This is a genomic window from Pseudomonas sp. S2_H01 (assembly GCF_054668305.1).
This window is the reverse complement of record NZ_CP162756.1, coordinates 3,906,655-4,368,027: the sequence shown is the minus strand read 5'-3', so window position 1 is coordinate 4,368,027 and position 461,373 is coordinate 3,906,655. Positions and strand designations below refer to the sequence as shown.

The 461,373-nt window shown below is 59.1% G+C and carries 415 protein-coding genes, 8 tRNA genes, 11 pseudogenes and 1 riboswitch (2 of these 435 cut by a window edge); of the genes and pseudogenes, 193 read left to right on the top strand and 241 right to left on the bottom strand.

Annotated elements, in window-relative coordinates; translation table 11 throughout:
* From AB4N84_RS19610 to AB4N84_RS19595, 4 genes and pseudogenes are all read right to left on the bottom strand, one after another.
* Positions 1 to 562, bottom strand: the 5' portion of a protein-coding gene (locus AB4N84_RS19610; RefSeq protein ID WP_460042715.1) for a glutathione S-transferase family protein. 92 nt of this gene lie to the left of the window's left edge; the window shows 562 of its 654 coding nt (coding positions 1-562); it begins with the start codon at positions 560 to 562; the stop codon falls past the left edge of the window.
* Positions 559 to 1,155 carry a cysteine dioxygenase family protein gene (locus AB4N84_RS19605; RefSeq protein WP_460042714.1) on the bottom strand — a complete coding sequence of 199 codons (597 nt, stop codon included), beginning with the start codon at positions 1,153 to 1,155 and terminating at the stop codon, positions 559 to 561. Before AB4N84_RS19605 ends, AB4N84_RS19610 begins: the two co-directional genes overlap by 4 nt.
* Before the next feature lie 185 nt (positions 1,156 to 1,340).
* Positions 1,341 to 1,610: pseudogene (locus tag AB4N84_RS19600) on the bottom strand (amino acid ABC transporter ATP-binding protein); the annotation flags it as partial.
* 113 nt (positions 1,611 to 1,723) lie between these two features.
* Positions 1,724 to 1,909 (bottom strand): annotated as a pseudogene (locus AB4N84_RS19595) (amino acid ABC transporter permease); the annotation flags it as partial.
* Between the two features lie 516 nt (positions 1,910 to 2,425).
* Between AB4N84_RS19595 and AB4N84_RS19590 the strand changes: the two are divergent.
* Positions 2,426 to 3,280, top strand: coding sequence for a LysR substrate-binding domain-containing protein (locus tag AB4N84_RS19590; protein ID WP_460042712.1), 855 nt, complete (start codon positions 2,426 to 2,428; stop codon positions 3,278 to 3,280).
* 95 nt (positions 3,281 to 3,375) lie between these two features.
* On the opposite strand, the gene AB4N84_RS19585 is transcribed toward AB4N84_RS19590, so the two are convergent.
* From AB4N84_RS19585 to AB4N84_RS19575, 3 genes are all read right to left on the bottom strand, one after another.
* Positions 3,376 to 4,098 (bottom strand): alpha/beta hydrolase, encoded by a 723-nt coding sequence (locus AB4N84_RS19585; protein WP_460042710.1) that lies wholly within the window; start codon positions 4,096 to 4,098, stop codon positions 3,376 to 3,378.
* A gap of 140 nt (positions 4,099 to 4,238) precedes the next feature.
* A complete protein-coding gene (locus tag AB4N84_RS19580; protein ID WP_460042709.1) occupies positions 4,239 to 5,564 on the bottom strand; it encodes an LLM class flavin-dependent oxidoreductase in 1,326 nt (441 codons plus the stop codon).
* A gap of 15 nt (positions 5,565 to 5,579) precedes the next feature.
* On the bottom strand, positions 5,580 to 6,521 hold the full coding sequence (locus tag AB4N84_RS19575; RefSeq protein ID WP_074755258.1) for an aliphatic sulfonate ABC transporter substrate-binding protein: 942 nt from the start codon (positions 6,519 to 6,521) through the stop codon (positions 5,580 to 5,582).
* Between the two features lie 228 nt (positions 6,522 to 6,749).
* Here AB4N84_RS19575 and AB4N84_RS19570 point away from each other — a divergent pair, with 228 nt between their 5' ends.
* The gene (locus tag AB4N84_RS19570; protein WP_460042707.1) at positions 6,750 to 7,193 is read left to right on the top strand and encodes a hemerythrin domain-containing protein; all 444 of its coding nucleotides are present in this window, start codon (positions 6,750 to 6,752) and stop codon (positions 7,191 to 7,193) included.
* 256 nt (positions 7,194 to 7,449) lie between these two features.
* On the opposite strand, the gene AB4N84_RS19565 is transcribed toward AB4N84_RS19570, so the two are convergent.
* From AB4N84_RS19565 to AB4N84_RS19555, 3 genes are all read right to left on the bottom strand, one after another.
* Entirely contained in the window at positions 7,450 to 8,448 is a 999-nt protein-coding gene (locus AB4N84_RS19565) for a bile acid:sodium symporter family protein (protein WP_074755262.1), read from the bottom strand.
* Between the two features lie 201 nt (positions 8,449 to 8,649).
* Positions 8,650 to 8,892, bottom strand: coding sequence for a hypothetical protein (locus tag AB4N84_RS19560; RefSeq protein WP_460042706.1), 243 nt, complete (start codon positions 8,890 to 8,892; stop codon positions 8,650 to 8,652).
* 183 nt (positions 8,893 to 9,075) lie between these two features.
* Positions 9,076 to 10,254, bottom strand: coding sequence for a GGDEF domain-containing protein (locus AB4N84_RS19555; protein ID WP_074755266.1), 1,179 nt, complete (start codon positions 10,252 to 10,254; stop codon positions 9,076 to 9,078).
* A gap of 240 nt (positions 10,255 to 10,494) precedes the next feature.
* On the opposite strand from AB4N84_RS19555, the gene AB4N84_RS19550 reads away from it, so the two are divergent.
* Positions 10,495 to 10,776: a hypothetical protein gene (locus AB4N84_RS19550; protein WP_460042704.1), complete on the top strand. Its 282-nt coding sequence runs from the start codon at positions 10,495 to 10,497 to the stop codon at positions 10,774 to 10,776.
* 82 nt (positions 10,777 to 10,858) lie between these two features.
* On the opposite strand, the gene AB4N84_RS19545 is transcribed toward AB4N84_RS19550, so the two are convergent.
* Positions 10,859 to 10,946, bottom strand: a tRNA-Ser gene (locus AB4N84_RS19545).
* Positions 10,947 to 11,081: 135 nt separating this feature from the next.
* Between AB4N84_RS19545 and AB4N84_RS19540 the strand changes: the two genes are divergently transcribed.
* The 7 genes and pseudogenes from AB4N84_RS19540 (at position 11,082) to AB4N84_RS19510 (ending at position 15,354) form a co-directional block, all read left to right on the top strand.
* Positions 11,082 to 11,756, top strand: coding sequence for a Bax inhibitor-1/YccA family protein (locus tag AB4N84_RS19540; RefSeq protein WP_074755270.1), 675 nt, complete (start codon positions 11,082 to 11,084; stop codon positions 11,754 to 11,756).
* A 115-nt stretch (positions 11,757 to 11,871) separates the two neighbouring features.
* Positions 11,872 to 12,258: pseudogene (gene tusD / locus AB4N84_RS19535) on the top strand (sulfurtransferase complex subunit TusD); the annotation flags it as partial.
* 6 nt (positions 12,259 to 12,264) lie between these two features.
* Positions 12,265 to 12,627 (top strand): sulfurtransferase complex subunit TusC, encoded by a 363-nt coding sequence (tusC, locus tag AB4N84_RS19530; RefSeq protein ID WP_346831926.1) that lies wholly within the window; start codon positions 12,265 to 12,267, stop codon positions 12,625 to 12,627.
* On the top strand, positions 12,627 to 12,926 hold the full coding sequence (gene tusB, locus AB4N84_RS19525) for a sulfurtransferase complex subunit TusB (protein WP_460042703.1): 300 nt from the start codon (positions 12,627 to 12,629) through the stop codon (positions 12,924 to 12,926). Before tusC ends, tusB begins: the two co-directional genes overlap by 1 nt.
* Positions 12,923 to 13,258, top strand: a complete 336-nt coding sequence (locus AB4N84_RS19520; protein WP_074755278.1) for a TusE/DsrC/DsvC family sulfur relay protein — start codon at positions 12,923 to 12,925, stop codon at positions 13,256 to 13,258. Before tusB ends, AB4N84_RS19520 begins: the two co-directional genes overlap by 4 nt.
* Positions 13,255 to 14,256 (top strand): glycosyl transferase family protein, encoded by a 1,002-nt coding sequence (locus AB4N84_RS19515; protein WP_460042701.1) that lies wholly within the window; start codon positions 13,255 to 13,257, stop codon positions 14,254 to 14,256. Before AB4N84_RS19520 ends, AB4N84_RS19515 begins: the two co-directional genes overlap by 4 nt.
* Positions 14,257 to 14,352: 96 nt before the next feature.
* The gene (locus AB4N84_RS19510) at positions 14,353 to 15,354 is read left to right on the top strand and encodes a glutathione S-transferase family protein (protein WP_460042700.1); all 1,002 of its coding nucleotides are present in this window, start codon (positions 14,353 to 14,355) and stop codon (positions 15,352 to 15,354) included.
* Between the two features lie 68 nt (positions 15,355 to 15,422).
* Here the strand turns inward: AB4N84_RS19510 and cysG are convergent, their stop codons facing one another.
* From cysG to ftsK, 6 genes are all read right to left on the bottom strand, one after another.
* Positions 15,423 to 16,817 carry a siroheme synthase CysG gene (cysG, locus tag AB4N84_RS19505; RefSeq protein WP_460042698.1) on the bottom strand — a complete coding sequence of 465 codons (1,395 nt, stop codon included), beginning with the start codon at positions 16,815 to 16,817 and terminating at the stop codon, positions 15,423 to 15,425.
* Positions 16,818 to 18,098, bottom strand: a complete 1,281-nt coding sequence (serS, locus tag AB4N84_RS19500) for a serine--tRNA ligase (RefSeq protein WP_460042696.1) — start codon at positions 18,096 to 18,098, stop codon at positions 16,818 to 16,820.
* A gap of 29 nt (positions 18,099 to 18,127) precedes the next feature.
* A complete protein-coding gene (gene crcB, locus AB4N84_RS19495) occupies positions 18,128 to 18,502 on the bottom strand; it encodes a fluoride efflux transporter CrcB (protein ID WP_062380781.1) in 375 nt (124 codons plus the stop codon).
* The gene (locus tag AB4N84_RS19490) at positions 18,502 to 19,824 is read right to left on the bottom strand and encodes a replication-associated recombination protein A (protein ID WP_062380779.1); all 1,323 of its coding nucleotides are present in this window, start codon (positions 19,822 to 19,824) and stop codon (positions 18,502 to 18,504) included. Before AB4N84_RS19490 ends, crcB begins: the two co-directional genes overlap by 1 nt.
* Positions 19,825 to 19,842: 18 nt before the next feature.
* A complete protein-coding gene (lolA, locus tag AB4N84_RS19485) occupies positions 19,843 to 20,466 on the bottom strand; it encodes an outer membrane lipoprotein chaperone LolA (RefSeq protein WP_346831935.1) in 624 nt (207 codons plus the stop codon).
* 75 nt (positions 20,467 to 20,541) lie between these two features.
* Positions 20,542 to 22,947, bottom strand: a complete 2,406-nt coding sequence (gene ftsK / locus AB4N84_RS19480) for a DNA translocase FtsK (protein WP_460042694.1) — start codon at positions 22,945 to 22,947, stop codon at positions 20,542 to 20,544.
* Between the two features lie 453 nt (positions 22,948 to 23,400).
* Between ftsK and aat the strand changes: the two genes are divergently transcribed.
* From aat to infA, 3 genes are all read left to right on the top strand, one after another.
* Positions 23,401 to 24,090, top strand: coding sequence for a leucyl/phenylalanyl-tRNA--protein transferase (gene aat / locus AB4N84_RS19475; protein ID WP_074755294.1), 690 nt, complete (start codon positions 23,401 to 23,403; stop codon positions 24,088 to 24,090).
* A 47-nt stretch (positions 24,091 to 24,137) separates the two neighbouring features.
* A complete protein-coding gene (locus AB4N84_RS19470; protein ID WP_074755296.1) occupies positions 24,138 to 24,845 on the top strand; it encodes an arginyltransferase in 708 nt (235 codons plus the stop codon).
* Between the two features lie 101 nt (positions 24,846 to 24,946).
* The gene (infA, locus tag AB4N84_RS19465; RefSeq protein ID WP_002553999.1) at positions 24,947 to 25,165 is read left to right on the top strand and encodes a translation initiation factor IF-1; all 219 of its coding nucleotides are present in this window, start codon (positions 24,947 to 24,949) and stop codon (positions 25,163 to 25,165) included.
* Between the two features lie 220 nt (positions 25,166 to 25,385).
* On the opposite strand, the gene clpA is transcribed toward infA, so the two are convergent.
* On the bottom strand, positions 25,386 to 27,656 hold the full coding sequence (clpA, locus tag AB4N84_RS19460; RefSeq protein WP_074755298.1) for an ATP-dependent Clp protease ATP-binding subunit ClpA: 2,271 nt from the start codon (positions 27,654 to 27,656) through the stop codon (positions 25,386 to 25,388).
* 29 nt (positions 27,657 to 27,685) lie between these two features.
* Complete coding sequence (clpS, locus tag AB4N84_RS19455; protein ID WP_074755300.1) at positions 27,686 to 28,048, bottom strand: ATP-dependent Clp protease adapter ClpS; 363 nt, start codon at positions 28,046 to 28,048, stop codon at positions 27,686 to 27,688.
* 222 nt (positions 28,049 to 28,270) lie between these two features.
* On the opposite strand from clpS, the gene cspD reads away from it, so the two are divergent.
* The gene (cspD, locus tag AB4N84_RS19450) at positions 28,271 to 28,537 is read left to right on the top strand and encodes a cold shock domain-containing protein CspD (protein ID WP_460042693.1); all 267 of its coding nucleotides are present in this window, start codon (positions 28,271 to 28,273) and stop codon (positions 28,535 to 28,537) included.
* Positions 28,538 to 28,639: 102 nt separating this feature from the next.
* Here the strand turns inward: cspD and icd are convergent, their stop codons facing one another.
* A complete protein-coding gene (icd, locus tag AB4N84_RS19445) occupies positions 28,640 to 29,896 on the bottom strand; it encodes an NADP-dependent isocitrate dehydrogenase (RefSeq protein WP_074755304.1) in 1,257 nt (418 codons plus the stop codon).
* A gap of 540 nt (positions 29,897 to 30,436) precedes the next feature.
* Here icd and AB4N84_RS19440 point away from each other — a divergent pair.
* From AB4N84_RS19440 to AB4N84_RS19325, 24 genes and pseudogenes are all read left to right on the top strand, one after another.
* Positions 30,437 to 32,662, top strand: coding sequence for an NADP-dependent isocitrate dehydrogenase (locus AB4N84_RS19440; RefSeq protein WP_460042692.1), 2,226 nt, complete (start codon positions 30,437 to 30,439; stop codon positions 32,660 to 32,662).
* Positions 32,663 to 32,866: 204 nt separating this feature from the next.
* Entirely contained in the window at positions 32,867 to 33,307 is a 441-nt protein-coding gene (locus tag AB4N84_RS19435; RefSeq protein WP_460042691.1) for an NUDIX hydrolase, read from the top strand.
* 70 nt (positions 33,308 to 33,377) lie between these two features.
* On the top strand, positions 33,378 to 34,511 hold the full coding sequence (mnmA, locus tag AB4N84_RS19430) for a tRNA 2-thiouridine(34) synthase MnmA (protein WP_460042690.1): 1,134 nt from the start codon (positions 33,378 to 33,380) through the stop codon (positions 34,509 to 34,511).
* Positions 34,508 to 35,128 (top strand): high frequency lysogenization protein HflD, encoded by a 621-nt coding sequence (gene hflD / locus AB4N84_RS19425; RefSeq protein WP_460042688.1) that lies wholly within the window; start codon positions 34,508 to 34,510, stop codon positions 35,126 to 35,128. Before mnmA ends, hflD begins: the two co-directional genes overlap by 4 nt.
* Positions 35,129 to 35,260: 132 nt before the next feature.
* Positions 35,261 to 36,631: an adenylosuccinate lyase gene (purB, locus tag AB4N84_RS19420; RefSeq protein ID WP_074755314.1), complete on the top strand. Its 1,371-nt coding sequence runs from the start codon at positions 35,261 to 35,263 to the stop codon at positions 36,629 to 36,631.
* 84 nt (positions 36,632 to 36,715) lie between these two features.
* Complete coding sequence (locus AB4N84_RS19415; RefSeq protein WP_074755316.1) at positions 36,716 to 37,882, top strand: ribosomal protein uL16 3-hydroxylase; 1,167 nt, start codon at positions 36,716 to 36,718, stop codon at positions 37,880 to 37,882.
* Positions 37,875 to 38,300 (top strand): GNAT family N-acetyltransferase, encoded by a 426-nt coding sequence (locus AB4N84_RS19410; protein WP_074755318.1) that lies wholly within the window; start codon positions 37,875 to 37,877, stop codon positions 38,298 to 38,300. The genes AB4N84_RS19415 and AB4N84_RS19410 overlap by 8 nt, the downstream gene beginning before the upstream one ends.
* Before the next feature lie 167 nt (positions 38,301 to 38,467).
* A complete protein-coding gene (locus tag AB4N84_RS19405) occupies positions 38,468 to 39,256 on the top strand; it encodes a secretin N-terminal domain-containing protein (protein ID WP_074755320.1) in 789 nt (262 codons plus the stop codon).
* Between the two features lie 491 nt (positions 39,257 to 39,747).
* Positions 39,748 to 41,073 (top strand): isocitrate lyase, encoded by a 1,326-nt coding sequence (gene aceA, locus AB4N84_RS19400; protein ID WP_460042686.1) that lies wholly within the window; start codon positions 39,748 to 39,750, stop codon positions 41,071 to 41,073.
* A gap of 502 nt (positions 41,074 to 41,575) precedes the next feature.
* Positions 41,576 to 41,989: an NADH-quinone oxidoreductase subunit A gene (locus tag AB4N84_RS19395; protein WP_062380742.1), complete on the top strand. Its 414-nt coding sequence runs from the start codon at positions 41,576 to 41,578 to the stop codon at positions 41,987 to 41,989.
* A 10-nt stretch (positions 41,990 to 41,999) separates the two neighbouring features.
* Entirely contained in the window at positions 42,000 to 42,674 is a 675-nt protein-coding gene (locus AB4N84_RS19390; RefSeq protein WP_074755324.1) for a NuoB/complex I 20 kDa subunit family protein, read from the top strand.
* A 74-nt stretch (positions 42,675 to 42,748) separates the two neighbouring features.
* On the top strand, positions 42,749 to 44,530 hold the full coding sequence (nuoC, locus tag AB4N84_RS19385) for an NADH-quinone oxidoreductase subunit C/D (RefSeq protein ID WP_074755326.1): 1,782 nt from the start codon (positions 42,749 to 42,751) through the stop codon (positions 44,528 to 44,530).
* A 2-nt stretch (positions 44,531 to 44,532) separates the two neighbouring features.
* The gene (nuoE, locus tag AB4N84_RS19380; protein WP_074755328.1) at positions 44,533 to 45,030 is read left to right on the top strand and encodes an NADH-quinone oxidoreductase subunit NuoE; all 498 of its coding nucleotides are present in this window, start codon (positions 44,533 to 44,535) and stop codon (positions 45,028 to 45,030) included.
* Complete coding sequence (nuoF, locus tag AB4N84_RS19375) at positions 45,027 to 46,391, top strand: NADH-quinone oxidoreductase subunit NuoF (protein WP_074755330.1); 1,365 nt, start codon at positions 45,027 to 45,029, stop codon at positions 46,389 to 46,391. The genes nuoE and nuoF overlap by 4 nt, the downstream gene beginning before the upstream one ends.
* Before the next feature lie 136 nt (positions 46,392 to 46,527).
* A complete protein-coding gene (gene nuoG, locus AB4N84_RS19370) occupies positions 46,528 to 49,245 on the top strand; it encodes an NADH-quinone oxidoreductase subunit NuoG (RefSeq protein ID WP_460042685.1) in 2,718 nt (905 codons plus the stop codon).
* Entirely contained in the window at positions 49,242 to 50,234 is a 993-nt protein-coding gene (nuoH, locus tag AB4N84_RS19365; RefSeq protein ID WP_074755334.1) for an NADH-quinone oxidoreductase subunit NuoH, read from the top strand. The genes nuoG and nuoH overlap by 4 nt, the downstream gene beginning before the upstream one ends.
* A gap of 11 nt (positions 50,235 to 50,245) precedes the next feature.
* Positions 50,246 to 50,794 (top strand): NADH-quinone oxidoreductase subunit NuoI, encoded by a 549-nt coding sequence (gene nuoI, locus AB4N84_RS19360; protein WP_042559871.1) that lies wholly within the window; start codon positions 50,246 to 50,248, stop codon positions 50,792 to 50,794.
* 9 nt (positions 50,795 to 50,803) lie between these two features.
* Positions 50,804 to 51,304, top strand: coding sequence for an NADH-quinone oxidoreductase subunit J (gene nuoJ, locus AB4N84_RS19355; RefSeq protein WP_062380728.1), 501 nt, complete (start codon positions 50,804 to 50,806; stop codon positions 51,302 to 51,304).
* Positions 51,305 to 51,308: 4 nt separating this feature from the next.
* Entirely contained in the window at positions 51,309 to 51,620 is a 312-nt protein-coding gene (nuoK, locus tag AB4N84_RS19350; protein ID WP_062380726.1) for an NADH-quinone oxidoreductase subunit NuoK, read from the top strand.
* Positions 51,617 to 53,464 (top strand): NADH-quinone oxidoreductase subunit L, encoded by a 1,848-nt coding sequence (gene nuoL / locus AB4N84_RS19345; protein WP_460042683.1) that lies wholly within the window; start codon positions 51,617 to 51,619, stop codon positions 53,462 to 53,464. The genes nuoK and nuoL overlap by 4 nt, the downstream gene beginning before the upstream one ends.
* A 52-nt stretch (positions 53,465 to 53,516) precedes the next feature.
* Positions 53,517 to 55,049: an NADH-quinone oxidoreductase subunit M gene (gene nuoM, locus AB4N84_RS19340; RefSeq protein WP_074755338.1), complete on the top strand. Its 1,533-nt coding sequence runs from the start codon at positions 53,517 to 53,519 to the stop codon at positions 55,047 to 55,049.
* Between the two features lie 7 nt (positions 55,050 to 55,056).
* Complete coding sequence (gene nuoN / locus AB4N84_RS19335) at positions 55,057 to 56,514, top strand: NADH-quinone oxidoreductase subunit NuoN (RefSeq protein ID WP_074755340.1); 1,458 nt, start codon at positions 55,057 to 55,059, stop codon at positions 56,512 to 56,514.
* A 428-nt stretch (positions 56,515 to 56,942) separates the two neighbouring features.
* A pseudogene (locus AB4N84_RS19330) lies at positions 56,943 to 57,977 on the top strand (cache domain-containing protein); the annotation flags it as partial.
* A gap of 54 nt (positions 57,978 to 58,031) precedes the next feature.
* Positions 58,032 to 58,886, top strand: coding sequence for a methyl-accepting chemotaxis protein (locus tag AB4N84_RS19325; RefSeq protein ID WP_460047069.1), 855 nt, complete (start codon positions 58,032 to 58,034; stop codon positions 58,884 to 58,886).
* Positions 58,887 to 58,969: 83 nt separating this feature from the next.
* Here the strand turns inward: AB4N84_RS19325 and AB4N84_RS19320 are convergent, their stop codons facing one another.
* A complete protein-coding gene (locus AB4N84_RS19320; RefSeq protein ID WP_460042681.1) occupies positions 58,970 to 59,218 on the bottom strand; it encodes a hypothetical protein in 249 nt (82 codons plus the stop codon).
* Between the two features lie 137 nt (positions 59,219 to 59,355).
* Here AB4N84_RS19320 and AB4N84_RS19315 point away from each other — a divergent pair, with 137 nt between their 5' ends.
* The gene (locus AB4N84_RS19315; protein WP_460042680.1) at positions 59,356 to 59,706 is read left to right on the top strand and encodes a hypothetical protein; all 351 of its coding nucleotides are present in this window, start codon (positions 59,356 to 59,358) and stop codon (positions 59,704 to 59,706) included.
* Positions 59,707 to 59,922: 216 nt separating this feature from the next.
* On the opposite strand, the gene AB4N84_RS19310 is transcribed toward AB4N84_RS19315, so the two are convergent.
* From AB4N84_RS19310 to AB4N84_RS19285, 6 genes are all read right to left on the bottom strand, one after another.
* Positions 59,923 to 60,987 (bottom strand): AI-2E family transporter, encoded by a 1,065-nt coding sequence (locus AB4N84_RS19310; protein ID WP_074755346.1) that lies wholly within the window; start codon positions 60,985 to 60,987, stop codon positions 59,923 to 59,925.
* 166 nt (positions 60,988 to 61,153) lie between these two features.
* Positions 61,154 to 62,833 carry a methyl-accepting chemotaxis protein gene (locus AB4N84_RS19305; RefSeq protein WP_460042679.1) on the bottom strand — a complete coding sequence of 560 codons (1,680 nt, stop codon included), beginning with the start codon at positions 62,831 to 62,833 and terminating at the stop codon, positions 61,154 to 61,156.
* Positions 62,834 to 62,927: 94 nt separating this feature from the next.
* Positions 62,928 to 64,262, bottom strand: a complete 1,335-nt coding sequence (locus AB4N84_RS19300) for a sensor histidine kinase (RefSeq protein WP_460042678.1) — start codon at positions 64,260 to 64,262, stop codon at positions 62,928 to 62,930.
* Positions 64,259 to 64,927 (bottom strand): response regulator transcription factor, encoded by a 669-nt coding sequence (locus AB4N84_RS19295; RefSeq protein ID WP_074755352.1) that lies wholly within the window; start codon positions 64,925 to 64,927, stop codon positions 64,259 to 64,261. The genes AB4N84_RS19300 and AB4N84_RS19295 overlap by 4 nt, the downstream gene beginning before the upstream one ends.
* Positions 64,927 to 65,193, bottom strand: coding sequence for a PepSY domain-containing protein (locus tag AB4N84_RS19290; protein WP_074755413.1), 267 nt, complete (start codon positions 65,191 to 65,193; stop codon positions 64,927 to 64,929). The genes AB4N84_RS19295 and AB4N84_RS19290 overlap by 1 nt, the downstream gene beginning before the upstream one ends.
* Before the next feature lie 80 nt (positions 65,194 to 65,273).
* Positions 65,274 to 65,582, bottom strand: coding sequence for a PepSY domain-containing protein (locus AB4N84_RS19285; RefSeq protein WP_460047068.1), 309 nt, complete (start codon positions 65,580 to 65,582; stop codon positions 65,274 to 65,276).
* 157 nt (positions 65,583 to 65,739) lie between these two features.
* On the opposite strand from AB4N84_RS19285, the gene AB4N84_RS19280 reads away from it, so the two are divergent.
* The gene (locus tag AB4N84_RS19280; RefSeq protein WP_460042677.1) at positions 65,740 to 66,822 is read left to right on the top strand and encodes a patatin-like phospholipase domain-containing protein; all 1,083 of its coding nucleotides are present in this window, start codon (positions 65,740 to 65,742) and stop codon (positions 66,820 to 66,822) included.
* 133 nt (positions 66,823 to 66,955) lie between these two features.
* The gene (queD, locus tag AB4N84_RS19275) at positions 66,956 to 67,312 is read left to right on the top strand and encodes a 6-carboxytetrahydropterin synthase QueD (protein WP_074755358.1); all 357 of its coding nucleotides are present in this window, start codon (positions 66,956 to 66,958) and stop codon (positions 67,310 to 67,312) included.
* Positions 67,313 to 67,544: 232 nt separating this feature from the next.
* On the opposite strand, the gene AB4N84_RS19270 is transcribed toward queD, so the two are convergent.
* The 7 genes from AB4N84_RS19270 to AB4N84_RS19240 form a co-directional block, all read right to left on the bottom strand.
* A complete protein-coding gene (locus tag AB4N84_RS19270; RefSeq protein ID WP_460042676.1) occupies positions 67,545 to 68,504 on the bottom strand; it encodes an omptin family outer membrane protease in 960 nt (319 codons plus the stop codon).
* Positions 68,505 to 68,782: 278 nt separating this feature from the next.
* Entirely contained in the window at positions 68,783 to 71,446 is a 2,664-nt protein-coding gene (gene pepN, locus AB4N84_RS19265) for an aminopeptidase N (protein ID WP_460042675.1), read from the bottom strand.
* A gap of 46 nt (positions 71,447 to 71,492) precedes the next feature.
* Complete coding sequence (locus tag AB4N84_RS19260; RefSeq protein ID WP_074755364.1) at positions 71,493 to 72,323, bottom strand: DUF2797 domain-containing protein; 831 nt, start codon at positions 72,321 to 72,323, stop codon at positions 71,493 to 71,495.
* Positions 72,320 to 72,580 (bottom strand): YeaC family protein, encoded by a 261-nt coding sequence (locus AB4N84_RS19255; protein WP_062380693.1) that lies wholly within the window; start codon positions 72,578 to 72,580, stop codon positions 72,320 to 72,322. Before AB4N84_RS19255 ends, AB4N84_RS19260 begins: the two co-directional genes overlap by 4 nt.
* Positions 72,581 to 72,609: 29 nt before the next feature.
* Entirely contained in the window at positions 72,610 to 73,482 is an 873-nt protein-coding gene (locus AB4N84_RS19250; RefSeq protein ID WP_074755366.1) for a rhomboid family intramembrane serine protease, read from the bottom strand.
* Positions 73,479 to 74,450 carry a metallophosphoesterase gene (locus tag AB4N84_RS19245; RefSeq protein WP_074755368.1) on the bottom strand — a complete coding sequence of 324 codons (972 nt, stop codon included), beginning with the start codon at positions 74,448 to 74,450 and terminating at the stop codon, positions 73,479 to 73,481. The genes AB4N84_RS19250 and AB4N84_RS19245 overlap by 4 nt, the downstream gene beginning before the upstream one ends.
* Positions 74,450 to 75,340, bottom strand: a complete 891-nt coding sequence (locus AB4N84_RS19240) for an NAD(+) kinase (RefSeq protein WP_062380689.1) — start codon at positions 75,338 to 75,340, stop codon at positions 74,450 to 74,452. Before AB4N84_RS19240 ends, AB4N84_RS19245 begins: the two co-directional genes overlap by 1 nt.
* Positions 75,341 to 76,105: 765 nt before the next feature.
* Here AB4N84_RS19240 and AB4N84_RS19235 point away from each other — a divergent pair.
* Positions 76,106 to 77,104 carry a DUF1853 family protein gene (locus AB4N84_RS19235; protein ID WP_460042673.1) on the top strand — a complete coding sequence of 333 codons (999 nt, stop codon included), beginning with the start codon at positions 76,106 to 76,108 and terminating at the stop codon, positions 77,102 to 77,104.
* Here AB4N84_RS19235 and AB4N84_RS19230 read toward each other — a convergent pair.
* The 5 genes from AB4N84_RS19230 to AB4N84_RS19210 form a co-directional block, all read right to left on the bottom strand.
* Positions 77,067 to 78,350 (bottom strand): arsenic transporter, encoded by a 1,284-nt coding sequence (locus AB4N84_RS19230; RefSeq protein WP_460042671.1) that lies wholly within the window; start codon positions 78,348 to 78,350, stop codon positions 77,067 to 77,069. The two genes, AB4N84_RS19235 and AB4N84_RS19230, sit on opposite strands and share 38 nt — an antisense overlap.
* The gene (locus AB4N84_RS19225) at positions 78,351 to 79,556 is read right to left on the bottom strand and encodes an MFS transporter (RefSeq protein ID WP_460042670.1); all 1,206 of its coding nucleotides are present in this window, start codon (positions 79,554 to 79,556) and stop codon (positions 78,351 to 78,353) included.
* A gap of 254 nt (positions 79,557 to 79,810) precedes the next feature.
* Positions 79,811 to 81,151: an MFS transporter gene (locus AB4N84_RS19220; RefSeq protein ID WP_460042669.1), complete on the bottom strand. Its 1,341-nt coding sequence runs from the start codon at positions 81,149 to 81,151 to the stop codon at positions 79,811 to 79,813.
* 280 nt (positions 81,152 to 81,431) lie between these two features.
* Complete coding sequence (locus AB4N84_RS19215; RefSeq protein ID WP_460042667.1) at positions 81,432 to 82,337, bottom strand: 1-aminocyclopropane-1-carboxylate deaminase/D-cysteine desulfhydrase; 906 nt, start codon at positions 82,335 to 82,337, stop codon at positions 81,432 to 81,434.
* 150 nt (positions 82,338 to 82,487) lie between these two features.
* Entirely contained in the window at positions 82,488 to 84,527 is a 2,040-nt protein-coding gene (locus AB4N84_RS19210) for an oxidoreductase (protein ID WP_460042666.1), read from the bottom strand.
* A gap of 233 nt (positions 84,528 to 84,760) precedes the next feature.
* On the opposite strand from AB4N84_RS19210, the gene AB4N84_RS19205 reads away from it, so the two are divergent.
* The 3 genes from AB4N84_RS19205 (at position 84,761) to ilvA (ending at position 89,286) form a co-directional block, all read left to right on the top strand.
* Positions 84,761 to 85,912, top strand: a complete 1,152-nt coding sequence (locus AB4N84_RS19205) for a nitrilase-related carbon-nitrogen hydrolase (RefSeq protein ID WP_460042665.1) — start codon at positions 84,761 to 84,763, stop codon at positions 85,910 to 85,912.
* Positions 85,913 to 85,915: 3 nt separating this feature from the next.
* Positions 85,916 to 86,956, top strand: coding sequence for an AraC family transcriptional regulator (locus AB4N84_RS19200; protein WP_460042664.1), 1,041 nt, complete (start codon positions 85,916 to 85,918; stop codon positions 86,954 to 86,956).
* Between the two features lie 815 nt (positions 86,957 to 87,771).
* Positions 87,772 to 89,286: a threonine ammonia-lyase, biosynthetic gene (gene ilvA / locus AB4N84_RS19195; RefSeq protein ID WP_460047066.1), complete on the top strand. Its 1,515-nt coding sequence runs from the start codon at positions 87,772 to 87,774 to the stop codon at positions 89,284 to 89,286.
* Between the two features lie 148 nt (positions 89,287 to 89,434).
* On the opposite strand, the gene AB4N84_RS19190 is transcribed toward ilvA, so the two are convergent.
* The 20 genes and pseudogenes from AB4N84_RS19190 to AB4N84_RS19095 all read right to left on the bottom strand — a co-directional run bounded on the left by AB4N84_RS19190 (position 89,435) and on the right by AB4N84_RS19095 (position 109,112).
* Positions 89,435 to 90,307: a DUF2242 domain-containing protein gene (locus AB4N84_RS19190; protein ID WP_460042663.1), complete on the bottom strand. Its 873-nt coding sequence runs from the start codon at positions 90,305 to 90,307 to the stop codon at positions 89,435 to 89,437.
* 265 nt (positions 90,308 to 90,572) lie between these two features.
* Positions 90,573 to 91,838, bottom strand: a complete 1,266-nt coding sequence (locus AB4N84_RS19185; protein ID WP_460042662.1) for a 3-phosphoshikimate 1-carboxyvinyltransferase — start codon at positions 91,836 to 91,838, stop codon at positions 90,573 to 90,575.
* 188 nt (positions 91,839 to 92,026) lie between these two features.
* Positions 92,027 to 92,103 (bottom strand) — tRNA-Asp (locus AB4N84_RS19180).
* A gap of 128 nt (positions 92,104 to 92,231) precedes the next feature.
* Positions 92,232 to 92,308, bottom strand: a tRNA-Asp gene (locus AB4N84_RS19175).
* Between the two features lie 88 nt (positions 92,309 to 92,396).
* Positions 92,397 to 92,472 (bottom strand) — tRNA-Val (locus AB4N84_RS19170).
* Positions 92,473 to 92,658: 186 nt separating this feature from the next.
* Complete coding sequence (locus tag AB4N84_RS19165; protein WP_460042661.1) at positions 92,659 to 93,438, bottom strand: SDR family oxidoreductase; 780 nt, start codon at positions 93,436 to 93,438, stop codon at positions 92,659 to 92,661.
* Positions 93,435 to 94,646 carry an O-succinylhomoserine sulfhydrylase gene (locus AB4N84_RS19160; protein ID WP_460042659.1) on the bottom strand — a complete coding sequence of 404 codons (1,212 nt, stop codon included), beginning with the start codon at positions 94,644 to 94,646 and terminating at the stop codon, positions 93,435 to 93,437. The genes AB4N84_RS19165 and AB4N84_RS19160 overlap by 4 nt, the downstream gene beginning before the upstream one ends.
* A 21-nt stretch (positions 94,647 to 94,667) precedes the next feature.
* Positions 94,668 to 96,176 (bottom strand): amidophosphoribosyltransferase, encoded by a 1,509-nt coding sequence (purF, locus tag AB4N84_RS19155; RefSeq protein WP_074758922.1) that lies wholly within the window; start codon positions 96,174 to 96,176, stop codon positions 94,668 to 94,670.
* 12 nt (positions 96,177 to 96,188) lie between these two features.
* Entirely contained in the window at positions 96,189 to 96,776 is a 588-nt protein-coding gene (locus tag AB4N84_RS19150) for a CvpA family protein (RefSeq protein WP_074758920.1), read from the bottom strand.
* 210 nt (positions 96,777 to 96,986) lie between these two features.
* A complete protein-coding gene (locus AB4N84_RS19145; RefSeq protein ID WP_460042658.1) occupies positions 96,987 to 97,670 on the bottom strand; it encodes an SPOR domain-containing protein in 684 nt (227 codons plus the stop codon).
* Positions 97,654 to 98,960, bottom strand: a pseudogene (gene folC, locus AB4N84_RS19140) (bifunctional tetrahydrofolate synthase/dihydrofolate synthase). Before folC ends, AB4N84_RS19145 begins: the two are co-directional and overlap by 17 nt.
* The gene (accD, locus tag AB4N84_RS19135) at positions 98,957 to 99,877 is read right to left on the bottom strand and encodes an acetyl-CoA carboxylase, carboxyltransferase subunit beta (protein WP_460042657.1); all 921 of its coding nucleotides are present in this window, start codon (positions 99,875 to 99,877) and stop codon (positions 98,957 to 98,959) included. The pseudogene folC and the gene accD overlap by 4 nt, the downstream one beginning before the upstream one ends.
* A gap of 289 nt (positions 99,878 to 100,166) precedes the next feature.
* Positions 100,167 to 100,787 carry a phosphoribosylanthranilate isomerase gene (locus AB4N84_RS19130; protein WP_074758916.1) on the bottom strand — a complete coding sequence of 207 codons (621 nt, stop codon included), beginning with the start codon at positions 100,785 to 100,787 and terminating at the stop codon, positions 100,167 to 100,169.
* A gap of 59 nt (positions 100,788 to 100,846) precedes the next feature.
* On the bottom strand, positions 100,847 to 101,671 hold the full coding sequence (gene truA / locus AB4N84_RS19125; RefSeq protein WP_460047064.1) for a tRNA pseudouridine(38-40) synthase TruA: 825 nt from the start codon (positions 101,669 to 101,671) through the stop codon (positions 100,847 to 100,849).
* A gap of 281 nt (positions 101,672 to 101,952) precedes the next feature.
* Positions 101,953 to 104,739 carry a FimV/HubP family polar landmark protein gene (locus tag AB4N84_RS19120; protein WP_460042655.1) on the bottom strand — a complete coding sequence of 929 codons (2,787 nt, stop codon included), beginning with the start codon at positions 104,737 to 104,739 and terminating at the stop codon, positions 101,953 to 101,955.
* A gap of 116 nt (positions 104,740 to 104,855) precedes the next feature.
* Positions 104,856 to 105,866 (bottom strand): aspartate-semialdehyde dehydrogenase, encoded by a 1,011-nt coding sequence (locus tag AB4N84_RS19115; RefSeq protein ID WP_460042653.1) that lies wholly within the window; start codon positions 105,864 to 105,866, stop codon positions 104,856 to 104,858.
* 97 nt (positions 105,867 to 105,963) lie between these two features.
* A complete protein-coding gene (locus AB4N84_RS19110) occupies positions 105,964 to 106,527 on the bottom strand; it encodes a DUF1285 domain-containing protein (protein WP_460042652.1) in 564 nt (187 codons plus the stop codon).
* A gap of 10 nt (positions 106,528 to 106,537) precedes the next feature.
* Entirely contained in the window at positions 106,538 to 107,143 is a 606-nt protein-coding gene (locus tag AB4N84_RS19105) for a DUF4823 domain-containing protein (RefSeq protein ID WP_460042651.1), read from the bottom strand.
* A gap of 193 nt (positions 107,144 to 107,336) precedes the next feature.
* Positions 107,337 to 108,305 (bottom strand): GTP 3',8-cyclase MoaA, encoded by a 969-nt coding sequence (locus tag AB4N84_RS19100; RefSeq protein WP_460042650.1) that lies wholly within the window; start codon positions 108,303 to 108,305, stop codon positions 107,337 to 107,339.
* 144 nt (positions 108,306 to 108,449) lie between these two features.
* Positions 108,450 to 109,112 (bottom strand): TetR/AcrR family transcriptional regulator, encoded by a 663-nt coding sequence (locus tag AB4N84_RS19095; protein ID WP_460042649.1) that lies wholly within the window; start codon positions 109,110 to 109,112, stop codon positions 108,450 to 108,452.
* 76 nt (positions 109,113 to 109,188) lie between these two features.
* On the opposite strand from AB4N84_RS19095, the gene AB4N84_RS19090 reads away from it, so the two are divergent.
* On the top strand, positions 109,189 to 110,322 hold the full coding sequence (locus tag AB4N84_RS19090; protein WP_460042648.1) for an aminotransferase class V-fold PLP-dependent enzyme: 1,134 nt from the start codon (positions 109,189 to 109,191) through the stop codon (positions 110,320 to 110,322).
* A gap of 272 nt (positions 110,323 to 110,594) precedes the next feature.
* On the opposite strand, the gene AB4N84_RS19085 is transcribed toward AB4N84_RS19090, so the two are convergent.
* From AB4N84_RS19085 to AB4N84_RS19025, 13 genes are all read right to left on the bottom strand, one after another.
* Complete coding sequence (locus AB4N84_RS19085; RefSeq protein ID WP_460042647.1) at positions 110,595 to 111,386, bottom strand: TatD family hydrolase; 792 nt, start codon at positions 111,384 to 111,386, stop codon at positions 110,595 to 110,597.
* A gap of 15 nt (positions 111,387 to 111,401) precedes the next feature.
* Positions 111,402 to 111,758 carry a PilZ domain-containing protein gene (locus AB4N84_RS19080; protein WP_037011754.1) on the bottom strand — a complete coding sequence of 119 codons (357 nt, stop codon included), beginning with the start codon at positions 111,756 to 111,758 and terminating at the stop codon, positions 111,402 to 111,404.
* 43 nt (positions 111,759 to 111,801) lie between these two features.
* Positions 111,802 to 112,788: a DNA polymerase III subunit delta' gene (locus tag AB4N84_RS19075; RefSeq protein ID WP_460042646.1), complete on the bottom strand. Its 987-nt coding sequence runs from the start codon at positions 112,786 to 112,788 to the stop codon at positions 111,802 to 111,804.
* On the bottom strand, positions 112,781 to 113,425 hold the full coding sequence (gene tmk / locus AB4N84_RS19070) for a dTMP kinase (RefSeq protein ID WP_460042645.1): 645 nt from the start codon (positions 113,423 to 113,425) through the stop codon (positions 112,781 to 112,783). The genes AB4N84_RS19075 and tmk overlap by 8 nt, the downstream gene beginning before the upstream one ends.
* Before the next feature lie 19 nt (positions 113,426 to 113,444).
* On the bottom strand, positions 113,445 to 114,677 hold the full coding sequence (gene mltG / locus AB4N84_RS19065) for an endolytic transglycosylase MltG (protein ID WP_460042643.1): 1,233 nt from the start codon (positions 114,675 to 114,677) through the stop codon (positions 113,445 to 113,447).
* A 3-nt stretch (positions 114,678 to 114,680) separates the two neighbouring features.
* Positions 114,681 to 115,499 carry an aminodeoxychorismate lyase gene (gene pabC, locus AB4N84_RS19060; RefSeq protein WP_460042641.1) on the bottom strand — a complete coding sequence of 273 codons (819 nt, stop codon included), beginning with the start codon at positions 115,497 to 115,499 and terminating at the stop codon, positions 114,681 to 114,683.
* Positions 115,496 to 116,740, bottom strand: a complete 1,245-nt coding sequence (gene fabF, locus AB4N84_RS19055) for a beta-ketoacyl-ACP synthase II (RefSeq protein WP_074757760.1) — start codon at positions 116,738 to 116,740, stop codon at positions 115,496 to 115,498. The genes pabC and fabF (AB4N84_RS19055) overlap by 4 nt, the downstream gene beginning before the upstream one ends.
* Before the next feature lie 107 nt (positions 116,741 to 116,847).
* Positions 116,848 to 117,084, bottom strand: a complete 237-nt coding sequence (acpP, locus tag AB4N84_RS19050; RefSeq protein WP_081567453.1) for an acyl carrier protein — start codon at positions 117,082 to 117,084, stop codon at positions 116,848 to 116,850.
* A gap of 186 nt (positions 117,085 to 117,270) precedes the next feature.
* The gene (fabG, locus tag AB4N84_RS19045) at positions 117,271 to 118,008 is read right to left on the bottom strand and encodes a 3-oxoacyl-ACP reductase FabG (RefSeq protein WP_074757756.1); all 738 of its coding nucleotides are present in this window, start codon (positions 118,006 to 118,008) and stop codon (positions 117,271 to 117,273) included.
* Positions 118,009 to 118,022: 14 nt separating this feature from the next.
* Positions 118,023 to 118,961 carry an ACP S-malonyltransferase gene (fabD, locus tag AB4N84_RS19040; RefSeq protein ID WP_460042640.1) on the bottom strand — a complete coding sequence of 313 codons (939 nt, stop codon included), beginning with the start codon at positions 118,959 to 118,961 and terminating at the stop codon, positions 118,023 to 118,025.
* A 130-nt stretch (positions 118,962 to 119,091) separates the two neighbouring features.
* Entirely contained in the window at positions 119,092 to 120,099 is a 1,008-nt protein-coding gene (gene plsX, locus AB4N84_RS19035) for a phosphate acyltransferase PlsX (RefSeq protein WP_460042638.1), read from the bottom strand.
* 4 nt (positions 120,100 to 120,103) lie between these two features.
* A complete protein-coding gene (gene rpmF / locus AB4N84_RS19030) occupies positions 120,104 to 120,286 on the bottom strand; it encodes a 50S ribosomal protein L32 (RefSeq protein ID WP_003179396.1) in 183 nt (60 codons plus the stop codon).
* Positions 120,287 to 120,299: 13 nt separating this feature from the next.
* The gene (locus AB4N84_RS19025; protein ID WP_074757751.1) at positions 120,300 to 120,827 is read right to left on the bottom strand and encodes a YceD family protein; all 528 of its coding nucleotides are present in this window, start codon (positions 120,825 to 120,827) and stop codon (positions 120,300 to 120,302) included.
* Between the two features lie 106 nt (positions 120,828 to 120,933).
* Here AB4N84_RS19025 and AB4N84_RS19020 point away from each other — a divergent pair, with 106 nt between their 5' ends.
* Positions 120,934 to 121,512, top strand: coding sequence for a Maf family protein (locus tag AB4N84_RS19020; RefSeq protein ID WP_460042637.1), 579 nt, complete (start codon positions 120,934 to 120,936; stop codon positions 121,510 to 121,512).
* A 65-nt stretch (positions 121,513 to 121,577) separates the two neighbouring features.
* On the opposite strand, the gene sppA is transcribed toward AB4N84_RS19020, so the two are convergent.
* The 3 genes from sppA to rluC are packed head-to-tail and all read right to left on the bottom strand — an operon-like array spanning position 121,578 to position 124,213.
* Positions 121,578 to 122,576 (bottom strand): signal peptide peptidase SppA, encoded by a 999-nt coding sequence (gene sppA / locus AB4N84_RS19015; protein WP_074757747.1) that lies wholly within the window; start codon positions 122,574 to 122,576, stop codon positions 121,578 to 121,580.
* Between the two features lie 7 nt (positions 122,577 to 122,583).
* On the bottom strand, positions 122,584 to 123,264 hold the full coding sequence (locus AB4N84_RS19010; RefSeq protein WP_074757745.1) for an HAD-IA family hydrolase: 681 nt from the start codon (positions 123,262 to 123,264) through the stop codon (positions 122,584 to 122,586).
* On the bottom strand, positions 123,254 to 124,213 hold the full coding sequence (gene rluC, locus AB4N84_RS19005; protein ID WP_074757743.1) for a 23S rRNA pseudouridine(955/2504/2580) synthase RluC: 960 nt from the start codon (positions 124,211 to 124,213) through the stop codon (positions 123,254 to 123,256). The genes AB4N84_RS19010 and rluC overlap by 11 nt, the downstream gene beginning before the upstream one ends.
* Positions 124,214 to 124,930: 717 nt before the next feature.
* Between rluC and rne the strand changes: the two genes are divergently transcribed.
* Positions 124,931 to 128,197, top strand: a complete 3,267-nt coding sequence (gene rne / locus AB4N84_RS19000; RefSeq protein WP_460042636.1) for a ribonuclease E — start codon at positions 124,931 to 124,933, stop codon at positions 128,195 to 128,197.
* 102 nt (positions 128,198 to 128,299) lie between these two features.
* Here the strand turns inward: rne and AB4N84_RS18995 are convergent, their stop codons facing one another.
* From AB4N84_RS18995 to AB4N84_RS18960, 8 genes and pseudogenes are all read right to left on the bottom strand, one after another.
* The gene (locus AB4N84_RS18995; RefSeq protein WP_074757739.1) at positions 128,300 to 128,893 is read right to left on the bottom strand and encodes a nucleotidyltransferase family protein; all 594 of its coding nucleotides are present in this window, start codon (positions 128,891 to 128,893) and stop codon (positions 128,300 to 128,302) included.
* Positions 128,894 to 129,015: 122 nt separating this feature from the next.
* Positions 129,016 to 130,035, bottom strand: coding sequence for a UDP-N-acetylmuramate dehydrogenase (gene murB / locus AB4N84_RS18990; protein WP_460042634.1), 1,020 nt, complete (start codon positions 130,033 to 130,035; stop codon positions 129,016 to 129,018).
* A gap of 46 nt (positions 130,036 to 130,081) precedes the next feature.
* On the bottom strand, positions 130,082 to 130,846 hold the full coding sequence (kdsB, locus tag AB4N84_RS18985; RefSeq protein WP_074757735.1) for a 3-deoxy-manno-octulosonate cytidylyltransferase: 765 nt from the start codon (positions 130,844 to 130,846) through the stop codon (positions 130,082 to 130,084).
* The gene (locus tag AB4N84_RS18980; protein WP_003174668.1) at positions 130,843 to 131,028 is read right to left on the bottom strand and encodes a Trm112 family protein; all 186 of its coding nucleotides are present in this window, start codon (positions 131,026 to 131,028) and stop codon (positions 130,843 to 130,845) included. Before AB4N84_RS18980 ends, kdsB begins: the two co-directional genes overlap by 4 nt.
* Positions 131,029 to 131,045: 17 nt before the next feature.
* On the bottom strand, positions 131,046 to 132,041 hold the full coding sequence (gene lpxK / locus AB4N84_RS18975) for a tetraacyldisaccharide 4'-kinase (RefSeq protein ID WP_460042633.1): 996 nt from the start codon (positions 132,039 to 132,041) through the stop codon (positions 131,046 to 131,048).
* Positions 132,041 to 132,472 (bottom strand): ExbD/TolR family protein, encoded by a 432-nt coding sequence (locus AB4N84_RS18970; RefSeq protein WP_074757731.1) that lies wholly within the window; start codon positions 132,470 to 132,472, stop codon positions 132,041 to 132,043. Before AB4N84_RS18970 ends, lpxK begins: the two co-directional genes overlap by 1 nt.
* On the bottom strand, positions 132,469 to 133,143 hold the full coding sequence (locus tag AB4N84_RS18965) for a MotA/TolQ/ExbB proton channel family protein (RefSeq protein WP_074757729.1): 675 nt from the start codon (positions 133,141 to 133,143) through the stop codon (positions 132,469 to 132,471). Before AB4N84_RS18965 ends, AB4N84_RS18970 begins: the two co-directional genes overlap by 4 nt.
* Positions 133,144 to 133,226: 83 nt before the next feature.
* A pseudogene (locus tag AB4N84_RS18960) lies at positions 133,227 to 135,442 on the bottom strand (DNA internalization-related competence protein ComEC/Rec2).
* 154 nt (positions 135,443 to 135,596) lie between these two features.
* Between AB4N84_RS18960 and AB4N84_RS18955 the strand changes: the two are divergent.
* Positions 135,597 to 136,112, top strand: a complete 516-nt coding sequence (locus tag AB4N84_RS18955) for a DUF2062 domain-containing protein (RefSeq protein ID WP_074757725.1) — start codon at positions 135,597 to 135,599, stop codon at positions 136,110 to 136,112.
* 158 nt (positions 136,113 to 136,270) lie between these two features.
* On the opposite strand, the gene AB4N84_RS18950 is transcribed toward AB4N84_RS18955, so the two are convergent.
* The 3 genes from AB4N84_RS18950 to AB4N84_RS18940 form a co-directional block, all read right to left on the bottom strand.
* A complete protein-coding gene (locus tag AB4N84_RS18950; RefSeq protein ID WP_074757723.1) occupies positions 136,271 to 137,050 on the bottom strand; it encodes an ABC transporter permease in 780 nt (259 codons plus the stop codon).
* Entirely contained in the window at positions 137,047 to 137,979 is a 933-nt protein-coding gene (locus AB4N84_RS18945; protein WP_460042631.1) for an ABC transporter ATP-binding protein, read from the bottom strand. The genes AB4N84_RS18950 and AB4N84_RS18945 overlap by 4 nt, the downstream gene beginning before the upstream one ends.
* A 202-nt stretch (positions 137,980 to 138,181) precedes the next feature.
* Positions 138,182 to 138,805, bottom strand: a complete 624-nt coding sequence (locus AB4N84_RS18940) for a glutathione S-transferase family protein (RefSeq protein ID WP_460042630.1) — start codon at positions 138,803 to 138,805, stop codon at positions 138,182 to 138,184.
* Between the two features lie 236 nt (positions 138,806 to 139,041).
* Between AB4N84_RS18940 and AB4N84_RS18935 the strand changes: the two genes are divergently transcribed.
* The 4 genes from AB4N84_RS18935 (at position 139,042) to AB4N84_RS18920 (ending at position 143,960) form a co-directional block, all read left to right on the top strand.
* Positions 139,042 to 141,486 (top strand): acyl-CoA dehydrogenase, encoded by a 2,445-nt coding sequence (locus AB4N84_RS18935; protein ID WP_460042628.1) that lies wholly within the window; start codon positions 139,042 to 139,044, stop codon positions 141,484 to 141,486.
* A gap of 408 nt (positions 141,487 to 141,894) precedes the next feature.
* Positions 141,895 to 142,098 carry a hypothetical protein gene (locus tag AB4N84_RS18930; RefSeq protein WP_074757715.1) on the top strand — a complete coding sequence of 68 codons (204 nt, stop codon included), beginning with the start codon at positions 141,895 to 141,897 and terminating at the stop codon, positions 142,096 to 142,098.
* Positions 142,099 to 142,217: 119 nt separating this feature from the next.
* Positions 142,218 to 142,628 (top strand): PA2817 family protein, encoded by a 411-nt coding sequence (locus AB4N84_RS18925; RefSeq protein WP_074757713.1) that lies wholly within the window; start codon positions 142,218 to 142,220, stop codon positions 142,626 to 142,628.
* Between the two features lie 243 nt (positions 142,629 to 142,871).
* Complete coding sequence (locus AB4N84_RS18920) at positions 142,872 to 143,960, top strand: LLM class flavin-dependent oxidoreductase (RefSeq protein ID WP_460042627.1); 1,089 nt, start codon at positions 142,872 to 142,874, stop codon at positions 143,958 to 143,960.
* A 169-nt stretch (positions 143,961 to 144,129) separates the two neighbouring features.
* On the opposite strand, the gene AB4N84_RS18915 is transcribed toward AB4N84_RS18920, so the two are convergent.
* Positions 144,130 to 145,035 (bottom strand): LysR family transcriptional regulator, encoded by a 906-nt coding sequence (locus tag AB4N84_RS18915; protein WP_460042626.1) that lies wholly within the window; start codon positions 145,033 to 145,035, stop codon positions 144,130 to 144,132.
* Between the two features lie 191 nt (positions 145,036 to 145,226).
* On the opposite strand from AB4N84_RS18915, the gene AB4N84_RS18910 reads away from it, so the two are divergent.
* From AB4N84_RS18910 to AB4N84_RS18895, 4 genes are all read left to right on the top strand, one after another.
* The gene (locus AB4N84_RS18910; protein WP_460042625.1) at positions 145,227 to 145,835 is read left to right on the top strand and encodes a cysteine dioxygenase family protein; all 609 of its coding nucleotides are present in this window, start codon (positions 145,227 to 145,229) and stop codon (positions 145,833 to 145,835) included.
* Positions 145,832 to 147,412, top strand: coding sequence for a rhodanese-related sulfurtransferase (locus tag AB4N84_RS18905; protein ID WP_460042624.1), 1,581 nt, complete (start codon positions 145,832 to 145,834; stop codon positions 147,410 to 147,412). The genes AB4N84_RS18910 and AB4N84_RS18905 overlap by 4 nt, the downstream gene beginning before the upstream one ends.
* A gap of 130 nt (positions 147,413 to 147,542) precedes the next feature.
* Entirely contained in the window at positions 147,543 to 148,553 is a 1,011-nt protein-coding gene (locus tag AB4N84_RS18900; RefSeq protein WP_460042623.1) for an ABC transporter substrate-binding protein, read from the top strand.
* A 934-nt stretch (positions 148,554 to 149,487) separates the two neighbouring features.
* Positions 149,488 to 153,582: a DEAD/DEAH box helicase gene (locus tag AB4N84_RS18895; protein ID WP_460042622.1), complete on the top strand. Its 4,095-nt coding sequence runs from the start codon at positions 149,488 to 149,490 to the stop codon at positions 153,580 to 153,582.
* A gap of 127 nt (positions 153,583 to 153,709) precedes the next feature.
* On the opposite strand, the gene AB4N84_RS18890 is transcribed toward AB4N84_RS18895, so the two are convergent.
* The 4 genes from AB4N84_RS18890 to AB4N84_RS18875 form a co-directional block, all read right to left on the bottom strand.
* Positions 153,710 to 153,785, bottom strand: a tRNA-Gly gene (locus AB4N84_RS18890).
* Positions 153,786 to 153,789: 4 nt separating this feature from the next.
* A tRNA-Glu gene (locus AB4N84_RS18885) sits at positions 153,790 to 153,865 on the bottom strand.
* 102 nt (positions 153,866 to 153,967) lie between these two features.
* A tRNA-Gly gene (locus AB4N84_RS18880) sits at positions 153,968 to 154,043 on the bottom strand.
* A 2-nt stretch (positions 154,044 to 154,045) separates the two neighbouring features.
* A tRNA-Glu gene (locus AB4N84_RS18875) sits at positions 154,046 to 154,121 on the bottom strand.
* 264 nt (positions 154,122 to 154,385) lie between these two features.
* Between AB4N84_RS18875 and AB4N84_RS18870 the strand changes: the two genes are divergently transcribed.
* Positions 154,386 to 155,159 (top strand): hypothetical protein, encoded by a 774-nt coding sequence (locus AB4N84_RS18870; protein ID WP_460042621.1) that lies wholly within the window; start codon positions 154,386 to 154,388, stop codon positions 155,157 to 155,159.
* Between the two features lie 53 nt (positions 155,160 to 155,212).
* Here AB4N84_RS18870 and AB4N84_RS18865 read toward each other — a convergent pair whose 3' ends face one another.
* The gene (locus tag AB4N84_RS18865) at positions 155,213 to 155,695 is read right to left on the bottom strand and encodes a GAF domain-containing protein (RefSeq protein WP_074757697.1); all 483 of its coding nucleotides are present in this window, start codon (positions 155,693 to 155,695) and stop codon (positions 155,213 to 155,215) included.
* Complete coding sequence (locus AB4N84_RS18860) at positions 155,692 to 156,585, bottom strand: ATP-binding protein (RefSeq protein WP_074757695.1); 894 nt, start codon at positions 156,583 to 156,585, stop codon at positions 155,692 to 155,694. Before AB4N84_RS18860 ends, AB4N84_RS18865 begins: the two co-directional genes overlap by 4 nt.
* 101 nt (positions 156,586 to 156,686) lie before the next feature.
* Here AB4N84_RS18860 and AB4N84_RS18855 point away from each other — a divergent pair, with 101 nt between their 5' ends.
* Entirely contained in the window at positions 156,687 to 159,023 is a 2,337-nt protein-coding gene (locus AB4N84_RS18855; RefSeq protein ID WP_460042620.1) for a hybrid sensor histidine kinase/response regulator, read from the top strand.
* Positions 159,024 to 159,065: 42 nt separating this feature from the next.
* Here AB4N84_RS18855 and AB4N84_RS18850 read toward each other — a convergent pair whose 3' ends face one another.
* Both AB4N84_RS18850 and msrB read right to left on the bottom strand, forming a co-directional pair.
* Positions 159,066 to 159,551, bottom strand: a complete 486-nt coding sequence (locus tag AB4N84_RS18850) for a glutathione peroxidase (RefSeq protein ID WP_074757691.1) — start codon at positions 159,549 to 159,551, stop codon at positions 159,066 to 159,068.
* A 104-nt stretch (positions 159,552 to 159,655) separates the two neighbouring features.
* Positions 159,656 to 160,054, bottom strand: a complete 399-nt coding sequence (gene msrB / locus AB4N84_RS18845; RefSeq protein WP_074757689.1) for a peptide-methionine (R)-S-oxide reductase MsrB — start codon at positions 160,052 to 160,054, stop codon at positions 159,656 to 159,658.
* A gap of 193 nt (positions 160,055 to 160,247) precedes the next feature.
* Between msrB and AB4N84_RS18840 the strand changes: the two genes are divergently transcribed.
* Both AB4N84_RS18840 and htpX read left to right on the top strand, forming a co-directional pair.
* Positions 160,248 to 161,459 (top strand): pyridoxal phosphate-dependent aminotransferase, encoded by a 1,212-nt coding sequence (locus AB4N84_RS18840; protein ID WP_074757687.1) that lies wholly within the window; start codon positions 160,248 to 160,250, stop codon positions 161,457 to 161,459.
* Between the two features lie 284 nt (positions 161,460 to 161,743).
* Complete coding sequence (htpX, locus tag AB4N84_RS18835; protein ID WP_062380349.1) at positions 161,744 to 162,631, top strand: protease HtpX; 888 nt, start codon at positions 161,744 to 161,746, stop codon at positions 162,629 to 162,631.
* Positions 162,632 to 162,704: 73 nt separating this feature from the next.
* Here htpX and AB4N84_RS18830 read toward each other — a convergent pair whose 3' ends face one another.
* The gene (locus AB4N84_RS18830; protein ID WP_460042618.1) at positions 162,705 to 163,361 is read right to left on the bottom strand and encodes a thiopurine S-methyltransferase; all 657 of its coding nucleotides are present in this window, start codon (positions 163,359 to 163,361) and stop codon (positions 162,705 to 162,707) included.
* A 105-nt stretch (positions 163,362 to 163,466) separates the two neighbouring features.
* Here AB4N84_RS18830 and AB4N84_RS18825 point away from each other — a divergent pair.
* Positions 163,467 to 164,233, top strand: a pseudogene (locus AB4N84_RS18825) (DODA-type extradiol aromatic ring-opening family dioxygenase).
* A 660-nt stretch (positions 164,234 to 164,893) separates the two neighbouring features.
* On the opposite strand, the gene AB4N84_RS18820 reads toward AB4N84_RS18825, so the two are convergent.
* Positions 164,894 to 166,570, bottom strand: a complete 1,677-nt coding sequence (locus AB4N84_RS18820) for a DEAD/DEAH box helicase (RefSeq protein WP_074757681.1) — start codon at positions 166,568 to 166,570, stop codon at positions 164,894 to 164,896.
* 416 nt (positions 166,571 to 166,986) lie between these two features.
* Here AB4N84_RS18820 and AB4N84_RS18815 point away from each other — a divergent pair, with 416 nt between their 5' ends.
* Positions 166,987 to 167,778 (top strand): crotonase/enoyl-CoA hydratase family protein, encoded by a 792-nt coding sequence (locus tag AB4N84_RS18815; RefSeq protein WP_074757679.1) that lies wholly within the window; start codon positions 166,987 to 166,989, stop codon positions 167,776 to 167,778.
* Here AB4N84_RS18815 and AB4N84_RS18810 read toward each other — a convergent pair whose 3' ends face one another.
* On the bottom strand, positions 167,779 to 168,534 hold the full coding sequence (locus AB4N84_RS18810) for a spermidine synthase (RefSeq protein WP_074757677.1): 756 nt from the start codon (positions 168,532 to 168,534) through the stop codon (positions 167,779 to 167,781).
* 270 nt (positions 168,535 to 168,804) lie between these two features.
* Here AB4N84_RS18810 and AB4N84_RS18805 point away from each other — a divergent pair, with 270 nt between their 5' ends.
* Positions 168,805 to 170,151, top strand: coding sequence for a class II 3-deoxy-7-phosphoheptulonate synthase (locus AB4N84_RS18805; protein WP_460042616.1), 1,347 nt, complete (start codon positions 168,805 to 168,807; stop codon positions 170,149 to 170,151).
* Between the two features lie 139 nt (positions 170,152 to 170,290).
* On the opposite strand, the gene AB4N84_RS18800 is transcribed toward AB4N84_RS18805, so the two are convergent.
* Together AB4N84_RS18800 and AB4N84_RS18795 are read right to left on the bottom strand one after the other, a co-directional pair.
* Positions 170,291 to 171,538 carry a winged helix-turn-helix domain-containing protein gene (locus AB4N84_RS18800; RefSeq protein WP_460042614.1) on the bottom strand — a complete coding sequence of 416 codons (1,248 nt, stop codon included), beginning with the start codon at positions 171,536 to 171,538 and terminating at the stop codon, positions 170,291 to 170,293.
* Between the two features lie 49 nt (positions 171,539 to 171,587).
* Positions 171,588 to 171,821, bottom strand: coding sequence for a DUF1127 domain-containing protein (locus AB4N84_RS18795; RefSeq protein WP_460042613.1), 234 nt, complete (start codon positions 171,819 to 171,821; stop codon positions 171,588 to 171,590).
* Positions 171,822 to 171,919: 98 nt separating this feature from the next.
* Here AB4N84_RS18795 and AB4N84_RS18790 point away from each other — a divergent pair, with 98 nt between their 5' ends.
* The gene (locus AB4N84_RS18790) at positions 171,920 to 172,774 is read left to right on the top strand and encodes a LysR substrate-binding domain-containing protein (protein WP_208605213.1); all 855 of its coding nucleotides are present in this window, start codon (positions 171,920 to 171,922) and stop codon (positions 172,772 to 172,774) included.
* Between the two features lie 6 nt (positions 172,775 to 172,780).
* Here the strand turns inward: AB4N84_RS18790 and AB4N84_RS18785 are convergent, their stop codons facing one another.
* Positions 172,781 to 173,512 carry a sulfite exporter TauE/SafE family protein gene (locus AB4N84_RS18785; RefSeq protein WP_460047063.1) on the bottom strand — a complete coding sequence of 244 codons (732 nt, stop codon included), beginning with the start codon at positions 173,510 to 173,512 and terminating at the stop codon, positions 172,781 to 172,783.
* Between the two features lie 264 nt (positions 173,513 to 173,776).
* Between AB4N84_RS18785 and AB4N84_RS18780 the strand changes: the two genes are divergently transcribed.
* The 4 genes from AB4N84_RS18780 to AB4N84_RS18765 all read left to right on the top strand — a co-directional run bounded on the left by AB4N84_RS18780 (position 173,777) and on the right by AB4N84_RS18765 (position 176,162).
* Positions 173,777 to 174,250, top strand: a complete 474-nt coding sequence (locus tag AB4N84_RS18780) for a MarR family winged helix-turn-helix transcriptional regulator (RefSeq protein WP_460042611.1) — start codon at positions 173,777 to 173,779, stop codon at positions 174,248 to 174,250.
* A 130-nt stretch (positions 174,251 to 174,380) separates the two neighbouring features.
* Positions 174,381 to 174,743, top strand: a complete 363-nt coding sequence (locus AB4N84_RS18775; RefSeq protein WP_460042609.1) for a hypothetical protein — start codon at positions 174,381 to 174,383, stop codon at positions 174,741 to 174,743.
* Positions 174,697 to 175,116: an organic hydroperoxide resistance protein gene (locus AB4N84_RS18770; RefSeq protein WP_074757665.1), complete on the top strand. Its 420-nt coding sequence runs from the start codon at positions 174,697 to 174,699 to the stop codon at positions 175,114 to 175,116. Before AB4N84_RS18775 ends, AB4N84_RS18770 begins: the two co-directional genes overlap by 47 nt.
* A gap of 26 nt (positions 175,117 to 175,142) precedes the next feature.
* Positions 175,143 to 176,162 carry an alpha/beta hydrolase gene (locus tag AB4N84_RS18765; RefSeq protein WP_083370773.1) on the top strand — a complete coding sequence of 340 codons (1,020 nt, stop codon included), beginning with the start codon at positions 175,143 to 175,145 and terminating at the stop codon, positions 176,160 to 176,162.
* 242 nt (positions 176,163 to 176,404) lie between these two features.
* On the opposite strand, the gene AB4N84_RS18760 is transcribed toward AB4N84_RS18765, so the two are convergent.
* Entirely contained in the window at positions 176,405 to 176,974 is a 570-nt protein-coding gene (locus AB4N84_RS18760) for an elongation factor P (RefSeq protein WP_074757663.1), read from the bottom strand.
* Positions 176,975 to 177,061: 87 nt separating this feature from the next.
* Entirely contained in the window at positions 177,062 to 178,210 is a 1,149-nt protein-coding gene (earP, locus tag AB4N84_RS18755) for an elongation factor P maturation arginine rhamnosyltransferase EarP (protein WP_460042607.1), read from the bottom strand.
* Positions 178,211 to 178,323: 113 nt separating this feature from the next.
* Here earP and AB4N84_RS18750 point away from each other — a divergent pair, with 113 nt between their 5' ends.
* From AB4N84_RS18750 to AB4N84_RS18735, 4 genes are all read left to right on the top strand, one after another.
* On the top strand, positions 178,324 to 178,719 hold the full coding sequence (locus AB4N84_RS18750; protein ID WP_460042606.1) for a hypothetical protein: 396 nt from the start codon (positions 178,324 to 178,326) through the stop codon (positions 178,717 to 178,719).
* Positions 178,720 to 178,745: 26 nt separating this feature from the next.
* A complete protein-coding gene (locus AB4N84_RS18745; RefSeq protein ID WP_460042604.1) occupies positions 178,746 to 179,228 on the top strand; it encodes a GreA/GreB family elongation factor in 483 nt (160 codons plus the stop codon).
* Between the two features lie 121 nt (positions 179,229 to 179,349).
* Complete coding sequence (locus tag AB4N84_RS18740; RefSeq protein WP_120127186.1) at positions 179,350 to 179,556, top strand: hypothetical protein; 207 nt, start codon at positions 179,350 to 179,352, stop codon at positions 179,554 to 179,556.
* A gap of 180 nt (positions 179,557 to 179,736) precedes the next feature.
* Positions 179,737 to 180,294: a DUF1003 domain-containing protein gene (locus AB4N84_RS18735; protein ID WP_460042603.1), complete on the top strand. Its 558-nt coding sequence runs from the start codon at positions 179,737 to 179,739 to the stop codon at positions 180,292 to 180,294.
* Between the two features lie 498 nt (positions 180,295 to 180,792).
* On the opposite strand, the gene AB4N84_RS18730 is transcribed toward AB4N84_RS18735, so the two are convergent.
* Entirely contained in the window at positions 180,793 to 181,035 is a 243-nt protein-coding gene (locus tag AB4N84_RS18730) for a YciI family protein (protein ID WP_460042602.1), read from the bottom strand.
* A 162-nt stretch (positions 181,036 to 181,197) separates the two neighbouring features.
* Between AB4N84_RS18730 and AB4N84_RS18725 the strand changes: the two genes are divergently transcribed.
* From AB4N84_RS18725 to AB4N84_RS18680, 10 genes are all read left to right on the top strand, one after another.
* The gene (locus tag AB4N84_RS18725) at positions 181,198 to 181,737 is read left to right on the top strand and encodes a PaaI family thioesterase (RefSeq protein ID WP_074757649.1); all 540 of its coding nucleotides are present in this window, start codon (positions 181,198 to 181,200) and stop codon (positions 181,735 to 181,737) included.
* A 41-nt stretch (positions 181,738 to 181,778) separates the two neighbouring features.
* Positions 181,779 to 182,921, top strand: coding sequence for a thiolase family protein (locus AB4N84_RS18720; RefSeq protein ID WP_460042601.1), 1,143 nt, complete (start codon positions 181,779 to 181,781; stop codon positions 182,919 to 182,921).
* A gap of 239 nt (positions 182,922 to 183,160) precedes the next feature.
* Positions 183,161 to 183,964, top strand: a complete 804-nt coding sequence (gene dkgB, locus AB4N84_RS18715; RefSeq protein ID WP_460042600.1) for a 2,5-didehydrogluconate reductase DkgB — start codon at positions 183,161 to 183,163, stop codon at positions 183,962 to 183,964.
* Positions 183,965 to 184,346: 382 nt separating this feature from the next.
* On the top strand, positions 184,347 to 185,084 hold the full coding sequence (locus AB4N84_RS18710) for a FadR/GntR family transcriptional regulator (protein ID WP_460042598.1): 738 nt from the start codon (positions 184,347 to 184,349) through the stop codon (positions 185,082 to 185,084).
* Positions 185,081 to 186,082: an ABC transporter ATP-binding protein gene (locus AB4N84_RS18705; RefSeq protein WP_460042597.1), complete on the top strand. Its 1,002-nt coding sequence runs from the start codon at positions 185,081 to 185,083 to the stop codon at positions 186,080 to 186,082. Before AB4N84_RS18710 ends, AB4N84_RS18705 begins: the two co-directional genes overlap by 4 nt.
* On the top strand, positions 186,079 to 187,200 hold the full coding sequence (locus AB4N84_RS18700) for an ABC transporter ATP-binding protein (protein ID WP_460042595.1): 1,122 nt from the start codon (positions 186,079 to 186,081) through the stop codon (positions 187,198 to 187,200). The genes AB4N84_RS18705 and AB4N84_RS18700 overlap by 4 nt, the downstream gene beginning before the upstream one ends.
* On the top strand, positions 187,197 to 188,696 hold the full coding sequence (locus AB4N84_RS18695; protein ID WP_460042594.1) for an ABC transporter substrate-binding protein: 1,500 nt from the start codon (positions 187,197 to 187,199) through the stop codon (positions 188,694 to 188,696). The genes AB4N84_RS18700 and AB4N84_RS18695 overlap by 4 nt, the downstream gene beginning before the upstream one ends.
* Positions 188,697 to 188,739: 43 nt before the next feature.
* Positions 188,740 to 189,684 (top strand): ABC transporter permease, encoded by a 945-nt coding sequence (locus AB4N84_RS18690; protein ID WP_460042592.1) that lies wholly within the window; start codon positions 188,740 to 188,742, stop codon positions 189,682 to 189,684.
* Positions 189,684 to 190,568 carry an ABC transporter permease gene (locus tag AB4N84_RS18685; RefSeq protein ID WP_460042590.1) on the top strand — a complete coding sequence of 295 codons (885 nt, stop codon included), beginning with the start codon at positions 189,684 to 189,686 and terminating at the stop codon, positions 190,566 to 190,568. Before AB4N84_RS18690 ends, AB4N84_RS18685 begins: the two co-directional genes overlap by 1 nt.
* A gap of 23 nt (positions 190,569 to 190,591) precedes the next feature.
* Positions 190,592 to 192,187 (top strand): gamma-glutamyltransferase family protein, encoded by a 1,596-nt coding sequence (locus AB4N84_RS18680; RefSeq protein ID WP_460042589.1) that lies wholly within the window; start codon positions 190,592 to 190,594, stop codon positions 192,185 to 192,187.
* A 1,222-nt stretch (positions 192,188 to 193,409) separates the two neighbouring features.
* Here AB4N84_RS18680 and AB4N84_RS18675 read toward each other — a convergent pair.
* The 15 genes and pseudogenes from AB4N84_RS18675 to AB4N84_RS18605 form a co-directional block, all read right to left on the bottom strand.
* Positions 193,410 to 193,691, bottom strand: coding sequence for a hypothetical protein (locus AB4N84_RS18675; RefSeq protein WP_460042587.1), 282 nt, complete (start codon positions 193,689 to 193,691; stop codon positions 193,410 to 193,412).
* A gap of 1,075 nt (positions 193,692 to 194,766) precedes the next feature.
* A pseudogene (locus tag AB4N84_RS18670) lies at positions 194,767 to 195,322 on the bottom strand (toxin C-terminal domain-containing protein); the annotation flags it as partial.
* A gap of 348 nt (positions 195,323 to 195,670) precedes the next feature.
* A complete protein-coding gene (locus AB4N84_RS18665) occupies positions 195,671 to 196,456 on the bottom strand; it encodes an Imm49 family immunity protein (RefSeq protein WP_460042585.1) in 786 nt (261 codons plus the stop codon).
* Positions 196,457 to 196,706: 250 nt separating this feature from the next.
* Complete coding sequence (locus tag AB4N84_RS18660) at positions 196,707 to 196,934, bottom strand: hypothetical protein (RefSeq protein ID WP_460042584.1); 228 nt, start codon at positions 196,932 to 196,934, stop codon at positions 196,707 to 196,709.
* A complete protein-coding gene (locus AB4N84_RS18655) occupies positions 196,895 to 197,485 on the bottom strand; it encodes a hypothetical protein (protein WP_460042583.1) in 591 nt (196 codons plus the stop codon). Before AB4N84_RS18655 ends, AB4N84_RS18660 begins: the two co-directional genes overlap by 40 nt.
* A gap of 12 nt (positions 197,486 to 197,497) precedes the next feature.
* On the bottom strand, positions 197,498 to 198,355 hold the full coding sequence (locus tag AB4N84_RS18650) for a hypothetical protein (RefSeq protein WP_460047195.1): 858 nt from the start codon (positions 198,353 to 198,355) through the stop codon (positions 197,498 to 197,500).
* A 71-nt stretch (positions 198,356 to 198,426) separates the two neighbouring features.
* Positions 198,427 to 200,136 (bottom strand): annotated as a pseudogene (locus AB4N84_RS18645) (DUF637 domain-containing protein); the annotation flags it as partial.
* A 139-nt stretch (positions 200,137 to 200,275) separates the two neighbouring features.
* Positions 200,276 to 201,001 carry a hypothetical protein gene (locus AB4N84_RS18640; RefSeq protein WP_460042582.1) on the bottom strand — a complete coding sequence of 242 codons (726 nt, stop codon included), beginning with the start codon at positions 200,999 to 201,001 and terminating at the stop codon, positions 200,276 to 200,278.
* Complete coding sequence (locus AB4N84_RS18635; RefSeq protein ID WP_460042581.1) at positions 200,998 to 204,792, bottom strand: DUF637 domain-containing protein; 3,795 nt, start codon at positions 204,790 to 204,792, stop codon at positions 200,998 to 201,000. The genes AB4N84_RS18640 and AB4N84_RS18635 overlap by 4 nt, the downstream gene beginning before the upstream one ends.
* A 200-nt stretch (positions 204,793 to 204,992) precedes the next feature.
* Entirely contained in the window at positions 204,993 to 205,163 is a 171-nt protein-coding gene (locus tag AB4N84_RS18630; protein ID WP_460042580.1) for a hypothetical protein, read from the bottom strand.
* Positions 205,135 to 205,434 (bottom strand): hypothetical protein, encoded by a 300-nt coding sequence (locus AB4N84_RS18625; RefSeq protein ID WP_460042578.1) that lies wholly within the window; start codon positions 205,432 to 205,434, stop codon positions 205,135 to 205,137. Before AB4N84_RS18625 ends, AB4N84_RS18630 begins: the two co-directional genes overlap by 29 nt.
* 165 nt (positions 205,435 to 205,599) lie before the next feature.
* Positions 205,600 to 205,911, bottom strand: coding sequence for a hypothetical protein (locus AB4N84_RS18620; protein ID WP_074759394.1), 312 nt, complete (start codon positions 205,909 to 205,911; stop codon positions 205,600 to 205,602).
* Entirely contained in the window at positions 205,911 to 215,381 is a 9,471-nt protein-coding gene (locus AB4N84_RS18615; RefSeq protein ID WP_460042577.1) for a two-partner secretion domain-containing protein, read from the bottom strand. The genes AB4N84_RS18620 and AB4N84_RS18615 overlap by 1 nt, the downstream gene beginning before the upstream one ends.
* A 21-nt stretch (positions 215,382 to 215,402) precedes the next feature.
* A complete protein-coding gene (locus tag AB4N84_RS18610) occupies positions 215,403 to 217,061 on the bottom strand; it encodes a ShlB/FhaC/HecB family hemolysin secretion/activation protein (RefSeq protein WP_460047062.1) in 1,659 nt (552 codons plus the stop codon).
* Between the two features lie 232 nt (positions 217,062 to 217,293).
* Positions 217,294 to 218,499 carry an NAD(P)/FAD-dependent oxidoreductase gene (locus AB4N84_RS18605; protein WP_460042575.1) on the bottom strand — a complete coding sequence of 402 codons (1,206 nt, stop codon included), beginning with the start codon at positions 218,497 to 218,499 and terminating at the stop codon, positions 217,294 to 217,296.
* 363 nt (positions 218,500 to 218,862) lie between these two features.
* Between AB4N84_RS18605 and AB4N84_RS18600 the strand changes: the two genes are divergently transcribed.
* Both AB4N84_RS18600 and AB4N84_RS18595 read left to right on the top strand, forming a co-directional pair.
* The gene (locus AB4N84_RS18600) at positions 218,863 to 219,420 is read left to right on the top strand and encodes an RrF2 family transcriptional regulator (protein WP_460042573.1); all 558 of its coding nucleotides are present in this window, start codon (positions 218,863 to 218,865) and stop codon (positions 219,418 to 219,420) included.
* Positions 219,421 to 219,714: 294 nt separating this feature from the next.
* A complete protein-coding gene (locus AB4N84_RS18595) occupies positions 219,715 to 220,821 on the top strand; it encodes an alkene reductase (protein WP_074752880.1) in 1,107 nt (368 codons plus the stop codon).
* Positions 220,822 to 220,948: 127 nt separating this feature from the next.
* Here the strand turns inward: AB4N84_RS18595 and AB4N84_RS18590 are convergent, their stop codons facing one another.
* The 3 genes from AB4N84_RS18590 to AB4N84_RS18580 form a co-directional block, all read right to left on the bottom strand.
* Positions 220,949 to 221,287, bottom strand: a complete 339-nt coding sequence (locus tag AB4N84_RS18590; RefSeq protein ID WP_460042572.1) for a DUF202 domain-containing protein — start codon at positions 221,285 to 221,287, stop codon at positions 220,949 to 220,951.
* Positions 221,284 to 221,688, bottom strand: coding sequence for a YidH family protein (locus tag AB4N84_RS18585; protein WP_074752882.1), 405 nt, complete (start codon positions 221,686 to 221,688; stop codon positions 221,284 to 221,286). Before AB4N84_RS18585 ends, AB4N84_RS18590 begins: the two co-directional genes overlap by 4 nt.
* Before the next feature lie 212 nt (positions 221,689 to 221,900).
* Positions 221,901 to 223,226: an L-fuconate dehydratase gene (locus AB4N84_RS18580; RefSeq protein ID WP_460042571.1), complete on the bottom strand. Its 1,326-nt coding sequence runs from the start codon at positions 223,224 to 223,226 to the stop codon at positions 221,901 to 221,903.
* Between the two features lie 203 nt (positions 223,227 to 223,429).
* Here AB4N84_RS18580 and AB4N84_RS18575 point away from each other — a divergent pair, with 203 nt between their 5' ends.
* From AB4N84_RS18575 to AB4N84_RS18560, 4 genes are all read left to right on the top strand, one after another.
* The gene (locus tag AB4N84_RS18575) at positions 223,430 to 224,365 is read left to right on the top strand and encodes a LysR family transcriptional regulator (protein ID WP_460042570.1); all 936 of its coding nucleotides are present in this window, start codon (positions 223,430 to 223,432) and stop codon (positions 224,363 to 224,365) included.
* Between the two features lie 276 nt (positions 224,366 to 224,641).
* Entirely contained in the window at positions 224,642 to 226,195 is a 1,554-nt protein-coding gene (locus AB4N84_RS18570; RefSeq protein WP_460042569.1) for a UxaA family hydrolase, read from the top strand.
* A 96-nt stretch (positions 226,196 to 226,291) separates the two neighbouring features.
* Positions 226,292 to 227,629 (top strand): MFS transporter, encoded by a 1,338-nt coding sequence (locus tag AB4N84_RS18565; RefSeq protein WP_460042568.1) that lies wholly within the window; start codon positions 226,292 to 226,294, stop codon positions 227,627 to 227,629.
* Between the two features lie 366 nt (positions 227,630 to 227,995).
* On the top strand, positions 227,996 to 229,489 hold the full coding sequence (locus AB4N84_RS18560) for a sensor domain-containing diguanylate cyclase (protein WP_460042567.1): 1,494 nt from the start codon (positions 227,996 to 227,998) through the stop codon (positions 229,487 to 229,489).
* 11 nt (positions 229,490 to 229,500) lie between these two features.
* Here the strand turns inward: AB4N84_RS18560 and AB4N84_RS18555 are convergent, their stop codons facing one another.
* Together AB4N84_RS18555 and AB4N84_RS18550 are read right to left on the bottom strand one after the other, a co-directional pair.
* Positions 229,501 to 230,283: a DeoR/GlpR family DNA-binding transcription regulator gene (locus AB4N84_RS18555; protein WP_460042566.1), complete on the bottom strand. Its 783-nt coding sequence runs from the start codon at positions 230,281 to 230,283 to the stop codon at positions 229,501 to 229,503.
* Between the two features lie 107 nt (positions 230,284 to 230,390).
* A complete protein-coding gene (locus AB4N84_RS18550; RefSeq protein WP_460042564.1) occupies positions 230,391 to 230,933 on the bottom strand; it encodes an N-acetyltransferase family protein in 543 nt (180 codons plus the stop codon).
* Positions 230,934 to 231,424: 491 nt separating this feature from the next.
* On the opposite strand from AB4N84_RS18550, the gene AB4N84_RS18545 reads away from it, so the two are divergent.
* Positions 231,425 to 231,841: a hypothetical protein gene (locus tag AB4N84_RS18545; protein ID WP_460042563.1), complete on the top strand. Its 417-nt coding sequence runs from the start codon at positions 231,425 to 231,427 to the stop codon at positions 231,839 to 231,841.
* 281 nt (positions 231,842 to 232,122) lie between these two features.
* Positions 232,123 to 232,917 (top strand): SDR family NAD(P)-dependent oxidoreductase, encoded by a 795-nt coding sequence (locus tag AB4N84_RS18540; protein WP_074752888.1) that lies wholly within the window; start codon positions 232,123 to 232,125, stop codon positions 232,915 to 232,917.
* Positions 232,918 to 233,019: 102 nt separating this feature from the next.
* Here AB4N84_RS18540 and AB4N84_RS18535 read toward each other — a convergent pair whose 3' ends face one another.
* The gene (locus tag AB4N84_RS18535; RefSeq protein WP_167362059.1) at positions 233,020 to 233,196 is read right to left on the bottom strand and encodes a hypothetical protein; all 177 of its coding nucleotides are present in this window, start codon (positions 233,194 to 233,196) and stop codon (positions 233,020 to 233,022) included.
* Positions 233,197 to 233,287: 91 nt separating this feature from the next.
* Entirely contained in the window at positions 233,288 to 234,250 is a 963-nt protein-coding gene (locus tag AB4N84_RS18530) for a sensor domain-containing diguanylate cyclase (protein ID WP_074752889.1), read from the bottom strand.
* A gap of 218 nt (positions 234,251 to 234,468) precedes the next feature.
* Here AB4N84_RS18530 and AB4N84_RS18525 point away from each other — a divergent pair, with 218 nt between their 5' ends.
* On the top strand, positions 234,469 to 235,917 hold the full coding sequence (locus AB4N84_RS18525; protein ID WP_460042562.1) for a flavin-containing monooxygenase: 1,449 nt from the start codon (positions 234,469 to 234,471) through the stop codon (positions 235,915 to 235,917).
* Positions 235,918 to 236,383: 466 nt separating this feature from the next.
* Here the strand turns inward: AB4N84_RS18525 and AB4N84_RS18520 are convergent, their stop codons facing one another.
* On the bottom strand, positions 236,384 to 237,673 hold the full coding sequence (locus AB4N84_RS18520; RefSeq protein WP_460042561.1) for a serine/threonine transporter: 1,290 nt from the start codon (positions 237,671 to 237,673) through the stop codon (positions 236,384 to 236,386).
* 524 nt (positions 237,674 to 238,197) lie between these two features.
* Between AB4N84_RS18520 and AB4N84_RS18515 the strand changes: the two genes are divergently transcribed.
* Together AB4N84_RS18515 and AB4N84_RS18510 are read left to right on the top strand one after the other, a co-directional pair.
* Positions 238,198 to 238,530 carry a hypothetical protein gene (locus AB4N84_RS18515; RefSeq protein WP_074752892.1) on the top strand — a complete coding sequence of 111 codons (333 nt, stop codon included), beginning with the start codon at positions 238,198 to 238,200 and terminating at the stop codon, positions 238,528 to 238,530.
* A gap of 158 nt (positions 238,531 to 238,688) precedes the next feature.
* Complete coding sequence (locus AB4N84_RS18510) at positions 238,689 to 240,791, top strand: acyltransferase family protein (RefSeq protein ID WP_460042560.1); 2,103 nt, start codon at positions 238,689 to 238,691, stop codon at positions 240,789 to 240,791.
* A gap of 103 nt (positions 240,792 to 240,894) precedes the next feature.
* Here AB4N84_RS18510 and AB4N84_RS18505 read toward each other — a convergent pair whose 3' ends face one another.
* Positions 240,895 to 242,223, bottom strand: coding sequence for an ATP-binding protein (locus AB4N84_RS18505; RefSeq protein WP_074752893.1), 1,329 nt, complete (start codon positions 242,221 to 242,223; stop codon positions 240,895 to 240,897).
* Positions 242,220 to 242,903 (bottom strand): response regulator, encoded by a 684-nt coding sequence (locus AB4N84_RS18500; protein WP_460042559.1) that lies wholly within the window; start codon positions 242,901 to 242,903, stop codon positions 242,220 to 242,222. The genes AB4N84_RS18505 and AB4N84_RS18500 overlap by 4 nt, the downstream gene beginning before the upstream one ends.
* A gap of 257 nt (positions 242,904 to 243,160) precedes the next feature.
* On the opposite strand from AB4N84_RS18500, the gene dsbD reads away from it, so the two are divergent.
* The 4 genes from dsbD (at position 243,161) to AB4N84_RS18480 (ending at position 247,204) form a co-directional block, all read left to right on the top strand.
* A complete protein-coding gene (gene dsbD / locus AB4N84_RS18495) occupies positions 243,161 to 244,894 on the top strand; it encodes a protein-disulfide reductase DsbD (protein ID WP_074752895.1) in 1,734 nt (577 codons plus the stop codon).
* On the top strand, positions 244,894 to 245,733 hold the full coding sequence (locus AB4N84_RS18490) for a TlpA family protein disulfide reductase (RefSeq protein WP_460042558.1): 840 nt from the start codon (positions 244,894 to 244,896) through the stop codon (positions 245,731 to 245,733). The genes dsbD and AB4N84_RS18490 overlap by 1 nt, the downstream gene beginning before the upstream one ends.
* Positions 245,730 to 246,512 carry a thiol:disulfide interchange protein DsbG gene (gene dsbG, locus AB4N84_RS18485; protein WP_074752897.1) on the top strand — a complete coding sequence of 261 codons (783 nt, stop codon included), beginning with the start codon at positions 245,730 to 245,732 and terminating at the stop codon, positions 246,510 to 246,512. The genes AB4N84_RS18490 and dsbG overlap by 4 nt, the downstream gene beginning before the upstream one ends.
* A 125-nt stretch (positions 246,513 to 246,637) precedes the next feature.
* The gene (locus tag AB4N84_RS18480) at positions 246,638 to 247,204 is read left to right on the top strand and encodes a TetR/AcrR family transcriptional regulator (RefSeq protein WP_074752898.1); all 567 of its coding nucleotides are present in this window, start codon (positions 246,638 to 246,640) and stop codon (positions 247,202 to 247,204) included.
* Between the two features lie 50 nt (positions 247,205 to 247,254).
* Here the strand turns inward: AB4N84_RS18480 and fabF (AB4N84_RS18475) are convergent, their stop codons facing one another.
* The 3 genes from fabF (AB4N84_RS18475) to AB4N84_RS18465 form a co-directional block, all read right to left on the bottom strand.
* Positions 247,255 to 248,529: a beta-ketoacyl-ACP synthase II gene (gene fabF / locus AB4N84_RS18475; protein WP_460042557.1), complete on the bottom strand. Its 1,275-nt coding sequence runs from the start codon at positions 248,527 to 248,529 to the stop codon at positions 247,255 to 247,257.
* Between the two features lie 42 nt (positions 248,530 to 248,571).
* Positions 248,572 to 249,378, bottom strand: coding sequence for an SDR family NAD(P)-dependent oxidoreductase (locus AB4N84_RS18470; protein WP_460042556.1), 807 nt, complete (start codon positions 249,376 to 249,378; stop codon positions 248,572 to 248,574).
* A gap of 183 nt (positions 249,379 to 249,561) precedes the next feature.
* Positions 249,562 to 249,891 (bottom strand): ComEA family DNA-binding protein, encoded by a 330-nt coding sequence (locus AB4N84_RS18465; RefSeq protein WP_346832093.1) that lies wholly within the window; start codon positions 249,889 to 249,891, stop codon positions 249,562 to 249,564.
* A 232-nt stretch (positions 249,892 to 250,123) separates the two neighbouring features.
* Between AB4N84_RS18465 and AB4N84_RS18460 the strand changes: the two genes are divergently transcribed.
* From AB4N84_RS18460 to AB4N84_RS18385, 16 genes are all read left to right on the top strand, one after another.
* Positions 250,124 to 250,408 (top strand): hypothetical protein, encoded by a 285-nt coding sequence (locus AB4N84_RS18460; RefSeq protein ID WP_460042555.1) that lies wholly within the window; start codon positions 250,124 to 250,126, stop codon positions 250,406 to 250,408.
* A 288-nt stretch (positions 250,409 to 250,696) separates the two neighbouring features.
* Positions 250,697 to 252,574, top strand: a complete 1,878-nt coding sequence (locus AB4N84_RS18455; RefSeq protein ID WP_460042554.1) for an acyltransferase family protein — start codon at positions 250,697 to 250,699, stop codon at positions 252,572 to 252,574.
* A 389-nt stretch (positions 252,575 to 252,963) separates the two neighbouring features.
* The gene (locus tag AB4N84_RS18450; RefSeq protein ID WP_460042553.1) at positions 252,964 to 253,965 is read left to right on the top strand and encodes a GDP-L-fucose synthase family protein; all 1,002 of its coding nucleotides are present in this window, start codon (positions 252,964 to 252,966) and stop codon (positions 253,963 to 253,965) included.
* A gap of 74 nt (positions 253,966 to 254,039) precedes the next feature.
* A complete protein-coding gene (locus tag AB4N84_RS18445) occupies positions 254,040 to 255,992 on the top strand; it encodes a glycosyltransferase family protein (protein ID WP_460042552.1) in 1,953 nt (650 codons plus the stop codon).
* Entirely contained in the window at positions 255,989 to 256,825 is an 837-nt protein-coding gene (locus tag AB4N84_RS18440; protein WP_460042551.1) for an ABC transporter permease, read from the top strand. Before AB4N84_RS18445 ends, AB4N84_RS18440 begins: the two co-directional genes overlap by 4 nt.
* Positions 256,815 to 258,146 carry an ABC transporter ATP-binding protein gene (locus AB4N84_RS18435; protein WP_460042550.1) on the top strand — a complete coding sequence of 444 codons (1,332 nt, stop codon included), beginning with the start codon at positions 256,815 to 256,817 and terminating at the stop codon, positions 258,144 to 258,146. The genes AB4N84_RS18440 and AB4N84_RS18435 overlap by 11 nt, the downstream gene beginning before the upstream one ends.
* 3 nt (positions 258,147 to 258,149) lie before the next feature.
* The gene (locus AB4N84_RS18430) at positions 258,150 to 259,157 is read left to right on the top strand and encodes an FkbM family methyltransferase (protein WP_460042548.1); all 1,008 of its coding nucleotides are present in this window, start codon (positions 258,150 to 258,152) and stop codon (positions 259,155 to 259,157) included.
* A 92-nt stretch (positions 259,158 to 259,249) separates the two neighbouring features.
* Positions 259,250 to 260,185, top strand: a complete 936-nt coding sequence (galE, locus tag AB4N84_RS18425) for a UDP-glucose 4-epimerase GalE (RefSeq protein WP_460047061.1) — start codon at positions 259,250 to 259,252, stop codon at positions 260,183 to 260,185.
* 83 nt (positions 260,186 to 260,268) lie between these two features.
* Positions 260,269 to 261,192, top strand: a complete 924-nt coding sequence (locus AB4N84_RS18420) for a glycosyltransferase family 2 protein (protein WP_460042547.1) — start codon at positions 260,269 to 260,271, stop codon at positions 261,190 to 261,192.
* Positions 261,189 to 261,911: a class I SAM-dependent methyltransferase gene (locus tag AB4N84_RS18415; RefSeq protein WP_460042546.1), complete on the top strand. Its 723-nt coding sequence runs from the start codon at positions 261,189 to 261,191 to the stop codon at positions 261,909 to 261,911. The genes AB4N84_RS18420 and AB4N84_RS18415 overlap by 4 nt, the downstream gene beginning before the upstream one ends.
* Complete coding sequence (locus AB4N84_RS18410) at positions 261,908 to 262,297, top strand: GtrA family protein (RefSeq protein WP_460042545.1); 390 nt, start codon at positions 261,908 to 261,910, stop codon at positions 262,295 to 262,297. Before AB4N84_RS18415 ends, AB4N84_RS18410 begins: the two co-directional genes overlap by 4 nt.
* A 158-nt stretch (positions 262,298 to 262,455) precedes the next feature.
* Complete coding sequence (locus tag AB4N84_RS18405; protein WP_460042544.1) at positions 262,456 to 264,774, top strand: hypothetical protein; 2,319 nt, start codon at positions 262,456 to 262,458, stop codon at positions 264,772 to 264,774.
* 224 nt (positions 264,775 to 264,998) lie between these two features.
* Positions 264,999 to 266,084, top strand: a complete 1,086-nt coding sequence (gene gmd, locus AB4N84_RS18400; RefSeq protein WP_460042543.1) for a GDP-mannose 4,6-dehydratase — start codon at positions 264,999 to 265,001, stop codon at positions 266,082 to 266,084.
* A 5-nt stretch (positions 266,085 to 266,089) separates the two neighbouring features.
* Entirely contained in the window at positions 266,090 to 267,025 is a 936-nt protein-coding gene (locus tag AB4N84_RS18395; RefSeq protein WP_460042542.1) for a GDP-L-fucose synthase family protein, read from the top strand.
* Positions 267,025 to 267,768: a glycosyltransferase family 2 protein gene (locus AB4N84_RS18390; protein ID WP_460042540.1), complete on the top strand. Its 744-nt coding sequence runs from the start codon at positions 267,025 to 267,027 to the stop codon at positions 267,766 to 267,768. The genes AB4N84_RS18395 and AB4N84_RS18390 overlap by 1 nt, the downstream gene beginning before the upstream one ends.
* Before the next feature lie 12 nt (positions 267,769 to 267,780).
* Entirely contained in the window at positions 267,781 to 268,899 is a 1,119-nt protein-coding gene (locus AB4N84_RS18385; protein WP_460042538.1) for a glycosyltransferase family 4 protein, read from the top strand.
* 80 nt (positions 268,900 to 268,979) lie between these two features.
* Here the strand turns inward: AB4N84_RS18385 and AB4N84_RS18380 are convergent, their stop codons facing one another.
* The 16 genes from AB4N84_RS18380 to mtnA all read right to left on the bottom strand — a co-directional run bounded on the left by AB4N84_RS18380 (position 268,980) and on the right by mtnA (position 291,406).
* A complete protein-coding gene (locus tag AB4N84_RS18380) occupies positions 268,980 to 270,974 on the bottom strand; it encodes a polysaccharide biosynthesis protein (RefSeq protein ID WP_460042537.1) in 1,995 nt (664 codons plus the stop codon).
* A 107-nt stretch (positions 270,975 to 271,081) separates the two neighbouring features.
* A complete protein-coding gene (locus tag AB4N84_RS18375) occupies positions 271,082 to 272,098 on the bottom strand; it encodes an MraY family glycosyltransferase (protein WP_460042536.1) in 1,017 nt (338 codons plus the stop codon).
* Positions 272,095 to 273,063 (bottom strand): UDP-glucose 4-epimerase family protein, encoded by a 969-nt coding sequence (locus tag AB4N84_RS18370; RefSeq protein ID WP_460042535.1) that lies wholly within the window; start codon positions 273,061 to 273,063, stop codon positions 272,095 to 272,097. The genes AB4N84_RS18375 and AB4N84_RS18370 overlap by 4 nt, the downstream gene beginning before the upstream one ends.
* Before the next feature lie 129 nt (positions 273,064 to 273,192).
* Positions 273,193 to 274,566 (bottom strand): phosphohexomutase domain-containing protein, encoded by a 1,374-nt coding sequence (locus tag AB4N84_RS18365; RefSeq protein ID WP_460042533.1) that lies wholly within the window; start codon positions 274,564 to 274,566, stop codon positions 273,193 to 273,195.
* 129 nt (positions 274,567 to 274,695) lie between these two features.
* Positions 274,696 to 276,138 carry a mannose-1-phosphate guanylyltransferase/mannose-6-phosphate isomerase gene (locus AB4N84_RS18360; protein WP_460047059.1) on the bottom strand — a complete coding sequence of 481 codons (1,443 nt, stop codon included), beginning with the start codon at positions 276,136 to 276,138 and terminating at the stop codon, positions 274,696 to 274,698.
* Positions 276,139 to 276,472: 334 nt separating this feature from the next.
* Entirely contained in the window at positions 276,473 to 277,918 is a 1,446-nt protein-coding gene (locus AB4N84_RS18355) for an MBL fold metallo-hydrolase RNA specificity domain-containing protein (RefSeq protein ID WP_460042532.1), read from the bottom strand.
* A 222-nt stretch (positions 277,919 to 278,140) separates the two neighbouring features.
* Positions 278,141 to 278,380 carry a lipopolysaccharide assembly protein LapA domain-containing protein gene (locus AB4N84_RS18350; RefSeq protein WP_074752908.1) on the bottom strand — a complete coding sequence of 80 codons (240 nt, stop codon included), beginning with the start codon at positions 278,378 to 278,380 and terminating at the stop codon, positions 278,141 to 278,143.
* An 18-nt stretch (positions 278,381 to 278,398) separates the two neighbouring features.
* On the bottom strand, positions 278,399 to 278,698 hold the full coding sequence (gene ihfB, locus AB4N84_RS18345) for an integration host factor subunit beta (RefSeq protein WP_037011901.1): 300 nt from the start codon (positions 278,696 to 278,698) through the stop codon (positions 278,399 to 278,401).
* A 365-nt stretch (positions 278,699 to 279,063) separates the two neighbouring features.
* Positions 279,064 to 280,755 carry a 30S ribosomal protein S1 gene (gene rpsA / locus AB4N84_RS18340; protein ID WP_074752926.1) on the bottom strand — a complete coding sequence of 564 codons (1,692 nt, stop codon included), beginning with the start codon at positions 280,753 to 280,755 and terminating at the stop codon, positions 279,064 to 279,066.
* 121 nt (positions 280,756 to 280,876) lie between these two features.
* Positions 280,877 to 281,566 carry a (d)CMP kinase gene (cmk, locus tag AB4N84_RS18335; protein ID WP_074752927.1) on the bottom strand — a complete coding sequence of 230 codons (690 nt, stop codon included), beginning with the start codon at positions 281,564 to 281,566 and terminating at the stop codon, positions 280,877 to 280,879.
* Positions 281,563 to 283,770, bottom strand: coding sequence for a bifunctional prephenate dehydrogenase/3-phosphoshikimate 1-carboxyvinyltransferase (locus AB4N84_RS18330; RefSeq protein WP_460047058.1), 2,208 nt, complete (start codon positions 283,768 to 283,770; stop codon positions 281,563 to 281,565). Before AB4N84_RS18330 ends, cmk begins: the two co-directional genes overlap by 4 nt.
* 40 nt (positions 283,771 to 283,810) lie before the next feature.
* Positions 283,811 to 284,923, bottom strand: coding sequence for a histidinol-phosphate transaminase (hisC, locus tag AB4N84_RS18325; RefSeq protein ID WP_460042531.1), 1,113 nt, complete (start codon positions 284,921 to 284,923; stop codon positions 283,811 to 283,813).
* Between the two features lie 16 nt (positions 284,924 to 284,939).
* The gene (gene pheA, locus AB4N84_RS18320; protein ID WP_074752930.1) at positions 284,940 to 286,034 is read right to left on the bottom strand and encodes a prephenate dehydratase; all 1,095 of its coding nucleotides are present in this window, start codon (positions 286,032 to 286,034) and stop codon (positions 284,940 to 284,942) included.
* The gene (serC, locus tag AB4N84_RS18315; RefSeq protein WP_460042530.1) at positions 286,034 to 287,119 is read right to left on the bottom strand and encodes a 3-phosphoserine/phosphohydroxythreonine transaminase; all 1,086 of its coding nucleotides are present in this window, start codon (positions 287,117 to 287,119) and stop codon (positions 286,034 to 286,036) included. The genes pheA and serC overlap by 1 nt, the downstream gene beginning before the upstream one ends.
* 113 nt (positions 287,120 to 287,232) lie before the next feature.
* On the bottom strand, positions 287,233 to 290,025 hold the full coding sequence (gyrA, locus tag AB4N84_RS18310) for a DNA gyrase subunit A (RefSeq protein WP_074752932.1): 2,793 nt from the start codon (positions 290,023 to 290,025) through the stop codon (positions 287,233 to 287,235).
* A gap of 304 nt (positions 290,026 to 290,329) precedes the next feature.
* Positions 290,330 to 291,406 (bottom strand): S-methyl-5-thioribose-1-phosphate isomerase, encoded by a 1,077-nt coding sequence (gene mtnA / locus AB4N84_RS18305; RefSeq protein WP_460042529.1) that lies wholly within the window; start codon positions 291,404 to 291,406, stop codon positions 290,330 to 290,332.
* Between the two features lie 226 nt (positions 291,407 to 291,632).
* Here mtnA and AB4N84_RS18300 point away from each other — a divergent pair, with 226 nt between their 5' ends.
* From AB4N84_RS18300 to AB4N84_RS18280, 5 genes are all read left to right on the top strand, one after another.
* On the top strand, positions 291,633 to 292,961 hold the full coding sequence (locus AB4N84_RS18300; RefSeq protein ID WP_460042527.1) for a TRZ/ATZ family hydrolase: 1,329 nt from the start codon (positions 291,633 to 291,635) through the stop codon (positions 292,959 to 292,961).
* Between the two features lie 65 nt (positions 292,962 to 293,026).
* Entirely contained in the window at positions 293,027 to 293,725 is a 699-nt protein-coding gene (gene ubiG / locus AB4N84_RS18295) for a bifunctional 2-polyprenyl-6-hydroxyphenol methylase/3-demethylubiquinol 3-O-methyltransferase UbiG (protein ID WP_074752935.1), read from the top strand.
* 3 nt (positions 293,726 to 293,728) lie between these two features.
* Complete coding sequence (gene mupP, locus AB4N84_RS18290) at positions 293,729 to 294,400, top strand: N-acetylmuramic acid 6-phosphate phosphatase MupP (RefSeq protein WP_460042526.1); 672 nt, start codon at positions 293,729 to 293,731, stop codon at positions 294,398 to 294,400.
* Between the two features lie 233 nt (positions 294,401 to 294,633).
* Positions 294,634 to 295,380, top strand: a complete 747-nt coding sequence (locus AB4N84_RS18285; RefSeq protein WP_460042525.1) for a YciK family oxidoreductase — start codon at positions 294,634 to 294,636, stop codon at positions 295,378 to 295,380.
* 356 nt (positions 295,381 to 295,736) lie between these two features.
* A complete protein-coding gene (locus AB4N84_RS18280) occupies positions 295,737 to 296,663 on the top strand; it encodes a GGDEF domain-containing protein (protein ID WP_460042524.1) in 927 nt (308 codons plus the stop codon).
* Positions 296,664 to 296,670: 7 nt separating this feature from the next.
* On the opposite strand, the gene AB4N84_RS18275 is transcribed toward AB4N84_RS18280, so the two are convergent.
* The 7 genes from AB4N84_RS18275 to AB4N84_RS18245 form a co-directional block, all read right to left on the bottom strand.
* Positions 296,671 to 297,468, bottom strand: a complete 798-nt coding sequence (locus tag AB4N84_RS18275; protein ID WP_460042523.1) for a TenA family transcriptional regulator — start codon at positions 297,466 to 297,468, stop codon at positions 296,671 to 296,673.
* A gap of 36 nt (positions 297,469 to 297,504) precedes the next feature.
* Positions 297,505 to 299,970 carry an EAL domain-containing protein gene (locus AB4N84_RS18270; protein WP_460042522.1) on the bottom strand — a complete coding sequence of 822 codons (2,466 nt, stop codon included), beginning with the start codon at positions 299,968 to 299,970 and terminating at the stop codon, positions 297,505 to 297,507.
* A gap of 273 nt (positions 299,971 to 300,243) precedes the next feature.
* Entirely contained in the window at positions 300,244 to 302,058 is a 1,815-nt protein-coding gene (locus tag AB4N84_RS18265) for an ABC transporter ATP-binding protein (protein ID WP_460047057.1), read from the bottom strand.
* A gap of 10 nt (positions 302,059 to 302,068) precedes the next feature.
* Entirely contained in the window at positions 302,069 to 302,671 is a 603-nt protein-coding gene (locus tag AB4N84_RS18260) for a DsbA family protein (RefSeq protein ID WP_167362064.1), read from the bottom strand.
* A 36-nt stretch (positions 302,672 to 302,707) separates the two neighbouring features.
* Entirely contained in the window at positions 302,708 to 303,688 is a 981-nt protein-coding gene (gene trhO, locus AB4N84_RS18255) for an oxygen-dependent tRNA uridine(34) hydroxylase TrhO (RefSeq protein ID WP_074752942.1), read from the bottom strand.
* A 320-nt stretch (positions 303,689 to 304,008) separates the two neighbouring features.
* The gene (locus tag AB4N84_RS18250) at positions 304,009 to 304,305 is read right to left on the bottom strand and encodes a BolA family protein (RefSeq protein WP_074752943.1); all 297 of its coding nucleotides are present in this window, start codon (positions 304,303 to 304,305) and stop codon (positions 304,009 to 304,011) included.
* A gap of 13 nt (positions 304,306 to 304,318) precedes the next feature.
* Positions 304,319 to 304,855: a DUF2059 domain-containing protein gene (locus AB4N84_RS18245; RefSeq protein ID WP_346832113.1), complete on the bottom strand. Its 537-nt coding sequence runs from the start codon at positions 304,853 to 304,855 to the stop codon at positions 304,319 to 304,321.
* Positions 304,856 to 305,126: 271 nt separating this feature from the next.
* On the opposite strand from AB4N84_RS18245, the gene AB4N84_RS18240 reads away from it, so the two are divergent.
* The 3 genes from AB4N84_RS18240 to AB4N84_RS18230 all read left to right on the top strand — a co-directional run bounded on the left by AB4N84_RS18240 (position 305,127) and on the right by AB4N84_RS18230 (position 308,491).
* Positions 305,127 to 306,521: a class II fumarate hydratase gene (locus AB4N84_RS18240; protein ID WP_460042521.1), complete on the top strand. Its 1,395-nt coding sequence runs from the start codon at positions 305,127 to 305,129 to the stop codon at positions 306,519 to 306,521.
* A complete protein-coding gene (locus tag AB4N84_RS18235; protein ID WP_460042519.1) occupies positions 306,514 to 307,128 on the top strand; it encodes an NAD(P)H-dependent oxidoreductase in 615 nt (204 codons plus the stop codon). Before AB4N84_RS18240 ends, AB4N84_RS18235 begins: the two co-directional genes overlap by 8 nt.
* Before the next feature lie 1,138 nt (positions 307,129 to 308,266).
* A complete protein-coding gene (locus AB4N84_RS18230) occupies positions 308,267 to 308,491 on the top strand; it encodes a DUF6316 family protein (RefSeq protein ID WP_074752947.1) in 225 nt (74 codons plus the stop codon).
* Positions 308,492 to 308,494: 3 nt separating this feature from the next.
* On the opposite strand, the gene AB4N84_RS18225 is transcribed toward AB4N84_RS18230, so the two are convergent.
* Both AB4N84_RS18225 and AB4N84_RS18220 read right to left on the bottom strand, forming a co-directional pair.
* Complete coding sequence (locus AB4N84_RS18225; protein ID WP_460042517.1) at positions 308,495 to 309,085, bottom strand: tRNA-uridine aminocarboxypropyltransferase; 591 nt, start codon at positions 309,083 to 309,085, stop codon at positions 308,495 to 308,497.
* 12 nt (positions 309,086 to 309,097) lie between these two features.
* Positions 309,098 to 309,991, bottom strand: a complete 894-nt coding sequence (locus AB4N84_RS18220) for a LysR family transcriptional regulator (protein ID WP_074752949.1) — start codon at positions 309,989 to 309,991, stop codon at positions 309,098 to 309,100.
* A 187-nt stretch (positions 309,992 to 310,178) separates the two neighbouring features.
* Here AB4N84_RS18220 and speB point away from each other — a divergent pair, with 187 nt between their 5' ends.
* From speB to AB4N84_RS18200, 4 genes are all read left to right on the top strand, one after another.
* Complete coding sequence (gene speB / locus AB4N84_RS18215; RefSeq protein ID WP_074752950.1) at positions 310,179 to 311,129, top strand: agmatinase; 951 nt, start codon at positions 310,179 to 310,181, stop codon at positions 311,127 to 311,129.
* Between the two features lie 211 nt (positions 311,130 to 311,340).
* The gene (locus tag AB4N84_RS18210; protein WP_460042515.1) at positions 311,341 to 312,720 is read left to right on the top strand and encodes a sodium:solute symporter family protein; all 1,380 of its coding nucleotides are present in this window, start codon (positions 311,341 to 311,343) and stop codon (positions 312,718 to 312,720) included.
* Positions 312,721 to 312,984: 264 nt separating this feature from the next.
* On the top strand, positions 312,985 to 313,275 hold the full coding sequence (locus AB4N84_RS18205; protein WP_074752952.1) for a hypothetical protein: 291 nt from the start codon (positions 312,985 to 312,987) through the stop codon (positions 313,273 to 313,275).
* Entirely contained in the window at positions 313,272 to 313,421 is a 150-nt protein-coding gene (locus AB4N84_RS18200; protein WP_460042513.1) for a hypothetical protein, read from the top strand. The genes AB4N84_RS18205 and AB4N84_RS18200 overlap by 4 nt, the downstream gene beginning before the upstream one ends.
* Before the next feature lie 6 nt (positions 313,422 to 313,427).
* Here AB4N84_RS18200 and AB4N84_RS18195 read toward each other — a convergent pair whose 3' ends face one another.
* From AB4N84_RS18195 to AB4N84_RS18185, 3 genes are all read right to left on the bottom strand, one after another.
* Positions 313,428 to 313,553, bottom strand: a complete 126-nt coding sequence (locus AB4N84_RS18195) for a PA1414 family protein (protein WP_256601618.1) — start codon at positions 313,551 to 313,553, stop codon at positions 313,428 to 313,430.
* A gap of 192 nt (positions 313,554 to 313,745) precedes the next feature.
* Positions 313,746 to 315,197, bottom strand: coding sequence for an NCS1 family nucleobase:cation symporter-1 (locus AB4N84_RS18190; RefSeq protein WP_074752953.1), 1,452 nt, complete (start codon positions 315,195 to 315,197; stop codon positions 313,746 to 313,748).
* A gap of 394 nt (positions 315,198 to 315,591) precedes the next feature.
* Positions 315,592 to 316,956, bottom strand: a complete 1,365-nt coding sequence (locus AB4N84_RS18185; RefSeq protein ID WP_460047056.1) for a DNA recombination protein RmuC — start codon at positions 316,954 to 316,956, stop codon at positions 315,592 to 315,594.
* Positions 316,957 to 318,025: 1,069 nt separating this feature from the next.
* Here AB4N84_RS18185 and AB4N84_RS18180 point away from each other — a divergent pair.
* The 3 genes from AB4N84_RS18180 (at position 318,026) to AB4N84_RS18170 (ending at position 320,459) form a co-directional block, all read left to right on the top strand.
* On the top strand, positions 318,026 to 318,250 hold the full coding sequence (locus AB4N84_RS18180) for a hypothetical protein (protein ID WP_074752955.1): 225 nt from the start codon (positions 318,026 to 318,028) through the stop codon (positions 318,248 to 318,250).
* 279 nt (positions 318,251 to 318,529) lie between these two features.
* Complete coding sequence (locus AB4N84_RS18175; protein ID WP_460042511.1) at positions 318,530 to 319,021, top strand: hypothetical protein; 492 nt, start codon at positions 318,530 to 318,532, stop codon at positions 319,019 to 319,021.
* Between the two features lie 139 nt (positions 319,022 to 319,160).
* Complete coding sequence (locus AB4N84_RS18170) at positions 319,161 to 320,459, top strand: OmpP1/FadL family transporter (RefSeq protein WP_074752957.1); 1,299 nt, start codon at positions 319,161 to 319,163, stop codon at positions 320,457 to 320,459.
* Between the two features lie 107 nt (positions 320,460 to 320,566).
* On the opposite strand, the gene AB4N84_RS18165 is transcribed toward AB4N84_RS18170, so the two are convergent.
* From AB4N84_RS18165 to cobO, 11 genes are all read right to left on the bottom strand, one after another.
* On the bottom strand, positions 320,567 to 321,118 hold the full coding sequence (locus AB4N84_RS18165) for a glutathione peroxidase (protein ID WP_460042510.1): 552 nt from the start codon (positions 321,116 to 321,118) through the stop codon (positions 320,567 to 320,569).
* Positions 321,119 to 321,256: 138 nt separating this feature from the next.
* Positions 321,257 to 321,991, bottom strand: a complete 735-nt coding sequence (locus tag AB4N84_RS18160) for an adenosylcobinamide-GDP ribazoletransferase (RefSeq protein ID WP_460042508.1) — start codon at positions 321,989 to 321,991, stop codon at positions 321,257 to 321,259.
* Positions 321,992 to 322,564, bottom strand: a complete 573-nt coding sequence (cobC, locus tag AB4N84_RS18155) for an alpha-ribazole phosphatase family protein (RefSeq protein WP_460042507.1) — start codon at positions 322,562 to 322,564, stop codon at positions 321,992 to 321,994.
* Positions 322,561 to 323,613 (bottom strand): nicotinate-nucleotide--dimethylbenzimidazole phosphoribosyltransferase, encoded by a 1,053-nt coding sequence (gene cobT, locus AB4N84_RS18150; RefSeq protein ID WP_074752960.1) that lies wholly within the window; start codon positions 323,611 to 323,613, stop codon positions 322,561 to 322,563. Before cobT ends, cobC begins: the two co-directional genes overlap by 4 nt.
* Positions 323,610 to 324,131, bottom strand: coding sequence for a bifunctional adenosylcobinamide kinase/adenosylcobinamide-phosphate guanylyltransferase (gene cobU / locus AB4N84_RS18145; RefSeq protein ID WP_074752961.1), 522 nt, complete (start codon positions 324,129 to 324,131; stop codon positions 323,610 to 323,612). The genes cobT and cobU overlap by 4 nt, the downstream gene beginning before the upstream one ends.
* Positions 324,131 to 325,609 carry a cobyric acid synthase gene (locus tag AB4N84_RS18140; protein WP_074752962.1) on the bottom strand — a complete coding sequence of 493 codons (1,479 nt, stop codon included), beginning with the start codon at positions 325,607 to 325,609 and terminating at the stop codon, positions 324,131 to 324,133. The genes cobU and AB4N84_RS18140 overlap by 1 nt, the downstream gene beginning before the upstream one ends.
* A complete protein-coding gene (gene cobD, locus AB4N84_RS18135; protein ID WP_460042505.1) occupies positions 325,606 to 326,610 on the bottom strand; it encodes a threonine-phosphate decarboxylase CobD in 1,005 nt (334 codons plus the stop codon). The genes AB4N84_RS18140 and cobD overlap by 4 nt, the downstream gene beginning before the upstream one ends.
* Positions 326,603 to 327,511, bottom strand: a complete 909-nt coding sequence (gene cbiB / locus AB4N84_RS18130; RefSeq protein WP_460042504.1) for an adenosylcobinamide-phosphate synthase CbiB — start codon at positions 327,509 to 327,511, stop codon at positions 326,603 to 326,605. The genes cobD and cbiB overlap by 8 nt, the downstream gene beginning before the upstream one ends.
* The gene (gene bluB, locus AB4N84_RS18125) at positions 327,508 to 328,158 is read right to left on the bottom strand and encodes a 5,6-dimethylbenzimidazole synthase (RefSeq protein ID WP_460047054.1); all 651 of its coding nucleotides are present in this window, start codon (positions 328,156 to 328,158) and stop codon (positions 327,508 to 327,510) included. Before bluB ends, cbiB begins: the two co-directional genes overlap by 4 nt.
* A 207-nt stretch (positions 328,159 to 328,365) precedes the next feature.
* Positions 328,366 to 329,667, bottom strand: a complete 1,302-nt coding sequence (locus AB4N84_RS18120) for a cobyrinate a,c-diamide synthase (RefSeq protein WP_460042502.1) — start codon at positions 329,665 to 329,667, stop codon at positions 328,366 to 328,368.
* A complete protein-coding gene (gene cobO / locus AB4N84_RS18115; RefSeq protein WP_074752966.1) occupies positions 329,664 to 330,275 on the bottom strand; it encodes a cob(I)yrinic acid a,c-diamide adenosyltransferase in 612 nt (203 codons plus the stop codon). The genes AB4N84_RS18120 and cobO overlap by 4 nt, the downstream gene beginning before the upstream one ends.
* Positions 330,276 to 330,387: 112 nt before the next feature.
* A riboswitch (cobalamin riboswitch) is annotated at positions 330,388 to 330,605 on the bottom strand.
* A gap of 151 nt (positions 330,606 to 330,756) precedes the next feature.
* On the opposite strand from cobO, the gene AB4N84_RS18110 reads away from it, so the two are divergent.
* Positions 330,757 to 332,103 carry a PQQ-dependent sugar dehydrogenase gene (locus AB4N84_RS18110; RefSeq protein ID WP_460042499.1) on the top strand — a complete coding sequence of 449 codons (1,347 nt, stop codon included), beginning with the start codon at positions 330,757 to 330,759 and terminating at the stop codon, positions 332,101 to 332,103.
* Between the two features lie 217 nt (positions 332,104 to 332,320).
* On the opposite strand, the gene AB4N84_RS18105 is transcribed toward AB4N84_RS18110, so the two are convergent.
* From AB4N84_RS18105 to AB4N84_RS18080, 6 genes are all read right to left on the bottom strand, one after another.
* The gene (locus AB4N84_RS18105) at positions 332,321 to 332,857 is read right to left on the bottom strand and encodes a C40 family peptidase (protein ID WP_074752968.1); all 537 of its coding nucleotides are present in this window, start codon (positions 332,855 to 332,857) and stop codon (positions 332,321 to 332,323) included.
* An 88-nt stretch (positions 332,858 to 332,945) separates the two neighbouring features.
* Positions 332,946 to 333,635, bottom strand: coding sequence for a C40 family peptidase (locus AB4N84_RS18100; protein ID WP_074752969.1), 690 nt, complete (start codon positions 333,633 to 333,635; stop codon positions 332,946 to 332,948).
* A gap of 75 nt (positions 333,636 to 333,710) precedes the next feature.
* Entirely contained in the window at positions 333,711 to 334,487 is a 777-nt protein-coding gene (locus AB4N84_RS18095; protein ID WP_460042498.1) for an NAD-dependent deacylase, read from the bottom strand.
* Positions 334,488 to 334,500: 13 nt separating this feature from the next.
* Positions 334,501 to 335,205, bottom strand: a complete 705-nt coding sequence (gene hda / locus AB4N84_RS18090) for a DnaA regulatory inactivator Hda (protein WP_062380066.1) — start codon at positions 335,203 to 335,205, stop codon at positions 334,501 to 334,503.
* 238 nt (positions 335,206 to 335,443) lie between these two features.
* On the bottom strand, positions 335,444 to 336,517 hold the full coding sequence (locus tag AB4N84_RS18085; RefSeq protein WP_074752971.1) for an AI-2E family transporter: 1,074 nt from the start codon (positions 336,515 to 336,517) through the stop codon (positions 335,444 to 335,446).
* Between the two features lie 53 nt (positions 336,518 to 336,570).
* Positions 336,571 to 337,644 (bottom strand): DUF2066 domain-containing protein, encoded by a 1,074-nt coding sequence (locus AB4N84_RS18080; protein ID WP_074752972.1) that lies wholly within the window; start codon positions 337,642 to 337,644, stop codon positions 336,571 to 336,573.
* 302 nt (positions 337,645 to 337,946) lie between these two features.
* On the opposite strand from AB4N84_RS18080, the gene purM reads away from it, so the two are divergent.
* The 4 genes from purM (at position 337,947) to AB4N84_RS18060 (ending at position 341,246) form a co-directional block, all read left to right on the top strand.
* Positions 337,947 to 339,005, top strand: a complete 1,059-nt coding sequence (gene purM / locus AB4N84_RS18075) for a phosphoribosylformylglycinamidine cyclo-ligase (RefSeq protein WP_074752973.1) — start codon at positions 337,947 to 337,949, stop codon at positions 339,003 to 339,005.
* Positions 339,006 to 339,019: 14 nt separating this feature from the next.
* Positions 339,020 to 339,682 (top strand): phosphoribosylglycinamide formyltransferase, encoded by a 663-nt coding sequence (gene purN / locus AB4N84_RS18070; RefSeq protein ID WP_460047053.1) that lies wholly within the window; start codon positions 339,020 to 339,022, stop codon positions 339,680 to 339,682.
* A gap of 32 nt (positions 339,683 to 339,714) precedes the next feature.
* Positions 339,715 to 340,431, top strand: coding sequence for a DUF3108 domain-containing protein (locus AB4N84_RS18065; protein WP_074752974.1), 717 nt, complete (start codon positions 339,715 to 339,717; stop codon positions 340,429 to 340,431).
* Between the two features lie 623 nt (positions 340,432 to 341,054).
* Positions 341,055 to 341,246, top strand: coding sequence for a hypothetical protein (locus tag AB4N84_RS18060; protein WP_062380056.1), 192 nt, complete (start codon positions 341,055 to 341,057; stop codon positions 341,244 to 341,246).
* Positions 341,247 to 341,298: 52 nt separating this feature from the next.
* Here AB4N84_RS18060 and AB4N84_RS18055 read toward each other — a convergent pair whose 3' ends face one another.
* The 7 genes from AB4N84_RS18055 to AB4N84_RS18025 all read right to left on the bottom strand — a co-directional run bounded on the left by AB4N84_RS18055 (position 341,299) and on the right by AB4N84_RS18025 (position 349,860).
* Positions 341,299 to 341,841 (bottom strand): DUF2058 domain-containing protein, encoded by a 543-nt coding sequence (locus AB4N84_RS18055; protein WP_460042497.1) that lies wholly within the window; start codon positions 341,839 to 341,841, stop codon positions 341,299 to 341,301.
* A gap of 26 nt (positions 341,842 to 341,867) precedes the next feature.
* Entirely contained in the window at positions 341,868 to 342,701 is an 834-nt protein-coding gene (gene mazG, locus AB4N84_RS18050) for a nucleoside triphosphate pyrophosphohydrolase (protein ID WP_460042496.1), read from the bottom strand.
* Positions 342,702 to 342,830: 129 nt separating this feature from the next.
* Entirely contained in the window at positions 342,831 to 345,074 is a 2,244-nt protein-coding gene (relA, locus tag AB4N84_RS18045; RefSeq protein ID WP_074752977.1) for a GTP diphosphokinase, read from the bottom strand.
* Between the two features lie 159 nt (positions 345,075 to 345,233).
* A complete protein-coding gene (rlmD, locus tag AB4N84_RS18040; protein WP_460042495.1) occupies positions 345,234 to 346,589 on the bottom strand; it encodes a 23S rRNA (uracil(1939)-C(5))-methyltransferase RlmD in 1,356 nt (451 codons plus the stop codon).
* Positions 346,589 to 347,491 carry a cysteine synthase CysM gene (gene cysM / locus AB4N84_RS18035; protein WP_460042494.1) on the bottom strand — a complete coding sequence of 301 codons (903 nt, stop codon included), beginning with the start codon at positions 347,489 to 347,491 and terminating at the stop codon, positions 346,589 to 346,591. Before cysM ends, rlmD begins: the two co-directional genes overlap by 1 nt.
* Positions 347,492 to 347,756: 265 nt before the next feature.
* On the bottom strand, positions 347,757 to 349,136 hold the full coding sequence (locus AB4N84_RS18030; protein ID WP_460042493.1) for a histidine kinase sensor domain-containing protein: 1,380 nt from the start codon (positions 349,134 to 349,136) through the stop codon (positions 347,757 to 347,759).
* Entirely contained in the window at positions 349,129 to 349,860 is a 732-nt protein-coding gene (locus AB4N84_RS18025; protein ID WP_460042492.1) for a response regulator transcription factor, read from the bottom strand. Before AB4N84_RS18025 ends, AB4N84_RS18030 begins: the two co-directional genes overlap by 8 nt.
* A gap of 243 nt (positions 349,861 to 350,103) precedes the next feature.
* Here AB4N84_RS18025 and AB4N84_RS18020 point away from each other — a divergent pair, with 243 nt between their 5' ends.
* The 4 genes from AB4N84_RS18020 to AB4N84_RS18005 all read left to right on the top strand — a co-directional run bounded on the left by AB4N84_RS18020 (position 350,104) and on the right by AB4N84_RS18005 (position 355,114).
* Positions 350,104 to 352,857 carry a response regulator gene (locus AB4N84_RS18020; protein WP_460042491.1) on the top strand — a complete coding sequence of 918 codons (2,754 nt, stop codon included), beginning with the start codon at positions 350,104 to 350,106 and terminating at the stop codon, positions 352,855 to 352,857.
* A 167-nt stretch (positions 352,858 to 353,024) separates the two neighbouring features.
* Positions 353,025 to 354,008 carry a 2-hydroxyacid dehydrogenase gene (locus AB4N84_RS18015; protein ID WP_460042490.1) on the top strand — a complete coding sequence of 328 codons (984 nt, stop codon included), beginning with the start codon at positions 353,025 to 353,027 and terminating at the stop codon, positions 354,006 to 354,008.
* A gap of 267 nt (positions 354,009 to 354,275) precedes the next feature.
* Positions 354,276 to 354,713 carry a hypothetical protein gene (locus AB4N84_RS18010; protein WP_460042489.1) on the top strand — a complete coding sequence of 146 codons (438 nt, stop codon included), beginning with the start codon at positions 354,276 to 354,278 and terminating at the stop codon, positions 354,711 to 354,713.
* Positions 354,710 to 355,114 carry an META domain-containing protein gene (locus AB4N84_RS18005; protein ID WP_460042487.1) on the top strand — a complete coding sequence of 135 codons (405 nt, stop codon included), beginning with the start codon at positions 354,710 to 354,712 and terminating at the stop codon, positions 355,112 to 355,114. The genes AB4N84_RS18010 and AB4N84_RS18005 overlap by 4 nt, the downstream gene beginning before the upstream one ends.
* Positions 355,115 to 355,272: 158 nt before the next feature.
* On the opposite strand, the gene AB4N84_RS18000 is transcribed toward AB4N84_RS18005, so the two are convergent.
* The gene (locus tag AB4N84_RS18000; RefSeq protein ID WP_074752985.1) at positions 355,273 to 355,740 is read right to left on the bottom strand and encodes a TlpA family protein disulfide reductase; all 468 of its coding nucleotides are present in this window, start codon (positions 355,738 to 355,740) and stop codon (positions 355,273 to 355,275) included.
* A 101-nt stretch (positions 355,741 to 355,841) separates the two neighbouring features.
* On the opposite strand from AB4N84_RS18000, the gene arsC reads away from it, so the two are divergent.
* The 17 genes from arsC to AB4N84_RS17915 all read left to right on the top strand — a co-directional run bounded on the left by arsC (position 355,842) and on the right by AB4N84_RS17915 (position 371,204).
* On the top strand, positions 355,842 to 356,195 hold the full coding sequence (arsC, locus tag AB4N84_RS17995; RefSeq protein ID WP_460042486.1) for an arsenate reductase (glutaredoxin): 354 nt from the start codon (positions 355,842 to 355,844) through the stop codon (positions 356,193 to 356,195).
* Complete coding sequence (gene wrbA, locus AB4N84_RS17990; RefSeq protein ID WP_074752987.1) at positions 356,192 to 356,797, top strand: NAD(P)H:quinone oxidoreductase; 606 nt, start codon at positions 356,192 to 356,194, stop codon at positions 356,795 to 356,797. The genes arsC and wrbA overlap by 4 nt, the downstream gene beginning before the upstream one ends.
* Positions 356,790 to 357,209 (top strand): DUF2069 domain-containing protein, encoded by a 420-nt coding sequence (locus AB4N84_RS17985; protein ID WP_460042485.1) that lies wholly within the window; start codon positions 356,790 to 356,792, stop codon positions 357,207 to 357,209. The genes wrbA and AB4N84_RS17985 overlap by 8 nt, the downstream gene beginning before the upstream one ends.
* Positions 357,210 to 357,332: 123 nt before the next feature.
* Positions 357,333 to 358,004 (top strand): DNA-3-methyladenine glycosylase I, encoded by a 672-nt coding sequence (locus AB4N84_RS17980; RefSeq protein WP_460042483.1) that lies wholly within the window; start codon positions 357,333 to 357,335, stop codon positions 358,002 to 358,004.
* A 92-nt stretch (positions 358,005 to 358,096) separates the two neighbouring features.
* Positions 358,097 to 358,780, top strand: coding sequence for a GntR family transcriptional regulator (locus AB4N84_RS17975; RefSeq protein WP_460042482.1), 684 nt, complete (start codon positions 358,097 to 358,099; stop codon positions 358,778 to 358,780).
* Between the two features lie 320 nt (positions 358,781 to 359,100).
* Positions 359,101 to 360,051, top strand: a complete 951-nt coding sequence (locus AB4N84_RS17970) for a 4-hydroxyproline epimerase (protein ID WP_460042481.1) — start codon at positions 359,101 to 359,103, stop codon at positions 360,049 to 360,051.
* Complete coding sequence (locus AB4N84_RS17965) at positions 360,048 to 361,184, top strand: NAD(P)/FAD-dependent oxidoreductase (RefSeq protein ID WP_460042479.1); 1,137 nt, start codon at positions 360,048 to 360,050, stop codon at positions 361,182 to 361,184. The genes AB4N84_RS17970 and AB4N84_RS17965 overlap by 4 nt, the downstream gene beginning before the upstream one ends.
* Positions 361,177 to 361,413 (top strand): (2Fe-2S)-binding protein, encoded by a 237-nt coding sequence (locus AB4N84_RS17960; protein WP_460042478.1) that lies wholly within the window; start codon positions 361,177 to 361,179, stop codon positions 361,411 to 361,413. Before AB4N84_RS17965 ends, AB4N84_RS17960 begins: the two co-directional genes overlap by 8 nt.
* Positions 361,410 to 362,669 (top strand): FAD-dependent oxidoreductase, encoded by a 1,260-nt coding sequence (locus AB4N84_RS17955; RefSeq protein WP_460042477.1) that lies wholly within the window; start codon positions 361,410 to 361,412, stop codon positions 362,667 to 362,669. The genes AB4N84_RS17960 and AB4N84_RS17955 overlap by 4 nt, the downstream gene beginning before the upstream one ends.
* A gap of 372 nt (positions 362,670 to 363,041) precedes the next feature.
* Positions 363,042 to 363,785 carry an AraC family transcriptional regulator gene (locus AB4N84_RS17950; RefSeq protein WP_074752994.1) on the top strand — a complete coding sequence of 248 codons (744 nt, stop codon included), beginning with the start codon at positions 363,042 to 363,044 and terminating at the stop codon, positions 363,783 to 363,785.
* Positions 363,786 to 364,017: 232 nt separating this feature from the next.
* On the top strand, positions 364,018 to 364,836 hold the full coding sequence (locus AB4N84_RS17945) for an ABC transporter substrate-binding protein (RefSeq protein ID WP_074752995.1): 819 nt from the start codon (positions 364,018 to 364,020) through the stop codon (positions 364,834 to 364,836).
* A 201-nt stretch (positions 364,837 to 365,037) separates the two neighbouring features.
* A complete protein-coding gene (gene lhpI, locus AB4N84_RS17940) occupies positions 365,038 to 366,810 on the top strand; it encodes a cis-3-hydroxy-L-proline dehydratase (RefSeq protein WP_460042476.1) in 1,773 nt (590 codons plus the stop codon).
* On the top strand, positions 366,803 to 367,468 hold the full coding sequence (locus AB4N84_RS17935) for an amino acid ABC transporter permease (protein WP_074752997.1): 666 nt from the start codon (positions 366,803 to 366,805) through the stop codon (positions 367,466 to 367,468). Before lhpI ends, AB4N84_RS17935 begins: the two co-directional genes overlap by 8 nt.
* Before the next feature lie 18 nt (positions 367,469 to 367,486).
* Complete coding sequence (locus tag AB4N84_RS17930; RefSeq protein ID WP_074752998.1) at positions 367,487 to 368,137, top strand: amino acid ABC transporter permease; 651 nt, start codon at positions 367,487 to 367,489, stop codon at positions 368,135 to 368,137.
* Positions 368,130 to 368,852, top strand: a complete 723-nt coding sequence (locus AB4N84_RS17925) for an amino acid ABC transporter ATP-binding protein (protein ID WP_074752999.1) — start codon at positions 368,130 to 368,132, stop codon at positions 368,850 to 368,852. Before AB4N84_RS17930 ends, AB4N84_RS17925 begins: the two co-directional genes overlap by 8 nt.
* A gap of 154 nt (positions 368,853 to 369,006) precedes the next feature.
* Positions 369,007 to 370,044, top strand: coding sequence for a trans-3-hydroxy-L-proline dehydratase (locus AB4N84_RS17920; RefSeq protein ID WP_460042474.1), 1,038 nt, complete (start codon positions 369,007 to 369,009; stop codon positions 370,042 to 370,044).
* Positions 370,045 to 370,286: 242 nt separating this feature from the next.
* Positions 370,287 to 371,204, top strand: a complete 918-nt coding sequence (locus AB4N84_RS17915; RefSeq protein WP_074753001.1) for a dihydrodipicolinate synthase family protein — start codon at positions 370,287 to 370,289, stop codon at positions 371,202 to 371,204.
* A 197-nt stretch (positions 371,205 to 371,401) separates the two neighbouring features.
* Here AB4N84_RS17915 and ttcA read toward each other — a convergent pair whose 3' ends face one another.
* Positions 371,402 to 372,226, bottom strand: a complete 825-nt coding sequence (ttcA, locus tag AB4N84_RS17910) for a tRNA 2-thiocytidine(32) synthetase TtcA (RefSeq protein ID WP_074753002.1) — start codon at positions 372,224 to 372,226, stop codon at positions 371,402 to 371,404.
* A gap of 419 nt (positions 372,227 to 372,645) precedes the next feature.
* Between ttcA and AB4N84_RS17905 the strand changes: the two genes are divergently transcribed.
* The gene (locus AB4N84_RS17905; protein ID WP_460042473.1) at positions 372,646 to 373,248 is read left to right on the top strand and encodes a Yip1 family protein; all 603 of its coding nucleotides are present in this window, start codon (positions 372,646 to 372,648) and stop codon (positions 373,246 to 373,248) included.
* Between the two features lie 231 nt (positions 373,249 to 373,479).
* Complete coding sequence (locus tag AB4N84_RS17900) at positions 373,480 to 373,974, top strand: SprT family zinc-dependent metalloprotease (RefSeq protein WP_460042472.1); 495 nt, start codon at positions 373,480 to 373,482, stop codon at positions 373,972 to 373,974.
* A 3-nt stretch (positions 373,975 to 373,977) separates the two neighbouring features.
* On the opposite strand, the gene AB4N84_RS17895 is transcribed toward AB4N84_RS17900, so the two are convergent.
* A complete protein-coding gene (locus tag AB4N84_RS17895; protein ID WP_460042471.1) occupies positions 373,978 to 375,159 on the bottom strand; it encodes a CaiB/BaiF CoA transferase family protein in 1,182 nt (393 codons plus the stop codon).
* Positions 375,160 to 375,417: 258 nt separating this feature from the next.
* Entirely contained in the window at positions 375,418 to 376,752 is a 1,335-nt protein-coding gene (locus tag AB4N84_RS17890) for a dicarboxylate/amino acid:cation symporter (RefSeq protein ID WP_460042470.1), read from the bottom strand.
* Positions 376,753 to 377,094: 342 nt separating this feature from the next.
* On the opposite strand from AB4N84_RS17890, the gene AB4N84_RS17885 reads away from it, so the two are divergent.
* Complete coding sequence (locus tag AB4N84_RS17885; RefSeq protein ID WP_460042469.1) at positions 377,095 to 378,093, top strand: AraC family transcriptional regulator; 999 nt, start codon at positions 377,095 to 377,097, stop codon at positions 378,091 to 378,093.
* Between the two features lie 143 nt (positions 378,094 to 378,236).
* Here the strand turns inward: AB4N84_RS17885 and AB4N84_RS17880 are convergent, their stop codons facing one another.
* From AB4N84_RS17880 to AB4N84_RS17870, 3 genes are read right to left on the bottom strand one after another with little or no spacing between them, the layout of a single operon-like run.
* Positions 378,237 to 379,580: an ATP-binding protein gene (locus AB4N84_RS17880; protein ID WP_460042467.1), complete on the bottom strand. Its 1,344-nt coding sequence runs from the start codon at positions 379,578 to 379,580 to the stop codon at positions 378,237 to 378,239.
* Entirely contained in the window at positions 379,577 to 380,254 is a 678-nt protein-coding gene (locus AB4N84_RS17875) for a response regulator transcription factor (protein ID WP_074753009.1), read from the bottom strand. Before AB4N84_RS17875 ends, AB4N84_RS17880 begins: the two co-directional genes overlap by 4 nt.
* Before the next feature lie 57 nt (positions 380,255 to 380,311).
* Positions 380,312 to 380,566 carry a hypothetical protein gene (locus tag AB4N84_RS17870; protein WP_460042466.1) on the bottom strand — a complete coding sequence of 85 codons (255 nt, stop codon included), beginning with the start codon at positions 380,564 to 380,566 and terminating at the stop codon, positions 380,312 to 380,314.
* Between the two features lie 186 nt (positions 380,567 to 380,752).
* Between AB4N84_RS17870 and AB4N84_RS17865 the strand changes: the two genes are divergently transcribed.
* A complete protein-coding gene (locus AB4N84_RS17865) occupies positions 380,753 to 381,559 on the top strand; it encodes a dienelactone hydrolase family protein (protein WP_460042465.1) in 807 nt (268 codons plus the stop codon).
* 383 nt (positions 381,560 to 381,942) lie between these two features.
* The gene (locus AB4N84_RS17860) at positions 381,943 to 382,668 is read left to right on the top strand and encodes a 4'-phosphopantetheinyl transferase family protein (RefSeq protein WP_460042464.1); all 726 of its coding nucleotides are present in this window, start codon (positions 381,943 to 381,945) and stop codon (positions 382,666 to 382,668) included.
* Between the two features lie 255 nt (positions 382,669 to 382,923).
* Here the strand turns inward: AB4N84_RS17860 and fhuF are convergent, their stop codons facing one another.
* From fhuF to AB4N84_RS17845, 3 genes are read right to left on the bottom strand one after another with little or no spacing between them, the layout of a single operon-like run.
* Positions 382,924 to 383,637, bottom strand: a complete 714-nt coding sequence (gene fhuF, locus AB4N84_RS17855) for a siderophore-iron reductase FhuF (RefSeq protein ID WP_460042463.1) — start codon at positions 383,635 to 383,637, stop codon at positions 382,924 to 382,926.
* The gene (locus tag AB4N84_RS17850; protein ID WP_460042462.1) at positions 383,634 to 385,274 is read right to left on the bottom strand and encodes an ATP-binding protein; all 1,641 of its coding nucleotides are present in this window, start codon (positions 385,272 to 385,274) and stop codon (positions 383,634 to 383,636) included. The genes fhuF and AB4N84_RS17850 overlap by 4 nt, the downstream gene beginning before the upstream one ends.
* 3 nt (positions 385,275 to 385,277) lie before the next feature.
* On the bottom strand, positions 385,278 to 386,015 hold the full coding sequence (locus AB4N84_RS17845) for a response regulator (RefSeq protein WP_460042461.1): 738 nt from the start codon (positions 386,013 to 386,015) through the stop codon (positions 385,278 to 385,280).
* 827 nt (positions 386,016 to 386,842) lie between these two features.
* Between AB4N84_RS17845 and AB4N84_RS17840 the strand changes: the two genes are divergently transcribed.
* The 4 genes and pseudogenes from AB4N84_RS17840 to AB4N84_RS17825 all read left to right on the top strand — a co-directional run bounded on the left by AB4N84_RS17840 (position 386,843) and on the right by AB4N84_RS17825 (position 392,809).
* Entirely contained in the window at positions 386,843 to 389,755 is a 2,913-nt protein-coding gene (locus AB4N84_RS17840; RefSeq protein WP_074753017.1) for a ribonucleoside-diphosphate reductase subunit alpha, read from the top strand.
* A 344-nt stretch (positions 389,756 to 390,099) separates the two neighbouring features.
* On the top strand, positions 390,100 to 390,270 hold the full coding sequence (locus AB4N84_RS17835; RefSeq protein WP_460042459.1) for a YhfG family protein: 171 nt from the start codon (positions 390,100 to 390,102) through the stop codon (positions 390,268 to 390,270).
* Positions 390,267 to 390,868: pseudogene (locus tag AB4N84_RS17830) on the top strand (putative adenosine monophosphate-protein transferase Fic). Before AB4N84_RS17835 ends, AB4N84_RS17830 begins: the two are co-directional and overlap by 4 nt.
* A 693-nt stretch (positions 390,869 to 391,561) precedes the next feature.
* Positions 391,562 to 392,809: a ribonucleotide-diphosphate reductase subunit beta gene (locus AB4N84_RS17825; protein ID WP_074753018.1), complete on the top strand. Its 1,248-nt coding sequence runs from the start codon at positions 391,562 to 391,564 to the stop codon at positions 392,807 to 392,809.
* A 158-nt stretch (positions 392,810 to 392,967) separates the two neighbouring features.
* Here the strand turns inward: AB4N84_RS17825 and AB4N84_RS17820 are convergent, their stop codons facing one another.
* The 6 genes from AB4N84_RS17820 to AB4N84_RS17795 form a co-directional block, all read right to left on the bottom strand.
* Entirely contained in the window at positions 392,968 to 394,638 is a 1,671-nt protein-coding gene (locus AB4N84_RS17820; RefSeq protein ID WP_460042458.1) for a non-canonical purine NTP pyrophosphatase, read from the bottom strand.
* Positions 394,631 to 395,557: a beta-ribofuranosylaminobenzene 5'-phosphate synthase family protein gene (locus AB4N84_RS17815; protein ID WP_460042457.1), complete on the bottom strand. Its 927-nt coding sequence runs from the start codon at positions 395,555 to 395,557 to the stop codon at positions 394,631 to 394,633. Before AB4N84_RS17815 ends, AB4N84_RS17820 begins: the two co-directional genes overlap by 8 nt.
* A 31-nt stretch (positions 395,558 to 395,588) precedes the next feature.
* The gene (locus tag AB4N84_RS17810; protein WP_460042455.1) at positions 395,589 to 396,314 is read right to left on the bottom strand and encodes a phospholipase D-like domain-containing protein; all 726 of its coding nucleotides are present in this window, start codon (positions 396,312 to 396,314) and stop codon (positions 395,589 to 395,591) included.
* Between the two features lies 1 nt (position 396,315).
* A complete protein-coding gene (locus AB4N84_RS17805) occupies positions 396,316 to 397,446 on the bottom strand; it encodes a DNA adenine methylase (RefSeq protein ID WP_460042453.1) in 1,131 nt (376 codons plus the stop codon).
* Between the two features lie 69 nt (positions 397,447 to 397,515).
* Positions 397,516 to 398,790, bottom strand: coding sequence for an McrC family protein (locus AB4N84_RS17800; protein ID WP_460042452.1), 1,275 nt, complete (start codon positions 398,788 to 398,790; stop codon positions 397,516 to 397,518).
* Positions 398,787 to 400,883 (bottom strand): AAA family ATPase, encoded by a 2,097-nt coding sequence (locus AB4N84_RS17795; RefSeq protein ID WP_460042450.1) that lies wholly within the window; start codon positions 400,881 to 400,883, stop codon positions 398,787 to 398,789. Before AB4N84_RS17795 ends, AB4N84_RS17800 begins: the two co-directional genes overlap by 4 nt.
* Positions 400,884 to 401,267: 384 nt before the next feature.
* Between AB4N84_RS17795 and AB4N84_RS17790 the strand changes: the two genes are divergently transcribed.
* Entirely contained in the window at positions 401,268 to 401,819 is a 552-nt protein-coding gene (locus AB4N84_RS17790) for a BRO-N domain-containing protein (RefSeq protein ID WP_460042449.1), read from the top strand.
* 135 nt (positions 401,820 to 401,954) lie between these two features.
* Entirely contained in the window at positions 401,955 to 402,344 is a 390-nt protein-coding gene (locus AB4N84_RS17785) for a type VI secretion system amidase immunity protein Tai4 (protein WP_460047052.1), read from the top strand.
* A 106-nt stretch (positions 402,345 to 402,450) separates the two neighbouring features.
* Here AB4N84_RS17785 and AB4N84_RS17780 read toward each other — a convergent pair whose 3' ends face one another.
* The 3 genes from AB4N84_RS17780 to AB4N84_RS17770 are packed head-to-tail and all read right to left on the bottom strand — an operon-like array spanning position 402,451 to position 403,347.
* Positions 402,451 to 402,690 carry a hypothetical protein gene (locus AB4N84_RS17780; RefSeq protein ID WP_460042448.1) on the bottom strand — a complete coding sequence of 80 codons (240 nt, stop codon included), beginning with the start codon at positions 402,688 to 402,690 and terminating at the stop codon, positions 402,451 to 402,453.
* Positions 402,691 to 402,694: 4 nt separating this feature from the next.
* A complete protein-coding gene (locus tag AB4N84_RS17775) occupies positions 402,695 to 402,931 on the bottom strand; it encodes a hypothetical protein (RefSeq protein WP_460042447.1) in 237 nt (78 codons plus the stop codon).
* The gene (locus tag AB4N84_RS17770; protein WP_460042446.1) at positions 402,928 to 403,347 is read right to left on the bottom strand and encodes a hypothetical protein; all 420 of its coding nucleotides are present in this window, start codon (positions 403,345 to 403,347) and stop codon (positions 402,928 to 402,930) included. The genes AB4N84_RS17775 and AB4N84_RS17770 overlap by 4 nt, the downstream gene beginning before the upstream one ends.
* Positions 403,348 to 403,686: 339 nt before the next feature.
* Here AB4N84_RS17770 and AB4N84_RS17765 point away from each other — a divergent pair, with 339 nt between their 5' ends.
* Entirely contained in the window at positions 403,687 to 404,220 is a 534-nt protein-coding gene (locus tag AB4N84_RS17765; protein ID WP_460042445.1) for an REP-associated tyrosine transposase, read from the top strand.
* A 341-nt stretch (positions 404,221 to 404,561) separates the two neighbouring features.
* Here the strand turns inward: AB4N84_RS17765 and AB4N84_RS17760 are convergent, their stop codons facing one another.
* A complete protein-coding gene (locus AB4N84_RS17760) occupies positions 404,562 to 405,155 on the bottom strand; it encodes a MarR family transcriptional regulator (RefSeq protein ID WP_460047051.1) in 594 nt (197 codons plus the stop codon).
* A gap of 301 nt (positions 405,156 to 405,456) precedes the next feature.
* Between AB4N84_RS17760 and AB4N84_RS17755 the strand changes: the two genes are divergently transcribed.
* Together AB4N84_RS17755 and AB4N84_RS17750 are read left to right on the top strand one after the other, a co-directional pair.
* Entirely contained in the window at positions 405,457 to 405,681 is a 225-nt protein-coding gene (locus AB4N84_RS17755; protein WP_460042444.1) for a hypothetical protein, read from the top strand.
* Between the two features lie 437 nt (positions 405,682 to 406,118).
* Positions 406,119 to 406,919, top strand: a complete 801-nt coding sequence (locus tag AB4N84_RS17750) for a DcrB/PsbP domain-containing protein (protein WP_460042442.1) — start codon at positions 406,119 to 406,121, stop codon at positions 406,917 to 406,919.
* Positions 406,920 to 406,990: 71 nt separating this feature from the next.
* On the opposite strand, the gene AB4N84_RS17745 is transcribed toward AB4N84_RS17750, so the two are convergent.
* On the bottom strand, positions 406,991 to 407,626 hold the full coding sequence (locus AB4N84_RS17745) for a LysE family translocator (protein WP_460042441.1): 636 nt from the start codon (positions 407,624 to 407,626) through the stop codon (positions 406,991 to 406,993).
* Positions 407,627 to 407,956: 330 nt separating this feature from the next.
* Here AB4N84_RS17745 and AB4N84_RS17740 point away from each other — a divergent pair, with 330 nt between their 5' ends.
* Positions 407,957 to 409,036 carry a diguanylate cyclase gene (locus tag AB4N84_RS17740; RefSeq protein ID WP_460042439.1) on the top strand — a complete coding sequence of 360 codons (1,080 nt, stop codon included), beginning with the start codon at positions 407,957 to 407,959 and terminating at the stop codon, positions 409,034 to 409,036.
* Between the two features lies 1 nt (position 409,037).
* On the opposite strand, the gene AB4N84_RS17735 is transcribed toward AB4N84_RS17740, so the two are convergent.
* From AB4N84_RS17735 to AB4N84_RS17665, 15 genes are all read right to left on the bottom strand, one after another.
* Positions 409,038 to 409,949 carry a hypothetical protein gene (locus AB4N84_RS17735; protein ID WP_460042438.1) on the bottom strand — a complete coding sequence of 304 codons (912 nt, stop codon included), beginning with the start codon at positions 409,947 to 409,949 and terminating at the stop codon, positions 409,038 to 409,040.
* A 597-nt stretch (positions 409,950 to 410,546) separates the two neighbouring features.
* Complete coding sequence (locus tag AB4N84_RS17730) at positions 410,547 to 411,758, bottom strand: efflux RND transporter periplasmic adaptor subunit (RefSeq protein ID WP_460042437.1); 1,212 nt, start codon at positions 411,756 to 411,758, stop codon at positions 410,547 to 410,549.
* Positions 411,759 to 411,804: 46 nt separating this feature from the next.
* Positions 411,805 to 413,271: a TolC family protein gene (locus AB4N84_RS17725; RefSeq protein ID WP_460047050.1), complete on the bottom strand. Its 1,467-nt coding sequence runs from the start codon at positions 413,269 to 413,271 to the stop codon at positions 411,805 to 411,807.
* Positions 413,272 to 413,354: 83 nt separating this feature from the next.
* Positions 413,355 to 414,074, bottom strand: a complete 720-nt coding sequence (locus tag AB4N84_RS17720) for a hypothetical protein (RefSeq protein WP_074753042.1) — start codon at positions 414,072 to 414,074, stop codon at positions 413,355 to 413,357.
* 60 nt (positions 414,075 to 414,134) lie between these two features.
* Positions 414,135 to 415,343: an ABC transporter permease gene (locus tag AB4N84_RS17715; RefSeq protein WP_460042435.1), complete on the bottom strand. Its 1,209-nt coding sequence runs from the start codon at positions 415,341 to 415,343 to the stop codon at positions 414,135 to 414,137.
* Positions 415,330 to 416,049 (bottom strand): ABC transporter ATP-binding protein, encoded by a 720-nt coding sequence (locus AB4N84_RS17710; RefSeq protein ID WP_074753044.1) that lies wholly within the window; start codon positions 416,047 to 416,049, stop codon positions 415,330 to 415,332. The genes AB4N84_RS17715 and AB4N84_RS17710 overlap by 14 nt, the downstream gene beginning before the upstream one ends.
* Before the next feature lie 156 nt (positions 416,050 to 416,205).
* Complete coding sequence (locus AB4N84_RS17705; protein ID WP_074753045.1) at positions 416,206 to 416,472, bottom strand: LuxR C-terminal-related transcriptional regulator; 267 nt, start codon at positions 416,470 to 416,472, stop codon at positions 416,206 to 416,208.
* A gap of 423 nt (positions 416,473 to 416,895) precedes the next feature.
* Positions 416,896 to 417,366: a VOC family protein gene (locus AB4N84_RS17700; protein WP_074753046.1), complete on the bottom strand. Its 471-nt coding sequence runs from the start codon at positions 417,364 to 417,366 to the stop codon at positions 416,896 to 416,898.
* 37 nt (positions 417,367 to 417,403) lie between these two features.
* Positions 417,404 to 417,850 carry a YybH family protein gene (locus AB4N84_RS17695; protein ID WP_460042434.1) on the bottom strand — a complete coding sequence of 149 codons (447 nt, stop codon included), beginning with the start codon at positions 417,848 to 417,850 and terminating at the stop codon, positions 417,404 to 417,406.
* Positions 417,847 to 418,239: a YciI family protein gene (locus tag AB4N84_RS17690; RefSeq protein ID WP_074753180.1), complete on the bottom strand. Its 393-nt coding sequence runs from the start codon at positions 418,237 to 418,239 to the stop codon at positions 417,847 to 417,849. The genes AB4N84_RS17695 and AB4N84_RS17690 overlap by 4 nt, the downstream gene beginning before the upstream one ends.
* A 165-nt stretch (positions 418,240 to 418,404) precedes the next feature.
* Positions 418,405 to 419,676: an RNA polymerase sigma factor gene (locus AB4N84_RS17685; protein WP_460042432.1), complete on the bottom strand. Its 1,272-nt coding sequence runs from the start codon at positions 419,674 to 419,676 to the stop codon at positions 418,405 to 418,407.
* 83 nt (positions 419,677 to 419,759) lie between these two features.
* On the bottom strand, positions 419,760 to 421,079 hold the full coding sequence (locus AB4N84_RS17680) for an MFS transporter (protein WP_460042430.1): 1,320 nt from the start codon (positions 421,077 to 421,079) through the stop codon (positions 419,760 to 419,762).
* A 110-nt stretch (positions 421,080 to 421,189) separates the two neighbouring features.
* Positions 421,190 to 421,975 carry a helix-turn-helix transcriptional regulator gene (locus AB4N84_RS17675; protein ID WP_460042429.1) on the bottom strand — a complete coding sequence of 262 codons (786 nt, stop codon included), beginning with the start codon at positions 421,973 to 421,975 and terminating at the stop codon, positions 421,190 to 421,192.
* A gap of 69 nt (positions 421,976 to 422,044) precedes the next feature.
* Positions 422,045 to 422,530, bottom strand: a complete 486-nt coding sequence (locus AB4N84_RS17670; protein WP_460042427.1) for a GNAT family N-acetyltransferase — start codon at positions 422,528 to 422,530, stop codon at positions 422,045 to 422,047.
* Between the two features lie 1,199 nt (positions 422,531 to 423,729).
* The gene (locus AB4N84_RS17665) at positions 423,730 to 425,901 is read right to left on the bottom strand and encodes a TonB-dependent siderophore receptor (RefSeq protein WP_460042426.1); all 2,172 of its coding nucleotides are present in this window, start codon (positions 425,899 to 425,901) and stop codon (positions 423,730 to 423,732) included.
* Between the two features lie 175 nt (positions 425,902 to 426,076).
* Between AB4N84_RS17665 and AB4N84_RS17660 the strand changes: the two genes are divergently transcribed.
* Entirely contained in the window at positions 426,077 to 426,715 is a 639-nt protein-coding gene (locus AB4N84_RS17660) for a LysE family translocator (protein ID WP_460042425.1), read from the top strand.
* A 179-nt stretch (positions 426,716 to 426,894) separates the two neighbouring features.
* Here AB4N84_RS17660 and AB4N84_RS17655 read toward each other — a convergent pair whose 3' ends face one another.
* On the bottom strand, positions 426,895 to 427,791 hold the full coding sequence (locus AB4N84_RS17655; protein WP_460042424.1) for a LysR substrate-binding domain-containing protein: 897 nt from the start codon (positions 427,789 to 427,791) through the stop codon (positions 426,895 to 426,897).
* 115 nt (positions 427,792 to 427,906) lie between these two features.
* Here AB4N84_RS17655 and AB4N84_RS17650 point away from each other — a divergent pair, with 115 nt between their 5' ends.
* Complete coding sequence (locus tag AB4N84_RS17650) at positions 427,907 to 428,338, top strand: PACE efflux transporter (protein WP_460042423.1); 432 nt, start codon at positions 427,907 to 427,909, stop codon at positions 428,336 to 428,338.
* A gap of 126 nt (positions 428,339 to 428,464) precedes the next feature.
* On the opposite strand, the gene AB4N84_RS17645 is transcribed toward AB4N84_RS17650, so the two are convergent.
* Together AB4N84_RS17645 and AB4N84_RS17640 are read right to left on the bottom strand one after the other, a co-directional pair.
* A complete protein-coding gene (locus AB4N84_RS17645) occupies positions 428,465 to 429,625 on the bottom strand; it encodes a PQQ-dependent sugar dehydrogenase (RefSeq protein ID WP_460042422.1) in 1,161 nt (386 codons plus the stop codon).
* Positions 429,626 to 429,675: 50 nt separating this feature from the next.
* Positions 429,676 to 430,026 carry a hypothetical protein gene (locus AB4N84_RS17640; protein ID WP_460042421.1) on the bottom strand — a complete coding sequence of 117 codons (351 nt, stop codon included), beginning with the start codon at positions 430,024 to 430,026 and terminating at the stop codon, positions 429,676 to 429,678.
* A 211-nt stretch (positions 430,027 to 430,237) separates the two neighbouring features.
* Here AB4N84_RS17640 and AB4N84_RS17635 point away from each other — a divergent pair, with 211 nt between their 5' ends.
* From AB4N84_RS17635 to AB4N84_RS17610, 6 genes and pseudogenes are all read left to right on the top strand, one after another.
* A complete protein-coding gene (locus AB4N84_RS17635) occupies positions 430,238 to 431,329 on the top strand; it encodes a DNA alkylation repair protein (RefSeq protein WP_460042420.1) in 1,092 nt (363 codons plus the stop codon).
* Positions 431,330 to 431,428: 99 nt separating this feature from the next.
* A complete protein-coding gene (locus AB4N84_RS17630; RefSeq protein ID WP_460042419.1) occupies positions 431,429 to 432,265 on the top strand; it encodes an AraC family ligand binding domain-containing protein in 837 nt (278 codons plus the stop codon).
* Between the two features lie 54 nt (positions 432,266 to 432,319).
* Positions 432,320 to 432,922, top strand: coding sequence for a LysE family translocator (locus AB4N84_RS17625; RefSeq protein ID WP_460042418.1), 603 nt, complete (start codon positions 432,320 to 432,322; stop codon positions 432,920 to 432,922).
* 138 nt (positions 432,923 to 433,060) lie between these two features.
* The gene (locus tag AB4N84_RS17620; protein WP_460042417.1) at positions 433,061 to 434,062 is read left to right on the top strand and encodes a diaminopimelate epimerase; all 1,002 of its coding nucleotides are present in this window, start codon (positions 433,061 to 433,063) and stop codon (positions 434,060 to 434,062) included.
* Between the two features lie 480 nt (positions 434,063 to 434,542).
* A pseudogene (locus AB4N84_RS17615) lies at positions 434,543 to 435,274 on the top strand (PAS domain-containing protein); the annotation flags it as partial.
* A 15-nt stretch (positions 435,275 to 435,289) separates the two neighbouring features.
* Positions 435,290 to 435,862 carry a methyl-accepting chemotaxis protein gene (locus tag AB4N84_RS17610; protein ID WP_460047048.1) on the top strand — a complete coding sequence of 191 codons (573 nt, stop codon included), beginning with the start codon at positions 435,290 to 435,292 and terminating at the stop codon, positions 435,860 to 435,862.
* Positions 435,863 to 435,996: 134 nt separating this feature from the next.
* On the opposite strand, the gene AB4N84_RS17605 is transcribed toward AB4N84_RS17610, so the two are convergent.
* The 7 genes from AB4N84_RS17605 to AB4N84_RS17575 form a co-directional block, all read right to left on the bottom strand.
* Positions 435,997 to 436,434, bottom strand: coding sequence for a nucleoside deaminase (locus AB4N84_RS17605; protein ID WP_460042416.1), 438 nt, complete (start codon positions 436,432 to 436,434; stop codon positions 435,997 to 435,999).
* Between the two features lie 58 nt (positions 436,435 to 436,492).
* The gene (locus tag AB4N84_RS17600) at positions 436,493 to 437,011 is read right to left on the bottom strand and encodes a hypothetical protein (RefSeq protein ID WP_074753061.1); all 519 of its coding nucleotides are present in this window, start codon (positions 437,009 to 437,011) and stop codon (positions 436,493 to 436,495) included.
* Positions 437,012 to 437,117: 106 nt separating this feature from the next.
* Positions 437,118 to 437,666, bottom strand: a complete 549-nt coding sequence (locus AB4N84_RS17595) for a GNAT family N-acetyltransferase (RefSeq protein ID WP_460042415.1) — start codon at positions 437,664 to 437,666, stop codon at positions 437,118 to 437,120.
* 353 nt (positions 437,667 to 438,019) lie between these two features.
* Entirely contained in the window at positions 438,020 to 439,033 is a 1,014-nt protein-coding gene (locus AB4N84_RS17590) for an ABC transporter substrate-binding protein (protein WP_460042414.1), read from the bottom strand.
* 60 nt (positions 439,034 to 439,093) lie between these two features.
* A complete protein-coding gene (locus tag AB4N84_RS17585; protein WP_460042412.1) occupies positions 439,094 to 439,603 on the bottom strand; it encodes a sigma-70 family RNA polymerase sigma factor in 510 nt (169 codons plus the stop codon).
* 98 nt (positions 439,604 to 439,701) lie between these two features.
* A complete protein-coding gene (locus AB4N84_RS17580; protein ID WP_460042411.1) occupies positions 439,702 to 440,478 on the bottom strand; it encodes a phosphate/phosphite/phosphonate ABC transporter substrate-binding protein in 777 nt (258 codons plus the stop codon).
* 15 nt (positions 440,479 to 440,493) lie between these two features.
* On the bottom strand, positions 440,494 to 441,435 hold the full coding sequence (locus AB4N84_RS17575) for a fatty acid desaturase (protein ID WP_460042410.1): 942 nt from the start codon (positions 441,433 to 441,435) through the stop codon (positions 440,494 to 440,496).
* 110 nt (positions 441,436 to 441,545) lie between these two features.
* Here AB4N84_RS17575 and AB4N84_RS17570 point away from each other — a divergent pair, with 110 nt between their 5' ends.
* The gene (locus AB4N84_RS17570) at positions 441,546 to 441,956 is read left to right on the top strand and encodes a GNAT family N-acetyltransferase (RefSeq protein ID WP_460047047.1); all 411 of its coding nucleotides are present in this window, start codon (positions 441,546 to 441,548) and stop codon (positions 441,954 to 441,956) included.
* Between the two features lie 107 nt (positions 441,957 to 442,063).
* Positions 442,064 to 442,894, top strand: a complete 831-nt coding sequence (locus AB4N84_RS17565) for a class I SAM-dependent methyltransferase (RefSeq protein ID WP_460042409.1) — start codon at positions 442,064 to 442,066, stop codon at positions 442,892 to 442,894.
* Between the two features lie 94 nt (positions 442,895 to 442,988).
* On the opposite strand, the gene def is transcribed toward AB4N84_RS17565, so the two are convergent.
* The 3 genes from def to AB4N84_RS17550 form a co-directional block, all read right to left on the bottom strand.
* Positions 442,989 to 443,528 carry a peptide deformylase gene (gene def / locus AB4N84_RS17560; RefSeq protein WP_074753068.1) on the bottom strand — a complete coding sequence of 180 codons (540 nt, stop codon included), beginning with the start codon at positions 443,526 to 443,528 and terminating at the stop codon, positions 442,989 to 442,991.
* A 60-nt stretch (positions 443,529 to 443,588) separates the two neighbouring features.
* Complete coding sequence (locus AB4N84_RS17555) at positions 443,589 to 444,638, bottom strand: YihY/virulence factor BrkB family protein (protein ID WP_083370681.1); 1,050 nt, start codon at positions 444,636 to 444,638, stop codon at positions 443,589 to 443,591.
* A 243-nt stretch (positions 444,639 to 444,881) separates the two neighbouring features.
* Positions 444,882 to 445,073, bottom strand: coding sequence for a CsbD family protein (locus tag AB4N84_RS17550; protein WP_460042407.1), 192 nt, complete (start codon positions 445,071 to 445,073; stop codon positions 444,882 to 444,884).
* A gap of 251 nt (positions 445,074 to 445,324) precedes the next feature.
* Here AB4N84_RS17550 and AB4N84_RS17545 point away from each other — a divergent pair, with 251 nt between their 5' ends.
* Entirely contained in the window at positions 445,325 to 445,705 is a 381-nt protein-coding gene (locus AB4N84_RS17545) for a hypothetical protein (protein ID WP_460042406.1), read from the top strand.
* A 111-nt stretch (positions 445,706 to 445,816) separates the two neighbouring features.
* Here AB4N84_RS17545 and AB4N84_RS17540 read toward each other — a convergent pair whose 3' ends face one another.
* Positions 445,817 to 446,218, bottom strand: a complete 402-nt coding sequence (locus tag AB4N84_RS17540; RefSeq protein ID WP_460042405.1) for a DUF2177 family protein — start codon at positions 446,216 to 446,218, stop codon at positions 445,817 to 445,819.
* A gap of 138 nt (positions 446,219 to 446,356) precedes the next feature.
* Entirely contained in the window at positions 446,357 to 447,193 is an 837-nt protein-coding gene (locus AB4N84_RS17535) for a CvfB family protein (protein ID WP_074753071.1), read from the bottom strand.
* Positions 447,194 to 447,573: 380 nt separating this feature from the next.
* On the opposite strand from AB4N84_RS17535, the gene AB4N84_RS17530 reads away from it, so the two are divergent.
* From AB4N84_RS17530 to AB4N84_RS17515, 4 genes are all read left to right on the top strand, one after another.
* On the top strand, positions 447,574 to 447,753 hold the full coding sequence (locus AB4N84_RS17530; RefSeq protein ID WP_037012170.1) for a hypothetical protein: 180 nt from the start codon (positions 447,574 to 447,576) through the stop codon (positions 447,751 to 447,753).
* Between the two features lie 189 nt (positions 447,754 to 447,942).
* Positions 447,943 to 448,428 (top strand): hypothetical protein, encoded by a 486-nt coding sequence (locus tag AB4N84_RS17525; RefSeq protein WP_074753072.1) that lies wholly within the window; start codon positions 447,943 to 447,945, stop codon positions 448,426 to 448,428.
* 159 nt (positions 448,429 to 448,587) lie between these two features.
* Complete coding sequence (locus AB4N84_RS17520) at positions 448,588 to 449,331, top strand: TorF family putative porin (protein WP_460042404.1); 744 nt, start codon at positions 448,588 to 448,590, stop codon at positions 449,329 to 449,331.
* Positions 449,332 to 449,394: 63 nt separating this feature from the next.
* The gene (locus AB4N84_RS17515; protein ID WP_460042403.1) at positions 449,395 to 450,264 is read left to right on the top strand and encodes a DUF6279 family lipoprotein; all 870 of its coding nucleotides are present in this window, start codon (positions 449,395 to 449,397) and stop codon (positions 450,262 to 450,264) included.
* Between the two features lie 156 nt (positions 450,265 to 450,420).
* Here AB4N84_RS17515 and AB4N84_RS17510 read toward each other — a convergent pair whose 3' ends face one another.
* Entirely contained in the window at positions 450,421 to 450,831 is a 411-nt protein-coding gene (locus AB4N84_RS17510) for a transcriptional regulator (RefSeq protein ID WP_074753075.1), read from the bottom strand.
* A 182-nt stretch (positions 450,832 to 451,013) separates the two neighbouring features.
* Here AB4N84_RS17510 and AB4N84_RS17505 point away from each other — a divergent pair, with 182 nt between their 5' ends.
* Positions 451,014 to 451,289, top strand: a complete 276-nt coding sequence (locus tag AB4N84_RS17505) for a hypothetical protein (RefSeq protein WP_460042402.1) — start codon at positions 451,014 to 451,016, stop codon at positions 451,287 to 451,289.
* Positions 451,290 to 451,387: 98 nt separating this feature from the next.
* Here the strand turns inward: AB4N84_RS17505 and AB4N84_RS17500 are convergent, their stop codons facing one another.
* A complete protein-coding gene (locus tag AB4N84_RS17500) occupies positions 451,388 to 452,740 on the bottom strand; it encodes a DEAD/DEAH box helicase (RefSeq protein WP_460042401.1) in 1,353 nt (450 codons plus the stop codon).
* A 179-nt stretch (positions 452,741 to 452,919) separates the two neighbouring features.
* On the opposite strand from AB4N84_RS17500, the gene AB4N84_RS17495 reads away from it, so the two are divergent.
* Positions 452,920 to 454,191, top strand: coding sequence for a mechanosensitive ion channel family protein (locus AB4N84_RS17495; protein WP_460042400.1), 1,272 nt, complete (start codon positions 452,920 to 452,922; stop codon positions 454,189 to 454,191).
* A 78-nt stretch (positions 454,192 to 454,269) separates the two neighbouring features.
* On the opposite strand, the gene AB4N84_RS17490 is transcribed toward AB4N84_RS17495, so the two are convergent.
* Positions 454,270 to 454,506, bottom strand: coding sequence for a hypothetical protein (locus AB4N84_RS17490; RefSeq protein WP_460042399.1), 237 nt, complete (start codon positions 454,504 to 454,506; stop codon positions 454,270 to 454,272).
* A 421-nt stretch (positions 454,507 to 454,927) separates the two neighbouring features.
* The gene (locus AB4N84_RS17485; protein WP_074753080.1) at positions 454,928 to 455,164 is read right to left on the bottom strand and encodes a hypothetical protein; all 237 of its coding nucleotides are present in this window, start codon (positions 455,162 to 455,164) and stop codon (positions 454,928 to 454,930) included.
* Between the two features lie 225 nt (positions 455,165 to 455,389).
* Here AB4N84_RS17485 and AB4N84_RS17480 point away from each other — a divergent pair, with 225 nt between their 5' ends.
* Complete coding sequence (locus AB4N84_RS17480) at positions 455,390 to 455,674, top strand: hypothetical protein (RefSeq protein WP_460042398.1); 285 nt, start codon at positions 455,390 to 455,392, stop codon at positions 455,672 to 455,674.
* Between the two features lie 30 nt (positions 455,675 to 455,704).
* Here the strand turns inward: AB4N84_RS17480 and AB4N84_RS17475 are convergent, their stop codons facing one another.
* Positions 455,705 to 456,304, bottom strand: coding sequence for an FMN-dependent NADH-azoreductase (locus AB4N84_RS17475; RefSeq protein WP_074753082.1), 600 nt, complete (start codon positions 456,302 to 456,304; stop codon positions 455,705 to 455,707).
* Positions 456,305 to 456,464: 160 nt separating this feature from the next.
* The gene (locus tag AB4N84_RS17470) at positions 456,465 to 456,779 is read right to left on the bottom strand and encodes a 3-phosphoglycerate kinase (protein WP_074753083.1); all 315 of its coding nucleotides are present in this window, start codon (positions 456,777 to 456,779) and stop codon (positions 456,465 to 456,467) included.
* A 50-nt stretch (positions 456,780 to 456,829) separates the two neighbouring features.
* On the opposite strand from AB4N84_RS17470, the gene AB4N84_RS17465 reads away from it, so the two are divergent.
* The 5 genes from AB4N84_RS17465 to AB4N84_RS17445 all read left to right on the top strand — a co-directional run.
* Positions 456,830 to 457,756: a LysR family transcriptional regulator gene (locus AB4N84_RS17465; protein ID WP_460042397.1), complete on the top strand. Its 927-nt coding sequence runs from the start codon at positions 456,830 to 456,832 to the stop codon at positions 457,754 to 457,756.
* A gap of 168 nt (positions 457,757 to 457,924) precedes the next feature.
* Positions 457,925 to 458,725 (top strand): alpha/beta fold hydrolase, encoded by an 801-nt coding sequence (locus AB4N84_RS17460; RefSeq protein ID WP_460042396.1) that lies wholly within the window; start codon positions 457,925 to 457,927, stop codon positions 458,723 to 458,725.
* Positions 458,726 to 458,728: 3 nt separating this feature from the next.
* Positions 458,729 to 458,869 (top strand): hypothetical protein, encoded by a 141-nt coding sequence (locus AB4N84_RS17455; protein ID WP_460042395.1) that lies wholly within the window; start codon positions 458,729 to 458,731, stop codon positions 458,867 to 458,869.
* A gap of 121 nt (positions 458,870 to 458,990) precedes the next feature.
* The gene (locus AB4N84_RS17450) at positions 458,991 to 459,548 is read left to right on the top strand and encodes a peptidylprolyl isomerase (RefSeq protein ID WP_460042393.1); all 558 of its coding nucleotides are present in this window, start codon (positions 458,991 to 458,993) and stop codon (positions 459,546 to 459,548) included.
* Between the two features lie 165 nt (positions 459,549 to 459,713).
* Positions 459,714 to 461,373, top strand: the 5' portion of a protein-coding gene (locus AB4N84_RS17445; protein WP_074753087.1) for an ABC transporter ATP-binding protein. 200 nt of this gene lie beyond the right edge of the window; the window shows 1,660 of its 1,860 coding nt (coding positions 1-1,660); the start codon lies at positions 459,714 to 459,716; its stop codon lies off the right edge, out of view.

The following is a 461,373-nucleotide window of genomic DNA, read 5'->3' as shown; positions in this document are numbered from 1 at the left end:
GCCAGGCGTGAATGTTCGGGTAACGCGCCAGGTCCTGGCCCTGCCGCAATGGCTGAATCCACGGGAAGATTGCCATGTCGGCGATGGAGTATTCGCCCGCCACGAACGGCACGTCGCCCAAGCGTTTTTCCAGCACGCCATAGAGGCGCGCGGCCTCGGCGCCGAGCAGGTCGAGGGCGAAAGGAATCGGCTCCGGCGCCTTCTCCTTGAACACCTGCAACTGGCTCAGATAAGGCGTGACGTGCCCGACCTGCCAGAACAACCACTCCTGCACACGCTGACGCTCGGCAGTGCCTTCGGCGGGCAGAAAGCGGCCAGCCTTGTTCGCCAGATAATTCAGGATAGCCCCGGATTCGAACAGGCTCAGGGGATCGCCCGATGTCGGAGCATGATCGACAATCGCAGGAATCCGCCCGTTGGCACTGATCGCCTGGAACCCGTCCTGCTTCTGTTCGCCCGTGCGGATATTGATCGGCAGCAACCGGTATTCCTGGCCCAGCTCTTCCAGCAGGATGCCGACTTTCAGCCCGTTGCCCGTCGGCCAGTAGTAGAGATCGATCATGCGTACGCCTTGATCGACGGGGCCATTTGCGAGGCGTTGTAGTTGAGCACCTTGCCTTCGGTGTTGACGCCGTAGCGCCCGTTCAACGACTCCAGCGGACGGCCATACAAATGGAAATGCAGGGTCGGGGTTTCGCCATCGACCTTGATGCCATGCAGGTCCTCACCCAGGAAGCTGATCGAGGTGCCCGGCTGCACCACCACTTCTTTCTCCAGCTCAAGCCTGGCGAAGGCCGGGTCGCTGCCGTCGTCGGTGCGCGCCCAGACATAGTTGATCTCCTGCCCCTCGACCGCCACGATCACCGCCCAGGTTTCGTGGTTGTGCGGCAGCGTGCTTTTGCCCGGCAGCAGGGAGTTCATGTACAGCGTCGGGGTCTCGCCATCGTCGTTCAGGCGATAACGAAACGCCGTATCGCCCTCACCCGGCACGGGCGCAGGGAAGGTCGTGAAGTTGAACAACTCACGGCGCTGGGCCAGCTCTTCCAGCAGGCTGACGATCTCTTTCAGCGCTTCACGGTCAACGCCGCGCTGATGGATAACGCGGATTTTTTGCAGGAAGTCTTCGATCACTTGGCTGCGGTCTTCGGTGCTCATCAGGTGCTCCTTTTATAGGTTTTCAGGGCGTGCAACAGATCTCTGCCAGACCACACTGCCCCTGTAGGAGCGCGCTTGCCCGCGATTGCAATCGAACAGTGCCATCTGTGCTGAATGACACACCGCAATTCGCGGGCAAGCGCGCTCCTACAGGGTTCTTGGCGTCTGACAGACGGATATCAACGTCAGACAGACAAACTGTAACGGCTGATATTGCTCAACAAAAACGGATCGCCAACCGCTGCGGGGCGACGTCCGGCGTCGCCGAGGGCGTGGCGCATTTCGTGGGTGACCAGCACGCAGGTCATGCCTTCCTCGGTCAGTTCGCGAATCACCGTCAGCACCTCGCCGACGGTTTCCGGGTCGAGGGCCGAAGTCACTTCGTCGAACAGGATCAGCTCGGGTCGCATCGCCAGCGCCCTGGCGATCGCCACGCGTGGCTGCTGGGCCGATGATCGACACCGCCTGACCGCGCTGCACATCGAGGTCGATGCCTTTGAGCACGGTGTTGCTGCCAAAGGACAAGTGAATGTCGCGCAGGCTGATCAGCGGGTGTTCGGCGCGCGTTTCAGGAGAAGGCATAACGTCGCTCCAGGTATTGAGTGAGTCGGGAAATCGGATGGCAGTAGGCAAAAAACAACGCCAACACACTGAAGTAGATCAGCACTGTGAAGCCGGTCCGGTTGACCGTGTTGCTGGCGATCTGCGCGGTGTCGATCAGGTCGTGCACACCCACCAGCGACGCCAGCGCCGATCATTAATGGCAGGAAACGAGCAAATGGCGAGCGCGTGTACGGCACGGACTTCCCCTCAAATGGTCATCGGCTCGGCGCTTGCGACGGGTGACGTCAGCGCCTTGTAATGAACCGCATCCTAGGGAGAGTACGTGATGAGCGGAAATTCAAATATCAAATATGGTTATAACTTTCTGGTTTCGCGATTTAGAGCAAAAACGATATAAGCCCGAATTTATTGAGCCTTGCGATATTTTTACAAACATGGCTTTTCCAATTCATAAAATTCCGTAATGTATTAACCATCCGCGCTGATATAAAAACTCACTGTTAGGAGCGCGCTTGCCCGCGAATGCGTTCTCAAAGCCGACATCGCAGGTGTCTGACACACTGCATCGCGGGCAAGCGGGCTCCTGCAAAAAGAGAGCGGTGCGTCAGCCATGTGCGGAGTTGCAGGCCAAAGAGCAATCGCGAGCGAGCGAAGGCCTACAGGGAATGCGCTCCGGGCAATGAACCGTTTAAACGAGTAACCACCCATGTCCTCCACCCTAGACCTCGAATTGCTGCGCACCTTCGTCGCCGTTGTCGATCACCACAGCTTCGCGGGCGCCGGGGCGCAGTTGTCGCGCACGCAATCGTCGGTGACCCAGCACATGCAGCGTCTGGAGCAACAGATTGGCGTCAGCCTGTTCCAGAAACAGGGCCGTCAGAAGCAACTCACCGAACCCGGTCGGCAGCTGTTACGCCACGCGCGGCAGATGCTGTCGCTCAACGATGACGCGCTCAATTCACTGCGAGAAAGCAGCCTCAGCGGCGTGTTGCGCATCGGCTCGCCTCACGACATCGCCGACACCATCCTGCCGCCGATTCTCAGCCACATCGCCCGGTCCGCGCCGAGGCTGCGGCTGGAGATAGACGTGGGTCGCAGCCCGTTTCTGATGGAAGATCTGCATCGCGGCAAGGTCGACATGGTGATTTCGACCCGCGAGGATCCCGCCCTGGAAGGCTTCGCCTTGCGTACATCACCGGTGTGGTGGATCTGCTCGGCGCAGTACCTGCACGTGCCCGGCGAGCCGATTCCGCTGATTCTGGTGGATGAGCCGAGCATCTATCGGCGGTACGCGATCGAAGCACTTGAGCGCGCCCACATTCCCTGGCGCCAGGCCTATCTGGCCTCGAACCTGATCGGCATCAAGGCCGCCACTCGCGCGGGGCTGGGGGTCACGGCCCGCAGCATGGAAATGCTCGGCCCGGACATGCGCGTTCTGGGCGGAGCCGACGGGTTGCCCAGGATGCCCGACGTGACGTACCACCTGTGGATCCGGCCCAATACCGTAAACCCACTGGCGCGCCGGGCGTATGAACTCATACGCGGCAGCCAGGGGTTGTAAAGCCCACGACACCTTTGATTCTGCCGAAGGCGCAGGAGCGCGCTTGCTCTGCCGCACTCGGACGATCTGACGCGCAGCGGCAGCCATCAGACGCGTCAGCCTTTGAGCACGCCTTCAATCCAACGCTTCAAATCGGCAACCTCGGCCGACGTAATGGTATGCCCTGCCCCGGCGTAGGAATGAAACTCCGGGCTGATCAGCAAGTTCTCCAGCACCGTCCGTGCCTCGGTCGCGCCGGCGAACGGCACGCGGTTGTCGGCCGAGCCATGACCGATGAACACTTTGAGCGGTTTCAAAGCGGCATCCGGTTTGAGCCGGGCATTGAGCGCCGCAAGAATCTTGCCGCTCAACGGCGCGATGCCACGCACCATTTCCGGATGCTGCAAGCCGATCTGATAACTCATCATCGCGCCCTGACTGAAGCCCACCAGCACCACCTTATCGGGTTGCGTGCCGTACTTCTCGGTGGCTTGTTCGATGAAGGTCCTCAGCAGATCGGTGCTCTTGTCCACATCGCTGGTCACACCTTCGTATTCGGCCTGATCGGTGTCCTGACTGAACCACTTGTACCCGCCACCGTCGACCTCCAGCGGCGCACGCACTGACAGGTAGGTGTAATCCGGCGACAACTCGTCCTTGATGCCGAACAGGTCGCGCTCGTCACTGCTGTAACCGTGCAGGAAGATGATCAGGGGTTTGTCATGGGTATCGGCGGGGGCAGCAGCGAGATAAGGCAGGGCGAGATCGGTGAGCAGGGCTGGCTCGGCATGAGCAAAACCGGTGAACACACAGAGCAGCGCGGCGAAAAACTTCATCATTGAGAACGGGCCCTTTCAGAAAAACGTCGGGCCCATCATACGCAGCATGTTTCGGATGTCAGCCCGAAATCGACCGGGGGATGCTGTCAGAAGGCTGTACAGCTTGCAGATTTTTCGGACAACTGCTGAAGCTGAGCCCTTCAATCCTCCAACGCCGCCAACCCCAGATGCTCCCGCAAGGTCGAGCCCTCATACGCGGTGCGAAACAGCCCCTTGCGCTGCAAATGCGGGATCACGCTTTCGACGAACTCGCTGAACGACCCCGGCAGATACGCCGGTGAAATCACAAAACCATCGCAGCCGCCCTGGGTGAACATCTCTGCCAGTTGATCGGCAATCTGCGCCCCCGTGCCCACCAGTTGCGGCACCCTGACGCTGCTGGCGAAAATCCTGCCGAGTGCTTCCAGCGTGGTTTCAGCCCCTTGCATCAACAGCTTCTCGGCAGCGGCGGGATGAATCGATGGCGAGCGGGCAATGTCCGCCAGGGTCGCCGACAACGGGAACGGCGAGAGATCGACGTTGAGCTGAGAAGCCAGTGTCACCAACCCCAGTTCGGGGCGCGCCAGCGCGTTGTGTTGGTCACGCTTGGCACGTGCCTCGGCCTCACTGCCGCCAATGAACGGCATGACCGCTGTCAGCACCTTGCAACTGTCGGCGTGGCGTCCTTGCTGCACGACCTGCCCGCGCACGTCCTCGCGAAACGCGTGCATCGCCTTCAGATGCGGGTGAATGGTGAAAATCGCTTCGGCCCAACGCGCGCCAAAACGGCGGCCCCGACCCGAGGACCCGGCCTGAATCAACACCGGTCGCCCCTGCGGCGTACGCGGAATGTTCAGTGGCCCTTCCACCTTGAACCACTCGCCTTGATGCTGCACCGAGTTGATCTTCGACGGATCAGCCAGCACGCCGGTTTCACGGTCGAGTTTCAACGCATCCGGCGCCCAGCTGCGCCACAGCTTCAGCGCCACCTCGACGAACTCGTCGGCACGGTCGTAACGCAGGTCGTGCTCAAGGTGCTTGTCCTTGCCGAACAGACGCCCCTCGCTGTCGTTCATTGATGTGACGATGTTCCAGGCTGCGCGGCCCTTGGACAGATGATCGAGCGTGGCGAACTCGCGGGCGATGTGCGCGGGCTCGTAATAGGTGGTCGAACGCGTCGCCCCCAACCCCAGCTTGCGGGTCTGCCCGACCAGGTAGGACAAGATCGGCAGCGGGTCCAGCCGCGTCGCATCCTGCGCACCGTAGCGCAAGGCGATATCCCGCGAACCGCCCATCTGGTCGCCAACAGCGAGGCGATCGGCGAAAAACAGGAAGTCGAACAGCCCATCTTCCACCACCCGCGCCGTGCGCGCGTAGTACTCCGGGTCGAGGTAATGACCCATGGTGTCCGGATGGCGCCAGACGGCATGACTGTGGATGACCGGCCCGGTCAGCAGGAAAGCAGACAGGTGAATGTGACGGCTCATGATGCTTCTCCTGCCTTATTTGGCCTTGGGCACCCAGACGGCGATGTCGGAAATCTTCAACGGCTTGGGAATCAGCTTTGCTTCGTAATAGTAATCAGCGATGCGCTGCTGCTCGGCCAACTGATCGACCTTCACCGGAACGATGTCATAGCTGCGGCGGCTGTTGGCCAATTCCACGGTTTCCGGCGGAATATTGCCCCACAGCGGCGCGAGGTTTTTCGCCGCCTCCTGGGGATGGCCTTTCACCCACTGCCCGGCGTCATGAAGCGTGTCGAACACCACTTGCAGCACCTCGGGGTGCGCCTTCGCGAAACTCGTATTGGCGACATAGAAACGGTTGTAGTTGGCGACGCCTTTGCTGCCATCCGCCAGCACACGAACATGATGCTCACGCTCCTGGGTGGCGAGGAACGGGTCCCAGATCGCCCACGCATCCACATTGCCACTTGAGAACGCGGCCACGCCGTCTGGCGCTTCCAGGTACACCGGCTGAATGTCTTCCAGCGTCAAGCCGGCCTTTTTCAGCGCAGAAATCAACAGAAAATGGCTGCCCGATCCCTTCGAGACCGCGACGCGCTTGCCTTTGAGGTCGGCGACGCTGCGAATGGGCGAGCCGTCCTGAACAATGATCGCCTGCGCGGTGGGCGACGGGTTCTCACGTGCGTAATAGGTCAACGGCGTGTTGGCCGCCTGGGTAAACAACGCGAACGCGTCGGCCACATCGGCGTGCAGATCGACACTCCCCGCGTTCATCGCGCTCAACAGCCCGCTGCTGAACTCATGCCACTGCACGGTAAAGCCCAAGGGCTTCAGGCGTTGCTCGATCTGGCCGTCGTTCTTGAGCAACAGCCACAACGTCGATGAACGCTGGTAACCGATGTTGATGACCTGTTCGGCCTGCGCCGTGGCGGTCGCCAGCAGCAGAGTCGCGGCGACGATGAATGTGCGAAGGGACATGGCAATCCTTAGGTGGGCGAGTGTTTGAACGACGCTTGGCGCCCGGCCTGACCAAAAGGCATGAGCACACCGTCTTAAAGTCCTTTTGATTATAAAAACTGCCACGGATTATGAAAGAAACGTATAGCTCTAAGCTTATGCATCTTGACCGAATGGAACGCCTGAGTGCGGCTCGGGTCTAGCCATAAGCACCTGATTGCAGACCCACAGCCGATGAAGGAAACGACCATGAACATCTTCGAAGCCCTGAGAGAAAGCCACGATCGGCAACGCGGCTACGCCGATGCCTTGATCCAGACCCACGGCGACAGTCAAGACCGTGTCGAGGCCTACGAACAGCTCAAGGCCGAGCTTCAGGCCCACGAGACCGCTGAAGAACGCTTCTTCTATATTCCCCTGATGAAGTACGACAACGGCGTCGACCTCAGCCGCCACGCCATCTCCGAGCACCACGAGATGGACGAGATGATGGAAGAACTCGACGAAACCGAGATGTCCAGCCCCGCATGGCTGGCGACCGCGAAGAAACTGTCCGAGAAGGTCCATCATCACCTCAAGGAAGAGGAACAGAAATTCTTCCAGATGGCGGGGAAGTTGCTGGACGACAAGCAGAAGGAATCGTTGGCGGGCGAATACGTGAAGGAATACAAGGAACAATTGGCGGAGGAATGATCCCCTTCCGGCGATCGGCCTGACGTTGCCGCTTGATGCTCTTTTTTATAAACCACGACACCCGGCCGCATTTGCGCTTTACGAGCTGAATGCGGCGTTTGGTTGACCGGCATCAAAGCGCCACCGGACGACTTCACGTCCAACCCGGCGAGCGGGGTGCTCGTGAGCTCTACCGCGATTGCAGGCACGCAGTGGCGGCTGCACGAGAACCCCGATGCCGCTCACTCAACGCATTACTGATGCGTACACCCATCGATCAAGGATCGACGTGCGCCATCAGCTCCGGCACAGACTCATTTCGTTTGGCATAACGCTGCGCCAACACCGCGCAGACCATGAGCTGGATCTGGTGGAACAGCATCAGCGGCAGGATCAGCACGCCAATCGTGCTCCCCGCGAACAACACCTGTGCCATCGGTACGCCCGTGGCAAGGCTTTTCTTCGAGCCGCAGAACAGAATGGTGATGCGGTCTTCGACATTGAAACCGAACAGCTTGCCCAGCAACGTCGACGCCAGCAGCACCAGCCCCAGCAAGACGCAGCAAACCACCACCAGACCACCGAGATCCCAGAGCGGAATCTTGTGCCAGATGCCTTCGTTCACCGCCTCGCTGAACGCGCCGTACACCACCAACAGAATCGAACCCTGATCCACGAACTTCAGCCAGTTCTTGTTGCGGCCGACCCAAGCGCCAATCCAGCGGCGCATGATCTGGCCGGCCACGAACGGCAGCAAGAGTTGCACGCTGATTTTCACGATGGCGTCGACCGTCGAACTGCCCTCGCCGTGGACGTTCAACAGCAGCGTTACCAGCAACGGTGTCAGGAAGATTCCGAACAGACTCGACGCTGCCGCACTGCAGATCGCCGCCGGAATGTTGCCGCGCGCCAGCGACGTGAAGGCAATCGCCGACTGCACCGTGGCGGGCAACGCGCACAGATAAAGCACGCCCATGTAGAGGTCTTTACCAATCAGCGGAGACAGCACCGGCTTGAGCGCCAGCCCGATCAACGGAAACGCCACAAACGTCAGGCCGAACACCAACAGGTGCAAACGCCAATGGCCCGCACCTGCAATGATCGATTCGCGGGACAGCTTCGCGCCGTGCATGAAGAACAGCAGCGCAATCGCGATATTGGTCAACCAGCCAAACCCGACGGCCACTTGGCCGCTGGCGGGAAGAAGACTGGCAATGATCACCACCGTGACCAGCGCCAGGGTGAAGTTGTCAGGGAGAAAGCGAGGACGAGTCATGTGAAATATCCGGATATACCTGGAACAGGGTTGTGACTCTACGCCTGTGAACAAGGACCGGCTAACGCCAATCAGCCGATGAATAGCGCTTAAAGGACAGACTTCTGTTGGTGAAACGTTTTTGTTGTTAAGGCGGGGCCATGCGCAGCGCGACCGGGCGCGCTGCCTCAGGTATTCAGCCAGACGCGGGGAACGACGTCATCAGGACATCCCGCCTTCTATCACGCGCAGCACGGTCACCCGCCGCTGCCCCGGATTGTCCGCAATGTGCTGACTCAGCGACGCCTGCCATTGATGGATGTCGCCGAGTCTGGCATCCGTCATCAATGCATCCCAACCCACCGAGTCCTGCGCTGCCACTTCCTCAGGCGACACTCGGGTAACACGTTCACGCTTCAACAGGTTTGCTGCAATTTCCGAGAGGGTACTCAAGGTGGACTCCATGGCACGCTCATCGGGGAGCATGCCGATACATAGCGGCGAGGATGGGTGCGGGGTGCCAGAACGCCAATTTTCAGTTGTTGCGGCAACCTGCAGCGAGGTCATAGCAAGGTTCAGACCAACGACAGCCGTCCGGAGCGACCCTTGATCTGAATGTGCGGCTGAGCAAGCGGGAGATGAGCGGTATCAGGAATGGCGTGTGGTTTTACTGCCGGCGACTCTGCGATCCACCAGACGAATGCGGTCGCGTCCCGCCCGCTTGGACTCGTAGAGCGCGGCGTCGCCTTGTTCGATCAAGGCGGCAAGACTCGACGGTGGTTGATCAAACAGGCTGGCACCAATGCTTAACGTGACCGCTTCAGGCGTCTCGAAAGTCTGCGCCGCCGTGCGGTGAAACTGTTCGCGCAGGGAGCTCGCCAATGCCTCGATTCGTTCGCTCGACGCATCGCGCAGCAGGATCACGAATTCGTCGCCGCCCAGCCGCGCGGCGAGCGCACCTTCCGGCAAGGACGATCGGATCAATTCGCTGAGCGCAACCAGCAAGCGATCACCTGCGGTGTGCCCGAACAAATCGTTGACCGACTTGAAGTTATCAATATCGATCAGCAGCGAAGCGCCTGGCCGCTCGCCAGAGACGTCATCGAGCACACGCGGCGCACGGACTTCCAGCGCCCGACGGTTGTACAGTGCCGTCAACGGGTCGCGCGCCGCCAACCGCTCGATGCGCTTCTCGCGGCGATAGCGCTCGGACCCGGTCATGGCCAGCGCGATGAACATGATCGCCATCGCACCTTCGACCAGAGAAATCTGGATGATCTCGCCACGAAACGCCGCCAGGTCGATCAACGTGCCCGGCATCACGGCGATCACGGCTTTGGAAAAATAGAACGCACCGTGAAACAGCAGCACATAGCGCAACTGCCCTGCCCCCACGCTCAACGACGTGCCATGCGGTCGCAGCAGCAAACTGGCTTTTAACATCAACACGCTAACCAGCAGCGAATTGCTCGCCAGCATCACCTTCGACCACCACGGCTCGTTGGGCAACAGCAACAGAGCCGCCCAGATCACGAAAATCAGGTACCAGCCACGTGACAGTCGTGACTCGGTGAAACGCGCAACACCCAGCAGGAACAACCAGTGCGCCGTCACCAGCAAGCCGTTGGCGAACCAGATACCGATCAACAAAATGCCGCTGCTGCGCAGCAACGCCAGCGTCGAACCGATCGTGATCGTGGCAAACCCCGCACTCCAGAACAGCAGCGACGCCCCACGCACATGCCGCCACTCAATCGCCAGATACAGCGCAGCCGCCGCAGCGAGGGCGATCGAAAGGGTCAACATCGTGGTGGGATCGAGCGCCATAGACTGCCTACTGCATGATCGGTTCTGAGGTGCGGTGCCAATTGTAAGCGCCTGAACGGCTTTTTTCGGAGGGAAATGGCGTGGCTTGATGTCGCAATGATAGCAACAATCCACGCGCCGCCGTATTTACTCCCCGACCTTTAAACACTATATGTGACGAAGTGACATCGACACCGGGGAACGCCCTGGACGATTGCACGCACATCATCGTGACAGCACCGTCGTGCCCCGGGAGGTTGAGTGAGTCTGGACACCACATTATCGGAAGAAGCCGGATCGCCGCCTCAAGAGGGCTGGTTCTCCAACGAACACCGCGCGCGGATCGGCGAGCTGATCGCCAAACTGCAAACCAGCGACACCCGGGAAAGCGTCTCGCGCTATCACGCGATGGCTGAAGGGTATCTGCTGGGGCTGCTGGACTGCTATCACGCCAGCACCGAGCACCATGACGCGGTGAGGCAGTATTTGCACAACCTGGCGATCGCGAGGTTGAAAGTGGTGAAGGCGAAGGTTCGGCGATAAGCGAAGGCGGGATCGGCCACGCGAAACAGGAACGCCAGAAACGACAAAACCCTGAATAATCAGGGCTTTGCGGTACAAAATGTGGCGGAGGCGCAGAGATTCGAACTCAGGGACCTGTTACAGTCGGCAGTTTTCAAGACTGCTGCCTTAAACCACTCGGCCACACCTCCAATTGCGTTGCGGGCGCCATAATACCGTAATGAAACAAGCTGTCAAACTCTCTGACTCGCGCGTCCTCGCGGCTCTGTTATGATCTTTGCAACTTGAGATTTCAAACGACTCATTTCACCATCAGGAGTAGCGCCATGCGCGAACAGGATTACGCAGTCAACAACCGCGTGCAGGTCGAGCAGCTAGAGGTTAGCCGCGTCCTGCGCAACACATACGGCCTTCTGGCCCTCACTTTGGCTTTCAGCGGCATCATGGCGTTCGTCGCGCAGCAGATGCATGTGCGCTACCCGAACGTTTTCGTGGTGCTGATCGGCTTCTACGGTCTGTTCTTCCTGACCAACAAACTGCGCGATTCGGCGTGGGGTCTGGTGTCGGCGTTTGCGCTGACCGGTTTTATGGGGTTCATCCTCGGCCCGATTCTCAACCGTTATCTGGGCATGCAGGGCGGCGCTGAAATCGTTTCGTCAGCGTTTGCAATGACAGCATTGGTGTTCGGTGGCCTGTCGGCGTACGTGCTGATCACCCGCAAAGACATGAGCTTCCTGGGCGGCTTCATCACCGCAGGTTTCTTCGTGCTGCTGGCGGCGGTGCTGGCGAGCATGTTCTTCCAGATCAGCGGTCTGCAATTGGCGATCAGCGCAGGTTTCGTGCTGTTCTCGTCGGTGTGCATTCTGTTCCAGACCAGCGCCATCATCCATGGCGGTGAGCGCAACTACATCATGGCGACCATCAGCCTGTATGTTTCGATCTACAACCTGTTCATCAGCCTGTTGCAGATCTTCGGCATCATGGGCAGCAGCAAAGACTGATTCGCAAGCTGCCTAAACAAAAAGCCCGCTTCGGCGGGCTTTTTGCTGTCTGGTGTTGTTGAATTCTTTATCATTGCCTCCATTCACCCTTGCCAGTTCCTTGACCGAGCCGCCCATGAAGTTCGCCATTGCCCTGTATTCTCCCGCCCACGCGCCCTCCTCGCGCCGAGCCTTGCTGTTCGCGCAGGCCGCGTTGGCAGGCGGGCACGAGATCGTGCGGTTGTTCTTCTATCAGGACGGCGTCCACAGCGCCTCCTCCAACGTCGTTACGCCGCAGGATGAGCTGGACGTGCCTGCGCAATGGCGCGACTTCGTGAACCAGCACCAACTCGACGGCGTGGTGTGCATCGCAGCCGGCCTGCGCAGAGGCGTTCTGAACACACAAGAAGCCGAGCGTTACTCACGCCCCGCTGCCAACCTGGCGGAACCGTGGGACTTGTCCGGGCTCGGGCAGTTGCATGACGCTGTCCAGGCCGCCGACCGCTTGATCTGCTTCGGGGGCCTTGATATGCCGAAGTCCTTGCTGATCATCAGCCGCCAGTCGCCGTGGTCCGGTCCGAGCGCACGGGAAGCGCTGGACATCGCCTTGGCGGGTGGCGCGTTTGATTTACCGTTGGGCATGCTGTTCATGGACGACGGCGTACTGCAGTTGATGCCGTCGCAGCGCGCCAGCGCGTTGCAGCAGAAGGACATCACCGCCAACCTTCAGGCGCTGTCGATGTTCGGTGTCGACGACCTGTTCGCCTGCCACACCAGCCTCGCCGAGCGTGGCCTGTCGCCTACCGAACTGAGCGTCGAACCGCTGCAGGTCCTGCGCGATCAGGACATCGCTGCGCTCATTGACCGTTATGACCAAGTGATCACGATCTGATGTCGACCTTGCATGTGTTATCTCATTCTCCGTTCGCTGACTCGCGCTTGAGCAGTTGCCTGCGCGTGCTCGGCAGCCACGACGCGATCTTGTTGTGCGGCGACGCCACGTACGCGCTGACGCCGTCCACGACAGCACGGCAGACGCTCGATGCGAAAGTCGGAAGCCTGGCGTTGTTCGTGCTCGATGAAGACGCCAAAGCACGCAACCTGACCCTTCCCGACTGGGTGAAAAGCGTCGATTATCCTGGGTTCGTCGCGTTGTCCGTGCAGTACGACAAGGTGAACACTTGGCTATGAAGCAACTCATTGTCGAGGGGCGCACGCTGGCGCTGGACAAGGACGGTTACCTTGAGGACCTTCACGACTGGTCGAACGCGGTGGCTGAAGCCTTGGCGCTTGAAGAAGACCTCGTGCTGACGCCCGATCACTGGGAAATCCTCGAGCTGCTGCGCGCCTTTTATGCCGAGTTTCAGTTGTCACCGGCCACTCGCCCGCTGGTGAAGTACACAGCGCTGAAGCTGGGCGCCGAAAAAGGCAACAGCCTGCACCTCAACCGTCTGTTCAATGGCACTCCCGCCAAACTTGCCGCCAAGCTGGCGGGCCTGCCAAAGCCGACCAATTGCTTATGACCGATTTCGCCCCCCTCGTCACCGAAACGCCTGCCGAGCACCCGTTCGCGCCCTTCGTGCGCATCCTGGGCAAAGGAAAACGCGGCGCGCGCAACATGACCCGCGAAGAAGCGCGCGAAGCCATGGGCATGGTGCTCGATGAAAAGGTCGAAGACACCCAGCTCGGCGCCTTCCTGATGCTGCTTCGGCACAAGGAAGAGAGTGCCGAGGAACTGGCGGGTTTCACCGAGGCCGTCCGGGAACGCCTGACCGCCCCGCCCATGGCGGTCGACATTGACTGGCCGACCTACGCGGGCAAGAAGCGTCACCTGCCGTGGTATCTGCTGGCGGCCAAGTGCCTGGCGCAAAATGGCGTCCGCGTCCTGCTTCACGGCGGTGGCGCGCACACGGCGGGCCGTCTTTACAGCGAACAGTTGCTGGACCTGCTGGGCATTCCCCTCTGCCGCACCTGGCAAGCGGTCGGTGAAGCACTGGAACAAGAGAACATCGCCTTTATTCCGCTGGGTGACTGGGCGCCGCAATTGCAGCGCATGATCGACCTGCGCAACACCCTGGGCCTGCGCTCGCCTATCCACTCGCTGGCGCGGATCCTCAATCCGCTCGGCGCGCGCTGCGGTTTGCAGAGTATCTTCCATCCGGGTTATCAGGCCGTGCACCGCGACGCCAGCAGCCTGCTCGGCGACCACGCGATCGTGATCAAGGGTGATGGCGGCGAAGTCGAGATCAACCCAGACACCATCAGCCATCTGTACGGCACCACCGATGGCCAACCCTGGGATGAAGAGTGGCCCGCGTTGTCGGAGCGTCGGCACGTCAAACCGGCCTTCCTCGAACCACAGCAGCTCGTCGCCCTCTGGAAAGGCGAGGTTGAGGACAGCTATCCGCAACTCGCACTCATCTCGACCATTGCCCTGGCGCTTCGTGGCCTCGGAATGCCCCGGGCTGAAGCCTTCGAGCGGGCCGAGCAGTTCTGGGCGAACCGGAAACGATCGATTTAACCGATCATTACTCCCCAGTCTTTGCGCTATTTCTTCGAACGATTGCCTTTAGACTGATCTCCAACGTACATCAGTACACACTTTTTGGAGTCAGACATGGGCCTTCTCGTCGAAGGGCGCTGGCAAGACCAGTGGTATGAAAGCAGCAAAGACGGGGCGTTTCAGCGCGAGCAAGCCAAACGCCGCAACTGGGTCACCGCGGATGGTCGCCCGGGCCCGTCCGGCGAAGGCGGCTTCAAAGCCGAAGCCGGTCGTTACCATCTTTACGTTTCTCTGGCCTGCCCATGGGCGCACCGCACGCTGATCGTGCGCAAGCTCAAAGGCCTGGAAAGTCTGATTGACGTTTCCGTCGTCAGCTGGCTGATGCGCGAAAACGGCTGGACTTTCGACAAGCAGACCGGCTCCAGCGGCGATCCGCTCGACGGCCACACCTTCATGTACCAGCGCTATCTAGCAGACACCCCGGACTACACCGGTCGGGTTACCGTGCCCGTGCTGTGGGATAAGAAGCTGCAACGCATCGTAAGCAATGAGTCGTCGGAAATCATTCGCATGTTCAACTCGGCGTTTGATGAGTTGACCGGCAATCATCTGGACCTGTACCCAGAATCATTGCGCCCTGCGATCAACGAACTCAACGACCGCATTTACCCGGCCGTGAACAACGGCGTGTACCGCGCAGGCTTCGCCACGTCGCAGGGCGCGTACGAAGAGGCGTTCGACGAGGTGTTTGCCGAGCTCGATGCCTTGGAGACTCTGCTGGGTGAGAAGCGATACCTGGCGGGCGAATACCTGACGGAAGCGGATGTACGCCTGTTTACCACGCTGATCCGATTTGACGCGGTGTACCACGGCCACTTCAAGTGCAACCTGCGCCGCATCGCCGATTACCCGAACCTGAGCAACTGGCTACGCGAGATGTACCAATTGCCAGGTGTGGCCGACACCGTGGATTTCGTGCACATCAAGCACCATTACTACGCCAGCCACGCCACCATTAACCCGACGGGTGTGGTGCCGAAAGGTCCGGAGCAGGACTTCAGCGGGGAGCATGATCGTGGGCGTTTGAGCGGGAAAGGTATCTTGCAGAACGCGTAACGTAAGTGCTGCAGTGGCAGGAGCCGGCCCGCAGCAAGCCAGCTCCTTCAGTTTCGGTGAGCGTCTTATCAAACGCTCGCCTGAGCCCCTTCAAACCACGCCAGCTTCTCCCGCAACATCACCACTTCACCGACAATCACCAGCGTTGGCGCATGCACTTCATGCTCCGCCACCAGTTGCGGCAAATTGGCGAGGGTGCCGGTGAATACGCGCTGGTTGGTCGTGGTGCCTTGCTGAATCAGCGCGGCAGGCGTATCGGCGGACCGCCCGTGTTTGATCAGTTCGCTGCAGATGATCGGCAACCCGATCAGGCCCATGTAAAACACCAGCGTTTGTGCAGGCGATACCAGATCCTTCCACGGCAAGTCAGTAGTGCCGTCTTTAAGATGGCCCGTCACGAAACGCACGGATTGCGCGTAGTCGCGGTGGGTCAAAGGAATACCGGCGTAGGCTGCGCAACCACTGGCCGCCGTGATCCCCGGCACGACCTGGAACGGGATGCCGTGTGCCGCCAGCTCTTCGATTTCTTCGCCGCCACGGCCGAAGATGAACGGATCGCCGCCCTTGAGCCGCACCACCCGTTTGCCCTGTTTGGCCAGAACCACCAATTGCTGGTTGATCTGATCCTGCGGCACGGCATGATCAGCGCGTTGCTTGCCGACATAGATCCGGTCCGCATCACGACGACACAGTTCGAGAATGGCGGGCGCCACCAGACGGTCGTAGAGCACCACATCGGCTTGCTGCATCAGCCGCAAGGCTTTGAAGGTCAGCAGGTCCGGATCGCCCGGCCCCGCCCCGACCAGATACACCTCTCCGGTGGCCGCAGGCGGTTCACCGTCGATTTTTGCCTGAAGCAAACGCTCGGCTTCCGCTCCCTGCCCGGCCAGCTGCCGATCGGCGATCGGCCCCTGAAACACTTCCTCCCAGAATGCGCGGCGTTGCTGCACATTCGGGAACAGGTTTTTCACCTGATGGCGAAAGCGCGCCGCAAGCCCGGCAAGATGGCCATAGGTGGGCGGGATCCAGCTTTCCATCTTGGCGCGGATCAAGCGTGCCAGCACCGGCGCATCGCCGCCGCTGGACACCGCAATGACCAACGGTGAACGATCGACGATGGCCGGGAAGATCACGCTGCACAAGGCAGGCGCGTCCACCACATTCACCGGCACTGCTCGCTGACGGGCATCAGCGGACACTTGAGCGTTGAGCGGCTCGTCGTCGGTGGCGGCAATGATCAGCACGCAACCGTTCAGATCCGCCTCGCTGTACCCCCGCAGAATCTGCTCACCACCGCTGCTGTCGATCAGCTCGCGCAGCTCTGTTCCGATCTCGGGTGCAACCACCCGTAAAACCGCACCGGCATCGGCCAGCAGGCGAGACTTGCGCAAGGCAATCTCACCGCCGCCCACGACCAATACCCGGGCGCCCCGCAGGTTGTGGAACAGTGGCAGAAATTCCATTTAGCCGATGACCTCGATGCCACCCATCCACGGTTTCAGGACTTCCGGTACGCGGATCGAACCGTCGGCCTGCTGGTAGTTTTCCAGCACGGCAACGAGGGTACGACCGACCGCCAGACCCGAACCGTTGAGGGTGTGAACCAGTTCAGGTTTGCCGGTTTCCGGGTTACGCCAGCGAGCCTGCATGCGACGCGCCTGGAAATCACCGCAGTTGGAGCACGAGGAGATTTCACGGTACTTGTCCTGGCTTGGAATCCACACTTCCAGGTCGTACGTCTTCACGGCACTGAAACCCATGTCGCCGGTGCACAGCGCCAGCACGCGGTAAGGCAGCTCCAGCAATTGCAGCACGCGCTCGGCGTTGCCGGTCAGGCCTTCAAGGGCTTCCATGGACTTTTCTGGCTCGACGATCTGCACCATTTCAACTTTGTCGAACTGGTGCTGACGGATCATGCCGCGGGTATCGCGACCCGACGCGCCCGCTTCGCTGCGGAAGCATGGGGTGTGGGCAACGAACTTCAACGGCAGCTGTTTGGCGTCGAGGATTTCGCCGGACACAATGTTGGTCAGCGACACTTCAGCGGTTGGAATCAGGTACAGATCGGCCTCGCCTTCGCGGGCGATCTTGAACAGGTCTTCCTCGAACTTAGGCAGCTGCCCCGTGCCTTGCAGTGCAGGCGCCTGGACCAGATAAGGTGTGTACGCCTCTTCGTAGCCGTGCTCGTTGATGTGCAGGGTGATCATGAACTGCGCCAGCGCGCGGTGCAGACGGGCGATCGGGCCACGCAACAGCGCGAAACGGGCACCGGACAGTTTGGCGGCGGTTTCGAAGTCCAGCCAGCCGAATTTCTCGCCTAGCCCGACGTGGTCCTTGACCTCGAAATCGAACGACGCCGGCGAGCCCCATTTGCGCACTTCGACGTTTTCTTCTTCGTCAGCACCGACCGGCACCGACTCGTGTGGCAGGTTAGGCATGCTCAGCAGCATGGCGTCGAGCTCGGACTGAATACCGTCCAGCTCTTTCTTGCCGGTGCTCAGCTCTTCAGCCATGCGGTCGATGTCAGCCATCAGCGGCGCAATGTCTTCACCGCGCTGTTTGGCCTGGCCAATGGATTTGGAACGGGCGTTACGCTCTGCCTGAAGCTGCTCTGTGCGGGTCTGCACAGTCTTGCGCTGGTTTTCCAGCGCTTCGATACGGGCCACGTCCAGTGTGAAACCACGGGAAGCCAGGCGATCCGCTACGTCCTGAAGTTGGGTACGTAACAGTTTGGAGTCGAGCATATCGTTGCCTCGTTATTGAATCGGGTTTATTAAATTCGGGTCAAAGACAAGCCAGCCCAGGTCGCGAGCAGGCCGCCAAGTACACTGATCAACGCGTAGCCAATGGCGAGGGGGGCCTGACCGCTTTCCAGCAGACGAATCGTGTCCAGCGAAAAGGACGAAAACGTCGTCAACCCACCCAAAAAGCCCACCATCAAACCGGCGCGCAGCTCGATCGGCACTTCCGGGCGAATCAGAAACAGCCCGTAAAGGAAGCCGATCAGCAAGCAGCCAACCAGGTTGACGGCCAGCGTCGCGGTATAGAAATGACGTGGCCAGTTCGCAGAAACAAAGTTGCCTGCGGCAAAGCGCAATAATGTACCAGCCACGCCCCCGGCGGACACGGCAAGAATCAATTGAATCACTATTTTCTCCGCTGACGGGGACTGGCGCGGTCGAGTGCGGCCAGATGTTTGAGTTTTTCGCCAATTTTCAGCTCCAGGCCTCGCGGCACCGGCTGGTAATACTGACGCGGCTCGAGGTCTTCAGGGAAGTAGTCTTCACCTGCAGCGTACGCATCCGGCTCGTCATGGGCATACCGGTACTCTTCGCCGTACCCGAGCTGCTTCATCAGTTTGGTCGGCGCGTTGCGCAGATGCAGGGGCACTTCCAGCGACCCATGCTCGGTCGCTTCGCGCATGGCCATCTTGAAGCCCATGTACACGGCGTTACTTTTTGGCGCGCACGCCAGATACACAATGGCCTGCGCCACGGCGAGCTCCCCTTCCGGGCTGCCGAGGCGCTCCTGAACATCCCACGCCGACATGCACAAAGGCAGCGCGCGAGGATCGGCATTACCGATGTCTTCGCTGGCCATGCGTACCACACGCCGTGCCAGATACAGAGGATCGCAACCGCCATCGATCATCCGCGCGAACCAGTACAGCGCGGCATCGGGGTTGGAACCGCGAATGGACTTGTGCAGCGCAGAGATCTGGTCGTAGAACGCTTCGCCGCCTTTGTCGAAACGACGACGGCTGTCCCCGAGCAGACTCGCCAGCAGTTCCGGTTCGATTTCACTGCCGTCTTCAGCCAGGTCCGAGGCGTTCTCCAACAGGTTGAGCATTCGCCGGCCATCACCATCAGCAGCCGCCAACAGCGTCTTGAAGGCTTCGTCGCCCAGCGTCAGATGACGATTACCCAGCCCGCGCTCTTCGGTCAAAGCCCGATCAACCAGCTGACGCAACGCCGCTTCGTCGAGGCTTTTCAGCACATAGACGCGCGCCCGGGACAGCAAGGCGTTGTTGAGTTCGAAGGAGGGGTTTTCCGTGGTGGCGCCAATGAAAATCAGCGTGCCGTCTTCGACGTAGGGCAAGAAGGCATCTTGCTGCGACTTGTTGAACCGGTGCACTTCGTCGACGAAGAGGATCGTCCGGCGACCGTACTGGCCGGCCTGCTGCTTGGCGACTTCGACCGCCTGACGGATCTCTTTCACGCCCGCCAGCACGGCAGACACCGTTTCGAAGTGTGCATCCGAGACCTTTGCCAGCAACCGCGCCAGCGTGGTTTTACCCACGCCGGGCGGCCCCCAGAAAATCATCGAGTGCAGCGCTCCCTGCTCCAGCGCTTCACGCAGGGGCTTGCCGTGGGCGAGCAGATGTTGCTGACCGACGTACTCATCCAGATTGGTCGCCCGCAAGCGTGCGGCCAAGGGCTGGGCAATCGGTTCACTGCTGAACAGGTCCATTGAAGACGTTAGCGCCTCTTATTCCTGAATGACGTCAGCGCCCTTCGGGATGTCGAACTTGAATTTGCTCGCCGCGACAGGCTCGTTCGCCTTGACGCCAGTGAACAGGATATTGGTGCGCTGACCGACGCTGTCGATCAACTGCATGTCGTTGATCATGCCGTTGCGGAAGGACAGACGCAGGTTGTCGAACAACGTGTCCTTGGATTTCGGCTTGAGCACGAAGTCGATCACGCCGCCCGCTTCCTTGGCCGTGATGTCGAAGCTCTCGCTGATTTTCGACACGTCACCGGACAGCAGCAAGGCCGGGGTCTGGGTCAGGCGCTGGTCCAGCGTCTTGATCGTGACCTGCTCCAGGTCCGGGTCCCACAGCGTGACTTTCTTGCCGTCGGACACCATGGTCTGCTCTTGAGGTGCGTTGGTGTGCCAGTAGAACAGGCCCGGACGCTGCAGAACCATGTTGCCGGAAGTCTCCTGCAACTGCGTGCCGCCGCCATCCAGCGTCAGCTGGGAAAAGTTGCCGCTCAGGGTTTTCGAGTTTTCCAGCAACTGAGTCAGGCGCGCGACGTCTTTGCTGTCGGCGTGGGCAGAAAAAGCAGAAACGGCCAGTGCAGATACCAACAACATGCGGATAAGACGCATGGGATTCCTCTTTGAGTTGGGTTAAAGCCGGACGGCGCCGTAGTGGCGCCGTCCAGTCACTCGTGACGTAAAGTGTCAGTCACGCATAGGGGCTGGCGCAATCACTTCCCGCGAGCCGTTGGTGTTCATGGAGGTCACGACGCCGGCCATTTCCATGGCTTCGATCATGCGCGCTGCGCGGTTGTAACCAATCTTGAGCTTGCGCTGCACGGCAGAAATCGACGCGCGACGGCTTTCCAGCACGAAGTTGACCGCCTCGTCATACAGCGCGTCGGTTTCGCTGTCGTCGCCGTCGCCACCGCCGCCGCCACTGTCAAAGCCGCTGCCCGCTTCCTCAACGCCCGCCAGAATGTCGTCGTTGTATTGCGGGGTGCCGCGCAGTTTCCACGCCTCGACGACGCGGTGAACCTCGTCATCGGACACGAATGCGCCGTGAACCCGAATCGGCAGGCTGGTGCCGGGTGGCATGTAGAGCATGTCACCGTGGCCCAACAGTTGCTCGGCGCCGCCCTGGTCGATGATCGTCCGGGAGTCGATCTTGCTCGACACCTGGAACGCCATGCGGGTCGGGATGTTGGCCTTGATCAGACCGGTGATCACGTCCACCGAAGGACGCTGGGTCGCGAGGATCAAATGAATACCGGCTGCCCGCGCCTTCTGAGCGATACGTGCGATCAATTCTTCGACCTTCTTGCCGACGATCATCATCATGTCGGCGAATTCGTCGACCACCACGACGATGGTCGGCAGCTTGGTCAGCAGCGGCGCTTCGTCGTGAATGCTTTCGCGGTGGTACAACGGATCGGACAACGGCGTACCGGCATCCTCGGCTTCCTTGACCTTGTGGTTGAAGCCCGACAGGTTCCGCACGCCCATCTTCGCCATGAGCTTGTAGCGACGCTCCATTTCTGCCACCGACCAGCGCAGGGCGTTGGCGGCGTCTTTCATGTCGGTCACCACCGGACACAGCAAGTGCGGGATACCTTCGTAGATCGACAGCTCGAGCATTTTCGGGTCGATCATGATCAGCTTGGCGTCTTCCGGCCCCGACTTGAACAAAATCGACAGGATCATCGCGTTCACACCCACCGACTTACCGGAACCGGTGGTACCGGCGACCAGCAGGTGAGGCATCTTCGCAAGGTCGGTGATGATCGGCTTGCCGCCAATGTCATGACCGAGCGCCAGGGTGACCGGCGATTTGAAGTTGTCGTATTCCGGGGTCGACAGCACCTCGGAGAAGCGCACGATCTGGCGGTCTTCGTTGGGAATTTCGATACCGACGGTGGTCTTGCCGGGAATGACCTCAACCACACGAACGCTGGTCACGGCCAGGGATCGCGCAAGGTCTTTCGCCAGGTTGGCAATGCGGCTGACTTTCACACCCGCTGCCGGCTGGATTTCGTAACGAGTGATCACCGGACCCGGGTGAATCGAGTCCACGGAGACTTCGACACCAAACTCCTTGAGCTTGATTTCCAGCAGATGACCCACTGCAGCCAAAGATTCGGGCGAGTAGTTGAGCTGTTTCTTTTCTGCCGGATCGAGAATCGAAATCGGCGGCAAGGTGCCTTCCACGGCGCTGTCGACGAACAACGGCACCTGTTTTTCTTTCTGGACGCGCTTGCTCGGCTCTGGCGGACGGACCGGCGCAGGGGCAATGACGGCGGGAATGTGTTTCTCGCGGGCTGCCATGTGCTCGGTCAGCACTTGCTCACGCTCGATCAGCCGCTCTTTGGCCTTGGCCTGCTCACGACGATCGGGCGCCACCGGCGCGACGACCTCATCGATGCGCATGTCGACTTCGCGCAGTTGCGCAACCATTTGCTTGCGTTCGTTACGGGCTGTCCACCAACGGTTGATCGCGCTCTGGAACAGCTCGAAGAGGTCCAGCGTGATCTTGCCCGTGGTGTCCATGACCTTGAACCACGACAGATCAGTGAACACGGTCAGGCCGAACAGGAACAGCGCGATGAACAGCAAGGTGCTGCCCTGCACGTTCAGCGCGCGCTTGGCCAGATCGCCGAGCACTTCACCCAATACGCCACCGGCAGAACCGGGCAGCCCGGAAGCGGAATGGAAGTGGATGTGCGCCAGCGCCGCGCCTGCGAGCACCAGAAACACCAGGCCGATCAGGCGCCAGGAAAACAGCCAGCCGCTCCACTGCCACGGCTCATGGCGGTGGCGGAACACCTGATACGCCTTGACGCCCAGCAACAGCGGGAAGATATAGGCGAAGTAGCCGAGCACCATGAACAGGATGTCGGCGGCGAATGCGCCCGCGCGACCGGCCGCATTCTGCACCTGCACGGAACTGCTGGTGTGACTCCAGCCCGGATCGCCTTGATCGTAGGTCAGCAAGGCCATCATCAGGTACAGGCACAGAAAGCCGAATGCGATCAGCGCACCTTCCTTGAGTCGGTAGTGCAAATGCTGCCGCCAGAGCGGAACGGGACTGGGTGCTGCGGTGGATTTCTTCAAAACGCTTCAATTCCTGCGCGCTAGCGCGAACATCTTAGTGGTTGACTATGAACGACTGCATCGACGAAATAGTACTGACCAATCCCTGAGAGCCTTGAGACGACAACATCGTTGAAGGCACGCTCGACAGGCGACTTGAAATGAGGTTAAACAACATCGGGCATTGTACGGATTTGCACGCTGCACGCCACGTTAGTCTGGCGTGGACCTTGCAGATCTTCAAGCGCCGGTGACAACGGGCGATTTGAGCATGCATTTTCTTAGCTGACAAAGGCTTATGACGTGTTTATCTCAATCTTCACAACTGTCCAAAGGCCATGCTCCGCTTGAAGACCCTCAATGCACCTTACATTCAACGATGTCGCTGCAGTCAACGGCGTGTGACCGCAGTCACCGCCCGTAGTTGCACGGCGGCTCACCACTCCCCTCCCCTCTCGCAAAAGTCTTGACGCCATGCTGACCTGGTTACAACGCGACACGCTTGAATTTCCGCCGCTGGAAAAGGCCATGCGCGAGCCAAACGGGCTCCTGGCCGGAGGTGGCGACCTGTCCGCCGACCGGCTGATCCGGGCCTATCGCCACGGCTGCTTCCCTTGGTATCAGCAGGGGCAGCCGATCCTCTGGTGGTCGCCGGATCCGCGCACGGTTCTGTTTCCTGAAGAACTGCACGTTTCCCGCAGCCTGGCCAAAGTGCTGCGTCAGCAAAAGTATCAGGTGACCTTCGACCAGGATTTTGCGGGGGTCATACGCGCCTGCGCAGCGCCGCGAGACTACACAGACGGCACCTGGATCACTGGCTCCATGCAGGCTGCCTATATAGAGCTGCACGCACGCGGTTTTGCCCACAGCGTAGAAGTCTGGGAGAACGGCGAACTGATCGGCGGGCTTTATGGCTTGGCGATGGGCCAACTGTTTTTTGGCGAATCGATGTTCAGTCGCGCCGATAACGCCTCCAAGGTCGGATTCGCGACACTGGTCGAACATCTGAAGCAGTGGGGGTTCGTGCTGATTGACTGCCAGATGCCGACGCAACACTTGCAAAGCCTGGGTGCCCGCTCCATTGCGCGCCAGACCTTTGCCGATTACTTGAACAAACACCTCGATCTGAGCAATTCCGCCGACTGGCTACCTAGGCGAGTTTGATTCGGCTGGCATACACTCTTAACTAAAGTTTTTCTCGAGGGTTGATCATGACCGAGCTGGCGCGGCTTAAGTTTTATGCCACTCAACCCCACTCCTGCAGCTACCTGCCCGAGGAACAAGCCACCACGCTGTTTCTCGATCCCAGCCAGCCGATGGACGTGCAGGTCTACGCCGACCTTTCGGACATGGGGTTTCGCCGCAGTGGCGACCATCTCTATCGCCCGCACTGTCAGAATTGCAGTGCGTGCGTGCCTGCGCGGATTCCCGTCGGTCTGTTCGAGCCCGATCGTCAGCAGAAACGCATCTTCAAGAAAAACGCCGACATCGAAGTCACCAGCACCAAGCCGCACTTCAGCGAAGAATATTTCGACCTTTACCAACGCTATATCGAGCAGCGCCACGCCGACGGCGACATGTTCCCGCCCAGTCGCGATCAGTTTTCGACCTTTCTGGTACGCGACCTCCCGTTCTCGCGTTTCTATGAGTTTCGCGTCGAAGGACGATTGCTGGCCGTCGCCGTGACGGACCTGCTGCCCAACGGCTTGTCGGCGGTTTACACCTTCTACGAGCCCGCCGAAGAAAAACGTAGCCTGGGGCGTTACGCGATTCTCTGGCAAATTGCTGAAGCCGCTCGCCTGCAACTGCACGCGGTGTATCTGGGCTACTGGATCAAGAACTGCAAAAAGATGAATTACAAGACCCAATATCGCCCTATCGAGCTGCTGACCAATCAAAGATGGGTCACTCTTTACTGAAGCCCTTGGCTTAACCCCCATTTTTCGGGCACAATGCAGCCCGCTTTTGCCTGGCTGCCGTTTGCACCGGGCCATTCATTGGATACCGAGGGCTTTACTGCATGTCGAAAGAAGACAGCTTCGAAATGGAAGGCACTGTCGTCGACACCCTGCCCAACACCATGTTCCGTGTGGAGTTGGAAAATGGGCACGTCGTAACCGCGCACATCTCCGGCAAGATGCGCAAGAACTACATTCGTATTCTTACCGGCGATAAGGTCCGCGTTGAACTGACGCCCTACGACTTGAGCAAAGGGCGCATCACTTACCGCGCCCGCTAACAGGTCTTAACAAAAACGCCCGGCACATGCCGGGCGTTTTTGTTGGCGCAACGTAAGCTCAACACCCTTTGCAGGAGCGCGCTTGCCCGCGATTACCGACTGGCTGACACACATGCGGTGACTGATACGACGACATCGCGGGCAAGCGCGCTCCTACAGGTTTTTCGCAGACAACAAAAAGGCGCCAATCGGCGCCTTTTTGCTGTGTCGCGGTGAAACGTCAGGCCATTTCCGCCGTGGTTTCGTAGTCGAACGTGATCTCGCCGTCCTTGTAGTCGATGTGAACCACACCGCCATGCTCGGACAACTCGCCGAACAGAATCTCCTCGGCCAGTGGACGCTTGATCTTGTCCTGGATCAGACGCGCCATTGGGCGAGCGCCCATCGCAGCATCGTAACCGCCTTCCGCCAGATAGCTTCTGGCCGCATCGGTCACCTCAAGCAGCACACGCTTGTCTTCCAGTTGCGCCTGAAGTTCGGTAAGGAACTTGTCCACCACGCTTTTGATGACCTCATGGCTGAGGCGACCAAACTGAATGATGGTGTCCAGGCGGTTGCGGAATTCGGGCGTGAAACTCTTCTTGATGACTTCCATCGCATCAGACGAGTGGTCCTGATGGGTGAAGCCGATCGAAGCACGCGCTGCCGTTTCAGCACCGGCGTTGGTGGTCATGATCACGATCACATTGCGGAAGTCCGCTTTGCGGCCGTTGTTGTCGGTCAAGGTGCCGTGGTCCATCACCTGCAGGAGCAGGTTGAAGACTTCCGGGTGCGCTTTCTCGATCTCATCGAGCAGCAGCACACAGTGCGGCTGCTTGGTGATGGCTTCGGTCAACAGACCGCCCTGATCGAAGCCGACATAGCCTGGCGGCGCACCGATCAGACGCGAAACGGTGTGACGCTCCATATATTCGGACATGTCGAAACGCACCAGCTCGATACCCAGCGCTTTCGCCAACTGGCGGGCGGCCTCGGTTTTACCGACACCGGTAGGGCCTGCGAACAGGAACGAACCGACCGGCTTGTCTGGCGATTTCAGGCCCGCACGGGACAGCTTGATCGCAGTCGACAGCGAATCGATCGCCGCGTCCTGACCAAAGACCGTGAGTTTGAGGTCACGTTCAAGGTTACGCAGCAGTTCCTTGTCGGAGCTGTTGACGTGTTTTGGCGGAATCCGCGCTATTTTCGCGACGATGTCTTCAACCTGAGCCACTTCGATGCGCTTCACGCGCATCTCTGCCGGCTGCAGACGCTGATAGGCACCCGCCTCGTCAATCACGTCGATGGCCTTGTCCGGCATATGCCGGTCATTGATGTAGCGCGACGCCAGTTCAGCGGCGGCACGCAGGGCTTCGTCACTGTATTCGATGCTGTGGTGCGCCTCGAAGCGGCCTTTCAGGCCACGCAGAATACCGATGGTGTCTTCTACCGAAGGCTCGGACACGTCGACTTTCTGGAAACGGCGAGCCAGTGCACGGTCTTTTTCGAAGATGCCGCGGAATTCCTGGAACGTGGTCGAACCGATGCAACGGATATCACCCGAAGACAGCAACGGCTTGAGCAGGTTGGAGGCATCCATCACGCCACCCGACGCAGCACCGGCACCAATGATGGTGTGGATTTCGTCGATGAACAGGATCGCGTGCGGACGTTTTTTCAGCTCACCCAGCAACGCCTTGAAGCGTTTCTCGAAATCACCCCGGTATTTGGTCCCTGCCAGCAAGGCACCGAGGTCCAGGGAATAGACGACGCTGTTAGCCAGCAGGTCAGGCACCTGGTTGTCGACGATACGCTTGGCCAGACCTTCGGCGATGGCGGTCTTGCCCACACCGGCCTCACCGACGAGCAGCGGGTTGTTTTTACGACGGCGCGCGAGGATCTGAGCGACACGCTCGACTTCCAGCTCACGGCCTACAAGCGGATCGATGCGGCCTTGACGGGCCAGTTCATTCAGGTTGCTGGCATAGGCATCCAGAGGATTGCCCGAAGAAGAAGACTCGCCGCCCTCATCATCCTGCATATCTTGCTCACCTTCAGAGTGTTCGCCATGCCCTGGCACCTTGGAGATACCGTGGGCGATATAGTTGACGACATCGATACGGGCAACGCTCTGCTGTTTCAGCAGGAACACAGCCTGACTTTCCTGCTCACTGAAAATGGCCACCAGAACGTTTGCGCCGGTGACTTCACGCTTACCGGAACTCTGCACATGGAACACGGCACGCTGGAGCACGCGCTGGAAGCCCAGGGTTGGCTGGGTCTCGCGATCCTCATCATGCACGGGGATCAGCGGCGTGGTGGAGTCGATGAACTCCTGAAGGTCGTGTTTGAGTTTGTCGAGGTTTGCGCCGCAGGCACGCAGAACAGTGGCGGCAGCCTCATTGTCCAATAGGGCCAGCAGAAGGTGCTCGACCGTCATGAACTCATGACGCTTCGAACGGGCCTCCTTGAAAGCCAAATTGAGGGTGACTTCGAGCTCACGGTTTAACATAGCTTCACCTCATACCCAAGTGTCCGGCGTTAACCGTCCTTCTCGATCTCACAGAGTAGCGGATGCTGGCTTTCCCTGGCGTATTGGTTCACCTGCATGGCCTTGGTCTCGGCGATGTCGCGGGTGAACAATCCGCACACTGCCCGTCCCTCTGTATGGACGGCCAGCATGACTTTGGTCGCCAGCTCACGATTCAGGTTGAAAAACACCTCGAGCACTTCGACAACGAAATCCATCGGGGTGTAGTCATCGTTGAACAAAACCACCTTGTACATCGGTGGCACCTGCAATGTCGGCTTGGCTTCCTGTACGGCTATGCCCGCCGCGTCGTCCTCATGGGATTGCGGATCATCCTGATTGAATGTTAGTCGAATCTTGCTGATTGCATGCATGGTAAAGAAGGTTCGTAGGGGACGAAATTGAAATAAGTAGTCACAGGCATACAGGTTTTCAACTGGACCGCTGCGTGACCTTGACTAACGGCTAAACGGTGTTACAAACAATAGAACCCACATTGGGTAAAAAGGGTCCGCGCAGTCAACCAAAATTTTTTAGGTCCGGCGGATGAGAGGTGATGATACTCCCATCGGAGTCCTTTGCAGAGGGATGTGACTATGCTAAGCGGTAAGGTCAAGTGGTTTAATAACGCCAAGGGGTATGGCTTCATCGTTGAAGACGGCAAGTCCGAGGACCTGTTTGCACACTACTCGGCGATTGAAATGGATGGCTACAAAACCCTCAAAGCTGGCCAGCCGGTTCAATTTGAGACCATCCAGGGGCCGAAAGGTCTGCACGCCGTAAAGATCAGTGGGCTAACGTCGACCGCCAGCGCCAATAAAGAAGCAGCTCACTCGCACGAAAAGCAGCACGAACACAGCTGAAATCACGCCTGAGCCGGACCGTTCAAGCGCGAGACCTGAAAAGCCGGTCAGATCCACTTCTGGACTGACCGGCTTTTTTTCGTCTGAAGTCGGATGCCGGCGTTACATGTGAGAAATCAGCGCATCACCGAAGGCCGACGAAGACAGTAATTTGGCTCCGTCCATCAACCGCTCGAAATCGTACGTTACGGTTTTCGCCGAAATCGCACCGTTGGTGCCCTTGATGATCAGGTCCGCCGCCTCGGTCCAGCCCATGTGCCGCAACATCATTTCGGCAGACAGGATTAACGAACCCGGGTTCACCTGATCCTTGCCGGCATATTTGGGCGCGGTGCCGTGGGTGGCTTCGAACATCGCCACGGTATCGGACAGGTTGGCGCCCGGCGCGATGCCGATGCCTCCCACTTCTGCCGCCAGCGCATCCGAGAGGTAGTCCCCGTTGAGGTTGAGCGTGGCAATCACGTCATATTCGGCCGGACGCAGCAGGATCTGCTGGAGCATGGCGTCGGCAATCGCGTCCTTGACGATCACGTTCTTGCCGGTTTTCGGGTTCTTGAACTGCATCCACGGGCCGCCGTCCAGCAGCGTTGCGCCGAACTCGCTCCCCGCCACCTCGTAGGCCCACTCCTTGAAGGCACCTTCGGTGAATTTCATGATGTTGCCTTTGTGGACAATGGTCAGCGAATCGCGATCGTTATCCACAACATACTGAAGGGCTTTTCGGGCCAGACGCTGAGTGCCCTCCTTTGAGACGGGTTTGACGCCGATGCCACAGTCCTGATCGAAGCGGATCTTGGTCACGCCCATTTCTTCCTTGAGAAACTTGATGACCTTGATCGCCTCGGGCGACCCGGCCTTCCACTCGATTCCTGCATAAATATCTTCGGAGTTCTCGCGAAAGATTGTCATGTCCACGTCGCCCGGCTTTTTCACAGGACTCGGCACGCCTTCGAACCAACGCACCGGACGCAGGCACACGTACAGGTCAAGCTGTTGGCGCAACGCCACGTTGAGCGAGCGGATCCCGCCGCCGACTGGCGTGGTCAGCGGCCCTTTGATCGACACCACGTAGTCTTTCACGGCATCCAGGGTTTCCTGCGGCAGCCAGGTGTCCTGGTCATAGACTTGCGTGGCCTTCTCTCCGGCGTAGACCTCCATCCAGGCAATCTTACGCTCGCCGTTGTAAGCCTTGTTCACCGCCGCATCGACCACCTTGATCATGACCGGGCTGATATCGACGCCGATGCCGTCGCCCTCGATGTACGGGATGATCGGATGGTTTGGCACGTTGAGCGAGTGATCGGCATTGACCGTGATTTTTTCGCCCACCGCTGGCACCTTGATCTTTTGGTATCCCATGCTGACTCCGCCTGTTCTTATTATCGCGTGATAGAGCGTTCGGGTTCTGGAGCGTTGCGCCAGGAAGCGCGCGCTCCACGAGCGTAGACCACTTGAACAGGCTTCGAAGCGAATGCTCCTTTAGTCGAAAACTGACCCCTTATTCATCTGCCCTACAGAACCCGCGCCAAACTGCGACAGGTTGCCGCAGGCCGCATGAGACGGGGGTTTGCCGGTTTTTCACCGTTTTTGACGTGGCGACCAGCGGCGCTGAATCGTTCCACAGGAGCGCAAAGCGTTCACACTACTATCGTAGTAATGGCCGGGACCGGTGATATACTCGCGCCGGTGACCATAGGGTCATTGGGGGCCGAGCCATCTTAAAGCCCTCGACAGGCTGGACCGTTACCACAGCCCAGCTGCTTGATGCTCGACTGATCTACCCCACATCACGCGACGAAATTCTCGACTTTCGGCTCATCGATACTTTGGGCGAAAGTGCCTACCCTGCGCATCTCGAAATTTTGTGTACGCTCAGCAAAGAAGAGAGTTATCCCGAAAATGTCCAACCGCTCGAAGATCATCTATACCTTCACCGACGAAGCGCCTGCCCTCGCCACCTACTCACTCCTTCCTATCATCGAAGCGTTCACCGCCTCCGCTGATATCGCCGTCGAAACCCGCGACATCTCTCTTGCAGCCCGCATCCTGGCCAGCTTCCCTGAGCAGCTGGGCGACAAGAAGGTTTCCGACGATCTGGCAGAGCTGGGCGAACTGGCGACCACGCCGGAAGCCAACATCATCAAGCTGCCGAACATCAGCGCCTCGGTTCCGCAACTGAAGGCCGCGATCAAGGAGCTGCAAGCCAAGGGCTACAACGTCCCGAACTATCCGGACGAAGTCGTGACCGACGCCGACAAGGCCGCCCGTGCTGGCTACGACAAGGTCAAAGGCAGCGCCGTGAACCCGGTTCTGCGTGAAGGTAACTCTGATCGCCGCGCACCGCTCTCGGTGAAGAACTACGCGCGCAAGCACCCGCACAAAATGGGCGCCTGGGCTGCAGACTCCAAGTCCCACGTTGCCCACATGGACAACGGCGACTTCTACGGCAGCGAAAAATCCTCGCTGATCGAAACCGCTGGCGCCGTGAAGATCGAACTGATCGGCAAAGACGGCAGCACCACCGTGCTGAAAGACAAGACGTCGGTACTGGCCGGTGAAATCATCGACTGCGCCGTCATGAGCAAAAAAGCCCTGCGCGCATTCGTGGCCAAGGAAATCGAAGACGCCAAGAAGCTGGGCGTTCTGTTCTCGGTTCACCTGAAAGCCACCATGATGAAGGTTTCCGACCCGATCATGTTCGGCGAGTTCGTCGCCGAGTACTACCAGGACGCGCTGAACAAGCACGCTGAAGTCCTGAAGGAAATCGGCTTCAACCTGCACAACGGTATCGGCGACCTGTACGCCCGTATCAAGGACCTGCCAGCCGACCAGCAAGCGCAGATCGAAGCGGACGTCAAAGCCGTTTACGCGACCCGTCCTGCCCTGGCGATGGTCAACTCCGACAAAGGCATCACCAACCTGCACGTGCCGAGCGACGTCATCGTCGACGCCTCGATGCCTGCGATGATTCGTGATTCCGGCAAGATGTGGAACAACGACGGCGTCCTGCAGGACACCAAGGCCGTGATCCCGGATCGCTGCTACGCCACCATCTACCAGGCTGTCATCGAAGACTGCAAGAAACACGGCGCCTTCGATCCGACCACCATGGGCAGCGTGCCAAACGTCGGCCTGATGGCTCAGAAAGCCGAAGAGTACGGCTCGCACAACAAGACTTTCCAGATCGAAACTGACGGCGTGGTCCGCGTGACCGACGACAAAGGTCAGGTTCTGATGGAACAGAACGTTGAAGCCGGCGACATCTGGCGCATGTGCCAGACCAAAGACGCGCCGATTCAAGACTGGGTCAAGCTGGCCGTGAACCGTTCGCGCCTCAGCAACACCCCGGCCATCTTCTGGCTGGACCCGCAACGTGCTCACGACGCGGTGATGATCAAGAAGGTCGAGAAGTACCTGAAGGATCACGACACCACTGGCCTTGACATCAGCATCAAGTCGCCGGTCGACGCGATGAAGGTTTCCCTGGAGCGTATCCGCGCTGGCAAGGACACCATCTCGGTGACTGGCAACGTGCTGCGTGACTACCTGACCGACCTGTTCCCGATCATGGAACTGGGCACCAGTGCCAAGATGCTGTCGATCGTTCCGCTGATGAACGGCGGCGGTCTGTTCGAAACCGGCGCTGGCGGTTCGGCACCGAAGCACGTTCAACAGCTGAACGAAGAGAACTTCCTGCGCTGGGACTCGCTGGGCGAATTCCTGGCACTGGCGGCTTCGCTGGAACACTTGGGCAACGTCTACAACAACCCGAAAGCACTGGTACTTGCCACTGCCCTGGACAAGGCCACCGGCCAGTTCCTGGACAACAACAAGTCGCCGTCGCGCAAGGTTGGCGGTATCGACAACCGCGGCAGCCACTTCTACCTGGCCACCTACTGGGCTCAGGCTCTGGCGGCCCAGACCCAAGATACTGCCCTGCAAGCCAAGTTCACCGAGCTGGCCAAAACCCTGACCGATAACGAAACCACCATCGTTAACGAGCTGAACGCTGTTCAGGGCAAACCTCTGGACATCGGCGGTTACTACTTCGCCACCCCAGAACTGGCCAGCAAAGCCATGCGCCCGAGCAAGACCCTGAACGACGCGATCAACGCGTTGAAGTAAGGTTGCCGGATAGGCGGCTCACCCCGCCGAACGCAAAATGAAAGCCCCGGCCATGTGTCGGGGCTTTCTTGTTTATTGGGGTACACACGATCCCCTGTGGGAGCAATCGGAGGTTACGACGGTCGCGATGCGGTGTGTCAGGAAAACCGCTATCGCGCCCCTCGCAACCTCGGATTGCTCATACATTTACCGAGGAGATTTCGAATGACCTGGCAACCCCACATCACCGTCGCCACCATCGTCGAAGACAACGGCCGCTTTCTGTTCGTCGAAGAAGTCAAAAATGACAAGCGGGTACTCAATCAGCCCGCTGGCCATCTGGAAGCGAACGAAACCCTGCGCGACGCCGCGATTCGCGAAACCCTGGAAGAAACCGGCTGGGACGTCGAATTGACCGGCGTGGTCGGCATTTATCTGTACACCGCGCCCAGCAACGGTGTGACCTATCAGCGGGTGTGCTTCACCGCCAAAGCCGTGAAACACCATCCCGACCGCGTACTGGACACCGGCATCGTCGGCGCGCCGTGGTTCACTCGCGACGAACTGGCCGCTCAACCCGAGCGCTGGCGCAGCGAGCTGGTCCTGCAATGCCTCGACGATTACCTGGCAGGCCCGGTCCACAGCCTGGATGTCGTGCGCAACTGAATAGCTTTTAGCCTTGACGCCGAGTCCCTGATAGAATCGCGTCCTTTTCCAAGCTACCCATCGAACCCCTATGTCTGATTCAGCCTTTTCCGATACAGAAAAGAAGCGCGTCATTGTCGGCATGTCCGGCGGCGTGGATTCTTCGGTCTCCGCCCTTCTGCTCATGGAGCAGGGGTATCAGGTGGAAGGCCTGTTCATGAAGAACTGGGAAGAAGACGACGGAACGGAATACTGCACCGCCATGGACGACCTCGCGGACGCCCAGGCCGTGTGCGACCGCATCGGTATCAAGCTGCACACGGTGAACTTCGCCGCCGAGTACTGGGATAACGTCTTCGAACACTTCCTCGAAGAGTACAAGGCCGGCCGCACGCCGAACCCGGACATCCTGTGCAACCGCGAAATCAAGTTCAAAGCCTTCCTTGATTACGCTTTCATGCTCGGCGCTGACCTTATTGCCACCGGTCACTATGTGCGTCGCCGCGACATCGACGGCCGCACCGAATTGCTCAAAGGCCTGGACCCAAACAAGGACCAGAGTTACTTCCTGCACGCGGTGGCGGGCGAGCAGATCGCCAAGACCCTGTTCCCGGTCGGCGAACTGGAAAAGCCTGAAGTCCGTGCGATTGCCGAGAAGTACCAGTTGGCGACCGCGAAGAAGAAGGACTCCACCGGCATTTGCTTCATTGGCGAACGTCGCTTCACCGATTTCCTCAAGCAGTACCTGCCTGCGCAACCGGGCGAGATCAAGACCACTGAAGGCGAGGTCATCGGCCGCCATGCGGGCCTGATGTATCACACCATCGGCCAGCGCCAGGGCCTGGGCATCGGCGGGCTGAAAGACGCCGGCGACGAGCCATGGTACGTGCTGGAAAAAGACCTGGTGAACAACGTACTGATCGTCGGCCAGGGCAACGAACACCCGTGGCTGTTCTCCCGCGCCCTGCTCGCCTCGGAAATCTACTGGGTCAACCCGATCGACCTGAGCACCCCGCGCACGCTGACCGCCAAGGTCCGCTACCGCCAGGGCGATCAGCGCTGCACCCTGGAACGTACCGACACCGGCTACCGCGCCACCTTCGACGAACCGCAACGGGCCGTGACCCCAGGCCAGTCCGTGGTGTTCTACGACGGTGAAATCTGCCTCGGCGGTGGCGTCATCGAAATCGCCGAACCCTGGCACAGCAAGGACCCTCGTCGATGAGTCCGATTCAAGAGCAACTCACTGCCCTCGGCGGCGTGTTTCAGGCGGCCGTACTGGTGGACCGGATCGCCAAGACCGGGCAGGCCAGTGAGGCGGCTGTCGGCTGCCTGCTGGGCGGATTGCTGGTCATGGACCCGAAGGACACGCTCGATGTGTTCGGCGGCGACGACCTGAACCTGCGCGAGGGTTACCGCGCCCTTGCCAGTGCTCTTGAGCGCGACCCCGGGACGCTTCAGCGCGAACCACTGCGCTATGCGCTGGCCATGCTCGGCCTCGAGCGTCAGCTGTCCAAGCGCGACGACATGCTCGACACCATCGGCAAACGCCTGCCGCAGATCAAGTCGCAGGTCGAACACTTCGGCATCGTTCACGATAACGTGATCGCCGCCAGCGGTGCGCTGTACCAGGACACCCTGAGCACACTGCGTCAGCGTATTCAGGTCCACGGCGACATGCGCAACCTGCAGCAACCCAACAACGCCTCGAAAATTCGCGCCCTGCTCCTGGCCGGTATTCGCTGCGCGCGACTTTGGCGACAAGTGGGCGGTCACCGCTGGCAACTGGTCATCAGCCGTCGCAAGTTATTGAAAGAACTGTACCCGCTGCTGCACGGCTGATCACCGAGCGCATCGAAACAGCGCATTTACCCGACACAGCGCGTCTCCTGTCGGTCAACCGGCCTCGGCTGATCCGAATTTTCATGTATGATACGCGCCCCTTTTCGTTGCCCGACTGTCCGAGAACACCCCATGCAGCTTTCTTCGCTCACTGCGGTTTCCCCTGTAGACGGCCGCTACGCCGGCAAAACCCAGGCCCTGCGCCCCATTTTCAGCGAATACGGCCTGATCCGTTTCCGCGCCCTCGTTGAAGTTCGCTGGCTCCAGCGCCTGGCGGCTCACCCGCAAATCCCTGAGGTCCCGGCCTTTTCCGCCGAGGCCAACACCATTCTCGACGCACTGGCCAATGACTTCGCCCTGGAGCACGCCGAGCGTGTGAAAGAGATCGAGCGCACGACCAACCACGACGTCAAGGCGATCGAATACCTGCTCAAGGAGCAGGCTGCGAAACTGCCGGAATTGGCCAAGGTCAGTGAATTCATCCACTTCGCCTGCACCAGTGAAGACATCAACAACCTGTCCCACGCCCTGATGCTGCGTGAAGGCCGCGACACGGTCCTGCTGCCGCTGATGCGTCAGATCGCCGAATCCATCCGCGAGCTGGCGATCCGTTTCGCCGCCGTGCCGATGCTCTCGCGCACCCACGGCCAGCCTGCTTCGCCGACCACACTGGGCAAAGAGCTGGCGAACGTCGTCTACCGTCTGGAGCGTCAGATCGCTCAGGTCGCGGCCGTTCCCCTGCTGGGCAAGATCAACGGCGCCGTGGGCAACTACAACGCTCACCTGTCGGCCTACCCGGACATCGACTGGGAAGCCAATGCCCGCGCCTTCATCGAAGACGAGCTGGGCCTGGGCTTCAACCCGTACACCACGCAGATCGAACCGCACGACTACATTGCCGAGCTGTTCGACGCGATCGCGCGCTACAACACCATCCTGATCGACTTCGACCGCGACATCTGGGGCTACATCTCCCTGGGCTACTTCAAGCAGAAGACGGTCGCTGGCGAAATCGGTTCTTCGACCATGCCGCACAAGGTCAACCCGATCGACTTCGAAAACTCCGAAGGCAATCTCGGTATCGCCAACGCCCTGTTCCAGCACTTGGCAAGCAAACTGCCGATTTCCCGCTGGCAGCGCGACCTGACCGACTCCACCGTGCTGCGCAACCTCGGCGTGGGCTTCGCTCACAGCGTGATTGCCTACGAAGCGAGCCTGAAAGGTATCGGCAAGCTGGAGCTGAACGAGCAGAAGATCGCTGCCGACCTGGACGCCTGCTGGGAAGTGCTGGCCGAGCCGATCCAGACGGTCATGCGCCGCTACGACATCGAGAACCCGTACGAGAAGCTCAAGGAACTGACGCGCGGCAAGGGCATCAGCCCTGAAGCACTGCAGACGTTCATCGACGGTCTGGACATGCCTGCCGAAGCCAAAGCCGAGCTCAAGAAGCTCACCCCGGCCAACTACATCGGCAACGCCGTGGCACAAGCCCAGCGCATCTGATCGCACCGCACACGCTCTGAACGCCCGGCTGAGCCGGGCGTTTTTATTCCGGTCTGAAAAACACGCTTTTTCAATAGGTTACACATGAATCCTGATATTCCTGTTCAGCTGCTTGGCGGCATCACCGCGCGCGAATTCCTGCGTGATTACTGGCAGAAAAAACCCCTGCTGATTCGTCAGGCGATCCCGGATTTCGAAAGCCCGCTCGACGCTGACGAACTGGCCGGCCTGGCGCTGGAAGAAGAAGTCGAGTCGCGCCTGATCATCGAAAACGGCGTGCGCCCGTGGGAAATGCGTCGCGGCCCGTTTCCCGAGGACGAGTTCAGCAAGCTGCCCGAAACCGAATGGACGTTGCTCGTACAAGCCGTTGACCAATTCGTCCCGGAAGTGGCCGAGCTGCTGGAAAACTTCCGCTTCCTGCCAAGCTGGCGCATCGATGACGTGATGATCAGCTACGCCGCACCGGGTGGCAGCGTCGGCCCGCACTTCGACAACTACGACGTGTTCCTGCTTCAGGGCCACGGCAAGCGCCACTGGAAGATTGGCCAGATGTGCGACGCCGACAGCCCGTTGCTCGAGCATGCGGACCTGCGCATCCTCGCCGACTTTCAGGGCACCGAAGAATGGACCCTGGAACCGGGCGACATGCTCTACCTGCCGCCGCGCCTGGCCCACTGGGGTGTCGCGGTGGACGACTGCCTGACCTACTCGGTCGGCTTCCGCGCGCCAAGTGCAGCTGAAGTGCTGACTCACTTCACCGATTTCCTCAGCCAGTTCATGTCTGACGAAGAACGCTACACCGATGCCGATGCACAGCCGGTCAGCGACCCGCACCAAATCCAGCGTGACGCCCTTGACCGCCTCAAGGCGCTGCTGGCCGAACACATGGGTGACGAGCGCCTGCTGCTGACCTGGTTCGGCCAGTTCATGACCGAGCCGCGTTACCCGGAACTGGTGACCGGCCCGGAACTGGACGACGCCGACCTGCTCGACAGCCTGGAACAGGGTGCGATTCTGATCCGCAACCCGAGCGCGCGCCTGGCGTGGTCCGAAGTCGATGACGACCTGCTGCTGTTCGCCAGCGGCCAGAGCCGTCTGTTGCCCGGCCGTCTGCGCGAGCTGTTGAAACTGGTCTGCGCGGCCGATGCACTGCATATGGATAATCTGGGCCAGTGGCTGGCGGATGAAGACGGTCGCAGCTTGCTCTGCGAGCTGGTCAAACAAGGAAGTCTGGGGTTTGCTGATGAATAAGATCCGTGTACGGGTAGCTGACTGGCAGAAAGACAACGCCGATATCCGGCGCATTCGCGAAGCCGTGTTCATTGCCGAGCAATCGGTACCGCCCGAACTGGAATGGGATGCCGAAGACGCAGGCGCCCTGCACTTCCTGGCACTGGAAGGCGACTACCCGGTCGGCACCGCTCGTCTGCTGCCTGATGGCGAAATCGGGCGCCTGTCGGTGCTCAAGGACTGGCGCGGGCTAAACGTCGGCGACGCACTGCTGACGGCCGTGATCGCCGAGGCAGAGCAACGCGATCTCAAGGAGCAGAAGCTGAGCGCCCAGGTATACGCCACGGCGTTCTACGAGCGCTTTGGCTTCACGGTGGTCAGCGAAGAGTTCCTCGAAGCCGGCCTGCCTCACGTTGACATGGTGCGCAGCTCACGCTGAATCGCGCGCCACTCAAAAGCGAACGCCCCGCCGCTCCTGGCTCAGCTGGCTATGCTGAAACCAGGACGCCGGGGCGTTCTGCTGTCTGCGATTCAATTTGGCCAAGTCCAGGCCGACAAACTGTCACACTCAACGCTTTGATGCGCCCCCTCGCGGAGATCACACCGATGTCGTTACGTACCCTGCTCGCTTCGATGCTGTTGGCTTGCAGCTTCACGGCCGTTGCCGCCACCGAAGTCATTCCCCTCAACTACCGCACCAGCGACGACCTGATGCCCACGGTGAAGTCATTTCTGGGCGACGAGGGCAGCGTCAATGCCTACGGCAACAAGCTGATCGTCAATGCCGAACCAAGCAAGATCAATGAGCTGCGCGACCTGCTGTCCCAGCTGGACACCGCGCCGAAACGCCTTCTGATCAGTGTCGACACCAGCGACAACACCGTTCAGAACGATCAGGGCTACTCGGTCAACGGGACTGTCCGCTCACAGAACGGCCGGGTGAGCGCCAACAGCCAGACCCGCATCATCAACTATGGCACCGCCAGCCGTGACGGCGGCGTGCAGCAGGTTCAGGCGAATGAAGGCACGCCCGCGCTGATTCAGGTCGGTCAAAGCATCCCGATCACCGACGTGCAGACCGACTCGTACGGTTACGCCCAGAGCAATACCCAGTACCGCAATGTCACGCGCGGCTTCTACGTGACAGCCAGCGTCACCGGCGACATCGTTCACCTGAACATCAGCACCAACAACGACCGCATGAGCCAGCAACGCGCCGACGCGATCAAGGTGCAGAGTACGGACACACAGGTCAGTGGCAGGCTCGGTGAATGGATTACGCTGGCGGGCGTCAGTGATCAGTCCCGAGCCGACGAACAAGGCGTCGCGCGCCGCTACTCCACCCAAGGTCGCGATGACATGACGCTGCGCGTCAAAGTCGACAGCCTGGATTGATCCTCCGGCCCCATGACGAATGTAAGCGCACTCCGGCAACTTATGTAGTGCGCATTTTCGCACTACATAACCCCTCCCACCTCGTGACCACCGAGTCCCAGAGCGGCCTTGCGGTATCAGTACCTTTGGGCCTGAAACTGACTGACGGGTCGTATTAGACAAAAGATGTAGTGCGACTAAAAAAGCACTACAAAGTGTTTGACGAAGCAAAACCGTCAAGGCATGATGGCCTCGCTCCCACTGATTGGAGGTTTTCGCAGAAAGCCTCAGGATCGTGCTCAAACTCAACCAAGTTGAGCCGATTCGCGTCTTTTACGCCCAAAAGGCGGTTTCATCGCATCACCATCGTGACCGCGAAAAAAAACAGGCTTGAACGCAATGCTTTCCGATTCAGTGAGCAGCCACAAGTGCGCCTGAAAAACCGTAGGGCGTCGGCGGAGCAAAGAGCTTTCACCTCAAGACTCACCAGACAATGCGACGAGGTTTACCCCATGGCACTGACACGCGAACAACAAATTGCAGCCATCGAGAAAGACTGGGCCGAGAATCCACGCTGGAAAGGCGTGACCCGCACCTACTCCGCTGCTGACGTCGTCCGCCTGCGTGGCTCGATCCAGCCAGAACATACGTTCGCCAAACTGGGCGCTGAAAAGCTCTGGAATCTGGTGACGCAGGGCGCCAAGCCGTCCTTCCGTCCCGACAAGGATTTCGTCAACTGCATGGGCGCCCTGACTGGCGGCCAGGCGGTGCAACAGGTCAAAGCCGGCATCCAGGCGATCTACCTGTCCGGCTGGCAAGTCGCCGCGGACAATAACTCCGCCGAGTCGATGTACCCTGACCAGTCGCTGTACCCGGTGGATTCGGTGCCCACCGTGGTCAAGCGCATCAACAACTCGTTCCGCCGCGCCGACCAGATCCAGTGGAAAGCCGGCAAGAACCCGGGCGACGAAGGCTATATCGACTACTTCGCGCCGATCGTGGCTGACGCCGAAGCCGGTTTCGGCGGCGTATTGAACGCCTACGAACTGATGAAGAGCATGATCGAGGCGGGCGCTGCCGGCGTGCACTTCGAAGACCAGTTGGCGTCGGTGAAGAAGTGCGGCCATATGGGCGGCAAGGTGCTGGTGCCTACACAGGAAGCGGTGCAGAAGCTGGTCGCGGCACGTCTGGCGGCTGACGTTGCGGGCGTACACACCATCATTCTGGCGCGTACCGATGCGAACGCTGCGGACCTGCTGACCTCCGACTGCGACCCGTACGACCAGCCGTTCGTGACCGGCACCCGCACCCCCGAAGGTTTCTACAAGGTGCGCGCTGGCCTGGATCAAGCCATCGCTCGTGGCCTGGCGTACGCGCCGTATGCCGATCTGATCTGGTGTGAAACCGCCAAGCCGGATCTGGACGAGGCTCGCCGTTTCGCCGAAGCGATCAAGAAGGAATACCCGGACCAACTGCTGTCGTACAACTGCTCGCCTTCCTTCAACTGGAAGAAGAACCTGGACGACGCCACCATCGCCAAATTCCAGCGCGAGCTGTCGGCAATGGGCTACAAGCATCAGTTCATCACCCTGGCGGGCATCCACAACATGTGGCACAGCATGTTCAACCTGGCGCACGACTACGCCCGCAACGACATGACCGCCTACGTGAAGCTGCAAGAGCAGGAGTTCGCTGACGCCGCCAAGGGATACACCTTCGTGGCGCACCAGCAGGAAGTCGGCACCGGCTACTTCGACGACATGACCACCGTCATCCAGGGTGGCAAGTCCTCGGTGACCGCACTGACTGGCTCCACCGAGGAAGAACAGTTCCACTGAGTGCCGATTTTTCGGAGCTTCTTTCTCTAAAACACAAGGTCGCCTCCGGGCGACCTTTGTGTTTTCAGCACTGCCAATAAGCTGCTTACAACGCCAACAATGACCTCATAGACGCCTCATATCGGGCACACCGAGTTAATTAACACCGTCGCTTATTAACCTTTCATTTGACGATCGCAATAACGTCAACTTCGTCACGTTTCAGTGACACACCCTAAAACATGACTCAAATGATATTAATTATCATTTGACCCGGTCGATTTTCTTTACCGTTTGTGGGAAACATAATTAACAAAATGTGCCGTAATGCCCGTGCCATAGGGGCTCGCGTACCAAAACCGTGACTTATCTCATTAATCCTACGAATAAATTTGATGTAGAAAATTTACTTGCCCTCCTTTTGCACATAAAATCCCGGAATTGATCGCACTGCGACATATCGTCACTGCTTCTACTTCTTTTCAAGCTCAGAGACCCTTGCTCTCTGTTAAGGACTGCCAGCATGCCCGAATCGACAGGTCTGATTGCCCACAACTGGGGCTTCGCCATTTTCCTTTTGGGCGTTATCGGCCTCTGTGCCTTCATGCTCGGCCTCTCCAGCCTGCTGGGTTCCAAAGCCTGGGGCCGCAGCAAGAACGAACCGTTCGAATCCGGCATGCTGCCCACAGGCGGCGCCCGCCTGCGGCTCTCCGCAAAATTCTATCTGGTCGCGATGCTGTTCGTGATTTTCGATATTGAAGCCCTCTTTCTGTACGCCTGGTCTGTGTCCGTCCGCGAAAGCGGCTGGACCGGCTTCGCCGAAGCTCTCGTTTTCATAGCAATTCTGTTGGCAGGTCTTGTCTACCTATGGCGTGTAGGGGCGCTCGATTGGGCTCCCGTAGGTCGTCGTAATCGGCAGGCGAAGCTAAAACAATGAGGCTTTGGCAATGCAATACAATCTCACCAGGATCGACCCGGATGCTCCTAACGAGCAGTACCCCATCGGCGAACGGGAAACCGTTTCCGATCCGTTAGAAGATCAAGTCCACAAAAACATCTTCATGGGCAAGCTCGAAGACGTGCTGAGCGGTGCTGTCAACTGGGGTCGCAAGAACTCCCTTTGGCCGTACAACTTCGGTCTGTCCTGCTGCTACGTGGAAATGACCACCGCCTTCACGGCGCCCCACGACATCGCACGCTTCGGCGCCGAAGTCATCCGGGCATCACCGCGTCAGGCGGATTTCATGGTTATCGCCGGTACCTGCTTCATCAAGATGGCGCCGATCATCCAGCGTCTGTATGAGCAAATGCTCGAGCCTAAATGGGTCATCTCCATGGGTTCGTGCGCCAACTCCGGTGGCATGTACGACATCTACTCTGTAGTCCAGGGCGTGGACAAGTTCCTGCCTGTGGATGTCTATGTGCCCGGCTGCCCGCCCCGCCCAGAGGCATTCCTGCAAGGCCTTATGCTGCTGCAGGAATCCATTGGCCAGGAGCGTCGTCCTCTTTCCTGGGTCGTCGGCGACCAAGGCGTGTATCGCGCCGAGATGCCGTCGCAGAAGGAACAGCGCCGCGAACAGCGTATTGCTGTGACAAACCTGCGCAGCCCCGACGAAGTCTGATCCAGTTTTTCTTTTACAAAAAGAAGCCTGAACCTGGGTTCATTCTGTACGTTGACCGATAGCGATCGAGACCTATGACTGCAGACACCGCTCTGTACATCCCGCCTTACAAGGCTGACGACCAAGATGTCGTCGTTGAACTGCACAACCGCTTTGGCGCCGAGGCGTTCACCGCCCAATCCACTGTCACCGGCATGCCGGTGCTGTGGGTCGCCCGTGCAAAACTGTTCGAAATCCTGACGTTCCTGCGCAACGTGCCCAAGCCGTACTCGATGCTGTACGACCTGCACGGTGTGGACGAGCGCCTGCGCACCAAGCGCCGTGGCTTGCCGGACGCCGATTTCACGGTGTTCTACCACCTGCTGTCGGTAGAGCGTAACAGCGACGTCATGATCAAGGTCGCCTTGTCCGAAGGCGACCTCAGCGTGCCGACCATCACCAGCATCTGGCCGAATGCCAACTGGTACGAGCGTGAAGTGTGGGACATGTTCGGGATCGATTTCCCGGGCCACCCGCACCTGAGCCGCATCATGATGCCGCCGACCTGGGAAGGTCACCCGCTGCGCAAGGACTACCCTGCCCGCGCCACCGAATTCGACCCGTACAGCCTGACGCTGGCCAAACAGCAACTGGAAGAAGAAGCCGCGCGCTTCCGTCCGGAAGACTGGGGCATGAAGCGTTCCGGCACCAACGAGGACTACATGTTCCTCAACCTGGGTCCGAACCACCCGTCCGCTCACGGTGCGTTCCGTATCGTGCTGCAACTGGACGGTGAAGAAATCGTCGACTGCGTTCCGGACATCGGCTACCACCACCGTGGTGCCGAGAAGATGGCCGAGCGTCAGTCCTGGCACAGTTTCATCCCGTACACCGACCGTATCGATTACCTCGGCGGCGTGATGAACAACCTGCCGTACGTGCTCTCGGTCGAGAAGCTGGCCGGCATCAAGGTGCCCGAGAAGGTCGACGTCATCCGCATCATGATGGCCGAGTTCTTCCGTATCACCAGTCACCTGCTGTTCCTGGGTACCTATATCCAGGACGTGGGCGCGATGACCCCGGTGTTCTTCACCTTCACCGACCGCCAGAAAGCCTACACGGTGATCGAAGCCATCACCGGTTTCCGTCTGCACCCGGCCTGGTATCGCATCGGTGGTGTCGCTCACGACCTGCCACGCGGCTGGGAAAAACTGGTAAAGGATTTCGTCGAGTGGCTGCCCAAGCGCCTGGACGAATACACCAAGGCCGCCCTGCAGAACAGCATCCTCAAGGGTCGTACCATCGGCGTTGCCGCCTACAACACCAAAGAGGCCCTGGAATGGGGTGTCACCGGTGCCGGCCTCCGTTCCACCGGTTGCGACTTCGACCTGCGCAAGGCGCGTCCTTACTCGGGTTACGAGAACTTCGAATTCGAAGTGCCGCTGGCACACAACGGCGATGCCTATGATCGCTGCATGGTCCGCGTCGAAGAGATGCGCCAGAGCATCAAGATCATCGACCAGTGCATGCGCAACATGCCGGAAGGCCCGTACAAGGCGGATCACCCGCTGACCACGCCGCCGCCGAAAGAGCGCACGCTGCAGCACATCGAAACCTTGATCACGCACTTCCTGCAGGTTTCGTGGGGCCCGGTCATGCCGGCCAATGAATCCTTCCAGATGATTGAAGCGACCAAGGGCATCAACAGTTATTACCTGACGAGCGACGGCGGCACCATGAGCTACCGTACCCGGATTCGCACCCCAAGCTACCCGCACCTGCAGCAGATCCCTTCGGTGATCAAAGGCAGCATGGTCGCGGACTTGATCGCGTACCTGGGTAGTATCGACTTCGTTATGGCCGACGTGGACCGCTAAGCATGAACAGCACGCTTATCCAGACAGACCGTTTCGCCCTGAGCGAATCCGAGCGCTCGGCCATCGAGCACGAAATGCATCACTACGAGGACCCGCGCGCGGCGTCCATCGAAGCCCTGAAAATTGTCCAGAAAGAACGCGGCTGGGTGCCGGACGGCGCCATCTACGCGATCGGCGAAGTGCTGGGCATCCCTGCCAGCGACGTTGAAGGCGTGGCCACGTTCTACAGCCAGATCTTCCGTCAACCGGTTGGCCGTCACATCATTCGCGTCTGCAACAGCATGGTCTGCTTCATCGCCGGTCACGAAGACATCGTCGGCGAGATTCAGAGCACGCTGGGCATCGGCCTGGGTCAGACCACGGCCGACGGCCGCTTCACGCTGCTGCCGGCCTGCTGCCTGGGCAACTGCGACAAGGCACCGGCGGTCATGATCGACGACGATACTTTCGGCAATCTGCAGCCGACGGGCGTTGCCCAGCTGCTGGAGGGTTACGTATGACCATCACTTCCTTCGGTCCAGCCAACCTGATCACCCGTACGCCGGAAACCCATCCGCTGACCTGGCGTCTTCGCGACGACGGCGAGCCGGTGTGGCTGGACGAGTACGTGGCCAAAGACGGCTATGCCGCTGCCCGTAAAGCCTTCGCCCAGCAAACGCCTGACGAAATCGTTCAGTCGGTCAAGGACTCCGGCCTCAAGGGTCGTGGCGGCGCGGGCTTCCCCACGGGCGTGAAGTGGGGCCTGATGCCCAAAGACGAATCCCTCGACATCCGCTACCTGCTGTGCAACGCGGACGAGATGGAACCGAACACCTGGAAAGACCGCATGCTGATGGAGCAACTGCCCCATCTGCTGGTGGAAGGCATGCTGATCAGTGCTCGCGCGCTGAAGGCCTATCGCGGCTACATCTTCCTGCGTGGCGAGTACGTCACTGCGGCCAAGCATCTGAACCGCGCTGTGGCTGAAGCCAAGGCCGCGGGTCTGTTGGGCAAGAACATCCTGGGCACCGGTTTCGACTTCGAGCTGTTCGTGCACACCGGCGCCGGGCGTTACATCTGCGGTGAAGAAACCGCATTGATCAACTCCCTGGAAGGCCGTCGCGCCAACCCGCGCTCCAAGCCGCCCTTCCCTGCCGCCGTTGGCGTGTGGGGCAAGCCGACCTGCGTGAACAACGTCGAAACCCTGTGCAACGTCCCGGCGATCGTCAACAACGGCAACGACTGGTACAAGTCGCTCGCCCGCGAAGGCAGTGAAGACCACGGCACCAAGCTGATGGGCTTCTCCGGCAAGGTGAAGAACCCGGGCATCTGGGAATTGCCTTTCGGCCTGCCGGCCCGTGAGCTGTTCGAAGACTACGCGGGCGGCATGCGCGACGGCTTCAAGCTCAAGTGCTGGCAGCCAGGCGGTGCCGGTACCGGTTTCCTGCTGCCCGAACACCTCGACTGCGCGTTCTACGCCGGCGGCGTGGCCAAGGTCGGCACCCGGATGGGTACCGGTCTTGCGATGGCGGTGGACGACAAGGTCAACATGGTGTCGCTGCTGCGCAACATGGAAGAGTTCTTCGCCCAGGAGTCGTGCGGTTTCTGCACACCTTGCCGCGACGGCTTGCCGTGGAGCGTGAAGATGCTGCGAGCGCTCGAGAACGGCCAGGGTCAACCGGGCGATATCGAGACGCTGCTGGGGTTGGTCAACTTCCTCGGCCCAGGCAAGACCTTCTGCGCCCACGCACCGGGCGCCGTGGAACCTCTGGGCAGCGCGATCAAATACTTCCGTCCGGAATTCGAGGCAGGCATCGCACCGGCAGCACGTGCGACAGCGGGCCTGGTTCCTGGCAAAGCGCCCACGATAGTCGGCGCATAACAAGACTGACCGGGCAGTGATTCAAAAGACCACTGCCCTTTGCTCCGATTGCGCCTGACGGCTGTTTGAACCGGAGCAGCACCGAGATTCCATTAGCCACGCCCGCTGACACCGGGCCAACGAAGACCTTTGAACCATGGCTACTATCCACGTAGACGGCAAAGCGCTCGAAGTCGATGGCGCAGACAACCTGTTACAGGCCTGTCTGTCGCTGGGGCTCGACATCCCTTATTTCTGCTGGCACCCAGCACTTGGCAGTGTTGGCGCCTGTCGCCAGTGCGCCGTCAAGCAGTACACCGACGAGAACGACACCCGTGGTCGTATCGTCATGTCCTGCATGACGCCCGCCACTGACAACACCTGGATTTCCATCGACGACGAAGAGTCCAAGGCGTTCCGCGCCAGCGTCGTCGAATGGCTGATGACCAACCACCCCCACGACTGCCCGGTCTGTGAGGAAGGCGGTCACTGTCATTTGCAGGACATGATGGTGATGACCGGCCACAACGAGCGCCGTTATCGCTTCACCAAACGCACCCACCAGAACCAGGAACTGGGGCCGTTCATCGCTCACGAGATGAACCGCTGCATCGCCTGCTATCGCTGTGTGCGCTTCTATAAAGACTACGCCGGCGGCACCGACCTCGGTGTGTTCGGTGCCCACGACAACGTGTACTTCGGTCGCGTCGAAGACGGCACGCTGGAAAGCGAGTTCTCCGGCAACCTCGCCGAGGTCTGCCCGACCGGTGTGTTTACCGACAAGACTCACTCCGAGCGCTACAACCGCAAGTGGGACATGCAGTTCTCGCCGAGCATCTGTCACGGCTGCTCCAGCGGCTGCAACATCAGCCCGGGCGAACGTTATGGCGAAATCCGCCGTATCGAGAACCGCTACAACGGTTCGGTGAACCAGTACTTCCTGTGCGACCGTGGCCGTTTCGGTTATGGCTACGTCAACCGCACCGACCGTCCACGTCAGCCACTGCTGGCCGAAGGCAATGTCAAGCTGAGCCTGGACGCTGCGCTGGACAAGGCTGCCTACATGCTGCGCGGCCGCAACATCGTCGGTATCGGTTCGCCGCGTGCCAGCCTTGAAAGCAACTTCGCCTTGCGCGAACTGGTCGGTGCCGAGCACTTCTATTCGGGTATCGAAGCCGGTGAGCTTGCGCGTCTGCGCCTGATCGCACAGGTCCTGAAGGACAGCCCGCTGCCGATTCCGACCCTGCGTGAAGTCGAAGAGCACGACGCGGTGTTCATCCTCGGCGAAGACGTCACTCAGACCGCTGCGCGCATGGCGCTGGGCCTGCGTCAGTTGGTGAAGAACAAAGCCGAAGACATGGCCGCTGCGATGAAAGTCCAGCCTTGGCTCGACGCTGCGGTGAAAAACATTGGCCAGCACGAGATGAACCCGCTGTTCATCGCCAGTCTGGCTGAAACCCGCCTGGACGATATCGCCGAAGAGTGCGTACACGCCGCTCCCGACGATCTGGCCCGCATCGGTTTCGCCGTGGCACACGCCATCGACCCAAGCGCGCCGGCCGTCACCGGCCTGGACAGCGAAGCACTGGAACTGGCTCAACGCATCGCCGATGCATTGCTGGCCGCCAAGCGTCCACTGATCGTCTCCGGCGCCTCGCTGGGTTCCAGCGCGCTGATCGAAGCCGCTGCGAACATCGCCAAAGCCCTGAAACTGCGCGAGAAGAATGGCTCCCTGAGCCTGATCGTTCCGGAAGCCAACAGCATGGGTCTGACCCTGTTCGGTGGTGATTCGGTCGATGACGCGCTGCAAGCGGTGATCTCGGGCAAGGCCGACGCCATCGTCGTGCTGGAAAACGACCTGTTCACCCGCGTTGATGCGGCGACCGTCGAGGCCGCACTGAAGGCCGCGAAAGTGGTGATCGTTGCTGACCATCAGAAGACCGCGACCACCGACCGCGCGCACCTCGTGCTGCCGGCCGCCAGCTTCGCTGAAGGCGACGGCACGCTGGTCAGCCAGGAAGGCCGCGCCCAGCGCTTCTTCCAGGTCTACGATCCGACCTACCTGGACGCCAGCATCCAGATCCACGAAGGCTGGCGCTGGCTGCATGCCCTGCGCGCCACCCTGCTGAACAAGCCGGTGGATTGGACCCAACTGGATCACGTCACCGAAGCCTGTGCCGCGAGCAACGCGCAACTGGCCGGCATCGTCGGTGCAGCGCCTTCCGCCGCGTTCCGTATCAAAGGCCTGAAACTGGCTCGCGAACCGCTGCGTTACAGCGGCCGGACCGCCATGCGCGCCAACATCAGCGTGCATGAGCCACGCACCTCGCAGGACAAGGACACCGCGTTCTCGTTCTCGATGGAAGGTTACTCGGGCTCCGCCGAACCTCGCTCCCAGGTGCCATTCGCCTGGTCGCCGGGCTGGAACTCGCCGCAAGCGTGGAACAAGTTCCAGGACGAAGTCGGTGGTCATCTGCGTGCGGGCGACCCGGGCGTGCGCCTGATCGAAAGCAGCGGCGACAAGTTGAGCTGGTTCTCCAGCGTGCCGCGTGCCTTCTCCCCTGCTCAAGGGACCTGGCAGGTCGTGCCGTTCTACCACCTGTTCGGCAGCGACGAGACCTCGTCCAAAGCCGCGCCGGTTCAAGAGCGTATTCCGGCGGCCTATGTCGCACTGGCCAAGTCCGAAGCGGACCGCCTGGGCGTCAACGACGGTGCCATGCTCAGCCTCAACGTTGCCGGTCAGACCCTGCGTCTGCCACTGCGCATCAACGAAGACCTGGGCGCCGGTCTGGTGGCATTGCCATCGGGTCTGGCGGGCATTCCTCCGGCGCTGGCCGGGAAAACCGTTGAAGGTCTGCAGGAGGCAGCACAATGACCACGTGGTTTACCCCTGAAGTGATCGACTCGATCATCGCCGTCGTGAAGGCCATCGTGGTGCTGCTCGCCGTGGTGGTTTGCGGCGCGCTGCTCAGCTTCGTCGAACGCCGTCTGCTGGGCTGGTGGCAGGACCGTTACGGTCCTAACCGCGTTGGCCCGTTCGGTATGTTCCAGATCGCCGCCGACATGCTGAAGATGTTCTTCAAGGAAGACTGGAACCCTCCCTTCGTCGACAAGATGATCTTCACCCTGGCGCCGGTCGTGGCCATGAGTGCGTTGCTGATCTCGTTCTCGATCATCCCGGTCACCCAGACCTGGGTCGTCGCAGACCTGAACATCGGCCTGCTGTTCTTCTTCGCCATGGCCGGTCTGTCGGTCTACGCGGTGCTGTTCGCCGGCTGGTCATCGAACAACAAGTACGCCCTGCTGGGCAGCTTGCGTGCTTCGGCACAGACCGTCTCGTACGAAGTGTTCCTGGGCCTGTCGCTGATGGGCATCATCGTTCAGGTCGGCTCGTTCAACATGGGCGACATCGTTCAGTACCAGGCCGATCACCTGTGGTTCATCATTCCGCAGTTCTTCGGCTTCTGTACCTTCTTCATCGCTGGCGTCGCCGTGACTCACCGTCACCCGTTCGACCAGCCGGAAGCGGAACAGGAACTGGCCGACGGTTACCACATTGAATACGCCGGCATGAAGTGGGGCATGTTCTTCGTCGGTGAATACATCGGGATCATCCTGATCTCGGCACTGCTGGTGACCCTGTTCTTCGGTGGCTGGCACGGTCCGTTCAACATCCTGCCGCAACTGTCGTTCATGTGGTTCGTCCTGAAAACCGCGTTCTTCATCATGCTGTTCATCCTGCTTCGCGCGTCTATCCCGCGTCCGCGTTATGACCAGGTGATGGATTTCAGCTGGAAGTTCTGCCTGCCACTGACCCTGATCAATTTGCTAGTGACCGCTGCGGTCGTCTTGGCGGCTCAGTGAGGATTTGACCCATGTTCAAATATATTGGCGACATCGTTAAGGGTACGGGTACCCAGCTACGCAGCCTGATCATGGTCTTCGGCCATGGCTTCCGTAAGCGCGACACCCTGCAATATCCGGAAGAAGCGGTTTACCTGCCGCCTCGCTACCGCGGTCGTATCGTGCTGACGCGCGACCCCGATGGCGAAGAGCGCTGCGTGGCCTGCAACCTGTGCGCCGTGGCCTGCCCGGTCGGCTGCATCTCGCTGCAGAAAGCGGAGACCGAAGACGGTCGCTGGTACCCGGACTTCTTCCGCATCAACTTCTCGCGTTGCATCTTCTGCGGTCTCTGTGAAGAAGCCTGCCCGACCACCGCGATCCAGCTCACCCCGGATTTCGAAATGGCCGAGTTCAAACGTCAGGATCTGGTGTACGAGAAGGAAGATCTGCTGATCTCCGGTCCCGGCAAGAACCCTGACTACAACTTCTACCGCGTTGCAGGTATGGCGATCGCCGGCAAGCCGAAAGGCTCTGCGCAGAACGAAGCCGAGCCCATCAACGTCAAGAGCTTGCTGCCTTAAGGAAGAAAGATGGAATTCGCTTTCTATTTCGCATCCGGCATCGCTGTTGTAGCCACCCTTCGGGTGATTACCAACACGAACCCGGTGCACGCCCTGCTCTACCTGATCATTTCGCTGATCGCCGTGGCCATGACCTTCTTCAGTCTCGGCGCTCCGTTTGCCGGTGCTCTGGAAGTGATCGCCTACGCTGGCGCCATCATGGTGCTGTTCGTGTTCGTGGTGATGATGCTGAACCTGGGCCCGGCCTCGGTTCAGCAAGAACGCGCCTGGCTCAAGCCCGGCATCTGGCTGGGCCCGATCCTGCTGGGTGGCCTGCTGCTGGCGGAGCTGCTGTACGTGCTGTTCGCCAACTCCACCGGCGCCGGTATCGGCCACACGACCGTGGACGCCAAGGCCGTGGGCATCAGCCTGTTCGGTCCGTACCTGCTGGTGGTCGAACTCGCCTCGATGCTGCTGCTCGCCGCAGCGGTGACGGCGTTCCATGTCGGCCGCAACGAGGCGAAGGAGTAATCCCATGCATGCACAAATCCCTCTGGAACACGGGCTGGCCGTCGCCGGCATCCTGTTCTGCCTCGGCCTGGCGGGCCTGTTGGTACGCCGCAACATTCTGTTCGTGTTGATGAGCCTGGAAGTGATGATGAACGCAGCCGCACTGGCTTTCGTCGTGGCGGGTAGCCGCTGGGCGCAGCCTGACGGCCAGATCATGTTCATCCTGGTGATCAGCCTTGCCGCAGCCGAGGCCAGCATTGGCCTGGCGATCCTGCTGCAACTGTATCGCCGCTTCCACACTCTCGATATCGACGCTGCCAGCGAGATGCGCGGATGAACCTACTCTTTCTGACTTTCGTATTCCCTCTGATCGGCTTCCTGCTGCTGTCGTTCTCACGCGGCAAATGGTCGGAAAACCTGTCTGCCCTGATCGGCGTCGGCTCCATTGGCCTGTCGGCCATTGTGGCCGCCTACGTGATCTTCCAGTTCAACGTCTCGCCGCCCGAAGGCGGTAACCTGACCATGGTGCTGTGGCGCTGGATGTCGGTTGACGGCTTCGACCCTAACTTCGCGCTGTATGTCGATGGCCTGTCCATCACCATGCTGGGCGTCGTGGTCGGCGTGGGCTTCCTGATCCACCTGTTCGCGTCCTGGTACATGCGCGGTGAAGACGGTTACTCGCGCTTCTTCGCCTACACCAACCTGTTCATTGCCAGCATGTTGTTCCTGATCCTGGGCGACAACCTGCTGTTCATCTACTTCGGTTGGGAAGGCGTGGGCCTGTGTTCGTACCTGTTGATCGGTTTCTATTACAGCAACCGCAACAACGGCAACGCGGCACTGAAAGCCTTCATCGTGACCCGCATCGGCGACGTGTTCATGGCCATCGGCCTGTTCATCCTGTTCCAGCAACTGGGCACGCTGAACATCCAGGAACTGCTGGTACGTGCACCGCAGCACTTCAAGGTCGGCGACTTCTGGATCGTGCTAGCCACCCTGATGCTGCTGGGCGGCGCTGTCGGTAAATCCGCGCAACTGCCGCTGCAGACCTGGCTGGCGGATGCGATGGCCGGTCCTACCCCGGTTTCCGCACTGATTCACGCGGCCACCATGGTAACCGCCGGTGTTTACTTGATCGCCCGTACACACGGCCTGTTCGCCCTGGCGCCGGACATCCTGCACCTGGTCGGCATCGTCGGCGGTGTGACCCTGGTGCTGGCAGGTTTTGCGGCACTGGTTCAGACCGACATCAAACGTATCCTCGCCTACTCGACCATGAGCCAGATCGGCTACATGTTCCTGGCGTTGGGTGTGGGTGCATGGGAAGGCGCGATCTTCCACCTGATGACCCACGCTTTCTTCAAGGCCCTGCTGTTCCTTGCATCCGGTGCGGTGATCGTGGCCTGCCACCACGAGCAGAACATCTTCAAGATGGGCGGCCTGTGGAAGAAACTGCCACTGGCCTACACCAGCTTCATCGTCGGCGGCGCGGCCCTGGCGGCATTGCCTCTGGTGACTGCAGGTTTCTACTCCAAGGACGAAATTCTTTGGGAAGCCTTCGCCAGCGGCCATCAGTACCTGCTGTATGCAGGTCTGGTCGGTGCCTTCATGACCTCGCTGTATACCTTCCGCCTGATCTTCATCGCCTTCCACGGCGAAGCGAAGACCGAAGCTCACGCTGGCCACGGGATCTCCCACTGGTTGCCGCTGAGCGTGCTGATCGTGCTGTCGACGTTCATCGGTGCCTGGATTCATCCGCCACTGGCGGGCGTGCTGCCGGAAAGCGCCGGTCATGCCGGTGGCGAAGCCAAGCACAGTCTGGAAATCGCCTCGGGCGCCATCGCCCTGGCCGGTATCCTGCTGGCCGCGGTGCTGTTCCTGGGCAAGCGTCGTCTGGTCACGGCCATCGCCAACAGCGGTCCGGGGCGATTCCTGTCCGCCTGGTGGTTCGCGGCATGGGGCTTCGACTGGGTGTATGACGTGTTGTTCGTCAAACCTTACCTGGCAATCAGCCGCATCCTGCGTGGCGACCCGCTCGACCACACGATTGGTGTGATCCCGCGTCTGGTCAAAGCCGGTAACGGCTTGATGACCCGTACTGAAACCGGTCAGCTGCGCTGGTACGCCGCTTCGATCGCCGCAGGTGCCGTACTGGTACTCGGCGCGATTGTGCTGGTCTGATGAGTCTATATGACATGAACCTTGCGACTTACGAAAAGGAATTGAGCCCGTCATGATTCTGCCTTGGCTAATCCTGATCCCCTTTATCGGCGGCCTGTTGTGCTGGCAAGGTGAGCGCTTCGGCCCTACCCTGCCGCGCTGGATTGCGCTGGTTACGATGTCCCTCCTGACTGCGCTGGCGCTGTGGCTGTGGAGCACCGGTACGTACACCTACGCACCGGCTCCTGGCGTCGACCCCACCTGGGCGGTTGAATTCAAGGCCCAGTGGATCCAGCGCTTTGGCATCAGCGTCCATCTGGCGCTCGATGGCCTGTCGTTGCTGATGATCCTGCTGACCGGTCTGCTGGGTGTCCTCTCGGTCCTCTGCTCGTGGAAAGAAATCCAGCGTAACGTCGGCTTCTTCCACCTGAACCTGATGTGGATCCTGGGCGGTGTGGTGGGCGTGTTCCTCGCCATCGACCTGTTCATGTTCTTCTTCTTCTGGGAAATGATGCTGGTGCCGATGTTCTTCCTCATCGCGCTCTGGGGTCACAGCTCGGCAGACGGCAAGAAGACTCGTATCTACGCCGCGACCAAGTTCTTCATCTTCACTCAGGCCAGCGGCCTGATCATGCTGGTGGCGATCCTGGGCCTGGTGCTGGTGCACTTCAATCAGACCGGCGTCATCACGTTCAGCTACGCCGACCTGCTGAAGACCAAACTGTCCCACGGCACCGAGTACATCCTGATGCTGGGCTTCTTCATTGCCTTCGCGGTGAAGCTGCCGATCGTGCCGCTGCATTCCTGGTTGCCTGACGCGCACGCCCAGGCACCGACCGCAGGTTCTGTGGACCTGGCGGGTATCCTGCTGAAGACCGCCGCTTATGGTCTGCTGCGTTTTGCGCTGCCGCTGTTCCCGAACGCGTCGGCAGAGTTCGCACCGATCGCGATGATCCTCGGCCTGATCGGGATCTTCTACGGTGCCTTCCTGGCCTTTGCCCAGACCGACATCAAGCGTCTGATCGCGTTTTCCAGCGTGTCGCACATGGGCTTCGTGCTGATCGGTATCTACTCCGGCAGTCAGCAGGCGCTGCAAGGCGTCGTGGTTCAGATGCTGGCCCACGGTCTGTCGGCCGCTGCACTGTTTATCCTCAGCGGTCAGCTGTACGAGCGCCTGCACACCCGTGACATGCGCGAGATGGGCGGCCTGTGGAACAAGATCGCTTACCTGCCGGCCATCAGCCTGTTCTTCGCAGCCGCCTCTCTGGGTCTGCCGGGCACCGGTAACTTCGTTGGCGAGTTCCTGATCCTGATCGGCACCTTCGTCAGCGCACCGTGGATCACCGCCATCGCCACTTCCGGCCTGGTGTTCGGTTCGGTCTACTCGCTGATCATGATCCACCGCGCCTACTTCGGCCCTGCAAAGACCGAAGAGATTCTCAAAGGCATGGATGGACGGGAATTGATCATGGTGCTGGGCCTGGCCGTGTTGCTGGTCCTGCTGGGTATCTACCCGCAGCCGGTTCTCGACACTTCCTCGGCGACCATGCATGGCGTGCAGCAATGGCTCGGCACCGCCTTCACTCAACTCGCTTCGGCCCGGTAAGAGCGCTATGGACCTGACGATTCAACACTTTATTGCGCTGGCGCCGCTGCTGATTACCAGCATCACCGTTGTGGTGGTGATGCTGGGCATCGCATGGCGTCGCAATCACTCGCAATCGTTCCTGCTGACCGTGGCAGGACTCAACCTGGCCCTGCTGTCGATTTACCCGGCCCTCAAGGTCGCGCCGCTGGTGGTTACGCCTCTGCTGCAGATCGACAGCTTTGCCCTGCTGTATATCGGCATCATTCTGGTCTCCACTCTGGCGTGCGTCACCCTGGCTCACGCCTACCTGGGTGAAGGCAAGGCCGGTTACCCGGGCAACCGTGAAGAGCTTTACCTGCTGATCCTGATGGCCGCTGCCGGCGGCATGGTGCTGGTCGCCTCGCAACACCTGGCGAGCCTGTTCATCGGTCTGGAACTGCTGTCGGTGCCGGTCTACGGTCTGGTGGCTTATGCCTTCTTCAACAAGCGTTCGCTGGAAGCCGGTATCAAGTACATGGTGCTTTCGGCGGCAGGGTCTGCGTTCCTGCTGTTCGGTATGGCGCTGCTGTACGCCGAAGCGGGCAGCCTGGGCTTCAGCGAAATCGGCAAGGCCATCGCGGCCACCGGTATGCCAAGCCCGATCGCCAGCCTGGGTCTGGGCATGATGTTGATCGGTCTGGGCTTCAAGCTGTCGCTGGTGCCGTTCCACCTGTGGACGCCGGACGTGTACGAAGGCGCCCCTGCCCCGGTGGCGGCGTTCCTGGCCACCGCCAGCAAGGTCGCGGTGTTCGGTGTGCTGGTGCGTCTGTTCCAGATCTCTCCGGCGGCCAGCAGCGGTGTGCTGACGGACGTGATGTCGGTCATTGCGGTGGCGTCGATCCTGATCGGTAACCTGTTGGCGCTGACTCAGAACAACCTCAAGCGTCTGCTGGGCTATTCGTCCATCGCTCACTTCGGTTACCTGATGATCGCGATGGTCGCCAGCAAAGGTCTGGCGGTTGAAGCGATCAGCGTGTACCTGGTGACTTACGTGCTGACCAGCCTGGGCGCGTTCGGTGTGATCACCTTGATGTCGTCGCCGTACAGCGGTCGCGACGCCGATGCGATGTTCGAATACCGTGGCCTGTTCTGGCGTCGTCCGTACCTGACGGCCGTGTTGACGGTGATGATGCTGTCGCTGGCGGGTATTCCGTTGACGACGGGCTTTATCGGTAAGTTCTACATCATTGCAACCGGTGTCGAGGCTCACTTGTGGTGGCTGACCGGTTCGCTGGTGATCGGCAGTGCGATTGGTGTGTTCTATTACCTGCGGGTGATGGTGACGCTGTATCTGCAGGACTCGAAGATTCAGCGCCACGATGCGCCGTTCAATTGGGCGCAGCGTGCCGGTGGTGTGATGTTGTTGGGGATTACGCTGTTGGCGTTCTTCCTGGGTGTTTACCCGCAGCCGTTGTTGTCTCTGGTGCAGCACGCCGGGCTTTGAGGGTTCGGTGAGGTAGAAGAAACCCTGCTCTTGAGCAGGGTTTTTTTATGGCTGGAATCAGGATGATTTGGGTTTAGGGTGACACTGGGTTTATTGGCGGATCCGTTGTTGATGGTGGTGCTGACGGGTTCTGGCTAACGCCAGACCTGTTTCGCCTTCGGCGAGTTACTTTTTCAAGAGCCAAAAAGTAACCAAGGCCCTGCTCCTGGCTTGGCCCTCCTGCGTCGGGTCCCTTCACTCCGGCGACGCTCCGTGGGCAGAGACGCTCAAGGGCGTCGCCAATCGTCTGTACGCCGTGACCACGCCCTCACCTTCTCACGTCGTCGGCCGATAGTCTGGAGGTAGCCGTGGACGTCTGTTCTAAAAAATCCAGCCACGCACTTTTTTGTTTCTGCCTTCCAACACTTATAAAACCAGCGGAATATTTCATGAACATCAAACAGAAGCTGACGTGGGCGTTTGCGGCCATCGCGTGTCTCCCGGTTATTGTGGTGGCGGTGCTTGTCGTGTTTAACGTGCGGGAGGGGGCCAAGGCCGACTTCGTGGACAGCAGTGGGCGCGAGATTCGTCAGATCGATAACGGGATGAAGCAGTTTTTCGACGGTATCAGCCAGAACGTCGAGTACCTGGCGAAAGACCCCCGCGTGGTTGCTGGCAAGGATTTGAAGAACTACTCAGGGGCCGATGCGGCTCAGATTCCGCTGACTGAAAACAACCGTTCATTCCTCGAGATGTTCGAGGCCTTCGCCAAAAGCCATCCGAGCACCGCGTATCTCTCTCTTGGCCTGACGGATGGCGGTTACGCGAGCTGGCCGGACGACGCCAAGCTCTCCCAGTATGATCCGCGCCAGCGTCCGTGGTATCAGGCAGCGATCGCTTCGCCAGGTGCCACTGTTCGCACAGGCGCCTACTATTGGGCCCCGGATGACATCTCGTTGATCGGCACCGTGCACACCGTCAGCGACGCAGCGGGCAAGCTGGTGGGTGTTGTCGGTCTGGACGTCTCGCTCAAGCAACTGACCGAGCTGGTCAAGAACATCAAGCTGGGCAACAGCGGTTACCTCATGCTGGTCGAGGCCAACGGCAACGTGCTCGTGGACCCCAGCAACGCGCAGCATAACTTCAAACCGATGGCCGGCCTGGGCGCCAACTACGCCGAGCTGGCGCAACGTGGCGACGGCCCCGCTCAGATCGAGATCGACGGTAAGGTCTACATGGCCAACGTGATCAGCTCCAAAGGGTTGGGCTGGCGTTTCATCGGTCTGATCGAGCGCGACGAAGTGATGGCCAAGGCCTCTAACCTGACCTGGTTGATCGCCGCCATTGCCGCCGCACTCGCGGTGATTTTCGCCGTGGTCGGCGCCAGCTTCGCCGGCGTGATCGTGCGGCCGATTCGTGGCGTTGCCGACGGCCTGCAGGAGATTGCCGAAGGCGAAGGCGATCTCACGCGTCAGCTCAAGGTGCAGGGCAAGGACGAAACCGCCACGCTGGCGGGCTGGTTCAACCAGTTCCTCGGAATGATTTCGCAGTTGGTGCAACGGATCAGCAGTGCCTCTACCGATCTGCAAGCAGCGGCTGCCGACACCCATCAGGTCGCCAGAAACATGGACGAAGTCGCCGGTCGCCAACGTGAGGCGGTGGAGCTGGTCAGCACCGCCTTCAACGAGATGGTCGCCACCGCTAACGAAGTCGCGCGCTCCTGCAGCGAGGCGGCGTCCAGCGCCGATTCGGGTTATCGCGACGTGTCCGACGGCCAGCAGCACATCAGCGAAGCCACGGGCAGCGTGATGAAACTGAGCAAGGAACTGCAGCAATCGACGGAAACCATGCAGTTGCTGGAGCAGGACAGCAAGAACATCAACAGCATCCTCGACACCATTCGCTCCATCGCCGAACAGACCAACCTGCTGGCGCTCAACGCCGCCATCGAAGCGGCGCGTGCCGGTGATCAAGGCCGCGGATTCGCGGTGGTGGCCGATGAAGTGCGAGCACTGGCCCGACGCACTGCCGACTCGACAGGCGAAATTGACAGCCTGCTGGGCAACCTCGGACGGCGCACTCAAGAGGTGACGCTGCAGATGCAGGGAAGCTTGCAGGTCTCGCAAAACAGCGTCGAGTGCATCCAGCAGGCTCGGGACAGCTTCGACAAGATCCGCACGTCCGTCGATTCCATCCGCGATCAGAACACTCAGATCGCCACGGCCGCGGAAGAGCAGCATCAAGTGGCGGAAGAGATCAACCGGCACATCGCGCAGATTCATGCCGATGCTCAGTTGGTGGAAGAATTCGCGCACTCGGCACAGTCCGGCTCAGGGCGCCTGACGGACATTTCCGGTCAACTCAAAGGCCTGGTGGGACGCTTCAAGTTCTGACCTCATTCAGCACTATGGCCACGGACGGCCTGTAGCCGATACAGGGAAAAGGCTCACAACCGGAGCCCTTTCGACGAGGGGGATCAGCGTTTCTGCCCGTGGGGCGAGGCGTGTGAAATAGACCTGTGCCACAACACGTTACTCACGCCCGAACGCTCCGCCGCCTCCACCATTGACGGGTAACTGCCCTGCCACGTGCCCACGATATTCCCCAACTCCGCGCCCGAATGAAGCAGCGCGTAATAAACCGCATCGTGGCCACACAACTGATCTTCCTGGCATTCCAGAACGCGTTGATTGCCTAAAAAACGATAACAAATCGTGAAGCCCATGAAGCACCTCCACAGACACTTTCCCAGTGCGCAGGCCGATCATAATCCTCGCCTTCAGCGACCGCTGTGGCGAGCCGCTCATATTTAGTGACTTTCCGGGCCACGGGAGTGAGGCCAGAGATACACGGTTTGAATCCGTGCTCAGCACGTATCACCTCAAGGCGGCCGAGCCGACCGAGAACATCCGTTTTTTTGCGTGGCGCCGGAATTGGTTTGGCCTGACGGCCAAACTGCTCCGCCCTCGCGTCGCATTTTGTGTCGTTTGGGCTATCGCGCTTGAAAAGCAAAATCAAAAGCGGGAGCGGAAAAAAGAAACTGCAGGATTCCGCAGTTCTGTAGGAGCGCGCTTGCCCGCGATCTACCGCGAAGCGGTAGCAAAATCAGGCGACTCGGTTTTACCTGATACACCGCATGCACCGGATTTGCTGCCGGTTCCCAGCAGATCGCGGGCAAGCGCGCTCCTACAGTTAACGGTGCAGGGCAGATAAGGGTGGAGTGCGGACGATTGATGCGAAAACGCGAAGAGCGTTAGCTCCAGCCCGCGTTGCTCTTGTACGCGACAGTTCAGACACTTGGTTACTCGGTGTCTTTTCAAGTAACCCGCCGATGGCGGAACAGCTCGGCCGTTAGGCCGAACCCAACATCAGCGCCAACCGGGAAAATAGAAATACCCCCCAACCAGCGCCAATCCACCAGAACAAAACCTAACCCGGCAACCGCACCGTCTTCTTCGCACCGGTAAACAACCCCCATGTCGACATGAACAACGCCGCAATCATCGGCCCGATCACAAACCCGTTCAGCCCGAAGACGGCCATCCCGCCCAGCGTGGAAATCAGAATCAGATAATCCGGCATCCGCGTATCCTTACCCACCAGAATCGGCCGCAACACGTTATCCACCAGCCCAATCACAAACACCCCGAACAGCCCCAGCACCACACCCTGCCAGATCATCCCGCTGAGCAGGAAATACGCCGCCACCGGCGCCCAGACAATCCCCGCCCCCACCGCCGGCAACAGCGACAGAAAGGCCATCGCCACCGCCCACAGCAACGCACTGGGAATGTCCAGCACCCAGAAAATCAGCCCCCCCAGCGCACCTTGCGTCAGCGCCACGACGATGTTGCCCTTCACTGTCGCGCGCACCACACGGGTGAACTTCAGTTGCAAACGGCGCTTCTGCGGCTCAGCCAGCGGAATCGCAATGCGGATTCGGCGGGTCAGGTCCTGGCCATCGCGCAGGAAGAAGAACAACAGGTACAGCATGATGAAGAAGCTCACCACAAAATCGAACGTGCCCTGGCCGAAACTGAATGCCTGGGTCGCCAGGTACTGACTGCCCTGCATCGCCGCCTTGGAAATCTTGTCCTGCAGTCCCTTGAAGTCGCCCATGCCCAGCCGATCCAGCCAATGCTGCATCGACGTCGGCAACAACGCCTTGAACTCCGCCAGGTATTTGGGAATATCCAGCTGGCCGCTTTCGACGTTTTTGTAAAGCGCCGCCCCCTCTTGAACCATCAGCATGCTGATGACGATCACCGGCAGAATCGCGATCACCAGACACACCATCAGGGTGCACAGGGATGTCAGGTTGCGTTGCCAGCCGAAGCGCGCCAGCAGGCGGCGCTGGAGCGGCGCAAAGATGATCCCCAGAATCACCGCCCAGAACACTGCGCCGTAAAACGGCAGCAGAATCCAGATGAAGGCGATGGTCACCAACACCAGAAGCAACATCAGGGTTTTGTTTTGCAGCGAGGTTTCGTTCATGTTCCTTCCATGTCATTGAGCCGCGCTGAGCGCACGGCCTAATGCTTAGTCCGCCAATCGTCACAGGAGTGCCGCCTGTAACGCTGACGAGACAAGGGTTGGAAGCCTATAAGCGAGTTTCATGACGGGCCGTTGCGACCCGCCAGGATGAGCATCAGCGCCCGCGTCAGATGCGGAACTGGCCGACCAGTTGACCGAGACGCTGATTGAGTTCGGTCAGGTTGCGCGAGGTGTTGGCACTGTGACGGGTTTCGTCAGCCACGCTCTCCACCGCCACCGCAATCTGATGCACGCTGCGGTTGATCTCTTCAGCGACAGCGGTCTGCTCTTCGGCCGCGCTTGCGATCTGCGCGTTCATCGAGTTGATGGTGCCGATCAACTGACCAATGGTGTCCAGCGACGCACCGGCTTCGTTGGCCCGCGCCGATGTGCCATCACCGGCCTCACTGGAACGACGCATGGCCGCAACCGCGCCCTGTGTGCCCTGTTGCAGGCGATCGATCATGCCCTGGATTTCTTGAGTGCTCTGCTGAGTGCGGCTGGCCAGCGCGCGCACCTCATCGGCCACCACGGCAAACCCGCGCCCCGCCTCGCCGGCGCGTGCAGCTTCGATGGCTGCGTTGAGCGCCAGCAGGTTGGTCTGTTCGGCGATGGAGCGGATCACACCCAGCACACCGACAATCGACGTCACGTCGTTCTGCAGGCTGTCCAGCGAGGTCCCGCTGTGACGAATGTCGTTCACCAAGGCGTGAATCTGTTGAATGCTGCCATCAACCACCCGCTTGGCGGCCTGGCCTTCTTCGTCAGTTTGCTGCGCCGCCACCGATGCGCCTTGGGCGCTTTTGGCGACTTCCTGCGCAGCGGCCGACATCTGGTTGATCGCCGTCGCAACCTGATCCGTCTCGTGGCGCTGACGCTCCATGGCCTGCTCGGAGCGCTGCGCCTGGTGCGTGACTTCACCCACGAGGCCCGTGAGCTGACCGGTCATCTCGGCGATCTGCCGCACGAGACCGTGAATCTTGTCGACAAAGCGGTTGAACGAGCCCGCCAATTCACCGAGTTCGTCCTGAGACGTCACCGTCAGGCGCCGGGTCAGGTCGCCCTCCCCTGCGGCAATGTCATCCAGGTTGGCTTTCATCTGGCGCAGAGGTCGCAAGAGGCCTCCCGCCATCCAGACACCGACCACGGTAATGATCACCAGCACCAGCAGTGCGATGCCAATGATGCTGACCAGCATGTTCTGCATGCGCTCGGCGACCACTTTCTGTACCTCGGCGACCTTGGCGTCGATGTTGTCCAGATTGACCGAGGAGCCGATGGCGATGTCCCATTTGGGCAGGTATTCGGTGTAACCGAGCTTGGGCAACTGCTCGGTAGAGCCAGGCAAGGGGGATGAGTATTCCAGGTAATGCGTGCCCGCTTTGCCGGCTTCCACCAAGCCGATGACGTAGGCGTTGCCGCTGGCATCGCGGGTGTCCTTGAAGCTCTTGCCAATGCCGTCAGGACTGCTGCCCTTGAACAGGCGTACGGCCTGGGAGTCGTAACCGAAGAAATAGCCGTCTTTGGCGTACTGGACCTGCGAGAGCATCTTGATGACTTGCGCGCGGGCTTCCATGTCGCCCGGTGCCGACGCGTCGTACAAGGGCTTGATGGTGCCGATGGCCACCGCGACGTAGCTTTGCAGCGTCGCCTTGGCCTCGGCGAGCAGGTGTTGGCGGGTTTCTTCCACTTCACGCTTCGCTTGGTCGCGCAGCATGACCACTGTGCTGACGCTGACTATCAGCGCAAACAGCAAGACCGGAAGCACCGCAAGAGACAGAACTCTGGCTTTCAGATTCAGGCGCATAGATACCGTGACCCTTTATTTTTGTGTGCGTTACGCCGTTGGGCTCCCAGAGGGTTAACGGCCCCGCACAACAAAAGTTGAGGTCAAGGTGCAATCAGTCCGCCATGGGCTGTACCGTTCGCTCAGGCAGGTCGATGCGCACCTGAAGCCCGCCCAAAGGGCTGTCCAGCAATTGAATGCGTCCGCCCCAAGACTCGACGATGTCCTTGACGATCCCCAGCCCGAGACCGTGCCCCGTGACCTGCTCGTCCAGGCGATTGCCACGGCCCAGAACGTCTTCGCGCTGAACCACCGGAATGCCGGGACCGTCGTCGTCGATCAACAGGCAATGGCCACCCGACGCCTGCGTGATGCACAGGCAAATGCTGCTGTCGGCCCATTTGCAGGCGTTGTCCATCACGTTACCCAGCAATTCGAGGATGTCCTCCCGGTCCCACGGCAGAACCAGCCCGGGCGCGACATGATTGTTGAGCTCCAGGTGCTCGCCGTGGATCATGCGCAGGGTGGAAAACAGGCCCGGCAGTTCAATGTCGCAATCGAACCGCATACCGGGCAAGGCATCGCCGGAGAGCCGCGCGCGATTAAGCTCTCGCTCCAGACGTTGCTGGATCTGCTGCAACTGATCGCGCAACGTATCCCGCACGTGTGGGTTCTGCTCCAGCTTTCCGCTTTCGGCGAGGCTCAACAAAACGGCCATGGGCGTTTTCAGCGCATGCCCGAGGTTGCCCAGCGCATTGCGCGAGCGCTTGAGGCTGTCCTCAGTGTGCGCCAGCAGGTGGTTGATCTGCGCGACCAGTGGCTCCAGCTCAAGCGGGACGGCCTCGTCGAGCTGAGAACGCTGGCCTTGTTGCAGTTGGGAAATCTGTTCGCGCGCGGTGTCCAGCGGACGCAACGCCCGGCGCACGGTCACACGCTGCAAGGCAAGGATCAGCAACAGCGCCGCTAGCCCAAGCCCCAGGCCAATGCGCTGAACCAGAACGAAGCTGGCCTGAACCGGTGTGTAGTCCTGCGCGACGGTGATCGAGATTTTCTGGCCGAACTTCCGGTATTCAGAGTGCAGCAACAGCAACGACTGCCGGGTCTTTTCCAGCTCAAGGTCGGCATGCAGCCCCGCCTGCTCGGGCTGTGGCAACTCAAGGTCCCACAGGGATCGCGAGCGCCAGTGCCCGTCGTCGAAGTCGATGCGGAAGTAATGACCGGAGTAGGGCCGTTGATAACCGGGTGACAAGCGGTGCTCATCCAGTTGAAGACCATTGGGTCCCCGGACAATCGCCACCAGCAGCAATTCGCTGTCATTGCGCAGCCCTGATTCCAGATAGCGCTGCAGGCCGACCTCGAACAGCCAGAGGCTGATCTGTGCCAGCACCAGCCCGACGATCAGCAGCACGCTGATGAGGCCAAGACTCAAACGTCGCTGGATCGACCTCACCCGCCGCTACCGCCAAACCGGTAACCCTGGCCGCGTCGGGTCTCGACGACGGCACGGCCCAACTTGCGACGCAGGTGGTTGACGTGAACTTCGATCACATTCGAATCACGCTCGTTTTCACCGTCGTACAGATGTTCAGCCAGATGGCTTTTGGAAAGGATTTGCTCGGGGTGCAGCATGAAATAACGCAACAATCGAAATTCGGCAGCGGTGAGCTGAATCTCTTCGCCGTCGCGACTGACGCATTGGCGCCCTTCGTCCAGATGCAACCCGGCGGCTTCCAGCGTCGGTTGATTGGCCAGGCCACGGGCACGGCGCAACAACGCCTGAATGCGCAACTGCAGCTCTTCAGGGTGGAACGGTTTGGTGAGGTAATCATCGGCACCGGCCTTGAGGCCTTCGATCCGCTCGGCCCAGGAACCCCGTGCGGTCAGAATCAGCACCGGCGTCGACAGGCCGTCTGCGCGCCATTTCTGCAGGACCTCAAGGCCTGGAACGCCGGGCAGTCCCAGGTCGAGCACGATCAGGTCGTAAGGCTCGCTCGCGCCTTGATGGATAGCGTCCCGGCCATCGGTCAGCCAGTCGACGGCGTACCCCTGACGGCTCAGGCCGCTGATCAATTCATCCGCCAAGGGAACGCTGTCTTCAACCAGTAGCAAACGCATCAATCGTCTTCCTTGTCTTGCAACAGGCGGCGGTCCCGGGCGTCGAACTTCAATTCGCGGACCACGTGGTCAGCGGTCAGCAGTTCGATTTCGTAGACCAGCACGTCATGTTTCTCTTCGAGCTCCGCTTCCAGAAGCTTTGAGCCGGGGTATCGCCCCAGTGCCTGTTCGATGAATTGCTCAAGCGGCAGGATCACACCCTGCTGACGCAACTTGAGCACTTCATCCTGATCCAGGTCGCGCGCCGTACTGACCGTACAGGCCATGACGGCACCGACCGTGAGTAAACAGTAAACGAAACACTGACCCGGACGTTTACCGGCAAAGCGACGTTTACCCGCGTTCATCAGGTGTCCTGATGGTCTTTGAGGACCTGGCCGCTGACCGCATCAAGTTCGACATCCCACTCGACGCCCTTGGCATCGCGCAGTTCGACTTGATAGACATATTTGCCATATTCCTGTTCCAGCTCGGTATCGGTAACGGTGGCGTTCGGGTGTTTGGCGAGCGCCGCAGCGTTGAGTTTTTCGAAAGACTGAATAGTACCTGCATCGCGCAGTTTGAGCGCCTCATCAGGGCCCAGATCCTTGGCCTGAGCGTAACCCGCTGTAACAGCAAGGGCGGTGGCGGCAAAAACAGCAGTTAAAGTGTTCATCAGTGAATCTCCGTGGTAGTCGTCATGTTTACGGAATCCACGATAACCAACCGAACTTAATTGAAGCTGAATTTTCTGGCTACATGCCATCACCTGCCAGACTTCCCGATTGCCTGACAGCGGATATACTTCGCGCCTGTCCACCCTTGGAGTGCCCATGAGCGCCGTCCACATCAAATCCCCAGCGCTGACGATCAAGGCCGGTCGACGGGCCATGGTGCGCATTCGCGAGCAGGGTCTGAAACCCGCTGACGTCGGGATCATTCCCGGTGCGGCAGGTGGGCCGAAAGCGCTGGGCATTCAAGGGCTGGATCTGGCGTTGTTTGGCGAGTGGCTGCCGCGCTTCGCGCGTGAACGTTCACTGATTGGCGCATCGATTGGCTCCTGGCGATTTGCGAGTGCGTGCCTGCCTGATCCGGTGCAAGGCCTGGAACGGCTGGGCAGGCTGTACAACGAGCAGAGTTTTGCCAAGGGCGTGACCATGGCGCAGGTCACGCAAAGTTGCGTGAAAATGCTCGACGACCTGCTGCAGGGGCGCGATGCCAGCGTGCTGAGCAATCCGCATTACCGCCTGAACATCATGATCGTCAAAAGCCACGGGCTGCTGGCGATGGACCATCGCGGCAGCCTGGGGCTCGGCCTCGGTTCAGTGATCGCCAACAACCTGATCGGGCGCGCGCGGCTGTCCCGGCATTTTGAACGCCTGATCATGCACGACGCCCGCCTGGCCCCTCCGCTGTCGACGCTGACGGATTTCCCCTCCCGAAGCCTGCACCTCGATGAGTCCAACTTGCGTCAGGCCTTGCTGGCCTCAGGCTCCATTCCGATGGTCATGCAAGGGGTGATGGACATCCCCGGCGTCGGCCCTGGCACGTTCCGCGACGGCGGACTGCTCGATTACCATCTGGACCTGCCTTACAGTGGCAGCGATATCGTGCTGTACCCGCACTTCACCGACAAAATCATTCCGGGCTGGTTCGACAAGACCCTGCCCTGGCGCCGAGGAGATCTGGGCCGGCTGCAGGACGTCGTGCTGTTGGCACCGTCTCGTGAATACCTGGCGACCCTGCCGTTCGGCAAGCTGCCGGACCGCAGCGATTTCAAGCGTTTCGTCGGCAAGGACAAGGAGCGCCAGGCGTACTGGCGGACTGCGATGGAAAACAGCCGACGCTTGGGGGATGAGTTCGTTGAGCTGGTAGACACGGGGGAACTGGCGGATCGGCTGGAAGTCCTGGTGTGATACATCGGGTTTAACAGGACAGGTTTAACCGAGCGGTCAGGTTCTGCCTGTTCCTTGCTAAAGCATTGCTGGTAAACTCGCCACCTGCATTTTTTCGCTCAGGCGATCGCCACCTTTCAAGGCTCTCAATACTGTGGAAATCTTCAAGGAATTTACGTTCGAATCGGCTCACCGTCTTCCTCACGTCCCGGAAGGCCACAAGTGCGGCCGTCTGCACGGTCACTCCTTCCGTGTAGCGATTTATCTGCAGGGCGAACCTGATCCGCACACCGGCTGGATTCGTGACTTTTCCGAGATCAAGACGATTTTCAAGCCGCTGTATGAGCGTCTGGACCATAACTACCTGAACGATATTCCCGGCCTGGAAAACCCGACCAGCGAAGTGTTGGTCAAGTGGATCTGGAATGAGCTGAAGCCGTTGTTGCCTGAGTTGTCGGCGATCCGGATTCACGAGACGTGCACCAGCGGGTGTGTTTATCGCGGAGACTGATGCGGCGGTTGTTCGGAAAACCACCTTCGGGTGGTTTTTTTGTGGGCGTTCGAGGCTGTCTCGGCATGAGAAGCAGATCAAAAGCGGAGCGCGCGTTGCGGTATTTGGGCCCTGACACGTGTCACTGGTCTGGCACAAAACCTGCGGGAGTCACCAAGCTGACTCCCACAGCAGAGCGGTTACCGATCACTCTGTGGATGATCGATCATCAAGCATCAACCGGTCGCAACCGTCAGAACCGATAAGCCACCGCCAGATTGGACACCACCGTTCTGCTGGATTGAGATCCGGCATCGCCGCCGTAGTAATCACGTTCACCACTCTCTAAATTCTTGACCAGAACACTGCCCTTTGCTTCAGCGTAAACCTGGTAATCGATACCGGCCTTCAACGACAGTTTCGGATTGACGTCATAGGACACCGCCAACGCCAGGCTTTGCATCCGGCCGCGATTGCCCTGGTTGCCGATGAAGGTCAGGTCACGTAGATGATGCTGATCGTGATCGCGCGCCTTCACCCACTGGCTGTACTTGAAGCGGCTCTCAACCGTCCAGTCACGGTAGTGGTAGACGCCAACCAGACCGACATAGGGCGTTTCGTAGGACTGCTGATAGGTGATGCCCTTCAGACCCGCGGGGATGTCCCCGACTTCATCGCGATGCCCTGCCTCCGACGAATAGACATAGCGACCGCCACGGGCCTGCCACCCCAGTTCGTTGCGCTGATAACCCAGCATCACGCCCAAGGCCAGATCATCCCGTTTCAGCGCCCAGGCGGTTGCCGCGACTTCCGCCTGCCAGGCCTTCTGCACGCGGGTGTCAGGGTGATCCGAAAAGTCCGTCCAGCTTTCGCCCTCATCCCCCATCCAGTCGTAGTCCTGCATGTGGCCATCGCCCTTGGCCACTTTGGTCCAACCTTTCGCCTCAAGGGAAAGCCAGTCCAGCGGATGGTAGGTCAGGCCCAGATGCAAGGTCGGCACCTGCTTGAGGTCCCAATTCAGCTGACTGACTTTCTGGCCATCGTAGGTGTCATACACCTTCTCCTGCGCCTGCCCGTTCAACAGCCCCAAACCAAGGCTCATTTCGACGCCACCCAGCTGAAACCGCTGTTCATCCGTCGTGTGTGCGTGCGCGATCGCGTGTTGCCCAACCGTCACAAGGCCCAGCAGCGCCAGCGTTTTCCGTACTTTCATCGACCATCCGCTCCTTTTATTCGAGGGTGCGCCGGGCGGCAACGCACCACCACGGCAAGCGGCGAAAGGATGAACATCAAGGAAGGACATTTCTGCCAGCCCGATCCCTGGCAAGTGTGTGAAAGCTAAACGCTTTTAAAGGGATGTTTCCTACAAGAAGTAATGGGATCTGGCGTGTGACGGCGACGCAAGCGCTACCGCCCACGATGCACACCTACAAAAAAGGGCCGCCCGTTCACACGGGCAGCCCTTCTATCAGCCGCAACAACCGACGCGAATTACGCCAGGCTTTTGCTCACCACCTCGTAGACGTCCGGCGACAACTGCCCGGAAGCACGGATGCGCTCCAGCTCGCCTTTCATCAACGCCTGACGGGCGCTGTCGTATTTGCGCCAGCGGGTCAAAGGCGCCAGTTGGCGCGAGGCGATTTGGGGGTTGAAGCCGTTCAGCTCGATGACCAGGTCCGCCAGGAAGCGGTAACCCGAACCGTCCGCCGCGTGGAAGTTGATCAGGTTCTGCCCGGCGAAGGCGCCGATCAGTGCACGGACCTTGTTCGGGTTCTTCAGGGTGAACGCAGGGTGTTCCATCAGGGCTTTCACGCGGGCCAGACCACCGGGCAAGGTGCTGCCGGCCTGAACGCTGAACCACTGATCCATGACCAGCGCGTTTTCTTTGAAGTTTTCGGCGAACACCGCCAAGGCCTTGGCCTTCTCGTCTTCGAACGGCGAGTTGACCAGCACGGCCAGCGCGGTCAGGCGCTCGGTCATGTTGTCGGCACTGTCGAACTGCTCAATCGCGGCAGCCAGCACTTCTGGTTTACCGGTCAGCATCAGGTAAGACAGCGCAATATTCTGCAGCGCGCGGCGAGCGAAGTGCTCGGACTCGGCCACGTACGCGGTCTTTTTCGACAGTTCGCGGTTGGTCTGGTAACGCTTCCACAGCGCGTCGCTCAGGCTGCTGGCCAGTTGCTGACGCGCGAATTCGCGAGCGGCGTGGATGGCATCGACGTCGGCCACTTCACTGATTTCGGTCAGGTAGGCTTCGCCCGGCAGCGACAGCATTTCCGCGACCATCGCCTGATCCAGACTGTCGTCAGCGAGCACGGTGCCGAGCGCGGTCACCAGACGTTGGTCCATCACCAGGTTCTCGCCCTTCTGGTGCTGGGCGATGAGTTCCTGCAAGACCTGAACCGACAATTGCTGGCCGGCATCCCAACGGTTGAAGCCGTCCGTGTCGTGCTGCATCAGGAACATCAGTTGATCGCGGTTGTAAGGGAAGCTCAGTTTGACCGGCGCAGAGAAGCCACGCAGCAGCGACGGCAGCGGCTGCTCGGCCACATCGACGAAGGTGAAGGTCTGTTCGGCTTCGGTCACGGAGATCACCCGCGAACTGCCCGATGCCGCGGCTTCGCCTTGCAGGCGCAACGGAATTTCCTTACCGGCGTTGTCGAGCAGGCCCAATGACACAGGAATCACGAACGGCTTCTTCTCGTCGCCTGGCTGGCCGGGTGTGGTCGGCGCGCTTTGGCGGAAGGTCAGGCTGTAGGTGTTGGCCGACGGGTCATAAGACTCGGTGACCGCCAGACGTGGCGTACCGGCCTGCGAATACCAGCGCTTGAACTGGGTCAGGTCCACACCGTTGGCGTCTTCCATGGCCTTGACGAAGTCGTCGCAGGTCACCGCCTGGCCGTCATGGCGTTCGAAATACAGGTCGCTGCCTTTGCGAAAACCTTCGGCGCCGAGCAGCGTGTGGATCATGCCGACCACTTCCGAGCCCTTTTCGTACACGGTCAGGGTGTAGAAGTTGGAAATCTCGATGAAGCTGTCCGGCCGCACGGCGTGGGCCATCGGACCTGCGTCTTCGGCGAACTGGTGCGTGCGCAGGTAAGCGACATCTTGAATGCGCTTGACCGTGGCCGAGTTCATGTCCGAGGAGAAACCCGCGTCGCGGAACACCGTGAAGCCTTCCTTGAGCGACAGCTGGAACCAGTCGCGGCAGGTCACGCGGTTGCCGGACCAGTTGTGGAAGTATTCGTGGGCAACGATGGCTTCAACACGTTGGTGCGCGGCGTCGGTCGCGGTTTCCGCGCGGGCCAGCACGGCACTGGAGTTGAAGATGTTGAGGCCCTTGTTCTCCATGGCACCCATGTTGAAGTCGTTGACCGCGACGATCATGAAGATGTCCAGATCGTATTCGCGACCGTAGACCTCTTCGTCCCAGCGCATGGATTTCTTCAGGCTGTCCATGGCGTGCTGGCATTTGTCGATGTTTTCCTGCTCGACATAAATGCGCAGCGTGACCTTGCGGTTTGTCATCGTGGTGAAGGTGTCTTCGATGCACCACAGATCACCGGCGACCAGTGCAAACAGATAGGCGGGCTTCTTGAACGGGTCTTGCCAGGTGATCCAATGGCGACCGTCTTTCCCTGGACCGGAGCCGACCAGGTTGCCGTTGGACAGCAGGATCGGGAAATCCTGCTGGTTGGCAATGACCGTCGTGGTGAACGTGCTCATCACGTCCGGGCGGTCGAGGTAATAGGTGATCTTGCGGAAGCCTTCGGCCTCGCACTGGGTGCAGAACATGCCGCTGGACTTGTACAGGCCCTCCAGCGCGGTGTTGGTTTCCGGGTGGATCTTCACGCTGGTGTCCAGGGTGAAGGTCTCGGAGGTGGGCTGGACGGTCAGGCTGTCAGGGGTCAGTTCGTAATCGCTGGACGTCAGGTCAACGTCGGCCAGCTTGACCGACAGCAGTTCCAGCAACTGGCCGTCGAGCACCAGCGGCGGCAAACCTGATCCACGCGCCGGGTTGCGGCGCATGACCAGCTGCGCGTGGACCAGAGAGTGGTCGTCGAACAATTCGAATGTCAGATGCGTCTCGTCGATGAGGTACTCAGGCGCCTGATAGTCCTTCAGGTAAATCATTTTCGGCTGTTCGGTGCGCATGATGCTGTCCTTATTCGTGTGCCAATACAGAGCTGCCCATTCACGGCTACTGGTGAACGGCGAGCTGGTAGGCCGTGTATTTGCGGATGTTGATCACGCCGGTGTCGAAGATCAGGTATTGACCCTTGATGCCCAGCAACGTGCCCTCGGCGATCGGGTCCTTGTCCAGATTGAAGCTGACGATCTTGGTCGGGTAGGCCTCAACCGGATACTTGATCTCGATGGGCGCGACGTCGTTCAGCAACTGGATGGCCTGCAAGCCGAAACGCGCTTGCAGTGCAGACAGCCCTTCGGCACAGGACTCGAACAATTGCTGACGGATGGCCGTCAGGTCAACCGATGGCGCATCGCCTTTAAGCAGCGCACGCCAGTTAGTACGGTCGGCCACCTGGCTGCGGAACAGGTCCTCGACGAACCCCGACTGCTGGCGGGTCGCCACGCGCACGATCGGCAACGCCTGACTCGCGCCCTGATCCAGCCAGCGCGTCGGCAATTGCGTGGCACGGGTGATTCCGACTTTAACGCCCGACGAGTTGGCCAGGTAGACCACGTGGTCGGTCATGCAAAACTGCTCGCCCCACGATGGATCGCGGCAGGTGCCGTGCTCGTGGTGGCATTTTTCCGGGCTCATGATGCACACGTCGCACTGCGCCAGCTTCTGCATGCACGGGTAGCAATACCCCTGGCTGAAGCTGGTCTTGGTGCGACGGCCACAATGGCTGCAATGGATCGCGCCCAGGTACTCCAGGCGCACGGTCTTGCCGATCAGAGGGTTGACCGGGATTTGCGCATCACCCAGACGAAAAGCGTATTCAACCCGCGTGGCATCAAGCCGCGCGGACATCTTGTTGACGGAACCGCGACCAATTTCGATCAATGGATGGCATCCGACTTGAACAGGATGTTCGGCACTGGCGCCGACTTGGAGGCACATTCCTGCGGGCCCATGTAACCGATACGCTGCTCTTCGGGCACGTTGCGCACTTCCCAGGCGATCAGCGCCTGCAACGACAGCTCGCGTTGTTCCTGCGTCAGCTTGCGGCCATCGGACCACTTGCCGATTTCCACGGCCAGCTTCAGGCTCTCGTAGATGTCCGGGGTAATGTTTTCGATCATTTCAACAAATGAGGACATGGGGCTCTCCCAGAATTAAGCGGGCAATTTTAATGTTTACGGCGCGCTAATGCACCGCCCACAAGACCTGTTGCACAACCGATGATCAGACCGCCGACATGCGCCCCGTTGGCGATCTCGCCAAACCCGAGCAGGCTGATCACGCCGGACATGCACAGCACCAGCCAGATCAGCATCATGGCCAGCACGCCACGCGGCAGACGGTAGATGGGGTTGGGCGCCAGCCATTGAAAGATCCAGCAGTGACCGAGCAGGCCGTATAGCACCCCGGACAAACCGCCGAACAGGCTCGGGCCGCTCCAGAAATACTGGCCGTAGTTGGAAAATGCACTGAAAGCGAGGGTCAGACCCAGCAGGTGCCAGCTGCCCTGACGCCTCTCGATGCGTCGCCCCAGCTCCCAGAACCACAACGCGTTCATGACCAGGTGCAACACGCCGAAGTGAATCAGCATCGGCGAAACCACACGCCACCACTGCCCCGCCGCCAGCGACACCTCGACCGGCGTGAACATGACGTAATCGCCGCTCACGCGGAAATCGTTGAAGGTCAGCCAGCTGAGCGCTTCGTAGTTGTCGCCCAGCAGGGTGACGCCCGCGACGATCAGGCACACCAGCAACACGAGGCTGGTGACCGGACTGCTGCGCACCTGCACCAACGGGCTGGGCCGGGTCACGGCCACCACTTCGCGACCGGGTGGCAGCTGAGCGGTAGGATCGCCCTGCGGGTATTGTTCGTACAGCTGACGAATGTCGTCGGCCAACTGCGGCGCGTCGGGCACCCACAGCACCTGCTCACCGGCTTCCTCGCTGACGCGGTGAGGCACGTTGAGGCGTCGCAACAACTCGACGAAACCGCTGAGGTCGGTGTTGAGCGGCAAGCGTAATACCGCAACCGGATTCATTGGGCAGTCTCCGGCCGCGTGACATCGACCCAGACGAACTTGCCGGGATCGATTCGGGTTTCCTGATCGAGCCGGTAGGCCACCAGCTTGCCGTACAGCACGGCGCTGTAATCCAGGCACGCCAGGTTCGGGCGGATCGGTGCGGGCACGCCACTGCGCCAATAGTGGCCGACGAACAGCAGCGGCTCATCGGCGCCATAGCGCAGCAAGGCATTTTTCTCGCTGTCGGAGAGCGGCCGTTTGGCGACAGGCTCTGGCAGTGCATCCGGCTGGAACACCACGTCGCCGTAGGTCTGCGGGTCGTCCTCCCAGAACTTGGTGCGAAAGGACGCCCGTGTCAGGCCGTCGCCACCGGTGAGCGTCATGCCGTGCGGCAGGCGCATATCGGTGCCGCGCAACAGCCGGTCGAACACCGCGCTGGCAAAGCTGCCCGGCACCGCCGACGCCTGAACGAAATGCTGATCGATCCGACCGTCGCCATGGGCGCTGCGCAAGGGTTCGATCAAACTCGCGTCCCAGCAGGCATGCACCAACCGGAAACGCTCGGCATCGACGAACAGCGGCAGTTCGTAGAACCAGTTGAGGAAGTCTTTCCAGTCACCGGGGTGCTGTTCGAACTGCGCCAGCGTTTCACCCAGCAAACGGGCATGACGCGGGGTGTGTTCGCGCACGAACTGTTTGCCGGTTTCCGGCGGTGCTGGCGTGCTCCAGCCCAGCGCGTTGAATTCATGGTTGCCCATGATGCAAAACGCCTGACCGGCCACGACCATGTCATGAACGATGTGCAGCGCCTCACGAATGCGCGGGCCGCGGTCAATGATGTCGCCCAGAAACAGGGCGATGCGTTCAGGGTGGCGCCAGACGCCAGCCTGATAGCGATAACCGAGGGTGTCGAGCAAGTGCTCAAGGGTCTGGGCACATCCATGCACGTCACCGATCAGGTCGTAGCTACGCGCGGGATCGAGCATCAGTCGCCCCCGCCGCCAAGCCGACTGCCCCAACCGAGTTTGGTCCGGCAGACTTCGTAGTAATTGTGATCGAGCGGGTGAATGAGTCGCAGCTTCTGGGGTTTCTTTTTCACCGTCACGGTGTCACCCGGCGCGCAGGTGAAGTGGTTCTGTCCATCGCAGGAGACCTGTGGATAAATCGTCATGTCCTTTGAGACAACGATTTTCAGCTCACTGTTGCCGTCGACGACAATTGGCCGCCCGGACAGCGTGTGCGGGTACATCGGCACGATGACAATGGCGTCCAGTTTGGGGTGCATGATCGGCCCGCCCGCCGACAGCGCGTACGCGGTGGAGCCGGTCGGCGTGGCGACAATCAGGCCATCGGCCTTCTGGCTGCAGACGAACTGGCCGTCGATGTAGATTTCGAATTCGATCATGCGCGTGGACTTGCCGGGGTGCAGGACCACATCGTTGAGCGCGTCGCCCTGGCCGATGGCTTCGCCGTGACGGCGGACTTCGGCTTGCAGCAGAAAGCGGTTCTCGACCAGATAATGGCCGTCCAGCACCTCGGCGACCTTCACTTCCAGCTCGTCAGGGCGGATGTCGGTCAGAAACCCCAGGCTGCCACGGTTGATGCCGAGCACCGGCACGTTGTGCTTGGCCAGCGCACGGGCGGCGCCGAGCAGACTCCCGTCGCCCCCAACGACGATGACCATGTCGCAGACTTCGCCGAGCATCTTGCGCGAAGAGGTCTGCATGCCGTGCCCCGGCAGCACTTCGGCGATGGCGTCTTCGAGAATGACGTGCAGGTGCCGCGACATCAGGAATTTCTTGAGTCGGCGAACGGTCTCGAGCACTTGGGAACTGCCCAGGCGACCAATGATGCCGATATTACGAAATTGCTCCATGGGGCTCCCGCAGGGTCGATGCACATAAAGAAAGCGATTATGGGCGAAGGGGTCGGGGGCGGCAAACAGGCAAGCGTAATCGGCGCGATTACCTGGCGCTGATAGCGGGTTCTGCCTAACGGCAGAAGCGTTCCGCCTTCGGCGGGTTACTTGATAACCCCAAGTAACCAAGGGTTGGCTCCTGGCTTGGCCCTCCTGCGTCGGGTACCCGCACCCAAGTCGCGCTTTGTGGTGTCTGGACTGTCGCGTACAAGAGGAACGCGGGCTGGAGCTAACGCTCTTCGCAATTTTTGATTCGTGCATCTACCTGCTGCACACCACCCTGTAGGAGCGCGCTTGCTCTGGGCCGCACTCGGACGATCTGCCGGGAACCGGCAGCAAGACCTGTGCATGCGGAGTGTCAGGCATAGCCGAGTCGCCTGATTTTGCTACCGCTGCGCGGCAGATCGTCGGACAAGCCGGACTCCTACGCCTTCGGCAGAATCAAAAACACAGCGGACATCCAGGACTCTCGTTTTGCGACTGCGTGGGAACGATCAGTTGCTCTTGGCTCTGGCTTTTGATCTTCCTGCCTCGCCAGTCCAGACACCACAAAACGCGACTTGGGTGCAGGCTGAACGCAGGCGGCGTGGAGTGGGACGAGCGGCATGGATGCCGCGAGAGCGCTGCTAGGACATGGATGTCCGTTCAGCACGGGCGAATCACGATATACCCAATCCCGAGCTGCACCGTGCCACGCCCCGCAACACCCGCTATTCTCCCCCAATGACCCCATTTCCCACCCTCACCGCCCTGCCCCGTCAACTCCGTACGCCTCAAGTACGTGACCTCGCGTGGGCGATTCTTTCACCGCCGATGCTCGCGGTGACCGACTGGCCGCAGCGTCACCCGTTGAGCGGCAGCGACTGGGTCCGGCATCCCGACACGTTGGCGAACTTCCTGCGCACGCTCGATCACGACAGCAGCGCATTGCTCGACTGGTTGTCGAAAAGCTCGATACGCCGTCTGGGCCTGTATTACGAACGCCTGTGGCACTTCGCAATCCGGCACGCGCCGGGCGTGGACTTGATCGCCGCCAACCTGCCGATCCGCGTCGAAGGCCGCACGCTGGGCGAGCTCGACATGCTGCTGCGCGACGGGGATGGGGTTCACCACGTCGAACTGGCGGTCAAGTTTTACCTGGGGCCTCAGGACGGAAACGGTGGAGATCCGGCGAGCTGGCTAGGACCCGGCTCCCACGACCGGCTCGACCTGAAGCTGGCGCACCTCAATGAGCATCAACTACCGATTTCGGCGAGAGACGAAAGTCGTCAGGCGCTCGCGGCACTCGGCATTGAGTCGCTGGACGACCATCCGCTCAAGGCTGAACTGTGGCTCGGCGGCTACCTGCTCTACCCATGGCCCCACAATGCCGGCTCACCCGAAGGTGTCAATCAGGATCATCTGCGCGGTCTGTGGTTGCACCAAAAGGACTGGCCGAGCTTCGCCGCCCGACATCCCGAAGGGCGCTGGCAACTGCTACCCCGTCATGCCTGGCTGGGGCCGGCGCGGTATGACAAGGCATGGAGCGTCGATGAGTTTCAGGCCTGGCTCGAACAACTCGCGCCAATCGCCCCGGCGCAATTACTCGTTCGCCTGGTTGAAACGCCCGGAGGTCATTGGGAAGAGGCCGAGCGGCTGTTTCTGGTGTCGGACCTCTGGCCCGCCACCGCCGATGCGGGCGAGGTCACACACTCAATCTCAGCACCAGTGCCGCCAGCGTGATCAACAGCACCGGCAATGTCAGCACGATGCCGACCCGGAAGTAATACCCCCAACCGATGCTCACGCCCTTGCGCGCCAGCACGTGCAACCACAGCAACGTCGCGAGGCTACCAATTGGGGTGATCTTCGGTCCCAGATCGCTGCCAATGACGTTGGCGTAAATCATCGCTTCCTGAAGCGGGCCGTGCGCCTGACTGGCATCGATCGACAGCAGGCCAATCAGCACGGTCGGCAGGTTGTTCATCACCGAGGACAACAACGCCGTCAGCACGCCCGTCCCCATCGCCGCGCCCCACAGGCCGTGTTCGGCAAACCGGTCGAGCCAGCCGGCCAGATAAGTGGTCAGGCCTTCGTTGCGCAATCCATAGACCACCAGGTACATGCCCAGCGAGAAAATGACGATCTGCCAAGGCGCGTCCTTCATCACTTTGCGGGTGGAAATCTTGTGCCCCTTGGCGGCAATGCCCAACAGGATCGCGGCACACACCGCCGAGATCGCGCTGATCGGAATGCCTAACGGCTCAAGTGCAAAACACCCCACCAGCAAGATCACCAGCACCCACCAACCCGCCAGGAACGTGGCTCGGTCATGGATTGCAGATGCGGGCTCGGCCAGTTGCGAAGCGTCGAACGTCTTGGGGATGTCGCGACGGAAGAACAGCATCAGCACCGCCAGCGTCGCGGCGACGCTGACCAGGTTCACCGGCACCATCACCGAGGCGTAGCGATTGAAGCCGATGCCGAAGTAGTCGGCGGAGACAATGTTCACCAGATTGGAGACCACCAGCGGCAGGCTCGCGGTGTCGGCAATGAAACCGGCGGCCATGACGAACGCCAGCGTGGTCGCCGGTGAAAAGCGCAACGCCAGCAGCATCGACATGACGATCGGGGTGAGGATCAACGCCGCGCCGTCGTTGGCGAACAAGGCGGACACCAACGCGCCCAGCAGCACGATGAACGCAAACAGCAAGCGCCCCCTGCCATTCCCCCAACGCGCGACGTGCAACGCTGCCCAGTTGAAGAAACCGGCTTCATCGAGCAGCAGGCTGATGATGATCAGGGCGATGAACGTGCCCGTGGCGTTCCAGATGATGTGCCAGACCTGCGGGATGTCCGTCAGGTGAACCACGCCGAAGAGCAGTGCAAGTACCGCACCGAAGGTCGCACTCCAACCGACGCCCAGTCCTTTTGGCTGCCAGATGACGAGGGTGATGGTAACCAGAAAGATCAGGGCGGCTATGAGCATTTAACGTCGGGTTCTCGGAAGCAGGATGGCAAGGATGCCAAGCAACGGCAGGAATGAGCACAGCGTGTAGACATAGACGATGCCGTGAAGATCCGCGAGGTGGCCTAATAATGCTGCGCCGATGCCACCGAAGCCGAACATCAGTCCGAAGAAGATCCCGGCGATCATGCCGACGTTACCCGGAACCAGTTCCTGCGCGTAGACCACGATGGCCGAGAACGCCGAAGCGAGGATGAAGCCGATGATCACGCTCAGCACGCTGGTCCAGAACAGATCGGCGTACGGCAGCGCGATGGTGAACGGGGCGACGCCGAGAATCGAGAACCAGATCACCGCCTTGCGACCGATCCTGTCGCCAATCGGGCCACCGAAAAACGTCCCCGCCGCCACCGCTGCCAGGAACATGAACAAGTGCAGCTGCGAGCTGGCCACGGTCAGCTGGAATTTATCGATCAGGAAAAAGGTGAAGTAGCTGGTGAAGCTGGCCATGTAGAAATACTTGGAAAATACCAGCAGCGCCAACACCACCAATGCGCCGGTCACGCGGCCCTTGGACAAGCCATGAGTGGCCGCTTGACCGGACTTCAGTTTGAACAGCGCGAGGTGTTTTTTGTACCAGCGGCTGATGACGTACAGCAGCCCCACCGAGAACAGCGCGATCAGACCGAAGTACGCGATATGCCCCTGCCCGAACGGGATGATGATCGCGGCGGCCAGCAACGGCCCGATGGCCGAGCCACTGTTGCCCCCGACCTGAAAGCTGGATTGCGCCAGACCAAAACGGCCACCGGACGCCAGTCGGGCGATGCGCGATGCTTCGGGGTGGAAGGTCGACGAGCCTACGCCAATAAGGCCGGCAGCCAACAGGATCAACGGGAAACTGCCCACGGTCGCAAGCATCAGAACACCCGCCAGAATGCACAAAGACCCTACGGGCAATACCAGCGGGTTCGGGTGACGGTCGGTGTAATAACCCACCCAGGGCTGCAGCAACGAAGCCGTGACCTGAAACGTCAGGGTAATCAGGCCCACCTGGGTGAAACTCAAGCCGTACGACGCTTTGAGCATCGGGTAGATCGACGGCAGGATCGACTGGATCAAGTCATTGAGCAGGTGCGCCAGCGCCACCGCACCAATGATGCGCATGACCAGCGGGCTGGATTGAGAGGTCGCGGGGGTCGCGGTCGAGGGGCTGGTAACGGCCATCGGGTTCATCCATCGGACGGTTGAGCGCCGCACGCGAAACGATGACAAAGGATGTCGGCGGCATAAAGGGCCGCCAATGTGCCATTTTTTGGGGCAGTGATGCCATGTTTTGTTGCGAGTTTGCCGGGCTCACCTCATCAACGTCTTCTGTGGGAGTGAGCGTGCTCACGAAGAGGCAGGTGCATCCGCCGCCTCTTCATCGCCTGATACCCGGCTTTCGTGAGCACGTTCACTCCCACAGGGACGGCAAAGCCCTAAGCAGCGGGCTGCATCGCCGGACGCTTGGCCAGGCTGCCGTCCACGTCGTGCAGCGAGACCTTCGAGGTCTCGGGCAATGCCAAGCCACCGACCAGCCCCAACAGCGCGATCACGATCAGGTAAAACGCGGGCGAGAGATTGCTGCCGGTCACGCCGATCAGCCAGGTCGCCATCAACGGCGCAGTGCCGCCGAAGATCGTGTACGCCATGTTGTAGGTGATCGCCGAGGCGGTGTAGCGCGTGCGTGTCGGAAATGTCTCCGACAGCAACGCTGCGGTCACCACGTTGCACAGGACGGCGCCGGTCGCCAAGAGCATCACCCCGACGATCGAGCCTGCAAACGAGCCGGAACTCGCCATCAGGAACGACGGATACACCATCACCGCCAGCAGGACACACGCGCTGATGACTGTCGCCCGACGCCCGACCTTGTCGGAAAACGCGCCGGCCACCGGACACATCGCCGCAGCGAACAACAAGGCAATCAGCGACACCAGCAACGCGGTCGCCCGGCTTAAACCGCCGGCCACTTGCAGGTAAGTCGCGAAGTAGGTGGTGAACATGTAGAACGACAGCGCCGTCAGCGAAATGAACGCGCCCAGGGCGCAGATCGCCGCACCGTGATTGCGCAAAGTTTCCTTGAGCGGCGAATGCGCCACGGCGTGTTCCTCAGTGACCGCCTGGAACGCCGGGGTTTCGTCAAGCTTCCAGCGCAAGTACAGACCGACCAGCCCCAGCGGTGCGGCGACCAGAAACGGCAGACGCCAGCCCCAACTGCTCATGGCGTCGGCAGACAACGAGGCCTCCAGCGCGTAAGCGAAAATGGCCGCTGCGGCGAACGCCGAGAAGGTCGAAACGGGCACGAAACTGCCGTACCACGCGCGTTTTCCCCGTGGGGCATGTTCCATCAAATAGGCACAGGCACCGGCGTATTCGCCACCGGCCGAGAAACCTTGAGCACAGCGAATGATCGTCAGCAAAATGGGGGCCGTGACACCAATGGCCGCGTAGGTCGGCAGCAGCCCGATGATCGTGGTCGCCCCGGCCATCAGCAGAATGGTGAACGCCAGCGTGCGTTTGCGGCCGATCCTGTCGCCGAGCATGCCGAAAAACAACCCGCCCAACGGACGGAAAGCAAAGGCCACGGCAAACACCGCGAAGGTCTTGAGCAACGCCACACTGGCATCGCCACTGGGGAAGAATTGCTGGGCAATGGTGGTCGCGAGAAACCCATACACGGCGAAGTCGAACCATTCGACGAAATTGCCGATCCCGGCCGCAACGATGACTTTTCTCAAAGTGGCAGGGTCAACCTGCTCAATGGCTGGAGTGGTCATGCAAACCTCGGCACACGTGGGAAAGATCCGATTATCGGTACAGCGCCTGAGCGGCCTTACTCCAGAAGTGTCGCCGACATACTCAGGACCGACCTGTCGAGGTGTCTGGTCCGCAGGATTCGTGCCAAGGATCGGCCAATTCACTGCAGGCGTCCGCCGTACGCAAACCCTGTGGGCACGAATTCATTCGCGATGCGGTGGTCAATCCGAGAGAGATGCCTGGATGCCCCGGCCTCTCGCGAATGAATTCGCTCCCTCAGGGTGATGGTCGTCCTTCGAATCAGCGCCCGTTTGCAGCGACCAACGCTGCTTTACCTTGAAGCCCACCGGTGTGAACGAAGATCAGTCTGGCGCCTGGGGCAAAACGCCCGGCATTGACCGCCTGCTGCAACGCCAACAGCGCCTTGCCGGTGTACAGCGGCTCGAGCGGGACACCACTCTGCTGTTCACACTCGGCCATGAACGTCATCAGCTCGGGATCGACTTTGGCAAAGCCACCTCGGCTGGCATCGAGCAATTCGTAGCGCCGACCGCGTGAACCGCCAAGGATGGCCTGAATGTTCTGCGCAACGCCATGCCCCTCGGGCACCGCCATCGCGCCGAACACCTCATGCTCATCGGACTCAGCAAGCACAAGACCCGCCAAGGTGGTTCCCGTGCCACAGGCCAGCCACCAGCCGTCGTAGTCCTCCCAACCGAGGGCGCCAAGCTGGCTGCGCGCCTGGCTCACGATCTCGGCGCAGCCCAATGCGCCGTCCAGTCCGCCGCCGCCTTCTGGAACCGGATGCAGCTGTGGATAACGCTCACGCCACGGCGCCCAGAAATCCGGTTCATGCCGAGCGCGGTAACCGCCATAGCCCAGCCAGTGAAGCGCCATGCCGAACGCCTGCACGTCCAGCACCGTCGGCGTTTGCACCGGATGCCCGCGCACCAGCCCGACCGTTGAAAAGCCAAACCGCTTCCCCGCCGCGGCCAGTGCATGGAGGTGATTGGAATGCGCGCCACCGAGACTGATCACGCCTTCAGCGCCCGCCTGTCTGGCGGCCGTCAGATGGTGTTTCAGTTTGAACCACTTGTTGCCACTGATCAGAGGGTCGATCTGGTCGAGACGCAGGATGGCGACCTCGATGCGGGCGGCACGAAGCCAGTCGAGGTTGAGGAGATGCAGCGGGGCGGGAGCAAGCATGGCGATCGTTGATCAATCAAAGAAGGCGGAGTTTACCACCGCAACAGAGCCCTGCCGGGGTCCGTCCTTTCCGCCTTGATCCCACGATCGCCGATACCTGCAGGAGCGACCGGGGTGTCGTTCCTACAGGGTGGAACGGGCATTCGCCCCTTACAGCTCTGCCGCCAGTCGCGAGCCCTGGTTGATCGCGCGCTTGGCATCGAGCTCAGCTGCGACGTCCGCGCCACCAATCAGGTGCACGCTCTGACCTGCCGCCTGCAAGCCATCGTAGAGCTCACGCAGCGGGTCCTGGCCTGCGCAGATCACCACGTTATCCACCGGCAGCAACTTTTCTTCACCCTCCGCGCCGATGCGAACGTGCAAGCCGGCATCGTCGATCTTCAGGTACTCGACGCTGTTGAGCATCTGAACCTGCTTGTTCTTCAATCCCGTGCGATGAATCCACCCAGTGGTTTTACCCAGCCCATCACCGACCTTCGAGGTCTTGCGCTGCAGCAGGAACACCTGACGCGCGGGTGCATGCGGATGGGGCTTGATCCCGGCGACACCGCCGCGCGCCGACAACGCGCCATCAATGCCCCACTCTTCCCAGAACGCGTCGCGGTCCAGACTGGTGGAGACGCCCTGATGCACGAGGAACTCGGAGACGTCGAACCCGATGCCACCTGCGCCAATCACCGCTACCGATTTGCCAACCGGTTTGCGCCCGAGAATCACGTCCAGATAACTCAGCACCTTGGGGTTATCGACGCCCGGAATCGCCGGCGTCCGCGGAGCGATCCCGGTCGCAAGAATGACGTCGTCGTACCCCTTGCCCACCAGATCGTCGACCGTGACACGGGTGTTCAAGCGCACATCGACCCCGGTGGTCTGGAGCTTGCGACCGAAATAGCGCAGGGTTTCGTAGAACTCTTCCTTGCCCGGGATACGTTTGGCGATATTGAACTGCCCGCCGATTTCGCTGGCCGAGTCGAACAGCGTGACTGCATGCCCGCGCTCCGCCGCAACGGTGGCGGCTGCCAGCCCCGCCGGACCGGCGCCAATCACCGCGATCTTCTTGATCTGCTTGACCGGCAGGTAGTTGAGCTCGGTCTCGTGACACGCACGCGGGTTGGCCAGGCAACTGGTGAGCTTGCCGCCGAAGGTGTGATCCAGGCAGGCCTGGTTGCAACCGATGCAGGTGTTGATTTCGTCTCCGCGACCGGCCGCAGCCTTGTTGACGAAGTCGGCGTCAGCGAGGAACGGACGCGCCATGGACACCATGTCGGCATCGCCTTCGGCCAGCAGCTGTTCAGCGACTTCCGGCGTGTTGATGCGGTTGGTGGTGATCAGCGGAATCGACACCGAACCCCGCATCTTCGCCGTGACCTTGGCGAACGCGGCACGCGGGACCTTCGTAGCGATGGTCGGAATACGCGCTTCGTGCCAACCGATGCCGGTGTTGATCAGGGTCGCGCCCGCCTGTTCGATCGCCTTGGCCAGTTGCACCACTTCTTCCCAGGTGCTGCCGCCCTCGATCAGATCGAGCATCGACAACCGGTAGATGATGATGAAGTTCGCGCCAACCGCCTCGCGTACCCGACGCACGATTTCCACCGGCAGACGCATGCGGTTTTCGTAGCTGCCGCCCCAACGGTCGGTCCGGTGGTTGGTGTGTGCCACGAGGAACTGGTTAATGAAATAGCCTTCCGAGCCCATTATTTCGACACCGTCATACTCGGCGGTCTGGGCCAGGGTCGCACAGGTCACGAAGTCCTGAATCTGCTTCTCGATGCCTTCCTCATCCAGTTCCTTGGGCTTGAACGGGTTGATCGGCGCCTGAATCGCGCTGGGCGCTACCTGCTTGGGGCTGTAGGCATAACGGCCCGCGTGCAGAATCTGCATGCAGATCTTGCCGCCGGCCTCGTGGACGGCCTTGGTGACAATGCGATGGTGATCAGCCTCTTCGGGCGTGGTCAGCTTGGCCGCGCCCGAATACACCCCGCCTTCGGCATTGGGCGCGATACCGCCCGTGACCATAAGGCCGACACCGCCACGCGCGCGCTCGGCAAAGTAGGCGGCCATCCGTTCAAAGCCGCCCGGCTTCTCTTCGAGGCCGGTGTGCATGGACCCCATCAGCGTGCGGTTGCGCAGCGTCGTGAAGCCCAGATCCAGGGGAGCCAGCAAGTGCGGGTAGTGTGCGGCGGCCATAAAAACTCCATCGAGCATCATCACGGGACGCGAGCACTCTATGGCGCTCGTCGAAGTCATCAGGACTTTCAAGACAGCCCTGTTCATGACGCAGACAGTAAACAGCCATTGAGTCACGCTCAATGACCGAAAGTGACAAGTTATTGATCCAAATGCGCACCATCCCCCTTGGCAATGCTTGCGTCGCGCCCTACCCTTGACGGCATTCTGGTTCAGGCTCGTTTTATCCTCCCATGCGTAAAGTTCTCGGCTCACTCATCGCGGTCGTGCTGGCGATCCTCATCGTCAGCTACGGCCTGTGGACGAGCAAGCGTCGCGTTGGCCATTACCTCACCGACTTGCGAATACAGGTGGTCATCAATGATGGCCAGCCCGGTCAACGTGGCAACCTGCTGGGGATTCAGCCCGAGCTCTTCCCTTCCGATTACTCAAGCGTGAAACGGCTGCATCGTAAACTCGCCGCCTACCTGGAACAGGCCCGTGACCGGGGCTTACTCAATGACAAAACCATTGTGGTGCTGCCCGAGCACATCGGCACGTGGCTGTTCGCGGTCGACGAAAAAACGCAGTTCTACCAGGCGACGACCATTGAGGAGGCCATGAACTGGCTGTCGTTCAGCAACCCGCTGCTGTTCCTCGATGCGGCCCTCCATGCCCGTGGGGAGCGCTGGCTGGATGACGTGCACCTGCGCATGAAGTCGCGCAGCATGGCGCAGGATTATCAAAGCGTGTTTGGCGGTCTGGCCAAGGAGTTTGGCGTGACGCTGGTTGCGGGGTCGATCATTCTGCCCAATCCGCAAGTGCAGGACGGGAAACTGCAGGTGGGGACCGGTGCGCTGTACAACAGCAGCCTGGTGTTTGGCCATGACGGACTGCCCATCGGGCAACCGCAGCGACAGCTCTTCCCGAACGTGTACCAGCGCGGTTATATCCGAGCCGACAAAGACGCCCGACTGAACGTCATTGATATGCCGGCCGGCCGCCTCGCCACCCTGATCGGCAGCGACAGCTGGTACCCGGACAACTACACCCGCCTGAACGAACGCGGTGCCGAACTGATCGCCGTGCCCGCGTTTGTCGCGGGCAATGGCGGCTGGTCGGAACCTTGGCGTGAAGAGAAACACGAGACACTGACGGCGCATCTGAACCTGGGTCAGCAGCCTTTGACCGAGGGCGAGGCGTGGCGCCGATTGACCCTTTCTCCCCTGAGTAATGCCAAGGCCGGCATCAGCGTGTTCATGCGCGGCCAGTTCTGGGATCAAGGCAGTGCCGGTCATAGTTTCGCCAGCCGGGGTGGCCAGAGCATCGCCGAGCCGTCCATCAGCGCAGCCCCCAAAGGCGCCAAGCCCGGGCATGGGGCGCGCCTGATCAACCTGTGGTTGTGACAGATGACCGCGCCCCGGGTACGCCTCGGTGATCTGTCGGTCGGCTTTGTGCATGGCCTGGCCGATGCCATCCGTCACCTGGGGCACGACCCGCAACCACTGCTCGATCAATTTGGTCTGGACCCGGCGCGGCTGGCGGACGTGGGCGCCAGACTCTCGATCCCGCGCTACATGCGCCTGGGGCATGCGGCGATTCAACTGACCGGCACGCCTGCCCTGGGATTGCGCATGGGGCGTTCAAGCCGCGTGAGTCAGGCGGGACTGGCCGGTGTGACCGCGGCTCAGGCGCCCACGGTGAGAGAGGCGGCACGGACATTGATCCGTTTCGAGCCGTTGTACGGCTCCAATTATCGGGGACAGTCGAGCTTTCACGAAGACAGCGAAGGGGCCTGGCTGCGCTTCTATTCCATCAGCCCTTATAACGACTACAACCGTTTTGTCGTGGATTCGATTCTGGCGGGCTGGCTGCATCAGCTCTCCACCCTGGCGGGCACAGAGGTCCTTGCCGAAAAGATCGAGATCGAATTCGACGCCCCGGCCTACGCCCATGAATATGGCGCACTGTGCGAGGGCCCCGTGAGTTTCGCAGCGGGCGTCAATCAATTGCGCCTGAGCCAGAGCGTGCTCGGGCTGCGCAACCCGGATCATGTCCCTGGCACGTGGCGGCATTTGCTGCAGCTGTGTGAGCGGGAACTGGAACAACTCACCCGCACCCGCAGCCTGCGTGAGCGCATCACTCAGTTGCTGGGACCGTTGTTGAATGGCGGGAGAGAGCCGGATCTGGAGGAGGTGGCAGCACGACTGAAGCTGCCCACCTGGACCCTGCGCCGCAAATTGGCGGAAGAAGGCACGCGCTTTCGCGCGATTCTCAATGACACTCGGCGCGACCTAGCAATGACCTATATCCGTGACACAGAACTGGCCTTTGGCGAGATCGCTTACTTGCTGGGTTTTGCGTCGGCCGAAGCCTTTCAACGCGCCTTCAAACGCTGGAACGGTCAGACCCCGGGAGAGTTCCGCCGCAGCCAACGTCATTCAGCCTGAGCGATGCTTAAAGCTCGGTAGCGTCGTCGGCAGGTTCAAGCGGGTCCAGCTCGTAAGCCTGATATTCCAGTAGTTCTTCTTGATAATCGTCCATCACTCATGCCCTCGTGGCTGTTCTCTTTCGTCTTGATCGTCTTTTGTCGTTTCAGCGACTGGTTTCACTGACCACGACCTTCACCCTAAAGTGCCGTCATGAAGGATAAATGAACGCTTCTTGAACAATAGACGAGGTGAACGCGGAAGCATTTACCGGCACATCCCTGTCAGGGCTCTAGGGCGCGGTCCGTCGCCATAAGGGTGATATTTAGCTCACGACGAGAATTCGTGCAAGTGGTCAGGAAATCCCTACATCCATAGGTCACGCATCTGTAGGAGCGTGGCGTGTCCCGCGATCGGCTGCGCAGCAGTCGTGCACTGGGAAACGCGGTGTATCAGGCAGATCGCACTTCATCATTTTTGCTGCCGGCTCCCGGCAGATCGCGGGACAAGCCGCGCGCCTACAGGAACCTGCCCTTGACGTCCGTATCGTGTTCGCCATAGTCTTCAGGCCATGAACGTTACCCAGCATTTCTTCGGCCAGATAATTATTACCGCCATTCCAGTCATGGCGGGTTAGCCGACGTTTGCACCGAACCCGCCCTAGAGGCGGGTTTTTTCTCTCTGTCTCCCGGGCCCCAAACCTCGAACCAGGAGTCAGACATGATCATCATCCGCCCTTCCCTCGCCGTCTTCTCGCCACGTCTGATCATCGCCGCCGTTTCGACGAGGCCGACACGATGAACGCGATGCTCGAAAAAACACGGGGCCATGGCGATCTGCTCAATCAGTACGTCAAGAAAATCCTCACCTCGCGCGTCTACGATGTGGCTGTGGAAACCCCGCTTCACGGTGCTCGTCAGCTGTCCGAGCGGCTGGGCAACCAGGTGCTGCTCAAGCGCGAAGACCTGCAGCCGGTGTTCTCGTTCAAGATCCGTGGCGCCTACAACAAGCTGGCGCAGCTGAGCCCGGAAGAGCTGGCGCGGGGCGTGGTCACGGCGTCGGCGGGCAACCACGCGCAAGGCCTGGCGCTGGCGGCGAAAACCCTCGGTGTGTCGGCGACGATCGTGATGCCCAAGACCACCCCTGAGATCAAGGTCGAGGGCGTGCGTTCGCGTGGCGGCAAGGTCGTGCTGCACGGGGACTCGTTCCCTGAGGCGCTGGCGTTTTCGCTGAAGCTGGTCGAGGAAAAAGGCTACGTCTACATCCACCCTTACGACGATCCAGACACCATCGCCGGGCAAGGCACGGTGGCCATGGAAATCCTGCGTCAGCACCCGGGCCAGCTGGACGCGATCTTCGTGCCGGTGGGCGGCGGCGGGTTGATCGCTGGCATCGCGGCGTACGTGAAATACCTGCGCCCGGAGATCAAGGTGATCGGCGTCGAGCCGGACGACTCCAACTGCCTGCAACAGGCCATGGCCTATGGCGAGCGGGTCGTGCTGCAGCAAGTCGGGCTGTTTGCCGACGGCGTGGCCGTTGCACAGATCGGCCAGCACACCTTCGACCTCTGCAAGGATTACGTCGACGAAGTGATCACGGTCAGCACCGACGAGATCTGCGCGGCGATCAAGGACATCTACGACGACACCCGTTCGATCACCGAGCCCGCGGGCGCACTGGGCGTGGCCGGGATCAAACGCTACACCGAGCAGTATGGCGTCAGCGGTCAGACCTTCGTCGCCATCGACTCGGGCGCCAACGTCAACTTCGACCGCCTGCGCCACGTCGCCGAGCGCGCGGAACTGGGCGAAGGCCGCGAAGCGATCATTGCCGTGACCATCCCCGAGCAACCGGGCAGTTTCAAGGCATTCTGCGAGGCCATCGGCAAGCGCCAGATCACCGAATTCAACTACCGCTACCACACCGACCGCGAGGCGCACATCTTCGTCGGCGTGCAGACACACCCCGAAAACGATCCGCGCAAGGCCTTGATCGCCAGCCTGACCGCGCAAGGCTTCCCGGTGCTGGACCTCACCGACAACGAACTGGCCAAGCTGCACCTGCGGCACATGGTGGGCGGGCATTCGGAACGGGTCAGCGATGAAGTGGTGTTTCGCTTCGAATTCCCCGAGCGGCCGGGCGCGCTGTTCAACTTCCTCAACAAGCTGGGCGGCAAATGGAACATCTCGATGTTCCACTACCGCAACCACGGCGCAGCGGACGGGCGCGTCGTCGCGGGACTGGTGGTGCCGGAGGATGAACGGCATCTGGTGCCCAAGGCGCTGGCGGAGATTGGTTATCCGTACTGGGATGAGACGAACAACCCGGCGTACAGGCTGTTTCTGGGCTGATTGAGTAGCGCCCGCTGTAGGAGCGCGCTTGCCCGCGAATGCGGTGAGTCAGTGAACACATCCATGGCTGACACACCGCATTCGCTGCCGTCGTAACCTCCGACGTCTCCCACAGGGGGCGTGTAGAGAACCAAACGTGTGCTTGACCTCACTGCGCCGGCGTCGCCGCCTCGGGCGCTGGCTCGATGGCGGGCGCCGGTTCCTGTGCCGGTGTGGGTGCTGTTGTCGGCGCAGGTGTTTCCACAGGGGCGGCGGTTTCAGTCTTCAGCGGTTCAGGCTCAGCGGGGGCTGGCATGGGTTCACTGCTCTGCTCAGCAGCCGCCGCTGGCGCGGTCGACGGTGTGGTCAGCGGAGCAGGCACAACCGCCGGGGCAGGCGCAGGTGCGACGGCGGGCTTCTGCTCGGTCAACGCCGCCGCTTTTGCGGCAGGCGCAGGTTCCGGCATCCCCATATCGGCCTTGGGTTTGTCTTCGATGTGCGCAGCTTTCTTCACTTCAGGAGGTAGGAAGTTTTCCACCAACGCGAAGAAACGATCGTAGAACTTGGACGAAGACACCGTTTCACTGGCGACCTTGACCATCGAATCGTCCGTCGAGCCAATCGGCATCGACACCGAACCCAGCACTCCGACCCCCAGACTCGCCGAATTATTCACCTTCTTCAGCGCATAACGATCCTGAAGGGCGTTGGCGAACATGGTGGCTTTGCCATCAGCGCTGCCATCTGCCGCGCAGACCACACTGAAGCTGATCTCCATGTGCGTCTCGCCAGTCTGCTGAAAGCTCTTGTGGCCGCTGATCATTTTCGGATCGCTGCTGGTGATGATGTAGCCCTGGCTCAGCAGCGCCCTGCGCCCAGCCTCGCAAGTGGCAGCATCAGAAACGGGGTAATTGCGCGAGAAAGTCCCGGCGTCGTCGAAGTTTTCATGCTCATAGACCGTGGGCTTCTTTGACGAGCAGCCTGCGGCGGCCAGCAGGGCCAGCACCCAGCATGCGGTACGAAAGCTCAGTAATTTAGACATCAAAAATCCCGGGGAAAAAGGTCGACAGAACAGTGGACCGGAGAAATCGCCGGTAAGTCTGCAACAAGCCTTGCATCGGATCAACGCAGAGTTTGCAACCAGGTGGATACTTCCATGCGGGCAGAAGCGCTTCGCAGAGCCTGCGCCGGGCTGCGTGGGGGTTTTCACGGCCGTCTGGGTCACCCCACAGCACGGCCGAGAAAACGCCCAGCGGGCAGAAGAGTCGACTGACGGTCGTCCTCATGCCCATAAGGGGTAACAGACTTCAGACCTCACCGTGCTCCATGCGCACACCGAGGAATTCAAGGGCGCGCCAGTAACCCGGATAGGTCTTGCCCACGCAGTCAGGGTCCTGAATACGAACGCCAGAGACTTTCAAACCCGCCAAAGCAAAGCACATAGCGATGCGGTGGTCTGAGTGCGTGTTGATCAACGCATTGCTGCTGGTCCCGGCCAACCCCGGATCCGACGCAACCAGCAAGTCATCGCCTTCTACAGTCGCAAGACCAGGACGCACCTGATTCAGACCGTCATGCAGCGCCTGAACCCGGTCGCATTCCTTCACGCGCAAGTTGGCCAGATCAACGAAACGCACCGGCGTTTTATTGAACGCTGCCAGCACTGCCAACGTAGGGATCGCGTCCTGCATCTGCGAGCCGTTGATGACCGCCGGCATGTTCGGAAACTGTGCGATCACGTCCATCGCCTTGGCATCGGGCTGGGTGAACGCCTCGGCAGCCACGCCCAGATCGATCTTGCCCGCGGTCAGCGCTTCGGCCGCCCACAGGTAAGTCGCGGCTGAAGCATCGGGCTCGACCTGATAATCGCACGCGGTGTAACCGGTGGGTGAAACGCGCCACAGCGCCTCGTCGACGACCTCCACCTCAGCCCCGAACGCTCGCATGCAGGCAATGGTCAGGTCGATGTAGCCGCGGGCGCCGATCTCTTTGCCGGTCAGCGCGACTTCAATGGGTGCATCGCCACAGGCGGCAACCATCAGCAATGCCGAGACGTACTGACTCGACAAACCGCCATCAATCTCAAAACGCGTGGCCTTGACCGATCCGCTGCCGTGGATGATCACCGGCGGACAACCCGTGGCGCTCTCGGCGTTCACACCGCCCTTGCGCAAGGACTCCAGCAACGGACCGATAGGACGCTTCTGCATGTAATGGTCGCCATCCAGCGTCACGCTACCGTTGACGGTGCACACCGCTGCGGTGAGGAAGCGCACCGCTGTGCCGGCGTTTCCCAGGAACAACGGCGCTTCAGGCACCTGCAAACGCCCACTGCTGGTCACCACGAAACTGGTGTCGTCCGGCTCTTCGATGGTGACACCCATCTGCCGCAGGGCATTGGACATGTGCCGGGTGTCGTCGCTTTTCAGTGCGCCGCGCAGGTGGCTGGTGCCTTTGGCCAGCGCAGCCAGTAACAAGGCACGGTTAGTGATCGACTTGGAGCCAGGTGGCGCAACATGCCCCGTCAACGGAACACCCGGCGGGATCACAGTGATGGTTTGGTTCATGCCCATGGGTCCAGCTCTCCAAATTCGAAGTCAGCGCGGCGTTAACAAGCCGGCAATGATGTCATTTATCCTCGTGATCTGCAGCATCGCATGATCGACCGCAGACTGTAGGGCCAAATCGCAGGCACAAAAAAAGCGACCTAAGGTCGCTTTTTTTGTCGCTTCAAGGAGTTCAAGGGCCTTGAAGCTATGTATGGCGCAGCGGACGGGACTCGAACCCGCGACCCCCGGCGTGACAGGCCGGTATTCTAACCGACTGAACTACCGCTGCGTGTCGCACAGACTTGCGTCTGTTTAACTCTGTTGAAACCGGCTTCTATCAAGCCTGCTTCGTATAACACTGATTGATTGCCTTGGCGTTCAATCTCAAACCGGATGCTAGATCCGATCTGGAAAATATGGCGCAGCGGACGGGACTCGAACCCGCGACCCCCGGCGTGACAGGCCGGTATTCTAACCGACTGAACTACCGCTGCGCAGTGGTGGACTTGCGTCCTGCTGAATCTCAGTAACCTTCAGCGTGTCTTTCAAACCTCATAGCGTTAGCTACTCAGTGCTCAACGATGGTGGGTGATGACGGGATCGAACCGCCGACATTCTGCTTGTAAGGCAGACGCTCTCCCGGCTGAGCTAATCACCCTTTGCTTCGCTGAGGCCGCGAAATTTACGCAGGTACCGAACCTAAGTCAATAGCCTGCTTGAAGTTTTTTTCAAAAACGCCGTTTTTAGCTAAAAGCTTCAGGCGGTAAGCCGGGAACGAAAAAGCGAGCTCGAGGCTCGCTTTTGATTCCACTTGCAACTTCACGCTTGAAACGTGCGGGTGCGCTTAATCCACATAAATCATTTTCTTGCTCATGCCGCCGTCGACCACAAACTCCTGCCCGGTGACGAACCCCGAGTTCTTCGACAGCAACCAGGCGACCGTCGCCGCAACGTCCTCGACCGTCCCCACCCTGCCCGCCGGATGTTGAGCGTGATCGGCGTCGGACAACGGTTCGGCACGGCGCTGAGAAGGATCACGGGCATCGATCCAGCCCGGGCTGACCGCATTGACCCGCACCTGAGGCCCCAGACTCATGGCCAACGCGTGCGTCAGTGCCAGCAGGCCACCTTTGCTCGCCGCGTAGGCTTCGGTGTCGGGTTCAGACTGCCGAGCGCGCGTCGAACTCAGGTTGACGATGCTGCCACCGTGCGCACGCAGATACGGCGCACAATGTTTCGCCAACAGCATGGGACCACTGAGATTGACCGCCAGCACGCGATTCCAGTGGGCCAGATCAAGGCTTTCCAGCACCCTGTTGCGGGGATCGGCCACCGCCGCGTTGCACACCAGCGCGTCCAGACGGCCAAACATGCCGAGCACCTCGGCAACACCCTTGGCCACCTGCTCCTCGCTGGAGACGTCCATAGCGATGAACGAAGCATTGTCACCAAGCACACCGGCGACCGCCTCACCACGCTGACGGTCCACGTCGGCCAGCACGACCTGCCAGCCCTCGGTAATCAGCCAGGCAGCGATGCCCAGGCCGATGCCGCGCGCGGCCCCCGTCACCAACGCGACGCGGCCGTTGTGAACCCCGGCCGCCTCGACCACTAACTCACTCACAGCGCAGCCAGACCACGCGCCAGGTCGGCCTTGAGGTCGGCAACGTCTTCCAGGCCCACGGCAACCCGGATCAGGCTGTCGCGAATGCCGGCAGCTTCACGCTCCTGCGGCGCCAAACGGCCGTGGGAGGTGGTGCTTGGGTGCGTGATGGTGGTTTTGGTGTCGCCCAGGTTTGCCGTGATCGAAATCAGACGCGTCGCATCCATGAAGCGCCAGGCCCCGTCCTTGCCACCCTTGACTTCAAAACTGACGACGGCACCAAATGCCTTCTGCTGACGCTTGGCGAGGTCGTGCTGCGGGTGGCTTTCGAGACCGGCGTAATGCACTTTCTCGATGCCGTCCTGCTGCTCCAGCCACTGCGCCAGCTCGAGCGCGCTCTGGCAGTGCGCACGCATACGGATGTTCAGGGTTTCGAGGCCCTTGAGGAACAACCACGCGTTAAACGGGCTCAGGCTCGGCCCGGCGGTGCGCAGGAAGCCGACGACTTCTTTCATCTGCTCGCTGCGACCCACGACCACGCCACCCATGGCGCGACCCTGACCGTCAATGAACTTGGTCGCGGAGTGCACGACCACGTCCGCGCCCATGCGCAACGGTTGCTGCAGCGCCGGGGTACAGAAGCAGTTGTCGACGACCAGCATCGCGCCCTTGGCGTGAGCGATCTCGGCCAGCGCCGCGATGTCGACCAATTCGGCCAGCGGGTTGGACGGCGACTCGACGAACAGCAACTTGGTGTTCGGCTTGATCGCCGCGTCCCAACCGGACAATTCGGCCAGCGGCACGTAGTCGACCTGCACGCCGAAGCGCTTGAAGTACTTCTCGAACAGGCTGATGGTCGAACCGAAGACGCTCTTGGACACCAGCACGTGATCGCCCGCACTGCACAGGCTCATCACCGTGGCCAGAATCGCCGACATGCCCGTCGACGTCGCGACCGCTTGCTCACCGCCTTCCAGCGCGGCGATGCGCTCTTCGAAAGAGTGCACCGTCGGGTTGGTGTAGCGCGAATAGACGTTGCCCGGCATGTCACCGGCAAACGTGGCGGCCGCATCGGCTGCCGTGCGGAACACGTAGCTCGAGGTGAAGAACAATGGATCGCTGTGTTCGCTCTCCGGCGTACGGTGCTGACCAGCGCGAACAGCGAGGGTGTCGAACCCTACGCCTTCCAGATCGCTGTCCAGTCGACCGGCATCCCATTGCTGAGTCATGCCGCCTACTCCTTGTCTGAATTAGTTGTTGTACAGATCGATGATCGCGCTGACGGCCTGAGTCTTGACCTTGGAGGCGTCGTTACGCGCCTGCTCGATCTTGTTCAGGTAGTGCTCGTCGATGTCACCGGTCACGTACTTGCCGTCGAAGACCGAGCAATCGAAGTTATCGATCTTGATCTTCTTGCTGCCGCTCACCGCTTCGATCAGGTCACTGAGGTCCTGATAGATCAACCAGTCGGCACCGATGAGGTCGGCCACGTCCTGAGTCGAACGGTTGTGAGCGATCAGCTCGTGAGCACTCGGCATGTCGATGCCGTAGACGTTAGGGAAGCGTACAGCGGGGGCCGCAGAGCAGAAGTACACGTTCTTGGCGCCGGCTTCGCGGGCCATCTGAATGATCTGCTTGCACGTGGTGCCGCGCACGATGGAGTCGTCCACCAGCATCACGTTCTTGCCACGGAACTCAAGTTCGATGGCGTTGAGCTTCTGGCGTACGGACTTCTTGCGTGCTGCCTGACCCGGCATGATGAAGGTCCGGCCGATGTAACGGTTCTTGACGAAGCCCTCGCGGAACTTGACGCCCAGGTGGTTGGCCAGCTCAAGGGCGGCCGTGCGGCTGGTGTCCGGAATCGGGATGACCACGTCGATGTCGTGATCGGGACGCTCGCGCAGGATCTTGTCAGCCAGCTTCTCGCCCATGCGCAGACGCGCTTTGTAGACCGAGATGCCGTCGATGATCGAGTCCGGGCGCGCCAGGTACACGTGTTCGAAGATGCACGGAGCGTATTTCGGGCTCTTTGCGCACTGACGGGTGTGCAGCTTGCCGTCTTCGGTGATGTAAACCGCTTCGCCCGGCGCCAGGTCACGGATGAGCGTGAAGCCCAGCACGTCGAGCGCAACGCTTTCGGAAGCGATCATGTACTCGACGCCTTCGTCGGTATGACGCTGGCCGAACACAATCGGGCGGATGGCGTCCGGGTCACGGAAACCGACGATGCCATAACCGGTGATCATCGCCACAACGGCGTAGCCACCACGGCAACGGTTGTGCACGTCGGTCACGGCCGCGAAGATGTCTTCTTCGGTCGGCTGCAGCTTGCCGCGCACGGCCAGCTCGTGAGCGAAGACGTTGAGCAACACTTCCGAATCGGAGTTCGTGTTTACATGGCGCAGGTCAGATTCAAAGATCTCCTTGGCCAGTTGCTCGACGTTGGTCAGGTTGCCGTTGTGCGCCAGCGTGATGCCGTACGGCGAGTTGACGTAGAACGGCTGGGCTTCGGCCGAAGTCGAGCTGCCCGCGGTTGGATAACGTACGTGACCAATGCCCATGTGGCCGACCAGACGCTGCATATGGCGTTGGTGGAACACATCACGAACCAGACCGTTGTCCTTGCGCAGGAACAACCGGCCGTCATGGCTGGTCACGATACCGGCAGCGTCCTGGCCGCGGTGCTGGAGGACGGTGAGCGCGTCATACAGCGCCTGATTGACGTTCGACTTGCCGACGATACCGACGATGCCACACATGCGACACAACCCCTACTTAGTGGAACTGGATTTACCGAGCACTTCCTGCGGCGTTGTAGGCGGCAGGAGGTGATCCTTGAACGGGATATCAACAGGTACGCTGACTCCGCTGGCTAGCCACTTGCTGGACATCCCGAGAATCAGGTTTTTCGACCAGTCAGCGACCGTGACAAATTGTGGGAGCAGCCTGGACTGCTGCCACCATTGATCCTGTTGTACCGGGCCCAGGCTCAACAGCCCGGCCGCGATGACGACCAGCAGGCCTCCGCGCGCCGCGCCGAAGACCATACCCAGAAAACGATCGGTCCCGGAAAGGCCGGTGACGCGAATCAGTTCCCCGATCAGAAAGTTGACCATGGCGCCGACCAGCAAGGTGGCGACGAAAAGAATAGTGCAGCCGGCAATCACACGGGCTGAAGGTGTTTCGATGTAGTTGACCAGATACTGCGAAAGCGACCCGCCAAACATCCAGGCAACCGCACCGGCAATGATCCAGGTCAGCAAAGACAGCGCTTCTTTGACGAAGCCACGCTTGAGGCTGATCAATGCGGAGATGGCGACAATCGCAAGGATCGCCCAGTCAACCGGAGTAAATGCCACGTTGAAGCCTGCAGACGGATAAGGCGGCGCATTTTAGCAGAGCGCTCGCCCGGCGGTAAGCAGGGATTACGGATGGTCGCCAATTAACGCGAACTATTGGACTTTGGCAGGCGCCACAGCCTCGAATCGCGCCTGCTCGCCGAGCAAGCCCCTGATTCCCTATGCAGGAACGCGCTTGCTCGCGAACAGAGACGTGCTGCCGACTCGAGACTATTTACGCTCAGGCACGAAGCGTACGACGATACCCTTGAGCTTCTGCTGCTTGTCGAGTTGGTCACGCAAGCGATCCGCCTCGGCGCGCTCGATCAGCGGACCGACAAACACCCGGTTCACGCCGTCAGACGTGCGGATATAGGCGTTGTAGCCCTGAGTGCGCAGGGTTTTCTGCAGATTATCGGCATTGGCCCGGTTGGACAGGCTGGCGACCTGAACGGCCCAGGTGACCGACAGGCCGTTGGCATCGACCCGATTCGTGTCAGCGGCAGGCGCTGCCGGCGCAGGCGCTGGCGCTGGCGCAGCAGGGGCCGGTGCCGGTTTTGCCGGAGCCGGCGCAGGTGTGGCCTTCGCGGCAGGCGCAGACGCAACAGGCTTGGACGGCGCCGGCGCGATAGGCATGGACGGAGGTTGCTGGTTGACCGTCGGCTGGCTGGGATGCGCCAGCTCTTCATCGGTCGGTACGGGCTCTTGTGGCAGCGGTTGCTGCTCGGGAACCGACACCGGCTCGACTTTAAGCTGAGAAACGGCGGGCGCTTGCGGGGCCGCGGGCGCGTCCACCTGCACATGGCGCGCTTCATCCTGACGCGAAAACAGCATCGGCAGGAAAATCACCGCGATGGCAATCAGTACCAGCGCACCCACCATGCGTTGTTTGTACGCCTTATCCAGCAAAGCCATGTGTCACTTCCTCCGTGACGCGCCAGCAAGCCATTCCAGGGCCTCGGCTACGCAATAAAAAGACCCGAACAGGACAATTTCGTCGTCCGCTGTCGCGTGTGCACACTGCGCCTCAAGCGCCTGCGCGACACTGGGGTAGGACGTCACGGTCGCGCCAAGGTTCTGTAATGCCTGAGCAATTTCCTGCTCCGAGCGACTGCGCGCAGTCGGCAGCGGCGCCACCGCCCAACGGCTGAAGCAATGCGTCAGCGCGCTCAGCACGCCGTCCAGATCCTTGTCGCCGAGCAGGCCGAACACCGCAAGACGCTTGCCCGCGACAGGCCGCTGATCCAGGCGCTGAGCCAGGAAGACCGCCGCATGCGGGTTGTGCCCAACATCCAGTAACAGGTGCAACTGCTTACCCTGCCACTCGAACGTACGCCGATCCAGTCGGCCGGTGACACGCGTATCCAGCAAGGCAGCACGAATGGACGCCTCATTCCACGGCAGCCCCATCAACAGATAGGCCTGCAACGCCAGCGCGGCATTCTGCATCGGCAAGTCGAGCAGCGGCAGGTCGCGCAACTCGACGCGTTGCCCCTTGGCATCGGTGCCAAACCAGTTCCAGGACGCCGACTCGACGGACAGATCGAAATCAGTGCCGCGCAAGGACAGCGGGCAATTCAAGGCCTGCGCGCGATCCAGCAACGGCTGAGGCGGATCAAGATCGCCACACAGCGCGGGACGCCCTTCACGGAAAATACCGGCTTTTTCGAACGCCACCGACTCGCGGGTGTTGCCCAGCCACTCGGCATGATCGACACCGATACTGGTCACCAGCGCCATGTCGGCGTCTATCAGGTTGACCGCATCCAGCCGCCCGCCCAGACCGACTTCCAGCACAACAGCGTCCAGCGCCGCCTGCTCGAACAGCCAGAACGCCGCCAGCGTGCCCATTTCAAAGTAAGTCAGGGAAATGTCGCCGCGCGCCCTCTCGATCACCTCGAAGGCCTCGCACAACTGCTCATCGGTGGCTTCAACGCCCTGCACCTGCACCCGCTCGTTGTAACGAACCAAGTGTGGCGAGCTGTAGACGCCGACCTTCAAGCCCTGCGCTTGCAACAACGAGGCGACAAAGGCACAGGTCGAGCCTTTGCCGTTGGTGCCGGTGACCGTAATGACGCGAGGCGCGGGGCGGCTCAGACCGATGTTCAGCGCTACCTGTTGCGAACGGTCCAGCCCCATGTCAATGGCAGACGGATGCAGCTGCTCCAGGTAGCTGAGCCAGTCGCTCAGAGAGCGTGCGGTCATATGTTCGCCGGAGCCGGCGGAACAACGATCGGCTCGAGTTTCGGGGCGACGAATTTAGGGGTCGGAAGGCCCATCATCTGAGCGAGCAGATTGCCCAGGCGCTGACGCAGCTCCTGGCGGTGAACGATCATGTCGATCGCGCCGTGATCCAGCAGGAACTCACTGCGCTGGAAGCCTTCCGGCAGTTTTTCACGCACCGTTTGCTCGATCACGCGAGGGCCGGCAAAACCGATCAGGGCTTTTGGCTCGGCGACAATCACGTCACCCAGCATCGCCAGACTCGCCGACACACCGCCGTAGACCGGGTCGGTGAGCACGGAAATGAACGGAATGCCTTCTTCACGCAGGCGCGCCAGGACCGCCGAGGTCTTGGCCATCTGCATCAGGGAAATCAGTGCTTCCTGCATGCGCGCGCCACCGGACGCGGCGAAGCAGATCATCGGGCAACGATTTTCCAGCGCGTAATTGGCGGCCTGAACGAAACGCTCGCCCACGATCGCACCCATCGAACCGCCCATGAACGAGAATTCAAAGGCACTGCACACCACCGGCATGCCCAACAGCGTGCCACTCATGGAAATCAGTGCGTCTTTTTCACCGGTTTGCTTCTGGGCAGCGACCAGACGGTCCTTGTATTTCTTGCTGTCACGGAATTTCAGGCGATCGACCGGCTCAAGATCCGCACCAATCTCCTGACGACCTTCGGTGTCGAGGAAAATGTTCAGACGCGCGCGGGCGTCGATACGCATGTGGTGGTTGCACTTTGGGCAAACGTCCAGGGTCTTTTCCAGCTCTGGCCGATACAGCACCGCTTCACAGGACGGGCATTTGTGCCAAAGGCCTTCAGGTACCGAGCTTTTCTTGACCTCGGAACGCATGATCGAAGGGATCAGTTTGTCTACCAACCAGTTGCTCATGCTTTCTTTCTCCAGTACCGGTGGCCGAAACGCGATGGCGATCAATGCCACGCGCATGCCTAATCAAATTTCGTCTGCAGCCTGGCAAACCGTCGCACAACGATCGGCGCCTTGGCCTGACCTGCTGTAACGACACATATGCCGATGACTGCGCTCAACTTCTTACCGCGAAACGCCTGAGCGTCTTCGCCTGTTCAATATTGGTTGCCCACAAACCGTGGTCGCAGGCTAGTGGACGGCGACCGCTGGTCTGTCGTCACATCAACGGGCCACGCCATCGGAAAAAACGTCATGTGCCGTGGACCGCGCTCATGAAGGCGCGGATCTTGTCGTGATCCTTGATGCCTCTGGTCTTTTCCACGCCACCGCTGACGTCCACCGCGTACGGACGGACCTGCGCGATGGCTTGAGAGACATTAGCCGACGTCAGGCCACCGGCCAAAATGATCGGCTTGCTCAGATGTTTTGGAATCAATGCCCAATCGAACGTTTCGCCCGTACCGCCGGGTACGCCTGCGACGTAGGTATCCAGCAGGATACCGCTCGCCTTCTCATACAGGACGCAGCTGGCGGCGATGTCATCACCGGCCTGCACACGCAGCGCCTTGATGTAAGGGCGCTGGTAGCCTTCGCACTGCTCCGGGGTTTCGTCTCCGTGAAACTGGATAAGGTCCAGTGGCACTTCATTGAGCAAGGCGTTCAGGGCTTCCCGCTCAGCATTGACGAACAGCCCGACGGTGCTCACGAACGGCGGTAATTGGGCAATGATCGCGTGCGCCTGCTCAACGGTGACGGCGCGCGGGCTCTTGGGATAGAACACGAAGCCGATGGCGTCGGCTCCCGCTTCGACAGCGGCCAACGCATCTTCTATGCGGGTAATCCCGCAGATCTTGCTGCGAACGGCAGACATGTAGTGAAGACCTCAAGCCTTGCGAAAGTCCCGGATGGTAGCAAATGCTGTACCGGGCGTCAGCCTTCCAGTTCGGTGAACCCGGTGAGAAAGTGCGGACCGACATAACGCTCCGGCAACGGAAACTCGTCCCGGTATTCGACCTGGACCAGATACAGACCAAATGGATGCGCGGTCACACCGCCGGTACGCCGCACGCGGCTCTCGAGCACTTCACTGGCCCACTCGATCGGCCGCTCCCCTGCCCCGATGGTCATCAGCACACCGGCGATGTTGCGCACCATGTGGTGAAGGAAGGCGTTGGCGCGAATATCGATGACAATCATCTTGCCGTGGCGGGTGACGCGCAGGTGATGAAGCTGCTTGATCGGTGACTTGGCCTGGCATTGCCCGGCACGAAACGCACTGAAGTCGTGAATCCCCACCAGATACTCGGCCGCCAGCGCCATACGCTCGACGTCCAGCGGACGGTGATTCCAGGTGATTTCCTGGCCCAGGTGCGCCGGGCGGATCTGGTCGTTGTAGATGACGTATCGATAGCGGCGGGCAATCGCCTTGAAGCGGGCATGAAAATGCGCAGGCATTTCTTTCGCCCAGGTCACGCTGATGTCGTGAGGCAGGTTGATGTTGGCGCCCATGGTCCACGCTTTCATCGTGCGCACGGCCCTGGTATCGAAATGCACGACTTGCCCGCAGGCATGCACACCCGCATCGGTACGACCGGCGCACATCAGCGAAACGGGCGAATCGGCCACTCTGGACAGGGCGTTTTCCAACGTTTCCTGAACCGTCAGCACGCCGGTGGACTGCCGCTGCCAGCCGCTGTAACGCGATCCTTTGTATTCCACGCCCAGTGCGATTCTGGAAAAACCCTCGGCCGCCATTTCGGCTGCCGCTGTTTCTGCCTCTGTGTCTGTAGTTGCCAAGAGCTTGAAGCCTGTCGAGATGCGCAAGGGCGGCCATTATACGGATGCCGGGAAAAGACGCCATTGGCAGTGGTCACCCGCCTCCAGCACCGCCCGACACCCCTCCACCTCAGACACAGCACGAAGCCACAGGATTACAGCTGCCTTGCGGGAGTGACCAGGCCAACTCCCACAGATTTCCGCATTCCAAATAAAAACGACCGCCGAGGCGGTCGTTTTTCACACAAAGCACATCCGGATCAGGCGAGTCGCGACAACATATCCCGGGCTTCGGTTTTCTGCCCGTCATCCCCTTCCGCCACGACCTCATCGAGAATGTCACGAGCGCCGTCGGCGTCGCCCATTTCGATGTAGGCACGGGCCAGGTCCAGCTTGGTTGCCGCTTCATCGGTGCCCGAAAGGAAATCGAACTCAGGCTCGTCATCGGCCAGCAACGCGTCGTCTTCCGTGAAGGCCGGCGGGCTGTCGAACGGCTTGGCGATGGCAGGCTGCTCCAGACTCTGCGAGAGGCGATCAAGCTCGGCGTTCACGTCATCGATCTCGGAGGCAAAGGCTTGCGAAGCCTGCTCGGTCTCCATCTCGTCGGCCAGCGACAGATCGAAATCGGCCGGCAACTCAAGGTCATCTTCCGAGGCAGGTTTGCTGGCACCCAGGTCCGCCGTCTCGTCGAAGGCTGGCAGATCGCGCAACTCATCGTCCATGCCCAACAGATAATCGTCCTCAGCCTTTAGCCCCGGTTGATCTTCGGCCAGGTTCAGGTCGAAGTCCGCCAGGTCGGTCGGCTCGGTATTCTTGGCTTCGGTCTGTTCGCGCAGGATCGAATCGAAATCCAGGTCATCCGGGGTCGAACCGCCGAACGGCGCGTCCAGATCCAGATCGTCGAGGCCATCATCCGCCACGTGCGCGGAGTGGTCCTTAACCTCAGCAGGCGACGTGGCCTCGAGGTCGTCCAGGCTCAAATCGAACGCGGTGTCGAAGTCATCGGGCGCTTGCACGACAGGCTCCGGCGCAGGCTCAGGTTCTACTGCCGGCGCAGGCTCATCTTTATCGCTCAGCAGATCCTCAACGTATTTTGCATCCATTTCCGCCGCCAAAGCCGCCGCTGCCGCAACACCCGCCGCCGCTGCAGCCGCAGATGCCATGGCGGGATAACGGGTTTTGAGCTGCTCGACTTCAGCGTGGTTCTTTCCCGTGGCAACCAACTGCCGCTCCTGAGCGACGAAACCTGCCTGGTTGTCCTGCTGGGCGTAGATTTCCATGAGCTTGAGGCGCAGATCGCTGCGCAGAGGCTCTTCCTTGATGGCTTCTTCCAGCAACGCGGCAGCCTGATTGGTGCGGCCATAAGCGATGTGGATTTCGGCCTGCACGAGGACATCAGCGGGACGTTCGCGGGTCGGCTCGACGATCACGGCCGCCAGCGGTGCCATCTTTACATTCGGCGCAGGCACCTCCAGACCCTCGAAACTGCTTTCAGGCATGTCCATGTCGGAGGCAAAGTCGGACTCTTCCGACAGGGCGCGGGCCATTTGTCGATGTTTCTCAGCCTCGATCAATGCATTGCGACGACGGGCCAACAGCAACAGAAGCAACAGCAGCACCAACAACGCACCGCCACCGATCAGTCCCATGAGCATCGGGCTGGCCAGAATCTTGTCGAGGGCGCTCTGGTTGTCAGCGTTATTCGACGCGTCAGGCGGCGCAACGGCCAGCGGCTGATCCGGCGTCGCACCCGTCACCTTGGCGCCCTCGACCGGCAGCGCGTCTTCCGGCGCGATTTCATTCGGTGGCTTGCCGGCCGCGTCCGGCGCGGCTGACGGCGGAACGATTTCGGCTGGCATCGCCGGGTTGGCGGCGTTGTTCGGATTGGTCACGCTGTTCGGGCTGACGGTGTTGTTCGCGTCGGCAGCAGGCGGTGGAACCGCTGCGCCAGCGGCCTGCATCTTGGCCAACTGATCGTTCTTCAACTGGATCAGGCGATTCAGCTTGTCGACCTGACTTTGCAAGTCGCTCATGCGGCTCTTTAGCTCGGCATTGTCGCGACGGGTGCTGTCCAGGCTTTCCTGGGTCACCGCGAGCTTGTTGTTTAGCTCGGCGGCATCACCGGCAGCGCCCTTCGCACCTGGCTTGGTGTTGGCCGCGACCAGACTGAGGTTGTCCTTGGCGTCGATCTGGGCAGGCGTCGCGTCGGTACGATCACGGCGGGTCGCATCGACCTGACGCGCGCCGGTCGGCATGCGACGCCCCTCACGCCATGCACGATTCTGCTCGGCGACCTCAGCCACGGCGCGCGGCTGCGGCGTCGCGGTGACTTCCTGCGACGAAGGCAGGCGCAATACCTGGCCTTTCTTCAGCCGGTTGATGTTGCCTGCGATAAACGCATCCGGATTGAGCGCCTGAATCGCCAGCATGGTTTGCTGCACGGTACCGCCGTTACGCACACGTTCGGCGATCTCCCACAACGTGTCGTTGTTGGCCGTGGTGTATTCGGTGTATTTCGGCGAGGCCGGCGCAGCCGGTGGCTGGGCAGGCGTAGGCGCTGGGGTTTGTGCGGCCGGAGCCTGCGCGGGCGCAGCGCTCGGTGCAGTGGACGGCAATTGCGCGGCGGCAGCGGCCGCCTGTGGCGAAAACTTCGGTGGATCAAGCAACAGGCTGTATTCGCGCAGCACACGGCCATTAGGCCAGAGCACCTGCACGAGGAATTTCACATAGGGATCGCGGATGGGCTTGGTCGACGTGATCCGCAGCACGCTCTTGCCACCGGGATTGACCACCGGGGTAAAGGTCAAGTCATCGAGGATCGCCATCCGGCCGACGCCCGCTTGCGCGAACTCGGCAGAAGTGGCCAGACTCGGCACGACCTGCGCCGCATTGAGGTCCTGAACTTGCGTGAGTTCGATTTCGGCCAGCAGCGGCTGATTCAGGGTCGACTTGACGGTCAAACCGCCGAGCCCGAGCGCCTGGGCCATCCCGGACGTCAGCGCCGAAGCCGCAGCGATTGCTAAAACCAGTTTACGAACCTGAACCATAGCCCATCCCTTGTTTAAAATTTCCCCGGCAACCGAGAAGATAAAGCCTGCTAGGGCGTAGGGCGTTTCGACACGCCGCAGCTAGAATGATTCTTTGAATTGTTGGCAAGTATCTTTTACACAACGTCTTTTATCAACAATTCAGCCACCTGCACAGCGTTCAGCGCCGCACCTTTGCGCACATTGTCCGACGTCACCCAGAAATTGAGCTCACAGGCATCGTCGATCCCGCCACGCAAGCGTCCTACGTAGACAGCATCCTGGCCAACCGCATCGCCGACCGGCGTCGGATAATCCCCTGCGTCGACCAGATCGATCCCCTGTGCGGCATCGAGCGCCGCAGCGACCGCTGCAACATCCACGGGCGCCGACGTCAGCACCGACACGCTCAGGCTATCGCCGAAAAACACAGGTACTTGAATGCAGGTCACACCGACCTTGATTAAAGGCAGCGAGAGCAACTCTCGCAACTCGGCAACCAAACGTTTTTCAAGGGGAACATGACCCTGCGCGTCTGGCGTACCGACTTGAGCCAACACGTTGAACGCCATCTGCCGGTCAAACACCTTGGGTTCCAGCGGTCGAACATTCAGCAATTCAGCGGTTTGCCGCGCGAGTTCGGTGACGCCTTCGCGGCCCAGGCTAGACACCGCCATGCAGGCGGTCACGCTGATCCGCTGGACATCGATGAGCGCATGCAACGGCGCCAGCACGACGGACAACGCTGCCGCTGCAGGGCTCGGGCAGGCGACCTGATAGGGTTTTGTCAGGCGGGCGAGCAACGGAGCGTTGACCTCGGGGACCACGTTAGGCGCCTGCTCGACCGGCAGACCGCCAGACAGATCGATCACGGCACAACCCGCCGCGGTCGCGCGTGCGGCGTAACTGCGGGTCACGGCCGGGCCTGCGGCGAAGAAGGCGATCTTCACCTTGTTGAAATCAAACGCGTCGACCTCACGCACGCGGACGTTCTTGCCGCGATACGCGACCGAGCTGCCCGCCGATTCCGCACTGGCCAGCAGGTGCAGATCACCCACCGGGAAATCGCGCTCTTCAAGAATCTGGACGATGGTTTCGCCGACAGTACCGGTGGCGCCGATCACGGCGATATCAATGGACTGGCTCATGCAAAAACCTCAGAAAAATCGGGGGGCGGCACTTTAACCGCGAGAGAGGTGCCAGGCAATTGACCTGGCAAAACACACAGCAACACGCTTCGATCCGTCAGGGTTCCAGACCGATACGGAAGAACTCGCCCTGGCTCCAGACGCCCATCCAGCGCTCCCCGTCGATCTCGCGGGTGACCGAGAGATCAACCAGTTGATAGAAGACATTACGGTGAATCAAGGCCTCCAGGTTGGCGCGCACATGAAGGTAGGGTGCAGGTTCCTGGGTGGCCGGGTCGATCGAGACGCGCAAAGGATGCTCGGCGCCCGCCTCCACCGCGTCTTCGACATTGGTGGTGAAACGCAGCACCTGTGATTCGCCCTCTCCCTGCACCTCCAGCAATACGGCCACGAAAGGCGCGTCATCGACCGTGATGCCGACCTTCTCGACCGGCGTGATCAGGAAATAGTCATCGCCGTCGCGGCGGATGATGGTGGAAAAGAGCCGGACCATGGGTTTGCGCCCGATCGGCGTCCCCAGATAAAACCAGGTGCCGTCACGGGCGATCCGCATGTCGATATCGCCACAGAAATCCGGATTCCACAGGTGCACCGGCGGCAAACCTTTGCCGCTCTTGGGGATCTGCGCCAGCAGGTCGTTGGCTTTGCCCGGATCACTCATACGCTATTCCTCAGCGGGCTTCGACGCCCAACAAACTGCGAGCGTAATCCTCCATCGGTGGACCTAGCAAATCCTCAGGCTTGGTATCGTGCAGCGTCAACAAGCCACCACGGCTGTGAATGCGCGCCGAATCGATCAGATAGCGGGTGTTGGTTTCAATCAGCATCAGTTGAATCACGCCGCTGTCGATCCCCAGACGATCGATAGCCTCCTGGTCCGACCACTCGTCAAAATTGCCGATGCGGTCGTCCGCCTTGGCGAAGCGGGTATAGAGCAGATAATGCGCGCCGGCCGCACGGGCCTCGTTCATCGCATCATCCAGACCTTCCGGTGCGCGCGCGCGGCGAACCATCGGGAAGTACTCGATGAAACCGTTGAAGGCTTCTTCGGCCACCACGTTAGGACGCGGATACGCGCCACCCGGCGGAGCGAAAGCGCCTTGAGCGATATAAATGAACGAGTCCGGCTGCAGGCGGAAGTTATTGATTCGGCGCGTCGAGCTATGGTCCAGCAGACCCGCATCGCTGAGCTCGTCGTGGGCGCCTTGTGCCAGATCGCTGACGTGCATGCAGCCACTCAATGCCAACAACGTCAGCAGTAAAACCAGGCTACGCATTACTTCCTCCAAAGTCCGGCGACGGAAAACCGGCGAATGGCCGGGTGATGCAGCTTTTGCGCCAGCTCTGGACAAACCAGAGGCACCAGGCTCTTTGGACGCGAATTCCTTCGCGAAAATGCTTGCAGTCAGAAGAGATGTCCTTCGACCCTGTCGGTCTCTCGCAAACCGTTCGATTCGCGAAGGGCAGGACTCAACCGCCAATGATCTTCATGACGGTCGCGCCACCGGAAAACGCAACCGCCTGCTTGTCGCCCAGTGCCTTGATCAGCAAGCGCTGCAACGCCGGCAACGCCTCGTGCCGTGGCTTGTCGAACAGATCGCCGACGTAATGCCGATGGCTGGACGACAGGCACCCGTGCAGCCATCCCGTCGACGAAAGACGCAGACGTGAGCACGTGCGACAAAACGGCACGCTTTCGTTGGCGATGACGCCGAAATGGCCTTGATCAGGAATGCGATAACGTACCGCTGTCGCATCGACCGGCGCATCGGCCTGCGAATACGCGTAGCGCTCGCCGATCAGCGACAGCAGTTGCGCAAGGCTGACGAATTGCTGAAGAAAGGCGTTCTGATCGCCTGCCAGATGCCCCATGCGCATCAGCTCGATGAAGCGTAATTCGTAGCCACGCGCCAGGCAGTACTCGAGCAGCGGCATGACCTGATCCAGGTTCTGACCCCGCAACGGCACCATATTGACCTTGATCCGAATGCCCGCCGCCCTCGCCTGCTCCATGCCGTCCAGCACGGTGTTCAAATCGCCGCCCCGAGCGATCGCGCGAAATGCGCCCGGATCAAGCGTGTCGAGCGAGACATTGATCCGACGAATGCCGGCGTCCAGCAAAATCGGCAGCTTGCGCGCGAGCAGTTGGCCGTTGGTGGTCAGGCTGATGTCGGAAAGGCCCATACGGCCAATCTGACGCATGAATCCCTCTAGACGTGGGCTTACCAACGGCTCACCGCCCGTGATGCGCAAGCGTTCGATGCCGGCCGCTTCAATCAAGTACTCCACGCCGCGCGCCATGGCGTCCGCCGACAGTTCATTCTGCGCAGCAACCAGCCGCTTGCCGTCGGGCACGCAGTAGGTACAGGCGTAATTGCACGCAGACGTCAGACTGATCCGCAGGTTGCGGAAACGTCGGCCTTGGCGATCAACGATCATGGGAAACTCCGGGAATGGCACAGCGCGCAAAAAACTGACTCATAAATCAACTTTTAGCAAGCGGCATTCCGGGCAAACACGAGGCAGCTCCAGAGCAGAGCACCCGCGTGCCTGCCCAGGAAACGAATTATCGCGAAACGAGGTTCAAGTCCCGGAGATTTCCGGCTTGAGGTCATGCCCTGACTCAGGATCACGCTTGCGCTTGTTGCCCATGCGCACACCGATGTCCATCAGGAACTGGAAGAAGCCTTCCTGATCTTCCAGCACATTGCTCCAGAACGGCGAGTGGTACAACGCAACCGCGCCATGCACCAGCGCCCAGGCGGCGCAATAGTGGAAGTAAGGCGGCACGTCTTCCAGCTTGCCTTCGGAGATCCGGCCTTTGATGAGCAGGGTCAGGTGTTCGAAGTTCGAGGCGCGGATCTTGTGCAACTGCTCGACCATCTCCGGGACCTGATTACCCTTGACCACCTTCTCTTCCAGACGGTCGAACAGACGATAACGCTGCGGGTCACGCATGCGGAATTCAAAGTAGGCGCGCGAGAGCGCTTCCTTGTCCTTGTCGACGTCGGCAGAGTGAAGCAACTCGTTCAAATCACGCTCGTAGTCGAGCATAAGACGCAGATAGATCTCCGCCTTCGACTTGAAGTGCTTATAAATGGTGCCTTTGCCAATACCCACGGCATCGGCAATCATCTCGACGGTGACACTGTCTTCACCCTGTTCGAGAAACAGCTTGAGCGCGGTATCGAGAATTTCTTGCTCACGTCGCCGAAACTCACGGACCTTACGAGGTTCTTTCTGCATAGGAAGAGGCTGTGGGTTCAAAATCGAAGCCGCACATTATGCCTAACTTGCAGCAAATTGCACGGATCATCCGACCATGTCTACGTTTCATGACGAATTCGCCCAAGCCCCCGACTTGCGATATTTAAACCACGCAGCCGTCGGGCCATGGCCGAAACGCACCGCTGCCGCCGTCGGTAAATTCGCTGAAGAGAACGTTTTGCTGGGCGCGCGCGACTATCCGGACTGGATGAAGGTCGAGCAACGCCTTCGCGAACGATTGGCCCGACTGCTGAACGCACCGTCGACCGATGACATTGCACTGGTCAAAAATACCTCGGAAGCCCTGTCTTTTGTCGCTTTTGGCCTCGACTGGAAAGCGGGCGACAACGTAGTGATCAGCGATGAGGAATTCCCGTCCAACCGTGTCGTCTGGGAAGCCCTCAAGCCGCAGGGTGTCGACGTGGTTCAAGTCAGCTTGAAAGGCGACGACCCGGAAGGGGCATTGCTGGCGGCGTGCGGACCGCGCACACGCCTGCTGTCCATCAGCTCGGTTCAGTTCGCAACGGGCACGCGCCTCAATGTCGAACGCCTGGGCCACGGTTTGAAGCAGCTCGGCGTGCTGTTCTGCATCGATGCGATTCAACACATCGGCGCCCTGCCGTTCGATGTTCAGGCCAGCCAGTGCGATTTCGCGATGGCGGACGGGCACAAATGGATGTGCAGCCCGGAAGGACTGGGCGTTTTCTATTGTCGCGCCGCGTTGAGGCCCCACTTGAAGCTGCACGCGTTCGGCTGGCACATGCTCGAAGACTCCGGTAACTATGGACGTCACGAATGGCAGCCCGCCGCCACTGCTCAGCGGTTCGAATGCGGCAGCCCGAACACACTCGGCGCCATGGCGCTGGACGCGAGCCTTTCACTGCTCGAAGATGTCGGGATGGAACGAGTGGGAAACGCCGTCCTTGAACGGGTGAAATGGCTCGAAGAAGGCCTGAGCGCGATCAGCGGCGTGCAACTGCATTCATCCCGCGAAGCCGAGCGCCGTTCCGGCATCCTGACCTTCAGCATCGATGGCTTACAGGCAACCACCGTGTGGCAGCAACTCATGCAAAATCAGGTGGTGTGCCTGCCCAGAGGGCCTGGCATACGCTTTTCGCCGCACTTCTATACACAATCACGGGTAATCGAAGAGACATTGGCGATAGTGCGGCGCGTTGCCATGCATTGAGGCATCAGCAGCGGTCTGATATTCCAAAACTGTTTAAAAAACGTACAGCACGGCGCTGGACGCCTGTGGAATATGACCAATACTTAAATTCGCTGATGCGGCATCTCCCCCAAGTGCCGGCATCGGTAAAGGCACCAATGGATAGCGTGTCTTTGTTTTACTCCTAATGGTCTTAACCCGGATTCACCCCCCAGAACCCGGGTTTTTTTTGCCTGCGATTTAACGCTTCAACGCCGGGTCTCTCAAGCCCTGGTCTTTCAGAAGCGGGCGCCTCAAGCGGCGTGCTTGACCCGAGCCAGCGGAAACAGGCGCATGAAATTATCGCTGGTCTGCTCGGCAAATCGCTCGTAGCTCTCGCCTCGCAGCATCGCCAGAAACTCCGCCACTTCGCGAACGTACTGCGGCAGATTGGGCTTGCCACGGTAGGGAATCGGCGCGAGATAAGGCGAGTCGGTCTCGACCAGGAGGCGGTCGGCAGGCACTTTGCTCGCCACATCGCGCAGGGCGTCGGCATTGCGGAACGTGACGATGCCGGAGAGCGAGATGTAAAACCCCAGGTCCAGCGCGGCCTTGGCCATGTCCCAGTCCTCCGTGAAGCAGTGCAGCACGCCTGCCTGGGGCAAGGCGGCTTCACGCAGCAGGGTCAGCGTGTCCTCGCGCGCGCCTCGGGTATGCACGATCACCGGTTTGCCCGTCACGTTGGCCGCCTGTAAATGCAACCGGAACGACGCCTGCTGCAACTCCGCCGCTTCCGGCTCGTAGTGATAATCCAGACCGGTCTCGCCGATGGCGACCACGCGAGGGTGATTCAACTCGTTGAGCAGCCACTCCATCGCGGGCGCCTCGCCCGGCTTGAGGTCCAGCGGGTGAATACCAACCGAGCAATCGACGTCGTCGTAACGCTCTGCCAGCGCCTTGACCGCCCCGGCATTGTCGGCGCTGACGCCGATGCACAGGAAATGACCGACACCACGGCCGCGCGCTGCCTCTAGGGCGTTATCAAGTGAGCCGGCGTGTTCGGTGAGATCGAGACGATCCAGGTGGCAATGGGAATCTACAAGCATGGGAATCGCAGCCACTTACATCGTGTGGGTAGGACGGTCGGACTTGAGTGCCCCGGCCAGGTAATTTTCGATCATGTTGCGCGCGGTATTGTCGCCGTCGTTGAACTGCACGCCGACGCCCGCCGCGCGATTGCCCTGAGCGCCTTTGGGCGTGATCCAGGTCACTTTGCCCGCAACCGGGATTTTTTCCGGCTCGTCCATCAGGTTGAGCAGCATGAACACTTCATCGCCCAGCTTGTAGCTCTTGCTGGTCGGGATGAACAGTCCGCCGTTCTTGATGAAGGGCATATAGGCTGCGTACAGGACAGACTTGTCTTTGATGGTCAGGGACAGGATGCCGTTACGGGGACCTGGGCTCAGTGGCACGCTCATCTCAACTTCCTCGGGCAATACTGATGTCATGCAGATGGCCAGTCTAACCCTGTCCGGTCAAGGATGCCCACTGCACCAACAAGGCTTCAAGCAACAAAACACGATTCAGGTTCGCTTTCGACAGCACCTTCTGACGCTGCAACAGCACCCAGTCCTGCATGGCCAACACACTGGACTGACGTGATTTTTGAGCAAGGTACTGCAGCACTTTGCGCATATCCGCCAGCCCGAGGCCGCTTTCGTCCTCGGTAAGCTGGTAACGCAGCACCAGATTCGACCAGTCGCAGAACCAGTCGAACAGCAGCAACAGCGGGATGTCCTTCCAGCCTTCGGCAAGCTGAGTGGGTGTTTGCTGGCCTTTCAGCAGCTTCTTCACCCCGTCCACCACCTGGGCGCGTTGCTCCCGCACACCTTGCGCCTGAAGGCTGACGGCAGCCAGCGGAGAACCGGCGGCCAGGGTCAGCAGTTCGACGCGCTCCTCTTCAGTGCATTCGGGCAAGGCCTGCGCCAGCCACGCCACACTCATCGCCTCGCTCGGCAGCGGACAGGCCTGCTGCACACAACGGCTCTTGATGGTCGGCAACAGACGACTGGGCTGATGACTGACCAACAGCAACACGGTGTCCCCAGACGGCTCTTCCAGGCTTTTCAGCAAAGCGTTGGCGGCGTTGATATTCATCGACTCCACCGGCTCGATGAGCACCACTTTGCGCCCGCCCATCTGCGCGGTCTGAACCACGAAACTGACAAGGTCACGCACCTGATCGACCTTGATCGCCTTGTCCGCTTCTTCCGGTTCCAGCACGTAATTGTCGGGGTGACTGCCCGCCGCCAGCAACGAACAGGACTTGCAGTGACCACAGGCTTCCAGCCCCTGAGGTTGCTGGCACAACAACAGGTACATCAACCGCTCGGCGAGCGCCCGCTTGCCGATGCCCGCCGGGCCATGCAGCAAATAGGCATGGGCATGCTGGCTACGGCCTGCCAGTTGCTGCCAGAGCGCGTGCTGCCAAGGGTAGGCCTCAGCCATTTCGGCGTGCTGCCAACAGGTTTAGCAGATCAGGCATCAGCGTATCGAGCGACGCCTGAACCTGATCCAGCGGCAGCGCGGCATCCACTCGACGATAGCGTTCAGGCGCGGCGGCGGCACGATTCAGGTAGGTCGTGCGCACGGCCTCGAAGAAAGCGCGGCCTTCCTGCTCAAAGCGATCCAGACGACCCCGCGCCGCCGCGCGCGACAAGCCGATTTCCACCGGCAGATCAAACACCAGCGTCAGGTCGGGGCGCAGATCGCCTTGAACGAAGTTCTCCAGCGCAGCGATGCGCTCGACCGACAGGCCACGGCCGCCGCCTTGATAGGCATACGTCGCGTCCGTAAAACGATCGCAAAGTACCACCGCACCCCGGGCCAGCGCCGGGCGAATCACGCCCGCCAGATGCTGCGCACGGGCCGCGAACACCAGCAGCAGCTCGGTGTCGGCATCCATCGTTTCGTCACTGGGCGCCAGGAGCAATTCACGAATGCGCTCAGCCAACGGCGTGCCGCCCGGCTCGCGAGTCAGCACCACATCGACACCGTGGCTGCGCAGGCACTCGGCCAGGTACTCACGGTTGGTGCTCTTGCCCGCACCTTCGGGACCTTCCAGCGTAATAAACAAACCGGTCACAGGCAGTCCTTAATCAGATTCATTGCGGGCTCTGCTCGCCCTTCTTCTCGACCTTGTCACTTGAGTCGGTCGGCGCATCAGGTTGTTCGGTCGCCCCGGGCTCCGGCGTCTTCTGCTCAGCCGGCTGGGGCTGAGGATCTGTCGACTCAGGCGCGGGCGCCGTGTCGGTCGCAGGCTGCTCGACCGTCGGCGCAGCATCGACGCCCGGCGCAGGAACAACAGGCGCAGGGCTGGAGCGGTAATCGGCCCGACGCTTGAGCTGAAACTCCTTCACGGCCGCGTTATGAGCCTCCAGATTGTCGGAGAACACATGGCTGCCGTCCCCTCGTGCAACAAAGTACAGACTGCTGCCTGCCACAGGGTTCATGGCCGCATGAATGGCCTCGCGGCCGACCATGGCGATGGGCGTCGGCGGCAGACCGGAGATGACATAGGTGTTGTAAGGCGTGGCTTCCTTCAGAAACGCGCGGGTAATCTTGCCGTTGTAGCGTTCGCCGAGCCCGTAAATGACCGTTGGATCGGTTTGCAACAGCATGCCTTGCTGCAGTCGTCTTACGAAAACACCGGCGATCTGCCCACGCTCCTGCGGCACGCCCGTCTCTTTCTCAACCAATGACGCCATGATCAACGCCTGATACGGATCGACATAAGGCACATCCGCCGCTCGTTTCTCCCATTCCTCCTGAAGCACCGTATCGAGCCGGTTATACGCCTGCTTGAGCAATTCAGCATCGGTCGTGCCGCGAACGTAGCGATAGGTATCCGGAAAGAAGCGACCTTCGGGGAAGACGTCGGGATGACCTAGCTTGGCCATTACCTCACTGTCGCTCAGCTCGCTGAGGGTCTGTTCGAGCTTGGGCTGTTTCCCGAGTGCCGCGCGAACTTGACGGAACGTCCAGCCCTCGACCAGCGTCAGGCTGTACTGCACGACCTCGCCCTTTTCCCACAGCGTCAGCAACGACTTGGCCGTCATGCCCGGCGCCATCCGGTATTCACCGCTGTGCAGCGCCTGCCCAGACAGATTGAAACGCCAGTAAAGGCGCAACAGGAACGCATCCTTGATGACGCCGTCGGCTTCCAGACGGTTGAGCACACCCGTCGGTGACGAGCCTGAGGGCACATCGAGCAATTGCTCTTGAGTCAAATTCAAGGGTTGTTGCAGCGCGGTGTTCTGCTGCCAAAAGGCAAGACCCAGCAACAGCCCCGCCAGAATCACACCGGTTTCCAGCAAGACAAATAATTTTCGGATCACGAATCAGATATCCAGAAGCCCGCGAACGAGGTTTTGCAGTTTACGGGTGACCGGTCCAACCGGCCAGTTCAGTTGCTCGCATGCACGAACAGGCCAGATGCCATAGACGCTGTTACAGACGAAGACCTCATCGGCCTTTTGCAGGTCGGACACGTGCAGGTCAAGCGCGCGGGCCGGCATGTTTGCCTGCTCGGCCAGTGCCAGCAACTCGCCCCGCATCACGCCCGCGACCCCGCAGCGCGTCAGGTCCGGCGTCAGCAACACGCCGCCCTTGACCATGAACAGATTGCTGTAGACCCCTTCAACGACCCGGCCAGAGGTGTCGCGCATCAGGCCCTCGGCATGCTCCGCGTCGCTCCACTCACTGCGGGCGATGACTTGCTCGAGACGATTGAGGTGTTTGAGGCCTGCCAACAGCGGTTGTTCAGCGAGACGGGTCTTGCAGGGAAAAAGGCGTACACCCTGTTCGGCATTTTCCTGAGGGTAGAGCGGCAGCGGGCTGCTTTGCAGGATCCGCCGCGGCTGGGCGTCGACGGCGGGCGCGTAACCGCGCACGCCATCGCCACGGGTGACGATCAACTTCATCACGCCTTCGCTCAACTGCACCGCGAATGCCCGGCATTCCCGCTCAATCAACGCCAGATCGAGGTTCAGCGCCAGGCGTCGTCCACCCAGCGCGAGCCGCTGCAAGTGACGCTCGAAAAGCAATGGCTGGCCCGCCTTGACCAGAAGGGTCTCGAACAGACCATCGCCGTAGGCCAACCCTCGATCCTTTACGGGCAGAGCGTCGGCAGGCGCGCCATCGATCCAGCACACTGTCATTCGGCGTACCGGCGGAACACCAGTGAGCCGTTCGTGCCGCCAAACCCGAAGGAGTTGGACACGACAACGTCGATCGGCATGTTGCGAGGTTCATGAGGCACGAAGTCCAGATCACAACCTTCGCCCGGCTCATCAAGGTTGATGGTCGGTGGCGCCACCTGGCCATTGATTGCCAATACGCTGAAGATCGCTTCGATGGCCCCTGCCGCACCCAGCAAGTGACCGGTCATGGACTTGGTGGAGCTCACCGCCAGTTTGTAGGCGTGATCGCCAAAGACCGACTTGATCGCGTTGACCTCGGCCAGATCGCCCGCCGGCGTCGATGTACCGTGAGCGTTGATGTACTGGACCTGATCCGGCGTGACCTTCGCATCGCGCAAGGCATTGGTGATGCAGCGTGCCGCGCCCGCGCCATCTTCCGGCGGCGACGTCATGTGGAAGGCGTCGCCGCTCATGCCGAAACCGATCAGCTCGGCGTAGATCGTGGCGCCACGGGCTCTGGCATGTTCCAGTTCTTCAAGGACCAGTGCACCCGCGCCGTCGGACAGTACGAAACCATCGCGGCCTTTGTCCCAGGGACGACTGGCGCGGGTAGGCTCGTCGTTTCGGGTCGACAGTGCACGGGAGGCGCCGAAGCCGCCCATTCCCAGACCACAGGCGGCCATCTCGGCGCCACCTGCAATCATCACATCCGCCTCGTCATAGGCGATGTTGCGCGCGGCCATGCCGATGCAGTGCGTACTCGTGGTACACGCGGTGGCAATGGCGTAGTTCGGCCCCTGTGCGCCCAAGTGAATCGACAGGAAGCCGGAAATCATGTTGATGATCGAACCCGGCACGAAGAACGGGGAGATCTTGCCCGGCCCCTGCTCGTGCAGCAGACGGCTGGTATTTTCGATGTTGGTCAAACCACCGATCCCGGAACCCATGGCGACGCCAATGCGCTCACGGTTTGCGTCAGTGATTTCGATACCGGCATTGCGCACCGCCTGGAAGCTGGCAGCCAGGCCGTACTGAATGAAGAGATCGAGACGTCGAGCCTCTTTGGGCGACAGATAATCTTCGACCTTGAATCCTTTGACCGAACCGCCGAAGCGAGTCGTGTAAGCCGAAAGGTCCGTGTGTTCGATAAGGCCAATGCCACTCTGGCCAGCCAGAATGCCTTGCCAGGTACTGGGCACATCGTTGCCCAATGGCGTCAGCATACCCATACCGGTGACCACGACGCGTCTACGCGACACAGGACTCTCCTTTTTTCTATGGACGAAACGCTGCCCTGTTTAAAGAAAAAACCGCACGCCTGAGGCAGTGCGGTTTTTCCAGGACAGCGAGCAACGATTACAAAATCTTACGCCTGGTGGGCAGTAACGTAATCGATAGCAGCTTGAACAGTGGTGATCTTCTCGGCTTCTTCGTCAGGGATTTCGGTCTCGAATTCCTCTTCCAGAGCCATCACCAGCTCAACGGTGTCAAGGGAGTCGGCACCCAGGTCTTCAACGAAAGAAGCGGTGTTGGTGACTTCTTCAGCCTTGACGCCAAGTTGTTCGGCAACGATTTTCTTGACGCGCTCTTCGATGGTGCTCATACCGTGTGTTAACTCCTAGTGGACAAATTCGGGCAGCTGGCCGATGGGTAAGTGTATAGAAGAGGTTTTGCGTATTTCAAGCTCAACGCAATTCCCGCTACGCCCATCGACCCTCAACCCCTTAATAGATTTCAGCTTTATAACGGATTTTAGACAGCCCGTATGACATTTTTTCGATACGGGGAGTCACATGTACATGCCGCCGTTCACGGGGATTGTAGCCCCGGTAACGTAGCCTGCACCTTCCGAGGCAAGAAAAGCGACCACATGCGCGATCTCTTCTGCCTGCCCCAGTCGACCCAGAGGAATCTGGCTCGTCAGGGAATCACGTTGTGCCTCTGGCAGCTCGCGGGTCATGTCGGTGTCGATAAACCCTGGGGTCACCGAGTTGACAGTCACTGCTCGCGAGCCGACTTCACGGGCCAGCGCGCGACTGAAACCTTCCAGTCCCGCTTTCGCGGCGGCGTAGTTTACTTGACCTGCGTTGCCCATGGCACCCACTACGGAGCCAATGCTGATGATGCGGCCCCAACGCGCCTTGGTCATGCCACGCAAAACGCCCTTGGTCAGGCGATACAGGCTGGTCAGGTTGGTGTTGATGACGTCATGCCACTCGTCATCTTTCATGCGCATCATCAGGTTGTCACGGGTGATACCGGCGTTATTGACCAGGATCAACGGCGCGCCAACGCGCTCCTGAATCTGTGCCAGAACAGCGCTGACGGACTCGTCGCTGCCAACATCGAGAGCGATACCGAAGCCTTCGACGTTGTTTTCCTTGAAGTAAGCAGTGATCTTTTCGGCGCCGGACTCGGTGGTGGCAGTACCTACCACAATGGCGCCGTTACGCCCCAGTTCCAGGGCGATCGCCCGACCAATGCCACGGCTCGCACCGGTGACCAGTGCAACTTTACCCTGACTCATGCAGGTTCTCCTTATCAGGCCAGCGCCGCGAGAGTGGCGGCGAAGGCATCCGGGGTATTGAGGTTGTGGGTGTTCACGCCATCGGCGCAACGCTTGTTAAGACCCGCCAGCACTTTGCCTGGACCGCACTCCACCAGTTGCAGTGCACCGTTGGCGGCCAGCGCCTGGATCGACTCGACCCAGCGAACCGGCTTGTACAGCTGTTGAAGCAAATCGGTTTTCAGCGTGTCCAGGTCCGAGACCACGCTGGCACTGACGTTCTGCACCAGAGGGATTTGCGGCGCCTGCCAGTCGAGGGCAGCGACGGACTCGGCGAAACGCTCGGCGGCAGGACGCATCAGCTCGCAGTGCGACGGCACGCTGACCGGCAACGGCAACGCACGCTTGGCGCCTTTGGCCTTGCAGGCCTCGATCGCACGCTCGACGGCCGCTTTGGCACCGGCGATCACGACCTGGCCCGGCGAGTTGAAATTCACGGCGCTGACGACCTCGCCCTGAGCCGCTTCGGCACAGGCGGCAATTACGTCGGCATCGTCCAGACCGAGAATGGCGGCCATGCCACCCTGCCCGGCCGGAACGGCTTCTTGCATCAGCTGACCACGACGCTCGACCAGTTTGACGGCCTCTGACAGCGACAGGCTGCCAGCCGCCACCAGCGCACTGTATTCACCCAGACTGTGGCCGGCGACGAACGCAGGACGCACACCGCCTTCTGCCAGCCACAGACGCCACAAGGCGACCGAAGCGGTCAGAATGGCCGGCTGGGTTTTGTCGGTTTGATTGAGGTTTTCTTCCGGACCCTGCTGGGTCAGCGCCCAAAGGTCATAACCCAAAGCGTCGGAGGCTTCTTTAAACGTGTCCTGGATCAACGGGTACTGCGCGCCCAGCTCGGCAAGCATGCCGAGGGACTGCGAGCCCTGACCCGGAAAGACGAATGCGACGGAAGCAGACATTAACAAGCCCCTGATTATTGTCGTCGAAAAGAACGTCCGGTCAGACCGAACGCAAGGTAATTCAAAGTGTTGCGACTGAACCGTTGGATGACCAAGCAGTCACAAGGGTCACATTCTAGCTCAAGACACGTTACAGCAGCTCTTCCAGACGTCCATGCAGGCGCTCCGGCAGATTCTCCTGTATTTCGATCAGGGCACGTTGAATCGCGCTCTGAAAACCTTGAGCGCCTGCGGAGCCATGGCTCTTCACCACAATGCCCTGCAACCCCAGAAAACTTGCGCCGTTGTGACGCGCAGGCGCCAGATCGGCCTTGAGGCGTTTGAGCAGCGGCATCGCCAGCGCACCTACGGCCCGGGACAGCACGTTCTGGCGAAACAACGTCTCGATCCGTTCACCGATCATGGTGGCCAGGCCTTCGCTGGATTTGAGCAGGATATTCCCCACAAACCCGTCACACACCACCACATCGGCCTCGCCGCGATACAGACCGTCGCCTTCGACAAACCCGACGTAATTAAGCCCCGGCGCGGCCTGCAGCAGACTGGCCGCCAACTTGACCTGCTGGTTGCCCTTGATGTCCTCGGTGCCGACATTGAGCAATGCGACCTTTGGCCGCGCCACACCCAGCGCCTCGGCAGCGACCGACCCCATGACGGCGAACTGGTAAAGGTTCTCGGCACTGCAATCCACGTTCGCACCCAGGTCCAGCAACTGACAGTAGCCACGCTGGGTCGGAATCGCCGCGACCATGGCCGGACGATCGATGCCCGGCAGGGTCTTGAGCACGAACCGCGAGAGCGCCATCAACGCCCCGGTATTTCCGGCACTGACACACGCCTGCGCCTTACCGTCTGCCAACAGCCGCAACGCGACACGCATCGACGAGTCCGGCTTGCCGCGCAGCGCAAGCGAAGGCCGGTCATCCATGGTGATGATTTCCGTGGCGTTGACGACGAGCAGGCGCGACCGATCGACACCGGAATGGCGTGCGATGAGTTCTTCAAGAAGGGAGGCTTGACCGACGAGGGTCAGATGAAGCGAGGGTGTAGCGAGCAGGCAGGCAATGCTGGCCTGAACAATGCTGCGGGGACCGAAGTCCCCGCCCATTGCGTCGATCGCGATGACCGGAGCGGACAAGAAATTACTCGTCAGCGCCCTTGTCGATCACTTTACGGCCACGGTATACGCCTTCTGGCGATACGTGGTGACGCAGGTGAACTTCACCGGTGGTTTTTTCTACAGACAGAGTGCTAGCCTCGAGAGCGTCGTGCGAACGGCGCATGTCACGGGCAGAGCGGGATTTTTTGTTCTGCTGAACAGCCATAATTGATTAACTCCTAAACGTTTGGGTCACGCTTTAACTGCGCCAATACACTGAACGGGTTGGACCGCGTTACCTCGTCCACGCTCGGCTCGGGCTCATCGAGGCCCGCCGGCTGCTGGCATTCTTTCGGATCATGAGTTGGCACAATGGGCAAGGCGAGCAAAAGCTCATCCTCGATCAACGCCAGCAAATCCAATGGATCTTCGCCGAGTTCCAGCACGTCATAGCCTTTCGGCAACGACTGGGTGTTTGCACCCTCCTTCACCACGGCGTAACTGCATTCGCTGTGGATCGGAAAGGTGACCAGCTCAAGACAACGCTGGCAAACCATTTTGACTTCGACGTCGATCTCGCTGTGGATAACCACAGCGCGCTGTTCGTCTCGTTCAAAAACGAATTTCGCCTGCACTGTACCGAGATTGTCAGCAAGCGGGTCGCAGAGTCTCTCCAAATCAGCCAGCAGCATCTCTCCCTGAAGAGTAGTGCCACGATCAGCTAATTTGCGCGGGTCAACGTGAGGTGGAATCGGGTCATTCAACATAGGCGCAGCATTCTAGGGACGAGGTCCTCGACTGTCAAAGGAAATTCAGGGCTGTTCGCAACCTGACCCGCTGATTACACTCGACTTTCATGTTTTGGAGAACCCCATGCTGCCTTTGCTCCTCGCTTCCAGCTCGCCTTATCGCCGGGAATTGCTCGAACGCCTGCGCCTGCCGTTCGTCTGCGCGTCGCCGGATATCGACGAAAGCCATCACCCGCACGAGTCCGCCATAATGCTGGTAAAGCGCCTGGCACAGGAAAAAGCCCGAGCCCTGGCAGCGAAATATCCCGACCATCTGATCATCGGCTCGGATCAGGTGGCGGTGCTGGGCGAGCAGATTCTCGGCAAGCCGCACACCTTTGAGCGCGCCCTGGAACAGCTCAGCGCGAGCAGCGGCAAAAGTGTGAGCTTCCTGACCGGACTGGCGCTGTACAACAGCCAGACAGGGCAGTGCCAGGTCGACTGCGTGCCGTTTACTGTCCACATGCGTGAACTCAGCCCGCCACGCATCAGCCGCTACCTGCACGCCGAGCAGCCGTACGACTGCGCGGGCAGCTTCAAGGCCGAAGGCTTGGGCGTCAGCCTGTTCCGCAGCACTGAAGGCCCGGACGCCACCAGCCTGATCGGCCTGCCTTTAATAAGGCTGGTCGACATGCTCACCGCAGAAGGCATCGAAATCCCCTGACCGATGCAAATCTTGCGCGATAAAAAAACCCGACCAATGGCCGGGTTTTCTGTTGTCGGGAGCCTTTAGCGCAGTGAAGGACCGTTGAACCCGGCCCACATTGCGATCTGTTCGGCGACGCTTGAACCCAGCTTCTTCGAGAAACGATCAAACGGCGACTCCTGCACGGTGTAGTCGACCATCTCCTTCTCGCCGATCACCTCACGCGCGACATAACTGGCACTGCCCAAACCGTCCACAAGGCCCAACGCGACAGCCTGCTCACCCGTCCATACCAGACCGGAGAACAGCTCAGGATGGTCTTTGTCCTTCAAGCGGTCGCCGCGCCCCGCTTTCACACTGGCAATGAACTGTTTGTGCGTCGTGTCCAGCACGCCCTGCCAGAAGGCCGTCTCGTCGGGCTTCGGTGGCTGGAAAGGATCGAGGAACGCCTTGTGCTCACCCGAAGTGTAGGTGCGGCGGTCCACCCCCAGCTTTTCCATGGTGCCGACAAAACCGAAGCCGGCCGCTGTGACACCGATGGAACCCACCAGGCTCGCCTTGTCGGCGTAAATCTGATCGGCAGCGCTGGCGATGTAGTAAGCGCCCGAAGCCCCGAGGTCGGTAATGACCGCATAGACCTTGATGTTCGGCTTCTGCGCACGCAGACGGCGAATCTCGTCATAGATGTAGCCCGACTGAACCGGGCTGCCACCGGGACTGTTGATGCGCAGGATCACGCCTTTGGTTTTTTCGTCCTCGAAGGCGGACCGCAGGCTGCCCACAATGTTGTCGGCGCTGGCAGCCTCGGTGTCGGCGATCATGCCCTTCACCTCGATCAACGCAGTGTGACTGGTCGTGCGCGATGCGCCTTTACCGAAATCCATCAGCGGCGAAAACAGCGCCAGCATTACAAACAGGTAAAGAAAGGTCAGGGATTTGAAAAAAATGCCCCAACGACGGGCGCGACGTTGCTCCTGAACACTGGCCAGCAAAGTCTTTTCCAACAACTGCCAGCTCTTTGCATCGGCCTTGCGCTCGCCGTCACCCTCTTGCGAGGACGGTGCTTTCCATTCATCCGACATAGATCAATTACCCCAACAACGAAGATTCGGCAGTCCGCGCACCCAACCAGGTACGCAATTCGGAAAAATGCTCGATCGCCAGACGTGGCTCATACTGAAGCAACGAATCCAGCGCCTGCGCACCGTACCCCACGGCTACGCAATCCATGCCGGCGTTACGCGCCATCAGCAGATCGAACGACGCATCGCCAATCATCAGCGCCTTTTCAGGCGGCACGCCGCAGTGCTGCAGGATTTCGTTGAGCATCAGAGGGTCAGGCTTGCTCGCCGTCTCGTCGGCGGCCCGAGTCGCATCGAAGTAATCTATCCAGCCATGGGCCTTGAGCACACGGTCCAGGCCGCGACGCGCCTTGCCGGTCGCCACCGCCAGCCGGTAACCCTCGGAGCGGAAGGCCTCCAGCGACTCATGCACACCGTCGAACAACTTCGAGGGTTCGACATCCATGGCCATGTAACTGTCTGCGTAGCGCTGACGAAAATCGATCAGGTCATTGGCAGTGATGTCGGGGTACAGCGTGCGAATCGCCTCCGGCAACCCCAGGCCAATAATGCCTTTGATCGCCAGGTCGTCCCGCACCGGTCGGCCGGACAACTCGGCTGCGGCCCGCATGGCCTCGACGATGCGACCGATGGAGTCGGACAGCGTGCCGTCCCAGTCAAAAATCAGCAGCTCGTAATCACGGCGCACTCAGCAAACGCTCCACGGTCTTGGCCCACATTTCATCAACGGGCGCTTCCACTTTCAGCTCGCCGCCATCCGGCAGCGGCACGGTCAGGGCATAAGCATGCAGGAACAGACGCTTGCCGCCCAAATCACGAATTTCGCGAGAAAAGTCCTCGTCGCCATACTTGCTGTCACCCGCAATGCAATGGCCAGCATGCAGGGCGTGCACACGAATCTGGTGAGTACGACCGGTGATCGGGCGCGCCTCCACCATCGTCGCGAAGTCACCGAAGCGGCGCAGCACCTTGAACAGCGTCAGCGCCTCCTTGCCCTCTTCGTTCACCTCAACCATGCGCTCGCCCGAGCGCAGGTTGCTCTTGAGCAAGGGCGCACGCACCTGCTTCTGCGACGTTGCCCAATGACCTCGAACGAGTGCCATGTACCGCTTGTCGACGCCATCGCCCCGCAACTGCTCGTGCAGGTGACGCAACATGCTGCGCTTCTTGGCGATCATGAGCAGACCGGAAGTGTCGCGATCAAGGCGGTGGACCAGTTCCAGCTCCTTGGCATCGGGGCGTAACTGACGAAAGGCTTCGATGACGCCGAAACTCAGGCCGCTGCCGCCGTGAACCGCGATGCCAGCAGGCTTGTTCAGGACAATGAGGCCTTTGTCTTCGTAAACGATTGCCGCTTCCAGGCGCTGTAACAGACCTTGCGCGACGGGCACAGGCTCGTCACGTTCAGGCACCCGAACGGGTGGAACGCGCACGATGTCGCCTGCCTGAAGCTTGTACTCGGGCTTGATCCGGCCTTTGTTCACTCGCACTTCGCCTTTGCGCAATATGCGGTAAATCAAGGTCTTGGGGACGCCCTTGAGGTACGTGATCAGAAAATTATCGATGCGTTGACCGGCAAGTTCCGGCGCAACCTCTACCAGCTGAACGCCGGGGGTTGGGGGGGTGATATTCGTCATGGCGCAAATCATAACAATTTTTTATGGATTTGAAGCACTTAATGATTGCTGCTATAGTCGCGAACGCCGCCAAAAGCGGCCTGGACAGCGGACAAACGGTATGACAGCCGGCCCTGCCCAACGCAATTCACGAGGGCGCGAGGCCGCCCTACGGGGCTTTCGGTGACAACGGAGCGTCAGCAAGCGTAACGAGCGCAGGTGACATGAGGCCTGAAACAAGCCCGATCGCAGAGTGAATCACTCGCCATCGAGGCCCATGTTCAAGGCCAGTTCACAAAGTGCAGTCGCTGGCAGACACACCGGGCGAATGCTTCGGAAACCGAAGCCTTAATTTGAGCCATGACGCGTGAACTTCCCATCGAAGATCGCGTAAATGCAAACCCGCTGCGGATTCAGCGCGCGGCAGCACCCGAATTATCAGGGATACGTGTGGGGTGGAGACGCACAACCGTCGGACTGTGTAGCAAAAGGCTTTATTCAAGACGCTTCATATCGTCCGCTACCGATGGTTGATTCCTCCTCCTGACCAAGCTTTTGCTGACAGGGTGTCATTTGTCACCACAGCAAGCAGGAAACGTCGTCGCGACTACGGCCCCGCTGGCCGAATATCGCTAGACACTGGAGTGTCCAAGCACTCCTGACGCGCCCTGACACCGACCGTGAGAAGTCGTGTGTGCCGAACGCCGTTTCCGGCAGCCCGGAAACCGACGGTACTACATGAAAAGAATGCTGATTAACGCGACTCAACCTGAAGAGTTGCGTGTTGCGCTGGTAGACGGCCAGCGCCTATACGACCTGGACATCGAATCCGGGGCCCGCGAACAGAAGAAGGCCAACATCTATAAAGGCCGGATCACGCGCATCGAACCCAGCCTTGAAGCCGCGTTTGTCGACTTCGGCTCTGAGCGTCACGGCTTTCTGCCGCTGAAAGAAATCTCCCGCGAATACTTCAAGAAGTCCCCGGAAGGTCGCGTCAACATCAAGGACGTCCTGAGCGAAGGCCAGGAAGTCATCGTTCAGGTCGAGAAAGAAGAGCGTGGCAACAAGGGCGCCGCCCTGACCACGTTCATCAGCCTGGCCGGTCGTTACCTGGTGCTGATGCCGAACAACCCGCGCGCCGGTGGTATCTCCCGCCGCATCGAAGGCGAAGAGCGCAACGAACTGCGTGAAGCCCTCAACGGCTTGATCGCCCCGGCCGACATGGGCCTGATCGTGCGCACTGCCGGCCTTGGCCGCAGCAGCGAAGAAATGCAGTGGGACCTCGACTACCTGCTGCAACTGTGGACCGCCATCAAGGAAGCGTCCCTGGATCGTGCCGCGCCGTTCCTGATCTACCAGGAAAGCAACGTCATCATCCGCGCGATCCGCGATTACCTGCGCCAGGACATCGGTGAAGTCCTGATCGACAGCGTCGAAGCCCAGGAAGAAGCCCTGACCTTCATCCGCCAGGTGATGCCGCAGTACGCCAGCAAGATCAAGCTGTACGAAGACAGCGTTCCGCTGTTCAACCGTTTCCAGATCGAAAGCCAGATCGAAACCGCCTTCCAGCGCGTCGTCGAACTGCCTTCCGGCGGCTCCATCGTCATCGATCCGACCGAAGCCCTGGTGTCCATCGACATCAACTCGGCACGCGCCACCAAAGGCAGCGACATCGAAGAAACCGCCCTGCAGACCAACCTTGAAGCGGCTGAAGAAATCGCCCGTCAACTGCGTCTGCGCGACATCGGCGGCCTGATCGTCATCGACTTCATCGACATGACGCCGGCCAAGAACCAGCGCGCCGTGGAAGAAAAAGTCCGCGAAAGCCTGGAAGCCGACCGTGCCCGCGTTCAGGTCGGTCGCATTTCGCGCTTCGGCCTGCTGGAAATGTCCCGTCAGCGCCTGCGACCATCGCTGGGCGAAAGCAGCGGCATAGTCTGCCCACGCTGCAACGGCACCGGCATCATCCGTGACGTCGAATCCCTGTCGCTGGCGATCCTGCGCCTGATCGAAGAAGAAGCCCTGAAAGACCGCACCGCCGAAGTCCGCGCCCAAGTGCCGATCCCGGTTGCTGCGTTCCTGCTCAACGAAAAACGCAACTCGATCACCAAGATCGAACTGCGCACCCGCGCACGCATCATCATCCTGCCGAACGATCATCTCGAGACGCCGCACTTCGAAGTTCAGCGCCTGCGTGATGACAGCCCGGAAGCCCACAGCCTGCAGTCCAGCTACGAAATCGCTGCGGCCGCCGCCGAAGTGGAAGAAGTCCAGCCGACAGCAGCAACCCGGACCCTGGTTCGCCAGGAAGCCGCGGTCAAGACCGCACCGGCACGCGCCAATGCTCCGGTTCCTGCCGAAGTCGCCGCACCGGCAGCGCCAGCACCTGTTGCCCACGAGCCAAGCCTGTTCAAAGGCCTGGTGAAATCGCTGGTCAGCCTGTTCGCCACCAAGGAAGAGCCTGTCGCACCGGCCGCCGTGGTTGAAAAACCGGCTGCAGAGCGTCCAGCCCGCAACGAAGAGCGTCGCAACGGTCGTCAGCAGAGCCGCAGCCGTAACGGTCGCCGCGACGAAGAGCGCAAGCCTCGCGAAGAACGCGCCCCTCGTGCAGAGCGTGAAGAACGCGCTCCACGCGAAGAGCGTGCGCCGCGTGAAGAACGCGCCCCTCGTGAAGAGCGCGCACCGCGCGAGTCACGCGAAGCCCGTGACGAAACGGCAGCTCCACGTGAAGAACGTCCGGCACGCGCACCACGTGAAGAGCGCCAGCCTCGTGCTCAGCGTGAAGACCGCAAGCCGCGCGAAGAGCGCGTACGTGAACTGCGTGAGCCACTGGATGCCGCACCGGCTGTCAACGTGCCACGCGAAGAACGTCCTGAGCGCGCACCGCGCGAAGAGCGTCAACCACGTGCGCCGCGTGAAGAACGTCAACCACGTGCCGAGCAGGCCGCGGCAGCGGTTGAAGACGAAGCACTGTTGAGCAACGAAGAACAGCAGGACGAAAACGGTCAGGAACACGCTGAAGGCGATCGCCCTCGCCGTCGCTCCCGTGGCCAGCGTCGTCGCAGCAACCGTCGTGAGCGTCAGCGTGACGCCAACGGCGATGTGATTGAAGGCAGCGAAGAGCACCAGGCCGAAGCCGGTGACGACACCGTTCGCAGCGAAGGCAACAGCAGCGAAATCGCTGCGGGTCTGGCCGTGACCGCCGCCGTGGCAGAAAGCGTGATCAGCGCCCCGGCCGAAGCCGACGCTCACCGTCAGGCTGAACGTGCAAACGCCGCTGTCGAAGCGCCCGCTGTTGAAGCCGCGCCTGTCGAGAAGGCCGAAGCGCCTGTCGTCGAGGCTCCAGCCGTGGAAGCATCGACGGCGCCCGCCAAACGTTCGATCATGCCGGAAGTTGAAGTCGCGCAATTCGACGCCTCTCTGAGCCCGTTCGAACGTCAGGTGAAAGCCGCCGCTCAGGCTGAGTCGGTCGAAACCCCGGCAGAAGTTGAAGCACATGCCGTTGTTGAAGCGCCTGCTCCGGCACCGGTCGTTGAGGCACCTGTCGCTGCAGCTGCTGCACCGGTCGAAGCGCCGAAAGCCGCTGAACCGGTGATTGAGAAGCCGGTGGTCGAGAAACCAGTGGTTGCCGAACCTGTGGCTGCACCGGCTGAACTGGCCGCTCCGGAAATCGTTGCCGCGCCAGTGGCGGTCGAACCGGCTCCATCTCCGACACCCGTCGCAGCTGAAAAGCCAGCACTGCCGATGGCCAGCACCGGCCGCGCGCCGAACGATCCTCGTGAAGTTCGCCGTCGTCGCCTGGAGGCTGAGCGCCTGCAGAAGGAAGCTGAAGCCACTGCAAGCGCTGCGCCTCAAGCGCCAGTCGTTGCCGAGCCAGCACCTGTTGCTGTCGAAGCCATCGCGAGCCCTGCCCCGGTGGTTGACGAGCACGTCAGCACGAAGGAAGTGGTGACCGAGCACGGTGAAATGTTGGAAGAAAGCAAAGAGCCTAAGCCGCTCGTGTAATCTTCAGTGAATGAAAAGCCCCGCCTGTTGCGAAGCAAGCGGGGCTTTTTTATGCGCGCGAATCGGGCTTAGTAGGGTCTGCAGATCCTGAACCACCGTTTTCTACGATTTGAAATCCAGCGCCGCAGGCACGTCCACATCCCAAAGGACACCGGGATCTTCAACCGACAGCTCAATGACCCTGGCGCCCTTAAACAGCCGCTTGGCCCCCTTCTCCCCCGCCAGAGACCTCAGTGCGGGACCAAACCCTCGTCCGAACCCGACAGGATGGCCGAACGCGCCCTCTCGGACAGGCACACTGATAGCGTCGTCCTCCAGCGAATTGACCACCCGCTTGAGGGTATCCGCATGGATGAACGGCATGTCCCCAAGAACAATCAACCAGCCCCGATGATCAGGCTCTGCTGCTACGGCCGCGGCAATGCTGTCGCCCATGCCTGGGGACTCCAGCACCACAACCTCGCAGCCGTACTGCAACCCCAGTTCGGCGACGCTGCAATACTGAGGGCGGGTCAGCAGCACAATCTTGTCGACGAAAGGCTTGAGCCCCACGAGCACGTGCTCTAAGACCGAGCGCTCAATACCGTCATAGCCCGTGCATTGCGCCAGCAATTTGTTGCGATGGGCACCGGCGATCTGCCGATAACGGCTGCCAAGTCCTGCCGCCAGGACGACGGCGCACACGGTGTCACTCATGCGTAACCTCGAATTGAAGTGTCTCGCATCGGAAATGCAAAGGGCACGCCATCACTTCAGCCTCGTGAAAGGCTGAAGTGTAATGGGTTTTGAAACAAACGAGAGAGGACGCGGAACAACCCTCAATAGAGGTTGGGTTCCATCTCCAGCGTCACACCGAAACGTTCGAGGATGTCGGCTTGAATCCGCTGCGCCAGGGTCAGAAGGTCCAGCCCCGAGGCCGAGCCGTAGTTGACCAGCACCAGCGACTGCAGCGCATGAACCCCCGCGTCGCCTTCACGAAAGCCTTTCCAGCCTGCCTGCTCAATGAGCCAGCCTGCCGCAAGCTTTACCTGGCCGTCAGGCTGTGGATACGCCACCAGCCCCGGATGCGTCTGCTTGATACGCTCGGCGAGCTCAGCGCAAACGATCGGATTCTTGAAGAAGCTGCCGGCATTGCCCAGCACAGTCGGGTCGGGCAGCTTTTCACTGCGAATCTCACAAATCGCCCGACTGACGTGCATCGGCGTCGGCGCCTGGATGCCCTGCTCCTGAAGACGCTGACGCACCGGGCCGTAATCCAGGTGTAATCGGGCGGCGAAGCTGAGCTTGAAGCGCACCCGAAGAATCAACCAGCGACCGGTCTGGTGCTTGAACACGCTGTCGCGGTAACCGAACGCGCAGTCCGCCAGGGAAAACTCGCGCAGCTCACCGCTTTCACGATCCAGGGCCACAAGGCTGTGGAACACGTCTTTCAGTTCAACGCCATACGCGCCGATGTTCTGCATCGGTGCAGCACCGACCGTGCCCGGGATGAGGCTGAGGTTTTCCACCCCCGACAGACCGCGCGCCAGCATCTCCTGGACGAACGGATGCCAGGGCTCTCCCGCTTCAGCCTCGATGATCGCAGCGCCACAGTCTTCATGCGTGATGCGAATGCCCCGGCTGGCCATGCGCAGCACCAGCGCGTCGAGATCCCCGCTCAACAGCAGGTTGCTGCCGCCGCCGATGACCAGCAGTTCAACCTTGTGCGCTGCCGAGTACGCCAGCGCCTCCCGGACATCACTGTCGTTATGAGCTTCGGCAAACAGTCGAGCCCGTACATCGACACCAAAGGTGTTGAACGGTTTGAGCGAAACGTTGGATTGAATCTGCAGGCTCATGCAACCACCTGCCCGAAGAGCACCTGAGCATTACACCCCATGACCGTCAAACCTCCAGCAAACGCCGGACGCGTTCCAGGTCTTCGGCGGTGTCGACGCCGGCGGGCGGTGCTTCCACCGCATCAGCGACGTGAATCCGCACGCCATGCCACAAAGCTCGCAACTGTTCGAGGTTTTCAGTGTTTTCCAGCCAACAAGGGCCCCAACTCACGAAGTCATGCAGGAAACCGGCGCGGTAGGCGTAGATGCCGATGTGTCGGCGGTACGGCACGCCTTCAGGCAGTTCGTCACGGGTCCTGGCCAGCGCATCACGCGCCCAGGGCAGCGGCGCACGGCTGAACGTCAGCGCCAGGCCATTAAGGTCGGAACAGACTTTGACCACGTTCGGATTGAACAGCGCAGCCACATCGTCGATAGGCTCAGCCAGCGTCGACATGCGCGCTTCTGTGTGCGCGGCGAGGTTGTCGGCGACCTGATCGATCACGGCGGGCGGGATCATCGGCTCGTCGCCCTGGACGTTGACCACGATGGCATCGTTGGCGAGCCCGAGCAGCGAGGCCACTTCGGCCAGCCGGTCGGTGCCTGAATTGTGATCGTCGCGTGTCATCAGTACTTCGGCGCCGAACGCCAGACAGGCGTCGACAATGCGCTGATCGTCAGTGGCGACCACGACACGCTCCGCGCTGCTTTTGCGCGCCTGCTCCCAGACGTGCTGGATCATGGGCTTGCCGGCGATGGTTTTCAGCGGTTTACCGGGAAAACGGCTCGAACCGTAACGCGCAGGGATAACAACGGTAAACGCTGCGGTCATTTGTCCAGACGCTCATCAGTGGTCAGGGTGCGTGCTTCGCTTTCCAGCATCACCGGGATGCCGTCGCGGATGGGGTAAGCCAGGCCGGCACCCTTGCTGATCAGCTCGGTTTTGTCGGCGCTGAGCTTGAGCGGACCTTTGCAGATCGGGCAAGCGAGGATGTCGAGCAATTTGGTGTCCATAAGAAATCCTGAGCGAGTCATGGCAAAAGCCGGGTTAACTGCGAATCGAACCAACTGACAAAGGCCGGAGAAGGCACGGCTTCAACGGCCAGGTACCACCAGTCGGGGGCCGCGAAGGCTGCACATTTCACGGCATCTTTTTCGGTCATGACCAAAGGCAGGACCGGCGTGAACGCCAGCGCCTGTGCACTGAACACGGCGTGATCGGCGAACGCATGTGGAACAGGCCGCCAGTGTAGTCCTTCGAGGGTGTTGAAGAAACGTTGCGGATTGCCGATACCCGCCACCGCGTGCAACGCCTGACCGGCCGGAAAATGATCCACGGGGCGATGCTCGCCGCTGAGCAGATTGACCAGCGCAGTTGGCTGCAATCTGAAGGCGTAACCGTCGTCACGGTCTTCGCTCGCGCCGTTGTACAGCAAGGCGTCAACGCTCTCTAGACGCTCGACCGGTTCACGCAAGGGACCGGCCGGCAGGCAACGGCGATTGCCCAGCCCCCGCGCGGCATCGACCAGGACCAGCTCAAGATCCCGATCAAGCCGGTAATGCTGCAGGCCATCGTCGGAAAGAATCAGGTCGAGCGGTTCTTCTGCGAGCAATCCGCGCACTGCCTGCGAACGATCGGGGTCGATCATCAGCGGCACGCCGGTGCGCTTGACGATCAGCAAGGGCTCGTCCCCCGCTTGCTCGGCACTTTGCCGGGCGGTGACACGCCACGGAAGGCGCGGCGGTCTGGCGCCATAACCACGGCTGACCACGCCCACGCGCAGGCCACGACGACGACAGTAATCGATCATCCAGAGAATCAGCGGCGTCTTGCCGGTGCCGCCGACGGTAATGTTACCGACAACGATCACGGGCACAGGGGCTTTGTAGATGTCGCCCTGCCCGGCCACGAAACGCGCGCGTTTGTTGTTGACGACGCGGCGGTACAAGGCTTCGAGCGGACGCAGCAGCGTCAGCGCCGGATGGCCTTCGTACCATGCGTCAAGCAAGCGATCGGTGAGTGCCATCAGTTAGCCGAGGCGGCCTCGACGGTGGTCATGCGCAGGTGAGCGAAACCCAGCTTGCCCGCGGCATCCATCGCGGTGATGACCGACTGGTGAGGCGTCTTGCCGTCAGCGCTGATGGACAACGGCAAGCTGGTGTCACCGCCCGACTCCTTCTGCAAGGCGTCGATCAGGGTGTCCAGTTTGCTGTCGGCTAACAGGGTGTTGTTGACCGAATAGGTGCCTTCGGCGTTGATCGTGATATCGACGTGTTTTTTGTCGACATCGTCGGCCGACGCGCCGGTGACCGACTGCGGCAGGTCCACGCGCATTTGCGTTTCGCGGGTGAAGGTCGTGGTGACCACGAAAAACAGCAGCAGAATGAACACCACGTCGATCAGCGACACCAGATTGATGTCGATGGTCTCCCGAGGCTTGCGGCGGCGGAATTTCACTTCTTGCGACCCTCGCCGCGCGCGGCAGCCTTGAGGTCAGGCTTGGCGTCGGTCAGGTCCACGTCACGGTCGCCCTGCACCACTTCCACCAGCTTGATCGCTTCCTGCTCCATGCCCACCACCAACTCGTCGACGCGGTTTTGCAGGTAGCGGTGGAAGAAGATGGTCGGGATCGCAACGGTCAGGCCGGACGCCGTGCAGATCAGCGCCTTGGCGATACCGCTGGCCAACATGCCCGCGTTGCCGGTCATGCCGGTGCTGGTGAACGAACTGAAGATGTCGATCATGCCCAACACGGTGCCGAGCAGACCCAGCAGCGGGGCCATGGCGGCGATGGTGCCAAGCGTGGCGAGGTAACGCTCCAGCTCGTGAATCACCCGGGCGGCGGCTTCCTCGATGCACTCCTTCATGATCTCGCGACCGTGACGGGAGTTGGCCAGGCCGGCGGCGAGAATCTCACCCAGCGGCGAATCGGCGCGCAGTTCCTTGAGCTTGTCGCTGCTCAGTTGTTTGTCCTGAATCCAGCGCCACACCTGACCGAGCAGGTGCGGTGGCGTAATGCGGCTGGCGCGCAGGGTCCACAAACGCTCGATGATGATTCCGACGGCGGCGATGGAACTCAGAATGATCGGTAGCATCATCCAGCCACCAGATTTGACCAGTTCCCACACAGCGACCACCCCCTGAAAAAAAGTGGCGCCACTCTAACATAGGGCAGTCGGCTCGCCGAACCCGTCGATGAATATCCGACCATTCACTCACGCCAGAAGCGTCTTTCCCTACGTTCGGCGTCAACGCCTTCGAACCTGCCTAATCGCAATGTGATAGCACCCAGTTCGGCACTGTCATAGGTTTCAATGCCGAACCAGCGATAGCGTGACATCACCAGGGGATGCGGATGACCAAACGCATTGTTCCGGCCCCGGGAGATCAGCACGCCCTTCGGAGAGACCGCCTGCAGCAGCGCTTTGGACGATGAACTTCGGCTCCCGTGATGTGGCGCTTGCAGCCAGTGCGCGCGAACGTCAAAGCCCTGCTCCAGCATCGCCCGCTCGGCGGGGACGTCGATGTCCCCCGTCAACAACAGACGCTCGCCCCGTGCATCGACACGCAGCACGCACGATGCCTGATTGCCCTGCGCCGCCTGCTCCCAGATCCAGGTGGAAAACGTGACATCGTCCCATGTCCAGGTTTCACCGTTACGGCAGGACTCGACAGGCAACTCAGCCGGCATCCGGGCCGCGTCGCCCGCCAGAACCCTGCCCACGGGCAAGGCCTGATGAATCGCCGGCGCGCCACCGGCATGATCGGCGTCGGCATGACTGAGCAGCATCATGTCCAGATGCCCTATTCCTGCACGACGAATGGCGGGCAAGACCACGCGCTCGCCGATGTCGAACTCGCCAAAGCGCGGTCCGGCGTCATAGAGCAGCGTGTGTTCCCGGGTGCGCAGCAGAATGGCCAGCCCCTGCCCCACGTCCAGTTGCAGTACTTCAACTTCGCCTTGGGGAATACGCTTCTGCGGGACCAACACGCAGAGCAGCAACAGAGGCCAACCCAACGCGCGCAATGGCACGCCGTTGGGTAATAAAAGCAGCAGCGCGCCCAGCAGGCTCAACGGCCACACCCAGAACGGCGTCGCAGGGCCCGTCCATGCCGGGGCCGCCTCGGCCGCGATTGCCAGAACCACGAACAACGCGTTCATCGAACCGCCCGCCAGCCAGAGCAAACTCTCGCCTAACCACGGAACGGCCAGAAAGAACGTGCCGAAGAGCGCCAAAGGCAGGATAAAAATGCTGACCCACGGCACCGCGAGCAGATTGACCACAGGACCGCTCACACTGACCGGCAGACTTAGCGCCAGCAAGACCGGCAAGAGCCCGAGCGCGATCAGCCACTGCGCCCGGGACCAGCTCTGCAACCAACGCCAGGCGCCCAGCCGTCCGCCAAAGATCATCATCAAAATGCCAACGGCCACGAACGACAACCAAAACCCTGGACGCAGGCTGATCAACGGCTCGACGATCAGCACCAGATTCAACGCGATCAGCATCGGCCAACTCGCACCCAGGTGCCGAAAGCGCAAACGCCACAGCAACACCAGCCCGAGCATCACGCAGGCTCGCTGCACCGGAACCTCGAAGCCTGCCAGATACCCATAGGCCAGTGCGCCACTCAAGGCAAGCACGCAGGCCGACGGCAACCAAGGGAGAAAGCGCGGCCAAACACCCCATCGCGCGAGCCCCGCCACCAGCCCATACAGCAACCCGGCCAGCAAACCGATGTGCGTGCCGGAAATCACCAGCAAATGGACCGTGCCAGTGTCTTGCAACACTTGCCAATCGGCTGGACTCAACCCTGAGTCGTCGCCCAGCACCAGCGCGGCCAAACCGCCCTGCCGACCCTGAGCTTCCACGGCCAGCAGGCGCTGACGAATCGTGTCCCGCCACGAGTGGGTCGTCGCCCTGAGCAACTGGCCATCCACCACGGTGCCCGTCGCGCCGATACGTTGCGCCAACAGCCACGCCTGATAGTCGAACGCCCCGGGATTGGCCAGGCCGCCGGGCCGCTTGAGCTTCACCGCCAGCCGCCAGTACTCGCCGCTTTGCACGGCAGGGCCGCCGTACCAGGCAATGCGCAACTGCCCGGGCAACGGTGTTCGGCGAGAAACCGGATCGTCCAGCTGAAACCGCACCACCCCATCAACGGTGTTCGGCAAGCCGACGACCTTACCCTCCAGCCAGAGCGTCTGGCCATTGAGGCGCTCGGGCAGTCGATCGTCCAGCGCAGATTTGGCCGACACGCAGGCCCATGTCACTCCAAAAGGAAGAACGCCAGCGGATACGTGCGAAACGGCAACAGCATCAGGGCGATGACGGGCATCGCCAGCATCAACCAGACCGGCGGTAATGCCGGTAAAAAACGCAGGACGAGCAGTCCCAGTGCAAGCGCCAGCATCCCTGTGCGCATGAGGCTTTCCTTGTCGACAGATGAAATTCACCCTCAATGACTTAGCGCACTGACCGCGGCGCGCATTTATTAATTGTCACAATGTCTGAATTTCCATCCGTCACTATCCATGCATACTTGCCCGAGTTTTCCCGCCCAGCCCCCGGAATCCCGTATGCCACGCCACCTGATCAAGCGATATATGCCCGATCCGAACAGCATCCGGGAACACAAATCCTTACGCTTTCTTGGCCGTCTGCTGCATGACCCCAACCTTTGGCACCTGAATCGGCACTCGGTCGCGAGGGCCATGGGCATCGGCTTGTTTGCCGCGTTGATGCCGATGCCCTTGCAGATGTTGCTGGCGGCGGTCCTGGCGATTCGGGTGCGCGCCAATCTGCCGATTGCCGTCAGCCTGTGCTGGCTGACCAACCCGCTGACCATGCCGCCGGTGTTCTACTGCACTTACAAGATCGGCGCCCTGCTGATGGGTTTGCCGCCGCACAGTTTTCCGGACGAGATGAGCTGGGACTGGATCAGTGGGCAGCTGTCGACGTTGTGGCAGCCGTTTTTGCTGGGGTCGGTGGTGGCAGGCGTGGTGGTGGGCGTGGCGGGGTATTTCGGAACGATGGCGTATTGGCGGTGGTGGGTCGGGCGGCAGTGGAGGCGGCGTAGGGCAAAGCGTCGCTAGGATGAACGCAGGGAAAAACTACTGTGGGAGCGAGCTTGCTCGCGAAGGCGGATTGGCTGGCACCGTTAATGTGACAGATGTACCGGGCCCTTCGTCGGAATGCCGCCCAGACCAGGCTCGCCCCCACAGGAGCGAGCCTACCCGGTAAAACTATTGGTTTACTGGCGCATCCCGCGACCACTCACCAGCAACCGCGCACAGCCCAGGTACAGGACGATGGTCGCCACGACCATGAACGTCAGGGCGATGCTGATCTTGATGTCCGACACACCCAGAATCCCGAAACGGAACGCGTTGACCATGTGCAGCACCGGGTTGGCCAGCGAAACGGTCTGCCAGAACGGCGGCAACAGGTTAATCGAGTAGAACACCCCGCCCAGGTAGGTCAGCGGCGTCAGCACGAAGGTCGGGATGATCGAGATGTCATCGAAATTGCGAGCAAAAACGGCGTTGATGAAACCCAGCAGCGAGAAAATCGTCGCCGTCAGCACCACAACCAAAATCGTCACACCCAGATGGTGCACCTGCAGGTCGGTGAAGAACATCGACAGGAGGGTGACGATGAAGCCCACCATCAGCCCGCGCAGCATGCCGCCCAGGGTGAAACCGATCAGGATGGTGTGCGGCGAAACCGGCGAGACCATCAGTTCTTCAATCGAACGCTGAAACTTCGCGCCGAAGAAGCTGGAAACGACGTTGCCGTAGGAGTTGGTGATCACCGACATCATGATCAGGCCCGGCACGATGTACTGCATGTAGGTAAACCCACCCATGTCGCCGATCTGGCGACCGATGAGGTTCCCGAAGATCACGAAGTACAGGACCATGGTGATCGCTGGCGGCAGAAGCGTCTGCGGCCAGATGCGCATGAAGCGACGGACTTCGCGATAGACAATGGTGTTCATCGCGACCAGGTTGGGGCGCAGCTCCGAACTCATACCGCCACCTTCGACAGATTTTTTTCGACCAGACCCACGAACAATTCCTCGAGGCGGTTGGTTTTATTGCGCAGGCTCAGCACCTGAACGTTCTGCAACGCCAGTTGACCGAACAGCGCCGTGATACCGATGGTTTTATCAACCTGCACTTCCAGCGTGTGACTGTCCACCAACCGCGACGGGTAACCGGCCAGCTGCGGCGCAGCTTGCATCGGGTCTTTGAGGTCCAGCAGGAAGGTCTCGACGTGCAGCTTGTTCAGCAGCGTCTTCATGCCGGTGTTTTCAATGATGGTCCCGTGGTCGATGATGCCGATGTTACGGCACAGCTGCTCAGCCTCTTCCAGGTAATGCGTAGTGAGGATGATGGTGATGCCTTTCTGGTTCAGCTCGGTGAGAAAGGTCCACATCGAACGACGCAGCTCGATGTCGACGCCCGCTGTCGGTTCGTCGAGGATCAACAGGCGCGGCTCGTGGATCAGCGCGCGGGCAATCATCAGACGACGCTTCATGCCGCCCGACAGCGAACGCGATGGCACGCTGCGTTTGTCCCACAGCCCCAACTGCGTCAGGTACTGCTCGGCGCGTTCCTTGGCGATCTTCGGCGGGATGCCGTAGTAACCGGCCTGGGTCACCACGATGTCGAAGGTCTTTTCGAACTGGTTGAAGTTGAACTCCTGCGGCACCACACCGATCGAGCGCTTGAGTTGCGCCGGATTGCGATCAAGGTCGTGGCCGAAGATGTTCACCGTGCCCGTGGTCTTGTTGACCAGGGTGGAAATGATGCCGATGGTGGTGGATTTGCCGGCACCGTTAGGGCCGAGCAACGCGAAGAAATCACCCTCGGCGACGTCCAGATCGATACCCTTCAGGGCCTGGAAACCGTTGCCGTAGGTCTTGGTTAGCTGCCGGATGGACAGAGCTGAACTCATGACTGAAAACACACCAATAAAAGGAAAAGGGAGAAAGAACCGAATACAAAAACGTGATCGCCACACCGGTCTCGGTGCCGAAAAACGTCTACTTCTGAAACAAACTGTTGCAGACGCGGCGCACTCGGCAATGTTGCTTGCCGACGCCGCGCAAGTACAGCGAAGTCTATTGATAGTAGTTATTAATCTAACGCTGTCAGCGTCATGTGAGCGCGGTCATCACAGCGGTCCGATAGGCCGGACGCTGCTTCAAACGCTCGTACCAGGCTTTGAGGTGGGGCAGGTCCATGCGTTCAATTGGCATTTCGAACCAGGCATAGATAAAGCTGCCGAGGGGAATATCGCCCGCCCCGAACGCCTCGCCCGACAGGTAAGGCTGATCCGCCAGCGTGTTGTCGACGATGCGCAACAGGCCTTCCAGGGTGGCCTTCGCCGCATGGATCTGCGCCCAGTCCTGCTGCTCGGGCGGCGTGCGCAACACACCCCAGAACACGGTTTTGAAAGGCGTGGCAAACGTCGAGGTGGTCCAGTCCATCCATTTGTCCTGCTGGGCCCGCGCTTGAGGGCTGGCCGGGCAAAGGGCGGAATCCGGCGCGTACTGAGCCACCAGATAACGGACGATGGCGTTGGACTCCCACAGCACGAAGTCGCCGTCTTCGATCATCGGCACCACACCGTTGGGGTTTTTGGCCAGGTACTCAGGCTGATGGTTGAGCCCAAACGCACCGCCTGCGTTGATCGACTCGTATTCCAGCCCTAACTCTTCTGCGACCCACAACGCTTTGCGGACGTTGGACGAATTCTTGCGGCCCCAGATCTTCAACATGCTGCGTGCTCTCCTGTACGCGACCTCGGTGGTCGGTGGATCAACGGGATTAGTGGCATATGCCTGTGGGCAGCCAGTCTACCCCGAGAAGCGGGTGTTCGAGCCACAACTTCACGCGCATCGGCCAGCCCTCGAACTCCCGAGACAGCACGGGGTCACTATCGATGCGCGGGCCAGAGCGATTTGCCCGCCTTTTCGATGGCGCTCACGTTCGCCATCCTCATGGAGGGCTGTTTATGCTGTTGTTGTGGATCGTGGTTCTGGTGATCGGCGTGGCCTGGCTGGCCCATCGGCGTGTCGCCCCTTTCCCTGCCCTGGGCATTGTCGCGGTGTATCTGCTGGCGATGGGTGCCTTCAGTCATGCCCACGGCTGGATGATCATTCCGTGGGTCCTGTGGTTGGCTGTGGCAGTGCCATTGGCCTTGCCTGACCTGCGCCGCAAACATTTCAGTGCGCCGATGTTCGCCTGGTTTCAGAAGGTTCTGCCGCCGATGTCAGACACCGAGCGCGACGCCATCGACGCCGGGACGGTCTGGTGGGATGGCGAGCTGTTCAGTGGCCGGCCTGACTGGAACACCCTGCTGAGCTATCCGAAAAGCCAGCTGACCGAAGAAGAACAAGCCTTCATCGACGGTCCGACCGAACAGCTTTGCGCCATGGTCAGCGACTGGGAAATCGGTCAGGCCATGGACCTGCCGCCCGAGGCCTGGGCGCACATCAAAGAACACGGTTTCTTCGCCCTCATCATTCCGAAGGAATACGGCGGCAAGGGTTTCTCGGCCTACGCCCACTCGCAGGTCGCGATGAAGCTGGCGACCCGCAGCGGCGACCTCGCCTCCACGGTCATGGTGCCCAATTCACTGGGTCCTGCCGAACTGCTGCTGCATTACGGCACTGACGAACAGCGCAATCACTACCTGCCGCGCCTGGCCCGTGGCGACGACATTCCCTGCTTCGCGTTGACCGGCCCCTTGGCAGGTTCGGACGCAGGCGCAATGCCCGACACCGGGATCATCTGCAAGAGCGAATGGGAAGGTCAGGAAGTCATCGGCCTGCGCCTGAACTGGGAAAAGCGCTACATCACACTCGGACCGGTCGCGACCCTGCTCGGCCTGGCCTTCAAGGCGTACGACCCTGAGCATTTGCTGGGCGAAGAAGAGGATCTGGGCATCAGCCTGGCGCTGATTCCCACCGACACCCCGGGCGTGGAAATCGGCCGTCGCCACCTGCCGCTGGGCGCTGCGTTCATGAACGGCCCGAACTCGGGCAAGGACGTGTTCATCCCGCTGGAGTACCTGATCGGTGGTCAGGACATGCTTGGCAAGGGCTGGATGATGCTGATGAACTGCCTGTCGGTGGGCCGCTCGATTTCCCTTCCGGCGGTGGGTACCGGTGCCGCGAAATACACCAGCCTGGTGACCGGCCAGTACACGCAGATTCGTGAGCAATTCAACGTACCGCTGGCCGCGTTCGAGGGCATTCAGGAGTCACTGGCGCGCATCGGCGGTAACGCCTGGTTGATGGACAGTGCCCGGATGCTGACCGCCAACGCCGTGGACCTGGGGGAAAAACCGTCGGTGCTCTCGGCCATCCTCAAATACCACCTCACCGAACGTGGACGCGAGTGCATCACCCACGCGATGGACGTGCACGGTGGCAAGGGCATCATCATGGGCCCGAACAACTACTTGGGTCGCTCGTGGCAAGGGGCGCCGATCTTCATCACCGTGGAAGGCGCGAACATTCTGTCGCGCAACCTGATGATCTTCGGCCAGGGCGCGATCCGCTGCCACCCGTTCGTGCTGAAGGAAATGGCCCTCGCCGGGCGTGAAGACAAAGAGCGCGCGGTCGTCGAGTTCGATGATCTGTTGCTGAAACACATCGGCTTCGCGGTCCGCAACGCGGCCAGCACACTGGTGCTCAACCTGGGCTTCGGTCACTTCGAACACATGCCAGGGGATCGCCTGAGCCAGGGGTATTTCCGCGCCCTTAATCGTCAGGCCGCCGCATTCGCGATGCTCGCCGACTTGAGCATGATGCTGCTCGGTGGCGAGCTGAAACGACGCGAGCGACTGTCAGCGCGCCTGGGCGATGTGTTGAGCCACCTTTATCTGGCGTCCGCCGCGCTCAAGCGCTTCCACGACCTGGATTATCCGGAGACGCTTGTCCCGCTGTTTCGCTGGTCCATGGAAGAAGCCCTGGGTGAATCGGAGCGCGCGCTGGACGAACTGCTCAGTAATTTCCCCAACCGAGTGCTCGGCGGCCTGTTGCGGGTCATCGTGTTCCCGCTGGGTCGCCGCCACACAGGCCCGTCGGATGCACTGGATGCTGAAGTCGCCGAGATCCTCGGCCGTGGCAAGGGCGATCCTGCGCTGGAATCGGTACTCGCCGGTTGCTATCGCCCGACGTCGGAAAGCGATCCGGTAGGCGCTTTGCAGCATGCAGCGGACCTGCTGACCGGCGCGAAAACGCTGCACGGCAAGCTGCATCACGGGGTCAAGAGTGGTCAGGTGAAAGCCGCGGGCGGCGAGCATGTCATTGATGCGGCGTTGAACGCAGGCGTGCTGCTACCTGCCGAAGCCGAGAAACTGCGCGCAGCGGAAGCGGCGCGGCGTACGGTGATCGATGTGGATGATTTTGATCAGGAAGAGGTGAAGCCGGCGGAAGGGAAAATCCGCTGACATTGAAATTGAACGCCGCCCCCTGTAGGAGCGCGCTTGCCCGCGAAGACGTTGTGTCAGACACCGCAGCAGTGGCTGAACGGACGCATTCGCGGGCAAGCGCGCTCCTACAGTTAGGTGGCGTACGGTGATCGACGTGGATGATTTTGATCAGGAAGAGCTGAAGCCGGCGGAAGGGAAAATCCGCTGACATTGAAATTGAACGCCGCCCCCTGTAGGAGCGCGCTTGCCCGCGAAGACGTTGTGTCAGACACCGCAGCAGTGGCTGAACGGACGCATTCGCGGGCAAGCGCGCTCCTACAGTTAGGTGGCGCAACGGATAACCTGATCCAACGCTCTAGCCTGCACATCCCCGCAACCTGTCCTACACTCCCCGGTAACAACAAGAAAACACCAAGGGGACGCATCATGATCGATCACCGCATGACTCATCGCTGCCTGCTTGCTGAAATCGCCTCGGGGGAGGACCTTCACAGCGGCAAACCCACACAGACCCTTCAGACCCTGCTTCTCATCGGCTTCGTCACTCGCCAGCCGAGTCACGACCGCAGCTTTGCTCACCTTGCCTTGACCGAAGCCGGGCACCGTTATCTGGCCGGCTTATGGCATTGATCTGACGTCCGGTCGGCAGACGCGTCCAGCGCTGTCGACCACCAGTCCTCATTGGGGTATCGGTCACCGCCGCCGGGATCTATACTCCCGCGCCTGTTTTTGTCTCTGAGGACTTCATCATGGCCGACGCCAATCTCGACCGCACTCTCAACCTGCTGGCGCACCTGCGCGGCATACTGGTCGCGCTCGGTGAAGCCGAACAGGTTCCCGAAGAAAGTCATGCGCTGTTTCTGGAGCGCTACGACGAGCTGATGTTGCTTCTGCCGGTGGAGCCCATCGAAAGCCAGTACCTGGGTCAGGACCTGCTCTGCCAGGTGATCCAGCGCTACCCACAAATTGCTCACCTGGTGCCACGCGACCTGCTCTGGTACTTCGGCGGCGACTGCCTGCATTTCATGCCCGACGAAGAAATCGACCTGTACACCGCGCTGGAAGAGCGTCGCTTCGAGGCCGAGGAGAACGAAGAACCGTTCGACTGGGACCAGGAAAAGCAGCTGCTGGCGATGGGACAGGACGGACCCCGGCACTGAGTCTGTGAGCGGAATTCGCGGGTACACGCCACACAAAGCGCCAGTGCCCGCGATTCGCAGCGCCCAGCAAAAAATCAGCTTATCTGATCTTACAAACCCATTAAATGCATTCTTTTTATAATTAGCTTAGCGCTAAATCGAATTTCACACCCTCGCCCTATCCCCTTATGTTGCTGACTCGAAGCGCGCGAATGTCCCCGCGCCCTCGGTTTATCAAGACGACTTCAACATAAGGAATTGCCCATGAGCGTCGAATTCATCGGCTACATCGCCACGCAACCTTTCTCGGAAATCCACCCGCGCAGCGGGCAGCCGGTTCAGCCGCACTACGTCGAAAAGGTTGCACGCGCTCATGAAGAAGCAGGCTTCGACCGTGCGCTCGTGGCGTACCACTCGGACAGCCCGGACAGCGCGTTCGTGGCCGCCTACGCCGCCAGCGTGACGACGACACTGAAATTCCTGATTGCCCACCGGCCTGGCTTCATCTCCCCCACCGTCGCCGCGCGGCAATTGGCGACCCTGGATGTTTTCAACGGTGGCCGCACAGCCGTGCACATCATTACCGGTGGCGATGACCAGGAGCTGCGTGCGGACGGCAGCTTCATTGGCAAAGACGAACGTTATGCGCGCACCGATGAATACCTGAGCGTTGTGCGCCAGGAGTGGACGGCCGAAAAACCCTTCGATCACCACGGCACCTATTACCAGTTCGAGGGTGCTCATTCGCAGGTGAAGTCGCCACAGAAGCCGCACATTCCGCTGTACTTCGGTGGCGCGTCGCAAGCCGCCCTTGAGGTCGCGGGGAAACACGCCGATGTCTATGCCCTGTGGGGCGAGACCTACGAACAGGTCAGGGACATCGTCAAACAGGTTCGCGCCGAGGCGGCGAAGCACGGACGGACGGTCCGTTTCAGCCTGTCGCTGCGACCGATTCTGGCCGAGACCGAGGAAAAGGCCTGGGCTCGCGCGGACAGTATTCTGGAGCGAGCGACGTCATTGGCCCAGGCGTCAGGTTTTGAGCGTCGCGCGCCGCCCAATGAAGGTTCGAAACGGTTGTTGGAAGCTGCCGCCAAGGGCTCGCGTCTGGACAAACGTCTGTGGACGGGCATCGCCGGCCTGTTGGGCGCCAAAGGCAATTCAACGTCGCTGGTGGGCACGCCGGAGCAGGTTGCCGACGCCCTGCTCGATTACTACGATCTGGGCATCACCACCTTCCTGATCCGGGGTTTCGACCCGCTGGAAGATGCCATCGACTACGGCAAAAAGCTGATCCCGCTGACCCGCGAACTCGTTGCCAAGCGTGAGCGGGAGAAGAACGAGCAGGTGGCGTAAACGTATTATCCGCGCACTGCACCCTGTAGGAGCGAATTCATTCGCGAGACGGCAGTACAACCGATGGAGATGTGTCCAGTGTACCGGCCTCTCGCGAATGAATTCGCTCCCACAGGTGTCAGACCGCCACCGTCGGCAAGCCGTGCAGCCACAGAGAGTGTGGACCTCTCTATGACGCCTTTCGCGCCTCCTTCAGCGCATCCGCCACCAACTGCCCAAACGAGGCAACCGGCGACTGCAGGTTGCCGAGGAAGCGCGGATACATCAGCCACAGGTCCATGACCGGCCTGAAATCCTTGACCAGCATGACAGCGAGCAGATCGCGGTGTGCACTGCGCTCGAGCAGCGGGCGTGGCACCAGGCCCAGGCCCATGCCGTCAGCGACCAGGCCCAGTTGCAGCTCGGTGCCGAAGGTTTCCAGATTCACCTTCAGGCTCAGTCCCTGGTCCGCCAGCGTGCGCTGAAGCCCTGCGCGGAATCCGCAGCCGTCGGGGTTGAGGACGAAGCCCTGCTCGTAGCAGTCGGCCAGCTTGACCGGCTTTTTCGGCAGCCGGTCTTTGGCACAGACGACCACCAGCTCCATCTTGCCAATGGACTCGCCGATGATGCCTTCCGGAAAAATTTTCCCGGCCGGAAACAATGCAGCCGCAGCGTCGAGTTCGCCATTCTCGAGCTTGCCGATCAAATGGCTGCCCCAACCGGTCACCACCTGAGCGCGCAGATCAGGGAACTGTCCACGCAGGTGCTTGAGTGCATCGAGCAAAACAACGTCGCCGATCGTCTGTGGCACGCCCAGGCGCAACAGCCCGCTGGGCGGCGTATCGCTGGCGACCAGCTCTCGCAGCGAGTCCATTTCGCGCAGGATCGACAGGCACTTCTGATACACCTGCAGCCCCATCGGCGTGGGTTTGAGCGGCTTAGTGTTACGGTCGAACAGCTCGATGCCCAACGCCTGCTCGAAGTTCTGCACCCGACGCGTGATCGCCGGCTGTGTCAGGTCCAGCGACGCAGCGGCGTGGCTGATCGACTGACAGCGAATCACCGCCACGAACGCATCGATATCATCAATTTTCATTCGGTTCGCTTATGGAAAATAAGGGACAAGATAGGCAAAAAGCATAATTCCAATCGTGCCGACTGAATACCCCGACAACCCGCCCAAAGGTTATCAAATACCTTTTCGTTATAACCTAATCATTAATAAATAGCATATTAAACGCCAGCATTATGCTTATATTGAGCCTTGGAATCTGCAGCGGAGCGGACATGACTCATCCCCGACACCCCGAACGGCTGAGGGCCTTTATTGGCGCCCTGGCGGAACTGATCGACAGTGACTCCGGCGAAGCCGACCTGCTGCATCGTGGCGGCAAGCTGCTGGGGCAACTGGTGCGTCACGACGACTGGCTGCCCGATGAGTTCGCCACTCCCGATCCGACCCGCTACCAACAATTTCTGCTGCACGCCGATGCCCGTCAGCGGTTCTCGGTGGTCAGCTTTGTCTGGGGACCGGGTCAGCGCACACCGATCCACGATCATCGGGTCTGGGGACTGATCGGCATGTTGCGCGGCGCTGAGTTCTCACAGGGTTTCGCGCGCAGCGTGGATGGGCGTCTGGAGAAGGAAGGCGCTGCCATCAGGCTTGAACCGGGTCACGTGGAAGCGCTGTCGCCGCACCGCAACGACATTCATCAGGTCAGCAACGCGTTCGCGGATCAGGTTTCAATCAGCATCCATGTCTACGGCGCCAACATCGGCGCGGTAAAGCGTGCCGTCTATCAATCGGACGGCAGCGAGAAACTGTTCATCTCCGGCTATTCGAATGCCTACCTACCGAACATCTGGGACCTGTCCAAAGAGAACCAAGTCCAATGACGACACACACCCGTTCGTTTGCCGATATTCGCGCTGCCTTGCTCGCCCATGACGAAGTCGCGCTGGTCGATGTGCGCGAAGAAGCCCCCTTCGCCGAAGGCCATCCGCTGTTCGCCGCCAACATCCCGTTGTCGAAACTGGAGCTGGAGGTGCTGTCGCGCATCCCACGTCGCGACACCGCGATCACCCTCTACGACAATGGCGAAGGCCTGGTCCAGCCTGCCCTCTCCCGCCTTATCGAGTTGGGCTATAGCGATGTGAAGGTGCTCGAAGACGGCCTACAGGGTTGGCGCGACGCCGGCGGCGAACTGTTTATCGACGTCAACGTCCCGAGCAAAGCGTTCGGCGAACTGGTCGAGCATCATCGCCACACACCGTCGCTTGCCGCCGAGGACGTGAAGCAGCTGCTCGACAGCAAAGCCGATGTGGTGGTGCTCGATGCCCGCCGCTTTGATGAATACCAGACCATGAGCATCCCGACCGGCGTCAGCGTGCCCGGCGCTGAACTGGTGCTGCGCGCCCGCGAACTCGCGCCCGATCCCAAGACCCGAATCATCGTCAATTGCGCCGGGCGAACCCGCAGCATCATTGGCACTCAGTCGCTGGTGAACGCCGGTCTGCCCAATCCGGTTTCCGCGCTGCGCAACGGCACCATCGGTTGGCTGCTCGCCGGGCAGACGCTGGATCATGGCCAGGCGCGACGCTTCCCCGCGGTGAGCGACACAACCCTTGAAGTCGCCCGCGCCGACGCGCGCAAGGTGGCCGACACCGCAGGCGTGAAACGCGGAACCCGACGTGACCTGCACACCTGGCAGTCTGAGCTGAAGCGCACGACGTACCTGTTCGACGTGCGCACGCCAGAGGAATTCGAAGCCGGTCATCTACCCGGGGCACGCTCGACGCCGGGTGGGCAACTGGTGCAGGAAACCGATCACTACGCCAGCGTGCGCGGCGCCCGAATCGCCTTGGTCGATGACGACGGCGTGCGCGCCAATATGTCGGCCTCGTGGCTGGCGCAACTGGGTTGGGAAGTGTATGTGCTCGATGACCTCACGCCTCGGGACTTCAGCGAAACCGGTCCTTGGATCGCTCCGATCCCGACGCCTTGGCAGGTCGAGGAAATCAGCGCCGATACGTTGCGCCAATGGCAGCAGCACGGCGGTGTCGCGGTGCTGGATTTCACCGCCAGCGCCAACTATGTGAAGCAGCACATCCCGGGGGCCTGGTGGACGTTGCGCGCCGACCTGTCCAACGCGCTGCGAAAAATCCCCGCCGCCGATCGCTACGTCTTGACCTGCGGTAGCAGCAAACTGGCGCGCCTGGCCGTGCCTGAAGTCGAAGCCCTGACCGGTAAACCGGTGTTTCTGCTCAGGGACGGCACCGCCAGCTGGATCGCTGCCGGTTTTGAACGGGAAAGCGGTGAAACCCACCTCGCCTCCCCGCGCATCGACCGCTACCGACGCCCGTATGAAGGCACCGACGCGCCGCGCGAAGCGATGCAGGCTTACCTGGACTGGGAGTTTGGCCTGGTCGAGCAACTGGGACGCGACGGGACACATGGGTTCCATGTGATCTGAGCAGCGCGCCGTCGGCAAAACCCCTTATCTGGACGCTAAAGAACCTGCGGGATTGACGCCAGGGGCAAGCCCTTGCGCCTGGTATCCCCTTATTCACAACCTCCTCACCTAACGCATGGAGCACCGTCTCATGTCAGCCTCAATCAGCTCACGGCTACGCGCCAAATCACTGCTGCTCGGCACCCTGCTGGCGCTTTTTCTGGGTCAATACGCCCAAGCCGCCGAACCGCTGCAACCCTTGCTCGTCGCCAATCAGAAATCCGCGCTAAAAATACTGCTGGAGGTTTCGGGCGAACTGAAAGACGTGCCTTACGAGATCAAGTTCTCCGAATTCCCTTCCGCGTCCCCGCTGGGTGAGGCGCTCAATGCCGGTGCGGTGGACGTCGGCGCGCTGGGCGATGCGCCTTATGTGTTCGCACTGGGAGCCGGCGCATCGTTGAAGGTCATCAGCATCACCCACGTCAACGGCCGCTACACCACCGCGCTCATCGTGCGCAACGATTCGCCGATCACGTCCGTGGCCGACCTCAAGGGCAAACGCATCGTCACCGGGCGCGGTTCCATCGGTCATTACCTGGCGATTCGCGCGCTCAATGAGGCGGGTCTGAAAACCAGCGATGTCAGCTTCGTGTACCTCTTGCCGAGTGAATCACGGTTGATCCTCGACAACGGGGATGCCGATGCCTGGGCGACCTGGGCGCCCTACACCACCGTCGCAACGCAGAGCGGCGCGCGGATCCTGCCCAACGGTCCGGACCTGTTGACCAATCACTCTTACGTTGCTGCTACCAGCAAGGCCATCGCCGAAAAACGCGTGCAGCTGGATGATTTTGTCGTGCGACTGGACCGCGCCTATCGGTGGGTCAATGCGCATCCTAAGGAGTACGCCGCCGCGCAGACCAAGGTCACCGGCTTGCCCCTGGACGTGCATCTGGCGGTCAACCAGGACACCAAAATGGAACGCGTGAGCATTGATGACAGCGTCATCAAAGGCCTGCAGAACACCGCGGATATCTATGAGCGCGAGGGCATCCTGAACAAGCATGTGGACGTATCCCATGGCTTCGATCCAGGGTTCAACGCCATTCGCCTGGCCGCTGAGCAAGCCGCCGAACAGAACAATCCACAAGCAGCGCGCTAGCGAGCAAACGCGCAGAGCCATCGGATGAGCACAGCTTTTCGACCTGCTGTCAAACGCATGAATATGTGAGCTCGGTCTGGAGGCATTCCGATGAATGCGGTGGGTCAGCAACCATCGGGGGTAAATGACACATCGCGTTCGCTGCCGTCGTAACCTCCGACGTCTCCTACAGGGACCGCGTCGATCCATGAAGCCGTCGCAACGCATGAATGTGTGAGCTCGGTCTGGGGAGCGTTCCGATGAATGCGGTGGGTCAGCAACCATCGGGGGTAAATGACACACCGCGTTCGCTGCCGTCGTAACCTCCGACGTCTCCTACAGGGACCGCGTCGATCCATGAAGCCGTCGCAACGCATGAATGTGTGAGCTCGGTCTGGGGAGCGTTCCGATGAATGCGGTGGGTCAGCAACCATCGGGGGTAGATGACACACGGCGTTCGCTGCCGTCGTAACCTCCGACGTCTCCTACAGGGACCGCGTCGATCCATAAACTGTGGCAACGCATGAATGTGGGGGTGAGCTTGGTCTGGGGGCGTTCCGATGAATGCGGTGGGTCAGCAACCATCGGGGGTAAATGACACACCGCGTTCGCTGCCGTCGTAACCTCCGACGTCTCCTACAGGGACCGGGTCGGTCCATTGCGATCCGCGTCGATCCATTGCGATCCATTGCGATCCATGGTGATCCATTTCGATCCTCGAAGCCGTGGCAACGTACCAGAGTGTTGGAGTCAGCGGCCTCTCCCACCCGGCGATCAACCCATTCAGCCGAAATCATGCGGTGTTGCAAGGTGTCAGCAATGCGAATTTGCAGCCGTTCGCTTGACCGGCGCAGGGAGGAAGTTCGACAAGCGCCCCCGTCTCGTGAAAAATACGAGCTTTGCCTGAGGATGAGTCACCGCCTCCCAGGCGACCGCGTGTCCAATGAGGTCCAGAATGCTGTTCAGCGAACCCCAAAACCCTGATCACCTGCCCGATAACTGCATGAGGGTCTTGTTTGGTTTAGTGACTTCGTTTCCCGGCAAGGGTAAGACGTCGCTGCTCAAACTTCTGCGGGCGATGGACGTGCAGGACTTCCACGGCAAGCGGGTGGAAGCCCCTGCGCTGGTCGAGATGCTGGAATGGCTGCAGCACGAAGAGTGGGTGGTGCTGGATCAGCAACCTGAAGGGCAATACTTCAGCGTCGCCCCGGCGCGCCGCAACCACGTGTTGCTGGCCTTGCTGAACGCGCCTGACCGTAACCAATGGCTACACGAGATCATTGCCGGCTTGCCCCAACTCAGTGCCTGGCAGACACCCTCCCGATCACGAATACTGCAAGACCTCTGGCTCAGCCTGCTCATCGGCGATACAGGCGAATTGGAGCAATCGCTGCAACTGGCCACGTACATTTTTGTCCACCCCACTAACTCCGCCCCGCACCCTATGCACGTGTTGCAAGGTAATCCGGAAGGCCTTGAGGTGTTTGCCCGGCTCGATGACGCAGCGCGAGCGGTGTTGGTGGAAGACCACCTCAATCTGCTCAACACGCGACTGGGCCCTGCGGGGCACACCTACGAACTGGCCCTGCGCGAGGTGGAGATCCAGCCTTCCTTCGAGCTGACATTGGAGCTCTCACTCCAGGCGTTGTGGCGTGGCGACTGGGAGATGCTCGATTACCTGGGCGCAAATGAGCTGGAGCTCATGCACCGAACCATCAACGCGATCCTGCGGGGTCAGGTGACCGAGACGCTGCTGCTTTTACGCAACTGGCTCACCGAAATGCGCAGGCTCCTCAAGAAGCGCAAGATCGATCTGCCGCCAGTGCTCAATGGGTTTTACTGCCTGGCACTGTTCGCCGAGAACGACCCGAAACAACATGCGCAACTCAAACAAGCCATCACATTAGGAATGAAGGAGAATTACGGCGCGGCCTACGACGTCTTTGAACATCTGCTGGAACAGTTAAAAGGCGAAAAGTCGTCCATGTCGTCGTCGCATCTTCCGTCCACGTTGAATGGCATGGATGGCCTGATGTTGGCGCTAGCTTTGTACTGGCTGGACGCACCCCAGGCGCGCCAGGACAAATGGCACACGACCCTGGAAGATTATCGCGATCAACTTGACCGGGAAGGCTACGCCTGGCTCGCGGCAGAGTTCGACGCGCTGATCGCCGTGCAATTCGGATCGCCCCGCCAATTGGCCGATGTTCACCTGAGCGCCGATCTGCAGCCGCTGGTGTCACTGCTTCATCGCAAGGAAGCCTGGCAGCATGCACTCAATGCCCTGAGTCAGCTCAGGCCCGGCAAGGTGGCTGCCACCGCCACTGCCGAAGAAAAACCCACGCGTCTGGCCTGGATGATTACGCTCAGCACCTATCACGTACAAGTCGAGCCTCGTGAGCAGAAGCGTAATGCCAAGGGCCAGTGGAGCAAAGGTCGCGCCGTCGCGTTGAAGCGCCTGATGGACGACAGCGCCGTCATGGATTTCCTGTGCGAACAGGACCGCCAGGCCATCAGCGCAATTGTGGTCAGCCACTACCATTACAGCAGCGTTGATTACGAACTGCCCGCTGGCCTGGCCTTGCCCCGGTTAGTGGGACACCCGGCGCTTTACTGGCAGGACGCGCCTGATGTGCGGATTGATCTGCAAGCGGGCCAGGCTTCACTGAACCTTCAGTCCCGTGGCGGGCAGATTCACCTCAAGCTTGAACCGCAGGGCGTTGTCGGCGCAGAGCATGTCTACCTGCACAAAGAAACCCCGACCCGCCTTCTGGTGTATCCGATCAGCCGTGAACTGCGCAAAATCGCGGAGATCGTCGGCAAAGGTCTGAACGTGCCGACAGAGGCGAAAGCGCAGCTGATCGAAGCCGTCAGCGCAATCGCCCCGCTGCTGCCGATTCACTCGGACATCCCCGAGCTCACCGGACACCTCGATCAGGAGCCGGCAGACACTCGGCTGTACGCCCACTTGTTGCCTCTGGCCGAGGGCGTGCGTTTGCAACTGTTGGTGCGTCCACTGGCAGACGGCAGTTGGTTCCGGCCCGGCCAGGGCGCGGAAAACCTGCTGGGCGATCGCGATGGCAAGCCACTTCAGGTCATCCGGGATCTGGACGCTGAACGACAGGCACTGCAGCACGTGCTGCACAGCTGTCCGGGACTGGCCTATGCCGACAGTGATGGCCAGGAGTGGCAACTGGATCAACCTCAGCATGCCTTGCAACTGCTCAGTGAATTGCACGCGCTGGACGGCGAACAACTTCATTGCATCTGGCCGGAAGGCGAACGCATGCGCATCAAGGGCCGATCCGGCCTGAGCCAACTCAAACTGGGGCTTCGTCAACAGGGTGACTGGTTTGTCCTGCAAGGCAGCATTGCCCTGGACGACGGCCGCGTGCTCCAACTCAAGCAGATACTGGACTTGCTCAAGGCCAATCCCGGACGCTTCCTGAAACTCAACGAACATGACTGGCTGGCCCTCGACGACAGCCTGCGCAAGCGCCTCGACGAACTGGCTCACCTGGCCGACCGTGTCAACGATCAGGGGCTGCGCCTCAGCACGCTGACGACGCCGCTGCTGGCCAGTCTTGCTCAGGAGGCCGGAGAATTCGAAGCCGATGCGGGCTGGCAGACGCACCTCGAGAGGCTGGAATCCTTGCGCGATTACCAGCCTCAAGTGCCCGGCACCCTGCAGGCCGAATTGCGCGATTACCAGCACGATGGCTTCGTGTGGCTGGCGCGTCTCGCGCAATGGGGCGTGGGCGCTTGCCTGGCCGATGACATGGGCCTGGGTAAAACCGTACAAACCCTCGCCCTGCTGCTGCAGCGGGCAGGGTCGGGTCCGCAACTGGTGGTTGCACCGACCTCCGTCACGCTGAACTGGCAAGCCGAAAGCGCCCGTTTCGCGCCCAGCCTGAATGTGCGGCTGTACCAGCAGCATCGCAGCCTGGAAGACCTCGGTCCCGGCGATCTGGTGGTCGTCAGTTATGGACTGCTGCAACAGGAGACCGCTGCCTTTACCGCGCAACGCTGGAGCAGCGTGGTGCTGGACGAAGCGCAAGCGATCAAGAACGCACAAACCAAGCGCTCCCAGACGGTCATGGCACTGGAGGCCGATTTCCGCATGGTCGCCACCGGCACACCGCTGGAAAACCACCTCGGTGAGCTGTGGAACCTGTTCCGCTTCATCAACCCAGGGCTGCTCGGCAGCCAGGACAGTTTCGCCGGGCGCTTCGCAACGCCCATCGAGCAAGGCGATGTTGCGGCACGACGAGCGCTCAAGGCGTTGATCCAGCCGTTTATTCTGCGCCGCCTGAAAAGCCAGGTGCTGGAAGAGCTCCCGGCCCGCACCGAAATCACCTACAAAGTGCCGCTGTCGGACGAAGAAGCTCATCAATACGAGGCCCTGCGTCAGCAAGCGGTCGACACGCTCTCGCGTATCGACCCTCAGGCGGTGAAATCCATGCAGGTGCTGGCGGAAATCACCCGGCTGCGGCGCTTCTGCTGCCACCCTTCTCTGGTCCTGCCGGGCTCGACGCTGCCAGGCAGCAAATTGCAGGCCTTCAAGGAGATCGTCGAGGAGCTGCTGGAGAACCGTCACAAGGCGCTGGTGTTCAGCCAGTTCGTCGATCACTTGAGCATCGTGCGCGCCTGGCTTGACCAGCAAGGTATCGCCTATCAATACCTGGACGGCTCTACCCCGGCCAAGGAACGCCAGAAGCGCGTCGAAGCCTTCCAGGCGGGCGTGGGTGAAATCTTCCTGATCAGTCTGAAAGCGGGCGGCAGCGGTCTCAACCTGACGGCCGCGGATTACGTTATTCACCTCGACCCTTGGTGGAACCCGGCCGTAGAAGATCAGGCCAGCGACCGCGCCCATCGCATGGGCCAGCAACGGCCGGTGACGATCTACCGACTGGTCACTGAAAACAGCATCGAAGAACAGATCGTCGCTCTGCATGGGCGCAAGCGCGATCTGGCGGACAGCCTGCTGGATGGCGGCGAGATCAGCGCGAAACTGGATGCCGATGCGCTGTTGAAGCTGCTTAAAGGCTAAGTGTCTGGGTGTGGGCCTGATGCGGTTGTCAGGCCCACATCCATTGCGCAGGCTTCGGAGCCTATGCTGAAGGTTAAAACGCGCACAAACAAAAACGCCGCTCTGATGAGCGGCGTTCTTGTGAATTTGGAGCGGGAAACGAGACTCGAACTCGCGACCCCGACCTTGGCAAGGTCGTGCTCTACCAACTGAGCTATTCCCGCAATATGGCGTCCCCTAGGGGACTCGAACCCCTGTTACCGCCGTGAAAGGGCGGTGTCCTAGGCCACTAGACGAAGGGGACACTGCCTGAAACACCATGGTGTTGTGTTTCAGTTCCAGAAATCCATCCGAAGATGCTTCCTGGTTTCACTCAGCCTCGCTCAAGAGCGAAACTGCTTAAAATTGGAGCGGGAAACGAGACTCGAACTCGCGACCCCGACCTTGGCAAGGTCGTGCTCTACCAACTGAGCTATTCCCGCAATGGCGTCCCCTAGGGGACTCGAACCCCTGTTACCGCCGTGAAAGGGCGGTGTCCTAGGCCACTAGACGAAGGGGACACGCTACAACATTCACTCCCTGCCGCGCTTCGCTGTGTGCTTTACGCTGCAAGTGGCGCGCATTCTATGGATGGTTGAAGGGGTCGTCAACCCCTCAATGAAAATTTATTCAAATCAATGACTTCGCCCTCTATTTCGGTAATGGACGGCCGATACAGAGTTGTCAGTGCTCGCTGCTATTAGTAGCCAGCTGACCATTACCCTTTCCGCGATAGTGCATAGCCACTACACTCGGCGCAAATAACCTGAATTGAGGCTAGTACGGTGACACCACTCTTTATCACCCTGTTGGTTGTAGCAGGCATCGTACTCCTGATTGCTGTGGGCTATCTGAATCACGTAGCCGAAAACAAGAAGGTCGAGCGCGCCCGCACACTGGTTGAGCTCAACGACCGCCTGCGGCGTTGCAGCGAACTGTCCGAAACCTTCCCCGGCCAATTGATGAGCCCGGCACTCAAGCTGTTGCTGGTGCGCCTGGAGCTGAACGTGGTCAAGCGCTTGATTGCGCTGGAAAGAAGAAACAACCCGGGCATTCAGGAACGCGAAACCGAGCTCGAGGCATTGGCGGCCCAAGGCGACGCCATCAAGGTCACCAACCCGGTCAGTCCGATTCAGACAGAAGCCAAAGCCAAGGACGTGCGCTTTCTTCTGGAAGCCATGCATGGTCAGGTCACGCGGGCGGCCCACGACGGCGCCTTGCAGACCGCCGAAGCCAAGCACTGGATTCGCGAGATCCGCAACATGCTGGTCCTGCTGCACATCGAGTTCTTCAATAACCTGGGCCAGCAAGCCTTGAACCAGGAGCAGCCCGGCCAGGCGCGCCTTGCGTTTGAACGCGGCGTGCAATACCTGAAGAACCAGGCAGAACCTGCGCCGTGGAAAACCCACCTGCAGGCGATGGAGCGGCAACTGGCACGGGCCAATGCCATGGTGCTGGACAACATTGCACCGACCGAAGATGACCACAACGAGCTCACCGAAGGCCTGAAAGCCGACGACACCGACGCCGAGTGGAAAAAGAAGGCGATTTACGACTGAGGGTTCTGTGACTGTGGAGCGCATATCATCGCTCCACAGTCGCAAGCCTTACCTCAGCAGTCAGTGGCCCTGAGGAAGATGGCCGCCAATTGCTCGATACCCGCCTGATCCGCCTCGCTGAAACGTGCCAGACTCGGACTGTCCAGGTCCAGTACCCCAATCAAACGCCCCTCCTTGACCAACGGCACGACCAGCTCGCTGTTCGACGCGCTGTCGCAAGCGATGTGCCCCGGGAACGCGTGCACGTCCAGCACGCGTTGCGTTTCACGGCTTTGCGCCGCCGTTCCGCAAACACCCTTGCCGAACGGAATCCGTACACAGGCGATTTGCCCTTGGAACGGACCCAGCACCAGTTCCTCATCACGGTTGAGGTAAAAGCCGGCCCAGTTCAAATCGTCGAGCTGGGTATAAAGGAACGCGGAAAACTGCGCAGCGTTGGCGATGAAGTCGCGCTCGTCCGCCAGCAGGGATTCCAGTTGTGCAGCCAACAGGCGATAGCCGTCAAGGCCTTCGCCCGCTGCATTCAAATCGATCATGGATGTTGCTCCAGCATTTTCAAACCAACCCAATAACGGGCGAACTGATAGGCACAGCGGCCATTGCGGTTACCGCGCCCGGTGGCCCAACGCACGGCAAGGATGTCAAATGCCTGGTCGCGCTGCCATTCAAGACCGGCCTTGGCGGCCAGTTCGCCGACCCAGTGCTCCACCACGTCAAGGAAGTGTTCCTGCGTGAAGGGATAGAAGGACAGCCACAAACCGAAGCGGTCAGACAGGGCAATTTTGTCCTCCACCGCTTCACTCGGGTGAATCTCGCCATCGTCGCCGCGCTGCCAGTGCGCATTGTCGCTTTCCTTTTCCGGCACCAGATGGCGACGGTTGGAGGTGGCGTACAGCAACACGTTGTCCGGCGCCTGCTCGAGCGAACCGTCGAGCACGCTCTTGAGCACGCGATAGTCGCCTTCTCCGGAATCGAACGACAGGTCGTCGCAGAACAGCACGAAGCGTTGCGGCAGCTTCTGCAATTGCTCAACGACCCTCGGCAGGTCACCCAGGTGATCGCGCTCGATTTCAATCAGACGCAAACCCGCCTTGGCGTGCTCAGCGAGCAGCGCGCGCACCAGCGAGGACTTGCCCGTGCCGCGCGATCCCCACAGCAGCGCATGGTTGGCGGGCAGACCGTCGATGAACTGCTGAGTGTTTCGGCCCAACTGATCACGCTGATGATCGACGCCGATCAAGTCGGACAGGCGCATGTCCAGGGTCACTTCTAGCGGCATCAGATAACCGACGCGACCCTCACGCACCCAGCGCGCGGCCAGTGCCTTGTCCCAGTCCACCGGCTCGCGCACGGCGGGCAACAAAGGCTCGAGGCGCGCCAGAACCGATTCGGCGCGTTCCAGAAATGCGTTCAACCGAGAATCCACAATGTCTCCTTGATTTAACTGGTTAAAGCCGGTGTGCGATCAGCTATGCTTGGCCGCGACGGACGCATGAAGTGCAAGTGCCCTCTGGATCAAGTGCCCATATGGATATACCAGTCACACACCGATTGTCGTTCAAACAGGCCCGCTTGACGGTTCTGATCGGTTTCTTGTTGGGAACCCTGCTCAGCCTCGTCCAGATTGCGATCGATTATGCCAGCGAAGATGCCTCCATCGATCGTGAAATTCGCTCTTTGCTGCAAATCAGTCACAACCCCGCCTCCCGCATCGCCTACAACATCGACGCTGAACTCGCGCAGGAACTGACCATGGGCCTGCTGCACTCGCCCGCGGTGGTCGGTGTGCGCCTGATCGACAACAACAACGAAATCCTGGCGGCCGTGTCGCGCCCTCCGACAGAAAACCCTTACCGCATGCTCAGCGATCGCCTGTTCGGTAAAAGCCGTCAGTTCGAGGACGTGCTGCACCTGGACCATATGCCGAACGAGGCGATCGGCACGCTGTACCTGGAGGTCGACACCTTCGAATTCGGCAGCCACTTTTTGCAACGGGCAGAGATCACATTGCTCAACGGCTTCGTTCGCAGCCTCGTGCTCGCCGCCATCCTGATGGGGTTGTTCTACCTGACGCTGACCAAGCCGCTGACCGGCGTGATCCGCGCGCTGGCTGACCGGGACTCACGCAGCCCGACGCAGGTTCCGCTGCCCTGCCCGCACGGGCATGAAAACGACGAGATCGGCGTGCTGGTGCAAGTCGCCAACCAGCAGTTCGACAATGTCGCCTCTGAGTTCGGCCGTCGGCTGGACGCCGAGAATCGCCTCACTGATCACTTGAACGAGCTTGAGGACATTGTCTCGGCACGCACGCTGGAGCTCAAATCCAGCAACACACGGCTGAGCCAGTCCAACGAAGAACTGCAGATCGCGCGCAGCACGGCGCTGGACATGGCCCATGCGCGTTCGGCGTTCCTGGCGCACATGAGTCATGAGATCCGCACGCCACTGAACGGTCTGCTGGGCATGCTGGCGTTGTCGCTGGATGGCCCCCTGAGCGCTGAACAGCGTCAACAGCTGTCGATCGCCCATGACTCGGGCAAGGTCCTGGTCGAGCTGCTAAACGACATCCTCGACCTGTCGAAATTCGACGCAGGGCAGCTTGAACTGGAGCGCATTCCCTTTGACCTCGCCACGCTGATCGAGGACACCGCCAACCTGCTGTCGCAGAATGCCGCCCCGAGCGTCGAACTCACCTGCCTGATCAACCCTCGCTTCCCGGCAATGGTCCTCGGCGATCCGACACGGGTTCGCCAGATCGTCAGCAACCTGCTGTCCAACGCACTCAAATTCACCCGTGCGGGCCGCGTGGACGTGCGTTTGAGCCAGCACGAAGACAAGGTCCGCATCGAAGTGTGCGACACCGGTATCGGCATCGCCCAGGACGCGCAAGCGAAAATCTTTCAGCCGTTCACACAGGCCGAAGCCGCGATCACCCGTCAGTATGGCGGCACGGGTCTGGGTCTGACCTTGACCCACAATCTGTGCGAAGCCATGAACGGTCAGTTGAACATTGAATCCACTGCGGGCGTTGGCAGCCGTTTTTATGCCGACCTGCCACTGCCTGCGCACACACCGGCGCCCCTCTGGCCCGGGCTTACCGGGCGAGTGGCAGTGGTCAGTGCGGCGAACAGCGGCCTGATGGAGATGTTGAGTCGGCAGCTCCCGGACTGGGGCATCGAGTACCGGCATTTTTCGACCACCGACCTGCCCGCGGATGTGCAACCGGATTTGCTGATCACCGACGGCCCTGAATGCCTGATCGGCATTCGTCCTGCGACAAAAATTCCCGTTCTGCTGGTCACCGCGTATGGCAACTTCATGCCTGGCCAGCAAGTGGTGTCACTGGCGCCGCTGCAGCAACAGGCGCGGCCGTTGTCCCGCAGCGTTTTGCATCAGGCGCTCAAGCGGGTTTTGCTGGTCCATGAACAACAACCCGGCGACCACCCCGCGAACGGCCTGCCCGTGGCACACCGTGCAAGGATCCTGCTGGTGGAAGACAACCCGGTGAACCAGCTGGTGGCCAAAGGCATGCTGGGCAAGCTGGGTTGCGAGGTTGTCGTCAGCAGTCACGGGGCGGAGGCGTTGCAGCAGCTGGAACGCAGCCATTTCGATCTGGTGTTGATGGATTGCAACATGCCGGTGATGGACGGCTATGAAGCCACGCGTCTGATACGCCAGAGCGGGAAGTGGCCTGACCTGCCGATCATCGCGCTGACCGCCAACGCGATGCCGGAAGAACGCGAACACTGCAAGAACGCCGGGATGAACGATTACCTCGCCAAGCCGTTTCACCGTGAAGAACTGGTCTATCTGCTGGATCAGTGGATCAAGACGCCCACTCTGAAGCCGCAAGCCACGCGCTAGAACGTGCGGCAGTCGCCTGCCGCTCGAGGCGTATGACGGCTCCTATTTCAACAACGCTTCGATGTCGGATTTCAGCTCTTCGGGCTTGGTCAACGGCGCATAACGCTTGACCAGTTTGCCGTCCCTGCCGATCAGGAATTTGGTGAAGTTCCACTTGATGCGCTCAGACCCCAACAGACCGGGCGCCTGCTTCTTCAATTGCACGAACAACGGATGGGCATCGCCGCCGTTGACGTCGATCTTCTTGAACAACGGAAAACTCACGCCGTAGTTCAACTCGCAGAACTCGGAAATCGCGCCCTCGTTGCCCGGCTCCTGCTTACCAAACTGGTTGCACGGAAAGCCCAACACCACCAGCCCCCGGTCCTTGTAACGTTGCCACAGCTCTTCAAGGCCTTTGTACTGAGGCGTGAAACCGCATTTGCTCGCGGTATTCACCACCAGCACCGCCTTGCCAGCGTAATCGGCAAGCGTCTTCTGCTCGCCCTTGATGGTCTGCACCGGAATGTTCAGCAACGTCTCGCTCATGGCGAAGCCTCGAAAAGGATCCAGCGACCAAATTAGCGCGCCATTGGTTGGCGCGCTATTTAATTATCGACGGTGATACCGGGCCATACAGTCAGGGCACGCGGTCAGGCTTCGCGGGGCACCAGGTCCAGGCACACCGAGTTGATGCAATAACGCAGACCTGTTGGCTCAGGACCGTCCGGGAACACGTGCCCCAAGTGCGCGTCGCATTTGGCGCAGACCACTTCGGTACGGATCATACCGTGGCTGACGTCGCGCACTTCTACCACGGCACTGCCCTCGATCGGCGCATAGAAGCTCGGCCAGCCGCAGCCGGAATCGAACTTGGTGGTGGAGTCGAAGAGCGCCTCGTTGCAACAGATGCAATGGTAGACGCCGTCGGTCTTGGTGCTGTTGTACTTGCCAGTGAAAGGCCGCTCGGTGGCTTTCAGTCGGCAGACGTTGTACTGCTCTGGATCAAGCATCTGTTTCCATTCTTCGAGGGTTTTTTCCAGCTTTTCCACGGGTACACCTCCACAACTGAAAAAGCCCGATCTGTGTCTTTTCCACGGATCGGGTGGCACGTATGATTGCGCCTTCGTTAGACGCCAGTCTGTCACCCGCGTTTCTCGCATACAAATCCATTTTGATGGCGTTGTGCTCAGCGGTCCGCCTTCTTCGTCTACAGCGGACCGTCCATTTTCGGGATCAATCACCATGCAGTTCAGCAAATCGAACAAGCTCGCCAACGTCTGCTACGACATTCGCGGGCCCGTGCTCAAGCACGCCAAGCGCCTGGAAGAGGAAGGCCATCGCATCCTCAAGCTGAACATCGGCAACCCGGCGCCGTTTGGTTTCGAGGCGCCGGACGAAATCCTGCAGGACGTGATCCGCAACCTGCCGACCGCCCAGGGCTACAGCGATTCCAAAGGCCTGTTCAGCGCGCGCAAGGCGGTGATGCAGTACTACCAGCAAAAGCAGGTCGAAGGTGTCGGCATCGAAGACATCTACCTGGGCAACGGCGTCTCCGAGCTGATCGTGATGTCGATGCAGGCCTTGCTGAATAATGGCGACGAGGTGCTTGTTCCGGCGCCTGACTATCCGTTGTGGACAGCGGCTGTTGCCTTGTCCGGCGGCAACCCGGTGCATTACCTGTGCGACGAGCAAGCCAACTGGTGGCCTGATCTGGACGACATCAAGGCCAAGATCACCCCAAACACCAAGGCCATGGTGATCATCAACCCGAACAACCCGACCGGCGCGGTGTACTCGAAAGAGGTGCTGCTGGGCATGCTGGAAATCGCTCGCCAGCACAATCTGGTGGTGTTCTCCGATGAAATCTACGACAAGATCCTCTATGACGACGCCGTGCACATCTGCACCGCATCGCTGGCGCCGGACTTGTTGTGCCTGACCTTCAACGGCCTGTCCAAATCCTACCGGGTGGCCGGTTTCCGTTCGGGCTGGATCGCGATTTCCGGCCCCAAGCACAATGCCCAAAGCTACATCGAAGGCATCGACATCCTGGCGAACATGCGTCTTTGTGCCAACGTGCCGAGCCAACATGCGATCCAGACGGCGCTGGGCGGTTATCAGAGCATCAACGACCTTATACTGCCGCCGGGCCGCCTGCTGGAGCAGCGTAACCGTACGTGGGAACTGCTCAACGACATCCCCGGTGTCAGCTGCGTGAAGCCGATGGGGGCGCTGTACGCCTTTCCGCGCATAGACCCGAAAGTCTGCCCGATCCACAACGACGAAAAATTCGCGCTGGATCTGCTGCTCTCGGAAAAACTGCTGATCGTTCAGGGCACCGCGTTCAACTGGCCATGGCCGGACCACTTCCGCGTGGTGACACTGCCGCGTGTGGATGACCTGGAGCAGGCGATCGGCCGAATCGGCAATTTCCTGAAGTCGTACAAGCAGTGATGCTGCGCCTGTAGGAGCGCGCTTGCCCGCGATTGCGGTTTGTCTGTGAAGTCTTGATCGCCTGACAAAGCGCAATCGCGGGCAAGCGCGCGCCTACAATCCATGTCGTCACCGTCGCTCGCGCAACAATCGCTCTACCCCCACCCTCTCGCCAATGGCCCATAATTGCCTTGGTGACGCCAAACGACACAGTTTGAAATAGTCGCCCGGTTGAATACGCACCGACATCACCTTATATACCCCGCAACACGTTACACATTCTTCACGAGGAGAAATTCAACACCATGATGCGCATCTTGCTGTTTTTGGCCACTAACCTTGCGGTCGTGCTGATTGCCAGCATCACCCTGAGCCTTTTTGGCTTCAACGGGTTCATGGCGGCCAACGGGGTTGATCTCAACCTCAATCAGCTGCTGATCTTCTGCGCCGTATTTGGTTTCGCCGGCTCGCTGTTCTCGCTCTTCATCTCCAAGTGGATGGCGAAGATGAGCACCGGGACCCAGATCATCACCCAACCCCGCACCCGTCACGAACAGTGGCTGATGCAGACCGTAGAGCAACTGGCTCGCGAAGCGGGCATCAAGATGCCGGAAGTCGGGATTTTCCCGGCGTACGAGGCCAACGCCTTCGCCACGGGCTGGAACAAGAACGACGCGCTGGTCGCGGTCAGCCAGGGCTTGCTGGAGCGTTTTTCGCCGGATGAAGTAAAAGCGGTGCTGGCCCACGAAATCGGCCACGTCGCCAACGGTGACATGGTCACGCTGGCGCTGGTTCAGGGCGTGGTGAACACCTTTGTGATGTTCTTCGCCCGCATCATCGGTAACTTCGTCGACAAGGTCATCTTCAAGAACGAAGAAGGCCAGGGCATCGCCTACTACATCGCGACCATCTTCGCCGAGATCGTACTGGGCTTCCTGGCCAGCGCCATCGTCATGTGGTTCTCGCGCAAGCGTGAATACCGTGCCGACGATGCCGGTGCCCGCCTGGCCGGTACCGGTGCGATGATCAGCGCGCTGCAGCGTCTGCGCTCGGAACAAGGCGTTCCGGTGCAAATGCCTGACAGCCTGACCGCGTTCGGCATCAACGGCGGCTTGAAGCACGGCCTTGCTGGCCTGTTCATGAGCCACCCGGCGCTGGAAGACCGCATTGAAGCACTGCGCCGTCGCGGTTGATTCACCTGCAATGTTGATTGACCTGCAATAACGAGAAAGGGCGACGCGAGTCGCCCTTTTCTTTTGCCTGAAATTAACGCCGGAACATCCGATACGCCGACTCGATCAGGCGGCTCGCGCCGGCATCCAGGAACTTGCGACTCTTTTGCAGCACATCCTCGTCGGCAATCAACTTCACCCGCCACTCGGGCGACAGCAGTTGCATCACCTCGTCGTCCGGGACCGAGAACGGTGGGCCATCGATCTCCGACTGCTCGTAATCCAGAGAGATCAAGAGGCCACGGCAATCGGCGGGCAGGATACGGTTGAGGTGCTCAACGTAGCGCCAGCGCATGTCAGACGGCAGTGCGATCAAAGCGGCGCGGTCGTACAGCGCCGAACAATTGCCGATGTCCTTGGCGGTCAGCGCAAAGAAATCACCGCACCAGATCTCGCAGGCCCCATGGCTGTAGACCTTGAACCGGCCTTTCACTTCCAGCGCAGGCTCGATTCGGGCCTCGCTGAAAAAGTCCTGAACGGCCTTCTCGGAGAGCTCGACACCCACCACCTCAAAGCCCTGTTGATCAAGCCAGTGCAGGTCGATGCTTTTGCCGCACAAGGGCACGAGCACTCGCTCACCGGGTTTCAGATTCAATTCCGGCCAGAATTTCTGAAGGTAGGGATTCACCTCTGACTGATTGAAGCCAATCTGATTGATAGCCCAGCGCTCATGCCAAAACTGCGGCTCCATAAATGCTCCTGATAATTCGATCAAACGGCACTAAAACTTATATTAGATTTAGATCAATGATCTGCCTGATCATGCTGCTTATCTTATACGCTCAGGACGCCCGACATGTTCCCCAGCCTGTTCATTTCTCACGGCTCCCCGATGCTCGCGCTGGAACCCGGCGAGAGCGGCCCGGCATTGAAGCGTCTGGCGGCCGAACTGCCGCGCCCCAAGGCCATCGTCATCGTGTCGGCCCATTGGGAAAGCAACGAGTTACGGGTCAACGGTAACCCGCAGCCGGAAACCTGGCATGATTTCGGCGGTTTCCCGGCCGCCCTGTTCGCCTTGCAATACCCGGCGCCCGGCCTTCCGGAAATGACCCGCCACGTATTGGACATGCTCGCGGCCGCCGATCTGCCCGCCCAGGTCGACACCCGTCGCCCGTTCGACCATGGCGTCTGGGTGCCGCTGTCGCTGATGTACCCGCAGGCCGACATCCCGATTGTTCAGGTTTCGCTGCCTTCACGCATGGGCCCTGCCCTGCAGACACGTGTGGGTCTGGCATTGAACCGCCTGCGCGAGGAAGAGGTTCTGGTCATTGGTTCGGGCAGCATCACCCACAACCTGCGCGAACTGGACTGGCACGCTGGACCGGAGAGCGTTGAGCCATGGGCGCTGGCGTTCCGCGACTGGATGGTCGAGAAACTGGCCGCCAACGACGAGGAAGCGCTGCACGACTACCGCCGCCAGGCACCGAATGCCGTGCGCAATCACCCGACGGACGAGCACCTGCTGCCGCTCTACTTCGCACGCGGCGCGGGGGTGCATTCAGCATCGCGCACCAAGGCTTCACCATGGGCGCGTTGGGGATGGATATTTACAGGTTTGGGTGAGCCGTCCGGCTGCGCCGAAGCGGTCAGAACCTCTGGGAGATTCCATGGTTCTTAAACCAGTGGTGTCAGTCCGTTTCTTGAAGGCCGCAAAGCCTGAGCATGCGCCACATCCCGGATGACGCAGAGCGTCATTGAAAGTGTTACCACGCGGAGCGTGGGAACAATCAGCAGCGCAAAGCGCGCTCTGGCTTTTGATCTTCATACCGCAGCAGCCCAGACACCACAAAGCGCGACTTGGGTGCAGGCTGAACGCAGGCGGCGCGGAGTGGGTCGAGCGGCATGGATGCCGCGAGAGCGCCGCCAGGACATGGATGTCCGTTCGGCGCGGGCCCACGGAGCGTCGCCGAAGTGAAGGAACCCGACGAAGTCGGGCCCAACCAGGAGCATAGGACCCTTGGTTACTTGGGGTCTTTTCAAGTAACCCGCCGAAGGCGGAACAGTTTGGACGTTAGGACAAACAAACCATCAGCGTCACCTCAAATAGTGGAAATGCACACTATACCGGCGAGCTCGCTCACGAATAATCGATGTCAGCCAATGCTGATTGAGTGGATGTAATGAATCCTTCGCGAGCCGGCTAGATCCCACATGAACCTTCAGACAAAAAAATCCCCGAACCAGTCGGGGATTTTTTTGTTCAGACGATCAGCTCAGCGCTGATCAGTCTTCGCGATAGCGACGCAGTTTCAGCTGCTTGCCGGCAACGCGGGTGTCTTTCAGCTTGGCCAGCAGACGCTCGAGGCCATCTTCTGGCAGCTCGACGAGGCTGAAGCTGTCACGCACCTGGATGCGACCGATTGCTTCGCGAGCCAGACCACCTTCGTTGAGGATGGCACCCAGCAGGTTTTTGGCAGCGATGCCATCACGCGCGCCCAGCGCGGTACGGCAACGTGCACGGCCTTCAGCCAGCGGCATTGGCGCACGGCGCTCGCGATCACCACGATCAGGACGGTCACCCGATGGACGATCAGCACGATCGCCACGCGGCGCGCTGTTCGGTACCAGTGGACGTTCTTTCTCGATGGCAGCCAGGGTCAACGCTTGACCGTTGGTGGCTTTGCGCAGCAGTGCAGCAGCGAGTGCACGCGGGGTGCAACCGATGTCAGCGGTCAGACGGTCAAGCAGATCACCGTGGCTGGCTTCAGCGTCGGCAACCAGCGGCGCCAGGCTGTTGGTCAGTTTCTTGATGCGGGCATCGAGAACAGCTTGCGAGTCTGGCAGGCGAACTTCGGCAACCTTCTGACCGGTAACACGCTCGATCACTTGCAGCATGCGGCGCTCACGTGGAGTCACCAGCAGCAGCGCACGGCCTTCGCGACCGGCACGGCCGGTACGGCCAATACGGTGAACGTAGGATTCCGGATCGTACGGCATGTCGACGTTGAACACGTGAGTGATGCGCGGAACGTCCAGACCACGGGCAGCCACGTCGGTCGCGACAACGATGTCCAGACGGCCATCTTTCAGCGAGTCGATCACGCGCTCACGCTGGTTCTGGGCGATGTCGCCGTTCAGCGCAGCGGCCTTGTAGCCTTTGGCTTCCAGGGCGCTGGCCAGGTCCAGGGTGGCTTGCTTGGTGCGGACGAACATGATCAGGGCGTCGAAATCTTCGACTTCCAGCAGGCTCAGGACGGCAGAGGTCTTCTGGTCAGCGTGAACCAGCAGGTGAGCCTGCTCGATCGCGGTAACGGTCTGGGTCTTGGTCTGGATCTTGACGTGCTGCGGGTCACGCAGATGGCGCTCGGCGATGGCACGGATCGACTGCGGCAGGGTGGCCGAGAACAAAACGGTCTGACGGGTTGCCGGCAGTGCCTTGAAGATGACTTCCAGGTCGTCCATGAAGCCGAGTTTCAGCATTTCATCGGCTTCGTCGAGAACCAGGTGGTTCACAGTCGCCAGGACCTTTTCGTCACGACGCAGGTGGTCGCACAGACGGCCTGGGGTGGCAACGACGATTTGAGCGCCGTTACGGATGGCTTTCAACTGTGGGCCCATCGGCGCGCCGCCGTAGACAGCCACAACAGTAACGCCCGGCATCTGCTTGGCGTAGGTTTCGAAAGCGGTTGCAACTTGCAGCGCCAACTCACGGGTTGGCGCCAGGATCAGGGCTTGCGGCTCGCGCTTGGCAGGATCGATGCGATGCAGGATAGGCAGGGCGAACGCGGCAGTTTTACCTGTACCGGTCTGCGCCTGGCCGATCATGTCCTGGCCGGCCATGATGATCGGGATCGATTGCTGCTGAATGGCCGAAGGCTCTTCGTAGCCAGTCGCGGCGACGGCTGCAAGAATATTCGGATTGAGATTAAAAGCGGCGAAGCCGCCGGTTTCCTGGGTCATGGGTCTGCCTCTGAGTGCATCCGCAAAGACCCATGCTTCAAAGCTGCGCGTGCCGTGTAAGACCCTAGAGTCACCCTGGCTGCTTTGTCGGCGGGGATTTGCGAAAACGTATTGATGAATGGATCGTCAAGGATAGTTCGTAACCGAACCGGCTTGAGAAGAAGGCTTCACAAACCCATACCGTGACGAGGGCCCTATGAAAGGCCGGCGCGCACTATACCGGAATTGCCAAAAAAAGTGAGGATTTTTTTCAGAGAAAGAAGACCTTGCGTCCAACTGTCACAGGCTTTGCGCAAACCTGTGTCAGTGTCTATTTTTCAAGAGCCCGGTATTACTGGCGGCGGGGGCTTAAACGATTCACCTCATCAGTCAGGCAGCCCACCCTCCACTTCTCCTCTGCACGCAGGAATTCGGACATGACCTCTTCGATCAAAGGCCACGTCACCCGGGAACAGCGTGGCGCCATCATGCTTATCGGGCTCGATCGAGTCGCCAAACGCAATGCCTTCGACATGGAAATGCTCAACCAGCTCAGCCTGGCCTACGGCGAGTTCGAGCGCAACGAACTGGCTCGGGTGGCGGTGGTGTTCGCCCACGGCGACCATTTCACGGGGGGACTGGATCTCGTCGAGGCAGGCCCCTCACTCAGAGAAGGCTGGAAAGTGCCGCCGGGAGGCTGCGATCCCTGGGGGTTATTCGTCGGTCCCAGGGTCAGCAAGCCGGTGATCGTCGCCGCCCAAGGCTACTGCCTGACGCTGGGGATCGAACTGATGCTCGCCTCCGATATCAACCTGTGCGCCAGCAATTCGCGCTTCGCCCACCTGGAAGTCCAGCGCGGCATTTTTGCGTTCGGCGGCGCGACGCTGCGCCTGCATCAGATCGCTGGCTGGGGCAACGCCATGCGCTGGCTGTTGACCGGCGATGAGTTTGACGCGCACGAGGCCTGTCGCATGGGGTTGGTGCAGGAAGTGATGGCGCCCGAGGAACTGCTGCCGTCGGCCCTGCGACTGGCGCAGCACATCGCCGATCGCGCGCCGCTGGGCATTCGCGCCACGCTGGAGTCGGCGCGCCAAACGGTGCTCGAAGGCGAGGAGGCCGCGGCGCGAACGCTGCCGATGCTGGTCAGGCGGGTGATCGACAGCGACGACGCCAGAGAAGGCTTGAACGCCCTGCTGGAAGACCGCAGCCCCGTTTTCACGGGACGTTGATCAGGTTGCCGGACGCAAGGTCTTGATGAGTGGAAGCAACGAGTAACCCAGTTGCGGCGCCAGACCTTCGGCGCGCCCGATCAGCGCGTCCATGTCCAGGCTCTGTTCCAGATCAGCCGGCACGATGAGAATCACGTTGCCCTCCTTCACAGGCAACTCCCAGTAGTGGCGATGGTAAAGACCGCGCAAGAGCGCCGCGCCCAGCGGTTTGCCGTCGTCCGAGGCCCATTGATTGATGATCAACCAGCCACCGGGGTTGAGGCGTTGCTGGCACTTTTCCAGAAAGCCCCACGCCAGATGCCCCACCGCAGGGCCGGTGTCGGTGTACAAGTCGACGAAGATCAGGTCGGCGTTTTCGGCCGTCGGCAGCAGTTCCAGAGCATCGCCGATGCGCACGTAAAGCCGGGGATCGTCTTCCAGGCCCATGTACTCCATCGCCAGACGGGGCACGTCCGGGCGCAGTTCGATAGCCTCGACGTCGTCCAGCGGCAGGAATTTCAGGCAGGCCTGGGTCAGCGTGCCGGCGCCGAGCCCCATGAAGAGCGCGCTCTCGGGGAACTCATGGCACAACGCACCGATCAGCATCGCGCGGGTGTAGTCATACTCCAGCCACGCCGGGTCGGCCGTGAACGTGCAGCTCTGCTCAATGGCATCGCCAAACTCCAGGAAGCGGTAATCGTCCACTTCCAGCACGCGAATCATGCCGAAGTCGTCATGAACTTCAGCCAGCACGCGCTCTACACGCTCCTCGGTCATTGCTGCTCTCTTGCCAAAAGTTTTGGGGGTTAACCCTGTGGGAGCGAATTTATTCGCGATACGGTGGCCCAGCCAATACAGATGTGTAGGCTGAACCGCTGTCTCGCGAATGAATTCGCTCCCACAGATTCCAGACCGCCGCGCGCGCTGTTAAAGAGATCAGAGCACGGGAAAGCGCGGATTGTCAGGCATGCAGCCCCGGCAGGTCACGCAAATTATCGGGATGAACTGCTACCATGGCCGTCCGATCGCACTGAATTCGAGTTCATCATGAGCCAACCCTGGAGCCCCGACAGCTGGCGGGCGCTGCCTATCCAGCAGCAACCTCAGTACCCCGATGCCGACCACGTGCTGCGTGTCGAGCAGACCCTGGCCAGCTACCCGCCGTTGGTGTTCGCCGGTGAAGCCCGCGAGCTGCGCCGACAGTTTGCCGAGGTCACCGAGGGTCGCGCGTTTCTGCTGCAAGGTGGCGATTGCGCCGAGAGCTTCTTCGAATTCTCTGCCGCGAAAATCCGCGACACCTTCAAGGTGTTGCTGCAAATGGCGATTGTCATGACCTTCGCGGCGGGCTGCCCGGTGGTCAAGGTGGGGCGCATGGCCGGCCAGTTCGCCAAACCGCGTTCGTCCAACGACGAAACCGTGGAGGGCGTGACGCTGCCGGCCTATCGCGGGGACATCGTCAACGGCATTGGCTTCGATGAAAAAAGCCGCGTGCCGGACCCGGATCGTCTGCTGCAGGCCTATCACCAGTCCACCGCGACCCTGAACCTGTTGCGTGCATTCGCCCAGGGCGGCTTTGCCGACCTGCATCAGGTGCATCAGTGGAACCTGGACTTCATCGCCAACTCGGCGCTGTCGGACAAGTACAGCCAGTTGGCCAATCGCATCGATGAAACCCTGGCCTTCATGCGCGCCTGTGGAATGGACACGTCGCCGCAATTGCGCGAGACCAGCTTCTTCACTGCGCACGAAGCGTTGCTGCTGAATTACGAAGAAGCCTTTGTGCGCCGCGACAGCCTGACCAACGATTTCTACGACTGTTCGGCTCACATGCTGTGGATCGGCGACCGCACCCGTCAGCTGGACGGCGCACACGTCGAATTCCTGCGCGGCGTGAAGAACCCGATCGGGGTGAAAGTCGGCCCGAGCATGAACACCGACGACCTGATTCGCCTGATCGACATTCTCAATCCGGACAACGATCCCGGTCGTCTGAACCTGATCGCGCGCATGGGCGCCAACAAGGTCGGCGATCATCTGCCGGGGCTGATTCGTGCCGTCGAGCGCGAAGGCAAGAAAGTCCTGTGGAGTTCGGACCCGATGCACGGCAACACGATCAAGGCGAGCAGCGGCTACAAGACCCGCGACTTCGCGCAGATCCTGGGGGAGGTGAAGCAGTTCTTCCAGGTGCATCAGGCGGAGGGCACGTATGCCGGCGGGATTCACATCGAGATGACCGGGCAGAACGTCACCGAATGCATCGGCGGCGCGCGTCCGATTACCGAAGACGGCTTGTCGGACCGCTACCACACCCATTGCGATCCACGGATGAACGCCGATCAGTCGCTGGAGTTGGCGTTTCTGATTGCCGAGACGTTGAAGCAGGTGCGTCGGTAACAACATTCAGCCCTGTAGAAGCGCGTTTGGTATGAGCCGAATCCGTACGGTTGCGATCTGTCTGTAACGATTGCTTCGTCTGACCCACCGCAATCGCGGGCAACCGCGCTCCTACAAGGGTGGTGCCAACCTCCAACGGTTAGAGATGCCCTAATCCCTGGGCGAGAAACGCCACCCGCAAGCGCGCCGCACTGGCGCGCTGGCAGTTGATCACGACGTCGGGCAACCCCAGCCAGTCCGCCAGTTGCCGCAGATTCGCCGCCAAGGCGTGCATGCCTTCCTCGTCCAGCCCTGGTTCTTCTTCGTGTACGGCATGCACCGCCAGCCTTCCCGCCGCTCGCTCTGCCCGCAGGTCTATGCGCGCGGCAATACGCTCGTTGTGCAAGAAGGGCAAGACGTAATAGCCGTACACGCGCTTGTGCGCCGGGGTGTAGATCTCGAGCCGGTAGTGAAAATCGAACAAGCGCTCGGTGCGGGCTCGCTCCCAGATCAGAGAATCGAAGGGCGAAAGCAGTGCGCTTGCAGTGATTTTCCGCGGCACCTTGAGTGCAGGCAGCGCATACGCCGGCTGTTTCCAGCCTTGCACCTGAACCTTCTCGATCGCCCCCTCTTCCAGTAACTCGGCAAGCCCGGCTTTTGCCGGTGCAGGGTCCTGACGAAAATAATCGCGAATGTCTTTTTCCGTCCCGACGCCCAGGGCCGTGATCGCCCGCAGCAACAAGCCGCGCTGCGCATCGGCCTCACTGATGTCCGGGTGATTGATGATGGAAGACGGCAGCACCCGCTCAGGCAAATCGTACAGGCGCTCGAAGCCGCGACGGCCTGAAACGGTGACCTCACCTGCGGCGAACAACCATTCCAGCGCATGCTTTTCCGCGCTCCAGTCCCACCAGGGGCCTGCCCGCTCCTGACGGGTGCTCAGGCTGCCCGCCCCCAACGCGCCTTGATCGCGGACGGCCTGCAGCACCCTGGCGATGGTCGGTCGCTCTTCGCGTCCGAATGTGGCCAGTTGCTGATAAATACCCTCGCCCTGAGACGCGCGCTGCATGCGCCAGCGCATCAAGGGATACAGCTCGACCGGCAGCAACGAAGCCTCGTGCCCCCAGTATTCAAAGAGTTTGCGTTGCCGGCCCTGACTCCAGGCGACCTGATCCAGCAGTTTTTGCGGGTAGTTGCCCAGTCGGGAATACAGCGGCAGGTAATGCGAGCGAACCAGCGCATTGACCGAGTCGATCTGCAGGACGCCGAGGCGCTCGATCAGTTGCGTGACGTGGCTGGACGTGAACGTCGCCGGTGGCCGGCGGCCATTAAAACCTTGTGCCGCCAGCGCCACACGACGGGCTTGCTTGAGGGACAGCTGAGATGGGGTCGGCAGTTCTGCGGGCATTCAGGATCTCCTGATCGATTCGCAAAACTACCCGATCCCCCCTGCCCTGTCAGTGTTTCATCGGGTCATCCCAGAACGGACGATCAATTTCCTCGTAGACATCGGCCCGGCTGAGGCCGATGTCCTTGAGTGCATCGTCGCTCAGGCTGGCCAACGCTACGCGCTCGCGATGCAGCTTGCGCCAGCGAGCAATCTGCGAGGTCGCAGTATGCCAGGCGCGCTCGACAGCCGAGTCATGGGACAGCGTTTTGAGTACCAGTACGTAACCTTTTTGACCTTTCATCGTCTTGCCCTCCAAGTGGGGATGGCTAGATTTTCTGCTCGGGCTTAATATCAATCCAACGAATGTTTCTGATGCACTGCATCTGGGAGATTGATGCAATGGCCACCTATCCGAGTATCGACAGTGAACTGCTGAGGACCTTCGTCGCCATCGCTGACCAAGGCGGCTTCACCAAAGCGGGCGAAGTAGTCAATCGCACCCAGTCGGCGGTGAGCATGCAGATGAAGCGACTGGAAGACGATGTCGTTCAGCGCCCCCTGTTCCAGAAAGACGGCCGGGTCCTGAACCTGACAGCCGAAGGTCAGGTGCTGCTGGGTTACGCCCGACGCATCCTTAAATTGCACAGCGAAGTGTTCAACACCCTGCGCGAACCGCACATGATCGGCACCGTGAAAATCGGCACGCCGGACGACTATGTCATGCGCTTTTTGCCGGGCATTCTGTCGCGCTTCGCTCAGGCGTATCCGCTGATTCAGGTGGAGGTGCATTGCGAATCCTCGGCGCAGCTGTTGCAACGTCAGGACCTGGACCTGAGCATTGTCACCCGCGAGCCGGGCAAGGAGATCGGCCAGATTCTGCGTCAGGAGCGCTTCGTCTGGGCCGAGGCCGCAGGGTTCTGCCCGCACGAGCAGACGCCGATCCCGCTGGCGATGTTCAACAGTGACTGTTTTTGCCGCCTGTGGGCGAGCAATGCGCTGGATGCGGCGGGTCGGGAATATCGCGTGGCGTATACCAGCGCCAGCCTGTCGGCGATCATGGCGGTGGTCAGCGCGGGCCTTGCGGTGACGGCCCAGTTGCAAAGCCTGATTACCTCGGACCTGCGTATTCTGGGTGACGCCGAAGGGCTGCCACAGCTGCCCTCGGCGAGCATCGTTCTGCTGCGCAACCCCAATAACCCTTCGCCGATCACCGAGTGCCTGGCCGATCACATCGCCGAAGGCTTCAAGCTGTAAAAGACGTCACACCCTGAAGCACAGCATGATTGCGCAGATCACCAGAAACACGCAGAACAGCGACCGCAGCAAGCGCTCCGGGAGGCTATGGGCCAGCGCCACACCCCAACTGATGCTCGCCAGCCCGCCGATCGCCAGCGGGACGCCCATGAGCCAGTTAACATGGCCATGCACCGCATAGGTCGTCAGGGTGATCACCGTGGCGGGTGCGGCCAATGCGAGGGCAAGGCCCTGAGCGACCACTTGGGTGGCGCCGAACAGGCCCGTCAGAATCGGCGTCGCAATCACCCCGCCCCCGACACCGAACATCCCCGCCGTCACGCCGGAACCTACGCCGAGCAACCACAACCAGTTGCGATGACGTAATTCAAGACCTGCATCGCCTTTGCGCCAGTACATCTGAATCAGGTTGAAGAGCGTCAGCACGATGAGAAACGCAACAAAGCCGATACGCATGCTTTGCGCGTCGACCCGCACCGCCCACAGCGACGTCAGCCATGACACGAAGAAACTGGGGCCAATCAGCATCATGGCGTTGCACACCGAAATCCGGTTGCGCTGGTTGTAGCGCCACAGCGCAAGCAGCACGTTGGGCAGCACCATCAGCAATGCAGTGCCTTGCGCCAATTGCTGATCGAGACCAAACAGCACGCCCAGTGCAGGAATGGCCACCAGCCCGCCTCCAATGCCAAACAGCCCGCCCAAGGTGCCCATGGCAGCGCCCAACAGCAGGTACATCACAACATCGACAATCACGCGCGGTCCTCAGTTTAATCCTGCGCGCATGCTACGCAGTCGGGCGAAGCGGGGAAATCCGCAGTCGAATATTACGCTCAACGAAACGTGATCAGTCGGTTCACGATTCGTGTTTTAACGTCTCCCGAATCAATCTGTGGCATTGCGATAGAAAAACACCGGACGACCGATTACCGAAATTATCTGGTGCAATAAAGATCATGGCACTAAATTACCAATCACTACCGATTAACCGAGGAACACCCGATGAACGCCGAAAAAGGCTCCACCACGGCGGGCGCTGGCAGTTGCGACGATTTGCTGCTGGATAACCAGCTGTGTTTTGCCCTGTACTCCACGTCACTGATGATGACCAAGGTGTACAAACCCCTGCTCCAGGCGCTTAACCTGACCTATCCGCAATACCTGGCCATGTTGGTGCTGTGGGAGCGGGATGGTTTGACGGTGGGAGAAGTCAGCACGCGCTTGCTGACTGATCCGGGATCGTTGACCCCTCTGCTGAAACGACTGGAAACCGAAGGCTTGATCAGCCGTACGCGGAGCAAAGAGGACGAGCGCGTCGTCCTGCTGACCCTGACCGAGCAAGGCAAAGCGTTGCACACCAAAGCGCAAAGCATTCCACAGTGCATTCTGGCGGCCAGCGGCATCAGTGTTCGGCAACTGCAAGCGCTACAGAAAGATCTGTTGGGGTTGCGCGGGAACCTGCACGGCAGCATCTGATGACCCCCTCCTTCACTTAAGGCCAGCCTTGTTGCTGGCCTTTTTTATTGCCGCCCGACCCTGCCACTGATCTCTGTAGGAGCGCGCTTGCCCGCGAAAGCGTCCGCGCAGGTATCACGAGGGTGCCTGCATGAATGCCTTCGCGGGCAAGCGCGCTCCTACAGGATCCGTGGTGAAAGCGCCGTCTGGGCATGGCTTGACGGCGGATGCGATTTCACGGGCGCTTTCGCTTTTGACGGCACAACAAAAAATTAAAAATAAATCTTTATTTATCAATCAGTTAAATAGATTCAGTTCAGCCCCTTACGATTTTTTTGAAAAACTTCAGAAATTTATATTGCGCACTAAACATTTGCGCAGTACATTTCATCTCACTTGCTTAGCGCACAAACTTTTAGCGCTAAGCACAACCGGCCTACGCCAACATCATCTAGTGAGGAAATATCATGCAAACTCTCTATACCGCAGTCGCAACCGCAACCGGTGGCCGTGATGGCCGTGCTGTTTCCAGCGACAAAATCCTCGACGTGAAACTGGCCACCCCGAAAGAACTGGGCGGCGCGGGTGGTGAAGCCACCAACCCTGAGCAACTGTTCGCCGCCGGCTACTCGGCCTGCTTCATCGGCGCACTGAAATTCGTCGCCGGTCAAAGCAAACGCAGCATCCCGGCCGACGCCTCGATCACTGCCCATGTCGGCATCGGCCAGATCCCTGGCGGTTTCGGTCTGGACATCGACCTGAACATCAACCTGCCAGGTCTGGACCAGGCCGACGCTCAAGCGCTGGTCGACGCGGCTCACCAGGTTTGCCCTTACTCCAACGCCACTCGCGGCAACGTTGACGTACGTCTGCACGTAACCGTCTAACCCACCCGACCCCGTAGGAGATAAACATGAACACGTTCGGCAAGATTCTGGCTGGCTCGCTCCTCGCCCTTTCGGTCGGCAACGCTTTCGCAGCGACCGACACCGGCGTCGAGCACAACACACAGGCGTTCCTCGATGCGCTGAATTCCGGTGGTGGCAAGCCGATCGAACAGCTCTCGCCCAAGGATGCACGTGCGGTACTCACGGGTGCTCAGGCCGGGGTCAAGCTGACCCTGCCCAAAGCCGATGTCAGCCAGAAGACCATCTCGGTCGATGGCCAGAACATCAGCCTGACCATCGTGCGTCCGGCGGGCGTGAAAGGCACCTTGCCCGTGTTCATGTACTTCCACGGCGGCGGCTGGGTGCTGGGTGACTACCCGACGCACGAGCGCCTGGTGCGGGATCTGGTAGAGGGTTCCGGTGCGGTAGCGGTGTTCGTCAACTACACCCCTTCGCCTGAAGCGCACTACCCGACCGCGATCAACCAGGCCTACGCTGCGACTAAATGGGTGGCCGAGCACGGCAAGGAAATCAACGTCGACGGCAAACGCCTTGCGGTAGCGGGCAACAGTGTCGGTGGCAACATGGCGGCGGTCGTCAGCCTGATGGCCAAAGACAAAGGCACCCCGGCGATCAAGTACCAGGTGCTGCTGTGGCCGGTGACCGACGCCAACTTCGATACCGGTTCGTATGACCAGTTCGCCGAGGGCCACTTCCTCACTCGCAACATGATGAAGTGGTTCTGGGACAACTACACCACCGATCCAAAACAACGCGCCGAGATCTATGCCTCACCGCTGCGCGCCACGCTGGATCAGTTGAAAGGTCTGCCGCCTGCGCTGGTGCAGACCGCCGGTGCCGACGTCCTGCGCGACGAAGGTGAAGCGTACGCTCGCAAACTGGACCAGGCCGGTGTGCCCGTCACCGCAGTGCGTTACAACGGCATGATTCACGACTACGGTCTGCTGAACGTGGTCAGCCAGGTGCCGGAAGTGCGGTCTGCGATGTTGCAGGCGTCCCAAGAGCTGAAGGTTCATCTGAAGTAAGACGAAGCACGTCGGATGAATCTTCAGCGATTCATCTGACGCCATCGCGGGCAAGCGCGCTCCTACAAGGTATCGAGTCACCTGTAGGAGCGCGCTTGCCCGCGATGGCATCGGTGGGTTCGACAAGCGATCCTGCGAATGGAGACACGCGAGATGAACGGGTAATCGACAAACCCTTCGGCCACAAAAAAGCCCGACTCAATGGTCGGGCTTTTTCGTATCCGGCGTTACAGAAGCAATGCTTATTTAGCACGGCCTTTGTAGGAACCGCCTTCACGGGTGTCGATCTCGATCTTGTCACCGATTTCGATGAAATCAGCCACTTGCAGTTCGGTACCGTTTGCCAGCTTGGCAGGCTTCATGACTTTGCCGGAAGTGTCGCCGCGAGCCGAACCTTCGGTGTAGTCAACGACGCGCACGATGGTGGTCGGCAGCTCTACGGAAACCAGACGGTCTTCGAAGAATACGGCTTCACAGACGTCAGTCATGCCTTCTTCAACGAAAGGCAGAACGGCTTCGATGTCTTCAGCGTTCAGCTCGTACATGGTGTAGTCGCTGGTGTCCATGAACGTGTACGAATCACCGCTGATGAAAGACAGGGTGGCTTCTTTACGGTCCAGGATCACGTCGTCCAGCTTGTCGTCGGCGCTGTAGACGGTTTCAGTCTTGTAGCCGGTCAGCAGGTTTTTCAGCTTGGTCTTCATGATCGCGCTGTTACGGCCCGACTTGGTGAATTCAGCTTTCTGAACCAGCCAAGGATCGTTGTCGATACGGATCACGGTGCCGGGTTTAAGCTCTTTACCAGTTTTCATTACGAGTATCCGAATTTGGATTGAAGTTCTTTCTAAGCCCTGTACGAAAAGCCACTTTTCGTACAGGGCTTAATACAAGGCCGCGTATCATATCCAATTTCGGTAAAACGTTACCAGCGCAGTCGTCAGATCGTCTTGCAAGGCCTGTTCCAGACACCACCGTTCAGCGTGCGCGGCCAGCTCGTCGCGGTGCTTTTCCAGGGTATTCCAGCTTTGCGTCATTGTCTGACCCGCGTTCCAGTGGCGCCAGACCTCGGTCAGCGCCTCCCCAGCCGCTGTGGATAACCCCGCCAGATACAGTTCAAGAAACGCGTCCAGCTTCGCCCAATGGGCATCGTCGTCCTGCTCATAGATGTGCCAGATCAGCGGGCGACCCGCCCACTGCGCGCGCACAAACGAATCTTCACCACGCACGACGTTGAACGCGCAACACCACAGCAACCGGTCATAATCTTCCTGGCGCACGAACGGCAACACCTGAATCGTCAGGGCGTTGCGCTGGTTCAAATCGCCCGCTTTCAAGGCATCAACACCGAGCCAGCGCTCCAGGTCTCCCAGAATCCGCCCTTCCGGCACCAGCAAATGGGTTTTGCGATCATCGAACGCCAGGCAGTCGAGCCACGAACCCAATCCTGCGTGTTCGTAGGCGAACAACGAAATCAGCCGGGGCGGACCCTGTTCAGTGTCTGCCTGTGGATAAACACCGAGGCTGGCCAAAAACGCCTGCTGCGCGGCCGGGTTTTGTTCGAAGGCGTGCCGACGTTCGATCAGCCCGGCTTCGCGCAGTAAGCCGCCGGTGCTGGTCCGGAAACCCGGAAAGAAGAAGAATTTCTGGATGCCGCTGGACTGCAACGACGGCAACCCATGGCAACCGGTGACCCACTCTTCCGCGCTGAGGTATTCAAGGTTCAACCACAGCGGACGCGGATTGCGGGCCTTCATGGCGTCGATGTAAGCGGCGGGTAGATGACAGGCGAAGGCCTCGATCACCACGTCGGCAGGCTCGGCCGGTTGCCAGTCCTTCGCCCAGAAACAGACGCTGACGCCGTCATGCCATTGCTGCAATGCATGAGGGTCGGCGCCCGGACACAAGCGAGCGAACGCCGACAGGTCGTCGACCCACAGGCGCACCTCCATACCATGCTCGGCGACCAGTTGTCGGGCCAGACGGAACGTCACGCCAACATCACCAAAGTTATCCACAACGGTGCAGAAAATATCCCAAGAGGCTTTCATCCGGGCTCCCTGAGGATGTTCAAAAAAACGGATTGTCCTTCATAACAGCGCAGAATCACCAGCCCCGGTCGTGCGACAATCGGCGCCAACGTCATACAAGTAGGGAGTCTGCTATGTACGTCAACCATCGCCAATTGTCCGTGACGCTCCAACCGCTGAAGCTGATTCTGTCCATCGCCGTCGGTATCTGGCTGGGTTTCATGGCCGTGGCACTGACGGGCTGGCTGATTTACAAAGCGCTGCCCGCCGAGCAGACCCAGGCGCTGAGCAATGCGGCCAATCAGATGACCAGCCCGCCCGCCGCCAAGGCAAAGCCTGAAAGCGACAACCCGATGTTTGACCAGTACCGGCAGATCTTGCGCGACAGCGAGGCCCGTCAGACGCAGGAAACCGAGCAGGCTGAACGCCAACGCAACTTCAATGGCCCCAAATGCCAGTTCTGGATGCAGCAGAATCAGACCGCGCCCAGCGAGAAGAGCCGCGCCGCGATTTACCAGTTCTGCGGTTGATTCCTTCCACGAGACAAGCAGCACTCATGAACAAGCAACAGGTCCTGCAACGGATCATTGAAAAACTCGAGGTCGATCTGGACGTCGCCGTTCGTGCCGCGCAAACCGCGTACGAAACCGCGACCCATGAAGAGAACATCGCCGAGAACAAGTACGACACGCTGGGCCTGGAAGCCTCGTACCTCGCCGCTGGGCAGGCGCGTCGCGTGGAGGAGATTCGCCAGTCGCTGACGCTGTACCAGAACCTCGTGCTCAAGCCTTTCGACGACACACGCGGCATTCAATCAGGCGACCTGATCGTTCTGGAGTCCGCCAGCGGTGTTGCGCAGCACCTGTTCCTGGGACCGGATGCGGCGGGCTTGAAAATCAGCGTCGATGGCACCCTGATCACCGTTATCACGGCCAAGGCACCGCTGGGCCAGAACCTGCTGGGCAAGTTCGATGGCGACGAGGTGCAGATCAGCGTGAACGGCAGCCGGCAATCGTTCGAGATCACGCGCGTGGTGTGATCCATTGATCATTTGCAGGGTTGAAGGGTCTGACTTTTTGTGGGTAAGGTGCGCAGTCGCACGACAAACGGTGAACCGGAATATGGAGCCGGGCACACGGATTTAACCAAGGAGATATTTCATGACGAACGTCATCACTTTCCCTGACGCCCATGAACGTGATCGCCTCAAGTCCAGTGACCACCAAGGGTTGAGATACCTGAACAAGAAAGAGCGACAACTGATCGACCGCCTGCGCATGACCAGCCATGCAGGCCGTCAATATGTGTATGACTACGCCAACATCATGTCGCGGTCCAAGCCGTTGTATCCCGAGCCCGTGGATTGACGCTCAGGTCGTTGCCGGACCTGTGGGGATGAGTCTGCCCGCGCAAAGCCAGCACGGCTAAACTCGGTGCGGTTTGAATAAGGCTTTGCGAGCAGACTCACTTTCGCCACCCTGCGGGCCGCCAAAGTCGGTTGATCTGAGCCTATAGTGGGCAGATGTTTTTGCCCTCAGGACACCGTCATGCCCGCAGCCACGCCCGAACCCGTCAACACTGACGTGCCTTCCCCCACCCCGGCGAAAGTCGATCACCTGCGTTTCCACAAGGGCCACGCACACTTGGCGCCCACGTTTGGCAGCGACGCCTTTGCACTGAAGGCAGAAGCGTTTGCGCGATTCTTCGGTACGCCGACGTTTCTCGGCGCCCAGACATTGATCGTGCTGCTGTGGGTGGGCGCCAACATCAGCGGTCTGGTGACCTTCGACCTTTACCCGTTCATCCTGCTCAACCTGGCCTTCAGCCTGCAGTCGGCCTACGCCGCGCCACTGATCCTGCTCGCGCAGACCCGCCAGTCGGCGCGGGACAAAGCCAATGCCGATGCCGACGCGCAGCACCGGGAAGCCCTGGCCGTGGCCAACGAAGAACGCATGGCCCGCGCGGCGGAGCACACCGCGCAGATGCTCGAACTGCTTGAACAGAACACGCGCCTGACCGAAATGACCAAAGTGCTGACCGAACGCGTCGAAGCGCTGACCGCCGACATGCACACGCACTTTGTAAAGAAGGAAGGGCGCGCTTGATACGTTGAGAACCGGCTTCTGGCCGGAGGGCATATGCGCCCGACTTTTCGGCGATCAGGCGCGAAGCGGCCATAGATTTGGCAGATGCAGTCTGCCTGCAACGGCCAAGGCGTCCGGGTTTACTGCCGGTGCCCGGCAGATCGTCCGAGTGCGGCCCAGAGCAAGCGCGCTCCGCCTCCGGCCAGAATAAAAAGCCAATCGCATACCGTCACGCCTATTGCGACGTTGCTACCGCCTAGAAGGCGTGCAGGCAGACCGCGATCCTGCTTCTGCCCGGAGGGCGTGGGAGCATTCGGAGGTTACGACGGACGCGATGGAGCGCGCAGCGGTCCTGAAATCATCCGGCGCGGTGTGCCAGGCTGATCGCGTTTGCAGGATTCACTGCCGCTGCGCGCCAGATCGTCCGACTGCGGCCCAGAGCAAGCGCGCTCCTACGGCCTGCGGCCAGAATCAAAAGCAGTCGTCAGTTCCAGCCTGATCAAGGGGCCACGTTACCGATCAGGGCTTGGCGTCGTGTTTCTCCTTGAAGCCCGCCGCTGCCGCCTGCACATCCGGCGCGAAATCCTCGAAGCCCATGACCTTGCGCACTTCAACGGTCTCATTGTCCCCGGCCGGGCAACGCTTGGCCCACTCAATCGCCTCATCGAGCGACCCCAGTTCGAGCAACCAGTAACCGCCCAGCACTTCGCTGACACCGGGGAACGGCGCCCGGCCAAATCGACAACCCTTATCCCTCCTCATTCAGAACATCCGCGGACTGCCCGAACCGCTAGCGTTGAACCGCAGGCTGAGCGCTTTGGCCACTGCTGGACATTTATGATATTGCGGTTGTCATGGAACAGCGGGATTATGACCGTAATTTTTCTACACCCAACAACCCGATGCTTCCCCGGAGCGAACGCCATGCAAACCACCCCTCGCGAAGAAACCCTCGCCCTTTGGCTCGCTCAGGAGCAAGACATGCGGGCCCGGCTGGGCAAGGCTGGCAGCATGAGCCTGATCGACGTGGCTCAGCTCACCCCTCAGGAGTTTTTCGACGGGATCGGCAACGGCCTGTACCCGCATCCGCCGATTGGTGAGTTGATGGATTTTGTGCCCATCGAATGGACGCCCGGCCGCTTCATCTTCCAAGGCACACCCGGACCACAGCACTACAACCCGCTGGGCAGCGTGCACGGTGGCTACGCCGCCACCCTGCTCGACTCGTGCATGGGTTGCTCGATCCACACCCGGCTGAACAAGGGCCAGGGTTACACCACCCTCGACTTGCGCATCAGCTACATCCGGGCGCTGACCAACAAGACCGGCCCGATACGCGCCGAAGGCACGGTGGTGCACGTCGGCCGTTCCACGGCGCTGGCTGAAGGCAGGATCTATGACGCCGATGGCCGTCTGTACGCGACCGGCACCACCACTTGCATGATCCTCGACATGAACCGCTGAACGTCCAACCGACTGCCCACGCCTCCCCCTGGAGAATTGCCATGCACCCCGCCACTGCCTCGATCGTCATTGCCGGCTATGCCCGGTCGCCCTTTCACTTCGCCAAGAAAGGCGGCCTGATCAACCTGCGTCCCGACGACCTCGCCGCCCAAGTGCTCAGAGGCCTGGTCGACAAGCTCGACCTCGACCCCGCAGCGCTTGAGGACGTGATCATGGGCTGCGCCTACCCCGAAGCCGAACAGGGCATGAACATCGCTCGCATTGCCAGCTTCCGCGCGGGCTTTCCCGACACGCTGGGTGGCGCGACCATCAACCGCTTCTGCGGTTCTTCGATGAGTTCGGTGCATTACGCAGCCGGGCAAATCATGCTCGGCGCGGGCGAAGCGTTTCTCTGTGCGGGCGTCGAATCCATGACCCGCGTGCCCATGGGCGGCTTCAACATTTCACCCAACCCGACCCTGATGCAGGACATGCCGCAGGTGTACATGCCCATGGGGTTGACCGCCGAAGAAGTCGCTAGACGCTTCGACATCAGCCGCAGCGAACAAGAAGCCATGGCCGTTGAGTCCCACGCCAAAGCGGCCAACGCGCGTGAACGGGGTTTGTTCGTCGATGAGATCGTACCGGTGACGACACCCGATGGCGTGGTCAGCGAAGACGGCTGCATCCGCCCCGGCACCAGCCTGGAAGGTCTCGCGGGGCTGAAGCCTGCCTTCGGCGGCAGCGTCACAGCGGGCACGGCTTCGCCCTTGACCGACGGCAGTGCGGCGGTACTCGTCTGCACCGAGGACTTCGCGCGCACCCATGGCCTGGAGATTCTGGCGCGCATCAAAGGCGTCGCGGTCGCCGGTTGCCCACCGGACATCATGGGCATGGGCCCGGTTTACGCGACCCGCAAATTGCTGCAGCGCGCCGGTTTGAGCATTGCCGACATCGATCTGATGGAGATCAACGAAGCCTTCGCCAGCCAGTCCATCGCGTGTGTGCGGGAGCTGGGGCTGGACATGGCAAAGGTCAATCTGGACGGTGGCGCGATGGCCATGGGTCACCCGTTGGGCGCGACAGGCGCACGCATCACGGGCAAGGCGGCGTCATTGCTCAAGCGTCAGGGTGGCCGGTATGCGGTGGCGACCCAGTGCATTGCCGGTGGCCAGGGCATTGCGACGTTGCTTGAGGCGGTTTGATTTTTCCGTCAGGTCGGTTTTCTGCGCCTGATAAATCGTTCGCGGGCAAGCGCGCTCCTACACGGGTTTTGCGATCCGCCGTGGGAACTCGCCTGAATCAATGCACTCTCAAACGGTCCCAATCTCCACTGCATTCATGATTCCCGGTCAAAACTCCCTTTCCGATCCCCCGGTTTTTCCGCAGGGATCGAATCGGGATACTGGGCTTCAGATTTCTATCCTTCGCAATGGAGAACCCCATGACTGTTCCTGCATTTGGCCTCGGCACCTTCCGCTTGAAAGACCAGGTCGTGATCGATTCGGTCAGCAACGCCCTGGACCTGGGCTACCGCGTCATCGACACCGCGCAGATCTACGGCAACGAGGCCGAAGTCGGCCAGGCCATCGAGCAAAGCGGTATTGCGCGAGACGAGCTGTACATCACCACCAAGATCTGGACCGACCACTACGCCGCCGACAAGCTGATCCCGAGCCTGAAGGAAAGCCTGGCGAAGCTGAAAACCGACCACGTCGACCTGACGCTGATTCACTGGCCATCGCCACAAGGCAAGGTGCCCGTCGCCGAGTTCATGGGCGCACTGCTGGAGGCGAAGAAGCAAGGCCTGACACGTGAAATCGGCGTCTCCAACTTCACCGTGGCATTGATGAAAGAAGCGATCGAAGCGGTTGGCGCCGAGAACATCGCCACCAACCAGATCGAACTGCACCCGTACCTGCAAAACCGCACCGTGGCTCAGTTTGCTCATGAGCATGGGATCAAGATCACCTCGTACATGACCCTGGCGTACGGCGAAGTGCTGAAAGACCCGGTGATCCAGCAGATCGCCCAGCGTCATCAAGCCACCCTGGCACAGGTGACGCTCGCCTGGGCGATGCAGTTGGGTTACGCGGTGATCCCGTCGTCAACCAAACGCGCCAATCTGGAGAGCAACCTCAAGGCCGTGGACCTGAAACTGACCGACGACGACATGGCGCAGATCGCCCGTCTGGATCGCGGCCATCGCCTGACCAGCCCGGCCAGCCTGGCGCCGCAGTGGGACTGATCGAACAACCTCGACGCCCTTGATTCTGCTCGGGTGACCGTGAGGCGGAGTGTCTGGCTCCGCACGGTCACCTCGGCAGCCAGTCCCCGCGACTGCGCCCCGTAACAATGCACCCGAACCATAATCAGGCACTTGCGTAACATCCTCCAAAAATTGGTTCACCTACCCCCGAACCAATGCCATCTCATCCCCTGAACCAACCTTCTGAACCTTTAGCGATTGGCCCGACCGGGCGCAACAACGTGCTGTCCCGCGCCTGGATCACGCATTCGAACCGTGAACCAATTTTCATTGGCATCGCTATTGCACTCCTCCATACATCGTCGCTCGCGGCTCTCGCTGCCAGCGGCCCTCTGTTTTCATCCTGTCATGAGAGACCAAGATGGAAAGGTTCGAGACTGATGCGCCTCACGACAACTCGTCGAAAATGGCGCTGGACGCACTGCGCCAGATGGTGGCGCAACACGCGGCGTTCCCTCAGCGTGCATTGCCGACCGAGCGTGAACTGGCGGTGGATTTCGGTGTAAGTCGCCGGGCGATTCGTCGGGCGCTGGCGGTGCTGGAAGCCGAAGGGCAGATCTGGCGCCGCCAAGGTAAAGGCACCTTTGTCGGTCCGACGCCGCCCAGCGCGTCGATGAGTTTTGCCAAGCTCTCGAGCCGGACCAATTTCGGCGAGGTCATGGAAGCGCGCCTCTACCTGGAACCTGCGCTCGCCTCCCTGGCCGCACTGCGTGCCAACGGCGAACAAATGGCGATCTTGCGCCGCCTGGCCGAACGCACCGAGCGCCAGCAGCACGCCACCGAAATAGACGCCGAAGGCATCGAGCTGTGGGACAGCGCGCTGCATCGCGGGATCGCCGAAGCCGCGGGCAATCGCCTGATGCTCGACATCTTCGAAATGCTCGACGCCATTCGCCTCGACCCTGCCTGGCGTGACCTGCGTCAGCGCGCACGCAATGCCGATCGACTGGACACCTACAGCCACGATCACGACGACATCGTCAGCGCCATCGAAACCCGTGACCCGATCAAGGCCGCCACTGCCATGCGCGGCCATCTGCGCGCGCTGCAGCAGGCGCTGGACCACGTCATCCAACAAGACCTCGAGGCCAGCGTATGAACAGCAAGGACCCGCAACAGCCCGTGCTGAGCGTCAGCGACCTCACCGTGCGTTTCAAGGAGGCGCCGGCCAATGTGGTCGATGGCGTTTCCTTCTCTCTTCAGCCGGGCAAGACCCTGGCCATCGTCGGCGAGTCCGGTTGCGGCAAGAGCGTGACGTCCATGGCGTTGATGGGCCTGCTGCCCGATACCGCCAAGGTCGCGGCCAGCGCTTCCAGCCTGCTCGATGAGCCCTTGCTCGGCATGTCCGACGAGCGCCTGCTGGACGTGCGCGGCAATCGCATGGCGATGATCTTTCAAGAGCCGATGACCTCGCTCAACCCGGTGTTCACCATCGGCGAGCAGATCGCTGAAAGTGTCATCCGTCATCAGGGGTTATCGGCGAGCGCTGCCCGCCAGCGCGCGCTGGAGATGCTGGAAAAAGTCCGTGTGCCGGACGCCGCTCAGCGCCTGAATGCCTATCCCCATGAACTCTCTGGCGGCATGCGTCAGCGGGCGATGATCGCCATGGCGCTGGCCAACGATCCGGCGCTGATCATCGCCGACGAGCCCACCACCGCACTGGACGTCACCATCCAGGCGCAGATCCTGTCGCTGGTCGCCAGCCTGCAAGCGGAGACCGGCACGTCGATGATCCTCATCACTCACGACCTCGGCGTGGTCGCGGAAGTCGCTGACGAGGTCATGGTGATGTACGCCGGTCGTGTCGTAGAGAGCGGTTCGGTGAAAACCCTGTTCGACGATCCGCAGCACCCGTACACCATCGGCCTGATGGGCTCGATGCCGTCGGTCGGGCCTCGCGAGGGACGTCTGGCGATGATCAACGGCCGCGTCCCCACGCCTGCAGAAATGCCCAGCGGCTGCCGCTTCGCCAGCCGCTGCCCGTTCGTGATTGCAGCTTGTCGCGAAGCCCGCCCGCCGCTGTTGGAAATCTCCGACGGCCATTTCGCCGCCTGCATTCGCGCGCCACTTGAACAGCACTTGGGAGTCAGCGCATGAACCCGTCGCAGAACGAAATCGTCGACGCCGCCGCGCAGGACAAACCGATTCTGGAAAGCATCGCGGTCAGCAAACATTTCCACAGCGAGACCGGCTTGTTTCAACGCGAGAAACCGCCTGTGCAAGCCGTCAACGAAGTCTCGCTGGCCGTGCGCCGGGGCGAAACCCTGGCGCTGGTGGGCGAGTCCGGCTCAGGTAAATCGACGTTGGGCCGTGTGCTGCTGAACCTGCTCAAACCGACAGCCGGGGATGTGATCTACGAGGGTCGCAACCTGGGCAATCTGCCTGCCGACAAACTGCGTCAGGTGCGTCGCGACCTGCAGATCATTTTTCAGGACCCGTTCGCCTCGCTGAACCCGCGCATGAACGTCGAATCGATCATCGGCGAGCCGATCTGGCTGCACCGCGATGACAGCCGCAGTGCGCGTCAGGACAAGGTCGCCGAACTGCTGCGCACGGTCGGACTGGCGCCCGAACACGGCAGCCGTTTTCCTCACGAGTTTTCCGGGGGCCAGCGGCAGCGCATCGGCATCGCGCGTGCCCTGGCGTCCGAGCCGCGCCTGATCCTCGGCGACGAACCGGTGTCGGCGCTGGACGTGTCGGTGCAGGCGCAAGTGGTCAACCTGCTCGAAGACCTCAAGCACCAGTTCGGTCTGACCTTGCTGATCGTGGCCCATGGTCTGGCGGTGATTCGCCACATGAGCGACCGGGTCGCGGTGATGTACCTCGGGGAAATCGTCGAGCTGGCGCCCGTCAACGCGCTGTTCGAAACGCCTTTTCATCCCTACACCCAGGCGCTGATGGCGGCCGTGCCGGTCAGCCACCCTGACCTGCGCCGCCCTCGCCCGCTGCTCGGCGGCGACATGCCAAGCCCGAGCAAGCCGCCGTCGGGTTGCCGTTTTCACACCCGTTGCCCGCATGCCAAACCCTTGTGCCGTGAGCTCAAACCGGCATTCGAAACCGTCGAAGCGGGACGCCAGGTCGCCTGCCATTACTGGCGCGACATTGCCAACGCCGGTGCCGGTTCGCTGATCGTGCCGACGCCCAGCGCGGCCTACAGCCAACGCCTGAACCTGTTCAAAAGCCATCAAGCCCTTTCTCTGGAGAGTCAGCCATGAAGTTCGCCCACCTGATGACCACCACGTTGTTGCTGCTCGCTGCGAATGCGGCTGTCGCCGAAACCACGCTGCGCATCGGCATTCAGGACGACCCTGACGTGCTCGACCCGCATCGCTCGCGCACCTACTCCGGCCGCCTGGTGTACACCGCGCTGTGCGACAAGCTGGTGGACATCAGCCCGGACCTGACCTACGTGCCGCAACTGGCAACGGCCTGGAACTGGAGCGAAGACGGCAAGACCCTGACCATGACCCTGCGCGACGGCGTGACCTTCCACGACGGCGAAGTGTTCGACGCCGCCGCCGTGAAGTTCAACCTGGACCGCGCCCGCACCCTGCCCGACTCATTGCGCAAGAGCGAACTGTCGTCGGTGGAAAGCGTTGACGTGATCGATGCCAGGACTGTGGCGATCAAGGTCAAGCAACCGGACGCCACGCTGATTTCGCAGCTGTCCGACCGCGCCGGGATGATGCTCGCACCCAAGGCGTCAGCGACCGACGTCGGCTCCAAACCCGTGTGCTCAGGCCCGTACAAATTCGTCCAGCGCGTGCAGCAGGACCGCATCGTGCTGGAGCGATTCGACAACTACTGGAACAAGCAGGCGTACCACTTCGACAAGGTGATTTTCCTGCCGATTCCTGACACTTCGGTACGCCTGGCCAACCTGCGCTCGGGGGATCTGGACATCATCGAGCGCGTGGCCCCGACCGACGTAAAAACCGCCAAGGCCGACAGCCACGTGCAAGTGTTCAGCACGCCGGGGCTGGGTTACATGCAACTGATGTACAACACCAACAACGGCGACAAGGCCAACAACCCGCTGGGCAAGGACAAGCGCGTACGTAAGGCGTTCGAGCTGGCCATCGACCGCGACGCGATCAATCAGGTGGTGTTCGAAGGCCTGTACGCACCCAGCGCGCAGCCGTTTCCGAAAAGCAGCCCCTACTACGACAAGGACCTGCCGATCCCTGCCCGCGACGTCGAGGCCAGCAAGAAACTGCTGGCCGAAGCGGGCGTGAAAACCCCGGTCAATGTCGAGTTGAAAGTCGCCAACAACCCGATCGCACAGCAGGTCGGCCAGATCATTCAGGCCATGGCCGAAGAAGCCGGTTTCAAGGTCAACCTGATTGCCACCGAATACGCGACGCTGCTCAGCGAACAGCAGGCCGGCAACTTCCAGATCGGCATGAGTGCCTGGTCCGGCCGTCCCGATCCGGATGGCGACATCCATCAGTTCGTGACCTGCAAAGGCGGCCAGAACGACGGCCATTTCTGCGACCCCAAACTCGACGAGTTGCTGAACAAGGCGCGGACCGTGAACGACCAGGCACAGCGTCAGGCGCTGTACTTCGAAGCCCTGCGCCTGCTCGCCGAGGACGTGCCGACCAGTTACCTGTACTTCGATCCACGCATCATCGCCATGCGCAGCAACCTGACCGGTTTCGTGCCGAACCCCGATGGCCTGATCCGCCTGAACAACGTCGCCTTCAAATGATCACGGCCCCTGTGGATAACCGCTTCGGCCGCGAGGAATCGCCATGCTGATTTTCATTCTGCGACGCTTGCTCAGCGCCATCCCGACGCTGATCCTGGTCTCGCTGTTCGTCTTCACCCTGCAAAAACTGCTGCCGGGCGATCCGGTGCAGGCAATGGCAGGCGAAGAGCGCGACCCGGCGGTGATGGAATACCTGCGTGACAAATACCGGCTCAACGATCCGGTGCCGCTGCAGTACGTTCACTGGGTCGGCAACGTGCTGCAAGGCGATTTCGGCACGTCGCTGCGCACCGAACAACCGGTGACCACGCTGCTGGCGTCCAAGCTGCCGGTGACCCTCGAGCTCGCGGTGCTGGCGTTGATCATCGCGCTGCTGATCGGCATTCCCACCGGGGTGATTTCGGCGGTGCGCAAAGGCACCGCCACCGATTACGCGGCCAACGTTGTTGCCTTGTCGGGGATTTCCATCCCGCACTTCTGGCTGGGGATTCTGTTGATCATGATCTTCGCCGTGAAGCTGCAATGGCTGCCGGCCTCGGGCTTCGTACCGCTGGGTGAAGACCTTGGGCAGAACCTCAAGACCCTGATCCTGCCCGCTTTCGTGCTTGGCGCGGGCCTTTCTGGCGTGCTGATGCGCCACACCCGCAGCGCGATGCTCGAAGTGCTGCGCGCCGACTATGTGCGCACGGCGCGGGCCAAAGGTCTGTTCCCGCGCACGGTGATTCTCAAACACGCGTTGCGCAATGCACTGATGCCCATCGTCACCCTGACCACCCTGCTGTTTGGCGAGTTGCTCGGCGGCGCGGTGCTGACCGAACAAGTGTTCAGCATCCCGGGCTTCGGCAAGATGATTGTCGATGCCGTGTTCAACCGAGATTACGCCGTGGTGCAAGGCGTGGTGCTGTGCGTGGCCATCGGCTTCCTGTTGCTGAACCTGCTGGCCGACGTGCTGTACCGCCTGATCAATCCACGTCTGAGGACAGCCTGATGACCTCGATTGCCGTTAATCCTGCAGTGCCCCACGAAGAGACGTTGAAGCCACGCACGCGCTCGCCATTCGTTAAGAAATTCCTCGCCAACAAGGGCGCGGTGATCGGCGCGGCCGTGTTGATCGTGTTCATCCTCGCCGCGCTGCTGGCGCCCTGGATTGCGCCTTACGATCCGTTGAAAGCCAACTTCCTCGCGGTGCGAAAAGCCCCCTCGATGATGCATTGGCTGGGCACCGATGAACTGGGCCGCGACCTGTTTTCCCGCCTGCTGTGGGGCGCGCGCAGCTCACTGTTGGCGGGCGGCGTTTCGGTAGCCATCGCCATGATCATCGGCGTGCCGCTGGGTCTGCTCGCGGGCTACTTTGGCGGCAAGCTGGACGCTGTGATTTCTCGCATCATGGAAGCGCTGTTGTCCTGCCCGTTTCTGGTGTTGGCGATTGCGCTGGGCGCGTTTCTCGGCCCGAGCCTGACCAACGCGATGATCGCCATCGGCCTGTCGGCGATGCCGATTTTTTCCCGCCTGACCCGTGGCCAAGTGTTGGCGATCCGTCATGAGGATTACCTGGAAGGCGCGCGCGCCATCGGCCTGCCGGACCGCTGGATCATCCTGAGTTACGTGCTGCCCAACGTGCTCTCGCCACTGGTGGTGCAGGCAACGCTGACCATTGCGTCGGCGATTCTGGCCGAAGCCAGTCTGTCGTTTCTGGGCCTGGGCCAACAACCGCCCTCGCCGTCCTGGGGTTCGATGCTCAATACCGCGAAAAACTTCATGGAGCAGGCACCGTGGATGTCAATTGCGCCCGGCGTGGCGATCTACATCACGGTGCTGTGCTTCAACCTGCTGGGCGACGGGCTGCGTGACGCACTCGACCCGAAAAGCTGATCAACTGCCGAAGAGACTCATTCATGTTCGATGATCTGGATTACAGCCAACCTTACGCGTCCGCCCGCTCGCCGGTGATGGGCAACAACATGGTCGCCTGCTCGCAGCCACTGGCCGCACAGGCGGGCCTGGACATGCTGCGCCGTGGCGGTAACGCGGTAGATGCTGCCATCGCCGCCGCCATGGTCCTGACCGTGGTCGAACCGACCGGCTGCGGTATTGGCAGCGATGCATTCGCCATCGTCTGGGACGGTCAGCAGTTGCAAGGCCTGAACGCCTCCGGTCGCGCGCCGCAGGGCTGGACGCCGGAGCACTTCGCCGGGCAGCCAGAGATGCCGCAACGCGGCTGGGAATCGGTGACAGTGCCAGGCGCCGTCTCCGCCTGGGTCGCGTTGTCCGAGCGCTACGGCAAACTGCCGTTCGCCACCCTCGCAGGCCCGGCGATTGGTTATGCGCGCAACGGTTATCAGGTCACGCCGATCATTGCCGAACTGTGGCGTCGTGGCGGCGCATTGCTGAAGGATCAACCGGGCTTCGCCGAGTGCTTCCTGCCCGGCGGCAAAGCACCGGCCGCGGGCGAAAAAATCACCCTGAAAGACCATGCCAACACCCTGGAGCTGATCGCCGAAACCAAGGGCGAGTCGTTCTATCGGGGTGAGCTGGCACAGGCCATCATCGCCCATGCCAACGCCAATGGCAGCGTCATGAGCCTCGACGATCTGGCGAACCATCGCGTCGACTGGATCGACACGATATCGGTGCCTTACGCCGGCGCGGTCGTCCACGAACTGCCACCGAACGGCCAGGGCATTGCCACACTGGCGGGCTTGACCATGCTCGAAGCCCTCGGCGTGGGCGAACATCCCGTGGACAGCGTAGAGACCGTTCACCCGGTACTGGAGGCGATGAAACTGGCGCTGGCCGACCTCAATCACCACGTCGCCGACGTCGACCACATGCGCCTCGCGTCCGAGCACCTGCTGGACCCTGCCTACCTGATGGAACGCGCCTCACAGGTCACCGAACAGGCCGCTGACCCGCAACACGGCTCGCCCAAGGCCGGCGGCACCGTGTACCTGTCCGCCGCTGACGAGAGCGGCATGATGGTCTCGTTCATTCAGTCCAACTACATGGGCTTCGGTTCCGGCGTCGTGGTGCCCGGCACCGGGATCAGCCTGCAAAACCGTGGCGCTGGGTTTAGTCTCGACCCCGAACACGTGAACGTCGTCGCGCCCGGCAAGCGCCCTTTCCACACCATCATTCCCGGTTTCGTGATGAACGCCGACGGCACGCCGTTGATGTCTTTCGGCTTGATGGGCGGCCCGATGCAGGCACAGGGTCATTTGCAAATGATGATGCGCATCCTGCGCTACAAACAGAACCCACAAGCCGCCGCCGACGCCCCACGCTGGAGGATCGAAGCAGGCTTGAAGGTCGCCGTGGAGCGCTCGTTCGATCGTCTGGTGATCGAAGAGCTCCGCGCCAAAGGCCACGAAATGGAAATAGAAGACCCAAGCGGCGTGTTCGCCTTTGGCGGCGCACAGATCATCCAGCGCACTGCCCATGGGTATGTCGGCGGCACCGATCCGCGGAAGGATGGACTGGTGGCGGCGTATTGAGGCAACCTGCCACGCGCCAGACCGATGCAAGAACGGTGGGAGTGAGCTTGCTCGCGAAGACTTAGCATTATGTGCCGAAGATGCAGAGGGTGCATCGGTTCCTTCGTGTGGTGGCGGTTCTGATCAGGTTTACTTCAACGGGATCGGTATCGGGATGAAAATGCTTGAAGGACTGCGTGGCCGACAGGGCCTCACGGTCTTTCAACAGCACACTAAAGACGCATCCAACTGCGTAGGCACTAATAAAAGCTTAGCCGCTCGTCCCAATTACCTTACCTACGTTGTACTCAATAACGTGTCCGCCTGAGCCGTCTAGCATTCATCAGGGTGTCTTCACTCTTCATCCCAAAAATTTCCGGGAGGCGCATACTCCCCACCCCGTAAGACAGCGCACCAGCCGTAACTTCTATGAAGCATCTCAAGATCAAGGATCTTGTAAACGCCTCCATCAATTTTCTGCAACGTAATCAAACCATTAGCGAAATGCGTATATCGACCGCCCGCCCCTGCAACGGCTCTTAACTCCAACTCTCTACGTTCCCATTCTGATACCACCCCCGATGACTTAGGAATAGTATCCGAAAACGAAATTTCAAATTCTTTTGAAACCTTGCAAAAGCAGGGTATTCGTTCCTGCCTGAGTAATTCATCCGTGATCATGCTTTCAGGAAAGTCGATATTTCATTTCACTTAAGTGCACTCCGAGGAACAACTACCTCACCTGAAAATTTTTTTGAAAGGTACTGACGGGACTAAAATATTGGGAACCATGCGGATCGCGAATAGCTACAACGGAGAAATATCACTGTCGCTTGTAGCTTGTAGCTTGTAGCTTGTAGCTTGTAGCTTGTAGCTTGTAGCTTGTAGCTTGTAGCTTGTAGCTTGTAGCTTGTAGCTTGTAGCTTGTAGCTTGTAGCTTGTAGCTTTTAGCTTTTAGCTTTTAGCTTTTAGCTTTTAGCTTTTAGCTTTTAGCTTTTGGACATCGTCTTTCCAAGCAGCTCAGTTTTCCAGCGGATATTAGACCGCATCAATCGACGAACTCGACACAAATACAGTGTAGTGCTCATCTTCTCGCGCGATGAATTCCGATAAACAATTCATAATTGCCAGTAGGAAGCGTCGACTGAGTCTTTTCAAGCGTGCGGGGACTTACATGGCTGTATCGAATAAAAAGCGCCCCACTTTGCTTGAAAATATAGATAGACCTCGAAGCACTTGATCGCTATTTATGCTCAGCCTGATTTAGCATCCCTGCGTCATCTAACTGTCTCACAGGATCCCAATCAGTAGGAATTAGCTGTTTTTTACCCCACCAGCACATCCCATCAGAAATCCATTTTGTACGTAAAGCAGAATGAGCCAAGGTCGAATCATCATATCCGAACTCTGTTCCACAGCAGGGGCAGATACCGTATGAAGCGCAACCAAAACCATCATATGGAGGCTCATCAAGTTCAGGATAGCCACAGACTGGACAAATATATGAACGATCATTATTGAGCATTGAAATAGTCCAAGTTAGAAGCTTTTCCGTGGACAGCAGGATCAGGCTTGTAATAAGTCCGAATAATTCCACCACTTGACACAACACCAAATTCATCTGTCGCGGGGTTATAACGAACAATATCTCCATTAAGTCTTATTTTTTCAAGCACTCCAGCCGGCTTCGAGGTAGTCAAGAATTTATCAGCTTGAGCTTGATATTCCAACTTTGTTTTAGCACCAAAATCACCTCCATGACGGGCATAATCATCATCAAGCTTAGCTTGGTCGGCGAACTTTGATCCGCCCCCACCCGCTTTCGCACCGACCATGGTAAAAACGCGCCCCGCCGCCTTTCCTCCCAGCGACCGCAGCCCTCCACCCACAAGGTCAATCAGAAACTCAGTCGCGACAACCTGAGAGTCACCATCCAGTTGGAAAACACTGTGGTCAGAACTTGCGTACAGTCGCTTGGCGTCATCATGCGCATCTTGTATTTGTTTACGCTTTGATTCCGTCAGCTCGGCCGTCAACGTGATCGCTAGCTCTTCCTTGAGTTTTTCGTATTGCTCGCCGAAAGCAGCATGCGCCAAAGCATTCAGCGTGATACTCAGCGCAGCTTTGGCCGGCCCCATGGCTGCTTGCATGGCGAGCATTGCAACCTGGGCTTCCTGCACCGGGAGCTTGTTGATCTCCTGAATCCGGTCGCTTGTTCGAGTCAGGAACAATGCCATGTAGGGCGTGACGCTTTGGGTCACGGTCGGATCAAGTGTAATCGCCGTTCCCGATGACGGATCTGCTTCGTTTAGCTGGCCACCACTATTCGTTGTTACAGGACAGGTGCCAGCCGCGCCGTTCGCCCAATCATTGAGATCCGTCTTGAAGGTGGAAGGCAGAGTGTCCAATAAGACCGGATCAAGCCCTGCACGTACGAGGTTTTTGCCCATATCCAGCGCACGTTGATCTCCCAACACCTTGCGTGACGCTTCTGGGATCTCATCAATAGTGACGCGCTGAGCTTGAATCTCGCCCCATAACCTATCAGCAGATGTCGTGACCTCTTCTATGCGGCTTTTAATCACTTGATCAAAATTTAACGCAGCATCTTTCCAACGCTTTAGGGTTTGCAGCGGATGGGTCACCAGATCAATCGACGAACTCGACACATATAGATCAGTCCGATGCTCGTCGTCTCGTGTGATCTCGTACGCCTTGCTCACGTCGCGGTTGAGGCCCGCCGTTGAATCACCCCCTGTCTTGGCATCGTCACGCACGGTGATATCGCCCGCGCCCACCGTGGCGCGCACAACCTGCTCACGATCCTTGTTGTAGTCGTAACCCGAGACGTTCCAGCCGCTTTCGCCTTCCTTGCCCTTGCCCGCCTGGCTGGCTGGCATCCTGAGTGGCGGTGCCGCTGGCGCCCCAGCCATAGGTGCCACCCACGTTCAGGTAGTAGCCGTGTTCCTTGTCGCTGCCTGCGATGTCGCTGAAGCCGAGGGTGCCAGTATCGAGCTTGAGATTGCCCGTGTCCGAGGCGAGCACAGCACCATCGAGCTGGGTGTGTTGCTCAGTGCGGATGTCGAGTTGGTCTTTGGCGGTGATCGAGGTCTGGTTGCCGACCCAGTTCGTGCTGCCTGTGGTCTGGCCGTAGCCGGGTCTACAGCTATTCGCCGGTACCTATCGGGCAGATTCCTGCCGAGCAGCTTGCCCAGTCATGAGCGGTTTCCAGCGCAAGCATTACCAGATCAATTGACGCGCGAAACGCATAGACGATCTCTTGAATCAAATAATCCAAACAATATGGAAGATTATCAATAAAATATGAAAAAAGTCTTTCAACTCTTCAGGCGGCAACACTGCAAAATCTTTAGTTACCGGAGAGTAATGAAAAACACTATCAACCTTCAAGGCATCACCCATTTTAACATTAATTATTGCCACACCCAGTCATAGTCGGCGACGTGAAGAATTAAGAATCCAGTTTTTCGCACCTACAATGCGCTATTGTAAGAAAGCATACTTTGAATCATAACTTGATAGCGGTGCAACAGGCAGCCATTCTGCAGGAATGTAGACCGACTCTATCTTCAAGCTAAATCCATGCCGCCAAGCGATTTTGGAATACATCACTGCAAAGGAAGAAATGAGGCCGTCAGTAAAACCGCTCTCATAGTTCGATCTTCCTGAAACTCGCTTTGAAGACGCGATCACATCAAGAGCTCCTGCCATCCCAACTTCATCTTTTCGGGCGAGTTCTAAGTAGAACTGTACATCTGGCAAAAATTTTTCTACCGCAGCTGCTGGATTTGAAACTATGGCTTCACAACGCCCCTGCAGTATCGACCAGTCTCCACGGATAGCGAGTATAGCTAGATACGCAAAGTGATCTATAGTCGCACAGTTTGAAACTCGCTTCATATCGAAACAACTATCAGTTTCTTTACAAAACCAATCAATCAGTTGTGTATTAACTGACATCAATGGTGTCAGCATCTGCAGCATTTTCCCTAAAGGGCCAGACGTATCGGTTTTCAGATCGTAAACATATTTACGAAGCATCCCTGCCACGTAACACCACGACTTAAAAGCTTGCAAATTTTTATTGTCAAACCATTCCCACATAGCTTTTGCTAACGCATGCGATGACAAACGACTCGCGCATGCTTTTACATCACCTTGGCCTGTAGTTACTAGGTCGACTATTCGATCCAGATCAAAACCGTCCTCCAAATGAGAACGGATATGTTCCAAGCGTGCTACAGCCTTCTTTTCGTAGTTTTTATCCATACACACCTCATTCAATATGTGCAATTATCAAAGTACCTTTGTCACGATCAACGCCGGCCACCCCTTTCACTAGCGTCCCGTTCACCCTAGCTTCGCTCACAGCTTTGAATGCTGGAGAGTTTTTATCCAATCAATCTAAGACTCTATCGATCCAATCATCCGACATTTGAACATATCCATCAGCTCCTTGAAACACGCGGTCGAAACCGTCGTTACTACCATATTTACCCCTTTCAAAATCTGTCATGTGTCATTTCAGAAAATCGTATTCCGGACTGTAAAAGGGCAGCGGAGCAATAGGTATCCATGCAGCTGGAATGTAGGGTGATTGTACGTCAAGCTTGAAACCATGCAGTGCGGCAATCTTCGAGTACAATACCGCAAATGTAGAAATCAGGCCTTGTGAGTACCCGCTCTCATGCGCGGCTCTGGCTTTTATCATTTTTGGAGAGACCAGCTCGGCGATGACTTCCTCCATACCGGCTTTATTACCATCCGCCAGCGATTTAAAAAAAGGTTGTCTGATAGGTATCTTTTAGCATCGCCTTTCGGTGGATTGTTATCCACACGTTCACACCGTGAAACAACAGACTCAAAGTCCCCTTTCACCGACAATATTATCTGGTACGCCGTAAAGTCCGGAGTTGTGACAGATTCAATTCGCTTTGCGTCACGGATCTCAGAAAACCCACAAAACCATTTAGTTAATTTATCATTATCAGAGACTAAAATCTTTGAAAACTGAAGCACCTTGTGAAGCAGGCTCATTTTGTCACTTCTCAGTTCAAATTCATACTTAGTGAGCAACCCCCAATTGTAAAACCAATTTTTTGCAGCATTAAGGTCACCCAACTCAAACCACGCCTGCATGCCTTTCGCGTACGAATGGCGAGATAAAGTACTTGCACACCCCGCTGCGTCGCCCGTCCCGGTTTCAATGTAATTAACACACCGCTGAATATCAAACCCTCCATCCAGATGTGATTTTATGTGATCCAACCTGATTAACGACTCTTTGGCATCCAGCATGACTGCTCCAAATCACTTCAAACGAGCGATGACTAATTTCCCAGTTTTCCTATCTACACCAGCTACACCTTTGATCAGGGTGCCTTTGTCGACACTTTCCAGTACTGCTGCATATGCTTTCGATGATTTATCCAAAGATTCGAGCACCTTCGATACCCATGCATTAGACATCTGAACCACCCAATCAGCTCCTTGAGTCAATGCAAAACCACCATTGAGTTGCTTCGATTCCAGAATCACGATCTGACCATCCTTGTTAAGGTAAACATGGTCAAAACCATTATTGCCTCCATACTTACCTCCATCCAACGGCTGAAGCCCTTGCCGCGCAGCAACTGATTCTACAAGCTCCTCGGTCAATGTGCCCTTGGTGTCCAAGCCATTCGTAATATTTTGTGCAAGGCTCTTCTCAGTGTCAGTCAAGTCGGTTATCGCAACCAATGTATCCAAATCATCCATGATGCGATCTCTCGCCATTTTGGCTCGTTGAGAGTCTGCAATATCCTTCGCATACTCCATATTGCCTGTACTGTCTTCGTCAAACTTTCCCTGTTCCCATTTCTCGCGTGAGCACTCGTCATCAGTCCCACAACCGCCCATTGCTTTGGCAAAGGCGACTCTCGCTTCGTGTTCGAGGTAATTGAACTTTGTTGCTTGCGACGCAACCCATCCCGCAATAGCCTGATCCTTGTCGTTGCCGCCAGCAGCGGCTGCAACCGTCAATCCGATCAGTTGCGAGGTCATCGCCAACAGCTGATCGTGCATACCGTTGCTGAATATCTTGTCGCCCACGGACGCCACGAAGGCTTCGTTCGCACCGGCAGCCAAAGCGCCAGTTCGGAAATCTCCACCTGCAAGTTCGGCGATCAATCCGCCGACCAGTGCGTGAGCCCCCATTTTTCCGGGCAGCCCCGAGAACTCCAACTGAGTGCCCAGCGGTTGTAAATTCCGGCGGACATGACATCGACTCCGGAACTAATCGCCGATTGTGCAACGTTGTCCTTGAGGCTTCCTCCGTTATTAGCGGTATTGGCAACTGCGCTGAAACCGTTCTGAGCGAAGGTGTATTCACCGAATTTGATCAAATCAGCTGTCTTTCCAAGATCGAAGCCATGCGTCGCCTTGGCTGCACCTTCTGGCGCCACACCGAAAGCCTTATCCAGCACCCCGGCTGCAAATCCAGCTGCCAGTCCTGTTACCAGATACCTCTTCATGCTCTCGGCAGAAGTCACGTCCTTAAACACAGCGCCGATGTTCCCTTTGTTATTAACGACGCTGACTGCTGCCTGCGAAACCGCCGCAGAAAAACTAGCAACAGCTGCGGCGCTCGCAGCACTGGAAATGGTTGCGGCGTATGCGCCAAGTCCTGCGGTCGTTGCCGCTGTGGAGGCAGCACTTCCTGCGGCCGTACCGATCGTTGCAGCCGTGCCCGTGCCAGCAGTCAACACGGTCACGATTATGATGATTGCCAATCATTGCCCCTGACCCAAGCCGGAGTGGCTGTACTTGTACGAATCGTGCGCCTCTTTGATCAGCTGCCAATCCACGTCACCGCGCTTCTCGGCATCCTTCAGCCAGACAAGGCTAGGGTCTGCCTTGACCATCGCATCAATCGCTTCGCTGACGGTTTGCTGATTCACCTGCTTGACGTCAATGTGCAAACCATCCACTGCCTTGATCGCCAGATTGCCATTCGCGATCAGCTCGCTTTGGCGCAAGGTCTCATCGGTACTGCCTTTGCCCGACATGGAATTCCAAGCCAAGTCGCTTTTGCTCTTCTCATGGCTCTCCTGATGAAGGTCTTTAACGCCCTCAAACAGGATGCTACCGCCGCTGTTGAGCGTGAGATCATTACTGCTGTTAAGCTTGGCCACCTGATAGTGCTGATCCCCGCCACTGACCAGCATCATGTTGCCGCCGGAAGTGATCTCGCTGCCGATATGGGTGACCTGCGTCACCTCATCGCGTTTGGTTTTCTTCGCGCCAAACGAGCCTTTTTTCTTCTTGTCGTACAGCGAGTAATCGCTGTCCTGCGCTGCCAGGATGTCCAGCTTGTCGCCTGCGACCAGGTAGGCTTCCTCGCCTGCGGTGATGCGGCTGGAGATCACCGCGAGGTTTTGTCCGGCGCTGACCGCCACGCTGCCGCCCGCTTTGATGTCCGTTGCAACCTGGCTGACGTGGTCTTCCTGGATCGTCAGTTTCTTGCTCTTGGACAGGAAGTGATCTTCGTCGGCGGCGGAGCTGATGGTGACGTTCTCGGTGGCGGCAATCGCGATATCGCGCTTGGCATCGATCTGGCTGGCGATGGCGTTGACGTCACGCCCGGCTTGCACGGACAGATCACGGCCTGCGCTTACCGTTGCACCTAGCTGCGTGATGTCGCTGCTGGTGTGTTTGCTGTCGAGCACCAGGCTGTTGGTGACTTGCGTGGAGGCGATGTTGATGTCGCGACCGGCGTTCAACGTCAGGTCGCGGCCACTCTGCAGCATGCTGCCGATGTTGTTGAGGTCACGACCTGCCGACACGCTGAGGTCATTGGCTGCTTCGATGCGTGCTGCGTTGTCAGCGTAGTCCTTGTGCAGTTGGCCGCGGGTGTCGCTTTCCAGTGAGGCGACGGTGCGCTCCTTGGCAACTTCGCCACAGATAACAGACTCGTCATAAGATTAGTCACCATTAAATCCGTGTCACCATCTGATAATTCCAGGCCCCCAGTGGCCGTACCGCAGAAAATCCATAACTACTTCTTTAAATTCTGAAGAGGCATATTGACAAAGGCTTTCCGCCTGAAGCTTAAGACATATATTTATTCCACTCCGGATGAGTGCCGTCTTTATATCGCCATTTTTTGCCTGCCATGTAGGCATTCTCACCAAAATAACCGCGAATTTTCTCTCGAGTAGAACCCGAAACCATTTCAGTCACATCTGCTGTAGACTGTAGCCAGTAGATATCATTGGCGATTTGCTCAACCTGGTAAAAAGGAGCATTCTCAATTTTATCTCTACCAAACATTTCCACATAAGGTCTACCATAAATGGACACATTTGGAATCTCTGGAAGGCGCATCATCAAATTAAACGGTGTATCCCATCCATCGCAGTTCATACTTCTAATGTCCCCATACGCGACATTGCACACCACCGCCAGCCCTTTGATGAAAGACAGATAATCATGCAAAATTTTGGGATTCCGCCGATAAGCGTTCGACAATAAAAAACCACCAAAATAAGACAGCAAATTATTTGCCCGATCCCACTGGAGCTGGTATTCACAATCTTTATTGGCCGACAAGACCACCCCACCAGCCTCACTTTTACTTTCCTGCCCGACGAGAACTCGTACAATGTCTTCGGCGCACTCAATAATTTCGTCACCCGAAAACAGTCCGTAACGAACAGGCTTTAAATTAACGGGAGACTCGAAAATTGCCTTAATAACTCCAGCGGCAATATCACCCTTCGAGAAATCATCGGTTGTACTAATCGAAACGCTTATCCCTGCTACCAAATTGCTCACTTAACGCCCACCTGTTTAATTTGCACGCCGCGTTGACGTGCGTAGTTTAGCAAAGATGGGTTGATCGGTGTATCCCCCATTGGCGTGTAATAAATCAATGTTTTGCTCTGCGTGGTGGTAGTCCACTCGATTAACGCCCTTGCTTGCAGGTCGAAAGGGATAGAAGAACCCGTCTTAGCATCAGCAAATGCGACTACCTTGCCAGACTGGTTGTAAATTGTGTAATCAGGGATAATAAATTTTTTCCCTAGATCGGCCAGATCTGGCGTAGGTAGTTGAACCTGAGTACCTATTAAACCCCTATCATTCAATCCTTTTAGTTTTGTTTCCAAAACAAAATCGTCGAAAGAATTACCAACAGCTTTATTTAAGTTCACTACGTGCCCAGGCGTGATTGCCTCTTGAACAATCGCGCTACCTTCTTTCCCCAATACAGCAAACTCTGAAAGCGCTTTAACGCGATTCACAGGCAAAAAGTTTATTGCAAACTCTACGTCACTTTGACTGCGAATTTGAGCACTTGCAAAATAATTACCTTGTATATCGTAGAGCTTTGCCAACGCTTCTTTGGTTTGGCTTGCGTCTGCGGCGCCTATCAAAGAATCAAATGGGTGCTTAGTTAGGCTCATAATCCCGTTTGCTACAGCCCCGGGATTCAGCAACGCATCCCATGCAGATTGTAGTGACCCCACAAATCCAGCGTTGGCGCCGGAAATCGTCCCGGCAGACAAATTGGCCGCATTCGAGGATGCTGAAGTTATATCCGGCTTGCTCGCCAGGTTGTTTTTATAGAACTCCTCATACTCGCCAAAAAAATCACCGGAGTAAATTCCTTGGAGATTTATCGCATTGATTGTGTTGTCTGAATATTCCGCAGCATAGTTACTGCGGTAATTTGCGATTAATACCATTGTCTCAGCTGGAGAATAGACCCTCTCTCCCCCAACTGATGAAACATCTCCTTTACGCGGAGCGTAGGTACTCCCCAATGGTGCCAAGGCTATCCCCAAGTATTTTAGCGCGAGGTCGCTTGGTACATTTCCTTGTTGAGTGAGTAGGCCATTCCAGTCCTTATCAGTGTAGTACACCAACGCTTTTGCAAGTTGCTGCTCAGCATCCTCCGCACTGATATTTGCCTCCAGAGCAAAATTGGCTGCTTCCTTTTTGATCAAAGGAATCTCGTCCGGGTGCATTTGGCGGTTGTATTGATCCGCCATTAACGAAACCCATGCAGCCTCATTGACATCGTTGCCGCTCAGGCCTGCTGCCGTGAGGCCAACAATTTGAGCCATCCCCTGGCGCAGTTCAGGGCTATTTTCAAATATCGCATTCAACGCACCAGCAGAAGCCTGACTGGCACCTGCAGCTATGGCGCCAGTCGCAAAATCACCTCCCGTTGCAGCCGATACTGCACCGCCCATCAAGGCGTGCAGCAAGGTTCTTCCTGCGCCGCCTTCAGCCCAAAGCGACATTCCCGCCGAATCATTGTTAGCAAGCGCTGTCAGGTACTGTTTTTGTGCGAAATCACCTACCTGACTGAACCCAACGGCGGCGGCGACAACTCCAGCTTGATTAGTAATATTTGACAGCAAGTTATCACTAAGGCGCCCACCATTGACCGCCGTCTCAACGACTGCTGATGTTATGCCTTGAGCACCCAAGTGAACCGCAAAACCGCGAATACCCTCAAGCGTCGTTAAATCAAACCCTTTAGTCAGGCTGTTGAAAGGCTTGGTTGTTCCTCCTAACTTAGGATCGATTACCCCTGTAGTAAACCCGGCAACCATCCCCGAAATAGCCGCATTTTTTAAAGCGTCGTTGCTAAGCGTCTCTTTTAAGGCCGCGCCTAAGTTGCCTTTATTGTTAATCAGGCTGACAGCGCCCGTACCGGCCATAGAGGTCAATACGGCGGTGACCATCGCATTGCCCCATCCTGCTGCGGTAAAGCTGGCCCCAGCAGCCACGGCTTCAGCAGTGGTCGCTGCCGCCATGGTCGTTCCTGCGCCCGCCTCAACTCCCGCCATCATCCCTACTGCGCCGCTTGCGGCACCCGCAGTCAAAACCGTCACGATGATGATGATCGCCAACATCGCGCCTTGGCCCAGGCCCGAATGGCTGTACTTATAGGAGTCGTGCGTCTCTTTGATCAGTTGCCAGTCAACATCCCCGCGCTTTTCAGCGTCCTTCAGCCACGCCAGATCCGGATCAGCCTTGACCATCGCATCAATGGCTTCGCTGACCGTTTGTTGATTCACCTGCTTGACGTCAATGTGCAGTCCGTCAACAGCCTTGATCGCCAGATTGCCTTTCGCGATCAGCTCGCTTTGGCGCAAGGTCTCATCGGTACTACCCTTGCCCGACATGGAATTCCACGCCAAGTCGCTTTTGCTCTTCTCATGGCTCTCCTGATGAAGGTCTTTAACGCCCTCAAACAGAATCCCTCCACCACTGTTAAGGGTCAGATCTTTGCCACTGTCGAGCTTTGCAACCTGATAGTGCTGATCCCCGCCACTGACCAGCATCATGTTGCCGCCGGAGGTGATCTCGCTGCCGATGTGGGTGACCTGCGTCACTTCATCGCGCTTGGTTTTCTTGCTACCAAAAGAGCCTTTGCTTTTCTTGTCGTACAGCGAGTAATCACTGTCCTGCGCTGCCAGAATGTCCAGCTTGTCGCCTGCGACCAGGTACGCTTCTTCGCCTGCGGTGATGCGGCTGGAGATCACCGCGAGGTTTTGTCCGGCGCTGACCGCCACGCTGCCGCCCGCTTTGATGTCCGTTGCAACCTGGCTGACGTGGTCTTCCTGGATCGTCAGTTTCTTGCTCTTGGACAGGAAGTGATCTCCGTCGGCGGCGGAGCTGATGGTGACGTTCTCGGTGGCGGCAATCGCGATATCGCGCTTGGCATCGATCTGGCTGGCGATGGCGTTAACGTCACGCCCGGCTTGCACTGACAGATCACGGCCTGCGCTTACCGTCGCACCTATCTGTGTGATGTCGCTGCTGGTGTGTTTGCTGTCGAGCACCAGGCTGTTGGTGACTTGCGTGGAGGCGATGTTGACGTCGCGACCGGCGTTCAAGGTCAGGTCGCGACCACTTTGCAGGGCACTGCCGATGTTGTTGAGGTCACGACCTGCCGACACGCTAAGGTCGTTGGCTGCTTCGATGCGTGCTGCGTTGTCGGCGTAGTCCTTGTGCAGTTGACCGCGCGTGTCGCTGTCGAGCGAGGTGATGGTGCGTTCGTTGGTGACGTCGTTGCCGATGGCGGTCACAGTCACGTCACGGCCAGCGATGATGCCGCCTGCCTTGTTGGTGATGTCGTTGCCTGCCAGCAAGTCCAGACGATTGCCTGCCGCGACCAGCCCGCTGTTGACCAGGTCATTGCCAGCGGTGGCGGACAGGTTGTTGGTGGCTTTCAGGGTACCGACGTTGTCGAGGTTTTGGCCGGCGATAAGGGTGACGTCTTTGCCGGCAATCAGTGCGCCGTTAGGTGCGAGGCGGTTGTCGGCCTGGGCCAGATACAGCACCGGTACCAGGACTTTCTCGCCATTCACTTCGTGCTCTTCGAGCCAGACGATGTCGTGGGTCAGGGCTGCAACCTGTTCGGAGGTGAGCGATACGCCAACGGACAGGTTGAGGGCGTCCTTGCTGGCGATGGCGTTGTTCATCAGGTACTTAAACTGATCCTCGTTGGAGGTCTGTCCGTTAATCAGCGACGCCCGTTCTCCGGCAGCCGTTGATTCGCTGTTCCAGCAGTGTGTTACTCCGGAACGTCGCAGATCACCTGTCTGCAACTCAAGGTGAGCAGATCCCTGTAGCCCTAAGCACGCCAGAAGACATGCCGGACTCGGGGTTAGATTCGTCAAGTCAGAATCGGGAGTCGGTGAATAGAGTGTTACCTATAGAGTTGATGCCGCCTTGAGCCGTTAGCTCCTCTATGTGGCCTTTTATTTACCGGTTATCGCTCATCATCTTGGCTTTCCTTCACTTACCCCTAACGTAAGGCCTCAAAGCTAGCAAGCACACCTTGTAGCGGCACAACCCACTCTGAGATACGCGCCCCATCTTCATTATGGGTACGTCTGATGCCTATATAGCCACTCAACTTTTCTATATTGAAATCCTCGCCTAGATCCTCAAAAAAAAATAATTCTATTCTGTACATAAACCTCTTGCCCACCATGATAAAAGGCCCAAACGGAGACAAAATTGCTCAGCTTCGGGTTCCTCATAGAGGTAATTATGGCAGTATTTCGCCCCACTCCTAGCCCATGAGCAATTGAAGACTTCCAATTCTCTATGTATTGATTCCTTGTCCAATACGAAAGGGGCAACACAAAAAACTCGTCACAGCCTGACAAGTGCAAAACCCCTTTAATTACAGCCTCATCATGCCGCTTGTAAAGTATCGCCCCTAGAGTCACGCTAAAATTCATAACCAGCTCAACTCGAAATACCTAGGCCTTCAAATTCTTGCTCAGACCAGCCTTTGGCGCCATTTTAATAAAATTATTGCTCTCACCCGAAACGCTCTCAATAAAAAAACATCCATAGCTTTATAATAATCCTAATCATCAAATAGCATATCAAAGCTGATCACTTTAAACGGGTCTGAAATTAAACATTAAATCCTCGTCCAAAGTCGTTTTAAATCTCATCAGCAACCCTACTTCCAACAACCTAATTGCCGCACTACCTGAAATACGAAAATCATATTTATCCAGTAGCAAAATCAAATTCTCATAGAACAACTCTAACTCACCAACATCAAAAAGCCATTCTGACATTTGCTCCATTTGTTCATCAAAACTCAACATCTCAGGTGGAAAGCTTGCACCAATTTGACCTTGGCACTTTATCTCATTAAAAATCATCTGGAGATTACTCTCCAATACATTCGTTTTTTCTTTCATTATCTCGGATTTCTCGGTGTATTCGTAGGGTAGCCAGTTACGATTCTCTGACCCACAGTATCGTAAACCACTTTTACGTCAACCGCTTCGTGGGTGGCCACAGCTGTGACGTAACCACGGGCGTCTGGTTTTGACCATTGAGTCTTGCCGTCGGAGGCAATACTTGAAACTACATCAATAATTTTCTGATCGCTCCAGCTCTCGGGAAATTCCGACTTATTCGGTTTGCCTGTGCCAAAACGATGCCCTCCCGATTGCGGCCCATCGCCATCCAGAATGTGTGTCATAGCTTTCTGATCTAAAAACGACGATCCTGCTCCGCCAGCCTTGGAACCCAGTACTATGCCGCCAACTGCGCTGACTACATGAGATAACCAGCTCGCCTCCGAGGCTGAAAATCCATTCTGCCGCATAGCTAACTGACTGGACACTTGCTGTAAGGTAGAAACCTCAGTCATTAGCTGAAGGCTGTACCTGGGCAAATCCATTCTAATACTTAAAGGAATTGACTCATCACGCTGCATCTTTGACATGCGATCAAGCAAACTTAGTCGATCACTCAACACTTCGTTATACTTGTCGAGACACTTTGAAGGGTCAATACTGCATATCGCATTAAGATCGTCTTGTCTGCTTACGCTAAGCTGCCTGAACTCTTCTTTTACCTTGTCGCAATTCCCAGCAAGCTCACACCCTTTACTTTCATCGACAAGTCTATCGAGCTCTAGGTGACCTAAAGAGTTGTATTGCGTGGCATTATTTGCAACTGATGCTCCAACGTTGACATTGCCGCCCGTGACAACACCTGAGAGCACGCCGATTAATTGTGAGGCAGCTAAAAGATTTCTAACTCCCTGCTGATATTCCTGGCTAGCAGGATCTAAACCTGTCGGTATTAATTTATCTGCAAGGTAGTCAACTAAAGCTTCATTCGCTCCACCTGCCAGAGCACCAGTTTTGAAATCTCCTCCCATCGCGGCAGCGAGTAGTCCACCAAGGCCAGCGTGAAAGGCGATCTTCTGCAAGCTACTATCGAGATGCATGTCGCCGATACCGCTCGCAGCAATAGCTCCTCCGATACTTACCGCTGCCCCCGATGCCGCACTACCCAAATTGTCTGCGAAACTGCCACCGTTGATCACAGTGTTCACAAACGCGTTTGCGGTAATACTACCAATGACTTTCTGCGCACTCGCAAAATCAAAATTCAGCTTGCTTGGGTTATAACCAAGCGCACTGGAAGCGAAGCCGGCGGTTGCTGCCGAAGTAAGATACCCTTTTACTGCACTGCTCGATGTGACGTCCTTGAAAACAGCGCCTAGATCGCCTCGATTGTTAACTGCGCTAATCGTGGCATTTGTAGCCGCACCAGCAGCGACAGCTCCAACCATCGCAGCGCCCGCTCCCGTCCCGGCTCCAACCATCCCTGCAGCAGCGGGCCCAACAACTGCCGCCATCAAAATGGCAATTGCTATTTGGGCAGCCACACCCAAACCTGAGTTGCTGTACCTGAAGGACTGGTGAATTTCCTGCACCAGTCGCCAGTCAACATCTCCGCGTTTCTCCGCATCTTTGAGCCACGTGAGATTCGGATCCGCCTTGACCATCGCATCAATCGCTTCGCTGACGGTCTGCTGATTAACCTGCTTTACATCGATATGCAGGCCGTCTAAGGCGTTGATTACTAAGTTACCCTTGGCAAGCAATTCACTCTGGCGCAGTGTTTCGTCGGTACTGCCCTTGCCGGACATCGAGTTCCAGGCAGCGTTGCTATTACTCTTCTCGTGACTCTCCTGATGCAGATCCTTCACGCCCTCGAACAAAATCCCGCCACCGCTGTTCAAGGTCAGGTCTTTACCGCTCTCCAGCTTGGCCACCTGATAGTGCTGGTCGCCTCCGCTGACCAGCATCATGTTGCCGCCGGAGGTGATTTCGCTGCCGATGTTGGTGACCTGAGTCACCTCATCGCGCTTGGTTTTCTTCGCGCCGAAGGAGCCTTTTTTCTTCTTGTCGTAGAGCGAGTAGTCGCTGTCTTGTGCGGCGAGGATGTCGAGCTTGTCGCCCGCTACCAGATAGGCTTCGTCGCCTGCGGTGATGCGGCTTGAGATGACGGCAAGATTCTGCCCGGCGCTGACGGCGACGCTGCCGCCTGCGTTGATTTCGGTCGATACCTGGCTGACGTGATCTTCCTGGATCGTCAGCTTCTTGCTCTTGGACAGGGAGTGATCTTCGTCAGCTGCCGAGGCGATGGTGACGTTCTCGGTCGCGGCAATGGCGATGTCACGCTTGGCATCGATCTGCGTGGCGATGGCGTTGACGTCGCGTCCCGCCTGCACCGACAGATCGCGGCCTGCGCTGAGGGTTGAGGTGGTCTGGGTGATATCGCTGCTGGTGTGTTTACTATCCAGCACCAGGCTGTTGACCACTTGGCTGGAAACCGTGTTGACGTCACGTCCGGCATTCAGCGTGAGATCACGCCCGCTCTGCAGCGCACTGCCGATGTTGTTGATGTCCCGACCTGCGGAAACGCTCAGGTCATTGGCCGCTTCAATGCGCGCTGCGTTGTCTGCATAGTCCTTGTGCAGTTGGCCGCGTGTACTGCTGTCGAGCGAGGTGATGGTGCGTTCGTTGGTGACGTCACCTCCAATGGCGGTCACGGTCACGTCGCGACCGGCGATGATGCCGCCCGCCTTGTTGGTGATGTCGTTGCCCGCCAGTGCATCCAGACGGTTGCCCGCCTGCATCAGGCCGCTGTTGACCAGATCCTTGCCCGCAGTCGCCGACAGGTTGTTGGTGGCTTTAAGGGTGCCGACGTTGTCGAGGTTTTCGCCTGCGATGAGGGTGACGTCGTTGCCGGCGATCAGTGCGCCGTTAGGTGCGAGGCGGTTGTCGGCCTGGGCCAGATACAGCACCGGTACCAGCACCTTTTCGCCATTCACTTCGTGCTCTTCGAGCCAGACGATGTCGTGGGTCAGCGCTGCGACCTGTTCGGAGGTGAGCGATACGCCAACGGACAGATTCAACGCATCCTTGCTGGCGATGGCGTTGTTCATCAGGTATTTGAACTGATCCTCGTTGGAGGTCTGTCCGTCGATGAAAGCCTGGCCGGTGCGGGCGGTGACGGCCTGTTGTACGAGACGCTGTTCGTAGAGGCCGTCGCCGAGGCGTTTGGCGCTGACGTCGGGGTCGTAGCCAAGGCCGGCGAGCAGGTAGTCCGAACTCATGAATTGCTTGAGGTCGGTGAGTACCGGGTTGGTTTCGATCAGGTATTTGCCGGTGCCAGGTTTGGCGGCGGAGCTTGGCAGGCCCTGGACGCGCGTCAGGCCTTGTGCACCGCTGGCGACGTTGATGCTACTCACGTTGGCCGTCACGCCAGCGTCCTGACGATCCGCGACTGTCACCACGTGCCCGGTAGCGCCTGGATCGCCTGCGTTGCCGATGAGGATGTCGCGGGTCGAGGTGCCAGGAAGTGTCTGGTCGCGCTGCGCTGCGGAGACACTGGCGCTGCCAATATTCCAGTTCTGCGGGGCGGTGCTGGCTTGCGTGCCACCCTCAGCGCTGAGACGGAACAGACCGTTCTGCCCGGTGGGCAGGCTGAAGCCAGGCAGGCTGGTGGGGTCTACCTGTTGTTGGGCCAAATCGGGAGGGAGTTGCGCATTCAGGCGTACGACAACGGTGGTACCTGTGCCATTGGCGTGGGTGTCGGCAACCTTGTTGGTGCCGCCAGCGGAGGCGTAGTCTTCGTGAATGACGCTGTTTTGCAGGTCTTGAGTGGCGTTGATGGAGACATTGCCACCCGCTTGAATGACAGCGCTCCGGCCAGCGTTGCCGGTGCCGTCCTTGGCGACTTCCACGTCGCTGACCAAGGCCAAACCTGAAAGCGCCGTCGGGAGTTGCAACAAATTGGCGGGGTCGTACTGGGAGGCCGGGGTGCTTTCCCACGCATAACCAGAAACCGTGAGGGCGGAAACGTTCTCACCTGTTTCAGCGTCCTTGACGGTAGTGACTTTAATCAAACCACCGTCATGCCCAGGTTCCCGTCCCGTGGAGAATGTCACTACTCCAAGACGTAGCTCCCCAGAAGATGCGACGTAATAGATCTTAGGGAAGTCCGGGTTATCGCGCTGGTTGTAGGCAACGACTTCCGGCATAAAACGGTTGACGGTGCCGTCCGTCACAACACCTTGGGAATACGTCCGCGTACGCTCAACCGTCCCACTCACCGCACCAATGTTTTTGACATTGTCGGCCTGAATCGAAATATTGCCGCCGGCGCTTACAGTGCTTTTGCTGTTGAGAAAGCTGCTGCCGGAAAAGCTGAAGTCGCTGCCTGCGGTCAACAGTGCCGATGCACTGGTGTCGCTGTCCTGGCCTGCGTCGAAGGTCTCGCGCGCAACGTAGTTGACTTCATAGTGGTCGCCACTGCAGTCGATGCACTGCACGGCAATAAAACCTGAAACCAGCGTGCGCCCTACAGCGAAGTTCTGCGTCCCGTCCGAGCCTTCGGTACGGTTTTCAAACGCTGTGGCGCTGAGGGTGAATTTACTGCCGCTCTCCATCGAACCCGAAATGTTCGACACCTGGTTCGCACGCGCCGCGCCATAACCACCGATGGTGAGATTTCTCAGGCTGTAGAAGTCGCCTTTCAGGTTAGTGAGCGTGGCAGTGTTTACCTGCATGTCCGCGCCACTGAAGATCAGCCCTTGGCTGTTGCTCAACGCAGGCGTGGTCAATGTGAGGTTTTGCGCCGCACCCAGCGTGCCGTAGTTGGCAAGACTGCCCGCGTTGACAACCAGGTCAGTGCTTGAGGTCAGTCGGCCATAGTTGGTCGCCGTGCCTGCGATATTGATGTTGGTGCGCGCACCACCCGCAATGCTGGCCGCACTGCCCAACGCCAATTGGCTGGCAGAGAGGCCCAATGTATTAAGACTGCTGACACGGCCATTGCCGGTATAACTGCCGCTCAAGGTCAGGCTCAACGTTCCGTCGCTGGCGATCAGACCGTCGTTTGTCCAGCTCCCACCCGTGCCCACCAGCGCAGTCGACGCCAACAACTGTCCACTGGCCGTCTGCGTGAAGTTACCAACGTTGACGCTCAGCGTGCCTGCCTGAATGACGCTGCTGTTCGTCCAGCTGTCCGCATTGAGGGTGAGCGCGCCACGCGTAATGAAGCTCCCGCCAGCGTTGATGACGTTGGTCGTGGAAATCCCGAAATTGCCACTGCCCACATGCAGGATGCTGCCGCCCGCGTTAAGCAGACTGCCGACACCCAGCGCGAGGTCGGTGTTGGCGGTTTCCAGGGTGCCGTTGCGGTTATCGAGCAATCCGCCGATCTGGAAGCGGGTCACACCGCTGGTGCCCAGCGCGCGGAGTTTGCCGGTCTGGTTGTTGAGGCTGGCGGCAGTGATGTTGAGGGTGCTGTCGCTTTCGATGATGCCAAGCTGGTTGTTCAGCGCGCCGCTCAGCGTCAGGTCGATCTGCTGACCCGCGATCTGGCCGTCATTGCTGCCGCTGTTGTCGAAATTGTTGGCGGTGACGATGACGCGCTGTTTGGCATACAGGCCGCCGTTGCGGTTGTCGAAGTTGCCGCTGCCGGTGTTGATCAAAGCGTCGCCGCTTTGCGCCGAAATGCGGCCGCCGTAGTTGTCGATACCGGCCAGCGCACGAATGTCGAGGCTTTGCGCTTGGGTGATGCCGCCCTGACTGTTGTTGTTCAGGTCGTAGCCGTTTTTCAGCACGCCGGTGATGCGCGCGGTGAAGGCGTTTTGCAGGCTGGAGAGCACGCCGCCACGGTTGTCGACGTTGCTCGCAGTGACGTTGAGGTTGCCGCCTTGGGCGATGATCTTGCCGCTCTGGCTGTCGATATCACCGCTGACCGTCAGATCCATCGCGCCCTGACTTTGCAGTGTGCCTTTGCCGTTGGCGAGGCTGGCGGCTTGCACGGTGAGGTTGGCGTTCTTGCTGTAGATCAGGCCGTCGTTGGCGTTCTGAATGGCGCCGCTGGCAGTGAGCAGGAGTTGATCGTTGGCCGCGACGGTGCCGCGATTGCTGTTGTCCAGGCCGCCGGTGAACAGGGTCAGTGCGCGTTGGCTGGCGAGTTGGCCGCCCTGGTTGTTGATCTGGTTGGCGCGGCTGACCAACAGGTCGCCCGCGCTGGCGAGTTTGCCATTGGTGTTGGTCAGGCTGCCGAGCAGGTCAAGGGTCACAGCAGCATTGCCGGCGATGCTACCGGCGCTGTTGTCCAGGTCAGTGCCGGTGAAGTTGAGCGCCTGTTGGGCGTTGATCGTACCTGTGGCGTTGCCCAGCGTTGCCGCATTGAGGGTCAACGCAGCGCCACTGTCGATGAGGCCGTTCTGGCCGTTGTCCAGCAGGCTGCTGACGGTATAGGTCTGCTCTGCTCCACTGGACAGAATCCCGCCCCGGTTATCAACGCTGGCCGCGCTGATGTTCAGTGCTTTCTGGCTGACCAATGCGCCATTGGCCGCGTTTAGCAAGGCACCAGTCAGGCTGACGCCGACGTCGCCATTGCGGCTCGACAGCGTGCCGCTGTTGCGGTTGTCCAGGCTGCCGCCGCTGACATCAAGCCCTTCCCAGCCAGAGATCAGCCCTAATTGATTGAGCAGCGAATTGGCGTTGAGGGTCAGGCTCTGGTTGCTGATCAACTTGCCGTTGCTGTTGTCGAGCATGCGGCCTGTGAGGCTGAAACTCTGGCTGCTGGAGATTTCGCCGTTGGCGTTTTTGAGGTCGCGCAGGTGGTTGAGGGTCAGCGGGTTCTGGGTCGTGATCAGGCCGTTGCTGTTGTCGAGATCTGCGCCATTAAGGTCGAGGTTAACGGCAGTGGTGCCCAGCAGCGTGCCACCGATGTTGTTGATGCCGGTCGCTTGCACGTTGAGGGTTTGTGCAGCGTTGATCAGGCCATCGCCGTCGTTGCTGAGCAACCCGTTGACGTTGAGGGTCAGGTCACTGCGGCTGGTCAAAGTGCCACCGCTGCTGTCCAGCGTGCCCGCCTGCGCATCGAGGCTGGCGGCAGCGATCATGCCTTTGACGTTGTTCAGTGCCTGACCCACTCGCACGATCAAGCTCTGAGTGCTCAGCAGTTTGCCGGTGCCGTTGTCGAGGCTGTCGGCGTTGAACTCAAAGCCCAGGGCGCTGGAGATTTCGCCGCTCTGGTTATTCACAGCCGCAAGGTTCTTCAGCAGCAACGCCCCGGGCGCGTTGATCAAACCGTTCTGGTTGTTGAGTTGGCCATGGTTGAGGTCGAGGGTGAGCGTACCGTTGCTGAACAGTTCGCCACCTTGTTGGTCGAGGCCGGTGACGCTGGCGGTAACGGCCTTGGCGGCAGCGATGCGACCGCCGTCCTGGTTGGTGACCTGGGCTGCGGTGAGGCTCAGGCTGTCGGCGCTGGTCAGTTGGCCTTGGTGGCTGTTGTCTAACGCGCCGGTGTTGACGACGGTCGCGCCCTTGCCGGAGATCGCGCCGTGGTTGCGGTTGTCGAGGCTGGCGCTGGTGAGGGTCAGCGTGCTGTCGGTGCTCACCGAGCCCTGCTGGTTGTTCACCGCGCCGGTTGCGATGACCTTCAAAGCCCCGGCGCTGGAGAGTTTGCCGGTGGTGTTGGTCAGATTGTTGGCCGCGATATTCAGGGTGCCTTCGCTGCTAAGCAGGCCGTTACTGTTGTCGAGGTCACCGGTGAGGTTGACGCTGAGATCGGTTTGCCCGGACAGGGTGCCGCCACTGTTGTTCAGCAACCCGCCGTCGAGGCGCAATGCGCTGCCGGTATAGATCAGGCCGTTGTTCTGATTGAAGACGTTGGCGATGTTGAGGTTCATCGCGCCGCCGGACAGCAGCTTGCCAACCTGGCTGTTGTTGAGTTGGCCCGCTTTGATGCGAACGTCGATCTGGCTGGAGATTTCGCCACCACGGTTGTCGATGTCGCTGAGGTCAAGATTCAGCGCTTTCGTTGCCCCGACCAGGCCGCCCGTGCGGTTGTCGAGTTGGCTGCCTTTGAGCGCCAGGTTGCCTTGGGCGACCAGCTCACCTTTCTGGTTGTTCAGGGTGGTGATCGTGGCGTTGAGGTCACTCTTGCTGGCTAAGCGGCCGCTACCGTTTTGCACTGTATTGGCGACGATCTGCGCGGGCCCGGTGGCACTCACCAGTCCGCTCTGGTTGTTCAGCGTCCCTTGAACGCTCAGGGCCAGTTTGCCCCCGGCCGTGATCTGGCGACCGCTGTTATCAAGGTTCTGACGGGTGGACGCGCTTAGATCGCGGCTGGCAATCACACTGCCGTTGTTACGCAGGTTTTGAGCGCTCAGCGCCACATCGCCCATGGCGTTACGACTGTTGTCGGCATTGACCCCCGCTTCAACAATCGCGTTGTTGGTCAGCTGGCCATTGCTGCTCAAACTGATGCGATCGCGCGCGGCAATGTTCTGCTGCACGTTCAGCGCATCGCGTGTCTGCAGGTCGACGCTGTTGCCGTAGACCGTGCCCTGCACATCAGCGCTGGCGGCCTTGACGTTGACCGCGCCGTTGGCCGCGACCTGGGCCATGCTCAGTTGGCCGTTGGCGTCGATCTGAATATCGCCCGCGCTGGCGGCGAGGTTACCGGCGAGTTTCACGCCGACACCGGCTTCGGTGCCGACCAGCCGGATCGCACCGGCGTACATGCCGCCCAGTGCCGAGCTGTCGATGGCCAGTTGCGGTTTGTCGCTGCCGTCTTCGGCCAAGGAGGTGGCGTTCAGGGTCTGGGCATCGACATCGTTGCGGCCGGTGATGATGTTGAGCTTCTTGGCGTGGATCTCGGCGTTGATTTTCGCGCTGCGGGTGATGATGTCGAACTGGTCGACGTTGTCGGCATTGAGGCCGGCGCCGTCGATGGAGACGCTGCCGCCTTCGACACGGAAGTGGTCGAGACGACCGTTGTCGAGCACCGGTTTGCCGGTGGTGAGGGTGACTTGCGGGGTGTTGATGAAACCGCAGCCGTTGCAGCTGATGCCGTACGGGTTGGCGACGATGACCCGGGCCGATTGCCCGGCCACTTCGGTGTAGCCCTTGAGCTGCGTGGCATTGGCGCCGACCACTTCGTTGAGAATGGTGCTGGCAGCGCGGCCGTTGAGGTTCTGGTTGCCGAGGATGATGCCGCCCAGTTGGGTGCTCTGGGTGCGGTCGGTGGCGTTATTGAGAATCACGCCCTGAGCGCCGACGTTGTATTGCTGGTACTGGTTATGCGACAGGCCGCTGCCGTTGGGGGCGGCGATGTTGACGATGGGTACGCCGTTGCCTGCCTGGCCCATCGTGGTGTTGGTGGTGCCATTCACGGCAATGCCATCGGCCTGGGCCAGCAGCGGCTGCCAGAACATCGCCTGCACCAGAATCAGTGCGATGCCACGCTTGGGCAGACCACAGAATGTCGATCGCTCGATCAGTTTCGCGGACGGTTGGCGGGCAAGAAAGTTGAAGAAACGAACGTCCATGTCAGGCATCCCGGCGAAACGTTAGAGGAAAAAGTCCATGCGGAAGTAAATCGGCGATTCGCGCTCGATCAGACCGGCAGGACGTTCCAGAGAATGGGCAAAGGTCACGGTCGCGGCGATGTGCTGGCCGCGCGCGAAGAATTCGAAAGAGTTGCTGGACAGGCGTCCGTGTTGGTCGTCGTTGTAGCGATCGTTGCGAATCACGCCCTGGTCATAGCCAGCGACGGTGCCATATTCGGCGAAGACGGGGCGTAGCCACTCCAGAGTCACGGGCCGGGTCAGGCGCAGTTCGTTGCGCCAGTAACCACCGCTGTCGCCGGACAGGAACTGATCCTTGTAGCCGCGCACCGAGGACGATCCGCCAAGGCTCATGCGCTGCGGGCTGAACAGCGCGTCTTCGCTTCGCTGTCCGGTGGCGAGGCTGGTAAAAGTGAAGCTCTCCCCCCACAGCTTGAACGGTTGCAGGTAACTGACGGTGCCGGTGTATTTGCGATAGCGCGCGTCGGGCTCGCCAGGGCCGGGATGGTTGTTGGCTTGTGCGCCAAACGCGCTGATGCCCTGCTGCATGCCCAGATCGATGTTGAGAAACGCGCCACCGACGCGTCGGCCGTGGTTGATGCCGTATTGCACTTCGCTGATGCGGTTGCTGCTCAGGGCCAGGCGGCTGTCTTCGACGTAGTTGTTGGTGCGCAGGTTGGACAGGCCAACGTTGAGCGAGGTCTTGCTCAGGGCGTCGCGATAAATGACCCGCTCGGCGCGCACCTGATGGGTCTGGCTGTCGCCGGTCTGCTTGAAATTGAAGCCGCTGGCTTGGGCCTGCGAGCGGTAGTCCGTTTCGCTGTAGCTGTAACTGAAATTCCACCAACCCCATGGCAGGTTGTAGGCCAGCGATGCGTTGTGCGAGGTGTGCTGGTGATCGGTCATGGCATCGTGGCCGCCGCGCAAGCTCAGCTGATCGGCCAGACCCAGCGGGCTGTCCCACTCAAAGCCTGTGTTCCACTGTTGCTCGCCGGTGCTGCGCTGACCGTCGTTGTTGCGCGACAGGTTCACGCGCCAGGGTTTCTGCGGGGCGTTCTTGACCAGTACGTCGCTGCCACCCACGGCCTGACCCGGCGTCAGCTCCATTTGCGCCTGATTGGACGGCAAGCGGTTGAGCTGATCGACCATCTGCTCGATCTCGCGCAGGTTGACCAACTGCCCTTCCCTGCCCGGAAACGCCATCGCCAATTCGCGATCGGTCAGGCTGCTACCGGCGTCGCTCTTGAGTTTTTCGAGATGGCCTTCGATCACCAGCACTTGCAAGTGTCCCTTGGACAAATCCTGCTGCGGCAGATAGGCGCGGCTGGTGACCAGGCCTTTCTCGATATACAGATTGGTAATGACCTTGAGCAGCGCGTTGAGCTGAGAAACGCCCAGGCACTGGCCCAAATAAGGTTGCGTCAAACGTTTGCGCTCGGATTCGGAAAGCGAGTCAGCGCCTTTGAGTTCAATCGTGTTGATGGTGAAGCAGCGGAGGTCCGCGGGCGCACTGGGGGCCACGGGAGCGCCCTCCTTGCCCGGCAAGTTCTTAAGCTCTTCGAGGCGGCGCTGCTGCTCTTGAAGCAGGCGTTCCTGCCGATCACGGATCAGGTCCTGCACGCCGGGCTCGGGCACGGGCGCGGCAAGTGAGGCGAGCGGCATGGCGGCGAGCAGGCAGTAGAAAGCAACTCTTGAAGCGGGAGAATTCACGTAGCGTCCTTGCAGTAGCACAGTGACATCAATTATCGGCGGCGATGTTAATGAGCCATTACTTTGACGTTAATTGCCCGGCGACGAACTGTTAAGCCATCCACTGAATCGGCCATAAGCAAATCGGGAAGGACTAACCAAACCAAAAAGGCGCCCGAAGGCGCCTTTGTTTTCGCTGCTCGCTTTACGCCACAACAGGAATCATCGGGTCAGCTGCCGCCAGGGCCGCTGCGCGCTCGGCCACGGGTGGGTAGATCCACACCGAGTTGATCTGCTGCTTGAGTTGCTTGGCTTCTTCCTTGATCAGCTTGACCTGACGGTCCCAGCCTTCGGTGTACACCGCGCCCCAGGCGCCGAGGTCCAGGCAGGTGACGTATTTGGCCTGGCTGTACGGGGTCGGTGCTTCGCCCAGCAGGTCGGCGGCCACGTTATTGCCCGCCGAGCGGCCCAGCGCGATGGCGTGCTGGCAGGTCATGAGGGCGTAGTGGCCTTCGTCGTCGGTGGCGGCGTACGCCGTGTCGCCGGTGGCGAAGATGTCGTTCTGGCCGATGACTTTCAGGTTGCGGTCCACGTGCAGACGGCCATAGGCATCCCGCTCGCCCGGGATCTGCTCGGTCAGCGAGCTGGCCCGCACGCCCACGGTCCAGACCACGGTCCTGGCGTCGATGCGACGACCGTCGGCCAGGGTCACGCCGTTGGCGTCCACGGCGGCGACCGATGCATTGACGACCCACTCCACGCCCAGTGTTTCGGTGGCCTCGATGATCGACGGGCTGATGTTCTGGCCCAACGCCGCGCCGACTTTCTCGCCGCGATCGACGATGATCACCTTGATAGGGGCGTCCGCACCCAGCGCAGCTCGCAGGCGCGCGGGCATTTCAGTCGCGGTTTCAATACCGGTGAATCCGCCGCCGGCGATCACCACGGTGTTGCGCATCGCCGACTCCGGTTGTTGCGCCAGGGCCTTGATGTGCTGTTCAAGGCGGGTGGCTTCTGCCATGAGGTCAACATCGAAGGCGTGCTCGACACCTGGCACTGACGCAGGGCGGACGACGCGGCTGCCGGTGGCCAGAACCAGTTTGTCGTAGTTGATCGAAGCATTTGCGCCGTGGGCGTCGGTGTAGCTGACCTTTTTGCCAGCGACGTCGATCGCTTGCGCCATGCCTTTGATGAAGTTCACGCCGACCGCATCGAACAACGGCCCCAAGGGCGACTGCATTTGATGCACGTCCTGCTCGTAGTAACGCGGGCGAACTCCCAGCACCGCCTCAGGGGCCAGCACGGTGACTTCGACGTCATTGCGACCGTGCATGTCCAGTAAACGCGTGGAACTCAGTGCGCTCCACATCCCGCCAAAACCCGCGCCGATGATCAGGATTTGCTTTTTCATTGTGTGCTCCAGAGAAGAAAAAAGTCGTTTTCACAGTGAGTGCGCCACGGTTTGGGTCAGGTAAGCGCTGCAGTGACCCATGCCGGTGTGTGCTGGTCGGAGTTCTGGACCCACTCAACATAACTACGACTCTATTGATCGTAGTTAATTTCGGCAAGCCGTTTTTAACACGGTTTTTCCGCCGAGCTTCAGATCGATCAATAAAAATGAATAATTTCAAATAGATACAGGCTAATACCGGCTGTCTACTGATTGATTCATGCCAACAGCGGTCATTGCCGTCGGTCATCAAAACCTGCTGCTCCTTGCGGCCAACGCGCCAAATTGTTAGTTTTAGCACGATCAATTCAGTCGGAGATCAACATGTCTCTCTACAGCGCGGGTGTCGAATACGGCATTCACTGCCTGCTTTATCTGGTGGATGAGCGTGGCGACAGCCGCGAAGCCAGCGTGCGCGACCTGGCGGAACTGCAGGGCGTGCCTCAGGAATACCTGGCGAAGGTGTTCACCAAGCTGGCGAAAGCCAGGCTGGTGGTGGCGACCGAGGGCGTTAGGGGCGGGTTCAAACTGGGTCGGCCTTCGGACGAAATCACCCTGCTCGACATCGTCACGGCCATCGACGGGCGCAAGCTGATTTTCGATTGCCGGGACATTCGCGGACGTTGTGCGGTGTTTGACGGGTGCGCGCCCGAATGGGCGACCGAAGGGGTCTGCGGAATCAATGCGGCGATGCTGACCGCGCAGAAGCGTATGGAAGAAGCGCTGGACCAGCAGACCATCCTCGACCTTGCGCGCCGCACCGGGCGCAAGGCGCCGCCTGAATTCTCCGGTCAGATCAGCGGCTGGCTGAGCGAGCGCAAGGAAAGCCGCGCCGCGGGCACGGACAGTCAGCACATTGCGGTGACGCAGGTCGACGAATAAGCCACGGCAAACAGTGGGAGCGCGCTTGCCCGCGAAGGCGGTGTGTCATGAGGTTATTTGTTGACTGACACGTCGTCTTCGCGGGCAAGCGCGCTCCTACATGAGCAGGCGTGTGCAAGAGAATCTAAAAGCCGGGCATTACAGCCGAAAAGTCCGAAGTGTTGGGAAACGCGGCCCGTTTATCCGTAAGGGGAAATCGCTTGTACTGGTCTCAAGCGCCCCGAACGCGAAAGTCCTCACGGCTTTCGACACGGGCAACGGTTTTTCCCTTTTGCACTTGCGACCGAGGCAATCATGTCCACACTTCATTCTCCCGTTAACGTAGGCCCTTTCACCTTTGCTCACCGCGTCGTGCTCGCCCCTCTGACCCGCATGCGTGCCGAAGAAGGCGCACGCCCGGGGCCGCTGATGGCCGAGTACTACGCTCAGCGCACCTCCGAAGGTGGTTTTCTGATCGGCGAAGCCACCATCGCTGCGCCCAACGGCAATGGTTACCTCGGCGCACCGGGCCTGTTTGACGACAGCCAGATCGCGGGCTGGAAACAGGTCACCGATGCCGTGCACGCCAAAGGCGGCAAGATCTTCCTGCAGCTTTACCACGCGGGTCGTCAATCCAACGTCGATGTGCAACCTCAAGGCAGCCTCCCGGTTGGTCCGTCCGAAGTGCTGCACGGCGGCGTGGCGTACACCACTGAAGGCTGGGTGCCGAACACCCCGAACCGCGCACTGACTGTCGAAGAGATCGCGGACCTGGTTGAAAGCTTCCGCACTGCGGCCGAGCGTGGCGTCAAAGCCGGTTTCGACGGCGTGGAGTTGCACGGCGCCAACGGTTACCTGGTCGATCAGTTTCTGCAGGACAACAGCAACAAACGCACCGACAGCTACGGCGGCTCGTTTGAAAACCGTACGCGCTTTTTGCTGGAAGTGACCCGAGCACTGATTTCAGTCTGGGGCAGTGAACGGGTTGCCGTGCGCATCGGCCCAAGCGGCACCTGGGGTGACATGGGCGACAGCGACCCGGAAGGCCTCTTCACCTACGTCGCGCAGCAACTGGCGCCGCTGAATCTGGCGTACCTGCACCTGATCGAGCCCCGTATTCTGGGCAACATCGAAGATGAAAATGCTGACCCGGCGCCCGTAGCGGCTCAGTTGATCCGCAAGCACTACACAGGCGTGATCATCGCGGCGGGCGGGTTCGACGGCGAAAGCGCAGAAGCCATTGTTCAGGCCGGCGACGCCGATCTGGTTGCCTTCGGCCGCCACTTCATCGCCAACCCGGACCTGCCCACGCGCCTGCGCCATCACCTGCCGCTGAACCCCTACGACCGCCCGACTTTCTTCGGCGGCACTGAAGTGGGCTACACCGACTACGCGTTCTATAAAGAAGAAGCGACGGCTTAACACCCTCACTGTAGCCGTGAGCTTGCTCGCGATCGGCCGTGTAAGACGCAGAAGTTGCGTCACATGCACTGGCCTCTTCGCGGGCAAGCGCGCTCCTACCCGTTCTGTATCAAACGCTCATCACACTTCACCCAGACACCACCGCGTATATTCCCACCACGCTCAGCACCATCACTGTCGCGCCCAACACCACCACCTCACGCAGCGGCGCCGGGATGCGCTCGTTCTTAAGACCTCGAGCACTCTTGCGGTAGCGGGAATTGAGGGCGAGCTGGATCAGCAGGCTGGCCGCCAGCGACACCATGATTGGCAGCAAGGCAATCAGACCGAAATGAGGGATCCAGCGCAGGAAGATCGTGCAGACGACGATCAGGGTCAGCAGCGTGCGCCGCCAGGCCAGCAGGGTGCGTTCCGGCTGTAAGCCCGGATCGTCATGGCCCAGAGAGACGGGACTTCGGCGCCTCACGACGCGCCATATATAAGGAAGACGATCAACCCCGCCGCCACCAACGCCCCGCCCAGCGACAGAATCGGCACCAGCACCGGCAGCGGCAACGGCTTGCGCTGCCGCATCGCGCGCTCGACTTTCAGCCAACGGAGGCAGGCACTGGCACTGACCAGCATCGCCAGCACCAGCAGCGACAACGCCACCGCGCGACGCAGGCCCGGGCTGAACACATCACCGGTGAACGCCTCGACGGCAATCCCGCCCGCCAGGAAAGCCAGCGCCGTGCGAATCCAGGCCAGAAAGGTCCGTTCGTTCGCCAGGGTAAAGCGCGGGTCGGGCTCGCAACCGCCGCCCAGCAATGACGCGGAGAGGCGATCACGGTCAGGAGCGGGAATTTTGCCAGGATCCGGAGAATTCATGTCGCACCGAGGTCGGGTAGATGACCGCGATCATACCGGTCATCACCCTGAAAGGCCCGTATCGGCAGCGACATTGGTGTGCCTGTGGCCGTACGGGTAAATGAAGCGACGTCATCTGTAGGAGCGCGCTTGCCCGCGAAAGCGGACTTTCAGGCGATACATCTCTGCCGGCTGTCAGGACGTCTTCGCGGGCAAGCGCGCGCCTACATAGGTCATGCCTGTTGACGTTGCGCCAGGTCCACCCACACCGGCCCGTTCGGGTACTCATAGCGCACCAGTGTTTCGGCGGTCATTTCGATGCTGTAACCCGGGCGCTTGGGCGGCATGTAGCGGCCACGGCGGATCACCACCGGGTCGAGGAAGTGTTCGTGCAGGTGATCGACGTATTCCAGCACGCGATTGTCCAGGGAGCCGGACACCGCGATGTAGTCGAACATCGAGATGTTCTGTACGTATTCGCACAACCCCACGCCGCCACCGTGCGGACACACCGGCACATTGAACTTGGCCGCCATCAGCAACACGATCAGCACTTCGTTCAACCCACCGAGGCGCGCCGCATCCAGCTGACAGAAATCCAGCGCCTCGGCCTGGAACATCTGCTTGAACATCACACGGTTGTGGCAATGCTCACCGGTGGCGACGCCAATCGGTTTGATGCGCTGGCGAATGGTTGCATGGCCGAGAATGTCGTCCGGGTTGGTCGGCTCTTCGATCCACCACGGTTCGAACGCCGCCAGCCGACGCATGTTGCTGATCGACTCTTCGACGCTCCAGACCTGGTTGGCGTCCATCATCAACGTGCGGTCCCAACCGAGCTCGTCGCGCAGAATCGCGGCGCGGCGCAGATCCTCTTCAATGTCCGAACCGATCTTCTGCTTGATGTGGGTCCAGCCGTCGGCGATGGCTTCGCGGGCCAGACGACGCATTTTCTCTTCGGAATACCCCAGCCAGCCGGGCGCGGTGGTGTAACCCGGATAGCCTTCTTCGAGCAGGTGCGCTTCACGCCGGGATTTGTCCGGCACCTGCCGACGCAGCAGCGCGATGGCTTCTTCCGGCGTGATCGCATCGGTGACGTAGCTGAAATCCAGGCATTTCACCAACTGTTCGGGCGTCATGTCGGTGAGCAGTTTCCAGACCGGTTTGCCCTCGGCCTTCGCCCACAAATCCCAGACCGCGTTCACCAATGCCGCCGTCGCCAAGTGAATAACGCCCTTCTCCGGCCCCAGCCAGCGCAATTGGCTGTCGCCTGCGGTGACGTCGTGCCAGAACGCGCCCATGTCAGCGGTGATGGCTTCCAGGCTTAACCCGACGATACGCGGCGCCAGCGACTGGATCGCGGCCACACAGATCTCGTTGCCACGGCCGATGGTGAAGGTCAGGCCGTGCCCTTCCAGACCGTCGCGGGAATCGGTGTGCAGAACGACGTAGGCGGCCGAATAGTCCGGCGCACTGTTCATGGCGTCCGAGCCGTCGAGGGACAGTGAGGTGGGAAAACGGATGTCGCGGATAGAGACCGAGGTGATGGTCAGCGTCATGGATAGCTCTCTTGTTGTTCTGAAAGATCGATGCGTCCCTATCGCCGTCATCGCGAATGAATTCGCTCCCACAGGAGATTCGCGTTAATCCAGTGGGAGCGAATTCATTCGCGATAATCTTCGGCAGACGATGCTGTGACTGTAAGCCCCCTCACCGATACAGGCATAATCGCGAAATCCTAACGATCGATATCAAATCCGGTATGTCAAAGCTTCCTGAAAAATTTGCCACGCTGAAAATCTCCAGCCGTCAGATCGCACTGCTCAACGCGTTGGGCGAGCTGGGCAACTTGCGCAAGGCGGCGTCGGCGATTCACACGACGCAACCCGCCGCGAGCCTGCTGCTGCAGCAGTTGGAAGAACGCCTGGGTGTGCAGCTGTTCGAGCGCCTGCCCAGAGGCATGCAGCCGACGCTGTTCGGCGACGTGATGATCCGTTATGCCCAAGGCGCGCTGCATGAGTTCGAGTACGCCGAAGCGCAGATCGCCGAACTGGCACGCGGCGCCGCAGGGATGGTGCGCATTGGCACGGTGATGGGGCCGGTACCGACTGTGCTGACCCGTGGTGTGCTGGCGTTCAAGGCGCAGCACCCCAAGGTGCGCGTAGCCATCGAGGTCGGCACCAGCGACACGTTGCTGCCCGCCTTGATTCGCGGGGATTTCGACCTGGTGCTGGGCCGGCTGCCGGATCAGCTGGACAGTCAGGGGCTGGACATTCAGTTGTTTGAACAGGGCGAGCGCATGCGCATCATTGCGCGCCCCGGTCATCCGCTCGCCAACCGTCCGAACACCCGTCTGGCAGACCTGGCGCCACTGACCTGGATCCTGCACCCCATCGACAGCCCGATGCGACGGCAGGTGGAAAACGCATTGAAAGCCGCGCAGCTGATCCAGCCGCTGGACATCATCGAAACCAGCTCGATCCTTGCCACCACCGCCATGCTGGAGTCGTCCGACATGATCGCCGTGGTGCCCAACGACGTGGCCGAGCACTACGCCCGGTATGGAATGATCACGGTGCTGGCGGTGGAGTTGCCGCTGGCGATGGCCAATCTGGGCTTGCTGACCTCGAAGGCCAGGCCGATGTCGGCGGCGGTGAAAGGGTTACTGGGTTATCTGACAAACAATGACGGCCTGTAGACGCGAACGCTTCGCCCTGAAGAGTGAACCGTTTTCATGATTTTTTGATAACCCCTCGTTATCGATCAATCGAAACCTTTCATTGGGAAATTATCAAAACGCTTCATAGAGTGATTCACAACCGGCTCGGTCTGCGCGTTCTCCAGTCCGTCCGACATGAACAACAAGAACATTGGCCGCCTGTAACGGTGCTGTTCCCTGCCCGGGAGCCGTTGTGCTGCGTCGTCACAACCCGTCACGACGCAGACGCAGGGGGCAACCGTCCCGAGAGGCCGCATGGAACTCATCGCCAAAACGCCAGCGTTCGACAGCAGTGCGCTGGTCATCCGCCTTAATCCCCTCGACAACGTACTGGTCGCCCGGCAAGCGCTGAGCGAAGGCACGCGCCTCGAAGAAGAAGGCATCACCGTGTTGCAGGACATTCCCTCCGGGCACAAGGTGGCGACGGTCCGCGTCGAACAGGGCCAGGCGCTGCGCCGCTACGGGCAGATCATTGGTTTTGCGTCGCAACCCATCGAGGCCGGTCAGCACGTGCATGTGCAGAACGTCGAGATGTCGGATTTCTCCCGCGATTACGCCTTTGGTGTGGACGCCCACGAGACGCCGAAAACCGAGGCGTTCTTTCAGGGCATCGTGCGCGCCGACGGTCGGGTCGCCACGCGCAACTACATCGGTATCCTCACGTCGGTGAACTGCTCGGCCACGGTGGCCCGGGCGATTGCCGACCGGTTTCGTCGCGACATTCATCCTGAAGCCCTTGCCGATTACCCCAACATCGACGGCGTTGTCGCACTGACCCACGGCTCAGGCTGCGCCATCGACTCCAAGGGCGAAGCCATCGATCTGCTGCGTCGCACCCTCGCGGGTTATGCCATGCACCCCAATTTTGCTGCGGTGCTGGTGGTCGGGCTGGGCTGCGAAACCAATCAGATTCAGGATTTGCTCGACAGTCAGGGGCTCAAGGCCTCAGATCAGTTGCGCGCGTTCACCATCCAGGGCACGGGCGGGACGTCGAAAACCATCGCCAGCGGCATTGAGCAGGTGAAGTCGCTGCTGCCCCAGGCCAATCAGATCAAGCGTGAAACGGTCAGCGCCCGGCACCTGATCGTCGGCCTGCAATGTGGCGGCTCGGACGGTTATTCGGGCATCACCGCCAACCCGGCACTGGGCAACGCAGTGGATCGGCTGGTCGCCGCGGGCGGCACCGCGATTCTGTCGGAAACGCCGGAAATCTATGGCGCCGAGCACTTGCTGACACGTCGGGCAGTGAGCCGCGCGGTGGGTGAAAAGCTCGTTCAGCGGATTCACTGGTGGGAAGACTACTGCAAGCGGATGAACGCTGAACTGAACAACAACCCGTCCGCGGGCAACAAGGCAGGCGGCCTGACGACCATTCTGGAAAAGTCGCTCGGCGCCGTGGCCAAGGCCGGTTCGACCAACCTGATGGGCGTGTACGAGTACGCCGAAGCGGTGCGCGCGCAAGGTCTGGTGTTCATGGACACGCCGGGGTACGACCCGGTCTCCGCCACAGGCCAGGTCGCAGGCGGCGCCAATCTCATTGCCTTCACGACCGGGCGTGGCTCGGCGTATGGCTGCGCGCCGACGCCGTCGATCAAGCTGGCGACCAATAACCGTGTGTTCGAATTCCAGCAGGAAGACATGGACGTCAACTGCGGCGGAATTGCCGATGGCAGCACCACGATTGAAGAACGCGGCGCGTACATCTTCCAGATGATGCTGGACATTGCTTCCGGCGCACGCAGCAAAAGCGAGCAACACGGCTACGGGCAAAACGAGTTCGTGCCGTGGCAAATCGGCGCGATCACCTGATTCACGTAAACCCGGGCGACACAGCTTAAAAATCCGCGGCAGTCTCGTGATCCGGGGCAGCCGCCAGCAACCTTAACAACAATAAAAAAGGTGCCTATGAAAAGCCTCAAGACCTACCAGACGATCACGATCGTCTTTCTGATGCTGTTCGGGATCGTCAATTATCTCGACCGCAGCGCCCTCTCCATCGCCAACACCACCATTCAGAAAGACATGCTGATCAGCCCTTCCGAGATGGGCATTCTGTTGTCGGCGTTTTCACTGGCGTATGCGTTCGCGCAGCTGCCGATGGGCATGATCATCGACAAGCTGGGCAGCAAGATTGCCCTGGGCGGCGCGCTGTTGGTGTGGTCGGTGGCGCAGACGGCATCGGGTTTCATCAACAGCTTCAGCGGCTTCTTCGCGCTGCGGGTGTTGCTGGGGATTGGCGAGGCGCCGATGTTTCCGTCGGCGGCGAAAACCCTCAATGAATGGTTCGAAGAACACGAGCGCGGCACGCCGACGGGGATCGTCTGGTCGGCTACCTGCATCGGACCGTGCCTGGCGCCACCGATCCTGACGCTGTTCATGGTCAACTTCAGCTGGCGCGGTATGTTCATCATCACCGGCGTGCTCGGCATCGTCCTGGCGCTGTGCTGGCTGATGTTCTACAAGAGCCGTGCGCAATACCTCAAGGAGCTGGAAGCGCGCGGCGAAAAACCGGTCACTGCGGCACGCGAACCCGTGGTGGTCGATGTGGCGCCCCAAGGGTCGTTCTTCGCGGGCTGGCTCGACCTGTTCAAACATCGCAGCACCTGGGGCACGTTCCTCGGCTTCATGGGCGTGATTTACATGCTCTGGCTGCACCTGACTTGGTTGCCGGGTTACTTCCAGCGCGAGCATGGTCTTGATCCCTACTCGACGGCCTGGGTGGTGTCGTTCGCCTACGTGTTCGGCGCCATCGGCACCATCGCCGCCGGCCGCATCTGCGACCGTCTGGTGAAACGCGGGGTCGGCGTGCTCAACAGCCGTAAATACACGGTGATTGGCGGCCTGGTGTTTGCGGCCGTGTTCACCCTGCCACTGACCTTCGTCACCAGCCTGAGCGGCTGCATCGCCCTGCTCTGCCTGGCGCTGTTCGGTATCAACCTGTCCAGCGCCACGGCGTGGATGGTGGTCAACACCGTGGTCGACACCAAGCGCGTGGCGTCACTGGGTTCGATTCAGAACTTCGGCGGCTACATTGCCGGTTCCGTGGCACCCATCGTGACGGGGTTCAGCGTGCAGTACACGGGCACCTTCGCAACCGCGTTTGCCGTGAGCGCCATCGTCGCACTGCTCTCGGCCGTGGCGTATTTCGTCCTGCTCAAGGCGCCGATTCCGGTGCACACCGGCCACGCCGGGCAGAAAAACTGGCAGCCGAAGGGGGATGAAGTGTCAGGGCGGCAGGTTTAAGACGCCACCCCGTTCTCAACGTTGAATGGCGGGTGGGAGCGAAGTCATTCGCGAAGCGGTCGGCGAGTCAAGGCAGGTGCGTCGCCGATAGGATTCTTCGCGAGTGAATTCGCTCCCACAGTTGTTCTCCACACACCCGTCCCAGTGGCTTCGGCCATCGCCTCACCCTCCACAGATTACTTTTCCCTTCAAATCCCCGACTTGTCCTACTCTCTGTGTCAGACGGTCGCTGTTGCGATACCGTGTGTCACGAATGAGGGAGCGTTCGTCACACGGTGGGTCTGAAATCGTGGGCGTCAGTGAGGGCGGGGATTGAGACAAGTAGAAGGAACGGACTTCGACGCCAGGAACAGGCGCCTGAAGCGCATGCCTGTGCTGTGGCTGGCGGGATTCTTTACCGTGCTGGTGTGCCTTTCCATCACCAGCATCACGCTGTGGCAGTTGCGGGAGACGCGCAGCCATGAGCTGGAGATCGCTGACACCACGGTGGCCAACCTTTCACGTTCGATGGCGCAGCAAGCCGACGACACGTTCGATCAGGCGGATATTCCGGTGGCCGGAATCGTCGAGCGTCTGTCCTACGACGGCTTTGGCGCCGCCACCAGTTCGCGCATGCACGACTACCTGCGCGCTACCGCCGCCGGCGTCGAGCAAATTCAGGGCTTGTTCATCTACGACAGGGACGGCAACTGGGCCGCCACTTCGCTGAGCCACGCGCCGCCCAATGCCAATAACGCCGACCGCGAGTATTTCCAGTTTCACAAAGCTATCGACAGCAACCTGCCGCACATCGGCAAGGCCATTCGCAGCCGCACCACCAACGACTGGATCATCCCGATCTCGCGACGGGTGAACGATTCCGAAGGTCATTTCGCTGGCGTGGTACTGGCAACCATCGAGCTGGCGTATTTCGATCGCTTCTTCGACCGCTTCGACATCGGCAAGCGGGGGGTGATTACCTTGACGATGGCCGACGGCACCGTCCTGGCGCGTCGCCCGACGATGGAAAACGTGCGCGGCGCCTCCATCGCCGACGGTGAACTGTTTCGCAAATACCTCAAGGAACACTACGAAGGCACGGCGACGGTGGAGTCGATCCTCGACCACGAAATCCGGCTGTACGGCTATAAACGTCTGGACCGTTACCCGCTGGTGGTGCTGGCCGGGCTGTCCGAACACGAAGTGCTTGACGAATGGCGCCAGTATGCGTGGCGCTCGCTGGCGATCATCGTGTGCGTAGTGGTGGCCAACCTGTTATTCGGTGTGTTGCTGTTTCAGCAGATTCGTTACGGCCTGAACGCCGAATCTCAACTCAGAATCGCCAGTCACTCACTTGAAAAACTGGCCCTGCAAGACAGCCTCACCGGGCTTGCAAATCGGCGTCACTTCCATGAAATCCTTGGGCTGGAGTTCTCCAACGGCCAGCCCAACCTGCACCCGTTGAGCCTGATCATGATCGATATCGATTTCTTCAAGAGCTACAACGACAACTACGGGCACGTCGCGGGCGACAAATGCATCGTCGCCGTGGCCGAGTGCATCCGCGGCAACCTCAACCGGACGGGCGATCTGGCCGTGCGCTACGGCGGTGAGGAGATGGCTGTGTTCCTGCCGTACAGTGAAGCGCCAGGTGCGTTTCTGCTTGCGGAAAAAATTCGCCAGGCGGTGCTGACACGCGCCATTGAACACCAGGGCAATCCAAGCGGCATCGTCAGCATCAGCCTGGGCGTCTACGGCTGTCAGGCGCAGGAATGCCCCACCATGGAAACCTTCGTGGAACGCGCGGACGCGGCGATGTACGTCGCCAAGCATGAAGGGCGCAACCGGACCGAAATCTGGCAAGGCACGACGACGATCTGACAGAGCGCCCGTCAGGGACCGGGCTGCGCCCTGACGATCTGCGCAACCTTGCCGCGAAACAGCTCCAGTCTGTCCACCGGCGCATCGTGCTCGACCACCAAGGCACCGACTTCCTCGCACGGCGCAACCTGATAGTGGGCGATGCTCGACAGCTTCTCGTTGATCACCGCCACCACCACCTGCCCGCTGCGCGCCACCACCGCGCGCTTGAACTCGGCCACGTCCATGTCGAACGCCGTCACGCCCTTGACGGCGTCCAGCGCGCACGCGCCCAGGAAGCAGAGGTCGAAGTTAAAGTGGGTCAGCTGCTGAATCGTCGTGAAGCCGTACGTGCTGCCCGCGATCGGGCTGAGGCGCCCACCCAGCAGAATTACCTCCACCAACGGCAACTTCATCAACTCCACCGCCAGCAGCGGTGAATTGGTGGTCACGGTCAGCGCTATCTGCGGATCGATGGCTCGCACAATCGCCAGATTGGTCGAGCCGCCGTCGATGAACACATGCTGCCCGGCGCTGATCAGCCCCGCCGCTGCCACGCCCAATGTGCCTTTGCGGTTAGGTTCCTGCTCGATGCGCGCAGTCAGCGGGCCGTCCGACGCCAGCGAAATCGCCCCGCCATACACCCGCTTGCACAACCCGGCTGCGGCGAGCGCGCCAAGGTCACGGCGAATCGAATGCTCGGACACATTGAACTCAGCCGCCAGATCGGCCGCAATCACCCGACCATTCACGGCCAGGCGCTCAGTGATCAGACGCTGACGCTCGCCAGGAAAAGCTTCGGGATTGGCAGACATAACAGACCTCGACAACATGCTGAACCGATCATAAACGAGCAGGATCATGCGTTTTCGTCGGCGTAAAAGTCAAACGGGCTGACGGGATAATCAGGGCGAGACCGCCGTCAGCCGTTCAGAAGCACCTTGCGATACAGATGGTTCTCATGGGCCTCGCCCTGAAACTCATACATCGGCGATCCGATGTGGACATAACCCTGCCGAGGATAGAACTGCAACGCGCGCTCGTTCCCCACCCAAACGGTCGCCCACAGCATGGAGGCCCCTAGGGACGCGGCTTGCGTTTCGCCGCGATGCAACAGTTGCCAGCCAATGCCGAAGCCCGTGAACCGCTCCTGAACATACAGCCGCTTCAATTCGGCCGCTCGAGGGTCACCGATCATGGGATGAGAGGTGTGGGTGGTGAGGTGGGCAAAGCCGACCAGATGACCGTTGACCTCGGCGACGAGGAACGTGGTGTCGGCACGGGCGATCAGCCCTGAGATGGCAGGGGCAGAAAACGATTCCAGCACCTCACGCGCCAAGGCATCACGAATACCGTCGGTGGCGTAGGTGTCGAGAAAGACCTGCATGCCCAAGACGGCGATGCACAGCGCATCTGATGTCGTGGCTTTGCGAAACGTGACGTCGAGTGTTTTCCGATCACCCATTGCAGTGCGTCCTTGAAGATGGAAGTTCCGATGTTGAATCCGGCCGTAGTCCGGCAGTTTAAGAGCGGGGCTTACTGGCGAACAGGGTAGAGGTGTCGCTTCGTATCGAAGGTTGTAGTCGCTGCCTGATCGTTCCGCACGCTCCGCGTGGGAATGCATCTGCCGACGCTCCGCGTCGAAACGCGATGACGCAAGGCATCATGAACGGTGTCACCACGCGGAGCGTGGAACCAGTCAAAACGTGTTCGGCCTTATCCAGCCTATACTCGCCTGAACCCACACGGATTCCAGCACTCCAGCTTTCTTTAGACCTTTCGATCTCTAAGACCAACGCAATGACGAACCCACCTATCAACGCGCGCACCGCGCGCGCAAAGCCCTGAAGATCGTTGCTTACAGCCTCGGTGGGCGACGGCGCTTTCGCCGTTTTTTGTGAAGGGTTCGCGAGAGGAAACCAACCCTTCGTTATTTCGTGAGAGGAATTGCCAGCGATGTCTATGAGCTTCAAAACCCTGACAGCGAGCGCAGTTTGCCTGGTCATCGGCATCACCCTTGGCACTGTAATGCGTTCTCCTGAAGCAGGCCAACTGGTCTTCAAAGACACCGCCCACTGCCCTTGCGACTTTGAGGGATATGTCAACGAGGAATGGGATGCCGTTTGTGCTGCGCAACCGTACTCAATGGAGAATGCATTTCGCCAAGACGGCGTTGCCAGACAAGCGGAACCCTCCGGCAACGACGCCGTTTGGACGTTGGCTTTTTATCAGGGTGAAAGCCCTGTCAGATCGTTTGCAGTCCTGCGATCCGATATCGAACTAGGTGGCGGAACGACATGTGTCGCACGCAGCCAGGCGGAATCGCGTATGGAGGGCGGGAAGTTTTTGCTGCTGAGTCGAGAGGGAACCTAGGCTCGATTGTTCAAAGTATTTTGATCGTTCCGCACGCTCCGCGTGGGAATGCATCCGCCGACGCTCCGCGTCGAAATCGAATGACGCAGAGCGTCATGGGCGGCGTTACCACGCGTTGGGTCAGTTGCCTCAATATCGGCCGACACACCGCATTCGCGACCGTCGTAACCTCCGATTGCTCCTACAGGGTTTGTGTTGATCCGCAGACCTGTGGCAGACGCGGAACCCACACCTCTTCCAGCACTCCATCTTTCTTTATGACCTTCACGGAGACATCCGACATGAACATCGATTTGACCGGCAAGACTGTTCTGGTAACGGGTTCAACGCTGGGCATCGGGTATGCGATTGCCAAAGGCCTGGCGGAAGCGGGGGCCGAGGTGATCGTCAATGGGCGTAAGCAGGAGGCGGTCGACGCGGCGGTGGCTCGGCTGAAGCAGGATGTGCCGGGCGCGACACTGCGGGGCGTGGCGACTGACGTCGGCACCGCTGCTGGCTGTGAAGCGTTGGTAAAGGCGGTGCCGCAGGTCGACATCCTGATCAACAACGTCGGGATCTACGGCCCGCAGGACTTCTTCGAAACGCCGGATGACGTTTGGCAGCGCTTCTTCGACGTCAACGTCATGTCGGGTGTGCGGCTGTCCCGCGCCTATGCGGACGACATGGCCAAGCGCGGCTGGGGCCGGATTGTCTTCATCTCGTCCGAGTCGGCCCTGAACATCCCGGCCGACATGATCCATTACGGTTTCACCAAGACTTCCAACCTGTCGATCTCGCGCGGCCTGGCCAAACGCATGGCCGGCACTGGGGTCACGGTGAACGCCGTGTTGCCCGGTCCGACCCTGTCCGAAGGTGTGGCAGACATGCTCCAGAAAGAAGTCGAGAAAACCGGCAAGTCGCTGGAAGAAGCAGGCGCGGCGTTTGTCATGGAGCACCGCCCCAGCTCGATCATTCAGCGCGCGGCCACCATCGACGAAGTGGCGAACATGGTGGTCTACGTGTCGTCGAAACAGGCGTCGGCGACCACCGGCGCGGCGCTGCGCGTGGACGGCGGCGTGGTCGACACCATCGCGTGATTCATCAGGGCGGGGTTGGAAGGAAGGGAATTGCCTGTGACGCGGGAGACCAGAGGCGCACATCAGTGACACCCCTGGTCTTTCTCGGCGGTATCAAGGTGTCTATTCCTCCTCTTCTTCCTCGTCGTCCACCAACGTGAACCAGGGTTTCAGTTCGCTCAGCTCGAAATTGTCTGACTCCGCTCTGGCCCTCCCGATACGGGGAAAGTCAGTGGGTTTGAATGACACGGACGAGTCGAAGATCTCCGCGCTCGCCAATACAACGGATTTGTCAGCCATGTTTGAGCCTCCCTGTCCAAAGATGCGCGTAAGAACGCTGAGAGACTATAGACCAGCTTCGTGAACCACTCGTCGATTCACGACCCGCTGGTCATAAAGCGGCGAGGCTGCCCTGGAACTCAGCGTACTCCGCGCGCATGCGTCCGTTGCGTTTGACGTGGTACAGCAGGCCGTCGACCTTCTCGATGAAGGAAACAGCGTTTTCACCGGCCGAGGGCACCATCGTGCCGACGCCCAGGCTGAGCGTCAGCAGCGCAGACACTTCTGATTTTTCGTGGGGAATCTGCTGCTGACGAACCAGCTGCATGCATTTCTCCGCCACCCTGCGCGCCTGCTCCTGCGTGGTCTCGGGAAGCAACCAGACGAACTCTTCGCCACCGATACGGGCGATGAAATCACGCGGGTTGTTAGCGGCCTGCGACAACGTCTTGGCCACCGTGCGCAGCGCCTCATCGCCCTTGATGTGGCCGTAATGGTCGTTGTACTGCTTGAAGTAGTCGATATCCATCATGATCAGCGACATCGACTGACCGGTTTCCTGAGCGCTGGTCCACTCCCGTTCGAGCACGGTATCGAACATGCGTCGGTTGGCAATGCCCGTCAGGCCGTCCTGATAGGAAAACGCCTCCAGTTGTTTCTGCAGGCGCACCAGATGCTCTTCGGTTTTCTTGCGCTCGCTGATGTCGAACATGAAGCCGACCAACGCCTCGACCTCGCCGTTCTTGCGCACCACGTGCACCACGTCGCGGATCCAGACGTATTCGCCGTCCTTGGTCAACGCGCGGTAATCGGCCTCGTGATCGACACCGGCCCTGGATTGCGACACGCAAAAGTTGACCACGTAATCACGGTCGTCCGGGTGCATGCGCTCGACCCAGTCATCGACGCCGACCCAACTGCCCTGCTCCCAGCCCAGCAATTGCTCGATCTGCGGACCGATGTAGCTGAACGTCATGCTCTGCCAGTCGATCCGCCACGGGATCGCCTTTGTCGATTCAAGCAGGGTTTTATAGACATCGCTGTCAGTGCCTGAAGGCAGAGATTCGTCACTCATGGTCGACCGGTTTCCAGAGAACAAGAAGGTGGCGACATCATGTTGCCACCATTCATGCCGCGCAAGCAGGGACCTAGTGGCGGATCCTACTTCCAGACGGTCGGTGGCGCGGGCCGGGGTTTGGCTCGCACAGCAAGCAAGACCCGTCCACCTCTGGAAGGGTCGCAAGCTACGCTGCTAACACGATGAACAGGCGTAACAACAAGAAGAGGCGGCCCGTGCAGACATTTAGGGTGCTCATCATTGGCAGCGGGTTTGGCGGCCAATGCGCAGCGATCAACCTGCTCAAGGCCGGGATCACTGATTTCCGCCTGCTGGAACGCCGCGATTTCTTCGGCGGCACCTGGTGCCAGAACACATACCCCGGTGCAGCCGTGGATGTCCCCTCGCCGCTCTATTCGCTGTCGTCAGCGCCATTTCCGTGGACGCAAATGTACGCCGGGCAGGACGAGCTGCGTCGCTATACCCGGCACGTCGTCGACCGCTTCGGGCTGGAGGAAAAGATCGAACTTGGCGCCGATGTCCAGTCGATGTCCTGGGATGACGCCTCGCGTCAGTGGACCGTTCAAACCAGCAAAGGCGTCTTTCAGGGGCAGTTCGTGATCAACGCATCCGGCCCCTTGAGCCAGCCGCAACTCCCCTCGTTCGAGGGGATGCATCTGTTCGAGGGTAAAAGCTTCCACAGCAACCGCTGGGACCACGATTTCGACTACCGAGGGAAACGGGTGGCGATTGTAGGGAACGGCGCGAGTGCAGCGCAGATCATTCCCGCGATCGCACCTCAGGTATCGCACTTGCACGTGTTTCAACGGACCGCTCACTGGGTGCTGCCCAGGCCTGATCACCGCTTCAAGCCTTTCGAGCGCAGGCTGCTCAAATGGCCGCTGTTCTACCGACTGTTACGCAGCCTGATCTACTTGAAACTGGAGAGCCGCTTCATCGGTTTAAAGTATTCAAGAGCAGGGATCGCCGTGTTTGAGCGGATGGCCCGCCGTCACCTTGAGCGACAGGTCAAAGACCCCGAACTGCGCCGCCGATTGACCCCAGACTTCACCTTGGGCTGCAAACGCGTGGTGCTGTCCAGCGAGTTATACCCCACGCTGTGCCGGGACAATGTGACCCTGCACACCGAAGGCATCGACCGTCTCGACGCGTCCGGAATCGTGACGTCGGATGGCCAGCCTCTTGAGGTGGACTTGATCGTCTGGGCCACGGGTTTCAATGCCACCGACGACGCCATTCCGTATACCGTCATCGGTCGAAACGGCCGCTGGTTAAACGATGCCTGGCAGCCGTTCCCCCGCGCTTATCTGGGCACGAGCGTGCCGGGCTTCCCCAACCTGTTCGTGCTCGCAGGACCTAACACCGGCAGCGGTCACACGTCGGCGCTGTTCATGCTTGAAGCACAGATGCGCTACGTGATGGCCTGCATCAACGCCGTCAACGATCAAGGCATGCGCAGCGTCGAGGTACGGGAGGAAGCCGAAGCCGCGTACACGGCAAAGGTGCACCGCGAGATGACCAAGACCGTCTGGTCCTGGGGAGGGTGCCGCAGCTGGTACCAGAACAGCAGCGGCAAAGTGGTGGCGATGTTTCCGGGGTTCAGTTGCAGCTTTTATTGGCTCGCCCGAAAGATGAAACGCGACGATCACCTCTTGCGAGAGTGAAGGATTCAACTCGTTACCTGTAGGAGACGTCCGAGGTTACGAGGGCAGCGAATGCGGTGTGTCATTCAGCATCAATGTAGCTGATCCACCGCATTCGCCAGCAAGCCGGCTCCTACAGGTCTGAGGTCTGAGCACAAGTTTGCGCATCAACCCGATCCCTGTAGGAGACGTCCGAGGTTACGAGGGCAGCGAATGCGGTGCGTCATTCAGCATCAATGTAGCTGATCCACCGCATTCGCCAGCAAGCCGGCTCCTACAGGTCTGAGGTCTGAGCACAAGTTTGCGCATCAACCCGATCCCTGTAGGAGACGTCCGAGGTTACGGGGGTATGGGCCGCAACTCGGACGAATGCGGTGTGTCATTCAGCATCAATGTAGTTGATCCACCGCATTCGCCAGCAAGCCGGCTCCTACAGGTCTGAGGTCTGAGAATGCAGCTGATCCAGCACCAAGCCGCTCCCCCACCGTTACGGCAGCAACGAATAAACCAGCGCCGAGATCGACACCAGGCCGACCACCACCACGAACACGTTGGACAGCTTGCCGGCGTACTGACGCATGGCCGGCACCTTGCGCACGGCGTACATCGGCATCAGAAACAGCAGCGCGGCGATGACCGGGCCACCGAGGGTTTCGATCATGCCGAGGATGCTCGGGTTGAGCGTTGCCACCAGCCAGCACACCACCAGCATGAACGCTGCCGTCAGGCGATCCAGCGTGCGTGGCGAAGGACGACGCCCGCTCTTCACCACCAGGCCTTTCAACCCTTCGCTGGCACCGATGTAGTGGCCCAGGAACGATTTGGTAATCGCCACGAACGCGATCAACGGCGCGGCAAACGCAATGGTCGGGTTGCTGAAGTGGTTGGCCAGGTACGACAGGATCGACAGGTTCTGCGACTTGGCCTCGGCCAGTTGCTCAGGCGACAGAGTCAGCACACAACTGAAGACGAAGAACAGCACCATGACGACCATCAGGCCATGGGCACGTGCAAGGATCTGCGAGCTCCGCTGCTCTGCCTGCTCGCCGTACTGACGCTTTTGATCGACCGCGAACGCGGAAATGATCGGCGAGTGGTTGAAGGAGAACACCATCACCGGAATCGCCAGCCACAACGTGTGCAAAAAGGCCGAAGGCGCGGGCACGCTGGCGGCGGTGGAAAGAATGCCACCGGTCCAGTGCGGGATCAGGAACACCGCCAGGAACAGCAGCGCCACGATGAACGGATAGACCATCAGGCTCATGGCCTTGACGATGAGTCGCTCGCCGCACCGCACCACAGCCAGCAGGCCCAGGATCAGCACGAACGCCAGCACTGCGCGTGGCGGCGGCTGAATGTGAAGTTGATGCTCGAGGAAACTGGTGACAGTGTTGGTCAGCGCCACGCTGTAGATCAGCAGAATCGGAAACACGGCGAAGAAATACAGCAACGTGATCAGCGCGCCGGCTTTCTTGCCGAAATGCTGCTCGACGACTTCAGTGATGTCGGCACCCGCGCGCCCGGACAGCACGAAACGGGTCAGCCCGCGGTGCGCGTAAAACGTCATGGGGAATGCGAGCAGAGCCAGGATCAGCAGCGGCCAGAAACCCCCGATGCCTGCGTTGATCGGCAGAAACAAAGTGCCAGCACCGATGGCGGTGCCAAACAACCCGAGCATCCAGGTGGTGTCGTGGCGGTTCCACGCGGTCAATTCCGTCGTCACGCTCGCGGGCGCGGCATCGATGCGTTGTTCGACGCTGTTGGCCTGATCATTCATCCGGTCGATTTCTCCGTTGCCGGTGATAGCTACAAGGTCAAAAGCGCATCGAAAAGCTCGGCAGTCAGCGCCCCTGACCGGTTCTCTACAGGGAAAGGGGCGCGATTGTCCGGGATTAGGGAACAGAATCAAAGGGTTGTCGGAGGGATGGTCGTCGTTTCGGAGGTTTCGCACGGGGAACTGCGACAAGATTACGCAGCCATCATACCCAGCCGGACACCCTGACCGAGCTCATGACGGACGCAACACCTGTGGGAGCGAATTCATTCGCGAAAACCAGGTCAGGCGCCGCAGATGTATCGTCTGACGCTACGCATCCTGAATGAATTCGTTCCCACCGTTCAGCTGGCATGTACAGGTAGTGAGTGATCCGGCACCGGGCTAAGCGCCGCTTTTATGCCAGGCGTAATTTTATCTATGTGCCTTTCTCTGATGGTGGCAAAATGCGCCCACCAGAGGAACCGTCAGAGAGCCGTCAGAGCTCTCGGCCTGCCAATTCCGCTAACTTGATAAATGAGCTATCAATGATCGTATTTTTTGCTCCGATGCCCCGTAGAGCCAAGGGGCTGTCTGCATTGAGGTTTATTACAGGCTGGATAGTCGGCCGTTTGAAGCGCAAGCCGCTTCGTGCTTTCTGGGTTGGAGTCGAAGATGTGTATGCCGCGCACTCCGAAGCTCATGCACTAAGGCTTGCGATTGAAGATGGCGATACGTCTTTAACGCTTGATGATATTGACGAAGTTTCCGGGCCGTCGCTCAGTCATCCCATACCTGACGAAACAGAACACCCGCACACGTTGGCAGAGTTACTTCAAAAAGCCCGCACACCAGGCTGGATTGCCAGCGCGCGAGGGTGACAGTGGTCCCCTCCCATTCCGCCAGACGTTGCTGGCGGACAATGACAACTACACCATTCGTACAACTTCGCGACTCACTATAGAGCGGCCACTCCAACTCGCTTCCCATTCGAGCGAGGGAAATCGGCGAAGTGCGTAAACACAGGGACGCAGCAGGATTGAAAATCAAAAACGAAACGGTCGCATTCGCGCCCGCAATGTACAAAGGCCAGACAGATCTGCGCCATCTCCACAAGACTGTCGATGCAATCCAGCCAACAAACGTTACCCGTGGTCCGGCTCAAAATTATCGCGCCGATATCGACGGCCTGCGTGCGATCGCCGTGTTGCTGGTTCTCCTGTTTCATGGGGGAAACTCGGTCTTCTCTTCCGGATTCATCGGCGTTGACGTATTTTTTGTGATTTCAGGGTTTCTGATCACTTCCATTGTGCTTAAAGACCTGTCTACGGGCGCTTTCAACATTGCGCAGTTCTATGCAAGGCGCGCCTGGCGCCTGCAACCGGCAATGATTGCGGTGTATGTCGCCACGCTGGGAGTTGCCGCGCTGGTTTACCTGCCAGTTGATTTCGTCGACTACCTAAAAAGCGCCAAATACGCGACGATGTTTCTTTCTAATCAATACTTCGAAAGGACCACGACCGCCTATGCAGCCGATGACACTTCTTCCTTATTGCTGCTGCACACTTGGTCGTTAGCCATCGAATGGCAGTGGTACTTCCTGCTACCTGCCTGCCTTATGCTTCTGTACAAAAAAGTGTCCGCATCCACACTGAAAATCATCGCTCCTGTGGCCACCGCGATCGCCGCTGCGGTGGCACTCACACTTTCTATCCATCAACCGGATAACAGTTATTACTATTTCGCATCCCGGGTGTTCGAGTTGCTGATCGGTGCCTGTGTGGTGGTATTGAATGGGGACAGAATCAAGCTCGGTAAGCATTCGGCAAGTGTGATCGGACTGGCAGCCCTGTTCGTCATCTTTTATTGCAGTACCCGAACGGGCATTCTTCGCGGCTTTCCTGACTACCATGCACTGCTCGTGAGCGTCGCCACGGCAGCTTTGCTGCTCAAGGAAGTCGGCGCGAACGGTATTCACAGCAGGGTTACCGCAAGCGTGCTGCCGCGTTCGCTGGGCAAGGTCTCTTACTCGCTGTACCTCTGGCATTGGCCAGTGCTGGCGGTTACGGCGTACCTGGGGCTGACAGCCGCCCACTATTCAGAAGGCGTCTATTACGCTGGGTCAATCGTTCTGGCGGTGACCTCCTATGCCTGGGTCGAGAAACGACTTCGTCGAGTAAGGCTGAGGTTTCTTCCCACGCTGGTGCTGCTGATCATCTTTCCGGCGGTAGCGTTTTCAGTCGCTTACAAACTCGCCGATGCCCATGGCGGGTTTGCGCAACGTTTTGGCTCGGAATTCGCCGCCAGCCAAAAAACGCTGGCGGCTCACGAACTCAAAAACAGAAGGTACTGCATTGACGGCGTGACGGATGAGTCCGATCCGCGGTGTGTGATTGGAGATGTCCCTTCCCCATCCCGGGCGCTCATGATCGGCGACTCATTTTCCAATCAATACATGGGATTCATGGACGTTCTGGGTAAAGACGCAGGTGTGTCAGTCACGGCTTTAAGTACGTCGGCATGCCTTTCCCTACCGGATGTCTATCTGTACAGCTGGTGGAAGTTCAAAGACGTGCTTTACACCAAGTGCCACGACCGGGCGGTGGATTTCTACAACCTGATTAGGTCAAATCGATACAAGTACGTGGTGCTCGGCCAGATCTGGGGCAACTACACCGGCGACAGCGTCGTCCACAGCCTTTCCGATGAGCGCACGACCGAACTGTCCAGGGCCAGGCTTGAAGCGTCGATGCGCAACGCCCTGAAGCTGATCATCGAATCCGGTGCTACGCCTGTCATTATCAAGGCCGTCCAGGCGATGCCCACTGCGGTCAACGAATGCCTGTCGCAACACCTCAAAATGCGAGATGGCTTCGGTAGCACAGAAGCGTCGGCCAACTGTGCCACCACAGGTGAAAGCCCCAAAGATGCGGACTGGTTCGAAACGCTGTTCAGTGCGCTCAAGCACGACTTTCCTTCTTTGATATTCATCGACCCCAAGGACGTTCAGTGCGAACAGGGTCAATGCGTCACCGAAATGGAAGGCGTGCCAGTGTATCGAGATGTGGGGCATATCACTGACTTCGCGTCTTATAGGTTCGCAGAGCTCTATCTGAAGACGTTTGGAAACCCGCTAAAGTGAAATCAGTGCGAATGCCGCTCCGCTACCAGGCTCGTGGTAGCGGTGCGGTAAAAATGAGGGCCCAATGCAGCAAGCTGCTCTGAGAAACGGGAAAGTGCGCTGCTCAGGCCACCCATCTGCGCAGCGGCACGCTCAACTCAACCCGCAACCCGTCGCTGCGGCTGTCAAACTTCAACGAACACGCGCAACGCTGGACGATGGCCTGAACGATCGCCAATCCGAGCCCTGCGCCGGGGCTTTTGCCATTGCGCCAGAAGCGCTGGGTCAGCTTGTCCAGATCGGGTTCGGGAATGCCGGGGCCGTAATCGCGCACCCGGAAATGCGCCTGGCCGTCGAACGTTTCCAGGCTCAACTCCACCCGCGCGCCGGGCTGCGTATGGCGCAGTGCGTTGTCCAGCAAATTGCGCAAGGCCGCGACCGCCAACGCCGCCGGCATTTCCACGGGCGCTGTGGATAACTGCGTCGGCAGGATCAGTTCGATACGCTCATCATCGCCGTGGTTGGCATCGTGAATGGCCAGCCGCGCGACCTGCTCGGCGTCGCACTGCACGCCATCGTCGAACGACAGACTGCCCTCCACCCGCGCCAGCAACAGAAGCTGCTCAAGCGTGCGGTGCATGCGATCGGCGCCCTCCTCGGCGTGTGCCAGCGCCTTGTCGCGCTTTTCACCCTCGGTCATGCGCGCCACTTGCAGGTGGGTCTTGATCGCCGTCAACGGGCTGCGCAACTCGTGCGCCGCATCACCGGTCAGCCGGCGCTCGCGCTCCAGTGTCTGGGCGATGCGCTGGAACAGCTGGTTCTGGCTCTTGAGCAGCGGCTGCAACTCGCTCGGCAGGTTGGGCACGTCCAGCGGCTCGACCGAGTCCGCGCTGTGGCGGTTCAAGGCGTCGCGCATTCGATTGAGCGGCGCGAGACCGCGACCGATGCCGAACCAGACCAGAATCAGACTGCCAAACAGCGCCACCAGCACCGGCAACGAGGCGGCCAGTAACACCGAGTGGCCCAACACATCGCGCTCGATCTGTCGGTCCGCGGTGCTCACCCGCACGTTGCCGTGCATCATGGTGTACACGCGCCAGTGCTCGTTGTTGATCATCTGGTCGTGGAAACCACTGGAATCCGCTTTCAGTGGTTCGGCGGGCGAGCTGTCGGTCCTGGCCAGTACTTGCCCGCGCAACGAGCTGAGCTGACAGGCCATGCCGTTGGGAATCCCCAACTCCCCCGCTCGCAGCGACCGGCCCTCGGCATCGGCGGGCATCTGAATCTGTTCCAGCAGCCCGGCGACCATACGTGCCGAGGCCTCGAGCCGTTGATCCAGCGATTCCATCATCTGTGTGCGCAAGTCACGCAGCATCCACGCGGCGGCCAGCACCCAGATCACGATGAACGCCGAGCCGAGGATCAGGCTCAGGCGCGTTCTCAAGCTCATCATCCGTGGTGCTCCGGGGCTTCACCGGCCGGGCCTAATCGATAACCCAGGCCGCGAACGGTTTCGATGATGCCGCCGCCCAGCTTGCGTCGCAGGTGGTGAATATGAACATTGAGCGCGTTGCTTTCGACCTCGTCGCCAAAACCGTAGACGCAGTCTTTGAGTTGTTCGCTGGACAGCACCCGGCCGTGGTTGTTGAGCAACGCCTGAAGCAATGCCTGCTCGCGCCGCGACAGGTCAACGGGCTGACCGGCGAGACGGGTTTCACGACTGCTCGGGTCGTAGGTCAAGGCGCCATGCTCGATCACGTTGACGCTGCGCCCGGCCATGCGCCGGACCAGCGTGTGCAGACGGGCACTGAGCTCGCGCAGGTCGAAGGGTTTGAGCAGGTAATCATCGGCCCCGGCCTGCAGGCCGTCGACCCGATCGGTGACGGTGTCGCGCGCCGTGAGGATCAGCACCGGAATGTCGGTGCCTTGCTGGCGTAATTGACGCAGCAGCTTGAGCCCGTCTTCGTCGGGCAAGCCGAGGTCCAGAACCATGACGTCGAAATGCGCCGCCGCAAGCATGGCCCGCGCCGCAGAGGCGGTCGCCACGCGGTCCACGGTCAGGCCTTGGGCATCGAGCCCGGCCACGATGCCGCTGGCAATCAGGTCGTCGTCTTCACAGAGCAATACGTGCATGAAGCGGCCTCGAAAAAAGGCGATTGAAACAGTGCGGGATTAACGGCGGATTATGCAGCAGCCAGGAAATATCTGCTGCTGATCGTTCCCACGCTCCGCGTTAACGTCGTTCGACACGGAGCGTCGGTGGAGGCATTACCACGCGGAGCGTGGGAACGATCAGACTCAGGTATCTGCAAAGGGGCCAACCCGCCGTTAATCGGCCCTTAATCACCGCCCGTCACCCTCGTTTCATTCATGATCTGCCGAGTGTACGCATGCGCAAGTTGTTGGTACTGATGCTGCTGTTGTTTCCGTTGCTGGCGAACGCGCTGCCTGGCGGGGACTTGTTCAAGAAGCCTGAATTCCTGCAGGTCGGGCAGGCGTTCATGTTCAGTTCGGAACGTCTGGAGTCCGGCGAAACCCGCTTGTACTGGCAAATCGCTGACGGCTATTACCTTTATCAGAAGCGTCTGAAATTCGAGGGCCTGAGCGCCAATCAACAACCCGCGCTGCCGGCGGGCGAAGACCACAACGACGAGTACTTTGGTCGGCAACAGGTCTATCGCCAAGGTCTTGAACTGGTGATTCCGGCCTCGGCCCATGGTCAGGTCAAGGTCGGTTGGCAGGGATGCGCCGACGCCGGTTTGTGTTATCCGCCGCAAAGCCAGGTGGTCGATCTGGGCGACGCCGGCGTGAAGGTCGTCGACGGCCAGGCGCAGGACCAGGCGCTGGCGAGTACGCTGCAGGAACGTTCGCTGGGCTGGAGCCTGCTGATCTTTTTCGGCCTGGGGCTGCTGCTGGCGTTCACCCCATGCTCGTTGCCGATGCTGCCGATCCTGGCGGGCGTTGTCGTCGGGAGCGGCGCCGGACCGCGCAGAGGGTTCGCCTTGGCGGGCGTGTACGTGCTGAGCATGGCAATGATCTACGCGAGCCTGGGCGTGATCGCGGCACTGCTGGGCGGCAATCTGCAATCGACCCTTCAGCAGCCGTGGTTGCTGGGCAGCTTCGCCGGCCTGTTCGTCATTCTTTCGCTGCCGATGTTCGGCTTCTTTGAACTGCAACTGCCTGGTTTCCTGCGTGATCGCCTGGAGAACGCCGGTCGTCAGCGTCAGGGCGGCAGCCTGCTCGGCGCGGGTGTGCTGGGCGCGTTGTCGGGGCTGATGGTCGGCCCATGCATGACGGCACCTCTGGCGGGCACGCTGCTCTACATTGCACAAAGCGGAAACGCTCTGCACGGCGGCCTCATACTCTTTGTGCTGGGGCTGGGCATCGGCTTGCCGCTCTTGCTGGTCGTCACCGTGGGCAACCGTTTCCTGCCCAAACCGGGCGCGTGGATGGACCTGGTCAAAGGCGTCTTCGGTTTCCTGTTGCTGGGCACCGCGCTGTTCATGATCCGGCCGTTGCTGGCTGAGTCTTTCTGGTTGGCGCTGTTGGGCGCGCTGTTGCTGATTGTTGCCTACAACGCGATCGTTCAGACCCGAGCGCTCAAGCGCGCCGCACAGGTCTGCGCTCCTCTCGGCCTGGTCGTGGGTATCTGGGGCGCCATGATGCTGATCGGCGCAGGCGGTGGCGGCGACGATCCCTGGCAGCCACTGAAGGTCTACAGCGGCTCCCGTTCGCAGGTCGACAGCGAACGACACGATGCCTTTCTGACAATCAAGGATCCCGCCGTACTGGACCGCGAGCTCGCATCCGCCCAAGCCGAGGGTCAGTGGGTGCTCGTGGACTACTACGCTGACTGGTGCGTGTCCTGCAAGATCATGGAGAAGAACGTCTTCGGTAAAGGCGATGTGATCCAGGCATTGAACGGCGTGCGTTTGCTGCGCCTGGACGTGACCGCTGATAACGACGCCAGTCGAGCACTGCTCCAACGCTATCAGGTGCCTGGACCGCCCACGATGCTGTGGTTGGGTCCTGATGGCAGCGAACGGCGGGATCGGCGCATCACCGGCGAAGTAGACGACACGCAATTTGTCGAGCAATGGCAGACCACTCGGGAGCGCGGCTGATGCTCAGCTTCTCGATCGGCCCCTTCACCCTTGCGATGAACCACCTGTTACTGCTCCTCGCCTTGGGGCTGGCGACGGCGGTGGGCTGGATCAGCGGGCGTCGACAAGGCATCAATCCTGAACGCGAGCTGTTCGGCCTTTTTCTGCTTGGGTTGGTGGTGGCCAGACTCGCTTTCGTGATCGCCTACTGGCCGCAGTACCGAGGCAGTCTGATGAGCGTCCTCGACATCCGCGACGGCGGCTTTTGGGTCTGGCCCGGCGTGATTGCCGTACTGGTCGGCGCCGTGCTGCGAGGCTGGAAGCAAACTGCAATGCGAACCCCGATGGGCCTCGGCGTCGTGAGTGGGCTGCTGTTCTGGTGGCTGGCCAATCTGGGCCTGAGCGCAGAACATCAGGACGCGCGCCTTTCGGACCTGACCTTGCACAATGCCGCCGGTGAGCCCGTGCGCCTGACCGACTATCGTGGCAAACCCCTGGTCATTAACCTCTGGGCCACGTGGTGCCCGCCCTGCCGGCGCGAAATGCCGGTATTGCAAGCCGCGCAACAGGCCAATCCTGACGTGACGTTTCTCTTCGTCAATCAGGCCGAAAGCCCTCGCGAGGTCGCGACTTTTTTCGCGAGCCAAGGCCTGCACCTGGACAACGTTTTATTCGATGGCCATGGCGAACTGGCACAACAGGTGGGCTCCGCCGCGTTGCCCACCACCCTTTTCTACCGTCCTGACGGCCGCTTGCTCGGCAGCCATCTGGGCGAACTTTCCAACGCCAGCCTGAAGCGTTCCCTGGACAGCCTCGGCGAAACGGCAACACCTGCTTCCTCCTCAAGGAGCCCTCTATGAAGGCGCAATTCACTCGACGTTTGAATCTCTCCATTCTGGCCGCCGCCAGCCTGCTCGCGTTGCAAAGTACGCTCCTGCACGCCGAAGAACTGCCGGATCCGATCAAGGCGCTGGAGGCCAAGGGCGCGACCATCAAAGGGAGTTTCGACGCGCCGGGCGGCCTCAAGGGTTATGCCGCCGAGTATCAGAAACAAGGCATGGCGCTGTACCTGACGCCCGATGGTAAACATGTACTGGCCGGAAACCTGTTCGACGAGAAAGGCGAAGACCTGAGCGAAGCCCCGCTGCAAAAGCTGGTGTATGAGCCCATGACCAAGGCGATGTGGAGTCAGATGGAGACCAGCACCTGGATCGCCGACGGCGCCAAGAGCGCGCCCAAAGTGATCTACCTGTTCAGCGACGCCAACTGCCCCTACTGCAACATGTTCTGGGAACAGGCACGGCCATGGGTCAAGTCGGGCAAAGTGCAGTTGCGCCATATCATGGTCGGGGTCATCCGAGAAGACAGCGCCGCCAAGGCCGCGGCCCTGCTGTCCGATGCCAACCCTGAAGTCGCGCTGCAAAAACATGAACAGGCCGGCAAGAGCAGCACGCTCAAGGCGCTGGATAAAATCCCGAAAGACATTCAGGCCAAGCTCGATGCCAACATGAAATTGATGGAAGACATGGGCCTTTCAGCCACGCCATCGATTTTCTACAAAGATGAAAACGGCAATGTGCAGCAGCAACAGGGCGCGCCGCGACCTGAGGTACTGGCAAAAATGATGGGGCCCAAGTAAGCCTCTGAACCTGTGACCTTCTGACCAATGGCAACCTGGCCCGAAAAGTGGATACTGCACCGACATGTCATACGTGTAAAAATGTCGATCACCATTTCAAGAGCCATAGTCAGGAGGCTCGCTCAATGCGTTACGCCGAAGATCACAAAGCCCAAACCCATCAGCGCATCCTTCACGAAGCCGCGTCACGCTTTCGTCGCGACGGCATCGGCGCGACCGGTTTGCAGCCACTGATGAAGGCACTGGGCCTGACCCATGGCGGTTTCTATGCCCATTTCAAATCCAAGGATGACCTGGTCGAAAAGGCCCTGCGTTGCGCGGTAGACCAGTTGAATGAGTCGCGGGCAGCGAAACTGTCCGGGGATGGCTCTGCTGCTGCATTCATCGACATGTACCTGTCGCCCCAGCATCGCACCGAACCTGAGCATGGCTGCCCCTTGCCGACCATGTCGTCGGAACTGGGCCAGCGCGGTCAGCCGAGCGAAATCACCGACGAACTGATCGGTCGCATGCTCGAGACGCTCGAAGCGGGCATGCCCGCCGGGAAAGAAAACAGCGACAAGAGCGTGATGATGATGTCGAGCCTGGTCGGTGCACTCGTGCTCGCTCGCAGTGCGAAGGATCCGGCATTGGCCGAGCGGATCCTGCAAACCACGCGCGAACAGCTCAAGCAGCAAATCAACGAAGCCTGAAATAGAAAAAGCCCCTGCCGTCACCGACAGGGGCTTTCTGCTTTACAGGTTCACGCCGGGTAGCGACGGAACAGCACGCTCGCGTTGACGCCGCCGAATCCGAAACCGTTCGACAAGGCGTACTCGATCTCCATCGGACGGGCCTTGCCGTGGACGATGTCGATGCCCGCGGCCGCTTCGTCCGGGTTGTCCAGATTCAGCGTCATGGGTGCGATCTGGTCACGAATGGCCAACGCGGTGAAGATCGCTTCGATACCGCCTGCCGCGCCCAACAAATGCCCGGTGGCCGATTTGGTTGACGTCACCGCCACCCCGTTCTGATCCCCGAACACCGTCTTGATCGCCGCCATTTCACCTTTGTCGCCGACCGGGGTCGACGTGGCGTGGGCATTGAGGTGCTGAATGTCCGATGCCTTGATACCCGCCTGACGAATCGCCGCCTGCATCGCGCGCCGCGCACCGCTGCCGTCCTCTGGTCCGGCCGTGAGGTGATAAGCGTCGGCACTGGTGCCGTACCCGACCAGCTCGACGATCGGCTTGGCACCGCGGGCCAGCGCGTGTTCCAGCGTTTCGATGACGACAATGCCTGCACCTTCGCCCATCACGAAACCGTCGCGATCACGATCGAATGGGCGCGAGGCACGTTCCGGGGTGTCGTTGAAGCCGCTGGACAGCGCACGGGCTGCAGCGAAACCGCCCAAGGCCACGCGGTCGATACAGGCTTCGGCACCGCCCGCGATCGCAATATCGGCCTCACCGGCCTGGATCATCCGCGCCGCATCGCCAATCGCCTGCACACCGGCTGCACAGGCGGTCACGGGTGCGCCAAGCGGACCTTTGAAACCGTGCTGAATAGAGACATGCCCTGCCGCCAGGTTGACCAGAAACGAAGGGATGGTAAATGGCGACAAGCGACGAGGACCACGTGTATCACTCGTACGTACCGCGCCTGCAATCGAGACGAAACCGCCGACGCCGGAGCCGATAATGGTCGCCGTGCGCTCGCGCTCTTCATCGGTCGACGGTGCCCATCCCGCTTGCGCTACGGCCTGCTGAGCAGCCCCAAGCGCGAACAGGATAAAGCGGTCCATCTTCTTCTGTTCCTTGGGCGGCGCCGCAGCGTCGGCATCGAAGCCCGCTTCGGGATCGTCGGCCAACATCGGCACGGGTCCGCCGACCTTTCCCGGCAAATCGGCCACGGTGTCGTCAGGCAACTGTACGATGCCGGAGCGGCCCTCGAGCAACCGACGCCAGACCGCTTCGACCCCGGTACCCAAAGGCGTAACCAGCCCCATCCCCGTCACTACGATGCGACGTTCGCTCATGCGCTCACCTTTTCAACATTCAAGACATTCACAGGTGCGGACTCAAGCACCTGGCGTTTTGTAGCGGGCTGCCGCGTGTTGCAACGACAGATTCGGACCCAATGCCAGACGTGCATTCACAAACGCGTCCCAGTCTGCGGCGTTGGACAGCGATGGAAGGGTCACAAGTTCCTTTTGATCGAAGCCGGCCAGTGCAGCGTCGACCATTTCGTTCACGTCCATCACCATTTCAGGCGGAAAGGCATTGAGGTCGATGCCCGCGCGCTCCCAGATCTCGGTACGCGTCGCGCCAGGCATCACGGCCTGCACCTGAACGCCCTTCTCACCGATCTCCGCGTTCAGCGATTGCGTCAAGCTCAGCACATACGCCTTGCTCGCCGCGTATACCGCGTTGAAACGCTCCGGCATCATCGGCACCACCGACGCGATATTTACGATCGCGCCGCGACCCCGGGCGACAAAGCCGGCAGCGGCGGCAGACGCCAAATGGGTCAACGCCACGATGTTCAGTTGTATCAGGCGATCGACCTCGCCCATATCGGCCTCAGCCAACGCGCTGTTGGAGGCCACGCCGGCATTGTTCAGCAGCAGCGTGATCGACGCGTCGGTGCGCAAGCGTTGTTCGAGGGCGGAAACGTGCGAAGCGTCAGTCAGGTCCGCCTTGAGCACCTCGACCTTTACCGATGTCTTCGTGCGCAGTTCGGCGGCAAGTGCCTCCAGGCGCGCCTGATCGCGTGCGACCAGGAGCAGATCGAAACCGCGCGCTGCCAAACGATCAGCGTACGCGGCGCCGATGCCTGACGAGGCGCCGGTGATCAGGGCTGTACCTTGAGTGTTAGGGGTGCTCATGAGCGTTTCTCCGTGGACATTGAGAGTAGCAACCGGAACATATTACGCCCGTAATTTTGCAGATTATATGGTAGGTGTCATTTTTATTGTCAAGCACCCGAATCACGGACTGCTTTTCTGCCGCCAAACGACAGGCAAAAAAAAAGACCGATCATTGATCGGTCTTTCTGTGCCATGGGCGGGTCAATCGATGGCGAGCTTCTCGCGATTCTTGTCCAGCAAGGCTTTACCGATGCCCTTGACCTCAATCAATTCATCCACCGAGGTAAACGCCCCGTTTTCATCGCGATACGCGACGATCGCCGCTGCTTTACCTGCTCCAATACCGGACAACTCTTTTTGCAACGTGTCTGCACCGGCCGTATTGATATTGACCTTGGCGCCCACCTCGGCGGATGCCGATGCGACAACGGGTTGAGCAGCGTTCGCGGGCGCAGCGGGTGCGGCCGTGACGGCTATCGAGGTGCTGGTGAGCAGGGCGAAGAGCAGAGAGGAAAGATAGGTTCTACGCATAAGTAATGCTCCATGACATCGTGAGTGGGTAGCAGCTTTTCCTGAGCTGCCACCCAAACCTAGACGATGCTCGGGGAGCGTCAATGCCGGGAAAGGTGACGAAATGTTTGGTGCGCTTCGCCCCGGTAGAACCGGGGCGTCTAGGCCAATGAACGGGCGTGAAGGGAGCGTTAGCAAAGATTTCGGAGGCTTAAAGCTCTCACTCCAATCCCGATATCTCCAAAAGACAAGCATGGCTTCAACAAATCCCGCTCATATCAAAATAACAGTACTGATCAGAAAAACTCCAAGATTTGAATTCATGAACTTTCCAATTAAGCAAGTACTAAACGGGATGGGCTGTTTATTTAAAGCCACTCGTTTCCAGCTTGTCAGAAAGGTTTGCATCCCTTCTTATGTAAACGCGCCTCATAGCAAAGAAGGGTTTCTCGATGATGTGGTAGGAAATACAGCTGAGGATCAAAACGATAGGAAAGACAAAGAATGCAAAATTAAAATACCAATGACTGAAGGGTAGCGCATTGGGATACTTAATGAAAAGTTCTATAATCGGAAGGTGCCAGACATAGAGAGAATAACTAATTTCACCGAGATAACCCAAGGCTCTGTCCACAGGAAATGGCATCGTCCAATTCTGTGCAATATAAGACAGCATCAAGAATGCAAAGACGACTGACTCTATTGTAGGATACACTACGGCACAGAGAGGAACAGAGATCTTTCAGCTAATCGCAGCTAGATCAGACGTCAATTTGCGGACATAATGGCGTCGCTAGCGATCACAAAAAAAAGGAACAATTACAAAATGAAATACCGTTCAGATATCGATGGGCTTAGGGCGGTTGCGGTTCTAAGTATCGTTCTGTTCCACCTTAATGCCAAAATACTGCCAGGAGGCTTTGTTGGCGTTGATGTTTTTTTTGTGATATCCGGCTATTTAATATCGAAGATTATCTACTCCGAAGTTGAGGAAAAAATATTTTCACTATCTACCTTTTATGTAAGACGAGCAAAGAGGATATTGCCAGCACTGCTATCGATGTTGTGTCTGACATCAGCAGTTGCTTACTCCCAGCTCTATCCTAGCGAGTTAGTATCGTACGCAAAATCCGTAATCTCGTCCGCATTATTCTTATCCAACATCTACTTTTATGAGACGCTCAATTATTTCTCACCAGCAGCAGATGAGATCCCGCTGCTTCATCTTTGGTCACTTGGAATTGAAGAACAATTTTATATTTTCTTTCCTTTAATAATAATTGCCGTATGCCGGTTTTGGAAATCAGCAATCCCGTGGGTGGTAGCGTCGCTATTATTATTATCCGTTTGCTTTTCTGAAGTAATCCTACATATTTCTCCGTCGGCCTCATTCTATCTCCTTCCGCTTCGAGCATTTGAGTTACTGATTGGGAGCCTGATAGCCATCCAGTCAGGCCAAATAGCCAAATATTCGTTTAACTCCAACATCGTAGCTCTGACAGGAGCGGTCGCCCTTTTATACTCTATCTGCTTTTACAATAGCAGCATGAGATTTCCAGGCCTCGCTGCAGTACTACCTTCACTAGGCGCCGCACTGCTAATCGTTGGCGGAGCTAGGAGAAACTTTGCCTCGCATCTCCTCGAATCCAAATTCATGGTTTTTTTTGGAAAAATCTCTTATTCGTTGTACCTAGTACATTGGCCCTTGATCGTATTTGCGAAACGATCACTCCCCCATCTTAACGACTATGCTTTTGTTGGAATTGTGTTTGTCATCTCCACAGTAATGGCCTACTGTAATTATAGGTGGATTGAGCAGCCCTTCCGGGGCAATAGAGTTGCTAGTCAGCCACGAACCGTCCTTGGTGCTTCTGCTTTATCGCTCACAATATTGATCCTGGCAGCCAGCGTTGTAGTCATGGAAAACGGCTTTCCAAAAGCAATCGATCAACGCTCTGCCAAAGCGTTAGAGATACTTCAATACAACCCGGCTACCGACTATTTGTCAGGCACCTGTTTCCTTGATCCAGATCAAATACCCTCACTAGCAGAGAGGTCGAAATGTTTGCCCCCGAGATCAAAGGCTACCGCCATCTTATGGGGGGATAGCCATGCCATTCATCTTTATGGTGGGTTGAAAGAAACGTTCGCGGAAAGAGGAATAACGTTAGGCGCCTTAACGGGTTCGGTATGCCCGCCAATTTTAGGCGTTGATATACCCGCGCGGCCATATTGTCGAGAGGCAAACGATCAAAACTTCCAATTGATATCCCAAACCAGGCCGGACATTTTGATAATGACTGCAAGATGGTACCCGGACCCTACAATGGTGACTGCATTCAGCAAGACATTAGATAAAGTTTCTGCACTTGGAATAAAAATCGTGGTACTGGGGGAGTCCCCCACTTATAAACAAAGCGTCCCAATTATCGTAGCCAGATTGATAAAAGAAGGGAAAAACAGTTTTTATGCCACATCCGACCTTGACGAAGAGGTTATCGAGCGAGCTGAAAAAGCCGTTTCCGAAATCGCCGAAGGGAAACCACACATAAGATATATTTCGGTATTTAATACAATATGCCCTAACAAAAGCTGCCCACTCACAACAGCAGATGAGGTGCCTATGTATTACGATATCGCTCACCTTACCCCAAACGGATCGCGTTTTTTTGCAAAGGAGCTAACACCGCTTATCTTGCAATAATAACGGTTATCGTTAGGCTAAGTGACCAGCCGACACTCTATGCTTTAATGCTTTCCCTATATAAAGCCATCTGAATTGTCGAAAGGAAGGACAACGGCGGCATGATAGGCGGATGGCACGGGGACAGCATGACAGCGCGGCTTCGTCGGGAGCATGATTGAGACGATTGGCGCTTCCCGGACGGCCCGCACGCCGGAGATCTCGGCCTGACGCCAAGCAATCCGCGCAATCGCGTCACTTTGGCTTGCCATAGCCTAGGGATCACAGGCTAAACTACCCCTTCGTTCGTGGTTGATCGACGTTTGTACCAAGTTGACGAATGGAAGCCCCCAAATACTGGGAAAGTAGCCGCAGATCACCAAGTTTTTACGTTTTTTTAGGATGGCGAAATGTCTGAGACATACACAACCGCAGCAGCAAGAGACCCTTCCACGTTTTTTGGAGGCAGAAAAGTTTGGGTCACTGGCCATAAGGGTATGCTCGGGTCAGCGGTGGTCAGAAAGCTGGAGGCGACAGGTGCACAGCTTCTGCTGACGTCGCGTTCGGATCTGGACCTCACCAACCAGGCTGCGACCCTCGCCTGGATGCAAGCGTATCGTCCGGACTACATTTTTCATGTAGGAGCTAAAGTGGGAGGCATTCATGCCAATTCAACCTTGCCAGCTGACTTCATCCGCGACAACCTACTTATACAATCTAATGTCATTGAAGGGGCGCATTTAATAGGTGCTAAAAAAATGGTGTTTGTAGCCACCAACTGCACATACCCCAAAAATGCAGCGCAGCCTATTTCTGAAGACGCTCTACTGACAGGCCCGCTCGACGAGAGTATTCGTGCTTATGCAGTGAGCAAAATTGCAGGGATTGAGATGTGCCGTGCATACAGAAAGCAATACGGTTGCGATTTTGTATCTGTTATACCGCCCAATCTTTATGGGCCCGGTGATAACTACCACTCTATTCACAGTCATGTCGTTGCAGGCATCATCAGGCGTACACACGAAGCAAAGATTGCGGGAAAAGAAGAATTCGTTGTATGGGGGGATGGCACGCCGCGTCGTGAGCTTCTTCACGTAGATGATCTGGCTGATGCGATGATTCGCTTAATGGAACAATCTACAAATCATGACCTCTATAATATAGGCTGCAACCGAGACCTGGCAATTTCAGAACTTGCGAGTTTGATCGCGGATGTTGTTGGTTTTGAAGGTAAAATTATTTACGACAAAAATAAACCTAACGGGACTATGCGCAAACTGTTAGACAGCAGCCGAATCGCCGCATTAGGTTGGAAGCCCAGAATTGACGAAAAAACAGGGTTGAAAAGCGCCTATCAAGACTTCCTAACTCTTCTAAACTCGCCTACCCCAGGCGCGCGTATTGATCTTTGATACCCGACAACTATCGCTAACGGCTGTAAGCCTTGCGATAGAGGTTAATATTTGACATCTACCGGAACGTTTAGATGAGTATTGATTTGACTTTATCAAAAGGATTTATCGGCAGATTTGCGGTAGTTAAACTATGGCCGGGAATCAAAACTGCAGAAGACGAATGCATTGCTCGCCTCAAACTAGCGGCCAAATCGATCAATCTAGAATGCGTTGAGATTCACGCTGACGGCACATTTATCGATACCCCTACGGTTAAGGTATCGAAAAAGAATGTAGACTTCGTGATTCATCTGCACTACGACACCCCTAAGAGATATGACGCGTTTTCATTTGTCGCCCTATGGAACCCTCTAAAATTCTATCTTGAATGGGGTTATCAGCGCTGCTCCCGTAATCTGACGACCCATGACGACTTTTTGAGCTGCGGCTCAAACAGTGCAGACGATCACGTCGCCAGGATGATACGTCAAAGCACAAATCACCTACCCGCGAATTTCAAACTCTTCCATTCTACGCCGGACATAGTACATGGGCCGTCACTGGGTGACGGAAAGCTTTTCTATGCAGGCATCAACTGGGAGGCGATCGTCAGCAGCAAGAAATCTCGTCAACAGGAGGTTCTGAAGCATCTGGACAAAACTGGTTTACTTCGAATTTACGGCCCTGAGATTTTTCAAGGTGTGAAAGTATGGGCCGATTATAAAAGCTATGTTCGTGAAATTCCGTTTGACGGATTTTCGATGATAGATGAAATATCCACAGCAAGTGCTGCTTTAGTGTTATCGTCGCAAGCTCATAAAGACTCCGAGATGATGTCGAACCGTCTATTTGAGACAATCGCATCTGGAACATTAGCTATATGTGACGAGAATCCTTTCGCTAAAAAGTTTTTGGGAGACGCGGTTCTCTATATAGATAGCCGGTCTTCGATGGAGCAGATCTATGCCGACATCCTTAAACACTTAGAATGGATCAAGCTGAATCCAGAAGCGGCTCTGGAAAAAATCGAAAAATCTCAAAATATATTCAGAAACCATTTCTCGCTCACTAACAACATCTCCGATATATATTCTGGTCTCTCTGAGCGTCGTGAAAATTTACTGAATCTACATCTTGGCGAAAATCCATCACTTAAAGTTGGGCTATATTTACTGATGCCCGACTTCTCCGAGAAGACGCTTAGATCGCATCTTTGTAGCGCTGAATCACAGGAGCATCATAACTTCGAGGCTACCCTTGTGATTGGAAAGGAGGAAACCATTGAAGTAAAGAACACAATTACTGAGGCCGTAAAAAATAGTTCAGCGAAGATAACTGTTAAAGAATTAGATGTATTTTTACCGGGTATTCGTACCGAGATCAGAACCCGCCGTAAAACGGGTGCGATATTGGCAGAGATTCTGGCATCGGATGACCACTCGGATCTTCTGACTTTCGTCGCACCGAACGAGAGAATTTATTCCAACCATCTGAACGTTCTGGCGGGTCCCCTCCAATTAAACCCGGACATCAACTGTACCGCATCAGCAGCTGTGCTTGAGAATAAGGACGCTCCAATCCATACCGTTCATGAACTGATTGATTTTGGACACCTGAACCCTCTCGGACCTACCGGATATGGCAGGTTTATGTTTAAAAAGTCGGCCATCCCAAGAGATATTCATATTGCACTTCCATATCTGGACGGTCGTCCACTGGCAGTATTGGTTGGCAGCAACAAGATTCATTTCCAGTCGCCAGCCACCGTCACGATTGACCTTACAGAAAAATTTCCGGGCCAAACCGACGATGGAGTAGCGGAAACAGAAATCATCCGTGATTTTAGTCCCGAGGCACTTACATTGTCGGCGGGGTTTTATATGAACGTAACTCCGCAGGTTGTTGCACCCGTTGCGAGTTTACAGAATACCAAACTAAGCCGACTTTTGGTAAATCCAGCTTGGTTAAAAGCGCAGCTTCATGCGGTCAGGGTCCATGGGTTGAAAGCTCGGTTATCGGTATTGAAAGGAAAGCTCACGCAATGAATCCGCATGCACCTATGCCGGCATCCATTCGATCGCTGATGAGTAGCATCTGGCGGCACAGAGGGCTTATCAGCCAGATGACGCGAAGGGACGTGATCGGTAGATATAAGGGCTCCGTAATAGGGGTCTTTTGGTCTTTTGCTAATCCAATTCTTCTGCTCATTGTTTACACCGTCGTGTTTTCGGTTGTGTTCAAAGCTAGATGGGGCACGGGACTAGGGGAACCCGAAAGTCGAGGGCAATTTGCGATCCTTCTGTTTGCAGGCATGATAGTTCATAGCCTTTTCAGCGAAACGTTGATACGCGCACCGACCCTGGTTCTTAGCAATGTCAACTATGTAAAAAAAATCGTATTCCCGCTCGAGATACTTCCTATTGTAGCGATGGGGACTTCTTTGTTTCATTCGTTGGTGAGTATTGGAGTGCTAATTTTAGCCCAGGGAATAATTAATGGTTATGTGCCTTGGACAAGCATCATGCTTCCATTAATTCTAGCGCCCCTAATTATTCTGTCTGTAGGTATTGCGTGGATATTAGCTTCTTTGGGCGTCTTTCTTAGAGACGTCGCCCACCCCATCAGCCTGATCATGACACTACTATTATTTGCGTCGCCGGTTTTCTACCCAATTTCGGCATTACCGGAAGGAGTAAGGCCCTGGTTGTTGTTAAACCCGTTGACGCTAATAATCGAGCAGACGAGAGACGTACTAATTTTTGGACGCATTCCGAACTTTCTTGGAATTGGTTTATACGGGGCTATTTCAGTTGTAAGCGCGTGGCTAGGATACGCTTGGTTCCAGAAAACGAGAAAAGGATTTGCAAATGTCCTTTAACGATTTTGCGATCAGCGTAGAAACGGTGTCCAAACGCTTCGAGGTCTTCGCCCATCCGCGCGATCAGCTGAAGCAGTTTATTTACCCCAAAATGCAACGACTGCTGCGTCGGCAGCAAGGGACTTACTTTAGGGAGTTCTGGGCGCTCCGTGATGTGTCGCTTTTCGTCCGTAAAGGCGAGTCCTGCGGAATCGTCGGGCTTAATGGAAGCGGTAAGAGTACCCTGCTTCAGATAATAACCGGCACTCTGACTCCCACCAGCGGCACTGTTACAGTGAACGGGCGAGTTGCCGCATTGTTGGAGTTGGGCTCTGGCTTCAACCCCGAGTTTAGCGGCCGTGAAAATATTTATATGCTGGGTGCATTGCTTGGTTTCAACAAAAAAGACGTTGAATCTAAGCTGTCAGACATCGAGAGCTTTGCGGATATTGGCGACCACTTTGATCAACCGCTATCCACGTATTCCAGTGGTATGCAGATGAGAGTCGCCTTTGCCGTCAATACATCTTTCGACCCTGATATCCTAATAATCGATGAAGCCCTCGCTGTAGGGGATGCTTATTTCCAGCAAAAATGCTTCCATCGCTTGGAACAATTTAAGAAAAATGGTGGGACATTACTTTTCGTTTCCCACGATGCCAATGCAGTAAAGCAATTGTGTGATAAAGCGATCCTTATTGGCGAAGGGCGTTCTTTGAGTTTCGGAGAGCCACGCGCAATCATCGACCTCTACCAGGGTATCATTTCAAAAAAGTCGGACATGGGTGCCTCAGAGGTAATCGTCGACCAATCCAAGGCCGTTGCGCAATCACAAGAGCACCGCCTGCCGACTAATGGTGTGTGGAGTAAGGCTACGACAACGTCCACAAACGGTGATGCATTACTTCTCGACTTCAAGTTACTGGATAAGTACGGAAACCAATTTCCTACTGTAACTAGCGAGGAAGATGTTGTCGTACAATACACCGTGCTTCTTAACAAAGACTTTGATCGCCCGGCGTACGGCCTCATTATTAGGGACCGCATGGGCCGGTCCATCTTCGAAACAACAACATACGGCCTTCGTCTTCCGGACAAACCTGCTCCAGCGGGATCGCAAGTCACGGTGAGATTTTCATTAAACTTTAATCTCATCGCTGGGCAATATTCATTTTCAATCGGTGTGGCGAATCGCGGCTATGCAAAAAGTGAATTTGAAGAATACAGCCTGCTTATGCATGATGTAGAGCAAGTTCAGGTGATGGACTCAACGCACGCCTATGCATATGGCGGAATTTTCAACATGCATCCAACAGTTTCTGTATCGGTACTGGATAAGTAGTTCATGCCTAAAATTTTGACAATGACCGAAAAACTCGACAGAGCCTTGGGCGCTTTGGCAGAGTTATCTCAGCGGCAGCAACGATTGGAAACGCTGCTAACGCAGAACTCCCTCACCGCTGGAGACCTGGTTTCTCTTAATCCGTTAATGCGCCGGAATATCATTTCCAATGATGCCGCAACCCAGAAACAACTGATAGCATCTTGGTCAGCTTCATCAAAGAAGCAACTCGAACACAATGATTTAATAGATAGTGGGTTCAGAGCCTTCTCGCAAAATGACGAGGACGGCATCCTTTTGAGAATTTTTTCTCACATTGGCACAACCAATCGTTATGCGATAGAGATCGGCAGCAATTGCAATTACTCAGATATCGGAATCCCCGAGAACCTTACAACCAACCTGATCATCAACCACGGTTGGCACGCATCAATTTTCGAACTTGATGAAGTTGAGTGTAGCCGGATGCAATATTTCTTTGCCCGTGCGCATGCAACCCAACATTATCATTGGCTGCGAGAGGATAAGAACACGTATTACTCTCCAAAAATCATTCAACAGATGATTTCGCCAAATAATATTAATGACGTGCTAATTGATGCTAATAATGAACCACAACCAGATTTGATGATAATCGACATCGATGGCGGGGATTTTTTAGTCATGGAGCAACTGCGAGCGGTACGGCCAAGGGTTCTCGTCGTAGAATTCGAGAAGCGTTTCAGGGATCGCTATTCCGTTTACCAGCCTGATCGAGAAGATTTCAGCAAGAAGTGGCAGCAGTCCGGTTCGACCAGCTTGAACGCTTGGATTAAACTTCTAAAAATTCAAGGCTATGCACTCTGCACAGTTGGCACCTGTTGCTACAACGCTTTTTTTGTACGCAATGATGTAGCCGATGGAAAACTGAAAACATTGAGTCCAGCTTATGCCTATGAGTCGCATCCAGTATTTTCAACTATAGATAATGAATTTTGGTTAACGCCAGATGAGACGTGGAAAGAAGTATAATTGATGGCCTATTCAGGTTGATATTTGCTGGAGGAAGCGTGACAGAAAGGAATGTTTTGGTAATCGGCGGCGCCGGCTATATTGGCTCTCATATGGTGCGCTTGCTGGTTGATTCGGGTATCGGCACAATTGTTCTGGACGATCTGAGCTCAGGCTTCGCCGACGCCGTATCTCCACAGGCGAGACTGATCGTTGGTGACGCCGCTGACCAAGAATTGCTCACGCAGTTGTTTGCCGACTACAGTATCGACACGGTGATGCACTTTGCGTCTTTTATTCAGGTCGGCGAATCTGTCACAAACCCGGCCAAGTACTACGAAAATAATCTCGGCAAAACACTTCGCTTACTTGGTTGCATGGCAGCCAACGACGTGAGGAGTTTCATTTTCTCATCGACAGCCGCCATATTTGGGAATCCTGTCAAAACGTCTATTGATGAAGCTCACCAGACCTGCCCAATCAATCCCTATGGTCGCTCGAAACTGCTGCTTGAACAAATCCTACCGGATTACGAGCAAGCCTATGGTATGCGTTACGTCTGCTTACGGTACTTCAACGCGGCAGGTGCGCAGCCCGACGGATCGCTGGGAGAACGCCATCAACCCGAAACGCACCTGATTCCCCTCGCAATCAACGCGGCGATGGGTAAGGGCGAAGCATTAAAGATTTTTGGCTCCGACTACCGCACATCTGACGGAACGTGCATTCGTGATTATATTCACGTTTGCGATATTGCCGCAGCGCATTTAGCTGCACTGCATCATCTACGCCAAGAAGGCGAGTCACTAAAACTCAACTTGGGAAATGGCAAAGGTTATAGCGTTAAAGAGGTGATTCAGGGAGTGGAAAGGGTAACCTCGCTTCCCGTTCCCCATGAGTTTGTAGAGCGGCGAATGGGTGATCCAGAAGTGCTAATTGCCGAAGCGGAAAGGGCCCACGAGATTTTAAACTGGACCCCTCAGTACCCCGCGCTTGACGATATCATTACCCATGCCTTCTTGTGGCTCTCTTCGGAATCTAACAACTAATGCAATATTCCAAAATGATGAATAGCACAACACCCCGGCCAAAGTTATCCATCGTCATCCCTTGCTACAACGAGGAAGACGGAATGATGGAACTGTATCGACGCATCACCAGCGTTTGCAAAGAGCAGACAGATGGCGACTACGAACTTGTCCTCATTAACGATGGATCTCGAGATTCAACCTGGAACCTGATGCTAGAGTTATCGGAGCGAGATAATAAAGTCGTAGCCATTAACTTGTCACGCAATCATGGGCATCAGCTTGCCCTCTCCGCAGGCCTCCAAGTCTGTCGCGGGGATAGGATATTTATCCTTGATGCTGACCTGCAAGATCCTCCTGAGCTTCTCACCAAGATGATGGAAAAGATCGATGCGGGATGCGATGTCGTCTATGGCCAGCGCATTAAACGCGAGGGCGAAACGATGTTCAAAAAAGCATCAGCTCATTTTTTCTATCGTATGCTAGACCGAATGGTAGATATCGACATACCTGCTGACACTGGCGATTTCCGACTAATGACCCGTAGGGCGGTAGATCTGCTGAACTCCATGCCAGAGCATCATCGCTTCATCAGAGGAATGGTTAGCTGGATCGGGCTCAGGCAAGAAGCTCTTCCCTATGAACGAGCAGCGCGCTTTGCGGGCGAAACGAAGTACCCTTTGTCCAAAATGATTCGATTCGCAATAGACGCGATCACAGGATTTTCGGTCCGGCCGTTGAAACTCGCTTCCTATATGGGAATCTGTTTCGGCGCAGCAACTTTATTACTTATGGTGTATGTATTGATTCACTATTTCACTGGAAATAGCGTCGATGGTTGGACGTCATTAGCGGTGATTATGTTAGCACTTGGTACTATTCAACTTTTTGTCGCGGGGGTGATGGGCGAATACTTGGGTCGGCTGTACGTCGAAACCAAAGGGCGACCTTTATTTATCATCCAAGAGATTGTTTCATCGCATCCAGATGAAATCCAACAGAACGCGAATGAGGCTCCTTTCCAATGAATCAAAATTCTGATCAAGACAAACAAGAGCGAGCGAAAGCCGAGTTCGACTTGTTGGCAGATGAATACCATGACATGCATAAAAATAACATCACAGTTTCTGGTGAAGATCCTGACTTTTTTGCAGAATATAAAATCGCGGACCTGGCGGCGTTGGCCGAATCAAAAGGTATCGCGGTCCGTTCAATATTTGATTTTGGTTGCGGCATAGGGAACTCCATACCTTTTTTTAGGAAATATTTCCCTGATGCAGCTATAACTTGTGGCGATGTTTCCGAGCGAAGTATGGAAATAGCAAAAACACGCTTTCCTGGGAACGAAGCATTTTCGCTGATTGACCGGTCCATTCCTTTGGGAACAGCGAGTCAAGACGTAGTGTTTACAGCATGTGTTTTTCACCATATTCCCCACGATGATCACGCGCATTGGCTCCAAGAACTACGCCGCATCACACGCCCCGGTGGCTTATTGGCTATCTATGAGCACAATCCGCTCAATCCTTTGACCGTAAAAGCTGTCAACACTTGCCCTCTCGACGTCAACGCGAAATTGATTTTGGGGCGTAGTATGGGACAACGTGCAGTAAAAGCAGGGTGGACACAACCGGAGGTAAGCTACAAAATATTCTTTCCCTCCGTACTAAAAAAACTCAGACCCTTGGAAAAACGTTTGACGTGGCTTCCGCTGGGTGCCCAATATGTTATGTCCGCTCGAGCATGAAAAGCCTATTGAAACAGGGACTGAGGTTCCTTTCCGTTGGTGTTTTGAACACTGCGGTTGGGTTGCTCGTAATTTACATGACTATGTATTTCACATCACTGAACATAGTCATTGCAAATGCGGCCGGTTATGCAGTCGGACTACTCATTAGCTTTATAGCCAACAAGAACTGGACATTTGACCAGCAGAAAAAGTCCAGTAATCCGCTGATGAAATACATTATTGCTGCGGGGTTTTCGTATATCGTCAATATAAGCGCAGTATTAATATCAATAGATATATTCAGCATCAATGAATATATCGCTCAGTTCTGCGGTATATTTGTTTACACAGCAACAATGTTCTTACTTTGCCGATACTTTGTCTTCATAAATAAACCTTGCTAATGTTGCGATAACCAAAATAAGGCCTCAAGATGCAAAAAAGCGCAACCAGGCGCCATCGCCAAAACCGTATATCCAACACAGCTTCCATATTGTTCTTGGCTGTTGTGCCTTCACTGTTAGGGTATTACTCCTTGGGCCTTAACCACTGGGACATATCGATGCCAATGGTATACGGCGCCGGGGATGACCTTTGGCAACTCACACTTACCAAGGTTCTGAGTGATACCGGATGGGTGCTATACAATCCATACCTAGGTGCACCAGAAATTGCGAGCTGGCATCATAACGCTGCTGCTCAGACGAGCGCGCTGCATTCCTTGATTATGCTCGGGCTTAATATATTTATCCACAACCCGATAGCGCTACAACAATATTATTTTCTATTAAACTTCCCCCTCATTGCAATCACGTGTTATACCGCCTGCCGGTTGCTAAGTATCTCACGAATTTCAGGAGTCTGCGTCGCACTCCTATATGCGTTTACAACTTTCCGTTTCGACTTCTCCCTTTATTCATTCTTGCCAAACTATTTTACGGTACCATTGGCTATTGTTTCCGTTATATGGATAGCGCAGGGAAAATTTGAATCAAACATTATCCATGAAGATGCCAAACCTTTAATAATTAAGAAGCTGATCTCCAACAAACTTTTTTTATCTGGTTGCTTATTCATAATCCTGATATCTATCTCAGACGGTTACTACGCCTTCTTCACGCTTTTGCTGCTCGGCTTCTCGGTATTTTACCGGATCTTATCCGGTAGTTGGCGAAAACCCGTTAATCTTGTACCAGGCGCTATATACGTCTTACTTTTACTCTTCTGCGCATCTGCCATTCAACTGCCACTGTACTTATACAAGAAAAGTCATCAAGAAGAATTTCTACTCAACGGGAAAGATGACCCCGCGCTGGTAAAACATCCATTCGAGGCTGAGGTCTACAGCACAAACCTTAAACTTCTAGTTACACCTACGGCTAATCACCGGATTGATCTTATCGGAGCTATCTCACAAAAGATTGATCAAACGTCTTTAGAGGCTAGGTATTTTAAAGTACTACCTGTTGTCCCATTAGGGGCACTTTGCTCTCTATTCTTGTTTATAGCCTTGTCAAAACTGGTGGTAAACTACAAGAGAAGCGCTTCTGACGAGGCCGCTTCCATTACCTCCCTTAGCGATGTTCTACCTCCACTGATACTGTTTACGCTGCTCTGCTGCATTACTGGAGGTATTGGCTCAATCATAGCGCTAATATTCCCCACAATCAGAGCATATGATCGTTTTGCGCTATTTTTAATATTCTTGCTTCTTTTATTAGCCGCTCGATTATCTTTACCATTTGTTAGCCATAAGAAATCCCCAATTCGCTATCTGTCAATAGTAATAATTGGACTGATTACAGTCGCCTCGCTGTATGACCAAATTCCTGTAACTTCAAATAGACTCAATCTCACAAATGCGACTCGATTTCGAGCCGAACAGAATTTCGTGCGCCAACTCGAATCGAAAGTCCCCGCAGGCGCAATGGTGTACCAATACCCTTACGCCCAGTATCTGCGGCCAAGCTCATACTATGGTTGGGGAGCATTCGCTCAGATTCGCCTGTACCTAAACTCTCATGGTTTGCATTGGAGCAACGGCGGTGCTAAGAATAGCCCGGCGGATGATTGGAACTACCGACTCTCGAGCCAACCTTTTGTAAATTTGTTAACCGAAGTCGAAGCCTTGGGCTTTAGCTCAATGGTAATTGACCGCACTGTCGTCAAGCCGAATGAGTATGATGAGATTTCGGCCATATTGACATCCAAAGGTTACTTTATCGTTAATGACGTTGCTAGCAATCTTGCCTACGTCATTTTGCGGGATCCAGGCTATCGAATTAAATACACCAAGAATTATAGAGACCTCGAATCTATTACTATCACCTCTTCATCTGCTGCCTCGTCACAGACATTTCCCGAACTGGTTAACTCCCCATCATTTAAACTCTTGTTAAGGAATTATACTGGTCCTTACCCAACTACATTCACCAAGCTTGACCAGCCAGCGATATTTTTAGATGGTTCAGTCTTCACTAGAGGCACCGGCGAATCTGCGATTACTCCCCTCGCTGACATGAAAGGAAGTCTGAATTGCTCGGTCGCCGGCGATCTGTCGAAAGCCAATTCCGAATCAACTCTATTTTTTACACTTACGAATAACAGTAGTTTTGATTGGACACTAGACGCCGGGACATTTCCGATCAGAGTTGGGTACCACTTGGTCAATAGCTCAGGTGATACCATGCAGTGGGACAACGGTTTCAGGGCGCCAGTCTCGGGTAAAGTCAAGCGTGGCGACAGTATACATTTCAATGTCCCTTATAGCTCCCTGAAAGTCCCACCAGCTACAAATGAAACTGAACGGCGCTTGGTTTTTTCACTGGTGCAGGATGCCAGTGCCTGGTTTTCAAATATCAGTTGCGCGGTCGGCAACTAAATTCCGAAGACCAAATCGGCACATTGTTGAAGTGGCTACCTCCCCAAATTGCAAATCGATTGGGGGGGCTGCCGAAATATTTTGAATAGGCAACCTACAGCAAGAATGTGTGAAAAGCCCAATTCGGGCTTTCCGTATCATCCGTAAAATGGCATCATTCACGCGTGTTTATTACCTTGTCAGCTTGCCCCGTCTCGCTGGCGATACAACCGAAAGAGAAGCATATGAAAAAAGTGGCGCTTATTACTGGAGTAACAGGTCAGGACGGATCCTATCTGGCCGAGCTGCTTCTAGACAAAGGCTATGAGGTGCATGGGATCAAACGCCGTGCCTCCTCTTTCAACACTGATCGAATCGACCATCTGTATCAGGATCCGCATGAATCTGACCGACGCCTCGTCTTGCATTACGGGGATATGACAGACTCTACAGGCCTGATACGCGTCATTCAGCAGGTCCAACCTGACGAAATTTACAATTTGGCAGCTCAATCACACGTCGCGGTCTCCTTCGAGGAACCCGAGTACACAGCGAACTCCGACGCGTTGGGAGCTTTGCGTATCCTCGAAGCTATCCGCATCCTGGGACTTGAGAAGAAGACGCGATTCTATCAAGCTTCGACTTCCGAGCTGTACGGGTTGGTTCAAGAAGTACCGCAGAAAGAGACCACACCTTTCTACCCTCGGTCCCCATACGCTGTCGCGAAGTTGTATGCTTATTGGATTACAGTGAACTACCGTGAAGCGTATGGGATTTACGCCTGTAACGGTATTTTGTTTAACCACGAAAGTCCTGTACGAGGAGAGACGTTCGTTACTCGAAAGATTACCCGAGCGCTGGCACGTATCAAGCTGGGCCTTCAGGAATGTCTCTACTTAGGCAACCTAGATGCTCTGCGGGACTGGGGACACGCAAAAGATTACGTAGAAATGCAATGGCTGATGTTGCAACAAGAACAGCCGGAAGATTTCGTGATCGCAACCGGTAAGCAATTCAGTGTACGCGACTTTGTAAACGCGGCTGCTGCTGAAGCTGACATCAGCATCACTTGGAAAGGAACTGGGGTAGACGAAAAGGGTTATGACAGCAACGGCAAATGCATTGTGGCCGTTGACGAACGTTATTTCCGCCCTACCGAAGTCGAAACTTTGCTTGGTGATCCAACAAAAGCTCAGCAGAAGCTGGGTTGGACACCTAAAATCACCTTCGAAGAACTCGTCTCAGAGATGATGAGCGAGGATCTCAAATCTGCGCAACGCGACGAATTGGTGAAAACGCACGGCTATTCTGTTTACGACTACCACGAGTAAGTTAGGTGGATAAAAGCGCCAAAATTTTTATTGCCGGCCATCTTGGGATGGCCGGCTCTTCTATCCAGCGGCGTTTGCTTGCCGCTGGTTACAACAATTTAATTTATAAAAGCCACGCGGAGCTTGACCTAACTAACCAGTCCGACGTTACGCACTACCTAAATATTGAGCGGCCAGATTATATCTTTCTAGCAGCTGGCAAGGTGGGTGGCATCAAAGCAAACAATCGTTATCGTGCGGATTTTATTTACCAAAATATAATGATTGAAACAAATATTATTCATGCCGCATGGCAAGCCGGTGTGAAACGTATGTTGTTTCTGGGTTCAAGCTGTATTTACCCTCGTGATTGCTCTCAGCCTATTTCTGAAGATTACCTGTTGACCGGACCATTGGAGCAGACCAATGAGCCATATGCGTTGGCTAAAATTCTCGGTGTGAAGCTATGTGAAAGCTATAACCGACAGTATGGCACGCAATATATTTCAGCAATGCCGACAAATCTATACGGCCCTAACGATAGCTATAACCTTGAGAGCTGCCACGTTCTTCCCGCGCTGATCCGTAAAGCTCATGAAGCGAAGGTAAATGGCGATAAAGAATTTGTTATATGGGGAACGGGAGAACCTCGACGTGAATTCTTGTTTGTCGATGATATGGCCGACGCTTGCATATTTCTGATGGAGAAAAATCCTTCCGATTTTCTATACAATATAGGAATCGGTAAAGATATGCGCATTCAAGAACTCGCCGAAATGGTTGTAGATATTGTTGGTTTCCAAGGCATCATTGTTAATGACACCAGCCAACCCGATGGTACGCCTAGGAAATTACTGAATGTCGAAAAACTTCACTCCTTAGGGTGGGCTGCGCGCACTTCGCTACGTGAGGGTATTACACTGGCATACAGAGACTTTTTAAATAACGGGGGTAGGAATTGATGACTACCCCGCTTATTACTATTGCCGTACCATCGTACAATCAAGGCCGCTTTCTCGACAAAGCCCTGTCGTCGATCTTCTCTCAGAATCTTCCTGTTGAAGTTTTCGTCATGGACGGTGGGTCGACCGATGAATCAGTCGACGTTATTAAGCGATGGGAAAGCAGATTGTCTGGGTGGAGAAGTGGACCAGACGGTGGTCAGGCGGCGGCCATCAATGAAGGCATCGCTCAAGGCAGCGCGCCCTATGTATGCTGGCTTAACAGTGATGACTGGTTTCTCCCTGACGGCCTTCTCAAGCTTCTGACCGCCTTGGACGCTACGACTGGATCATCCGCAGTGTACGGAAGGGCTTGGAATATTATTGAAAAGAACGGGAAAAAATCACCCATTTGGGTGGAACCGTTCAGTGAAGCCAGGCTAGCCAGGAGATGCATCATTTGCCAACCTGCCACGCTCATTCGACGATCAGCGTGGGAAGAAATTGGAGGTGTTGACGGAACCCTACACATGGCTATGGATTATGATCTTTGGTGGAGGTTGTATAAGCTAGGTGGACCGTTGCTGTTTCTTGATGACTTCGCTGCAGTAAACCGCGAACATGAAGAGACAAAAACGAAAACATTGCGTCGCCGGCATTATGATGAGGCGATGAATGTGGTGCGTAAGTACCATGGAAAAATCCCACTCAAGTGGTGGCTATATCAACCTTATGCCGTCTGGTTTAAATCAATCTTTCCGTAAACGACTAAACTAATGCGTGTACTTCATTTCTTTAAGACAGCGCTTCCTGACACGATGGGCGGGGTGGAGCAAGTCATTCACCAACTTGCTCGCGGAGCCGCTGGCTATGGCGTGGAGAGTGACGTGCTCGCTCTCTCAGCCAATCCATCCCTGCGAGAAATCGCTATGGAGGGATATTCCCTTCATCAGTCAAAGTTGGATTTTCAAATTGCATCCACTGGCTTTTCGCTTTCTGCAATTTCTAAATTCAAAGAACTCTCAAAGCAGGCGGACATTGTCCATTATCATTTTCCATGGCCGTTTATGGATGTCTTACACTTCGCCTGCCGCATTAAGAAACCGACGATTGTTACTTATCACTCAGACATCGTCAACCAAAAGACCCTTCTAAAATTCTATCGACCTCTGCAAAATCGTTTCTTACAGAGTGTGAGTAGAATTGTTGCTTCATCCCCTAATTACGTCTCTTCCAGTGAAGTCCTTCAACCGCTCAAGCACAAAATAGATGTAGTTCCTCTTGGGCTGAATCCTCAGTACTTTGAAAATACAAAAAGTGAAACGCTTGAAAGATGGAAGAGCATCGTCGGTTCAGGCTTTTTTTTATTTGTGGGCGTCCTTCGTTATTACAAAGGACTGCACACCTTGCTAGCCGCTTCAGCCAACAATAATTTCCCTATTGTCATAGTGGGTGGCGGGCCAAAAGAGATGGAGCTTAAAGCGCAAGCCTCAAAGTTGGGACTTCGTAATATCCATTTTTTAGGCGCACTTCCTGATGAGGATAAAGCAGCTTTACTCGCACTATCAGGCTGTGTTGTGTTCCCTTCACACTTGCGGTCGGAAGCGTTTGGCATCACATTGCTGGAGGGAGCAATGTTTGGAAAGCCGCTCATTTCCTGCGAGATAGGTACTGGCACTACCTATATCAACATCGATAACGAGACAGGACTGGTAGTACCTCCCGATAATCATTTAGCTCTAAGCGCTGCTATGAGATTTGTCATGGATAACCCTGTCCGTGCATCAGAAATGGGCTATCGAGCTCGACTTCGCTTTGATGAGCTTTTCACTGCGGAAACCATGGTTAAGTCTTATGTGCAGATTTATAGGAAACTGCTGCAGAGTAAGCCTTAACGCCTAGGGTACTGCTCAGGTACGGGAGTGTTTTGGTGCATAAACGTCCTCCCGTTGTTTGAGTCTACTAACAAAGCCGCCTATGTCTCTCCCCGCCTCTGCTGGTGAATCCAGTCCACGATATCGCCCTCGGGCGCATACCCGCTGACCGTATCGCTCAGTATCTGGCGGACCCTGTTGTAGTCGTCTTCATCCAGAGCCTTGAGCAAATGCGACAAGCTCTGCTTGAACGCATCCCACGACAGGTAATCTTCCTGGGCACTCATGATCATCGGATGGCTGGTGACCGCCACGTTATCGCCAATCAGTAACTCTTCGTAGAGCTTCTCGCCGGGCCGCAGGCCGGTGAACTCGATGGAGATGTCGCCATGGGGGTTCTTCTCCGAGCGAATGCTCAAGCCGGACAGATGCACCATCTTCTCGGCCAGTTCGATAATTCTTACCGGCTCGCCCATGTCGAGCACGAACACATCGCCGCCCTGCCCCATTGAGCCAGCCTGGATCACCAGCTGAGCCGCTTCCGGAATGGTCATGAAATAGCGAGTGATCTTGGGGTGCGTCACCGTCAACGGCCCACCGGACTTGATCTGCTGGTGGAACAACGGAATCACCGACCCCGACGAACCCAGCACATTGCCAAAGCGCACCATGATGAACCGCGTCTTGTTGACCTGATGCACGTTTGCCCGGTCACCGAACATCACCGGCGCAGCTTCTCGGCTCAAGGCTTGAAGAATCAGTTCAGCAAGGCGCTTCGTACTGCCCATGATGTTGGTGGGCCGCACCGCCTTGTCGGTCGAGATCAGTACAAAATTGGCCACGCCTGCCTGCAGCGCAGCCTGCGCCGCGTTCAGCGTGCCGACAACGTTATTGATAACGCCCTCCGCGATATTGTGCTCGACCATCGGCACATGCTTGTAAGCGGCTGCGTGGTAGACCGTGTCGACACGCCAGGTCTTCATGACATCCAGCAACTTGGAATGGTTGCGCACGCAGCCAAGGATCGGCAGGACCTTCACCTTGAGCGATTCACGCTCGATGCGGCGCTCCAGCTCGGACAGGATGGTATAGAGGTTGAATTCACTGTGGTCCAGCAGCAAGAGCGTCGTGGGCTTGAGCATGACGATCTGTCGACACAACTCGGAACCGATCGAGCCCCCTGCCCCTGTCACCAGCACGCATTGGTTCTTGATGCAGTGCTCCAACAGCTCTTCCTGCGCAGGGACCGAGTCGCGCCCCAGCAGGTCGGCAATGTCCACTTCCTGCAGATCGTCCACTTTGACCCGGCCGGCGGCCAGGTCCGAAAAGTTCGGGACACTGCGCACATGCAGCGGAAAGCCTTCCAGAAACCCAAGGATTTCCCGGCGACGCGTTCGTGCAGACGACGGAATCGCCAACAGGATTTCCTGCGCGCCCGTCACATCGATCATTTGCTGGATGTGTTTGGGTTTATAGACCTGCAGGCCGGAAATCATCCGATTGGAAATCGAGTCGTCGTCATCGATGAAGGCCACCGGGCGCATGGATCGGCCCATTCTGAGGGCCGCTAACAGCTGATTGCCCGCTGCTCCGGCGCCATAAATGGCCACTCTGGGCAGACCGTCATCACGATTGGTGAACGGCATATGCTGCGCGGCCGCAAACCAGTCACCCATAAAATACTGGCGCATGGCGAGACGCAGACCGCCAATCATCACCAGACTCAGCCACCAGTAGTTGAACATCACCGAGCGAGGCACGACGTGCTGGTGATTGCTGTAGAGATACACGACTACGCCGAGTATCAACGCGGAAAGACTGACCGCCTTGATAATTGCAACCAGCGCGTCATTGCCGAAATAGCGCATCACGGCGCGGTACATGCCAATCCGGATGAACAGAGGGATCGCGATGACAGGAGCACTGATGAATAACCAGGTATGGATTTCAAGCGGGTTGATCAGGTCATCAATCCCTAGTCGAACCACGAAGGCCATCCATAGTGCAAACCACACCAGACAGATGTCGGTGGCAACCTGGATTATGCGCTTCTTACGACGGGGCAATCCCACCAGCAAAACGCGTACTCTCTCCATGCTTCCCTCAAACAAGAGTTCAAACTACTTTCTATCGACCCACACGCCGACTGTTGATTCCTGCCACGCTCGAACAATCTGACCGAATGACGACGACGCTGCATCTTTTAATTAGCTTCCAACCTGCCAGCTTTGAACCTGATGGCCAAAATGACGAGCGGGATGTACGCAATAATCAGGCCCAAAGCACCGTCTAGCCCAAATTGGGTGACGCACAATGCCATGGGCAATAGCCAAACCAGATTGATTACACCGACTGCGGACGTCACAGGAAGATGCCGGCCAAATCGCCGTGAGGCGAACTGATAAGCGTGACTTCTGTGAGCCTCATAGATCTTGTCGCCTCGAACGAGCCGACGAATGAGGGTAACTGTAGCGTCTACGATGAAAACCCCAAGGAGGATAAGCCATGCCCACAGTAACTGCGAGGAAATCCAGGCGGCCTGCAGCGATAAAATACCCAGAATGATGCCCAGAAAGCCGCTGCCAGCATCGCCCATGAAGATTCTGGCGGGCGGAAAATTCCAGAAAAGAAACCCCGCCACCGCGCATCCGAGCAAGACCGGTAGGCCGATCAGACCGGAAAACCCGCTCAACGCGTAAATAAGCACCGCGCCCAGGCACACGGTGATGGCCTCTACGCTGGCGATACCATCAATGCCATCCATGAAGTTGTAGAGGTTAAGCAGCCAGACCAGATAGAACGCCGCAAGCACATCGCCGATTAAACCCAGATCGAACTCGGTATCGAATAGATGAACCGGGGGAAGTCCACCCAGCCAGAACAGCCCCCAGGCTGCCGCCACAAAATGCCCCAGAAGACGCCAGCGGGCGGCGATGTGGCCGTGATCGTCCAAAAAGCCCAGAGCCGCGATGGACAAGCCCGCGCCGAATGACGCCATAAAGGATGGCAGTTCTATACCGCCAGCGCAGTACATCCATATGAGGGCAGCCAGATAACTCACTACGATGGCGACGCCCCCTCCTCGTGGGGTGGGAACGGAGTGCGAACTTCTACCATTAGGGATATCGAGCAGACTTTTGTGCAGGGCGTACCGACGCAACCAGTACGTCAACGCCAGCGAGGCCCCGGCAACGAGGACCGCTAACCACCAATAATTCATTTTTGTTCCGTTGCTAGAAAATGATCGACAGTCTTCTTGAGGGCCTCGTCGACTGACACAGGCGGCGTCCAGCCCAGCAAGTCTCGGTTCTTCGATATGTCCACACGTAGGGAGCCTAATACCCGTTGAGCCGCGGCTTTACGCCCCAGCAACATCGCGCCCAATTTAATAATCGACTGAGGTACTGGAACCAGCCAGCCGGACAAGGGCATGAATGCTTTTAGGCGCTTTGCCAGCTCAGTGGTGGACAAATCTTGTCCGTCACTCACCAAAAAGATCTGGTTAGCCGCAGCCGGATGATCAACACACACCCTGATGAAGTCCACCAGATTATCCAGCGAAACAAGGCTACGCGCGTTGCGTATGGCACCCAATGGCAACGGAATGCCTTTGCGAAGTGCCCGCATCAGTTGCAGGAAATTGGCCTTGACCCCAGGCCCATAGACCAAGACCGGGCGGATGATCACGACCTCCATCGCGCACGTTTTGGCGAGCTCCAACAGACCTAGCTCTGCTTCGTATTTAGAAATCGCATAGGGATCAGAAGGACGGGCAACACCATGGGGCCGGAAGACTTCATCACGTCGCGTCGACTCACCGTTGACCTTTATCGAGCTAATGAAGATGAAACGGCGCACGCCAGCGGCCGCAGCTTGACGGGCAAGATTGAGCGTACCTGCGGTGTTGACCTCGCGGAACAGCGCGAGCGGATCGGCAGCGGTTTCGTTCATGACGTGGACACGGGCTGCGGTGTGTATCACTACATCCATGTCCCGGAGCGCGGATTGCCAAGCAGTATCGGTTGCAAGGTTACCTACGGGAATATTTGTCACACCGGTGGGGAGTTGGAGACCTACTTGTCTGCTGGCTGCAAAAATGTTGATACCAGGTAGATAAGCGGCATTTTCGACCAATGCCCTACCTAAAAATCCCGAGCTCCCTGTCACCAGGATTTTTCTGACCATTTCGAATCCAGTTGGATAAACAGTACGGATAATCTCGTTACCCGAGCAAACTCGATAATCAAGTAATATAAAGGAGCAGGATTGCAGTCTGTGGACACATGTCATTCCAAGACTGCGATCCAGCCTGCATTATTTACCGCTTAGCAATCCCTCGATTTCCGTGACTTTCGCCGCAACCAATTCTGGATCACGTCGACTTTCCACATTCAAGCGCAACAGCGGTTCAGTGTTCGAACCACGGAGATTAAAGCGCCATTCGGCAAATTCGAGGCTGATGCCATCCGTCTTATCGATGTTGGAACAGATCGGAGAATAGTGCTCCAAAATCTTGTCCAGGACGGTCTTGACGTCGTCAACCTTATAGTTGATCTCGCCGCTGCATGGGTAAGCGGCCATGCGCTCATCGACGAGCTGGGAAAACGATTTGCCAGAGACGGACATCAACGCGGTAACCAAGAGCCACGGGATCATGCCGCTGTCGCAGTACGCGAAGTCACGGAAGTAATGGTGTGCGCTCATCTCGCCGCCGTACACCGCATCCTCCTTGCGCATGCGTTCCTTGATGAAGGCGTGCCCGGTTTTGCACAGCACAGGCGTACCACCCGCCAGTTGTACTTGATCGATAGTGTTCCAGGTCAGGCGAGGATCATGGATGATCTTCGAGCCCGGATGTTGCTTGAGCAGCATTTCTGCCAGCAGGCCAACGAGGTAGTAGCCCTCGACAAAACGCCCCTTCTCATCGAAGAAGAAGCAGCGGTCAAAGTCACCGTCCCACGCCAACCCCAGATCGCAGCCGTGCTGGAGAAGCGCCTCTTGGGTGATGCTGCGGTTTTCCGGCAACAGCGGATTGGGTACGCCATTCGGGAAGTTGCCATCCGGTTCGGCGTTAATGATGACCCAGTCAAACGGCAGCTGCGACTTGATCGCGTCCAACGCCGGGCCAACAGCGCCGTTGCCTGGGTCGGCAAGAATTTTCAGCGGGCGTAGCTCGGCGCCTTTGACGTAACCAAGCAGGTGCTGAATGTAAGCGGTCTTGTCTGGCGAGTATTTAACACTGCCAACCTGAACGGCCACGTCGCCGAAATCGCCAGCATCAACGCGCTGGCGAATGGCATCAAGCCCGGTATCTCCGCTGATCGGGCGAGACTCGCGTTGCACCAGCTTCATGCCGTTATAACCCTTCGGGTTATGACTGGCAGTGACCATCACGCCACCGTCTGCGGCGTAATGGCTGGTGGCGAAATAGACTTCTTCGGTTCCGCACAAACCGATGTCGATGACATCCGCGCCTGCGTCCTGGATACCTTTCATCAGGGCCTGAGCCAGGGACGGGCTTTCGAGACGCATGTCTCGGCCAACCACGATATTTTTTGCACCCAGCTCCACCACGATGGAGCGTCCGATACGGTAGGCGATGTCGGCATCGAGATCGTTCGGGACTTGACCACGAATGTCGTAGGCCTTGAAGCACCGGGTCTGAATAACGGGATAGTCGGGATTCATGTGTAAAAACCTATGCGACGAAAGGACCCTGGGGTCCTTCTAATCAGTAAGAAGCAACCCGGCCAGCGGGCTGCGCGCTACCCTCGCGCATGACAGCTTGAGGCGAGGGTTAGGCACTGAAAACGGAGATTAGTTATCAACACGCCCGTAATTATCTTCAAAACGTACGATGTCATCCTCGCCCAGGTAGTCACCGCTCTGCACTTCGATGAGTACCAGATCGATCACACCGGGGTTCTGCAGGCGGTGTTTATGGCCCGCACGAATGAACGTCGATTCGTTGGTATTGAGCATTAACTCTTGCTGATCGTTGATGACCACGGCCATGCCGCTGACGACAATCCAGTGCTCGCTGCGGTGATGGTGCATCTGCAGGGAGAGCGACGCCTTGGGTTTGACAACGATGCGCTTGATCTTGAAGCGCTCGCCGTTTTCCAGCGTCGTGTACGTACCCCAAGGGCGGTGTACGGTGCGGTGCAGCAAGTGAGCAGTGTGACCACCGGATTTCAACTGCTGAACGATGTGCTTGACGTCTTGCGCGTGTGCCCTGTTGGTGATCAGCAACGCATCAGGGGTGTCGACCACCAGCAAGTCTTCGACGCCTACCAATGCAGTGAGACGTTCCTCACTGTTCACATAGTTGTTGCGAGAGGCATGGGACAGCACTTCGCCTTCAAAACGGTTGCCGTTTTCGTCTTCCTGGGTCAGCTCGCTGACCGCATTCCAGGAACCGATATCACTCCAACCGATGTCACATGGAATGGTCGCGACCTTGGCCGAACGTTCCATGAGTGCGTAATCGATTGAGATATCCGGGACTTTGGCAAACGTGTCGGCATCAAGCGCGCGACAGCTATAGCCTTTGCCGGTAGACAAGCGGGAAGCTTCAAGGGTGGCGGTGACAGCTTCAACGACATCTGGCGCATGTGCACGTAGCTCATCAAGCACTGTCCCGACACGGAAGCAGAACATGCCGGAGTTCCAGTAATAGTTACCGGCACTGACATAGGCTTTTGCGGTGTCCAGATTCGGCTTTTCGACGAATCGCGTAACTTTCTGGCCAACACCGAGCTGATTGTAAGCGTCAGCTTCGATGTATCCGAACCCTGTTTCGGGATAGGTTGGCTTGATACCGAATGTGACCAACCAGCCTTGGGTGGCCAGCGTGACGGCATTTGCCACCGCAGTGGCGAAAGCCACCTGATCTTTGATCAGGTGATCGGCAGCAAGAACCAGCATGCAAGCGTCCGGACCGCGGGTTTCCAAAAGCTGCAATGCCGCCGCAGCAACGGCCGCTGCGGTGTTGCGGCCAAAGGGCTCAAGGATATAGCTCTGCGAATGATGCGCACGGTCAACCGCCCGATATTCATCCTCGGTCTTGAACAGAAGCTCACGATTGGTAACCGTCAGGATTTCGACCACGCCGTCCAGACCGCTGGCCCGCAAAAATGTCTTCTGGATTAGGTTCTGGCCACCCGGCAATTGCATGAACGGCTTGGGATGAGTCTCGCGGGATACAGGCCAGAGCCGGCTGCCAACACCGCCGGACATAATTACGGGAATCAATTCCATTCTAAAATCCTTAATCCTCCCCAGAAGATGTATAGCTGGGAAAGGTATGTGTGGTGTTACAGAACGCATCAGAGTCAACCCGGACTGCGCTAGGGCCGGCCAGCACGCAGACAGGGTGAAAAGCATTCGCCCTGCAAGCAGGCGGTTATTCTACAGTCTGTTATAAGATTTACTAACACCCACCGAGGTAAAACCCGAGATTTTCAACGATTTCAGATAGGTAACGTGACGGGACGATAGCAAAAAGACCGACTGACGCGCAGTAAACGCCCTGACTAGAGCGCTACCGGCGTCATCAGCTTGTGTTTTTGCTAACAGCTGAGAGCAGCCCCCCTCAATTGATTATCAGTACTTTGCGCTTTGAGGAATACTTGGCTTCCAACAACTGGCCGAGCCGCCTCTTGGCGGAAGGCTCTCCATGTACCAGCCTGATCTCGGATGGCCACACCGCCATTCCCGTAACAAAGTCGACCAATCCTCGCTGATCCGCATGCGCCGAATACCCTCCGATCGTCTCGATGCCTGCCTTGATCTCATAGCGTTCACGGCCCAGCTCGACGTAACCGCCCTTCGGACCATGCTGTTGAATCGCGGCGCCGGGCGTGCCCTTCGCCTGATAGCCGACGAACACCACGTTGTGACGCGGATCGCCCAGCATGGCTTTCAGATAATTGACGATGCGCCCGCCTGCGCACATGCCGTGCCCGGCAATGACGATCGCGGGGCGTCCAGTGCTGGCGAGGTAGTTGACGGTTTGATGGTGCTGGGCGGCTGTGTCGATGGTGATCAACTGCTCAAAGCGCAGCGGCTGGCGCCCGCTTTCCTGGCGGGCACGGGCGTCGTCGTCCCAGATGTCATCGAAGGACTGGTAAACCTGCGTCAGCCGACTGGCCAGCGGCGAATCAAGAATGATGGGTAGCTGTGGCCAGTTGACCGGTAGCGAACCATGCGCACCGTCACTGCCTTCCACTGAGCACGACAGCGACTTGCGGTGAAGGATGTCTTCGATTTCATACAGCAGTTCCTGAGTTCGCCCCAGGCTGAAAGCGGGTATCAGCACGGTACCGTGATCGGCCAACGCTCTGTCGATGACCGCCTCGAGTCGCACTTGCCGGGTGGCTCGATCCTCATGCACGCGATCACCGTAGGTGCTCTCGAGCACTAGAATGTCTGCCTGCTCCGGGGACTTCGGGCTGGGAAGAATCGGCGTATGGGAGGCGCCGAGATCACCGGAAAACACCACGCGTTTACTGCGCTGTTCCATCGGGTATTCGACGTCGATCTCGACATAAGCCGACCCAAGGATGTGGCCAGCGCGCTGCAAGCGGACTCGAGCATTCAGAGCGGGGGTATTCATTACGCTGAACCAGGTATCGAATGGCACGGCAACGACGCGCTCCATCACTTGAGTGAGATAGCGTTCAATCTGACGCTCGTCTCGACCCTGCTCAAGCCTGAACGCATCCTCCAGCACCAATGGCAGCAGTTTTGCGGACGGTTCACTGCAGATAATCGGGCCTTTGAAGCCCGCAGCGAGCAGTTGGGGAATTCGTCCGACATGGTCCGCGTGAACGTGCGTCACGATCAGCATCTTGATCGTTGCCAGAGAGAAATCGATTGCCGAGGCAGATTCGCCAAAGCGTTCCTTGAGATCGGCATCACGCCCTTGGAACAACCCGCAATCAATCAGCAGGCCGTGCTCGGCATCCATCTGCAATTGATGACACGAGCCGGTGACACCTTCGCCCGCACCGTGATGGATGATGTCTGGATAATTCATGAAGCTCCCTTTCGATCCGTGCACTAAAAGTCGCGCAGCTTAGTCGCACTGAACGCAGGGATCAGCCGATAAGGTTTTGCGGGATTTTTCGGAAATACTTGGGAACAGGTTTAAAAATGGATCGATAAGAAAGACGCGCCACGCCGGATAGAGATCGTCGGTAGCGCTGCGTGGCCTGAGAAACAGGCACACGATGAAGAGGTCAGCGGGTGTCGCCAGCCCTCAGGCCATGCGAGACGGCTTGGTTCTTTTCCGTAACCGGGCAATCGAAAACAGGACTGGCCCGATCACCATACCCACCAGCAACGCCAGGATCACCGGCACAGCGATCGACATTTCAGGTGCCGACCAACCAAAGAACACCAGGGCAACGGACTGCTGGTTTTCGAGGACGAACACTACCGTTGTCGCCACGATCAGCAGGACGACCACAAAAAAAATCAGGCGTTTGATATTGCGCATCGAGTACTCCTTTGACGGCTATTGGAGCTCGTGCTCCTCCTCTTCGTTCACCCGATCACGCAACTCTTTTCCGGGCTTGAAGTGGGGGACAAATTTTCCGTCAAGACTGACGGACTGCCCGGTCTTTGGATTGCGGCCTACGCGAGGCGCGCGATAGTGCAAGGAAAAGCTGCCAAAGCCCCGTATTTCGATACGGTCGCCTGTGGCAAGACATTGCGACATCTGCTCAAGCATGGTCTTGATGGCCAACTCCACATCTTTGGATGAGAGCAGTCCTTGATGGGTGACAATTCGTTCGATCAACTCCGACTTCGTCATATTTTTCCCTTCTTTTTCAAGCAGCTAGGTAAAGCGCTTTGAAGGTTTTAGCATGACCACGCGAATTTGAACAGCCCATGTTTCGAGTTATGTGAACACAGATTCCAGGCAACAGGCCATTACGTCGCGCAGCCCTTGCGAATCGGGGCCTGGAGAGATTGCGCAAGCGTGGGCCTCAGCAACGTTAAGAGCGTGCTGGTCGCGATTGGGTTGTGTCAGGCACAGATAGATCGACGGAAACGACGCAATCGCGGGCAAGCGCGCTCCTACAGTCTGCGCGCTGGGCGTGGGAAGACGCCCATGAAAAACCCGCGCCCACAAAAAAGGGCGACCGAAGTCGCCCTTTTTCAATGGTCAGACAGAACTCAGTTCTGTTTTTCCATTTGAGCACGCAGCAGGTCGCCCAGAGTGGTCGGACCCGTGTTTTCTGCGGTTTCAGGCTTGCTACGCAGGCTCTGAATCGCTTCTTTCTCGTCTTCAACGTCTTTCGACTTGATGGACAAGCTGATCACGCGGCTCTTGCGGTCAACGCTGATGATCTTGGCTTCGATCTCTTCGCCTTCTTTCAGAACGTTACGCGCGTCTTCAACGCGGTCACGGCTGATTTCGGAAGCTTTCAGAGTCGCTTCGATGTCGTCGGCCAGAGTGATGATGGCGCCTTTGGCGTCAACTTCTTTAACGATACCGCGAACGATAGCGCCTTTGTCATTGACAGTGACGTACTCGGAGAACGGATCGCTTTCCAGCTGCTTGATACCCAGCGAGATGCGCTCACGCTCTGGATCAACAGACAGGATCACGGTGTCGAGTTCGTCGCCCTTCTTGAAGCGACGTACGGCTTCTTCGCCCACTTCGTTCCAGGAGATGTCGGACAGGTGAACCAGGCCGTCGATGCCGCCGTCCAGACCAATGAAGATACCGAAATCGGTGATCGACTTGATGGTGCCGGAGATCTTGTCGCCCTTGTTGAACTGGCCAGAGAAATCTTCCCACGGGTTAGATTTGCACTGCTTGATGCCCAGGGAGATACGACGACGCTCTTCGTCGATGTCCAGAACCATGACTTCCACTTCATCGCCAACCTGAACGACTTTCGATGGGTGGATGTTCTTGTTGGTCCAGTCCATTTCGGAAACGTGTACCAGGCCTTCCACGCCTTCTTCCAGCTCTGCGAAGCAGCCGTAGTCGGTCAGGTTGGTCACACGCGCGGTCACGCGAGTGCCTTCTGGGTAACGTGCCTTGATAGCAACCCATGGGTCTTCGCCCAGTTGCTTCAGGCCCAGGGAAACACGATTGCGCTCGCGATCGTACTTCAGGACTTTTACATCGATCTCATCGCCAACGTTGACGATTTCCGATGGATGCTTGATACGCTTCCAGGCCATGTCGGTGATGTGCAGCAGGCCATCGACGCCACCCAGATCGACGAATGCGCCGTAATCGGTGAGGTTCTTGACGATACCCTTGACCTGTTGGCCTTCCTGCAGCGATTCCAGCAGAGCTTCGCGCTCGGCGCTGTTTTCGGCTTCCAGGACACTGCGACGGGAAACGACAACGTTGTTGCGCTTCTGGTCCAGCTTGATGACCTTGAATTCCAGCTCTTTGCCTTCCAGGTGCGTGGTGTCGCGCACTGGACGGACGTCAACCAGAGAACCTGGCAGGAACGCACGGATGCCGTTAACGTCGACAGTGAAGCCGCCTTTAACCTTACCGTTGATAACGCCCTTGACCACTTCTTCAGCTGCGAAAGCCGCTTCCAGAACGATCCAGCACTCAGCACGCTTGGCTTTTTCGCGGGACAGCTTGGTCTCGCCAAAGCCGTCTTCGACCGCGTCCAGCGCAACGTGCACTTCGTCGCCGATCTTGATGGTCAGCTCGCCGGCATCGTTGTGGAACTGCTCCAGCGGGATGAGGCCTTCAGACTTCAGACCAGCGTGAACGGTGACCCAACCAGCCTGGTAATCGATATCGACGATGATCGCGGTGATGATCGAACCGGCCTGAAGGTTAAGAGTCTTTAGGCTTTCTTCGAAAAGTTCAGCAAAGCTTTCGCTCATTTTAATTCCTGTTGATAAGGGCGAAGAATACGCCCATCTGCCACGTTCCAGACAACGTGGGTTTCGTTCATATGAAAGAAAGCCTGCGGGACTTTGACTGGTCTCCCACATGGCTTCCTGGTCATCCAGCGAGATCGCGAAGTGCGACTTCACTCAGGATGCGTTCAAGCACCTGCTCGATGGATAATTCGGTGGAATCCAGCTGAATGGCGTCTTGCGCCGGCTTGAGCGGGGCTACCGCTCGCTGGGTGTCTCGCTCGTCGCGAACACGTATCTCATCTAGCAGACTCGACAGACTAACATCGTCACCCTTGGCCTTCAACTGCAAATATCGACGGCGCGCACGCTCTTCGGCACTGGCCGTCAGAAAAACCTTCAAGGGCGCGGCCGGGAACACCACGGTTCCCATGTCTCGACCGTCTGCAATGAGGCCGGGAAACTCCTGAAATGCCCGCTGGCGCTGCAGCAGTGCTTCGCGCACCGCGGGCAGGGACGCCACTTGCGACGCACCACTGCCGATCTGCTCGTTGCGGATCGCCAGCGTCACGTCTTCGCCTTCAAGAATGATGCGTTGACCGTGATCGTCGGTGGCGGCTTCGAACTGAACGTCCAGATGCGCGGCCAGAAGCTTCAGCGCTTCTTCGTTGGTCAGGTCGACACCGTGGTTGCGGGCGGCGAACGCCAGCAGACGGTAAAGCGCGCCGGAATCCAGCAGGCACCAACCCAGACGTTTGGCCAGCAAACCCGCCACTGTCCCTTTCCCGGAACCGCTAGGTCCATCGATCGTAATGACCGGAGCTTGAGCTTTCACGATTGCCCCTCTTGCGCTACACGAATACCCACCTGGCTGCACAGCGCCAGGAAATTGGGGAATGAAGTCGCCACGTTGGCGCAGTCCCGAATACGGATCGGGGCTGCCGCGCGCAACGACGCGATACTGAATGCCATGGCGATGCGATGATCGCCCTGCCCGTCGACCTCACCGCCGCCGATCTGCCCACCTTCAATAATGAGGCCGTCTGCGGTCGGTTCAACCTTGATACCAAGCACTGTCAGACCGTCGGCCATGGCCTGGATACGGTCAGACTCTTTGACGCGTAACTCCTGCGCACCTCGCAACACCGTCCGACCTTCGGCGCAGGCCGCTGCGATGAACAGTACCGGGAACTCGTCGATCGCCAGCGGTACAAGCGCCTCGGGAATGACGATGCCCTTGAGCCCTGCGTGGCGAACACGCAGGTCAGCCACGGGCTCACCGCCCACTTCACGCAGGTTCTGCACCGAAATGTCAGCGCCCATCAAGCGCAGGATGTCGATCACACCTGTGCGCGTCGGGTTGACGCCGACGTGCTCGAGCAGCAAGTCCGAACCTTCGGCAATCGACGCGGCCACCAGGAAAAACGCGGCCGAAGAGATGTCCGCCGGGACTTCAATGCGCGTGGCCGTGAGCGTGCCGCCGGCGACCACCGAAGCCGTCGCACCGTTGCCGGCGACGGGATAGCCAAAACCCCGCAACATTCGCTCGGTGTGGTCCCGCGTCGGTGCGGGTTCAGTGACGGTCGTGGTGCCCTCGGCATACATCCCGGCAAGCAGCAGGCAGGATTTGACCTGAGCGCTGGCCATCGGCATGACGTAGCTGATACCGGTCAGCGCTTTGCCGCCGCGAATGGTCAATGGAGGACGACCTTCTGCAGCGGTCTCAATCACAGCCCCCATCTGACGCAATGGCTCGGCAACGCGGGCCATCGGACGTTTGGACAACGAGGCGTCGCCGGTCAACACGCTGTCAAAACGCTGCGCCGCCAACAGGCCGGACAACAGACGCATGGACGTGCCGGAATTGCCGAGGTAGATCGGACCGGGCGCAGGCTTGAGACCATTGAGCCCCACACCGTGAATGGTCAGACGCCCATGGTGCGGACCTTCGATGACCACGCCCATATCGCGAAACGCCTGCAACGTCGCCAGCGCGTCTTCGCCTTCGAGAAAGCCTTCGACTTCAGTGACACCCTCCGCCAGCGAGCCGAGCATGATCGAGCGGTGGGAAATCGATTTGTCGCCCGGCACGCGAATCTGCCCACGGACACTGCCGCCCGGCTGCGCCAGGAATGACAAATCCTCTGCCGCCACTTTTTCCACGTAAGCGCGACGGGCGAGTATTTTGCCGAAATGCTCTCGCGCCACACGAGCACGGGTGAACACGCCCAGTAACTGGTGACCGTCTCCGGCATCCACTGCATCGCGCAACGCGTCCAAGTCACTGCGGAACGTGTCCAGCGTGCGCAACACCGCGTCGCGGTTGGCCAGAAAGATGTCATGCCACATGACCGGATCGCTGCCCGCGATTCGGGTGAAATCGCGAAAACCGCCTGCGGCGTAACGGAAAATTTCGAGGTTTTCGTTGCGTTTGGCCAGCGAATCCACCAAACCGAACGCCAGCAAATGCGGCAGGTGACTGGTGGCCGCCAAGACCTCGTCGTGACGCTCGACGTCCATGTGCTCGACATCGGCTCCCAGCACCGACCACAGGCGATCCACGAGGGCCACCGCCGCAGGATCCGTCTCGGGCAACGGCGTGAGAATGACTTTGTGACGGCGGAACAGCTGAGCGTTGGAAGCCTCTACGCCGCTCTGCTCGGAGCCGGCGATCGGATGCCCGGGCACGAAACGCGCTGGCATCGTGCCGAACACCTCTCGCGCCGCGCGGACGACGTTGCCTTTGGCGCTGCCAACATCCGTCAGCACAGCGTTTCCAAGGTCGAGGCCGGCGAGCACGCCCAGCAGCTTTTCCATGGACAGGATCGGCACGGCCAATTGAATGACGTCCGCACCGATGCAAGCTGTCGCAAGATGGTCTTCACAGCGATCGACGACACCCAGTTCGACGGCCAACTGACGTGATTGCGGGTCAAGATCGACGCCGACCACTTCGCGACACAGGCCACTTTCCTTCAACCCCTTGGCGAACGAGCCCCCGATCAAACCGAGGCCGACCACCACCAGGCGGCCGATAATAGGCGCAGTCGATTGCACTGCCGTGACACCAGTCATGACATCAACCACGCGCCAGAACCTTACTCAGCGCTTCCAGGAAGCGGCTGTTTTCGGCGGGCAAGCCGATGCTCACCCGCAGGTGATTCGGCATGCCGTACCCAGCGACCGGGCGCACGATCACACCTTCACGCAACAGACCTTCGTAGACCGAAGCGCCCTCACGCCCCAGATCCACGGCAATGAAGTTGGCCCTGGACGGAATCCAGCTCAGGCCCAGTTCGCGCAAGCCGTCTTCCATCTGTTGCATGCCGGCTTCATTGAGGCGGCGGCTTTCGGCAACGTACTCGGCATCATCCAGTGCCGCACAGGCGGCGGCCAACGCGAGGCTGTTGACGTTGAACGGCTGGCGCACGCGATTCAGTACATCCGCCACGACCGGCGACGACAGCGCATAACCGACGCGCAAGGACGCCAGACCAAAGGCTTTGGAGAAGGTCCGGGACACCAGCAGGTTCGGGTAACCGGCCAAGAATTTCAGGCCATCTGGCAGTTCGGCGCCTTCGGCGTATTCGATGTACGCCTCGTCGAGCACGACCAGCACGTCCTTCGGCACATCGGCCAGGAAATCAGCCAGCGCATTTGGCCCGAACCAGGTACCGGTCGGGTTATTCGGGTTGGCGATGAAAACAACCCGGGTGTTGCTGTCGATGGCCGCCAGCATCGCAGGGAGGTCGTGGCCCCAATCCTTTGCCTTGGCGACGCGGGCGTCAGCACCGACCGCCTGCGTGACGATCGGATAGATGGCGAACGCGTGCTCACTGAACACGGCATTCAACCCCGGCGCCAGGTAGGCACGGGCGACGATCTCAAGAATGTCGTTGGAACCATTGCCCAACGTCACTTGATTTGCGTTGACGCCATAACGATCAGACAGCCGCTGCTTGAGGTCGAAGCCGTTGCCATCGGGGTAACGGGTCAGCTCGGCCAGCGCGTCACGAATCGCCGACAACGCCTTTGGACTCGCGCCCATCGGGTTCTCGTTGCTGGCCAGCTTGATAATGCGAGCCGGATCGATATCCAGCTCACGCGCCAGTTCGTCCACCGGCTTGCCGGGAACGTAAGGCGATAGTTTTTGCACGCCGGCCTGCGCCAGCGCGAGGAAGTCGCCGCTCATGTAACGCTGTACCTCTTCAGAGAACCGCTTTCGGATAGGAACCCAGCACTTTCAGTGCTACCGCTTCCTGACTGATCCGCTCCAGAACCGCCTTGATCAGCGGATCACGGTGGTGACCGACGAAATCGATAAAGAACACGTAGGTCCATTTACCGCTGCGTGAAGGTCGAGTCTCGATACGGGTCAGGTCGATTCCGTTCTCATGAAAAGGCACCAACAGTTCATGCAAGGCGCCAGGCTTGTTGCTCATCGACACGATGATCGACGTCTTGTCGTCACCGGTCGGTGGCACTTCCTGGTTGCCGATCATCAGGAAGCGCGTCGAGTTGTCCGGACGGTCTTCGATCTTCTCGGCGATGCGCGACAGGCCGTACAGGCCCGCCGCCATGTCACCAGCGATCGCCGCCGAGTTCCACTCACCTTTGACCCGCTTGGCAGCCTCGGCATTGCTCGACACCGCCACGCGCTCGACATTGGGGTAATGCGCGTCCAGCCACTTGCGGCACTGGGCCAGCGACTGGGCATGGGAGTAGATGCGGCTGATGCTGTCGGTCTTGGTGTTCTCGCCCACCAGCAAATGGTGGTGAATGCGCAGCTCGACTTCGCCGCAGATGACCATGTCGTGCTCGAGGAAGCTGTCCAGCGTGTGGTTGACCGCACCTTCGGTGGAATTTTCCACCGGGACCACACCGAAGTTGACCGCGCCGGCGGCCACTTCACGGAACACTTCGTCGATGGCTGCCATGGGTTTGCTGATCACCGCGTGGCCGAAATGCTTCAGCGCGGCAGCCTGGGTGAAGGTGCCTTCAGGGCCCAGGTAAGCGACCTTGAGCGGCTGCTCCAGCGCCAGGCACGACGACATGATTTCGCGGAACAGACGCGCCATCTCTTCGTTGCTCAGCGGACCACGGTTGCGCTCCATGACGCGCTTGAGCACCGCTGCCTCACGCTCGGGACGATAGAACACAGGCTCTTCGCCCTCGGCGAGGCTGGCCATCTTGACCCGCGCCACTTCCTGGGCGCAACGCGCCCGCTCGCTGATCAGTTCAAGGACTTTCTCGTCCAGGCTGTCGATGCGAACGCGCAGCGCTTTGAGCTCTTGTTCAGACATTAGCCATGTTCCTTCTCGAATTCAGCCATGTAGGCCACCAGCGCTTCAACGGCGTCCAGACCCAACGCGTTGTAGATCGAAGCGCGCATGCCGCCCACCGAACGGTGGCCTTTGAGGTTGAGCAACGCACGCTCATCGGCGCCTTTCAGGAACGCCTTGTCCAGACGCTCGTCGGCCAGGCGGAACGGCACGTTCATCCACGAGCGGGCGTTAAGGCTGATCGGGTTGGTGTAGAACTCGCTGTTGTCGATGAAGCCGTAAAGACGCTCTTTCTTGGCGCGGTTACGCTTCTCCATGGCCTCGACGCCGCCCTGCTCCTTGAGCCATTCGAAGACGAGGCCCGAGAGGTACCAGGAATAGGTGGCCGGTGTGTTGTACATCGAACCGTTATCGGCCGACACCTTGTAATCGAGCATGGTCGGGCAACTGCTGCGCGCGCGGCCGAGCAGGTCTTCGCGAACGATCACCACCACCAGACCGCTAGGGCCGATGTTTTTCTGCGCGCCGGCGTAGATCAGGCCGAACTGCGAGACGTCGATCGGGCGCGACAGAATGTCGGAGGACATGTCGACCACGAGCGGGACGTCACCGGTTTCCGGCACCCAGTCGAACTGCAGACCACCGATGGTTTCGTTGGACGCGTAGTGAACGTAGGCAGCGTTCTTAGTGAGGTTCCAGTCGTTCTGACCAGGAATGGCCAGGTAGTCGAGGGGTTTGGCGCTCGCCGCGACATTGACGTTGCCAAAACGACGCGCTTCTTCGATGGCCTTCTTCGACCAGATACCGGTCTCGATGTAGTCGGCCGTGCCGTTTTCCGGCAACAGGTTAAGCGGGATCTCTGCAAACTGCTGGCTGGCGCCACCTTGCAGGAACAGAATTTTGTAGTTGGAGGGAACGGACAGCAGCTCGCGCAGATCCTGCTCGGCCTTCTCGGCGACGGCGGTGTAATCCTCGCTGCGATGACTCATCTCCATCACTGACAAGCCCTTGCCGTGCCAGTCCAGCATCTCGGCCTGGGCGCGCAACAGAACAGCATCAGGAAGCGCGGCAGGGCCGGCGCAGAAGTTAAAGGCTCGCTTGCTCATATCCACTCTCATCAACTCGTTGAATTCGAAACGGCTGCTGCAGCCAACGGGCGAGGCTGCAGTTCTGCCAAAAGCCAAGAGGGCCCGCGAAGGGCCCTCAAATACAACGTCTATCAGTCCTGCGACTCTTCTTCGTCTGCGCCGTCGGCCTGCAGGTCGCTCGGGGATTCGTCGGCATCGGAGAGGTTCGCAACCTCGCCTTCCACGACTTCACCGTCGAACGCCTCGCCTTCCAGTTCTTCGCCTTCCACTTCCGAAGGCTCCTGAACGCGCTCAAGACCGACCAGTTTCTCGTCCTTGGCCAGCTTGATCAGGGTCACACCCTGCGTGTTGCGGCCCAGACTCGACACTTCATCGACACGGGTACGAACCAGCGTGCCCTGGTCGGAGATCAGCATGATCTCTTCGCCGTCCTGCACCTGAACCGCGCCGACCAGGCGGCCGTTGCGCTCGTTGCTGACCATGGCGATGACGCCCTGACCGCCACGTTTGTACTCAGGGAACTCGGTGATCGCGGTGCGCTTGCCGTAACCGCGCTCGGAAGCGGTGAGAATCTCGCTGCCTTCTTCCGGAATCAGCATGGAGATCAGCTTCTGCCCTTCTGGCAGACGCATGCCACGCACGCCGCGGGCGGTACGGCCCATGGCGCGGACTTCGGATTCCTTGAAGCGGGTAACCTTGCCACCGTCGGAGAAAAGCATGATTTCCTGCTCGCCATCGGTGATCGCGGCAGAAATCAGGATGTCGCCTTCGTCCAGTTCCAGCGCGATCAGACCGACGCTGCGCTGACGGCTGAAGGCCACGAGCGGGGTCTTCTTGACGGTACCGTTGGCGGTGGACATGAAGATGAACGGCGCCTTCTTCTTGTCTGCAGCCTTGATACGCGCCTTGCGCTCTTCTTCGGTTTCGTTGGCGTTCTCGATGTCTTCGACATCAGACTCGACACCTTCAGCCTCTTCCTCGTCAGCCCGCTTGCGCATGGCTTCCAGGTCGACCGGCAGCATGGTGGTGATGTATTCACCTTCGCTCAACGGCAGCAGGTTGACCAGCGGACGACCACGGGCGGCGCGGGACGCTTCCGGAATCTCGTAGGTCTTGAGCCAGTACACCTTGCCCTTGCTGGAGAACATCAGCAGCGTGGTGTGGCTGTTGGCGACCAGCAGGTGAGCGATGTAGTCCTCGTCCTTGACACCTGTCGCCGACTTGCCTTTGCCGCCACGACGCTGAGCCTGATACACGGCCAGCGGCTGGGTCTTGGCATAACCACCGTGAGAGATGGTCACGACGCGCTCTTCTTCCGGGATCATGTCACCCAGGGTCAGGTCCAGGCGCGCATCGAGGATCTCGGTGCGGCGCACGTCGCCGTATTCGGCACGAATCAGTTCCAGTTCTTCGCGGATGACTTCCATCAGGCGCACGGAGCTGTTGAGGATGCGGATCAGCTCGCCGATCTGGGTCAGGATTTCCTGATACTCGGTCAGCAGCTTTTCGTGCTCCAGACCGGTCAGACGGTGCAGACGCAGTTCCAGGATCGCCTGAGCCTGTTCCGGCGACAGGAAATACTTGCCGTCACGCAGACCGTACTGCGGATCGAGGTTTTCCGGACGGGACGACTCGGCGCCTGCGCGCTCGACCATCTCGACCACGGCGCTCGATTCCCACGGTGTGCTGATCAGGCCTTCTTTTGCTTCGGCCGGTGTCGGCGACGCTTTGATCAGCGCGATGACCGGGTCGATGTTCGACAGGGCAACGGCTTGACCTTCCAGAATGTGGCCGCGCTCGCGCGCCTTGCGCAATTCGAACACGGTACGGCGGGTGACGACTTCGCGACGGTGGCGAATGAAGGCTTCCAGCAGGTCCTTGAGGTTGAGGATCCGTGGACGGCCGTCGATCAGCGCAACGATGTTGATGCCGAAAACGCTTTGCAGCTGCGTCTGGGCGTAAAGGTTGTTGAGGATGACCTCAGGCACTTCGCCGCGACGCAGCTCGATGACCACGCGCATACCGTCCTTGTCGGACTCATCGCGCAGTTCGGTGATGCCTTCCAGTTTCTTCTCTTTGACCAGCTCGGCGATCTTCTCGATCAGACGCGCCTTGTTCAACTGGTACGGCAGCTCGGTGATGACGATCTGCTGACGGCCACCCACCTTGTCGATGTCTTCGACAATAGAGCGTGCGCGCATGTAAATGCGGCCACGGCCGGTTTTGTAGGCTTCGACGATACCGGCACGACCGTTGATGATCGCGGCTGTCGGGAAGTCAGGGCCGGGGATGTACTGCATCAACTCGTCGACGGTCAGGTCGTTGTTGTCGATGAGGGCCAGGCAACCGTCGATGACTTCACCGAGGTTGTGCGGCGGAATGTTGGTCGCCATGCCCACGGCGATACCGCTGGAACCGTTGACCAGCAGGTTCGGGATACGGGTCGGCATGACCGCCGGGATCTGCTCGGTGCCGTCGTAGTTGGGCACCCAGTCGACGGTCTCCTTGTGCAGGTCCGCCAGCAGCTCGTGGGCCAGCTTGGTCATGCGCACTTCGGTGTATCGCATGGCCGCGGCGTTGTCGCCGTCCACGGAACCGAAGTTGCCCTGGCCGTCTACCAGCAGGTAGCGCAGGGAGAAGGGTTGAGCCATACGTACGATGGTGTCGTAGACAGCCGTGTCGCCGTGCGGGTGGTACTTACCGATGACGTCACCGACCACACGAGCGGATTTCTTGTACGGCTTGTTCCAGTCGTTACCCAGTTCGCTCATTGCGAACAGTACACGCCGGTGCACGGGCTTCAAGCCGTCGCGCGCATCGGGCAGAGCTCGTCCGACGATGACGCTCATCGCGTAGTCGAGGTAGGACTGCTTCAGCTCGTCTTCGATATTGACCGGGAGGATTTCTTTGGCCAGTTCGCCCATGAGAAGCCTGATTCCTTTTTCTGGTGAAACCTCGAACATCCATCCGGGATGAACGAAGCTCGCCGCTGCCGACAATTGCCTGGCAACGACTTACGACAAATCAGCGAGTTATGCCATGGATTTGCGCAGTAAAGAGGGCCGCAATGCGCCCCCTTGGAAACCGCCGGATGTTACCACAATCGCCGTCAGGCACGAAGCCTTTGAGAGCGCTGAAAACGAGCCATTTCGTCATCACGGCCCTGAGAAGCGCTTACAGGGCCTGCTAGCGCTTTCCCGGCGGGCGGTATTGCTGGCAATGAAGGGATCAATGCAGGCGCTTACGGCACATCAGTTGCGCCATTTTCACCGTGTCGGGACGTTCAACGATGCCTTTTTCGGTCACGATGGCGTCGATCAGGTCGGCAGGCGTCACGTCGAAGACCGGATTGAAGGCATCGACCTCGGCGCCAACGCGCTGGCCGCCGACTTCAAGCAGCTCTTTGCCATCGCGCTCTTCGATGGGAATGTCTTCACCGCTGGCCAGGTTCATGTCGATGGTCGAGCTGGGCGCCACGACCATGAAGCGCACGCCGTGGTGCATGGCGGCAACCGCCAGTTGATAGGTGCCGATCTTGTTGGCGACGTCACCGTTTGCCGTGATGCGGTCAGCGCCGACGATGACCCAGGTGATGCCCTTGGTCTTCATCAGGTGCGCGGCGGCGGAGTCCGCATTCAGCGTGACCGGAATGCCTTCGTTGACCAGCTCCCAGGCCGTCAGGCGAGAACCTTGCAGCCAGGGACGGGTTTCGTCGGCGTAAACGCGTTCGATCATGCCTTCTATATGGGCGGCGCGAATCACCCCCAACGCCGTGCCAAATCCGCCGGTGGCCAGTGCGCCGGTGTTGCAGTGGGTCAGAACGGTCTGCAGGTTGCCCTGATGCTTGCGGATCAGTTCGGCACCGAGTTGCGCCATGGTCAGGTTGGCTTCGCGGTCACTGAGGTGAATGGCGACGGCTTCGGCTTCCATGACCTTGCGCGGATCTTCGTGATCCTTGAGGCGATACAGGCGTTCACGCATGCGGTTCAGTGCCCAGAACAGGTTGACCGCCGTCGGGCGGGAGTTGGCGAGCAGGTCGAAATCTTCTTCGAGCGCCATCTGCCAGTCACCGCCTGCCTCATAACGGTCAAACACCGCGAGCACAATGCCGTAAGCCGCGCTGATGCCGATGGCGGGCGCGCCACGCACGACCATCGTGCGAATGGCGTCGGCCACGCCGGCAGCAGACTGATAGGGATGCCAGGTTTCTTGGAACGGCAGGATTCGCTGATCCAGCAGATACAACGTGCCGTCCCGCCAATCGATGGCCTTTACCTTCTCCGCAGCCAGTAATCGATCGCGCATTGCACACCCCACATGATGAATTGTTGAAAACCTGAGGAACCGGTGCTTGCGCCACATGACCGTGACAGCACGTCGGCAATCGCGAGCACGCTCACGCCTACAGGGCCGCATGGGCCGAGAATCAAATAGCCAGCAGCTGAAAAAGCGGCCGATTATAGCGAGCCGACCGCCAAGACGCTCGGGTATACTTCGCCGTCCCCGTAATAAGCCATTGGATGCCCGCACCATGCCCGACGCCGCTGCCCCGCTCGACCTCCTGCTTCTGCCGGACTGGCTGGTACCGGTGGAGCCCGCTGGCGTCGTCCTGCAACAGCACGGGATCGGCATTCGCGACGGCGTCATTGCCTACATCGGCCCCAAGGCCGAGGCCCTGCGCCAGCACGCCAGGGAAGTCCGCGAACTGCCCGGCATGCTGCTCAGCCCCGGCCTGATCAACGCCCATGGTCACGCGGCGATGACCCTGTTCCGTGGCCTGGCGGACGATCTGCCATTGATGACCTGGCTGCAGGACCACATCTGGCCGGCCGAGGGCAAATGGGTCGATGAGGACTTCGTCCGCGACGGCACCGATATCGCCATCGCCGAACAGCTCAAGGGCGGCATCACCTGTTTCTCTGACATGTATTTCTTTCCAAAGGTCGCCTGCGAACGGGTCCACAACAGTGGCATTCGGGCACAGATCACGGTTCCTGTGCTGGATTTCCCGATACCCGGTGCGCGTAACGCTGACGAAGCGCTGCACATCGGTGTCGAGCTGTTCAATGATCTGGCCCATCACGACCGCATCAAGATCGCCATGGGCCCACATGCGCCGTACACCGTCAGCGATGAAAACCTGGAGAAGATCCGCGTCATTGCCGACGAGCTCGACGCGATGATTCACATGCATGTCCACGAAACCGCCTTTGAAGTGCATGAAGCGGTACAACAACGTCAGGAACGTCCGCTGGCTCGCCTGCAACGGCTGGGCCTGCTGGGCCCACGCTTCCAGGCGGTGCACATGACCCAGATCAGCGATGAAGACCTGGCCATGCTGGTCGAAAGCAACTCCAGCGTGATCCACTGCCCCGAATCGAACCTGAAACTGGCCAGCGGCTTCTGCCCGGTCGAGCGTCTGTGGCAGGCCGGCGTCAATGTCGCGGTCGGAACCGACGGCGCTGCGAGCAATAACGACCTGGACTTGCTGGGTGAAACCCGTACCGCCGCGTTATTGGCCAAAGCGGTCGCCGGCTCCGCCACTGCACTGGACGCCCATCGCGCTTTGCGCATGGCAACCCTGAACGGCGCGCGCGCCATGGGCATCGAAGGCACCACCGGGTCGCTGGAAATCGGCAAAGCCGCCGACATGGTCGCCTTCGACCTGTCGGGTCTGGCACAACAGCCGATCTACGACCCCGTCTCGCAGCTTATTTATGCGAGCGGCCGCGACTGCGTCAGCCACGTCTGGGTCGCGGGCAAACCCTTACTTCAGGACAAACGTCTGACACGCATGGACGAAGAAGCGCTGACCCGAACGGCCAGGGCCTGGGGCAATCGCATCGCCGCCGCAGACTGATTTTTAGCGCGTCATGGCGACAGGCCGTGACCGAATACCGAATTCAAGTTTTAGAGGGATTACACATGAGCAACGTCGACCACGCCGAAATCGCTAAATTCGAAGCCTTGGCCCATCGCTGGTGGGATCGCAACAGCGAGTTCAAACCGCTGCACGACATCAACCCGTTGCGCGTGAACTGGATCGACGAGCGCGTCAGTCTGGCAGGCAAGAAGGTGCTGGACGTGGGATGTGGCGGCGGCATCCTCAGTGAAGCCATGGCGTTGCGCGGCGCGACAGTGACCGGTATCGACATGGGCGAGGCGCCCCTGGCGGTCGCCCAGCTGCATCAGCTCGAGTCCGGCGTCAGCGTTGAATACCGGCAGATCACGGCCGAAGCGCTGGCCGAAGAAATGCCGGAGCAGTTCGACGTCGTCACGTGCCTGGAAATGCTGGAGCACGTGCCCGATCCCTCCTCGGTCATCCGTGCCTGTTACACGATGGTCAAGCCTGGCGGCCAGGTGTTCTTCTCTACGATCAACCGCAACCCGAAGGCGTACCTGTTCGCCATCATCGGCGCGGAATACATCATGAATCTGCTGCCGCGCGGCACCCATGATTTCAAGAAATTCATCCGCCCTTCCGAGCTGGGCGCCTGGAGCCGCAGTGCAGGCCTTGAGGTCAAGGACATCATCGGTCTGACCTACAACCCGCTGACCAAGCATTACAAACTGGCCTCCGATGTCGACGTCAACTACATGATCCAGACGCTGAAGGGGGCCTGATCCATGCGCTTGAGAGCAGTTCTTTTCGACATGGACGGCACCCTGCTCGACACCGCCCCGGACTTCATCGCGATCTGTCAGGCCATGCTGGCCGAGCGTGGTTTTGCGCCAGTCGACGACAAACTGATTCGCGATGAAATTTCCGGCGGCGCCAAAGCGATGGTCTCAGCCGCCTTCGCGCTTTCGCCAAATGAGCCTGAGTTCGAAGCACTGCGTCTGGAGTTTCTGGAGCGCTATCAGAAGGACTGCGCGGTCCACAGCAAACTGTTCGACGGCATGGCGGAACTCCTGGCTGATATCGAGAAGGCAAAACTGATCTGGGGCGTGGTCACCAACAAGCCGGTGCGCTTTGCCCAGCCGATCATGGAGCAGTTGGGGCTGTCCGAGCGCTCCGCGGTGCTGATCTGTCCCGATCATGTGACCAAAAGCAAGCCGGATCCGGAACCGCTGCTGCTCGCCTGCAAGATGCTGGACCTGGACCCGGCCAGTGTCTTGTTCATCGGCGACGATCTGCGGGATATCGAGTCCGGCCGTGATGCGGGCACCAAGACAGCGGCCGTGCGTTATGGCTACATTCATCCCCACGACAACCCGGATCACTGGGGCGCGGACGTGGTGGTGGATCACCCGCTGGAATTACGCCGGGTGCTGGATAATGCGTTGTGCGGTTGTTGAGATCGCGTCTAAACACGAAACCTTGTAGGAGCGTGGCTTGTCCCGCGATCTGCCGCGAAGCGGCAGTAAAATCAGTCGCCCGCGTCTTGCCAAGTACACCGCATTCCCCGGGTCTGCTGCCGCTGCGCGGCAGATCGTCCGGATGCGGCCCAGAGACAAGCCACGCTCCTACGCCTTCGGCAGAAACAGATATATGCCGACCGTGCGTTTAGGGAGAACTGAAAGGAGGCCCCATGTTCAACTACTCTGCCCGCCCCGAACTGCTCAAGGGCCGTATCATTCTGGTCACCGGCGCCGGCCGCGGGATTGGCGCCGCTGCCGCTAAAACCTATGCGGCCCACGGCGCAACCGTCCTGCTGCTGGGCAAGACAGAATCGAACCTCACGGCCATCTATGACCAGATCGAAGCCGCAGGTCATCCACAGCCCGCCGTCATCCCCTTCAATCTGGAAACCGCCCTGCCCCATCAATACGACGAACTGGCGGCCATGATCGAGGCCGAGTTCGGGCACCTCGATGGCGTGCTGCACAACGCCTCGATCATCGGCCCGCGGACACCGATCGAACAGTTGTCCGGGGAAAACTTCATGCGCGTGATGCACATCAACGTCAATGCGACGTTCATGCTCACCGCCACCCTGTTGCCGTTGCTGAAACTGTCGCAGGACGCATCGGTGGTCTTCACTTCCAGCAGCGTGGGGCGTAAAGGCCGTGCGTACTGGGGTGCATACGGCGTGTCCAAATTCGCGACCGAGGGCCTGATGCAAACGCTGGCCGACGAGGTCGACGGCGTTGCACCGGTTCGCGCCAACAGCATCAACCCCGGCGCCACCCGCACCGACATGCGCGCCCAGGCGTACCCGGCAGAAAACCCGCTGAACAACCCGACACCCGAAGAGATCATGCCGGTCTATCTGTACCTGATGGGCCCGGACAGCACCGGTATCAACGGCCAGGCGTTCGACGCCCAGAAGAAATGACTTCCTGTCAGACGCACGACCTGTGGGAGCGAATTCATTCGCGAGGGGCCAGTACATCCAATAGAGCATCACCGGAGGTACAACCGTCTCGCGAATGAATTCGCTCCCACAGGAGACCGCGATCATCCCCTGGAACCTCACCGCCTTTTATCAACTCAGCGGTTTTCCGTCGCCTCTTTGTAGTCCATTCGCGTGTAAACCGGTACGTTAGTCAATCCAAAGGCGCGGACACCCCGGGTGTTCGCGAACGCATGTGCTAACCCATTGATTTATATGACGATCGATACCGGCGAACGAATTGGCACGAGTTTCGCTCTACCCACATCAGGCCCGATGAGAGGCGCAGGAGCGAAAACATGAGTTTTCCGACGAATACCAACGCCATTGATTTTGACAGCGCAAGGCTTCAACGCTTTGGCTTCGCGCCTGCACACGGATTCGCGCCTCAACCGCTGGACTATAAACAGCTGCAGCGCAGGCTTGAATTGCAACTGCAAACCAGCCTCGAAGCGGACAAGATCCTGGCCATGTTCTTTCAGAGCGTGCAGCAGTTCATTCCCCTCAAGGCGCTGAACTACAAACACGTAGGAACAGACTTGCGGCTGGAGTTTGGGGAGCGTTCGCGGCATAACGCCAGCTACTGCATCACGCACGACGGCGAACAGATGGGGGAACTGGCGTTTCAACGTGACCGACGCTTCGCCGAAGTAGAGCTGACGCAGCTCGAAGCCCTGCTTGCGACCCTGCTCTACCCACTGCGTAACGCCCTGCTTTACCGCAACGCGAACCTGAGCGCCCTGCGTGATCCGTTGACCGGGGCGGGCAATCGCATTGCCATGGAACAGTCACTGACGCGGGAAGCTGAAATTGCCCGGCGCCAACAGCAGCCTCTGTCGGTGCTGATGCTGGATATCGACCATTTCAAAGGGATCAACGATACCCACGGGCATGCCACGGGCGATGTGGTGCTGAGGGGCGTAGCGGACGCGATCAAGGATCGCCTGCGCAACATCGATCAGGTCTTCAGGTTTGGCGGGGAGGAGTTTTTGATCGTGCTGACCAATACCGGTCGTGAGTCAGCCGCGCTGGTGGGCGAACGCCTGCGCAACGCGGCACTGCAACTCACGTATCCGGTCAATGGAAGCCCGGTGGAACTGACGGTCAGCCTCGGCTGCTCGACGCTGCTGCCGGGGGAATCCCCCGACAGCTTGTTGCGCCGCGCCGACACCGCCCTTTATGCCGCTAAACGTCAGGGCCGTAACCGGCTGGAAATGGCAGGTTGAAAGCGGCTCAGGCGCGAACCGCAAACCGGCGCTCGCGCATCGGCGCGTTTGCCTCCTGCGGCTGCTCCAGAACCATGCACCGTTCCAGAAACAGGTACATGTACTCGTAACTCTTGCACACCGCCATTCTCAGGTCCGCCTGCAACTGTTCGCTAGGGTTGTTGCCGGCCAGCGTACAGATGATCTCCAGGGCTTCCCAAGGGTGGGAGTCGTCGTATTGCGCATGCATCTTCAGCCACTTCATGGCGCGTTTTCGCAGGTCCGGCGGGAACATATCTGCGTATGTCTCTTGTGAACATACGACAGCAGACCATTCGCCGGTCGCGCCTTCAATGGCGTAATTGGTGGCTGCGATCGCGACAACCAACGGCTCCGATGAACAGCTGTGCCAGCACCAGTGATTGAGTGCGTGCAACTCTGACGGAACGCGTTGCGCTTGCAGATCGTCCAGCGTGACCCCGTGGGCCGCGCTCCAGTTCACCCAGTAATCGGCATGATTGAGCTCCACCCGAATATTGCGCATCAGCCAGCGACGCGCCATGTCTTCGCCCGGATGACGGGCGAAACGGGTTTTGGTCAGGTTATGCGCCATGTAGACCGCAAACTGTTCAACAACAGGCCATCCACCAATCAAATACTGGCGCATGGTTCTCGAACTGAGCCGCCCATCTCTCATACGTTGATAAAGTTCATGCCCTACCACGCGTGCCTTGGCTTCGCTGCAATCTTTGATCAATTGCTGCGCCCAAACGGGGTAACTGCTGGCATCCATCAGCGGACCGGTTCTAATGAACATATCGATCACTGTGTAGCTCCTTATGTTGTGTTGCATCGGGGTCGTTCAGCGAAAAGTCCCGGGTGCGCTGAACAACATTGGGGTCTGCCTCGCGGGCCGTGCGTGCAGACATTCACAGGTGAATAATTGCGGTCGCTCGATAACGTACCCCTGAGCGTAGTCCACACCGATTTCCAATAACGCCTGCTCTATCTGAGGGCTTTCGACGAACTCAGCGATCGTCTGTTTGCCCATGACGTGCCCGATATGGTTGATCACTTCCACCATCGCCCGGTTGACCGGATCGTCGAGCATGTCTTTTACGAAGCTGCCATCAATCTTCAAATAATCCACAGGCAAGTGCTTCAAGTATGCGAATGACGACATGCCTGCACAGAAGTCATCCAGTGAAAAACGGCATCCCAGACTTTTGAGTTCGTTAATGAACCGAATAGCACTGCCCAAATTGGCGATCGCACTGGTTTCGGTGATTTCGAAACAGATAAGTTCAGGCGGTATTGCGTAGATTTGGAACTGCTGTCGCAAATATTCAAGAAACGCGTCGTCACCGATGCTGGTGCCGGACAGATTGATTGCACAGGTCGCCATGGGCCCGGTTCGGTGGTTGTCCATCAGGCAATCGGCAATGATCTTGAAGACGTTCTGCACCACCCATCGATCCAGCGTGGTCATCATCCCGTAGCGCTCGGCGGCGGGGATAAAGCTGTCCGGCAGAATCATGCGACCGGACTCGTCGCGCAGCCGTAGCAAGATTTCGACGTGGCCGTTGCTGTGGGCCGCGTCGCGACTCAACGCCGCGATTTCCTGTGAATAAAGGCAGAAGCGATTGTCTTCCAGCGCCATGTGCAGGCGCTGAATCCAGGCCATTTCGCCGAAACGAGTAGACAGTTCCGAATCGTCGTCGTGATAGACCTGAACCCGGTTGCGACCTTTTTCCTTCGCCATGTAGCACGCCATGTCAGCCGCACGCAGCGACGCTTCCAAGGTGGTGGGCACGTCAGACACATGAACCAGGCCGACGCTGACGGTCGTCACGAACGGTCGCCCCTTCCACACAAAATGCAGGCTCTCGACCGTCTGACGCAGGCCTTCAGCGATCTGCTCGGCAGCCTCCGGTGAACAATGCTCGAGCAGAATACCGAACTCGTCGCCGCCCAGCCGCGCCAGCGTGTCTCCCTCCCGAATACCCTGTTGCAGCAAGGCACAGATGTGCCGGAGCAACTCATCGCCCGCCGCGTGGCCGCTGGTGTCGTTGACCAGCTTGAATTGATCGAGGTCGAGGAACATCACCGCGTGGCGACCCGGCTGGTAGGCCAGCCCATTCAGCGCCAGCTCCAATCGGTATTCGAATTCGCGGCGATTGGCCAACCCGGTCAGGGCATCGTGCGTCGCCTGCCACGACAGATTGGCAATGTACTGCCGCTCCTGAGTCATGTCGTGCAGCACCAGCACCGCGCCACTGACCTTGCCTTCGGTACGGATGGGCGAGCCGACCAACGCCACCGACACGGTACTGCCGTCGAGTCGCTGAATCAGTTTTGAGTTTTCACTGCCACCGCCCAGCTTGCCGCTGAGGATGTGCTCGATCAGGGTTGAGCTGTCTTTCTGATCATTCTCGTCAAGCAGATTGAACAACGCCGCTAGGGGTAATCCGACCGCCTGATCGGTCTTCCAGTGGGTCATCTGCTCGGCCGCCGGGTTCATGTAGGTGATGGCGCCATCGACATCGGTGGTGATCACGCCGTCCCCGATAGATTCCAGCGTGATTTGCGCCCGCTCCTTCTCCATCTGCAATGCCGTGGCGAAGGCATGACGCTGTTCCAGCAGTTTGTGGGTGCGCAGCAGCGCCAGGATGATCAACAGCACCGCCGTGGCCAGGTTCACCACCAGCAGGATTCGCAAAATGACCCGCGAGCCCTCGCCCAGCGCGTCGCTGAAGGCCATGGCGGCGGGCGTCACGCCCTCGTTGATCGCGTTGATCCGCTGCCGCCAGGCCAGCACGTCGCTGTTGGTGGCAGTGCCTTCAAGGATGCGGCCGTGCATTTCACGGGCGACTTCATCGAGCTGGACGAGGTAGTTGTCACCGATCTTCCAACGATCGATGGCCTTCTCCAGGTAGCTGAAATGCCGGAAATTGAGGTAGAGCCAGATGATGCCCTGGGCATCGTCAGGATGGTTACCACCCTGCAGAATGCCTGCAGTCGCGCGTGCGATGTCGGGAACGGGTTGATCCATCGCGACCCGCAAGTCATGTCCGCCCTGAGGGATGGCGATGGCCTGCTGGTATTTCAGGTAGTTGATCTCATCGCGACTGTTGGCGTAGAGATTCAAGTAATAGATAGCGTCCTTCTGGCCCTTGGACCAAAGGCTTTCTCCGCCAACATAACTGCGCACAGCCGACATCATGTACAGGCTGACGCAACCCAGCAGCGCTTGTAACAGCACCACCGCGATAAATGGCCAAACGATACCGAGAAGACGAGGCTTCTCCAGGATCCGCTTTTGCTTCATGGTGTCCCTTTCATCAGCACTGCCAGTACTCACTCCCTTCGTTCAGGCGACCTTCCTGACCGGACAAGGGACTCGGCTAATTTCCACGATGCAGCGGGGTAATACTCACATCTTGCGCGCGACTTCAGGTGTTACCACCGCAAAGCAAAGACGTAAATATGACGCTTTTCACACTTTCCTTAAATACACGGGTCAAGCATAGCCCAAGAATTGACGTGTTCCACTGGCGATACGCCATTTGAGACACGTTATGAGAAAAACCGACAAGATGTATCAGAGCTGTTGCAGGTGACCATAGAGACGTGCGTAAAGCCCGCCGTCAGCAATCAGTTGCTGGTGGTCGCCATCCTCGGCGATGCTGCCGCCATCAAACACCAGAACCCGGTCTGCCTGCTTCACGGCCGACAGGCGATGCGCAATGATCAACGTCGTCCGGCCACTGAGAAAGCGATTCAACGCTTGATGCAGGTTGTACTCGGTCGCGGCGTCCAGCGCTGAGGTCGCCTCGTCGAGGATCACCACCTTGGGGTCGGCGAGCACCATCCGGGCAATCGCCAGGCGCTGACGCTGGCCGCCCGACAGACGTACCCCGGATCGCCCGACAACACTGTCCAGCCCCTGCGGAAGGGCCCGAATGGTCGCGTCCAGCTGAGCGATTTCCAGCGCTTGCCAACATGCCTCATCGTTGCGTTCGCGCCCCATCGACAGATTGGCCCTGACGGTGTCATTGAACAGCGCAGGGTGCTGCAGGACGACCGCCACATGTTCCCGAACGGTTTCAAGGCCGATGTCCTGCAAGCTTGCGCCGCCGAAGCGTATGGTCCCGGACTTGGGGCTGTAGAGCCCCAGCAGCAATTGAACCAGGGTGCTCTTGCCGCCACCGCTGGCGCCGACGATCGCGACTTTCTCACCCGGCGTGATCGACAGGTCCAGATGGTCGAGCACCAGCTCCTCGTTATAGCCGAAGCACAGGCCACTCACGTCGATGCTGACGGTCTCACGCCCCACGAACGGATTGAGCTGCCCTCGGTACTGAGGCTCGTCGGCGCGCGCCAGCAGTTCATTGATGCGCGTCAGCGCACCGCCCGCCGCATAGAACGCGTACTGCAGGTTCAGCAGTTGCTCGACGGGACCGATCATGAACCACAGGTAACTGAAGACGGCGAGCATGTGGCCGATGGACAGATCGGAAAACAGCACCGTGAGCATCGCTGCGGCGCGAAAAATATCGATGCCGAACTGGAACAACAAACCACTGGCACGGCCCGACGCATCGCTTTTCCACTGCGAGGCGACGGCAAAATCGCGCACTTCCTTAGCCCGTAAGCCCAGACGGCCGAGGAAATGGCCCTGCCGGTTGCCGGCACGGATTTCCTGAATGGCGTCCAGGGTTTCGGTCAGCGCCTGGGTGAAGCGCGACGTGCTGTCGTTTTCCAGCTTTTTCAGGTGTTTGACGCGCTTGCCCAGCTTGACCGTGGCGTAAATCACCAGCGGGTTGAAGAGCAGGATCAACAACGCCAGTTGCCAGTGCATCCAGACGAGAATCGCCGCGGTGCCCGTCAACGTCAGCATCGCGACGAGGAATTTGCTGAGGGTTTCGCCGACGAACTTGTCCACCGTATCCAGATCGGTGACCAGGTGCGCGGTGACGGTCCCGCTGCCCAGACTTTCGTATTCGCCCAGCGAGATACGCTTGAGTCGTTCGATCAAGCGAACGCGGATGCGATAGACGATGTCTTTGGCCAGCCCGGCGAACAGGCGCGCCTGAATCACGTTGAACAGCAACGCTCCGAGCCGCAGGCACAGAGTGGTGACCAGCATCAAGCCGATATAGCCCACCGGTTTATGGAGGCTGGCGGGCAGGAACTGATTCATGAAAACCAGTGCGGTGTCGCCCTTGCCGAGCAACACCTCGTCCACCAGCAGCGGCAGCAGCAACGGGATCGGCACCGAACACAGCACCGCCAACACGGCGACTCCGTTGGCGATCCACAGCGCTTTTTTGTGCCGAAGGGCGAGACGGCGAATCTGCGGCCAATCAAGGCGATCGGCCTGGACAGCGTCGCCCTTGTGAGTGGCGCTTTCTATCTCGTGGGCATCACGCACTGGCTGCGCGCTCCAGCCAACGGCTGAGCATGGGCGCCAGTGCTTCCAGAGGTTGATAGCCGTTGGTCAGCAGGGCCAATTGGCCGTTGCGCTCGGCCAGCAAGGTGGGGAAGCCGGCGATGCCGAGGTCCTGAACCCACGAGAAATCAGACGCCGTGGCGGCATGCTGTTCCGCGCTGTCGAAGGCATCGGCAAACTCGATACGTGGCAAGCCGGCTTTTTCTGCCAATTCCGCCAGTACCGACGCCTTGGTGACATCACGCCCCTCAAGGTAAAACGCGTGCTGGATTTCCTTGACCAGTTTCCAGGCGATGTCCGGCGCCAGACTGCGCGCAGCGACGATGGCACGGCACGCGGGCTCGGTGTCATAAACAAAGCCATCGGGCAACGCGCCCTCGAACTGAAACGCCTGGCCGGTGGTGTCGTGCACCGCTTGCCAGTGTTCAAGGATGTAGCGGCGGGTGTTCGGCTCGAGTGCCGCCCCGCTGCCGGTGCGCAAACCGCCCACCACCAGATGCAACGGCAGGCCCGCCGCCTTCGCCTGTTCCACCAAGGCCTGCGCGACGGGCGAAAAACCCCAGCACCACGAACACATCGGGTCCATTACATAGAGCAGGCGGGCGTGCATGGGTCAGGCCTCGTTGGTCTGTTTTTCGTGGGTCTGTGCGTCGTCGCCATCCAGCAGGCGGTAATTACGGCCAATCGGGTGCGGCTGATTACGCGCCTTCGCCAGTTCGATCTGCTTTTGCCGGTCGATGGCGCTGCGGCGGGTTTTCTCGCTCAGCGTATCCCAACAATGCGGGCAACTGACACCCGGCGAATAGTGCTCACTGGCCCGATCTTCAGCACTGATCGGCGTGCGGCATGCATGACATTGATCGTAGTCGCCTTCGGTCAGGTCATGACGCACGGTCACGCGGTTGTCGAACACGAAGCAGTCGCCACGCCACTGGCTTTCTTCCTGCGGCACTTCTTCCAGGTATTTCAGGATGCCGCCCTTGAGGTGATACACCTCTTCGAAGCCTTCGCCAAGCATGTAGCTCGAGGCTTTTTCACAGCGGATCCCGCCGGTGCAGAACATCGCGACTTTCTTGTGCTTGGCCGGATCGAAGTTGGCTTTGATGTACTCGGGGAACTCCCGGAACGTAGTGGTTTTCGGGTCGATCGCACCCTCGAACGTCCCGATGGAAACTTCGTAATCGTTGCGGGTGTCGATCAGCAGCACTTCCGGGTCGGCGATCAGGGCGTTCCAGTCCTGCGGCTCGACGTAGGTGCCGACCGCTTTGTTCGGATCCACGCCGTCAACGCCCAGGGTGACGATTTCTTTCTTCAATTTGACCTTGGTGCGGTAGAACGGCTGCTCGTCGCAATACGACTCTTTGTGATCGATGTCGTCCATGCGCGGATCGTTCTTCAACCAGGCCATCAGGCCATCAATGCCTTCGCGGCTGCCGGAAACGGTGCCGTTGATGCCTTCCTGGGCGATCAGCAGCGTGCCTTTGATGCCGTTGTCGACCATCGCCTTGAGCAGCGGCTCGCGCAGTTCGACGTAGTCCGAAAGGGTGACGAATTTGTACAGCGCCGCGACGACGATGGGGGCGGTTTGGGTCATGTTGCGTCTCCAGGTGGTGACCCTCGCAAAGGGCCTACCGGATGAAAAGTTCAGGTAAAAGCGTGCCGACCCGGCAGCGCGGCGCGGATTCTAGCAAAAATCGGAGGGGAGCAGACAGGGAGGTGGATCAGCGGGGGATTGATACAGGTCAACAGAGGCGCGTCAGGCGTGAACCTTACCTGTGGGAGCGAATTCATTCGCGAAAAACAGAGCAGGCGACAGGGTGCATGGACTGGAACACTGTCTCGCGAATGAATTCGCTCCCACAGGGGAAACGCATTCATCCACGAAAACGGGCCGAAACCGGGCTATGTGCCCGCTCAGTCATGCCCACCGGCGCAGGTCGGCGAAGCAGGCGCAGCGCCGAGCTTCGACCATTCTTGCGGGGTGTAGGTGTGCAGCGCCAGCGCATGGAACTCACCCATCAAGCCGCCCAGCAAGCCGTAGACCTTCTGGTGACGCTTGACGGCGTTGAGGCCAGCGAAGTGTTCGCTGACCACCACGGCCTTGTAGTGAGTATCCGAGCCACGACTGTGCATGTGGCTTTCGTTGAGCACCTGAAGGTACTCGGGCTGAAAGACCGCCAACGCGGATTCGATTCGCTGTTGCATGCTCATGTCGTGATTTCGCTTATGGCTTCTTGGCGGGGGCAGCCGGTGCGGTGCCTTTGGCGCCAGCAGGGACCAGTTCTTTGGTCATGGACTCCAGCAGACCGGTTACCACAGGCACGGCAGGCTGCAGTTTTTCCTGAGTCATCTGGAACGATTGCTGGCTGATCTGCGGCATCTTGGCCTGGACTTTCTTGCCCAGCGGCGACTGGTAGAAAGCAACCAGGTCTTTCAGCTCGGATTCGGTGAAGTTATCGGTGTACAGCTTGACCATGTCCGGCTGCAGCTTGTCCCAGCCAATGGCTTTGTCCAACGCAGCGTTGGCCTTGGCCTGATAGCTTTCCAACACCGCTTTCTTGGAATCAGGGGCTTTGGTTTCGGCGAAACGCTGGGCGAACATTTGCTGCGCTTGCATGTAAATCGGCGCACCCAACTGATCGGCATGGGCCAGTTTGAGGAACGCTACAGCACTGGCTTCATGGCTGGCGGTGGCGGCGAGAACCTGGCCGCTGGCGCATGCCAGAGCGACCGCAGCACAGATGGCGCGAAGACGGGTCATCGAGTTTCCTTATCTAGCAGGCGAGGCTGAACCCCAAGGCCGAGCATTCTGCGCCCGTTTTCGCCTTGCGCTCAACCCCCGGAGCTACGAGCGGTTGATTCCCCGCTGCACGGCACCGGCCTGCCCGAAGGTAACCCGAAGGTATAAGACGACCAAGTCCTGCGTTTTGTCGCACACTAGCGGCTCATGTTTTGACCGCGCGGCCTTTAACGGGAACCGAACCCGCCTCACGGGTACTAAACTGCGCTAACGATCTTAAGGAGTGAGTCCAGTGAGCCGTACCGAAACCGACAGCATAGGTCCGATCGAAGTCCCCGAAGACGCTTACTGGGGGGCACAAACTCAACGTTCCCTGATCAACTTCGCCATCGGCCAGGAGCGTATGCCGTTGCCGGTGCTCCACGCGCTGGCGCTGATCAAGAAGGCCGCGGCCCGCGTCAACGACCGCAATGGCGACCTGCCTGCCGATATTGCCCGTCTGATCGAACAGTCTGCCGACGAAGTGCTCGGTGGCAAGCTCGACGACCAGTTCCCGCTCGTGGTCTGGCAGACCGGCAGCGGCACGCAGAGCAACATGAACGTCAACGAGGTCATCGCCGGCCGGGCCAACGAACTGGCCGGCAAGGGTCGCGGCGGCAAGTCGCCGGTCCATCCGAACGACCACGTCAACCGCTCCCAGAGCTCCAACGACTGCTTCCCGACCGCCATGCACATCGCGGCGGCCCAAGCGGTAAAAGAGCAACTGCTGCCTGCCATCGCCGAACTCTCTTCCGGGATCGCCGAGCAGTCGTCGCGCCATATGAAGCTGGTGAAAACCGGCCGCACGCACATGATGGACGCGACGCCCATCACGTTCGGCCAAGAGCTGTCGGCCTACGTTGCGCAGCTCGACTATGCCGAAAAGAGCATTCGCGCAACCCTCCCCGCTGTCTGCGAGCTGGCTCAGGGCGGCACCGCCGTCGGCACCGGTCTCAACTCTCCGCATGGTTTTGCAGAGGCGGTGGCCGCTGAACTGGCGGCCCTGTCCGGTCTGCCGTTCGTCACAGCGCCCAACAAATTCGCCGCGCTGGCAGGTCACGAGCCTTTGACTGCATTGTCCGGCGCGCTGAAAACCCTGGCCGTGACGCTGATGAAAATTGCCAATGACCTGCGCCTGCTGGGTTCGGGCCCGCGCGCCGGTCTGGCAGAAGTCAAATTACCCGCCAACGAACCTGGCAGCTCGATCATGCCGGGCAAGGTCAATCCGACGCAGTGCGAAGCATTGTCCATGCTGGCGTGCCAGGTCATGGGCAACGACACCACGATCACCTTCGCGGCCAGTCAGGGTCACCTGCAGTTGAACGTGTTCAAGCCGGTGATCATTCACAACCTGCTGCAATCGATCCGTTTGCTGGGCGACGGCTGCCGCAACTTCAACGAGCACTGCATCGCCGGCATGGAGCCTGATGCCGCGAAGATGGCTGAACACCTGGAACGCGGCCTGATGCTGGTCACGGCGCTGAACCCACACATCGGCTACGACAAATCCGCGCAAATCGCCAAGAAAGCCTACAGCGAAGGGCTGACCCTGCGCGAAGCCGCGCTGCAACTGGGTTTCCTCACGGACGCCGAGTTCGACGCGTGGGTCCGTCCGGAGAAGATGCTCGAGGCTGGCAGCAATGGCTGAGCCGATCAGCGGCGCCACCCCACTGGAAGGGTATGGCAAACGCATCCTGATGGTCATCGGTACGCCGAAGACCATCAGCCTGGGTCATGCGCTGGGCGAAGCGTATGCCCACGGCGCCCGGAGTCAGGGTCATGTGGTGCGGGTGCTGAAGCTGGAAGAACTGGACTTCGACCCGGTGCTGCGCGGCGGCTACGAATCAAGCCAGACTTTGGAGCATGATCTGTTGCAGGCCCAGCGAGAGATTCACTGGGCCCAGCATCTGGTGTTCGTGTATCCGGTCTGGTGGGGCGGGCTGCCCAGCCTGCTTGGCGGATTCTTCGACCGGGTATTCATGCCCGGTTTCGCCTTCAAGGCCCACGGCCGTCATCATCCGTCGAACGAGCTGCTCAAAGGCCGTACCGCTGAGATGCTGGTGACGCTGGACACGCCTTCACGCTACTTTCGCTGGGTGTTTAAAGCCCCGGCGCATCGGCAGATGACGAAAGCGATTCTGGAGTTCTGCGGGATCAAGACCACCCGGTTGACGGAGTTTTCCCCAGTACGCACATCGACCGAGGAACAGCGCCAGCAGTGGATTCATCAGGCTGAGGCGCTGGGTAAGCGCTGACGTCCCGTTGTGTGAAAGCCAGTAATCTTCACGCCACCGCAATACCTGTAAGACGTCCGAGGTTACGAGGGTATGGGCCGCAATTCGGACGAATGCGGTGCATCAGTCGACACCTTCATACTGACCCACCGCATTCGCCAGCAAGCCGGCTTGTATGGCCTGTATCGCCACTATTTGGGGTGACGCTGAGGGTTTGGTTTGTCCTAACGGCCAAACTGTTCCGCCTTCGGCGGGTTACTTGAAAAGACCCCAAGTAACCAAGGGTCCTATGCTCCTGGTTGGGCCCGACTTCGTCGGGTTCCTTCTCTCCGGCGACGCTCCGTGGGCCCGCGCTGAACGGACATCCATGTCCTAGCAGCGCTCTCGCGGCATCCATGCCGCTCGGCCCACTCCGCGCCACCTGCGTTCAGCCTGCACCCAAGTCGCGTTTTGTGGTGTCTGGGCTGCTGCGGTTTGAAGATCAAAAGCCACAGCGCGCTTTGCGCTGTTGATTGTTCCCACGCTCCGCGTGGTAACCCATTCAATGACGCTCCGCGTCATCCGGAATGTGGAGCGTCCCGTCAGGCGTTGCGACCGGTAAGAAAGGACTGGCACCACTGGTTTGAGAACCATAGAATTTCCCACAGACGGTGTAAAAGCCGCAGATCCCCATCACACCGCAATACCTGTAGGAGACGTCCGAGGTTACGAGGGTATGGGCCGCAATTCGGACGAATGCGGTGCATCAGTCGACACCTTCATACTGACCCACCGCATTCGCCAGCAAGCCGGCCACAGGTTTGAATGCGTCCTGCCTCGCAGATGGTGTGAAGCCGAAAATCTTCATCACGCCGCAAAACCTGTAGGAGACGTCCGAGGTTACGAGGGCAGCGAAAGCGGTGTATCAGCCGACACCTTCATACTGACCCACCACATTCGTCCGACCGCAATCCGCGGCAAGCCCGCGGCTACAGTATCAGCGCGTATTTCATTGAACCGCGCTCATCGCACTGCATCCAACGCCTGCAGTTCGGAGTAAAGTGTCATTCGGCCAGCCGATTTTTCCGTATCACGCTGTGGAAAAATCATTGGACAGCCGGACACAGGTTTAGCCGTCCTGAATCGTTTTCCAACCATCCTCCCCAGCGCGGAGAAGGCTATGTTAAGCAAGCGTGAGCAAGATCCCGAGACCGCCGTGCACTTTCGCAGCGACCGCGTCTCCCGCGTCAACGGCCTCTATTTTTTCAGCACCCGGGAAAACACCCTCGAAGGCCCTTTTTTCAGCAAAGAGGACGCCGCGCGGGAAACCGAAGCCTATATTCGACGTATGCAGGGCGCCCGACCCTCACAGGCTGAACACCCCTCCTCCTCCCTCAATGGCTGACCATCAGGCATGATTGCGGCGAAACGTTTCCTCCCCCATCGCCGCAATCTGCCCTTCGATCAACGCATCGAACGGCCTTAACAGCGCCTCGAACGACCGATCCGGCTCCAGCGTGTGCAGCGCATGGGTAATCGCTTCCAGCGTGGACAACGCCTCAGCGCCGGGGACCTTGCGCAACCGGTAACGCGAGGGCGGTGGATTGTCCAGCGTAACGCGAGGCAATGCGGCCAGCCGTGGATTGAGGTGCAGCAGCTTGCGCGCCTTGCGCCAGGTGCCATCAGGAATCACCAGCAACAAAGGCTTGACCTCACCGGCCTGAGCACTGAGCGCCTCGGCGCCCTCCCCCGGAAATAACAACCGGGCCTGGTAACCCGGCACGTCGAGCAACGTCGCCAGATCGTCGAACACCTCGCCCACCACCAACTCGGCATTGTTCAACCCCAGCACCGCAAGGCGCGCGGTGTTCAAGGCGTGATTGACCTCGCTGGGATGCTGCAGGATCAGCACGCGGGTGCGACTGTCGAGGGCAGGGATCAGCGCGCACAAGCAATGATTATCGGGACGCAGGCAACGCTGGCAGCGAGCACGGGACATGGACAGGGCCTCCTAAAGCGGATTGAGCTGCGCTTTGAGCAGGTCGCGGAAGGTCTGAATCAGCGGCTCGCGACTCCGTCCCCGACGCAGGATCATCGAGAACGGTGCCTGATAGCCGAACGTCGCGGGCAACAGCACTCGCAGATGTCCGGAGTCGACCCAGGATTGTGCGTAATGCTCCGGCAGATAGCCGATGTACGCACCGGAAAGCACCAGAATCAGTTGCGCCTCCATACTCTCCACCGTGGCAGCACTGTGCTTGAAGCCGTGCCGGGCCAGTTCCGCCTGACTCCAGTAACCGCGCCCAACCATGCGCTGCTGGGTGATCACCGGCTCCGGGATGCGTCTTTCGGCAAACAGCGGGTGACGGCTGCTGCAATACAGCCAGTGCTGTTCGCGGTACAGCGGCTGGTAGAGCAGACCGTTCATGCGCGTGGAAAAAGAACCGATGGCCAGGTCCAGGCGGTTGTCCAGCACACCGAGCTGCAATTCATACGGGCTCATCACCGACAGGTGCAAGTGCACGGCCGGGTGCTCTTCGCTGTACGCGCCGATCACCTCGGCAAACGGCAGCGCCCGGTCACTGACCGTCGAGTCCAGCACCCCAAGATTCAACGTCCCGCGCAACTCGCCCTTGAGCGCTGCCGCATAGAGCTCGAAGCCTTCAAGTTCACCCAGCAGACGCAAGGTCTCCTGGTGGAACAATTCGCCCTTGCTGGTCAGGCTGAAACCGCCCCGACCACGATGGCACAAGACGATGCCCAGCGCCGACTCCAGCTGACTCATGTAGGTGCTGATCGCCGATGTCGACAGATTGAGTTCCTGTTGCGCACTGGCAAAACCCTGGTGGCGAACCACACAGACGAAGATACGCAGCAGTTTCAGATCGGGTAATGCGCTGGCCATGATGTTTCCGGGACATGTTGTCGCTGTAGCAATCCGCGCAGCTTACCCGATACTTCAGAAATCTCTGAACTAAGTATTTTGCCTCAGCGATTGTTCGCAGCCCGCGCGGTTCGCAGAATCGGCACAGCTTCTGCAACGCACACCCTGCGTCTAACAATTATTAATCACCCACCGATGAGGCAATCCCGTGGACAAGATTTTTCACCAACCACTGGGCGGCAACGAAATGCCGCGCTTCGCCGGCATCGCCACCATGATGCGTCTGCCGCACTTGCAATCGGCCGAGGGTCTTGATGCCGCCTTTATTGGCGTGCCATTGGACATCGGCACCTCGCTGCGGGCAGGCACCCGTTTCGGACCTCGCGAAATCCGCGCCGAATCGGTGATGATCCGTCCGTACAACATGGCCACGGGCGCTGCACCTTTCGATTCCCTCTCCGTTGCCGACATTGGCGACGTGGCGATCAACACCTTCAATCTGCTGGACGCCGTTCGCATCATCGAAGAAGCGTACGACGGCTTTCTCGAACACGGCATCATCCCGCTGACGCTGGGTGGCGACCACACCATCACCCTGCCGATCCTGCGTGCCATTCACAAGAAACACGGCAAGGTCGGCCTGGTGCACATCGACGCCCACGCGGACGTCAACGACCACATGTTCGGCGAGAAGATTGCCCACGGCACCACGTTCCGCCGCGCGGTGGAAGAAGGCCTGCTCGATTGCGACCGTGTGGTGCAGATCGGCCTGCGCGCCCAGGGTTACACCGCTGAAGACTTCAACTGGAGCCGCAAACAGGGCTTCCGTGTGGTGCAGGCTGAAGAGTGCTGGCACAAATCGCTGGCACCGTTGATGGCCGAAGTGCGCGAGAAAGTCGGTGGCGGCCCGGTGTACCTGAGCTTCGACATCGACGGCATCGACCCGGCGTGGGCGCCAGGCACCGGCACGCCGGAAATTGGCGGGCTGACCACCATTCAGGCCATCGAAATCATCCGCGGCTGCCAGGGCCTCGACCTGATCGGTTGCGATCTGGTAGAAGTCTCGCCGCCGTACGACACCACCGGCAACACCTCGCTGCTGGGTGCCAACCTGCTTTACGAGATGCTCTGCGTGCTGCCGGGTGTCACACACCGCTGATAATCACGCCGGACCCGTAGGAGCGCGCTTGCCCGCGAATGCAGTGTGTCAGTGCCAGAATTTCACAGGCAAATGGCAATCGCGGGCAAGCGCGCTCCTACAAAAGCACATCGCTGCACAACACGATAACCCCCCTTCATCGCTGACTGCCCGCGCCGTCTCAGCCGGATGAAGTGCGATTCACTATAAAAACAATGATCGGAGACACCTCATGGCTTTAGATATTTTTGTCGTGCTGATTTACGCAGCCGGCATGCTGGTGTTGGGTTGGTATGGCATGCGCAAAGCCAAGACCCATGAAGATTACCTGGTGGCCGGTCGTAACCTCGGCCCCAGCCTCTATATGGGCACCATGGCCGCCACGGTTTTGGGCGGCGCCTCCACCGTTGGCACCGTTCGCCTGGGTTACGTGCATGGCATTTCCGGTTTCTGGCTCTGCGCCGCACTGGGCCTGGGGATCATCGCGCTGAACCTGTTCCTCGCCAAACCGCTGCTCAAGCTGCGAATCTTCACCGTCACCCAGATCCTCGAGAAGCGTTACAACCCGATGGCCCGCCAGGCCAGCGCCGTGATCATGCTCGCGTATGCACTGATGATCGGCGTGACCTCCATTCTCGCCATTGGCACCGTCATGCAGGTGCTGTTCGATCTCCCGTTCTGGCTGTCGGTCGTATTGGGCGGCGGCGTGGTGGTCGTGTACTCGACCATCGGCGGCATGTGGTCACTGACCCTGACCGACATTGTCCAGTTCGTGATCAAGACCGTCGGGTTGATGTTCATCCTTTTGCCGATCTGCCTGTACCGCGTGGGCGGTTGGGACGAACTGGTCGCCAGGCTGCCAGCGTCGAGCTTCAGCTGGACCACCATCGGCTGGGACACCATCATCACCTACTTCCTGATCTACTTCTTCGGCATCCTGATCGGTCAGGACATCTGGCAGCGCGTGTTCACTGCCCGTACCGAAAAAGTCGCCAAATACGCAGGTTCCGTCGCCGGTGTTTACTGCATCGTCTACGGCCTGGTCTGCGCACTGATCGGCATGGCAGCACACGTCCTGCTGCCTGACCTGACAAACGTCAACACGGCTTTCGCTGCGATCGTCAAAGCAACGCTGCCCGACGGCATCCGCGGGCTGGTCATCGCTGCCGCGCTCGCCGCCATGATGTCCACCGCCAGCGCGGGCCTGCTCGCGGCGTCCACGACGCTGACCGAAGACCTGCTGCCGAAGCTACGCGGCGGCAAACAATCGAGCCTGGGCATCAACCGTCTGTTCACGGCCCTGACCGGCTTGGTCGTGCTCGCGATCGCGCTGGTGGTCAATGACGTCATCAGCGCACTGACGCTGGCGTACAACCTGCTGGTCGGCGGCATGCTCATTCCGTTGATCGGCGCGATCTACTGGAAACGCGCCACCACATCGGGCGCCATCACCAGCATGACCTTGGGCTTTATCACCGCACTGGTGTTCATGTTCAAGGATGGCCTGGACGCCAACACGCCGATCTACTACAGCCTGGCGGTGGGTCTGGTGAGTTTTGTACTGGTCAGCCTGGTGTCGCCGCGTCCTGTCGTGCTGACCCGCACAGCGTGATCGCGCACTCGCCGCAGGCGTAACGCGGTTGAAACAAATCAGGGTGCCTTCGGGCACCCTTTTTTATGCGCCGTTACAAAAAATCGCCATGAACGGATCAATCTCCCCCCTGAAAGTTGAACTAGCCTTGATCAGGACAGCACGGTGGCAGGAGGCCGTAACAGTGCGTTTTCTCAGGGAGAAATGACCGGTCAGCTGTCGCGCAACGACCCTCTGTTTTTGAAGTCGGGGTGATTTTCGAATACGTCAAACCAGAGGATTGCCATGAACCGTACCGAGGTCAAACAGCACGTTATCGATACACTCGGAAAAATCCTTGTCGACAAGTCTCTGATTCAGGAGAAAGACGACGCAATGCTGAGCGAACTCGTGCTGGACGAGGAAGATTTCATCGAGTTCTTTACCAGCCTGCAGACCGAGTTCAACATCGTTTTGCCCCACCGGATCAAATCCGATATCTCCCACCTTCCCGAGCACTCGACGTACAGCCAATTGACGTTGCAAGGCCTCGTGGACTTGATACTGACGCAGATGAAAGGCAGGAAAACCAATTGAACGCAGATGCGTTCGATTCCGGTGTGAGTGGGGTGTGCAAGGAAGCGTCGCCGACTCAATCCGTGGCGAAGCGTCTGGCGACCCAGGCAGGAAGCCTTGGCGGGCTATCGGGCGATAGCACCGCTGTCAGTTACGTTGAGATCTGACCGAAATCAGCGGCGCGGACGACGGCGCTCGTCATCATCGGTGCGCACAGGAATGGGCTGCAATTTTGGCCGCTCGATCAAACCCAATGCGACACCCACGTCGTGAAGCCATTCTTGCAATTTGCTGTTCATATAACGCCCCCTTCAGGGAAATACCCGGCAGCCAACTTCTGATCCGCCTAAGCAGATCATAGTGCTAAGTCGCACTTTACGCCTGCTACCGAGTGTCGCGGCAGGAAATTTTCCCTTTCTTTACGTTAAGACATTTCAAAGCAGGAAAACCCGGCGCCACGCGACCAGCAGCGCCGTCCAATCGAGAACACTTCAGCCAGGCACTGCCGTCGACATCGTCACCCCTTCATGGGCCTGGCTGTGTCGGGCAAACAGGAAGAACAGGCCGCCCCCAAGGAAGCAACCCGTGAACCAGGCGAAATTCGCCATTGGCTGCAGCGCCGGGATGAAGGTGATCGCGATGCCTGCCAGCGTCGCCAGAATCAGCGCCTTGACAGCGGTGTAGTTAACGCCGCCGTTGTACCAGTACCGGCCGGTCGGGCCGTCGTTGAACAGGGCGTCCACGTCGATTTGTTGCTTCTTGATGAGGTAGTAGTCCACCAGCAGGATGCCGAACAGCGGACCGATGAACGCGGCGAGCACGTCGAGCGTGTAGTGAATCACCTGCGGGTTGTTGAACAGGTTCCACGGCGTGATAAAGATCGACGCAACGGCCGCGATCATGCCGCCCACGCGCCAGCTGATTTTGCTGGGTGCGACGTTGGCAAAGTCAAATGCCGGGGATACGAAGTTAGCGACAATGTTGATGCCGATGGTGGCTGTCACGAAAGCGAAAGCCCCCAACAACACCGCCACGTTGTTGTCGATCCGCGCCACAGTGGCGATCGGGTCATGCAGCATCTCGCCGAATACCGGCAACGTGCCTGAAACAATGACCACCGTCACCAGCGAAAACGCCAGAAAATTCACCGGCAAGCCCCAGAAATTGCCCCGGCGGACCTCGGACATGCTCCGGCAGTAGCGGCTGAAGTCGCCGAAGTTCAACGTCGGGCCGGAGAAGTAGGACACCACCAGCGCGGTGGCCATGATCACTTGCGAAAACGCTTCCCAACCCGTCAGCGATTTCTCGGACAGAGTGAAGCTGATGTTTGCCCAACCGGCCTTCCAGACGATCCAGCCTGCCAGCAGGAACATGACGGCGTACACCACGGGGCCGGCCCAATCGATGAAGCGACGAATCGAGTCCATGCCGGTCCAGAAGACGGCTGCCTGGACCACCCAAAGGGCAAGGAAACCGAACCATCCCAGGTAGGAAAGCCCCGCAAACTGAGATTCGGCGTAGACCGACATCTGCGGGAAAAAGCGCAGCACTACGATGATCAACGCGCTGGAAGCCAGGTAAGTCTGAACGCCGTACCAGGCGACCGCGATCAGACCACGAATCACGGCCGGAATGTTTGCACCGAACACGCCAAACGCCAGTCGGCAAATGACCGGGTACGGCACGGCGGCTTGCTGGCTGGGTTTGGCGAGCAGATTGGCGATCACCTGAATAATGCAGATACCCACCAACAACGCGATCAGCACTTGCCAACTGGCCAGTCCCAGCGCGAACAGGCTGGCGGCAAACACGTAGCCGCCGACGCTGTGCACGTCGCTCATCCAGAACGCGAAAATGTTGTACCAGGTCCACTTCTGCGGCAGTGGCCCCAGGTCCTGGTTGTATAAGCGGGGGCTGTAACCTTTGGGCATTGGCTCGGTCATCACAATTCTCCCTGAGAGGACGAACTGGCTCCCGTTGCGGTACTGCCGAACACACTGCGTACGGGAGCGAGTGTGGGTTGTATACGAACCAATAGGCAGAATGCGTGCCATAGCGATTTTTCGAACGCCGCATTGTCTCTAAATGGCGGTTTTCAAAGGGCTGACACGTGGAGGGTGAGCGTGCGGTTTACGTCTTAACGAACACCGTAGCGCACGTTCGCAGTGCAGCCGTGCCTGATGGCGGTGCGTTACGGGGAAATCCGCAACCCACTCAATATATTGTGTACAAAATAGTAGTTTATTGTCTTTAATAACTCTGGAAGTTAATCGCAGGACGACGGTGGCTATTTTAAATGCATCGTCGCCAGGTCAAGCCGAGGTTGTAACCGCTGCCCTATTCCGGCAACTGCACCAACCCGTCCTCGTCTGTCATGGCACGCTCAAGCAAATCGGCTGGCAGGTTCTTGCTCGCCCGGGCCCCCAAGAGCTTGAGTTGCTCGCTGCGACTCACCAGGTTGCCGCGCCCCTCGACCAGTTTGTTACGCGCCGCCCCGTAGGCTTTGTCCAACTGCTGCAGGCGACTGCCGACCTCGTCCAGATCCTGAATAAACAGCACAAACTTGTCGTACAGCCAGCCCGCTCGTTCGGCGATCTCCCGCGCGTTCTGACTCTGACGCTCCTGTTTCCACAGGCTGTCGATGACCCGCAGGGTCGCCAGCAGGGTGGTCGGGCTGACGATGACGATGTTGCGATCGAAGGCGTCTTGAAACATGGTCGGTTCGGCCTGCAAGGCTGCCGAAAAGGCCGCCTCGATGGGCACGAACAGCAGAACAAAGTCCAGGCTGTGCAGGCCTTCCAGCCGTTTATAGTCTTTACCGGACAGCCCTTTGACGTGATTACGCAGCGACAGGACGTGCTGCTTCAGTGCGGCCTGCGCGATCACATCGTCGTCGGCCGAGACATACTGCTGGTATGCCGTCAGACTGACCTTGGCGTCCACCACGACCTGCTTGTCGCCGGGCAGCATGATCAGCACGTCGGGCTGGAAGCGTTCGCCATCCGGTCCTTTAAGGCTGACTTGCGTCTGGTACTCGCGCCCTTTCTCGAGGCCGGCGTGCTCAAGCACCCGTTCAAGAATCAATTCTCCCCAATTGCCTTGGGTTTTCTGGCCCTTGAGGGCGCGTGTCAGGTTGGTGGCCTCATCGCTCAAGCGCTGATTGAGCTGCTGCAGACGCTCCAGCTCCTTGCCAAGGGAGAACCGCTCGCGTGCCTCCTGTTGATAGCTTTCTTCGACACGTTTCTCGAATGACTGGATGCGTTCTTTGAGCGGGTTGAGCAACTGCCCCAACTGCTGCTGGCTGGTTTCCGCGAAGCGCTGCTCACGCTCATCGAAAATTTTCCCGGCGAGCTCGGCGAATTGCGCACGCAGCTCGTCGCGAGAGCCTTGCAGGTCATTCAGGCGTTGCTGGTGACTCTCCTGTTGTTCGCGCAGTTCAGCATTGAGTGACGCGCACTGCGAATCCAGGCGGCGTAATTCAGTTTCTTTATTGCTGCGCTCCTCGCCCCAGTCGGCCTGGGCCTGACGCGCCGCTTCATGCTGCTGGCGCAGCAGTTCCACCTCTCGACGCAACGCAGCCAGATCCGCCTGTTTGACGGCATTGGCCTGGCCCAGATCGCTGATCTCATCGCGGCAGGCATCAAGCTGCGCGTTCAGCCCGTCCTGAGCCATCTGCGCGTTGCTCAGGCGCTCGTCGAGCAACGCCGACTCCGCCTCTTGCGACGTCACGCGGCGCTGCAGGTGCCACGCCAGCGCCAGCAGCGGTACCGCCGCCGCACCCAATCCCAGCAACAGGCTGGTAAGGTCCAAAGCCATCAACATTTCCCGACTCCACAATTCATGCTGGCGGCATTATGCGCAGAAGCGAAAATGAATTCAGATTCAGATTCAGCGATCGAGGGGTCAGAGCAGTGAGAAGTGGGCGGCGAAGGACAAAAGCGTAGTCCATCTTCGCAAAGGCGCGTGCTAGAGCAACCGATTGGGACAATCCACAGAACCTGTGGATAACTCAGTGGACAACGCCGCTTTAACCCCCGCAAACGCAGGTAGAATGGGGCCTGCGTTCAAACTGACGATTTTTTCACCAACAAAAAAAAGCGATGCTTTTCATTGACTTAATAAATCGTTGCCTGAAATCAGCCTGTTACGCGCGAATGTGACAGTGAGATGGCAGCTAACCGCGCTAATGTGCACAAGTCAATTTCCCATCGCTATAAGCAACGCTTTGCTCATCGTCAGCCGCATCCTGGCAGGGGGAAATGCGGTCAGGAGAAACCTCACGAGCCGCGAACCGCCACTCATTTTAAAAAAGCCCTTCCCTTGGCATGTCAAATCCGTTAGCATCGCCGCCGTTAGTACCAAGCTGAAAGTCAATTCTGATCGAACAAATCCCTCAGCCATGATTTGCTGCTGAGCAAACGGACTGAAAAAAGGGATCGATCACCTCGATGGTTTCCAGACATGAACTTACACAACCTGCCAAACAGTCGCAGGTGTGAAAAAGCGTTCATGGCCTGCTCAAACCAGCCTGCAAATTGATCAGGATCTTCACCCCGAGCATCGAACCTTTGCTCCTGTTGTGTCGCCTGCCCTCCTAAGTACCTACCAGTCAGCCCAGCGCCACACGATAACCGCGCTTCAACTGGCTGCTTTTGTTCCAGACAGGTTCTGCGCCCTGCCCTGACTCGCATTCGAGCATCGGTCCGCGTTTACTGGAACGTTTTTATTTTGCACGCCTCTTATTGCGTGTCGATTCAGGAAACACCATTACATGACTACTCATATCCAGACTCAAAACGCTATTCGCACCCTGACCAACGCCTTCGCCCCCATGGACTGCCTGATCATGGCAGCTCGCAAAGGCTGCTTCAGCTTCACCCTCGTCAACGAACACGGTATCGCGCGCCACACCGAGCGTCTGTATCCGGATCAGTACTCGAGCGCCGAACCGCTGCAGGCCGTGATCGACCGTACGCGCCAGGCACTGACGGCCTGATACCGTTCGTCGGCTGAAAAAATCGGGCACCCAAGCCTCACCCTTAAACGGTGGGGCTTTTTTGTGTCTGTTTTCCTTATGAAAAACTGCGCAGCCTAATCGCTGAACGACCTATGGTGTGCGTCGTACATCGGGAAATATTTTAAAAACAGCCCTTTACGCGGCAAATATGACACTACACTTCAAGTCAAGCGGTCTGAGCCGCTTCCGGTGGACCCGCCCCAGATCACCGCTGCCAAGCACCAGGGTCCGCCGGCTCATTCACTTCCCGAGGGTGTTATGGGAATCGCCGCCAGTGAACTGTGCCGTCATGTGATCCGCCCTACGCTGATCTACCTCGGCCGCCACCATCCCGCAGCAGAATCTTTTCTGCTCGCGGTTGCTGCCAGCCAGTCCGCACTGGGCGCAGAGCTCGACACCCAGCGGGGGCACGGCCTTTACAGCATCTCTGACACCCTGCATCACAAAGTCTGGGACGAATACCTGGCGAAGGATCCCGACCTCGCCAGCCTGGTCAGAGGCCTGGCCAGCCAGCATGCCTTTCTGAGCGGTCCTGATCTGGAGCTGACCGTCAACCTGCGTTACGCCACCGCGATTGCCTGGCTGATGGTCGAAGCCAGCCACCTCTCTCTACCTGCCGAAGATGATTTGCTGGGCATGGCCCGAATTTGGCGCCGGATATTTCAGCCACACGGTCGCCTGCAGGATTTCACAACGGCCTGGCAAACCTCGGTTCGCCCCCTGTTTCAGGCCGAATCAGCCATTTTGTGACTTGGCGGTTTCGCTGACGTTCGCAGCAAACTCACCGGATTGTCCTACAAAAACTGCTCTATCTCGGGCGATACAGCCTATAGCGCGTTATGAAAAATATTGGTAATTTCCGCGCGGTGATCAACAAGGAGTTCTAACAATGAAAAAAACAATGATCAAATCCAGCCTCAGTCTCGCCATTACACTCGCCTCTACCCAGATTTTCGCATCCGGTTTTGCCCTGAACGAACAGAGCATCAGTGGGATGGGCACCGGTTTCGCCGGTCGCTCCTCTTCTGCCGATGATGCCAGCATCGTTTACGGCAACCCGGCCGGCATGTCGCGCCTCAAGCGCCAGCAAGTGACTGTTGGCGCTGCTGCGATCGATGCCAAGACTGACATTTCCGATACAAGCGGCAGAAGCGCCGGTTCGAACAAAGGCGACATGGTGCCTTTCATCGCCGTGCCAATGGGCTTCTACGTTAAACCGATCGACGATCAATGGGCGTTCGGTCTGGGCGTTTATGCCCCATTTGGCTTGGTGACTGACTACGAGAATGGTTTTCAGGGTCGTAACTTTGGCAGCAAAAGCAAAGTCAAGGTCGTGACCTTCCAGCCGACCATCAGCTATGCATTCAACGACAAGGTTTCGATTGGCTTCGGCCCGACCATCAACCGCATCTCCGGTGTACTGGAGTCGAACCCGAACCTCAGCGGCATCACCGCGCCCATCACCGGTCGTCCGGCAGGCGACGGTCGCGTTCAGGTCAAAGGCGACGACGTGGGTTACGGCTTCAACGCCGGTATCCTCGTGCAAGCCACCGACACCACGAGTGTTGGCCTGACGTATCACTCGAAAGTCACCTACAAGCTTGAAGGCCACACTGAAGTGACGCCAGGTGCTGGCGTTCCTCCGGCCTTGCTGAGTGCAGGGCGTTATGACGCCAAGCTCAGCCTGGACACCCCAGAGTCGGTGGACTTCTCGGTCACGCAGTCGATGAACGATGCGTGGAAGCTTTATGCTGGCGCGACCTGGACTCGCTGGAGCCGTCTGCAAGACATCACCGTCAAGAACTCCGGCGTGAGCGGCGGTGCCCTGGCACCTCGTCTGTTCGGCACCATCACCGAAGAGCAAAACTGGCACGACACCTGGGCGTACGCCATCGGTACCTCGTACCAGTTGAACAAGCAGTGGGTACTGCGTACCGGCCTGTCGTTCGACCAGTCGCCGACCAACAACGAGAACCGCTCGCCACGCATCCCGACTGGCGATCGTACAATCTTCAGCCTGGGCGCCGGCTACAACCTGTCAGACGACATCACCATCGACGTTGCTTACTCGTACCTGAAAGAAGAAGACGTCAAGGTTCACGAAGTCAGCCCACTGGGTCAGACGTACAACGCCAAGTATGAAAACAGCGCCAACGGCTTCGGCCTGGGCCTGACCTACCGCTTCTGATGCAGTTGGCGGGACCGGCAGATCACCGGTTCGCCATACAGAAAACCCCGCAGCCAGCGATGGCTGCGGGGTTTTTCGTTATGGAAGGAATCACCGTCGCTTGAGACTCAAGGCTTGGACGCAATCGCCTTCTCGATCGCCGCGATCAGCTCCGGATCGTCCGGCGTGGTTTTGCTCGGGAAACTGGCGACGACATTGCCTTTGCGGTCCACGACGTACTTGTAGAAATTCCAGCGCGGCGCATTGCTCTGCGCCGCGAGCACCTTGAACAGGTTGATCGCATCGGAACCCCGAACCGGTTGCGGTTCGGTCATGGTGAACGTCACACCGTAATTGACGTAGCAAACCTTGGCGGTTTCAGCAGCGTCGTTAGACTCCTGCTTGAAGTCGTCAGAAGGCACGCCGAGCACCTCCAGCCCTTGACCCTTGAAGCGTTGATTGAGGGCTTCCAGACCTTTGAACTGCGGCGCAAAGCCACAGAAGCTCGCGGTATTGACCACCACCATCGGTTTACCGGCGAATTGCTTACACAGGTCGATATCCTGTTTCGCGCGCAGCTTGGGCAAATCACCCTGCAACAACGGCGGGCAGTCGGCAGCCATCGCAGCGCCGCTTATGGCAAACATTAGAAGAGGAAGGCAGATCCAGCGAGTTCTCATGACGGCGTCCATTCAAGGCAGGAAGTTCGTCTCACGCTACTCCCTGCCATCGCGGATGCCTAGCCGGTCGGTAGGATTTACACGACACAACGCCCTGAACAACCTCTCTCATCGGTTCTGCACTGACCAAGACTCGGATTAAATCAACAGCGCCAACATCACCAGAACCAGCACCTCAAGCAGCTCCAGCATCGCGCCGGCGGTGTCCCCGGTGCTGCCGCCCAAACGCCTGATCATCAGTCGCCGCAGCCAGAAAAATCCGGCGGTCGCGGCCAGCACTGCTTCAACGCCCGTCCAGCCGGCGATCAGCACACAGGCAATGGCAGTGATCCCCAGCACCTTGAAACCCAGCGGGCGCGGCAGGTGATCGGCCAATGCCTGACCCAATCCTCCCGCGCGCACATAGGGTGTGCCGAGGAACAACCCCAGCATCGCCGCTCGGCCGATGACCGGCGCCAGCAACAAACCCAGGCTGTGATGAGACTCGATCAAGGCCAGCAGCGCCGTGAATTTCACCAGCAGGACAATCACCAGCGTCACCACCGCGATCGGCCCGCTGCGAGGGTCTTTCATGATCGTCAGGGTCCGTTCGCGGTCCCCGAATCCACCGAGCCAGGCGTCCGCGCTGTCCGCCAGCCCATCCAGGTGCAGACCGCCGCTAAGCAGCACCCAGGCGGCCAGCACCAGGGCAGCGTGCAAAAACAAAGGGGCGCCGTCGAGCAGCAGATTCAGTGCCATCAGCACGGAACCCATCAGCACGCCCGCGGCGGGATAGAACAGGAGCGAGCGACCCAGTTCCTGTGGCGAGGGCATGCCCGGCAAGCGAATGGGCAAGCTGCTGAGAAATTGCAAGGCGATCCAGAACGGCAGCATCTAGGCCTCCGCCAACGAGCCGTCAGCCGCGACATCCAGGCTGAACAAGCCACCATGACCGACGATTACTTGCAGCAACTGTTCACGAGGCAGCCCTCGGGCTTGAGCCAGCAACAGGCGCATCACCCCGCCGTGACTGACCACCAGAATGCGCTCGCCCGCATGGCTGTCGCGCAACCGTTCTACGGCACCCAAAACCCGTTCAGAAAAGGCCACCACAGGTTCGCCATTGGGCGGCGTGAAGGTGTAGGGATTTTCCCAAAAACGCCCCAGACCCTCAGCGTCCGTCTCCATCAATTGCGCGGTGCCGATCCCTTCCCAGTCGCCAAAATGCAGCTCCTGAAGATCGCTTTCCAGGTGCAAAGGCAACGACAGCTGCGCCGACAGCTCGTCGGCAAACCGCGCGCAACGTTGCAGCGGCGAACTCACGATTCGATCCCAAGGCCCCGCCTCGATCACCGCCGCACGCATTTGCTGCCAGCCGAGGTCGGTCAGGGCATCGTCCAGACTGCCGCGCAGGCCGCCGCCAAGCACTGTTTCGCCGTGACGCAGCAGGTCAAGGCGCAAGGTCATGCAGGACGGTCCGCCACGGCCGCTTCAGCGAAGGTCGCCATGCCGTTGTGCAGCTCACAGGCGAGCCGCAGCAACGGCACGGCCAACGCAGCGCCACTGCCCTCGCCCAGGCGCAAACCCAGTTCCAGCAACGGCTCGGCCTGCAAGCTTTCCAGCACGTGGCGATGCCCCGGCTCGGCGCCACGGTGGCCGAAAAACAACCACGGACGACACGATGGATTGACACGCACCGCCACCAGCGCGGCCACCGTGCAGATAAAACCGTCCACCAGCACGGCAATGCCTTCCTGCGCGCACGCCAAGTACGCCCCCACCAGCGCCGCCATTTCAAAACCGCCCAGCGCGCGCAGACTGCCCAGCGCGTCGCCCGCCTGTTCGGCGTGCAGGTGAAGCGCCTGTTCAATCACCGTCGCTTTGTGATGGATACCTTGCGCATCAAGCCCGGTGCCCGGGCCGACCAGCAACGACGCAGGGCAATTGAGCAGCGAGCACGCCACCGCGCTGGCCGCTGTGGTGTTGCCAATGCCCATTTCGCCGCCAATGAACAACTCGGTGCCGAGCGCCTGGGCGCGAAGCACGCTGTCGCGACCGCCGGCCAGCGCGGCCTCCAGTTGCGCCTGGGTCATCGCCGGTCCCTTGGCGAAATTGGCGGTGCCCGCTCCCAGATTGAGATGGCGCACACCGGGCAGATTAAGCGGCGACACCGTGCCGAGGTCCACCACGTCCAGTTGCGCCGAAAGCTGCCTGGCCAGCACGCTGATCGCCGCGCCACCCATGATGAAGTTGTGCAGCATTTGCCCGGTGACCGCCTGCGGATAGGCCGAAACCCCTTCGGCGACCACGCCATGGTCACCGGCAAAAATCGCGATCCAGACCTTGCCGACGCTCGGCTTCACGCGACCCTGCAGACCGGCCAGTTGCACGGCGACCGCTTCCAGCTGGCCCAGCGAGCCCGTCGGTTTGGTCAGTTGCTGCTGTCGGGCCAGCGCCTGCTCGCGGCTGTTTTCGTCGACTTCTCGTGCGGGCGCGAGCCACCAGGCATTACTCATAGTGCGGATCCTTTCAAAGTCATGGGCAGTCCGGCGACGGTGAATACCACTCGCTGGCAACGCTCGGCCAACGCCTGATGCAGCCAGCCGGCTTCATCGACATAACGACGGGTCAGCTCACCGAGCGGCACGACGCCCAGCCCGGTTTCGTTGCTGACGAAAATGATTTCACCGGGCAGTTCAGCCAGGCAATCGAGTAGAGCTTCGCGCTCCTGCGCCAGTCGCTGCGGATCGTCCAGCATCAGCAGATTGGTCAGCCACAGGGTCAGACAGTCCACCAACAGGCAATGGCCGGGTCCTGCGCTTTCCTTTAATACACGTGCCAGCTCCACCGGTTCCTCGATCAGGCCCCAGTGGTCCGGTCGACGCTGACGGTGCAGCGCCACGCGTTGATTCATTTCACCGTCCAACGGTTGACTGGTGGCGACATACATCACCTCCAGCCCACTGTCGCTGGCGAGCTTTTCCGCCAGCCGACTCTTGCCGGACCGCGCGCCACCCAGAATCAATTGCAGCATCAGGCTGGCTCCAGTCCGCAGAGTTCACGCAGCAACGGGCCATCCAGGTGCTTCTCCACCAGGTCGGCCAGACGTTCGATGTCGCGCTCGCGCAGGGCGTGGTAATCCACCGTTTGCACGTTCTGCAAACCGGCCCAGCGCAACAGCGCACTGCTCGACGCCGGGTTTTCGAAGAGCCCGTGAAGGTAGGTGCCCAGCACCTGGCCGTCGGCACTGCGTGCGCCGTCGCAACGACCGTCGCTGAGTTGCACCAGCGGGCTCTCCAGCGCAGGTCCTGTCGTCACGCCCGCATGAATTTCATAACCGCTGACGTCCGCGTCTTCCAGTGTCAGGTGGCCGCGCACATTGCGCAGCTGTTTTTCCTGCTCCAGCACCGTGCTCATGGCCAGTAACCCCAAGCCGGGGCTTGACCCCGCCGCGCCCTCAAGACCCAAGGGGTCGTGCAGTGCCTCACCCAGCATCTGCAGCCCGCCGCAGATGCCCAGCACCTTGCCGCCGTAACGCAAGTGACGACTGATCGCCGTGTCCCACCCGTTATTGCGCAAGTACGTCAGGTCGCTGCGCACGCTCTTGGAGCCTGGCAGGATGATCAAGTCCGCCGCCGGAATCGGCTGGCCGGGTCCGACGAATTGCAGGTTCACTTGCGGGTGCAGGCGCAGCGGGTCGAAATCGGTGTGATTGCTGATGCGCGGCAGCACGGGCACGACGACGTTGAGCACCTGTTCGGCCTTGTCGGTCTGGCGTTGATCAAGGCCGTCTTCGGCCTCAAGGTGCAAGTCCATCACATACGGCAACACACCCACCACCGGTTTGCCGGTGCGCTGTTCCAGCCAGTCGAGGCCCGGTTGCAACAACGCGATGTCCCCGCGAAAACGGTTGATGACGAAGCCTTTCACCCGGGCCTGCTCGCTGGGCGACAGCAATTCAAGGGTGCCGACCAGATGGGCGAAGACGCCACCACGATTGATGTCGGCCACCAGCAAGACCGGGCAATCCACGGCTTCGGCAAAGCCCATGTTGGCGATGTCACCCGCACGCAGATTGATTTCGGCCGGCGACCCTGCGCCTTCCACCATCACCACCGGCCACTGTTCACTCAGCCGTTGATGGGACGCCAGCACCGCTTTCATCGCGATCGCTTTGTAATCGTGATAAGCCACAGCGTTCATGGTGGTGACCGCGCGACCGTGAATGATCACTTGTGCGCCGGTGTCGCTGTTGGGTTTGAGCAGGACCGGGTTCATGTCGGTGTGCGGCTCGAGGTGGCAGGCCTGGGCCTGCACGGCCTGGGCACGCCCGATCTCGCCACCGTCTGCGGTGACGGCGCTGTTGAGCGCCATGTTCTGTGGCTTGAACGGCACGGTGCGCACCCCCTGACGGGTCAGCCAGCGGCACAGCGCGGTCACCAGCGTGCTCTTGCCGGCATCCGACGTGGTGCCTTGCACCATCAGGGTCTTGCCGGTTTTCGGAGTGTTCATGCACGCTCCCGGGAAAATTCGTTCAAGGCCTGTTCCAGTCGCTGCCAGTCGGCCTCGTCCCGGGGCAGGCCAAAACGCAGGCTGCTGTTGTGCTGCGCGGCGTTCAAAAAGATACGCAACAAAATGCCGCGTTGCGCGCAGAACTCATGCAGCTCGGCGGCCAGCGGCGTGATCAGCCACTGAAACAGCGCGCAGCCGCCTTGCGGCGCAAAACCGTGATCCGCCAGCAGTGCCGCAAGCCGTTGACTGGCCTGCTCGGTTCGCTCGCGCTGCACGCGATGCCCTTCGGTATCGTCCAGACACGCCTGGCCGAGCATGCGCGTCGGCCCGCTGACCGACCATGGCCCGATCTGCCTGGCCAGCACTTTGAGAAAGCGCGACTCGGCCAGCACGAAACCGAGACGCACACCCGCCAGGCCGAAAAATTTACCGAACGAACGCAGCACGATAAGGCCAGGACGCTGGGTCTCAGCCGCCAGACTCAACTGGGGCGTGTTGTCCATGAACGCCTCGTCCACCACCAGCCAGCCGCCGCGCTGCGCCAGCTTTGCGTGCCATTCCAGCAAACGCTCCGGTGTCAGGCTCAGGCCTGTGGGGTTGTTCGGGTTGACCACCACCAGCACGTCGAGGGCGTCGATGAAGCGCTCGACTTCATGCTCCAGCACCTCGCGCACCAGAAAGCCGTTGCTGCGCCACGCTTCAGCGTGTTCGGCATAACACGGCGACAACACACCGACCTTGCCCGCCTGACGCAGACGCGGCAACGCCTGGATAGCCGCTTGAGAACCGGCGACCGGCAGCAGATCGGGCGCGCCGTAATACAGACGCGCGGCGCTCTCCAGACCGTCATCGGTTTCCGGCAGACGTGCCCAGGCCGACGCGGGGATCGGCGGAATCGGCCAGGCCCAGGGAGAAATGCCGCTGGACAGGTCGAGCCAGTCGCCCTCGGCGATACCATACTTCGCGACTGCGCCGCGCAGCCGTCCGCCATGCTCAAGCATAGAATTCAGTCCCCAGACAGAGGATCAGCAGCCACAACCAGACGCCGCGCTGCACCAGTTGCCAACCACGATCAATGGACGTCGCATCGGCGGGTACGCCTTCGCCCAATTGCGGACGCTGATGCAGTTCACCGTGATAGATCGCTGCACCGCCCAGCTCCACACCCAATGCACCGGCCCCCGCCGCCATCACGGGACCGGCGTTCGGGCTGTCCCATTTCGGGGCCTGGGTGCGCCAGCAGCGCAAGGCGAGCCGGGTCTTGCCCAATAACGCGTAGGTCAACGCCACCAATCGCGCAGGAATGTAGTTAAGCAGATCGTCGATCCTGGCCGAGGCCCAGCCGAAACGCTCGAAGCGCTCGCTGCGATAACCCCACATCGCGTCCAGCGTGTTGCTCAGGCGATAGAGCACGACGCCCGGCGCGCCGAGGACCGCAAACCAGAAGATGGCTGCGAATACCGCGTCGCTGCCGTTCTCCAGCACCGACTCGGTGGCGGCACGGGCGACTTCGGTGGCGTCCAGTTCAGCGGTTTGGCGACTGACCAGATAACCCACACGACGGCGGGCTTCTTCCAGATCGTCACCACGCAACGCCTGAGCCACCGGCTCGACATGCTCGCCCAGACTGCGCAGGCCGAGCGCGCAATACAGCGCCGCCACCTCCACCAGCCAGCCGATGTAGGGCAGCCAGCTGAAAAAGGTGATCACCACCGTCAGCGGAACGACGGCGATGAACCAGGCCGTCACGCCATGGCTGCGCCAGCCGCGACCGCCTGCGTTGAAACGTTGCTCGATGCGCTCGGCATAACGCCCGAACGCCACCAGCGGGTGGTTTCGTTTTGGCTCACCGAGCAGCGCATCCAGCGCAACCCCGGCGACGCTCAACAACGCCACACTCATGGACTCACTCCCCATTTGTTCTCGTAAACCAGATCCTGCAGCGGACGCGGCTGCGCCCAGCCTTCCAATACCAGCATCGGCGCCGGATAGAATTCCTTGACCGGCCCCAGGCACAGAATCGCCAAGGGTTTTGAACCGGTTGGCATCTCCAGCAATTGCCCGAGGGAAACCGGGTCGAACAGCGACACCCAGCCCATCCCCAGACCTTCGGCCCGGGCCGCCAGCCACAGGTTCTGGATCGCACAAGACAACGACGCCATGTCCATTTCCGGCAACGTGCGCCGACCGAAAATGTGTTTCTCGCGGTCATCCATCAACGCAGCGACCAGCACCTCGGCGCAATCGTTGATGCCTTCGACCTTGAGCCTCATGAAGTCGTCAGACCGCTCGCCCAAGGCTTCGGCTGTACGCACCCGCTCCTCTTCGACCTGCGCCTGAATCCGGGAGCGCAGTTGACGGTCGGTGATGCGGATGAATCGCCACGGCTGCATCAACCCGACACTGGGGGCGTGATGGGCGGCTTCGAGCAGACGCGCCAGCAACTCGGGCGCCACCGAGCCACCACTGAAATGACGCATGTCCCGACGCTCGGCGATGGCCCGGTAAACGGTCGCGCGCTCGTCGTCGCTGAAGGCGTGGTCAGTCATGGCGGCAATCTCGGCCAGTTGGCCCACCGCGGAAATCTGATCTGGGTGAGTAACCTGTGGGAGCGAATTCATTCGCGAGAAGTCGGTACAGCCGACACAGAGCCGTAGGCTGTAACACCGCATCGCGAATGAATTCGCTCCCACAGGGCCCAGCGTTCCTACAACCAGACCGCATAAGGGTGGCGATGGAAAATGTCAGAGCGCTATTCATGGCCGTAAGAGCGCCGCCATCGCCTGGGGATTCGACGGGAAATAAAAGTGCACGTACGAAGCCGTCATTCGGCCCTCTCGATACACTGCCTCGGCGCCGCGACCGCCGTTGGGGCTGACGCCACGGGCAATCGGGGTCAGTTCGGTGCTGGTCAGCGAGTGGTGATAGGTGTGCCCACGCAGCGTGCCTTCCGGCAGTTCCACCGCTTGCAACGCCAAGGCCGCCAGACGTTTCTGCATCACCGCCTCGCCGTCGAGCAAACCCACCAGTTTCGCCCGTTGGCCATCGACATCGGTCAGCGCATTCAGCAGGTACAGCATGCCGCCACACTCGGCGAGCAACGGTTTGCCTGCGGCGTGATGGGCACGGATCGCGTCGAGCATCGGGACGTTCTGCCCCAGCGCCACATGGTGCAATTCGGGGTATCCGCCGGGGAGATACAGGCTGTGAGCGTCAGGGATCTGCGTGTCCCGAATCGGCGAAAAGAACGACAGTTCAGCCCCCATCGCACGCAGCACATCAAGGCTGGCGCCGTAGGTGAACGCGAAGGCTTCGTCATGGGCAATGGCGATGCGCACGCCCGCCAGCAAGGGCTCGGCCTGCACGAAATCAGGCGCCGAGAACGTCACGGCAGGCGGCAGCGTCGCATCACAGGTGCTGGCCAGCGCATCGGCGGCAGCGTCCAGACGCACGTCCAGATCGTTCAGCTCACTGGCCTGCACCAACCCCAAATGGCGGCTTGGCAGTTCGATGCCGGTTTCCCGCGACAGTGCGCCATACCAGCGCAAGCCTTCGGTCAGGCTGCCTTCGAGCAGTTGTGCGTGACGCACTGTCCCGACCCGATTGGCCAGCACACCGGCGAACGGCAAATCCGGTTGATAACGCGCCAACCCCAGCGCCAGCGCGCCGAAAGTTTGCGCCATGGCCGTGCCATCGATCACGCCCAGCACCGGCACGCCGAAGTGCCTGGCCAGGTCAGCGCTGGACGGGGTGCCGTCAAACAGCCCCATGACCCCTTCGATGAGAATCAGGTCAGCGTCGGCGGCCGCTTCCCACAGCAGACGACGGCTCTCGTCTTCGCCGACCATCCACATGTCCAGTTGGTACACCGGGTTGCCGCTGGCGCGCTCGAGAATCATCGGGTCCAGAAAATCCGGTCCGCATTTGAAGACACGAACCTTACGACCCTGATTGCGATGCAGCCGCGCCAGTGCCGCGGTGACCGTGGTTTTGCCCTGACCGGACGCAGGCGCGGCGATCAACACCGCCGGGCATTGCCGAGGCTGACGCTCACTCACAATTCGATGCCCTTCTGCGCCTTGATACCGGCCTGGAACGCATGCTTCACCACGCCGATGTCGGACACGGTGTCGGAAAGGTCGATCAACTCCTGCTTGGCGCCACGGCCAGTGATCACCACATGCTGCATGGGCGGGCGCGCTTGCAGGTCGCTGAGGACCTGCTCCAGGTCGAGGTAACCGTGCTTGAGGGCAATGTTCAGTTCGTCGAGGACCACCAGACCGATGCTCGGGTCCTTGAGCATCTGCCGGGTGACGACCCAGGCGGCTTCGGCGGCGGCGATGTCGCGCTGGCGATCCTGCGTTTCCCAGGTAAAACCCTCGCCCATCACGTGATAACGCACTTGCTCGGGAAAGCGGCGGAAGAACAGTTCTTCGCCCGTGGCATTGCGACCTTTGATGAACTGCACCACGCCGCACTGCATGCCGTGGCCCATCGCCCGCGCCAGCATGCCGAAGGCGGAACTGCTTTTGCCCTTGCCGTTGCCGGTCAACACCAACAGCAGGCCACATTCATTCGGGGCGCTGGCAATGCGCTCGTCCATCACCGCCTTTTTGCGCAGCATGCGCGCCAGGTGGCGTTCGTCACGTTCGGGGGATTCGCTCATCTCAGCTCTCCGCTTGAGGGCAAGTGTGGCAAACGGAGGGCACAGGCAAAGACTGACAGCAGGCGCCGGGCGCTAAACGCCCGAGCCTGCGCAGAGCATCGCCCTCCGTGATGCTGTTTGAATGGATCAGGCCGGTCTCCGGACTCATGAGTTGAAACACAAGCCACGCGCCTTCCCATGTTCCATGAACACAGTGGCATCGTGCGTGACCTTACTCATTTACCGTTGCGGAGGCAGCGCCGGGATTGAGCGTGAAATGCGCGCACCGGCTTCCCTGTTTCACCCTGTTGAACGACCGTGGTCGCGGGCACCTGAAACAATCGGCGAAGGTTAGAGGGTTGACTCCAGAGCGTCAATCAAAGCGGCACGCCATGCAGCAATTGAGTGAGCGGTTGAACCCACCGCTCAGCCACGTCTCTATTCCTATACATGCCTATGCATGACTGCCAGATGCCTCACTGCGAGCAAGCGGAGATCGATCATGTTCAAACTCAGACCCCAGATGGTGGTTTTACTGTTGGTCGCCGCAGGGCTCGCCGCATGCGGCGAGTCGTCAAGGTTGCAGGTTTCGGACGGCACCGGCCCTTCGCCCAAGCTCCCCGAACCGAACAAGACCCTGATCCCTACCGTGAACATCGCCCCGGCCGTTGGCTGGCCGGCGGGCGCCAAACCGGTCGCGGCACCCGGCACACAGGTCGCGGCGTTCGCGGAGAACCTCGATCACCCTCGCTGGCTGTATGTGTTGCCCAATGGCGACGTGCTGGTGGCGGAAACCAACGCCCCGCCCAAGCCTGACGACGGCAAGGGCATTCGCGGCTGGGTCATGAAGAAAGTCATGGGGCGGGCCGGCGCAGGCGTTCCGAGCGCCAACCGCATCACCCTGCTGCGCGACAAGGACCACGACGGCGTTGCCGAAACCCGCACCGTGTTCATCGATCACCTCAATTCGCCGTTTGGCATGACCCTGGTCGGCAACAACTTCTATGTCGCCGACACTGACCGCCTGTTGCGCTTCAACTACGAACCGGGCGAGACGTCGATCAAGGGCGAACCGCTGAAAGTCACGGATTTGCCGGGCGGCACGATCAACCACCACTGGACCAAGAACGTCATCGCCAGCAAGGACGGCAGCAAGTTGTACGTGACCGTGGGCTCAAACAGCAATGTCGGCGAAAACGGGCTCGACGCGGAAGAAGGCCGCGCGGCGATCTGGGAAGTCGACGCCGCGACCGGCAACCACCGCATCTTTGCCTCGGGCCTGCGCAATCCCAACGGCATGGATTGGGACCCGAGCACCGGCAAGTTATGGACCGCCGTCAACGAGCGGGACGAGATCGGCAGCGATCTGGTGCCTGACTACGTGACCTCTGTTCAAGACGGTGCATTCTATGGCTGGCCCTTCAGTTATTACGGCCAGCACGTGGACATTCGGGTGTCTCCGCAGAATCCGGAGCTGGTGCAGAAGGCCATTGCGCCTGACTTCGCGGTGGGTCCCCACACCGCTTCGCTGGGCCTGGCATTCGCGGATGGCAAGTCGTTACCGGCCCCCTTCAACGAAGGATTATTCGTCGGCCAGCACGGCTCGTGGAACCGCAAACCTCACAGTGGCTACAAAGTGCTGTTCGTGCCGTTCAAGGATGGCAAGCCGAGCGGGACGCCGGTTGATCTGTTGACCGGCTTCCTCGACGCCAATGAAAACGCACAAGGGCGCCCGGTGGGCGTGGTCAATGACAACAAGGGCGGGGTGTTAGTGGCCGACGACGTCGGCAACAAAATCTGGCGCGTGACGTCGGCGCGGACGGTGCAGGCGTCGAACTCAGCGCCATGAGCGGGCAGCGGGTCGGTGCAGCTCATTCCTGGTGGAGGAGCGCCACCCCGGTCGCCCCTACATTTGCTGAAGATTGAAATCCAGGATCGTTCCAACGCTCTGCGTGGGAATGCCTGCCAAGACGCTCCGCGTCCACGTTGACGCAGAGCGTCAGCCCCTGCGTTACCACGCGGAGCGTGGGAACGATCACGCCTGACTCATCGACAAAACCTGAGGTCTACTGCCGGGCCAGATTCGACGGCGTAATCACGCGCTTGGCATTCAGCCAGGCTTTCTGCCAATACGGCTTGTCCAGGCTGTCGAGCTTGACAGTGCCACCCGTGGCCGGCGCATGCACGAAACGCCCTTCCCCCACATAGATCCCGGCATGACTGACATTGGACCCGCCACCGGTGGCGAAGAACACCAGATCCCCGGTCTGCAGCTGGCTGCGATCGATGTCAGGGCCGCGCAGGTTGATCATGTCGCGGGTCGAGCGCGGCAGGGTAATGCCCGTTGCGCCCCGATACACGTAGCCGATCAAACCACTGCAATCAAACCCTGAATCCGGCGTATTGCCGCCCCAACGATAGGGTGTGCCGACCAGACCGATGGCGCGCAAGAGCACGTCATCCGCGACCGGAGAGGAAAATTGCGAAGGAGCGGATACCACAGGCCTGGAAACGACCTTGGGAGGGGATGGCGGTGGGTTGCTGGAACAGGCGGCCAGCAATACAGCCAGTGAAGCAACAACCAGGCGAACCGTAAACGACATAAACACAACAACCTTTGCGGGATGCGGCTTACTCTGCCGGGAGCCGGGACTGCGTGCAATCAGGATTTCCCCGGTTGCACGCCCGGTATTAACGGTGTTGGCGCTTGAGTGTAGTCGAGGTCATCGCGGTTGTGGTTTCTGGAACCTTGGAAGGTGCCATGGCCAGCGCGCGCTTGGCTTCGATGAACGTACGTGCCCAGTAAGCGTCGTCGAGGCTGTCGACACGAACGCCACCACTGCGACGGCTGCTGGAATGGATGAACTGATCATCGCCCAGGTAGATGCCGGCATGGCTCACGCGACCGCGGCCTGCGGTGCTGAAGAACAGCAGATCGCCAGGCTTGAGGTCATTGCGCTTGACCAGGGGGGCGTCGATGTTGATCATTTCGCGCGAAGAACGCGGCAGGCTCATGCCAGCCTCTTCACGGAACAGGTAACCAATGAAACCGCTGCAATCAAAACCGGAAGTGGTCGAGGTGCCGCCAAAACGATAGCGGGTGCCTATCAGCGATTTGCCGCGTTCCAGAATGCTGTCAGCCAATACCGGCAACCGGTAAGGCTTGTTGTCAGCAAACTGAGCCAGTTCGTCTTCGGTGGCGATTTCGTCATCCAGCACGGAAGCCGAATAATCAGCACGCTTGGCAGCGGTTTGCGCGGTGACAGAATCCTTGAACTGAGGGTTCTGCGACTGCTGTTGCGACGCTGGCATCTGGGCCGCGCAGCCGAACAGCAGCGAAACGAGTGCGAGAGGCACGAGGGGTGCGAAGCGATTTAGCATGGGCACGACCGTGGCTAAGGTGTAAAGAAGCCGAGACTATGCCTTCTATCGTCATCATTTGCAAATTCAATCGAATCAAATGTGACTTACCAGGTCTTCCATCACATCTAAGGCTCTACACCTCAAGAATGCGTCCATGTGAATGGAGTGATCGGTCGACGAAGGATTGATCTCGGCGGTAAAGCCTCCTGAGACCCGCGTGCGCAGCATCGGCTCGTGGATATAAGGGAAGCTGGCGGTGGTTCCAATGCTGAGAACAGCGTCAAAGCCTTTCGCCATCTCCTCATACAGCACGTTCAATGCCAGTTCTGGCAGCATTTCCTCAAACAAGACGACCGGCGGTCGCAAGACCCCGTGACACTGCGCGCACAACGGTGGCAGTGGCCGTTGCAGATGCTCGCTTAACTGCGGGTCTTCAGCGCCACAAGACTGACAGTAGAGCGGTGCCAGTTGACCGTGGATCTCGATCAGCCGCTGCGGCGGACTGCCCGCCGCGCGATGATAGCCGTCGACATTTTGCGTCAGCACCCAGCACTCAGGCTTGCGCCGCTGCAATTGAGCGATCGCATAATGCGCTGCATTGGGCTGCCCGCCCAGGCAAGCGCTGCCTAATTGGGCAATATATTTCCAGCACAACGCAGGATCGCGACGCAGCCTCGGACCGGACAACGCCATTTCGATGGGCAGTCCGTCGTCGGTATGACCGTTATAGAGCCCGCCGACGCCACGGTACGTCGGCAATCCCGAATCAGCGGAAAGGCCCGCGCCGGTGATGATCAGAATGCGATTGGCGTTGCGCAGGGCTGCCGCCGTCTGCTGCACCAGGGCGGGATCGACGACAGACGGATTCACTGAGCGCTCCCCACTACCAACCCAGCGTTTCTTTAAGGAAAGGGATGGTCAGCTTGCGCTGCGCTTGAAGCGACGCCTGATCGAGCTGTTCGAGCAGGTCGAACAGCGCGCTCATGCTGCGTTTGCCGCGGGTCAGGATGAAATGGCCGACTTCGTCGGTCAGGTGCAATCCACGGCGCGAGGCGCGCAATTGCAGGGCACGGAGTTTTTCTTCGTCGGACAGCAGGCGCATCTGAAACACCAGCGCCATGGTGAGTCGCGACTTGAGGTCGGCCAGCTTGACCGGCAGCTCGCGAGGCGAACAGGACGCGGCAATCAGCAATCGACGGCCGCTGTCACGCAGACGGTTGAACAGGTGAAACAGGGCTTCTTCCCATTCCGGCTTGCCGACCACGGCCTGCAAGTCGTCCAGGCAGACCAGTTCGTATTGCTCAAGGTGATCGAACAACTCGACGCCTTCATCAATGACTTCAGCCATCGGCAAATAAACGGCCGGCTCGCCCATCTGCTCGAAACGCAGACACGCCGCCTGGAGAAGGTGCGTGCGCCCTACTCCCTGCTTGCCCCACAGATAGATCAGGCTTTCGGTCCAGCCGGCCTCGGCTTCGCACAGCCGCTCGACGTAGCCGAGTGCAGCGGCATTGGCGCCTGGATAGTAATTGATGAAGGTGGCGTCATCACGCAGACGCACACTCAGGGGCAGCTGAACTGGTTTCATGCTGGCTGAACGGTTCAATGACGAACCGCCAAGGGGCCTCTGTGTAAAGTGTGCAAAGTTTATACCCGCAAGGCGGGCCGCACAATGCGCCAGACCGCCTGCAAAATCAAAGGGTTGCGTCTACGCCGGGCCAGGCCGCGATTTACGTGCAGAAGACACGGATTAAAAAGCTGATCCAACGCCCGTGTTGCGCCATGTCAAACACGCAACCGTATGGGAGTGAGCGCTCGCTCACTCTTTACAGTTCCGGGTCTTCCATCCCGCCATAAATGTCCGAGTCCTTGTACAGATCATGGACGTGACGCACCAACACCATGATCACCGCCGCCACGGGCAGGGCCAGCAGGATGCCGGTGAAGCCGAACAGTTCGCCGCCCGCCAGAATCGCGAAGATCACCGCCACCGGGTGCAGCCCGATGCGATCACCCACCAGCAGCGGCGTCAGCACCATGCCTTCCAGCGCCTGGCCGACCATGAACACCGCCACGATGCCCAGCATCGGATACAGGTCGCCGCCAAACTGGAAGAAGCCCGCCAGGATCGCCGAGCCGATGCCGATCACAAACCCCATGTACGGCACAATCGCCGCCAGCCCGGCAATAACGCCAATCAACAGCCCCAGCTCGAGCCCGACCAGCATCAGACCCGCCGCATAGATCACGCCCAGTGCCACCATCACCAGCAGCTGTCCGCGAATGAACGCACCCAGCACCTCGTGACACTCATCGGCCAGCGCCACGATCTTCTTCTCGCGATGACGCGGCAACAGGCTGCGCACCTTCGCCATCATCACGTCCCAATCGCGCAGCAAGTAGAAGCAGACCACCGGAATCAGCACCAGATTGGTCAACCAGCCGATCAGCGCCAGCGTGGACGTAGTGGCTTGCGCCAGCACGATCCCGACAATGTCGCCCGTCTGGCCCATGTGTTCGGAAATCGCCGCCTTGACCTTGTCGAACTTCCAGAACCCATCCGCCAGCCCCAGTTTGGCCTGCGTCCACGGCAATGCGGTGTGTTGCAACCAGTCGAGAATCTGCGGCGCCAGTTCGTACAACCGATACAGCTGCTTGGCGAGCATCGGCACCAGCACCAGCAGCAAGCCCATGAAGATCAGGGTGAACAACACAAACACGGTCACCACGCTGAGCGTGCGCGACATCTTCAGTTTTTCCAGACGATCAGCAAGCGGATCGCCCATGTACGCCAGCAACAGCGCCACCAGAAACGGCGTCAGGATTGCATGCAGCAACCAGACGAACAGGCACAGCAGAACGACTCCGCCCAGCCAGAACCAACGACGCGTATCAGTCATTACAGCCCCTTAATCCAAAAGATTTGCTTCGTGCAACGTCGCTGTGAACGCTTTTACCAACGGAAGTGCAGTGTCTGCGCAGCCGGTTGTTGCGGCGCAGGTGCGGGCGCCGTACCCGGCGCGGCGCCCGGAACAGGCATTTGCCCGGCATCGACCGGCGCGCTGGCGATTTCACCGGCCGGCACTTCCTGCAGTTTGGCCAGCGCCAACTGCGAACGAAGCTGATCCGGACTGCCGCTCACGTCGAACACCACACGGTCCGCGTCCACGGATTTCAAACGCCCGCCGAAAGGCTCCAGCAAGCGACCCAGTTGAGCGTAACGCTCCAGGTTCATGCCCTGGACTTCCAGCGCCATGCCCGACGACGCTCCCGGCTTGACCACGAAACGCGGCGCCAGACGCTGACTCACCGACAGCAGTACGGCATCGGCAAGCTCAGCCGAACTGGCGCCGGTCGCGCTGCCTTGCTCCATTTTGTCGCCCAGCCAGAGATGCCATTTGCCCTGCCACTGCCCGCCGTTTTCCAGTGCATGGACGGCCAGAATCGCATCAGAGCCGTAGCGCTCGGACGCCTGTTTCAACGGGGTAACGTCGTTGCCATCCAGGGTCTTGGCGTTGCCGATCCCTTGCTCACCCAAATCAGCCAGCGGCAGACGCAGCGGCAGGCCCCGATGCTGCGCGGCACGTCGCAGCGGCTCAGCCGAAGCCTGACCATCGCCAACCAGGTTCGCACCGTCGGTTGCATCGTTCAGCCACCAGGCCATGATCACCGGGCGGTTGGAGCCCCAGAGCGGCAACCCCGCCTGACGCAAGGCGCGATCGGTACTCGCCGGGTCGAAATCCACCTGCAACGACTCGGGCGGACCTGCGTCATAGCCGTACTGACTGATGATTTGCTGTGGATCCTTGCGCACCGCAGCCAGGCCCGGGCCTTGAGCGGCCTTCGGGTCACCGGTCAGACGACCGACCAGCGTTTCCAGTGCGGCCTGCGTGGCCCGGGTTTTCTCGTCCGGGGTCTGTCCGCTGACGGGCTCGCGCACCTGATAGAGGTTGTTCACCGTTTCGGCCAGGGCCGGCAGGCTCATGAGGGACAGACAGCCTACGAACAGGCAGTTTTTCAGGCGCATAGAAGATTCCCAAACGAAGCGTATTAATAGCTGCATAAATGTAACTGGCTCGACTCAGACCGCAGCGCGGCACGAATCGCTCACTCTGGCGATGAAGTTACACCTTTTATAGCGCCCGACGAACGGCGGAACCCTGAACAGACGGGTTATTTTTTCTTCATCATGCCCCTGCCCGTCGGCCCAAGGATGGCCGCTTGGGCCCAACCCTGATAAAATCGCGCGCCTTCGCAGACCGGCGATGACACGGCCACGCGCTGTTCCAACTCGGTCGTTACCCCGAATCCCCCCTAAAGGCCTGGATAATGAGCAAGCAACCCTCCCTGAGCTACAAAGACGCCGGTGTAGACATCGACGCCGGTGAAGCATTGGTCGAACGCATCAAGAGCGTCGCCAAGCGCACCAAGCGCCCGGAAGTGATGGGCGGCCTGGGGGGCTTCGGCGCTCTGTGCGAAATCCCGGCCGGCTACAAGCAGCCTGTTCTGGTGTCTGGCACCGACGGCGTCGGCACCAAGCTGCGTCTGGCACTGAACCTGAACAAGCACGACAGCATCGGCATCGACCTGGTCGCCATGTGCGTCAACGATCTGGTGGTCTGCGGCGCTGAGCCTCTGTTCTTCCTGGACTACTACGCCACCGGCAAACTGAACGTCGACACCGCCGCTCAGGTCGTGACCGGCATCGGCGCGGGCTGCGAACTGGCCGGTTGCTCGCTGGTCGGCGGCGAAACCGCTGAAATGCCAGGCATGTACGAAGGCGAAGACTACGACCTGGCCGGCTTCTGCGTCGGCGTCGTGGAAAAATCCGAAATCATCGACGGCTCGAAAGTTGTCGCCGGCGATGCCCTGATCGCCCTGCCCTCTTCCGGTCCGCACTCCAACGGCTACTCGCTGATCCGCAAGATCATCGAAGTCTCCGGTGCCGACATCGAAACCATCCAGCTGGACGGCAAACCACTGACCGACCTGCTGATGGCGCCCACACGCATCTACGTCAAGCAACTGCTCAAGCTGATCAAGGACACGGGCGCAGTCAAGGCCATGGCCCACATCACCGGCGGCGGTCTGCTGGACAACATCCCGCGCGTCCTGCCTGAAGGCGCACAAGCGGTGGTCGACGTGGCCAGCTGGACGCGCCCGGCGGTCTTCGACTGGCTGCAGGAAAAAGGCAACGTCGACGAGCACGAGATGCACCGCGTCCTGAACTGCGGCGTCGGCATGGTCATCTGCGTCGCCCAGGAACACGTCGAAGCCTCGCTCAACGCGCTGCGTGAAGCCGGCGAGCAGCCTTGGGTCATCGGCCAGATCGGCGTCGCCGCCGAAGGCGCCGCGCAAGTCGAGCTGAAGAACGTCAAGGCACACTGATGCCCGACGTTGCGATGCCTGACACACCCCAACCGTGTGATGTCGTGGTGCTGCTGTCCGGCACCGGCGGCAACCTGCAAGCGATGATCGACAGCTTTCAGGACAGTTCGAGCCCGGCTCGCATTCGCGCGGTGATTTCCAACCGCGCCGACGCCTACGGGCTGGAGCGCGCAAGGAACGCGGGGATCGAAACCCGCGCGCTCGATCACACCGCCTACGAAGGTCGAGAGGCCTTCGATGCGGCACTCATCGAGCTGATCGATACCTTTGCGCCCAAGCTGGTGGTACTCGCCGGTTTCATGCGCATTCTCACGCCCGGCTTCGTGCGTCACTACCACGGTCGCTTGCTGAACATTCACCCTTCCCTGCTTCCAGCGTATAAAGGCTTGCACACGCACCAACGCGTGCTTGAAGCTGGCGATGCCACACACGGTTGCAGCGTGCACTTCGTCACCGAGGAACTCGATGGAGGGCCTCTGGTCGTACAAGCAGTTATTTCGGTAGAGTTGCACGACACGCCTGCCACCCTGGCGAAACGGGTTCACACCCAGGAGCACCTGATTTACCCGCTGGCGATCCGCTGGTTCGCCGAAGGCCGACTGGCCCTGAGCGAACACGGCGCCTCACTGAACGGCCAGCCACTGGGGCCTGGCGGCCATTTGATTCAGGCCACTTAATTTAGCTCTTTAGTCCAAAGACAGGAGATTCTATGCGTCGCGCTTTGCTCTTCGCTTTCGCTCTGTTCGCAATCCCTGCGGTCAATGCGGCAGACCTTCAACCCTTCTCCGCCAGTTACACCGCTGATTTCAAACAACTGCCTGTCGGTGGCGGCAGCGCCACCCGCAGCCTGGAAAAGAACGCCAACGGCAGCTGGACCCTGAGTTTCAAGGCATCGATGATGATCGCCAGCCTGACCGAGGTCAGCACCCTGAAATCCGAGAAGGACACGCTGCTGCCGCAGACCTATCACTTTGAACGTGGCGGTCTGGGCAAGAGCAAGACAGTCGACCTGGTGTTCGACTGGCCGACCAAGTTCATCACCGGCACCGACCGTGGCGACGCGGTCAAGATTCCGCTGAACACGGGCATTCTGGACAAATCCACTTACCAGCTGGCGCTGCAGCATGATGTCGCTGCGGGCAAGAAGAGCATGACGTACCAGGTGGTTGACGGTGACGAAGTCGACACCTATGACTTCCGCGTGCTCGGCACAGAGAAAGTCGACACCAAGGTCGGTTCGATCGATGCGATCAAGGTAGAGCGTGTGCGTGATCCGACGCAGAACAAACGCATTACCGTGATGTGGTTCGCCAAGGATTACGATTACCTGCTGGTTCGCCTGCAGCAGGTTGAGACCGATGGCAAGGAATACAACATCATGCTGCAGGATGGCACGGTGAACGGGAAGGCTGTGAAAGGCAGCTGATCCGGGTTGTACTGCGTCCTTCGAGAACCCCGCTGATTGGCGGGGTTTTTTATGGGGTTGGCGCTGACTATTGAGTGTTTTTCCTTTGTCGCTTTTGGTGCTGATGGTTGTTCTGCCTAACGGCAGAAGCGTTCCGCCTTAGGCGGATCACTTGAAAAACGGAATGCCGGACCATCCCCCAAGGATTACGCCACCCCAAACGGTAGGAGCGAGGCTTGTGTCTGGGCCGCATCCGGACGATGCATGATCATTCCCACGCTCCGCGTCCACGTTGACGCAGAGCGTCAGCCCCTGCGTTACCACGCAGAGCGGAGGAACGATCAAATCACCGCGAAATTGGATGAGCACGGATAGAGCATCCCTACTCACCTCACCTGCACAACCAAAACCGCCAGTTTTGCGACGCCGAATGTTCCCCAACCGAACATGAAACTTTCTTCACCCCCTCCAAACGAATGCGACAATTCGTCGCACGCCCTTTTAAAACAATCCCTTAGCGATTCTTCCCAAATCCGAAAATAACCTTTACCAAAATCGTCGGTTTACTTAGCCAGCTACCAAAATCTATAAAGGAATCACTGCGACGTCCTGCCGCAGATTTCAAAGAGTCAGGAGTTTTCAATATGACGGTAACTGTTACTGAACGCGACGACGCCCATATCTCTCATGAAAGCATCGCGGATGGCATTCAAATCTGGGATGTTCGCCAGCAAGACCAACTGGTAGGGATGTTTCACCACGAATCGGACGCACAGCGTTACGCAGCAGAGCTCGCAGAGCTGGAAGCCAAGAAGGCAGCGAGCAACTCGCAATAACGGAATCGCGATAAAACAAAACCCGCCTCGGCGGGTTTTGTTGTACTGGGGTTTACCACATCAGATCGTCAGGGATCTTGTAGGCCGCGTAAGGATCGTCGCCATCCGGCTCCTCCGTCGGCTCGCTGAGCATCACGATGCGGCGAGGGTCGCGCTCCTGCACCTTCAGCGCCGCTTCACGAGGGATGACTTCGTACGTGCCGCCGTGGTGCACGATCGCCAGCGAGCCGTTACTGAGCTTGCTGCGCATCAGCGTGTTGACCGACAGGCGCTTGACCTTCTTGTCGTCGACGAAGTTGTAGTAATCCTCGGTGGTCAGCTTCGGCAGACGCGTCGCTTCGATCAACTGCTTGACCTGCGCGGCACGGGCTTTTTGCTCGGCCTTTTCTTGCTGCTGACGGTTCAGCTCCTGGTCACGCTTGGCCTTCTCTGCCATGGCGTCCTGAGCGGCGCGCTGGCTGGCGTCGTCGGCGACAGCCTGGCCCTTGTGCACCAGACGCTGTTCTTTCTGCTTGGTTTTGGCGACCTGTTTGGCCTGCTTTTCGTTAACCAGACCTGCCTTGAGCAACTGGTCACGAAGGGAAATACCCGCCATTTATCTTCTCTCTCTAAATAGTCAACTCAACCGCAGTTGGGCGTGTTCTTTTCCTGACGCTTGGCTTCGCCCCAGAGCGCATCCATCTCTTCGAGGCTGCAATCTTCGATGGGGCGAGCAGTGTCGCGCAAGGCCTGTTCGATAAAACGAAAGCGCCGCTCGAATTTGCCGTTGGCGGCGCGCAAGGCATTTTCCGGATCGACCTTGAGGTGACGGGCCAGATTGACCACGACAAACAGCAGGTCGCCAATCTCTTCCTGGATGCCCTCACTGTCGTTGTCGGCCATGGCCTCGAGAACCTCATCGAGCTCCTCGCGCACCTTGTCGATCACGGGCAACGCTGCCGGCCAGTCAAACCCGACCTGCGCCGCGCGTTTCTGCAACTTGGCCGCCCGCGACAAGGCAGGCAGTACGTTCGGTACGTCGTCCAGCAAGGATAACTGCTGCGGAACGCGGGCCTTCTCGGCACGCTCCTCGGCTTTGATCTCTTCCCAGCGATGCTTGACCTGATCCTCGCTCAGGCGCGGCGTTTCCAGTGGCGCATACAGATCGCCGGTGGGGAATACGTGAGGGTGGCGGCGAATCAGTTTGCGGGTGATCCCGTCGACCACGCCATCGAACTCGAACCGCCCTTCTTCCCGCGCCAGCTGGCAGTAATACACCACCTGAAACAGCAAGTCGCCCAGCTCGCCGCGCAGGTCATCGAAGTCCCCGCGCTCGATGGCGTCGGCGACTTCATAGGCCTCCTCAAGGGTGTGCGGCACGATCGTCGCGTAATGCTGCTTCACGTCCCACGGACAGCCGTATTGCGGGTCGCGCAAACGGGCCATGAGGTTTAGCAGATCCTGGAGCTTATACATGGGGTTCAACTCAAGTCATGCGGCGCTGGAACCAACGTCATCGCGAATGAATTCGCTCCCACAGGAGCAATCCGATCACCTGTGGGAGCGAATTCATTCGCGATGCGCCCGTGCAGACGCCATAAATCTTCAAGGCGTACGGTTACGCCGCGTCTCGATGATGTTCGGCAACTGCGAAATCCGTCCCAACAATCGCCCCAAGGCGTCCAGCCCCGGAATCTCGATGGTCAGCGACATCAATGCGGTGTTGTCTTCCTTGTTCGAGCGGGTGTTGACGGCCAGCACGTTGATGCGTTCGTTGAGCAGCACCTGCGACACGTCACGCAGCAACCCGGAACGGTCGTAGGCTCGGATGATGATGTCCACCGGGTAGGTGAGCACCGGCACCGGGCCCCAGCTGACCTGGATGATCCGCTCAGGCTCGCGCCCGCCCAGTTGCAGCACCGACGCACAGTCCTGACGGTGAATGCTCACACCGCGGCCCTGGGTGATGTAACCGACGATTGCATCGCCCGGCAGCGGCTGGCAGCAGCCGGCCATCTGGGTCATCAGGTTGCCGACGCCCTGGATCTGAATGTCGCCGCGCTTGCCCGGCTTATAACCGGACGCCTTGCGCGGAATCAGTTCCAGTTGCTCGTTGCCGCGTTCAGGCTCGACCAGTTGCTGCGCCAGATTGACCAGTTGCGCCAGGCGCAGGTCGCCGGCACCGAGCGCCGCGAACATGTCTTCGGCGGTCTTCATGTTGGCTTTGTCCGCCAACTTGTCGAAGTCCACCTGCGGCAGCGCCAGACGCGCCAGTTCGCGCTCGAGCAAGACCTTGCCGGCCGCGACGTTCTGATCGCGCGCTTGCAGCTTGAACCAGTGAACGATTTTCGCCCGCGCCCGCGAAGTGGTGATGTAGCCCAGGTTCGAGTTCAGCCAGTCGCGGCTCGGTGTGCCGTGCTTACTGGTGATGATCTCGACCTGTTCACCCGTCTGCAGGCTGTAGTTGAGCGGCACGATCCGGCCGTTGATCTTCGCGCCACGGCAGTTATGGCCAATCTCGGTGTGTACGCGATACGCGAAGTCCAGCGGCGTCGCGCCTTTGGGCAGGTCGATGGCGTGACCGTCCGGGGTGAACACGTACACACGGTCAGGCTCGATGTCGACGCGCAACTGTTCCGCCAGACCGCCGATGTCGCCCAGCTCCTCATGCCATTCCAGCACCTGACGCAACCACGAGATTTTCTCTTCGTAATGGTTGGAGCTGGATTTGACGTCGGTGCCTTTGTATTTCCAGTGGGCACACACGCCGAGCTCGGCTTCTTCGTGCATGGCGTGGGTGCGGATTTGCACTTCCAGCACCTTGCCCTCGGGGCCGATCACGGCCGTGTGCAGCGAGCGGTAGCCGTTCTCCTTGGGGTTGGCGATGTAGTCGTCGAACTCCTTGGGAATGTGCCGCCAAAGAGTGTGGACGATCCCTAGCGCGGTGTAGCAGTCGCGCATTTCCGGAACCAGCACCCGCACGGCGCGAACGTCGTAGATCTGGCTGAATTCCAGGCCCTTGCGCTGCATTTTGCGCCAGATCGAATAGATGTGTTTGGCCCGGCCGCTGATGTCGGCGGTCACGCCGGTGGCCAGCAGTTCGTTTTCAAGCTGACACATCACGTCAGTAATGAAGCGCTCGCGATCGAGACGACGCTCATGCAGCAGCTTGGCGATCTGCTTGTACTGCTCAGGCTCCAGGTAACGGAAGGACAGGTCCTCCAGCTCCCATTTGATATGACCGATGCCGAGGCGGTGCGCGAGTGGCGCATAGATGTCGAAGACTTCCCGGGCAACGCGGTTGCGCTTCTCGTCGTCGGTGTTCTTGACGGCACGAATCGCGCACGTGCGCTCTGCCAGCTTGATCAGGGCAACGCGAACGTCATCCACCATCGCGACCAGCATTTTGCGCAGGTTCTCGACCTGCGCCTGAGTGCCCAAGACCAACGATTGACGCGGACTGAGACTGGCACTGATGGCAGCCATGCGCAGCACACCGTCGATCAGCTTGGCCACCGTGGGGCCGAAACGCTGGCTGACGTCCGGCAATGGAATCTTGCCTTCGCGCACGCCCCGATAAATCACGGCCGCGATGAGCGAGTCCTGATCGAGCTTGAGATCGGCCAGAATTTCAGCGATTTCCAGGCCCGTCTGAAAACTCGACGTACCTTCCGCCCAGAGGTTCTTGGCGGCGTTGTCCTGTTGCTCGGCCTGCCGGGCAAATTCGCAGGCCTCTTTCAACGCCTGTCGGTCCACTGCGAGGTCGACGCTGACCACATGATCAAGCCACGCGTCGAGATTGATACTGCCGTCTGTGTTTATCGGCTGGTGTGCTCTCACCTGTACCATGTTGCTTACCTTCCCTACGGCGCGATGAAATGCGCCATCAGTCGCCAGCCTTCTTCAGCGCACACACCTTGCGGGCCATGCAAGATCGCGTGCGCGGGCCAGTCGGATTAAACGAGAGTCCCTGTAAGGCACCGGTCCGTTTCCTTGAACCGCACCGCCTCACTTACTCGCTTCAAATAACGCCATCGCCTCGACATGCGCTGTCTGCGGGAACATATCGAGGATTCCGGCACGTTTTAATCGGTAGCCCTGCTTGATCAATTCGACCGTGTCGCGCGCCAAAGTTGCCGGATTGCACGACACATAAAGTAACCGTTCAGCACCCAACGACTTGAGCTTGCCGACCACTTCAAACGCCCCGTCTCGCGGAGGATCGAGCAGCACTGCGCGGAAACCTTCCGCCACCCAAGGCGCCTTGTCCAGCGGCTGCGACAGATCCGCCTGAAAAAACTTCACATTGTGCAAATCATTGCTGACTGCGTTGCCGGTTGCGCGCTGGACCATGGTCTCAACGCCCTCCACTGCCACCACCTCGCGGGTGATCTGCGCCAGCGGTAAAGCGAAGTTACCAAGCCCGCAGAACAAGTCCAGTACTCGTTCGTCCGCACGCGGTGCGAGCCACTCCAGTGCTTGTTGGATCATCGCGGTATTGACCTGCGCGTTGACCTGCACGAAGTCACCGGGTCGGTAGGCCAGCTCCAGATTCCAGGGCTCAAGACGAAAGCCCAGTTGCGCCGAAGCGTCCACTGGCTGCGGACCATTTTCGCCGTGCAACCACAGTTGCGCGTCGTGGGTCTCGCAGAAGGCCTTGAGGATGTCGAGGTCCTTGTCGGCCAGCGGCGCGGTATGACGCAACAGCACGGCGCTGGCCGATCCGTTGAACAACTCGACATGGCCCAACGCTTGCGGTTTGCTCAAGCGCCTCAGCATTTCCGGTAACGCGGTCATGATTGGTTGCAAGGCCTGTACCAGCACCGGGCAGTGATCGATGGCGATGATGTCCTGACTGGACGCTGCGCGAAACCCGACGTCGAGGCGTTTGCCTTTGGCGTCCCAGCGAACAGCGATGCGGGCACGCCGACGGTAGGCGAATTCGTCGCCGGTCAATGGCGCGGCCCACTCATCGGGCTCGACCCCCGCAACGCGGCTCAATTGCTCGGCGAGCATGCGCTGTTTCAGGGCAAGCTGTTCGTCGTGGGGCATGTGCTGCACGCTGCAACCGCCACAGCGGCCGAAGTGCGCGCACGGTGCCGGACGGCGTAAAGGGCTGGCGGTGAACACACGCTCGGTGCGCGCTTCGACCACTTTGCCGTGGGCACCCAGCACGCGGGCTTCCACCTCTTCGCCGGCCAAGGCGCCCGCCACGAACCACGTGCGACCGTCGACAAAGCCGATGCCACGGCCGTCGTTGGACAGCCGCTCAAGGGTCAGACGTTGTTTTTTACCGGTAGGGACCTGCGTTGTCCGGGTGCCGCCGCTGGGCTGGAAACGCAGGCCGGCATCACGCTTGGCCATCAGTTGGGCGCATCGTAGACACCGGTCGACAGGTAACGGTCGCCACGGTCACAAATGATCGCGACCATCACCGCATTCTCGACTTCCTGGGACAGGCGCAACATGCCGGCGACGGAACCGCCCGACGACACGCCACAGAAGATGCCTTCTTCACGGGCCAGGCGCCGCATGACGTCCTCGGCTTCGCTCTGGGCCATGTCCATGATCCGGTCGACGCGCTCGGCCTGATAGATCTTCGGCAGGTACTCCTGCGGCCAGCGGCGAATGCCGGGAATCGCCGAGCCGTCCATGGGCTGCAGGCCGACGATCTGGATATTCGGGTTCTGCTCCTTGAGATAACGCGAGGTGCCCATGATGGTGCCGGTGGTGCCCATGGAGCTGACGAAGTGGGTGATGGTGCCGCCGGTCTGCCGCCAGATTTCCGGGCCGGTGCCGACGTAATGCGCTTCTGGATTGTCACCGTTGGCGAACTGGTCCAGCACCTTGCCACGGCCTTCGGCCTGCATGCGCTCGGCCAGGTCACGGGCGCCTTCCATGCCCTCCTCCTTGCTGACGAGAATCAACTCGGCACCATAGGCCGTCATCGCCGCCTTGCGCTCGGCGCTGGAGTTGTCGGGCATGATCAGGATCATGCGATAACCCTTGATCGCCGCGGCCATGGCCAGGGCGATGCCGGTGTTGCCGGAGGTGGCTTCGATCAGGGTATCGCCCTGATGGATCTGTCCGCGCAGTTCGGCGCGGGTGATCATCGACAGCGCCGGGCGATCCTTCACGGAACCGGCCGGGTTATTGCCTTCAAGCTTGAGCAGCAACGTGTTGCTGGTGTTCCCGGCCATGCGTTGCAGACGCACCAGCGGGGTGTTGCCGACGCAATCGGCGATGGTTTGATACTGCAGGGTCATGGCGTGTTCGCGATCCAGACGTGCGGGGGTCGCCTATCATACCGGCAATCGCTCCAAGCCCATATCACGCAAAGTGAGTTCGATATGGCGAAAAGGAATAAGTGAACCATCGCGAGCACTGGGCTACTGCGTAATAACCACGTCAAGCTGTAGGAGCGCGCTTGCCCGCGAAACCTATGGATGAGCGACACATCTGTGCAAGATGCACCGGCCAATCGTCCGGATGCGGCCCAGACCAAGCGCGCTCCTACAGGCTGGCGGCGATTCAAGCCGCGGCTTCGACCTCACGCGCCGGCAATCGCATGATCATCCGCAACCCCTGCGCCGTGTTCTCGGCCCACATGTCGCCGCCCTGTAGCCGCAGCGAATTGCGCGCGATGCTCAGGCCGAGGCCGAAACCACCGTCACCGGGTCGAGCGCCGTCGAGACGAATAAAGGGCGCAAAGATGCGTTCCAGATCGCTGTCGTCCACACCACCGCCCTGGTCTTCCAGCCAGAGCAGCCAGTCGTCACCGTCACGCCGCCCACCCAGGCGCACGATGCCTTGCGGCGGCGAATGACGAATGGCGTTGCGCAGGATGTTTTCCAGTGCCTGAGCCAGCGTATTCAGATGGCCGCGCACCCAGCACTGGCTGTCCAGGTCGCACACCAGTTGTCGGGAAGGCCAGCAGCTCTCGAAGCAAGCGTTGTCCACCAGCATGTCCCATAACGCCAGTACCTCGATGTCCTCGTCCGGCAGTTTCTCCCGCTCGGCGTCCAGCCAGGCCAGGTGCAAGGTGTCGTCCACCAGCCGACGCATGCCTTCGACCTCACGGCTCAGCCGGTCGCGCAATTCAGGCAGGCTTTGTTCGCTGTCGCAGGCCACACGAAGGCGGCTCAGCGGCGTGCGCAACTCGTGGGACAGATCGCGCAGCAACTGTTGCTGAATCTGAACGGTGGACTGCAAGCGGCTGGCCATGTGATCGAACGCCCGGTTGAGCTCGCCCAGTTCGTCCTGACGCGAGGTCATCTGCGCCGACAGGCGATTGGAAAGACGGTCGGCACGCCAGGCATTGGCTTGCTCGCGCAGTTGATTGAGCGGGCGAATCAGCAAACGGTACAACCCGACGCACAACAGCAGGGTGAACAGCGCCGGAGTCACTACGCTGGTCAGCAGTTGCCAGACCAACGCATACCGCCCCGGCTTGAAGCGCTCGGGCAATTCGATGACCAGACTGCCCGCGCCGGGCAGGTTAGGGAATGGAATCTTCAGCCAGGGCATCGTCTTCTGGCGCCGGCTCATGGGCCAGTCGACGCCGCGCATGAACGTCAGACGCTGCATCTGGCTGTCATCGAGCGGTACGCTGCTCAGCGACTGCAGGTCACGGCCGATCACCCCGACCCAACCCGATTCCTGACGGCGCATCTCTTGCAACCAACGGTCTATTCCGAGCTGGTTGTCTGCACGCCAGGCCTGCTCCGCCTCGGCGGCATAGCCCTTGAGCACGTGACGGGCCTGCGCGGTCAGGTAGGCGTTTTGGGTTTCGACGTAACGGCCCCAGTACCAGCTGAGCCAGATCATGAGCAAACAGAACCCTACCAGCAGGAAGGCCAGTTTCCAGAACAGCGAGTGCCTGCCCGGCAGGCGTGAACGCTGCTCACGCATCCGGTTCGGCTTCCGTCAGCACATACCCTTTGCCCCACACGGTACGCACCTGATGGGCTTCGTAACCGATCGCCTTGAGCTTGCGGCGAATCTGGCTGATGTGCATGTCCAGGCTTCGGTCATGCTGCGAGTAGCCGCGCTGCAGGACATGCTGATAAAGGAAGGGTTTACTGAGGACGTCCTCCGGATTGCGCCACAGGGTTTCCAGCAGCCGGTATTCGCTGGGCGTCAACTGCGCGGGCTTGCGACCGAAGCTGACATCGCACAGGCCCTCGTCGAACCTGAGCTCATCCGGGCGTGGCACGGCCGCAGCGGCCACCGGGGCATGAAAGCGGCGCTCAAGCTCGACCCGACGCAGGATCGCTTCGATACGGACCCGCAACTCGTCGACGCTGAAGGGTTTGGGCAGGTAATCGTCCGCCCCGTTGCGAAAACCGGTGATGCGATCGGCTTCAGCCCCAAGGGCGGACATCAGGATGATCGGCATCGTATGACGACGGCGCAGGCGGGACAAAATGTCCAGGCCGTTCATGCCCGGCAGCAGGATGTCCATCAAGATCACATCGAAGGGCTCATTCTGGGCACGCTCCAGCCCTTCCGCGCCGTTCTGGCACCAGGTGACGTGGAAGCCGCAACGGCCCAGCGAGTCGTGTACAAACGCACCGAGCACGGGATCGTCCTCGATGGCGAGTATGCTGGGGCGGTGAATGATGGCGGGATTCATTGGCGTCTGCGACTGATTCTCAGGACGCGATTATTCAAGATTGCGTGGCCACCGGCAATGGGGACTGATCGACACGCGTTGTCAGTGCATTCGCTGACCGCCGATTTAGCCGGGATTAGCCGCGCGCAAGTGGCTACACTGCGCACATCACCCAAGGCGCTTTGCAGCGAAGAACAGGCAACCATGGCGCAGGTCTTGCTAAACGTCCTGTGTGCGTGACTCAAGATTGCCGGAGAAAAAAGTGTGCTGAACAAACTGGGCATCAAAGGCCGCGTATTGCTGCTGACCCTGCTCCCGGCCTGCCTGATGGCGGCGCTGCTGGGCGGTTATTTCACCTGGATGCAACTCTCGGAGTTGCAGACCCAGTTGCTCAAGCGCGGCGAAATGATCGCCAACGAGCTGGCCCCGCTCTCTGCCACCGCCCTGGCCAGCAGCGACAAAGCGGTGCTCGAACGCATCGCAGGCCAGGTGCTGGAACAGGCCGATGTGCGCGCGGTGTCCTTCCTCGACGCTGACCGCAACCCGCTCGCCCATGCGGGGCCGACCATGATCAATCAACCGCCGGTCGGTAACACCACGCACATGCTGCAACGCTCCGAGAATGACGCCACGCGCTACCTGATGCCCGTGTTCGGGCGCAATCGTCACCTGACCGGCGACGTCGTTCCCGCCGAAGCCGACCGCTTGCTGGGCTGGGTTGAACTGGAACTGTCCCACAGCGGCACACTGCTGCGAGGTTATCGCAGCCTGTTTGCCAGCCTGATCCTGATCGCCATCGGGCTTGGCCTGACCGCCACCCTGGCGTTGCGCATGAGCCGCACCATCAACGGCCCTGTCGCGCAGATCAAACACGTGGTGGCTCAACTCAAAGACGGCAATCTGGAAGCCCGATTGCCCCCCATGGGCAGCAACGAGCTGGACGAACTCGCCTCCGGCATCAACCGGATGGCCGCGACGCTGCAGAACGCGCAGGAAGAACTGCAGCACAACATCGAGCAGGCCACCGAAGACGTTCGCCAGAACCTGGAAACCATCGAGATCCAGAACATCGAACTGGACCTGGCGCGCAAAGAAGCGCTGGAAGCCAGCCGGATCAAGTCCGAATTCCTGGCCAACATGAGCCACGAAATTCGCACGCCGCTCAACGGGATTCTTGGTTTCACCCACCTCTTGCAGAAGAGTGAGCTGACGCCGCGCCAGCATGATTATCTGGGCACCATCGAAAAGTCCGCGGACAGCCTGCTGAGCATCATCAACGAGATCCTCGACTTCTCGAAGATCGAGGCTGGCAAGCTGGTGCTCGACACCATCCCGTTCAACCTGCGCGACCTGCTGCAAGACACCCTGACCATCCTCGCGCCCGCGGCCCACGCCAAGCAGCTGGAGCTGGTGAGTCTTGTTTATCGCGACACGCCGTTGTCGCTGGTGGGCGACCCGCTGCGACTCAAGCAGATTCTCACCAACCTGGTGAGCAACGCCATCAAGTTCACCCGCGAAGGCACCATCGTCGCGCGGGCCATGCTCGAGGACGAGCAGGACGACAAGGTCCAGCTGCGCATCAGCGTGCAGGACACCGGCATCGGCCTGTCCAGCCAGGACGTGCGCGCGCTGTTTCAAGCGTTCAGCCAGGCGGACAATTCGCTGTCGCGTCATTCCGGCGGCACCGGCCTGGGCCTGGTGATTTCCAAGCGGCTGATCGAACAGATGGGCGGCGAGATTGGCGTGGAAAGCACCCCCGGCGAAGGGTCGGAATTCTGGATCAGCGTGACCCTGCCGAAGACCCGCGACGACCTCGAAGACCTGCCTGCACCGCCGTTGATCGGCCGTCGCGTGGCGGTGCTTGAGCATCACGACCTCGCGCGTCAGGCACTGGAACACCAGCTGGAAGATTGCGGCCTGCAACCCATGGTGTTCAACAACCTGGAAAACCTGATCAATGGCGTGACCGTGGTCCACCAGACGCCTCACGCCATCGACATGGCCGTGCTGGGGGTCACCGCCCACGAACTGCCGCCCGAGCGTCTTCGTCAGCAGATCTGGGACCTTGAGAATCTCGACTGCAAAGTGCTGGTGCTGTGCCCGACCACGGAGCAGGCCCTTTATCAGGTCTCGGTGCCGGACGCGTACAGCCAGTTGCAGGCCAAGCCTGCGTGTACGCGTAAATTGCGTCGGGCGCTGTCGGAGCTGATCAACCCCAAGCAGCTGCGCAACGAGGTGCCCGAACCCCTGTCGAGCCGACCGCCGCGGATTCTTTGCGTCGACGACAACCCGGCCAACCTGTTGCTGGTGCAGACGCTGCTGGAAGACATGGGCGCCAAAGTGCTCGCGGTGGACAGTGGCTATGCCGCCGTTCAGGCGGTGCAGGAAGACACCTTCGACCTGGTGCTAATGGATGTGCAGATGCCCGGCATGGACGGACGTCAGGCCACCGAGGCGATTCGCAGCTGGGAACTGGAACGTCAGGCGACCTCGCTGCCGATCGTCGCCCTCACCGCCCACGCCATGGCCAACGAGAAACGCGCGCTGCTGCAGAGCGGCATGGACGACTACCTGACCAAGCCGATCAGTGAACGGCAGCTGGCACAGGTCGTACTCAAATGGACCGGTCTTGCGCTGCGCAACCAGGCGCCGGAGCGCCACCAGGAGGTCAGTCAGGGCGGTGTCAACCTGCAAGTGCTGGATCATGAGGAAGGTTTGCGCCTGGCCGCTGGCAAAGCCGATCTTGCCGCCGACATGCTGGCGATGCTGCTGGCCTCACTGGACACTGACCGAGAGGCCATTCGGGCCGCACGCGAGGCAGGTGACCGTGTCGCCCTGATCGAGCGCGTCCATCGTTTGCACGGCGCGACCCGCTACTGTGGCGTGCCCCAACTGCGCGCCGCCTGCCAGCGCAGCGAAACCCTGCTTAAACAGGACTCGTCAGACAGCGACAAAGCGCTCAATGATCTGGAGAAAGCGATCACGCGGCTGGAGATCGAGGCGCGGGTGAGTGCTTGATGTGGTCCAGTGCACAGGCGAAACGGATCAATATCCTGCAGGAGCGCGCTTGTCCGCGATTCGGTGGTGAATCCAAAACATGCGGATCGGATGTACCGGCCATCGCCGGCAAGCGCGGTTCTACAACCGTGACGGGTTGACTGCGAGACCTCCAGAAAGGAACCACCATGCGCACCCTCCTCTACAGCAGCCAGACCTACGACCGCGACAGTTTCCTCTCGGCCGATGTGCCCGCTGACATCGAGTTGCACTTCCAGCCTGCACGGCTGACGCTGGACACGGTCGCCCTTGCGGACCAATACCCTGTCGTCTGCGCGTTCATCAATGATGACCTCAGCGCCCCCGTCCTTGAGCGCCTGGCGGCGGGCGGCACCAAGCTGATCGCGTTGCGCTCGGCCGGCTTCAACCATGTGGACCTGCCGACGGCCCAACGCCTGGGCCTCAGCGTCGTTCGCGTCCCGGCCTATTCACCCCATGCCGTCGCCGAACACGCCGTGGCCTTGATCCTGTCGCTCAACCGTCACCTGCACCGCGCCTACAACCGCACCCGCGATGGGGATTTCACGCTGCACGGGCTGACCGGCTTCGACCTCGTCGGCAAGACCGTGGGCGTGGTCGGCACCGGGCAGATCGGCGCGACCTTCGCGCGAATCATGGCCGGCTTCGGTTGTGAGTTGCTGGCGTATGACCCCTTCCCCAACCCGCAGGTCGAGGCGCTGGGTGCACGGTATCTGCCGCTGGATCAATTACTCGCCCAGGCACAGATCGTCAGCCTTCATTGCCCGCTCAATGAGCACACCCGCCATCTGATCAATCAGGCGTCGCTGCAGTGCATGCAACGCGGCGCGATGCTGATCAACACCGGTCGCGGCGCGCTGGTGGATACGCCCGCACTGATCGAGGCGCTGAAGAGCGGCCAGTTGGGTTACCTCGGGCTGGACGTGTACGAGGAAGAAGCGCAACTGTTCTTCGAAGATCGCTCGGACCTTCCGTTGCAGGATGACGTGCTTGCCCGCCTGCTGACCTTTCCCAACGTGGTGGTGACGGCGCATCAGGCGTTTCTGACCCAGGAAGCCTTGGGCGCGATCGCGCAGACGACGCTGGATAACATCATGGGTTGGGCGGCAGGAACTCCGCAAAACAGTGTCTGAACCGCTATCCAGTCCAACAAATAACCTTCTGTTAACACGGCACCTGTGGGAGCGAATAAGCTTTTGTGAACACGGCACCTGTGGGAGCGAATTCATTCGCGAAATATCTTTCAGGCGACGGTGATGTGTCGACCGTGCGGACGTCTCGCGAATGAATTCGCGCCCACAGGCGTTCGCATCCAACCTCACAATGCCAACCGGGCCGCTCACCGGCAGCGGGCATCGGCGATCTAAAGTGGTAGCATGCGCGCCTATTTGGAGACCCCCATGGCCGAACACGATTTTCGTTACAGCATGCTCACCCCGCAACACACCCTGATCGAATGCCGCAGCCTGGCCATCGGTCGCTATCAAGTGACCGGCAACGGCGGCTCGATCAAGCACGACGATGTGCTGCTGGTCACCGTCAAAGGCAGCAAAGACCTGTACATGCGCCTGAACGTGGAAAAAGTCCGTCACCTGATCAACCCACCGGGGCAATGGGTGGCCGTCGCCAACGGTCCGGCGTTCACCGAGCTGGCGATCCATCAGTGGAAGGTCAACTGCAACGGTTGCGGTAAAGAGCAGGACATCGAGTTCATGGTGGACGGCAAGGAAGGCAAGAAAGCCTTGAAGCCTGCCGCCACCGCGCGCATTGCCGAACTGGGCTGGAAAACCGTCGGCGAGCACCACGTATGCCCGGCCTGCGCGAAAAAAGCCGCATGAAATCGCGTGTGCTGAGCGTGCTCGCGGCCGTCATGCTGGCGGGTTGTGCAACCGACACCGATGCGCTCAAGCGTGATCACGGTTATGTGCTGGAGTGGATCGGCGAACGTCCGCTGATCGACAACAGCCACCTGACCATGACCCTGGGCAACGATGGCCGTGCCTATGGCAATGCAGGCTGTAACCACTGGTTCGCGTCGTACCGGCTGGAGGGCAACCGCATCCACTTCGGCCCGGTCGGCAGCACCCGCAAACTCTGTGCACCGGCCTTGATGGAACAGGAACACCGGTTTCTGGAGGCCATGGGGCAGGTGCAGCGGTGGGATGTGTCAGAGGTTGAGCAGCTGCAACTGTGGCCTGCGCAAGGGTTGCCGTTGCGGTTCTGGCTGGAAGAAGACTGAGCCTCGCCCTGTAGGAGCGTGGCTTGTCCCGCGATTTGGTGCGAAGCGCCAACAAACCCATTGAATGCGGTGTGTCAGCCTGACCACGGTCGCATAGATCACGACCGGTCCCCGGCCGATCGCGGGACAAGCCACGCTCCTACAAAGGTTAGTGGTGCTCAGCCCTTCCCTTTCAACTCCGCCAGTTTCTGCGCCACGCCTGCGGCGGTCTGCTCGCCCATCAACTGCTCACGAACCTTGCCCTTGTCGTCGATGATGTAAGTCACCGGCAGCGCTTCGCTCTTGGGCAGGTCGTACTGTTCGGCCGGATCCTGGGCCAGCACGGTGAACTTGATGCCCAGCGCATTGCTTGCGGTTTTCAGGTCTTCACCCTGCAGATTGTCGAAATTGACCCCGAACACGCTGACCTTCTGGCCGTTCATCTGGTCGGAGAGTTTGTTCAGTTCCGGAATTTCCGTGCGGCACGGGCCACACCATTCAGCCCAGTAGTTGACCACCAGCCAATGTTTGTCGACGCGGTCGCTGGCGACCTTCTGACCGTTCTGGTCAGTCCCCAGATCCACGCCACACCCGCTGAGCAACACACTCCCGATAAGCGCTACCGCTGCTGCCAACCGCCTTGCCATGATGCTTGTTCCTTTTATAGAGACGCGACGCAGACCTGATGTTCGTCCGGGTCGTCACCTATGTAGAATAGCCGCCACCTCACGCAAGATGCGACCTGCAAATGACCGATCTGACGCTTTATCACAACCCGCGCTGCTCCAAATCACGTGGTGCGCTGGAATTGCTTGAAGCCCGTGGCCTGACGCCGACTGTCGTGCGTTATCTCGAAACCCCGCCCAATGCTGCCCAACTGCGTGACCTGCTGGGCAAGCTGGGCATCGGCGCGCGCGATCTGCTGCGCACCGGCGAAGACGAATACAAAACCCTGAACCTGGCAGACGCCAGCCTGAGCGACGATGACGTGGTCGCCGCCATGGCCGCGCACCCCAAGCTGATCGAGCGCCCGATTCTGGTCGTTGGCGACAAAGCCGTGATTGGCCGTCCACCGGAAAAGATCCTGGAGATCCTGCCGTGAGCACGCCGTACATTCTGGTTCTGTTCTACAGCCGCAACGGTTCGACCAGTGAAATGGCCCGACAAATCGCCCGTGGCGTCGAGATGGGCGGCATGGAAGCGCGCTTGCGCACGGTGCCGGCGATCTCCACCGAGTGCGAAGCGGTGGCGCCGAGCATTCCGGACACGGGCGCGTTGTACGCCACGCTCGACGATCTGAAAAACTGCGCCGGCCTGGCGCTGGGCAGTCCGACCCGTTTCGGCAACATGGCGGCGCCGCTCAAGTACTTCCTCGACGGCACCAGCAACCTGTGGCTGACCGGGGCGCTGGTCGGTAAACCTGCCAGCGTGTTCACCTCCACGGCCAGCCTGCACGGCGGTCAGGAAACCACGCTGATGTCGATGCTGCTGCCGTTGTTGCACCACGGCATGCTGGTCACCGGCCTGCCCTACAGCGAAGCGGCGCTGATCGAAACCCGCGGCGGCGGTACGCCGTACGGCGCCAGCCACCACGCAGGCGCCGACGGCAAACGTCCGCTGGACCCGCACGAAACCACGCTGTGCCGCGCGCTGGGTCAGCGTCTGGCCAAGACTGCGTTGCTGCTGGAGCCGTCGCGTGGCTAAAAAGCCCAAGGCATTGCCCGCGCTGGAATGGCTGGAACCTCGCGTCCGCTGGAGCCGGGTTGCTGCCTTGTTGTGCTTTTTCGGGCTGATCGCGCTGCTTGCGGTGTATTACCTCGGGTTCGCCGATCTGCACGGTGCCCGTCCCTGGGTGATCCTGTCGATTGAACTGGTGCCGCTTTTGTTGCTCTCACCGGGGATGATCACCGGCAGCGCGCGCGGGCATTCGTGGACCTGCTTCGTGGTGAACCTGTATTTCATCAAGGGAGCGCTGGCCGCTTACGACCCGAGCCGCTCCTGGTTCGGCGTGCTGGAAATGCTGGCGAGCTTGGCGGTGTTTACCAGTGCACTGCTGTACGTGCGCTGGCGGTTTCAGTACAACCGCAAATTATCTGAACCCCCGCGCGCCCTGTAGGAGCGCGCTTGCCCGCGAATGCGATCTGTCTGTGACACATTCATCGACTGACACACTGCATTCGCGGGCAAGCGCGCTCCTACACGGCCTGCAGTGGACCTACATCTTTGTGTTGGAGAGGGCATGCAAGACTACAAATGGCTCAATGAATACTGCTTGAATCGCTTTGGTTCCGCCGCCGCCCTCGAGGCGCATCTGCCGACTCCCGCCACGTCAAAACAGCTCAAGGCCCTGAGCGACGACCGTTATCTGTCGACCATGGCCCTGCGGGTGTTTCGTGCCGGGTTGAAACACAGCCTGGTGGACGCCAAATGGCCGGCCTTCGAGCAGGTGTTCTTTGGCTTCGATCCGGAAAAGGTCGTGCTCATGGGCGCCGACCATCTGGAGCGTCTGATGCAGGATGCGCGAATCATTCGCCACCTTGGCAAACTCAAGAGCGTGCCACGCAACGCGCAGTTGATCCTCGACATCGCTCAGGAACACGGCAGCTTCGGCAACTTCATCGCCGAGTGGCCGGTGACCGACATCGTCGGGCTGTGGCGTTACCTGTTCAAGCACGGCAATCAGATGGGCGGACTCTCGGCCGCGCGTTTCCTGCGCATGGTCGGCAAGGACACGTTTATCCCCAGCTACGACGTGGTCGCAGCACTCAACGCGCAAAACATCGTCGACAAGGTGCCCAGCAGCCAGCGCGATCAGGCGGCGGTGCAAGCCGCGTTCAACCAGTGGCATGCCGAAAGCGGCCGCCCGCTGTGTCAGATTTCGATGATGCTGTCGTACACGGTCAACCACTGATCTTTTTTTCGCCAGGCAGCGGCAACATCGGATGTAACAAATCGAAGGTCGTATACAATATCCGCTATTCGTCCCTTGCCTGAGTCGCTCGCGTGCCCTTTCTCCTTCCTGACGCCCCCAACCTTGGTGTCGCACCCTCTGCGTCCGAGGTGATTTCAAAGTACCTGCGTGAGTCGATCATTTCCGGCCAGTTCGCCGAAGATGAGCCGATTCGCCAGGACGACATCGCTCGCGTGTTCAACGTCAGCAAGATCCCTGTGCGCGAAGCCTTGAAGCGCCTTGAGGCTGAAGGGTTGGTGCAGTTCCAACGCAACAAGGGTGCCGTGGTCACGCGGATCTCCGAGCCGGAGCTGGCGCAGATCTTCGAAGTGCGCGTGTTGCTGGAGGTTCAGGCCATCCGGCTGGCCGTGCCACGGATGACCCAAGCGCAGATCGATCGGGCCACGGCCATCTGTGACGAGTTCGTGGGTGACGACGACATCGGGCGCTGGGCAGAACTGAACTGGGCGTTCCACACCTGTCTGTACGAAGCGGCGCAGCGGCCGTTTCTGCTGAACATGATTCGCTCGATCCACGACAAGGTCGAACGTTACCTGCGCGTGCAAATGAGCTTCGACGAGGGCAAAGAACGGGCGGACAAAGAACACCGCGAAATCCTCAAAGCCTGTGCCGATCGAGACGTGGACAAAGCCGCCGAACTGATCGAACACCACATCATCGGCGTTTGCCGCGCGCTCTACGCACACCTTCCCAACGCGGCGCTCAGCGAAATCTGAGTCGCCCGCGACTGTGCCGATTTCGTCATTTTCAGCGGCGAAATCGGTCAAGACCCTGCCGCGCTTTAACGCCAATCTGGATGCCAGCTAAGGAAGCGACGGCGCGTTTATTCAATCCCATCATGTGTTAACCAAGTGTCTGTCTGAATGGGGAGCTAAAACTGTGGGAGCGAATTCATTCGCGAGAGGCCGGTACAGCCGACACAGATACGTCGTCTCTACCAATTTTTCGCGAATGAATTCGCTCCCACAGAAAAATCGCATCGCCACGCTGTCGCGGCATTCGGAACGGGCTACTGCCTACCACTTAGGGGTGAACCATGAAGCGCATCCAGATCCTCGACTCCCACACCGGCGGCGAACCCACGCGTCTGGTGCTCGACGGTTTTCCTGACCTTGGCAACGGCAGCATGGCGGAACGTCGCCAGTTGCTGGCGGAGGAGTTCGACGACTGGCGTGCGGCCACCGTGCTGGAACCCCGCGGCAGCGATGTGCTGGTTGGCGCGCTGCTGTGCAAGCCGGTGGACCCGGAAGCCTGCGCCGGGGTGATATTTTTTAATAACGCCGGTTATCTGGGCATGTGCGGCCACGGCACCATCGGGCTGGTCGTATCGCTGGCGCACCTGGGCAAGATCGGCCCCGGCGTTCACCGCATCGAAACCCCGGTCGGCACGGTGCAAGCCACCCTGCACGAGGATCGCTCGGTCAGCGTCAACAACGTCCCTTCCTACCGCTATCGCAAGAACTTCATCGTCGATGTCCCGGGGATCGGCAACGTCACCGGCGACATCGCCTGGGGTGGTAACTGGTTCTTCCTGATTGCCGATCACGGCCTGAGCGTCACCGGCGACAACCTCGACGCCCTCACCGATTACACCTGGAAAGTCCGTCAGGCGCTGGACAGCCAGGGCATCCGTGGCGAAGACGGCGGCCTGATCGACCACATCGAATTGTTCGCCGACGATGACGTGGCCGACAGCCGCAACTTCGTCCTGTGCCCCGGCAAAGCCTACGACCGTTCACCGTGCGGCACCGGCACCAGCGCCAAACTGGCCTGCCTGGCCGCAGACGGCAAACTGGAGCCCGGCGCGATCTGGCAGCAAGCCAGCGTGATCGGCAGCCAGTTCGAGGGCAGTTTCCAATGGCAGCATGGTGAACGCCAGATGGGTGACCGCATCGTGCCGACCATCCGCGGTCGCGCCTACATCAGCGCCGAAGCGACGCTGCTGCTGGACGAGGAAGACCCGTTCGCCTGGGGCATTCGTTCTTGATCCAGGGCACCGATATTCGAGGCCAGGCCGCCGATGTGATCATCATCGGTGGCGGAATCATTGGCGCTGCCTGTGCCGATGAACTGGCCAGCCAAGGCCTGCACGTGTGCGTGCTCGATTGCCAGCGACCGGCTGCCACCGCTGCCGGGATGGGGCATCTGGTGGTCCTGGACCACAGCCCCGCCGAGTTGGCACTGGGCGAATACTCGGTGCGCCTGTGGCGCGAACTGGCGCCGCAGATGCCCGAGAACTGCGCCATGCGCAACAACGGCACGCTGTGGCTGGCCTGTAACGAAGAAGAAATGGCCGAAGCCGAACGCAAACACGCCGCGTTAAGTGAATTCGGTCTGGCATGCGAATTGATGTCAGGCGCTGCATTGGCGAAGGCCGAGCCTTCCCTGCGCCCCGGCCTGTTTGGCGCCTTGAGGGTCACCGGAGACGGGATTCTGTATGCGCCGAATGCCGCGCGCTGGCTGTTGCAGCGCCAACCCGAGCGCGTGCATCAGCAGCACGCCGAGGTGGTGGAGGTTCAAGGCAACCGCGTGAGGCTGGCCGATGGACAGTGGTTGCAGGCCGGCGCCGTGGTGCTTGCCAATGGCATCCATGCCCGCGACCTGTGCCCGGACGTGCCGCTGCACGCCAAGAAAGGCCACCTGCTGATCACCGATCGCTACCCGATCCAGATCACCCACACCCTGGTCGAACTGGGTTATGTCACCAGCGCGCACAAGGGCAACGGCCCTTCCGTGGCGTTCAACGTGCAACAACGCCCGACCGGTCAGTTGTTCATCGGCTCGTCCCGGCAGTTCGACAACGAAGACCCCACGATCGACGCCGCCATGCTCGGTCGCATGCTGCGTCGGGCCATGGATTTTTTGCCCGACCTCGGCCAGATGAACGGCATTCGCAGCTGGACCGGTTTTCGCTCGGCGAGCCCGGACGGCCAGCCGCTGATTGGCGAGCACCCCGAGCAGCCGGGGTTGTGGCTGGCCGTGGGGCATGAAGGTCTGGGCGTCACCACCGCCACCGGCACCGCCAAGCTGCTGGCCGCGCAACTGCTGCACACGCCACCGCCGCTCGACCTCGACGCGTTCCTGCCTCAACGTTTTATCGGAGCCCCTGCCCATGCTTGAGTTGAGCATCGACGGTCAGCCGTTGCGCGTCGCCCAAGGCACCACCGTTGCGGCGGCCTTGATGGCGAGCGGTGACCAGTGCAGTCGCACGTCAGTCAGCGGTCAACGCCGAGCGCCCTTGTGCGGGATGGGCATCTGCCAGGAATGCCGGGTGACCATCGACGGCCTGCGCCGCCTCGCCTGCCAGACACTGTGCCGCGACGGCATGCACGTAGAGACACGGCCATGACCCGACCTGTGGACCTGTTGATCATCGGCGCAGGCCCTGCCGGCATGGCGGCTGCTTTGGCGGCGGCACCGAGCGGCATCAGCATCGTCGTGCTCGACGACAACCCGCTGCCCGGCGGGCAGATCTGGCGCGACGGCCCGAACGCACAACTGCCCACTGTGGCGACGGAGATGCGCGCGCAGTTGCAGCGCTACAGCAATATTCATCTGCACAGCGGCACCAAGGTGGTCGCGATCGCCGGCCCCAAACGCCTGCTGCTGGAAGACGCCGAACGCGGTTGGGTACTGGGTTACGACAAGCTGATTCTGTGTACCGGCGCGCGCGAGCTGTTGCTGCCTTTTCCCGGCTGGACCTTGCCCGGCGTCACCGGCGCCGGTGGGTTGCAGGCGTTGATCAAGGGCGGCGTACCGGTGTCGGGTGAACGCATCGTGATCGCGGGCAGCGGCCCCCTGCTGCTGGCTTGCGCCGCGACCGCCAAGAAGAACGGTGCCGAGGTCGTGCGCATCGCCGAGCAAGCGGGACGCCGCGCGGTCAGCGGCTTTGCGCTGGGGTTGTGGCGATGGCCGAACAAAGCCTTTCAGGCCGTGACGCTGGCCAATGGCGCCTATCGACTGTCAGCGCACGTGATCGAAGCGCTGGGCTCGGATCGGCTGGAAGCGGTGCGCGTGCAAACGGGCTCGCGTGTCGAAGAGATCGCCTGCGACCGGCTCGCGTGTGGTTTCAGTCTGGTACCCAACACCGAGCTGGGCAGCGCGCTGGGTTGCGAGGTGCGCGATCGCGCGATCGTGGTGGATGAGTGGCAAGCCACCGGGCTCACCGACCATTACGCGGCCGGTGAATGCACCGGTTTTGGCGGCAGCGAACTGGCCCGAGCGGAAGGCAAGATCGCCGGGCTGGTCGCCGTCGGCAGGCAGGAGGAGGCGCGGGCACATTGGCCGGAGCGCCAGCGTTGGCAGCGCTTCGCCGACCGGTTAAACCAGGCGTTCGCGCTCGATCCTGCACTGAAAACACTGGCGAAAGCCGACACGCTGGTCTGCCGTTGCGAAGACGTGCCCTACGCCGAACTCGCCGACCACAACAGCTGGAACAGCGCTAAGCTCAACACCCGCTGCGGCATGGGCGCGTGCCAGGGCCGTATCTGCGCCACCGCCGCGCACACCCTGTTCGGCTGGGAACCACCGCGCCTGCGCCCGCCCTTCAGCCCGGCGCGCATCGCGACGCTGGCGTGCCTGGATGATACGGGCCCAGCGATATAACCCTTGTAGCCGGCTTGGTGCGGGCCGCGTTCGGACGAATGCGTGGGCCAGTGGCGAAGGTGTCACCCGACCCGCCGCATTCGCCACCGTCGTAACCTCCGGCAGCTCCCACAGTTGCAGTGCTGGGCCTCGGACTTGCGGCTACCTCTTCGTCTGTAGGAGGTGTCACCCCACCCGCCGCATTCGCCACCGTTGTAACCTCCGGCAGCTCCCACAGTTGCAGTGCCGGGCTTCGGATTTGCAGCTGCCTCTTCGTCTGTAGTAGCGGTTTGTTGCGGGCTGGCGCCTACAGTGGATCTCTAGCGCTCCCAATATCGGAGCACATGCCGCATCATCGACCTCGTCCCCCACTCTGGCCGACCTGCTGTGAACATGATTGACCTGCTCCCCACCTCGCCGCTGCACAACCTCGATCAGCTGTTGACCAGCCTGGAAACGGTCGCGCCGCTGTTCGATGCGATTCCCGGGGTGGTGTTTTTCGTCAAGGACGCACAGGCGCGGTATGCGCTGGTCAATCAGACGCTGGTGCAGCGCTGCGGCTTCAAGGAGAAGAGCCAGGTCGTCGGGCGCACGGCGGAAGATGTCTTTCCGGCGCGTTTCGGGCCGTTGTACACCGCGCAGGATCGGCGCGTACTGGCCGATGGCCGACAGCTCAGCGATCAACTCGAACTGCACCTGTATTACGGTAACCAGCCCATCTGGTGCCTGACCCACAAGATCGCCCTGCGCGACGCCCAAGGGACCATCATGGGTCTGGCCGGCATCTCCCGCGACCTGCAAGTGCTGCAATCGCACCCGGCGTATCAAAAGCTGGCCGAGGTCGACGCTTATATCCGCGAGCACTTCGCGCGCCCCATCACCCTTCAGGAACTGACCACCCTGGCCGGGCTGTCGATTGCGCAACTGGAACGCCACTGCAAACGCATCTTCCAGCTCACGCCAAGGCAGATGATTCACAAGGCACGGCTGGGCGAAGCGTCGCGGTTGCTGCGTGAAGACCTGTCGATCACCGAGGTCGCCCTGCGCTGCGGCTACACTGATCACAGCGCGTTCAGTCGACAGTTCAAGGCATTGACCGGCGTGTCGCCGAGTGAATACCGGGAATCGCAAGGTTGACCTTCGCGCAGTCTGTCGTGCGGCATGAACGTGCATCTATGAAGCACCGCGCCCGTTTTTGCTCCTTTATGTAACACCGTCGTCGCCCCGCACACGCGGGCAATTTCCACAAGCCGCCGATCCAAAGCCCTGCAGCCCATAGTGGCAAAACGGGCACGCACCGTGCATATAAAATATCGTATACGAAATTACTTATCCGGCCGTTCCATTACTTGCATCCACCGAGGCTTCTATGAAAAAGCATGCTGTTGCCGTAGCCCTCCTCGCTGTAATGAGCTCTTCCTTTATCAATGCCGCCTTCGCCGACAAACTCGATGACATCATCGACTCCGGCAAGCTGCGTTGCGCCGTGACCCTGGACTTTCCGCCGATGGGTTCACGGGATGAGAAGAACAACCCGGTCGGATTTGACGTCGATTACTGCAACGACCTGGCGAAGGTGCTGGGCGTCACGGCTGAAGTGGTCGAGACCCCCTTCCCGGACCGTATCCCTGCGCTGGTGTCCGGTCGCGCCGATGTGATCGTCGCCTCCACCTCCGACACGCTGGAGCGTGCGAAGACCGTGGGGATGACCATTCCCTACTTCGCCTTCCAGATGGTGGTGCTGACCCGCGACAACACCGGCATCACCAAATACGAGGACCTGAAGGGCAAAAACGTGGGTAACACCAGCGGCACCTATGAGGCCATCGCGCTGGAAAAAGACCAGAAAGCCTGGGGCAGCGGCACCTTCCGCGCCTACCAGACCCAGAACGACACCATCCTCGCCGTCGCTCAGGGCCATATCGATGCAACCGTGGTCACCAACACCGTGGCCGCCGCAACCCTCAAGTCGGGCAAATACAAAGGTCTGAAAGTCGCGGGCAACGCGCCGTACGTCATCGACTACGTGTCGCTGGCCGCCAAACGTAACGAATACGGCCTGATCCATTACCTGAACCTGTTCGTCAACCAACAGGTGCGTACCGGCCGTTACGACGAGCTGTGGAAGAAGTGGGTGGGTGACGAAATCAAACCCGCGAACCTGACGGTGCCGGGGGTTTATTACTGATTCGGGCTCGCAGCTTTAGCGTCCGACGCAATATTCACGCTGGACGCCGAACGTGTAGGAGCGCGCTTGCCCGCGAATGCGATCTGTCTACGACACATTCATCGACTGACACACTGCATTCGCGGGCAAGCGCGCTCCTACAATGGTTAGGGGTCGTTACCACACGCTGCGCGGTTTGACTCACTCACACAGGAGCCCAGGATGTCTGAAGTTTCGTTAAACGGCCGTTGTCTGGTCCCAGGCAGTGCTCAGGGCGAGTTGCTGTATGCCGACATGGCCTTGAGTTTCTGGGGCGGGGTCGAGCCGTTTACCGGTGAGGTCATCGACCGCCACCACCCGCTCAGCGGCCAGTTCATCAACGGCCGCGTGCTGGCGATCCCAAGCGGGCGCGGTTCGTGCACCGGCAGCAGCGTGTTGCTGGAACTGATCCTCAATGGGCATGCGCCCGCTGCACTGGTGTTCGAACGGGTCGAAGACATCCTCACCCTCGGCGTGCTGATCGCCGAACAGATGTTCGGGCATTCGATTCCGGTCATCAGCCTCGGCGAAGCCGGTTTCGCGGCACTGCGCGAGGTGAAGTTCGCACGGGTCGAAGACGCGCGGGTCACCGGCTTCGACAACCCGCCGACTGCGCTTGCTGCCGCCCGATCCCCCCGCGCGCCCCACCGCGTCAGCACCCAGATCACCCTGACCGAAATGGATCAGGGCTTTCTCGACGGCGCCTACGGCAAGGCTGCACAAGTGGCGATGGGCATCATTCTGCGCATGGCCGAACTGCAAGGCGCGACCGAGCTGCTGGACATCACCCAGGCGCATATCGACGGTTGCATTTATACCGGCCCCGCGAGCCTTCGGTTCGCCCGGCAACTGGTGGACTGGGACGCCAAGGTGCGTGTGCCCACCACCCTCAATTCCATCTCGGTGGACAAACGCCGCTGGCGTGAACTGGGTGTCGACCCGGCACTGGGCGAACCCGCCAGTCAGTTGGGCGACGCTTACCTGGACATGGGCGCGCGCGTCAGTTTTACCTGCGCGCCTTACCTGCTGGACAGCGCGCCGGAGCTGGGCGAGCAGATCGTCTGGGCCGAATCCAACGCCGTGGTCTACGCCAACAGCGTGATCGGCGCGCGCACACTGAAATACCCCGACTACCTCGACATCTGCATCGCCCTGACCGGCCGTGCGCCGAAAATCGGTTGTCACCTGACACAACAACGTCTGGCGACGCTGCGCATCGACATTCCCGAACTGGGCACGCTGGATGACAGTTTCTACCCGCTGCTGGGCTATCACGTGGGCTTGCTCTGCGGTGCTGACATCCCTGTGGTCTGCGGGCTGGAACACAAGGCGCCTACGCTCGATGACCTGAAAGCCTTCGGCGCAGCGTTCGCAACCACCTCCGCCGCCCCGATGTTTCACATTGCCGGTGTCACGCCAGAAGCCACCACCGCTGAACTCGCCCTGGGCGGACACGCGCCTGCCCGAACCCTGAACATCAGCGCTGCCGATTTGCTGAGCAGCTGGCGCGAACTGAACAGCGCGCAGAGCCCGGAAGTCGACGCCGTCACATTGGGCAATCCGCATTTTTCGTACAGCGAATGCGCCACCCTCGCCCGTCTGTGCCACGGCCTGCGCAAGCTCGACAGCGTGGCGATGGTCGTCACCTGCGGCCGCGCCACGCTGGAGCGCGCGCAGCAGGCCGGGTACGTGACAACGCTGGAAAACTTCGGCGTGCAGTTCGTCACCGACACCTGCTGGTGCATGCTCGGCGAGCCGGTGATTCCGCCCACCGCGCGCAACCTGATGACCAACTCCGGCAAGTACGCGCACTACGCGCCCGGTCTGGTGGGCCGTCGGGTGCACTTCGCCAACCTGGCCGAATGCGTCGAAAGCGCCTGCACCGGCCTTGCCAGCGCGCGCCTGCCCGTCTGGCTGCAGGCCGCCGAACACGCGGAGGGGCTGACGCATGTTTGATTACAACTTCCACTGGCGAGCGGCGTTCAAGGCCTTGCCGGACATGCTCAACGGCGCCGTCGTCACCTTCGAAACCGCCGCGTTGTCGATGATTCTCGGGGTGACCATCGCCCTGTTTCTGGTGTTCATGCGCCAAGGCAAAAACCGTCTGTTTCGCGGTTTTGCCGCCACCTGGATTTCCATCGCCCGTAACACGCCGTCGCTGTTTCAGGTGTACATCCTGTACTTCGGCCTGGGCTCATTCGGGCTGCATATCAGCTCATGGGCCGCCTTGCTCGCGGGCATCACCATCAACAACGCGGGCTATCTGGCGGAAAACTTTCGCGGCGGGCTTAAGGCCGTGCCGGACACCCAACTGCGCGCAGCGCGATCTCTGGGCATGAGCGCACCCCAAGCCTATCGGCTCATCGTAATCCCGCAGTTGCTGCGCATCGTGTTCTACCCGCTGACCAACCAGATGGTCTGGGCGGTGCTGATGACCTCGATGGGCGTGATCGTCGGCCTCAACAACGACCTCACCGGCGTGACGCAGGACTACAACGTCAAGACGTTCCGGACCTTTGAGTTCTTCGCCATTGCGGCCGTGCTCTATTACCTGATCGCCAAGCTGATCGTGGCCGTCGCACGGCTGCTGTCCTGGCGGCTGTTCCGGTACTAAGGAATTGAGGAACTGACCATGTTCAATAGCAGTTTCAGCTGGAACGACATGCAATTCATGCTGCAGGGCGCGTGGGTCACGATCCTGTTGACGATCATCTCGATGATCATCGGCACGCTGGCGGGCGTGGTCTGTGGCATGGCGCGGGCGCTGTTACCGCGCAGCACCATCCCGCTGGCGTGGTTGCTGGACGTGTTTCGCAGCGTGCCGTTGCTGATCCAGTTCGTGCTGTTCAACGCCCTGAAAAGCATCGTCGGCCTGAACTGGAGCGCCTTCGCCGTGGCGTGCGTGGTGCTGGGGTTGTACGTCACCGCCTACTGCACGGAAATCGTTCGCAGCGGCGTGTTGTCGGTGCCGCTCACCTTGCGCCGCGCCAGCCGTTCGTTGGGCCTGAGCTACTGGCAGGACCTGCGCCAGATCGTCATGCCGATGGCGACCCGCGTCGCGTTCCCGGGCTGGGTCAACCTGTTGCTCTCCGTGATGAAGGACACCGCGCTGGTGATGTGGATCGGCATCGTCGAACTGCTGCGCGCTTCGCAGACCATCGTCACGCGTATTCAAGAACCGCTGCTGGTGCTGTGCATCGCAGGCCTCATTTACTACGTCATGAGTCTGGTGATCGCCCGTCTGGGTGCGCGCCTGGAAACGAGGTGGCAGGAAAATGATTGAGATCGACAACGTACACAAATCGTTTGGCGAGCTTGAAGTGATCAAGGGCGTGAGCCTGCAAGTGCAGAAAGGCGAAGTGGTGTCGATCATCGGTGGTTCGGGCTCGGGCAAGTCCACGCTGCTGATGTGCATCAACGGCCTGGAGTCGATCAAGAGCGGCAGCATCCGCGTGGACGGCACTGAAGTGCACGCCAAAAGCACGGACATCAACAAGCTGAGGCAGCGGATCGGCATCGTCTTTCAACAGTGGAATGCCTTTCCACACCTGACGGTGCTGGAAAACGTGATGCTCGCGCCGCGAACCGTGCTGGGTAAAAGCAAGGCCGAAGCCGAGGCGCTGGCGGTCAAGCAACTGACCCACGTGGGCCTGGGCGACAAGCTCAAGGTATTCCCCGGCAAGCTGTCGGGCGGTCAGCAACAGCGCATGGCAATTGCCCGCGCCCTGGCGATGTCGCCCGACTACATGCTGTTCGACGAAGCGACCTCAGCGCTGGATCCGCAATTGGTGGGCGAGGTGCTGGACACCATGCGCATGCTTGCCGAAGACGGCATGACCATGATTCTGGTGACCCACGAGATTCGTTTCGCCCGCGACGTGTCGGACCGCGTGGCGTTTTTCCGTAACGGTCTGGTGCATGAGATCGGCACGCCCGATCAGGTCATCGGCAACCCGCAGCGGCCGGAGACGGCGGATTTTTTGCGGTCGATCAACTAACGGGGTTTGGCGATCAAAACTGTAGGAGCCGGCTTGCTGGCGAACGCGGTCTGTCATCAAACGTTGTAGGGCCTGACCTGACGCATTCGCCAGCAAGCCGGCTCCTACAGGCCCCATGCGATTCACCCGACTCATTACAGGAGGGCTTTAAAGCATGCGCTCATCGAAAGTGATTCATGTGGTCAGTTGTCACGCCGAGGGTGAAGTCGGTGATGTGATCGTCGGCGGTGTCGCGCCGCCGCCGGGCGATACGATCTGGGAGCAATCGCGCTGGATCGAGAAGGACAACGTGCTGCGCAACTTCATGCTCAATGAGCCACGGGGCGGGGTGTTCCGTCACGTCAACCTGCTGGTGCCGCCGAAGAATCCGAAGGCGCAGATGGGCTGGATCATCATGGAACCTGCGGACGTGCCGCCGATGTCCGGCTCCAACTCCCTGTGCGTGGCCACCGTGCTGCTGGACAGCGGGATCTTGCCGATGACCGAACCGCAAACCCGCCTGATCCTCGAGGCGCCGGGGGGCCTGATCGAAGCCATCGCCCAGTGCCGTGACGGCAAGGTGCAAAGCGTCGAAGTGCACAACCACCCCTCGTTCGCCGATCAGCTGGACGTGTGGATCGAGGTGCCGGGGTTGGGTTCGATTCAGGTCGATACCGCCTACGGCGGCGACAGTTTCGCCATCGTCGACTCGGTGAAGCTCGGCTTCTCGCTGACCGCTGATGAAGCGAAGGATCTGGTGGAGACCGGCCTGAAGATCACCAAAGCGGCGAACGAACAACTGGGTTTTAACCACCCGACAAACAAAGACTGGAACCACATTTCGTTCTGCCAGATCGCCGCGCCCGTCAATTACGACGGCGGTGTGGCGAACGCGGCCAACGCCGTGGTCATTCGTCCCGGCAAGATCGACCGCTCGCCCTGCGGCACAGGCTGCTCGGCGCGTCTGGCGGTGTTGCATGCCAAGGGTCAGTTGAAGGTGGGTGACCGGTTTATCGGTCGCTCGATCATCGGCTCGGAGTTCCACTGCAAGATTCAGAGCGAAACCGAGATTGCCGGGCGTAAAGCGATTGTGCCAAGCCTGTCGGGCCGCGCGTGGATCACCGGCACGCACCAGCACATGCTGGACCCGAGCGATCCGTGGCCGGAGGGGTACAAGTTGAGCGATACCTGGCCGGTTGGGTTGAAGCTTTGAACACGAGGTGATTCGGGCCAAAGCCCGTAGGAGCCGGCTTGCTGGCGAATGCATTTGACCGGTCGTGTTTGCATCGACTGACGCTTTGCCTTCGCCAGCAAGCCGGCTCCTACGGGCTGCGCCCAGAAGCAGATAGGCGTCGCTGAGTCATTTGAAGCTGCAGAAACAGATTTTCAAACCGGGCCTGATACGCCCAAACCAAAACGTATACGAAATACCTTAATCCGAAAAAGGAGTCACTCATGAGCCAGTCCGTATCCTGGAGCGGTGTTTTCCCTGCCGTTACCACTCAATTCAACGATGATTTCTCCCTCAACCTGGAGGCGACACACACGGTCATTTCCAACCTCGTGCGCGACGGCGTATCGGGTCTGGTGATCTGCGGCACCGTCGGGGAGAACACCTCGTTGAGCGTGGCCGAGAAGATCAGCCTGGTGGAGGTCGCCAAAGACGCCTCGGCCGGGCGCGTGCCGGTGATTTCCGGGATCGCCGAATTCACCAGCGCCAACGCCAGCGCGGTCGCCAAGGACGTACAGAAAGCAGGGGCCGACGGAATCATGCTGATGCCGGCGCTGGTCTATTCGTCCAAGCCGTTCGAGACCGCCGCGCACTTCCGCACCGTGGCCGCGGCCACTGACCTGCCGATGATGGTGTACAACAACCCGCCCATTTATAAGAACGACGTGACGCCGGACATCCTGATTTCCCTGGCCGACTGCGACAACATCGTCTGCTTCAAGGATTCGTCGGGTAACACCAACCGCTTCATCGACGTGCGCAACGAAGTCGGCGACCGCTTCGTGCTGTTCGCAGGCCTCGACGACGTGCTGGTGGAAAGCGTGGCCGTGGGCGCGGTGGGCTGGGTGTCGGGCATGTCCAACGCCTTCCCGAAAGAGGGTGAAACCCTGTTCCGTCTGGCCAAGGCAGGACGTTTTGCTGAGGCGATGGCGCTGTATGAGTGGTTCATGCCGCTGCTGCACCTCGACGCGCGTCCGGATCTGGTCCAATGCATCAAGCTGTGCGAAGCGATCATGGAACGCGGCAGCGCCCTCACCCGCCCACCGCGCCTGGCGCTGCCGGACAGCGACCGTGAATACGTCGAGAAACTGATGAAGACCGCGCTGGCGAACAAGCCGGTGCTGCCGGATGTGGGGTTGTAATCAGCAACACCGATAGCGAGATGCATGCACGATCCTGTAGGAGCTGGCTTGTCCTGCGATCGGCGACGCAGTCGTCGTAAAACCCGGCATCTCGGTGTGTCAGACCTACCGGGTGTGCAGGGTTTACGACGGGTTACCCGCCGATCGCAGGACAAGGTGGAGCGCCACCCCGGCAGATCCTACAAGGGATCGCGCGTTTAGAGATTCACCACATTCACAAACCGCGACGCCGCTGCCTCGTCGATCTTCAGACTGGTGAAGTCGAACAGGTTGCGGTCCGCCAGTTGCGACGGGATGACGTTCTGCAGACTGCGGAAGATCATTTCAGAGCGGCCCGGGGTCTTGCGGTCCCATTCCTGGAGCATGTCCTTGACCACCTGGCGCTGCAGGTTTTCCTGCGAGCCGCAGAGGTTGCACGGGATGATCGGGAACTGCTTCATGTCCGAATACGCCTGAATGTCCTTCTCGGCGCAGTAGGCCAGCGGACGAATCACCACGTTGCGGCCGTCGTCCGCGCGCAGCTTGGGCGGCATGGCTTTGAGGGAGCCGTTGAAGAACATGTTCAGGAAAAACGTCTCGACGATGTCGTCACGGTGGTGACCGAGGGCCATCTTGGTCGCCCCGATTTCGTCGGCGAAGGTGTACAGCGTGCCGCGACGCAGGCGCGAGCACAGGGAGCAGGTGGTCTTGCCTTCCGGAATCAGCTCCTTGACCACCGAATAGGTGTCTTTCTCGACGATGTGATACTCGACGCCGAGCTCCTTCAGGTAGGCCGGCAGCACGTGCTCAGGGAAGCCCGGCTGTTTCTGGTCCATGTTCACGGCGACGATGTCGAACTTGATCGGCGCGACCTTTTGCAGGTGGATCAGCACATCGAGCATGGTGTAGCTGTCCTTGCCGCCGGACAGGCAGACCATGACCTTGTCACCCTCTTCAATCATGTTGAAATCGGCCACGGCTTCGCCCGCTAGCCGACGCAGGCGCTTCTGCAGTTTGTTCTGATTGACTGAAAGGGTGCCCATGGCGCTGATATCCGCTCGCTATGACTCTGGAAAGGGTCGGCATTTTACGCATAAACGTGGCGGCAGGTAATGCCTGCGTGGGTGCCACACAACCCTGTGGGAGCTGCCGGAGGTTACGACGGTGGCGAAAGCGATATGACTGACACACCGCATTCGCCACTGTCGTAATCTCAAGCAGCTGCCACAGGCTCAGTCGCAACGACTGCCTACCATTCATCCGCCCATATCCGTCTGCTGATCACCATCGGCTATTAACAGGCGCCGGATAGTCCTAATTACTCTAAAACCCACGGTTTTCGTGGCTTCCAGCTTTCTATACTGCCAGTAAGGTCGCAGCGGTTCCCCTGTAGAGATTGTGGCCTTGCCCTGACGGCATCTGGCCGGTCAGGTGCGATGGCACATCATCAGGAGTAACGGGCATGATCCATCACGTCTTGGGGCTGTTCACACACCCCGATCAAGAATGGCAACAGATACGTGGCGAAGAAGAAGAAAGCATCAGCCACATGTACCTCACTCACACGTTGATCCTCGCTGCGATACCTGCGGTGTCCGCCTACATCGGCACGACCCAGGTGGGTTGGGTCATCGGCAGCCGCGCGCCGGTCATGCTGACCAGCGAAAGCGCGATCTGGATGACGATCATGTCGTACATCGCCATGCTCGCCGGAGTCGGTGTGATGGGCGGATTCATCCACTGGATGGCGCGCACCTACGACGCAAGCCCTAGCCTGGCACGCTGTGTGGCGTTTGCCACGTACACCGCGACGCCGCTGTTCATCGGCGGCCTGGCGGCACTCTATCCGCACATGTGGCTGGGCATGATGGTGGGCCTGGCGGCGGTCTGCTACACGGTGTACCTGCTGTACGTCGGCTTGCCGGTGTTCATGAACATCCACCCCGACGAGGGGTTCATGTTCTCCAGTTCGGTGCTGGCGGTCGGCCTGGTGGTGCTGGTGGCGATCATGGCGTTTACGGTGGTGCTGTGGGGGATTGGTGTGGGGCCTGAGTATACGAATTGAGGAAACGCCGCCGAACTTGTGTAGGAGCGCGCTTGGTCTGGGCCGCATCCGGACGATTGCGGTGTTTCTGCTATTCATTTGGCGACTGACGCACCGCAATCGTCCGGATGCGGCCCAGACCAAGCGCGCTCCTACACGTGTTAGCGGTGTTTTTACGACCATTCGGCAGCTCAGGTTTTCGACAACGACATGCTTTGCGGCATAATCGGCTCCTCTGGAGACCGATGAAGCATGCTCGAGCCACTCAATACCCGCGTCGAATCCTGTTTCCAACAAGCTGAAGCCTTTTTCAAACGCCCTTTCAAACGCCCTGTCGTCAGCCTCAAATTGCGAGGCCAAAAGGCCGGTGTCGCGCACCTGCACGAAAACATGCTGCGCTTCAATCCGCAGCTGTACCGCGAAAACAGTGAAGACTTCCTGCGCCAGACCGTGGCCCATGAGGTCGCGCATCTGGTCGCCCATCAATTGTTCGGCGACACCATTGCGCCCCATGGCGAAGAGTGGCAATTGATCATGCGCGGCGTGTACGAACTGCCGCCCAACCGCTGCCATACCTATGAAATTCAGCGCCGCCGCGTGACCCGCTACATCTACCGCTGCCCGTGCCCGGAAAGCGATTTCCCGTTCTCCGTGCAGCGGCACAAGCTGGTGCGCAAGGGACGGCGGTATCTGTGCCGTCGCTGTCGGGAGATTCTGGTGTTCAGTGGTGAGACGCGGGTGGAGTAAACGTCACCCCACCGCTCCCGACTCCCGCAACGCCGCAATTTGATCTGCACTGAAGCCCACCTCCCTCAATACCTGCTCACTGTGGGCGCCCGCCGCGACGCCGATATGCCTTGGCGGCGGCAAGCCCTCCGAGAACTTCAGTGGGCAGGCCATCTGCGGCTGCGCGCTGCCGTCGCCTCTCGGCACCTGGGTAACCACCGCCCGAGCCTGGAGTTGCGGATGCTCGACGGCTTCTGAAAAACTCAGCACCGGCTCAACACAGGCGTCGATCTTCGCGAAACAGGCTTCAAGTTCCTCAAAGCTGCGGCGTTCGAACTCGATGATCAGTTCCTGCTTCAAGGCCATCTGGTCCACCGATGCCGGAGACAGACCTCGTTTGGCCAGCTCAGGCCGGTCCAATGCCTCGCACAGCGCCTGCATGAACGCCGGCTCAAGGCTGCCCACCGAAAACCAGCGCCCGTCGCGACTGCGGTAGTAGTCGTAAAAGCTGCCGCCGTTGAGCATTTGGCCTTCGGGTTGCGGTTCGACGCCTGCCGCCAGCCAGCCTGCCCCCGATAGGGCATTCAGGCTGAACGCGCAGTCGGTCATGCTGACGTCGACGTACTGGCCCAGCCCGGTCTGAGTTCGCGCCACCACCGCTGCCAGCAGGCCAATCACGCCGTGCAGCGAACCGCCCGCCACGTCGGCGACCTGCACCCCCAATGGCAACGGCCCACTGTCCTTGCGCCCGGTGTGGCTGGCCAGCCCCGCCAGCGCCAGGTAATTGATGTCATGCCCGGCGCGCTCACGGTAAGGGCCTGTCTGGCCGTACCCGGTGATCGCCACGTAGATAAGCCTCGGATTGATCGCCTTCAGCGCTTCATAACCGATCCCCAGACGGTCCATCACGCCGGGACGAAACTGCTCCAGCACGATGTCGTATTCCGCGACCAGCTTTTTGACCACCTCGATTGCCTGAGGCTGTTTGAGGTCCAGCGCCAGACTGCGCTTGTTGCGGTTGAGGTAGGCGTGGCTGGCCGACATACCCCGGTCATGGGGAGGGAGGACGCGAAGCAGGTCAAGTCGGGTCGCTGATTCAATGCGCAACACCTCGGCGCCCATGTCCGCGAGTAACAGGGAAGCGAACGGGCCAGGCAACAGCGTGGAGAAATCGAGGACTTTGAGCGACGACAGCGGACCTTGCATGCGACGGCTTCCCTGATGATCGGCGAATGGGATCAGAGTAGGCAGTGGCGCGGCATGGGGCAATGACGCAAGACGCCATCCGCTTTGACGCCGATCAGATAATCGCGGGCAAGCGCGCGCCTACAGAGAATTGCGGGCATCTGTGGGAGCGCGCTTGCCCGCGAGACGTCGGCTCAGGCGCTAAAAATTCCACCCAACAAAAAGCCCGCCCGAGGTTTCCCTGGGGCGGGCTTTTCACATCAGCCTGAAGCTAACCGATTACGAACGACCCACTGGTGCAGGGCCTTCGGCCACGCCCAGATCATCTTCATAACGGGTTTCTTCGATGGCACGACCGCCAGAGGCCAGTTCGGCTTCCATTTGCGGAACGTCCAGCTCTTTCACCCACTTGGCGACAACCAGCGTTGCCACGGCGTTACCGACCAGGTTGGTCAGTGCGCGGGCTTCCGACATGAAGCGGTCGATACCCAGGATCAGCGCCAGACCGGCCACCGGCAGGTGACCCACGGCCGACAGCGTGGCCGCCAGCACGATGAAGCCCGAACCGGTAACGCCCGCAGCGCCCTTGGAGGACAGCAGCAGCACCAGCAGCAGAGTGATCTGGTGGGTGATGTCCATGTGGGTGTTGGTCGCCTGAGCGATGAACACCGCCGCCATGGTCAGGTAGATCGAGGTGCCGTCCAGGTTGAACGAGTAACCGGTCGGGATCACCAGACCCACGACGGATTTCTTCGCGCCCAGGCGTTCCATCTTGATCAGCATGCGTGGCAGCGCCGATTCAGACGACGAGGTACCCAGCACGATCAGCAGTTCTTCGCGGATGTACTTGATCAGCTTCAGGATGCTGAAACCGTGCGCGCGGGCGATGCTGCCCAGCACCAGCAGCACGAACAGCAGGCAGGTGATGTAGAAGCACAGCATCAGTTGACCCAGCTGCACCAGCGAGCTCACGCCATAAGCACCGATGGTGAAGGCCATGGCACCCAGCGCACCCAGCGGCGCCAGTTTCATGATCATGTTGATGATGTTGAACATGACATGGGCGAAGCGATCGATGAAGTCCAGGACCGGCTTGCCGTAGGAGCCCAGGCGGTGAAGCGCGAAACCGAAAATCACCGAGAACATCAGCACTTGCAGGATGTCGCCGTTGGCGAAGGCGCCGACGATGGTGTTCGGGATCACGTTCAGGATGAAGCCGATCACGCTCTGGTCTTTACCTGCGGTGACGTAGGCAGCGATTTTGGAGGCGTCGAGGGTGGAGACGTCGACGTTCATGCCGGCGCCCGGCTGAACAACGTTGACCACGACCAGGCCGATGATCAGCGAGATGGTGGAGACGATTTCGAAGTACAGCAGCGCGTAGCCACCGGTCTTGCCCACGGATTTCATGTTCTGCATGCCAGCGATGCCGCTGACCACGGTGCAGAAAATGATGGGGGCGATGACCATTTTGATCAGTTTGATGAACCCGTCACCCAGCGGTTTGAGGGCTTTACCCGCGTCGGGGTACCAGTGACCGATGGCAATACCGATGATGATGGCAACGATCACCTGGGCATACAGGGATTTGTAGATTGGCTGACGAGTCGTCATTGCAGTTTCCTCAAGAGCATCGCTTGCATCATTCCTGATGTCACGACGCCTAAAGTGCGAACCCACCTGCTCGGAGGGATTTGTTTTTGTCGAGCTGCGCGGAGCAGACCTCTACACCTTGTATCGCAAGCCCCGTGCCATTTATCGAAAATCCCCTGAAAGCCCCGCACGGCATGGACTGCTCAGTTAATACCCGCTAAAAAACCCCTGGCGCGATGGCGGATTTCCGCCCATTCTCGACAAATTATCCCTTCCATTGGCGGGTATCCGCCTTGCCCCTGTGTCCGCCCACTGCCTACCATTCGTCTACGCACCCGCATCGACGCACACGACGAGCCCTCCATGCGCCATCGAACCATCGCCAGCCATTTCGCCCGCGCCGTCCTGCACGGTGCGGCGCGGTATGGCCTCGATATCCAGCCGATTCTGGCGCAGGTCGGCCTTCAGCCAGAACTGTTGAGCGAGCCCAAAGCCCGTATCGCGCCAGAACAGTTCGCGCAGCTGATTCAACTGGTGTGGCGGGCGCTGGACGACGAGTACATGGGGTTCGGGCTTGCGGCGAGCAAGCGCGGCACCTTCGCCATGATGTGCCACGCCTTGATTCACTGCCGCACGCTGGACAAGGCCTTGCAGCGCGGCTTCCTGTTTTACGGGCTGTTTCCCGACTCGCCGCGCCTGAGCCTGCAACGTGACGGGGATTGGGTGCGCCTGTGCCTGGACGACTCAAGCCTGCGCGACCCGATGCATTTCCTGAGCGAGTCGCTGTTGGTGATCTGGCATCGCCTCGCCAGTTGGCTGATCGGCCAGCGCATTCGTCTGGAGCAGGCGACCTTCGCTTACGCCAGGCCCGCCCACAGCGCCGAGTACGACTTGCTGTTCGATTGCCCGATGCAGTTCGAGGCGCCACAGACCGCGCTGACGTTTCACTCGCGTTACCTGCAGCTGCCGCTGTTGCAGGATGAACGCACGCTCAAGCGCTTCCTCGAACGCTCCCCCGCCGACCTGCTGTCCCGACCGGATGACGGCGACAGCCTGAGCAGCCAGTTGCGTCGGCTGCTCAGTCGCGATTGCAACCAGTGGCCGGACCTGGAAACCGTGGCCGATCACCTTCACATAAGCCCACAAACCCTGCGCCGCCATTTGCGCGACGAGGGCACGAGTTTTCAGGGCCTTAAAGATGAACTGCGGCGGGACATGGCGATTTATCACCTGGGACAGGCAAACCTGTCGCTACAGGAGATCGCCGAGCAACTGGGGTTTTCAGAGCCGTCGGCGTTTCATCGGGCGTTCAAAAAGTGGACGGGGCTGACGCCGGGGGCGTATCGGGCTCAAGAAATCTGAGATACCTGACTCACCGCCATCAACTGTAGGAGCGCGCTTGCCCGCGATTGCATTCCGCCTGTCAACCAATGTGTCGCTGAAAAACCGCAATCGCGGGCAAGCGCGCTCCTACAGGGCCGGTGGACGGGCTCTTCGGAACACCCTTAAATCGCAAACTGAATCCTGAACGCCGCGCCGCCCAGTTCCGAATCCCCAAGCGTCAGCTGCGCGCCGTAGCTTTCGATGATGTCCTTGACCACCGCCAGCCCGATGCCCTGCCCCGGATTTTTCTGGTCCAGCCGCTCGCCGCGCTCCAGAATCCGCGCGCGCTGGTCATGGGGCACGCCGGGGCCGTCGTCTTCGATGCACAATTCGTCGCCCATGATCGACGGCTGCCAGCGGACCCGCACTTCGCTCAGGCACAGGCGATAGGCGTTTTCCAGCAAGTTGCCGAGCATTTCCAGCAACGCGCCCTCCTCCATCTGCACCTGACAATCGTCCGGCAGATCGAGCACCACCTTCACCTGCTTGTCGCGGTAAACCTTCTCCAGCGTGTTGCACAGGCTCTCCACCACCGGCTTCAACGCCACGTGATGCCGCACCAGCCCACTCTTGCGCAGGCTGGCCCGCTGCAATTGATAGCCGATCTGCTGACTCATGCGTTCGATCTGCGATTGCAGAATGCGCGCCTGCTCCAGGTCTTCAGGGCGCTTGGCGATCTTCTCGCTGACACCCTGCAACACCGCCAACGGGGTTTTCAGGCTGTGCGCCAGATCGCCCAGGGAATCGCGGTAGCGAATGCGCTGTTCGCGCTCGCTGCGCAACAGCCGGTTGAGCGAGCCGGTCAGGCGTAACAGTTCGCTGGGGTGTTTCTCGCTGAGCCCTTCACGGGCCCCGGCTTCCACCTGGTCCAGCTCCTGAGTCATGCCTTTGAGCGCACGCAAACCCCAGGTCAGGCCGACCCACAGCAAAATCAGCAGCACCAGCAACGCACCGCCGAAGCCCAGATAAAGCTTCTCGCGCAGGCCGGAAATGGTTTCCTGATACTCACGCACCGGCTGCAAGGCCACGATGCTGTACGCCGCGTTGCGCCCGCCAAGGAGTTTGATCTCCACGTCGTAAACGAAGAACTCGTCGCCATTAGGCTGGCGAATCTTGGCGAACTCAGTACCCCGGCCGTCATAACGAGGCTGGTAATCGATGGCTTCATCCTCGGTCGCCCGGGAACGCCACACCAGCTTGCCGGCGCGGTTATAGATGTAGCCGAGCAAACGGCTGTCAGGGAGGCTGAATTGTTCGCCGGGGAGCAACGCCGGCATTAACAGACGATCGTCTTCAACCCGGGCGGCGGAGATCAGCGTGGTCACGTCCGAGGCCAGACGTTTTTCGATGGAGCTTTCAAGCGCCAGACTGAAGGCGCTTTGCAAGGCAGGCAGCATCAACAACATGAAAATGACCGCCAGGGTGGCGGCGGCCAGCATCAACCGTACGCGAAGCGAACGAATCATCGACAGCGCTCAGTGAACAGGTAGCCCAGACCGCGCACGGTGTCGATCGGCTTGAATCCGTCGGGACCTTCCAGCTTGCGACGCAACCGGCCGACCAGCACCTCGATCACGTTCGGATCGCGCTCGTCGTCGTCCGGGTACAACTGTTCCATCAAGCGCTCTTTGGGCACCACTTGCTGATGGTGGCGCATCAGGTATTCCAGAATCCGGTACTCATAGGCCGTCAGCGCCAGCGGCTGTTCATCCAGCGACGCCTGCTTGCGGTTGAGGTCCAGCAACAGCGGACCTGCCACGATCGTCGACTGGGTAAACCCGCTGGAGCGACGCAGCAAAGCGTTCATGCGCGCTTCGAGCTCTTCGAACTGAAACGGTTTGACCACGTAATCGTCGGCCCCGGCGGCCAGGCCTTCGACCTTGTCCTGCCAGTTGCCACGGGCGGTCAGGATAAGAATCGGGAACGCCTTGTTCTGCGCACGCAGCTGACGAATCAGGTCCAGCCCACCCATGCCTGGCAAGCCCAGATCAATGACCGCCAGATCGTGATTAAACTGGCCGGCCTGATACAACGCCTCCTCGGCATTGCCCACTGCCTCGACCACATGACCGCTTTCGGTCAGACGGGTCTGCAAGTGATGACGCAACAGGGCTTCATCTTCGACAACCAGCAGTTTCATGACGCTCTCCCGGGCACAGGCATACCTCTCGATGGGTGATCCTTGGACGCTGACGACTTACAACCGGTGGTAAACGGGCAAATAGCTGTCGGGGCTTTCAGTCAGGCTCGTCGATTGCGAAGCATACGCCGCGCTCATCGCGGGCGCCGCGTCAGACAGTTTAGCCGTGCTTGCCATCATTATTCCTGTCAGTTTTTTATGGCTTCTGGCGAAGTCGGTGCGCGACACATCGACATTACTCTCCGCCGCCTGAGTCGCGGCGCTGCCGCCCAGAAACGCCAAGGCCAGAAAAAACTTGTTGAAATTCAGCATGTGCAGGTCCTCCGGCGCCAGGCGCCTTGTTGGGTACGGGACCGAGAATACGCAGCAGGCGCTGAACCCCTCCTGAACGCGGTCTGAACCCGCGCTGAACATCCGGGCAATGGGCGAGTCGGAACCTGAACAGCACAATCGTCTAGGCTCAATGCCAGACGCGTCCCTCAACAGAAGGAGAACACCATGCGGCTGCTGATAGCGTTCACCCTCATGTGCCTTGCGAGCATCGCTCAAGCCGAGGTCAAAACCCGCACCCTCGATTACCAGAGCGCCGACGGCACCAAGCTGGTCGGCTACTACGCCTATGACGACGCGATCAAGGGCCCGAGACCCGGCATCGTGGTGGTTCACGAGTGGTGGGGCCTGAACGACTATGCCAAACGCCGCGCCCGCGATCTGGCTGCGCTGGGATACAGCGCCATGGCCATCGACATGTATGGCGAAGGCAAGAACACCGAGCACCCGAAAGACGCCATGGCCTTCATGCAGGCCGCAACCGCCGACGCGGGCGCCTCGAAGAAGCGCTTCGATGCCGGCCTTGAGCAGTTGAAAAAACAGCCCGAGACCAACCCACAGAAAATCGCTGCCATCGGCTACTGCTTCGGTGGCGCCGTGGTACTGGACGCCGCACGACGGGGCGAACCGCTGGATGCCGTCGTGAGTTTCCACGGTGCCCTGACCACCAAGACCCCAGCGAAGGAAGGGGTGACCAAAACGCCGATGCTGATCGAGCACGGCAATGGGGACACCATGGTGACCGCCCAGAACGTCGCCGACTTCAAGAAGGAAATGGACGCTGCCAAGGCTGACTACAAGTTCGTCGGCATCGACGGCGCCAAACACGGCTTCACCAATCCTGACGCCGACAAACTGAGCCACGGCAACCATGGCGGGCCGGACATTGGCTACAACAAAGCGGCTGACATGAGCTCGTGGGCGGACATGAAGGCGTTTCTGAAAGAGCAGTTTGCGAAGAACTCGACGATGTAATCGCCACAGTTCTCTGTAGGAGCGTGGCTTGGTGCGGGCTGCGCTTGGATGAATGCGGTGGGCCAGCGTTATCTATGGCGACTAAAGCACCGCATTCGCTGCCCTCGTAACCTCGGACGTCTCCTACAGGGTTCGCGGCGCTCCCAAGGCTTGAGCATGACGCCGATACTGTAGGAGCCGGCTTGCTGGCGAACGCGGTGGGTCAGCCGCATTGATGCTGAATGACACACCGCATTCGCTGCCCTCGTAACCTCGGACGTCTCCTACAGGGACCGAGTTGATGCATAAATCTGTGCACCGACCTCAGACCTGTGCCGGCTTGCTGGCGATGCGGTACACGCGGTCATTGATGATGACCCCATTCCACCGGCAAAATGCCGCCCATGACCCACTCCCACGACCTCCCGCCCTGCTGCCCCACCCTCACCCCTCACTGGCCCCTGCCCCTGGCATTGGCGAATGTGGTGTTGGTCAGCAGCCGGTTCGATCCGCAGAAACTCGCCGACGGCGATTTTCAGCGTTGCCTGATCGAGCCGCCCGCGAGCATTCAGCGCTCGGTCGCCAAACGTCAGACGGAATTCCTGGCCGGTCGTCTGTGCGCCCGGGAAGCCATGCGCCGGCTCGACGGCCGTCTGCATGTGCCCTTGATCGGAGATGACCGGGCACCGGTCTGGCCGCAAGACCTGTGCGGCTCGATCACCCACAGCACCGGCTGGGCCGCCGCCATCGTGGCCAACAAACAGCATTGGCGCGGGCTGGGCATGGATGTGGAACAGGTGATGAGCAGCGAACGCGCTTCGCGGCTGGCGGGTGAAATCCTCACGGCCGATGAACTGCAGCGCATGGCGGACGGGCCTGAACATCAGGTTGCGTTGCGGGTCACGCTGACCTTCTCGCTGAAAGAAGCGCTGTTCAAGGCGCTGTACCCCATCGTGCTCAAACGCTTCTATTTCGAAGACGCCGAGTTGCTGGAATGGTCGGAAACCGGCCATGCACAGCTGCGCTTGAAGATCGACCTGTCGCAGGAATGGCACAGCGGCAAGGTGCTGGATGCGCAGTTCAGCGTGCAGGGTGGGCAGTTGTTGAGTCTGGTGGCGATCGCGAACTGATCCAAAGCTTAAGGCCACCGCCAATCCCCCTGTGGGAGCGAGCGGGACCGAACGAATGCTGAGGGCCAGACACATCACCGCTGAATGACACTCCGCGTTCGTCAGCAAGCTGACTCCCACCGGTTTGATGCACAGCCAGCCATGGATGCATTGAACTCAGATCTGTGGGAGCGAATTCATTCGCGATTGGCCGGCAGGGTCGACATCTGCAGGTCGTCTGCCAGATGCTTCGCGAATGAATTCGCTCCCACAGACTTATTCCCGTGCTCCGACCCCGCGATGCAACGGACAATGCTCACACCGCCCCACCCACTCGACCCGATGACTCAAACAGCAACTGCGCCGCTGCCTGACCGACTGCCCGTCTTTCCCTTCTAAATAGGTAACCGCGTTGAACAGCGGATTGCGCTGCCCGTCCGGCCGTAGCCTTTCGCGCAACAACCCGTAACCGCGTGCCAGCGACACGTTGCTGACCGCCGCCAACTCACGCAAGCAGGTTTCCAGATAATCCCCGGCATTGCCCCACAGCACGCCGGGCGCAACATTGCCGTAGGTGCTCAAGCGCTCAATGACCTGCTGCAAATTGTCGAGCAGCGGGGCAAAACGCTCGAACGGATCAGCCGAGTTCGACGCGTCAAAGGGCGCGCCCTCAAAACGCACGCCATCGAGAAATCCTCGCTCATGCAGCGCGAACGACACCTGATCGACGGCCAACGGCCAACTGACGCCATGCACCAGACTCGCCACCATCACCGGCGCAATCAGCTGCATGGCGTAGTACTTCATCCATTGCGACACCAGCACCGGTTGCTGCTCGGGCATCAATTCCGGACCGTACACCTGCAATAACAGGCGATCCAGCGTCTGCTCACGCAGCAACTCAACCAAGGGCACCACCGGGCGCGCCTCATCGAGCACCAGGGTTTTCGCAACGTCGGCCAACGGCCCTTCAAATAACGCGCGATTCACGCTTCACCTTGCTGACGCGGCCAGGCCAGGCTGAAACACGCGCCGCCCAGTGCCTGGCTGCGCCCGATCAGCGCCCGCCCGGCGTGCCAGTGAATGATGCGTCGCACGATCGACAACCCTAGACCATGCCCGCCCGACGCACGTGTACGGCTGTCGTCCAGACGCATGAATGGCGTGAAGATGCGGTCCCAGGCGCCTTCCGGCACGCCGGGGCCGTCGTCTTCGACATCGATCCGGCAGCGCTCCTGACTCAACTGGTAACCCACCCGCACCTCGGATTCGGCATGACGCATCGCATTGCTGACCAGATTCTGTAGCGCCCGATGCAAATAGCGCGGTTCGGCTTCCACCCACGCCTCATTCCCTGGCGAGGCATCGTCACTGACAGCGATGCACTGTCCGCGCGTCACCTTCACATTGGCCCGCAGCGGCGACAGTTCGGCGATGACCTGATTGATCAACGCGTCCAGGTCAATGCGCTGGAAGTTCAGGTTCGGCGAACCCTGCTCAAGCCGCGCGTAGGTCAGCATCTCGTCCACCAGCTTGTCGAGGTCCTGAATGTCATTGTCCATGCCGACCATGTACTTGTGCCGCGCCTCCGGGGTGCTGGCGTCGGCGATCATCTCCAGGCCGAAACGCAGGCGCGCCACCGGCGTGCGCAATTCGTGGGACACCGCGCGCACCAGCTCACGCTGAATCGTCAGCGAACGCTGCAAATGCTCGGCCATGCCGTTGAACGCCTGCGCCAGCCGCCCCACCGAATCAGTGCCCGTGCTCGGCACGCGGGTTTCCAGGCTGCCCTGAGCGATCTGCGTCGCGGCGGCTTCCAGGCCGCGCAAGCGATGCTCCAGACGACGCACCAGCAAATACACCACCAACCCGATCAGGCACAGGCCAAGAAAGGCAATCAGCACCAGCAATTCAGGTGGATAGGGGTTGAACTGGTACAGCGGGCCAATCTCCAGCACCCACGGGGTTTCACCCACGCCGGACAGCACGCGGATCGAGTCACCGCCCTTGCCCAGCGCCATCACCGTGTCGCCTTCATCGATACGCCGACGCTGGTCATCGTCGACATCGACCTTATCCAGCGTGATCAGGTGCATGTCGAAGCCGAAACCCTTGCTCAGGCGCAGGGTTTCCAGCCTCACCGGCTGTTCATCGACGGGATAGCGCACCAGCTCATCGAGCAGCAGGAAAATCGTCGCGCGGGCCAGTTGTTCGCTGATCTGCTGCACTTCGCCGGTCAATAACACCGCGCTGCCCGGTTTGTCGGACGCGGCAGGCTCCACTTCACGAAACACCCGCGCGGCGTGAGGGCCGGTCTGTTCCACCACCACCTGGCCACGGCTCAGGCGATTGCGCGCGCCGCCGTCCAGATGCGCCTGCTCGGCGGTTTCCAGCGCCAGCGGAATGCCCAGCAAACGTTCCCACACCGCCAACGCCCGGGTGCGCTCAATGCTGTCCATCAATTTCAGGTTGTCGGCCATCAACGTGAAGGTGCCTTGCGCCAGATGCTCGCGGTACTGCTCGCCACGCACTTTGTTCGCCAGGTGCAATGTCAGCACGCCGAGCAGCGCCACCAGCACCAACACGCCGAGCATGCCGCCGTAGATCCGCAGGAAGATGGAATGCATGGGTCAGCCGTTGAGCATGAAGTTGTTCATGTCCCTGGCGGCTTCCGGCACAAAGAGATAGCCCTTGCTGCGCACGGTCTTGATCAGGCGTGGATGAATCGGGTCGTCGCCGATCCGGGGGCGGATTTTCGAGATGCGCACATCAATCGAGCGGTCCTGGCCGTCGTAGCCCACCCCTCTCAGCGCCGTGAAGATTTCTTCGCGGGACAGAATCCGGCCGGCATTGGCGACCAGCAGCCACAACAGGTCGAATTCGGCGCTGGTCAGGTCGATGCTCTTTTCATTGAGCCACGCCTCGCGCAACGCGTTATCCACCACCAGCGGACCGAACACCAGTCGACGCTGCTCCCGCGCTGGCGCCTCGGCCGCTTCGCTGCGCCTCAACAACGCATGAATACGCGCCAGCAGCACGCGCGGATGCACGGGTTTACAGACGAAATCATCGGCGCCCATGTCCAGCCCCTGAACCTGGTCGCTGTCGTCGGTGCGCGCGGTGAGCATCAGGATCGGGCCATCGTATCGATTGCGCACCTTGCGGCAAATGCTCAGACCGTCCTCGCCGGGCAGCATGAGGTCGAGAATCACCAGATCCGGCTGCTCCTCGATGATCCGCTGCGCCGCCAGCGCGCCATCACTCTCGACACCGACGCGCAGGCCGTTGCTCTCAAGGTAATCGCGGGTCAGTTCGGCGAGTCGTTGATCGTCCTCGACGATCAGCACCTGCCAGGGTTCTTGCTGCACGGTGCGTGTCTCCTGGTGATTGTTCTTATTAATAGCAGTGCCCTAAGCATCTGTAGGAGCGCGCTTGCCCGCGATTGCGTTCTACCTGACACGTGTTCGTATCTGACAGGTCTCATTCGCGGGCAAGCGCGCTCCTACAATGACCGGTGTCCGACGGGCGATTGTATTCGCTCATCCAACATGACACACGACATGCCAAACCACCCGTCCGTCGCCCTTGCCAGCCCTATATTTTGTGATAGGGTTCGCGCCCGCAAAAAACCGGGAAATTGATTTTCACCCTCGAAAAAACACGCGTCGGCAGCTCATCCCAGTCCCCATGCGGCCTACACGCGATTTCGCCGTTTCGCACACAAATTACACACAGCTTTATCCACAGGTTGAGCCTGTCAGGAACGTTGCAATTGGTGTCCGAAACGCATTATCTTGTACCCCGTCGCTCGTGGAGACCCTACATGTAGGGGTTGGATCGAAAAACCAAACACAAGTGACCGAGAGATTTCAAGCTCTTTTTCTCGCATCAAACGGGTTGAAATGCCCCGGTTTTACCGCCTGACCGCTCACACGCGAATGGCAGATACTCAGGCTTCATGATCTGCGCGTAACGGTACAAGTGTTGCAACATTAAATGTGCATTCTGCATCGAATTTTTACAGGGCGACGGGCTCAGAACCGCGCCCTTTTGGACTTCAAAGCCAGGGTCGGCCTCCTTCAGCCTTCCCATCCGTTTTGAAGTCATTGGACTGGCGTTTGTCAGTCAACTGCCTCAAGACGGAACGGTGGACGCCCCCAGCGTCCAAATAAACATAGAGAACGTGGAGACACCCATGCAAACAGACACAACTCGCGAGAATCCGCAGGCCATTGCGCCGCAGACAGGTGCGACCCAGCAGGACCTGTCCGCGACCGCACCGGGTCAGCTGCGCGTGATCAAGCGTAACGGCACCGTTGTTCCGTACACCGATGACAAGATCACCGTCGCCATCACCAAGGCTTTCCTCGCAGTTGAAGGCGGTACCGCCGCCGCGTCGTCGCGCATCCACGACACCGTTGCCCGCCTGACCGAACAAGTCACCGCGACCTTCAAGCGTCGCATGCCGTCGGGCGGCACCATCCACATCGAAGAAATTCAGGATCAGGTAGAACTGGCGCTGATGCGCGCTGGCGAGCAAAAAGTGGCTCGCGACTACGTGATCTACCGTAACGACCGCTCCAAAGAGCGTGCCGGTCGTGGCGGCGAAGCCCCTGTGCAGGCTCACCCGTCGATCCGTATCACCGCCAAAGACGGCAGCCTCGCGCCGCTGGACATGGGCCGCCTGAACACCATCATCACCGAAGCGTGTGAAGGCCTGGCCGAGGTTGATGCCAACCTGATCCAGAACGAAACCCTGAAGAACCTGTACGACGGCGTTGCGCTGACCGACGTCAACACCGCGCTGGTGATGACCGCGCGTACCCTCGTGGAACGTGAGCCGAACTACTCGTTCGTGACCGCGCGCCTGCTGATGGACACCCTGCGTGCCGAAGGCCTGGGCTTCCTGAACGTTGCCGAAAGCGCCACTCACCACGAAATGGCCGACCTGTACGCCAAGGCCCTGCCGGCCTACGTCGCCAAAGGTATCGAGTTCGAACTGCTGAACCCTGTGCTGGCCGAATTCGACCTGGAAAAACTGGGCAAGGCGATCAACCACGAGCGCGACCAGCAATTCACCTACCTGGGCCTGCAAACCCTGTACGACCGTTACTTCATCCACAAGGATGGCGTGCGTTTCGAACTGCCGCAGATCTTCTTCATGCGTGTGGCCATGGGCCTGGCAATCGAAGAGAAAGCCCGTGAAGACCGCGCCATCGAGTTCTACAACCTGTTGTCGTCCTTCGACTACATGGCCTCGACTCCGACACTGTTCAACGCCGGCACCCTGCGTCCACAGCTGTCGAGCTGCTACCTGACCACCGTTCCGGATGACCTGTCGGGCATTTACCACGCCATCCACGACAACGCCATGCTGTCCAAATTCGCAGGCGGTCTGGGCAATGACTGGACGCCGGTTCGCGCGCTGGGCTCGTACATCAAGGGCACCAACGGCAAATCGCAAGGCGTCGTGCCGTTCCTGAAAGTGGTCAACGACACCGCTGTGGCAGTGAACCAGGGCGGCAAGCGCAAAGGCGCTGTCTGTGCCTACCTGGAAACCTGGCACATGGACATCGAAGAGTTCATCGAGCTGCGCAAGAACACCGGTGATGACCGTCGTCGCACCCACGACATGAACACCGCCAACTGGATCCCTGACCTGTTCATGAAGCGTGTCTTCGACGACGGCAAATGGACCCTGTTCTCGCCGTCCGAAGTGCCTGATCTGCACGACCTGACCGGTAAAGCCTTCGAAGAGCGCTACGAGTACTACGAAGCGCTGACCGAGTACCCAGGCAAGGTCAAGCTGTTCAAGACCATCCAGGCCAAAGACCTGTGGCGCAAGATGCTGTCCATGCTGTTTGAAACCGGCCACCCGTGGCTGACCTTCAAAGACCCGTGCAACCTGCGTTCGCCGCAGCAGCACGTGGGCGTGGTCCACAGCTCGAACCTGTGCACCGAGATCACCCTGAACACCAACAAGGACGAGATCGCGGTCTGCAACCTGGGCTCGATCAACCTGCCGAACCACATCGTCAACGGCAAGCTGGACACCGACAAGCTCAAGCGCACCATCGACGTAGCCGTTCGCATGCTCGATAACGTCATCGACATCAACTACTACTCCGTGCCGCAAGCCAAGAACTCCAACTTCCGTCACCGTCCGGTCGGTCTGGGCATCATGGGCTTCCAGGACGCGCTGTACCTGCAGCACATCGCCTACGGTTCCGACGCGGCGGTGGAATTCGCCGACCGCTCGATGGAAGCCGTCAGCTACTACGCGATCCAGGCTTCCTGCGATCTGGCGGACGAGCGCGGTGCCTACGAGACGTTCCAGGGTTCGCTGTGGTCCAAAGGCATCCTGCCGCTGGATTCGCAACAGATCCTGATCGAAGCCCGTGGCCAGAAGTACATCGATGTCGACCTGGAAGAGACCCTGGACTGGGCGCCTGTGCGTGCTCGCGTTCAGAAAGGCATCCGTAACTCGAACATCATGGCCATCGCACCGACCGCGACCATCGCCAACATCACCGGCGTGTCGCAGTCGATCGAACCGACCTACCAGAACCTGTACGTGAAATCGAACCTCTCGGGCGAATTCACCGTGATCAACCCGTACCTGGTTCGCGACCTCAAGGCACGCGATCTGTGGGACTCGGTCATGATCAACGACCTCAAGTACTACGACGGTTCGGTACAGCAGATCGAGCGCATCCCGCAGGAACTCAAAGACCTGTACGCCACCGCGTTCGAAGTGGACACCAAGTGGATCGTTGACGCCGCCAGCCGTCGTCAGAAGTGGATCGACCAGGCTCAGTCCCTGAACCTGTACATCGCAGGCGCTTCGGGCAAGAAACTGGACGTGACCTACCGCATGGCCTGGTACCGTGGTCTGAAAACCACCTACTACCTCCGTGCCCTGGCCGCGACCAGCACCGAGAAGTCGACCATCAACACCGGCAAGCTCAACGCCGTTTCCAGCGGCGGCCACGGCCCGGACGACTCGGCGATCACCGCCCCGCGTCCAGCCGAAGCAGCGCCAGCCGGTCCAGCGCCAGTGCCTAAAGCCTGCGCGATCGACGAGCCGGACTGCGAAGCCTGCCAATAAGGCATACGCGCTCCTCTTGCAGGAGCGCGCTTGCCCGCGAAAGGGCCAGTCAATTCACGCAACATTGACGGCCCCAACGCAGCCCCTTTCGTAGCAGTCCGGCTCGCCGGCGACATCGCCCCCAAGCCGAACCGCTACAAACGGCCCTACACCGCAAACCTGTAGGCGTGAGCGTGCTCGCGATGACGTCAGCCCAACTGCCGGCGCATCCCGTCCAACCGCTCGATGAAAGAAACACCGAGGGCCACCCCTCACCTATTCATGTGCTTTGCGTGCAATGCCCCGCGACACCATCCCCGCATCGAATCCGCTACAATTGCCTCATCGCAAAACGAGGCCTGTTTATGCCAACCCCCTCTCTCGAAGCCAAAAAGGCCTATTGCGCCAAAACGCGCAAATCCAACTACGCTGCCAGCCTGCGCCTGGAAGGCTTCCCCAGCACACCCGCTGATGCTGAACGCCCGTTCCCCACTCGAGAAGAACTGCTGAACATCTACAGTGGCAAAAAGGCGTGACGCTCGACAAATACGGCACCGGCCAAGATCCCTATTGCTTTCCCGATACAGCGCTCCTGCGTAACCGTTTCGGAATCCATGACGAACAGATCCTGGCTGAAGCTGAACGCGCGCTTTCCGAAGTGGCAGCCGATTCCATCGACTTTGTACCGCCGCCCTACGATCTCGCCTACCTCCAGCAAATCCATCGCAGGCTCTTTTCAGACTTGTACGATTGGGCCGGCCAACTGCGCACCGTCGACATCTCCAAGAATGACACCCACTTCTGCGTCACCAGCCGCATCGAGCCCGAAGCCAACAAACTGTTCAAGATGCTTGCCGACGCCAACGGTTTCTGGGCCTGGACCGCGGCAATCTGATCAACGCCAGCGCGGAACTGTTCGGCGACCTGAACGTGGTTCATCCCTTCCGCGAAGGCAACGGCCGTGCACAACGCATTCTGTTTGAACACATCATCGTCAACGCTGGGTATGAAATCAGTTGGTGGCCGGTAGCGCCCGCCGAATGGATACAGGCCAATATCGACGCCGTGGGGTGTGATTATGAGGGGTTGGTGAGGGTGTTCGAGCGGTGTGTGGGTCAGGCAATCCGTAGCTGAATATCCCCCTAGCAGTCCTGACGGCCAACATCGCCTTATAGGGGCCACTCGTCGATTACGTCACACTTTCGCTCTTGTTTTCGAATGGGTATCCAATACTGATTTTCGAGTGTTATCCCCTGCACGCCTCTGGATACGCAACCTCAGCGCATCATCAAAGCCTTGATCCCAATCAGCATGGATGAATTCATCGAAATCCGACCTGACCCGTCGATTGCCGATAGCCAGGACACACTATATGATGTGTCTCGTTTCAACGTTAAACACTAGATACGTGATTAATCTCTAACATCAACGTGTTGTTCCTCAAGCATGGCTTGGCGAAGAACGCAAAGGAAAATGAAGGCAATTCGACCCTCAAATTCCGCCAGGGACGAACCCGCGCAGGGCAAAATCTGTATAATCCCGCGCTCACCCAGGGTACTCAAAATGACCGTTTGCACATTGCAAAGCTGGCACTCTGAAAACAGCCCCGTTGACCCGCTCCGCCGGCCTGCCACAAGTGGCCTTCGCAGCACGTTCGCCGATCGATCCGAAATGACGATTCTCGTCTTCGTTGATCAATCACAGTAAGACCCTGAGCTGCACCCAATCTATTCCCGTTGCCAGCCTACGCGACATGCACCGCTGGCAACGCCGACTTTAAAATCCAATCGACCGCCAAGGCGGTCCTCAAGCAGGAGCCTCATCACCATGCTGAGCTGGGACGAATTCGACAAAGAAGACGCCGCTGAACCCGCCAAAGGCGCCAACGCAGGCCACGCTTCTGAAGCCGCCATGGACAAACTCGACAGCGCCGGTGGTGCTGCCGCGCTGGAAGCACGCGCTGCCAACGCCAACGACTCCGCCGCCGTGGCCCGCGCCAAGGCTGCCCTGAACAAACTCGACGTCGCCGAAGGTCTGGCCGAACTCGAAGGCTCCGCTGCCCGCGTTGCCGTCGACGAAAAGCGCATGATCAACTGCCGCGCCGACCTCAACCAACTCGTGCCTTTCAAGTACGACTGGGCCTGGCAGAAGTACCTCGACGGCTGCGCAAACCACTGGATGCCGCAAGAAGTCAACATGACCGCCGACATCGCCGTATGGCGTAACCCGGAAGGCCTGACCGACGACGAACGCCGCATCGTCATGCGCAACCTCGGCTTCTTCTCCACCGCCGACTCCCTGGTTGCCAACAACCTGGCGCTGGCCGTGTATCGCCTCATCACCAACCCTGAATGCCGCCAGTACATCCTGCGCCAGGCCTTCGAGGAAGCGATCCACACCCACGCCTACCAGTACTGCATCGAATCGCTGGGCATGGACGAAGGCGAGATCTTCAACATGTACCACGAGATCCCGTCGGTCGCTAAAAAGGCAGCCTGGGGCCTCAAATACACCCGCGCCATCTCCGACCCGGAATTCAACACCGGCACCGTCGAGACCGACAAAGAACTGCTGCGCAACCTGATCGCCTACTACTGCGTTCTGGAAGGCATCTTCTTCTACTGCGGCTTCACCCAGATCCTCTCCATGGGCCGCCGCAACAAAATGACCGGCGTCGCAGAACAGTTCCAATACATCCTGCGCGACGAGTCCATGCACCTGAACTTCGGCATCGACGTGATCAACCAGATCAAAATCGAAAACCCGCACCTGTGGGACGCCGAATTGAAGGAAGAAGCCAGCCAGATGATTCTGCAAGGCACCCAGCTCGAGATCGAATACGCCCGCGACACCATGCCTCGCGGCGTACTGGGCATGAACGCAGCGATGATGGAGGACTACCTCAAGTTCATCGCTAACCGTCGTTTGAGCCAGATTGGATTGAAGGAAGAGTATCCAGGGACGACCAACCCGTTCCCTTGGATGAGCGAGATCATGGACTTGAAGAAAGAGAAGAACTTCTTTGAGACAAGAGTGATTGAGTATCAGACGGGTGGGGCTTTGAGCTGGGATTGATTTACAGTAGCGGCGGATAAATAATAGTCAGGGGACACAGTCCTCTGGCTTTAAAACAAACAGTAGTGCAATGCGAAAACCGAGTACATTACATATCAGACACCAAAATTCAAAGCAACTTTAGGAAACCTACTACTTATTTAAGAACGAAGTATACCCTACGCTCTATTGAGAGAACGCAGAATCGCTAGCGCAGCGCTTTTTCCCGTTTGTGATAGCTGATATTTTATACCTTTATCAGTTTTGACCGCTCTGAAGTGTATATTAGATTTTTGATTAAAAAACCTACTCACATTATTTTTATTTACTGCAACAGTCTGCCCCACCGACTTCTCTCTAAGATTCAGAAAATCCCTGGTAACGACTCGAGCTATCTCAGAGGTGGTTAATGGGGTCCTCATGTATTCCTCCTCAACTAAAAGCGCAACCATCAGGACTTGCTCAAGCGGCAAAAAAACCCTCTTATTCAGCACGTCGTAACTTAACTTATCTACATATTCATCAGAGGTAATTAGCCCCTTTATAGTCCCCTTCAAATATGAAATCAGCCCACCTTCATTTCTGATTACGGATGAGCTATTACGCAACCCTGACAACCCCATATCTTCCTGCAGAGAGTTCTGATATTGAAACTCATCAAAACTTTCTGCCTTGTCGTTACGCCCTCTTCTGAGGCTCCGTATATAACGCACGTGTATAGGAGAATCAATATATATTAGCTTTATATCAGACCTATTAAGCCTAGCACTTAAAACTTCTACTTCGTTTAAGCTCCGAAACCCGGTGACAATGAACCGATAGGGACTAGTGGACAGTATGTAGTCAGCAACCTGATTCGCAACAACCCCTGGATCAGAAGCCAACGTCTCTTTAGCAAACTCGTGAATACTCAAACCGCTATCTAAACCGTGACGATCCAGAAAAGCCTTACGCATAAAATCACTCGCTTCAATATGTTGATAGCCATACTTTCTAGAAACTAAAAACGCAAGTATAGTTTTTCCAGAACATGTAGGACCACAAAAAATAAAGTCTTGAGATAGAAAGAGTTCTCCTTGCGTCTGAGGTGGTGCGACAGCACGCCGTTTGCGGACGAGCCCCTTACCTTCCAAAAATAGAAGTAGTTTATCTACCGCAACTTTCCTAAAATCAAAATACAGTGACTGCTCAATTGGTAAAAGACTGAAAACCGTATCTGCTCCGGCGGGCACAAACCATTTATTGAAAGACTTATTATCTAACCATGGATAAAGTGAATTTACATCAAACTTTTCCTCGCGCTCAACAATCACCCCTTCAACAATACCCGTAAATATTTTATAGATTTCTCCACTAGAATCACGGAGAGCAGGCGGTAGGTAAAGGACTATGTCAGACCTTACCGAGACACGCCTGTTATTTTTCTTGCTCTTGAGAAGACCATCAACATCGTAAAAATTGTTTTCACGCATCCAATATTTAATATCTACGCCAGGAACCTCCTTACTTTGACTAAGCGCGTCAATCCTTACCGATGTATCTTCAATAAAGAAAATCCTATGCTGGTGATCGGAGGTCAAAGCGTGACTTTGTTCATCTTCTTCCAGACCTAACCTTAACGCTTGGGAGACATCCTCTTCCTGCTTAAGGATACTGATATTTCTAGCTAAACGCTGGTTAGCATCATTTAAGCTTTCTTCTAACAAGCGCGCCCTATCGTAAATTCTAGGCTCATGGTAGGGCTTACCATAATCAGGAGGCGGAATTAACTCGACGTCATACTCCTTCATAAGGAAGGTCACATGCGACATTTTTACATTGCTGGAAGTCAAAAATATGATCTTAAACACGACTAATTATTCTACCCAGATTATTTGGACTCGAGACAACCGACCGCCCAAGCCTATTAAGTCTGGAGAAGTCCAATTGTTCCCCGGTGTAGTATAGAGCAGGCCCAAAACTGGATAATCCTACAGAAGTCGCCCCTGATTCGTACAACAGGTCCCTAGCCTCATGTACGCGCGGGTCCTGAATTTTCCACTCAGCCGCTTTCCACTCTAAGCTCTGAACATTCCGGACTGATTCAGCGAAGAGTTGATAATCGTTATCAATAATTGCTGAGGCAGTACCCATGATAGCGTGATAAATACTAGCCTCAACACTGCTCTGCAATATGGGGGTATTCTCATCAAAGAACTGTCTTTCCCTTTCTCCAGCCACTCCGGTAATTTCTCCCACTAAAAAAATCCCGATGAACCAAGGCGGCATTTTCTTTTGGACAATCACTGTAGGTTGCCGAAAGTCAACTCCTTCTTTATCGGCTGAGGAAGTTGACTTCAACCCTTTGTTGGGCACACCGGATTCAGCGATAAAACCACCATCGAAATAGGTGTTGACTCCAACACCTGAAGTGCCACCCCGTCTCGACAGTTTAACCATCTTATTACGATCTAGCTGCATATCGTTAACCAAAAATACAGCATCCACTAACGACAGTTTTAGCGCGGTCCCACTTCCAAATCCCGAATGCGCGATTGGTTGCTGCTCTATAACCACCCTAACATGAACATTGGCATTTATCGCCTTAAATACATTATCCAAAAACAATATCAAATATTCAACTTTACTTAAATTACCAACAGAATTTACAACCTCCACACAGTTTTCATGCCAAGATTCACAGGTTAGAACTGTATCAAAACCATTGATGGCAAACCCAACACTACCGTTACTTCTGTATCCCTCAGTGTTTAGGGCCAGCAGGTTCATATGAATTCTAGCAGGCGCGCAAATTCGATATTTACTCATAATCTGAGCCCGCTAGATTCCACATATGATTGAAATTTTCTAAATATGCCGAAACGTAACTTCCAGACCGATCAAAAATTATCGCAGGCGAATTTTTTGAACTTTTCCCTTTGAAAACAGGACCTACGATGCACACATCTCCGCAGGCTAGAATATTGTGAGAGGGATAGTCCTTATAATATTTTATCTCAAAAGAATTTGGATACTTAGCGTTTAGACCGGATGCAAGCTTCACTGTCTTATTTAAAAGATCGGGTTTATTATCCAATTCTAAAAAACCCGAATGCGCGACAAGTATTTGGACAGTTACCCCTCTATCAAGCGCCTCAATTAATGCTCTAGACTTATCGTCATTAAAATCAGCAAAATCTTGTAAAAATCTATTACCAGTTACACCCTGAAGCTGGATTTTAGTTCCCTTCTTCGCAGTTTTTATAATACTCTTATACACATCCTTACCACTTCTCTCTTCTAAAAAATCTAGAACACCGTGATAACGAAATTTAGATAGCTTAATCTGTTCATGCAATTGAATTACAAACTGCAGAGTAGCAACTAAAAAAGCAGCGGCAAGACCGCCTACAAAGCTGGATAGCCTAGGGTGTATCGTCGGAGATATTGTAAAATGACTAACAGAAAGGACAATAAACGCAACAAAGAAAACAACAAGTAAAAACCAATGACTATAAACCTTCCAAAACCTCTTAAATTCGCTCATCCTATGGCACCCCTACAATCAGCAACTCAGTCTTAGCGGTTTTCGAGAGCGCATGAGACAACAGCTTGCTGTGCACTCTAACCTCCTTGAAAACACTCAAAAAATATTTCTCAATCTCCTCAAAAGCTGGATATGCATCCATAACGTACGACAAAACCACTATTGATTTACTATGCTTATTTACGAGTTCAAATAAAGACTCTTTAAATGCAGACCTCGTATGCCACTGTTTTATTTCCGGGGTTGTTTTAAAACATCGACTATCCCTCGTCCAGTCTATTCTTTCTTGCCAATTTTCAGGCGAAGCCATTCCTTCTAAAAAGTGATAGCGTTCCAGGTAGCTGATATCATTTCTCTTTAACGGAACATATGGAGGATCCAAATACACCAAATCGTAACCAGACGAAATTTCTAATGCGTTTTTACAAGGCATCACTACTGGAGTGTGGGTAGAACTAAATCTAGCTTTTTCAAGGTCACGAGCAGCACGACCCATTAACTCTTGGAAGCTCCTCTCCCAAGTAACCCAGTTTCCAAATTTAGTGTTTTGATTGTTATTCACACGGAGGTAATGATTTTTCCTGTGAAACAAATTAAACGGGCGTTTCTGCACACAACTTTGCTGGAGGCAATAATATAACTCCGCGTAGTGTTGGTGATCTTGCACTTCCCCCAGTAATCTAATAGCTCCATCGAGCCACTTATTCTCCTCGACATTATAAAATACATCATGAAAATTCTGCGCAATGAATCCGCTTTCGGGTATTACCTCATTGCAAAAGGCATCGACCTTGGACTCAAAATTCAATATTGCATTATTACCCAACAAAGCTTTAGCCTGCAAACTACTTGATAGCAAAATATCATTATAAAAAACTTTTTTATCTAAAGACTTAAACATCAAGGAGACAGTGCCTGTGCCACCAAATACGTCTAGCACGGTTTCAAATTCCAAGCCTACCACTGAACTTTTAATCCAATCAATTATTCTACGCTTACTACCATAATAGCGAGTGACAGGCAGATGATTATTGCCCATTGGCTGAGAAACAAAACTTTCTGACCTCACACCAGCATTTCTTTCTGTTCCATCTATATCAACCAGCATAGGGATCTTATCACCATGGCTCATTCACTGGTACTTATAGCAAAAAAACAGTTTTCAAGCCAGCACAGTTTTAGCTTGAGCAAGCCCGGACCTTCATCCTAAGACGGAATCGAACAAATTTTCCCCACCACTAAATTTCGCATTTTCCATATCACAATATATTACCCAAAGCTTTAACTCCGGTGAGTACTCGAAAGCAGAAATATTCTTGTCTGAAGTGTTTCGTTTTGGAAAGATAAGCGCCAACTCTCCACGACCCCGAAGGTATTTGTGGCCGTAGGCAAACAGTTGATAAAAATCGGAATGGTTTAAACTAACGTATCTGGCATCGGGCCCAGTTCCTGTAATTTTCCACTTTGTATCCAAAATCACACTTTTTTGGCCGCGAGTTATTAATAGATCGGGTCGCATTTGAAAAACCTTCTTACCCTCATGCATGCAAAGAAACTCTCTTCTGCGCTCAACATTGAGAGTCGCGTCAGACGGAAGGGAATCCCGTAGGCACGCGGCCACATACCGTTCGAACAACTTTTCCATAGGAAACAGCAAACTCATCCCCTGCCATTCGCCAACAACCGCGAGTGGGGTCTGTTGCTGAATAATCAACTCGCACCAAGGCTTAACTGGTTGGTAATGGGCCATAAGCCGGTCACTTCGCCAATGTTTGAAGTCTTGTGCGGTGTCGCGGCTGGTTGGGCTCTCCAGCAACATTGAGCGTAATTCGTGAGATAAGCGCCAGTTGCTCGGATCTCGGGTAGTTTTGCAGACAATATCTAACGCCGTTTTTAGAAGCCGATTCTCAGGTCGGTCGGGGAGGAATATGTCGTGATTTATCTGGAAGAAGTGTTGTCGTCCAGGCGGCTGACGCATCTGGCGAGCAGTGTTGAGCTGCCCACGCAGATAGCGCTGCTCTTCTTCGATCCGCTGGTAGTCGAAACGCAGGCCACGCTTGATCAGGTGATCAAGCGCATCAAGAAAGCTGCTCATCACCCACTCTGACAGCGGAGTGTCGAAGCGCTGCAAAGCAGTTGCGCCAACCTCACGGGTCGGCAGCTTCAACGATTTTTGAATCATGCGCCTGAGCAAGGCGCGGCTCTGCTGAATGCAGTCGCCTTCCTCGAAGTGCTTAGGCAAGATCTCGATGCGAGTGCCGCAGGGGGTTTCCAGCACACCGACGTAATTATCAAGCTTTAGCCAGCGGCGATCTTCGACCTGAACCAGCGCTGCACCTGCTTTGCTGAAACGGGAACTCAGCTCACATAACCAATCGAAGGCAGAAGCCGAAACTTGAGCCTTGTCCAGGTCGGGGGCTGGAACATGACTGGTCGTGAGCCGGGCATATTCTCGAACCGTCAGATTGGTCTTCACGCCTGCCTTTCACTTAGCAATTTGATGACCCTGCGTCCGAGGCTACGGGTGTTTAGCGGCGTTCCGTTGCTTGAGAGCGTCGAAATGTTGAGCGTGTCAGCCAAATCTCGAAGGACCGGTTTGGATGGTTTTACGCGTGCTCCATTGCGCAAGATCTCAATCGCACCGGTATCCGATTGACGCAACGTCAAATCTCCACTTTTAACTTCCTTCGCCTCATAGGGTGCCAACGCTGTAGCTTTTATCGTGTGATCAATGACGCCAAGATACGCATCGGTATTTTTGAAAGCAGCAGGGTTCAACTCCCAGCGTTCGCTGTTCTGACTGAGATTGACTGCATCCCCGAACAGATCATTGAGGTCCTGAGCGGGCTGTATGAGAAAACGGCTTTGAGCGTCCTTTCGATGGTCGTTCAACACCCACTGAATTCGCTGCCAGTCTTCAAAGAAATACTCCTGAAGAAGCGGCAGAATCTGCTCACGAAAAACACCCTCCAGCCGCGCCAATGTCGGCTCTGACTTAAGCGGCAGGAAGTATGCGTGGCCCAAGCAATGATCCCGATCAAGCAGGACGGCGATACGCTGATTCATTACATCGAGCAGTTCGTCGATAGCGATGCCTTCGATCTCGATTTCCTCAAGCAACTCAGGATTCGGGGGCACCTCAATGAACGTGAAGCGTCGACGGAGTGCGATATCAAGAGCGGCCAACGAGCGGTCGGCAGTGTTCATGGTGCCTATGAGGTGCACATCAGCGGGAATGCTGAAACGATCCTTTGAGTAAGGCAACGTGACCTCGAGAGCCTCTGCTGCGCCAGCGCGCTTGGAGGGCTCAATGAGGGTGATCAACTCGCCGAAAATGCGTGAGATGTTGCCGCGGTTGATTTCATCAATGATGAGGACGCGCGCTGTATCGGACAGAGTGCCTGTTTTACTTACCGGTGCGCCCTTCAGCACACGATCAACCAGCGCAGGCATAAAGTTGTTATAACCGTTGACCAAGTTGGGCTCGAGCGTAGTACCGACAGCAGCGAGCTTTGAAAACACCCGTCTCTCGGCGATGTCTTCAAGGGTCAACTCCCCTCTTCGCACATGCTCGGCAAGCTTTTTGAGCAGGCTGAGTCCGATTGGGAGCTCGTTGCCGTTAGGCTTTTTGAGCTCCAGCAGCTCACTTGAGCAGTAAGTGACGACATAGCCCCCAATACTTTCACCTTTACGAAAAAAGGTAGGGCTCGTAGCCCCCTGTGAACCGGTATTGGCATCGAGCAGGAGGCTGAGCTTGCTTTTATCAATCGCTGCCTCGGCTAGCTCATACAACGTCCGCTGGGTGAATTTGATGTTCGATAGCTGCTGATACGGCAATGAAGGACTGTAGGTGCGAAGCCATTTTACTGGTCGGCATTGCGCATAATCTGCATCGCGCTCTTCATCTGAGAGGCATCGATAGTCACCGGTAACCTCGCCAATGGCCCGAAACTTCATGTTCCCGTCGGTAATGACCAGCAAATCTCCCTTTTTCATTCGGACGACAAAATCCGTTACGGCTTTAACCGCGTAGGCACTGCTAAGCAACTGCTGCCCTGCCGACGCAAATCGGTCCACGACCTCCTCCCGACTTTTACATCCAGAAAAGTCAATTCTGTCGCCGTACCCCAAAAGCGCAATGTTGGCTTTTAAGCAGTCGTGATAGACGTAGGCGTCGCTTCCCTGAGTATTGCCTAACGACATCTTCCAGATGCGAGACTTGGTGAGGTCGGTAGAGGCAGACTCCTGATGCGTAACTTTCGCTATCGCTGGCGTGCTGCACAGAGTTTTGAAAATGCCATCAATCACTTCATAACTGAGATGACCGTCTTCGTCCGTATCCGCCCGCAAACCTTCCACAAAATCTTCATAGCTAAAGCTTTGATGGAAGGTTACAAACTTGACGAAATCGGCAGCAACTAGGGCATCGAAACGCGCCTTAAGTATTTGCCGATCACCTAGATTGGCATCCAAAAAATCAGGATCAAGAATCTGAAGAGTCGCCTCAATGGTCGCGTAGGTCTTACCGGTGCCGGGAGGACCGAAGAAAATCTGGTTAAGCGAAGCCATCGGGAAACGTCCTTGTAGGAATATTCTTCAACCTTATCCAGATGGCCACTATGGGTAAAGCGGTAACCAGCTCCGGCCGCAAAAAAAATCGGAAACGTCCTACAGCATCAAACCTTGTCGCAGCCAGCCCTAATCCCTACCCTGCCTCAGCGCCTAAGAAACGCAGCAGAAACACCTGAGTAGAGCGGACCGTCCGCTCCCGACAGATGCGGCTTTTTTACGCCCATGGCTTCTGCCTGCGCGTAGACATTGTCTCTGCTATGTCGGGAGTGGGCGAATACAAGACCCGCAAGGGAAATATGTCCGGCCCTTTTCTCTGCTCAAGGGTTTCTTAGCTCCCGACACCCATTGCAGCCATGGACGGCTAATAAGCAGAGAAAGGACATGAACAATAGCCACCGCCCCACCACCTTCCACCGCCACAACCGCCCCCTCCGCACCCTCCTCCTCGAATCCCAAGTCTGGTTCTGTGCCCGCGACATGGGTCGTCTCATGGGCTGGCCTTTAAACGACCGCACGACGCGCAAGCTGGATACCGATCAACGCCGTTTCGTCACGCTAGTCGATGCGTGTGGCGAGGAAACCGAGTTGATGATCAGCGAATCAGGCGTCTACACGATGTTGGTGCATCACTATCACGCCGAGAATCGTGCGTTGCGGCAGTGGATTACCAATGAGGTGGTGCCGTGTCTGCGGGATGAAGGGATGGCGTCGGACTCGGTCAGCCCTTGTTTGAGTTTCTTGCAGTGGCCAGGGCTGTCGGTGAGTACGTTGCATTGGCGCAGCGAGCCTTGGATTCGGTTGCGGGATATGCCGAAGGTGTTGACGGTGGATGAGACGCGGGGGCATGAGGTGGCACTTGAGTCGCGCGCGTCTTGGTGGCGGCTGGCGGCGCAGGTTTTGCGATTGGGGGGATGCCGGATGGAGCGTCGCTAATACCAGTGCTATCAACTCACCCAAATCGCACCACTGGACTGATCGAGCCAATTTCTGGAGTTTGCCGTGAATTTGCACTTGTCTCCCTCTCTCGCCGTTTCGAGCGCTTTCGTATTCTTGTCGCTTTGCTGCTCGATGGCAGGTGCAGCTGATTCTCCACAGGCTGGCGCCCGCACCAACGCGCAAAACTACAAAGACATGGTATTGGCCACCTGCATAGCGAATGCCTACAAAGGCGACAAACCTGCAGCCACTGATGCGGGGAGCAGCGTCAGTGCGCTACGGGATTGGACTGAGTACGACCTGGAGAAGGCGCCTGAGGAGATCAAGCGCTTGGTGGATAAGTATCTGGCGAAGGACTATCAGAATCCGTTGGTCGAGGCGGAGATCAAGGGCGTTCGTTTCGATCTGTTGAAGTGCCTGGATCTGTATCACAGCGATGAGCTGGACAGCCAGGTCGAGCGCTTGGTGATTGATACCATGAGGACCTACCGGCAAGACAGCCCATCGTCTGCGCAGCCCTAACCCATTCGCTGAGTGTGGCGGATCGTTGGTTGGTGTAATGGCAGTCCGTCGGGCTGTGCCGGGGCACGAGAGCAACGCAAGCCTAAGAGCCGACCATTCTTATGCCCTACCAGTAATAGTCTTTGTATTTTTCACAGTTGAAGAACAGTTCGAGACCTATAACCCAAGCGACGACGAAGCCCCAGATGAAGAAGTCGTCGATGCGTGTGTCGAGAGTGAAGGTTGCTGTGGCACCGACGATGATAAGGGCGAGGCCAGTCCATTTGCGGGGGCGTTTGTGTATAAGTTTGCGGTTGAGCACGAAGTAGGCGGCGCAGGAGAGGAATATCCCCAAGATGAAGAGCATGGGATCAGTCCTCTTCCTTCGTGAATTGATCGCGGGCATAGAACAGGCTGTAGCCAGAATTGAACAGCATTAGAAGCGCTGCGAACAGTTCGTGACTTTTATCGGAGAGTTTGAAAAAGGCAACAACGCCGGTGGTCAGCATCATCAACCCCAACCACTTCCGCCAGAATCTCGGTTTGAGTTTGTAGATGAGCGCTAGGCTGATGGTCATACCCAGACCAACGATCATGGGCACTGTCACTGAGCGCCTCCTTTGTTTTTGATGAGCATGGTCCGCGATGAATGCTGTTGGCCGATACCGCCCTCCACCCATGCTTGAACCGCGACGATGACGTCACCGGCGTGCCGCGTATCGAGCGCAAACTTAAGAGAAAATCCCGAGGCAGCTCCGGTCGCTTTCCTCTGCCAGGGCTTCAGTACCGGAAATGCCTTTCCTATGATGCCGGCTGTCGCGAGCGCTAAAGCGTCGTTCTGATCATTGAACAATTGCGCCTGGTCCCGCGTTAATGGCCTCGATACTGCGACGACCATTTCACACGGCCGCTTTTGCGCGAGCATGCGGTCGTAGGTTTCGGTGATGAAGTCTTGGACTCGCCAGTAGTCGCATCCAGCGTCGCAGAAGTGCAGCGTTCGAAGTGCCAGGCGGTCTTCGGGCATGACGGTGAATCGTGTGACGGAGAAGTACACGCCGAAGTGGCCGCGGTAGTGAGTCCTTTCCTGTTTCACTGAATGCGTTCCGGGATGTAGGCGGACGCGGAGTTTGCGCGAGGAATCGGCGTTCAGGAATGTGGGTTGGGATGAAACAGACAAGACCTACCAGAAGCACGGATGAGTCCTACGAACGCCGAAATCAAAGCTTTTGGAAACACCCTGATCGTTCTCGCTCTGGAGAGCTGGGCGTAACCTTCTCTCTGCGCTACGGATCGTTCCCACGCTCCGCGTGGTAATGCATCTTCTGACGCTCTGCGTCACTTTCCAGATCCACGGATGGATTCAATGGGCAGAAGTCGTTACACCCTGACAGAGATCGATAAACCCTACTTCCTCACTTGCACGATTGTCGAGTGGCTACCGCTGTTCACCCGCCCTGCACTCGTAGACATCGTGCTGGATGCCTGGCGCTTTCAACAGGTGAATCAGGGCTTACAGCTCTACGGGTATGTGGTGCTGGAAAACCATCTGCATTATTTGGCGCAATCGCCCAATCTCGCGAAGAGTGTTGCGAGCTTCAAATCATTTACGGCGCGAAACATCATCGATTATCTGGAAGGTTTGGGTGCCGAAAGCACGCTTCAGCGGCTGCGGTTCGCTAAAAAAGCTCATAAGGCTGACCGGGTGTATCAGGTGTGGCAGGAAGGTGTGCATGCTGAACTGGTCTACTCCGAAAGCGTGATGCGGCAGAAGCTTGATTACATTCATCACAATCCGGTGAAGCGTGGTTACGTGGATACGGGGGCGCATTGGCGGTATTCGAGTGCCAGGGATTATGAGGGGCAGACGGGATTGCTTGAGGTTCAGCGCTGGTACTAGGGGACGCGGAGCGTCTCGGGATGCATTACCACGCGGAGCGCGGGAACGATCAACATCATCGAATGATCAGTCATGCTCCGGGTGTCTGGGTTTGCTGCCGCTACGCGGCAGATCGCGAGCAAGCTTGCTCCCACGGCCTCCGACCAGAATCAAAAGCAGGTGTGTGAGGGGTCACGCGAACGCGGTCTGATCTGGCAGACGACTCTCGACTCACCCCTTCGTGCGCTCCCGATATTCCTGAACCATGTCCTTGGACACATCTTCCTTGAAGCACAACGGCGACTAGCCGCCTGCGGCTCTGCATTTGCCGGAACGCCCGAAATTGTGATTCGCCTACTCGCTCATATCCTCATCCCTGCTCTCAATAGCTTGACTGCTACGGCCGTTTCCCTCGGGCCGCCGAGTCGAATAGCATCAACCAGAGCCAGATAGTGATACAAGGTTCGATCCTGTTTCACCGCGTGAGCGACGGTTTTATATAGAGGCTCGACGGCCTGCCCTTTTTCTTTTCGGTGAGGATCCGGCCAGACAATGATCTGATTACCGGCACTTTTCAGATGTTTCGTGAGTACAGGCGATGCAAAACCCGTCGATATGCCTCTTGTCAACGCGCCCGGTTTCACAGGAAAAAAGTATTTCAGTGCGTATTCAGTGATATTCAGTAGCTCATCCCGATGCACCTTGGGTAAGGAGGTCTCGTAGTCGTTCGTCAGCAGTCCCGAGTTCCGGCAACGAATGATCGAGTTTGAAACTTCGCTTTTGCTGATCCCGAGTGAATCCGAGAGTGATCTGAGGGAATAGCTGTCAGACCATCGCTCAAGCCCAGGCGAATCCTGCTCATCGTTGATTTCCTTCTGCGTCTGGAGACTGGCCATCTTGAACAGAAGCAATACGTCCTGACCCTTCATAATCACCGACCTTCCAAGTGTCCACATTCCATGAAACGTGGACACATGACGTTTGAGTTTTTTCGCCTTGTCAAGGACGGATCTGGAGCGAACTGCCTGCGGAGCAGTTCCACGCACGAGCCTGCCGCAAAAAATCCGACCTGTATTCAGCGTTCTAGAGAAGGAGTCAAGGGCTGGTGCTGGAATCCCGAGCACTCATTAATTCCCTGTCACCCACATAACATTTTCGCTAACCAATATTTACCCGGGTTTCATTTGATCCGTGAGGCCACGGTTCTTAAAGTGGCCTCACCTAATCGAACTTGCACGAGCAAGAGGGTTTATTCAGATGTTCAAATCCATCGGTATTGCCAGCGCTCTTATTGTTTCTTTGTTCTTAACGGCACCTTTTGCAATGGCGGAAGAGTCGCCAGCGTTTGTTGCCCGTAATGATGTGATTCATGCAAACCTGGAGCAGTACGAGGAAGCCCTCACCGCCCAGGCGAGGGAACAGAGCAAGAATCAGCAAGCCTCAACCTATAACCCTCAAGCGGAGAATGCCAAGCACACCTGACCTGTACGCCGTTTCAGCCTCTGTCCGTTTCACGTTGTTGTTTCATCCAGTTCCGCGTTGCTCCCGACGTGGGGTCTCAAAGCTCCAAACTTCAGCCGCTGTCCCCAGCGGCTTTTTTTTGAGCGCGAGAAAGTTGAAACAGTATGAGAAGTAATGAGCGCTTCTCTATCAAGCCACTGTCATTCACCAATACAGTCTGCGAGGAATAGTTAACAGTGGACGACTCTTTGAGACACAGCGCGTTATTCATTGCGATGGCGGCGACGCTGTCGACGACAGCGCCGAACCTGAACAAGGGCAACCTGTAAGGCGTCCGGCGAAACCGGCCGTTGCCGAGATGCACGGCGTCTGAATGTTGGACATGAACCTATCTACGGCTTCTCTGCGTCAGGCAAAATGCCGACCCTCTGTAGGAATTGGCTTTTAACGAGGTAGGAATGCGCTCGCTCAATCTGAAAACTGTCGTGGTCAGTGGTGTTCTGGCCCTGTGCCTGGGCATGACCGGTGCGCAGGCGGCGACTGACACTCCGCAGCCCGCCACCTCGACCAAAACCACTCAGTCGTCCAAGACCTCGAAGACTTCACCCCCTTCGAAGACCGCCAAAACCTCGAAGACTTCCACAACGTCAAAAACCGCCAAAAGCTCAAAGACATCAAAAACCTCAAAGACGACCAAGACCTCCAAGACGTCGAAAACCTCAAAGACATCGAAGACGTCGAAGTCCGCCAAGACCGTGCCCAAGCCCGTCCCCGCGCCATCCGCGACGCAGCAGGTGACGATGCTTGGCGGCAAGTACGTTTTCGCGCTGCCCAAGGATTACGTCGAAGGGCCGATGGAAGAGATTGACGACAAGGCCCGCGCCGCTGGCGTCACCGGTTCGCTGTACATGAACAAACCTGAGAAACGCGTGGTGATCGTGACCGAAACACCTTTGCCGGATGGGCAGAACGCTCCGTCCAACGACTCCCAGACCCTGGACAACATCATCGCGGAGACCCTCGTCCAGCAGCAGTCCAGCTACAAGGACTTCAGCAAGCTGGGCGAGAAAAAGATCGTCCGCCAAGGCCTCGATCTGCGCCAGCTCGACATCTCCGGCAGCGTTGAAGGCGGCAAGGTGCTGAGCACCACCATTGCCGCGATCTCAGGCAATCGCACTGCCGTGGTTAACGTGATTTCGCTGGAAAAAGACGTCAAATCGCATGAAGCGCTGGTGAACAGTTTGACGGGCGGCAAGTGAGGGTTGCTGCTTTTTTGGCAGCGATTGCAGCCTTAGAAGCAGCACTTTTCAAGCGTTGCCGAAACATGCCCTCACCTACGCCCCTCCACCGCCATCCGTACCGCAAATCCAAACAACACCGTTCCCATCAGATAGCGCTGAACGTTGGCCCAGGTCGGCTTGGTGGAAAGGAAGACTGCGATCGAGCCTGCGGCCATGGCGACCATCGCGTTCACGGTCAGGCTGACGCCGATCTGCGCGCTGCCCAGCACCAGCGACTGGCTGAGGACGCTGGTGCCGTTGCCTACCGTGATGAACTGCGGCAGCAGTGACAGGTAGAGCACCGCGACTTTCGGGTTGAACAGGTTGGTCATCAAGCCCATGAGGAACAGTTGTTTGGGGCTGTCCTGCGGCAGGTTTTTGACCTGAAAAGGCGAGCGGCCGCCCGGTTTGACGGCTTGCCAGGCGAGGTAGAGCAGGTACACAGCGCCTGCGATGCGCAAGGTGTCGTAGGCGTAGGGCACGGCCATGACCAGGCCGGTGATGCCGAATGCCGCGCAAAGCATATAGAAGATGAAACCGATGCCGACGCCGCCCAAGGAGATCAGACCGGCCTTGCGACCTTGTGAGATGGATCGCGAAATCACGTAAATCATGTTCGGCCCCGGTGTCAGGACCATTCCGAGTGAGATGAGGGCAAAGGCAACGAGGTTGGCGAGTTCTGGCATGAGGAGGTCCGGCGGCAGGTTCGGAGAGCCGGCGAACGGCGCTCGGCGGGTCGCGCCATTGCATCGCAACACCGGCAGCCATAAAAGACACAGATCACGGAAAAATCGACCCTGACAGATGAGCTGCCCGGTGGTGTACCCACCAATACCGACTACGCTTGGCGCATTCGACTGGGCGCTCGGGGTGAAAAGAGCGACAGCCGGTGTCGATTATTTGGTTAATAGTGGCAAATGGCTCTTCCCAGCATCCAGCAGGCAAGCGACACTCTGAATCGTTGGTGTGGCCGATGTTTCAGTCGGGATGCGGCGTCATGAACCCGGTGAAGAGCTATGAACACCTCACGTCATAAAGGTCTCTCGTTTGCTCGGCGGATGTACGTGCCGCGCACGGTCGGGCTGGGCATCGGCTTCTTCACGGTCGCCGCGGCGCTGTACCCGTCACACCCGCCTGCGTGGGTATGGGTCGCGCTGGTTCTGCACGGATACGGCTGGTCACACATGGCGTACCTGCTGGCCAAACACTCAAAAAAGCCCTACGCGGCCGAGCGCCGTAACCTTATTTACGATTCGCTGTTAGGCGGATTCTGGGCCGGTGCAATGGGCCTCAATCCCTTGCCTACGGTCACGGCGCTGTCGATGCTGGCGATGAATAACATTGCGGCGGGCGGCCCACGATTGTTTCTGGTTGGCTGCGGGGCGCAAATAGCCGGCGCGCTGGTGGGCTGGTTCATCCTCCTGCCGGCACTGTTTCCGGCGATCACCCAAGTGCAGGTGTACGCCTGCCTGCCGATGCTGGTGATTTACCCGATGGCGATCGGCCTGGTCTGCTATCGCGTGGCAGTGCAGTTGTCCAAAAGCAAGAAAGCACTGGAAAAGCTCAGCACCACAGACAGCCTGACCGGCCTCATGAACCACGGCGCATGGAAAGACCTGCTGACCGTCGAGTTCAACAACTGCCAGACCCTGAACCGGCAGAACAGCGTGGCGCTGATCGACATCGATCATTTCAAGACCATCAACGACACGTACGGCCACATCATCGGCGACAACGTGCTCAAACAACTGAGCGGCGTCCTTACCGCCGGCCTGCGCGAAACCGATCTGGCGGGTCGCTACGGGGGTGACGAATTCTGCGTGATCCTCCCCGACACCACACTGGCCCAGGCAACCGATATTCTCGAACGCTTGCGGCGCACGGTCCACGAGCACACCCACTCAGCCCTCCCCGACCTGAAGCTCAGCCTGAGTATCGGCATCGCGCCCTACGCCTCGCACCTCACCGACGCGGGCATGTGGCTGCATGAAGCCGACATGGCGCTGTACGACGCCAAGAGCACCGGGCGAAACCGAGTCACGTCGGCCAAGCCCGGTGTGAGGGCGTGTGAGACATTGAGTCCGGAGCTTGAGTGAGTCAGCGTCGGAGACGCGCAATGGTTTCGAAAAGAGTGGGTAGTGGATTTTTTTCAAGGTATTTTTTTATAGCGTCGCCCACCGTCATGGAAACGGCTCCAGAAGAACTGGTAGCGCCGGGCAAAGGCGATTCATGCCCCCCTGCATCTTTTTTTAAAGTTGACGCCGTGTTCAACGGCATCCTCGTCTTCAAATCGTAAACCTCTGTAGACAGATGCTTGACCCAGTTCTTTTGATTGGGTTGAAAAAGAGAGAACCGAGTACCGAAGTCTTCTCTATTCACCCCCACTGTAGAAAATTTATTGACCACCTGCTCGACAAATTCAAAGTTCAGATAAGTCAGCGCACTGTACCGTGCATCCAACGCGTGCTGTAGAAACGCCTTATCCAACTGCGTGGTCTGGAACCCATCGCTTTGCAGAATGCGCGTGGCGGTGGCCGCATTCTTCTCTGTGAAGAAATAAGTGACCTCGTGCCCATCAAGATCAAAGTTCATGCCGGGGCTCTGCGGCAGGATGCGTCGGCCGTTATCGTCAAGCCTAAACTTCGCAATGCTGCACGCCAAGTCGTCCACATAAGCAAGATCAGCCCCCTCATCGCTCGCAAACTGATAGACATCGCAGAGCAATTTACGGTCATCCATTGTCAGAAATGGCATGGGATCCACTGCCTCCAGCCACTTTGAAGGGTGGCTTACAGCGGGTTCCTTAAGGTGTCCCGCGAACAGTCGAGACATCAAGAGTGCCTTACCACTCAACGACACGGGTGTAGAGCTCGGAGCCGTATTGTCGGTCGAAGACATCAAAGGTGCCGGCCGGATCTCCTCAGGGCTTTTTGCGAAAGTGGCGGAAGTGGCGGAAGTGGCGGAAGTGGGAAATGCTGAGCCACTGCCACCCGAAATTGAAAGACTCATGGTGATCTCCTTCAAAAGCCCGCCCTCGCACCGGAGGACGGGTGTGTCATTTAATAACTCAGGTTGAAGCGCACCCAATCTTCACCGGAAGGCTGGCTGTTCCGGCTTCCGCCCGCTGCTGAGTAGTGACGGATGACCGCGATAGATCCAGGCCTGAAGAGTTCACCTCTAAAGCGATAACTCGTACCCGACGAGTTAGGAGCAATCGACTCACATTCATCAGGATTTGATCCGGAGCCATAACAAAGCTGTACCGTCTCACCTACGCTTTGAGGAAATCCAGTTGTACTCCACTGGATCGACTCCAGGGTATAAGACGCTCGAGGTCTCGTATCCATATATCCAATTGGGAACGCTGCCCCTCCAATACCGGGCGATACGATTATCCGATGAGGCATTTTCGATTTTGTCACTGAAAACTCCCCCGCCACCCCTGATATAGATACAAACATCAACGCCAGTGGCAAAAGTTTCTTTGTCATCATCAACTTCCTTATTTCTTGTTTTGATTTATTCAGGCAAAGAGAACCTCGTGAGTGAAACTCACTTAAAGCTCTAAACCTGTTTATTACGGGGTAAAAACGTTCAAACAAATACCTAATCCATACTCACCTCCCGCCTCACAAAACCGGCTTCCAAGCCAAACACTTCAACGCCTTGTGCGGTCGTTTTGCCCAAGGTGACGGAACGACGCACACCGGGTTGATCTAAAGCAGGTCGATGGAACACATAGTGCTTGCCGCCCTCTTCGCCGATTGCATCAGCAGGCAGCACCACGGCGTCGGGGTTCTGGTAGCTGAGAATCGACAGGCGGGCACTCATACCCAAACGCAATCCAGAGACGCTTGGCGGCTCATGCGCCGCCATCGCGACGGTAACGTGATAGGACGCGCCATCGCCGTGCAGGTCGGAGCCGAGAGCGTGTGCGCCGACCGAGCTGATGGTGCCGCGCAACGCGCCTTCAAAGCCGTCACCGCTGATATCGACAGCCATGCCCTCCCGCAGCTGGTTGATGTCCATCTCATCGACTTTGGCGATCACGCTCAGGTGTTCGACGCTGGCAATGCCGAACAATGCCTGCCCTTGGTTCAAGCGCACGCCGGGTTCGACCGGCTTGTCAGCACTGCCCGAAGGGCCATGCGGCAAGCGCACGATGATGCCTGCGAACGGTGCCCGAACTTCGCCACGCTGCGCCAAAACCAGTAATGACTCATGGCGCGCACGAGCGTTGGCCAGTTGCATGTCGGCGATTTGTCGATGCTCGCCTTGCCCGCGCTTGCTTGTCTGGAGCAACTCGGCCTGAGCGGCCTTCACATCGAGACTCTGGGTGTTCAACTGCTGCTCGAGACTGTCGACCTCCATCCGCGGGACGATGCCTTGCTCCAGCAATCCCTGGGTTTCGACAAGCTTGCGTCGGGTGTCGGCCAGCCCCAGCTGGCTGCTGCTCAATGCCCTGCGCGCTCGCGCCATTTCCTCTCCATCAGCCCAGTTTTCAAGCGCATTCACTGCGCTTTCGGCTTTGAGACGTTCGGCCAACGCGTCGCGAATCTGCATGCCCAGCAGGTCGGTGTTGAGTCTGAGCAGCAATTGCCCTCTGGCCACTCGTTGGTCGTCGGAAAACAGTTTTTCCTCGACGGTCCCCTCGAAGGGCGCGCTCAGGGTGATCGATGAAGCGGGCACAATTCGCCCGATCAGGCCGATCCTGTGTTCGAGCGGTGCCGCCACGACCGGCAGCCAGCCGCGATCCGAAGCAGGTTCAGAGGACGTGGTCAATCCCGTGAACGCAACGGCGCCGAACATAAGGATCATCAGGGGGATCCCAATGAAAAACACCCCGGACCTGAAACGAGACCGATCAGTCATTGAGGGCGATCTCCCAGCTGTCCAGCGTTGTGCCCAGGCGTTCATCCAACTGAGTCTGTGCATTGAGGTAGGCGATCAGCGCGTTGAGCACAGCATTCTCCGAGCGCCGCAAATCCTCTTCGAAACTGAGCACCTGGAAGTTGCTGGTGCGACCGGCCTGCAGCTTCTGTTGCTCCACGGCCAGTTTCCGCTGTGACAGGCTGCGGCTGCGCAAGGCGATCTCGTACTGCCGCCAGTGTGCCTGCAAGGTACGGATGGCATCGCCAACCTCACGCTCCAGCGATTGCTGTGCTTCAGCGTGCAGAAGGTCCTGACTGTCCACCGCGACCTGAGCGCTGACCAGCCGTTGACGCTGCCCGGGATCGCCGATAGGAACCTCAAGCTGCACCCCTGCATAGGTGCTCCAGCGTCGGTCGACGCCGCGTTTCGCGTCGGAGGACCAGGCATCACGAGCCTGCTCCGCGCCTGCGACCAGTGAGAGATCCCACAACTGCTGGCTTTTTGCGACCAGCAGATCGACCTCTGCGAGCTCTAGCGCAATACGCTGTTGAAGGAAGCCGGGCTGCCGCTGGCGCGCGATCTCGAGCGCCTGATCCCGGTCGATCTCGACAGAGGTGGCGGTCAGCTCTTCGCTGGCACGCAGTGGCGTTGAAAGATCGAGCGCCAGCAATTGCAATAAAGCCCGGCGGCTGGACGCCAGATGATGAGAAGCCTGCTCCGCGTTGAGCTCCTGATACGCAAGGTCCGCTTCGTTCTGAAGACGGTCCACACGCGCCATGCGCCCTGCTGCAATCAGTGCATCGTTGACCTTCAATTGCTCGCGGGATCGCCCAAGTGCATCGCTGACGATACGCAATTGCTCCTGCGCCTTGAGCAACTCGCGGTAAGCGGAAACGATCTGCGTGACGCTTTGCGCCACAGACGCCTGTAAGCCAAGCCGATGGCTGTGCTCGCTTAACCGGGCTCGACGCCGAGGCGCAGTGACGACGTCGTGCCCGGCGTTTCTCAACAATGGCTGAATGACTTCGAACGTCAATCCGCGTTGCTGTTTGTGACCGCCTTTTTGCGCCTGATTGAAACGCTGCGCCCAAGACAAGCTGAACATCGTGCCCCATTCGTTGTTCAGCGTGACCTTGGGCGCTACGCTCAGTTCACGCCCACGGTCATGGGAGCTCCGCTGCTCGCGGTGCTGGCTGCCCAGCACCAGCCTGGGCGAGAAAAACGCCTCCGCCACCTGTAAGTCGAATTTCTGCGCCACACGTTGCAGATAAGAACGACGAATGTCCCGGTTGCGGCGCAAGCCCAGCGCCACTGCATCGGCAAGGCTCACGTTCACACTCGTTGCCTGCGCTGCACGCGGCATTGAAGGCTGATGGGCCATGGTCGGCCGACTAGCCGCCGACAGCGGCGCGGTATCACCTCGTGCCTGTCCCACGGCCACTGCATTCATCAACACCATCAACGGTGCAGCGCATCCCAGCCAGCGCACCGAGCGAGGATGACGGACTGCGGACGACCCGGATGACTTGCCAGCCATCGTGTTCACAGCAATGGGTCTATCGGGCTTTGTATCTGCTTGAGGAGATCGAGTGGCGTGACCGTTTCAAGCAGCGTCACCAGGCTTTCCTCAAGCTTCAGTGGACCGTACAGCCCCTCTTCACGCTCCAGATGAGCCAACTGCACCTCTCGGTAAGCACCGGGATAGATGCTCTGTTCAATGGGCAGCAGACGATCGAAATGCTCCAGCAACCCTTGAAAAACAATGCGCCGCTCCACCACGCCGCGCGTGGTCGCGATCAGTTTTATAAAGAACTCTGAATCACCCTGGCGCATGGCTTCATAGGCTGCGTATCGCTCGACGAGCGTGTAGGCACCCGACTCATCGAAAATGACGCAGCAAAGCGCTTCGCGTGTACGCCCGTTGAACGGGTTGTGCGCTGCAACACGGCGGTTGCTCTGGGCAAGCGCAAAGGCAACGGCGAGCTCAGCCTCTTGCCGCCGCCGTGCGCTGCCGAGACGAGTCAGGTCATCCAGTGAAGGCGCCTGCCGCCCCAACCGCTCGATTTCGGCGCAAAACGTGGCAAACAACCCTTGCGGGCCGAACCACTTTCGATGGATGGCTTGAAGCTGATCCCTGGACATTGCGCCTTGGCGGTCCAGCAATCGCCGGAAATCACGGGTTAATTCCCTATTACCCTGTTCTTGCGCATGTCGCGGCGTGTCTTTCGCCCTGTCGCCTTGAATTGAGCTGTATGCAGTCATTTTTATCGTTCCTTGTTGTTTTCAATTTATTGTTTGGGCATCACTGCACCGAGCGGTCCATTAGTCATCCCGAAGCGCGGTAGCTGGAGAAAGGCGCGCAGCCACCACGGCGGGGTAGCTGCCAAAAAACAGTCCGATCAGCAGCGAACTGCCAACGCCCAGCAACAGCGAGTCGAAGGACAGGCTCAAAGGCCAGCCACTGCACCGGGAGAACCCCCACGCGACCACGCTGCCCAAGAGCGCGCCTGACAAGGCGCCCGCCACGGAAAGATGCGAGGCTTCCAGCAAAAACAGGGCGCGAATATCGCGAGGACGGGCGCCTAGCGCCATGCGCACGCCAATCTCTCGCCGACGCTCACGAACACTCATCAGCATCACGTTCATCACCCCGACACCCGCAACGATGAGGGAGATGCCCCCCAACCCCGCCAGTAACCAGGCAAAGGTTTGCGCCTGATGCTTGAGGCTTTCAATCAGTTGTCGAGGGATCTGCACCGCCACGTCACGACCGCCCAGTTGCGCGCTCAGGCGCGCTTCAAGGGAATGCGCCACCGATTGCAGGTCTGCCTGTGGCGACGCCCTGGCCACGACATTGCCGATGCGAGCCGTTGACGACAGCCGCCTCATGCCAGGTGCCGGAATAAACACCGACGAATCCACGGACACCGGGATCAGGGGGTTATGGGGTTTGGGCGCCAGCACACCGATGACCTGATATTGGTAATCACCCATCGTCAGCAGGTCCCCCGGATGCGCTGCACGGCCTGAAACGGTGAGGGATTTCGCAACCTCTGCGCCCAGCACAACGACCAACGCGTGGCCGTCCATCGGCGAAAGGAAACGTCCGGAAGCAGGATGCAGGTCGATGATCATCGCCAGCGCGGCCGTGGTCCCGATCACTGAAGCGTCGTAACGGACACCCTGACGACCGATACGTGTGCCGTACTGACTGACCAAAGTAATGTGCATGAGATCCGGAACCGAATGCATCAATGCCGGCGTGTCCACGGTTTGGGGCAACAACATTTTGCGCCCGGAAAAACCAGGAAAATTCGCCACCAGCGTCTCCGTGCCCATGCCCTTGAACGTGCGCATCGTGTCCTCGGAGGCGCTTCGTCCGATGTCCAGCAGTGCGACCACAGAAGCACTGCCTACAACGATTCCCAGCAACGCCAGCCAGGACCGCTGCCCCATCGAGCGCAAATTTTCCAACGACTCGGCCCAGTGCATCCGCCACCTGCGGCACGCCGCGAACTCAAGCGGTGACATGCTCGACACGCTCTTGAAGCCGACCCTCGGTGACCTCGATCCTACGGGCAAAACGCTGCACCAGGCTCGCATCATGGGTGACCATGACCAGTGTGACCCGATGGTGATGGTTGAGCCCCAGCAACAGCTCGAGAATGTCGTTGGCGCAATGCTGGTCGAGATTGCCGGTGGGCTCGTCGGCCAGAATCAACGTCGGTTTTCCGACCAGTGCCCTGGCAATCGCCACGCGCTGGCGCTGGCCGCCCGACAGGTCGGCGGGCCGGTGTTGTGCACGATGAGCCAAACCCACCGCCTGCAAGTGTTCTGCAGCCAGCGCCCGCGCCGCGTCACGGGTGTGATTGCGGTAAAGAAGCGGTAACGCGACGTTGTCCAACGCGCTCAATCGCGGCAATAAATTAAAGGACTGGAAAATGAACCCCAGGTAACGATTGCGCCACTGCGCAAGGCTGTCCGCGGAGGCGGTCATGACATCGTGGCCGAAAAACTCAACCTGCCCACCTGCCGGACGCTCGAGCAGCCCCAGGATATTCAGCAGCGTGCTTTTGCCTGACCCGGATGCGCCGACCACTGCACAGGTGTCGCCCCGGTGGAGGGTAAAGTCGACCGAGTCGAGACCACACACGGCCGAAGCACGCTGAGCGTAATGCTGATGGACGCCTCTCAATTTAAACAAAGCCGATAAACAATCACCCGACACTTCACCCATAGCCACTCCCTGGCACCCGCCTCGTAAAACGCATTATTAATATTCGATCAACTACTTTTCACACACGCACAGAGTCACTCCCGAAAAACCATTCCCGAGGCACAATCCATTCTCACAAAAACGAAAAACTCAGAGCGCTTATTATGCGCATATCAATCAGCGATACAATCCGTCAAATGTAGGGGGTGTGGGTGTTTTTTTCTTACGGGATGACGCGACGTGTAATGCCAAGAGTTGTGCGCGATTCTTTACCTCATTCTTCTTCAAAAGCGCCGACACATGGTCGCGAGCCGTGTAATCGCTGATGCCCAGCTGCTGGGCGATGTCCTTGTTGGTGTAGCCCAATAACACCAGTTGCAGCACCTCACACTCCCGTGGTGTGGCCCGGGTTAATCGTTTCCGCTTGCGCTCTTGTCCCAGCATTGCCGTGTACCGACCTCGATTAGTTATCTGCCGTGGCTTAAACAACCATCGGCTTCGGAAGATTTTTATTGAGATTATCTTCGTGTTTTTTTGACGTATTAATACCAAGAGCTCACAAGGTTAATATGAGCACCTAAAGAAGTAATTATTCCTACAGCAATGAAAGAAACTTCACAGGGCCAGTCTTACAAATAGGACGATCGCGCACACAACGTCACCTGCAAACGATAAGTTCACGTGATCATGGGCTGGATAGTTGTATAGACAGGAACGATATACGTCGCAAATGATAATTACAATCATCTGTTACAAATGAGCTGTCGGTGCATCAGGCAGGGTGTGGGCCGCGGCGGGAATGCAGCCACGGCCTGCGCCCGAAAAAGCGCGGACCGTGGGATCGGAACGGATGTGTCTGACAGGGTTTCAGGACGCCGGCTGGCCAAACATCTCCATCGCACGCTCGCGAATCTCGTCCGGCGAAAGGTCTTCCTTGTGCGTGCCAATGAACCAGAGGTGCCCGAACGGATCGCGGACGCTGCCACTGCGATCCCCGTAAAACATGTCCTGCACCTCGGTCACGACGCTGGCGCCCGCCTCCACTGCGCGCTTGAACTGTTCGTCGACATCGGGCACGTACAGGTGCATGGCGAACGAGGTCTTGCTGCCCGGTGGCGGGCTGACAAATCCGCCTTGATCACAGGGCTCGGCCAGCATCAGCCGTGAATCGCCGATCTGCAGTTCGGCGTGGCCGACGCGCCCGCCGGGGGCGTCCAGACGAAACATTTCCTGGGCACCGAAGGCTTTCTTGTAAAACTCGATGGCCTCGGCTGCGGGTGAAACACCCATGTAGACGGTCAGGCTGTGCTGGCCCTCGGGGATCGGTTTAACGCTCATGACAGGTCTCCTCTAGCGTGTCTTATCGGATCAGGTATCAGGGCTGAAGGTCGAACAGCGCCTTGCTGGTCGCCATGTCAAAGGGCGCGGAAAAGTGTTCGTGGACGGCCTTCCAGCCGTCGGCGGTTTTGCGGTAGCCCGCCGTGGCGCGCATCCAGGACGACTTCACCTCGCCCTTCTCGTCTGTGCCGCCGCACTTGTTCAGCCAGTGCGCGAACGCGACGTCGCCGTCGGCGTGAATCGTCAACTGATGGGTTTCGAACAACATCGCGCCCTCACACATGCCCAGACAGAACGCCCAGTGCTGGCGGTAGGCATCCGCGCCCTTGAATTGCAGCTGGATGATCGCGTCGTAGGCCACGATGTCGGGCGCGTAGTAACGCATGATCGCGTCGAGATCCTTGTCGCGGACCGCTGCGCACCAGCGCTCCAGCAGCGCCTGAATCTGTTGCGGGTCGGTACTGACAGGGGATGACTGGCTCATGACTGACCTCCCGCGGCAAGGGCCGGCGTTGGTTGTTCGTCGTGCTGCAGGTTCAACGTCCTCACGGGGCGTACTTCCACACTGCCGACCCGTGCGGCCGGAATGTGCGCCGCGACCTGTAAGGCCTCGTTCAGGTCGCGCGCCTCGATCAGGTAGAAGCCCGCGAGCTGCTCTTTGGTTTCGGCGAAAGGACCGTCGGTGATCGACACTTTGCCGTTGCGCATTCTGACGGTGGTCGCGGTTTCCACCGACTCCAGCGGTTCGGCGGCGAGCATGCGGCCGCTGGCCTGCACGGACTGCGCATACGCCAGGCACTCGTCATCCCGAGGGCTGTCCGGGTGCGAATGCAGGGTGTGCTCGTTGCTGTAGATCAGACACAGGTATTTCATGACGACCTCCATCAGGCGCGTAAAGCCGCCCTCAATGAATGTATGGCTCATGACGCTGGACTGCTCAGGGCTTTTGTCTGGCCCTGTTACAGAATTAGTCGTTTGACGATCAGGCAGATCGACATCGGTGAACACGTTTTTCCTGCGGCTGACCAACGGTCATGCTTAAGTCGGCAGATCATTCAGGCAGCGCTGCAGAAAACGTCGATCTACGCCCTGTTGTGCCAGTCCGATGGCCTTGAGATAAGCGACGCGGGCTTCGTCATAACGCCCAAGCCTGCGGCACATATCAGCGCGCGCGGCCCACGCCAGGTGGTAACCCTCCAGTTCGCCACTGGCCAGCAATGCATCCACCCGCGTCAACGCCACTTCAGGGCCCTGCACCATCGCCAAGGCAACGGCCCGGTTGAGTTGCACCACGGCCGAATCGTTGAAACGCAGCAAGACGTCATACAGCCCGACGATCTGCGGCCAGTCGGTGTCCTCGGCCAGGCGGGCTTCTGCATGCACCGCGGCAATGGCGGCTTGCACGCTGTAGGCCCCGCCCCTGCCGGAACGCAGCGCCTGTTCCACCAGCGCTTCGCCCTCCTCGATCAAAGGTCGGTGCCACAGGCTTCGGTCCTGCTGATCGAGCATCACCGGTTCGCCGTCGGAGGACAGTCGCGCTGGACGCCGGGACTCGACCAACAGCATCAAACCGAGTAAGCCCGCGACTTCAGGTTCAGGCAGCAGACCGAGCAACAGGCGACCCAACCGAATCGCCTCAGCCGACAGATCGCTGCGGGTCAAATGTTCACCGGATGACGCGAAATAGCCTTCGTTGAACACCAGATAAATCACCCGCAGCACCGCCTCCAGCCGTTCGGGCAACTCGCTGTGGGTGGGCACTTCGTAGGGGATGTGCGCGTCGCGAATCTTGTTCTTGGCGCGCACGATGCGCTGGGCAACGGTCGATGGGGTGATGAGAAAGGCGCGGGCAATTTCTTCGGTCGTGAGGTCGCACACTTCACGCAAGGTCAGTGCGACTTGGGCATCGGGGCTCAAGGCCGGGTGACAACAGACGAAGATCAACCGCAGTCGGTCATCCTCCACGCGGTCGAGGTCGGCGCGATCATCGTGCAACTGGTCTTCGAGTTGGTGCGCCAGCTCGCTGAGGGAGGCGTCGAAACGCGCGCGACGACGCAGGCTGTCGATGGCCTTGAAGCGGCCCGCCGACACCAGCCAGGCGCGCGGGTTGTCGGGCATTCCCGCGTGCGGCCATTGCTCGACGGCCGCAATGAAGGCGTCCTGCAGGGCTTCTTCGGCCCGTTCAAAATTGCCCAGCAGACGAATCAGGGTGGCGAGGACACGCCGGGATTCCTGACGATAGAGGTTATCGACATGCGCACGAATGACTGCCGTGGTGCTGAGATCGTTCTGATTAGAGTTGTCGCTCATGCCCACACTCGCCGACGACTGTTCCGATAGTGGTCGGCCAAGCGTAGTAGGGGATCGGGCGTCGCTCAACGACGCCCCGACGGTCAGTGACCGCAGTGCGCCGCTGCGGTGTCGTCCACCTGCATGCCTTTGCGCATGCCGAAGAACAGTGCGGTCATAAGCCCCACTGCGCCCATGATCACGCAGTAGCCCACGCACACCCACGGGCTCCACGGCATCAGGGCGATCAGCGCCAGCGGCGTGGTGCTGGCCCACAGCGCGTAACTGATGTTGTAGGTCAACGAGATGCCCGACACGCGAATCGTCGCCGGGAACAGTCCGACCATGACTGACGGCACGACGCCGACGATGCCACAGGCCAGCCCCGCCAGCGCGTACGCCAGACTGATCGGCAACCACTGAATCACCAGACTGGCGTACAACAGGCCGACGCCGAGCGGCAGCAGCAGGCTGTACAGGATCACGCCGCGCCAGGCACCGATGCGGTCCACCAGCATGCCCGCCAGCACACACCCGATATTGAGAAAGACAATGCCGACGCTGCTCAGCGCAAACGTGTCGCTGGCGCTCATGCCGAACCGCTGCTGCATGACCGTTGGCGTGATCACCACCAGGGTGACGACCGCCGAAGTCAGCACGCAGGTCAGCAACGCCGCCGGCAGCAAAGACTGGCGATGCCCCCGCACGACGGCGCGCAACGGCAGCTCGGTCATGCCTTCACGCTGCGCGTGCAACGCCATGAACACCGGCGTTTCGCTCAGCCAGCGACGCAACCAGACGCCGATCACGCCAAAGACACCACCCAGCAGGAACGGAATGCGCCAGGCGAAATCGAGGATTTCCGCATGGCTGTACACCTTCGCCAGCCAGGTCGCGGTCAGCGCACCGATCAGGTAACCGAAGGTCAGACCCGCTTGCAGAACACCCAGGGCGTAGCCGCGATGACCTTTGGGCGCGTGCTCGGCGACGAATACCCAAGCGCTCGGCACTTCACCGCCCACAGCCGCGCCTTGCAGGATGCGCAGCGCCAGCAGGATCAACGGCGCCCAGTAGCCGATGTCGGCGTAGGTCGGCATGACGCCAATCAGCAGACACGGCAACGCCATCATCAGGATGCTCAGGCTGAAAACCCGTTTGCGGCCCAGTTTGTCGGCAAAGTGCGCCATCAGGATGCCGCCCAGCGGGCGCGCCAGATACCCGGTGACGAAGATCCCGAAGCTTTGCAGCAAGCGCAGCCACTCGGGCATTTCCGGCGGAAAGAACAGCTGGCTGAGGGTCAGCGCGAAGAACACGAAGATGATGAAATCGTAGATTTCCAGCGCCCCGCCCAATGCCGCCAGGCCCAGGGTCTTATAGTCGCCCCGGCTGATCGGTTGTGGACGTGGTCGAAGAATGGCTGTCATGAAAGACCCCATTTGGCAGGTGAGAACGGCAGTTAGGTGCGACAAAGGCGCGCAGGATAACAAAGCTGACGACAGGAGGGTGGCTGGCAGAACACCGGACTTGCGTCACTTCACACGGCATACACGCCGGGGGTCATGCCGAACTGCGCGCTGAAGGCGCTGATAAACGTGCTGACGCTGTCGTAACCCAGCCGCTGGGCCACGCGATTGACGTTGTCCCCTTGCGAGAGCAGCTCCAGCGCCCGCTTCATCCGCGCGAGGATGCGCCACTGCATGAGCGACATGCCGGTTTCTGCCCGAAAATGGCGGGTCAGGCCGCGTCGGGACATGCCCACGCGACGTGCCCAGTCGTCCAGGCTCAATTTGTTGGCCGGGTCGGCGACGATGGTCAGGGTCATGCCGACCAGGTGCGGACTGCTGGGCATGGGCAGGAATAACGGCGTTGCCGGGGATATCTTCAGTTCATCGAACAGCACATCGAGTTGGCGATGCTGAGGCGCGGTGAACTCAGCCGGGCTTTCACGGCCGGCATCGTTGCCCCAGGCGGCAATGCGCTCGAGCAAAGCGCTGGACAGCGCAGTCATGTCGAACACCGTGGGCGTGACGGGAAACAACGGGCACATGTCGGGACGCAGGTAGATCATCCAGCCCTTCGCCGCCTCATGCACGCGCGCGGCGTGGGCAACGCCTGGCGGAATCCAGCCGATGTGCCGTGCGGGGACCACCCAACTGCCGGTGTCCAGCTCAGCCGTGATCACGCCCTGCCTGACCGCCCATAACTGCCCTTCGCGATACCGGTGCAACGTGTCATCACTGCCCGACTGCAACGGCTCGGCGTTGATCAGCAGCGGGCGTCCATCCTGGATACGGCGTTGCAACGGGTACTCTGCTGGCATGGCCCGGTTTCCCTGTTGAGAGGCCAGCCGACGGTACCAAGCCAACGTGATCGCCGCAAACCCGTTCGATCAATGCACGGAGTCCGCAGGCATCGCCCGCTCCATGTACAGGCTGCGCAGGGTGATCCCGCTCGGGTGTTGATAGGCTTCATCGCGGACCGCCACAAAGCCCATGGCCCGGTAGAAGTCGGCGGCGTTGAGCGAGGAATAGAGATACAGCCGGGAGAAATGCTCTTCGACGGCCATGGCTTCAAGCCCTTCCATCAATCGCTTGCCGATGCCTTTGCCCGCTTGGGCGGGTTCGACGAACAGCGCGATCAACTCGCCGCTCTGCCGGTCCAGAATCCCGTAGCCGAGCCGCTGACCGTCTTCCTCCGCGACCAGCGCGCAGCGGGTGGCGAACAACCGCAGATAGGATTCCGGCGGCGGTGATTCGCTCCAGATCCCGATCTGCTCGGGGGAATAGTGGCTCGCGCAGAGCTGCCGCACCGCGCGCGTACGCAACGACCACAGCAGAGGAATCTCAGGGACATCGCCCGTTCTCAGTTCAATCATCTTGCGGCTCCAGCCCTCAAAAACGCACGGACAGCCGTGTCCGCGTACTGCCATTGGCTCAGGGCGACAGGATGCGCTTTTGTGGGGATGGATGAAAAGAGAGAGGCTGCTGGAAGGCTGCAGGCTTTTGATTCTGGCCAGCGGCCGCGACACGTTTCAAGGCTTTTGATTCTGGCCGTAGGTCGTAGGAGCGTGGCTTGTCCCGCGATCTGGCGCGAAGCGGCAGTAGAGTCAGGCAACTCGATGTGTCAGAGAAACCGCATCAACCGGGTTTGCTGCCGGTGCCCGGCAGATCGCGGGACAAGCCGCGCTCCTACGCCTTCGGCAGAGGCGGGCGAGCGACACGTTTCAAGGCTTTTGATTCTGCCCGCAGGGCGTAGGAGCGTGGCTTGTCCCGCGATCTGGCGCGAAGCGGCAGTAGAGTCAGGCAACTCGATGTGTCAGAGAAACCGCATCAACCGGGTTTGCTGCCGGTGCCCGGCAGATCGTCCGAGTGCGGCCCAGAGCAAGCCGCGCTCCTACGCCTTCGGCAGAGGCGGGCGAGCGACACGTTTCAAGGCTTTTGATTCTGCCCGTAGACCGTAGGAGCGTGGCTTGTCCCGCGATCTGGCGCGAAGCGGCAGTAGAGTCAGGCAACTCGATGTGTCAGAGAAACCGCATCAACCGGGTTTGCTGCCGGTGCCCGGCAGATCGTCCGAGTGCGGCCCAGAGCAAGCCGCGCTCCTACGCCTTCGGCAGAGGCGGGCGAGCAACACGTTTCAAGGCTTTTGATTCTGCCCGCAGGGCGTAGGAGCGTGGCTTGTCCCGCGATCTGGCGCGAAGCGGCAGTAGAGTCAGGCAACTCGATGTGTCAGAGAAACCGCATCAACCGGGTTTGCTGCCGGTGCCCGGCAGATCGTCCGAGTGCGGCCCAGAGCAAGCCGCGCTCCTACGCCTTCGGCAGAGGCGGGCGAGCGACACGTTTCAAGGCTTTTGATTCTGCCCGTAGACCGTAGGAGCGTGGCTTGTCCCGCGATCTGCTGCGCAGCAGCAGTAACACCAGACGCTTCAGTCCGTCAGAAAGATCGCGTTTGCAGGATGTACTGCCGCTCCGCGCCAGATCGCGGGACAAGCCGCGCTCCTACGCCTTTGGCAGAGGCTGGAGAGCGACCCGATTCAAGGCTTTTGATTCTGGCCGCAGGGCGTAGGAACGACCGGCGTTAGAAACTCACCGTCGCCGACAAACGTGCCGTGCGTGGCGCGCCGAGGAAGATGTAGTCGTCGCCCAGGTATTCGCCGACGTCGCGCCAGTAGCGTTTGTCGAACAGGTTATCGACGGTCAGGCGGAACACCGTGTCATAGCCTTCCAGCTTCGTGCTGTACCGACTGCCTGCGTTGAACACGGTGTAGTCGTCGACCTTCACCGAGCCTTCGCGGTTGGCGTATTTGCTGGCGCTGTATTGCATGCCGCCCAACAACGCCAGCCCCGGAATCGGCAGGCTGTAGTCGGCGGACAGGCTGCCACGGTACTTCGGCACGTTGATCGCCTGGTGGTCCTCATAGGCCGTTGTGCCGCTGTCTTCTACCCGCGCACGAATCGCCGCGACACTGGCGGCGATTTGCAGTTGTGAGGTCAGCCAGCCGTTGGCGCTCAGCTCCAGGCCGGTGTTTTTCTGCTGGCCCTGCTGGACGAAGGTGAGGCTGCCGTCGTCGTTGGGTCTGGAGTATTGATAGGCCTGACGCGTCTGGAACACCGCAGCGGTGAAGCTCATGCGGCGCCAGTCGTACTTCACGCCTGCCTCCAGCTGGCGAGAGAGCGTCGGTGCCAGAATCTCGCCCACGTTGGTGTCGAACACCGACGCCGTGCCACCCAGCGACAAGCCTTTGCTGTAGCTGGTGTAAAGCGAAACGTTGTCGATCGGCTTGTAGATCAGCGCTGCCTGCGGCAGGAAGATCGAGCGTTGGGTGTGACGATTGTCGCTGCCGTCTTCGTTGTACGCTTTCTCGTCCAGACGCACCTGACGCCCGCCAATCACGGTCTGCCATTGATCGTTAAAGCGGATGCGGTCGGTGGCGAACAACCCGTACTGACGGCTGTCCAGTCGCCGTTCGGTATGACCCACTGGCAGATCGGACGGCGCGAAGGCGTCCGGCGTCTCATGGATGTTGCCCGAACCGACGTACTCGCTGAAATACGGACGGGTGTCGACCGTGCGGCGGAACGCGCTGGTGCCGAAGGTCAGCTCGTGTTTAAGCCAGCCCGTGTCGAACAGGCCGGTGATCGCCGCCTCGACTTCATCGTTGCGTCGGGTGTCGTCAGGGCTGCGGAAGTCGTAGATGTCATACCCGCCGTCGGGCGTGAAATGCCCGGTGACCGGTGTGCTCGGGCAGTCGGCCTGGTAATAGCAGCCGTAGGCGAATGAACTGTAATCGTCGATCACCACGCGACTGCGTGAAGCGCTCAGGCTGGCTTTCCAGTCATCGCTGAAGCGGTACTCATAGCGGCCGTTCATGTTCAGCGAATCAATGCCCACCGGGTTCGACCCGCTCTGATAACCCAGCAATTTGCGGGGCGAGGCATCGTGCGGCAGCTCGGTGCCGCCGAGCAACTGATAGCCCGGCACCGAGCGCTGCTCTTTGGTCTGATACTCGACGTCCAGTTGCAGGGTCGATTGCTCATTGATGTTCCAGTCGAACGCCAGCGATGCAAAATCGCGCTTGCCATCGGCGTGATCAACATAGGAACGAATGTCTTCGTGGGCGACGTTGGCGCGCAGGCCGAACTGTTTTTCGCTGCCGAACCACCCGCCGACGTCGGTGGCGATGTAGCGCTCGCCGTGTTCGTTGGTCGACACGGTCACCGAGCGCACGTCTTCCGGGCGTTTGGTCTTGTAATTGACCACGCCAGAAGGCTCCGAAACGCCGCTTTGCAGACCGGACAGCCCTTTGAGCAGCTCGACCTGCTCCTTGTTTTCCAGCGCGACGTTCTGTTCGCCGGTGATGCTGCGGCCGTTGATGCGATAGCTGTTGGCGGCGTTGAGCGAGAACCCGCGCACCACGAAGTTTTCGTAGTAACCGACCGGTGCATAACTGTCGCCCACCGAAGCATCGTTGCGCAGCACATCGCTGAGCAGTTTGGCCTGCTGGTTCTTGAGCCTCTCTTCGCTGAACACCGAGATCGAGGCAGGCGTGTCGAGCAGCCGCGCTTCGTTGAACCCACCCACCGACGCGCTGCTGGACTGATAGCTCGACGGCTGCTCACCCGACACCCTCACTGCCTCCAGGGTCAGCGGCTCGGCTTCCTGCGCGGCCAGCCAGGGCGAGGCAAACGCAATGCTCAGCGGCAACAGGCGTCGCGAGAAGCCTGCGGCGGGTCGGTGTGGGGTGGTCATCAGGGGTGAAGCTCCAGGCGGGATTTTTTGTCGGCGCCTCTTTTACGTTCTGCGCCGATTTTTTACAACCTCGACACACGCCCGATAAATGCAGGAAACATCTCGCCGCTTGCCCCTCGAAAAACAGGCGGCGGCTCATCTACACTCCAGCGCTCACCTTTCAGGAAGTCTTCCGATGACGCCCTCGCTGCTCATGGCCGTGCTCGCTTCAGGATTTATCTACGCCATTTCTCCAGGCCCCGGCGTGCTGGCGGTGTTCGGCATCGGCGCGTCGAAAGGGCGCCGAGCTGGCGCCGCGTTTCTTTGCGGGCATCTGTTGGGGGATGTGATCTGGTGCAGCACGGCGCTGGCCGCGATCATTGGTGCGAGGGTCATCGGCACCACGGCGTTCGACGTGCTCGGCCTCATCAGCGGAATGTTTCTGTTCTGGCTCGGCTGGCGCGCGATTCGCGCCAAGCGCAGCAACGAAGACGAGCCAAAAGCGCCAGGCCGCCATCCGTTCTGGCACGGGATCATGTTCGGCCTGACCAACCCAAAAGCCTATCCGGTGGCGGTCGCCACCTTCACGGCCCTGCTCTCCAGCCGCGCCGACATGCTCAACTGGTCGATGCTGCCGCTGTTGATTCTGGTCAGCACTCTGGGCGGAATAGCGGCCTACGGCATCATCATCGGCGTCGTCGGCGCCCGCCACGTACGCACGGTGTATCAACGCCACGAGCTGACGATCACCCGCCTGTGCGGGGTGATGTTCATCGGCTTTGCGATCAATGCCTTGATGCACGCGGTGCCGAGCCTGCTGCCGCGCAGGCCTTGATAAGCAGAAGGCACGATTACCGATGCTCTTGAGGCTGGCGTTAAATCGAGCGACGATGCAGCATCCTGTGGGAGCGAATTCATTCGCGAGACGTCCGTACGATCGACACAGCACCTTCGACTGAACGATTTTTCGCGAATGAATTCGCTCCCACAGTGCGGCATCAAACCGTCAGGTCGTCAGACCATCCGGGTGGCAGCGGCCTCTGCCGCCAGCCAGGCCAGGAAGGCTCTTACCGGCTCGTGCCGTTCGCGTCCCGGCGCGCAGGCGGCCACATAGCGCGGACCGGGCAAGCTGATGTCCGGTCGGTATGCCACCAGCTCTCCGCGCTTCACACTGTCCGCCACCAGAACGTTGCTTGCCAGCACCAGCCCCTGGCCGGCCACCGCCGCGCTCAGTGCGTAATGCTCATCGTCGAACGCTCGCAAGCGCGCTGTTTCCAGCCAATGCTCACACCCCGCTGCGGCGCACCAGGTGTTCCAACTGATCGCAAACGCGCCGGGAATCTGCCATTGCAGGTCGATCAGTTCGACGTACGCACCGTCGATGACGTCGATCCGTTCGGGCGCGGCATACACGCCGAACCGCTCGTTCATGAGGTCCTGCTGAAACAGATTCGGGTCGTCGCGGCTCACCGTGCGAATGGCCAGATCGATGCTGGAATCCCTCAGCAGATCGACCAGCTCGTTACGGGTGTCGACACGAACATTGAATTGTGGATACGCCCGATAAAAACCGCCCAGCCGAGGAATCAGCCAGGCCGCCGCCAGGCCCGGTGTGGTCGACAGCGTGAGGGTTTGCGAGGCCGTGTCCGGGCAGAAGCTTTCCAGGCTGCGGCGGATGTCCAGCAACGCACGATGGGCTTGCCGATAAAGCTCTTCGCCCTCCTCCGTCAGCGTCACGCCTTGACCGGACCGCTCGAACAACAGGGCGCCCAACCATGCTTCAAGGGTCTTCACCTGATGAGAAATGGCCGCGGGGGTCACAGACAGTTCTTCGGCGGCAGCTTTGAAGCTGCCCAGCCGTGCGGCAGCCTCGAAAGTGCGCAATGCGTTGAGTGGAAGGTTGGAGAACACCGGAAGCTCCCTGCATGAATTGAATTGACGCGGGCTCAATTTATCTCATTTTTCGGGGCGGCAACCGGCGGATAACGTGGTCGGCATTCCCGGTCCATCCCCCATGGAGAACGTCATGCAAGGCCCCGTACGCAAGCTGGTTCAAGCCGTCCTGTACGAAGCCATCGCGATCGCGGTGCTGTCACCGGCGATCTCAATGATCTATGAAGATGGCCTGGCGCACGCGGGCGCGCTGTCGTTGATGCTCTCGGCCAGCGCGCTGATCTGGAACATGCTCTACAACACCGCGTTCGAGTACTGGGAATCCCGACAAACGCAGCGCACGCGCACGTTCGGCCGTCGTTTGCTGCACTCCTTTGGCTTCGAGGGTGGACTGGTCGTGCTGCTGGTGCCGCTCGTGGCCTGGTGGCTGAACATCTCGTGGTGGGCCGCGCTGGTCACCGACCTCGGGTTGTTCGTATTTTTCTTCTTCTACGCACTGGTGTTTCAGTGGGCGTTTGATCGGGTGTTCGATGTGCCAGCGTCGGCAACAGCGTGCGACGCGTGATTCCATGCCGACCTGTAGGAGCGCGCTTGCCCGCGAAGACCTGGGAACATCCGACATCAATGTGTAAACCCTTGGTTCGTCTTCGCGGGCAAGCGCGCTCCTACACAGGTGTTGTGCGCTGTGGGCTTACTGCGCCAACCCCACTTTCAGCAATTTGCCATTGTCCTCGTCGGTGAGCACGTACAGGTAACCATCGGGCCCCTGGCGTACATCACGGATGCGCGATTTCAGTTCGCCCAGCAGGCGCTCTTCATGCACTACCTTGTCGTCTTTAAGCTCCAGGCGGATCAACACCTGAGCCGATAGCGCGCCGATGAACACGTTGTGGTCCCACTGCTTGAATGTGTCCGAGCTGTAGAACGTCATGCCGCTGATACCCGGGGACTTTTCCCAGACGTGGAACGGATTTTTCACACCGTCGACGATCTTGCCTTTGGACTCGGAAATCGGCTGGCCGCTGTAGTCGATGCCGAAGGTCGAGATCGGCCAGCCGTAATTCGCGCCACGCTCGATGATGTTGATTTCGTCACCGCCCATGGGCCCGTGTTCGTTGGTCCACAGGGTCCCGGTCCACGGATTGAGCGCCGCGCCCTGCTGGTTGCGATGGCCGTAGCTCCAGATCTCCGGACGCACGTTTTTCTGACCGACGAAGGGGTTGTCCTTGGGCACGGTGCCGTCGGGGTACAGGCGCACGACCTTGCCTTGCAGCTTGTCGAGGTCCTGCGCGGTCGGGCGATTGTTGTTTTCGCCGAGCGCAATGAACATGTAGCCATCACGGTCGAAAACGATGCGCGAACCGAAGTGATTGCCCACCGACAATTTTGGTTGCTGCTGGAAGATCCGTGTGAAGCCTTCCAGCCGGGTCATGTCATCCGACAGCCGCCCGCGCCCTGCGGCGGTTCCGCCGGTTTTGCCGTCGCTGCCGGCTTCGGCGTACGTCAGGTACACCATGCGGTCCTTGGCAAAGTCCGGCGACAGCTCGACGTCCAGCAGACCGCCCTGCCCTTGCACCCAGACTTGTGGCACACCCGAGATCGGTGCCGACAGTTTGCCGTCAGGGCCTACGCGCCGCAGGTTACCGGTGCGTTCGGTCACGAGCATGCCTTTGTTGTCGGGCAAAAACGCCACGGCCCACGGGTGCTGCAAACCGCCGACCACCTCGTCCACGGTCAGCGTCCCTTCCTCACTTTGGTACGTGGCGGCGAGGGTCTGGAACGACAGGCTGAGCAATGCCGAGGCACACAGGCTGGCGAGCAGGGTCTTGCGGATCGTCGGTTTACGCAACATAGGCGGTTCCTTTTGGCGAAAAAATGGACTCTGGCTGTCGTGTTGCCGGTTCAGTTACTGCGGCGTTCGGTGCCGCTTGAAGGTCGCGAAGCGGGTTGTCTTGAAGGGTAGCCGTTACCGATGCCGCCGTTTTCCAGCGTCGGCGGGCGTGGCTGCGTCGGCCCGAGATTGGGCCCGCGCATCGTGGGCGAAATGGACTGCGTGCCTTGGCGGCTATTGGGATTGGCCCGGCGTATGGCGCCGTTGTCGCTATTGCTCGGACGGTTGGGGTAGCTCGCCGAGGCCAGCAACTGCGGGGAAAGCGTGGCAGGTGCACGCACGCTGTCATGCGCCTGCGCAGCGTTGAGACTGAGCGCGCCGCAGAACGAGACAAGCGCGAGGTGTCGCAGAAAACTGTTCATCATTTACCTTCTGAAGAATGGGTAACGATTCCGGTCTTTGATGGCGATCAGGCGCTTAGGTTCGCGCTGTGAGGGTGGATGAGCAACGTGTAGGACGATTCGCTTTGTAACAAGAATAGTCGAGCAGCCGTCCGGAAAAACGGCTGCCCCGCGCTTATCTGGCCGACGATTGTGTACTCTGCGTGCACTCACTTTTTGTCAGAGCGCCTTCATGTCCGACTCCCCCGCCCTCAAGGAAATCTTCAACCGCGACCGCTTGCAGCACATCGCCGATGAAACGTGGGCGGTGTACCCGGCGTTTGATCGCAACGGGTTCATGGCCCGGGCGTCGCAGGGCCTGGACGGGCTGTCGGTGATGCAACGCCTGAACCGGGTCAGCCAGAGCCTGCATGCTGACTTGCCTGAGGACTACGCCGTAGCACTGGAGATTCTGTACGCACTGGCACCGCGGCTGAACAGCGCGTTCGTCAGCATGATTCTGCCGGAGTACGTTGCGTTGTTTGGCCAGGACAACTTTGCGCGGTCCATGGATGCACTGAAGTTCTTCACCTTGTTTGGCTCATCGGAGTTTGCCGTCCGGCACTTTCTGCGCAAAGACTTTGCGCGGGCCATCGAGGTCATGCACGGCTGGTCACTGGATGAAAATCCGCACGTTCGGCGGCTGGCCAGCGAAGGCTGTCGGCCGCGATTGCCGTGGTCGTTCCGGCTGGAGAACCTGATGGTCGATCCGACGCCGGTGCTCGACATCCTCGATAACCTCAAGGCCGATGACAGCCTCTACGTGCGCAAATCGGTGGCGAACCATTTCAACGACATCACCAAGGACAACCCCGAGTGGGTGCTCGACCAACTGGAAGGCTGGTCGCTGGACAACCCCAACAGCGCGTGGATTGCCCGCCATGCGTTGCGCTCGCTGATCAAGCAAGGCAATGTCCGGGCGCTGACGTTGATGGGCGCAGGCCAGAAAGCGCAAGTCACGCTGGAAAACCTTAAAGTGACGCCCGACGTGATCAGTCTGGGCGACAGGATCAACCTGTCGTTCACGCTGAAGTCGACGTCCGACAAGGCGCAGCGCCTGATCGTCGATTACGCAGTCCATTACGTGAAGAAATCCGGCGGCACCTCCGCGAAGGTGTTCAAGCTCAAGACGTTTGAGCTCGGTGCCGGTGAGTCGGTCAACATTAGCCGCGAGCAGCAGGTGCGCAACTTCACCACCCGGGTGCATTACGCCGGTCGCCATGGGGTCGATGTGTTGATCAACGGCGAGTGCCTGGGCCGCAGCGGTTTTGATTTGAACGCGTGACTCGACGCCGGTCGGTTGCTGCACAAATCTTCCAGACCCGGCGTTAGTCTGCACGGTAACGTAGATCAGCCTGATGCAACGCCTGTCACGAGGAACCCCATGCCCGAACGCCACTGGATCGATCTCAAGCAGGACGCGACGTCCGGCATTGAGACAATGCGCGCGCATTTCGAGGGGCATGCGTACGATCCGCACTGGCATGACACTTACCTGGTGGGCATCACCGAGCAAGGCCTGCAGCAGTTCAATTGCCGTCGACAGCAGCACAACAGCACACCCGGTAAGGTGTTCCTGCTCGAACCGGGCGATATCCATGACGGCAACGCTCCGCACGCCGACGGTTTCACCTACCGTACGCTTTACCTGGACCCGCACTGGCTGGACCGTGAGCTGCACGCCCAGTTCGAGGAAGCGCCGCACAACGCGCAACTGGGTTTCGCCGCGACCCTCGCGGACGACAGCCGTCTGGCCATCGCCACTGCCAACGCCTTCGAAGCCCTGCACAACGATGAACTGCGCATCGTGCGCCAGACCGCGTTGGACAATCTGCTGTCGAACCTCACCCGCCACTTGCACTGGCGTGCCCTGATCAGCCCAGATCCGCGCTTGCCGCTGGTGGCGCAGCGCGCACGGGATTACCTGCACGGTCATCTGCATCAGGACATCGGTCTGGACGATCTGGCGGCGGTGACCGGTGTGGACCGTTTTCGCCTGAGTCGCGCGTTCAAGGCGGCGTTCGGTCTGGCGCCGCACGCCTATCTGATCCAACTGCGCCTGGCCCGCGCCCGGCGTCTGCTGGCCCGCGGCGAACTGCCCGTCACGGTCGCGGCCGCGCTGGGGTTTGCCGACCAGAGCCACCTTGGCCGCTGGTTCCAGCGTGCCTACCGGATGACGCCTGCCGACTACCGCAGACGCTGCTCAATTCTTCCAGACTGACACCCGCCTGCGCCGCGATCATCTCTGCATGTTCACTGCCTGCCGAGACGTCCCATGCACACCTTTCTGCCGTTCCTGCTGTTCGCTTTCGTGGCTTCCATCACGCCCGGCCCGACCAACATTCTGGTGCTGACCAACAGCTCGCGGTATGGCCTGCTGCGCACGGCGCCCATCGTATTGGGCGCCTGTGGCGGGGCGGCGTTGCTGGTGCTGATGGTGGGGACCGGGCTGGGCGATGTGCTGGCGCGTCACCTGCAGGTCCAGACGTTCATGTCGTGGATCGGCATCGCCTGGCTGACCTGGCTCGCGTGGCAGATCTTCAGTGCGCCGGCCGAAGCGGTCGATCCTTCTCAGGCGAAAAGCGGCCCACGGCTGGGGCTTTGGGGGGCGGCCAGCCTGCAACTGGTCAACCCGAAAACCTGGATGATGGCGCTGGCAGTGGTCAGCGTGTTCGCCGGCACCGACGCCGACCGCCTGCTAAGGGTGGCGTGGTTGTCGCTGATGTTCTTCCTGGTGTCGATCCCGTGCATGAGCGCCTGGGCGTATCTGGGTGTCAGCGCGGCGAAGTTTTGCCGCTCGGCACAGAGCATGAAGCGGTTCAATCAGGCCATGGCGGTGCTGTTGCTGGTGTCGACGTGGTTGACGTTGGTGGTGTGAGGGCGCTCACTCCCACACGGTCCAGATTGACGCGGAGCGTCAGTGGCTGCATTACCACGCGGAGCGTGGGAACGATCAATAACCAGGATGCAAAGCCTGATTTAATACCGGTTTTCCCCTGCTGCCCCGGACCCCGCCATGGCCCCTTTCTACGACGCACGCGGCAATATCTACGCCGTGATTTCTCCGGATGCCTTGCGCGCACTGGGTATCGACGTCCCCGCATCCGCCGCCGACGCCGCGCTGACCCGGCAAGCCTGGACCGCCAACGCCGTTGCGGCCATTTGCGACTGGCCCGAAGGTCAACGCCCTGCCGGCAGCAAAGCGCATCGATCGGACGGCTTGCTGGTCGGGCCGTTTCAGGACGCGGCGCCCTTCGACGTGCTGATCGTCAACACCGACGGCACCCTCGCCGAACGCAGCGGCAACGGTTTGACCATCTTCGCCCAGTCGTTGACCGACGCTCGCCGGTCGTTGAGTGACGAAGGCTTCACCCTGAGGGTTCATCACGACAACGACGACTCGGCCAGCCCGGTCCCGACTGACGTCGTCCCGGCTGTGATCGACGGTGTTTCAGGGTTCTGGCTGGACATCGGCACACCGGGTTTCGGCGCGGCGGCAGTGGGCGCGAAGGGTTCGGGCGTAAGCGACACCACACTCCATCAGCACCCGGTCAACAGGGTGGAGCGTCTGGCCCGATTGCATCCCGACTGGCAGACCAGCGTGTTTGTCCGGGTCGGTAATCCACACTGCGTGACGCTGGTCGGCGACGCGGCCTCGCTCCCGGATTTTGAACACCTGCACCAACAGCCGCTGAACGATGCACTGACCCGAATCGCGTTTGCCGCCGGGGCCATGGGCGAAGGCGATCCGTGCGCCGCCGGCATCAACCTGCAATGGGCGGCGAAGACTGCACCGAACCTCATCCTGGCCCGTGTCTTCGAGCGCGGCGAAGGGCCGACGGCGTCTTCCGGCACCAGCGCCAGCGCGGTTGCCTCTGCTGCGTGGCTATGCGGGTGGGTTCAGGCAGGTCTTGTGGAAGTGGTCATGCCCGGCGGGACGGCGCCGGTCCGCCTGATTGAACAGGACGGACGATTGCAGCAGGTTCAGCTGTTCGGCGCGGCACACCTTCAGCACTGAAGTGCGCAAGACTGACATTTCGGGCCATAGCGCTGTCTTCGTCACAGACAGCGCATGTCGTTTTTGATGTTTTGCGAACACCCACGCAAATGAGTGTGAAATTGCCACTACAGAGATTGCATCTGTCTTGCCCTTGTCTATGATCTGATCATTCGCCGCCGCACTCGAACAGAAGAGCGCGCGTGCGGCGTTAGTCACCGACAATGGAAGTCAGGCGCCCCTTATGGATTTCCCGGCACACTTCGCTCATCCGCAACCATTTATCGCTTCGACAACCATCAGACGATCGGCCCGTCTGTTGTCGAAACGCCCGTACCCGCTCTGCCACGCTGCTTTGAGCACTTTGCGCCACTGCACCCTGCCAACCGATGTCATACCGCCATGACTCAAGCTCGCCTTTAAACAGTCGACTCTTGTAACAGCCCATCAAGGAAGACGGTCACTTTGACCGCGTTTCGCAATCAGTGAGGTAGGTGGCAGATGTTCAATTCACACCGCAAAGCCGTCGAAGCCGAATTGCAGGTCTCCACCGCTGCTTTGTGCCAATCGAAGGCCAAGCTGGCGGCGATCAGCCGTTCGATGGCAATGATCGAGTTCTCGCCCGACGGCATCATCCTGGATGCCAACGAAAAGTTCTGCCTCGCCATGGGCTACCAGCCCGGCGAACTGGCGGGCAAACATCACCGCATCTTTTGCGAAAAAGCGTTCTGCGACAGCGAAGCGTACGGCAAATTGTGGCGTGATCTGGCCCGGGGTGAACCGCTGTGCGGGACGTTCATGCGCCTGGATAAATCAGGGCGCGAGATCTGGCTGGAAGCGAGTTACATGCCGGTCTTCGACACTGACGGCAAGGTACAGAGCGTGATCAAGGTCGCCGCCGACATCACCGTTCGCTCGCAGAGGGATCATGAAAACCAGAGCATGATCGATGCGATCAGTCGCTCCATGGCAATGATCGAATTCAGCCCGGACGGCCGGATCATGACCGCCAACGAGAACTTCCTGAAGACCATGCATTACTCGCTCAGCGAGGTCGTCGGCCAGCACCACAGCCTGTTCTGCACGCGAGCTGAAGTCGAGTCGCCGTCCTACAAGGCATTCTGGGCGTCGCTCAACCGCGGCGAATACCACTCTCATCGCTTCGAGCGGGTGAACAAACTGGGCGAGACGGTTTACCTGGAAGCCACCTACAACCCTTTATTCGATGCCAAAGGCCGTTTGTACAAAGTGGTGAAGTTCGCCAGTGACATCACCGAGCAGGTGACGGTGCAGCGCTGTGCCGCCACCACCGCCCACGACACGTCGGTGCGCACCGACGCCTGCGCACAGAAAGGCTCCAGCGTGGTGCAGCAAACGGTGGAAGTGATCGAGCAGATTTCCGTCGACCTCAACGAAGCGGCCCGCAGTATTGATGCCGTGAACAAACAGTCGGAAATCATCGCGACCATCGTGCAGACCATTCGCGGGATTGCCGACCAAACCAACCTGCTGGCCCTCAACGCCGCCATCGAGGCCGCGCGCGCAGGAGAACATGGACGCGGTTTCGCGGTGGTCGCCGACGAAGTGCGAGGCCTGGCAGCGCGAACCAGCAAGGCCACGGTCGAAATCGTCGACGTGGTCAGGCAGAACAACGAACTGGCGAAAAGTGCGGTGTCGAGCATGCAATCCAGCCTGAGCCGAACGGGCACCGGGGTGGAACTGGCCAACGAGGCCGGCGAAGTGATCCTGGAGATTCAGCAAGGCTCACGGCATGTGGTAGACGCGATCAGCCAGTTCAACTCGACGTTGCGGATTGATTAAGCGTCGATAAACACAACCACTGTGGGAGCGAATTCATTCGCGAGAGGCAGGTATACACGACACACCTCTATCGTCTGAACCACCGCATCGCGAATGAATTCGCTCCCACGGAACCTGAGCCAATATTTCAGGGGTTACTCCCCGATATCCTCATTCCACAGCTCGGGCTTGTCGGCGATGAACTGCTTCATCAGGCCGATGCAGCTCGCGTTGTGCAGCACGTCCACCTGCACACCGCGTGAGCGCAGCAGGTCTTCTTCGCCCATGAACGTCTGGTTTTCACCGACGATGATCTTGCGAATGCCGTACAGCAGGATGGCGCCGCTGCACATTGCGCAGGGTGAAAGCGTGGTGTACAGCGTGGCTTCGCGGTAGACCTTCGCGGGCTGGCGGCCAGCGTTCTCGAAGGCGTCCATCTCACCGTGCTTGATCGCACTGCCTTCCTGAACCCGGCGGTTATGCCCGCGGCCGATGATCTTGCCGTCGTGCACGATCACCGAACCAATGGGAATCCCGCCCTCGGCCAATCCCTTCTGCGCTTCTTCAATGGCGGCCTGCATGAATGGGTCCATCGTCTCTCCTTCCCGTTGGTTCACAAAATTCAGCCCCGAATCCACGGGGCGTGCGGCGCTAAGGCTTGGCTTTTTTCAGCGCATTGTCCAGTGCCGTGGACACATAGACCTTGAGCAGCTCGCTGGAGCGGCCCTTCATGTCCATGCCGACGTCACGTTGTTTGCTGCGAAATTTATTCGCGATGTCCTGCGGGGGATCGCCGACGTTGAGCGCAGTGAGTTCTTCGGGCGTGAACGATGCTGCATAGGCCGCCGCCAGGTTGCGGTCCCACTCTTGTTGGTACTGAGGCTGCAAATACTGCAGCTCCTCCTGAACGATTTCCTGGGCCTTGGTACGCCCCACGGTCTCGACGATCGTGGTGAACGTCACGGTGCGCGACGCCACCTGATAGCCCAGCCAGCCGAGGCTCTCACCCAAATGCCGATCCTGCACGAACGCAAGCGCGCTGGGCGGAACCGGCGGGACCGGAGCGGCTTCGGCGGCCAGTGCAAAACCGGGCGCCTCCAGCAGCAGGCTCAGCAGTAGCCCTGCTGCCACATTCAACATCATCAACGCAGTCGATCTGCGATATCCCATGTCCTCTCCCCGGCGACTTTATCTGTGTGATCAACTCATTGACTGCGGGTGACGCTAGCAGTTGAGCAACGGTTTGCCACTCGGCGAAGCGGACAACGCGTGGCCATCAACCTCTCACGGAAGGCCGCGCCGACCATTGCTGCGCATTCATGCGGTAGATCCTGACGCCCTGCCGGTGGTACTGACTGTGGATGTAGCCACTGAACCCCAGCTTCTGGATGACGTTGACCGACGCGACATTGGCGGGCTGGACAATGGCGATCAGCGAATCGATGCCCACGGTGTCGAAGCCATGGGCCAGCGCTCCCCGTGCCGCTTCGGTGCCCAGTCCCTTGCCCCAGAACCCTGACGCCAGCCGGTAGCCGATCTCGATTTCATCGGCGTCGTCCACGCGCTCTGCATTCAGACCGCAGAATCCGGCCAAGGTTGATGTCGACGTGTCCACCACCGCCCAAGGCCCGAAACCGTGTTGACGATAGGAAAGCCGACACCAGTCGATGAACTCATGCGTCGCCTGTTCCGACAAAACGCCGCGCACGGAGTGACGCATGACCTGGGCATCACCCAGAATCTGCGCCAGAGCTGGAGTGTCGTCAGGTGTGAGCTCGCGAAGGATCAGGCGTTCGGTGTTAACGGAGGGGATAGGCGTGTTCATGATGGCGGGTCTCACGGTTGATCGAATGACCAGCCATGAGCATGGCGCAGGCCGAGGCGAGTCGCCAGTTTAAAGGTTCGCGGTGATCCTGCCCTCACACTGAACCTGTAGGAGCTGCCGGAGGTTACGACGGTGGCGAATGCGGTGGGACAGGTACATCGTCGCTGACCGACACACCTCATTCGCTGCCCTCGTAACCTCGGACGTCTCTTACACGTATGGCGTCGCACATACCCTGTGGGAGCTGCCGGAGGTTACGACGGTGGCGAATGCTTTATGCCTGACACAGCGCTTTCGCTACCTGCGTAACCTCACACCCCACCTCGCAGCGTGTGGGGTGGCCTGAAAACCGGTTACAGCCCCGCCGTCACCTTCTTCGCCACATCGGCCGGGACCCACGCGGTCCAGATTTCCGGGTGATCTTTCAAAAAGCTTTTCGCCACGGCAGAGGGCTCCAGACGCTTCTCGCTCATTTCACCCAGCGTTTTGTTCAATTGGTCGATCGGCAGATCCACCTTCTGGAAAAAACTCACCAGCTCCGGGTACTGCTTGTGAAACGGTTCCGACACGCCGATTGCCAGATGCGCAGCCAGTGAGCTGGAGCCGATCGGGTTGGGGTTGCTGGCGTCGGCCAGGGTTTTCCAGGCGGCTTCGTTAAACGGCGGCTCTTGCAGCTTGATCAGCTTGAAGCGACCCAGAAGCGGCGTCGGCGACCAGTAGTAGAACAACACCGGCTTGCCCCGGCGGATGGACGAAGCGATCTCGGCATCCAGTGCCGCGCCCGAGCCTGTGCGGAAGTTCACGTAACTGTCGTTGAGCTTGTAGGCCTTGAGTTTCTGCGTGTTGACGATTTCCGAGGTCCAGCCGCTCGGGCTGTTGAGGAAGCGCCCTTTGTTCGGCGACTCAGGGTCCTTGAACACGTCTTTGTATTTAGGCAGGTCGGACACCGACTTCAGGTCCGGCGCCAACGGTTTGATGCCTTTCTCCGGGTCGCCCTTGATCACGAACTCCGGCACCCACCAGCCCTCGGTCGCGCCTTTGACGATATCCCCGAGGCCATAGACCTTGCCTTCGGCCTCGGCCTTGACCCACGCCGGGCTGCGTCCGGCCCACTCTTCTCCGATCACCTGAATGTCGTTCTTGGCCAGCGCGGCCTCAAGGCTCACGGTGCTGCCGGGCAGTTTGTCGGTCGGATAGCCATAACCCTTCTCGACGATGGTGCGCAGGATTTCGGTGATCAGGCTGCCGCTTTCCCACGTGATGTCGCCAAAGAGAATCGGCGCCGTTTTTTCCGCACTGTGGGCTGCACCGGACAACGCGGACAATGCCAGCAGCGAAGCGCCGAGCAGGTGTTTGATCGAGGTCATTGTGGTCTCTCGTGGCTCAAGAATAGAAAAGGCTCAGTTGTGTTTAGCACAGCACACGCTTCATTCCAGACAAGCGCGCAGGCAACAGGTTTCAGCTTTATCGATGTAGTCGCTGACCGAGCGCGCTGAAATGCCCAGGCACTGCGAAATCTCAGGGTAGGTCATGCCGCTGCCACGGGAGAGCACGAAGGTCGTTCTGACCTTGGCGGGCAGGCGATTGAGTCGGCGGTCCAGACGATCAAGGAGTTGCAGGACAGCGGTCAGGCTTTCTGGCGACGGCGCGTCATCGCACTCTTCCCACAACAGCGCATCGAGGTAATGTCGCTCCAGATCCCGCCGGCGCCAGCGCTGGTAAATCAGCCGCTTGGCGATGGTGGTGAGCAAGGCGCGAGGCTGCCGAATAGGGACCACGTTGGGTGAAGCCAGCAGTTGAAGGAAGGTTTCGGACGCGATGTCTTCAACGCATTCACGCGAATCCAGATGACGCCGCAGGCGGTCGCACAGCCAGGCGTAATGAAGCTCAAAGAGCTCGCTGAGGGTTTGGCGATGGGAGACGTCGGCACCGGACATGAGGGCTTCCCTTGGCATGGATGATGGTTCTGTCCGGCAGTCCGGTGGCGCCATGCTAACAAGGGTTTTTATGCATTAAAAATATTTAAAAGAGACTCCTATAGCTCGAAATCGAATATCCCAGCCTCACGCTCGTACTGCAGCAGCACTTCGTAATCCGCCTCGGTTGCGGGTATCACCTCATCAATCGCCAAGACTCGGGCGACATCTGGCAGGTCTTTCAGGGCCTGGTTCATTGCATGCCGAATCGCCTCTGCATCGCCCCCGAGGCGGGTGATGTAGGGCAGACACGGACCCTGTGCGGTACGGCCGATGACCTTGATGCCCGCCACTTCTTCACTCGCCTCTCTGGCCAAATAATCGAACGTTACGCTGTCGATGGCCGCCAGATCGCCCCCTCCCGCCTTGATCTCGGCGAGGCTGTTGCGGTGTCCGCCGGTCAATGACACGTGCGCGAAGAAGCGTCCGTCCGGTTGCAGAGGCGCCAAAGCGTGGCGGAACAGGTTCATGCCGGAGTTTGAATCGCGGGAATTGAGCAGGCCGTGACTGCCACGAAAGTCTTCAAGCTGCTGTCGAGGGTCGTCGGATCGCGCCACGAGCAAGCTGCAATGGTTGCCCCCAGCGCTGTTGGGCAAGCGATAGACCGGGCGACCGACCACCTGCACCCGGCCGCGCAACGCGGTCATCAACGGGTAACCGCAGGTTTGCGTGATCAGCAATGACGGTGACAGCCACAGCTGCTTGAGGTCCAGCCCTTGCGCCTCCAGACGCTCTGCCGACAGCAACTCAAGGACCCGCGTCAGCCACGCCTCCTGGGCGGTCTGCACCCGTGGCGGCGCGACGTACATCCGTAATTCGGCGAAACCCTGAGACATGTTCGAGCACCGGTGCTAGGCATGAGGATGTTGAGGACTGTCGATGGGACAAAAGCTGTAGCGCCGAAACAGTTCAGCATACCCAGGCACCAGAAAACCACCGCTGCGTGCCAGCCATTGCTCACGCCGTGCGCGATAAACGGCCGGGATGTGGTACCAGGCCAACCCCGGCAGATCGTGGTGCACCAGGTGCAAATTCAGATTGAGAAACAACCACCGCCACGGCCACGACGCCTCGTTGATCACCGTGCGCTGCTCCGGATGCTCGCTGGGGCGATGCTCGTAGTACGAACGCACCATCGAGATCGCCAGCGCGGGCACGGTGATCAGCAGCAGGTAATGCAGGCTAGAAAAAACGCTGTAGCGCGCGATGAAGGCAAACATCAGGACCAGGCAAAACCCGTGGGTGGACCACATCCACCAGGCTTGGCGTTCGCCCCTCAGAAGCCGCCGGGACTCTCCGCTGATCAGGCTGCCAAGCGCCAGCGGCACGCCGAATACCAGACGCCCCGGCGGTGTTTTGTCGAGCCAGCGCAGCACGCGCATCACAGGCCCGGTTGCCTGCCATTTCAACTGGCTGAGGTAGCGGCTTTCCGGGTCGAGTCCCGGCAGGGTCAGATCTTCATCCCGGTGATGCTGCAGGTGCGTGTCGCGGTACAGCGTGTACGGGTACCAGACCGCGAACGGTGCGTAGCCCAGCAGCTTGTTCAGCCACAGGTGGCGAGTGGGATGACCATGAAGCAGTTCGTGCTGCAGCGACATCCACAGCACCGTCAACGGAATCATCAGCGTCGTGGTGGGCCAGGTACCGAGCCGTGGGCTCAGCAATAACAGGGTGGGCCAGGCGATGTAGACCCCGATCAGCAATGTCCACGTCGGCCATTCCGTACGGCCGGTGAACTGCGTGCGCAGACGGATGATGTCTTCACGTTGGGCGTCATCGAGGTAGTGAGGCATTGCGGGTTCCTGCGTACTGGCTGATAACCCTCTGTGCAACAGCGCAGGAAAATCTTGTAGATCGATTGGTTATGACGGTAGAACGTAAGCCCGAATGCCCAGCCTGAACCCTGTCCGTCATGCAGTATTACCCCGTCCCCGATCTTCAACGCCCGCTGGTGGACAAGTTCTACCGCGCGCATCGCTCGTCCATGCGCGGCAAGGGCGAGGCAACGCTGTGGGTCGCGAAGGACGACGAGATCGTGGGCGCGCTGAACCTGACGCCCATCGCCGATGGACACTGGTTGACAGGCGCGTTCGTGGCGCCGTCCCGGCGCAGAGCGGGCGTCGCCGGGCGCATGATCAATGCAGCGCTCGGCGAGGTGGAAGGTCCGGTCTGGTTATTCTGTGACCCTGAACTCAGCGGGTTTTATCAGCGCCTCGGGTTTGTCGCGACAGAACACCTGCCGGCCGAACTGACCGGTCGCCTGATGCGCTATCGGCAGACCAAAACCTTGATCGCGTTGGTCCATCAACGCTGACCCGGCTTAGATCCGTTTGCGCACTCGACCGAACCAAATGTGTGATCCACCGCTGAATCCCGCGTGCTAGCCTCGCCCATCACCTTTTGCCATTGAACGGGATGCACATGAAACCGATGCATTTGGCGCTCTCGCTGGTTGCGGCGTTCGGCTCGACACTGGCCGTGGCCGCCACCCCCACTTCCCCCTCCAACATCAGTCACGAACAGTTCGCCACGGTGCTCAAAGGCGATTGGCGCGTGCCGCAGAATGCTGCCCGCGATCAGTACCGTCACCCGGAACAGACCCTGCACTTCTTTGGCCTGCGCGACGACCAGACCGTCATCGAAATTACCCCCGGCAATGGCTGGTACAGCGAACTGCTGGCGCCCTTGCTCAAGGACAACGGCCATTACGTCGCCGCAATCGTTGACCCTTCCGTCAGCGATTACGCGAAAAAAACTGCCGACAACCTCAAGCAGAAATACGCGGCTGACCCCACCCATTACGGCAAGGTCGACGTCGTGGCGTATGCGCCCAAGGCGCCCGTGTTCGGCAAGCCGGGATCCGCGGACGCGGTGCTGACCTTTCGCAACGCGCACAACTGGGTGGATGCCGGCAACGAGGCCGCGACCTTCAAGGCGTTCTACGACGTGCTGAAGCCGGGCGGCACGCTGGGTGTGGTCGATCATCGGGCCAAGCCGGGCACGACCGCCAAGGACAACGAAAAGAACGGCTACCTGCCCACCGACTACGTGGTGAAACTGGCCCAGGCAGCAGGCTTCGCGCTGGTGGGTGAAAGCGAGGTCAACGCCAACCCGAAAGACACCAAGGATTACCCCGACGGCGTCTGGACCTTGCCACCGGCATTGGTCAACGGCGAACAGGATAAAGCGAAGTACCTGGCAATCGGCGAGTCGGACCGGATGACATTGCGGTTTATCAAGCCCGCGAAATAACGGTGCTGATTGGGGCAATGTCAGGCGTAGCGCGTGTGCGGCCTTGGCTGCCGGCGGCAGAACGAGTCCCGCAACTCAAACGCTCGCGCCCTCTTCAATCGTCCGCATTCGGGTCCATGTCGGGGAACAGCACTTCGGTGAAACCAAAGCGGCTGAAGTCGGTAATGCGTGACGGGTACAGACGGCCGATCAAATGATCGCATTCGTGCTGAACCACGCGCGCATGAAACCCCCGGGCGATGCGTTGAATGGCCTTGCCGTCCGGGTCGAACCCTTCGTAGCGGATGTGCTCGTAACGCTCCACCACGCCACGAAGGCCTGGCACCGACAGACAACCTTCCCAGCCCTCTTCGAGCGTCGGTTCAAGCGGCGTGATCAGCGGGTTGAGGAGAATGGTCTGCGGCACGGCTTCCGCTTCCGGGTAACGCTCACTGCGCTCGAATCCGAAAATCACCAGCTGCAGGTCAACGCCGATCTGTGGCGCGGCCAACCCGACGCCGCCGACACTGCGCATGGTTTCGAACATGTCGTCGATCAGGGTTTTCAGCTCATCGGAACCGAACATCGACTTCGGCACAGGCGGCGCGACGCGCAGCAGGCGTTCGTCACCCATCTTGAGAATTTCACGAATCATGGAAGGACCTTTTGAAGGGACGGATGCGCCGTACAGACGCGCATCCTGCCACAGTATCGATCAGGTTTTGTCGGTCTTGAGTGGATGCAGATGCGGGTCGTAATCGTGGTCATGACTCTGATCGCCGTGATCACTGTGGTGGTCGATGTAGTCCCGACTGTGATCGCGCCCCAACCCTGACACATGCTTTTTCTGACCCGCTGGCACCTCGGTGCCCGGCTCGGCGTCGACACCGCCGTCACCAGCGACCTTCTCGCCCTTGTCCTTGCCCTCTTGGGACATATGCTCGATCACCGCATTCATCTCCGCGCCCAACAGCAGCACCGATGCGGAAATGTAGAAATACAGCAGCAGCACGATGATCGCACCGATGCTGCCGTACATCGCGTCGTAGTTGGCGAAGGTTTTCACGTACCAGGCGAACGCCAGCGAGGCGACGATCCAGACCACGACGGCCAGCACCGAGCCGGGTGTGATGAAGCGAAATTCCTGCTCAACATCGGGCATGACGTAATACATCATCGCCACCGAAACCATCAGCAGCAGGATGATCACCGGCCAGCGCAGGATGGTCCACAGGGTCACGATGAAATCTTCCATGCCGATCTGCGCCGCCAGCCAGCCCATGACTTGAGGGCCCAGGACCATGAGCGCTGCGGCCGCCAGCAGCATGCCAGCAAAGGCGATCGTGTACAGCACGGACAAGGGAAGACGCTTCCACACGGGGCGCTCTTCGACCACGTCATAGGCGGCATTCATCGCGCTCATCATCAGGCGCACACCGGCCGACGCACTCCAGAGCGCGATGACGATACCAATCGACAGCAAGCCGCCCTTGGATTGCTGGAGCTGATCGATGACCGGGTTGACCTGGTCCAGCGCCTGCGGCGGCAGCACCAGTTCGGACTGCAAACGCAGCCAGCTGAAGAAGTCAGGCAGGTGAAGGAAGCCGATCAGGGCGATCAGGAACAGCAAAAAAGGAAACAGCGAGAACAACGTCTGATAGGCCAACGCCGAGGCGTACGTCGACATCTCGTCGTCGAGAAACTCTTTGACCGTTCTGACCAGCACCGTTCTGAAACGTAGCTGGCGCAAATCCGGGAATATCATGGCGTCTCCTTTCGCGACGTAGACGTATCTGAAGCACATTTACCTATACGAGCGGGCAAACGCTTTGAAATTCCGTATGCCCGCCACACCGGGCCGGCTTTTTACATTGAGTTAAGCACTTTTGCCATGGCCGACACGTCTCCAACCATTTTTGGCCGGACACAATAACGGCCATCACTGGATGGCCGCTAGAGGTCACGCTGTGTTCGCCAGAGGTGCCTTACACCTCAAGCGCCCAGGCCATCAGGCCTTGTCGACGCCTTTTTTGACGGCATCTTTGGTCTTGCCGACCGCTTGCTGCGCTTCGCCTTTGAGCTCTTGTGCCTTGCCTTCGGCACGCAGTTTGTCGTTGTCAGTCATTTTGCCGACACCTTGCTTGACGTTGCCCGCTGCTTCGTTGGCCATGCCTTTGATTTTATCGCCAGTGCTGCTCATAAGAATTCTCCAGGGTAATAATCGGTGTCATAACCTCGACGTAAAGATTGACTGGCGGCTGTTCCCGAGAGTTTCAAATATTTTTCGAGCGGTGAGGGGGCAGGTGTAACGGCGCTTTTCATCGCACGGCTGCCTCGCACCGACAGTTTTGGCTTTATGTTTGCCCGACAACCTCGGAGAATGCGCGGCCGAGCCGGACGGTGCCTATCATGCACGCACGGGTTCAACAGATTTTGATCCACAGGAACGCTATGAAAATCGACAAGCAGCAAGCCATTGCGCGCCGCAATGAGCAACTGGGTGGCGCCGTACTGGGCACCAATAACACCCACTTCGCCGTTCTGGACCCCAAGCGCAATATCTGGTGGTTCGACCTGCCCGTGAGCCGTCTCGCGGTGGGCCAGTACGAGTGGCTGCACCTGTTGCTGCACACGCCTAGCACCGACGAATTGATCCACTTGAAAGTGACCACCAAGTTCCTGCGCGAGCAGAAAGACGGCGTGGTCATTCGCAATGAGGGCAAACGCAAATCGACCGTCAGCCTGGAGCTGTCGGCAGACAAGGATTCGTACCTCAAGGACATGCGCCCGAACGGCGCGAACCTGAGCTTTGCGGCGTTTGTGCAGCAATAGCCCTCCGCAAAGTCTGTAGGAGCGCGCTTGCCCGCGAACAAGAGGGGCTGCATCCGATTCGCCGGATGACACGACGTAATCGCGGGCAAGCGCGCTCCTACACGGGGCTGATCAACCGAGCTTGCGGCTCACCCAATACCCCACCGCCCCCGCCACACCCGATGCAAACGTCCCCCACGCCCAGTCCACCAGTGCGAGTTGCGAAGGCCAGCCCTGCAAGGTCGCCCAGTTGGTGAGGTCGTAGGTGCCGTAAGCCATCAGCCCCAACAGCGCGCTGTAGCCTGCCGCATACCGCAGGCTTGCACGGCCGACGCCCGGCAATACGCCGATCAGCACGATGCCGACGATATAGATCAGGTAAAACAGCACCGCTGGGAAGATCACCGGTCGCGCCAGCATCAGAGGTCCGAGCCACTCGCGGTAGGTCGGCCCCATCAGCACGCCCAACCAAAGACCGTCGAGCACCAGAAACGCAAGAAGCGTTGGCAGATAAGCGCTGAGAAATCGTTTCATGAAAAAAGCCCCGAAGTCCGCATGGTCGCGTACCGGAAGGCACGCTCAAGGCTGTGACCCTGCGTCATCGCCGATAGCTGCAAAAAGCGTTGCACTTTTTACTCGGCGATAACGCTGGCTCAGGTCAAATCAGGTCCGTCACACCAACTCGATACGGTCGGCATGAATCACAATCTGCCCCTGCTTGTACAACGCGCCAATGGCCTTCTTGAAGTTGCCCTTGCTGACGCCGAACAGGTTGCTGATCACGGCCGGGTCGCTCTTGTCGCTCACCGGCAACACGCCGTTGTTCTCACGCAACTTGCCGAGGATCTTGGCGTTAAGGCTGCTGGACAGTTGTTCGCCCACCGGCTGCAGGCTCAGGCTGATGTTGCCGTCGCTGCGCACTTCCTTGATGAAGCCCTTTTCCTGTTTGCCCGAACGCAGGAACTTGAACACTTCGTTCTTGTGGATCAGGCCCCAATGCTTGTTGTTGATGATGGCCTTGAAGCCCATCGCGGTTTCTTCCGCCACCAACAAGTCCACTTCCTGACCGACCGTGTAGTTGGCCGGCACCTTGTCCAGATAGCGGTCCAGGCGCGTGGTCGCGGTGATGCGGCGGGTGTGCTTGTCGAGGTAGACATGCACCACGCAGTAATCACCGGCTTTCAGCGGACGCTTTTCTTCGGAGTAAGGCAGCAGCAGGTCCTTGGGCAAACCCCAGTCGAGGAAGATGCCGATGCTGTTGACTTCGACCACTTTAAGACTGGCGAACTCGCCCACCTGAACTTTCGGTTTTTCAGTGGTGGCAATTAACTTGTCGTCGCTGTCCAGATAAATAAAGACGTTGAGCCAGTCTTCATCTTCGCTGGGAATATCTTTGGGGATATAACGATTGGGCAGCAATATTTCGCCGTCCTGCGCCCCGTCCAGATATAAACCGAAGTTCGTGTGTTTCACCACTTGCAAACTGTTGTAACGCCCGACTAAAGCCATGTCCAGATACCCTCATTGCGTGGGCGGCATTCTACCCGAGTTTGCCGTCGGGTTGCCGCTCGCGCGCACGCCGTTTTCGAGCACTGTCTGGATGCCTTGAAAATCAAGGCTTTGGTGAACGCTCAACCTGCAGGACAGCTGTACGAAGGGCCATTCGTCAGGTGATACGACGGATATACAAAGATATTTTCACGCAATTTCGGCCATCGAGGACGCAGCCGTTGGCAATTAAAACAGGCATTTAGCCGGGATTTTTGCGAAATGATTTGCGTCTTCAGGATAAATCGGTCTATGGTCCGCACGGATATTTACCAAGCAATTCTCCTCACATTCCGATAAGATGGCCGGCCGTATTAATTTTATATAGGTCAATAGCAGCCATGCGTGTAAAAGCATCCAACTCGAAAGCCAAGCCAGCTCCTGCCGTTGAGACCAGCGATTCGATCAACGCACAAATTGCGGCTTTCCTGAAATCCGGTGGCGAGATTCAACAGATCGCCAAAGGCGTCAGCGGCCAGACCTTCGGCCCGTCGAAACAGATCTCCCTCGGTAAAAAGTAAATCTTTCCCCGCCTGCGCGGTCGACATCCAGGCGCTTTGATCACAAAGCGCCAGGTCCATCGCTCCTTCGCTCCATCAAAGCTCTGCTTTACTGTCTGCTGATAGACCCTCATCCCAGTCTCGTGCTGGCGTGTCGACAGATCAGACAGGACGATGCCCTGATCACTGGACGTCTTTGCGGAAACCGATATGAAAAAATGGATGTTCTTCGGCGCCTTGCTTTGTCTTGGCCTGGGCGGTTGTGCAACACACGGGTGTGACACCTCGGCGCCAGGCAGCCCTTGCCGGGCGGACTATCTGCTTTATCAGAACGACATGCTTCAGGCCAAACTGCTGATCAATGAGCGGCGTGAAGAGAACTACGAGCTGGCCAGTGCCCTGCTCAAACGCGCAGCGAAGCAAGACGCCACCGGAGAGGCCGAGTTTTATCAGGCGGTGCTGCTGATTCGGCTCGGCGCCGATGAACATCAGGTCAACGACATGCTGAAGGAATCGGCAGATCGCAAGTATCCGTTGGCCATCGCCCTGCTCGCAGAGCGGACCGCTACGCGGGATCAGGAAAAAGCACTGATCTACCGATCGCAGTACGACGAACTGGACGTCGCCAAGAGCGGCTATCCCTCGTTTGCGCAGGCGCTGATCGTGGTCAACAAGCTGGTCGCGCGCAACAAGTGATCGCAAGGTTCACATTTTCTGTGATGAATCGACCAGCGGTCGATTCATCACCGCATTCGCCGGTATGCTTGCGGGGCTCTAGCTCGCGGTTCTTATCCGGCCTCCGCCTGACGATATGACACCTTGGATCCACTCCTCTGAAACTGAAAGGAGTGACGCATGCCTTATGCTCGCTGTTTTTCGCGTTATACCGGCGCCGTGTTTGCCTGCGCCGTGGCGGTGCACCAGCCTGCCCATGCTCAAGTGATAGAGCGCGAACTGGGCGACTTCAGCCTCAAACTCGGCACGACGCCGAGCCGCTCGATGGCTCAGGGTCTGGTGACGCCGGGCAATGGTGACTCTGCCTTCCATGGCGGGCTGGACCTGACCCACGACAGCGGTTTCTACTTCGGTCAGTGGTCGCCCAGTGCTGGTCTTTCGCCGGACACCAACCTTGAGGTCGACTCCTACATGGGCTTCAAAAAGCCCTTCGACAAGACCTTGGGCTATGAGCTTGGCGTCATCCGCTACAGCTACCCCAACACCGATCAGATCGACAGTCACGAGCTGTACGCAGGCTTCCGCATTTTCGACAGCCGCATCGGCACTGCGGTGAGTACTGACGCAGGGCGCCAGGACAGCACCCTGTTCCTGGACCTGGGCGGCCTGCCGTACCTGGGGCTGGACGTACGCATGCAATACGGCAACCACCAACTCGACTCGCCGACCTTCATCGACGGCGGTGGCGCTATCAGCGCCTACAACGATTGGTCCTTTAACATCTCGCGCCCCTGGCTCGGTATGGACATGAACCTGATGTACAGCGGCTCCAGCCTCACGGGCGCCGATTGCAGTGCCTACAGCGGGCACAACAGCCAGTGCGAAAGCGCGGTGACGCTGAAGGTCGTGCGCTCGTTTTTCTGATGGGCTGAACTGGCATGACATCGCTGGCTCTATAACTGGGAGACAAACCGGCAAGGAGCTGTCATGCGCAACGTGTTAAGGACCTGCACCTCACTGTGGCTTGGATTGCTGTTGATCACCGGCTGCAGCCAGATAGGCCTCACGTACCGGCATCTGGATCTGATCATTCCGTGGTCGCTCAACGACTACCTGGACCTGGACGCCACCCAGAAGGACTGGCTCAACGAACGCCTCAAAGAGCACCTCAGCTGGCACTGCAGCACGCAGATTCCCGATTACCTGACGTGGCTCGATCGTCTGCAGGGCATGGTTGAAACCAATAAAGTCAACGAGGCCCAGCTCAAGGCGCGCACGGCCGAAGCACGACAGGCCATCGCCACCATTTCCCAGGAAATCACCCCGTCCGCCGTCGAATTGCTGCGCCAGCTGGATGACCAGCAAGTGGCGGAGATGGAAGCTGCGTTCGCCAAAGACATGCGCAAACATGAGGCCGATTTCGTCGACCAACCACTGGATCGGCAAGTCAGCGATCGCGCCCAACGCATGGAAAAACGCCTGAGCCCGTGGATTGGCAAACTGAGTCCGGCCCAGAAAGACCGGGTGATGCAATGGTCGACCTCACTGGGCGAACAGAATCGCTTGTGGATCGATAACCGCGCGCACTGGCAGTCGTTGCTGGTGGACGCCGTCAAACAGCGACATCAACCGGGTTTCGATCAGAAGATTGCGAAGCTGTTGCAGGATCGCCAGACCTTCTGGACCCCGGAGTATCGTCAGGCGTATGACCATACCGAACAGGCGGCGATTTCACTGATTACCGACCTGGTGGCACAGAGCTCGCCGGAACAGCGCCAAAAGCTGCTGGAAAAGATCGCAGACGTTCGAAAGGACTTCACCAACTTAAGCTGCTTGAAGGGGCTTAAGAAAGCGTAAAGCGGGACGCCTCCCTACAAGACTGAGGTCTGGACACAATTGCGTGCATCAACCTGTTCCGCGTAGGAGACGTCCGAGGTTACGAGGGCAGCGAAGGCGGCGTGTCATTCACCGTTTGAGGTGCTGACCTGACGCATTCGTCAGGACCAGCCTCGATCAAGCCACTTGCGCTTTGGACGACACCTCATCAAACGTATCCGGATCCAGCGCATCGGCTTGTTCATCCAGCACCTGCCGTGGGTGGTCATTGCCGGGGATGCTGCTGTCGATCATCGCCAGCAAGCTTGAGCCACGAGGGGTCAGCACGAAGTTTTCGCCATTGCCGCCCTCCTCTTGCGGCCTCGACTCAATGAACCCGCGCTTGAACAACAACGCTTCAAGGTCCGCGGCCTCCATTTTCAGGGTGTCCAGATTGCCCGTGCTCTCGCCCTCGGCCGCTTTCGCAGCGGCATGTTCTTCGGCGTATTTGCGAGGAACGAAAGGCTTATCGGCGCTGTTCTGGACTTCATGCAACAGGCGCTCGATCAAGTCCCAGTCATAGCGTGTGTTGTCGGATTCAGCAGACATAGTCCAACCTCCAGGAAGGAAAGGGGTGACCCGTGACGTCCGGTCTTCGGGCTTCACGCTCTTGAGGTGTGACCGGCCGCAACGCCGCCCGTTCAGCCCACGGGCCCAGCGGTCGAATGATGAACTTTTGCCTCGCACACGCCCTCCATTTCAATAAGCCCGCAATGGCTACAGAGGCAATCATGAAAACCCTGACAAGCATCACCGCAGCCGTGACGCTGCTGGCGGCGTTACCGGTCTGGGCTTGCACGCCTGAGGAGGCGCAGGCCAAACGGGAACAGCTGGCGCAAGAGGTGCAGAAACTGACCCAACAGAACCCCGCGAAGGCGAAGGAGTTGAATCAGGAGATCAAGGACATGCAACTGGAAACCGCCAGCAAGGACCTGCCGGACAAATGCCAGCTGATCGATCAGCGATTAAAGGAGATGGATGAAGCGGCGAGGAAGGCAGAAGGCTAGATCAAACTGACTGATGTAGGAGCGCGCTTGCGGCAGGCCTGATTAATCGTTGCCCACTGACAGAATGCAATCGCGGGCAAGCGCGCTCCTACACGTTTTTATTCCGAGACCGGCGGACGGATGACGCGCTTCTTCAGCGGTGCGAGACCATCCTGGCTCACCAACGGATCGGCCTTCGGACGGTTCACCGTCTTGCGTTTGGTCGGGCCCTTGGCGGCGGTTTTCTTCTTGTCGCCCTTCTTGTCACCTTTGCCGTCGGCCTTTTTCTTCTTCACACCTACGGCTTTGCCGGATGCCTTGACCTTCTTCGGCCCGGTGTAAGTGCCTTTGACTTCCTTGATGGTACGGCGCTCGAACTTCTGCTTGAGGTAGCGCTCGATGCTGGACATCAGGTTCCAGTCACCGTGGGTGATCAGGGAGATCGCCAGACCTTCGCCGCCCGCACGGCCGGTACGACCGATGCGGTGAACGTAATCGTCGCCGGTGCGCGGCATGTCGAAGTTGATGACCATGTCCAGACCATCAACGTCCAGGCCACGGGCCGCGACATCAGTGGCCACCAGGATCTTCACGCCGCCCTGCTTCAAGCGATCGATCGCCAGCTTGCGGTCCTTCTGGTCCTTGTCGCCGTGCAGGACGAACGCCTTGTACTCCAGCGCAACCAGACGGCCATAGATGCGGTCGGCCATGGCGCGAGTGTTGGTGAAGATAATGGCTTTCTGGTAGGTCTCGTTGGCCAGCAGCCAGTTCAACACTTGTTCTTTGTGAACGTTATGGTCAGCGGTGATGATCTGCTGGCGCGTACCGGCAGCCAGCTCGCTGACGCTATTGACCTGCAGATGCTGTGGATCTTTCAGCACCTTGGCGATCATTTCGCGCAGGCCCGAACCACCGGTGGTGGCGGAGAACAGCATGGTCTGCTGACGATTGGCGCACTCGCCGGCCAGACGCTCGACGTCTTCGGCGAACCCCATGTCCAGCATGCGGTCGGCTTCATCGAGCACCAGCAGTTCAACCTGCTTGAGGTCCAGGTTGCCGGCGTTCAGTTGCTCCAGCAAACGGCCGGGCGTGCCGATCAGGATGTCAGGCACCTTGCGCAGCATGGCGGCCTGAACCTTGAAGTCTTCGCCACCGGTGATCAGACCGGCCTTGATGAAGGTGAACTGGGAAAACCGCTCGACTTCCTTGAGGGTCTGTTGCGCCAGCTCACGGGTCGGCAGCAGGATCACCGCGCGAATGTCGACGCGAACCTTGGCCGGGCCCATTAGGCGATTGAGCATCGGTAATACGAAAGCGGCAGTCTTGCCACTGCCGGTCTGTGCCGTCACCCGCAGATCGCGTCCTTCCAGCGCCAGCGGAATGGCCGCTGTTTGCACAGGCGTAGGCTCGACGAAATTGAGTTCGGCCACGGCTTTGAGCAGGCGTTCGTGCAGGGCGAATTGGGAGAACACGGGTGTTACCTCGGCGGAATACAAAAAAACAGTCGCATAGGTTACCGGTTTAAGCCGTGTTCGCCGAGTCTCTTTACCTCAAAGGGCCTATTTTGTTACGGGATTTACCCTGTGCAGCTTTCACTGGCGCAACAATGCTCTAATCGCGCCCCCCTTTTTCATCAGGAGATCATGTGCCCATGGACACTCACTCACTCTGGCTGCGTGCCCAAGAACTCTGGGCCCTGCTCGAACACCAGCCGATGCTGCGCACGACCCTGGGTTTGCTGATCTTGCTGGTCGCCGCATTCGCCCTCGGGCGTCTGGTGCGGTTCATCGTTCTGTCCGCCATGAAGGCGCTAGGTCGTCAGCCGGCGCTGTTCTGGCTCAACGATTTTTTGCACAACAAAGTGTTTCACCGTCTCGCCCAAGTCACCCCTTCGCTGGTGATCCAGTTCGGGCTGAACCTGGTGCCCGAGCTGAACCCGACCGCCAGCCATGTGCTGGGGAATGTCGCGCTGGCGTTCACCATCCTGTTCATGATGCTCACCGTCGGCGCACTGCTCAACGCCCTGCTCGACATCTACGCCCGCACCGAGCACGCCCGAACCCGCTCGATCAAGGGTTACGTCCAGCTGGCGAAGATGATTCTGTACGTGTTCGCCGCGATCATCATCGTCGCCACCCTGATTGACCGTTCGCCGCTCTTGTTACTGTCGGGCCTGGGTGCAATGTCCGCGGTGATCCTGTTGGTGTACAAGGACACGCTGCTGTCGTTCGTTGCCAGCGTGCAGTTGACCAGCAACGACATGCTGCGGGTGGGCGACTGGATCGAAATGCCTCAGGTCGGCGCCGACGGTGATGTGGTGGACATCACGCTGCACACGGTCAAGGTGCAGAATTTCGACAAGACGATAGTCTCCATTCCCACATGGCGCCTGATGTCCGAGTCGTTCAAGAACTGGCGCGGGATGCAGGCGTCAGGCGGGCGCCGGATCAAGCGCGCCCTGTTCATCGATGCCAGCGGCGTGCGGTTTATCGCCGAGGCCGAAGAGCAGAAACTGACGCAGGTGCGACTGCTCACCGATTATCTGGGCCGCAAGAAAGCAGAGCTCAAGGCCTGGAACGAAGCGCAGGGCAATGTCGCCGAGCTCTCCGCCAACCGTCGTCGAATCACCAACATCGGCACCTTTCGCGCCTACGCGCTGGCGTACCTGAAGAGTCATCCGGACATTCATCCCGACATGACGTGCATGGTGCGTCAGATGGAAGCGACCGCGCAGGGTGTTCCGCTGGAAATCTACTGCTTCACCCGCACCACCAGTTGGGCCGACTACGAACGGATTCAGGGAGATATCTTCGATTACCTGCTGGCAGTGTTGCCGGAGTTTGGCCTGAGCCTGTATCAACAACCGAGCGGGACGGACATGCGGGTAGGGTTGGCGAGGTCGTCGAAAGACAGTGTCGCCTGACCGTTATTGCAGGCAAACAAAAAGCCCGGCATCTGCCGGGCTTTTGCTGTGCGTTCAGGTCAGACCGAACTTGGCACGTTATTCGTAACGCTGATAGCTCGAACCGAACTCTTTGCGATTTTGCGCAACGATCACGGTGCTGGAAGACTTGCTATCGAAAGGTTTAATCGCATCTTTACTGGCGACTTTGCTGTCCAGAACAGTGGCGCTGGAAGCATCGACGATAGCGCGCTGATACGTTTTTTCAGGACTGGCAAACGCCGAACCTGCAGCCAGAATGGAAAGTGCGAAACCGAAGGCAATGGACTTTTTCATGATTTAGATCTCCGCAGAACTGTTGGTAAGTTGGGTAATTCGTTTCGTTGGAGCTAAGTTAATGGTTGGCGGCGGCAATGAAAAACCACCCGTTGAAATATTCAACATCAGCGTCGCTGATATCAGGCACCCGCTGCTCTAGCTCAATGATTTCGGGACGTTCAAGCCACAGCGAAACAGATTCGGGATTGCACAATACGGTTTACAGCAGGCGCATCGAGCAGCATTTCTCGGGGGTCGGGGCTACGTCTCGCGAATAAATTCGCTCCTACAGTGTTTCGATACACGGGTCGGAATATCGGCACTGTCGGCACGCGCTATTATTATGGGTAACAGCCTTCCGGACGTTTTTCCCAGACAGCAAAAAGCCCGGCATTTGCCGGGCTTTTAGTGTGCGCTCAGTTAAGACTGAGCTGGCACATTACTCGTAACGCTGATAACTCGAACCGAACTCTTTGCGGTTCTCAGCCACGATGACAGTGCTGGACGATTTGCTGTCGAATGGTTTAACTGCATCTTTACTGGCGACTTTGCTGTCCAGAACAGTCGCGCTGGAAGCATCGACGAGCGCGCGCTGAGTTGTTTTCTCTGGACTGGCGAAAGCAGAACCGGCAGCCAGGATGGACAGTGCGAAACCGAAGGCGATTGATTTTTTCATGATTAAGATCTCCGCAGAACTATTAAGTAAGTTAGGTATTCGGTAAGTCGGTGATTCGTTTCGTTGGAGCCAATCTATTCGGTTGGCCGGCACATGAAAAACCAAGCTTGGGAATATCAAACATCACTCCCGATGATGCAGTCGTGCGGGGTGTCTAGCTCAAGGATTTCGGTGTTTTAACCCGTGTTTGGCGAGGCGCTCGACGGCTGATTCGGACGGAAAAACGTGATCAGTGAAGCGCATGAGTGGCTCGATTCGAAGCTTTCGAATCCGCTGACTTCTGTAGGAGCGCGCTTGCCCGCGATTGGCCGGTGCATTCAATACATCTATGTGGCGGTAAAAATTATCGCGGGCAAGCGCGCTTCTACAGACAGCGTGCGCATCCAGCAGGCAATAAAAAACCCGATGACCCGGCGCAAGGTGGCGGGTCTATCGGGCGATGCACTCAGGAGCGTTTCAAGTGCCAAGGGAGAGTCGATGAACACGAGAATGATCACGCGCCGGGATTAACGGACGATTAAGCCCCGGCGCTTCGGACCCTCAGGCCACTTGAGCGAGCTTGGCAACCGCCTGATTCAGGCCCTTCTCGGAGAAGTCGCCGCCCATGTTCAGGCCTTCAGCGTGAATGAACGTGACGTCGTGGATGCCGACAAAACCCAGTACCTGACGCAGGTACGGTTCCTGATGGTCCGACGGGCTGCCGGCATAGATGCCACCGCGCGCGGTGAGGACATAGGCGCGCTTGCCGGTCAGCAGACCTTGAGGGCCCGTGTCGCCATATTTGAAGGTCACACCGGCGCGCAGCACGTGGTCGAACCAGGATTTCAGCGTGCTGGGAATCGCGAAGTTGTACATCGGGGCAGCCAGCACCACGACATCGGCGGCAACCAGCTCGTCAGTCAGCTCATTGGAGCGATCCAGTGCGGCCTGCTCAACCGGGCTGCGCTGACCTGCTGGCTTCATCCAGCCACCCAGCAGATCGATGTCCAGATGCGGGACCTGCTTGACCGCCAGATCACGCACCGTGATCTGGTCGGCAGGATGGGCCGCGCGCCATTGGCTGATGAATTGCTGAGTCAGTTGACGGGACACGGAGTCTTGCTGACGGGCGCTGCTTTCGATGATCAGGACGCGAGACATGGGGTGGGGCCTCCAGCGAAATGGATGTAGATGAGTTCGATGGAGTGAAGGTTAAACGTGACTATATCGATTAAAAAGCGTAAAAAACTGCTTCTAAATATCTAATAATTTGTTTCATCGACAGAAGAGGATTAGTCTCTTCTGTCACCTGATGGGCGAATTATTGCGGTTCACAGCTGAGCTTGATCCGCAGCTTGACGATCTCGCGGCTGAATTTGACGGTGACGTTACTGGTGCTTTTTGGGGCGATTTGCACACGACGCGTGCGCGGCGCCTCCGGGCCGTTGCTGAAGACCACCGTGCACTTGGCCGGAACATCGCCATAGTTGTTCACCGTGATATTGCCGATGTCGTAAGCGGTGTCATGGCTGTTGTAGTCGATTTGCACGCCGTTGATGTGCTTTTCCACATCGATCGGGTAGGCAAAGGCGCTCAGGGGCAGCATCGTCAGCAGCACACAACAGAATTTTTTCATACGGCAGTCCTCATTATTGGACGGCCAGCTTAGGACAACAGGAGCGAAAGATGAAAGCGCCCCGCGTGACCCTTGATCAATGGCGCACATTGCAGGCCGTGGTCGACCATGGCGGCTTTGCCCAGGCAGCCGAAGCCCTGCACCGCTCGCAGTCTTCGGTGAGCTACACCGTGGCCAGAATGCAGGACCAGTTGGGCGTGCCATTGCTGCGCATCGATGGCCGCAAGGCCGTATTGACCGAGGCCGGTGAGGTGCTGCTGCGTCGCTCGCGTCAATTGGTGAAAAACGCCAGTCAACTGGAGGACCTCGCCCATCACATGGAACAGGGCTGGGAAGCCGAGGTTAGACTGGTCGTCGACGCGGCTTATCCCAACGCCCGGTTGGTCCGCGCGTTGACCGCGTTCATGCCACAGAGCCGCGGCTGCCGGGTGCGCTTGCGTGAGGAAGTGTTGTCCGGCGTTGAAGAGGTCTTGCTCGAAGGCGTGGCGGACCTGGCGATCAGCGGATTCAATATCCCTGGCTATCTGGGCACCGAGATGAGCTCGGTGGAGTTTGTGGCGGTCGCCCACCCGGAGCACTCGCTTCACCAGATGCAACGCGAATTGACCTTTCAGGACCTGGAAAGCCAGTTGCAGGTGGTGATTCGTGACTCGGGCCGCAATCAGCCCCGGGACGTCGGCTGGCTGGGTTCCGAACAACGCTGGACCGTGGGCAGCCTGGCGACCGCGGCGACCTTTGTGAGCAGCGGTCTGGGTTTCGCCTGGCTGCCTCGGCACATGATCGAGCGCGAGATCAAAGAAGGCGTGCTGAAGATTCTGCCGCTGGACAAGGGTGGCAGTCGGCGTCCGACCTTCTACCTTTATTCCAGCAAGGACAAACCGCTGGGACCTGCTACCCAGATTCTCATCGAGCTGATACAGACATTCGACACCGCACCGCTGGATGCCGCATTCGCGGCGCCGCAGCAGGCGGTTTGAGGCCGCACGACCCGATGTACACAGGATGACTGTGGGAGCGAATTCATTCGCGAATGGCCGGTACATCCGACGCACGTCTATTGTCTGTACCGACCTCTCGCGAATGAATTCGCTCCCACAGGGGGCTCGTGCGCTCGGGAACCCTCAGCCAGCACAAGGATGTAAACGATGCCCTACTTCGACCACGAAGGCTGTTCACTGCATTACGAAACGTACGGTCATGGCAGCCCGGTATTGCTGGTGCACGGCCTGGGTTCGAGTGCTCAGGACTGGGAATATCAGGTCCCTGCCCTCGCGGCGCATTATCAGGTGATCGCCGTCGACGTGCGCGGCCACGGGCGATCGGACAAACCCCGTGAGCGCTACAGCATTCCCGGCTTCAGCGCCGACATCGAGGCGCTGCTGGAGCATCTGCAACCGGGGCCGGTGCATCTGGTGGGCCTGTCCATGGGCGGCATGATCGGCTTTCAACTGGCGGTCGATCAGCCGCAATTGCTCAAGAGCCTGACCATCGTCAACAGCGCGCCTGAAGTGAAAATCAAACGCTTCGACGACTTCAAACAGTTCGCCAAACGCTGGTTGCTGGCCCGGGTGTTCAGCATGGAAACCATCGGCAAGGGGCTGGGCAAGAACCTGTTTCCCAAACCTGAACAGGCGGACCTGCGAGACAAGATCGCCAGACGCTGGGCGCAAAACGACAAACGCGCGTACCTGGCGAGTTTCAATGCGATTGTGGGATGGGGTGTGCAGGAGAAGTTATCGCGAATACGTTGCCCGACGCTGATCGTTACTGCGAAATATGATTACACGCCCGTGGCGCTAAAGGAGGCGTACGTTAGGCTTATCAATGAGGCGAGGTTGGTGGTCATCGAGGATTCCCGACATGCGACGCCGCTGGATCAACCGGAGGAATTCAATCGGGTTCTTTTGGGATTTATGAAAGAGATAGAGGCACTGTCACAGGAGTGACGCATGATGTTCAGTATCAAAAAAACACTGCCATACGTTGTGATTGGTTTTCTAGCACTCGCAGTAGCCGGTCCCGCCAACGCGGACGTGATTGATGACATTCTGGGTGTTGTGGACAACCTTCTTAAATCGCTCGGAGCATAGCCCCTGTAACGGGCACAATCCGGAACGCAGGGTCTTTCGGGGCCCTGTCCAAATCGCCCCAAACGTGTTTCCCTTATGTCCTGTTTTTCGCAGTCGAAATCACTTTCAGGACATCTGCCCCATGCTGAAAAAAATCGCCCTCTCCGCCGCTGCCGTACTGTTCGCCTCCAATCTGATGGCAGCCCCTGCTCCTCACGTGGTGCTGGACACCAGCCTCGGCCAGATTGAAATCGAACTGAACCAGGACAAGGCGCCCATCAGCACCAAAAACTTTCTGACCTACGCCAACAAAAACTTCTACACCAACACCATCTTCCACCGCGTGATCCCTGGCTTCATGGTTCAGGGCGGCGGGTTCACGGCGCAGATGATGCAAAAGCCGACGGACGACCCGATCAAGAACGAAGCCGACAACGGCCTGCATAACGTGCGCGGGACCATCGCCATGGCGCGCACGTCCGATGTGAACTCGGCCACCAGCCAGTTCTTCATCAACGTCAAAGACAACGACATGCTCGACCACGGCGTGCGCGACTTCGGTTACGCCGTATTTGGCAAAGTGGTCAAAGGCATGGACGTCGTGGACACCATCGTCAACTCCCAGACCACTACAAAAAGCGGCATGCAGAACGTGCCGGTCGACCCGATTTTGATCAAGTCGGTCAAAGTCGTGAACTAAGCTGATCAGGTGCAGGAAAGCCGGGCACTTGCCCGGCTTTTTACTTTTAGAAGCCAACAACGTGAATCAGTGCGAGCAATCGCGCCTTCACGCGGTCAGAACAAGGGACATTTTTTTCGGTCCCGCCACAAAGGAGAGCCCGCCCAAGCGTGGGCGTCATAGCCAATGCTCTATCGTCGTTTCGAAAAACTGATCGATATCTTCCGCGATGCGCCCACCGCCGCCCCACCCAACCAGGTCATGGCGTTCTACATCTATTACCTGCGCCAGGTCTGGCCCAGCTTCGTCGCCTTGCTCGTGGTCGGTCTGATCGGCGCGCTGATCGAGGTGTCGCTGTTCAGCTACCTGAGCCGCATCATCGACCTGGCGCAAGGCACTCCGAACCCCAACTTTTTCAGTGACCATGCCCTAGAGCTGACCTGGATGGTGGTCGTCGCCCTGGTCCTGCGGCCGATCTTCGTGGCCCTGCACGACCTGCTGGTGCACCAGACGATCAGCCCGGGCATGACCAGCATGATCAACTGGCAGAACCACAGCTACGTGCTCAAGCAGAGCGTGAATTTTTTCCAGAACGATTTCGCCGGGCGTATTGCCCAGCGCATCGTGCAGACCGGTAACGCCCTGCGCGACTCGGCGGTGCAGACGGTGGATGCCATGTGGCACGTGCTGATCTACTCGATCGGTGCGCTGGTGCTGTTTGCCGAGGCCGACTGGCGCCTGATGATTCCGCTGCTGAGCTGGATTCTCGGCTTCATTCTAGCGCTCTGGTATTTCGTGCCACGGGTGAAGGCGCGCTCGGTGGTCTCCTCCGATGCCCGCTCCAAACTGATGGGCCGCATCGTTGACGGCTACACCAACATCACCACCCTCAAGCTGTTCGCCCACACAAGCTCCGAGCAGCAATATGCCCGCGAAGCGATCAGTGAGCAGACCGAGAAGACCCAGCTCGCCGGCCGCGTCATCACCGAGATGGACACCGTGATCACCACGTTGAACGGAATCCTGATCGTCTGGACCACCGGCCTTGCCCTGTGGCTGTGGACCCAGTCGATGATTTCCGTCGGCGCCATTGCGCTGGCGACTGGTCTGGTGATCCGTATCGTCAACATGTCCGGCTGGATCATGTGGGTGGTCAACGGCATCTTCGAAAACATCGGCATGGTGCAGGACGGCCTGCAAAGTATTTCCCAGCCGGTGGGCGTCACCGATCGCGACGCCGCGCCGAAGCTGTTGGTCAGCCGTGGCGAGGTGAAATTCGAGAACCTGGCGTTTCAGTACGGCAAGGGCAAAGGCGTGATTCACGGCCTGAACCTGGACATTAAGCCGGGCGAAAAAATTGGGCTGATCGGACCTTCCGGCGCCGGCAAATCAACGCTGGTGAATCTCTTGTTGCGCCTGTACGACGTGCAAGGCGGCCGGATTCTGATCGACGATCAGGACATCGCCCACGTCGCCCAGGAAAGCCTGCGTTCGCACATCGGCATGATCACCCAAGACACATCGCTGTTACATCGCTCGATCCGCGACAACCTGTTGTACGGCAGGCCGAACGCCACCGAGGCCGAGTTGTGGGAAGCCATGCGCAAAGCCCGGGCCGACGGGTTCATTCCGCAGCTGACGGACTCCGAAGGCCGCACCGGCCTGGACGCGCATGTCGGGGAACGCGGCGTGAAGCTGTCCGGTGGTCAGCGCCAGCGGATCGCGATTACCCGCGTACTGCTCAAGGACGCGCCGATCCTGATTATGGACGAGGCGACCTCGGCGCTGGACTCGGAAGTGGAAGCTGCGATTCAGGAAAGCCTGGAAACCCTGATGGAGGGCAAGA

Coding starts and splice junctions, on each gene's coding strand:
- AB4N84_RS19250 (WP_074755366.1), bottom strand. CDS start 73,482: ATGAATCCGGTTGCGGTATTACGCTTGCCGCTCAACACCGACCTCAGC.
- AB4N84_RS18685 (WP_460042590.1), top strand. CDS start 189,684: ATGACCTCGATTGCCGTTAATCCTGCAGTGCCCCACGAAGAGACGTTG.
- purM (WP_074752973.1), top strand. CDS start 337,947: ATGAGCAAGCAACCCTCCCTGAGCTACAAAGACGCCGGTGTAGACATC.
- AB4N84_RS19570 (WP_460042707.1), top strand. CDS start 6,750: ATGAACATCTTCGAAGCCCTGAGAGAAAGCCACGATCGGCAACGCGGC.
- AB4N84_RS18935 (WP_460042628.1), top strand. CDS start 139,042: ATGCTGTTGTTGTGGATCGTGGTTCTGGTGATCGGCGTGGCCTGGCTG.
- AB4N84_RS17935 (WP_074752997.1), top strand. CDS start 366,803: ATGTTTGATTACAACTTCCACTGGCGAGCGGCGTTCAAGGCCTTGCCG.
- AB4N84_RS18655 (WP_460042583.1), bottom strand. CDS start 197,485: ATGCTGGATGCCAAAGAGTCGTTAATCAGGTTGGATCACATAAAATCA.
- AB4N84_RS18375 (WP_460042536.1), bottom strand. CDS start 272,098: ATGAATTATTGGTGGTTAGCGGTCCTCGTTGCCGGGGCCTCGCTGGCG.
- AB4N84_RS17890 (WP_460042470.1), bottom strand. CDS start 376,752: ATGACGACTCGTCAGCCAATCTACAAATCCCTGTATGCCCAGGTGATC.
- accD (WP_460042657.1), bottom strand. CDS start 99,877: ATGAGCAACTGGTTGGTAGACAAACTGATCCCTTCGATCATGCGTTCC.
- AB4N84_RS18390 (WP_460042540.1), top strand. CDS start 267,025: ATGACTACCCCGCTTATTACTATTGCCGTACCATCGTACAATCAAGGC.
- AB4N84_RS18695 (WP_460042594.1), top strand. CDS start 187,197: ATGAAGTTCGCCCACCTGATGACCACCACGTTGTTGCTGCTCGCTGCG.
- lhpI (WP_460042476.1), top strand. CDS start 365,038: ATGTCTGAAGTTTCGTTAAACGGCCGTTGTCTGGTCCCAGGCAGTGCT.
- AB4N84_RS17625 (WP_460042418.1), top strand. CDS start 432,320: ATGCACACCTTTCTGCCGTTCCTGCTGTTCGCTTTCGTGGCTTCCATC.
- AB4N84_RS19230 (WP_460042671.1), bottom strand. CDS start 78,350: ATGCTCATAGCCGCCCTGATCTTTCTGGTTACCATCACCCTCGTCATC.
- ttcA (WP_074753002.1), bottom strand. CDS start 372,226: ATGGGCACCCTTTCAGTCAATCAGAACAAACTGCAGAAGCGCCTGCGT.
- AB4N84_RS18810 (WP_074757677.1), bottom strand. CDS start 168,534: ATGACCGAGGAGCGTGTAGAGCGCGTGCTGGCTGAAGTTCATGACGAC.
- kdsB (WP_074757735.1), bottom strand. CDS start 130,846: ATGACCGCAGCGTTTACCGTTGTTATCCCTGCGCGTTACGGTTCGAGC.
- AB4N84_RS19280 (WP_460042677.1), top strand. CDS start 65,740: ATGAGCGCCGTCCACATCAAATCCCCAGCGCTGACGATCAAGGCCGGT.
- AB4N84_RS19470 (WP_074755296.1), top strand. CDS start 24,138: ATGACCGAGCTGGCGCGGCTTAAGTTTTATGCCACTCAACCCCACTCC.
- AB4N84_RS18160 (WP_460042508.1), bottom strand. CDS start 321,991: ATGCTGCCGTTCTGGATCGCCTTGCAATTTCTCAGCAGCTTGCCCATT.
- AB4N84_RS18710 (WP_460042598.1), top strand. CDS start 184,347: ATGGAAAGGTTCGAGACTGATGCGCCTCACGACAACTCGTCGAAAATG.
- AB4N84_RS18660 (WP_460042584.1), bottom strand. CDS start 196,934: ATGGAGGAAGTCATCGCCGAGCTGGTCTCTCCAAAAATGATAAAAGCC.
- AB4N84_RS18600 (WP_460042573.1), top strand. CDS start 218,863: ATGTCTCTCTACAGCGCGGGTGTCGAATACGGCATTCACTGCCTGCTT.
- AB4N84_RS17515 (WP_460042403.1), top strand. CDS start 449,395: ATGCGCAACGTGTTAAGGACCTGCACCTCACTGTGGCTTGGATTGCTG.
- AB4N84_RS17490 (WP_460042399.1), bottom strand. CDS start 454,506: ATGAAAAAGTCCATTGCCTTCGGTTTCGCACTTTCCATTCTGGCTGCA.
- AB4N84_RS18100 (WP_074752969.1), bottom strand. CDS start 333,635: ATGCTAAATCGCTTCGCACCCCTCGTGCCTCTCGCACTCGTTTCGCTG.
- AB4N84_RS17605 (WP_460042416.1), bottom strand. CDS start 436,434: ATGGACCCATTCATGCAGGCCGCCATTGAAGAAGCGCAGAAGGGATTG.
- AB4N84_RS18195 (WP_256601618.1), bottom strand. CDS start 313,553: ATGAACAGCAAATTGCAAGAATGGCTTCACGACGTGGGTGTCGCATTG.
- gyrA (WP_074752932.1), bottom strand. CDS start 290,025: ATGGGCGAACTGGCCAAAGAAATCCTCCCGGTCAATATCGAAGACGAG.
- AB4N84_RS19405 (WP_074755320.1), top strand. CDS start 38,468: ATGTCGTTACGTACCCTGCTCGCTTCGATGCTGTTGGCTTGCAGCTTC.
- AB4N84_RS17595 (WP_460042415.1), bottom strand. CDS start 437,666: ATGAACACGCCTATCCCCTCCGTTAACACCGAACGCCTGATCCTTCGC.
- cbiB (WP_460042504.1), bottom strand. CDS start 327,511: ATGAGTGTGGCGTTGTTGAGCGTCGCCGGGGTTGCGCTGGATGCGCTG.
- AB4N84_RS17660 (WP_460042425.1), top strand. CDS start 426,077: ATGACGCCCTCGCTGCTCATGGCCGTGCTCGCTTCAGGATTTATCTAC.
- AB4N84_RS19285 (WP_460047068.1), bottom strand. CDS start 65,582: ATGAACACTTTAACTGCTGTTTTTGCCGCCACCGCCCTTGCTGTTACA.
- nuoN (WP_074755340.1), top strand. CDS start 55,057: ATGGACCTGACGATTCAACACTTTATTGCGCTGGCGCCGCTGCTGATT.
- pepN (WP_460042675.1), bottom strand. CDS start 71,446: ATGCGCACCGAACAGCCGAAAATGATTTACCTGAAGGACTATCAGGCG.
- AB4N84_RS18470 (WP_460042556.1), bottom strand. CDS start 249,378: ATGAGCACCCCTAACACTCAAGGTACAGCCCTGATCACCGGCGCCTCG.
- AB4N84_RS17750 (WP_460042442.1), top strand. CDS start 406,119: ATGCGCTCGCTCAATCTGAAAACTGTCGTGGTCAGTGGTGTTCTGGCC.
- AB4N84_RS17555 (WP_083370681.1), bottom strand. CDS start 444,638: ATGATATTCCCGGATTTGCGCCAGCTACGTTTCAGAACGGTGCTGGTC.
- AB4N84_RS19085 (WP_460042647.1), bottom strand. CDS start 111,386: ATGCTTGTAGATTCCCATTGCCACCTGGATCGTCTCGATCTCACCGAA.
- AB4N84_RS18515 (WP_074752892.1), top strand. CDS start 238,198: ATGATCGTATTTTTTGCTCCGATGCCCCGTAGAGCCAAGGGGCTGTCT.
- AB4N84_RS18905 (WP_460042624.1), top strand. CDS start 145,832: ATGACGACACACACCCGTTCGTTTGCCGATATTCGCGCTGCCTTGCTC.
- murB (WP_460042634.1), bottom strand. CDS start 130,035: ATGAGCCTGCAGATTCAATCCAACGTTTCGCTCAAACCGTTCAACACC.
- nuoC (WP_074755326.1), top strand. CDS start 42,749: ATGACTGCAGACACCGCTCTGTACATCCCGCCTTACAAGGCTGACGAC.
- AB4N84_RS18360 (WP_460047059.1), bottom strand. CDS start 276,138: ATGGAATTGATTCCCGTAATTATGTCCGGCGGTGTTGGCAGCCGGCTC.
- AB4N84_RS17690 (WP_074753180.1), bottom strand. CDS start 418,239: ATGAAATACCTGTGTCTGATCTACAGCAACGAGCACACCCTGCATTCG.
- AB4N84_RS18680 (WP_460042589.1), top strand. CDS start 190,592: ATGTTCGATGATCTGGATTACAGCCAACCTTACGCGTCCGCCCGCTCG.
- AB4N84_RS18205 (WP_074752952.1), top strand. CDS start 312,985: ATGAACCGTACCGAGGTCAAACAGCACGTTATCGATACACTCGGAAAA.
- AB4N84_RS17895 (WP_460042471.1), bottom strand. CDS start 375,159: ATGCAAGGTCCGCTGTCGTCGCTCAAAGTCCTCGATTTCTCCACGCTG.
- AB4N84_RS18085 (WP_074752971.1), bottom strand. CDS start 336,517: ATGACTGATACGCGTCGTTGGTTCTGGCTGGGCGGAGTCGTTCTGCTG.
- AB4N84_RS18490 (WP_460042558.1), top strand. CDS start 244,894: ATGCTCAGCTTCTCGATCGGCCCCTTCACCCTTGCGATGAACCACCTG.
- AB4N84_RS19185 (WP_460042662.1), bottom strand. CDS start 91,838: ATGGGCATGAACCAAACCATCACTGTGATCCCGCCGGGTGTTCCGTTG.
- rpsA (WP_074752926.1), bottom strand. CDS start 280,755: ATGAGCGAAAGCTTTGCTGAACTTTTCGAAGAAAGCCTAAAGACTCTT.
- AB4N84_RS18900 (WP_460042623.1), top strand. CDS start 147,543: ATGTCAGCCTCAATCAGCTCACGGCTACGCGCCAAATCACTGCTGCTC.
- AB4N84_RS17565 (WP_460042409.1), top strand. CDS start 442,064: ATGAAACCGATGCATTTGGCGCTCTCGCTGGTTGCGGCGTTCGGCTCG.
- AB4N84_RS18105 (WP_074752968.1), bottom strand. CDS start 332,857: ATGTCGTTTACGGTTCGCCTGGTTGTTGCTTCACTGGCTGTATTGCTG.
- infA (WP_002553999.1), top strand. CDS start 24,947: ATGTCGAAAGAAGACAGCTTCGAAATGGAAGGCACTGTCGTCGACACC.
- AB4N84_RS18300 (WP_460042527.1), top strand. CDS start 291,633: ATGCCCGACGCCGCTGCCCCGCTCGACCTCCTGCTTCTGCCGGACTGG.
- AB4N84_RS18980 (WP_003174668.1), bottom strand. CDS start 131,028: ATGGACACCAAATTGCTCGACATCCTCGCTTGCCCGATCTGCAAAGGT.
- AB4N84_RS17680 (WP_460042430.1), bottom strand. CDS start 421,079: ATGACAGCCATTCTTCGACCACGTCCACAACCGATCAGCCGGGGCGAC.
- AB4N84_RS18805 (WP_460042616.1), top strand. CDS start 168,805: ATGAGCCAACCCTGGAGCCCCGACAGCTGGCGGGCGCTGCCTATCCAG.
- AB4N84_RS18140 (WP_074752962.1), bottom strand. CDS start 325,609: ATGAACACTCCGAAAACCGGCAAGACCCTGATGGTGCAAGGCACCACG.
- AB4N84_RS17950 (WP_074752994.1), top strand. CDS start 363,042: ATGATTGACCTGCTCCCCACCTCGCCGCTGCACAACCTCGATCAGCTG.
- AB4N84_RS18615 (WP_460042577.1), bottom strand. CDS start 215,381: ATGGACGTTCGTTTCTTCAACTTTCTTGCCCGCCAACCGTCCGCGAAA.
- cysM (WP_460042494.1), bottom strand. CDS start 347,491: ATGACCCTGCAGTATCAAACCATCGCCGATTGCGTCGGCAACACCCCG.
- AB4N84_RS18940 (WP_460042630.1), bottom strand. CDS start 138,805: ATGTTGAAGATCTGGGGCCGCAAGAATTCGTCCAACGTCCGCAAAGCG.
- AB4N84_RS18565 (WP_460042568.1), top strand. CDS start 226,292: ATGAAAAGCCTCAAGACCTACCAGACGATCACGATCGTCTTTCTGATG.
- AB4N84_RS17870 (WP_460042466.1), bottom strand. CDS start 380,566: ATGCTGAATTTCAACAAGTTTTTTCTGGCCTTGGCGTTTCTGGGCGGC.
- AB4N84_RS18430 (WP_460042548.1), top strand. CDS start 258,150: ATGCCTAAAATTTTGACAATGACCGAAAAACTCGACAGAGCCTTGGGC.
- rne (WP_460042636.1), top strand. CDS start 124,931: ATGAAAAGAATGCTGATTAACGCGACTCAACCTGAAGAGTTGCGTGTT.
- AB4N84_RS17770 (WP_460042446.1), bottom strand. CDS start 403,347: ATGCCCGAAGACCGCCTGGCACTTCGAACGCTGCACTTCTGCGACGCT.
- mnmA (WP_460042690.1), top strand. CDS start 33,378: ATGTCTGATTCAGCCTTTTCCGATACAGAAAAGAAGCGCGTCATTGTC.
- AB4N84_RS18795 (WP_460042613.1), bottom strand. CDS start 171,821: ATGAAAGGTCAAAAAGGTTACGTACTGGTACTCAAAACGCTGTCCCAT.
- AB4N84_RS18930 (WP_074757715.1), top strand. CDS start 141,895: ATGATCGATCACCGCATGACTCATCGCTGCCTGCTTGCTGAAATCGCC.
- nuoE (WP_074755328.1), top strand. CDS start 44,533: ATGAACAGCACGCTTATCCAGACAGACCGTTTCGCCCTGAGCGAATCC.
- relA (WP_074752977.1), bottom strand. CDS start 345,074: ATGGTACAGGTGAGAGCACACCAGCCGATAAACACAGACGGCAGTATC.
- AB4N84_RS17805 (WP_460042453.1), bottom strand. CDS start 397,446: ATGAGCCATGGTGATAAGATCCCTATGCTGGTTGATATAGATGGAACA.
- AB4N84_RS17730 (WP_460042437.1), bottom strand. CDS start 411,758: ATGATCCTTATGTTCGGCGCCGTTGCGTTCACGGGATTGACCACGTCC.
- AB4N84_RS19025 (WP_074757751.1), bottom strand. CDS start 120,827: ATGTTGAATGACCCGATTCCACCTCACGTTGACCCGCGCAAATTAGCT.
- AB4N84_RS18945 (WP_460042631.1), bottom strand. CDS start 137,979: ATGAGTTCAGCTCTGTCCATCCGGCAGCTAACCAAGACCTACGGCAAC.
- AB4N84_RS18170 (WP_074752957.1), top strand. CDS start 319,161: ATGAAAAAAACAATGATCAAATCCAGCCTCAGTCTCGCCATTACACTC.
- cobD (WP_460042505.1), bottom strand. CDS start 326,610: ATGCTTGAGCATGGCGGACGGCTGCGCGGCGCAGTCGCGAAGTATGGT.
- hisC (WP_460042531.1), bottom strand. CDS start 284,923: ATGAGCGGCGACTTCCTCGCGCTGGCGCAGGCCGGCGTGCAAAAACTA.
- AB4N84_RS18535 (WP_167362059.1), bottom strand. CDS start 233,196: ATGGCTGACAAATCCGTTGTATTGGCGAGCGCGGAGATCTTCGACTCG.
- cobU (WP_074752961.1), bottom strand. CDS start 324,131: ATGCTGCAATTGATTCTGGGTGGCGCGCGGTCCGGCAAGAGTCGGCTG.
- AB4N84_RS19510 (WP_460042700.1), top strand. CDS start 14,353: ATGGGCCTTCTCGTCGAAGGGCGCTGGCAAGACCAGTGGTATGAAAGC.
- clpA (WP_074755298.1), bottom strand. CDS start 27,656: ATGTTAAACCGTGAGCTCGAAGTCACCCTCAATTTGGCTTTCAAGGAG.
- AB4N84_RS17575 (WP_460042410.1), bottom strand. CDS start 441,435: ATGCCTCACTACCTCGATGACGCCCAACGTGAAGACATCATCCGTCTG.
- AB4N84_RS17755 (WP_460042444.1), top strand. CDS start 405,457: ATGTTCAAATCCATCGGTATTGCCAGCGCTCTTATTGTTTCTTTGTTC.
- AB4N84_RS18550 (WP_460042564.1), bottom strand. CDS start 230,933: ATGGGTGATCGGAAAACACTCGACGTCACGTTTCGCAAAGCCACGACA.
- AB4N84_RS19310 (WP_074755346.1), bottom strand. CDS start 60,987: ATGAACGAAACCTCGCTGCAAAACAAAACCCTGATGTTGCTTCTGGTG.
- AB4N84_RS17745 (WP_460042441.1), bottom strand. CDS start 407,626: ATGCCAGAACTCGCCAACCTCGTTGCCTTTGCCCTCATCTCACTCGGA.
- AB4N84_RS17880 (WP_460042467.1), bottom strand. CDS start 379,580: ATGATTCGTTCGCTTCGCGTACGGTTGATGCTGGCCGCCGCCACCCTG.
- AB4N84_RS18385 (WP_460042538.1), top strand. CDS start 267,781: ATGCGTGTACTTCATTTCTTTAAGACAGCGCTTCCTGACACGATGGGC.
- AB4N84_RS18110 (WP_460042499.1), top strand. CDS start 330,757: ATGTTCAAACTCAGACCCCAGATGGTGGTTTTACTGTTGGTCGCCGCA.
- AB4N84_RS19100 (WP_460042650.1), bottom strand. CDS start 108,305: ATGATCGTTGATCGCCAAGGCCGACGTTTCCGCAACCTGCGGATCAGT.
- mupP (WP_460042526.1), top strand. CDS start 293,729: ATGCGCTTGAGAGCAGTTCTTTTCGACATGGACGGCACCCTGCTCGAC.
- AB4N84_RS18740 (WP_120127186.1), top strand. CDS start 179,350: ATGACGAACGTCATCACTTTCCCTGACGCCCATGAACGTGATCGCCTC.
- nuoG (WP_460042685.1), top strand. CDS start 46,528: ATGGCTACTATCCACGTAGACGGCAAAGCGCTCGAAGTCGATGGCGCA.
- AB4N84_RS17860 (WP_460042464.1), top strand. CDS start 381,943: ATGACCCACTCCCACGACCTCCCGCCCTGCTGCCCCACCCTCACCCCT.
- AB4N84_RS17665 (WP_460042426.1), bottom strand. CDS start 425,901: ATGACCACCCCACACCGACCCGCCGCAGGCTTCTCGCGACGCCTGTTG.
- lolA (WP_346831935.1), bottom strand. CDS start 20,466: ATGCGTCTTATCCGCATGTTGTTGGTATCTGCACTGGCCGTTTCTGCT.
- fabF (WP_460042557.1), bottom strand. CDS start 248,529: ATGAGCGAACGTCGCATCGTAGTGACGGGGATGGGGCTGGTTACGCCT.
- AB4N84_RS17525 (WP_074753072.1), top strand. CDS start 447,943: ATGAAAAAATGGATGTTCTTCGGCGCCTTGCTTTGTCTTGGCCTGGGC.
- nuoH (WP_074755334.1), top strand. CDS start 49,242: ATGACCACGTGGTTTACCCCTGAAGTGATCGACTCGATCATCGCCGTC.
- truA (WP_460047064.1), bottom strand. CDS start 101,671: ATGGCGGCCGAGGGTTTTTCCAGAATCGCACTGGGCGTGGAATACAAA.
- AB4N84_RS17580 (WP_460042411.1), bottom strand. CDS start 440,478: ATGTCTCAGGGTTTCGCCGAATTACGGATGTACGTCGCGCCGCCACGG.
- htpX (WP_062380349.1), top strand. CDS start 161,744: ATGATGCGCATCTTGCTGTTTTTGGCCACTAACCTTGCGGTCGTGCTG.
- AB4N84_RS18995 (WP_074757739.1), bottom strand. CDS start 128,893: ATGAGTGACACCGTGTGCGCCGTCGTCCTGGCGGCAGGACTTGGCAGC.
- AB4N84_RS17955 (WP_460042477.1), top strand. CDS start 361,410: ATGACCCGACCTGTGGACCTGTTGATCATCGGCGCAGGCCCTGCCGGC.
- AB4N84_RS17810 (WP_460042455.1), bottom strand. CDS start 396,314: ATGAGCGAATTTAAGAGGTTTTGGAAGGTTTATAGTCATTGGTTTTTA.
- mtnA (WP_460042529.1), bottom strand. CDS start 291,406: ATGCGCGATCGATTACTGGCTGCGGAGAAGGTAAAGGCCATCGATTGG.
- AB4N84_RS17460 (WP_460042396.1), top strand. CDS start 457,925: ATGCCCTACTTCGACCACGAAGGCTGTTCACTGCATTACGAAACGTAC.
- AB4N84_RS18440 (WP_460042551.1), top strand. CDS start 255,989: ATGAATCCGCATGCACCTATGCCGGCATCCATTCGATCGCTGATGAGT.
- AB4N84_RS18005 (WP_460042487.1), top strand. CDS start 354,710: ATGAAATCGCGTGTGCTGAGCGTGCTCGCGGCCGTCATGCTGGCGGGT.
- AB4N84_RS18480 (WP_074752898.1), top strand. CDS start 246,638: ATGCGTTACGCCGAAGATCACAAAGCCCAAACCCATCAGCGCATCCTT.
- AB4N84_RS17695 (WP_460042434.1), bottom strand. CDS start 417,850: ATGAGCCAGTCATCCCCTGTCAGTACCGACCCGCAACAGATTCAGGCG.
- AB4N84_RS17740 (WP_460042439.1), top strand. CDS start 407,957: ATGAACACCTCACGTCATAAAGGTCTCTCGTTTGCTCGGCGGATGTAC.
- AB4N84_RS17465 (WP_460042397.1), top strand. CDS start 456,830: ATGAAAGCGCCCCGCGTGACCCTTGATCAATGGCGCACATTGCAGGCC.
- AB4N84_RS18560 (WP_460042567.1), top strand. CDS start 227,996: ATGCCTGTGCTGTGGCTGGCGGGATTCTTTACCGTGCTGGTGTGCCTT.
- purB (WP_074755314.1), top strand. CDS start 35,261: ATGCAGCTTTCTTCGCTCACTGCGGTTTCCCCTGTAGACGGCCGCTAC.
- AB4N84_RS18055 (WP_460042497.1), bottom strand. CDS start 341,841: ATGGCGGGTATTTCCCTTCGTGACCAGTTGCTCAAGGCAGGTCTGGTT.
- AB4N84_RS17685 (WP_460042432.1), bottom strand. CDS start 419,676: ATGAGCGACAACTCTAATCAGAACGATCTCAGCACCACGGCAGTCATT.
- AB4N84_RS18620 (WP_074759394.1), bottom strand. CDS start 205,911: ATGAAAGAAAAAACGAATGTATTGGAGAGTAATCTCCAGATGATTTTT.
- AB4N84_RS18235 (WP_460042519.1), top strand. CDS start 306,514: ATGGCTGAGCCGATCAGCGGCGCCACCCCACTGGAAGGGTATGGCAAA.
- ubiG (WP_074752935.1), top strand. CDS start 293,027: ATGAGCAACGTCGACCACGCCGAAATCGCTAAATTCGAAGCCTTGGCC.
- AB4N84_RS18405 (WP_460042544.1), top strand. CDS start 262,456: ATGCCAATGGTATACGGCGCCGGGGATGACCTTTGGCAACTCACACTT.
- purN (WP_460047053.1), top strand. CDS start 339,020: ATGCCTGACACACCCCAACCGTGTGATGTCGTGGTGCTGCTGTCCGGC.
- AB4N84_RS18350 (WP_074752908.1), bottom strand. CDS start 278,380: ATGCGCAATATCAAACGCCTGATTTTTTTTGTGGTCGTCCTGCTGATC.
- serC (WP_460042530.1), bottom strand. CDS start 287,119: ATGAGCAAGCGAGCCTTTAACTTCTGCGCCGGCCCTGCCGCGCTTCCT.
- AB4N84_RS18610 (WP_460047062.1), bottom strand. CDS start 217,061: ATGCCGCTCGCCTCACTTGCCGCGCCCGTGCCCGAGCCCGGCGTGCAG.
- AB4N84_RS18770 (WP_074757665.1), top strand. CDS start 174,697: ATGCAAACTCTCTATACCGCAGTCGCAACCGCAACCGGTGGCCGTGAT.
- AB4N84_RS17875 (WP_074753009.1), bottom strand. CDS start 380,254: ATGAAACTGCTGGTTGTCGAAGATGAAGCCCTGTTGCGTCATCACTTG.
- AB4N84_RS18280 (WP_460042524.1), top strand. CDS start 295,737: ATGAGTTTTCCGACGAATACCAACGCCATTGATTTTGACAGCGCAAGG.
- AB4N84_RS19555 (WP_074755266.1), bottom strand. CDS start 10,254: ATGGCGCTCGATCCCACCACGATGTTGACCCTTTCGATCGCCCTCGCT.
- AB4N84_RS17540 (WP_460042405.1), bottom strand. CDS start 446,218: ATGAAACGATTTCTCAGCGCTTATCTGCCAACGCTTCTTGCGTTTCTG.
- AB4N84_RS18840 (WP_074757687.1), top strand. CDS start 160,248: ATGCAGTTCAGCAAATCGAACAAGCTCGCCAACGTCTGCTACGACATT.
- AB4N84_RS17620 (WP_460042417.1), top strand. CDS start 433,061: ATGGCCCCTTTCTACGACGCACGCGGCAATATCTACGCCGTGATTTCT.
- AB4N84_RS17725 (WP_460047050.1), bottom strand. CDS start 413,271: ATGGTGTTGATGAATGCAGTGGCCGTGGGACAGGCACGAGGTGATACC.
- AB4N84_RS19110 (WP_460042652.1), bottom strand. CDS start 106,527: ATGAGTGATCCGGGCAAAGCCAACGACCTGCTGGCGCAGATCCCCAAG.
- AB4N84_RS18925 (WP_074757713.1), top strand. CDS start 142,218: ATGGCCGACGCCAATCTCGACCGCACTCTCAACCTGCTGGCGCACCTG.
- AB4N84_RS17530 (WP_037012170.1), top strand. CDS start 447,574: ATGCGTGTAAAAGCATCCAACTCGAAAGCCAAGCCAGCTCCTGCCGTT.
- AB4N84_RS19080 (WP_037011754.1), bottom strand. CDS start 111,758: ATGAGCGTGCCACTGAGCCCAGGTCCCCGTAACGGCATCCTGTCCCTG.
- pheA (WP_074752930.1), bottom strand. CDS start 286,034: ATGTCTGAACAAGAGCTCAAAGCGCTGCGCGTTCGCATCGACAGCCTG.
- aceA (WP_460042686.1), top strand. CDS start 39,748: ATGGCACTGACACGCGAACAACAAATTGCAGCCATCGAGAAAGACTGG.
- AB4N84_RS18625 (WP_460042578.1), bottom strand. CDS start 205,434: ATGAATTTTAGCGTGACTCTAGGGGCGATACTTTACAAGCGGCATGAT.
- AB4N84_RS18270 (WP_460042522.1), bottom strand. CDS start 299,970: ATGAAGCAAAAGCGGATCCTGGAGAAGCCTCGTCTTCTCGGTATCGTT.
- AB4N84_RS19115 (WP_460042653.1), bottom strand. CDS start 105,866: ATGAGCCAGTCCATTGATATCGCCGTGATCGGCGCCACCGGTACTGTC.
- AB4N84_RS19090 (WP_460042648.1), top strand. CDS start 109,189: ATGTCTACGTTTCATGACGAATTCGCCCAAGCCCCCGACTTGCGATAT.
- AB4N84_RS19320 (WP_460042681.1), bottom strand. CDS start 59,218: ATGGGCTTCACGATTTGTTATCGTTTTTTAGGCAATCAACGCGTTCTG.
- AB4N84_RS18730 (WP_460042602.1), bottom strand. CDS start 181,035: ATGAGGAGGGATAAGGGTTGTCGATTTGGCCGGGCGCCGTTCCCCGGT.
- AB4N84_RS18815 (WP_074757679.1), top strand. CDS start 166,987: ATGACCTCTTCGATCAAAGGCCACGTCACCCGGGAACAGCGTGGCGCC.
- AB4N84_RS18630 (WP_460042580.1), bottom strand. CDS start 205,163: ATGTACAGAATAGAATTATTTTTTTTTGAGGATCTAGGCGAGGATTTC.
- AB4N84_RS18415 (WP_460042546.1), top strand. CDS start 261,189: ATGAATCAAAATTCTGATCAAGACAAACAAGAGCGAGCGAAAGCCGAG.
- AB4N84_RS17850 (WP_460042462.1), bottom strand. CDS start 385,274: ATGCATTCCATCTTCCTGCGGATCTACGGCGGCATGCTCGGCGTGTTG.
- bluB (WP_460047054.1), bottom strand. CDS start 328,158: ATGACTGACCACGCCTTCAGCGACGACGAGCGCGCGACCGTTTACCGG.
- AB4N84_RS17495 (WP_460042400.1), top strand. CDS start 452,920: ATGGACACTCACTCACTCTGGCTGCGTGCCCAAGAACTCTGGGCCCTG.
- AB4N84_RS19215 (WP_460042667.1), bottom strand. CDS start 82,337: ATGCTTGCTCCCGCCCCGCTGCATCTCCTCAACCTCGACTGGCTTCGT.
- AB4N84_RS18220 (WP_074752949.1), bottom strand. CDS start 309,991: ATGGCCAGCGCATTACCCGATCTGAAACTGCTGCGTATCTTCGTCTGT.
- AB4N84_RS18785 (WP_460047063.1), bottom strand. CDS start 173,512: ATGTACCTGCTGTTGGGCGCTGCCATGGGCACCTTGGGCGGGCTGTTT.
- AB4N84_RS18165 (WP_460042510.1), bottom strand. CDS start 321,118: ATGAGAACTCGCTGGATCTGCCTTCCTCTTCTAATGTTTGCCATAAGC.
- AB4N84_RS17630 (WP_460042419.1), top strand. CDS start 431,429: ATGCCCGAACGCCACTGGATCGATCTCAAGCAGGACGCGACGTCCGGC.
- AB4N84_RS19395 (WP_062380742.1), top strand. CDS start 41,576: ATGCCCGAATCGACAGGTCTGATTGCCCACAACTGGGGCTTCGCCATT.
- rpmF (WP_003179396.1), bottom strand. CDS start 120,286: ATGGCTGTTCAGCAGAACAAAAAATCCCGCTCTGCCCGTGACATGCGC.
- AB4N84_RS19075 (WP_460042646.1), bottom strand. CDS start 112,788: ATGGCTGAGGCCTACCCTTGGCAGCACGCGCTCTGGCAGCAACTGGCA.
- lpxK (WP_460042633.1), bottom strand. CDS start 132,041: ATGGCACTCACCGATCGCTTGCTTGACGCATGGTACGAAGGCCATCCG.
- earP (WP_460042607.1), bottom strand. CDS start 178,210: ATGAAAGCCTCTTGGGATATTTTCTGCACCGTTGTGGATAACTTTGGT.
- AB4N84_RS17815 (WP_460042457.1), bottom strand. CDS start 395,557: ATGAACCTGCTGGCCCTAAACACTGAGGGATACAGAAGTAACGGTAGT.
- AB4N84_RS18675 (WP_460042587.1), bottom strand. CDS start 193,691: ATGCTCAATAATGATCGTTCATATATTTGTCCAGTCTGTGGCTATCCT.
- AB4N84_RS19415 (WP_074755316.1), top strand. CDS start 36,716: ATGAATCCTGATATTCCTGTTCAGCTGCTTGGCGGCATCACCGCGCGC.
- AB4N84_RS19590 (WP_460042712.1), top strand. CDS start 2,426: ATGTCCTCCACCCTAGACCTCGAATTGCTGCGCACCTTCGTCGCCGTT.
- AB4N84_RS17765 (WP_460042445.1), top strand. CDS start 403,687: ATGGGCAGAAGTCGTTACACCCTGACAGAGATCGATAAACCCTACTTC.
- AB4N84_RS19515 (WP_460042701.1), top strand. CDS start 13,255: ATGACCGATTTCGCCCCCCTCGTCACCGAAACGCCTGCCGAGCACCCG.
- cobO (WP_074752966.1), bottom strand. CDS start 330,275: ATGAGCGAATCCCCCGAACGTGACGAACGCCACCTGGCGCGCATGCTG.
- hda (WP_062380066.1), bottom strand. CDS start 335,205: ATGAAACCAGTTCAGCTGCCCCTGAGTGTGCGTCTGCGTGATGACGCC.
- AB4N84_RS17795 (WP_460042450.1), bottom strand. CDS start 400,883: ATGGCTTCGCTTAACCAGATTTTCTTCGGTCCTCCCGGCACCGGTAAG.
- AB4N84_RS17650 (WP_460042423.1), top strand. CDS start 427,907: ATGCAAGGCCCCGTACGCAAGCTGGTTCAAGCCGTCCTGTACGAAGCC.
- AB4N84_RS17675 (WP_460042429.1), bottom strand. CDS start 421,975: ATGCCAGCAGAGTACCCGTTGCAACGCCGTATCCAGGATGGACGCCCG.
- AB4N84_RS18180 (WP_074752955.1), top strand. CDS start 318,026: ATGACTACTCATATCCAGACTCAAAACGCTATTCGCACCCTGACCAAC.
- AB4N84_RS18790 (WP_208605213.1), top strand. CDS start 171,920: ATGGCCACCTATCCGAGTATCGACAGTGAACTGCTGAGGACCTTCGTC.
- AB4N84_RS19580 (WP_460042709.1), bottom strand. CDS start 5,564: ATGAGCCGTCACATTCACCTGTCTGCTTTCCTGCTGACCGGGCCGGTC.
- AB4N84_RS17865 (WP_460042465.1), top strand. CDS start 380,753: ATGCGGCTGCTGATAGCGTTCACCCTCATGTGCCTTGCGAGCATCGCT.
- AB4N84_RS18245 (WP_346832113.1), bottom strand. CDS start 304,855: ATGACCCGTCTTCGCGCCATCTGTGCTGCGGTCGCTCTGGCATGCGCC.
- AB4N84_RS18920 (WP_460042627.1), top strand. CDS start 142,872: ATGAGCGTCGAATTCATCGGCTACATCGCCACGCAACCTTTCTCGGAA.
- AB4N84_RS18025 (WP_460042492.1), bottom strand. CDS start 349,860: ATGAATCCCGCCATCATTCACCGCCCCAGCATACTCGCCATCGAGGAC.
- AB4N84_RS19520 (WP_074755278.1), top strand. CDS start 12,923: ATGAAGCAACTCATTGTCGAGGGGCGCACGCTGGCGCTGGACAAGGAC.
- AB4N84_RS19390 (WP_074755324.1), top strand. CDS start 42,000: ATGCAATACAATCTCACCAGGATCGACCCGGATGCTCCTAACGAGCAG.
- AB4N84_RS19305 (WP_460042679.1), bottom strand. CDS start 62,833: ATGCGCCTGAATCTGAAAGCCAGAGTTCTGTCTCTTGCGGTGCTTCCG.
- AB4N84_RS19490 (WP_062380779.1), bottom strand. CDS start 19,824: ATGGACCTGTTCAGCAGTGAACCGATTGCCCAGCCCTTGGCCGCACGC.
- AB4N84_RS18285 (WP_460042525.1), top strand. CDS start 294,634: ATGTTCAACTACTCTGCCCGCCCCGAACTGCTCAAGGGCCGTATCATT.
- aat (WP_074755294.1), top strand. CDS start 23,401: ATGCTGACCTGGTTACAACGCGACACGCTTGAATTTCCGCCGCTGGAA.
- AB4N84_RS17520 (WP_460042404.1), top strand. CDS start 448,588: ATGCCTTATGCTCGCTGTTTTTCGCGTTATACCGGCGCCGTGTTTGCC.
- AB4N84_RS18780 (WP_460042611.1), top strand. CDS start 173,777: ATGAACGCCGAAAAAGGCTCCACCACGGCGGGCGCTGGCAGTTGCGAC.
- purF (WP_074758922.1), bottom strand. CDS start 96,176: ATGTGTGGCATCGTCGGTATCGTCGGCAAGTCGAACGTCAATCAGGCG.
- AB4N84_RS19220 (WP_460042669.1), bottom strand. CDS start 81,151: ATGACCACTCCAGCCATTGAGCAGGTTGACCCTGCCACTTTGAGAAAA.
- nuoK (WP_062380726.1), top strand. CDS start 51,309: ATGCATGCACAAATCCCTCTGGAACACGGGCTGGCCGTCGCCGGCATC.
- AB4N84_RS17710 (WP_074753044.1), bottom strand. CDS start 416,049: ATGGGTGAAGTGTCGGGTGATTGTTTATCGGCTTTGTTTAAATTGAGA.
- acpP (WP_081567453.1), bottom strand. CDS start 117,084: ATGAGCACCATCGAAGAGCGCGTCAAGAAAATCGTTGCCGAACAACTT.
- AB4N84_RS19290 (WP_074755413.1), bottom strand. CDS start 65,193: ATGGCCTGTACGGTCAGTACGGCGCGCGACCTGGATCAGGATGAAGTG.
- AB4N84_RS18910 (WP_460042625.1), top strand. CDS start 145,227: ATGACTCATCCCCGACACCCCGAACGGCTGAGGGCCTTTATTGGCGCC.
- pabC (WP_460042641.1), bottom strand. CDS start 115,499: ATGACAGTGTGCTGGATCGATGGCGCGCCTGCCGACGCTCTGCCCGTA.
- AB4N84_RS18950 (WP_074757723.1), bottom strand. CDS start 137,050: ATGAGTTCGGAGCTGCGCCCCAACCTGGTCGCGATGAACACCATTGTC.
- AB4N84_RS18865 (WP_074757697.1), bottom strand. CDS start 155,695: ATGATCGATTTGAATGCAGCGGGCGAAGGCCTTGACGGCTATCGCCTG.
- AB4N84_RS19325 (WP_460047069.1), top strand. CDS start 58,032: ATGATTTCGCAGTTGGTGCAACGGATCAGCAGTGCCTCTACCGATCTG.
- AB4N84_RS18575 (WP_460042570.1), top strand. CDS start 223,430: ATGTCAAAGCTTCCTGAAAAATTTGCCACGCTGAAAATCTCCAGCCGT.
- AB4N84_RS19145 (WP_460042658.1), bottom strand. CDS start 97,670: ATGGCTTTGCTGGATAAGGCGTACAAACAACGCATGGTGGGTGCGCTG.
- AB4N84_RS18060 (WP_062380056.1), top strand. CDS start 341,055: ATGACGGTAACTGTTACTGAACGCGACGACGCCCATATCTCTCATGAA.
- sppA (WP_074757747.1), bottom strand. CDS start 122,576: ATGTCGGATGAATGGAAAGCACCGTCCTCGCAAGAGGGTGACGGCGAG.
- dsbD (WP_074752895.1), top strand. CDS start 243,161: ATGCGCAAGTTGTTGGTACTGATGCTGCTGTTGTTTCCGTTGCTGGCG.
- AB4N84_RS17635 (WP_460042420.1), top strand. CDS start 430,238: ATGTCCGACTCCCCCGCCCTCAAGGAAATCTTCAACCGCGACCGCTTG.
- AB4N84_RS19410 (WP_074755318.1), top strand. CDS start 37,875: ATGAATAAGATCCGTGTACGGGTAGCTGACTGGCAGAAAGACAACGCC.
- AB4N84_RS17450 (WP_460042393.1), top strand. CDS start 458,991: ATGCTGAAAAAAATCGCCCTCTCCGCCGCTGCCGTACTGTTCGCCTCC.
- AB4N84_RS18445 (WP_460042552.1), top strand. CDS start 254,040: ATGAGTATTGATTTGACTTTATCAAAAGGATTTATCGGCAGATTTGCG.
- AB4N84_RS17455 (WP_460042395.1), top strand. CDS start 458,729: ATGATGTTCAGTATCAAAAAAACACTGCCATACGTTGTGATTGGTTTT.
- AB4N84_RS18365 (WP_460042533.1), bottom strand. CDS start 274,566: ATGAATCCCGACTATCCCGTTATTCAGACCCGGTGCTTCAAGGCCTAC.
- nuoF (WP_074755330.1), top strand. CDS start 45,027: ATGACCATCACTTCCTTCGGTCCAGCCAACCTGATCACCCGTACGCCG.
- AB4N84_RS18720 (WP_460042601.1), top strand. CDS start 181,779: ATGCACCCCGCCACTGCCTCGATCGTCATTGCCGGCTATGCCCGGTCG.
- AB4N84_RS18545 (WP_460042563.1), top strand. CDS start 231,425: ATGTCTATGAGCTTCAAAACCCTGACAGCGAGCGCAGTTTGCCTGGTC.
- AB4N84_RS18895 (WP_460042622.1), top strand. CDS start 149,488: ATGCTGTTCAGCGAACCCCAAAACCCTGATCACCTGCCCGATAACTGC.
- AB4N84_RS19205 (WP_460042665.1), top strand. CDS start 84,761: ATGCGTAAAGTTCTCGGCTCACTCATCGCGGTCGTGCTGGCGATCCTC.
- AB4N84_RS17930 (WP_074752998.1), top strand. CDS start 367,487: ATGTTCAATAGCAGTTTCAGCTGGAACGACATGCAATTCATGCTGCAG.
- AB4N84_RS19225 (WP_460042670.1), bottom strand. CDS start 79,556: ATGGCCGTTACCAGCCCCTCGACCGCGACCCCCGCGACCTCTCAATCC.
- AB4N84_RS17970 (WP_460042481.1), top strand. CDS start 359,101: ATGAAGCGCATCCAGATCCTCGACTCCCACACCGGCGGCGAACCCACG.
- AB4N84_RS18225 (WP_460042517.1), bottom strand. CDS start 309,085: ATGTCCCGTGCTCGCTGCCAGCGTTGCCTGCGTCCCGATAATCATTGC.
- AB4N84_RS18750 (WP_460042606.1), top strand. CDS start 178,324: ATGTACGTCAACCATCGCCAATTGTCCGTGACGCTCCAACCGCTGAAG.
- AB4N84_RS19245 (WP_074755368.1), bottom strand. CDS start 74,450: ATGCTCGATCCCGCGCGTAGCTACGACCTGATCGGTGACGTGCATGGA.
- AB4N84_RS17885 (WP_460042469.1), top strand. CDS start 377,095: ATGCGCCATCGAACCATCGCCAGCCATTTCGCCCGCGCCGTCCTGCAC.
- AB4N84_RS18735 (WP_460042603.1), top strand. CDS start 179,737: ATGCCCGCAGCCACGCCCGAACCCGTCAACACTGACGTGCCTTCCCCC.
- AB4N84_RS19440 (WP_460042692.1), top strand. CDS start 30,437: ATGTCCAACCGCTCGAAGATCATCTATACCTTCACCGACGAAGCGCCT.
- AB4N84_RS18015 (WP_460042490.1), top strand. CDS start 353,025: ATGCGCACCCTCCTCTACAGCAGCCAGACCTACGACCGCGACAGTTTC.
- AB4N84_RS19585 (WP_460042710.1), bottom strand. CDS start 4,098: ATGATGAAGTTTTTCGCCGCGCTGCTCTGTGTGTTCACCGGTTTTGCT.
- AB4N84_RS18530 (WP_074752889.1), bottom strand. CDS start 234,250: ATGAGTGACGAATCTCTGCCTTCAGGCACTGACAGCGATGTCTATAAA.
- AB4N84_RS18605 (WP_460042575.1), bottom strand. CDS start 218,499: ATGAAAAAGCAAATCCTGATCATCGGCGCGGGTTTTGGCGGGATGTGG.
- AB4N84_RS18370 (WP_460042535.1), bottom strand. CDS start 273,063: ATGGTCAGAAAAATCCTGGTGACAGGGAGCTCGGGATTTTTAGGTAGG.
- AB4N84_RS18800 (WP_460042614.1), bottom strand. CDS start 171,538: ATGCCCGCAGAACTGCCGACCCCATCTCAGCTGTCCCTCAAGCAAGCC.
- AB4N84_RS17945 (WP_074752995.1), top strand. CDS start 364,018: ATGAAAAAGCATGCTGTTGCCGTAGCCCTCCTCGCTGTAATGAGCTCT.
- AB4N84_RS19255 (WP_062380693.1), bottom strand. CDS start 72,580: ATGTCCTCATTTGTTGAAATGATCGAAAACATTACCCCGGACATCTAC.
- nuoM (WP_074755338.1), top strand. CDS start 53,517: ATGATTCTGCCTTGGCTAATCCTGATCCCCTTTATCGGCGGCCTGTTG.
- AB4N84_RS17785 (WP_460047052.1), top strand. CDS start 401,955: ATGGCAGGTGCAGCTGATTCTCCACAGGCTGGCGCCCGCACCAACGCG.
- arsC (WP_460042486.1), top strand. CDS start 355,842: ATGACCGATCTGACGCTTTATCACAACCCGCGCTGCTCCAAATCACGT.
- AB4N84_RS18355 (WP_460042532.1), bottom strand. CDS start 277,918: ATGAATTATCCAGACATCATCCATCACGGTGCGGGCGAAGGTGTCACC.
- cysG (WP_460042698.1), bottom strand. CDS start 16,817: ATGGAATTTCTGCCACTGTTCCACAACCTGCGGGGCGCCCGGGTATTG.
- AB4N84_RS18250 (WP_074752943.1), bottom strand. CDS start 304,305: ATGAGCATGCAACAGCGAATCGAATCCGCGTTGGCGGTCTTTCAGCCC.
- AB4N84_RS18760 (WP_074757663.1), bottom strand. CDS start 176,974: ATGAAAACTGGTAAAGAGCTTAAACCCGGCACCGTGATCCGTATCGAC.
- AB4N84_RS18450 (WP_460042553.1), top strand. CDS start 252,964: ATGTCTGAGACATACACAACCGCAGCAGCAAGAGACCCTTCCACGTTT.
- nuoI (WP_042559871.1), top strand. CDS start 50,246: ATGTTCAAATATATTGGCGACATCGTTAAGGGTACGGGTACCCAGCTA.
- AB4N84_RS18665 (WP_460042585.1), bottom strand. CDS start 196,456: ATGGATAAAAACTACGAAAAGAAGGCTGTAGCACGCTTGGAACATATC.
- AB4N84_RS19435 (WP_460042691.1), top strand. CDS start 32,867: ATGACCTGGCAACCCCACATCACCGTCGCCACCATCGTCGAAGACAAC.
- AB4N84_RS18745 (WP_460042604.1), top strand. CDS start 178,746: ATGAACAAGCAACAGGTCCTGCAACGGATCATTGAAAAACTCGAGGTC.
- hflD (WP_460042688.1), top strand. CDS start 34,508: ATGAGTCCGATTCAAGAGCAACTCACTGCCCTCGGCGGCGTGTTTCAG.
- AB4N84_RS18010 (WP_460042489.1), top strand. CDS start 354,276: ATGGCCGAACACGATTTTCGTTACAGCATGCTCACCCCGCAACACACC.
- AB4N84_RS18830 (WP_460042618.1), bottom strand. CDS start 163,361: ATGGAGCCGCAGTTTTGGCATGAGCGCTGGGCTATCAATCAGATTGGC.
- AB4N84_RS17545 (WP_460042406.1), top strand. CDS start 445,325: ATGAAAATCGACAAGCAGCAAGCCATTGCGCGCCGCAATGAGCAACTG.
- AB4N84_RS18190 (WP_074752953.1), bottom strand. CDS start 315,197: ATGACCGAGCCAATGCCCAAAGGTTACAGCCCCCGCTTATACAACCAG.
- AB4N84_RS17470 (WP_074753083.1), bottom strand. CDS start 456,779: ATGAAAAAATTCTGTTGTGTGCTGCTGACGATGCTGCCCCTGAGCGCC.
- AB4N84_RS18690 (WP_460042592.1), top strand. CDS start 188,740: ATGCTGATTTTCATTCTGCGACGCTTGCTCAGCGCCATCCCGACGCTG.
- AB4N84_RS17600 (WP_074753061.1), bottom strand. CDS start 437,011: ATGGGATATCGCAGATCGACTGCGTTGATGATGTTGAATGTGGCAGCA.
- AB4N84_RS18000 (WP_074752985.1), bottom strand. CDS start 355,740: ATGGCAAGGCGGTTGGCAGCAGCGGTAGCGCTTATCGGGAGTGTGTTG.
- AB4N84_RS18410 (WP_460042545.1), top strand. CDS start 261,908: ATGAAAAGCCTATTGAAACAGGGACTGAGGTTCCTTTCCGTTGGTGTT.
- AB4N84_RS17735 (WP_460042438.1), bottom strand. CDS start 409,949: ATGAGTCTTTCAATTTCGGGTGGCAGTGGCTCAGCATTTCCCACTTCC.
- AB4N84_RS18595 (WP_074752880.1), top strand. CDS start 219,715: ATGTCCACACTTCATTCTCCCGTTAACGTAGGCCCTTTCACCTTTGCT.
- trhO (WP_074752942.1), bottom strand. CDS start 303,688: ATGACCCAAACCGCCCCCATCGTCGTCGCGGCGCTGTACAAATTCGTC.
- AB4N84_RS19120 (WP_460042655.1), bottom strand. CDS start 104,739: ATGGTTCAGGTTCGTAAACTGGTTTTAGCAATCGCTGCGGCTTCGGCG.
- AB4N84_RS18820 (WP_074757681.1), bottom strand. CDS start 166,570: ATGACCCAGGAAACCGGCGGCTTCGCCGCTTTTAATCTCAATCCGAAT.
- def (WP_074753068.1), bottom strand. CDS start 443,528: ATGATTCGTGAAATTCTCAAGATGGGTGACGAACGCCTGCTGCGCGTC.
- AB4N84_RS17645 (WP_460042422.1), bottom strand. CDS start 429,625: ATGTTGCGTAAACCGACGATCCGCAAGACCCTGCTCGCCAGCCTGTGT.
- AB4N84_RS17905 (WP_460042473.1), top strand. CDS start 372,646: ATGATCCATCACGTCTTGGGGCTGTTCACACACCCCGATCAAGAATGG.
- AB4N84_RS18505 (WP_074752893.1), bottom strand. CDS start 242,223: ATGATGAGCTTGAGAACGCGCCTGAGCCTGATCCTCGGCTCGGCGTTC.
- AB4N84_RS18030 (WP_460042493.1), bottom strand. CDS start 349,136: ATGCGTGAGCAGCGTTCACGCCTGCCGGGCAGGCACTCGCTGTTCTGG.
- AB4N84_RS18380 (WP_460042537.1), bottom strand. CDS start 270,974: ATGGAGAGAGTACGCGTTTTGCTGGTGGGATTGCCCCGTCGTAAGAAG.
- tusB (WP_460042703.1), top strand. CDS start 12,627: ATGTCGACCTTGCATGTGTTATCTCATTCTCCGTTCGCTGACTCGCGC.
- AB4N84_RS17920 (WP_460042474.1), top strand. CDS start 369,007: ATGCGCTCATCGAAAGTGATTCATGTGGTCAGTTGTCACGCCGAGGGT.
- AB4N84_RS18775 (WP_460042609.1), top strand. CDS start 174,381: ATGAATGCCTTCGCGGGCAAGCGCGCTCCTACAGGATCCGTGGTGAAA.
- AB4N84_RS19605 (WP_460042714.1), bottom strand. CDS start 1,155: ATGAGCACCGAAGACCGCAGCCAAGTGATCGAAGACTTCCTGCAAAAA.
- AB4N84_RS19105 (WP_460042651.1), bottom strand. CDS start 107,143: ATGCGTAGCCTGGTTTTACTGCTGACGTTGTTGGCATTGAGTGGCTGC.
- AB4N84_RS19200 (WP_460042664.1), top strand. CDS start 85,916: ATGACCGCGCCCCGGGTACGCCTCGGTGATCTGTCGGTCGGCTTTGTG.
- AB4N84_RS18580 (WP_460042571.1), bottom strand. CDS start 223,226: ATGACGCTGACCATCACCTCGGTCTCTATCCGCGACATCCGTTTTCCC.
- AB4N84_RS18230 (WP_074752947.1), top strand. CDS start 308,267: ATGTTAAGCAAGCGTGAGCAAGATCCCGAGACCGCCGTGCACTTTCGC.
- AB4N84_RS17840 (WP_074753017.1), top strand. CDS start 386,843: ATGCAAACAGACACAACTCGCGAGAATCCGCAGGCCATTGCGCCGCAG.
- AB4N84_RS18570 (WP_460042569.1), top strand. CDS start 224,642: ATGGAACTCATCGCCAAAACGCCAGCGTTCGACAGCAGTGCGCTGGTC.
- AB4N84_RS19295 (WP_074755352.1), bottom strand. CDS start 64,927: ATGCGTTTGCTACTGGTTGAAGACAGCGTTCCCTTGGCGGATGAATTG.
- icd (WP_074755304.1), bottom strand. CDS start 29,896: ATGGGATACCAAAAGATCAAGGTGCCAGCGGTGGGCGAAAAAATCACG.
- AB4N84_RS17715 (WP_460042435.1), bottom strand. CDS start 415,343: ATGTCACCGCTTGAGTTCGCGGCGTGCCGCAGGTGGCGGATGCACTGG.
- cspD (WP_460042693.1), top strand. CDS start 28,271: ATGCTAAGCGGTAAGGTCAAGTGGTTTAATAACGCCAAGGGGTATGGC.
- nuoJ (WP_062380728.1), top strand. CDS start 50,804: ATGGAATTCGCTTTCTATTTCGCATCCGGCATCGCTGTTGTAGCCACC.
- AB4N84_RS17505 (WP_460042402.1), top strand. CDS start 451,014: ATGAAAACCCTGACAAGCATCACCGCAGCCGTGACGCTGCTGGCGGCG.
- cobT (WP_074752960.1), bottom strand. CDS start 323,613: ATGAGTAATGCCTGGTGGCTCGCGCCCGCACGAGAAGTCGACGAAAAC.
- AB4N84_RS18540 (WP_074752888.1), top strand. CDS start 232,123: ATGAACATCGATTTGACCGGCAAGACTGTTCTGGTAACGGGTTCAACG.
- AB4N84_RS18065 (WP_074752974.1), top strand. CDS start 339,715: ATGCGTCGCGCTTTGCTCTTCGCTTTCGCTCTGTTCGCAATCCCTGCG.
- AB4N84_RS17925 (WP_074752999.1), top strand. CDS start 368,130: ATGATTGAGATCGACAACGTACACAAATCGTTTGGCGAGCTTGAAGTG.
- AB4N84_RS18765 (WP_083370773.1), top strand. CDS start 175,143: ATGAACACGTTCGGCAAGATTCTGGCTGGCTCGCTCCTCGCCCTTTCG.
- AB4N84_RS18700 (WP_460042595.1), top strand. CDS start 186,079: ATGAACCCGTCGCAGAACGAAATCGTCGACGCCGCCGCGCAGGACAAA.
- mazG (WP_460042496.1), bottom strand. CDS start 342,701: ATGTATAAGCTCCAGGATCTGCTAAACCTCATGGCCCGTTTGCGCGAC.
- AB4N84_RS19190 (WP_460042663.1), bottom strand. CDS start 90,307: ATGTCTAAATTACTGAGCTTTCGTACCGCATGCTGGGTGCTGGCCCTG.
- AB4N84_RS18850 (WP_074757691.1), bottom strand. CDS start 159,551: ATGAGCGAGACGTTGCTGAACATTCCGGTGCAGACCATCAAGGGCGAG.
- AB4N84_RS17760 (WP_460047051.1), bottom strand. CDS start 405,155: ATGTGGACACTTGGAAGGTCGGTGATTATGAAGGGTCAGGACGTATTG.
- AB4N84_RS19270 (WP_460042676.1), bottom strand. CDS start 68,504: ATGAAAGTACGGAAAACGCTGGCGCTGCTGGGCCTTGTGACGGTTGGG.
- AB4N84_RS17780 (WP_460042448.1), bottom strand. CDS start 402,690: ATGCTCTTCATCTTGGGGATATTCCTCTCCTGCGCCGCCTACTTCGTG.
- AB4N84_RS17485 (WP_074753080.1), bottom strand. CDS start 455,164: ATGAAAAAATCAATCGCCTTCGGTTTCGCACTGTCCATCCTGGCTGCC.
- nuoL (WP_460042683.1), top strand. CDS start 51,617: ATGAACCTACTCTTTCTGACTTTCGTATTCCCTCTGATCGGCTTCCTG.
- AB4N84_RS19575 (WP_074755258.1), bottom strand. CDS start 6,521: ATGTCCCTTCGCACATTCATCGTCGCCGCGACTCTGCTGCTGGCGACC.
- AB4N84_RS18955 (WP_074757725.1), top strand. CDS start 135,597: ATGCCACGCCACCTGATCAAGCGATATATGCCCGATCCGAACAGCATC.
- gmd (WP_460042543.1), top strand. CDS start 264,999: ATGAAAAAAGTGGCGCTTATTACTGGAGTAACAGGTCAGGACGGATCC.
- AB4N84_RS17700 (WP_074753046.1), bottom strand. CDS start 417,366: ATGAGCGTTAAACCGATCCCCGAGGGCCAGCACAGCCTGACCGTCTAC.
- AB4N84_RS19240 (WP_062380689.1), bottom strand. CDS start 75,340: ATGGAGCAATTTCGTAATATCGGCATCATTGGTCGCCTGGGCAGTTCC.
- AB4N84_RS18585 (WP_074752882.1), bottom strand. CDS start 221,688: ATGAATTCTCCGGATCCTGGCAAAATTCCCGCTCCTGACCGTGATCGC.
- AB4N84_RS19540 (WP_074755270.1), top strand. CDS start 11,082: ATGCGCGAACAGGATTACGCAGTCAACAACCGCGTGCAGGTCGAGCAG.
- AB4N84_RS18175 (WP_460042511.1), top strand. CDS start 318,530: ATGGGAATCGCCGCCAGTGAACTGTGCCGTCATGTGATCCGCCCTACG.
- AB4N84_RS18460 (WP_460042555.1), top strand. CDS start 250,124: ATGGCTTCAACAAATCCCGCTCATATCAAAATAACAGTACTGATCAGA.
- rlmD (WP_460042495.1), bottom strand. CDS start 346,589: ATGGCCAAGCGTGATGCCGGCCTGCGTTTCCAGCCCAGCGGCGGCACC.
- AB4N84_RS17705 (WP_074753045.1), bottom strand. CDS start 416,472: ATGCTGGGACAAGAGCGCAAGCGGAAACGATTAACCCGGGCCACACCA.
- AB4N84_RS18260 (WP_167362064.1), bottom strand. CDS start 302,671: ATGTGTTCGTGGTGCTGGGGTTTTTCGCCCGTCGCGCAGGCCTTGGTG.
- AB4N84_RS18210 (WP_460042515.1), top strand. CDS start 311,341: ATGGCTTTAGATATTTTTGTCGTGCTGATTTACGCAGCCGGCATGCTG.
- AB4N84_RS17550 (WP_460042407.1), bottom strand. CDS start 445,073: ATGAGCAGCACTGGCGATAAAATCAAAGGCATGGCCAACGAAGCAGCG.
- AB4N84_RS18555 (WP_460042566.1), bottom strand. CDS start 230,283: ATGTCTGCCAATCCCGAAGCTTTTCCTGGCGAGCGTCAGCGTCTGATC.
- galE (WP_460047061.1), top strand. CDS start 259,250: ATGGTGCGCTTGCTGGTTGATTCGGGTATCGGCACAATTGTTCTGGAC.
- AB4N84_RS18725 (WP_074757649.1), top strand. CDS start 181,198: ATGCAAACCACCCCTCGCGAAGAAACCCTCGCCCTTTGGCTCGCTCAG.
- AB4N84_RS17900 (WP_460042472.1), top strand. CDS start 373,480: ATGCTCGAGCCACTCAATACCCGCGTCGAATCCTGTTTCCAACAAGCT.
- AB4N84_RS17915 (WP_074753001.1), top strand. CDS start 370,287: ATGAGCCAGTCCGTATCCTGGAGCGGTGTTTTCCCTGCCGTTACCACT.
- AB4N84_RS19160 (WP_460042659.1), bottom strand. CDS start 94,646: ATGACTCAGCAATGGGATGCCGGTCGACTGGACAGCGATCTGGAAGGC.
- AB4N84_RS17670 (WP_460042427.1), bottom strand. CDS start 422,530: ATGATTGAACTGAGAACGGGCGATGTCCCTGAGATTCCTCTGCTGTGG.
- rluC (WP_074757743.1), bottom strand. CDS start 124,213: ATGACGAATATCACCCCCCCAACCCCCGGCGTTCAGCTGGTAGAGGTT.
- AB4N84_RS17720 (WP_074753042.1), bottom strand. CDS start 414,074: ATGACTGCATACAGCTCAATTCAAGGCGACAGGGCGAAAGACACGCCG.
- clpS (WP_074755300.1), bottom strand. CDS start 28,048: ATGCATGCAATCAGCAAGATTCGACTAACATTCAATCAGGATGATCCG.
- AB4N84_RS18855 (WP_460042620.1), top strand. CDS start 156,687: ATGGATATACCAGTCACACACCGATTGTCGTTCAAACAGGCCCGCTTG.
- AB4N84_RS18080 (WP_074752972.1), bottom strand. CDS start 337,644: ATGCGCCTGAAAAACTGCCTGTTCGTAGGCTGTCTGTCCCTCATGAGC.
- AB4N84_RS19095 (WP_460042649.1), bottom strand. CDS start 109,112: ATGCAGAAAGAACCTCGTAAGGTCCGTGAGTTTCGGCGACGTGAGCAA.
- AB4N84_RS18915 (WP_460042626.1), bottom strand. CDS start 145,035: ATGAAAATTGATGATATCGATGCGTTCGTGGCGGTGATTCGCTGTCAG.
- AB4N84_RS18520 (WP_460042561.1), bottom strand. CDS start 237,673: ATGAATGATCAGGCCAACAGCGTCGAACAACGCATCGATGCCGCGCCC.
- tusC (WP_346831926.1), top strand. CDS start 12,265: ATGCCGAAGTCCTTGCTGATCATCAGCCGCCAGTCGCCGTGGTCCGGT.
- AB4N84_RS17535 (WP_074753071.1), bottom strand. CDS start 447,193: ATGGCTTTAGTCGGGCGTTACAACAGTTTGCAAGTGGTGAAACACACG.
- AB4N84_RS17960 (WP_460042478.1), top strand. CDS start 361,177: ATGCTTGAGTTGAGCATCGACGGTCAGCCGTTGCGCGTCGCCCAAGGC.
- AB4N84_RS17825 (WP_074753018.1), top strand. CDS start 391,562: ATGCTGAGCTGGGACGAATTCGACAAAGAAGACGCCGCTGAACCCGCC.
- AB4N84_RS18465 (WP_346832093.1), bottom strand. CDS start 249,891: ATGCGTAGAACCTATCTTTCCTCTCTGCTCTTCGCCCTGCTCACCAGC.
- ihfB (WP_037011901.1), bottom strand. CDS start 278,698: ATGACGAAGTCGGAGTTGATCGAACGAATTGTCACCCATCAAGGACTG.
- AB4N84_RS18435 (WP_460042550.1), top strand. CDS start 256,815: ATGTCCTTTAACGATTTTGCGATCAGCGTAGAAACGGTGTCCAAACGC.
- AB4N84_RS19565 (WP_074755262.1), bottom strand. CDS start 8,448: ATGACTCGTCCTCGCTTTCTCCCTGACAACTTCACCCTGGCGCTGGTC.
- dsbG (WP_074752897.1), top strand. CDS start 245,730: ATGAAGGCGCAATTCACTCGACGTTTGAATCTCTCCATTCTGGCCGCC.
- AB4N84_RS17980 (WP_460042483.1), top strand. CDS start 357,333: ATGCAAGACTACAAATGGCTCAATGAATACTGCTTGAATCGCTTTGGT.
- AB4N84_RS19210 (WP_460042666.1), bottom strand. CDS start 84,527: ATGGCCGCCGCACACTACCCGCACTTGCTGGCTCCCCTGGATCTGGGC.
- serS (WP_460042696.1), bottom strand. CDS start 18,098: ATGCTCGACTCCAAACTGTTACGTACCCAACTTCAGGACGTAGCGGAT.
- AB4N84_RS17510 (WP_074753075.1), bottom strand. CDS start 450,831: ATGTCTGCTGAATCCGACAACACACGCTATGACTGGGACTTGATCGAG.
- fabD (WP_460042640.1), bottom strand. CDS start 118,961: ATGTCTGCTTCCGTCGCATTCGTCTTTCCGGGTCAGGGCTCGCAGTCC.
- fabG (WP_074757756.1), bottom strand. CDS start 118,008: ATGAGTCAGGGTAAAGTTGCACTGGTCACCGGTGCGAGCCGTGGCATT.
- AB4N84_RS17790 (WP_460042449.1), top strand. CDS start 401,268: ATGAACAATAGCCACCGCCCCACCACCTTCCACCGCCACAACCGCCCC.
- AB4N84_RS18500 (WP_460042559.1), bottom strand. CDS start 242,903: ATGCACGTATTGCTCTGTGAAGACGACGACCTGATTGCCAGCGGCATC.
- dkgB (WP_460042600.1), top strand. CDS start 183,161: ATGACTGTTCCTGCATTTGGCCTCGGCACCTTCCGCTTGAAAGACCAG.
- AB4N84_RS19020 (WP_460042637.1), top strand. CDS start 120,934: ATGCTGCCTTTGCTCCTCGCTTCCAGCTCGCCTTATCGCCGGGAATTG.
- AB4N84_RS17640 (WP_460042421.1), bottom strand. CDS start 430,026: ATGAACAGTTTTCTGCGACACCTCGCGCTTGTCTCGTTCTGCGGCGCG.
- AB4N84_RS17585 (WP_460042412.1), bottom strand. CDS start 439,603: ATGTCCGGTGCCGACGTCTCCCATCGCCAAACCCTCAGCGAGCTCTTT.
- cobC (WP_460042507.1), bottom strand. CDS start 322,564: ATGACCTTGCGCCTTGACCTGCTGCGTCACGGCGAAACAGTGCTTGGC.
- AB4N84_RS18705 (WP_460042597.1), top strand. CDS start 185,081: ATGAACAGCAAGGACCCGCAACAGCCCGTGCTGAGCGTCAGCGACCTC.
- AB4N84_RS17835 (WP_460042459.1), top strand. CDS start 390,100: ATGCCAACCCCCTCTCTCGAAGCCAAAAAGGCCTATTGCGCCAAAACG.
- AB4N84_RS19130 (WP_074758916.1), bottom strand. CDS start 100,787: ATGTCTGCCGTTCGCAGCAAGATCTGCGGGATTACCCGCATAGAAGAT.
- AB4N84_RS17475 (WP_074753082.1), bottom strand. CDS start 456,304: ATGTCTCGCGTCCTGATCATCGAAAGCAGCGCCCGTCAGCAAGACTCC.
- AB4N84_RS19560 (WP_460042706.1), bottom strand. CDS start 8,892: ATGGAGTCCACCTTGAGTACCCTCTCGGAAATTGCAGCAAACCTGTTG.
- AB4N84_RS18420 (WP_460042547.1), top strand. CDS start 260,269: ATGATGGAACTGTATCGACGCATCACCAGCGTTTGCAAAGAGCAGACA.
- AB4N84_RS18455 (WP_460042554.1), top strand. CDS start 250,697: ATGAAATACCGTTCAGATATCGATGGGCTTAGGGCGGTTGCGGTTCTA.
- AB4N84_RS19235 (WP_460042673.1), top strand. CDS start 76,106: ATGACCCCATTTCCCACCCTCACCGCCCTGCCCCGTCAACTCCGTACG.
- AB4N84_RS17590 (WP_460042414.1), bottom strand. CDS start 439,033: ATGACCTCGATCAAACACCTGCTCGGCGCTTCGCTGCTGGCATTGTCC.